Raw genomic sequence first — 461373 nt, forward strand, 5'->3', positions numbered from 1 at the left:
GCGAGGAGCTCGCCGAGGCCAAGGCGGCCACCCGGCACGAGACGGAGCGGACGCGCACCGAGCTGGAGTCGGCCCGCAAGGAGAATGACGTGCTCCAGCGCAAGCTGCGCAGCGCGCAGAGCGATGTGAAGCGGGGCGCGGCCGCGCTGCGCAAGATCGAGGCGGAGCTGGAGTCCGTACGGTCGGAGGCGGCGGCCCGTCAGACCACCGCGGACAGCGAGGCACGGCGGCTGCGGGCCCGGCTCGCGGAGGCGGAGTCGGCGCTGGAGGCCAGCCGGCGGGCGGTGCGCGAGGGCCGCAGCGTGGAGGACATGCGGCTGCGGCTGCTGCTGGACACGGTGCTGGACGCGGCGCAGGGGCTGCGGCGCGAACTGGCGCTGCCGCCCGCGTCGATGCGCCCGGCGGACACGGTGGACGCCGTGGAGCCGGGGAAGATGACGCCAAAGGACATAGCGACCAGGGCGCTGTCGGAGATGGACCCGGCGCTGCTGGACCAGCTGCTCGCGCTGCCCCAGGCGCATCTGGTGGTGGACGGCTACAACGTCACCAAGACCGGCTATCCCACCATGCCGTTGGAGAAGCAGCGGCTGCGGCTGCTGGGCGGTCTGGCGGTGCTCGCGGCCCAGACGGGCGCGGAGATGACCTGTGTCTTCGACGGGGCGGAGCTGGCCGCTCCGGTGCTGCTCGCGCCGCCGCGCGGGGTGCGGGTGCTGTTCAGCAAGCCGGGCGTGACGGCCGACGAGTTGATCCGGCAGCTGGTGCGGGCCGAGCCGCCGGGCCGTCCGGTGGTGGTGGTGTCCACCGACCGCGAGGTGGCCGACGGGGTGGCACGCGCCGGAGCGCGCCCCGTGGCATCGGCGTTGCTGCTGAAGCGACTTGCCCGTTCCTGAGCCGTCGTGGCCCGAATCGTCCGCCCCCGTGCCCCGGTTGCCCCGTTTCTCCATTCCAAGGCCGAGGTGCCCGAATCACTTCGAATGGCTTCACAAGTCTGACCCGGGGCACTTGTGATGTCAGCGGAGCGTCATCGACCATCACTGCCCGTGCGATATTTGTAAAATATGCCCTCGCAGACCGACTTTTTTGCCGTCGGGATTTGAACGGATCACGGCGGGGTCACTATGGTCAGCTCGAACCTTCGCGCGGTTGATCACTCATCCGGGGTGACAGCGGAGGTACCGCCGAGTCCGCGCCCTGTCGCGGAGCCGGGGCCTCACAACCCCCCAACTCCCGGTAGGCGGCTGGAGGAAGAAGGAGCTCGCCTTCGTGGCGTCCCACCGTCGACCCAAGCAGCCGAGCCGCACTCGGGTAACTGTCCTCACCGCGACCGCGGCCGCCGCCGTCGCTCTCACTTCCCAGGCCGCCCAGGCCGCTCCGAAGCAGGACAAGAAGGACGTCAAGGAGCAGGTCGACAAGCTCTACGAAGAGGCGGAGCAGGCGACCGAGAAGTACAACGGCGTCAAGGAGAAGCAGCAGAAGCTGGAGAAGCAGGTCGGCGATCTCCAGGACAAGGTGGCGCGCGGCCAGGAGGACCTGAACAAGCTGCGCAACGGCCTGGGTTCGATGGCCACCGCGCAGTACCGCTCCGGCGGGATCGACCCCTCGGTGCAGCTGCTCCTCTCCTCCGACCCGGACACCTACCTCGAGAAGGCGTCCACCCTCAGCCAGCTGAGCGGCAAGCAGGCCGAGTCCCTGCGGAAGATCGCCGACAAGCAGCGCACCCTCAAGCAGCAGCGCGAGGAGGCGTCCACCAAGCTCCAGGACCTCGCCGACACCCGTAAGGCGCTCGGCAAGAAGAAGGACGAGATCCAGGGCAAGCTGTCCAAGGCCCGGAACCTCCTCAACACCCTGACCGCCAAGGAGCGCGCCAAGCTGGCGGCCCAGGACGCCGAGCGCGCCAACCGCTCCAGCGAGCGCGTCGACCTCGGCAACGAGGTGCCCGAGTCGGGGCGTGCCGCCGCCGCGCTGGCCGCCGCCAAGACGAAGATCGGCCTCCCGTACGTCTGGGGCGCGACCGGTCCGTCCTCCTTCGACTGCTCCGGACTCACCGGCTGGGCCTACCAGCAGGCCGGGGTGCAGCTGCCGCGCATCTCCCAGGACCAGGCGAACGCCGGCACCCGCATCAGCCGCGGTGAGCTCAAGCCGGGCGACCTGGTGCTCTTCTACGGCGACCTGCACCACATAGGCCTCTACGCGGGCGGCGGCCAGGTGCTGCACGCGCCCAAGCCGGGTGCCGGTGTGCGCTACGAGTCGATGGACAACATGCCGTTCCAGTTCGGCGTCCGGGTCTGATCCGGAAGTCCTGCGAACCAGGTTTCAAACTGCCTCAACTGCCATCCTTTCGGGCGAATCTCCAGCGCCCTCGCTGATCCCCCGCCCCGCCGGTGACCTGCGTCAGTCGGCGGGGCGTCAGTGTGCCCGCACCACACGGCCGTTGGACCGTGGGTAGCGCCACGGCTACTGTCTGCCCGCAGTTCTCAGCCCGACACTGCGGAAGGGAGTGCGGCTTCCCATGGCGTCCTGTCGCCGCGTCGCGAAACCCCGGTCCGGCCGGGCCACCGTATGGACCGCCGCCTCGGCGGCCGCGGTGGCCTCCGCCGCCGCGCTGTCCGCCGTGCCGGCCGGTGCCGAGCCGCACGACCCGGCGGGCCGTCCGTCCGCCCGGTCCGCCGACGACCGGATCGCCACGCTCTACGCCCAGGCCGAGCGGGCCACCGAGCGCTACAACGCGGCGGAGACGCGTGCCCGGGCCCTGCGCCGCCAGGTCGGCCGGATCCAGGACCGGGTCGCCCGCGGCCAGGGGCGGGTCAACCGGATGCGGACGGCGCTCGGCGCACTCGCGGGCGGGCAGTACCGCACCGGAGGGATCGACCCGGGCCTCGCCCTGCTGCTGTCCGGGGACCCGGCCCAGTACCTCGACCGGGCCGCCACCCTGGACCGGATCACCAGCCGTCAGACCGCGCAGCTGCGGGTGCTCCAGAGCGCCCAGCGGACGCTGCGGCAGGAGCGCGCGGAGGCTGCGGCCAAGCTGGTGAAGCTGGAGCACAGCCGTAAGGAGGTGGCCCGCCACAAGCGGACGGTCCAGCGCCGGCTGGCCACGGCGCGGCGGCTGGTGAACGCGCTGCCGCCGGGGGAGTGGGAGAGCTACGCACGCCGCGCCTCGCGGGCGGGCGGACGGGAGCACGGCGCCCTCGCCGGGCTGGTGCCGGGCGCCCTTCCCGGCGGCCGCTCCCCTTCCGGTTCCGGTTCCGATTCCGGTTACGGCTCCGGGGGGCTCCCCGAAGGCCTTGCCGACGGGCCGCAGGCCGTACCGTCCTCGGGGCGGGCCGCCACGGCGTTCGGCGCGGCACGGGCGGCTCTGGGGCTGCCGTACGCATGGGGCCAGGCCGGTCCCACCGCCTTCGACTGCTCCGGGCTCATGCAGTGGGCCTACGCCCACGCCGGGGTGGCCATTCCGCGCACCTCACAGGCCCAGGCGCACGCCGGGCAGCCGGTGCCGCTGTCCGAGGCCCGCCCCGGCGATCTGGTGGTCTACCGCTCCGACGCCAGCCATGTGGCCATGTACGCGGGCAACGGGCAGGTGATCCACGCCCCTTACCCCGGGGCGCGGGTCCGCTACGACCCCGTGGGCATGTTGCCGATCTCTTCCATCACACGCGTCTGAAGCCGGCGCGCGGGCTCGTACGATCTAAGACGTGGCGGGTCGGTGGAGAACGGACGGATGGCGGGCACTGCTGTGCCTGCCCCTGGTGGGCGCGTTCTCCCTGACCGCGCTGTGCGGCTGCGGGCCCGTCCCCGCGCCCGACGACCCCGAGGGGCGCGACGGCCGGGCCGTACAGCGCATGCTGGACCAGCGGGCGGCCGCGGTCCGGGAGCGGGACGCGGACGCCTTCCTCGCCACCGTCGACCGCGGCTCGGCCGGCTATCTGGCCGAGCAGCGGCGGGTGTTCCGGCAGATGTCCGCCGTACCGCTGCGCTCCTGGACCTACCGCCTGGTGCGCACCGGCGGCTTCACCCCCGCGCGGGTCGGCGGCCGCAGCCTCGCCGCCCAGGTCGAACTCCGGTACCGGCTGACGGGGTACGACACCGCGCCGGTCGTCTCCGCCCAGTACCTCACCCTCGCCCGGCGCGGCGGGCAGTGGTACGTGGCCTCCGACGACGGTGTGGTCGACGGCAAGCGCGGTATGGAGCAGCTGTGGGACCAGGGCACGGTCGACGTCGTGCGCGGCGCCCACAGCCTCGTCCTCGGCGTCGGGCAGGACCGGCGGGTGCTGCGCGCGGTCGCCGACACCGCGGACCGGGCGGTGCCCGTCCTGGGCCAGGTCTGGCCCCATGCGTGGGCCGGGCGCGTCGTGGTCGAGGTCCCCGCCTCCCTGGGCCGGATGGCCGCCCTGCTCGGCGCCTCCGCGGACGGCTACCGGGGGATCGCCGCCGTCACCACGGGCGAGGTCGGCGGGGCCGGTGACGAGACGCCCGCCGACCGCGTGATCGTCAACCCCGAGGCGTACCAGGTCCTCGGCGACTTCGGCCGGCGCGTCGTGATCACCCATGAGACGGCCCATGTGGCCACCCGCACCGCCACCAGCGCCGCCACCCCGCTCTGGCTCTCCGAGGGCTTCGCCGACTGGGTGGGCTACCGCACCCCGGGCCGCACCCCCCGCCAGATCGCCCCCGAACTCACCGACACCGTCACCGCCGGGCACCTGCCCACCGCGCTCCCGCGCGACGACGACTTCCGCTTCGGCAGCGACCCCGACCGCCTCTCCCGCGCCTATGAACAGGGCTGGCTGGCCTGCCGCCTGATCGCCGACACATGGGGCGAGAGGAAGCTGGTCGACTTCTACCGCGCGGTGGGCCAGGCGCACGAGCGCTCGGGGGCGGTGGAGTCGGCGCTGCGGAAGGTACTCGGGGTGAGCATGGGGGAGTTCACGGCGCGGTGGCGGAAGTACGTGGCGGGCGAGCTGAGCTGAGTGCTGTGCCCGGGGTGTGGCGACTGGGCTGAGCCTGGCCCCGGGCCTGTGTGTGGCGACTGGGCTGAGCCTGGCCCCGGGCCTGTGTGTGGCGACTGGGCTGAGCCTGGCCCCGGGCCTGTGTGTGGCGACTGGGCTGAGCCTGGCCCCGGGCCTGTGTGGCGACTGGGCTGAGCCTGGCCCCGGGCCTGTGTGTGGCGACCGGGCTGAGCCTGGCCCCGGGCCTGTGTGGCGACTGGGCTGAGCCTGGCCCTGGGCCTGTGCGTGGCGACTGGCTGAGCCTGGCCCCGGGCCCGTACGTGGCGACCGGCTGAGCCCGGCCTCGACCCGTACGTGGCCACCGAGCCGGTACTGTCGGCCACGATGGACAAGACCCTGCTCGTGACCAACGACTTTCCGCCCCGCCCCGGCGGCATCCAGGCGTTTCTGCACAACATCGCGCTGCGCCTGGACCCGGACCGGATCGTCGTCTACGCCTCCACCTGGAAGCGCGGCCGGGAGGGCGCCGAGGCCACCGCCCGCTTCGACGCCGAGCAGCCGTACCCGGTCGTCCGGGACCGTACGACCATGCTGCTGCCCACCCCGCGCGTCACCCGCCGCGCGACCGCGCTGCTGCGCGAGCACGGCTGCACCTCGGTGTGGTTCGGCGCCGCCGCGCCGCTGGGGCTGATGGCCCCCGCGCTGCGCGCGGCCGGGGCGCGGCGGCTGGTGGCCACGACGCACGGCCACGAGGCCGCCTGGGCGCAGCTGCCGGCCTCACGGCAGCTGCTGCGGCGGATCGGCGGGGCCACGGACACCCTCACCTATCTCGGTGAGTACACCCGCTCCCGCATCGCCGCCGCGCTCGACCCCCGGGACGCCGCCCGGATGGTCCAACTCCCGCCCGGTGTGGACGAGAAGACCTTCCACCCCGGCTCGGGCGGCGACGAGATCCGGGCCCGGCTGGGCCTGGCCGAGCGGCCCGTCGTGGTCTGTGTCTCCCGGCTGGTGCCGCGCAAGGGGCAGGACACGCTGATCCGGGCCATGCCGAGCATCCTGCGGCGGGTGCCGGACGCGGTGCTGCTGATCGTCGGCGGCGGGCCGTACGCGAAGGATCTGCGCCGCCTCGCGGAGACCACGGGCGTGGCCGAGTCGGTGCGCTTCACCGGCCCCGTCCCCTGGGAGGAGCTGCCCGCCCACTACGGCGCGGGCGACGTCTTCGCCATGCCCTGCCGCACCCGTCGTGGCGGGCTGGACGTCGAGGGCCTCGGCATCGTCTACCTGGAGGCGTCCGCGACCGGTCTGCCGGTCGTCGCCGGGGACTCGGGCGGGGCGCCGGACGCGGTGCTGGACGGCGAGACCGGATGGGTCGTACGGGGCGACTCCGCCGAGCAGAGCGCCGAGCGCGTCGTGACCCTGCTGGAGGACGCCGAGCTGCGCTGCCGCATGGGCGAGCGGGGGCGCGCCTGGGTGGAGGAGCGCTGGCGCTGGGATCTGCTGGCCGACCGTCTGAAGTCGCTGCTGTGACGGCCTGGGCGGTGTCCGGCGGTACGCGTACGCCTGCGGCGGGGCCCGCCCGGGGCGGGGCCCGCCCGGGGCGGGGAAAGATCCGCCCGGGGCGCGCGCCCCGGGCCCTGCGGCCTGGCGGCCGTCAACCGCGGTAGATGGCCTCGATCTCCGAGGCGAAGTCCTTCGCCACCACGTTCCGCTTCAGCTTCAGCGAGGGCGTCACATGCCCGGAGTCCTCGGTGAACTGCGTCGTCAGGATCCGGAACTTCCGGATCGACTCCGCCTTGGACACCGCCGCGTTGCCGTCGTCCACCGCCTGCTGGATCTCCGCCAGCAGGTCCGGGTCCTCCCGCAGCTCGGCCACCGTCACGCCCTCGGGCTTGCCGTGCTCGGCCGCCCAGCGCGGCAGGAACTCCTCGTCCACCGTGACCAGCGCGCCCACGAAGGGACGGCCGTCGCCGACGACCATGCACTCGGCCACCAGGGCATGGGCCCGGATCCGGTCCTCTATCACCGCCGGGGCGACGTTCTTGCCGCCCGCGGTGATGATGATCTCCTTCTTCCGGCCGGTGATGGTGAGGTAGCCGTCCTCGTCGAGCGTGCCCACGTCCCCGGTGTGGAACCAGCCGTCCGACAGCGCCTCCGCCGTGGCCGTCTCGTTGTTCCAGTACTCGGTGAAGAGGTGCTCACCGTGCAGCAGCACCTCGCCGTCGTCGGCGATGCGCACCACCGTGCCCGGCATCGGCTGCCCGACCGAGCCGATCTTCTGCCGGTCCCAGGGGTTGAAGGTGGTCGCCGCGCAGGACTCCGTCAGGCCGTACCCCTCCAGCACCGTGAAGCCGATGCCCCGGTAGAAGTGGCCCAGCCGCTCGCCCAGCGGCGCCCCGCCGGAGATGGCGTGGGTGGCCCGGCCGCCCAGCACCGCCCGCAGCTTGCTGTAGACCAGCCGGTCGAAGACCTTGTGCTTGAAGCGGAGCCCGAAGGACGGTCCGCCCGGGGCGTCCAGCGCCTTGCTGTACTCGATGGCGGTGTCGGCCGCCTTGTCGAAGATCTTGCCCTTGCCCTCGGACTGGGCCTTCGCCCGCGCCGAGTTGTAGACCTTCTCGAAGACGCGCGGCACGCCCAGCACCAACGTGGGCCGGAACGCGGCGAGTTCGTCGGTCAGGGACTTCACATCCGGCACATGGCCGAGCTTGATCGGCGCCAGCACCGCCGCGATCTCCACCAGCCGCCCGAAGACATGGGCCTCGGGGAGGAACAGCAGCACCGACGACTCACCGGTGTTGAAGATCGGCTTGAGCCGCGCCACCGCGTTGCCGCACTCGGCGAAGAAGCTGCGGTGGGAGAGCACACAGCCCTTGGGGCGGCCGGTGGTGCCCGAGGTGTAGACGATGGTGGCGGGGGAGTCGGCGCTGGCGATCGAGGAGCGCTCGTCCACCTTCTCCTCGGGCACGTGCTCGCCCAGCTTGTGCAGCGTCCCGATGGCGTCGCCCTCGATCCGCCAGACGTGCTTCAGGGCGGGCAGGGTGTCCCGGACGGCCTCGACGGCGGCCTCGTGGACACCGGTCTCGACCAGGGCGGCCACCGCGCCCGAATCGCTGAGGATCCACTGGATCTGCTCCGGTGAACTCGTCTCGTACACCGGCACGGTGACCCCGCCCGCGCTCCAGATGGCGAAGTCGAGCAGCGTCCACTCGTAGCGGGTTCTGGACATCAGGCCGACCCGGTCGCCCGGCTCCACACCGGCCGCGATCAGTCCCTTGGCGGCGGCGCGCACCTCCGCCAGGAACGCGGTCGCGGTCACGTCCTCCCATCGGTCGTCGACCTTGCGGCCGACCACGGCGACATCGGGATGCTGTGCGGCATTGCGGCGGATGAGATCCGTCAGATTGCCGTCGGCCGGAACCTCGTACAGGGCCGGAAGGCTGAACTCGCGCAAGACTGCTGCTCCTCGTGGGGCGCCGGCGCCGCTACAGGGCATGGGGGGTGGTGGACGGCCCGGACGTTACCCATCGGTACGCTTCCGGGATAGGGGTTCCTGCCCAGATGTTTGATGCGTCACACACCGCCTTCGTGCTGCCCGCAGACTAGTCGACGGGCGCCGCGTCCGCTAAGGAACCGCAGGTAGACGCGGGGCGGTGCGGCCAGAACACCTTACGGGCGCGGGCCCTTACGTCTTAGGGTGACACGCATGCGAGTCCACGTGGTGAGTGACGTGCATGGCAACAGTGAGGACCTCGAGAAGGCCGGTGCCGGGGCGGACGCCCTGATCTGCCTCGGTGACCTCGTTCTCTTCCTCGACTACGCCGATCACTCACGCGGCATCTTCCCCGATCTCTTCGGGGTCGAGAACGCCGACCGGCTGGTCGAACTGCGCACCGCCCGCCGCTTCGAGGAGGCCAGGGCGCTCGGCAACCGGCTGTGGGAGGGGCTCGATCGCAACGCGGCCATAGAGGCCGGGGTCCGCCGCCAATACGCCGAACTCTTCGCCGCGTTCCCCACCCCGACGTACGCCACCTACGGAAATGTCGATATGCCGTCACTGTGGCCGGAGTACGCCCAGCCCGGCACCACCGTCCTGGACGGTGAGCGCGTCGAGATCGGCGGGCTGGTCTTCGGTTTCGTGGGCGGCGGGCTGCGCACTCCGATGCGCACCCCCTACGAGATCGACGACGAGACCTACGCCGCGAAGATCGCGGCGCTCGGCGAGGTGGACGTGATCTGCACCCACATCCCGCCGGAGGTGCCCGACCTCTGCTACGACACCGTCGCCCGCCGCTTCGAGCGCGGCAGCGCCGCCCTGCTGGAGGCGATCCACACCGTCCGTCCCAAGTACTCCCTCTTCGGCCATGTCCATCAGCCGCTCGCCCGCCGTATGCGGATCGGGGCCACCGAGTGCGTCAATGTCGGCCACTTCGCCTCCTCCGGCACCCCCTGGACCCTGGAGTGGTGACCCGCGCGCGGTAGCCTTCAGCGGCAGAGGACCCATGCGGCGGACCGGTACGGAGGAGCCACGGCGATGGCGGAACACACCAGCTCGAGCATCACGATCGAGGCGGCCCCGGCCGACGTGATGGAGGTGATCGCCGACTTCGACCGTTACCCGGAGTGGTCCGGTGAGGTGAAGGAGGCCGACATCCTCACCAAGGACGCCCGGGGGCGCGCCGAGCAGGTGCGGATGCTGCTCGACGCCGGCGCGATCAAGGACGACTACACCCTCCAGTACAGCTGGACCGGGGACGACCAGGTCAACTGGTCCCTGGTCAAGTCCCAGATGCTGCGCACTCTTGACGGCTCCTACCGGCTCTCGGCGCGCGACGGCGGCAAGAGCACCGAGGTGACGTACCAGCTCACGGTCGACGTCAAGATCCCCATGCTGGGCATGATCAAGCGCAAGGCCGAGAAGGTCATCATCGACCGCGCGCTCGCGGGGCTGAAGAAGCGCGTCGAGGGCGTCTGACCCGCCCGGATCACCCCGGGCCCCGACGGTGCCCGGGGTGATCCACGGCGCGGGGTACGCTCCGGCGGGTGCGGATCACCGGACCCGCGCCGCGCACACCGACGTAACCCCCTGCCGGAGGCTCTCTTCATGCGTACGGTCCTCGTCACCGGTACCGGCGGCGCGGGCCGCACCACCGTGGCCGCCGCGACCGCCCTCGCCGCCGCCCGTGAGGGGCAGCGGACCCTGCTGCTCACCGCCGACTCCGACGGCACCCCCGAGGCGCTGCTCGGCATCGGCACGCCGCGGGCCGTACCCGGGCGTTCGGCGGACCGGCTGCCGTGGTCCGTACCCGCCGAGCTCGCGCCGGGGCTGTGGGCCGCGCGGGTCGTCACGGACGAGTGGTTCCGCGGTGAGCTGACCGCCCTCCAGGACCGCGGCCACGGTCTGCTCGACCTGCTCGGGGCCACCCCGCTGGACGGCGAGGAGCTGACCGCCCTGCCCGGGGTGGAGGCCATCGCGCTGCTGCGCGCCCTGCGCGCCGCCCAGACCGCCCCGCCCGGCACCGGCTGGGACGTCCTCGTCGTCGACATGCCGCCCGCGCCGGACACCGTCGCGCTGCTGGCGCTGCCCGAGCAGCTGCGGCGCTATCTGCGGCGGCTGCTGCCCGCCGAGCGGCAGGCGGCCCGCGCGCTGCGGCCGATGCTCGCCCAGCTGGCGGGGGTGCCGATGCCCGCGCAGAAGCTGTACGAGACGGCCGAGCGCTGGGAGCGGGAGCTGGCCGCCGTCCAGGGCGTGATCGAGTCCGAGGCGACCACCGTACGGCTGGTCGTGGAGCCCGGACCGCTCGCCGACCGGGCGCTGCGCACCGCCCGCGCCGGTCTGGCGCTGCACGGCTGCCGGGTGGAGGCGGTGATCGCCAACCGGCTGCTGCCCACCGGCACCTCCGACCCGTGGCTCGCCGCGCTGTCGGGCCAGCAGCAGGACGCGCTCAAGGAGCTGTACGAGCAGTGGGCCCCCGCCGTCCCGGTCCATGAGCTGCCGCATCTGGGCCGCGATCCGCACGGCCTCGGCGAGCCGCGGCCCGCCGAGCCGCACCCCAGTGAGCCGCACCCCGCCGACTCGCACTCCGCCGGCCCGCGGCGCGCCGAGCCGCACTCCGCCGAGCCGCACTCCGCCGACGGTTCCCGGCGCGCCCCGGCCGACCTCGCCGATCTCGCCGGGGCCGTCGGGGCCCCCGCGGCGCGGCCCGACCGGCCCGCCCCCGACCCCTGGACCGTCGAGGACCGGCTGGCCGAGGACGGGGTGCTGCTGTGGCGGCTGCCGCTGCCCGGCGCCGACCGCGACGGGCTCTCCCTGGTGCGCCGGGGCGATGAACTGATCGTCACCGTCGCGCCGTTCCACCGGGTGCTGCCGCTGCCGTCCGCGCTGCGTCGCTGCACCGTCTCCGGCGCCGGACTGCGCGACGGATGGCTCCAGGTGCGCTTCACCCCCGACCCGGATCTGTGGCCGAAGCGGCTCTGACGCCCGTGCCCACGACGGCCGGTCTCCGGCTCTGACCCCACCCCCCTCCTTCGGGTAACGTCGGTCACAAGCCCGGATGAACGTCACCGGGCAGCCAGCATCCCCGCCGCAGGAGTTCGCCATGAGCGATGCCACCGAGCGCCCCCCGGAGCCCCCGGTCACCGATGTGCCGGTCACCGAGATCGACCCCGACGCCTGGGAGCGGGCCTGTGAGGAGGACCTCGCCGCCGAGCGGGCCAGGCAGCGGGCCCGGCAGACCACCGAGGAGCCGGGCAGCGTGGCCGAGGAGTTCCTCAAGCTGGCCGACGCGCTCGCCGAGAAGGTCGCCCAGACACCGATCGCCGGGACAGCGGTTCAGGGTGCCGTACAACAATTGATCGCACAGGCGAAGGCCGGCGTAGAACCGGTCATAGAGCGCAATCCAGAGGTTTTCGAACACCTCGCCAGCGCCGGATCCGAGTTGCTCGCCGCCTATCGCGCCGCCGTGACCGGCCAGGAGCGACGCTGGACCCAGGGCGCGGAGGGCGATTCCAAGGGCAGCGGCGAGAAATCCGAGAGTTCGAGTAGTGAACACATCGACCTCGACTGAGCGCCACCTCCGGTACCGTTAGCCTCGGCGGGGTTCGACCAAATAACTGAGGGACTCATGGGACTCACCATCGGCGTCGACATCGGCGGCACGAAGATCGCGGCCGGCGTGGTCGACGAAGAGGGCTCGATTCTCGAGACGAGCCAGGTTTCGACCCCGCACACTCCCGAGGGAGTCGTCGACGCCATCGCGGACGCGGTGCGCATCGTCAGCGAGGGGCATGAGATCGAGGCCGTCGGCATCGGCGCGGCCGGTTATGTGGACGACAAGCGCGCCACCGTGCTCTTCGCGCCCAATATCAACTGGCGGCACGAGGCACTCAAGGACAAGGTCGAGCAGCGCGTCGGCCTGCCCGTCGTGGTGGAGAACGACGCGAACGCCGCGGCCTGGGGCGAGTACCGCTTCGGCGCCGGAGTCGGCCATGACGACGTCGTGTGCATCACCCTCGGCACCGGCCTCGGCGGCGGCATCATCATCGGGGGCAAGCTGCACCGCGGCCGGTTCGGCGTCGCGGCCGAGTTCGGCCACATAAGGGTCGTCCCGGACGGACTGCTGTGCGGCTGCGGCAGCCAGGGCTGCTGGGAGCAGTACGCCTCCGGCCGCGCCCTGGTCCGCTACGCCAAGCAGCGCGCCGCCGCCACCCCGGAGAACGCCACGGTCCTGCTCGGCCTCGGCGACGGCACCTCCGAGGGCATCGAGGGCAAGCACATCAGCGACGCCGCCCGGCAGGGCGACCCCGTGGCCATCGACTCCTTCCGTGAGCTGGCCCGCTGGGCCGGGGCCGGGCTCGCCGACCTCGCCTCGCTCTTCGACCCCTCGGCGTTCATCGTCGGCGGTGGGGTCTCCGACGAGGGCGATCTCGTCCTGGAGCCGATCCGCAAGTCCTTCCGGCGCTGGCTGGTGGGCAATCAGTGGCGTCCGCACGCCCAGGTGCTCGCCGCCCAGCTCGGCGGCAAGGCCGGGCTCGTCGGCGCCGCCGACCTGGCCCGCCAGGGCTGAGACGCGAGGGGGGAAGGTGCCGCTCGCGGACCTGCCCGGATCCACCACAGGCCCGGACGCGGCGGTGGTGCGGGTGCTCAGCTACAACATCCGCTCGATGCGGGACGACCGCGAGGCGCTGGCCCGGGTGATCCGGGCCTGTGCCCCCGATGTCCTCTGCGTCCAGGAGGCGCCGCGCTTCTTCCGCTGGCGCAAGGCCGCCGCCTGGCTGGCCCGGGAGACCGGCCTCGTCTACACCACGGGCGGGGCCACCGCCGCCGGCCCCATGATCCTCACCTCGCTGCGCGCCCATGTGGAGCGCGCCGAGGACACCCTGCTGCCGCGCGTCCCCGGGCTGCACCGGCGCGGTTTCGCCACCGCCGTGCTGCGCTTCGGCGGCGGCCACCGCGAGGCCCCCCTCCGCGACACCGGCCGCCCGGAGAACGGCGGCGGCAAGGGCGTCCGGCTCGGCGTGGTCAGCTGCCATCTGAGCCTCGCCGCGGCCGAGCGTTACGAACAGGCCGGGATGCTGCTGGACCACCTGACCGCGCTGGACGTCCCGTACGCCATCGCGGCCGGTGACATCAACGACCGGCCGGACGGCCGCGCCTTCCGCCGGATCGCGGGGAAGCTGCGGGACGGCTGGGCCACCGAGCCCTGGGGGAGCGAGGCCACCTTCTCCCCCAAGGACCCGCATCAGCGCATCGACGGGATCTTCGCCTCGGAGGGCATCGAAATCATCGGCTGTGGGGTCCCGGCCGGGCTGCCGGGCGTCACCGACGCGGACCTCCGCGCGGCCACGGACCACCTTCCGGTGCTGGCCGCGCTCAGGCTGCCCCGGGTGTCCCCGGCCTGAGCGGCCGGGCATGAGCCGGAGCCGGGGCGCGCCCGGCTCCGGAGCGGTCAGCGGTAGTGGTCAGACGACGGCGCCGCGCCCCGGGTCGTCGTCCTCTTCCTCGTCGTCGTCCTTCATCCGCAGCACCAGCGTGACGAAGCCGCCGAGGAAGCCGCCGACGCCCAGGGTGGCGATCCACCAGACCATCTCCACCTGGAACAGCACCACTCCGAGCAGCAGCAGCGGCCCGCCCAGCACACCGAGCCAGGCGAAGCGGGAGGTGGTGTCGGACTCGGGCAGCGGGGGCGGCTCGGGCGGGACGAAATGGCCCTCGTCGGTCTCGTCGAAGTCGTCCTCGGACGGCTCCTCGGGCTCCCAGTCGCGGGGGCCCACACCCGGGGCGTAGACGATGAAGCCGCCCGGCTTCCCGGTCTTGTCGGGCTTGGTCAGCCCGCCCGTGGCCGCCTCGCCGCCACCGGACCCGTCGGCGTCGGTGTCAGTGTCGGTGTCCGCCGCGGACCGGCGGTCCCGGTCCCGCTCCTCGCCGAGGTTCTCGGCGGCGGGCCATCGCTCGGCGCCCGGCGGGTCCTGAGGCTCTTCCCCGTACGCGGCGACGATCGCGGCGAAGGCGGCGTCGTCGTCCCGCCGCGCGTCCGCCTCGTTCTCATTCGAGTCGCGCTCAGCCACTGGCCGCCGCCCCCTCCTTTCCACTGCCCTTCCCGAGGCCGGTCCGGGTGGTGTCCTCACCCATACCCGCCGTCAGCCGGGTGATGAACGTGTCCGTCTCCTCGAAGATGAACTCGGCGTCGTGGTCCAGCGTCGCCACGTGGTAGCTGCGCTCCAGCAGCCGCTCGGTGACGTCCCGCGAGGACACCTGACTCAGGATGCGCTCGGAGTCGGCCGGCGGCACCACATGGTCCTGGGGGCTGTGCATCACCAGCAGCGGCTGGGTCACCTGCGGCAGTTCGGCGTCGACCACCCGGTAGAAGCGGCGCATCGAGTGCACGGCGTGCAGCGGCATCCGCTCGTAGCCGGACTCCTGCGCCCCCGGCTTGGCGATGTCGCTCACGATGCCCTTCACCGAGGGCACCAGATGACGCAGCACCGGAAGGGCCACGGCCAGCGGATCGTGGATGCGGTTGGCCGGGTTCACGACGGCCACGCCGCTGATCGCCGCGCCGCGCTGGGCGGCCAGCCGCAGCGCGAGCGCCCCGCCCATCGACAGACCGCAGACGAACACCCGCTCACAGGTGCGGGAGAGCCTGCCCAGCTCGCGGTCCACCTCCGCGTACCAGTCCTGCCAGCCGGTGACGGCGAGATCCTGCCAGCGCGTGCCATGGCCGGGAAGCAGCGGAGCTACGACGGTCAGACCACGGGCCGCGAGATGGTCGGCCCAGGGCCGAACGGACTGTGGGGAGCCGGTGAATCCGTGACAGACGAGGACGCCGATCTCTCCGCCGTCGTGGCGGAACGGCTCGGCTCCGGGCAGGAGCGGCACCACGGATCTCCGTTCGCTGGGGAAGCGGGCTCGAGGTCCTCAGCGTACGCGGCGCGCCGCATACGGGGTAGGCAGGTTAAGGTCTCCTCGTCGGATACAGGAGGTCCCGGTTGTTCTACAGCGCAATGAAGCTGTCGGTGGGTGGCGCCTTGAAGCTCACCTTCCGGCCCTGGGTGGAGGGGCTGGAGCACGTCCCCGCCGAGGGTCCGGCCATCCTCGCGAGCAACCACCTCTCCTTCTCCGACTCCTTCTTCCTGCCCGCGGTGCTCGACCGCAAGGTCACCTTCATCGCCAAGCAGGAGTACTTCACCACCCCCGGGGTCAAGGGGCGGCTCACGGCGGCCTTCTTCAAGGGCGTCGGGCAACTCCCGGTGGACCGCTCGGGCTCGCGCGGCGCCGGCGAGGCCGCCATCAAGGCGGGCATCGAGGTGATCAAGCGCGGTGAGCTCTTCGGCATCTACCCCGAGGGCACCCGCTCGCCCGACGGCCGGCTCTACCGGGGCAAGCCGGGCGGCCTGGCCAGGGTCGCCCTCGCGACCGGCGCCCCGGTGATCCCGGTGGCGATGATCGACACCGAGAAGATCCAGCCCCCCGGCAAGGTCATGCCGAAGCTGATGCGGCCCGGTATCCGGATCGGCAAGCCGTTGGACTTCAGCCGCTACCACGGCATGGACGGCGACCGCTTCATCCTGCGCTCGGTGACCGACGAGGTCATGTACGAGATCATGAAGCTCTCCGGCCAGGAGTACGTGGACGTCTACGCCACCGCCGCCAAGCGGCAGATCGCGGAGGCGGAGGCGGCCCGGAAGCAGGCGGAGAAGAAGCAGGCCGAGGCCGAGAAGAAGCAGGCCGAGAAGGAGAAGGACAAACACAAGTCCGGCGCCTAGTCGCGCCGGCACCGGGGGTGGGGGACGTTGACGGAGCGGTCCAGGGAACGGTCCGGACGGGAGCGCGCCGGGGGCGGGCGCGTGGTGCGGATGTCCGTCGAGCAGCCGCTGTGGCAGGCGCTGACCGCCTACCGGGTGCTCACCCTGCTCTACGCGCTCGGCCTGTGCGTCTACTCCTTCGACGACTACGACCATCCGATCGGCGCCGTCGTCTACATGGCGGTGCTGACGCTGTGGACGGCGCTCACCTTCCGGATGGTCGCCTCGGCCGAGCGCTGCACCCGGCGGTTCCTCGTCGGCGACCTCGGCATCGCGGTGACCGGCATTCTGCTCACCCCGCTCGTGGACAGCCACGACCGGATCGCCGAGGGCACGCCCACGCTGCCTTCCATATGGACGATGGGCGCGGTCCTCGGCTTCGCCATCAAGGGCGGCTGGCGCTGGGGTGCCTCGGCCTCCACCGTGGTCTGCGCCGCCAATGTGATCGAGCGCGGCGGATTCGCCCAGGACACCGTCCACATGCTGTCGTTGGTGTGGGTGGCGAGCGTGGGCATCGGCTATGTGGTCGAGGTGGCCCGCGCCAGTGAGCGCACCCTCGCCCGCGCGCTGCGCATCGAGGCGGCCACCCGGGAGCGGGAGCGGCTGGCCCGCGACATCCACGACAGCGTGCTCCAGGTGCTCGCCATGGTGCAGCGGCGCGGCGCCGCGATCGGCGGCGAGGCGGCCGAACTCGGCCGGATGGCGGGGGAGCAGGAGATCGCGCTGCGCACCCTGGTCTCCACCGGTCTGGTGACCCGGCCGCGTACCGGCGACGGGACGGAGGCCGTAGCCGACCCGGGCGCCCTCCCGGACGCCGACGACCCGCCGGCCCCGCCCTGCCCGCCCGGCCCCGGGCGCTCCGACGACGGCCCCTGCGATCTGCGGGCCCTGCTGGCCCCGCACGCGGGCTCCCGGGTCACCTTCTCCGAGCCGGGCGCGCCGGTGCTCCTCCCGGCGGGCGTCGCCGGGGAGTTGGCCGCCGCCGTCGGCGCCTCCCTGGACAACGTACGGGTCCACGCCGGCGAGGACGCCCACGCCTGGATCCTGCTGGAGGACGAGCCGGACGCGGTGATGGTGACCGTACGGGACGACGGCCCCGGCATTCCCGAGGGGCGGCTGGCGGACGCGGAGGCGGAGGGGCGGCTGGGGGTGGCCCTGTCCATCCGGGGACGGCTGCGCGACCTCGGCGGCACCGCCGAGTGGATCTCGGCGCCGGGGCAGGGCACCGAAGTGGAGTTGACGGTTCCGAAGGCGTCGGCGAAGAAGGCGAAACAGAAGGGGGAAGCGGCACGATGACCGCTCAGCACGACGGCCGCCCGGTGACGGTGATGGTGGTCGACGACCATCCGATGTGGCGCGACGCGGTGGCCCGGGACCTCTCCGAGGCCGGGTTCGACGTGGTGGCCACGGCCGGGGACGGACCGCAGGCGGTCCGCCGGGCCAAGGCCGCGGGGCCGGACGTCCTGGTGCTCGACCTCAACCTGCCCGGGCTGCCGGGGGTCGAGGTGTGCAAGGAGGTCCTCGCCGACCGCCCCGAGCTGCGGGTGCTGGTGCTCTCCGCGAGCGGTGAGCACGCGGACGTCCTGGAGGCGGTCAAGTCCGGGGCCACCGGCTATCTGCTGAAGTCGGCCAGCACCGAGGAGCTGCTGGACGCGGTGGGCCGCACGGCGGCCGGCGACCCGGTGTTCACCCCCGGCCTCGCGGGCCTGGTGCTCGGTGAGTACCGGCGGCTCGCGGGCGAGCCCGCCCCCACCGCCGCCGACCAGCCCGCCGCCCCGCAGCTCACCGAGCGTGAGACGGAGGTGCTGCGGCTGGTGGCCAAGGGGCTTTCGTACAAGCAGATCGCCGAGCGGCTGGTCATCTCGCACCGCACGGTGCAGAACCACGTCCAGAACACCCTCGGCAAGCTCCAGCTGCACAATCGCGTGGAGCTGGTCCGCTACGCCATCGAGCGCGGCCTCGACGACGCCTGACACCGTCCGGCCGGGGCCGGTGACATTGCGTCACCCCCTCGTACGGGTGAAGTTCAAAACCAACTCCCTTGATTCGCGCGGGAATCGTCCGACGCCCCATCCCGTGTGACCTGGATCACCGTTAGCGTGGCTCTCCGTACCGGGCCCAATCACGGGATTCCACGGGAGAAGGGAAGAAACGATGCGGGTCGGAGTGCTGACCGGCGGCGGTGACTGCCCCGGGCTCAACGCGGTCATCCGCGCCGTCGTGCGCAAGGGCGTACAGGAATACGGCTATGACTTCATCGGCTTCCGGGACGGCTGGCGCGGCCCTCTCGAGAACGACACCGTCCCCCTCGACATCCGCGCGGTGCGCGGCATCCTGCCACGCGGCGGCACCATCCTCGGCTCCTCCCGCACCAACCCCCTCAAGAGCGAGGACGGCATCCGCCGGGTCAAGGAGACCCTGGTCAAGCAGGAGGTCGACGCGCTGATCGCGATCGGCGGCGAGGACACCCTCGGCGTCGCCGCCCGGCTCTCCGGCGACTACGGCATCCGCTGTGTCGGCGTCCCCAAGACCATCGACAACGATCTGTCCGCCACCGACTACACCTTCGGCTTCGACACCGCCGTCAACATCGCCACCGAGGCCATCGACCGGCTCCACACCACCGCCGAATCGCATATGCGGGTGCTCGTCGTCGAGGTGATGGGCCGTCATGCCGGGTGGATCGCCCTGCACTCGGGGCTCGCCGGCGGCGCCAACGTCATCCTCCTCCCCGAACAGCGCTTCGATGTCGACCAGGTCTGCGCCTGGGTCGAATCCCGTTTCAAGATCCGCTACGCCCCGATCGTGGTCATCGCCGAGGGCGCGATGCCCCAGGACGGCGACGCCGTCCTCAAGGACGACACGCTGGACTCCTTCGGCCATGTCCGGCTCTCCGGGGTCGGCGAGTGGCTGGCCAAGGAGATCGAGAAGCGCACCGGTAAGGAGGCCCGCACCACCGTCCTCGGCCATGTCCAGCGCGGGGGCACGCCCAGCGCCTTCGACCGCTGGCTCGCCACCCGCTTCGGGCTGCACGCCATCGACGCGGTCCGGGACGAGGACTTCGGAAAGATGGTCGCGCTGCGCGGCACCGACATCATCCGGGTACCGCTTGCCGAGGCGACCGCACGACTCAAGACGGTCGATCCCTCGCTCTACGCCGAGGCCGAGGTCTTCTTCGGCTGAGGCCGTCTGGGTGCAGTACGGCGATGGGCCGGGCGCGGAAGTCGCGCCCGGCCCATCGTCACACCGCCCTCCGGATTCGGCCGGATCGTCCTTCGGCCCGCGGGCCCTTCAGACCAGTACGGCCGCCAGCAGCTCCGCCACCAGTGCCGCCCCGTCCCGCGACAGCACCGACTCCGGGTGGAACTGCACCCCGGCGAAGCCCGGCCCGCGCAGCGCGTGCACATCGCCGGTCGCCCGGTCCCGGCTCAGCTCCACGCGGTGCATCGCCAGCTCCGTCTCCGCCGCCTCGTCACAGCGCGCCGTGAAGGTGTTGTAGAAGCCGACGGTCTCCTCACGCCCGAAGAAGTCGATCCGCTCCTGGGCGCCCTGGAACGGCACGTCCTTGCGGACGATCTCCAGCCCCAGCTCGGCCGCGATCAGCTCGTTCCCCAGGCACACTCCCAGCAGCCCGTGCCGGTGCCCGGCCACCAGCTCGGCGGTCAGCGCCCGCAGGAACCGCATCTTCGGGTCGGCCCGGTCGCCCGGGTCGCCGGGACCGGGGCCGAGCACCACGGGCCCCTGATGCGCCAGCACCGCCTCCCGCACCCCCGGCTCGTCGTACCGCCGCACGGTCACGGTCAGTCCCGAGGTGCGCAGCAGATGCGCGAGCATCGCGGTGAAGGTGTCCTCGGCGTCGATCACCAGGGCGTGCCCGGACAACCCCCCGACCTGGGGCTCCTCGGGGGCCTGCATCCGCAGCCAGAACGGCGCCAGGTCCGCCCGCCGCGCGTCCAGCGCCGCCCGTACCCGCGGATCGTCCGTGAGCCGCGGCCGCGGGCCCTCCTGCTCCGGCCGTACGGGCGCGGGCCGCACGCCCAGCGCGGTCAGCACTCCGGCCGCCTTCGCATGCGTCTCGGCCACTTCGCCGCGCGGGTCCGAGTGGCGGACCAGCGTGGCGCCGACGGCCACCTTCAGCGATCCCCCGGCATCGATGTCGGCGGTGCGGATCAGGATCGGCGAGTCCAGGGTCTGGGCGCCGCCGCCGTCCCGTCCGATCAGCGCGAGCGCCCCCGCGTAGTAGCCGCGGCCGCCCGGCTCGTAGCGCTCGATCACCCGGCACGCGTTCTGCACCGGGGAGCCGGTGACGGTCGCCGCGAACATCGTCTCGCGGAGCACCTCCCGGACGTCGAGCGAGGAGCGGCCGCGCAGCTCGTACTCGGTGTGCGCGAGGTGCGCCATCTCCTTGAGCCGGGGCCCGATCACCGTCCCGCCCATGTCGCCGACGGTGCACATCATCTTCAGCTCCTCGTCCACGACCATGGACAGCTCCTCCACCTCCTTGCGGTCGTGCAGGAACTCCAGCAGCCCCTCCGCGCTCGGCCCGCCCTCGGGGTAGCGGTACGTCCCGCTGATCGGATTCATCACGACCGTCCCCCCGGACATCCGCACATGGACCTCGGGGCTGGCCCCCACCAGCGTCCGCCCGTCCGCCAGCCGCACGACATACGTCCAGTAGGCGCCCCGCTCCCCGGCCAGCAGCCGCCGGAAGAGCGCGAGCGCGTCGGTACTCGCGAACCCCGGGATCTCGCCCCGGAAGGTCCTTCGGATGACGAAGTTGGCACCTTCCCCGGTGCCGATCTCGTCCTCGATGACCCGGCTCACGATCTCCGCGTACGCGTCGTCGTCCACGTCGAACGCCCCGTCCTCGACCCGCACCGGATGCCCGGGCAGCGCCTCCAGGGCCTCGGCGAGCGGCAGCTCGTAGCTCTCCTCCGGGCGCAGCACGGCCAGCGGCGTGCCGTCGTCGCGCACCTCGAACCCGCGCTCATGGATCTGCCGGAACGGCACCAGCGCGAGGGCGTCCGCCACCGGGGCGCCGTCCCGCGGGGTCCCGGTCGGCAGCGGGATGTCGGTCAGCCGCGCCACCTCGCCGACCGGGCCGAGCAGCACCTCGACGGTGTCGGGCGCCCGGCCGGGGGTGCGGCGGTGCAGCAGGGCGAAGGGCGGCGCGTCGTCGGAGAGCAGCCGTGCGACGACGGCCTGAGCATGGGGGTTCTGCATGGCGGGTGATTCCTTCCGGATTGAGGAACGACCCGCGGAAACGCCGAAGGCCGCCCCTCGGGCGGCCTTCGCGAGATCTTGGGAGTGCGCGATTCAGCGGGCCGCCGGATGAGCGGTCCACCACCAGGTCATGGTCAGTCGCGCGTGCATGTCCAGGACCTTACCTCAGTTCCAGGGGTTGGCCGGCTGATCGTTGATCGCGGTCCAGAAGCGGGTGCCGTCCGGGACGTAGCCGTACGCCCAGAAGGACCAGCCACCGCTCGCCTCCAGGTTGGCGCCGTACCGGCCGTCGTGGAACTCGGCCTCCCGCCAGTCCGCGCCGTAGTACTGCGCACAGATCGCGTCCGCCGTGGCCCGGCTGGTCAGCGACTTGCCCAGCACGGGCGGCGTCGCGGCCACGGTGCCGCGTGCCCAGCCCGCGTAGAAGTCCGGGGTGATCCCACCGGGCACGGCGCTGCCGTTGACTCTCAGGCACAGCATGGGGAGTGTCGCCGTGGCGGCGGTGTCACCGTTGTACGCGTCGGTCGCGGAGTCCGCGCCCACCCTGATCGTGCCGTTGGTCCCCTTCGCGAGCACGGTCCAGGTCATCCCGGACGCGATGGCCGACGAGTCCGCCTGGGCGGGTGTGGCGTTGAGCGACATCAGTACGAGCGAGGCGGCGGCCGCGAAGGCGGCGGCACCGCGGCGGAGCAACTTCCTCATGGGGCACTCCTTTGGATGGGGACCGGCCGCGGGGGTGGGCCGATCACCCGAACAGCGTCCGAGGAATGCACGGTTCCATCACGGCGTCTTCACGACATGACCGTAAACGGCCGGAGGATGCCCGAGCGCCAGTTCTTGCGCGACGCGTCCCGTGTGTGCTTGGTACGGACCTTGGTCCGTCCCCTGTGTGGTTCGGGCTCAGAGCGTGAGGGGCGGTGTCTCACCTTGTGGGCAGCGGGCTGGACGGCCGTGGAGACCCCGTAACCTTGTGCGGGTGACCGTGAACGCTGAAACCCACGCCGGTGGCCACACCTGGCAGTCTCTTCCCGCGGCGCAGCAGCCCGACTGGCCGGACCGAGCGGCTCTGCGCGATGTGATCGCTGAGCTCGAGTCCTATCCGCCGCTCGTCTTCGCGGGCGAGTGCGACGCGCTGCGGCACCGCCTGGGGGCCGTGGCGCGGGGCGAGGCGTTTCTGCTCCAGGGCGGCGACTGCGCCGAGGCATTCGACGGCGTGGGCGCCGACCAGATCCGCAACAAGCTCAAGACGCTCCTCCAGATGGGCGCCGTGCTGACCTACGCCGGGTCCGTCCCGGTGGTGAAGGTGGGCCGGATCGCCGGGCAGTACAGCAAGCCGCGCTCCAAGCCGACCGAGACCCGGGACGGGGTGACCCTGCCCACCTACCGCGGCGACTCCGTCAACGGGTTCGAGTTCACCCCCGAGGCGCGGATCCCTGACCCGCAGCGGCTGAAGCGGATGTACCAGGCGTCGGCCTCGACGCTGAACCTGGTGCGCGCCTTCACCACCGGCGGCTACGCGGACCTGCGGCAGGTGCACGCCTGGAACCAGGACTTCGTGAAGTCCTCGCCCTCGGGTCAGCGCTACGAGGCGCTGGCGCGCGAGATCGACCGGGCGCTGGCCTTCATGAACGCCTGCGGGGTGGACCCGGAGGAGTTCAAGACGGTCGAGTTCTTCTCCTCGCACGAGGCGCTGATCCTGGACTACGAGACGGCGATGACCCGCACCGACTCGCGCACCGGCGAGCTGTACGACGTCTCCGGCCACATGGTCTGGATCGGCGAGCGCACCCGGCAGCTGGACGGGGCGCATATCGAGTTCGCCTCCAAGGTCCGCAACCCGGTGGGCGTGAAGCTGGGCCCGACGACCACGCCGGAAGAGGCGCTGTCGCTGATCGAGCGGATCGACCCGGACCGCGAGCCGGGCCGGCTGACCTTCATCACCCGGATGGGCGCGGACAAGATCCGCGACAAGCTGCCCAACCTGGTGGAGAAGGTGACCGCCTCGGGTGCGCAGGTCGCCTGGGTCTGCGACCCGATGCACGGCAACACCTTCGAGGCGGCGTCCGGGCACAAGACCCGCCGCTTCGACGATGTGCTGGACGAGGTCAAGGGCTTCTTCGAGGTCCACAAGGAGCTCGGCACCCATCCGGGCGGCATCCATGTGGAGCTGACCGGCGACGATGTCACGGAGTGCGTGGGCGGCGGCGACGAGATCTTCGTCGACGATCTGCACCAGCGCTACGAGACGGCGTGCGACCCGCGGCTCAACCGCAGCCAGTCGCTGGACCTGGCGTTCCTGGTGGCGGAGATGTACCGGGACCAGTAGGGACCGGCCAGTAGAGATCATAAAGACGCAGGTGGGGCGCGGATCACATGGATCCGCGCCCGCTGTGCGTTGTGGGGGTCCGGCGCGGCAGGTAAGGTAAGGGTTACCTCACCGATCAAGGCCATCGTCGACGCCACCGCTGGAGAGTCCGTGTACGTCTGCTCATGCTTCGGGATCACCGAGCAGCAGGTGCGTCAGCACGCGGAATCTGGCGCGTGCACCCCGCGCCAGATCGCCGGTGCCTGCAAGGCGGGCACGGACTGCGGATCGTGCGTGCGGAAGATCCAGGCGCTGCTGGGCCGCGGTGCGTGCCCCCGGCGCGAGGCGCTGGACCCGGTCGTCCTGACCACGGCCGCGACGGCCGCGACGGCGGCGTCCGCTGCCGCTTCGCTCCCGGAGCCGACGGCGGCCGAGGCGGCCTGACCGGCGGACCGTTGGTGACCAGCGGACCGTTCGGCCTGGCCGGCGGACCGGATCGGTCGCCGCGAGTGCTGCCGCCGCGGGCTCAGTGACCCTTGCCGCTCCCGGAGTAGTTGTCGCCGTTGTCGCTGGGCTGCTCGATCTGCTGGGCGATGTAGAGGGGCTCACCGAGCTTCTCGATCAGCTCCAGCTGGGTGTCGAGATAGTCGATGTGGAGTTCCTCGTCGGCGAGGATGTACTCGAAGAGGTTCGCCGAGGTGATGTCCGCCTTGGACCGCATCAGCTCGATGCCCCGCTTGAGGCGGTCGATCGCCTCGATCTCCACCTGCCGGTCGGCCTGGAACATCTCGGTCAGCGTCTGGCCCACCCGGACATGGAAGAGCCGCTGGTAATTGGGCAGCCCATCCAGAAGAAGGATGCGGTCGGTGAGGATCTCCGCATGCTTCATCTCGTCGAAAGACTCCGACCGGGTGTATTTGGCAAGCCGAGTCCAGCCAAAGTTGTCCTGCATCTTTGAGTGCAGAAAGTACTGATTGATCGCGGTCAGCTCGCCGGTCAGCTGCTCGTTGAGGAACTCGAGGACCTCGGGGTCACCCTGCATCGGAGGGGCTCCTTCCAATCCGATCGGGAACGGCAGGTTCCGCGCATCGTCGCACCGCGCCTGTTGGGGCGTCCAGTAAGTGCACGCTTAGTACGAGTTGTGCCCGTCCCCGATGCCCTGGTCACGACCACCCCCGGCGGTCTGAGACCATGGAGCCCATGGGTCAGTCGGAAAGCCGCGAGGGGGAGCTCGCGAAGCTGCCTCCTGGGCAGCGACTGCAGCGCGGTTGGCCGGTTACGCACTATGGGCCGGTCCCCAAGTTCAGGCCGGACCGGTGGGAGTTCCGGGTCTTCGGCGCCACGGCGGACGGCGAAAAACACTGCTGGACGCATGAGGAGTTCTCGGCCCTGCCGTACTCGACGGTCGTGGCCGATCTGCACTGCGTCACCAAATTCAGCATGCTCGACGCCGAATGGGGCGGGGTTTCCTCGCTGGAGATCGTGAAGCTCGCACCGCCGGCGCCCGATGTCACCCATGTGATGGTGTGGGCCGAATACGGGTTCAGCTCGAATCTGCGGCTGTCCGACTTCATGGCGGAGACCACGATTTTCGCCACCCACAAGGACGGCGAGCTGCTCACCGCCGAGCACGGCTTTCCGGTGCGGCTGGTGGTGCCCCATCTGTACGCCTGGAAGGGCCCGAAATGGGTGCGCGGGGTGGAGTACATGACCGCCGACCGCCGCGGCTTCTGGGAGGAGCGCGGCTACCACAACATCGGCGACCCCTGGACGGAGAAGCGCTACTCCTACCAGGAGGAGCCGGGCGACGGCCCGGAGCTCTAGCTAGCCCCGGGCCGCCGGGTGGCGGGCTACAGTCGCGTCGCCGTGGCCTGGTCAGTGGTACTGGTGGACCACCGCATGTCCCTTGCCCCGACCGATCATCCACTTGTTGACCGGCGTGGTGACCAGGAACGCCACCGCGAACGACAGGGCCAGGCTGAGCCAGAAGAGAACGTCCGACAGCGTCGCGTCCATCGCGCCCGGGAAGACGACGATCGTCGCGTTGTCGGCCAGCTCCATGATCGTGATCGATACGGTGTCGGCCGCCAGTGCCACCCGCAGCGCGCTGCGCATGTCGAGCCCCGCCCGCAGCACGCCCCGCATCGTCAGGGAGTAGCCGAAGACGAAGGCGAGCACGATCGCCAGGATCATCGTCGGGACGTTGTGCCAGGCCAGGGCCGTGCCGATGGCCATGCCCACGACCTCGCCGATGGCGCAGCCGGTGAGGCAGTGCAGGGTGGCCTGCGCGGCCATCGACCAGTTGGTCGCGCCCGCGTGCTCCTCGTGGCCATGGTGCTCATGAGGTCCGCTCTGCGTGTGCTCATGCTGTCGCATGTCCGTCGTACCCCCAGCGTTGATCGCGGATTCGTCAACCGCACTCAACGCTATACCCCCTAGGGGTATTCCTCAACGCGCCGGGCGCGTTCTCAGGCCACCCCGGCGCGCAGCTCCTTCAGCCGGGCCACATCCGCCGCATGCCCCTCCGTACCGCCCGGTGTCTCGATCACCAGCGGCACCCCGTCGGTCGCGGGGTGGGCGAACAGCTCGCGGAACGGCTCCGCCCCGATGTGCCCGGCGCCGATGTTCGCGTGCCGGTCCTTGTGGGCGCCGACCACGTCCTTGGAGTCATTGGCGTGGATCAGCCTGAGCCGCCCCTCTCCGGCGACGGCCACCAGCTCGTCCAGCGTCTGCTTCACACCGCCCGGGGCGGCGAGGTCATGCCCCGCCGCGAACACATGGCAGGTGTCCAGGCAGACCCCGAGCCGGGGATGCCGGTCCAGCGCCTCGAAGTACGGCCCCAGGTCCTCCACCAGCGCGCACAGCGAGGTGCCCTGCCCGGCGGTCGGCTCCAGCAGCAGCCAGGGGTCGTCGTCCCGGGTCAGCTCGTCCAGCAGCGGCAGCACCCGCTCCCGTACCTGCGCGATCGCGGTGGCACGCGGACGTCCCCCGGTCGCCGAGCCGGTGTGGACGACCACGCCGAGCGCGCCGATCTCCCGGCCGCGCCGGAGCGAATGGCGCAGGGACGCGACGGAGCGTTCGGCCGTGGCCTCGGTGTGCGAACCGAAGTTGATCAAGTAGGGGGCGTGGACGTACACCGGTATCGACCGCTCGGCGCAGCCGGCGCGGAACGCCTCGTCCTGGGCGGGCGTACCGACGGGGGTGGCCCAGCCGCGCGGATTGGCGACGAAGACCTGGACGGTCTCGGCGCCGATGTCGGCGGCGTGCGCCAGACCGACGGTGGCCAGGCCGCCGGCCACCCGGATATGGCCGCCGATGGGGTTGCGGATGCGATGCGTACTCACGTCATCAAGGGTCCCAGGTGCGAGGGGCCCGCGTTGTCGCCCCTCGGGGGGGTATGGCTCCCGGGCCGGGGTCCGCTGTCGGTGGGCGCCCCTACTGTGACGTACATGACTCTGCTGAGCTTTGACCGTCGCTGCTCCGAGATCGTCGCGCAGACCCAGCTGCTGCGGGGCGCGATCGAGGGCGCGGATCTGACCCGTCCCGTGCCCACCTGCCCCGGCTGGAACGTCGGGCAGCTGCTGCGCCATCTCGGCGGAACCCATCGGTGGGCCGAGGAGCTGGTGCGCACCCGGGCCACGGAGGCGCTGCCCGATGAGCACTTCCGCGATCTGTCGCCGTACGCGGAGGAGGACGCGGCCGAGCTCGCCCCCTGGCTGGTCGAGGGCGCCCAGCTGCTGGCCGACACGCTGCGCGAGGCGGGGCCCGAGGCGCGGCTGTGGACCCCGGTGCCGGACTTCGGGCAGGTCGCCGGAGGGCGCGCGGACTTCTACGCCCGCCGCTTCACCCATGAGACGGCGGTCCACCGGGCCGACGCGGTCCTGGCCCTCGGCGATGAGTACACCCTCGACCAGGAGGTGGCCCTGGACGGGTTCGACGAGTGGCTGGCGCTCGGCTCGCTGCCGATGCACTTCGAGGTCCACCCCTGGATGCGCGAGCTGCTCGGCCCTGGCCGCACCCTGCACTTCCACGCGACCGACACCGCGCCGGAGGTGGCGGCGGAGTGGGTGGTCGACCTCACCGGCGACGCGATCACCTGGCGGCGGGCGCATGAGAAGGCCGCGGTCGCGGTGCGCGGGCCGCTGACCGACCTGCTGCTGATCATCTACAAGCGGCGCCCGGCCCGCGGCGCGGGCGTGGAGATCCTGGGCGATGAGAAGCTGCTGGACTTCTGGCTGGAGCGGGTCAGCTTCGGGTGAGCGGCCGGGTGGGGTCGGCTTCGGGTGAGCGGCCGGACGGATGGCATGGGCCGTCCGGCCGCTGCCATCCGTCCCCGAGCCCTCAGAACACGCCGCCCTTGGTCCTGATCGTGATCGTGCTGCCCTTGGGCGCCTTGTCGCCGCCCTCCACCGACTGGTCCTGCACCGTGTCCCCGGGGAACAGCAGCGCCTTCTGGACGTCCACCTTGAACCCGGCGTCCTCCAGCTCCGCCTTGGCGTCGTCCACGTTCTTCCCCGTGACGTCGGGCACCCCGACCATCTGCACGCCCTTGGAGATGGTCAGCGTCACCGTGTCGCCCTTGGCGGCCTTGCCGTCCGTCGACGGGGACTGCTCGGCGACCGAGCCCTTGTCCTTCTCCGAGAACACCTGCCGCTCGGCGATCTTCACCTTGAAGCCCTCGTCCTCCAGCGTGGACCGGGCGTCGTCGACCGAATCGCCCACCACATCCGGGACGTCGACCGGCTGGCCCTTGCTGACCACGATCGACACCGGCGTCTCGGGGCGGCGCACCGAGTCGGGGCCCGGGCTGGTGGAGAGGACCGAGCCCTGGGCCGTCTCACTGCTGAAGCGGCCGGTGACCTTGCCGACCGTGAGCCCCTGGTCCGCGATCTTCCGCTTGGCCTCGGCGAGCGGCATGCCCACCACATTGGGCACCTCGGCCCGCGGGCGTCCCTGGGAGACCCGGATGGTCACGGTGCCGGTGTCGCGGACGCGCTCGCCCGGGCCGGGCTTGGAGCCGATGACCTTCCCCTTGGGGATGACATCGCTGAACTCGTTGACGACCTTCACATCGAGACCCGCGCCGTGCAGCTTCTTCTCGGCCTCCGCCTGGGTCTTCCGCAGCACCGGCGGGACCTCGGTGAACTGGCCGACGCTGATGTACCAGACCCCGATGCCGAGGGCGATCGCCAGCACCACCGCGGCGGCGATCGTCACGATCCCGCGGCGCGGCAACCGGCCCCGGCCGACGCCCCGGCGGTGCCCCTCCTGCCGGGGCGGTTCCGGGGGCAGCTCCAGACGGCTGGTGTGGTTGAGCTGGTCCTGGTCGTCGACGGCCGCCGCCGGGCGCGGAATCACCGTCGTACGGTTCTCGGACCCGGCCGAGTGGTCCTCCTTGGCCTGCGGCGGCACCGCGTCCAGCTGGTCGTCGGTCAGCGCGGCCCGCACCGCCCGGGTCGTGCCCAGCAGCGCGACGGCGTCGGCGGGGCGCGCCTCGACGGCGCGCGCGGTGGCCGAGGCCACCAGCGCGTCCAGCTCCGGGGCGACCCCGGGCGCGAGGGCGGAGGGCGGCGGGACGTCCTCGTTCAGATGCTGGTAGAGGACCTGCGCCGGGGTGCTGCCGCCGTGCGGCTTGGCGCCGGTCAGCATCTCGTACAGCACCACACCACAGGCGTAGACATCGGCGCGGGTGTCGGCCGTGCCGTGCTCGATCTGCTCGGGCGCGAGATACGAGACGGTGCCGAGGACGCTGCCGGTGGAGGCGCTGGTGTTGGTGTCCACCGCCCGGACCAGGCCGAAGTCGGCGACCTTGACCCGGCCGTCGTCCCCGATCAGCACGTTCTCGGGCTTCATGTCCCGGTGGACGAAACCGGCGCGGTGGGCCGCCCCGAGCGCGGCCAGCACCGGCTCCAGGATGTCCAGCGCGGCGCGCGGATGCAGCGCCCCGCGCCCGCGGAGCACATCGCGCAGGGTGCAGCCGGAGACGTACTCCATGGCCAGATAGACATGGCCGCCGTCCGCTCCCTGGTCGTAGACGGCGACCACATTGGCGTGCGCGAGTCTCGCGACGGACTTCGCCTCCCGGATGAAGCGCTCGACGAAGGCGGCGTCGGAGGCGAGGCTCTGATGCATCACCTTCAGCGCGAGCACACGGTCCAGCCGGGTGTCGACGGCCCGGTAGACCGTCGCCATCCCGCCAACGGCGATCCGCGCCTCGATGCGGTAGCGGCCGTCGAGCTCCTGCCCGACGAGGGGGTCCTGGAGGGTCGTATCCACGGGGGAAGTCTACGAGGCGCCGATATCGGCCAGGACCGGCCGCCCCAGGTGGGGCGCGTACGTGCAGCGGAACGGTGACACCGGCGGGTCAGTTGTGCGACGCGGCGGCGATCGCGGCCAGCTCCTCCAGCGCGGAGGTCCAGGACAGCGTGGCGTACTCGGCGTGCTTGGCCTTGGCGTCGTCGGGGACGGCCAGGGCGCGGATACCGCTCTCCGCGAACCGCAGCCGGGTGCCCGGGCCCTCGGGCGAGAGCGCGAACTCCACGAGCGTGGCTTCGCCGGGGTCCGAGGGGGCGTGATCGGGCTCCAGGGCCAGCCGGAACCGGAAGAGGGCGTCCGGAACCGCCCGCTCGACCATGCCGTGGAACTCTCCGTGCTCGTCCCAGCGGAACCGGAGCCGCCCGCCGGGGTGCGGATCGATCTCGCAGCCGCCGGGGGCGTACCAGGCGCGGATGTGCTCGGGCGTGGTCAGCACCCGCCACACCCGGTCGATCGGCGCCGGTACGTACACCTCGCGCTCGATCCGGTCGTCCACGGTCACGGTCACGGCGACCACCTCCGGGCTGTGGGCTGCTCCCTCCCTCCACGGTAGGGCCCCGGGGGGCCCGGACGCCCCGAAGGGGCGCGGGGCTGTGTCGATGTGCGGCTCCGCCGCGCGGGCGCGACCAGCCACGACGGCGCCGCAGTCGGCCGGCGACGCATCGTGACACGTCCAGCGGAGCGCTCAGCCGAAGGCCGGGCGCTCGGGGTCAAGGGCGGCCAGGCCCTCCGCCGGGCTCGACGCCTCGGCGAAGTGGCGGCGCGGGATCCGGCCCGCCCGGTGGGCCAGCCGGCCCGCCTCCACCGCGTACCGCATCGCCCCCGCCATCAGCTCCGGCTCCTGGGCCCGGGTGACGGCCGAGGCGAGCATCACCGCCGCGCACCCCAGCTCCATGGCCAGCGCGGCGTCCGACGCCGTGCCCGCGCCCGCGTCCAGGATCACCGGCACGGTGGCCCGCTCGGTGATCAGCTGGAAGTTGTGCGGATTGCGGATGCCGAGCCCGGAGCCGATCGGGGAGCCGAGCGGCATGATCGCGGCGCAGCCGATGTCCTCCAGCTTCCGGGCCAGGATCGGATCGTCGTTGGTGTACGGCAGGACCGTGAACCCGTCGTCCACCAGGGTCTCGGCGGCGTCCAGCAGCTCGATCGGATCGGGGAGCAGGGTGCGCTCGTCGGCGACCACCTCCAGCTTCACCCAGTCCGTGCCCAGCGCCTCCCGGGCGAGGCGGGCGGTGAGCACGGCCTCACCGGCGGTGAAACACCCGGCGGTGTTGGGCAGCGGGCGGATCCCGTGTCGGTTGAGCACGGAGAGCACGGACCCCTGCACCGTCGGATCGAGGCGCCGCATCGCGACGGTCGTCAGCTCGGTGCCCGAGGCCAGCAGCGAACGCTCCAGGATCTCCAGACTGGGCGCGCCGCCCGTGCCCATGATCAGCCGGGAGCCGAACTCGGTCCCGGCGATGGTGAGCGGATCGGGCGCGGTGAGCGAGGCGCGGTCGGCGGCGCCGTGGGCCGTCGTGGCGTCGGGGGTGGTGGTGACGGCTGTGGTGGCCGGGGTGGTGGTCGTGGTGGTCGTGGTGGTCGTGATGGGAGCCATGGGTGGGATCAGCCTCCTTGGACCGCGGTGAGGACCTCGACGCGATCACCGTCGCCGAGCGAGGTCGCGGACCACTGGGTGCGCGGGACAACCGTTTCATTGACGGCGGCGGCGACACCCGAGGGCGCCTGGGTGAGGGTCGCGACGAGCCGGTCGAGCGTGGTGCCCTCGGGCACCTCGCGAGGCTCGCCGTTGACGGAGACGGTCATGTGTACTGCTCCTGTGCTGGGGACTGCGCGGCGCCGGGGGCACCGGGAGAGGGCGCCACCGGGGGAGCCGCGAAGCGCTGCGGGCTGAACGGCTGGGCCTCCGGGGGGAGTTCTCCGCTGGTGAGGGCCTCGGCCATGACATCGCCGGTGATCGGGGTGAGGAGCACACCGTTGCGGAAGTGGCCGGTGGCCAGCAACAGCCCCGGCAGCGCGGTCGGGCCGAGCATCGGGGCGTTGTCGGGGGAGCCGGGGCGCAGTCCGGCGGACGTCTCCACCAGCGGCAGTTCGGTGATGCCGGGCACCACCTCATGGGCGTCCCGCAGCAGTTCGTACACCCCGCCCGCGGTGACCGTGGTGTCCCAGCCCAGCTCCTCGCTGGTCGCGCCGATGACCAGCTCGCCGTTCTCGCGCGGCACCAGGTAGACCGGCCCGCCGCGCACCACGGCCCGTACGGTCCGGGAGAGGAACGGCGCGTACCGCTCGGGCACCGACAGCCGCACCACCTGCCCCTTGACGGGCCGTACGGGCGGCAGGACGTCCTCAGGAACGCCCGCGAGCCGTCCGCTGAGGCTGCCCGCGGCCAGTACGGTCCGCTCGGCGGCCAGGCGCGTACCCCCGGTCAGCTCGACCCCGGTGGCGCGGTCGCCGTCCAGCAGCAGCCGCTCCGCGCGGTGGCGGTGGAAGGCGACCCCGGCCCGCTCGCACGCGGTGAGCAGCGCCGCCGTCAGCCGCCGCGGATCCACCTGGTGGTCACCGGCGACACGCAGCCCGCCGTGTACGCCCGGCGAGAGCATCGGCTCCAGACGGCGGCACTCACGCCCCGTCAGCCACTCGGACTCCAGCCCGAGTCCCTGCTGGAAGGTGTGGAGCTCGCGCAGATGGGCGCGGTCGTCGGCGTCGAACGCGACGGCGAGCGTGCCGCTCGCGCGGTGGCCCACGTCCTGGCCGCCGGCCTCCTCGAGCTCGGCCACGAAGTCCGGATAGCGGCGCGCGGAGGCCATGTTGAGGCGGAGCAGGGTCTGCTCGCCGTAGTGCAGCTCGGTGACGGCCGCCAGCATCCCGGCCGCGACCCAGGCGGCTCCGCCGCCGGGCGCCGGGTCGACGAGCGCGGTACGCAGCCCGCGCTGGGCCGCCCGCCAGGCCGTGACCAGCCCGATGATGCCGCCCCCGATGACGAGGGCGTCGTAGCGTCCGCCGGGTGGCGGCCCGCTGGATGTGTGAGGTCCGTCGTCGTGACCTGGTGCGTGCGTGGACACGCTGCCCCTCCCTTCGCCGGCATGACCCGGATCAGGTTCGTACGGTCGGAGGCCGTTCCAGCCTCCCTCTCAGCCCGGTCCGCCCGGGCTCCCGCGAGTGCTCTGCCCCGCCACCCTAGTACGCGCCCCGAACCACCCGAAAGACCAGCCGCCCCCGGCCTCTCGCAGGGGGCACCTCCCAGCGGCAGCTGGGGGAGTTCGAGGAACGGGTCCGGGGGCGGAGCCCCGCGGCCCCAGCCCGTCCGGCGCCCCGCAACCCCAGCCCCTCCGGCGCTTGAGGAGCGGGGTCCGGGGCGGAGCCCCGGCGGGGGGCGAGGGGGACGGAGCCCCATCGTTTCGGGAAGGGGCGGGGTGGGGGCTCACCGCCGGAGGCGCCCACAAACCCGCGCACCGTCCGGCCCCGCACCCCCCACCCACCCCCGTCCGACCCCCACTCTGTGTCCGACCTCTCGCAAGCCGTTCTCCAGTCCGCCCCACCAGCCGCAATACAGTGATCGTGTGAGCGATGAGACGACGACGAAGCCGTCCTCGAACGGCCCCGGACAGCGCGTGGTGATCGTCGGCGCGGGCATGGCGGGGGTGCAAACCGCCGTCGCGCTGCGCGAACACGGCTGGACCGGGGGGATCGTCCTGCTGGGCGCGGAGCCCCACCAGCCCTACGACCGCCCCCCGCTGTCCAAGGCCGTACTGCTCGGAAAGGCCGAGGGCTCGACGCTCGACGTGGACTTCGCCGGGCTCGGCATCGGCCTGCGGCTCGGCGTCGAGGTCACCGGCCTGCGCCCGGACAAGCGGCTCGTCGAGACCGCGACCGGCCAGCTCCCGTACGACGTCCTGGTGATCGCCACCGGCGCCGAGCCGATCCCGCTGCCGGGCAGCGAGGGAGAGCCCGGCGTCCATCTGCTGCGCACGCTGGACGACGCCGAGCGGTTGCGCCCGGTGCTCGCCCGGCAGCGCGAGATCGCGGTCGTGGGGGCGGGCTGGATCGGCGCGGAGTTCGCCACCGCGGCACGCGAGGCGGGCTGCGCCGTGACCGTCGTCGAGGCCGCCGACCGGCCGCTGGCGGGCGCGCTCCCGGCCGAGGTCGCGGCCCCCATGGCGGCCTGGTACGAGGACTACGGCGCCCGGCTGGTCACGGGGGCCCCAGTGGCCTCGGTCGACGAGAGCGGGCTGCTGCTCGGCGACGGCACCCGGCTGCGCGCGGGCGCGGTGGTCGTCGGGATCGGGGCCCGGCCCGCCACGGACTGGCTCGCGGGCTCGGGCGTGGAGCTGGCCGAGGACCGCTCCGTCGCCGCCGACGACCGGCTGCGCACCTCCGCGCCGGACGTCTACGCGGTCGGCGACTGCGCCTCCTTCCCGTCCGCCCGCTACGGAACGCGGCTGCTGGTGCACCACTGGGACAACGCGCTCCAGGGCCCGCGCACCGTCGCCGCCAACGTGGTGGGGAGCCGGACGGCCGCCCACTTCCCGGGTGTGGTCTACGACCCGGTGCCGTACTTCTGGTCCGAGCAGTTCGGGCGCTTCGTGCAGTACGCCGGGCACCACTCGGAGGCCGACGAGCTGGTCTGGCGCGGCGATCCGGCGGGCGCCGCCTGGTCGGTGTGCTGGCTGCGCGAGGGCGCCCTGGTCGCCCTGCTGGCCGTCGGCCGTCCGCGCGATCTGGCCCAGGGGCGCAAGCTGATCGAGCGCGGCGCCCGGCTGGACCGGACGCGGGCCGAGGACCCCTCGGTGCCGCTGAAGTCGGCCGTCCTCTGACCGGCGGGCCGACCGCCGGTCGGCCACCGGCCGACGCGCCCGGGGGCGGGGCGGGCGGCCCGCGCGGCGGACGCCCGGCTACCCACTGTCAGTCCCAGATGGCAGGCTTGTTCCGTGACCGAGATTGACGCAAAGATCGATGCTCTCGTCCCCGCCTGGCTCACCCTCCCCGACGTCGCCGAACGACTGGGGGTCGAGGTGACGCGCGTCCGGCAGCTGGTCAAGGAGGGCCAGCTGATCGCCGTGCGCCGTGGCGAGAACAGGGTCCTTCAGGTCCCCGAGGAGTTCATCGGTGACGGAAAGGTCGTCAAGGGCCTCGTGGGGACCTTGACGCTTCTGAAGGACGACGGCTTCAGTGACGAAGAGATGCTGGAGTGGCTCTTCACCCCCGACCCGAGCCTGCCCGGCACCCCGGCACGGGCGCTGAGCGAGAATCGCGGCACGGAAGTGAAGCGGCGCGCCCAGGCCCTCGCCGTCTGACGGCATCACCCTGACGCCGCCACCGCCCAGCCTTCCGTGGCTTTCCGTACGGGGCTCGTACACAGCCCGTACGGGGCCTGTACAGGGCTGGTCGTTTTCACGCGGGCCGCGCGCTTCCGCCATTGTCATCGCCCCTGATCGCCCCTGATCACATCTGGCGTACGGGCCGGGCTCCCCGCACGGCCCGTACGCCGCCCGACCCTCCGGGGGGAACGCATGTCCACCACCGCTACCGCTACCGCCACCGCTCGCGAGCGGCTGGCCGACGCCCGTCTCTATCTGTGCACCGACGCGCGGAAGGGCCAGGGCGATCTGCCGGAGTTCCTGGACGCCGTCCTGGGGGCGGGGGTGGACATCGTCCAGCTGCGGGAGAAGGAGATGGAGGCGGCCGAGGAGCTGGAGCACCTCCAGGTCTTCGCGGACGCCTGCCGCCGGCACGGCAAGCTGCTCGCCGTCAACGACCGGGCCGATGTCGCGCATGCCATCGGCTCGGATGTGCTCCATCTGGGCCAGGGCGATCTGCCGGTGCCCGCGGCGCGCGCGATCCTCGGCCAGGACGTGCTGATCGGGCGCTCCACCCATGGGGAGGCGGAGGTGGACGCGGCTGCCGTCCAGCCCGGTGTGGACTATTTCTGCACCGGTCCCTGCTGGCCCACCCCCACCAAGCCGGGCCGCCCCGCCCCGGGGCTGTCCCTGGTGCGCCACGCCGCCGCGCTGGGCACGGAGCGGCCGTGGTTCGCCATCGGCGGAATCGACGCTTCCAACCTGGATCAGGTCCTGGAGGCGGGCGCCCGCCGCATCGTCGTGGTCCGGGCCATCACGGCCGCCGACGATCCGGCGGGGGCGACGGCGGAGCTGGCGAAGCGGGTCCGCGCGGCGGCCTGACCAAGCGCTCCGCTGGACGTGTCGCGATGCGTCGTCGGTCGACTGCGGCGCCGTCGTGGCTGGTCGCGTCCGCGCGGCGGAGCCGCACATCGACACAGCCCCGCGCCCCTTCGGGGCGCTGCCCGAACCGTAGCGGACTTCCTCCGACCTGCTGAGCGCGCGGCCCGGCCCGACCGGGATGGGGCCCGGCCCGACCGGGATGGGGACCGCCCGCGAACCGCCCCAGGGGTCAGTTTTCACCTGGGTTTCACCCACCTTTCATCCCGCCCGGCCCGTCCGCCGGTCGAAGGCGTACGGATCTGTCCGCACTGCGGACAGGAAGCTGGCAAAACCCCCATATCCCCGAGGTCGGGTGGGCGTAGCCGGGCCGGGTGGATAGCCTGCACGTATGGCCCTAGGCACCGCTTCCACCAGGACCGATCGCGCCCGGACCGTGCGCGATCTGCTCGCGTCGGGCGAGCAGTCGTATTCCTTCGAATTCTTCGCCCCCAAAACGGCGAAGGGCGAGCAGACGCTGTGGAACGCCATCCGCAGGCTGGAAGCCGTCTCGCCCACGTTCGTCTCCGTGACCTACGGAGCCGGTGGTTCCTCCCGCGGGGGCACCGTGCGCGCCACCGAGCGCATCGCGACGGACACCACGCTCACCCCCGTCGCCCATCTGACCGCCGTGAACCACTCCCGGGCCGAGCTGCGCAACATCATCGGGCAGTACGCCGGCGCCGGGATCCGGAACATGCTCGCCCTGCGCGGCGACCCGCCGGGCGATCCCATGGGGGAGTGGGTCCAGCACCCCGACGGCCTCACCTACGCCGCCGATCTGGTCCAGCTGATCAAGGAGTCCGGCGACTTCTGCGTCGGCGTGGCCGCGTTCCCCGAGATGCACCCGCGCTCGACGGACTGGGACACCGACATCCGTCACTTCATCGACAAGTGCCGCGCGGGCGCCGACTTCGCCATCACGCAGATGTTCTTCTACCCCGAGGACTATCTGCGGCTGCGCGACCGGGTCGCGGCAGCGGGCTGTACGACACCCATCATCCCTGAAATCATGCCGGTCACGAACGTCAAGCAGATCGAGCGGTTCGCGCAGCTCAGCAACGCCGCGTTCCCGCCCGAACTGGCTGAGCGGATCCTGGCGGTGAAGGACGATCCGGCGGCTGTACGCTCGATCGGGATCGACTACGCCACGAAGCTGTGCGCGCGGTTGATGGCCGAGGAGATCCCCGGGCTGCACTTCATTACCCTGAACCACTCCACGGCGACGCTGGAAATCTACGAGAATCTGGGACTGCATCAGCGGTCCTGATGACGGCAGCCGACGGGCGGCCGCATTGAGAGGGGCGGGCATGGGCTGGACGGTCCTCTACATCGCATTCGGCGTCGTCGCGCTGTGGCTGCTGGGAGAGGTCCTCCTGCAGTACAAGGCGCGGCTCCGCTGGCGGCTGCTGGCCTTCGTCGGCTTCCTGGGCGTGGTCGTCGGTGTGCTGATCCCGTCCGTTCCGGTGATCGGGGTGGGCGCGATCGCCTTCGCCATCGGCCAGACGTATGTGACGCTCTCCTTCCGGCGCGGTTTCGCCGCGGGCTGGGCGCTGCGCGGCGGGCTGCCGGGGCTGCTGGGGCGCGAGGGGAAGAGCATCCGGCCGGAGGACGCGGACAAGGAGCCGATCCTCGAGGTCTCCGACCTGGAGGCGGTCCCGGCGGCGCATCCGGAGCCGCCCACCTACCAGCCGCAGCCGATGCCCGACGACACCGGTGAGTACGGCGTCTACGAGGAGCCGTCGCCCTTCACCCCGGCCTCGGGCGCGTACAGCGAGGCGGCGGCGGACGGCTACAGCGCGTACGAGACGTACGGCGGCTACGGCGCGCAGCAGGACCACAGCCAGGGGCAGGGCCACAGCTACGGCCAGGACGTCTACGCGGACCAGATGGGCCAGGCCGGGCAGTACGGCTATGGGAACGAGGCGTACGCGGCCTACGGGCAGGACCCGTACGGCGGCGCCCAGCCCCAGGCCCAGCCCTACGACCAGCAGGGCTACGACCAGCAGAGCTACGACCAGCAGGCGTACGGCCAGCAGCAGTACGCCGACCAGTACGCGGCCTACGGCCAGCAGGACCCGTACGCCGCGACCTACGGCGGCGGCGACCACTGGGCGGCCGAGGCCGGCTACGCCTCGCCGGACCCGGCGTACGACGTGACGCAGTCCGGCGGGCCCTGGGTGCCGCAGCAGCGCGAGGGCGACGACGCGCCCCCGGCGGACCAGCAGGCGTACCCGTACCAGCAGCACCAGGGCCAGAACCAGGGCTATCCCCAGGGCTTCGACGAGCAGTACCGCTACTGAGCTCCGTCGAACTGAGCTCCGCCGACGGGTGGGTGCCGCTCCCGGGAGCGGCACCCACCCGCGCGTTTCCGGGGCCCGCGCTATGGCCGGGAGGCGTCGCTCGGGCCCGCGCTACTGGGAGCCGCGCCAGTCCCCGCCCTCGACGATCAGCCCGGCCACCAGCGCGCCCGACATCCCGGCATGGGCGAGCCCGCCGCCCGGATGGGCCCAGCCGCCCGCCAGATACAGGCCCGGTATCCGGGTGGCATTCGCGGGCCGCAGAAACGCGCCGTCCGCCCCGGCGAGCACCGGGCCCGGAACGCCGCCGCCCCGGGCGCCCGTCTCCGCCGCGGTGTCGGCGGGTGTGCGGACCTCATGCCACAGCAGCCGCCCCCGCAGCTCCGGTATCGCCGCCTCGGCGGCCGTGATCAGCCGCTGGGCGTCCTGCTCCGCCGCCGCGCCGTCCGTCCAGTCCACCGGGCCGTGCGGGGCGACGACGGCGGTAAGGGTGACGGCCTCGTGCTCCGCGTCCGGGCGCACCGCGGGGTCGTCCGGGCGCAGCACGGTCACGGTGGGGCGGGGGCAGGGCTCGCGGAGCCCCTGGCCGTCGCCGAAGACGGCGGCCAACTCCGCGTCGCGGTCCGGGGCGTGGACCACGGTGCGGTGCGCGGTGCCCTCGGGGCGGGCGCCGCGCAGCGCCAGAAAGACGGTCAGCCGCCCCGGTGTGCCGCCGCCCGCGCCGGACTCCGGCCGCACATCACCCTCCCGCCAGGGCCGCTGCCCGCCGAGCAGCGAGGGCAGCAGCGCGGGGTCGATGCCCGAGACCACCGCGTCGGCCTCCGTGACGCTGCCGTCGGCCAGCTCCACACCCGCCGCACGGCCGTCCTTCTCCACGATGCCGGTGACCTCGGCCTCGAAGTGGAACTCCACCTTCCGCTGACGGCACCGCTCGTGGAGGGCGTCGGCGAGCGCTCGCATCCCCCCGCGCACATACCAGGTGCCGAACGTCTGCTCGATGTAAGGCAGCACGGTGGCCGCGGCGGGGGCGGAGCGCGGGTCCAGGCCGTGCGCCAGCACATGGCTCTCCAGAAGGGCCGCGGCGCGCGGATCCCCCAGCTCACGGCGGGCCACCTCGGCGAGCGTGGGCGGCCCGGCGGCGCCGCCCCGGCGGAACAGGCCGCCGAGCCGGCCGCGCCGCACGGGGGCGGCCGGATAGGGGTCGCGGCCCAGGACCCGCCAGTCGGCGCGCAGCGGCTCCTCCAGGAGCGGTCTGCGGGTGGCGTCCCACACCTCGCGCGCCCGGTTGACCAGATCGCTCCAGCGCTCGCCCGCACCCGCGCCGAAGGCGCCGTCCAGCGCCTGGAGCACCCCGGCCCGGGAGGCGTTGGGCAGCCGGACGTCCGTGCCGTCGGCGAAGAGGTGCCGGCCCGCCGGGTCGACCTGGACGAGCTCGACGCTCTGCTCCAGGGTCTGCTTGCCGGTCTTCACGAACAGATCCCGGTGGACGGCGGGCAGATGCAGCAGCCCCGGGCCGGTGTCGAAGCGGAAGCCGTCCCGCTCGAAGCGGCCGACCCCGCCGCCATGGGTGCGCCCGCGCTCGTACACCACCACCCGGTGGCCTGCCACGGCCAGCCGGGCGGCCGCCGCCATGGCGCCCATCCCGGAGCCGATCACCACAATCCGTGCCATGACCGTGACTTTATCCGCCCCCACCGACAGCGGGGGCACCGTGCCTGGGGACGAACGCGCACAGCTGAGTACGCGTACTCAGCCGGGGAGATGAGTAGCCGCGCGGATGGGCCGCCACCTGCGCGGACGAGAGAGTGGAGCACACGGAAGGGCACGCGCCGCACCGCCGGCACGGGGCGGCGGAACGGCGCGGGCCCGGACGAAGGTGGGAGTCGCCGGGAGTCTCCGGACCAGGAGCCTCCAACGGGGGAAGTACGGGGGAAGTACGGGGGAGTTACGGGGGGAGGCGCTGTTCCGGTCAGGTCGATGACAGTCGGTCTGCCGGAACAGCGCCTTCTGCTTTCACCCCGAGGTCACGGTCCCGCCGACGCGGCCCTGGAGCAGCCGTGACAGCGCCGCGTGCACGTCCTCCAGCGACCGCTCCGGCTGATAGGACTGCCAGTCCAGCGCCGCCACCAGCACCATCCCGAACAGGGCCGAGGCGGTCAGCGGGATGTCGATGTCCTCGCTGAGCTCGTGCGCGGCCACCCCGGCCCGCAGCTCGGCCTCGATCACCGCTATGGCCTGCTGCCGGACCATCATCAAGGTGGACTGCCAGGCGCGGTTGGTGCGCCACAGCTCGGCCACGTACAGCTGGGTCAGCGACGGATAGCGGGAGATGAAGTCGAGCCCGGCCCGGACCATGGCGTCCAGCGCGTCCACATGGCTGCCGCCGCGCTCGGCGTTCTCGTCGGCGGCGGTCTGGAGCGAGGCGGACAGCAGCTCGATGCCGTGCCGCAGCAGCTCCTCGAAGAGCACGGTCTTGCTGGCGAAGTTGTAGTAGACCGTGCCTTTGGCCACCCCGGCCCGCTCGGCGATCTCGTCCACGGTGGTGGAGGAGAAGCCTTGTTCGGCGATGAGGGTGACCGCTGCCTCGAAGAGTTTCTGCCGGGTGGCCTGGCGGCGCGTGCTGCTGCTGTCCATGGCGCCGATTCTGCCCGCTGTCGATGTTATCCCGCTCACAGGCTCAGCTCCGGGTGCAGCCGGTCCACCGTCCACACCTGCCGGCGCCGCGCGGACCACGCGGTGAGCGCCAGGGCGGCCGCGGTGAATCCGAGGAGCACTCCGCAGGCCAGCCACACCGGGCCGAGCCCGCCGCCGGTGATCAGCCGGCGCAACCCGTCCACCACGTAGGTCATCGGCAGGAAGGGGTGGATGGCGTTGAAGAAGCGCGGACTGGTCTGCACCGGATAGGTGCCGCCCGCCGAGGTCAGCTGGAGCATCAGCAGGGCCAGCACCAGGATCCGGCCGGCCGGTCCGAAGCGGGCGTTCAGCCACTGCACGATCGCCGCGAAACAGGCCGTCACCAGCATCAGGAAGCCGAGCGTGCCCGCGGCCCGCACCATCTCGAGGCCGATCGCCCAGTGCAACACCGCCATCAGCGCCAGCGTCTGGAGCACACCGATCGCGGCGACCGGCAGCCAGCCCGCGAACGCGATCCGCCAGGAGGACGCGCCCGCCGCCAGCGCGCGCCCGTTGAGCGGCTGGATCAGCATGTAGGCCACCATCGCGCCGACCCACAGGGAGAGCGGGATGAAGTACGGGGCGAAACCCGTGCCGTAGTTGGGCGCCTTGTGCAGCGCCTGGTTGACCAGCCGCACCGGATCCGACATCACCTCCGTACGGGCGTCCCGGTCCTGCTTGCCGTAGTCGGGGATCTTGCCCGCGCCGTCGTGCAGACCGCCGGAGAGCTTCCCGGAGCCGTCCACGAGCCGGTACATCCCGCCGCCCAGGGTGTCCGCGCCGCCGCGCGCCTTACCGACGCCACTGTCGAGGGCGGACGCGCCGGTCTTGGCGGTGCTCAGCCCGGTGTGCAGGGTTCCGGCGCCCTTGGCGACCTTCTGTGCCCCGGAGTTGAGGGTGTTGATCTTCCGTACGGCGGAGTCGAGGTCGGTGTCCAGGTGCGGGGCCTTCCGCGCGAGCCAGAGCGCCTGGTCGTGCAGATCGTCCAGATGGCCGCCGAGGGTGTCGAGTTGGCCGGTGTGGTCCTGGACCAGCTTGTTGACGTCCTCGGCCACATCGGCGGCGGTGTCGGCCGCCGCCACCGACTTCTTCAGCGCGGGGCAGTCCGGGTCGGCGGGCACCGCACCCCCGCAGCGGGTCCGGTAGTCGGCGGCGAGGTCGTCGGACGCCTTACGGGCCTTGGTGGCCGCCGTGGAGGTCTTCTCGGGCAGGGTGTCGAGGTTGTCGGACGCCTTCTGGGAGGCGTCGGCCACCAGTTGGGAGATGTCCCCGATCTCCTTGCCGTGCTCCTTGAGGAACGGCCGGACCTTGGCCGCCACGTCGTTGACCTTGTCGGACAGGGACTGGGTGCCGTCGGCGACCCCGCCCGCGCCGGTCTCGAGCGTCCCGGAGCCCTTGTAGAGCGTGCCGAGCCCGGACTTCAGATCGCGGCTGCCCTCCTTGGCCTTGGCCAGGCCCTTGGCGAGGTCGTCCGCGCCCTTCTTGGCCTTGCCGATGCCCTTACCGAGCTTGTCGGCGCTCTTGGCGGCCTTCTCCGTCTCGCCGTGGATGTCGGCGAAGGAGATGAAGATGTTGTCGTAGAAGCCGCGGGACGCCTTGGTGGAGGCCGCGGCGCGCACTTCGGAGAAGACCGAGCGGGAGATCTGGCCGACGATGTAGTTGTTGGCGTCGTTGGTGCGCACCGTGAGGGCGCCGGTCTCCGGGGACTTCCCCGAGCTGGAGGCGATCTGCCGGCTGAAGTCCGAGGGGACGGTCAGCGAGAGGTAGTACGTGCCGTTCGCGACGCCCTTACGGGCCTCGGCGGCGCTCGTGGGGCGCCAGTCGAAGGTCTCGCTGTCGAGCAGCTTGTCGGTGATGTCGTCGCCCGCGGTGAGGTGCTTGCCCTTCACGGTGGCGCCGGTGTCCGAGTTGACGAGGGCGACCGGGATCTTGTTCAGCTTGCCGTACGGATCCCAGAAGGACCACAGGTACAGCGCGCCGTAGAGCAGCGGCAGCAGGAGCAGGGCGGCGAGCGCCGCGCGCGGCAGCTTGCCCCTTCCGAACCGCTTCAGCTCAAGCGCGGCGAGTTTCGGCGAGCGCATCCGCCGCCCCCTCCTCGTTCTCGTCGTGTTCGTGTCGGTCGGCGGCGGGCGCGCCGGCCTTCCGGGTCCCGCGGGCCTTCTCGCCGCCCTCGGCGGCGCCGGTGCGCGCGGTGCGGACCACGACCGCGCCGGGCGGGGCCTGGCTGCACACCGCGAGGACCGTGACGCCGTCCTCCGCGACCTCCCGCAACAGCGCCCAGGCGCGGTCACGGTCGGCGTCCGAGAGCTTCAGGTCGGCGTCGTCGACGGCCAGCAGCCGCGGCCGGGCGATGAGCGCGAGCGCGATCGACAGCCGCAGCGCCTCCAGCCGGTCCAGGTCCCGTACGGCCGTACGCGGCCCCTTGGGCAGTGTGTCGAGGTCCAGCCCGGCGGCCGTAAGGGCGGCGTCGATCGCGGCCCGGGACGCGGCGGCCCGATCCCGGCGCGGGCGCAGCAGCCCGCGCGGGGAGTCGGCGAACCGGCGCCGCAGCAGGGCCCGCTCGCGCAGATGCTCGGCGACCGTGAGCACCGGGTCGAGCTCGGTGACGCCCGGCACATGCGCGAGCGCGCTGATCCGGCGTATGCGCGCCATCTGTTGGGGAACCCGGAAGCCACCGACGCGGCCGTGTCCCTCGGTGGGGCGCATCCGGCCGGTGAGCGTGAGCAGCAGGGAGGTGCGGCCCGAGCCGGACGGGCCCTCGATGGCGATCAGCGCACCCGGATCGGCGGCGATGCCGGCACCGCGGAACGCCCAGCCGTGCGATCCCCTGACGCCGAGCCCCTCGGCCGTCACCGCCGCCCCGGTCCCCGCTTCTGGGGTGCCCCCCACGCAGATCACTTCCTTGATTTTTGAACTGACTGGTCAGTGTAAAAACCAGTATGGGGCATGGCGGAACGAGGTGTGGCACCGGGGGCGTTCGCGCTGGTCAGGGCCGATTGTCAGTGGTGTGCCCCACGATGGCCCCATACGGCGGTCGCTTTACCACACGAGCGGCCGCCACGCGACGACAGGAGGTTCGTCATGGCCAGTACCGCCGCAGCGCGCCGGCACCGTGCCGCCGCCCCTGCCCCCTCGTTGACCGGTCCCGCGAGCGATGTCCACCCCGTACTGCGCCGCGCGTCCGCCCCGCCCGCCGCCGCGGCCCTGCTCACCCAGGCCCATGAGGGCCTGGAGGAGGCCGCCGAGTTCGAGACCCCCAACGAGCGCTTTGCGACCGCGCATCTGGCCGCACTGCGCACGGCCGCCGCCGTGCTCGCCGTGCGCGGCCGCCCCGAGCCCACCGCGCGCCGCCGCGCCCGGATCCGCAGCGCCTGGGAGGTGCTGCCCGAGGTCGCTCCCGAACTGGCCGAGTGGAGCGCCCTGTTCGCCTCCGGCGCCGAGCGCCGGGCCCGCGCCGAGGCGGGGATACAGGGCGCCGCGAGCCCACGGGACGCGGACGATCTGCTGCGCGCCACCGCGATGTTCCTGCGCCTGGTGGAGCGCATGCTGATGTTGCAGCCCGCCCTGCCCCACCAGAGGCCGGACGACGAGCCGGGCCCGCCGGGGGCCTGAGGGGCGGCCCGGTATCGGTGCGGGGGCTGCCCCTGTATCGGCGCGGGGGTCGTCCGGTGTCCGTATGGGAGCGGCCCGGTGTCCGCCCGGGAGCGGCCCGGTGCCCGCGTGGCGCCGGTCCGGTATCGCGTGGCGCCGGTCCGCCGGCCGCCTCGGCGCGGCCCGCCCCACGGAGGCAATAGGCTGGGAGCACCGACGTTCAGCAAGCCGTCGTCACCGCCTCCGGGCGGTGGCGGCACCGCGCCGAGGAGCCACCCGCCGTGTCAGACCCGCAGCGCCCCCGTGCGTCCCTCCGTACCGCCGTGGTCTGGGAGGTCCTGAAAGACGCCCTGGAACGGCGGGCCAAGGCCACGGGCCGGGAGCCCTGCGGGGGCGAGGCCGTGCACGGCGCGCTGGACGTCCTGGACACCGGCGGCGGCAGCGGCAATTTCGCCGTTCCCGTGGCCCGCCTCGGCCACCGCGTCACCGTGGTCGACCCGAGTCCGAACGCGCTGTTCGCGCTGGAGCGGCGGGCCGCCGAGGCCGGGGTCGCCGACCGGGTGCGCGGGGTCCAGGGAGACGCCCACGGGCTGTTCGACGTGGTCGAGCGCGGCGGCTACGACGTGGTGCTCTGCCATGGCGTGCTGGAGTACGTCGACGACCCCGCCGAGGGCCTGCGGAACGCGGCGGCGGCCCTGCGCCCGGCCGGGACCCTCAGCGTGCTCGCCGCGGGCCTGGGCGGCGCCGTGCTGGCCCGCGCCCTGGCCGGTCATTTCACCGAGGCCCGGCAAGCGCTTACCGACCCGGAGGGCCGCTGGGGCTCCGGGGACCCGATGCCGCGCCGCTTCACCGAGGACCAGCTGTCCGGGCTGGTGCGCGCGGCCGGTCTGGAGATCGCCGCGGTGCACGGGGTACGGGTTTTCGCCGATCTTGTCCCCGGGGTGCTCGTGGACACCGAGCCCGGGGCGATGGATGCCCTGTTGCAGCTGGAGGAGGCCGCCGCCGAGCTGCCCGCCTTCCGCTCCGTCGCCACTCAGCTGCACGTCCTCGCCGAGCGGGACTAGCGCTCTCCTCCCGTCCCACCCGACGACGGGCGGCGCAGGTGGAGTCGGCCACAGGAGGCCCGATCGGACGCCCGGCGCCGTATGATCGGGGTACACCGTCCGGCATGGCCAATCGGCGGGAGGGGAATGGACGTCTCAGCGTCAACTTTCGCCACGCCCGAAGGGGTGGGCGAATTGGCGTTGAGGGGCGGGTTTCACGGGGGCGATTCCCTGCCTATCCTGAAAGGGTCGCACCCGGTCGCCCCCCGCGACCGACGAGTAGGAGGACTCCGTGCCGCTCTCGGAGCACGAGCAGCGCATGCTCGAGCAAATGGAGCGAGCGCTGTACGCCGAAGATCCCAAGTTCGCGACAGCGCTTGAGGGAAGCGGCCTGCGAACGTACACCCGGCGACGGGTCTACCAGGCGGTCGCGGGTTTTCTGGTGGGCATCGCACTCCTCATGGTCGGGGTGATCGTTCCCCAGATCTGGATCAGCGTGGTGGGCTTCCTGATCATGCTGGGATGTGCGGTGCTCGCGGTGACCGGGTGGCGCAAGGCTCCCAAACCCGGCGAGGCACAGCGTGGCGGTGGGGCGGCTCCCCGCCGTCAGGGCCGTCAGCGCCGCTCGATGATGACACGCATCGAGGAGCGGTGGCAGCGGCGCCGTGATGAGCAGGGCCACTGAGAATTCACGGATGAGCTGTTGAGGGGCGGTCGCCGACTGGCGACCGCCCCTCAACCGTGCGGTGTGCTTCTTCCGGAGCCCCCGCGCCATGCGCGGGGGCCCGGCCGCAGGCGCTCAGGGCCGCCCGGGGGTCAGTTCTCCTGCTGGCCACGCGGGGTCCGGAGCTGGGAGGCCCAACGGGCCCAGCGGGGCGCTCCCCACCGATCGACCAGCGCGGACCAGCGCTGCCCTGCCGCCCATGCCAGCTGGGCCGCGGACCGCGGGGCCAGCAGCGCCCGCAGCCGCTCCCGCCGCCCCGCCTTGGCCCGGAATCCGGCCAGCACCAGCCGGACGTCGTCCGCGACGCCCGTGACCGGGCGCGGCCGCGGTGCGTACAGCACCTGCTCGACCGTCTCGGCCACCCGCTGTGCCGCCCGGGCCGGTTCGTCGTCGAGCCCGGCGATCCGCACCATGCGGGCCACCGCTCTGCGCGAGGTCAGCGAGTCGTCCGGCAGTACGCCGAAGTCCCAGGCGGAGTCGGTGAGTTCACGCCATGCGGCGAGCACCCGGTCGGCGGCGTCCTGCTCGGTGCGCCCGCCCGAGCCGTTCAGTCTGCGGGTCCGTATCCGCCGCCGCCACAGCATGGGCAGCAGGGGCACCACGGCCAGCAGCACCGCCAGCGAACTCCAGCTGGTGACCTTGGTGGCCGACCAGCCCCCGCCCGAGGCGCCGTTGTCCGGCTGCTGGGCCGCGGCGCCGCCACAGGTGCCCAGCTTCTTCATGTCCGTGGAGCAACTGTCGGACGCGGTCGGCGCGGCAGTCGGCTCCGAGGTCTCGGTGGGCTCGGTCGTCGGGTCGTCGGTCGGGGTGCCCGAGGGCGTCTGCTCCATCGTGTAGTCGGGCTGGGTGCCACGGCTCGGGGTGGGCTCGAAACGGGTCCAGCCCACGCCCTCGAAGTACAGCTCCGGCCAGGCGTGCGCGTCCTTCAGGCCCACCGAAACCGAGCCGTCCGCCTGGGCGGTGCCGGGGGTGAACCCGACCGCCACCCGCGCCGGAATGCCCAGCGTCCGGGCCATCGCCGCCATCGAGAAGGAGAAGTGGACGCAGAAGCCCTCCTTCTGCTTCAGGAACCGGACGATGGCGGCCGAGCCGCTGCCGGACTGCACCTGGGTGTCGTAACGGAATCCTCCGTTCACCGCGAACCAGTCCTGGAGCTTGACCGCCTTCTCGTACGCGTTCGACGCACCGGCGGTCACCTCCCGCGCCGTACGGCGCACCACGGACGGCAGCGAGTCCGGCACCTCGGTGTACTCGTTCCGCAGCCGGGAGGGCGGTGCCGGGGCGGCCGCCAGCTGGTCGGCCGTCGGCTCCACCAGCAGGCTGGTGACCCGGTAGCGGGCGCCCCGGGTGGTCTGGCCGCGGTCGCCGACCAGCGTGCGGCCCTCCGGCTCATAGCGCCAGCGCCCGTCGATCTCGACCCTGGACGCGGGGTAGGGGAGGGGCAGCCAGTTCTGCGCGTACCAGTCGGCGGCCGAGATCGAGGTGTCGATCGAGGAGACCCGGACCGAGGGGCCGAGCCCGGCGGGCGAGGGAAGCTGACCGGGCACATCGGTGACATGCCGCTCGGACGACTTCCACGAGGTGCCGTCGAACCGGTCCAGCGCCACGATCCGCAGATAGAGGTCCTGGGTGGTCTGCGAGGAGGTGCGATAGCGCAGCACCTCCTTGTTCTCCGGCTGGTTCAGGCTGTCCTGGAGCGACACCAGCGGATTGACTGCCGAGATCGTGCCGCCGCCGCTGCCCGCCCCGCCGCTGCCGCCCTGCCGGTCCAGCAGCCCGCCGTCCAGGGACGGCAGCACCGCGGGCACCGCGAGCGCGATGCCGAGCGCCAGCACGCCGATCCGGCGGCCGGTGCGCACCGGGGCGAGCGCCGGGCTGCCTCCGGCCCCGGCCAGGCCCGAGGGCGGCATACCCGATGGATGCGGGGCGCCGCCGCTGAACACCCGGCCCCACTGGGACAGCCGGTCCCGGCCCTCGGCCAGGAGCAGCACCAGATAGCCGGCCGCCGCCAGCAGGAACCACAGCCAGTCGCTGCCGTCGTCGGACAGACCGGCCGCCACCGAGTAGAGCGCGAGCAGCGGAAGCCCGGCGGGGGCCGCGCTGCGGTACGTCACCGCGAGCGCGTCGACCACCAGGCCGATCGTCAGCACCCCGCCCACCAGCATCAGCCGGATGCCATCGGTGAGCGGCGCGGGGATCGCGTACTGCCCCACGTCGTCGGCGCCGTCGCGCAGCAGCAGCGCGAACTCGTGGAGCGCCTGCGGGCTCGGCAGCAGCCCGCCCAGCGCCTGGTCGTGCGCGAAGGCCAGGGTGAGCAGCAGCAGTGTCACCACGGCCTGCGCGGCCACCGTCAGCGGGCGGGCCAGCGGCACCCGGCGGGCCGCCACGCCCGCGGCGCTCTGCACCGTCAGCAACAGGACGGCCTGCAACAGCCAGCTCGCCGGATCCACCAGCGGCAGCAGCGCACAGGCCGCCGCCACCGTGGCCAGCGCCGCACATATCGCGAGCCGAACGCTTCCACTCATGTCCAGCTCCCTGTCATGCCGCCGACCGCGCGGCTTCCGGCATCCGCCCGGGTGGCGCCCTGGGCGTCGGCCTGCCGCCACAGCTGCGCCAGCGAGGCGCCGGGGCCGACCGGCAGCGCCGTCCACCCCGCCTCGCGCAGCCGCCGCAGCCGGTCCTCCAGCTCCTGTGTGCTCCCGGACTCCACCCCGCGTGACCAGGCGGCGCCGTCCAGCACAAAGGCCACGGCGGCCGTGGTGCGGTGGCGCATCCGGGCGGCCATCGCCGCCTGCTCCTCGTCCAGCTCGCCCAGGAAGGCCACCAGCAGCCCCTCACTGCCGCCGCGCAGCACCTCATAGGCGGGCGAGAGCCCTCCGCCGTCGGAGTGGTCCACCACGGCGAGGGTGTCCAGCATCAGCCCGGCCGTCTCCGCCGAGTCATGGGTGGAACCGGCGAAGCCGCCTCCGCCGTCCGGGCCCGGCACCGAGCTTCCGGTGTCGGTCAGCAGCCGGACCGCATAGCCCCGCTCCAGCAGGTGGACCGCGGCCGAGGCCGCCCCGGAGACCGCCCATTCGAAGGCCGAATCCGGCCCGGAGCCGTAGTGGGCGGTGCGCCGGGTGTCCAGCAGCACCGTGCAGTGGGCGCGCTGCGGCTGCTCCTCCCGGCGGACCATGAGCTCCCCGTAGCGCGCGGTGGAGCGCCAGTGCACCCGGCGCAGATCGTCGCCTATGCGGTAGCCGCGCGGGATGACATCGTCCTCACCGGCCAGGGCCAGCGAGCGGTGCCGCCCGTCCCCGTACCCCGCGGCCTCGCCGGTCAGGCGCACCGGGGGCAGCGGCTCGACCCGGGGCACCACCGTGAGCGTGTCGTAGGCGCTGAAGGCGCGGGTGAGCTCGCACATCCCGAACGGATCGCTCAGCCGCAGCTGGAGCGGGCCCAGCGGATAGCGGCCGCGCAGATCGGAGCGGACCCGGTAGGACACCTCGCGGCGGCCGCCCGGCTCCACCCGGTCCAGTACGAACCTCGGGCGCGGGCCCAGCACATAGGGCACCCGGTCCTGGAGCATCAGCAGCCCGGTGGGCAGCCGCGAGACATTGTCCATCCGCAGGTGCACCCGGGCTTCGGAGCCCGCGGGCACCCGTGCGGGCGCGAGCCGTCTGCTGCCCGCCACCCGGTACCGGGTGCGGTAGACCACGGCCACGCAGACCAGCGGCAGCGCGGCCAGCAGCAGCCCGACCCGCAGCAGATCCGCCTGGCCCAGGACATAGCTGCACACCGCGGCGGCCACCCCGGCGGCCAGGAAGGAACGGCCGCGGGTGGTCAGACCGGCGAGGGCGGCCCGCAGCCCGCCCGGCTGCTCGCCGGCGCCCGGCCCCTCGGGCCCCATGTCCGTCCCCCCTGCGGCCATCACAGCCTCCGCGCGCCCGGCTGCTGCCGCCCGAAGTCGGCCGGGGGCATGGGCGGCATGGGTGGCATCCCGCCCGCGCCGCGCTGGGCGGAGGTGGGCACCGGGATGCGCTGCACGATGTCCGCGACGACCTGCTCGGAGGTGCGGCGGTTCAGCTGGGCCTGCGCGGTGGGCAGCAGCCGGTGGGCCAGCACCGCGACGGCGAGGGCCTGCACATCGTCCGGCAGCGCGAAGTCCCGCCCGGCCAGCGCGGCCGACGCCTTGGCGGCCCGCAGCAGATGCAGCGTGGCGCGCGGCGAGGCGCCCAGCCGCAGATCGGGGTGGCTGCGGGTGGCGGCCACCAGGTCCACCGCGTAACGCCGGACGGCCTCGGCGACGTGCACCGAGCGCACCGCCTCGATCAGCTTGGCGATCTCATGGGCGTGCGCGACGGGTTGCAGGTCGTCCAGCGGGGAGACCCCGCCGTGGACGTCCAGCATCTGGAGCTCGGCCTGCGGGCTGGGGTACCCGATGGAGACACGGGCCATGAAGCGGTCGCGCTGCGCCTCGGGCAGCGGATAGGTGCCCTCCATCTCGACCGGGTTCTGCGTGGCCACCACCATGAAGGGGTTGGGCAGCTCATAGCTCTCCCCGTCGATGGTGACCTGGCGCTCCTCCATCGACTCCAGCAGCGCGGACTGGGTCTTGGGCGAGGCGCGGTTGATCTCGTCGCCGATCACGATCTGGGCGAAGATGGCGCCCGGCTTGAACTCGAACTCCTTGCGCTGCTGGTCGAAGATGCTCACGCCGGTGATGTCGGACGGCAGCAGGTCCGGGGTGAACTGGATCCGCCGCACGGAGCAGTCGATGGACCGGGCGAGCGCCTTGGCCAGCATCGTCTTGCCCACGCCCGGGACGTCCTCGATCAGCAGATGCCCCTCGGCGAGCAGCACGGTCAGCGAAAGCCGTACGACCTCGGGCTTGCCCTCGATCACACCCTCCACCGACCTGCGGATCCGCTCCGCTGTGGTGGTCAGATCGCTGAGGCTCGCTCGCTCGTCATAGGTCGTCACCCGGCCCTCCTCGGCCCGTTCTCAGGGCCGCTGCCCTCGGAACGGACCGGCCCACCGCAAACGCTGACATCGGACCCCCGCGTGGTTGCGGGGGACGATGTCACCTATGCATTCTTGCGGTCTCCGTGGCCTCGCGTCACTCGGCTGTGGATAACCCGGGGTTATTTGTCACGCTTGTACGAGTTCGAGTGCTGAATCCCTTCCGTATCTCCAGCACCTCTCACGTCCGCGGCGCGACCTCCCGCAGCAGACCCGTCGTCACATCGAAGACGAAGCCGCGGACGTCGTCGGTGTGCACCAGGAACGGCGAGGTGCGCACCCGCTCCATCGACTGGCGGACGTCGGCGTCGAGGTCCTTGAACGCCTCGACCGCCCACGACGGCCGCTGTCCCACCTCCTCCTCCAGCTCGTGCCGGAAGTCCTCGGTGAGGTTCAGCAGGCCGCAGCCGGTGTGGTGGATGAGCACGACGCTGCGGGTCCCGAGGGCCCGCTGGCTGATGGTCAGGGAGCGGATGATGTCGTCGGTGACCACCCCGCCCGCGTTGCGGATGGTGTGGCAGTCGCCCAGCTGTAGACCGAGTGCCTCGTGCAGGTCCAGACGGGCGTCCATGCACGCGACGATGGCGACGCGCCGCACCGGCCGCGCGTCCATCCCCGGGTCGGTGAACTTCTCGGCGTAACTGCGGTTGGCCTCCACGAGGCTGTCGGTGACCGTGTCTCCCGTGCGGGCGTCGCGGTCGGTGGACGGGTTCGGCTGCGGCGCTGATATCGACATGATGACGACGCTACCTCTCACCAGGGAATTTTGTCTTCTCTTTAGGTAGGGCAAACGAGGGCAACAGGGTGGGCCGAAGGGGTGATGTGAGGCAATCCACAGCCCCTCGTGCGCCGTGGTCCGGTGTCCCGGAGAGGGGATACCACCCCTGGGGCGGGACGCGCAGGCCGGTTGGTTGACCGAAGGGACGAGTGGACTAAAGTGGCGCGAAGTGGGAGGCGTGACGCTCCCCTCGGATCCCGGAATTTCGCGTGAGCGCGGTGCGTACGTACCCCTCGGCCTCCTCCCGCTCCGGCCGCCTGACGTCACTTCCCCGGCGCCAGTAGGCCTCTTCCCCTTCAGAGCGGGCGGGGACCCGGCGGTGCGTATCATCCTCGCCCGATCCTCAGAAGGGCGCACGAGCAGCGCAATGAGCAGCAACGCTCTCCACGTTCCCGTCATGCTCCAGCGCTGCCTGGACATGCTGGCCCCCGCTCTCGCCCAGCCCGGCGCGGTCGTGGTCGACTGCACCCTGGGCCTCGGCGGCCACAGCGAGGCGCTGCTGCGCGACTTCCCCGAGGCCCGGCTGATCGCCCTCGACCGCGACCCGTCCGCGCTGCGGCTCGCCGGGGAGCGGCTCGCCCCTTACGGCGACCGGGCGACGCTGGTCCACGCGGTCTACGACGAGCTGCCCGAGGTCCTCGACCGGCTCGGCGTCCCGCGCGTCCAGGGGATCCTCTTCGACCTCGGCGTGTCGTCCATGCAGCTGGACGAGGCCGGGCGCGGCTTCGCCTACGCCCAGGACGCCCCGCTGGACATGCGGATGGACCAGACCACCGGAGTCAGCGCGGCGGAGGTGCTCAACACCTATCCGCCGGGCGACCTGGTGCGCATCCTGCGGACGTACGGCGAGGAGAAGTTCGCCAAGAAGATCGTGGACGCGGTGGTGCGCGAGCGTGCCAAGGAGCCGTTCACCAACAGCGCCCGGCTCGTCGAGCTGATCCGCGAGGCGCTGCCGCAGGCCGCCAAGCGCACCGGCGGCAATCCGGCCAAGCGCACCTTCCAGGCGCTGCGGATCGAGGTCAACGGCGAGCTCGCGGTCCTGGAGCGGGCCATCCCGGCGGCCGTAAAGGCGCTCGCGGTCGGCGGAAGGATCGCCGTGCTGTCGTATCACTCGCTGGAGGACCGCCTGGTCAAGCAGGTGCTCGCGGCCGGTGCCAGCAATACGGCGCCCCCGGGGCTGCCGGTCGTCCCCGAGCAGTACCAGCCCCGGCTGAAGCTGCTCACCCGTGGCGCGGAGCTGCCCACCGAGGAGGAGATCGCCGAGAACCGCCGGGCCGCTCCGGCGCGGTTCCGGGGGGCGGAGCGCATCCGGGAAGAGGTCACCCCATGAGCGCGCGGGGGACGGGCCCGAAAGCGCGGCCGGCGCCGGGCGCCACCACGGCCAGGCGCACACCCTTCGTGCTGCTCGTGGTGGTCCTGCTCGGCTCCGGCCTGATCGCGCTGCTGCTGCTGAACTCCTCCCTCAACCAGGGGTCGTTCGAGCTCACCAGACTGGAGAAGCAGACCAAGGAGCTCACCGACGAGCGCCAGGCGCTCCAGCAGGACGTGGACAGGCTCTCCGCGCCCGCCGAGCTCGAGCGGCGCGCCCGGGAGCTGGGGATGGTGCCCGGCGGCACCCCCGCCTTCCTCAACCCGGACGGCTCGGTCAGCGGGGTGCCCGCCCCCGCCACGGGACAGCCCTCGGTGCTCGGCGGCCCCGGCCGGATGCTGCTGCCCTCGCTCGGCACCACGCCGTCCGCGCTCGCCACCACGCCGCCCTCGCTCGGCACCACGCCGTCCGAGGCGTCGCCCGTCCTGTCCGAGGCGTCGCCCACTTCGTCCGCCCTCGCTCCGTCGGCGCCGCCGTCCGCCACGTCCTCGGTGACCCCGTGGGCGCCGCCCAGCGGCCACTCCGCATCCACCTCCCCCTCCGCCTCCGCGAACTCCACCCCGGCCCCTCAGTAGGTGACACGGTGACGCGACCCCCAGCCTGCGCCCAGCCCACCCCGCCCGCGCGGACGCCCGCCCGCGCGCGATGGACGGCCACCGAGCCGAGGGCGGCGGCCGAGCCGAAGGCGGCCATCGAGCCGAGGGCGGTCGTCGCGTGAGCGCGCCCCAGGACCCCCGCCGCCGCGGGGTGCCCGGCCCGGCCGGTCCCCGCGGCGACCGCCGCCCGCGCCAGGACCCGGCGCGGCGCCCCGCCGAGCGCCGCCGCCAGGGCGGACCGTCCGGCCGTCCGGCCCCGCGCCCCCGCCCCGGCGCTCCCCAGCAGCTGCGGCTGGGCAGCCCGCGCCCCCGGCTCCGGCTGATCAGCCTCGGCCTCACCCTCGTCATGCTGGTCTTCGTCGTACGGCTGCTCCAGGTGCAGGCCGTCGACGCCAGCGCCTACGCGGCCAAGGCCAACCTCAACCGCTACATCCCGGTGAAGCTGTCCGCCGAGCGCGGTTCCATCACCGACCGCAACGGCGTCGACCTGGCGACCACGGTGGACGCCTACGACATCACCGCCGCCCCCGACCTCCTCACGCCCAAGACGGCCAAGACCCATGACGCGCCCCGCCAGGCCGCGGCCCTGCTGGCGCCGATCCTCGGCAAGGACCAGGCGGTCCTGGAGCAGAAGCTCACCGACAACCCCAGGTCGCAGTACGTCGTGCTGGCCCGGCAGCAGTCCCCGCAGGTCTGGAACCAGATCAAGGACCTGAAGAGCGCCCTGGACGACGCGGCGGCCAAGGGCAAGGGCACCAACGTCCTGGCCGGGGTCAACCGCGAGGCGCACAGCAAGCGGGTCTATCCGAACGGGGACCTCGCCGCCGGGCTGCTGGGATTCGTGGACGCCGACGGACGCGGCTCCGCCGGGCTCGAGCAGCAGCTCAACAAGAAGCTCGCGGGCAAGGACGGCAAGCGGGTCTACGCCCAGTCCGGCGGCCACCAGGTGCCCACCGGCGACGTCAGGGAGCAGCCCGCGGTCCCCGGCAGCGACTACGAGCTGACCATCGACCGGGACATCCAGTGGGCCGCCCAGAGCGCCATCGCCGACCAGGTGCGCAAGTCCGGGGCCGACCGGGGCTACGTCCTCGTCCAGGACACCCGCACCGGTCAGCTGCTGGCCATGGCCAACGCCCCCGGGTTCGACCCCAACGACATCACCACCACGGACGCCGACGCCCTGGGCAACGCCGCGGTCTCCGACGCGTACGAGCCCGGCAGTGTCAGCAAGCTGATGTCCATGGCCGCCGTCCTCCAGGAGGGCGTGGCGCGCTGGGACACCCATGTGGTGGTCCCCAACCGGCTGCCGCGCGCCGACCGTGCCTTCGCCGACGACATCGACCATCCGACCTGGTACCTCACGCTCAACGGCGTGCTCGCCAAGTCCAGCAACATCGGCACGATCCTCGCCACCGAGCAGCTGGCCAAGACCAAGCGGCAGCGGAACCAGATCCTCTACTCCTACCTGCGCAAGTTCGGGATCGGCCGGCCCAGCGGGCTCGGCTTCCCCGGCGAGACCCCGGGCATCCTGGCCAAGCCGCAGGACTGGAGCGCCTCGCAGCAGTACACCATCCCCTTCGGCCAGGGGCTGTCGCTCAACGCCATCCAGGCGACCTCGGTGTACTCCACCATCGCCAACGGGGGCGAGCGCATCGCGCCCACCCTCATCCGCGGCGCCAGGGGGCCCGGCGGCGACTTCACCGCCGCGCCCGCCCCCAAGAAGACCCGTGTCGTCAGTAAGGAGACCGCGAAGACGCTCGCCGAGATGCTGGAGTCGGTCGTCGACGATCAGCAGGGCACCGGCGCCAAGGCGAAGATCCCGGGCTATCGTGTCGCGGGCAAGACCGGCACCTCCAACCGGGTGGACCCCAAGACCGGCCGCTACCGCGGCTACACCGCGTCCTTCGCCGGCTTCGCCCCGGCCGACAAACCTCGGCTGACCGTCTACTGTGCCGTTCAGAACCCGACAAAGGGCAGCTACTTCGGCGGTCAGGTCTGTGGACCGGTCTACAAGAAGGTCATGGAGTTCGGCCTCAAGGCCCTACAGGTCCCGCCGTCCGGGAAGCAGCCCGAACGGCTCCCGGTGAGCTACAACCCGGGCCAGTGAGCGGACCCAGTAGTGATGACGATCACGCCGGACCCCGGGAACCACGGTCCGGTACGGCCCCGCACCGCCGCCTCATTTCGCGGGGGAGCGGGTGTCCCGGGTACGCTCACCGCCGTGCCCCACGCTGATCAGTCCCAAACCCCTCAGAAGGACGTTTCTGTGGAATACCCGGGAGCGCCCCGTCCCCTCCAGGTCCGCCCGATCCCGCTGGCGGAGCTGGCGGATCAGCTGGGCGTCGAAACCCCCGAAGCCTCGGAAGGGGCCGCGGTCACCGGGATCACCCATGACTCGCGGGCCGTACGTCCCGGCGATGTGTACGCCGCGCTGGCCGGTGCCCGCCTCCACGGCGCGGACTTCGCCGCCCAGGCCGCCGACCTCGGCGCGGTCGCGGTGCTGACCGACCCGGCCGGTGTCGAGCGCGCCGCCGCCACCGGCCTGCCGGTCCTCGCGGTGGACAACCCGCGCGGCCGGATGGGCGCGCTGGCCGCCACGATCTACGGCGAGCCGGGTCACGACCTGCTCCAGATCGGCATCACCGGTACCTCCGGCAAGACCACGACCGCGTATCTCATCGAGGGCGGCCTCAAGGCCGCCGCGAAGCACGACGGCGGCCTTACGGGTCTCATCGGCACCGTGGAGATGCGGATCGGCGACGAGCGCATCAAGTCCGAGCGCACCACCCCCGAGGCCACCGATCTTCAGGCGCTGTTCGCGGTGATGCGGGAGCGCGACGTCCGCTCGGTCGTCATGGAGGTCTCCAGCCACGCCCTGGTCCTCGGCCGTGTCGACGGCTGCGTCTTCGACGTCGCGGTCTTCAACAACCTCAGCCCGGAGCACATGGAGTTCCACTCCGGCATGGAGGACTACTTCCAGGCCAAGGCCCAGCTGTTCACCAAGGCCCGCAGCCGCCTCGGAGTGATCAACTACGACGACGAGTACGGCCGCCGCCTGATCGAGCAGTCCGAGGTGCCCGTCACCACCTTCTCCGCCGAGGGCCACCCCGACGCCCACTGGCGCGCCGCGGACGTCGAGGTCGGCCCGCTCGGCTCGGCCTTCACCGCCGTCGGCCCGAACGGCGAGTCCGTACGGGCCGCCGCGCCCCTCCCGGGCCCCTTCAACGTGGCCAACGCGCTCGCCGCCGTCGTCGCGCTCGCCGTCGCCGGGATCGACCCGCAGACGGCCGCCGACGGCGTCGCCGCCGTCCCCGGCGTACCGGGCCGGCTGGAGCGGGTCGACGTGGGCCAGCCCTACCTCGCGGTCGTCGACTACGCCCACAAGACCGACGCCGTCGAGTCGGTGCTGCGTGCCCTCCGTAAGGTGACCGACGGCAAGCTGCACGCCGTCCTCGGCTGCGGCGGGGACCGCGACCGGCTCAAGCGCGGCCCCATGGGCGCCGCCGTGGCGCGGTACGCCGACACGGCCGTCCTCACCTCCGACAACCCCCGCTCCGAGGACCCGCTCGCGATCCTCGCCGCCATGCTCGCGGGCGCCGCCGAGGTGCCCGCCCACGAGCGCGGTGATGTGCTGGTCGAGGAGGACCGGGCCAACGCCATCGCGGCCGCCGTCGGCCGCGCCGAGCCGGGTGACACCGTCATCGTGGCGGGCAAGGGCCACGAGCTGGGCCAGGACATCGCGGGCGTGATCCGGGCCTTCGACGACCGGCAGGTACTCCGCGAAGCCATCGAGCTCAGTGAGCGAGCCCACGGGCGCGATGCCACGCGCCCCGAGGCGAGCCCACAGCACCGGGACAAACACCTAGACGACCAGGGATGACAGACCGCCATGCGCGCACCAGCCCCCTCCAGGCAGCTCTCCCGCACGGCCGGAGGTGATCAGTGATCGCTCTGTCCCTCACCGAGATCGCCGGCCTAGTCGGTGGACAGCCGCACGACATACCGGACCCGGACCTGAAGGTCACGGGCCCTGTCGTGATCGACTCCCGTGAGGTGCGGCCCGGCAGCCTCTTCGCCGCGCTCCCCGGGGAGCGCGTGGACGGCCACGACTTCGCCAGGGGCGCGGTCGAGGCGGGCGCCGCGGCGGTCCTGGCCGCCCGCCCCGTCGGCACCCCGGACGCCCCCGTACCGGCGATCGTCGTCCCCGACGTCATCGCCGCCATGGGAGCGCTCGCGCGCGCCGTCGTGGAGCGCCTGGGCACCACCGTGGTCGCCCTCACCGGTTCCGCCGGCAAGACGAGCACCAAGGACCTCATCGCGCAGCTGCTCCAGCGCCGCGGCCCCACCGTATGGACGCCGGGCTCGCTCAACAACGAGATCGGCCTGCCGCTCACCGCGATGAGCGCCGACGAGGCCACCCTGCACCTGGTGCTGGAGATGGGCGCCCGCGGTAAGGGCCACATCCGGTATCTGACGGAGCTCACCCCGCCCCGTATCGGACTCGTGCTCAACGTCGGCACCGCCCATATCGGGGAGTTCGGCGGCCGGGAGCAGATCGCCGAGGCCAAGGGCGAGCTCGTGGAGTCCCTGCCGTCCGCCGTGGAGGGCGGGGTGGCGGTGCTCAACGCCGACGACCCCTTCGTGCGCGCCATGGCGTCGCGCACCAAGGCCCGTACCGTCCTGTTCGGCGAGGCCGAGGACGCCGATGTGCGCGCCGGGAATGTCCGGCTCGCCGACGGCGGCCGTCCCGCCTTCACGCTTCACACCCCTACCGGGTGCAGCGAAGTGACCATGCGCCTGTACGGTGAGCACCACGTGTCGAACGCGCTCGCCGCGGCCGCCGTCGCCCACGAGTTGGGCATGTCCGTCGACGAGATCGCCGTGGCGCTCTCCGAGGCGGGGCAGCTCTCCCGCTGGCGGATGGAGGTCACCGAGCGCTCGGACGGCGTGACGGTCGTCAACGACGCCTACAACGCGAACCCCGAGTCCATGCGAGCAGCGCTGCGCGCGCTGGTCGCCATGGGCGCTGCCACACCGGGGCGTCGCACGTGGGCGGTGCTCGGCCCGATGGCCGAGCTGGGCGAGGAGTCACTGGCCGAGCACGACGCGGTCGGACGGCTGGCCGTCCGGCTCAACGTCAGCAAGCTCGTGGCGGTCGGCGGCCAGGAGGCCGCCTGGCTGGACATGGGCGCCAAGAACGAGGGTTCGTGGGGTGAGGAGTCGGTGCACGTGTCCGACGTGCGGGCAGCGGTCGATCTGCTGCGCAGCGAGCTGCGACCGGGGGACGTCGTGTTGGTGAAGGCATCCAGGTCGGTCGGCCTGGAGCGGCTTGCTCAGGCATTGCTCGACGGTGAGGGTGAGGTCGCCGGCCGATGGGCATGAGGCAGATCCTCTTCTCGGGAGCCATCGGGCTCTTTCTGACCCTGATCGGCACACCGCTGCTGATCAAGCTGCTGGCCCGCAAGGGCTATGGCCAGTACATCCGGGACGACGGTCCGCGGACGCACGGCAGCAAGAAGGGCACGCCCACGATGGGCGGTATCTCCTTCATCCTGGCCACGCTGATCGCCTACGCCCTGACGAAGGTGATCACGGGCAGCCAGCCGACCTTCTCGGGCGTGCTGGTGCTCTTCCTGTTCGCGGGCATGGGCCTGGTCGGCTTCCTCGACGACTACATCAAGATCGTCAAGCAGCGCAGCCTGGGTCTGCGGGCCAAGGCCAAGATGGCCGGTCAGCTGATCGTCGGTATCGCCTTCGCGATCCTCGCACTGAACTTCGCCGACGCGCGCCAGCAGACCCCCGCCTCCGACCGGCTCTCCTTCGTCCAGGACTTCGGCTGGTCCTTCGGCCCGGTGATCTTCGCGATCTGGGCGCTGTTCATGATCCTGGCGATGTCGAACGGTGTGAACCTCACCGACGGTCTCGACGGTCTGGCCACCGGCGCCTCCGTGATGGTCTTCGGCGCGTACACCTTCATCGGCGTCTGGCAGTACCAGGAGTCCTGCGCCAACGCGCAGACCCTCACCAACCCGGCGTCCTGTTTCGAGGTCCGCGACCCGCTCGATCTGGCCGTCGTCGCCTCCGCCCTGATGGGCGCGTGCTTCGGCTTCCTGTGGTGGAACACCTCACCCGCCAAGATCTTCATGGGTGACACCGGTTCGCTCGCGCTCGGCGGCGCGCTCGCCGGCCTCGCCATCTGCTCCCGTACGGAGCTGCTGCTGGCCCTCCTCGGCGGTCTGTTCGTCCTGATCACCATGTCCGTGGTCATCCAGGTCGGCTCCTTCCGGACGACCGGGCGACGGGTCTTCCGGATGGCACCGCTCCAGCACCACTTCGAACTCAAGGGGTGGAGCGAAGTCCTTGTGGTGGTGCGGTTCTGGATCATCCAGGGCATGTGCGTGATCGTCGGTCTCGGCCTCTTCTACGCGGGGTGGCGGGCCTCGTGACGTCCGGCGCCGCCTCCCTCGACGTGTCCGACCTCGCCGGACGGCAGGTCACCGTCGCCGGACTCGGCGTCTCCGGGGTCCCCGCAGCGCGTGCGCTGCGGGGCCTCGGGGCCTCGGTGACCGTGGTCAACGGCAGCGACGGCGAACCGCAGCGCGCCCAGGCGGCCGAGCTCGAGCCGCTGGGCATCACGGTCCGCCTCGGCGACGGGGAGACTCTCCCCGAGGGCACCGAGCTGATCGTGACCACCCCCGGCTGGAAGCCCACCAGCCCGCTCTTCCTGGCCGCCGCCGAGGCGGGCGTGCCCGTCTGGGGCGACGTGGAGCTGGCGTGGCGGCTGCGCGGGAAGGACGCCCCGCCCTGGCTCGCGGTCACCGGCACCAACGGCAAGACGACCACCGTAAGGATGCTGGCGGCCATCCTGGAGGCGGCCGGGCTGCGCACCGCCGCCGTCGGCAACATCGGCGTCTCGCTCCTGGACATCGTGCTCGGCGACGAGCCGTACGACGTGCTGGCCGTCGAGCTCTCCAGCTACCAGCTGCACTGGGCGCCCTCACTGCGCGCCCACTCCGGGGCGGTGCTCAACCTCGCCCCCGACCACCTCGACTGGCACGGCTCCATGGCGGCCTACGCGGCCGACAAGGGCCGGATCTACGAGGGCAACCAGGTGGCCTGCGTCTACAACGTGGCCGACCCCGCCACCGAGGACCTGGTGCGCGCGGCCGACGTCGAGGAGGGCTGCCGGGCGATCGGCTTCACCCTCGGCACCCCGGGCCCCTCCCAGCTCGGCGTCGTGGAGGGCATCCTCGTCGACCGGGCCTTCGTGGCGGACCGCCAGAGGCAGGCGCAGGAGCTCGCCGAGGTCTCCGACGTGAACCCGCCGGCCCCGCACAACATCGCCAACGCCCTCGCGGCGGCCGCCCTGGCCCGCGCCTACGGCGTCCCGCCGAGCGCCGTACGGGACGGCCTGCGCGCCTTCCGGCCCGACCCGCACCGGGTGGAGCACGTGGCGGACGTCGACGGCGTGGCCTACGTCGACGACTCCAAGGCGACCAACACCCATGCCGCGGAGGCGTCGTTGGGCGCCTATGAGCACATCGTGTGGATCGCGGGCGGCCTCGCCAAGGGGGCCACCTTCGACGAGCTCGTCCTCACGGCGGCCGAGCGACTGCGCGGCGTGGTGCTGATCGGCGCCGACCGCGCCCTGATCCGGGAAGCGCTCGCGCGACACGCAGCAGATGTCCCGGTCGTGGACCTCGACCGGACCGACACTGGGGCGATGGCTGCGGCTGTGCGCGAATCGGCGCGGCTCGCCCGGCCGGGCGATACCGTCCTGATGGCCCCGGCCTGTGCCTCGATGGACATGTTCACCAACTACAACAAGCGGGGCGACGCCTTCGCCGCGGCCGTTCATGACCTGGCCTCCGGCCGGGTCCCGGACGATCAGTAGCCCGCCGGTCCCCTGCGAGGACCGCCCGCGCGGGGAAACCGGAGGGGATACGAGATGACGCCTGACCAGCCCGCCGCCCCGCGCTCCCGGACGGCCCGCCCCGGCATCGGCCGCCCGGTGCCGCGCTCGGGCGGCACCCCGCGGCTGCGCGAGGCCGTACGGGGCAGGGGCCGGGCGGCGTCACCGGCCCGCCCGCGCGGCACGGCGGGCGCCTCCCGGCCTCCGCGCCGCCCGCCGAGGGTGAATGTCCTGGATGCCCTGCGCGGGCTCCAGCAGCGCGTCAGGCGGGCCTGGGACCGGCCGCTGACCGCGTACTACCTGCTGCTCGGCGGCTCGCTGCTGATCCTGGTGCTCGGGCTGGTCATGGTCTACTCCGCCTCCCAGATCAAGGCGCTACAGTCCGGGCTCTCCCCGTCGTACTTCTTCCGCAAGCAGCTCTTCGCCGCGGCCCTCGGCGGTGCGCTGATGCTGCTCGCCGTGCGGATGCCCATCAAACTGCACCGCGCCTTCGCCTATCCGCTGCTCGCGGTCTCGCTCTTCCTGATGTGTCTGGTGCAGGTCCCGGGCATGGGCATCGCGGTCAACGGCAACCGGAACTGGATCTCCTTCGGCGGTCCCTTCCTGCTCCAGCCCAGTGAGTTCGGCAAGCTGGCGCTGGTCCTGTGGGGCGCCGATCTTCTCGCCCGCAAACAGGACAAGCGGCTGCTGGCCCAGTGGAAGCATCTGCTGGTCCCGCTGGTGCCCGCGACCGGCATGCTGCTCGGCCTGATCATGCTGGGCGGGGACATGGGCACCGCGATCATTCTCACTGCGATCCTTTTCGGCCTGCTGTGGCTGGCCGGCGCCCCCACCCGGCTCTTCGCGGGCGTCCTCGCCTTCGCCGGGGTCATCGGCATGGTCCTCATCAAGACCAGCGCCAACCGGATGTCCCGGCTCGCCTGTATCGGCGCCACCGAGCCCGGTGCGCACGATCAGTGCTGGCAGGCGGTGCACGGGATCTACGCGCTCGCCAACGGCGGATGGTTCGGCTCGGGACTCGGGGCAAGTATGGAGAAATGGGGCGAACTACCCGAACCGCATACCGACTTCATCTTCGCCATTACCGGGGAGGAACTCGGCTTGGCGGGGACGCTGTCCGTTCTCGTTCTCTTCGCGGCTCTAGGCTATGCGGGTATCCGCGTGGCCGGACGCACGGAGGACCCCTTCGTGAGGTACGCCGCGGGAGGTGTGACCACCTGGATCACGGCCCAGGCCGTGGTCAATATCGGCGCGGTGCTCGGTCTGCTGCCGATCGCGGGTGTTCCGCTCCCGCTGTTCTCCTACGGAGGGTCCGCCCTGCTGCCGACCATGTTCGCCGTCGGCCTGCTGATCGCCTTCGCCCGGGCTGAGCCCGGTGCGCGGGCGGCGCTGGCCATGCGGCAGCCTGCTTTGCGGAAGAAGCTGGCTCGGGTGAGACGGAAGACGATGAGACGGCCCGTCAAGAGGCGGCCGTCCGGAGAGCGGTGAATTTCGGTGCATGTCGTACTCGCCGGTGGGGGGACCGCCGGCCACATCGAGCCCGCGCTCGCCCTCGCGGACGCCCTGCGCAGGCAGGACCCGACCGTGGGGATCACGGCGCTCGGCACGGAGCGCGGGCTCGAGACCCGGCTCGTACCGGAGCGCGGCTATGAGCTCGGGCTCATCCCGGCCGTACCGCTGCCGCGCAAGCCCACCCCTGAACTGATCACCGTCCCCGGGCGGCTGCGCGGCACCATCAAGGCCGCCGAGCAGATCCTGGAGCGCACCAAGGCCGACTGCGTCGTCGGCTTCGGCGGCTATGTGGCCCTGCCCGGCTACCTGGCCGCCAAGCGGCTCGGCGTGCCGATCGTCGTCCACGAGGCCAACGCCCGCCCCGGCCTCGCCAACAAGATCGGCTCTCGCTACGCCCACTTCGTGGCGGTCTCCACCCCGGACAGCAAGCTCCGCAACTCCCGCTATGTGGGCATTCCGCTGCGCCGCTCCATCGCCACCCTCGACCGGGCCGCGGTCCGCCCCGAGGCCCGCGCGGCCTTCGGGCTCGACCAGAACCTGCCGACGCTGCTGGTCTCCGGCGGCTCGCAGGGCGCGCGGCGGCTGAACGAGGTGGTCCAGACGGTGGCGCCGTTCCTCCAGCGCGCCGGGATCCAGGTGCTCCACGCGGTCGGTCCGAAAAACGAACTGCCGCATGTGGACAACATGCCCGGAATGCCGCCCTACATCCCGGTACCGTATGTGGACCGGATGGACCTCGCGTACGCCGCGGCCGACATGATGCTCTGCCGCGCGGGCGCGATGACCGTCGCCGAACTGTCCGCCGTCGGGCTCCCCGCCGCCTACGTCCCGCTGCCGATCGGCAACGGCGAGCAGCGGCTCAACGCCCAGCCGGTGGTCAAGGCGGGCGGCGGGCTGCTGGTCGACGACGCCGAGCTGAGCCCCGAGTGGGTGCAGAGCAATGTGCTGCCGGTGCTCGGCGACCCGCACCGGCTGTACGAGATGTCCCGGCGCGCCGCCGAGTTCGGCCGCAGGGACGCCGACGAGCTGCTGGTCGGCATGGTGTACGAGGCGATCAGCGCACGCCGCCAGGCGTGAGGAGGCAGGGAGCGTGGCCGGACCGTCGACCGCCGAGCGCGGTGCACGAAGGACGACTCCGTCCGGCCCGCCCCCACGCCTCCTCCGGGTGCGCCGCAGGCTCCGGCCGCCCGGCCGCCGCACCCTGCTGGTGACGGTGGTGGCGGTGACCCTGCTCGGCGCCGGGGCCGTCTGGCTGCTCTACGGCTCGAGCTGGCTGCGGGCCGAGCGGGTGCGGGTCGCCGGCACCACCGTCCTCACCGCCGAGGACGTGGCGGACGCCGCCGACGTATCCCTGAACACCCCTCTGGTGGCGGTGGACACCGGAGCGATCGAACATCGTGTGCGCGAGCGGCTGAAGCGGATTGCGAAAGTGGACGTATCCCGGTCATGGCCGCACACCATCAGTCTGGTGGTGACGGAACGCAGGCCCGAAGCCATTGTCGAAGAGGACGGGAAGTTCCACGAAGTGGACGCCACGGGGGTCCGGTTCTCCACCCTGAGCAAGCGTCCCAAGGGGGTTCCGCTGCTGGAAATGGAGCCGGATCGGTCGCCGAGTTCGCGCCATTTCGGCCCGACCGCACTGCGCCGCGAGGCGGTCCGGGTGGTCACTCAACTCCCCGAGAAGGTCCGCCAGGACACCCGTTCCCTCCGGGTCCGCTCGTACGATTCGATCACCCTGGAGCTGACCGGGGGCCGTACCATCGCGTGGGGGAGCGGAGAGCGTGGCGAGGCGAAGGCCAAGGCGCTCACCGCCCTGATGAAAGCGCGGCCGGACGCCGACCACTTCGACGTCCAAGCGCCGAGTGCCCCCGCGGTGTCTCGCAGTTGACGCGGATAGCGGCAGGCCAGCACCCTGGTTGGCTAGCCCACTGGGTGATCACATAGGGTGAAAAGAAAAGCGGGAGGTTCGGCGTGTTCATTGAACGCGCGCCACTTGTCGACTTAGTGTCCTGTTCCGAAGAGTCCGGGAAACAGAGGCACTGGTAACCCTAAACTTCAGCGTTAGGGTTGGGGTCGGCAATCGGAACCGTCCCATTCGGCATCAGTCGGCGCACCGCACAACGGCGGGGTGACGACACGTAACTCGAGGCGAGAGGCCTTCGACGTGGCAGCACCGCAGAACTACCTCGCAGTCATCAAGGTCGTCGGCATCGGCGGCGGTGGCGTGAATGCCATCAACCGGATGATCGAGGTCGGGCTCAAGGGCGTCGAGTTCATCGCGATCAACACCGATGCGCAGGCCCTGCTGATGAGTGACGCGGACGTCAAGCTGGACGTCGGTCGTGAGCTCACCCGGGGCCTGGGAGCCGGCGCCAACCCCGACGTCGGCCGTAAGGCGGCCGAGGACCACCGCGAGGAGATCGAGGAGGTCCTCAAGGGGGCCGACATGGTCTTCGTGACGGCGGGTGAGGGCGGTGGCACGGGCACCGGCGGTGCCCCGGTGGTCGCGAACATCGCCCGCTCGCTGGGCGCACTGACGATCGGTGTGGTCACCCGTCCGTTCACCTTCGAGGGCCGCCGCCGCGCCAATCAGGCGGAGGACGGCATCGCGGGTCTGCGGGACGAGGTCGACACCCTCATCGTGATCCCGAACGATCGGCTGCTGTCCATTTCGGACCGTCAGGTGAGCGTGCTCGACGCGTTCAAGTCGGCCGACCAGGTCCTGTTGTCGGGTGTTCAGGGCATCACCGACCTGATCACCACCCCGGGTCTGATCAACCTCGACTTCGCGGACGTCAAGTCCGTGATGTCGGAGGCCGGATCGGCGCTCATGGGCATCGGCTCGGCCCGCGGTGACGACCGCGCGGTGGCCGCGGCCGAGATGGCGATCTCCTCGCCGCTGCTGGAGGCGTCCATCGACGGCGCCCGGGGCGTGCTGCTCTCCATCTCCGGCGGCTCGGACCTCGGCCTGTTCGAGATCAACGAGGCCGCCCAGCTGGTGAGCGAGGCCGCCCACCCCGAGGCCAACATCATCTTCGGCGCGGTGATCGACGACGCGCTCGGCGACGAGGTCCGGGTCACCGTGATCGCGGCGGGCTTCGACGGCGGTCAGCCGCCCGCGAAGAACCGCGACAAGGTGCTCGGCTCCTACAGCGGCGGCAACCGCGAAGAGGGATCCGGCGGCTCCTCGAACCGCCCGGCCGGCCAGGAGAGCGGCAGCCGCCCGTCCTTCGGCGGGCTCGGCAGCGTCACCCCGCGCGAGGAGGAGCCCGCCCCGGCGGACCCCGCCCCGGTCGCCGAGGTGCCGCCGCCCCCGGCGCCCACCCCGCACCCCCAGGTCCCCCCGGCTCGCCCCTACCCGGAGAGCCAGGCCGAGGAGCTGGACGTCCCGGACTTCCTGAAGTGAGCCGTCCGGTATGGCTCGACGGCGACTTTGAAGTGAACCAGACGTGATAGCGCAACAGCACGACGCGAGCGGCGCGCACTTCGCCTTCACCGACCGGTGGGGCGGGGTGAGCGCCGCTCCGTATGAGGAGCTCAACCTCGGCGGGGCGGTCGGCGACGACCCCCAGGCCGTACGGACCAACCGCGAGCTGGCCGCGAAGGCGATGGGCCTGGACCCGGCGGCGGTCGTCTGGATGAACCAGGTGCACGGCCGGGACGTCGCGGTGGTCGACGGACCGTGGTCGGACGAGGAGATCCCGGCGGTGGACGCGGTGGTGACGCGGCGTCGGGGCCTCGCCCTGGCCGTCCTCACCGCCGACTGCACCCCGGTGCTGCTGGCCGATCCGGTGGCCGGGGTCGTCGGCGCCGCCCACGCCGGGCGGCCGGGACTGGTCGCCGGAGTGGTCCCGGCGGTGCTGAGGGCGATGACCGAACAGGGTGCGGAGCCCGCCCGGATCGTCGCCCGCACCGGTCCCGCGGTCTGCGGCCGCTGCTACGAGGTCCCCGCGGAGATGCGCGCCGATGTGGCCGAGACGGTGCCGGAGGCGTGGGCCGAGACCAGCTGGGGTACCCCCGCCGTGGATGTGGCGGCCGGTGTGCGGGCCCAACTGACACGCGCGGGTGTGCGGATGGACGAGATGGATGGACAATCTCACATCTGCACCCTGGAGTCGGCGGACCACTTCTCGTACCGGCGCGAGCGCACCACGGGGCGGCTCGCGAGCTATGTCTGGTTGGGCGGCTGAGCTGTGACGGATCGCAAGGCGGAACTGGCCGCGAATCTGGCCCGCGTGGAGGAACGTATCTCTGCCGCCTGCGCCGGGGCCGGTCGCAAGCGCGAAGAGGTGACCTTGATCGTGGTCACCAAGACCTATCCGGCGAGCGATGTCCGTTTGCTCGCGGAACTCGGCGTACGGCATGTCGCCGAGAACCGCGACCAGGAGGCCGCCCCCAAAGCCGCGGAATGCGCGGATCTGCCATTGATCTGGCACTTTGTTGGGCAGTTGCAGACCAATAAGGTGCGTTCTGTATCGAGTTATGCCGATGTGGTGCAATCTGTCGATCGCAAGCGATTGGTCGACGCGCTCTCCCGTGCGGCTGTGGGGGCCGCCCGGGAGCTGGGCGTCCTGATTCAGGTCGCGCTCGACGTGGACTCCAGTGACCGGGGAGAGCGCGGAGGGGTGGGACCGGACGGAGTGGAACGGCTCGCCGAGTCCGTGGTCGAGGCCGAAGGGCTCAGGCTCGACGGTCTGATGACCGTCGCCCCGCTGGCGGGTCCCTACGAGGGGCGGCCGCGGGCGGCGTTCGACCGGCTGATGGAAATCTCATCCCGCCTGCGCGTGGCCCATCCGGCTGCGAACATGGTCTCGGCGGGGATGAGCTCGGACCTCGAGGAAGCGGTGGCGGCGGGGGCGACACATGTGCGCGTCGGCACTGCGGTACTCGGAGTCCGACCCGGGCTCCGGTAACGTCGCGAAGAAGTCGGACCACAGCAGAAAATATGGTCATTCCCGTCAAAAGGCGGGCGGGCCACGTGGATCCATGGCATCCGGTGGCGGAGCCGATCCACCACAGAGCGGAGGACGCAGAAAATGGCCGGCGCGATGCGCAAGATGGCGGTCTACCTCGGCCTCGTGGAGGACGATGGGTACGACGGCCGGGGATTCGACCCCGACGACGAGTTCGAGCCCGAGCCGGAGCCCGAGCGGGAGCGGGACCGCCGGCGGCATCAGGTGGTGGAGACCGAACCGCGGCCGGAAAGGGGCGAATCTGTGCGAGTCGTCCACCCTCCCGCACAACGCGAACCGGCTCCACTTGCGGTGGAAACCGGGCGACCCGCGCGAATCGCCCCCGTGGCGTCCATCACACCTGAACGTCAGAACTTGGAGAAGAACGCGCCAGTGATCATGCCCAAGGTCGTGTCCGAGCGGGAGCCGTACCGCATCACCACACTGCACCCCCGGACCTACAACGAGGCCCGTACTATCGGGGAACACTTCCGTGAGGGCACTCCCGTGATCATGAATCTGACGGAGATGGACGACACGGATGCGAAGCGACTTGTCGACTTTGCGGCCGGTCTGGTGTTCGGTCTCCATGGGAGCATTGAGCGGGTGACGCAGAAGGTGTTCCTGTTGTCTCCTGCTAACGTCGATGTCACGGCGGAGGACAAGGCCCGTATCGCAGAGGGCGGGTTCTTCAACCAGAGCTGAGACGCAAAAACGGCAAACCGGCAACACCGAGTCATCCGAGGCCGAAAGGCCGAGTACGAACCAGGGGAGAGGGACGCGCGGGATGGGCATCGCACTACAGGTGATCTACATCGCGCTCTACTGCTACCTGATCGTGCTGATCTTCAGGCTCGTGATGGACTACGTCTTCCAGTTCGCGCGCTCGTGGCAACCCGGTAGGGCGATGGTGGTCATCCTCGAGGCCACCTACACTGTGACCGATCCGCCACTCAAGCTGCTACGGCGGTTCATTCCGCCGTTGCGTCTCGGGGGTGTGGCGCTCGACCTGTCCTTCTTCGTGCTGATGATCATCGTCTGGATCCTGATCACCGTCGTGAGCAATTTTGCGAGCAGGGTGTGAACGATACGGTCTTGCCGATTGCCGACGACTACGTTGAGGTGAAGTAGAGATGCCGTTGACCCCCGAGGACGTGCGGAACAAGCAGTTCACGACCGTCCGCCTCCGAGAAGGCTATGACGAGGACGAGGTCGATGCCTTCCTCGACGAGGTCGAAGCCGAACTGACTCGGCTGTTGCGGGAGAACGAGGACCTGCGCGCCAAGCTGGCCGCCGCGACACGTGCCGCGGCCCAGAGCCAGCAACAAGGCATGCGCAAGCCACCCGAACAGCAGGAGCGGCCGGGCGCACCTGTGCCCGCCGCCATATCTGGACCGCCGCAGCCGGTGCCGCCCGGCCAGCAGCAGATGGGTGGCCCGCCTCAACTCCCGGGCGGAGCCCCGCAGCTGCCGGCCGGCCCGATGGGCCAGAACGGCCCCGGTCCCATGCAGCAGGGCGGTCCCGGCCCGATGCAGCAGGGCGGCCCTGGTCCGATGCAGCAGGGCGGACCCGGCCCGATGGGCCAGAACGGTCCCATGGGTCCCGGCGGCCCCATGGGTGGCCCGATGGGCGGTCCCGGTGGCCCTGGTGGCCCCGGCGGTCCTGGCGGCCCGCAGCTGCCGCAGCCGGGGCAGGGCCCGGGCGGCGACAGCGCCGCGCGCGTGCTCTCGCTCGCGCAGCAGACCGCCGACCAGGCGATCGCGGAGGCCCGTTCCGAGGCCAACAAGATCGTCGGCGAGGCCCGTAGCCGCGCCGAGGGCCTGGAGCGGGACGCCCGTGCCAAGGCCGACGCGCTGGAGCGGGACGCGCAGGAGAAGCACCGTGTCGCGATGGGCTCCCTGGAGTCCGCTCGTGCCACGCTCGAGCGCAAGGTCGAGGACCTGCGCGGCTTCGAGCGCGAGTACCGCACGCGGCTGAAGTCGTACCTGGAGAGCCAGCTGCGCCAGCTGGAGAACCAGGCCGACGACTCGCTCGCCCCGCCGCGCACCCCGGCGACCGCCTCGCTGCCGCCGTCCCCCTCGATGAGCGGCTCCATGGCCTCGGCCGGCGCCGGCACGATGGGTGGCCACACGATGGGCGGCAACCAGTCCATGGGCGGCCACAACCAGAACGGTGGAGCGCCGTCCTACGGTGGCCAGCAGCAGATGTCTCCCGCGATGACCCAGCCGATGGCACCGGTGCGGCCGCAGAGTCCGCAGCCGATGCAGCAGGCGCCGAGCCCGATGCGGGGCTTCCTCATCGACGAGGACGACAACTGACGCTGGCGCGGGGCGCGTAGGCGCGGAGCGTTCGGCAATCACAAGGGCCGGGTCCCAGGAGCTTCCTCCTGGGACCCGGCCCTTTGCCACGTGCGCGCCGACCGCGGGGGTTTGTTCCCCTACCCGCCCCTTCCCGAACCATGGGGCTCCGCCCCCTGGACCCCGGACGCCCTTCGGGCGTGTCCTCAAGCGCCGGACGGGCTGAAATCAGCCCGTCCGGCGCTTGAGGACCGGGGTAGGGGACAAACCCCCGGTCCGGGTTACGCCTTGCGGAGGCGGAAGGTGAGGCCCAGCGGGGCGTCGGTGAACGGGTCGCCGTAGCCTTCGTCACCGTCGCCCGCCGCGAAGTCGGTCGCGAGGACCTCGTCCGCGATCAGCTCGGCGTGGTCGACGAGGGCCTGACGGAGTTCCTCGTCGGCCGACTGCCACCGCAGCGCGATCCGATCGGCCACATCCAGCCCGCTGTTCTTACGGGCCTCCTGGATCAGCCGGATCGCGTCACGGGCCAGCCCCGCGCGCCGCAGCTCCGGGGTGATCTCCAGGTCGAGGGCGACGGTGGCGCCCGCGTCGGAGGCGACGGACCAGCCCTCGCGCGGGGTCTCGGTGATGATGACCTCGTCGGGGGAGAGGGCGACCGTCTCGCCGTCCACCACGACCGACGCGTTCCCCTCGCGCAGCGCGACCGACAGCGCGGCCGCGTCGGCCTCCGCGATCGCCTTGGCGACCGGCTGGGTGCCCTTGCCGAAGCGCTTGCCCAGGGCGCGGAAGTTGGCCTTCGCGGTCGTGTCGACCAGCGAGCCGCCGACCTCGCTCAGCGACGCCAGCGAGGAGACGTTCAGCTCCTCCTCGATCTGCGCGCGCAGTTCGGCGCCGAGGGCTTCGAAGCCGGAGGCGGCGACCAGCGCGCGCGACAGCGGCTGGCGCGTCTTCACACCGGACTCCGCGCGGGTCGCGCGCCCCAGCTCCACCAGGCGCCGCACGAGCGCCATCCGCTCCGAGAGGGCCGGGTCGATCATCGACCGGTCCGGCTCCGGCCAGGTGGTCAGGTGCACGGAGGCGGGGGCCTCCGGGGTCACCGGGACGACCAGGTCCTGCCAGACCCGCTCGGTGATGAAGGGCACCAGGGGCGCCATCAGCCGGGTGACCGTCTCGACGACGTCGTGGAGGGTGCGCAGCGCGGCGGCGTCGCCCTGCCAGAAACGGCGGCGCGAGCGGCGCACGTACCAGTTGGACAGGTCGTCGACGAAGGCCGACAGCAGCTTGCCGGCGCGCTGGGTGTCGTACGCCTCCAGGGACTCGGTGACCTGCTCGGTGAGCGTGCCCAGTTCACCCAGCAGCCAGCGGTCCAGCAGCGGCCGCTCGGCCGGGGCCGGGTCGGCCGCGGACGGCGCCCAGCCCGAGGTGCGGGCGTACAGCGCCTGGAAGGCCACCGTGTTCCAGTAGGTGAGCAGCGTCTTGCGCACGACCTCCTGGATGGTGCCGTGGCCCACCCGGCGGGCCGCCCACGGTGAGCCGCCGGCGGCCATGAACCAGCGCACCGCGTCCGCGCCGTGCTGATCCATCAGCGGGATCGGCTGAAGGATGTTGCCCAGGTGCTTGGACATCTTGCGACCGTCCTCGGCCAGGATGTGACCGAGGCAGACCACGTTTTCATACGAGGACTTATCGAAGACGAGGGTGCCGACCGCCATCAGCGTGTAGAACCAGCCGCGGGTCTGGTCGATGGCCTCGGAGATGAACTGCGCCGGGTAGCGCCGCTCGAAGAGCTCCTTGTTGCGGTACGGGTAGCCGTACTGCGCGAACGGCATCGAGCCCGAGTCGTACCAGGCGTCGATGACCTCGGGCACCCGCTCGGCCGTCAGCGAGCAGCCGTCGGCGGTGCAGGTGAAGGTGACCGCGTCGATGTACGGCCGGTGCGGGTCCAGACCGCTCTGGTCGGTGCCGGTCAGCTCGGAGAGCTCGGCGAGGGAGCCGACGCAGGTGAGATGGGACTCGGCGCAACGCCAGATGGGCAGCGGGGTGCCCCAGTAGCGGTTCCGCGACAGCGCCCAGTCGATGTTGTTATTGAGCCAGTCGCCATAGCGACCGGTCTTGACCGACTCGGGATACCAGTTGGTCTTCTCGTTCTCCCGCAGCAGCGCGTCCTTGATCGCGGTGGTGCGGATGTACCAGGACGGCTGGGCGTAGTAGAGCAGCGCGGTGTGGCAGCGCCAGCAGTGCGGGTAGCTGTGCTCGTACGGCACGTGCCGGAACAGCAGCCCGCGCTCCTTGAGGTCCGCCGTGAGCGCCTCGTCGGCCTTCTTGAAGAACTGGCCGCCGACCAGGTCCAGGCCCTCCTCGAAGGTGCCGTCCGGGCGGACCGGGTTGACCACCGGCAGCCCGTAGGCCCGGCAGGTCAGCAGGTCGTCCTCACCGAAGGCGGGGGACTGGTGGACCAGACCGGTGCCGTCCTCGGTCGTCACATAGTCGGCGTTGACGACGAAGTGGGCGTCGGGGATGTCCACGAGCTCGAAGGGGCGCCGATAGCCCCAGCGCTCCATCTCGGCCCCGGTGAAGGACTCGCCGGTGACCGTCCAGCCCTCGCCGAGCGCCTTCTCGGCCAGCGGCTCGGCGACGATCAGCTTCTCCTCGCCGTTGGTGGCGACCACATAGCGCACCTGCGGGTGCGCGGCCACGGCGGTGTTGGAGACCAGGGTCCACGGCGTGGTCGTCCACACCAGCAGCGCCGCCTCGCCCGCCAGCGGGCCCGAGGTCAGCGGGAAGCGGACGAAGACCGAGGGGTCGACGACCGTCTCATAGCCCTGGGCCAGCTCGTGGTCGGACAGCCCGGTGCCGCAGCGCGGGCACCAGGGGGCCACGCGGTGGTCCTGGACCAGCAGCCCCTTGTTGAAGATCTCCTTCAGGGACCACCACACCGACTCGATGTAGCCGGGGTTCATGGTCCAGTACGCGCCGTCGAGGTCGGTCCAGAACCCCATCCGGGTGGTGAGCTCGGCGAAGGCGTCGGTGTGCCGGGTCACGGACTCCCGGCACTTGGCGTTGAACTCGGCGATGCCGTACGCCTCGATGTCCTTCTTACCGTTGAAGCCCAGCTCCTTCTCGACCGCCAGCTCGACCGGCAGGCCGTGGCAGTCCCAGCCCGCCTTACGGTCGACGTGGTAGCCCCGCATGGTGCGGAAGCGCGGGAAGACGTCCTTGAAGACGCGGGCCTCGATGTGGTGGGCGCCCGGCATGCCGTTCGCGGTCGGGGGGCCCTCGTAGAAGACCCACTCGGGCCGTCCCTCGGACTGCTCGAGGCTACGGGCGAAGATCTTGTTCTCCCGCCAGAAGTCGAGCACGGCGTGCTCGAGGGCGGGCAGGTCGACCTGGGCGGGCACCTGGCGGTACTGCGGCGTCATCGGGGCTCTTCTTCCTCCGGCGGACACGTGCTCTTCCGTTTCCGTCGGAGGGACGAGAGCCGTGTGCTCCCGCGGTACCACCCTCCTTGACCGGCAGCGGTTGGCTCCCGGCCCCCTCATTGGGATCGCGATGCCGGTTCTACTGACCCAGGGCGGGCGTTCTTCCGGCGGCTCCGGGGTGATCCTTCACATCGCGCTCGCCCCCGGGCTCACACCGTCCCCGGGTCGCTCTGGGCCGCCTACGACGCTACTCGTCCCCATCCATGCCTCTCGCTGCGCCCAGTGTACGGGGCCGAGGGGACCGGGGCCGACCGAATATGGCACTGCTCGGTCACCGCTGGGGCACTGCGCCGAGTGGGGGATGGCCGGGTCCGGGGGACTGCCCCGAATGGCCGGACGCCGGGGACCGCGATCAGGCCCGTCACGCTGGGTAACCCCCGCGGACCGGATCCCGGACGGATTACCGGGCGTGGAGCGGGGCACAACGGTGGAGACCGGTTTGTCGTACGGGCAAGCCGGGCGAATCGGGCGGCGTGCCCCGTTGCCGCCCGCCCGGAGTCGATTTATCGTTCCGGAACGATTCGCGCGCAAGATCACAATATGTGAAGGGGCCGCGGCCATGGTGGCGAGAAAGACCACCGTGCAGAAGAGCACGGCGAAGGCGACGAAGGCCGCGCCCGGCAAGAAGAGCGCCTCGGGCAAGAAGGCCGTCAACAAGACCGTCGACAAGACCGCGGCACCCGGCAGGGCCGCCGCGCAAGGCGCCGCCAAGGCGGCGAAGAAGAGCGCACCGAAGAAGAAGTCGGAGACGCCCGCCAAGAAGGCCGCGCCCGCCGACAAGGCGGTGCCCGCGAAGAAGACGGGAGCCAGGAAAGTGGTTGCGAAGAAGACCTCGAGTGGTGCGCCGACGAACAAGAAGGCCACGACGACCGCGCCGCCCCTGCCCAAGGCCCGTGCGGCGGGCGCCCCCGTCGACCCCGGTGAGCTCGCGGTCCGCCCGGGCGAGGACCCCTGGTCGGCCGAGGAGGTGGACGAAGCGCGCTCCGGTCTGCTGACCGAGGCCGGCCGGCTGCGCACCGAGATCCTCGCCTCCGAGGAGGCGATCACCGGGCTGATGCGCGACTCCGGTGACGGCGCGGGCGACGACCAGGCCGACACCGGCACCAAGAACATCACCCGCGAGCATGAGATGGCCCTGGCCGGAAACGCCCGCGAGATGCTGCTCCAGACCGAGCGGGCCCTGGACCGGCTGGACACCGGGACGTACGGGCTGTGCGAGAGCTGTGGCGACCCGATCGGCAAGGCGCGGATGCAGGCGTTCCCCCGGGCCACGCTGTGTGTCGAGTGCAAGCAGCGCCAGGAGCGGCGCTGACGCCCGTACGTGTGTGCCGTACCCTCGTCCCTCACAGGGGGAGACAGACTCACGAGGTTGAGGGACTCACGTGACAGAGGCGGAGCAGGCCATCGGAACGCCGGACGCGGGGAAGGCAGAGGGGGGCGCCGGGACCAGCGCCGCCGGATCCGGTGAGGCCGCGGCGGGCAGGGGGAAGCGGCGCGTCGGGGTGCTTCTCGCGGTGGCGGCGCTGGCCTATCTGATCGATCTGACCAGCAAGCTGGCCGTGGTCGCGAAGCTGGAGCACCACGCCCCGGTCGAGGTGATCGGCACCTGGCTCCAGTTCGAGGTGATCCGCAACCGGGGAGCGGCGTTCGGCTTCGGCGAGGCCATGACCATCGTCTTCACGGTGATCGCGGTCGGCGTCATCGTGGTGATCGCGCGGCTGGCCCGCAAGCTCCACAGCCTGCCCTGGGCCATCGCGCTCGGGCTGCTGCTCGGCGGGGCCTTCGGCAATCTCACCGACCGGATCTTCCGGACGCCCGGGGATTTCCAGGGGGCGGTCGTGGACTTCATCGCGCCCTCCCACTTCGCGGTCTTCAACCTCGCCGATTCGGCCATCGTGTGCGGCGGCTTCCTGATCGTGATCCTGTCCTTCCGCGGTCTGGACCCGGACGGCACGGTCCACAAGGACTGACGGCACGGTCCACAAGGACTGACGGCACGGTCCACAAGGACTGACGTACGAACCGGTCCGCGCGGTCCGGCATACTCGTCGGGTGAGTACGATTCCCGAGATCCGCACCCTGCCCGTACCGGACGGTCTGGAGGGCGAGCGCGTCGATGCCGCGATCGCCCGTATGTTCGGTTTCTCCCGGACCAAGGCGGCCGAGCTGGCCGCCGCCGGAAAGGTGCAGCTCGACGGCAGTGTCGCCGGGAAGTCCGACCGGGTCTCCGGGGGTGCCTGGCTCGAGGTCGAGATGCCGCAGGCCGCGCCGCCGGTGCGGATCGTCGCCGAGCCCGTCGAGGGCATGGACATCGTGCACGACGACGAGGACATCGTGGTCGTCTCCAAGCCGGTCGGCGTCGCCGCCCACCCCAGCCCCGGCTGGAGCGGCCCCACCGTGATCGGCGGGCTCGCCGCCGCCGGTTTCCGCGTCTCCACCTCGGGCGCCGCCGAGCGCCAGGGGATCGTGCACCGGCTGGACGTCGGCACCTCCGGGCTGATGGTCGTCGCGAAGTCCGAGCTCGCGTACTCCGTGCTCAAGCAGCAGTTCCGCGAGCGCACCGTGGACAAGCGTTACCACGCGCTGGTCCAGGGCCACCCGGACCCGCTGAGCGGCACCATCGACGCCCCGATCGGCCGCCATCCCCAGCACGACTACAAGTGGGCGGTGACCGCGGACGGCAAGCCGAGCGTCACCCACTACGACCTCATCGAGGCGTTCCGGGCCGCGAGCCTGCTGGACATCAAGCTGGAGACCGGCCGCACCCACCAGATCCGGGTGCACATGGCGGCCCACCGCCACCCCTGCGTCGGCGACCTCACCTACGGCGCGGACCCGACGCTCGCCAAGCGGCTGAAGCTGACCCGGCAGTGGCTGCACGCCGTGCGGCTCGGCTTCGAGCACCCCGCGCACGGCGGATGGGTCGAGTTCGAGAGCGTCTACCCGGACGATCTGCGCGGAGCGCTGGACATCGTGAAGGCGGAGAGCGCGTGATCGAGGTCGTGACCGACGGGGACCTGTCCGGCTGCTTCGCGGTCCGCCGCGAGGTCTTCGTGGTGGAGCAGCGGATCCCCGAGGAGGAGGAGATGGACGCGTACGACGCGCACGCCGTCCACCTCCTGGCCACCGACGACGGGGGCCGCCCGGTGGGCACCGTCCGCTTCCTGCACGGCGCGGCCGCGGACAAGAAGTACGGCCACGCCGGTGTCGACGGCGGCACCACCGCCGTGCTCGGCCGCCTCGCGGTGGCGAGGGCGGCGCGGGGCACGGGGCTGGGGGCCGATCTGGTCCGGGCCGTCGAGGCGGAGGCCCACCGGCGCGGACTGGCCGAGGTCTATCTGGAGTCCCAGACCCATGCGCTCGGCTTCTACGAGCGGCTGGACTACGAGGCGTTCGGCCCCGAGTTCGACGAGGGCAGCGGCATCCCGCACCGCGCGATGCGACGGTCGTTGTAGCGACCTGCCACCGGCTTCACCGCGAGCGCGAGGAGTCCTTGCGCAGCCCGTCCTCGAAGCGGGCGAAGTGGTCATGGCGCTCACGGCGCCGCTCGCTCTCCAGCAGCGACTGGGGGGCCTGGACGGCCGGGGCGGTGGCGATGCGCGGCAGGGCGTACGGATGGGCGTCCCTCAGCCACGTGATCATCTTCTCGCGCACCTCACAGCGCACCGTCCACGCGTCGTCCGGGTCCCGCGCCGTGATGAGCGCCCGCACCATGATGGTGCTCGGGGTGGTGTCCGTCACCACCAGGTTCCAGTCCCGGCCGTCCCAGGCCGAGGACTTCTGCACAATGTCGCGCAGGTGCTCCCGCATCTCCTCGATGGGCGCGGTGTGGTCCAGGTGGAAGAAGACCGTGGCCACCTTCTGGGTGCCACCGCGTGACCAGTTCTCGAACGGCTTGTTGGTGAAGTACGACACCGGCATGGTGATCCGGCGCTCGTCCCAGGTCCGTACGGACAGGAAGGTCAGCGTGATCTCCTCGACCGTGCCCCACTCGCCGTCCACGACCACCGTGTCGCCGATCCGCACCATGTCGCCGAAGGCGATCTGGAGCCCCGCGAAGAGGTTCCCCAGCGTGGACTGGGCGGCCACACCGGCGACCACCCCGAGGATCCCGGCGGAGGCCAGCATGGAGGTGCCGACCGTGCGCATCGTCGGGAAGGTCAGCAGCATGGCGGAGGCCGCCACCACGCCGACGATCGCGGCCACCACCCGCTGGATCAGCGTCACCTGGGTGCGCACCCGGCGCACCCGCGCGGGGTCGTGCGCGCTGGAGGAGGCGTAGCGGAAGTAGGAGGACTCCACCACGGCCGAGGAGACCCGCACCATGAGCCATGCCGTGGCCGCGATGAGCACCAGCGCGAGCAACTGGCCGATCGCCGACTCGTGCTCCTGGACGACCTTCGCCTGCGTCTTGTCGTACGACCCGCTCAGCAACGCCGTACACACGGTCACCTGAAGAGGGACCCGGCAGCGGCGCAGATGGCCCCACAGGGGGGTCTCGGGATGCCGGGCATCGACCCTCCGCAGCAGCCAGTCGACCGCCCAGCCGATGAACAGCGTGATGGCCACTGAGCCGCCGATGACGATGAGCGGACGCAGCACGTCCTCCATGGACACCTACCTCATCCTTCCCCAGGGAGACTCCAGGGTGTCCTGTCCCGCCTTCCCCGGATCGGGTGTCCTCAGACTGTGACTGGCACGATAGAAGGTGGCGATCCACGGAAAGTGAAACGGGAAGGAAAGTGACGGCGGTGGCCGATACCTCGACGATTGTGCTGTTCCACTCCGCGTACGGGCTGCGGCCCGCCGTGCACGAGGCGGCCGACCGGCTGCGCGCGGCCGGGCATGAGGTGGTCGTGCCGGACCTGTACGAGGGGGAGACCGCCGAGACCGTCGAGGACGGCATGGTGATCAAGGAGCGGATCGGCCGCGACGAGCTGCTGAAACGGGCCATCACCGCCGCCGCGCCGTACTCGGACCGCGGGCTGGTCTACGCCGGGTTCTCGCTCGGCGGCTCCCTGGCGCAGAATCTGGCGCTGGGCGACGACAAGGCGCGCGGACTGCTCCTGCTGCACGGCACCTCGGACATCGCCGACGACGCCGCGGCCGACGACCTGCCGGTGCAGCTGCATGTGGCCGACCCCGACCCGTTCGAGCCGCACGACTGGCTGAACGCCTGGTATCTGCGGATGCGGCGGGCCGGTGCCGATGTGGAGGTCTTCCGCTACGGCGGGGCCGGGCACATCTTCACCGACCCCGAGCTGCCGGACTACGACAAGGAGGCCGCCGAGGCCACCTGGAGGGTGGCACTCGGCTTCCTGGCGAGCCTCTGAGCCTCTGACGTACGGGTGAGTCTTCGCCGTACGGGGTGAGCCTTTGACGTACGGGATGGGCCTTCAGCGCACGGGCGCGTCGGCCCGCTCGATCTTCTGGCTGCCCGCCTGGGTGCGGTACGACCGCGTCCAGGCGCTCGTGGCGTGCGGATCGGTCCGGTCGGAGATGGTGTAGTAGTCCATCTGGGCCCGCAGCGGGGTGACGTCGAGCACGCCGTAGCCGTGCGAGTCCATGTCCACCCACTTCACATGGCGGTTGGCGGCCCTGATCGCGGCGGCCGCCGCCAGGGACACCGTCTGTGGCGCCACATGCAGCAGATCGTCGAGATTGTCGGAGGTCACCGAGGTCACCACGAACTCGGTCGCGGCCGACCGGGAGAGCGGATAGGTGGCGGCCTTCACCGGTACGTCGTTGGCCCACGCCATATGGATGTCACCGGTGAGGAAGACCGTGTTGCCGATCCCGTGGTCGGTGAGGTGGGCGAGCAGCTCGCGCCGGTCGTCCGTATAGCCGTCCCACTGGTCGGTGTTGATGGCCAGCCCGCCCTTGGGCAGCCCCAGCAGCTCGGCCAGCGGGCCCAGCAGCTCGGCGGGGAGGGCCCCGAAGGCGACCGGTGAGATCATCACCGAGTTGCCCACCAGCCGCCAGGTGGTGTCCGAGGCGGTCAGGCCCGACTTCAGCCAGTCGAGCTGGGCGCGCCCGGTCAGGGTGCGCTCCGGGTCGTCCACGTCCCCGCTGCCGGTGGCCGCCTGCTGGGAGCGGAACGAGCGCAGGTCGAGCAGGTGAAGATCGGCGAGGTTGCCGTAGCGCAGCCGCCGGTAGGTGGTGCCCTGGGTGGAGGGGCGCACCGGCATCCACTCGAAGTACGCCTGCTTGGCGGCGGCCACCCGCTGGGCCCACGCCCCCTCGGTGCCGGGCGTGTGGTTCTCCGCCCCGCCGGACCAGGCGTCGTTGGCGAACTCGTGGTCGTCCCAGATCGCGATGAGGGGGAGCGCGGCGTGCAGCGCCTGGGCGTCGGGGTCGGTCTTGTAGTTCCCGTGCCGGACGCGGTAGTCGGCGAGCGTGACGATCTCGTGGGTGGGGGCGTGCGGGCGGACGACGTACTTGGCCGCCGGGTACTCGCCGCTCTTGTACTCGTAGATGTAGTCGCCCAGATGGAGCACCGCGTCCAGGTCGGTGCGGGCGGCCAGATGGCGGTACGGGGAGAACCAGCCCGCCTCCCAGTTGGCGCAGGAGACCACGCCGAAGCGCACCCCCTCGGTCGTGGCGTCGTGGGCGGGGGCGGTACGGGTGCGCCCCACGGGGGAGCGGACGCCGCCGTCCACGCCGAAGCGGTAGAAGTAGCCGGTGGCGGGCCGCAGCCCGCGCACATCGGCCTTGACGGTGTGGTCGGTGTCGGCGGCGGCCTTGACGGTGCCGTGGGCGACGACCGAGCGGAAGTCCCGGTCCTCGGCGACCTCCCAGGTCACCTCGACGGCGGGGCCGAGCCCCGAGCCGGGCACGGCGTCGGGGGCGGGCGTGATACGGGTCCACAGCAGGATCCCGTCGGGCAGCGGGTCGCCCGAGGCGACGCCGTGCAGGAAGGCGGGTCCGGAGGCGGCGGTGGCGGTGGGGCCCGGGACGAGGGGCAGCAGGGCGGCGGCGGCCGCCGCGGCCGTGACGGCGCTTCGGCGCGATATGTGGAGGTCGGTCACGGCCGAGGAGATTACTGACAAGTAGCCCGCGGGGACAGGGGGCTTGGGGGATGTTCGCCCACCCGTCGCCGCCAGGTCACCGGGGCCGTGACTCGCAGGGGCGGAACGCCGTCGGCGGGCGCGCCCTCAAGGGCACGCCCGCCGACCCGGCCGGGGAAGGGCCGGACGCTCCTTCTTGAGCTCCTTACTTCTTGAGCTCCTGCTTGACGAGCGGGGTGAACTGGTCCGGGGTCATCGGCGGGTTCTCGCCCACCTGGAGCTTCTTCCCGTTCAGCTTGAAGGACGGGGTGCCGGTGATGTCCTTGGTGTCGTTGAACGTCTTGGACATGGCCAGCGCCCACCGGTCGTAGGTGCCGTTCTTCACGGCCTTCTCGAAGGCCGTGTTGCCCTTCAGCTCCTTGACCTGCTGGGCGACGTCGATCAGCTTCTGGTCGTTCGCGAAGGCGTCATCGGTCTCCTTCGGGTGGTTCTTCGGCGCGTACAGCGCTTCCTTGTAGTCCAGGAACGCCTGTGGGCTGACATTGAGGGCCGCGCCGAGCGCGCTCAGCGCGTTCTTCGAGCCGGCGCCGGGCTGCTGCTTGTTGTCGTCGAGGAAGGTGCCCATGGTGAACTGCGCCTTGTAGGTGCCGTCCTTGATGTCCTTGAGCACGGTCGGGCCGGTGTACTTCTCGAACTGGGCACAGACCGGGCAGCGCATGTCCTCGTAGACGTGCAGGGTGTTCTTGGCCTTCTTGTCACCGATGACGATCGTCGTGCCCTGGGGGCCGGTGGCGTTGGCGGGCTTGGCGAACGTCTTCTTCTCGGCCGCCGCCCGCCACTTCTGGTTGGGGTTGTCCGAGTTCATGTTGGTGACGGCGTAGCCGATGCCGCCGGCTATCGCGAGGACCGCGACGACCGCGCCGCCGACGAACAGCTGGCGCCGCATCCGGTCCTTCTTGGCCTGGCGCTCGCGCTCGGCACGCAGCCGTTCGCGCGCGGCCTGCTTGTTCTGCTGGCTGTTGCGGTTGCTCATGATGGTTCGATCTCCGTGGGTGTGCGTCGTCAGTGATGCGTACGGGGGTGTGGAGCGCTGTGCTCAGGCAACGGCCGAGCGGGGCGGTCCACGACGCACCACGGAGTGCACGAGGAGAGGGAGGGCCGGTGCCGGGCGCACCGGACGTACGGGCCGCGGGGCCCGGCGGTGGGGCAGCAGGGCCGCCGCGTGCACCGCGACGGCCAGCAGCAGCGGCCGGAAGGCGAAGGCGGCCACGGAGGCCAGCAGACGGCTCAGGGCGGCCTCGCCGCGCCGCAGCCAGGCCGAGGCGATCAGACCCACCGCGATATGCGCGGTGAGCAGCAGCCAGGGGGTGGCGGAGCTCACGGCGGCCGCCAGCGGGGTGGCGACGCCGCTCTGGGAGACCCCGGGCAGCGGACCGCCGAGGTCGCCGCCGCACAGCACGGTGACGCCCATGGAGCGCAGGGAGCCCGCCACCGGGCCGCCGGACTGTCCGTAACAGGCCTGCTGGCCGGTGGTGAAGATCGTGTCGGCGGCCAGCTCCAGCGGGATCAGCAGGGCCGCTATGGACCAGAAGCCCCGCTCCCGGCCCGCGAGGGCGTACGCGACGGCGAAGACGGCCACCGCGAGCGCGGCGACGGTGGCCAGCGGCAGCGGGGCCCGTGTCAGCAGGACATGCGAAGCCGAGGACAGCGTGACACACAGCGCCGTGAAGAGCGCCGCGCGCACTGCCCTCAGCTGCGGTCCGGTGCCATCCATGACTTCGAATTCTGCCATGAACGGCTGTAGGGACCATGTGAAGAATCGGCCCGGCGGCCGACCACCCGCCCTTGACCTGCGCGTTTCACCCCTTGAGCTGCTTGTCCACCGCGTCTGTGAACTCCGCCGCGGTCGCGGGAGTCGAGCCGCCACTCCCGGTGAGCTGGGAGCCGTCGAGCTTGACGGTGGGGGTGCCGCTCACCCCGGAGGCGTCGAAGTCGGCGATCATCTTCTTCGCCCAGGGGTCGTAGGTGCCCTCGCGTAGAGCCTCCCGGAAGGAGGCGTTCGTCTTGAGGGCGTACACCTCCTGGGAGACGGTCAGCAGCTGGTCGTCGTCGGCGTAGGAGTCCTCGCTCTCCTCGGGGTGGTTCTTCGACGACATCAGCGCGGCCTTGTAGTCGAGGAAGGTGTCGGGGCTCACGTCCAGGGCCGCCCCGAGGGCGCTCAGGGCGTTCGCGGAGCCGCTGCCGCCCATGTTCTTGTCGAGGATGGCGGCGAAGTGGAACGAGACCTTGTACGTGCCGGCCTTGATGTCCTTGGCGATGGTCGGCCCGACCGCCTGGTCGAAGGAGGCGCACGGCGGGCAGCGCAGGTCCTCGTAGACGTCGAGGGTGTGCTTGGCCCCGGCCTCGCCGATCACCACGGTGGTGCCGCCGGGCCCGGAGCTGTGGGCGGGCGTGACGAGGTTTCCCGGGCCCTGTGAGCCACCGGAGCGGTCCGGCTCCCCGGATCCGTCCGAGCCGCCGGAGCCCGGCGCTCCCGGCGGGCCCTGGACGACATCGTCCGACGAGCCGCCCCGCGAGCCCTTGTCGTCATCCGTGACCACGAGAACGCCCGCGACCACCGCGGCGGCGGCCGCCACCGCGATGACGGCCGTAAGGCCGCCCTTGCGCTGCCGGTCCGCCGGGCCGGGGGCGCCAGGGGCGCCTGGGGTGCCGGGAGCGCCGCCCCAGGGCCCGCCACCCGGGCCCGGCGGGGGGCCCTGGGGTGGCGGGGGAGCGGGCGGGAAGCCCGGAGGCTGATCCGGGGGCGGCGGCTGACCCGGCTGCTGGTACGGATTCTGCTGCGGGTCTCGCTCGCCCCCCGGCGGCTGCTGTCCAGGCCACATGACCGTCAACGATAGGGGGGCGAGCGCACCCCGGCCATGGCCGGGGTGGCGATCAACGGCCCTGGGGGACGGGCGCCCCCGGGGAGGCGATCAGAGGCCGGGGATGCGGCCGTTGCGGAAGAGGTCCACGAAGATCTGGTGGTCGGCCCGGGCGCGGGCACCGTAAGAGTGCGCGAAGTCCACCAGGAGCTCGGCGAAGCCGTCCTCGTCGGCGGCGATCACCGCGTCGATGGCGCGCTCGGTGGAGAACGGCACCAGGGAGTGGCCGCTCTGGTCGTCCGCGGCCGCGTGCATGGTGGCCGTGGCCCGGCCCAGGTCGGCCACGACCGCCGCGATCTCGGCCGGGTCGTCGATGTCGGACCAGTCCAGGTCCACCGCGTACGGCGACACCTCGGCCACCAGCTGCCCCGCCCCGTCCAGCTCGGTCCAGCCCAGCCACGGGTCGGCGTGGGCCTGGAGCGCGCGCTGGGAGATCACCGTGCGGTGGCCCTCGTGGTGGAAGTACGACCGCACCTGCTCATCGGTGATGTGCCGGGAGACCGCAGGGGTCTGCCCCTGCTTCATGTAGATCACCACATCGTTCTCCAGGGCGTCGCTGTTGCCCTCCAGAAGGATGTTGTACGAGGGGAGCCCGGCGCTGCCGATGCCGATGCCCCGGCGGCCCACCACGTCCTTGACGCGGTAGGAGTCCGGGCGCGAGAGACTGGACTCGGGGAGCGTCTCCAGATAGCCGTCGAAGGCGGCCAGGACCTTGTAGCGGGTGGCCGCGTCCAGCTCGATGGCCCCGCCGCCGGCCGCGAAGCGGCGCTCGAAGTCGCGGATCTCGGTCATCGAGTCCAGCAGCCCGAAGCGGGTCAGCGAGCGGGCGTCGCGCAGCGCGTCCAGCAGCGGGCCCTCCGCGGTCTCCAGGGTGAAGGGCGGCACCTCGTCGTTCTTGGCGCCGGTGGCCAGGGCGTGGACGCGCTCGCGGTAGGCGGCGGCGTACGTCCGCACCAGCTCGGTGATCTTCTCGTCGCTGAGCGCCTTGGTGTAGCCGATGAGCGCCACGGAGGCGGCGAAGCGCTTGAGGTCCCAGGTGAAGGGGCCGACATACGCCTCGTCGAAGTCGTTCACATTGAAGATCAGCCGGCCGTTGGCGTCCATGTAGGTGCCGAAGTTCTCGGCGTGGAGGTCGCCGTGGATCCACACCCGGCTGGTGCGGTCGTCCAAGTACGGCCCGCCGGAGCGCTCCCGCTCCACATCGGAATAGAACAGGCAGGCGGTGCCGCGGTAGAACGCGAACGCCGAGGCGGCCATCTTCCGGAACTTGACGCGGAAGGCGGCCGGGTCGGCGGCGAGCAGCTCGCCGAAGGCGGTGTCGAATACGGCGAGGATGTGCTCGCCGCGCTGTTCCGCCTGGGTCTGCTGGGTCGACATCGCGGAACGCCTCCTGGGGCATGAGAGAGATGATCGGTGGGGCAGATACGACAGGGTATGTTCCGTCTCGCCGGGTGCGCGGGAAGACCGGATGCCCCGTCGGGATCAACGCCTGAGGCTACCCGCGAGTGCCCGGCTCTTGTCAGTGCGGAGGGGTAACCTTCGGAGCTGTCTCGCCCTGCCGTCATCGATTGTTCGCCGGAGGTCTTCCACCGTGACCAAGCCGCCCTTCACGCACCTGCATGTCCATACCCAGTACTCGCTGCTGGACGGTGCGGCGCGGCTCAAGGACATGTTCAACGCGTGCAACGAGATGGGCATGACCCACATCGCCATGACCGACCATGGCAACCTCCACGGCGCGTACGACTTCTACCAGCAGGCGATGGGCGCGGGGGTCACCCCGATCATCGGCATCGAGGCGTATGTGGCCCCCGAGTCCCGGCGCTACAAGCGGCGGGTGCAGTGGGGCCAGCCGCACCAGAAGCGCGATGACGTCTCCGGCTCCGGTGGTTACACCCACAAGACCATCTGGGCGTCGAACAAGACCGGTCTGCACAACCTCTTCCGGCTCTCCTCGGACGCCTATATGGAGGGTTACTTCGTCAAGTGGCCGCGGATGGACAAGGAGACCATCGCCCAGTGGTCCGAGGGCCTGATCGCCTCCACCGGCTGCCCCTCGGGCGAGCTCCAGACCCGGCTGCGGCTCGGCCAGTTCGACGAGGCCCTCAAGGCCGCCTCCGAGTACCAGGACATCTTCGGCAAGGACCGGTACTTCCTGGAGCTGATGGACCACGGCATCGAGATCGAGCGCCGGGTGCGGGACGGGCTGCTGGAGATCGGCAAGAAGCTGGGCATCCCGCCTCTGGTCACCAATGACTCGCACTACACCTACTCCCGGGAGTCCGCGGCGCACGACGCGCTGCTGTGCGTCCAGACCGGCAAGAACCTCTCCGACCCGGACCGCTTCCGCTTCGACGGCACCGGCTACTACCTCAAGTCCACCGACGAGATGTACGCCATCGACTCCTCGGACGCCTGGCAGGAGGGGTGCCGCAACACCCTCCTGGTGGCCGAGCAGATCGACAACACCGGCTGGTTCGAGAAGCGCGACCTGATGCCGCGGTTCGACGTGCCCGAGGGGTACACCGAGGTCACCTGGTTTCAGGAGGAGGTCCGCAAGGGGATGGCCAAGCGCTTCCCCGGCGGCGTCCCCGAGGACCGGCAGAAGCTCGCCGAGTACGAGATGGACGTCATCATCCAGATGGGGTTCCCGGGCTACTTCCTCGTGGTCGCGGACTTCATCATGTGGGCCAAGAACAACGGCATCGCGGTGGGCCCCGGCCGAGGCTCCGCGGCCGGTTCGATCGTCTCGTACGCCCTGGGCATCACCGACCTCGATCCGGTCGAGCACGGGCTGATCTTCGAGCGGTTCCTCAACCCCGAGCGTGTGTCCATGCCCGATGTCGACATCGACTTCGACGAGCGCAGGCGCGGTGAGGTCATCCGGTACGTGACCGAGAAATACGGCGCCGACAAGGTCGCCCAGATCGGCACCTACGGCACCATCAAGGCCAAGAACGCCATCAAGGACTCCGCCCGCGTGCTCGGCTATCCGTACGCGATGGGCGACCGCATCACCAAGGCCATGCCCGCCGATGTCCTCGGCAAGGGCATCCCGCTCTCCGGCATCACCGACGAGAAGCACCCCCGCTACAGCGAGGCGGGCGAGGTGCGCGGGATGTACGAGAACGAGCCGGATGTGAAGAAGGTCATCGACACCGCGCGCGGAATCGAGGGCCTGGTCCGGCAGATGGGCGTGCACGCGGCCGGTGTGATCATGTCCAGCGAGACGGTCACCGACCATGTGCCCGTCTTCTCGCCGAAGAACGACGGCCAGGTCGTGACCCAGTGGGACTACCCCACCTGTGAGTCGCTCGGCCTGCTGAAGATGGACTTCCTGGGCCTGCGCAACCTCACCATCATGGACGACGCCGTCAAGATGGTGCGCGCCAACAAGGGCATCGACCTCAAGCTGCTCGATCTGTCCCTGGACGACCCCAAGACCTTCGAACTGCTCTGCCGCGGTGACACCCTGGGCGTCTTCCAGTTCGACGGCGGCCCCATGCGCTCCCTGCTGCGCATGATGAAGCCCGACCACTTCGAGGACATTTCCGCCGTCTCGGCCCTCTACCGGCCGGGCCCGATGGGCATGAACTCGCACATCAACTACGCGCTGCGGAAGAACGGCCAGCAGGAGATCACCCCGATCCACCCCGAGCTGGAGGAGCCGCTCAAGGAGGTCCTGGGCATCACCTACGGCCTCATCGTGTACCAGGAGCAGGTGCAGAAGGCCGCCCAGGTGCTCGCGGGCTACTCGCTCGGACAGGCCGACCTGCTGCGCCGCGCGATGGGCAAGAAGAAGCAGGAGGTCCTCGACAAGGAGTTCGTGCCCTTCCAGAAGGGCTGCCGTGAGCGCGGCTACTCCGACGAGGCCATCCAGGCGGTGTGGGACGTCCTGGTCCCGTTCGCCGGATACGCGTTCAACAAGGCGCACTCCTCCGCGTACGGCCTGGTCACCTACTGGACCGCGTACCTCAAGGCCAACTACCCCGCCGAGTACATGGCGGCGCTGCTCACCTCGGTCCGCGACGACAAGGACAAGTCGGCGGTCTATCTGAACGAATGCCGCCGCATGGGCATCAAGGTGCTGCCGCCGAACGTCAATGAGTCCGAGGCCAACTTCACCGCCCAGGGTGATGATGTGATCCTCTTCGGTCTCACGGCGGTCCGGAACGTCGGTCAGAACGTGGTGGAGGCGATCATCCGCGGCCGCAAGGCCAAGGGGAAGTACGCCTCGTTCCCGGACTACCTGGACAAGGTCGAGGCGGTCGTCTGCAACAAGCGCACCACCGAATCGCTGATCAAGGCGGGCGCCTTCGACGAGATGGGCCACACCCGTAAGGGGCTCATGGCGCACTACGAGGCCCTGATCGACAATGTGGTCGCCGTCAAGCGCAAGGAGGCCGAGGGGCAGTTCGACCTGTTCGGCGGCATGGGCGGCGACGGCGGGGACGGTGACGGGCCGGGCTTCGGGCTCGACGTCGAGTTCGCGGACGTCGAATGGGACAAGACCTATCTGCTGGCCCAGGAGCGGGAGATGCTGGGCCTGTATGTCTCCGACCATCCGCTGTTCGGCATCGAGCATGTGCTGAACGAGAAGGCGGATGCCGCGATCTCCGCGCTCACCGGCGGTGAGCACGCGGACGGCGCGATCGTCACCATCGGTGGCATCATCTCCGGCCTCCAGCGCAAGATGACCAAACAGGGCAACGCCTGGGCGATCGCCACCGTGGAGGACCTGGCCGGCTCCATCGAGTGCATGTTCTTCCCGGCCACCTATCAGCTGGTCTCCACCCAGCTGATCGAGGACGTGGTCGTCTTCGTCAAGGGGCGGCTGGACAAGCGCGAGGACGTGCCCCGGCTGGTCGCCATGGAGCTGATGGTTCCCGATCTGTCCGAGGCGGGCGCCGACGCGCCCGTGACGATCACCATTCCCACGGTCAAGGTCACCCCGCCGCTGGTCGAGAAGCTGGGCGAGGTGCTCACCCACCACCGCGGCTCCACCGAGGTGCGGATCAAGCTCCAGGGGGCGCGGAAGACCACCGTGCTGCGGCTCGACCGGCACCGCGTCACCGCCGACCCGGCGCTCTTCGGCGATCTCAAGGTGCTGTTGGGGGCGTCCTGCCTGGCCGGGTGACGGCCCGGCCCTGACGAAGGCAATGAAGAACGTCCAAGGGGCGCGCCCGTGTCGGGCGCGCCCCTTGTGGCCATGTCACACGGTCTGCCACCGCGGGGCCCAGCGCCGGTGCGCGGTGCGTCAGTTGTGGCCGAAGCTCTTCTGCCGGTCCTTGCGCGGCGTCGAGGGGCTGCCCTCCGACCGCATCGCCTGCGACTGCGCGTCCATCGAGGACTGCTGGTCGGCGGGGCGGTCGGCCATGCCCCGCTCCTGACGCCGCTCCTGCTGCTGCTTGCGATCGCGGTTCTTGTTCTTGCCCATGGTGGTGTTCCTCCAGTTGGGATCAGCCCCCCGGTGAAGGGCCCTCCGGGAGATGCCCTTCGGAAGAAGCCCTTCGGGAAGAACAGTGACATGCCGCGGTGACCCGTGCATTTCGGACAATTACGGTGAGTGAGAAGGGGGGTCTTGGCGGGTAAGCCGTATCCGCCACGCCGGTGATCCAGTTCGGACTGATAACCCCCGCGCGGTCGGGCAGACTCGAAGGAAAGCCGAAAGACCACATCCGGGGACGGCTGTGCGCGGGGGGCGACCGAGGACTGATTCGTCAGGGAAGAGGGTGGAACGTGGACCGCTGCGTCGTCCTGGTGGACGCCGGGTACCTGCTGGGCGCCGCCGCGAGCCTGCTGGCCGGGGAGCCCGCCCGATCGCGCATCTCCGTCGACCACGCGACCCTCATCCAGGGCCTGCGGGAACGGGCCGAGGTCGAGACCGAACGTCCGCTGCTGCGGATCTACTGGTTCGACGGCGCCCCCGACCGCGTACCCCAGCCCGAGCACCGGCGGCTGCGGGTGATGCCCCGGGTGACCGTGCGGCTCGGCGCGCTCACCCGCAGCGACGGCCGCTGGGCCCAGAAGGGCGTGGACGCCGCCATGCACGCCGAGCTCACCGAGCTCGCCCGCAACCGGGCCTGCTCCGACATCGTCCTCGTCACCGGCGACGGGGACCTGCTGCCCGGGCTGATGTCGGCCAAGGAGCACGGGGTCGCCGTCCACCTCTGGGCGGTGCAGGCCGCCGGCGGGGACTACAACCAGTCCGAGGACCTCGTGGCCGAGGCCGATGAGCGGCGCGTCCTGGACCGCGCCTGGATCACCCGGGCGGTGCGCGCCAAGGAGCTTCCCGGGCCCTGTGCGCCCGTCTCCGAGCCGCGCCCGGAGATCGCGGCCATTCTCTCCGCCCCGCTGCCGGAGACCGCCACGGCCGCCGCTGCCGCTGCTGCCGCGGCTGCGGCGTCGCCCGGCGCGGCGGAGGCGGCCCCCGGCCGCAATGGCGCCGCCCGGCCCGGCGCTGATGGGAGCGGCCCGGCCGACGCCTCCGGGCGTCCCGCCGCCGCGGCCGCCGAGGCGGGCGCGGACGTCGCGGCGGGGGCCGGGGCCAAGGTCGTGCCCACCCCCAAGGACCTCGCCGACCTGGGCCGCGGCCCCGCCGGGCCCGGCGGCCAGGCGGACCGGCCGGCGGCGGGCGCCACGCTGCGCTGGTCCTCCGACAAGGGCTGGGTCGACCGGGGCCCCGGCTCCGGGGTGGGGGAGCCGCCGGAGACCGCCAACCTCCCCATGCTGGCCCAGCTCACCAGCGCCGAGCAGCGCTGGGCCGACCGCGAGGAGGACATCACCGCGGTCAGCGGCGACCCGTTCGAGGTCGGCCAGGTCTTCGCGCGCCGCTGGACCGAACGGCTCGCCGATTCGGGCCATCTCCAGCAGCTCTCCACGGAGTACCCCCGCATCCCGCACCGCATCGACGGTGAACTGCTGCGCTACGCGGCCCGCTTCGGGCTGCTGGCCCACAAGGACGACCAGATCGACGAGCACGACCGCTATGCGATCCGGGCGGGTTTCTGGCGCGAGATCGACCTCCGCTCGGCGGCGGAGCACGCCCAGACCGGCGGCTAGGGATATCGGGCAGATCGCGCCGCCCACGGCGTGCTGCTCCCCTCCCCACCCCTTCCCACAACTGGAGCTCCGCCCCAGCCCCCGGACCGGGGCTCCGCCTCAGGCGCCGGTTCGGGGCTCCGCCCCAGGTTCCTGGTTCGGGGCGCTGCCCCAGGCTCCCGGTTCGGTGCTCTGCCCCAGACTCCGGTCCGGGGCTTCGCCTGAGGCTCCCGGTTCGGTGCTCTGCCCCAGCCTCCCGGGCAGGGGCTTCGCCTCAGTCCCCGGCCCGGGACTCCGCCCCAACCCTCAAGCCGGGGCGCTGCCCCAGACCCCGGGCCGGGGCTTCGCCCAGGCTCCGTTCGGGGCTCTGCTCGGGCCCGGGATTCGGGGCTTCGCCTCAGGCTTCCGGGTCGGGCTCCGCCTCAGGGCCCCGGTTCGGGGCTTCGCCCCTTCCCGCAGCATCGATTTGCGGCTCTGCCGGGCCCCGGGGTCCAGGGGCGGAGCCCCTGGTATCGGGAAGGGGCGGGGAGGGGAAAGCACCCTTTTGCGGCTCCGCCGCGTGGTCCGCCGGACACGCCGTAGGCCGCGGTCCGGCCCCGTCCCGCGCACCGCGGCCCGAGGGGCCTGAGGGCCCCGAAGGCGGGAGCGGGTGTTTGGGCGCGTACCCTCATAGCTCGTGAGGACGGGCGCGAAACAGGCGACGAGTGGCGATCTGGTGTGCACCGTGCGCGGCCTGGTAAAGACCTATCCCGCGGCGCGCGGTCGGCGCGGCGCGCCCGCCACGCCCGCCGTCCGGGCCAGCGACGGCATCGACCTCGATGTGGTGCGCGGCGAGGTCTTCGGGCTGCTCGGCCCCAACGGCGCCGGCAAGTCCACCCTCGTACGGCAGCTCACCGGTCTGCTGCGGCCCGACGAGGGCCAGGTGCGGGTGCTCGGCCACGATCTCGTACGCCACCCCGAGCGCGCCGCCCGGCTGCTCGGCTATCTGGGCCAGGACTCGACCGCGCTGGACGAGCTGACCGTCTCCCTCGCCGCCGAGACCACCGCGCGGCTGCGCGGCCTGGAGACCCGCGCGGCCCGCGCCGAGCGCGACGCGGTGATCGAGGAGCTGGGGCTCGGCGAGGTCGCAGGGCGCCCGCTGAAGAAGCTCTCCGGGGGCCAGCGGCGGCTGGCCTGCGTCGCCGCCGCGCTGGTGGGGGAGCGGCCGCTGCTGGTGCTGGACGAGCCCACCAGCGGGATGGACCCCGTCGCCCGGCGCGCCGTATGGGCGGCCGTGGACCGGCGGCGGGCCGAGCGGGGCGTGACGGTGGTGCTGGTCACCCACAATGTGATCGAGGCGGAGACGGTGCTGGACCGGGTCGCCGTGCTGGACCGCGGCCGGGTCATCGCCTGCGACACGCCCGCCGGGCTCAAGGCGCTGGTGGCCGACGAGGTGCGGCTGGAGCTGGTGTGGCGCACCGAGCCGCCGCTGGAGGTGCCCGAGGTCGCCGCCCTGTGGAAAACCTCCGAGGCGGCCCGGGCCGCCGGTGGCGCCTCCGGGCGGCGCTGGACGCTCCGGCTGCCGCCGGACGACGCGCGCGCCGCCATCGCCACCGTGACCGGCGGCCCCGCCTTCGCCGCGCTGGACGATTTCACCCTTGCCACGCCGAGCCTGGAGGATGTGTACATCGCCCTGGGGGGCCGTGCGGAGGGCGCGGAGGGGCTGGTGAAGGCGTGACCGCCGGGGCGAGCCGGTGAACGCGTCGGTGACCGTGACCGTATTCAAGCCGCAAGAGGCGAAGAGGAGCAGCACAACGTGAGTGTCATGCCCGCCGTGTCCGGTGTATCCGGTGTGTCCGGGGCCACTGGTGTGCCTGGTGTGTCCGGTGCGTCTGCTGGGCTGCCCGGTGCGTCCGGTGTCTCCGGTACCTCAGGTGCGCCCGGTGTCTCCGGTACCTCGGGGGCGTCCGGCGACGCCGGTGAGGCCGGTGACATGCCCGAGCCGCTGGCGGCCCGGGCGCGGCTCTTCCCCGCGCTCGTCGCGGTCTACCGCGCCCAGCTCTCACGGGCCCGGGTGGCCCGGATCCCGCTGCTCTTCGTGGCCACCTTCCAGTCCATCGGGATCATGATCCTGATGCGCGGGGTGGTGGACGGCGGAAGTGAGGCGCGGTCGGTGGTGGCCGGGTCGAGCGTGCTGGTCGTCGCCTTCGTGGCGCTCAACCTGCTGGCGCAGTACTTCGGCCAGCTGCGGGCCAGCGGCGGTCTCGACCACTACGCGACCCTGCCGGTGCCGCCCTCGGCCGTGGTGCTCGGGGCGGCCGCCGCGTACGCCTCCTTCACCGTGCCCGGGACCGCCGTCACCGCGGTGATGGGCAGTGTGCTCTTCCAGCTGCCCATGACCAACCTGTGGATCCTCCTCGCCGTGATCCCCCTGTCCGGCGCCGCCCTCGCCGGACTCGGCGCCGCACTGGGGCTGCTCGCCCCGCGCCAGGAACTCGCCACGCTGTGCGGGCAGTTGGGGATGTCCGCCGCGCTGCTGCTCGGCGTGCTGCCCGCGGCCCGGATGCCGCAGGTGGTGTCGTACGCGCGCGATCTGCTGCCGTCGACGTACGGTGTGGAGGCCCTGGCCCGGTCCTTCGACGGGCAGCCCGACTGGTGGGTGGTCTGCGCCGACCTCGGGGTGTGCGCCGGGGTGGCCGTGGTGTCACTCGCCGCCGCGACCTGGGCCTATCGGCGGGCGGCGGTGCGGTGACGCGCCGCAGCAAACGTCCCGCCGACCGAAGTACGCCGTCCGCCTGGCACGATGACGGGGTGACCGCACCGTTGACGCCGCATGATCAGCACTCGCCGCACGACGAGCCCGCCGAGGGCCGGCCGCCGTCCCATGAGCAGCCTGCCGGGGACGCCGCCGTGCCGTATCCCACCGGGTATCCCGCGCACCCGGGGCAGGCTTCGGGGCATCCGGAGCACGCCGGGCACGCCGGGCACTCTGACGAGCACGCCGGGCACGCCGAGCACTCTGATGAGCACGCCGAGTTCTCCGAGCACTCCGAGCACTCCGAGCCCGGGCCCGAGTTGCGTGCCGAACTGGTGCAGGCGTCGCTGGTCGCCATCGCGGTGGCGGTCTCCGGGGTGCTTCTCGGGCTGCTGTGGCTGTGGTTGGCGCCGAAGGTTCCCCTGGTCTCGGACGGTTCCGCCGTCTATCTGAAGAACTCGGAAGGGGAGGACGCGGTCGGCGCGGACGGGATGTTCACGCTGCTCGGGCTCGCCTTCGGCGCCGTCTCGGCCATCATCGTCTTTCTGCTCTTCCGCCACGGCGGTATCGCGCTGGTCGTCGGGCTGGCGATCGGCGGGGTGCTCGCCTCGGTGATCGCCTGGCGGCTGGGCGTATGGCTGGGGCCCACCTCGGACGTCGTGGCGCACGCCAAGGCGGCCGGTAAGGGCGTCACCTTCGACGGGCCGCTCAAGCTGGGCGCGAAGGGTGCGCTGCTGGCGTGGTCGGTGGCGGCGATGGTGATCCACCTGGCGCTGACCGGGCTCTTCGGCCCGCGGGACCCGGAGCCCGCACTGCCGCCCGCGCCGAGGGCGTAAGCGCGCTGAGCGGTTCGGCCAGAGGGCGTCCGGCGAATCGCGCCGCCTGCGGCGAGCCGTTCCCCACCCCGCCCCTTCCCGAACTGGAACTCCGCCCCAGCCCCCGGCCGCGTCGCAGGTGACGCGGCCGGAGCCCTATCCGGTGAGCTGACCGCGGCGACGGTCGCCCCCGGGCTCCGGGGGGCGATGTGAATCCAGGGCTCCGGTCGCGCGACCCGAATGTGCGCGGGCGTCCGCCCGGTCACCGCCGCCCCGGTGTGCCGCCCGAGATCAGCCCGCCCGATGCAGGTGTTCACGGCGGCGACGGTCGGCTCGTCGCCCCCGGCCCGGGGCGAAGCGGAACCGGGGCTCGGCCCCGGCCCTGGGCCGGGCGACCCGGAAGTGCGCGGGTGTCCGCCTGGTCTTCCGCCGCGCCGGTGTGCCGCCTGCGCTCAGCTCGCCCGGTGCAGTGTTCACGGCGGCGACGGTCGGCTCGTCGATCTCTGGGGTCCAGGGGCGGGGCCCATGGTTACGGGAAGGGGCGGGGTGGGGAAAGATCCGCCGGGCACCCCGCAAGGCCCGCCTCAGTCGCTCAGCCCCGCCACGCGAGCCATACGCGGGGCCGCCGCTGGGTCGCCACGCGCGGCGACGCGTGAGCCATGGGCGGCCTGCAAGGCGGGCGGCCAGGGTCGACGCGGCCCGCTAGGAGCGGGCGATCGGGGCCACCACCGCGTTCGTCAGCGATGCCAGGTCCTTGGGGGACAGTTCGACCTCCAGCCCGCGGCGGCCCGCCGAGACGCAGATCGTCTCGTGGCCGTCGGCCGACGCGTCCAGGGCCGTCGGGAGGCGCTTGCGCTGGCCGAGGGGGGAGATTCCGCCGCGTACATAGCCCGTGGTGCGCTCGGCCACCGCCGGGTCCGCCATCGTGGCGCGCTTGCCGCCGACCGCCGAGGCGAGCGCCTTGAGGTCGAGGGTGGCCGAGACGGGCACGATGGCGACCGTAAGGCGGTCATCGACGCTCGCGACGAGGGTCTTGAAGACCCGCTCCGGTGCGACGCCGAGCGCCTGGGCGGCCTCCTCGCCGTAGGACGGGGCCGCCGGGTCGTGCTCGTAGGAGTGCACGGTGAAGTCCGTGCCCGCGGCGGTCAGGGCGGTGGTGGCGGGGGTGCCCGCCGAGTTCTTCTTGGTCTTCTTCGGCATGTTCGTCCGCGTCAGTTGGGGCTGGTGGGACCGCGGGTCAGATCGATGGCAGGGAGCGACGGGAGCTTACCGATGACCGCGCTCTCGGCGCGAAGGAGTTTCAGCTCGTCGGCAAGACGGCTCGCGGTGTCCGGCGCCTGGAGCAGCCGCTGCTTCGCGGGCGTGTCGAGCACGGCCGCGGCCGCCACCAGGTAGGAGAGGACGGACGGCTCGCCCGGCAGGTCCTGCTCGGCGGCCAGGGTGCGCTCCCGGGCGCCCGCGAGCCGCTTCTGGTACATGCGGAAGGCCCGTACGACCCCGGAGGCCAGCGCCCCGGCGCCCTCGCCCTGCTCCTCCTCCAGCTCCTTGACCTCGGCCGTCAGATACGGGCCCGAGGAGTCCACGGAGACCAGCTCGAAGCGGGTGGTGCCGGTGGCCAGCACCTCGAAGGTGCCGTCCTCCTGCTCCCGGATGGTGGCCGCGTCCGCCACACACCCCACGGAGTAGAACGACTTGGCGGGGTCCGGGCCGAACCCGGCCGCGGGGCCGGGGTCCGGCAGCGTGTGGGTGTCCGGGAGGCCGATCGCGCTCGGCGCGACCTCATGGCCGTCCCTGATCGCGATCACCCCGAACCGGCGCGGCGCGTCCTCGGGGAGCGCCGACAGATCGCGCATCAGGGAGCGGTACCGCTGCTCGAAGACGTTCAGGGGCATGACGAGCCCCGGGAACAGCACCGTGTTCAGCGGGAAGAGCGGAAGGCGCGCGGAGGTCACGGGGCGTAAGCCTAATGGCCCCGCGCGTTCCCTTTCACTGGCGCCGGGGCAACGGTCCCGGAGCAACGTCCCGGGGCATCGGTCCCGGAGCAACAGTCACTGCCGCCGCAGCAGCCGGGACGCGCCGGCGGCGACCGCGGTGGCCAGCACCCAGCCCAGCAGGATCATGATGATGGACGCCCATTGGACGGCGCCCTGGGGTTTCCAGTAGCCGTCCATGCCCAGATCGATGACCGGGATCAGCAGGTCGAGGGTGTACAGCGAGGCGTTCCAGTTCGGCGCTTCATCGGGCTTCAGCGCCTCCGGCCGGTTGTGGGCGAAGAACACCGAGCCGACCGCCCACAGCACCGCCATCCACACCGCCGCCCGGCCCGGGCGGTAGCCGTAGGCCACCGTCCAGTCCTGGAGATAGCCCCACACCTTTCCGGCGAGCGGCAGCGTCTCCCGGCGCCGCCGCTGCTTGGCGAGCTGCACCTCGCGCGCGTCGGCGTCCTCGCCGCTGGCCCGCATCGTGTTGGCCAGCATCTCGTACGGCTCGGGCGCGTACTCGGGCGTGGCGGCGGCCACCCACTCCAGCCGCCGGGCCAGCGGGAAGTGGCCGCGCGGGATCAGGCACTCATAGCTGAACCCGGCCATGGTCAGCCCGCCGGGCCCCGGCCAGCTCACCGACTTGTCGACAAGATTGACCACCCGGGCGCCGGAGAGGATCACCCGTCCGCGCTGCGGCTGCTCCCCGAGGAAGCGCAGCTCGGGCGTCTGGACCCGGCGCAGCGACAGCTCCTGGTCGTTCTCCATGATGAAGCGGGCCTGGTCGAGGTCGATCGCGTCGCCGATCCGCGCGTCGTCCAGCCGGATCCCGCCCTCGCACTCGAAGCGCTGGATCCGGGTGCCGCGGGTGGGGGTGGAGGCGGTGCCGTACGGCGGGGTGGAGCCGCTGGAGTACGTGCTCACCCCGCCCGCGGTGAGGTACAGGCTGCGCTCCACGGTCAGCTGCGGCGCGTTCAGCGCGCGGCGGCCGTAAGGGTTGCGCAGCCGGCTGCCGCGCAGGCTGAGCGACACGCCGATCTGCGCCCCCCGCAGGCTCAGCTCGCCGTACGACTCGATCATGTCGGCCTGGAAGTCCTGGGCGACGGTCAGCCCGTCGGCGCTGATCGACAGGCCCCGGCGGTCGCGGCGCACAATGAGCTGGTTGAGGAGTAAATCGGTGCCGATATGGGCGTCGGTGAGCCTGATGCCGTGTTCGACCACACAGCGCGGCAGATGCAGATCGCCCTCGGTGCGCAGCCGGGCCGCCTCCAGCCGGGGGAGGGAACAGCCCACCAGGCGCAGGGTGGTGAACTGCGCCTCGGGGACCAGCACCTCCCGCTCGAAGCGGCAGTTCTTGAGCTCCACATAGGGCTCGATGTTCCCGCCGGCCAGATCGAGCGTGCCGGTGATGTGCACCCCGTTGAGCTTGAGCGCGGCGACCCGGCCCGGCTGCGCGGGCGGCCCGTCCAGCAGCAGGAGGGCCACGACACGCGCGCGGACACTGCGCTCCGGGCCCCAGGCGTACGGTCCTGAGGGGTCGTTCCGCTGGGGGTGGGAGGTGCGCAGATCATGGGTGCTGCCATTGCGGAACGCCTGCCACATGCCCCATTCGGCGGTGGTCAGATCGAGGCCCGGGGGTGGGTCGCCATCGTGCGGCTCGGTCACAGCCGTGTCCCCTCCTGATTCTCCGTGTCCCCGTACGGAGCACATTCCCGCTGAGTAACCGGTTGAACGCCAACGGTCAGGGTCAACTTAGGGGGTCCGTATCACTGGCTGATACGGGGGGAGGGGCCTCGTGGCGGGTCTGAGACAATTGATCGCGTGATCTCCCGTATCGATCTGCGCGGCGCCGCCTTCCCAGAGGGCGGAATCGACCGCGACCTGCTGCCCCGTGCCGAGCTCGACGTCGAGGCCGCCCTGGAGAAGGTGCGGCCCATCTGCGACGACGTACGCCATCGCGGTACCGCTGCGCTGATCGACTACGCCCATCGGTTCGACGGCGTGACCATAGAGCGGGTGCGGGTCCCCGCGGAGGCGCTGGAGAGCGCCCTCGCCGAGCTGGACCCGGCCGTGCGGGCCGCCCTGGAGGAGTCCATCCGGCGGGCCCGGCTGGTCCACCGCGACCAGCGGCGCGCCGACCACACCACCCAGGTGGTGCCGGGCGGCACGGTCACCGAGCGCTGGGTGCCGGTCGAGCGCGTCGGGCTGTACGTACCGGGCGGGCGCTCGGTCTACCCCTCGTCCGTGGTGATGAACGTGGTGCCCGCGCAGGAGGCCGGGGTCGCCTCGATGGCCGTCGCCTCCCCGCCGCAGGCGGAGTTCGGCGGGCTCCCGCACCCCACGATCCTCGCGGCGTGCGCGCTGCTCGGCGTGGACGAGGTGTACGCGGCGGGCGGCGCCCAGGCCGTGGCGATGTTCGCCTACGGCACCGAGGACTGCCGTCCGGTCTCGATGGTGACCGGCCCTGGCAACATCTGGGTCGCGGCGGCCAAGCGGCTGCTCAAGGGCCGGATCGGCATCGACGCCGAGGCCGGGCCGACCGAGATCGCCGTCCTCGCCGACGCCACCGCCGACCCGGTGCATGTCGCCGCGGACCTGATCAGCCAGGCGGAGCACGACCCGCTGGCGGCGTCCGTGCTGGTCACCGACTCCGAGGAGCTGGCCGCGGCGGTCGAGAAGGAGCTCGAGGTCCAGGTCGGGGCCACCAAGCATGTCGCGGACCGGATCGGTCCGGCGCTGGCCGGGCGGCAGTCCGGCATCGTGCTGGTGGACGGTCTGGAGCAGGGCCTGGCCGTCGTGGACGCGTACGCGGCCGAGCACCTGGAGATCCAGACCGAGGACGCGGCGGCCGTCGCGGCCCGGGTGCGCAACGCCGGGGCGATCTTCGTCGGGGCCTACGCCCCGGTGTCGCTCGGTGACTACGCGGCGGGCTCCAACCATGTGCTGCCCACCGGCGGCTGCGCCTGCCACTCCTCCGGGCTGTCCGTGCAGTCCTTCCTGCGCGGCATCCATGTGGTGGACTACACCCGGGACGCGCTGGCCGAGATCGCCGGCCATGTGGTGACGCTGGCCGAGGCGGAGGATCTGCCTGCCCACGGCGCCGCGGTGAAGGCAAGGTTCGACTGGAAGGTGCCACCGAGCAAGTGACCGGCATTGACGATCTCCCGATCCGGGACGAGCTCCGTGGCAAATCCCCGTACGGCGCTCCGCAGCTGGACGTGCCCGTACGGCTGAACACCAACGAGAACCCCTATCCGCTGCCCGAGCCGCTGGTCGCCCGGATCGCCGAGCGGGTCGCCGAGGCGGCCCGGAACCTCAACCGCTACCCGGACCGGGACGCGGTCGAGCTCCGCACCGGGCTGGCCCGCTACCTCAGCCGTACGGCCGGTCTCGAGGTCGGCGTCGCCCAGGTGTGGGCGGCCAACGGGTCCAACGAGGTGCTCCAGCAGCTGCTCCAGACCTTCGGCGGCCCGGGGCGCACCGCGATGGGCTTCGAGCCCTCGTACTCGATGCACGCGCTGATCTCCCGCTCCACCGGCACCGGCTGGATTTCCGGTCCCCGGAACGCCGATTTCACCATCGATGTCGATGCCGCCCGTAAGGCCATCGCCGAGCACCGTCCCGATGTCGTCTTCATCACCTCGCCGAACAATCCGACGGGGACGGCGGTCGGCGCCGAGACGGTGCTGGCGCTGCACGACGCGGCGCAGGACGCCAGGGCGGACACCGCCGGGGCGCTCGTCGTCGTGGACGAGGCGTACGGGGAGTTCAGCCACCGTCCGTCGCTGCTGCCGCTGATCGAGGGGCGGCCGCGGCTGGTGCTCTCGCGGACCATGTCCAAGGCGTTCGGCGCGGCAGGGCTGCGGCTGGGCTACCTCGCCGCCGACCCGGCGGTCGTCGACGCCGTCCAGCTGGTCCGCCTGCCGTACCACCTGTCCGCCATCACCCAGGCCACCGCGCTGGCCGCCCTGGAGCACACCGATACGCTGCTGGGGTACGTCGAGGCGCTCAAGGCCGAGCGCGACCGGCTGGTGGGCGAGCTGCGCACCATCGGCTGCGAGGTGACCGACTCCGACGCCAACTTCGTCCAGTTCGGCCGCTTCGAGGACGCCCACGCGGCGTGGCAGGGCCTGCTGGACCGGGGCGTCCTGGTCCGGGACAACGGGGTACCGGGATGGCTGCGGGTCACCGCGGGGACCCCGGCCGAGAACGACGCGTTCCTCGACGCGGTACGCGAGCTGATGAAGGAGACGAGCGCATGACCCGCGTGGGACGCGTGGAGCGCACCACCAAGGAGACCTCGGTCGTCGTCGAGATCGACCTCGACGGCACCGGCCAGGTCGATGTGTCGACAGGGGTCGGCTTCTACGACCACATGCTCGACCAGCTCGGCCGCCACGGCCTCTTCGACCTCACCGTCAAGACCGAGGGCGACCTGCACATCGACACCCACCACACCATCGAGGACACCGCCCTCGCGCTGGGCGCCGCCTTCAAGCAGGCGCTCGGCGACAAGGTGGGCATCTACCGCTTCGGCAACTGCACGGTGCCGCTGGACGAGTCGCTGGCCCAGGTGACGGTCGACCTCTCCGGCCGCCCGTACCTGGTGCACACCGAGCCGGAGAACATCGCGCCGATGATCGGCACCTACGACACCACGATGACCCGGCACATCCTGGAGTCCTTCGTGGCCCAGGCGCAGATCGCCCTGCATGTCCACGTGCCCTACGGGCGCAACGCCCACCACATCGTGGAGTGCCAGTTCAAGGCGCTGGCGCGGGCCCTGCGCTACGCCAGCGAGCGCGACCCCCGCGCCGCCGGGATCCTCCCCTCCACGAAGGGCGCTCTGTAACGGTGAGCGTCGCCCGCGCGGCCGCCGGGCCGCAGACGACACTCGACCCGCGCTTTCGCCGCGCGGGCGGAGAAGCGAACGAGGTAGCTTCGTGAACGGCCTGTCGACCGTGTTCATCCTCGTGGGACTGTTTCTGCTCGGCGGGGTCATCTCCTTCGTCAAGCAGGGCATGTCCAAGAGCATCATCACGCTGCTCGGGATCGGCGCCACGATGGCGCTGCTCGCCGGCGTCCTGCGGCTTGAGGTATGGAATTGAGCAACAAGAGCGTCGTTGTCCTCGACTACGGATTCGGCAACGTCCGGTCCGCCGAGCGGGCCCTCGCCCATGTCGGCGCGCAGGTCGAGATCACCCGTGACTACGACAAGGCCATGGCCGCCGACGGCCTGCTCGTGCCCGGCGTCGGCGCCTTCGCCGCCTGCATGAAGGGGCTGCGCGCGGCGCGCGGCGACTGGATCGTGGGGCGCCGGCTGTCCGGTGGCCGCCCGGTCATGGGCATCTGCGTCGGCATGCAGATCCTCTTCGGGCGCGGCATCGAGCACGGAGTCGAGGCCGAGGGCCTGGACGAGTGGCCCGGCACGGTCGAGCCGCTGCGCGCCCCCGTCGTCCCCCACATGGGCTGGAACACGGTCAAGGCGCCCGGCGACTCCCAGCTCTTCGCGGGCCTGGACGAGGGCGAGCGGTACTACTTCGTCCACTCCTACGCGGTCCGCACCTGGGAGCTCGAGGTCACCAACCCGCATATCCCCGCCCCCAAGGTCACCTGGTCCACCCATGGCGAGCCGTTCGTCGCCGCCGTCGAGAACGGCCCGCTGTGGGCCACCCAGTTCCACCCCGAGAAGTCGGGCGACGCCGGGGCGCGGCTGCTCCGCAACTGGCTCGACACGCTCTGACCGGCGCCCCGCGTCAGCTCTCACCGCCCGCACGCTCTCACCGAAGGTTGCCCGCATGCGCACGCACCGCCTCGAACTCCTCCCCGCCGTCGATGTCCGCGACGGCCAGGCCGTCCGCCTCGTGCACGGCGAGTCCGGCTCCGAGACGTCGTACGGCGACCCGATGGAAGCCGCCCTGGCCTGGCAGCGGGCGGGCGCCGAGTGGCTGCACCTGGTGGACCTCGACGCCGCCTTCGGCACCGGGGACAACCGCGCGCAGATCGCCGAGGTGGCCCGCGCCATGGACCTCAAGGTCGAGCTGTCCGGCGGGATCCGCGACGACGCCTCGCTGGCCGCCGCCCTGGCCACCGGCTGCGCCCGGGTGAACCTCGGCACGGCCGCCCTGGAGACCCCCGAGTGGGTCGCCAAGGTCATCGCCGAGCACGGCGACCTGATCGCCGTGGGCCTCGATGTGCGGGGCACCACGCTGCGCGGCCGTGGCTGGACCCGGGACGGCGGCGATCTGTACGAGACGCTGGCCCGCCTCGACTCCGAGGGCTGCGCCCGCTATGTCGTCACCGACATCGCCAAGGACGGCACCCTCCAGGGCCCCAACCTGGAGCTGCTGCGCAATGTCTGCGCCGCGACCGACCGCCCCGTCGTCGCTTCCGGCGGCGTTTCCTCGCTTGACGACCTGCGTGCCCTTGCGACCCTGGTACCGGAAGGTGTCGAGGGCGCCATCGTGGGCAAGGCGCTCTACGCCAAGGCATTCACCTTGGAAGAGGCGTTGGAGGCGGTGGCCGTATGACCTCACCCGAGATCGGGCGACGGGTCCAGACCGAGAGTCCCTGGGAGCAGACCATCGGGTTCGCCCGGGCCGTTGAGGCCGGTGACCTGGTGCTCGTCGCCGGGACGATGCCGCTCGCCGAGCGCGGCGTCCTGGAGGGCGAGGGGGATCCGTACGAGCAGACGCTCGCGGCCTTCCGCCATGCGCTGGACGCGCTGAAGAGGTTCGACCTCGGCGTCGAGTCGGTGGTCCGCACCCGCATGTACCTCACCCACGCCCGCGACGTGGACGAGGTGGGCCGCGCCCACAAGGAGCTCTTCGACGCCGTGCGCCCCGCCGCGACGCTGGTCGTGGTGTCCGGCTTCGTCGACTCGCGGGTCCTGGTGGAAGTCGAACTGGAAGCATTCCGAGGAGCACGACAGTCATGACCCTGGCGGTCCGAGTCATCCCCTGCCTGGACGTGGACAACGGCCGGGTCGTCAAGGGCGTCAACTTCCAGAATCTGCGCGACGCGGGCGACCCGGTCGAGATGGCCAAGATCTACGGCGAGGAGGGCGCGGACGAGCTCACCTTCCTCGACATCACCGCCTCCTCGGGCGACCGCGAGACCACGTACGACGTGGTCCGCCGCACCGCCGAGCAGGTCTTCATCCCGCTCACGGTCGGCGGCGGCGTCCGCACCCCGGAGGACGTCGACAAGCTGCTGCGCGCCGGGGCGGACAAGGTCGGCGTCAACACCGCCGCCATCGCCCGCCCCGAGCTGATCCGCGAGATCGCCGAGCGCTTCGGCAGCCAGGTGCTGGTCCTCTCGGTCGACGCCCGCCGCTGCCTCGAGGGGACGGTGACCCCCTCCGGCTACGAGGTCACCACCCACGGCGGCCGCCGCGGCACCGGTATCGACGCCGTCGAATGGGCCCACCGCGCGGCGGAGCTGGGCGCGGGGGAGATCCTGCTGAACTCCATGGACGCGGACGGCACCAAGGACGGCTACGACACGGCCATGATCGAGGCCGTCCGCAAGCACGTGACCGTCCCGGTGATCGCCAGCGGCGGCGCCGGCAAGGCGGCCGACTTCGCGCCGGCGATCGCCGCGGGGGCCGACGCGGTGCTCGCGGCCTCCGTCTTCCACTTCGGCGATCTGCGGATCGGCCAGGTGAAGGACGCGCTGCGGGACGCGGGGCACCCGGTCCGCTGAGGGACGCTCGTACGATGGCGGGGGACCACCGGACGGTGGTCCCCCGCCGCCGTGACGTCTCAGCCGGCCGGCCGCTCGCGGTAGTGGTCGACGATCCCGCGCTTCAGGTACGCCGTCTTCTCCATGACGTCGCCCTTCTTGCCCGCCCCGACATCCCTCGTCAGGTAGCTGCGCTCACCGAGCAGGGTCAGGCTGTCCCGGTCGAAGACCCACTCGGTGGCCTCCCCCGACCTCTTGTCGACACGGGCGATGCCGACCCCGTGGCGGCCCGCCGCGTCCACCGCGTCCTCCTCCCGCGTCACCCCGGGAATCTTCGCGGCGGCCTTGTAGAGAGCGGCGGCGTTCTCCGGCGGCATCACCGTCTCACCCAGGAAGGAGCCGATCCGGTTGAAGACGGCCTGGGCCTTCTCCACGTCCTCGTCCGGTTCGGCCATTCGGTACAACTCCTCGAGCAGGGCGTCCGGGTCGGTCGGCAGGGACGCCAGCCACTGGTACGTGGGGCGGTAGGCGCCCGCCGGGGACCCGCCCAACTCGGCCATCCGGCCCCACTCCCCGTTTTCCTTGATCTCGCCGGTCTTGGTGATCCGCTTCACCTGTTGCGACATCCAGACCTCGCGTTCATGCCGCGGCTCCAGTTTCGAGGAGCCGTCCTCCTTCATCTCGGCTCCCGCCGTGAGGCTCTTGACGTAGACGAACTGGTCCTGTCGCACCGGCTTGACGTCCGACTTCGCCGCGGTCCCGGCGAGCCGGTCGAGCAGGACGGTGGCGGTCTCGCGCGGCTGGGCGGTGGTGTCGCCGGACGTCCCGCCCCCGGTGAAGGTGACGGCCAGCGCCCCGGCCAGCGCCAGGGCCGCGGCGGGCATCAGCAGCGCCGGGCGCGGCAGCCGCCGCAGGACCGTCCGGGCAGGCGCGGGGGTGCGGTTCTGGTCGTCATCGATGTGCTGCATCAATCGGTCCTTGTGATGGAGGTACGGAGCGGAGGGCACGTCCCGTTCGGCCGGGACGGGAGGAAGCAGCCGGGCGAGCTCCTCGCGCGCGGTGTCCTCGTACGCCTCGCACGTGGTGTCCTCGTACGCGGCGTCCTCGCGCTCGCGCTCGGGCCGGGCGGGCCCGGAGCCGACGGCGTTCATCGGGGGTCCTCCTGAAACTCCTGAAAGGGCAGGGCCGCGAACGCGGCCTCACGCTGTACCTCTCCGCGGCGGTGCGGCGGTTCCTTCTTTTCTTCCGCGAGCCGCTGGTCGGCGAGGGTGCGCAGCCGGGCGCGGGCCCGGGACAGCCGCGAGCGCACCGTTCCCACCGGGATGCCCATGGCCTCGGCCGCCTGTGCGTAGTCCAGGCCGGACCAGACGCACAGCGCCAGCACCTCCTGCTCCCCGCGCCGCAGCCGGCCGAACACCGTGCGCACGGCGGCGAGCCGACGGGCGTCGTCGATCCGGCCCGCCGCCTCGTCCGCGAAGTCCGCCATCGGGGCGGGCGGCGGGCGGCGGGCCAGGAAGGCCAGGCGGCGGCCGATGCCGCGGTTGGCGTTGCGCGCCTTGTTCGTCGCCACGCCCAGCAGCCACGGTTTCAGCGTGCCGTCGCCCGGCTCCAGTTGCTCCCGGGTGCGCCAGGCGTCGAGGAACGTATCGCCCATCACCTCCTCGGCCACCGACCAGTCGCCGGTCAGCCGGAAGGCATGGTTGTAGACCATGCGCGCGTAACTCTCGTAGAGCTCCGCGAACGCCTCACGGTCACCCGCCCGGATCCGCGCCCGCAGACCATCACTCATCTCGTTCACACCTCACACCCGTGCCTCTCCGCACGGCGGAGGTGGTTCCCGTGACCTGTGCCACATATGGGGCGCGGGCGCTTACGGGGTGTCCGGCTGCGCCCGGCTACTCGGCCGGGACCGACGCCGCCTCGATCACCTCGTCCAGGACATCACGGGAGCGGAGCAGGTCCGCGATCATGCGGTCGATGCGCTCCCGCTCCACCGTCAGATCGGAGACCAGCTTCCCGTTGGCCCTCCGCGACGGGCCGCCGTCCGAGTCCCGCATGCAGGGGAGCAGTTGGGCGATCTTCTCGCTGCACAGCCTCGCGGCGTACAGCTCCTGGATGCGGATGACGCGGTCCACCGCGCCCTCCCCGTACTCGCGATGGCCGCCCGGGGTGCGCTCGGCCGTCATCAGGCCCTGCTGCTCGTAGTAGCGCAGCGAGCGCTCGCTGACGCCGGTGCGCCGCGCCAGTTCGCCGATCCGCATTCCTCACCTCGTCTGCCGGTCCGGGCTGAATCCGAGTCCGGGCTGAATCCGAGTCCGGGCTTGAATCCGAGTCCGAGCTTGAATCTGACATCAATGGCAAGTTCTACCGTACCCGCATGACGCACACACCCGAGATACCCAGCCTCTTCGAACCCGCCCGACTCGGCCCCCTCGACCTCCCCAACCGCCTGGTCATGGCGCCGATGACGCGCAACCGCGCGGCCGCCGACGGCGTGCCCCTGCCGATCATGGCCACCTACTACGCCCAGCGCGCCACCGCCGGGCTGATCGTCGCCGAGGCCGCCACGCCCAACGCGGTGGGGCAGACCTACCCCGACATCGCCGCGATCCACAACGCGGCGCAGGTGGCCGGGTGGCGGCGGGTGACCGACGCGGTGCACGCGGCGGGCGGCCGGATGTTCCTCCAGCTCCAGCACGGTGGCCGGGTCGGCCACCCGGACACCAGCGGGCTGCCGCCGGTGGCGCCCTCGCCGGTGCCGCTCCCGGAGACGATCTTCACCCCGAACGGCCATCAGGAGGCCGTCGTACCGCGCGAGATGACGCTCGAGGAGATCCGTTCCACCATCGCCGACTTCGCCGCCGCCGCGCGCAACGCCCGGGGCGCGGGCTTCGCCGGAGTGGAGGTGCACGCCGCCAACGGCTATCTCCTCCACCAGTTCCTGGCCCAGGGCACCAACCGCCGCACGGACGCCTACGGCGGCTCGGTGGCCGGGCGCGTCCGGTTCGTGGCCGAGGTGGTCCACGCCGTCGCCGACGCGATCGGCCCTGAGCGGGTGGGCCTGCGCGTCTCGCCCGGATCGACCGTCAACGGCATCGAGGAGGGCGACACCGAGGCCCTCTACCCCGCGCTCATCAAGGAGCTCGCGGACACCGGTCTGGCCTATCTGCACATCGTCCGCGCGCAGCCGGACCAGCCCCTCTTCCGGGAGCTCCGCGCCTCCTGGCCGGCCACGCTGATCGCCAACCCGTCACTGCCCGGCGACGGCGTCCCCGCCGACGGCGGCATGCGCCAGGCCGGGGCGCTGCTGGCCGAAGGCGCCGACCTGATCGCCCTCGGCCGCACCTTCCTGGCCAACCCCGACCTGGTGACCCGCCTGCGCACCGGCGCCCCGCTCAACCCCATCCGGGACGCCTACCTGATGTACGTGGGCGGCGAGACCGGCTACACGGACTACCCCACCCTGACGGCGGACTGAGCTCAGCCGACCCGGACGGCCGGCTGGTGGCGGACGGGGAAGTTGACCGAGTTGGCGATGAAGCACGTCTGATGGGCGTCGTGATGCGCCGAACGCGCCCGCTCCAGCATCGTCTCGTCCGCGACGGTGACCACCGGATTGAGCACCACCTCGGTGAAGCGCCCGCTGTGCCCGGCCGTCTCCTCCATGACCCCGGCGGCGACGTCCTCGTACGCCGTGACCGTCACCCCGTCCCGGGCGCATACGGAGAGGTAGGTCAGCATGTGGCACTGCGAGAGCGAGGCCAGCAGGAACTCCTCCGGATTCCAGCACTCCGGATCCCCCAGGAACGCCGGATCGGCACTGCCCCGCAGGGTCGGCTTCCCCTCGCCGAAGATGTCGTGCGACCGCCCGTAGTCCCGGTAACCAGTCGTCCCCGAACCGGTGTTACCGGTCCACCGGGCAGTGGCGCGGTAGGTGTGCTGTCGGCCCATTGTCGGTGCGCTCCCCTTCGTGTCCCCGTGTGGCGGAACTGGCTGCCCGCCCATCGTGCCGTGCTGACTGGGAGTGTCGCACCCAGGAGGAGCGCGTCCTGGTACGGGGGTCCTGACCTGCGCAGACTCGGTGGGGTCAGAACAGAGCGGCACCAGGACGGAAAGGGATACCGCCATGAACGCCATGACCGGGACCGGCAAGGTCGTGCTCATCACCGGGGCCAGCAGCGGGATCGGGGAGGCGACGGCGCGTCGGCTCGCCGCCGACGGGCACCGGGTCTTTCTGGGGGCGCGCCGGACCGAGCGGCTGGGGGAGCTGGCCGGGAAGATCACCGCGGACGGTGGCACCGCCGCGTACCAGAGGCTCGATGTCACCTCGGCCGACGACATGCGGGCCTTCGTGGCGGCCGCCCGGGAGCGGTTCGGGCGGGTGGATGTGATGGTCAACAACGCCGGGGTGATGCCTCTGTCGCCGCTCGAGGCGCTGAAGGTCGACGAGTGGGACCGGATGCTCGATGTGAACGTGCGCGGTGTGCTGTACGGCATCGCCGCGGCCCTGCCGGTGATGCGGGAACAGGGCGGCGGGCATGTCGTGAACATCGCCTCGGTCGGCGCGTACGAGGTGTCGCCCACCGCCGCGGTGTACTGCGCCACCAAGTTCGCCGTACGCGCCATTTCGGAGGGGCTGCGCCAGGAGTCGGCCGGTGACATCCGGGTCAGCCTGGTCTCCCCGGGCGTGACCGAGTCCGAACTCGCCGACTCCATCTCCGACGAGAGCGCCCGCGAGGCCATGAAGACCTACCGCTCGGTGGCCATCCCCGCCTCCGCGATCGCCGACGCCATCGCGTACGCCGTCGGACAGCCGCCCGAGGTCGACGTCAACGAGATCGTGGTGCGCCCGGCCGCGAGCGCCCAGTAGGGGCGGGCGGTCCGGGAGGGGCGGGCCGTTTCGGGTGGGGCGGGCGGAAAACCGGTAGGGCGATCGGTGGCGGCGGCTCACACTGAGGGCATGGGCGGAGCCACGTCGAGTCAGCTGCTGGGGTTCCCGCCGGACGCGCGGGTGCTCATCGTCAACTGCGACGACCTCGGCATGCACGAGTCGGTCAATGTCGCCGTCATCGACGCGATCGAGGAGGGGATCGCGAGCTCGTGCAGTCTGATGGTGCCGTGCCCGGGGGCGTCGCAGGCTCTGCGGATGCTGCGCGCGCGGCCGGGCATCCCGTTCGGCATCCACCTCACGCTCGTCCGCGACGCGGACCACGTCCGATGGGGACCGCTGAGCGCGAGGGGGACGGTGGCGTCGCTGCTGGACGAGCGGGGCGAGCTCTTCACCGCCGGCCGGCGGGAGGAACTGCTCGCGCGGGCGCGCCCCGAGGAGGTCGAGCGGGAGTTCCGGGCCCAGATCGAGGCCGTGGCCGACGCGGGACTGACGCCGACTCATCTGGACTGGCACTGTCTGGCCGACGGCGGCCACGAGGACGTCTTCGAGGTGACCGTGGCGCTGGCGGGGGAGTACGGACTGGCGGTGCGGGTCTGGCTCGACGGCGGCCGCCGGACGGCGCGCGGGCGCGGGCTGCCGGTCACCGACCATGACTTCCTGGACAGCTTCGCCCTCGACACCGACGGTAAGGCGGCCCGCTACGCCGAGCTGCTGCGCGCTCTTCCGCCCGGGCTCAGCGAGTGGGCGGTCCACCCCGGGCTGGACGACGCCCGGTCGCGGGCCGCCGAGCCCGGCGGCGGATGGCGGGTGCGCCACGGCGACCACGCGTTCCTGACGTCGGCGCGGGCCCGCGAACTGCTGGCGGAGGAGGGCATCGTGGTGATCGACTACCGGCCGCTCCAGCGGATCTGGTCCGGGGGACGGGCTACGTGACGCCATCTGGTCCGGTGGGCGGCCGATGTGACGCCATCCGGTCTGAGGGGGGACGGCCGCCTTGATGCCGCCCGGTCCGGGGGACGGCCGCCTTGATGCCGTCCGATCCAGTGGGACGGCCGACTTGACGCCGTTGCCGGGGCCCGCTTTGATCGCAGCAGCCGCACGGTGTACCTGCCCCGTGCCGCGCAAGAGGTGCGCCCAGCCGGTAGGGGACCCGGTGCCGGTCCCGAGCCCGGACACAGTCGCCAGGACGGCGGATGCCATCCGAGGCGGGGACGCTACCCGCGAGTGTTGGAGCTTTCATGCCAGCCAGCCATGCCGCACGCCTTCGTCGCCGCTGGGCCCTCGCGTCGGTCGTGACGGCCGCCGCCGCGGCCGCCGTCGTGACCGTGTCCATGTCCTCGGGAGCCAGCGCGTCCGAAGTGGCGCTGCCGCCCGTCCACGGTGGCTTCGACTACCAGATCGGCGGGGCGTACACCCCGCCGAAGGGTGTCGACATCGTCAGCCGCGACCGCGGGGACTCCCCGGCGAAGGGGCTGTACAACATCTGCTACGTCAACGCCTTCCAGGTCCAGCCGGGCGAGCGCGACCAGTGGCCGGACAACCTGCTGCTGCGCGACCGCAACGGCGATCTCGTCATCGACACCAAGTGGAAGGAACCGCTGCTCGACCTCCGTACCGCCGAGAAGCGCAAGCGGGTGGCGGACAAGGTCGACGGCTGGATCGACGGCTGCGCCAACAAGGGCTTCGACGCCGTCGAGCCCGACAACTACGACAGCTACGAACGCTCCAAGAAGCTGCTGACCACCGCTCACGCCAAGGCGTTCATGGCCCTGCTGTCGGAGCACGCGCACGCCCAGGGGCTGGCCATCGCGCAGAAGAACACCGCGGAGCTGCTGCCCGACCGGAAGGCGGCCGGGCTGGACTTCGCGGTGGTCGAGGAGTGCGGCGAGTACGACGAGTGCGGTGAGTTCGCGAAGGCGTACGACGACCACGTCGTGGTGGTCGAGTACGGCGACGAGGGCTTCGCCAGGGCGTGCGACGGCTGGGGCGACCGGCTCAGCGTCGTCCGGCGGGACGAGGGCGTCTCTCCGGCGGGCGAGGACGGCTACGTTCGCGAGACCTGTTAGGGGATTCCCCGGTGTCGTCCCCGTCCGCCGCGCGCGGACGGGGACGACACGCGTGCGGCGTGGGGCCAGATGCCCAGCTTGGCCTCTCAGATACCCAGCTTGGCCTCGTGCGCCTTGGCCACGGCCTCCTTGTCGCCCTCCAGCTCGACCCGGGCGGCATCCTGACGGCCGGTGAGGAAGAGCGCCAGCTCGCCCGGTTCACCGGTGACGGTGACGACCGGGGTGCCGCGGTGGGCCACCGCCGTACGGCCGTCCGGGCGCCGCAGCACCAGGCCGACGGGGGAGCGGCGGCCGAAGATCCGGGCGCCGCGCTCGATGCGGGACCACAGCGTGTCGGCGAAGACCGGGTCCAGCTCGCGCGGCGTCCAGTCCGGCCGGGCGCGGCGCACATCCTCGGCGTGGACGTAGAACTCGAAGCTGTTGGCCGCCTCGTCCACCTGCTTCAGCGCGAACGGCGACATCCGCGGCGGACCGGTGCGGAACAGCTGGAGCAGCTCCTCGTACGGCCGCGCCGCGAACTCCTCCTGCACCCGGGCCAGCCGCGCGGCCAGCGGCTTGACCAGCACCCCGGCGGCCGCGTCGGGGCGGCGCTCGCGGACCACCAGATGGGCCGCCAGATCGCGGGTGCTCCAGCCCTCGCACAGCGTCGGGGCCCCGGGGCCCGCGCCGTCCAAGAGGTCGGCGAGGAGCAGGCGTTCGCGCTTCGCGTGAGTGGACATGCGTCCACCCTACGACCGTGACCCGCCCACTGCCACGAGGAGCGCCGCCACGCGCCCCGACGGGGCGGCTGCGCCCGGGCCTACGGGGTGTGCGACTCCGCCGGGTGGCAGGGGCTTCGCCCCTGGACGCCGGGGTCTGGGGCGCGGCCCAGACCCGCGCTCTGGGCCGGCGCTCCGGCCCGGGGTCTGGGGGGAGCCCCCCGTTCGGGGTCTGGGGCCCCCGTCCGGGGGGGCCGGGGCGGAACCCGCGTCCGAGGTCTGGGGCGGGGGCCCCGCCGGAGGTCGGGGGCGGAACCCCCGGTCCGGGGTCTGAGGTGGAGCCCGGTCCGTGGTCTAGGGCGGGCCTCGCCGAGGGTCTGGGGCGGAGCCGGGTCCGTGGTCTGGGGCGGAGCCCCCCCGGGCGGGGTCCGGGGCGGAGCCCGGTCCAGGGTTTGGGGCGGCGCCTCGGTCCGTGGTCTGGGTCCCAGCCCCCGCCCGGGGTCTGGGGCGGAGCCCCGGTTTCGGGAAGGGGCGGGGAGGGGAGCAGCCCGCCGCAGGCGTCACGGTCCGCCGGGCGACACGTCCCGCCTAACCCGGCAGGGGCTTGCTCAGCTTCTTGCCGTCGCGCCCGGCGCTCAGCGTGAGCGCGCAGGAGACCTGGTCCTCCCCCTGGATGGAGTACGTGCCCAGCGCGGGGTACAGCGCGTAGTAGTAGTACATCCGGCCGTCGTTGGGGACGCTCTTGAGCCGCTTCTTGGCATCCGTCGCGCACAGCGCGAGCGCCTTGGTCTGAATCGACTTCTCGGTGGAGAAGTCGCCGCTCAGCGTCTCGTTGGCGATCACCTCGCCGTCGTGCGGGCCATGGCAGGACCGCTTCTCCACCTTGGTGACGCTGCTGTCCATCGCCGGGTGGTCGAAGCACTGGCCGGGGTCGAGCACCACATACGGCACCTTGTCACCGGGCGCGCCGGACTCCGAAGCGTCCGGGGCCGCCGACTCCGAGGCGCCCGGATCCCGGTCGGGGGCTTCGCTTCCACCGCCCAGCGGCGCGCCCTCGCCGGGGTCCTCCGAGCCCGACGGGGCGGCGGACGACTCGGCGTCCGAGGGCGAGGAGAGCGGGCGGTCCGAGACCGAGGCCGAGGCGGACGGGCCGGCGTCGGCCGCCGTCTCCTTGCCGCCGTCGTCCTTCGTCCCGATGACGATCGCGCCGACGACCACCGCCACGGCCACCACCGCCGCGATGACGATCGCCGTGGTCCTGGAGCCGCCGGTGCCGGGCGGCGGGGGAGGGGGCGGCAGCGCCCCCGGGGGTATGGGCCCCGGCGGCAGCGCACCCGGCGGCGGGCCGCCGGGCAGCAGGGCCGGTGGGGTGGGCGGACCGAATCCGCCGCTCGGCTGGGCGGGCGGACCGGGCTGCGCGGGCGGACCCGGCTGAGGCTGCGGCCCCGCCCCACCCGGCTGCGCGGGCTGATCCGCCGGGGGCGGCGGCCCGAAGCCCTGCTGCGGCTGCGGGGCCTGCGGGGCCTGCACGGGCTGCTGCGGCTGCGCGGACGGCGGCTGCGGTGGTTGCTGCTGCGGCTGCGGCGGTGGACCGAACCCCCCGCCGTTTCCAGGCCGGTTGGGGTCGTTCGACGGCGGCGGATACGTCATGCCCGAAGCATGCCCCATTCCACTGACAATCCGTCCATCGGGCCCGGCCTACCGGCCCTTTCCCAGCCCGGTCTCCCGGCCCTGCCTCCGGCCCGGCCTCGCCCCGGCGCCCGCCCCGGCGGAGATCATTCGCAGGGACCCCCCTCCGGACGTGCAGAATGGTCGCATGACCGGCTCCGACCGCCCCTCCGCCCTCGACCCGGCCCTCGCCGCCCGCCTCAAGCGCGGCGTCGACGGCCTGCTGCCCGCCATCGCCCAGCAGTACGACACCGGTGAGGTGTTGATGCTCGGCTGGATGGACGACGAGGCGCTGCACCGCACCCTCACCACCGGCCGCTGCACCTACTGGAGCCGCAGCCGCCAGGAGTACTGGGTCAAGGGCGACACCTCCGGCCATGTCCAGCTGGTCAAGTCCGTCGCGCTGGACTGCGACGCCGACACCGTCCTCGTCAAGGTCGACCAGGTCGGCGCCGCCTGCCACACCGGCGACCGCACCTGCTTCGACGCCGACGAGCTCCCGCTCGGCCCGCAGACCGGCCCGCAGACCGGCCCGCAGACCGGCCCGCAGACCGGCCAGGAGATCGCCCAATAGGCCCAGTAGACGGGTCCGCGGACCGTCCGCTAGACCGGTCCGCAGACCGGCCACCGCCCCGACCAAGCTCCCAGCGAGCCCTCAGCCCCCGTGCCCCGCCGGGCTCCCCAGCCCCAGACCCAGGACGCTGTCACGATGGATCTCGAGACCTTCCGCAAGCTGGCGGCCGACCGCCGCGTCATCCCCGTGAGCCGCAAACTGCTCGCGGACGGCGACACCCCCGTGGGCCTCTACCGCAAGCTGGCCGCGGAGCGCCCCGGCACCTTCCTCCTCGAATCCGCCGAGAACGGCCGCTCCTGGTCCCGCTACTCCTTCATCGGCGTCCGCAGCGCCGCCACCCTCACCGAACGCGATGGCCGCACCCACTGGCTGGGCACCCCGCCGGTCGGCGTCCCCACCGACGGCGACCCCCTCCAGGCGCTGCGCGCCACCGTCGAGACCCTGCACACCCCGCGCGACCTCGGCGGCCTGGCCCAGCTGCCGCCGTTCACCGGCGGCATGGTCGGCTACCTCGGCTACGACATCGTCCGCCGCCTGGAGAAGGTCGGCGAGCACGGCCGGGACGATCTGCGCCTGCCCGAGCTGACCATGCTGCTCACCTCGGACCTCGCGGTGCTGGACCACTGGGACGGCACCGTGCTGTTGATCGCCAACGCGATCAACCACAACGACCTCGACACAGGCGTGGACGAGGCGTACGCGGACGCCGTGGCCCGGCTCGACGCGATGGCCGCCGACCTGGTCCGTCCCGTCGCGACCGACCCCGCCGCGCTGCCCGAATCCGAGCTGCCCGAGTACACCGCGCTGTGGGGCGGCGAGGACTTCATGGAAGCGGTGGACGACATCAAGGAGCGCATCCGCGCGGGCGAGGCGTTCCAGGTCGTCCCCTCGCAGCGGTTCGAGACGCCGTGCTCGGCCAGCGCCCTCGACGTCTACCGGGTGCTGCGGGCCACCAACCCGAGTCCCTATATGTACCTCTTCCGGTTCGAGGGCTTCGACGTGGTGGGCTCCAGCCCCGAGGCCCTGGTCAAGGTCGAGGACGGCCGGGCGATGCTGCACCCCATCGCCGGCACCCGCCACCGGGGGGCCACCCCGCAGGAGGACGCCGCGCTCGCCGAGGAGCTGCTCGCCGACCCCAAGGAGCGGGCCGAGCACCTGATGCTCGTCGACCTCGGGCGCAATGACCTCGGGCGGGTCTGCGAGCCGGGCAGTGTGGAGGTCGTCGACTTCATGTCGATCGAGCGCTACAGCCATGTCATGCACATCGTCTCGACCGTCACCGGCAGCCTCGCCGAGGGCCGTACGGCCTTCGACGTGCTCACCGCCTGCTTTCCCGCGGGCACCCTCTCCGGCGCCCCCAAGCCGCGGGCGCTCCAGATCATCGAGGAGCTGGAGCCGAGCCGCCGCGGGCTGTACGGCGGCTGCGTCGGCTATCTCGACTTCGCGGGCGACTCCGACACCGCGATCGCCATCCGCACCGCGCTGCTGCGCGGGGGCACGGCGTATGTCCAGGCGGGCGCCGGGATCGTCGCCGACTCCGATCCGGTGGCCGAGGACGCGGAGTGCCGCAATAAGGCGGCGGCGGTGCTGCGGGCGGTGCATGCGGCGGGCCGTCTGGGGCGGTAGTTCGTCGGTGGGGGGTGGCTTCCCGGGGTGGTGGTTCGTCGGTGGCGGGTGGCTTCCCGGGGTGGCGGTTCGTCGGTGGCGGGTGGCCCCCCAGGGCGGTCGTTCCCGGTGGCCAGTGGCTCCCGGTAGGTCCCATATCCCCCACCCGGGAACGGTCCCGTACCCGGGTGGGGGATAGTGGTAGGCGTGACTGCAGCAGCCGTACCCCAGCCCAGGGCCGAGCACGAGCCCTCCGCCCCCGCCGCGCGCGGCCGCCGAAGCAGCCTTGCCATCGCCCTGCTCGCCGGTGCGCTCGGCGCCGCCCTGGTCCTGCTGGCCACCAGCCGCAAATGGGCCGAGGGCACCGCCGCCGTCGCCCAGGGATCCCTCTCGCAGAGCGCCAACGGCGATGACATCACCGGGCTCCCCGGCGCCCTCGCGGTCGTCGGCCTCGCCGCGCTGGTCGCGGTCTTCGCCGTGCGCCGCCTCGGCCGCGTCGTCGTCGCGGCGCTGCTGGCCCTCAGCGGCGCGGGCATCGTGATCAGCTCGGCCCTCGGCGCGTCCGACAAGGCGGCGCTGGAGGAGAAGGCGTCCAAGGTGAGCGGGCTGACCCACAGCCCGATCCACGACGTGGCGTACACCCCCTGGCCGTGGGTCGCCGCGGCGGGCGGGGTGCTGCTGCTGCTCGCGGGCGTGCTCGCCGTGGGCTACGGCCGCCACTGGCCCGCCATGTCCGGCCGGTACGAGCGCGCGGGCACCGCGGGCACCCCGGCCCGGAGCCGCACCCGGCGCGGTGCCGCCACCCCCGACCCGGACCGCCCCGAGGAGCTGTGGAAGGCCCTGGACCGCGGCGAGGACCCGACGGAGGCCCCGGCCCGGCGGGAGGCCGAGCGCGGCGCCTAGGGGTGTCGGACGGATCTTGACGCCTGCGGCGGGCTGTTCCCCTCCCCGCCCCTTCCCGAAACTGGGGCTCCGCCCCAGACCCCGACCGGGCTCCGCCCCAGGGCCCGGGCAGGGCTGCGCCCAGACCTCGAAACCGGGGCTCTGCCCCAGACCCCGGACGGGGGCTTCGCTCCAGGCCGCGAAATTGGGGCTCCGCCCCAGGCCCCCGGGCGGGGCTGCGCCCCAGGGCCCGGGCGGGGCTGCGCCCAGACGTCAAAACCGGGGCTCTGCCTCAGACTCTGACCGGGGCTCTGCCCCAGACCCCTGACCGGGGCTTCGCCCCAGGCCGCGAAACAGGGGCTCTGCCCCAGACCCCCGACCGGGGCTTCGCTCCAGGCCGCGAAACTGGGGCTGCGCCCCAGGGCCCGGGCGGGGCTGTGCCCAGACTTCGGAACCGGGGCACCGCCCCAGACCCCCGACCGGGGCTCCGCCCCTTCCCGCGGCTTCGGTACGCGGCTCCGCCGCGTGGTAGGGCTCCGCCCGGATCCAGACCCTCGGGGTCCAGGGGCGGAGCCCCTGGTAGCGGGAAGGGGCGGGGAGGGGAAAGCTCCGCCGCGGTGGCGCCGACCCCCGTAGGCCCCGCCCTCGCGCCAGCTGTCCCGCCTCGCACCGTAAGGTCCCACCCCCGCTCAAGGGCGTTTCGCGCATCGGGGACAATGGCCTGGGAGCGTTCGCCCCCGAGCGCCCGGACCAGGCGCGTACAGATACGAGGAGAATTCATGGCGGGTCACGACCACGGACACACCCCGGCCGCCTGGACCGGTGTCACCATCGCCTTCATCGGCTTCTGCGTCGCCGGCGCGTTCACCGTGGCGGCCAACCCGCTCGGCTTTTGGGCGGGCATGGTGATCATCGCCCTCGGCGGTGTCGTCGGCGCGGCGATGCGCGCGGCCGGGCTGGGCATGCCCAAGACGCAGCACCCGCCGCAGCCGCAGCCCGCGGCGCAGTCGCAGGCGCAGACCCAGGCGCAGAGCTGAGCCCCGGCGCGGCCCAGGGCCGCGCCCGCCTCCATCGCATCCGGCGCCGAGCCGTATCCGGCACCGAGCCGTATCCGGCACCGAGCCGTACGGAGGCCCGCGCACCGGCCCTGAGCTGCGCCTTCGTGGATGCCGAGGCAGACTCGGCGGTGTGACCGAACCACCGCCGACCGCCCTCGCCCCCCTGGTGCGGCGTCTGGCCGCCCCGTTCGGCGTGCTCGCGGGCGTCCTCGCCGCCTTCGGCTACGTCGGCGTCGTGGACCCCCGGGAGCCGGGCCACTACCCCGTCTGCCCGCTGCTGCGGCTCACCGGGCTGTACTGCCCCGGCTGCGGCGGGCTGCGCGGCGCCCATGCCCTGGCCCACGGCGATCTGGCGGCCGCGCTGCGTGACAACGCCCTCGCCGTCGGCTGTTACGCGGCCTTCGCCGTCTGCTGGGCGGTGTGGTGCGTACGCGGACGCTTCCCGGCGCCGCGGCTGTGGCACGCGGGGGCGCTCGGCGTGGTGGCCCTGGTCTTCACAATCGTCCGGAATTTCCCGTTCGGGGGACTACTGGTGCCGTGACCGTTGTTGTGTAAGTGGATGTGGCGGGCGTCCGCGTCAACCGGATGCGAGACCTCGGCCTACCGGCGGCTACCATCGCAGTGCCAGGTGACGCGGTGGACCGCCCCACCCGGTACAGATCAGAAGCTTCATCCCCGTCACGGAAGGGGGCCGCTCGGTGAGTGTGCTCGACGAGATCATCGACGGAGTCCGTGCCGACCTCGCGGAGCGGCAGGCGCGCGTCGCCCTCGACGAGCTCAAGGAGCGGGCGGCCAAGGCCCAGCCGGCGAAGGACGGTGCCGCGGCGCTCAAGGGCGACAGCGTCAAGGTGATCTGCGAGGTCAAGCGGTCCAGCCCCTCCAAGGGCGCGCTCGCCGCGATCGCCGACCCGGCCGGGCTCGCCGCGGACTACGAGGCGGGCGGCGCGGCCGTGATCAGCGTGCTGACCGAGCAGCGGCGCTTCGGCGGATCGCTGGCCGACCTGGAAGCCGTAAGGGCGAAGGTCGACATTCCGGTGCTCCGTAAGGACTTCATCGTCACCTCGTACCAGCTGTGGGAGGCGCGGGCGCACGGCGCCGACGTCATCCTGCTGATCGTCGCCGCGCTGGAGCAGCAGGCGCTGGTCTCGCTCATCGAGCGGGCCGAGTCGATCGGGCTGACGCCCCTGGTCGAGGTGCACGACGAGGAGGAGACCGCCCGGGCGGTCGACGCCGGAGCCCGGGTGATCGGCGTCAACGCGCGTGACCTCAAGACCCTCCAGGTGGACCGCTCGAACTTCGCCCGGATCGCCCCGGAGATCCCGGACCACATCGTCAAGATCGCGGAGTCCGGGGTGCGCGGCCCGCACGACCTGATCGCCTACGCCAACGACGGCGCGGACGCGGTGCTGGTCGGCGAGTCCCTGGTGACCGGGCGCGACCCCAAGGCCGCGGTGGCCGATCTGGTGGCGGCGGGCGCCCATCCGGCGCTGCGCCACGGCCGGGACTGACGACGGGGCGGGATCGGCGGACCATGGAGACGTACGCGCGCCTGGCACGGGGCTGTCGGCCCCGGGGCTGCCGCGCGCCCGCGAGGCGGGTGCGGGGGCGGCGCGTGCGCTACCACATCGGATGCGAGCCGGGGCAGATCAACGGGCGGCGATGGCGCCGGGCGGCGGCGCGCTGAGCGCACGCCGCACGCTTTCCCATCCATCCCACCTGTCACGGGGCGCAGCCCCGATCTGTCGCGGGGCGTTGCCCCGACCTGTCACGGGGCGCTGCCCCGATCGAGGAGTACGTCGCATGTCCTCTGATTTCTTCATCCCTGACCCGGAGGGCCAGGTGCCCAGCGCCGAGGGGTATTTCGGTGCCTTCGGCGGCAAGTTCATCCCCGAGGCGCTCGTCGCCGCGGTCGACGAGGTCGCCGCCGAGTACGAGAAGGCCAAGGCGGACCCCGCCTTCGCGGCCGAGCTCGAGGATCTGCTGGTCAACTACACCGGCCGGCCCAGCGCGCTGACCGAGGTGGGGCGGTTCGCCGAGCACGCCGGGGGCGCCCGGGTCTTCCTCAAGCGGGAGGACCTCAACCACACCGGCTCCCACAAGATCAACAACGTGCTGGGGCAGGCCCTGCTCACCCGGCGGATGGGCAAGTCCCGCGTCATCGCCGAGACCGGCGCCGGCCAGCACGGGGTGGCCACGGCCACCGCGTGCGCGCTGTTCGGGCTCGAGTGCACCATCTACATGGGCGAGATCGACACCCAGCGCCAGGCGCTCAACGTGGCGCGGATGCGGATGCTGGGCGCCGAGGTCATCGCCGTGAAGTCCGGCAGCCGCACCCTCAAGGACGCCATCAACGAGGCGTTCCGGGACTGGGTCGCCAATGTGGACCGCACCCACTACCTCTTCGGCACCGTGGCCGGACCCCACCCCTTCCCGGCGCTGGTGCGCGACTTCCACCGGGTGATCGGCGTGGAGGCGCGGCGGCAGATCCTGGAGCGGACCGGGCGGCTGCCGGACGCGGTCGCGGCCTGTGTGGGCGGCGGTTCCAACGCGATCGGGCTGTTCCACGCCTTCCTGCCGGACGAGAACGTGCGGATCGTCGGCTTCGAGCCCGCCGGGCACGGCGTGGCCACCGGGGAGCACGCGGCCACGCTGAGCCAGGGCGAGCCCGGGATCCTGCACGGCTCCCGGTCCTATGTCCTCCAGGACGAGGACGGCCAGATCACCGAGCCGTACTCGATCTCGGCCGGTCTCGACTACCCCGGCGTCGGCCCTGAGCACGCGTATCTGAAGGACATCGGCCGCGCCGAGTACCGGGCGGTCACCGACGACGAGGCCATGCGGGCCCTGCGGCTGCTCTCGGAGACCGAGGGCATCATCCCGGCGATCGAGAGCGCCCACGCGCTCGCGGGCGCCCTGGACCTCGGCCGGGAGCTGGGGAGCGACGGCCTGGTGCTGGTCAATCTCTCCGGGCGCGGTGACAAGGACATGGACACGGCGGCCCGGTACTTCGGGCTCTACGAGCAGCAGGGCGACGAGGGGGCGAAGTGATGGCCGGGAACCTGGAGCTGCTGGGATCGGTCCTGGCGGGCGCCAAGGACGAGGGGCGCGCCGCGCTCGTCGGCTATCTGCCCGCCGGTTTCCCCACCATCGACGGCGCGGTGGACGCGATGACCGCCATGATCGAGGGCGGCTGCGACATCGTCGAGGTCGGACTGCCGCACAGCGATCCGGTGCTCGACGGGCCGGTGATCCAGACCGCGGACGACATCGCGCTGCGCAACGGGGTCCGGATCCGCGATGTGATCCGCACGGTGGGGGAGGTGCACGCCCGCACCGGCGCCCCGATCCTGTGCATGACGTACTGGAACCCCGTGGACCGGTACGGCGTCGAGCGGTTCGCCGCCGATCTCGCCGAGGCGGGCGGCGCGGGCTGCATCCTGCCCGATCTGCCGGTCGAGGAGTCGGAGATCTGGCGGAAGGCCGCCGAGCAGCACGGTCTGGCGACCGTGTTCGTGGTCGCGCCCAGCAGCCGTGATGAGCGGCTGGCGAAGATCACGGCGGCGGGCAGCGGTTTCGTCTACGCGGCGTCCCTGATGGGTGTCACCGGAACGAGGGAATCGGTGGGCCAGGAGGCGCGCGCGCTGGTGGAGCGCACCCGCTCCACCACCTCGCTCCCGGTCTGCGTGGGCCTCGGCGTCTCCAACGCCACCCAGGCGGCGGAGGTCGCGGCGTTCGCCGACGGGGTCATCGTGGGCTCGGCCTTCGTCAAGCGGCTGCTGGACGCGGAGGGTGACACCGAGGCCGGTCTGGCGGGGCTGCGTGAGCTCGCGGGCGAGCTGGCGGAGGGCGTCCGCACCGCGCGTTAGGGAGTGTCCGGCGGAGTGTCCGACGGGTGCGCGTACGCCTGCGGCGGGCTGCTCCCCTCCCCGCCCCTTCCCGAAACTGGGGCTCCGCCCCAGACCCCGCTCCTCAAGCGCCGGAGGGGCTGGAAAGCGGGGCTCTGCCCCAAGGTCCCGCTCCTCAAGCGCCGGAGGGGCTGGATGGCGGGGCTCTGCCCCAAGGTCCCGCTCCCTCAAGGGCCGGAGGGGCTGGGTGGCGGGGCTCTGCCCCAGACCCTGGGTGGGGTCCAGGGGCGGAGCCCCTGGTAACGGGAAGGGGCGGGGAGGGGAAAGGCCCGCCGGCCACCCGTCAGAGGGTCGCTCGTTCGAGGGAACAACGGGGTGGAGGAGCTCAGCGGTGCTCCTCCGCCTCGTTAGGCGAGGGCGTGAGCCAGAGAAACCGTGAGGGAAAGCGCGGCGCCCGAGAGCGCCTGCGGGAACAGCGTGAGCGGGACCGGGCGCGCGCGAAGCGTAAGCGGACGCTGGGCGTCCTGGGGGCCGTGGTGGCCGTCCTCGGCGCGGCGGTGGGCGTGGGCATGATCGCGTCCAGGACCGGCGACGACTCGGGGAAGTCGAGCAGCGCCCTGGTGCCGCCGCGCGGAGCCGTCGGCAAGGGACGGCTGGTGATCCCCTCGGGGAAGTCGGAGAAGTCCGCGCAGGAGGGGAAGGCGGGCAGAGCGGGCCCGGTGACCCTGACGGTCTACGAGGACTTCCGCTGCCCGGGCTGCAAGCAGTTCGAGGACGTCTTCCGCAAGACCGTGCACGAGCTCCAGGACAGCGGCCGGATGCGGGTCGAGTACCACCTGGTGACGATCATCGACGGAAACCTCGGCGGCACCGGTTCGCTCCGCGCCGCCAACGCGGCGGCCTGCGCCCAGGACAAGGACCCCGCGAAGTTCCGGGCGTTCCACGATGTGCTCTACCGTCACCAGTCCCAGGAGACCCGGGACACCTACGCCGACAACGGCAGGCTGATCAAGCTCGCGGACCAGGTCCCCGGGCTGGTCACGCCCGCCTTCCGGCGTTGCGTCGAGGACGGTCGGCACGACGCCTGGGTGCGCAAGTCCAACGACGTCTTCGCCCACTCCGGCTATGCCTCCACGCCGACCGTGCTGCTGGGCGGAAAGTCGATCTACGGCGACCCCAAGAAGCCGCTGAGCCCCAACAAGCTCAAGCGCATGGTCCTCGCGGCGGCCCGCGACTGATCCTTGTACTGATCCTTGTTACGCAGCCGTTGCCGGGTGGGTTGCCGCATCTCCCGCCCGGCACGGTAGCGTCGGTCCTGTCATGGACCTCCTCGCTTACATTCCCAGCCCGTCGTCCGGCGTGATCTATCTCGGTCCGGTCCCGCTGCGCGGCTATGCGTTCTGCATCATCATCGGCGTCTTCGTCGCGGTCTGGTACGGCGGGCGGCGGTGGGTCGCCCGGGGCGGCCGGGTCGGCACCGTCGCCGACATCGCCGTCTGGGCGGTGCCCTTCGGCCTGGTCGGCGGCCGCCTCTATCACGTCATAACCGACTACGAGCTGTACTTCACCGACGGCCGTGACTGGGTGGACGCCTTCAAGATCTGGCAGGGCGGCCTGGGGATCTGGGGGGCCATCGCGCTGGGCGCGCTCGGCGCATGGATCGGCTGCCGCCGTCGGGGGATCCCGCTCCCGGCGTACGCGGACGCCATCGCCCCCGGAATCGCCTTCGCCCAGGCCATCGGGCGCTGGGGCAACTGGTTCAACCAGGAGCTGTACGGCAAGGCCACCACGCTGCCCTGGGCGCTGAAGATCGACGGCGACGCCGACGCGGGTCGGGTGGCCGGCACGTACCACCCGACCTTCCTGTACGAGTCGCTGTGGTGCGTCGGTGTGGCGGTGCTGGTGATCTGGGCGGACCGCCGCTTCACTCTGGGGCATGGCCGGGCGTTTGCCCTCTACGTCGCGGCGTACACCGTGGGCCGCTTCTGGATCGAGTACCTCCGGGTGGACGACGCCCACCATGTGCTGGGACTGCGGCTCAACAACTGGACGTCCGTCGTGGTCTTCCTGGCCGCGGTGGTCTATCTGGTGATCTCCGCGAAGCGGGCCCCGGGCCGCGAGGAGGTCGTGGAGCCGGCCGCGGTCGAGGACGGCGCGGCCCCGGCCACCGGGACGAGCGGCGACGCCCCGGCCGGGAGCGCGGCCAAGAGCGATGGCGCGGCCAAGAGCGATGGCGCGGCCAAGAGCGATGGCGCGGACGAGAGCGGCGGCGCGGCCAAGAGCGATGCCGCGGACGAGGCCGGTGCGGTGGCCGCCGAGGCGGAGCCCACCAAGAATCCCTGACGCGCGCCCGCGTTGCGTCCATCGGGCCGCCGGACCCCTCGGGGTTTGGCGGCCCTTCTGCGTTTGCGCAGGTCAGCGAGGTAAGTTCGGCCTTCCTTGCTGGCGGAGCAGGGGAATTCGTGCGTACCTTCGAACCGTTGGGGTGAGGGCCGCATCGCCACACCCTTCTCGAAGGGAGCACATCTTCATATGTCCGTCATCGACAGCGCCGCGTCACCGCACATCGCCCACCGCGACAACCACACCCACCGTGATGTGAACGGCGGCTGGCTGCGCCCCGCCGTCTTCGGGGCCATGGACGGACTGGTCTCCAACCTGGCGCTGATGACCGGTGTGGCCGGTGGCGCGGTGGACCGGCAGACGATCGTGATCACCGGTCTCGCGGGCCTCGCGGCCGGTGCCTTCTCGATGGCCGCCGGTGAGTACACCTCCGTCGCCTCCCAGCGCGATCTGGTCCAGGCCGAGCTCGAGGTGGAGCGGCGCGAGCTGCGCAAGCACCCGGTGGACGAGCTGGAGGAGCTGGCCGCGCTCTACGAGTCGCGCGGGGTGGAGCCGGCCCTGGCCCGTGAGGTGGCCGAGCAGCTCTCCCGCGATCCCGAGCAGGCGCTGGAGATACACGCCCGCGAGGAACTGGGCGTGGATCCGGACGATCTGCCGTCGCCGCTGGTCGCGGCGGTCTCCTCGTTCGGCTCCTTCGCGCTGGGCGCGCTGCTGCCGGTGCTGCCGTATCTGCTGGGCGCCTCGGCGCTGTGGCCGGCCCTGGTGCTGGCGCTGATCGGGCTCTTCGGATGCGGTGCGGTGGTGGCGCGGGTGACCGCCCGGAGTTGGTGGTACAGCGGGCTGCGGCAGCTGGCGCTGGGTGGCGCGGCGGCGGGTGTGACCTATGCCCTGGGCGCTTTCTTCGGAACGGCCGTAGGATGACAGTCATACGGCGAGCCGCGATCATCACGCCGTTACTCCTCGGTTTCGATTCTTTTACGGGCGGGCATAAGCCCGAAGCGCTTGGGCAGTGTCGCCCGATCCGCGCCATGGCGACGCCGGTCGCCCCATCTCCAATGCCCGTACTGCCCCACCTCACCCCACGCCTGGGGTGTCCGCATGATGGAACGGAATTTCCGCTTCCCGAGATTCGCCCCATCATGTAACCTGCACGAAATTCTCGCGGAGGGCCAACGTCGTCCCTCGGCACACGCAAAATGCCATGACGACGACGGGAGAGCCGATGCGTTCCGCATCCCACCCTGCCCGCCAAGGGATGTACGACCCGCGCAATGAGCACGACGCCTGTGGCGTCGGCTTCGTGGCGACCCTCACCGGCGAGGCCAGCCATGAGCTCGTGGAGCAGGCTCTCACCGTGCTGAGGAACCTCGAGCACCGCGGCGCCACCGGTTCCGAGCCCGACTCCGGCGATGGCGCGGGCATCCTGGTCCAGGTTCCGGACGCCTTCCTGCGGGCCAGTGTGACCGGCTTCGAGCTGCCCGAAGCCGGTTCCTATGCGGTGGGTATCGCGTTCCTCCCGGAGGGTGAGGCCGAGGGCGCGGCCGCCGCGGAGCACATCGAGCGGCTCGCCGCCGAGGAGGGCCTGACCGTCCTCGGCTGGCGCGAGGTGCCCGTCGCCCCCGAGCTGCTGGGCAACGGCGCCCGGGCCACCATGCCCGCCTTCCGCCAGCTCTTCGTCGCCGACGGCACCAGCACCGGCGTGGCCCTGGACCGCAAGGCGTTCATGCTGCGCAAGCGCGCCGAGCGCGAGGCGGGGGTCTACTTCCCCTCGCTGTCCGCGCGCACCCTGGTCTACAAGGGCATGCTGACCACCGGTCAGCTGGAGCCGTTCTTCCCGGACCTCTCCGACCGCCGCTTCGCCACGGCCGTCTCGCTGGTCCACTCCCGGTTCTCCACCAACACCTTCCCGAGCTGGCCGCTGGCCCACCCGTACCGCTTCGTCGCCCACAACGGTGAGATCAACACCGTCCAGGGCAACCGCAACTGGATGCGGGCCCGGGAGTCCCAGCTGGTCAGCGACCTCTTCGGGGAGCAGGGCCTGGAGCGGATCTTCCCCGTCTGCACCCCGGACGCCTCCGACTCGGCGACCTTCGACGAGGTCCTGGAGCTGCTCCACCTCGGCGGCCGCTCACTGCCGCACTCGGTGCTGATGATGGTCCCCGAGGCGTGGGAGAACCACCCCTCCATGGACCCGGCCCGGCGCGCCTTCTACCAGTACCACTCCACGATGATGGAGCCCTGGGACGGCCCGGCCTGTGTCACCTTCACCGACGGCGTCCAGGTCGGCGCCGTGCTGGACCGCAACGGTCTGCGGCCCGGGCGCTACTGGGTCACCGACGACGGTCTGGTCGTGCTCTCCTCCGAGGTCGGCGTCCTGGACATCGACCCGGCCAAGGTGGTCCGCAAGGGCCGGCTCCAGCCGGGCCGGATGTTCCTGGTGGACACCGCGGAGCACCGCATCATCGAGGACGACGAGATCAAGGCCGAGCTGGCCGCCGATCAGCCGTACGGCGAATGGCTGGAGGCCGGTCTGATCGACCTGGCCGACCTTCCCGAGCGCGAGCACATCGTGCACACCCACGCCTCGGTCGCCCGCCGTCAGCAGACCTTCGGGTACACCGAGGAGGAGCTGCGCGTCCTGCTCGCGCCGATGGCCAAGGCCGGCGCCGAGCCGATCGGCTCGATGGGCACCGACTCGCCGATCGCCGCGCTCTCCGAGCGGCCGCGGCTGCTGTTCGACTACTTCACCCAGCTGTTCGCGCAGGTCACCAACCCGCCGCTGGACGCGATCCGCGAGGAGCTGGTCACCTCGCTGATCTCCTCGCTGGGCCCGCAGGGCAATCTGCTGGAGCCGACCGCGGCCTCCTGCCGCAGCGTCACCCTGCCCTTCCCGGTGATCGACAACGATGAGCTGGCCAAGCTCATCCACATCAACGCCGACGGGGACATGCCGGGCCTCAAGGCGGCGAACCTCTCGGGCCTGTACCGGGTCGGTGGCGGCGGTCAGGCGCTCGCCGCCCGACTGGACGAGATCTGCGCCGAGGCCGACCGCGCCATCGAGGACGGCGCCCGGCTGATCGTGCTCTCCGACCGCCACTCGGACGCCGAGCACGCCCCGATCCCCTCGCTGCTGCTCACTTCCGCGGTCCACCACCACCTCATCGGCACCAAGCAGCGCACCCAGGTGGGGCTGCTGGTCGAGGCGGGCGACGTCCGCGAGGTGCACCATGTCGCGCTGCTGATCGGCTACGGCGCCGCGGCCGTCAACCCGTATCTGGCGATGGAGTCGGTCGAGGACCTGGTCCGGGCCGGCACCTTCCTGCCCGGTGTCGAGGCCGAGACCGCGATCAAGAACCTCATCAAGGCGCTCGGCAAGGGCGTCCTGAAGGTCATGTCCAAGATGGGCATCTCGACCGTGGCCTCCTACCGGGGCGCGCAGGTCTTCGAGGCCGTCGGCCTGGACGAGTCCTTCGTGGACACCTACTTCCACGGCACCGCCACCAAGATCGGCGGCGCGGGCCTGGACGTGGTCGCCAAGGAGGTGGCCGCCCGCCACGCCAAGGCGTACCCCGCCTCCGGCGTCCCCTCCGCCCACCGCACGCTGGAGATCGGCGGCGAGTACCAGTGGCGCCGCGAGGGCGAGCCGCACCTCTTCGACCCCGAGACGGTCTTCCGGCTCCAGCACTCCACCCGGTCGCGCCGCTACGACATCTTCAAGAAGTACACCGAGCGGGTGAACGAGCAGTCCGAGCGGCTGATGACGCTGCGCGGTCTGTTCTCCTTCAAGGGCGAGCGCCCCTCGATCCCGATCGACGAGGTCGAGCCGGTCAGCGAGATCGTCAAGCGGTTCTCCACCGGCGCCATGTCGTACGGCTCCATCTCCCAGGAGGCGCACGAGACCCTCGCCATCGCCATGAACCAGCTCGGCGGCAAGTCGAACACCGGTGAGGGCGGCGAGGACTCCGACCGGCTGCACGACCCCGCCCGGCGCTCCTCGATCAAGCAGGTGGCCTCCGGTCGCTTCGGTGTGACCAGCGAATACCTGGTCAACTCCGATGACATCCAGATCAAGATGGCGCAGGGTGCCAAGCCCGGCGAGGGCGGCCAGCTGCCCGGCCACAAGGTCTACCCGTGGGTGGCCAGGACCCGGCACTCCACCCCGGGCGTCGGCCTGATCTCCCCGCCGCCGCACCACGACATCTACTCGATCGAGGATCTCGCCCAGCTGATCCACGACCTGAAGAACGCCAACCCGCGGGCCCGGATCCACGTCAAGCTGGTCTCCGAGGTCGGCGTCGGCACCGTGGCCGCGGGCGTCTCCAAGGCCCACGCCGATGTGGTGCTGATCTCCGGCCACGACGGCGGCACCGGCGCCTCGCCGCTCACCTCGCTCAAGCACGCGGGCGGCCCCTGGGAGCTCGGCCTCGCCGAGACCCAGCAGACGCTGCTGCTCAACGGGTTGCGCGACCGCATCGTGGTGCAGACCGACGGCCAGCTGAAGACCGGCCGTGACGTGGTGATCGCCGCGCTGCTCGGCGCCGAGGAGTTCGGCTTCGCCACCGCGCCGCTGGTGGTCTCCGGCTGCGTGATGATGCGCGTCTGCCATCTGGACACCTGCCCGGTCGGCATCGCCACCCAGAACCCGGTGCTGCGCGAGCGCTACAGCGGCAAGGCCGAGTTCGTGGTGAACTTCTTCCAGTTCATCGCCGAGGAGGTCCGTGAGCTCCTCGCCGAGCTGGGCTTCCGCTCCCTGGACGAGGCCATCGGCCACGCCGAGCTGCTGGACACCACCCGCGCCGTCCAGCACTGGAAGGCGCAGGGCCTGGACCTCGCCCCGCTGCTGTACGTGCCCGAGCTGCCCGAGGGCGCCGTACGCCACCAGGCGATCGAGCAGGACCACGGCCTGGCCAAGGCGCTCGACAACCAGCTGATCAAGCTGGCGGCCGACGCGCTGAACGCCGAGAGCGCCGAGGCCGCCGAGCCGGTCCGGGCCCAGGTCGCGATCCGCAACATCAACCGGACCGTCGGCACCATGCTCGGCCATGAGGTGACCCGTACGTTCGGTGGCGAGGGCCTGCCCGAGGACACCATCGACATCACCTTCACCGGCTCGGCCGGTCAGTCCTTCGGCGCGTTCCTGCCCCGCGGTGTCACGCTGCGGCTCGAGGGCGACGCCAACGACTACGTGGGCAAGGGCCTGTCCGGCGGCCGCGTGATCGTCCGCCCGGACCGGGGCGCGGACCACCTCGCCGAGTACTCGACGATCGCGGGCAACACCCTCGCGTACGGCGCCACCGGTGGGGAGATGTTCCTGCGCGGCCGGGTCGGCGAGCGGTTCTGCGTCCGCAACTCCGGCGCCACGGTCGTCTCCGAGGGCGTGGGCGACCACGGCTGTGAGTACATGACCGGCGGTCACGCGGTCGTCCTCGGCCCCACCGGCCGTAACTTCGCGGCCGGGATGTCCGGCGGTATCGCGTATGTGATCGACCTCGACCCGGACAACGTCAACGTCGATCTGCGGGATGCCCTCGGCGCGCTGGACGACACCGACCAGCGGTGGCTGCACGACGCGGTGCGCCGCCACCACGAGGAGACCGGCTCCACCGTCGCGGGCGCGCTGCTCGACGACTGGGAGACCGCCGTCACCCGCTTCAGCAAGATCATCCCCGCTACGTACCAGGCCGTGCTCGCCGCCAAGGAAGCCGCCGAGCGTGCCGGGCTCTCCGAGTCCGAGACCCACGAGAAGATGATGGAGGCGGCGATCAATGGCTGACCCCAAGGGCTTCCTGAGCACTGACCGCGAGGTCGCCAAAACCCGTCCGGTGGACGAGCGCGTCAAGGACTGGAACGAGGTCTACGTCCCCGGCTCGCTGCTGCCGATCATCAGCAAGCAGGCCGGCCGGTGCATGGACTGCGGCATCCCGTTCTGCCACAACGGCTGTCCGCTCGGAAACCTCATCCCCGAGTGGAACGACTACGCCTACCGGGAGGACTGGCGCGAGGCCAGCGAGCGGCTGCACGCGACCAACAACTTCCCGGAGTTCACCGGGCGGCTGTGCCCCGCCCCGTGCGAGTCGGCCTGTGTGCTCGGCATCAACCAGCCGGCGGTGACCATCAAGAACGTCGAGGTCACCATCATCGACAAGGCGTGGGACTCCGGTGACGTCACCCCGCAGCCGCCCGAGCGGCTCAGCGGCAAGACCGTCGCCGTCATCGGCTCGGGCCCGGCCGGTCTGGCCGCCGCCCAGCAGCTGACCCGGGCCGGTCACACGGTCGCCGTCTATGAGCGGGCCGACCGCATCGGCGGGCTGCTGCGCTACGGCATCCCCGAGTTCAAGATGGAGAAGCGGCACATCAACCGCCGTATCGAGCAGATGCGCGCGGAGGGCACCAAGTTCCGCACCGAGACCGAGATCGGCCGCGACATCGACGCCGCCAAGCTGCGCAAGCGGTACGACGCCGTGGTCATCGCGGCCGGCGCCACCACCTCGCGCGATCTGCCGGTCCCGGGCCGGGAGCTGAACGGCATCCACTTCGCGATGGAGTACCTGCCGCTCGCCAACAAGGTGCAGGAGGGCGACCTCACCACGTCCCCCATCACCGCCGAGGGCAAGCACGTCGTGGTCATCGGCGGTGGCGACACCGGCGCGGACTGCGTCGGCACCGCCCACCGGCAGGGCGCCGCCTCCGTCACCCAGCTCGAGATCATGCCCAAGCCGGGCGACGAGCGGAACCCCAACCAGCCCTGGCCGACCTTCCCCATGCTCTACAAGGTCACCTCGGCCCACGAGGAGGGCGGCGAGCGGATCTACTCCGTCTCCACCACCCACTTCGAGGGCGACGAGGACGGCAACGTCCAGTGGCTGCACCTGATCGAGGTGGAGTTCAAGGACGGCAAGCTGGAGCAGAAGCCGGGCACCGAGCGGAAGATCCCGGCCCAGCTGGTCACCCTCGCCATGGGCTTCACCGGCACCGACCAGCAGAACGGCCTGGTCGAGCAGTTCGGCCTGGAGCTGGACGAGCGCGGCAATGTCGCGCGCGACGCCGACTTCGCCACCAATGTGCCGGGTGTCTTCGTGGCCGGTGACGCGGGCCGCGGCCAGTCGCTGATCGTCTGGGCCATCGCCGAGGGCCGCTCCGCGGCGCGCGGGGTGGACCGCTATCTGGCCGGGGCCAGCGAACTGCCCGCCCCGATCCGCCCCACCGACCGGGCCCTCATGGTCTGACCCGGTCCTCCCGTATCTCCGCCCGTACAACGGCGTACGGGACCGGCCGCGCGGCGCCTTCCCCCCTCCCGACCGGGGGAAGGCGCCGCGTGGCGTTTCGGTCGACGTTCTCTCGGGTCGGCCGACCGGACCGGCTGGCCAGGTCGGTTGACATTCCCTCGGGCGGACTCCACCATCATTCCACTAACTGATTAGTGAAAGGGTGGTGGAAGGCGGATGGTCGAGTACCGCATCGACCGGCGCAGTGGCATCGCCACCTATCTACAGATCGTCCAGCAGACCAAACAGGCGCTCCGCCTCGGACTGCTGGCGCCCGGGGACCGCCTGCCCACGGCCAAGGAGGTCGTCGCGGCCACCGCCATCAACCCCAACACCGTCCTGAAGGCGTACCGCGAGCTGGAGCGCGAAGGGCTGGTCGAGCCCCGGCCGGGGCTTGGCACCTTCGTCCGCCGGTCACTCGCCCGGCCCGGCGCCGCCGCGGACTCACCGCTGCGCGCGGAGCTCGCCGACTGGGCCGACCGGGCCCGCGCCGCCGGGCTCGGCCGCGAGGACGTGACGGCGCTGGTGGCCTCGGTCCTCGAAGAGCGCTTCGGCGAGACCGCCGCCCCCGGCGAGCGTGGACACGAGGAGAACGAGTGACCGACGAGATCGAGGCGTCCGGTGCCCTGGAGGCGTCCGGGCTGGGCAAGAAGTACCGACGCGGCTGGGCCCTCAGAGACGTCACCTTCCGGCTGCCCGCCGGGCGGATCTGCGCGCTGGTGGGCCCCAACGGCTCCGGGAAGAGCACCCTGCTGTCCCTCGCCGCCGGGCTGCTGACCCCGGCCACCGGCACCCTGCGGGTCTTCGGACGGCCCGCCGCCGACCCCGGCGCCCGCGAACGCATCGCCTTCGTCGCCCAGGACAAGCCGCTCTACCCGCGCTTCTCCGTGGCCGACACCCTGCGCCTGGGCCGGGAGCTCAACCCCCGCTGGGACCAGAAGACCGCCGAACGGGTGGTGGCCGAGGCCGATGTGCCGCTGTCCGCCCGCGTCGGCTCGCTCTCCGGCGGCCAGCGCACCTGTGTGGCCCTCGCCCTCGCCCTCGGCAAGCGCGCCGATCTGCTGCTCCTGGACGAGCCGATGGCCGATCAGGACCCGCTGCGCCGCCGCCGGATGATGGGTGCCCTGATGGCCGAGGCCGCCGAGCGCGGCACCGGCGTGGTCATCTCCACCCATGTGCTCGCCGAACTCGACGGCGTCTGCGACTACCTGCTGCTGATGGGCGGCGGCCGGATCCGCCTGGCGGGCGAGGCGGACGCCATCCAGGCCGCTCACCGTCTCGTCACCGGACCGAGCGCGACCGGGGGCGGAACACCGGAGGCGCTCGCCCGCCACACCGTGGTCCAGACCCGGACGACAGGCCGTCAGCTCACCGCGCTGATACGCCCGGAGGGCACCCCGGCCGGGGACGGCTGGATCGTCACCGAACCCTCCCTCGAGGACGTCCTGCTCGGCTATCTGGGCGCCCCCGACGCCCCGCCGATGTTCACGGCCGAGGCGCGGGCGACCGTTACGGAGGTGGGGGCATGAGCGCGATCGGCATCCGGCTCCGGGCACCCGGCGCACGGCTCCGCGCCCGAGGACTGGTGTGGCTGGTGGCGCGCCAGCACCGGGCCGCCCTGTGGGCGGGCCTGGCCGTGGTCGTGGCGATCGCCGCGTACATCGTCTGGCAGCGCGCCGGGATGGTCGGCTATGCGCGGGCGCACGACGTCCAGGGCTGCGCGGACTGGAGCTGGAAGCGGCTCTGCCACGGCAGGGAGATCAGCCCCGACACGGGAACCACCCCGATGGCCGAGGCGCTCGGCCATCTCGGCGACACCTACCGCACACCGCTGCTCAACACCGGACGGCTGCTCATCGCGCTGCCCGTGCTGATCGGCGTCTTCATCGGCGCGCCCCTGTTCGCCCGGGAGCTGGAGACGGGCACCCACCAGATGGTGTGGACCCAGTCCGTCGGCAGGACCCGCTGGCTCATCGCCAAACTCGCGCTCCCGCTCGTCGCCGTCACGGCCGGCACCGCGGTCCTCGCGGCCCTCTACACCTGGTGGTGGCGGGTGGCCCGGGTCCCGTTCCAGGACATCGCCTGGGGCACCGCCGTACCGTTCGACGCGACCGGCCCGGCGGCGGTCGCCCTCGCCCCGCTGTCCTTCCTCCTCGGCGCGGCGGCCGGGCTGCTGCTGCGGCGCACCCTGCCCGCCATGGTGGTCGCCCTGGGGGCCACCGCCGGTGTCCAGTACGGGCTGGGCGCCCTGCGCCCCCATCTGATGACGCCGCGGACGATCCTCGCCGAAGCCGACGCCTCCGGCGAATACACAACCACCCCCCTTCAGGTCATCTTCAACTCGTGGCGTGGCATGGGCGACGGCTATCTGACCCGGTCCGGGGAGAAGATCCCCCTGGAGCGCTGCTCGTCCGCCGTCAGTTCGGACGCCTGGGACCGCTGCTTCGCCCGGCTCGGCGCCACCGACAGGTGGTACGAGGAGCTGCACCCGGCGAGCCACTACTGGCCCATGCAGTGGATGCAGGCCGGGATCTGCCTGGCCGCGGCCGTCGCGCTCGCCGCCCTCTGCGTGTGGTGGATCGGCCGCAGACGGGCCTGACCCGCGCCCCTCACCCCGCCACGGCATCCACGGCATCACCTTCCGCTCCGATCGGAGTTCCCCTTCCCATGGCCGTCTCGCCCGCCCTCGACACCGCCCGGGCCGCCCCGCGCGCCCGCCCGGCGCTCCCGCCCCCGGCGATCCGTCGCACCGGGCGCGCCGCCGGGCTCGTCCCGGCGCTCGTCCCGGCCGGGCTGGCGCTGGCACTCGGGCTGTGGGGGATCCGCCGCGAGAACAGCATGTGGCGGGACGAGTCGACGACGTATCAGATCGCCCACCGGAGCGTCGGTGAGATCCTGCGCCTGCTCGGCGACGCCGATGTCGTGCACGGCCTGTACTACCTCTTCATGCACGGCGTGTTCGCCCTCTGGGACGGCGGCCTCGTCGCCCTCCGGCTCCCCTCGGCGCTGGCCATGGCCGCCGCGGCGGCCGGTGTCGGACTGCTCGGGCAGCGGCTCGCGGGGCCCCGCGCCGGACTCGCCGCCGGGCTGGTCTTCCCGCTGGCCCCGGCGGTGCAGCGGTACGCACAGGAGGGGCGGTCGTACGCCCTGGTCTGCGCCGCCGTCGTCGCGGCCACCCATCTGTTGCTGAGCGCGGTGGCCCGGCCCCGCAAGCGCACCTGGGCCGGATACGCCGCCGTCGCCTCGCTGGCCTGTCTGCTGCACGAGTTCGCCGTCCTGGCCGTCGCCGCGCACGGCGTCGCGCTGTACCGGGCGCGGGTGGGCGCGCGCTCCGGCTGGGCGTGGGGTCAGGCGGCCGCCGTGGTGGCGGTGGTGCTGGCGCCGCTGGTGATCGTCAGTCAGCAGCAGGCCGCGCTGGTCGGCTGGATCTCCCCGCCGGGCATGCCCGAGCTGCTCGGCTTCGGCGCGCTCGCCCTGGCGGGCCTCGGCTGCGCCCGGGGACCGCTGCCCGCGCACGGGCCCGTCCCGCTGCGCGACCTCGCGCTCGCGCTGCTGATCCTGCCACCGGCCGCGCTGCTGGCGGTGTCGTATCTCCATCCGCTCTACGTCGACCGGTATGTGCTCTACGCCTACGTCGGTCTCGTGCTGCTGATCGGGGCCCGGCTGGACGCGCTGTCGCGCACCGTCGCCGCCCCACGGGCGCTGGCCGGAGGGCTGGCGGTGGCCACCGTGGCGGCCCTGCTGCCGTACTCCCTCCACCTGCGGACCCCGCAGAGCCGGCTCGACGACCCGCTCGCGGCCGCGCGCGCCGTACGGGAGCTGAGCCGGCCCGGCGACGGGGTGCTCTTCCTGCCCGCCCGGCGCCGGGAGCCGATCATGTCCAGCCCGGAGGACTTCCGGGGCCTGCGGGAGCTGGCGCTGGCCCGGCACGCGATCCCCTCGGGCACCCTGCACGGCATCGAACTGCCGGCACCGCTGATCAGGGCCCGGATGCTGACGGCCGGGCGGATCGTCACGGTGAACGACCCGCCCGGCCGGCCGCTGGACGGCACTCCTCAGGAGCGGGTGAAACGGGAGGTGCTCGCGGAACACTTCCACCGGTGCGCCGTCCGGGACGTCACCGGGATGCGGATCGTGCTCTACGGGCGCGCGGGGAAGTGCTGAACGCCGCCGGGCGCCGTCAGCCCTCGTTCTCCACCAGCCGGGCCGGGAAGCCGCCCGTGGCCACCGGGCCCCAGCGCTCGGGGGTGACCCGGATCAGCGACTTGCCCTGCTTGCGCATGGCCTCGCGGTACTCGTCCCAGTCCGGGTGCTCGCCCGCGATATTGCGGTAGTACTCGACCAGCGGCTCGACGGACTCCGGGGTGTCGATCACCTCGGCGGTGCCGTCGATCTGCACCCACGGGCCGTTCCATTCGTCGGACAGCACGACGAGGCTCACGGCGGGGTCGCGCTTGGCGTTGCGCACCTTGGCCCGCTCGGGGTAGGTGGACATGACGATCCGGCCGGAGTCATCGACTCCGCAGGTCAGCGGGGATGCCTGGGGCGAGCCATCCGTCCGGCGGGTCATCAGCAGCGCACGGTGGCGCGGGCGTACGAACTCCAGCAGCTCGTCGAGGCCGACTTGGGTGTTGGTGGCGATGGAGGGGCTCATGCAGGCGAGCGTACGACGTCGAGCGCGCTCCAAGGCCGAACGGCCACGGCCCGGCCCGGCGTCACGTGTCGCACTCCAGCACCGTGCGGCACAGCCCGCAGCGGGCCCGCAGCCGGCCGCGCACCGGGACCCGGATGCGCTGACGGCAGGTCGGGCAGGGGAAGGAGACGCTCAGCGGAGGGCCGGTGTCGAAGGCGTAGGCCCCTCCGGTGGGGGAGGGGTGGCCGGATTGGGCCGCCCGGCGGTCCTTGGCGTAGCGGCGGCGGCCGGTCCAGCCGGCGGCGGTGAGCGGCGGCCGGGCCTGCTCGCGGCGGGCCAGCTCCAGCCCCTTGGTGTACGCCTCGTACGCCTGCGGAGAGGTGAACCAGGGGGAGGGGTCCTCGTCGAACAGCAGCGCCCGCATGGCCAGGACGTAGCCGAACTCCTCCGGTGTCAGATAGCCCAGTTTCTGGCTGGAAACCGAGTCCTGGCGGTAGGCGTCGAGCAGCAACCAGCCCGTGCCGAGATAGGCGGCGGTGGTGTCGGTGAGGATTTCGTTGTCGCGTGTGCCGGGGAACGACAGGTCCAGGCGGTGCAGATACACATGGGTGACCTCATGGGCCAGGGCCGCGCCGATGTCCCGACGGTGGGTCTTGAAGCGGGAGTTGAGCTCGATGAAGTACTCCGGGCCCGCGGCCAGCTCCACGTTTCCGGCGTGCCGCATCTCCCGGAAGCTCACGATCATCCGGGCGTCCGGCAGCCGCAGATGCTGCACCATGACCCGGGCCACCCGCTGTACGCCCAGGTAGAGGTCGTCCTGGTCGGCGAAGGCCACATCGCCGGGGAGCACGCTGACTCCGAAGGTGTCCACCGTGTCGCGGGACAGGCGGTGGTAGAGCGCGGTGATCGCGGCCCGGACGGTGTCCAGGTGGGGATAGCCGTGCTCGATGTCGCTGCCCGGTGCCGCCACGCCGTCACCCCGTGCCCGTCGCCAGCCGTGCGCCCTGTCTCACGTCAACCTTACGGTCGTTCGGCGGGGCTGTGGGTAGGCCGCGCTGGCTGGAAACCGACCCTTGTCACCCCGTTGACCCGGTCCACATAATCACAGGGCGTTTTACCGGCTCATCCACGGGATTTCGGAGAGGTTTCCGGATTTTTGTCACGTGGCGGAGCCGTGAATCCATGCTTGGCATGAGCCTGACATGCCTCGAACCCCCCACGAAAGGACAGTCCGTTGCGGAACACGCTGAAGCACATCAAGAGAGCCTCGGCCCTCGGCGCGGTCGCACTGGCCGCCTTCAGCCTCACCCCGGGCAGCGCCAACGCCCAGCCCACCGGCCCCGAGCCGAGCCCCTCCGTGGTCGGCGGCACCCGCGCCGCACAGGGCGAATTCCCCTTCATGGTCCGGCTGTCCATGGGCTGTGGTGGCGCCCTCTACACCCAGGACATCGTGCTCACCGCCGCCCACTGTGTGGACGGCTCCGGCGCCAACACCTCCATCACGGCCACCGCGGGCGTCGTGGACCTCCAGAGCTCGAGCGCCATCAAGGTCAAGTCCACCCGGGTGCTCCAGGCCCCGGGCTACAACGGCACCGGCAAGGACTGGGCGCTCATCAAGCTCGCCAAGCCGATCAACCAGCCCACCCTGAAGATCGCCGAGACCACGGCGTACAACAAGGGTGACTTCACCGTGGCCGGCTGGGGCGCCGCGGTCGAGGGCGGCGGCCAGCAGCGCTACCTGCTGAAGGCCAGCGTGCCGTTCGTCGACGACGCCACCTGCAAGTCCGCCTACGACGAGCTCGTCGCCGGCGAGGAGATCTGCGCCGGGAAGATGGCCCAGGGCGGCGTGGACACCTGCCAGGGCGACTCCGGCGGCCCGATGTTCCGCAAGGACGACAGCGGCCAGTGGATCCAGGTCGGCATCGTCAGCTGGGGCGAGGGCTGCGCACGGCCCGGTAAGCCCGGCGTCTACACCGAGGTGAGCACCTTCGCCAAGGACATCAAGGCGGGCGCGACCCAGCTCGGCGGCTGACCCCTCCTCAGCATCGCCTTCGACGGAAGCTGACCGGGGCGCGGCCATCGGGCCGGCCCCGGTCAGCTCGGTTCCATCTGTCCGTAGCAGATGCAGAACGGGTGCCCGGCCGGATCGTTGAAGACCCGGAACCCCGCACGCTCCCCGCCGCTGTCGTGCAGGAACGTCGCCCCGAGCCCGATCAGCTCCCGCTGCGCCCGCTCCGCGTCCGCGCGCGTCGCCACGTCGAAGTCCAGATGGACCTGCTGCGGGTGGGCCGGATCCGGCCAGCGCGGCGGCTGGTGGTCCGGCGCCAGCTGGAAGGCCAGCTGACGGCCGTCCGCGGCCGTCAGCGTCGCCCACTCGGGATCGCTGTCGTCCACCCGCCAGCCCAGGATCTCGCCGTAGAAGGCGGCCAGCGCGGCGGGGTCGGGGCAGTCGATGACGGTGCACTGAAGTGTCGCGATCATGTGGGGACCCTACGAGGTATCCGCCCGCGCGGCAGGGCTTCACCCCTGGACCCCCGGGGTCTGGGGCAGAGCCTCAACTCGGGTCTGGGGCAGAGTCCCGGCTTGCGGTCTGGGGTGGAGCCCCGGCTCGGGTTTGGGGCGGAGCCCTGGCGCGGTGTTTGGGGCGGAGTTCCGGCGCGGGGTCTGGGGCGGAGCCCGATTCGGGGTTTGGGGTGGAGCCCTGGCTCGGGGTCTGAGGCAGAGCCCCGGCTCGGGTTTGGGGCGGAGCCCTGGCGCGGTGTTTGGGGCGGAGTCCCGACTTGGGTCGGGGGCCCCGGTTCGGGTCGGGGGGTGGAGTCCCGACTTGGGGTCCGGGGTGGTGTCCCGGCTCGGGGCCGGGGGCAGAGCCCCGACTCGGGTCTGGGGTGGAGCCCCGGCTCGGGGTCTGGGGCGGAGCCCCGGTTTCGGGAAGGGGCGGGGAGGGGAACAGCCCGCCGCAGGCGGGCCACCGCGAAAGTCGGGCCGGAAGTGGAACCTCTCCCCGCCCAGGCGACTCCTCCACGGTGGAGACGCCGTATCCGGGAGCGGCGCCCCACCACGACCGCCCCGCCCCCTTCCGCGCCCCCCGTGGGCCGGACCCCGAACCCCCCACAGGGGTCGGGGCGGTCCGGGGGCCCGGGGCCGACGCAGGGGCAGGCCCCGGACGCGGCCGACGCGGGCCGAAGCGCCCCCGAGCGGAACCGGACCCCGGGGAAAAGTACTCTCGGGAAGCATGACGCACAGCATGAGCGACCACACCGCCGGGCAGCCGGCGACGCCGGGCGACCCCGAGGGGATCGACCCGTCCGTCCTCGACGAGCTGACCCGGTTGCGCGACAGCATCGACAACATCGACGCGGCCGTGGTCCATATGCTCGCCGAGCGCTTCAAATGCACCCAGCAGGTCGGCCACCTCAAGGCCGCCCACCGGCTCCCCCCGGCCGACCCGGCCCGCGAGGCGCGCCAGATCACCCGGCTGCGGCAGCTCGCCGAGAGCGCCAAGCTCGACCCCGGCTTCGCCGAGAAGCTGCTCAACTTCGTCATCGCCGAGGTCATCCGGCACCACGAGACCATCGCGCGCTCCGACAACGGCACCGAGGGACCCGAGGGCGCACTCCGGTAGTGCGCCCGGGGCGGCCGTCCGCCCCGGGCAACCACTTCCCACCCGTGTGCGGCCCGCCGCACGTAGGGCAGCATGTCCCCATGTCCGTACTGACGCGCGAGGAAGCGCAGCACCGAGCCCGCCTGATCGAGGTCCACCGCTACACCATCGACCTCGACCTCACCCGCGGGGAGGAGCTCTTCGGCTCCACCACGACCATCCGCTTCAGCGCGCGCCAGGCGGGCGCGGACACCTTCGCCGAGCTCCAGCCGGCCGCCCTGCACCGCGCCGTGCTCGACGGCCGGGAGCTGGACCTCACCGGCGAGACCGCCGAGGCGCTCGCGGGCGGCCGGCTCCCGCTCACCGGGCTCGGCGAGGGCGAGCACGAGCTGCGCGTCGAGACCGACATGCGCTACTCCCACACCGGCGAGGGCATGCACCGCTTCACCGACCCGGCCGACGGTGAGACGTACCTCTACACCATGTGCTGCATGTCGGACGCGAACGACGTCTTCACCGCGTTCGACCAGCCCGACCTCAAGGCCGTCTTCGACGTCCGCGTCACCGCCCCGCCCGAGTGGACCGTCCTCGGCAACGGCATCGCCACCCGCGTCGGCGCCCCCGAGGAGGGCCGCTGGCAGCTCGCGCCCACCCCGCCCATCAGCACCTATCTGATGGCCCTGGCCGCCGGCCCGTACCACTCGGTGCGCACCGAGCACGCCGGACTCCCCTTCGGGCTGCATGTCCGCCGCTCCCTCGCGCCCTACCTCGAGGCCGACGCCGACGAGCTCTTCGACATCACCCGGCGCTGCTTCGACCGCTACCACGAGATCTTCGAGGAGCCGTACCCCTTCGACTCCTACGACCAGGCGTTCGTGCCCGAGTTCAACTCCGGCGCCATGGAGAACCCGGGCCTGGTCACCTTCCGCGACGAATTCGTCTTCCGCTCCGCCGTCACCGACGCCGAGCGCCAGACCCGCGCCATGGTCATCGCCCATGAGATGGCCCATATGTGGTTCGGCGACCTCGTCACCATGAAGTGGTGGGACGACATCTGGCTGAACGAGTCCTTCGCCGAGTACATGGGCTACCAGATCCTCACCGAGACCACCCGCTACACCGACACCTGGGCCGACTTCGGCGTCCGCCGCAAGAACTGGGGGTACGACGCCGACCAGCGCCCCTCCACCCACCCGGTCGCGCCCGCGCCCGAGCTGGTCCCCGACACCTCCGCCGCGCGCCTCAACTTCGACGGCATCTCCTACGCCAAGGGCGCCTCCGCGCTGCGCCAGCTCGTCACCTGGCTCGGCGAGAAGACCTTCCTCGACGGCATCAACGACCACTTCACCCGGCACCGCTTCGGCAACGCCACCCTCGCCGACTTCATCGACTCCCTCGCCCGCTCCTCCGGCCGCGACGTCCACGCCTGGGCCGACCGCTGGCTGCGCACCACCGGCGTCGACACCCTCGCCCCCGTCGTCACCGCCAACGGGGACCGCTGGAGCGCCGAGATCCGCCACCAGGGCGGCGGCCCGGACGGGGACACTCCCACCCGGCGCCCGCACCGCATCGCCATCGGCCTGTACGACCACGCGCCCGCCGCCCCGCACCAGCTGGTCCTGCGCGAGCGCGTCGAGACCGAGCTCGACGGCGCCGAGTCCGGCCTCAGCCTCTCCTTCACCGGGCCCCGCCCCGATCTGCTGCTGCTGAACGACGGCGACCTCACCTACACCAAGATCCGGCTCGACCCCGCCTCCTGGAAGGCCGTCCACCGCTCGCTGTCCGGCCTCCCCGACGCCGTCAGCCGCGCCGTGATCTGGAACGCCGCCCGCGACATGGTGCGCGACGGCGACCTCCCGGCCACCGACTACCTCGAGGCGGCCCGCGCCCATCTGCCGCACGAGACCGACATAGCGATCGTCCAGGGCGTCCTCGCCTTCGCCCGCACCCAGATCGCCGACCACTACCTCCCCGCGGACCGGCGCGCCGCCGCGCTGGCCACCATCAGCGCCACCTGCCGCGATCTGCTCCGCCGCACCGAGGACGGCTCCGGGGACGGGCTGCGGCTCGCCGCCGTCCGTACGTTCATCGGCAGCGCCACCGCCCCCGCCGAGCTCAGCGACTGGCTCGACGGCGACACCGTCCCCGGCGGCCCCGCCCTCGACCCCGAGCTGCGCTGGCAGATCCTCGGCCGCCTCGCCGTCCTCGGCGCCGTCGGCCCCGCCGACATCGACGCCGAACGCGCCCGCGACTCCAGCGCCACCGGCCAGGAGGGCGCCGCCCGCTGCCGGGCCGCCCTGCCGGACGCCGCCGCGAAGGAGGCCGCCTGGCAGGCGATCTTCGGCGGCGGGGAGGACGGCCGGAGCGCCGACGGCCAGGGGGACGAGCTCTCCAACTACCTGGTCACCGCGACCGTCGCGGGCTTCTGGCAGCCCGAGCACCACGACGTCCTCGCCGCCTACGTGCCGCGCTACTTCCCGGCGGCCGTCGCGCTCGGCGCCCGCCGCGGCGCCGCCATCGCCGACACCGTCGCCCGCTTCGGCTTCCCGAGCACCGTGGACGCCGAAACCCTGCGCCTGGGCGAGGAGTGCCTCGCCGCCCCCGACGCCGTACCCGCCCTCCGCCGCCGCCTCGCCGACCAGATCGACGACCTGCGGCGCGCCCTGCGCGTACGGGAGAAGCAGGGCGAGTGACTCCGCGCCGACGGGGGACGGCGGGGCGCCCGACCGCCCCGCCGCCCCTGCCGCGCGATGACCTCGGCCCGGTTCTCGTGAAACCGGCACAGCATGAGCCGATGCCGATCTCATCCCGGCCCCGGAACGGGGCAGACTGGCGGGCATGGATCGAGGAACGCGCCGGTGGACACTGACGGTCGACGGGGAGGGGTTCGACGTCGCCGAGCGGCCCGGCGAGCCCGGGACGTACGACATCACCTGGCTGACCGGGCCGAACCCGGGATACGGCTTCACCACGCAGGTGCACGGAGCCGACTCGTTGAGCGAGCGGGAACTGGAGGAATCCGCACGGGACTTCCTCGGCCAGGTGGACCCCGAGACGGGGCACATCGAGTAGCCGACCGGGCCGGACGAGGCGGCGAGCCCGGGCGGCCCGGCTCCGCCGATCAATCCGCGGGGCCGGGCCGTACCACGTACGGGTGCACTTGAGCCCGACCCCGGATCGGACCTCTGGTGCGCGAAGTAATTTAGGCAGCCCTGACCGCCGCCCAGACACCCCCTAGGGGCACACCCATGCCCGTGCCCGCATCCGGAACCGCCCGCCTCCTCGCCGGGGGCCAGAGCGGACCGGGCGTGCTCCGCCCGATGGTGGACACCGTCCTCGACGCCCTCGCCCACGGCGCCGCCGACCGCGGTGGGCCCCTCCCGGCCGGGGGACCGGCCGCGGTGGCCCGGCGGATACGTGATGCGGCCCGGCCGCTCATCCCCGACGAGGGGGAGGGGCCCCACCACGCGCTGCGTGGCCTCGTCCACGCCCTCGCCCATGGCGCCGCCGAACCCGCGGACCCCCGCTGCACCGCCCATCTGCACTGTCCGCCGCTGGCCGTCGCCACCGCCGCCGACCTCGCCGTCTCCGCGCTCAACCCCTCCCTCGACTCCTGGGACCAGGCCCCCGCCGCCTGTGCGCTGGAGGCGCTGACCTGCCGCGCCCTGGCCGAACTCGTCCACCCCCACGGCCCCGACCCCGACGCCCTCGTCACCACCGGCGGCACCGAATCCAACCAGCTCGGCCTGCTCCTGGCCCGCGAGGCCGCCCAGGGCGCCCTGCTCCGTATCGTCCGCGGCGCCAACGGCCACCACAGCGTCCGGCGCGCCGCCTGGCTCCTCGGGCTGCCCGAGCCCCTCACCCTCCCCACCCCCGGCGGCGTCCTCGACCCGGTCGCGCTCCACACCGCCCTCGACCTGCCGTCCGCCGCCCCCACCCTCGTCGTCGCCACCGCCGGCACCACCGACACCGGGGCCATCGACCCGCTCCCCGAGATCGCCGACGTCTGCGACCACCACGCCGCCACCCTCCACATCGACGCCGCCTATGGCGCGCCCCTCCTCTTCAGCGACACCCTCCACAAGCGGCTCCACGGCCTTGACCGCGCCCGTACCGTCGCCCTCGACCTGCACAAACTCGGCTGGCAGCCGGTGGCCGCCGGCCTCCTCGCCGTGCCCGACGGCAGCGCGCTCGGCGCGCTGGCCCACCACGCCGACTACCTCAACGCCGACGACGACACCGAGGCGGGCCTGCCCGATCTGCTCGGCCGCTCGCTCCGCACCACCCGCCGCCCCGACATCTTCAAGATCGCCGTCACGCTGCGGGCGCTGGGCCGGCGCGGCCTCGGCGAGCTCGTGGACCACGTCTGCGCGGCCGCCCAGCACCTCGCGGACCTCATCGAGGCCCGCCCCGGGCTCGAGCTCTACGCCCGCCCCACCATCAGCACCGTCCTCTTCCGCCCCACCGGGGCACCGCCCGCCACCGTCGCCGCGCTGCGCCGCCGCCTGCTCCACCACGGGGCGGCCGTCCTCGGCCGTGCCGCCACGCCCGAGGGGCTGTGGCTCAAGGCCACCGTTCTCAACCCGCACATCCAGCCCGGCGATCTGCGCGGGCTGCTCGAACTCGTGGAAGGCAACACCACCCCATGAGCACCGCACAACCCCCCAACCCCGCCGCCGAGCCCGCTTCCGCCGCCGACCGGCCCGTGGACCTGGCCGGTATCGGCATCGGCCCGTTCAACCTCTCCCTCGCCGCCCTCGCCCACGGCGTCCCCGCCCTGCGCACCGCCTTCTACGAGCAGCGGCCCGCCTTCCACTGGCATCCCGGCCTCCTCATCGACGGCGCGACCATCCAAGTCCCCTTCCTCGCCGACCTGGTGACCCTCGCCGACCCCGGCAGCCCCTGGACCTTCCTCCAGTACCTCAAGGCCCATGAGCGGCTGTTCCCCTTCTACGTCGCCGAGCGTTTCCACATCGAGCGCGCCGAGTACGACGCCTACTGCCGCTGGGTCAGCGAACGGCTCCCCGGACTCCACTTCGACCACCGCGTCGACGCCGTCCGCTGGGACCACGAGTACGAGCTGTTCGAAATCGACCTCACCCGGCTCGGCCCGGCCGCCGACGCCCCCGCGTCCGATGCGGCCGGAACCGATGCGGAGGGCAGGGCACTCGGCCGCGTATACGCCCGCAACCTCGTCCTCGGCGTCGGCACCGAGCCGTACGTCCCCGAACCCCTGCGCCCGCTCGCCGACGCCCCCAACGTCCCCGTCCTCCACTCCTCGGACTACCTCGAGCACCGCGAGCGGCTCCTGGCCACCGGCCACGTCACCGTCATCGGCTCCGGTCAGTCCGGCGCCGAGGTCTTCCTCGACCTGCTGCGCAACCGCCCGCTCGGCGCCGAAGGGCTCCACTGGATGGCCCGTACCCCCGCCTTCGCGCCCATGGAGTACGGCAAGCTCGGCCTGGAGCAGTTCAGCCCCGACTACACCCGCTACTTCCACACCCTGCCCGAGCCGGTCCGCGACCAGCTGCTGCCCCGTCAGTGGCAGCTCTACAAGGGCATCGCGCACGAGACGCTCGACGCGATCCACCGCGAGCTCTACCGCCGGGCCCTGCACGCCGACGGCTGGCCCGGCGCCGTCCTCACCCCCGGTGTCACCGTCCGCACCGCCGGCCGTATCGCCGCCGCCCAGCTCGAACTCCACCTGGAACACACCGAGCAGGGCACCCGGGCCCGCCACACCACCGAGGCCGTCGTGCTCGCCACCGGCTACCGCGAGCGCCGCGTCGACACCCTGCTCGCCGCCCTCGACCCCTACGTCCGCCGGGACGCCTCCGAGCGCCCCCGGGTCGACGCCGACCACCGTCTGGTCCTCGACCCCATGATCAAGGGCTCGGTGTACGTCCAGAACGCCGAGCGCCACACCCATGGCGTCGGCACCCCCGACCTCGGCCTCGCCGCCTGGCGCTCCGCCGTCATCCTCAACTCGCTGCTCGCGGAACCCGCTTACCGGCTGCCGTCCCGCACCGCGTTCACCGCGTTCGGGCTCCAGCCGTCGGGGCGGTGCGGCGCGGTGGTCGGCAACCCGCACCTCCCCGACCAGCGCACCGCCCTCACCCCGACGCGCACCTGACCGCGCCGGGGCCGGGCGTGCCCGGACTACGGGAACCCCACCTCAGCCGACGGCGGTCAGCGCCCGCAGTTGGGCCAGCGTCTCGCGGATGACGTCGCGCAAGTCGCGGTCCTCGGTGGCGTTGAGCCATCGTTCATAGGCGACGCGGAACACGGCGATGCCGGTCTCGGTGGCCAGACTGGCCTCGGTGTCGCCAATACCCCGCCGTCGCAGCCTGTCGGCCAGGACGGCCGACAGGGACGCGAGCTTGATCAATTCACGTTCGCGGAGCTCGGCATTGGCCATGATCACCGTCTGCCGCGTGCGCGCGAACTCACGGTCGCCGCCGATCACCCCGGCCACCGCGTCGAGCGCGGCCGCGACGGCATCCAGCGCCGACGCCGTGGCCGGCGCCGCCTCCAGCGCGGCAACCGACCTCTCCTCCAGTTCGGACGACCCGTCGAAGAGAACCTCGCGCTTGTCGGCGAAGTGCCGGAAGAAGGTGCGGGCGGTGACACCGGCGCGTTCGGCGATATCGGCCACCATGGTCTGCTCGAAGCCACGTTCCAGATACAGCGCCAGCGCGGCATCGCGCAGTCGGTTACTGGCTCCAGGTTCCCACCGTCCCATGCGGCGAGTTTACGTGATGTCACCTGATGACACCGTGTTGCCACCGCTGATGTCATCAGATGACATCGACGTGCTAGGGTGATGTCACCTAATGACATCACTGGACGGTGGAGGCCCCGAATGACCACGGCGAAGCGCATCCAGTACCACCAGTACGGCGGGCCCGAGGTCTTGCGGCTCGAGGACTTCGAGCCGGCACCGCCCGGCCCCGGTGAGGTTCTGGTCCGGGTGCGGGCGGCGGCGGCCAACCCGATGGACTGGAAGATCCGCAGCGGCGCCATGAAGATGCTGACCGGCCGGCGCTTCCCGCGTGGGCTGGGCCACGACTTCGCGGGCGTCGTCGAGGCGGTCGGCGACGGCGTCACCCGGCTCGGCGTCGGCGACGAAGTGCTCGGCGGGGCGCCGCTCAAGACGGCGGGAGCCTTCGCCGAGCTGGTCGTCGTCGAGGCGAAGGGGGTCGTGAAGAAGCCGGCGGATCTCTCCTTCGAGGATGCCGCCGCGATCCCGACGGTCGGGATCACCGCCTTTCAGGCCCTGGCCAACCTGGGGAAGCCGCAACCCGGACAAGCCGTCTTCGTCCACGGCTGCCTCGGCGGAGTGGGACGGGCCGCCGTCCAGATGGCCTCCACGCACGGCGCCTCGGTGGGAGGCAGCTGCCGCGCCACCGCCACGCACGACGCGCGCGACCTCGGCGTCGCCCCGATCGTCGAGTTCGACTTCGACCCGACGGCCCTCAGAGGACGATTCGACATCGTCCTCGACACGGCGGGCACGCTCCCGATCAAGGCGGCGCAGATGTTGCTGAAGTCCGGCGGCCGCATCGTCGACATCACCCCCACTCCCGCGAAGTTCGCGAGAAGCGCCCTGCCGGGGCCCTTCAAGGTGTTGATCGCCCAGGCCGTCACGGAGGACCTCGAGGAGGTCGCGCGAGCCGCCGGGCAGGGAACACTGCGGCTGCCGATCGCCCGCACGGTGCCGCTCACCCAAGCGATCGCGGCGCTCACGGAGTTCGAACGCGGCATGACCAAGGGCGGCAAGCTCGTCATCACGGCCGGGTGACCGCCGTGTCGCCGCCCGGGTGACCGCCGTGTCGCCGCCGACTCACGCCGTTCCGGCGGCCCGCCGGAACGGCGTGAGTCGGCGGCACCCCCCGAACCCGCCCTAGGGCCTGTCTGGGGTTGTGATCTGGATCAGGGAGCGGGGCGTGGCACGCACGCTCGCCGCGTTGCCGAAACGCCCTAGTAGCTCCGCTACGAGGGCCTTCCGGCGCCTTGCGATCGCACGCACCACGCCCCGCTCCCTGATCCAGATCACAACCCCAGACAGGCCCTAGAACACCGGAACGCCGTCGCGGGTCAGCTTCCAGTCCACCGACCCGAACCGCGACACATCGATCGTCCCCTTCGCCTGCACCCAGGCGATGATCGTGTTCCGGATCTCCTCCGAATTGGCCCACACCTGCTTCGCGGCGGCCACATGCGGGAAGTTGCCGCCCCCGCTCGCCCGGTAGTTGTTGACCGCCAGCACGAACCGCGCCTCCTCGTCGACCGGCTTGCCGTCGAAGCCGAGCTCCGCGATCCGCGAGCCCGGCGCCTTCGCGATGTCGATCTCGTAGGTGAGGCCGCCGACCGCGTCGTAGTTGTAGTCCGGGATGTCCGAGGCGTTCGTCAGCTTCGCGGGGTCCACATCGCCGCCCGCCGGAGTCTGCACGTAGTAGCGCGCCGAGAACTCCAGATAGTCCTTGAGCTGGGCGCCCGTCAGCACCCGCGCCTCCAGGGTGTTCTCGAACGGGTACAGCCCCGCCACCTGCCGGATCGTGACCTCCCCGGCCGGGATCGCCGCCGTACGGGAGAAGCAGGACGCCTGCGAGAGCACCGGCAGGTCCGCGTACTCCGTCCCTGCCAGCGCCGCCTTCACCGTCTCCGCCTGCACATGGTTGATGAAGTCGACGATCGGCGCGTCCTTGTACGGCGCCTCGGTGGCCGTCATCGCCGCCGAGCAGGTGCCGATGACCTGGTTCACATAGCCGACGACCTTCTTGTGCTCGGCGTCGAGCAGCCGCACGATCCGCGGGTCCTCCTCGGCCGTGTTGGAGTTCAGCACCTTCGCCGACACCGACGCCACCTGCCAGCGGCCCCGCTCCCACTCCAGCTCGAAGTCGAAGAGGGTGAGCCGCTGACCCCACTTGAGCGGTTCCGACAGCACGACCTCGCGTCCGGTCTCCTTGTTGACCACCCGCGACTCGGGGATCTCCACATGCGCGTGGCCCACCAGGATCGCGTCGATCCCCGCCACCTTCTCGGCCACCAGCGCCGCCGCGTTCTCCACATACGGCACCTGGTCGCCATAGCTGGAGGTGCCACTGGTCCCCGAATGCGCCGAGACGATCACCACGTCCGCGCCCATCGACCGCAGCCGCGGCACCCACTTCGCGGCCTGCTCCTCCAGGCCCGGGAAGGTCATCTTCCCCTGCACATTGACCTTGTCCCAGATCGCGATGCCCGGGTTGGTCAGCCCCAGCACCGCCACCTTCACATCCCGTCCGCACGGGGTGCGCAGCCGCGTCATCCAGTACGGCGGGAAGGCGGGCCGCAGCGTCTTCGCGTCCAGCGCGTTCGCCCCGAGCAGCGGGAAGTCGCACTGCTCCTCGAACTTCCGCAGCACCGGGATGCCGTAGTTGAACTCATGGTTGCCCAGCGCCGCCGCGTCATAGCCGATCGCGTTCATCGCCTGCGCCATGGGATGCACCGGGCCGCCCTCCCCGGTGATCGGGTCCACCCGGGCGTAGTAGTACGACAGCTGGGTGCCCTGGATGGTGTCGCCCGCGTCGATCAGCAGCGTATTGCGGCGACCCTTCTCCTTACGGACCTGGTCGACCAGCGTGGAGATCTTCGCCAGGCCCACATCGTTGTGCGCCGCGTCGTCGAACTCGGCATCGGTGAAGTAGTCCCAGTTGAAGACGTTGCCGTGCAGATCCGTCGTGCCCATCACGGTGAAGGCGTACCGCCGCCGGGGCCGGCCGTGGCCCCGTGCCTCCGCCGGGACGGCGGCCGCGGCGGAGGCGAGGGCGGCCCCCGCACTGGTCGCCGCGGTGCGGCCGAGGAACTTCCGACGGTTGAGCGGCATGGCTGATCTCCCCTGAGATACCTGCGAATTGGGCACAACGCGCGTAGATTCTGGCCCAACCGCACCGCTTCGCACCAGCCCTCGCGCACCTGACCGGGAGCCGCCATGAATGATCAGCCGCCCCAGCCCGACCAGCCCGGCCCGCCGCCGCAGCCTGCCCAGCCCGGCCCGCCGCCCCAGCCCGACCAGCCCGGCCCGCCGCCGCAGCCTGCCCAGCCCGGCCCGCCGCCCGTCGCCCATGTGCCGTACGGCACCCCCGAGACCCCGCGCGTCGCCGTCCGCGGCGAGGCGACCCTGGAGGTCGACCCCGAGATCGCCCGGCTCACCATCACCGTCAGCGCCCGCGGCGCCGACCGGCGCGCCGCGCTGGAGGACCTCACCCGCCGCAACAACCAGGTCCTGGAGCTGGTGAAGTCCTACGGCGAGGCGGTCGAGAAGCTGGAGACCGGCGCCTTCTCGGTCACCCCCGAGATCAACCCCAAGAGCCGCCATGAGCGCGTACGGGCCTATCACGGCCGGGTGCACCTGACCGCGGCCCTGACCGACTTCACCGCCCTGGGCGAGCTCACCACCCGCCTCGCCGACCTCGAGCTCACCCGTGTCGACGGCCCCTGGTGGGGGCTGCGCCCCGACTCGCCCGCGTACGGCCGGGCCCGGCAGCAGGCGGTGCGCGAGGCGGTGCAGCGGGCCCGCGAGTACGCCGGGGCGCTCGGCGCCCGGCTGGTGGCGCTCACCGAGCTCGCCGACCTGGAGGCGGAGGAGGGCCCGTTCCAGCCCGTGGCCGTCGCCGCCCCGCGCGCCCGATCCGGCTACGGCGGCCCCGCCGACCGGGACGCCGTGGCCGCGCTCGACCTGGAACCGCAGCGCCAGACGGTGTACGCGCACGTCAACGCGCGCTTCACCATGACCCCGCCCGAGCTGTAAAACGCGTCCTCCGGAGCCCCGGAACCACCCTCCGAAACGCTCATCGGAGCGGCCCACTGCACGTTTCATTAGTTGTCAATAACCTGCCATCCAAAGGCCATGGAGGAGTGTGACGTTCCCGGTTCTTTACTCGCCGGTAAGTCATAGGCTCGGCACCATGCGCCGAGCAAAAATCGTCTGTACTTTGGGACCCGCCACCGACTCGTACGAGCAGATCAAGGCACTCATCGAGGCCGGAATGGACGTGGCCCGCTTCAACCTCAGCCACGGCACCTATGCCGAGCACGAGGAGCGTTATCGGCGAGTGCGCAAAGCCTCGCTGGAAACCGGCCGCAGCGTCGGCATCCTCGCCGACCTTCAAGGTCCGAAGATTCGGCTCGGCCGTTTCCGCGAAGGGCCCGTACTCCTTGAACGCGGGGATGAGTTCATCATCACCGTCGAACCCATCGAGGGTGACCGGTTCCGCTGCGGTACCACCTACGAGGGGCTGGCCGGCGACGTCAGCAAGGGTGAGCGGATCCTCGTCGACGACGGCCGGGTCACCCTCGAGGTCGTCGACATCGACGGCCCCCGGGTGCACACCATCGCCATCGAGGGCGGCATGATCTCCGACCACAAGGGGCTCAACCTCCCCGGTGTGGCCGTCTCCGTCCCCGCGCTGTCCAAGAAGGACATCGAGGACCTGCGCTGGGCCCTGCGCATCGGCGCCGATGTCATCGCCCTCTCCTTCGTCCGCAACGGCAACGACGTCGTGGACGTCCACCGGGTGATGGACGAGGAGGACCGCCGGCTCCCGGTCATCGCCAAGATCGAGAAGCCGCAGGCGGTGGAGAACCTCGAGGGGATCGTCGACGCCTTCGACGGCATCATGGTCGCCCGTGGCGACCTCGGCGTGGAGATGCCGCTGGAGCAGGTGCCGATCGTCCAGAAGCGCGCGATCAAGCTGGCCAAGCGGAACGCCAAGCCGGTGATCGTCGCCACCCAGATGCTCGACTCGATGATCGAGAACTCCCGCCCCACCCGGGCCGAGGCCTCCGACGTCGCCAACGCGGTCATCGACGGCACGGACGCGGTGATGCTCTCGGGCGAGACCAGCGTCGGCAAGTACCCGATCGTCACGGTCAAGACGATGGGCCGCATCGTCGCCGCCGCCGAGGAGGACATCCTCGCCAAGGGCCTGCCCCCGCTCACCGAGCGCAGCAAGCCCCGCACCCAGGGCGGCGCGGTGGCCCGCGCGGCGGCCGAGATGGGCGACTTCCTCGGCGCGAAGTTCCTCGTCGCCTTCACCCAGTCCGGCGACACCGTGCGCCGCCTCTCCCGCTACCGCTCCCCGATTCCGCTGCTGGCCTTCACCCCGGAGCCGGGCACCCGCTCCCAGCTCAATCTGACCTGGGGCGTGGAGACCTTCCTGGGCCCGATGGTCGATTCCACGGACGAGATGGTGGCCCAGGTGGACGAGGAATTGCTGCGCCTCGGCCGCTGCAAGAAGGGCGACCTGGTCATCATCACCGCCGGTTCCCCGCCCGGTGTCTCCGGCTCCACCAATCTGGTCCGCGTCCACCACATCGGCGCGGACGACCTGAGGTAACCGAGCCTCGCTACCTTGGGGCCGAAGTACTGGTTCAGTACTTCGGCCCGACATGGTATTTCGCCGAAGCATTCACTTCATCGAGTGAAGAAGACCCATTCCAATGTGACCTTGGAATCGAAGGAAAAGTGCCCCGGGTCGGACTCGAACCGACACTGTATGGGTTTTGAATCCATTGCCTGCTGCCAATTGGGCTACCGGGGCTTGCAGTTTCGAAGGTCACTAAGGACCCGCTGCGCGTCCACCTTACCGCAGCTAGGTAGGCTCGTGGTGCCCACCTGCCAGGAAAACGAGGAGCACAGTGAGCACCGCTGACGCCCCCGACGCGCAGTCGCACGTCCCACCGCAGACAACCCGCGTCGTCATCGCCGAGGACGAGGCCCTCATCCGCCTCGACCTGAAGGAGATGCTCGAGGAGGAGGGGTACTCCGTCGTCGGCGAGGCGGGCGACGGAGAGACGGCTGTCGCGCTCGCCCAGGAGCACCACCCCGACCTCGTCATCCTCGATGTGAAGATGCCGGTGCTCGACGGCATCTCCGCCGCCGAGCGGATCGCGGCCGACCGCATCGCCCCCGTGCTGATGCTGACCGCCTTCTCCCAGCGCGAACTGGTCGAACGGGCCCGGGACGCCGGGGCGATGGCGTATCTCGTGAAGCCGTTCAGCAAGAGCGATGTGGTCCCGGCCATCGAGATGGCCGTCTCCCGCTTCACCGAGCTGAAGACCCTGGAGCAGGAGGTCGCCGACCTCTCCCAGCGGCTGGAGACCCGCAAGCTGGTCGACCGGGCCAAGAGCGTCCTCCAGACCCAGTACGGGCTGACCGAGCCCGCCGCCTTCCGCTGGATCCAGAAGACCTCGATGGACCGCCGGCTGTCGATGCAGCAGGTGGCGGAGGCCGTCATCGAGGACGCGGCGGAGAAGAAGGCCGCCAACAAGGAGCGGTAGCAGGGAAAGGGTCCGCACCGCCTGAGCGGCGGTGCGGACCCTTTCCGTCGGCCCTCAGTCCTCGCCGAGGTACGCCTTCCGCACCGACTCGTCATGCAGCAGCGCCTCGCCCGTCCCCGACAGCACGATCTTGCCGATCTCCATCACATGGCCCTGGTCGGCCAGCGACAGCGCGGCCTGGGCGTTCTGCTCGACCAGCAGAATCGTCGTGCCCTGGGACTTGAGCTCGGCGATGGTCTGCATGATCTTCTGCATCATGATCGGCGAGAGGCCCATCGAGGGCTCGTCGAGCATCAGCAGCTTGGGGCGGGACATCAGGGCCCGGCCCATCGCGAGCATCTGCTGCTCACCGCCGGAGAGGGTGCCCGCCGCCTGGTTGCGGCGCTCGCCGAGGATGGGGAAGAGGTCGTACGCGTGTCGGATGTCGGCGGCTATGCCGTCCGCGTCCTTCCGGAGAAACGCTCCGAGCTGGAGGTTCTCGGCGATCGACAGCCGCGGGAAGATATGCCGCCCCTCGGGCGAGTGGGCCAGCCCCAGGGCGACGATCTTGTGCGCGGGGACGCCCCGCAGCGGCTTGCCGTTGAAGCGGATCTCCCCGCCGAGCGGCTCGAGCAGGCCGGACAGGGTGCGCAGCGTGGTCGTCTTGCCCGCGCCATTGGTACCGATGAGGGTGACGACCTGTCCGGCCTCGACGCTGAACGAGATGCCCTTGACGGCCTCGATCTTGCCGTAGGCGACCCGCAGGTCCTCGACCTCGAGCAGTGCGGTCACTGTCCGTCCTCCGTACGTGCTGTGGTGCCCCGCTGGGCCTCGTCCTGCGTGGCCCCGCCCGTGGCTCCGGTCGTGGCCCCGGCCTCCGCGGCCTCGACCTCGGCGGCCTCCTCCGCGCCGGGCGCGCCCTCGAAGGGGGTGCCGAGGTAGGCGGCGATGACGCGCTCATCGCTCTGGACGACCTCCGAGGTGCCCTCGACGAGCTTCTGGCCCTGGACGAGCACGGCGACCCGGTCGCAGAGGTTGAAGATGAAGCGCATGTCGTGCTCGATGACGAGCACGGCGGTGCCCAGGTCCCGGATGGCGAAGACCAGTTCCTCGGTGGCGCGGGTCTCCTGGGGGTTCATTCCGGCGGTGGGCTCGTCGAGCAGCAGCAGCCCGGGGTCGCTGGCGAGGGCGCGGGCGATCTCGAGCTTGCGCTGCTCGCCGTAGGGGAGGTTGCGGGAGAGGTGGTCGGCCTTGTCGGCGAGGCCGGTGAACTCCAGGAGTTCCATGGCACGGGCCTTGGAGGCGGCCTCGGCGCGCTTGAAGCCGGGGCCGCGCAGCAGGGCCGACCACAGGCCCTCCTTGGTGCGGGTGTGGCGGCCCACGAGCACGTTCTCCAGGACGGTCATATTGGCGAAGAGCCGGATGTTCTGGAAGGTGCGCGCGATGCCCGCCTGGGTGACGAGGTGGGGCTTGGGCGGCAGTACGGTGCCCCGGTAGGCGACGCTGCCCTCGGTGGGGACGTAGAGACCGGTGAGGCAGTTGAAGAAGGTGGTCTTGCCCGCGCCGTTGGGCCCGATGAGGCCGACGATCTCGCCGGGGTGGACGTCGAGGTCGACCGCTTGGACGGCCGTGAGCCCGCCGAAGCGCATGGTGACGCCGGTGGCGGTGAGCACGGGGGAGGTCGTGGTGGTGGTCATCGCTGTCATGCCTCCGCCTTGGTGACGCCGACGGCACTGTCCTTGAGTCCGGTGGCGCCGGGGACGTCGAGCTGGCCGGTCTCGTGGTACTCGAGCTGCTGCCGCCGGTTGGGGACGATCCCCTCGGGGCGGAAGCGCATCAGCAGGATGAGCGCGATACCGAAGGCGAGGAGCTGGTAGTCCTGGAGGAACTCCAGCTTCTTGGGGATCAGATAGAGCAGGGTGGCGCCGAGCAGCGGGCCGCCGATGGTGCCCATGCCGCCGAGGATGACGGCGGCCACCAGGAAGGTGGAGTTGGGCGGGACGGGTCCGGCGAAGACGTACTGCTCGGGGACGACCGTGGACTGGAAGTGGGCCCATACGGCACCGGCGACCCCGGCCAGGGTGGCGCCGAGCGCGAAGGCGATGAGCTTGACCCGGAATCCGTTGATGCCCATGGCGGTGGCGGCGGTCTCGTCCTCGCGGATGGCGACCCAGGCGCGGCCGATACGGGAGTTGCCCGCCCGGCTGAAGATCAGCACGACGACCACGGTGACCAGCAGCATCAGCAGGTAGTAGTTGCCGTTGGAGTCGAGGGTGACTCCGCCGACGCTGTGGTCGTCGTTGAAGTTGAACCCGAAGATCTCCAGCGGGGGGATGTTGGGGATGCCGTCGGGGCCGTTGGTGACGGAGGGGCCGGAGGTGCCGTCGAGGTTCAGCATGGCGAGACGGAAGATCTCTCCGAAGCCGAGGGTCACGATGGCGAGGTAGTCGCCGCGCAGCCGCAGGGTCGGGGCGCCGATGACCACGCCGAAGATCAGGGAGACCACACCGCCGGTGATCACGGCGGCCCAGAACGGGAACTTGACGTCGATGGTCGAGGCGGTGGAGCCGGAGACCAGGGCGGCGGTGTAGGCGCCGACGCCGAGGAAGGCGACGTATCCGAGGTCCAGGAGGCCCGCGAGGCCGACGACGATGTTCAGGCCGAGGGCGACGGTCGCGAAGATGGCGATGTTGACGCCCAGTTCGGTGAAGCTGGACTTGTCCTGGAAGAACGGGAAGACGATCGCGGTGATCAGCGCCGCCACCAGGGTGACGGATCGGTAGGAGCTGGTGAGCTCGCTGATCCGGCTGATGAGCCCGGCCTTGACCAGGGCGACGGCGGCGAATCCGACGGCGATGAGGTAGCCGAGGAACGGCTCGGGGTGGTCGTTGTCGGTCTGGATGCCGTAGTTGACCACGTAGAGGCCGACGGCGAAGACCGCCGCGATGATCAGGATCTCGGCCCAGGAGGGCAGCTTCTCGGGGCGGCACAGCGGGCGGCTGTCGTCCGGGAGCAGGAACGTGGTGGCCACGGGCACGGCCGTCACCACGGCGGCCATCCAGCCGCCGGGCTCCAGGTTGACCAGGCCGTCCAGATCCACCGCGATGGCGATGACGGTGAACCAGGTGACGGCGAAGGTGCCGAGGGCCAGCATCCGCAGGGCCTGGGTGGAGCCGCTGGGGGTGAGCCAGCGCAGGCCCTTGAGGTCGAGGGCGGCCAGTGCGAAGACGCCCGTGGCGATGCCGAGGACGAGGGTGAGGAGCTGGAGTCCGCCGGGGTAACCGTAGACGGTCAGATCGCCGGGGAATTCGGCGGTCCAGGTCCAGGCCAGGAAGGTGGAGACGACGGCGGCGCCGCCGCCGGCCGCGGTGAGGGCCCGGAGCAGGGTGGTGCGCGGGGCGGGTGCGCCGGTCTCGGCCTTGCGCACGGCGGTGGGCTGGGTCTTGTCGGTGGTCATCGGTTCACTCCCTCACGCCCGGTCCGCTACGCGTTCGCCGAGCAGACCCTGTGGCCTGACCAGCAGGACGACGATGAGCAGGGTGAAGGCCCATACGTCCTTCCAGGCACCGCCGCCGAGCTGGTCCATCCCGGGGATGTCCTGGATGTACTTGATGGCCAGGGCCTCGACGATGCCCAGGACGACGCCGCCGAGCATGGCGCCGTAGATGTTGCCGATGCCGCCGAGCACGGCGGCGGTGAACGCCTTGAGACCGGCGATGAAGCCCATCTCGAAGTTGATCTGGCCGTACTTGAGGCCGTGGGAGAGGGCGGCGACGGCGGCGAACGCACCGCCGATGGCGAAGGCCATCACGATGATGCGGTCGGTGTTGATGCCCATGAGTTTGGCGGTGTCGGGGTCCTGCGCGGTGGCCTGCATGGCGCGGCCGGCCCGGCTCTTGGAGACGAACAGCCCCAGGGCGAGCATGCACAGCGGGGCGGCGATGAGGAGGAAGGCGTCGCCGCGCTGGATGTGCAGATTGTCGAGGATCTCGAACGACGATCCCTCGAACTGCGGGAAGCTGCGGGGCTTCTTGGCGTCCGGGTAGAAGGCCCAGACGGCCTGTTGCAGTGCGATGGACAGACCGATCGCGGTGATCAGGGGGGCGAGCCGGGGCCCGCCGCGCAGGGGCCGGTAGGCGAAGCGTTCCGCCGCGGTGGCGATGGCGACCGAGGCGACGATGCCGCCGATCAGCATCAGGGGCAGAGCGAGGGAGAGCGCGGTGCCGCTGGGCAGCCAGATGTAGATGGTGAGGGCCCCGAAGCCCCCGATCATGAAGATCTCGCCATGGGCGAAGTTGATGAGCTGGACGATGCCGTAGACCATGGTGTACCCGATGGCGATCAAGCCGTAGAGGGCGCCAAGGGTCAGGCCGTTGACCAGCGTTTGCGGCAGTTCGTGCACCGCAGGGCCTCCGATGAGCGTGTCGGATATGACGCCGCGCGAGGGCGATGGGTACGCCCTCGCGCGGATTCGTTTCGTGGGTGTGCGATCGCTGCCGGGGATCAGTCCTTGAAGGTCTCGCTCTTCACGGACTTCCAGGCGCCCTTGGTGACCTTGTAGACGGTCAGCTGCTTGTTGGTGGTGTCGCCGTACTGGTCGAAGGAGACCTTGCCGGTGACGCCGTCGAAGGAGACCTTGCCGAGCGCCTCGGTGATCTTGGCGCGGGCGTTGTCCGGGAGCTTGCCGTTGTTGTCCTCGACCACGGCCTTGACGGCCTGGATGATGGCCCAGCCGGCGTCGTAGGAGTAGCCGCCGTAGGCCGCGTACGGGTCCTTGTAGTGCTGGTCCGCGTAGTTCTTCACGAACGTCTTGGCGGAGTCGAGCTGCTCGACCGGGTAGCCGACGGAGGTGGCGAGGTCACCGTCGTTGTTGGTGCCCGAGGCCTTGATGAAGGCGGGGTCGTAGATGCCGTCGCCGCCCATGATCGGGACCTGCGCGCCGGCCTGCTTGACCTGGTCGGACAGCAGACCGCCCTCGGGGTACTGACCGCCGAAGTAGACCGAGTCGGCGCCGGAGGACTTCACCTTGTTGGCGATGCCGGAGAAGTCGGTCTCCTTGACGGTCAGGTGGTCCCGGCCGACGACCTTGCCGCCGAGGCGCTTGAACTCCTCGGCGAAGATGGTGGCGAGGCCGTTGCCGTACGCCTGCTTGTCGTCGATGACGAAGACCTTCCGCTTCTTCGCGTCCTTGTAGTAGTACTGCGCGGCGAAGCGGCCCTGGATGATGTCGGTGGTCGCGGTGCGGAAGTAGGTCTTGAAGGGGCGAGACTTCTTGCCCGAGGCCCAGTCGTCGCCCTGGCTCAGGGCCGGGTTGGTGTTGGCGGGGGAGACCTGGGCGAGGTCGCCTCTGTCGAAGACGCCCTGCATGGACTGGGCGACGCCCGAGTTGAGCGGCCCCACCGCGCCGAGGATGTCCTCGTCGTCGACCATCGAGGTCGCGTTCGCCTTGCCGGAGGAGGGTACGGCCTGGTCGTCGAAGGACTTGACCTTGAAGGTGACCCCGTCCACCTCGTTGTTCTTGTTGGCTACCTTCGCCGCGAGGTCGACGGAGTTCTTGATGCCCTGGCCGAGAGCGGACAGCGAGCCGGTGAGCGGGGCGTCGACACCGATGACCACGGTCGTCTTGCTGTCCTTGCCGCCACTGTCGTTTTTGTCGTCCCGCGACCCGCAGGCGCTGAGAGTGAGGGCGCCCGCGGTGATGGCGGTCGTCATGATGAGCAAGGAACGGTGTCGCACGAGGAATCCTTTCCCTGGCCCCGGCACCCCGGGTTCAGGGGGTGCCGTGTCCTCGCCGGATGAACCTGGAATGGCCGTGTGGGTGCGGCGTACATCCCACGGGGCCGTGACTGGCTGTGACTCTAAGGGCGGGGCGCGACGGGTGGCAGAGGTCCAGGCGATGATGTGACTGTCTTGTTATGACGCGCGTCACCCCGGGATGTCCGTGTAGCGGAACGGAAGGGACGAATAGGGCGCATTTGGACCAACCATTAGGTCCGGATCCTGAGAAGGTGCAGTTCCGCTAAGGAGTGCGGTGCGCTTGTGAACGAAGCGCGGAGGCGCGTGCGCGAAGGGGCGCGGGAAGATCGATTTCGGAGTCGCCGGAGGTGCTGAAAATGCGATCTTATATTGCGTCAGCGTTACGCAGTGTTACGGCCGAGTGTGCGGGTCCGGGGGCGTGGACGGGGTTCCGGAACGGTGTCGGGCCGGTGTCGGGCCGGTGCGGCTCAGGTCGGCGGGCGCCAGTTCTCGGAGCTGTGGGTAGCGCCGTTCGCTGCCGCGCAGCGGCGCTCGGCCAGCCGCTTGATCAGCGCTTTGGCCGCCGGGGTGCCATGCCGCTTCCGCTCGGCGCGTGCGGCCTGGACGATGTCGTCGTAGATCTCGTACTGCTGGTTGGAGAGCCCCTTCTGCTCCCAGTCGAGCCCGGCCCACTGGCTGTCCGCGAGGTCCTGTTCGGCCCAGTAGGAGATGAGGCCGGCGCACAGCCGTACGGGGGAGGTGGCCCGGGGTGTGGCCCGGGGTGTGGGGCCGTGAGGGGCGGGCGTGGACGCCGGGGAGTTACGGGAGTTACCAGAGTCGCGGGAGTCGCCCGAGGGGCCGGAACCGGAGCTGCCGCATCCGGTCATCGTCACGGCGAGTACGAGAGCGCAGCCACAGACGGCGGCGGGCCGGAAACCCGCCCGGGTCGTTGCCCCCATGGAGGGTCACGGTAGACCCGGTCATCCAGGGGGGCAACGGCGATGGCGCCGGGCGTCACGCCCCGGCGCGGTCCTTCGCCTCGGCGATGTCGGCGACGGTCCTGGCCCGCCCGGCGTCGTCGACCTCGCGCAGCAGGCAGGTGAGGCGGGCGGTGCACACCCGCCGGTCCTGCTCATCGCTGATGACGATCTCGTAGGTGGCGGTGGAGCGGCCCCGGTGGACGGGGGTGGCCACACCGGTGACCAGGCCCGAGCGGGCGCCCCGGTGGTGGGTGCAGTTGAGGTCCACGCCGACCGCGATCCGCCCGCTGCCGCCGTGCAGCATCGAGCCGACCGAGCCGAGGGTCTCGGCCAGCACGGCGGAGGCGCCGCCGTGCAGCAGCCCGTACGGCTGGGTGTTGCCCTCCACCGGCATGGTGCCCACGACCCGCTCGGCCGAGGCCTCGAGGATCTGCACACCCATGCGGGTGCCGAGGTGTCCGGCGGAGAACAGCGCGGGAAGATCCACGCCGAGCGCCGCGTACTCGTCGAGTACCTCTTGCGGGAACTTCACGCTGGTCTGCTCGCCCATCGGGACAGGCTCCGTTCGGTTGCTGTGGTGGCCACCTTTGCTTGTGGTGGCCACCTTCTTACCAGGCAACTGAGCAAACGCTTAGGCCGGGGTTGTCTGTTCCAGGCGGACCACCACGGACTTGCTCGCCGGGGTGTTGCTGGTGTCGGCGGTGGCGTCCAGGGGGACCAGGACGTTGGTCTCCGGGTAGTACGAGGCGGCGCAGCCGCGCGCGGTCGGGTAGTGGATCACGCGGAAGCCGGCGGCGCGCCGCTCGGTGCCGTCCTTCCACTCGCCGACCAGGTCGACGTAGGCGCCGTCGGCCAGCCCGAGCTCCCGGGCGTCCTCGGGGTGCACCAGCACCACCCGGCGGCCGTTCTTGACGCCGCGGTAGCGGTCGTCCAGGCCGTAGATGGTGGTGTTGTACTGGTCGTGGGAGCGCAGGGTCTGCAGCAGCAGCCGGCCCTCGGGCGCCTCGGGGTACTCGATGGGGGCCGCCGTGAAGTTGGCCTTACCGGTGGCGGTGGGGAAGCTGCGGCTGTCGCGCGGGGCGTGCGGCAGGGCGAAACCGGAGGGGTCGCTCACCCGGTCGTTGAAGTCCTCGAAACCGGGGATGACGGCGGCGATGCGGTCGCGGACGCGCGCGTAGTCCTGTCCGAACTCCTCCCAGGGGGTGTGGCTCCCGGGGCCCAGCACCCGGCGGGCCATTCGGCAGACGATGGCCGGCTCGGAGAGCAGACGGGGGCTCGCGGGCTCCAGGCGCCCGCGGGAGGCGTGCACCATGCCCATGGAGTCCTCGACGGTGACGAACTGCGGGCCGCTGCCCTGGAGATCGCGCTCGGTGCGGCCGAGGGTGGGCAGGATCAGCGCCCGCGCGCCGGTGACCACATGGGAGCGGTTGAGCTTGGTGGAGACATGGACGGTCAGCCGGGCGGCGCGCATCGCGGCCTCGGTGACCTCGGTGTCGGGGGAGGCCGCCACGAAGTTGCCGCCCATGGCGAAGAAGACCTTGGCCTGGCCGTCGCGCAGGGCGCGGATGGCCCGGACGACGTCGAAGCCGTGCTCGCGGGGCGGGGCGAAGCCGAACTCGCGCTCCAGGGCGTCCAGGAAGGCCGGGGCGGGGCGCTCGAAGATGCCCATGGTGCGGTCGCCCTGCACATTGCTGTGGCCGCGCACCGGGCAGACCCCGGCGCCGGGACGGCCGATGTCGCCGCGCAGCAGCAGGAAGTTGACGACCTCACGGATGGTGGGCACCGAGTGCTTGTGCTGGGTCAGGCCCATCGCCCAGCACACGATGGTGCGCTTCGATTCGAGGACCATGCGCAGGGCGCGGTCGATGTCGGCGCGGTCCAGACCGGTGGCGCGCAGCGTCTCGTCCCAGTCGGCGGCGCGGGCCGCGGCGGCGAACTCCTCGAAGCCGTGGGTGTGTTCGTGGATGAACTCCTCGTCGGTGGCTCCCTCTGTCTCCAGGATGAGCTTGTTGAGGAGGCGGAAGAGGGCCTGGTCGCCGCCGATCCGGATCTGGAGGAAGAGATCGGTGAGCGCGGTGCCGCCACCGGCGATACCGCGGGCGTTCTGCGGGTTCTTGAACCGCTCGAGACCGGCCTCGGGCAGCGGGTTGATGGAGATGATCTTCGCGCCGTTGGCCTTCGCCTTCTCCAGGGCGGAGAGCATGCGCGGGTGGTTGGTGCCCGGGTTCTGCCCGGCCACGACGATCAGGTCGGCCTTGTAGAGGTCCTCGAGCAGCACGCTGCCCTTGCCGACGCCGAGGGTCTCGGTGAGCGCCGAGCCGGACGACTCATGGCACATGTTGGAGCAGTCGGGCAGGTTGTTGGTGCCGAACTCGCGGGCGAAGAGCTGGTAGAGGAAGGCCGCCTCGTTGCTGGTGCGGCCCGAGGTGTAGAAGACCGCCTCGTCGGGGGAGTCGAGCGCGGTCAGCTCGTCGCCGATGATGTCGAAGGCCCGGTCCCAGGACACCGGCTCGTACCGCTCGGCGCCCTCGGGCAGGTACATGGGCTGGGTCAGCCGGCCCTGCTGGCCGAGCCAGTAGCCGCTGCGGTTGGCGAGGTCCGCCACCGGGTGGGCGGCGAAGAAGTCGGGGGTCACCCGGCGGAGGGTGGCCTCCTCGGCGACGGCCTTCGCGCCGTTCTCACAGAACTCGGCCGCATGGCGCTTGTCCGGCTCGGGCCAGGCGCAGCCGGGGCAGTCGAAGCCGTTCTTCTGGTTGACGCGCAGCAGGGTGAGCGCGGTGCGGCGCACGCCCATCTGCTGGTGGGCGATGCGCAGCGAATGCCCCACGGCCGGCAGCCCGGCGGCGGCATGTTGTGGGGGTGTGACCTCGGGCGCGTCCTGGATCGGATCGCCTGCGGGCGGCTTGGCTGCCATGTCGCTCCCCTTGGCTCGAGCGTTGCGGGACCTGTGTGTGGACCTATGGGTCCGATCCTGTCACGGGCCACCGAAAGCCGGGGCGGCGGCCCGGTCCGGCTGTCGGTGGCCCGGCCCGGTCCGGCGGTACGGCCGCTCCGGCCGTGCGGACCGGCTCGGCCTTGCCCTCGGTCCGGTGCGGTCTTGTGTCCTGTCCTGTCCCGTCCGGTCGCCGGGGCGGGAGGCATTGTCGGTGGGGCGTGGCAGGATCGGGGGCGTGGCAGAGAAAGCATCGAAGAAGACCGCAGCGCCCGCGACCGACCGCACCGGGGCAGACCGCCCCCGCCTGCTCCTGCTGGACGGGCATTCCCTGGCATACCGGGCGTTCTTCGCGCTGCCGGCGGAGAACTTCAACACGACCACCGGCCAGACCACCAACGCGATCTACGGCTTCACCTCGATGCTGGCGAACACGCTCCGTGATGAGCAGCCCACGCACCTCGCCGTGGCGTTCGACGTCTCGCGCAAGACCTGGCGCTCCGAGCAGTTCACCGAGTACAAGGCGAACCGCTCCAAGTCCCCCGACGAGTTCAAGGGTCAGGTCGAGCTGATCGGCGAGCTGCTCGACGCCATGAAGATCACGCGCTTCGCGGTGGATGGCTTCGAGGCCGACGATGTGATCGCCACGCTCGCCACCCAGGCCGAGGAGCAGGGCTTCGACGTCCTGATCGTCACCGGCGACCGGGACTCCTTCCAGCTGGTCACCGACCATGTCACGGTGCTCTACCCCACCAAGGGCGTCTCCGAGCTGACCCGGTTCACCCCCGAGAAGGTGCAGGAGAAGTACGGCCTCACCCCGAGCCAGTACCCCGACTTCGCGGCGCTGCGCGGCGACCCGTCGGACAACCTCCCCGGCATCCCGGGCGTCGGCGAGAAGACCGCGGCGAAGTGGATCAATCAGTTCGGCTCCTTCAAGGAGCTGGTGGAGCGGGTCGAGGAGGTCAAGGGGAAGGTCGGCGAGAAGCTCCGCGACCACCTGGAGTCCGTGAAGCTCAACCGCCAGCTGACCGAGCTGGTGCGGGACGTGGAGCTGGCCGTCGGCCCCGAGGGGCTCGAGCGCGCCCCGTACGACCGGGAGGCGCTCGGGGTGATCCTGGACGCGCTGGAGTTCCGCCACCAGAACTTCCGCGACCGGATCATGGCCGTCGACCCGGGCGCGGCGGCGGACGAGCCCGCGGCCACCGAGCCGGGTGTCGCGGTCGACGGGGTGGCGCTGGGCGCGGGCGAGCTCGCCCCCTGGCTGGAGAGCCACCGCGACGCCCCGCTGGGCCTGGCCACCGTCGACACCTGGGCGCTGGGCAGCGGCAGTGTCAGCGAGGTCGCGCTGGCCACCGGCTCCGGCCCCGCCGCCGTCTTCGACCCCTCGCAGCTGGACGAGGCCGACGAGCGGGCGTTCGCCGAGTGGATCGCGGACCCGGACCGCCCCAAGGTGCTGCACAACGCCAAGGGGATCATGCGGGTCTTCGCCGAGCACGGCTGGTCCGTCGCGGGCGTCTCCATGGACACCGCCCTCGCCGCCTATCTGGTCAAGCCCGGCCGCCGCTCCTTCGAGCTGGACGCCCTGTCGGTGGAGTACCTGGGCCGTGAGCTGTCCCCGGCGGCGGCCGCGGACGGCGGACAGCTGGCCTTCGGCGCCGATGAGGAGGCCGAGCGGGACGCCCTGATGATCAAGGCGCGGACCATCCTGGACCTGGGCGAGGCCTTCGACGGCCGGCTCAAGGACGTGGGCGCGGCCGGGCTGCTGCACGACATGGAGCTGCCCGTCTCCGAGCTGCTGGCCCGGATGGAGCGGTCGGGCATCGCCGCCGACCGCGGCTGGCTGGAGCGCATGGAGCAGCAGTTCGCGGCCGCCGTGCAGCACGCCGTGAAGGAGGCCCACGACGCGGTGGGCCATGAGTTCAACCTCGGCTCGCCCAAGCAGCTCCAGGAGGTGCTCTTCGGCGAGCTGGGCCTGCCCAAGACCAAGAAGACCAAGACCGGGTACACCACGGACGCCGACGCGCTGGCCTGGCTGGCCGCGCAGACCGACCACGAGCTCCCGGTGATCATGCTGCGCCACCGTGAGCAGGCGCGGCTGCGCTCCACCGTCGAGGGCCTGATCAAGACCATCGCCCCCGGCGGCCGCATCCACACCTCCTTCAACCAGACCGTGGCGGCCACCGGCCGGCTCTCCTCCACCGACCCCAATCTCCAGAACATCCCGGTGCGCACCGACGAGGGCCGGGCGATCCGGCGCGGCTTCGTCGTCGGCGACGGCTTCGAGTCGCTGATGACCGCCGACTACAGCCAGATCGAGCTGCGCGTCATGGCCCATCTCTCCGAGGACGAGGGCCTGATCGAGGCGTTCACCTCCGGTGAGGACCTGCACACCACGGTCGCCTCCCAGGTCTTCTCCGTCGACAAGTCGGCGGTCGACCCGGAGATGCGCCGCAAGATCAAGGCCATGTCCTACGGGCTGGCGTACGGCCTGTCCGCGTTCGGCCTCTCCCAGCAGCTGGGCATCACCCCCGACGAGGCCCGCAAGCTGATGGAGAACTTCTTCGAGCGGTTCGGCGGGGTGCGCGACTATCTCCAGCGGGTCGTCGAGGAGGCGCGCGCCACCGGCTATACGGAGACCATGCTCGGCCGCCGCCGCTATCTGCCGGACCTCACCAGCGACAACCGCCAGCGCCGCGAGATGGCCGAGCGGATGGCGCTCAACGCCCCGATCCAGGGCACCGCCGCCGACATCGTGAAGATCGCGATGCTCAAGGTGGACGCGGCGTTGACGAAGGAGAAACTCTCGTCGCGGATGCTGTTGCAGGTCCACGACGAAATCGTGCTGGAGATCGCCCCCGGTGAGCGGGAGCGGGTGGAGGAGCTGGTGCGCCGGGAGATGATGGGCGCCTTCCAGCTCAGCGCTCCGCTGGACGTATCGGTAGGATCCGGTGCGGACTGGGAGTCCGCGGCTCACTGAGAGTTCGCCCGATGCGGTGTTTGCGCCGGTAGCTGCGGGCCATAAGTTGTCGTAGTGTCACCAGAGTTGACGCGCCGGGGGAGCGCATGGTGTTCGACGGGAGGGACACACGGATGGCACCGCTAATCGGCCGACGACTGCGCAAGGGGGCGGCCACGACAGCGGTGGCGGCGGCCGCGATGGCCGCCCTCACCGCGTCCCAGGCGCCGGGATTCGCCAATTCCGACCATGGCGACCGGAACCGGGAGCAGCGGGCGGGTGAGTCGCCGGCGCCGGACGACAACACCCCCATAGACGGTGGTTCCTCGTACCACACCGATCTGCCACCCCTGGTCACCCCCGACAAGCCGGGCTCCTCGATCGATCTGCCCGGGCTCCCCGGGGGCAGCAGCACCAAGCCCGAGGCGGGCATCCCCGCGAGCGTCCTCGCCGCCTACAAGAAGGCGGAAGCGGCCCTGAGGGAGTCCAACCCCGGCTGCAATCTGCCCTGGGAGCTGCTCGCCGCGATCGGCAAGGTCGAGTCCGGCCAGGCCGGCGGCGGCAATGTGGGCGCCGACGGCACCACCGTCTCGCCCATCCTCGGCCCGGTTCTGAACGGCGACGGCTTCGCCCTGATCAAGGACACCGACGGCGGTGCCTACGACGGCGACAGTCAGCATGACCGGGCGGTCGGCCCCATGCAGTTCATCCCGTCCACCTGGGCCGACTGGGGCCGGGACGGCAATGGCGACGGCGAGAAGGACCCCAACAACGTCTATGACGCCGCCCTCGCCGCGGGCAGCTACCTCTGCGCGGACGGCCGCGACCTGTCCGTCAAGGCCGATCTGGACCGCGCGATCCTCGGCTACAACCACTCGCGGGAGTACCTGAACACCGTCCTGTCGTGGTTCGAGTACTACAAGCGCGGCACCCATGAGGTCCCCGACGGCACCGGTGTGATCCCCTCGGGGAACGACTCCGGCTCGGGCTCGGGCGACAAGGGCAAGGACTCGGGCAAGAACCCGGGGAAGGGCGGCGACAAGGGCAAGGAGAACAACGCCCACACCCTGCCCAAGCCCAACGACACGCCCGACACCACCACCCCGACCCCGCCGACCGGTGACAACTCCGGCACGCCCGGCAACCCCGGCACCGGGTCCCCGACCACTCCGCCGTCCACCCCGAGCGGCACCAGCAAGCTCACCACCGTTGGCGCGAAGGAGCTGTCCGCCACCGCGGGCACCGGGTTCGACCGGTCGCCGCGCGTCAAGGCCGTGGACACCGCGGGCAAACCGGTGGCCGACGCCAAGGTGCGGTACGAGATCCTCGGTGACACCGACACGCGCTTCCTCGGCCTGGTCAAGTCCGCCACCGTGCTGACCGCCGCCGATGGCACCGCCACCGCGCCGAAGCTGCGCGCGGGCGAGAAGACCGGCACCTTCACCGTGCGCGCCACCGCCGTGGGGCGGGAGGCCGCCCCGGTCGAGTTCACCGCCACCGTCAAGGCCCGGCCCGTGCCGCAGGCCGACGCGCTGGCCCGGATCGGCGACAAGAAGTTCACGGCCCGGACCGGCGACTCCTTCGCCGACCTGCTCACCGTCAAGGCCACCAACAAGGGCAAGGTCATGGCGGATGTCCCGGTGACCGCCACCATGATCACGTCGGCGAAGGACCCGAAACCCAGCGACAAGGGGCCCTACTTCCTGGACGACAAGGGCAAGCCGGTGCGCACCCTGGCCGCCCTGAAGACCAATGACCTCGGCCGGCTCACGCTGCCGAAGATCCTCACCGATGACCAGGCGGGCACCTTCCTGCTCCGCCTCACCGCCGAGGGCGGCGCCGTCCTGGACATCGAGCTGACGGTCACCAAGGCCCCCGCCTCGTAGCCAGGAGCCCCTCACACAGCCCGCCGCACCGCCCCTGAGCCCCCACCGGGCCCAGGGGCGGTGTGATGCTTTCACGCCTTCGTGTTCTCATCTGCGGCCCCCGTTGCTACGGTGCCCCATCCCTGACGAAGCGTCAGGCAGCGCCTCGTACCGACCACGAGGAGGCCCCGTATGCGTGCCCTCACCGCCGCCGCGATCGGACTCGCCGCCGCCCTCGCCATCGTTCTCACGATGACGGCCATCGGCGCCCCCAGCGGTGAGACCTCCCCGGAACCCCTGCTCACCACCGTCCCCAAGCACCCCTGAGGGAGGGACATCCGCCATGCGCCGCAGAGCAAGTCTGGTGCTGCTGGCCTTCGCCGTCTTCTTCGCCGCACTCGCGCCGCTGCTGCGCTGGTACGCCTATCCCCGGCTGGCCAAGATCCCGCCCAGTGAGTACCAGACGGCCGTGATGGAGGCCGGCCCGGCCACACTGCTCGACTACGGCACCATGAAGCCCCGCACCGTCCCCAAGGTCAGCATCGTGCAGACCCTGCGCGGCAATGTGCCCGCCGCGAAGAAGGTCGGGAAGGCGACCGGGCGCGATGTCGTCGTCTGGGACACCCTGTCGTATGTGGCCGGGCCCGACGGCAAGATGGTCTCCAAGATCCCCGAGCGCTATGTCTTCGACGCCCACTCCCAGGACCCGGTGCACGCGGGCGGCGAACACGTCGACGGGGACGCGGTGCGCCGCGACGGCATCGAGTACAAGTGGCCGTTCCTCACCGAGAAGCGCGACTACCGCTACTTCGACGCCCAGACCCGCACCTCCGCCCCCATCCACTACAAGGGCACCCGCGACTTCCGCGGTCTGGAGGTCTACTACTTCGAGCAGACCATCCCCTGGACCAAGGTGCCGCTGCCCAAGACCATGCCGGTCAACGGCGTCACCCCCGAGACCGTCCGCAAGGCCGGCACCTCCCGCTGGTACAGCACCAAGCGGATGTTCTGGGTCGAGCCCACCACGGGCGCCCCGGTCAACGGGCAGGAGATCCACAAGGAGGAGCTGCGCGGCGGCACACTGCTGGGCGACCGCGACCGGGTGACCGTCTTCTCCGGCCATGTGAAGATGCGCGAGGACTACATCCGGCACACGGTGGACATGGTCAAGTCCCAGCGCCAGCTGGTCCTGCTGCTCACGGCCTATCTGCCGTGGGGCTTCCTGATCCTGGGGCTCGCCCTGCTCGCGCTCGCGCTGCTGCTGGAGGCGCGCGCCCGCGGGGCGCGCCCGCCGGCGGCCCCGGCGGCGCCGACCGCGTTGTCAGTGGCGGGCCGTAGCGTATGACCATGCCAGTGAACAGCTGCGTCCCCGGTCCCGAGCTCATCGGCCACATCGCCGACTTGGCGCGCCTGGAGTGGACCCCGGGCGCCACGGCGGCCGCCGCGAAGCGCTTCGGCTGGGTGCCCGACGGCTCCCGCACGTCCTCGTACGCCACCAACACCGGGCACTATGTCCTCCCGGAGTGGTTCGGCGGGCCCGACGACGCGGACACCGAATGCATGATCCCGTTCTGTTACTACTACGAACCGGACGACTTCGACGCGGAGTTGCAGGCCGACGGGCTCAGCGGCAATGTCGACTGGCTCGCCGGATACCACTCCGGCGACCCCGGCTGGGTCTTCGACCGCGAGGCCGACCGCTCCGGCTTCGACGGCCGGTGGCGCGCCGCGGTGGACGGCTTCAGCGAGCGCCTGGGCGAGCCGGAGACCGTGGTGCGGGACGAGAAGGGCGACCACCCGTGGAACTACGCGGCGTGGCGCTGCGGCGGCAATGCGGTGGTGGTCGGCCAGTGCGTCGACAACGGCTCGTACATGACCTTCGAGCAGGCGCTCATATGGGTGGGGCCGCACCCCGTGGACGAGCCGTTTCCGACGGGGGAGCAGTTCGCCCTGAGGCTGGAGTGCTGACTGGGGTTCGAGCGCTGAGGGAGCCGGGGTGCTGAGCGGGGTGCTGGGCGGGCCGGGGTGCTGGGCCCCCGCGGCCGTCGCGTCAACATCCGTCCTCGCGATTCGCTCGTGGTGGCCAAGCCGGTAGTGATCAGGGTGAGGGCGTGGCTAGCATGCCGCCCATGCCTGGCATCACGATTGAGTTCACCGAGCAGGAGCTGGCCGAGCTGCGTGCCGAGGCGAGGGAGAAGGGCGTCGAGATCAAGCGGCTGGCGCACGACATACTGACCGAGGACGTGGTGCGGCGGCGTCAGAAGCAGCGCTTCGTCGAGGGCGCCGTGAAGTTCGCCCTGGCCTACAAGGCCGAGTTCGAGCGGGAGTTCCCGCACGGCATGCGGTGATCCTGTACGTTGACGCCGGTTGGGTGCTGAACGTCCAGGTCGAGGTCTCCCCGGTGAACACCCCGGTCCGGGACTGGGGTGCGCTGCACTGCATGACCGAGCGCCACCGCTACGAGCGGTTCGCGGGCGAGCCCTACTACGAGGAGGCCGCCGCCCGCGCCGCGACCTTTCTGCACACCTCACTGATTCTCGAGCCGTTCTCCGACTACAACGCCACGATCGGCGCGGCCTGCGCGCAGATGTACATGGAGGAGTCCGGAGAGCCGATCGCGCCGCCGCCGGGCGCCATGGTCAAACTGGTCCGCGACATACGGGAGATCAGCGCCTTCCGCCTCGGCGAAACCGCCCGCCGCTTGCGCGCTTGGGCCGACTGATCCCGACGGATACGCTGCGCTGCTCACTGCGTACCGGGTTTCCTACCGGGTCCCGGCTTACCGCGTCGCGCGGCCCGCTCCCGCACGTGTCCTACGGCGTCCCCGTCTTACTGCGCCACGCGGCCCACTGCGTCCCGTCGTCCCGCTGCGCCGCGCATCCCCTGGGCGGTGCGCCTCCTGAGTGGCGCGGCCCCTTGGCTGCGTGCCCCAGCGTCCCAGCGCCCCAGCGCCCCACGCGTCCTACGCGTCCTACGGCGTCGCCCCGCCATCCCACTGCGCCACGCAGACCACCGTGCAACGCGGCCCCTGCCTCCCGCGACTCACAGGGCCGCCGCGGCCCACTGCGTCCCGTTGTCCTCATACGCCGCGCACCTCCGGAGCGGCACGCTTCCCGAGCGGCGCGGCCTCCAGTAGCGGCGCGGCCCGCTTGGCCGTGTGCCCCGGCGCACCAGGGGTCCTACGGCCCCCTGTCGTCCCACTGCGCCGCGTGGCCCACCGCGCCCCGTGGTTCAACTGCGCGACCTCTCGGCCGCATTGCTCAGCGGCGGGTGTTGGTGCGGCGGGTTGGTTGGGCCGTGGTCGGGTCCTCGGGCCAGGGGTGCTTGGGGTATCGGCCGCGCAGTTCGGCGCGGACCGAGCGATAGCCGTCCTTCCAGAAGGACGCCAGATCGGCGGTGACCGCGGCCGGACGTCCCGCCGGGGACAGCAGGTGGATCAGCAGCGGCACCCGGCCGCCCGCGATCCGGGGGGCCTCCTGCCAGCCGAACAGCTCCTGGAGCTTCACCGCCAGCACGGGCCGCTCCGCGCCGTAGTCCACCCGCACCCGCGAGCCGCTCGGCACCTCGATCCGCTCCGGCGCCAGCTCCTCGAACCGCACCGCCTCGCCCGTGGCCCACGGCATCAGCCGGGCCAGCGCCTGTCCGGCGTCCACCCGCCCCAGATCGGCGCGCCCGCGGGCCCGGGCCAGCTCCGTCCCGAGCCAGTCGTCCGCGCGGTCCAGCAGCGCCTCGTCGGAGACATCCGGCCAGGCCCCGCCCACCTCCCGGTGGAGGAACGCCATCCGCTGCCGGACCGCCGTGGCCTGCGCCGACCAGCGCAGCAGCCCCGTGCCCTCGCGGCGCAGTCCCTCCAGCAGAGCCCGTCGCACCAGCTCCGGATCGGGGTCGGCCAGCGGCCGGGACACCAGCTCGATGGCGCCGAGCCGGGCCACCCGCCGGGCCAGGACGTTTCCGTCGGCCCAGCGCACCTCCTCGCCCTCCGAGGCCAGCGCCGCGGCCGCCGCCCGGGCGGTGTCCTCGTCGGTCACCGCCGCGAGCCGTACCCGCGCCGACGCGGAGGTCACCGGCCGGTCCGCGACGGCCACCGCGAGCCACGGCGCCCCGCCCAGCCGTGAGCCGTCGCCCAGCTCCGCGCCCGTACCGGCGGCCATGAGGTACGCCCGCTCGCCGCGCCGCCGGGCCACCCGCTCCGGGAACGCCAGCGCGGCCACCATCCCCGCCACGGCGTCATCGCCGCGCGGACCGTCTCCGCCACGGGCCGGGCCGCCATCGCCGCCGCGCGGGCCACCGCCACGTGCCGGACCGCCACTGCGGTGCGCCGGGCCGCCATCGCCGCCGCGCGTCCTGTCGCCATCGCGCACGCGACCGCCATCGCCGTGCGCCGGACCGTCCCGGCCCGGCGCCGGACCTGCACCGCCCCGCCCGCCGTCCGGACTCGAGGTCCCCGCGGTGGTCAGGGCCCGTTCGAGCCGCCGGGCCTCCTGGCGCCAGCGGGCGGCGTAGGGGTCGCCGCCGTGGCGGGCGGTGCGCCAGGCGGCCGCGAGGTCGTCGCCGTACTCCCTCGGGGGCTCCTCGCTCAGCAGGGCCACCACCTCGGCCGCCCGGCGCGTGCCGACCTCCTTCGCGCCGTCGATGAGCGCCCGCGCGAGGCGGGGGTGGAGGCCGAGACGGGCCATCCGGGTGCCGCGTTCGGTGGCCCGTCCGGCGGCGTCCACGGCCCCGATCGCGGTCAGCGTCTCGCGCGCGGCTGCCATCGCCCCCGCGGGCGGCGGATCGAGCAGGGCCAGCCCGGAGGCGTCCGGATCGCCCCAGCGCGCCGTCTGGAGCGCGAAGGCCGTAAGGTCCGCACCGGCGATCTCGGGGGACGGGAAACGCGGCAGCCGGGCGTCCTCCGCCTCCGGCCAGCAGCGGTAGACCACCCCGGGCGCCTCGCGCCCCGCACGGCCGGCGCGCTGCCGGGCGGCGGCCCGTGACGCCCTTACGGTCGTCAGCGCGCTCAGCCCGCGTGCGTGGTCCATCCGGGGTTCACGCGCCAGCCCGCAGTCCACGACGATCCGCACGCCCGGCACGGTCAGACTCGACTCGGCGACCGAGGTGGCCAGCACCACCCGCCGCCGTCCGCCGTCCGCCCCCGCGAGCACCGCCTCCTGTACGGCGGCCGGCGCCCGCCCGTGCACCTGGAGGACCTCCGCGTCGGCGAGCCCGCCCAGCTTCCCGGCCACCCGGGCGATCTCCCCGACGCCCGGCAGGAAGCAGAGCACATCGCCCTCCCGCTCGCGCAGCGCCCGCCGCACCACGGCCGCGACATGGTCCAGCAGGGCGGGGTCCACCCGCATCCCGTGCGGCGGCCTTACGGGGCGCTCGGGCGGCGCCCACACCACCTCCACCGGATGGGAGACCCCCGGTGCCGAGACGACCGGCGCGGGCTCCCCAGGGCCCTCACCGCCGTCCACCCCGCCGTCACCGTCGCCATTCCCGCCGTCGTCGTCACCGCGGCCATTCCCGCCGTCGCCGCCATCCCCGCCGTCGCCGAGCAGCCGTGCCCAGCCCTCCGCGTCCGTGGTCGCCGAGGCGGCGATCAGCCGGAGGTCGGGGCGCAGGGCGGCCCGGACGTCCAGCAGGAAGGCGGCGGCCGTGTCCGCGTCCAGATGGCGCTCATGGCATTCGTCGAGCACGACCGCGTCGACGCCGGCCAGCTCCTGATCGCGTTGCAGCCTTTGCAACAGCACCCCGGTCGTGACCACCTCGACCACGGTCCCGGGCCCGGCCTGCCGCTCCCCGCGCACGGTGAAGCCGACCCGGCCGCCCGGCCGCTCGCCCAGCAGCCACGCCATCCGCCGCGCGGCGGCCCGCGCCGCGATCCGCCGCGGCTCGGCCACCAGTACCCGCCGCACCGGTCCGCCGCCCACCAGCCCGGCGAGCACCAGCGGCACCAGCGTCGTCTTACCGGTCCCCGGGGGCGCGCACAGCACGGCGACCCCTCGGTCGTCGAGCGCGCGCAGCAGCTCGGGCACGGCTTCGCGTACGGGAAGGCGGTCCAGGGCTTCGGCACGCACGGCCGCGGGGTCGGTCAACGCGGGCCTCAGTCCCGCTCGCACACGAAGATCGCCGTGCCCGGGACGAGGTTCCCCCGCAGGGGGGACCAGCCGCCCCACTCCTGGTGGTTCCACGCGGGCCACTCCGGCTCGATCAGGTCGACCAGCCGGAAGCCCCCGGCCACCACGTCCCGCACCCGGTCGCCCAGCGTCCGGTGGTGCTCCACATAGACGGCCCGGCCCGACGCGTCCTGCTCCACATAGGGCGTGCGGTCGAAGTAGGAGGAGGCGATGGACAGCCCCTCGGGCCCCGGCTCGTCCGGGAAGGCCCAGCGCACCGGATGGGTCACCGAGAAGACCCACCGCCCGCCCGGCCGCAGCACCCGGCGCACCTCGCGCATCACCCGGACCGGCTCGGCCACGAACGGCACCGCCCCGTACGCCGAGCACGCCAGGTCGAACGAGCCGTCCCGGAAGGGCAGGGCCGTGGCGTCGGCCTGCACCAGCGCGACCCCGCCCGCGTCGCCGCCCCGGGCCCCGGAGTTCCCAGCGGCCCCTGACTCCCCGGAGACCGCCGCCTCCGCGTCGATCCGCCGCGCGTGCCGCAGCTGCCGGTGGGAGAGGTCCAGCGCCACCGGCCGCGCCCCCTGGGCGGCCAGCCAGCGGGCGCACTGCGCGGCGCCCGCGCCCACCTCCAGCACATCGCGCCCCTTGAGCGCCTCAACGGGACCCAGCAGCCCGGCCTCCGCCTCGTCCAGCCCCTCGGGACCCCATATGAACCGGTCGTCGCCCAGGAAGGCGCCGTGCTCCTCCTGGTACTCGTCCGCGTTGCGGTCCCACCACCCCCGGTTGGCCCGGCTGCTCTCCGCCGTGTCGGCGATCCGGCGGGTGGCCGTCGGCTCGGCGGCCACCCCAGGGGTGCTGGGCTCGTGTTCTTGGACCATCGCGCGCGTCGTCGTACTCTCTGTATCGACCTGTGGCTGCGGGGCACGGTGAGAACCGCGTCGCAGTAGGGACCATGCAATTTGCCGGGTTTGGGGCGTTATTGCCCGCGTGTGCTCTTCGTGCATTGACCATGCCCGGCTGCCCCCGTATGCTACAAGTTGCGCTGCGGGCCTGTGCGCCTCGGACGGAGCAGGCCGCGCTCGCATCTGTTGTATGTCCCCTCGGTTGTCGAGGCGCTCGGGCTTTTCGGTCCCTGAAATCGGAAAGATTCGGCGTCTCCAAGGCTGTCCGGCTTCGGCAGTGCGATAAGGGTCCCGGCGTAGCAGTACCTACGACTTCATGTCCGTACCGGAGCCCTTTTCCACATGACGAGCAGCACCGAGGCAACCCGCACCACCCCGCAGGTGGCGGTAAACGACATCGGTTCCGAGGAAGCCTTCCTCGCCGCGATCGACGAGACGATCAAGTACTTCAACGACGGCGACATCGTCGACGGCGTCATCGTGAAGGTCGACCGGGACGAGGTCCTGCTCGACATTGGTTACAAGACCGAAGGCGTCATCCCTTCTCGCGAACTGTCGATCAAGCACGACGTCGACCCCAATGAGGTCGTCGCCGTCGGCGACGAGATCGAGGCCCTCGTCCTTCAGAAGGAGGACAAAGAAGGCCGACTGATCCTCTCGAAGAAGCGCGCCCAGTACGAGCGCGCCTGGGGCACCATCGAGAAGATCAAGGAAGAGGACGGGATCGTCACCGGTACCGTCATCGAGGTCGTCAAGGGTGGTCTCATCCTCGACATCGGCCTCCGTGGCTTCCTCCCCGCCTCCCTGGTGGAGATGCGCCGCGTCCGCGACCTGCAGCCCTACGTGGGCAAGGAGCTCGAGGCGAAGATCATCGAGCTCGACAAGAACCGCAACAACGTGGTCCTGTCCCGCCGCGCCTGGCTGGAGCAGACCCAGAGCGAGGTCCGCCAGACCTTCCTCACCACCCTCCAGAAGGGTCAGGTGCGCTCCGGCGTCGTCTCCTCCATCGTCAACTTCGGTGCGTTCGTGGACCTGGGCGGCGTCGACGGTCTCGTCCACGTCTCGGAGCTGTCCTGGAAGCACATCGACCACCCCTCCGAGGTCGTCGAGGTCGGCCAGGAGGTCACGGTCGAGGTCCTGGACGTCGACATGGACCGCGAGCGCGTCTCCCTGTCGCTCAAGGCGACGCAGGAGGACCCGTGGCAGCAGTTCGCCCGGACCCACCAGATCGGTCAGGTCGTCCCGGGTAAGGTCACCAAGCTCGTGCCGTTCGGTGCGTTCGTCCGCGTGGACGAGGGCATCGAGGGTCTGGTCCACATCTCCGAGCTGGCCGAGCGCCACGTGGAGATCCCGGAGCAGGTCGTCCAGGTCAACGACGAGATCTTCGTCAAGGTCATCGACATCGACCTCGAGCGCCGCCGCATCAGCCTCTCGCTGAAGCAGGCCAACGAGTCCTTCGGTGCCGACCCGTCCGCGGTCGAGTTCGACCCGACCCTGTACGGCATGGCCGCGTCCTACGACGACCAGGGCAACTACATCTATCCCGAGGGCTTCGACCCCGAGGCCAACGACTGGCTCGAGGGCTACGAGAAGCAGCGCGAGGAGTGGGAGCGCCAGTACGCCGAGGCGCAGCAGCGCTTCGAGCAGCACCAGGCGCAGGTCATCAAGTCCCGCGAGGCCGACGAGCAGGCCGCTGCCGAGGCGGGCAGCGCCGCCCCGGCGCCGGGCGGGCAGGCGGCCGGCGGCGGCGGTTCGTACTCCTCGGAGTCGGCCGACAACTCCGGTGCCCTGGCCTCGGACGAGGCGCTGGCCGCGCTTCGCGAGAAGCTGGCCGGCGGCCAGAGCTGACCAGCCGCCGCTAGTCGGCACCAGCTGAGCAGGTAAGGCCCGCTCCCCTTGGGGAGCGGGCCTTACGCATGCCCATGGCGCCGCACACTGACCGAAACGGAGTCCACGGTCACGCCCCGGGCGCCGTCGATCCTGATGCCCTCCTCGCTGCCGCGGACCGTGATCCCCCTGACGGTCCAGTACGAGGCGCCGTTCAGCCGCAGCCCATAGCCGCCGCTCGCGGTGAGGACCGCCTTCGAGGAGCCGGTGAGGGTGATCCGCGAGCCGGAGGTGCCGGAGGCGGTGATCTCGAAGCCGCCGTGATACCTGCCGTCGGCGAGCCGGATCGTATCGCCGGGCCGGGCCCCGGCGAGGGCCTCTCTGAGGCCGTCCGTGTCCTCGACGGAGATCGGGACGGCGGTGGCGGCGGGAGCGTCCCGCCCGGTCATGCCCGCCGCCATCAGCCCGCCGGTGGCGATCAGTCCGGTGGCGATGGCGGTGAGAAGGGTGCGTAATCGGGTGGGAGTGCGGCCGGGAGAGTGCATAGGAGGCTGCCTTCCTGTGCCGTGGCCAGAGGTGAACACGCTGGGTTCTGGTCAGTGAACGCCCGATGACATGATGAACCGCTGACGGCTGGCGAAGATAGGCGTGCCGCATATGCGCGTCAACCCCGCGACGTGCGCCGACATCGAGATCGGGCCGCTTCCGTACGCTCCGGTGGGCCGTGCGGAACGTCGCCCAAGTGGGCCGCTCGGAGACGGGGTTCGGGGCCGCTCGGCCATCGAGGACCCCGCCCGTCGGCCAGGAGGATCGCGCCCGTCGGCCATCGAGGATCCCGCCCGGGGAATGCCCCCGCCCCCGTTCGGTGTTCTTCGGTGCGAACACGAGGAGGAGCGGTCACAGTGCATGATCCGCAGGAGTTGTACACATGGGAACCGAGCGGGCTGGCGGAGGTCGACGCGATAGCCTCGCGGGACTCGGCCGGGCTGGTGCTGCTGTACCACTTCGACGGCTATATCGACGCCGGCGAGACCGGGGACCAGATCGTGGAGCGGCTGCTCGACGGTCTGCCGCGCAAGGTGGTCGCGCGTTTCGACCATGACCGGCTGGTCGACTACCGGGCCCGTCGGCCGCTGCTGACCTTCCAGCGCGACCGGTGGACGGCGTACGAGACCCCGAAGATCGAGCTGCATCTGGTGCGCGACGCGACCGCGGCCCCGTTCCTGCTGCTCACCGGGCCGGAGCCGGATGTGGAGTGGGAGCGGTTCGCGGCGGCGGTGGGCCAGTTGGTCGAGCGGCTGGGCGTGCGGCTCGCGGTGAACTTCCACGGCATCCCGATGGGCGTGCCGCACACCCGGCCGGTCGGCATCACCCCGCACGGCAATCGCACCGATCTGATGCCCGGTCACCGGGGCTACTTCGACGAGGCCCAAGTGCCCGGCAGCGCCGAATCCCTGATCGAGTACCGGCTCGCCGAGGCGGGCCGCGATGTGCTCGGCGTCGCCGCGCATGTGCCGCACTATCTGGCCCGGTCGGCCTACCCGGACGCGGCGCTCACCGCGCTGGAGGCCATCACCGCGGCCACCGGTCTGGTGCTGCCGGGGCCGACGCACGCCCTGCGCAACGAGGCCCTCAGGACGCAGGAGGAGATCGAGCGGCAGATCTCGGAGGGCGACGAGGAACTGGTCGCGCTGGTACGGGGCCTCGAGCACCAGTACGACGCGGTGGCCGGGGCCGAGAGCCGCGGCAATCTGGTCGCGGAGCCCGCCGAGCTGCCCTCGGCGGATGAACTGGGCGCGGAGTTCGAACGGTTCCTCGCCGAGCGCGAGGGCGACGGCGGAGCCTGACCGATGACCCCACCGGCGCGCCGTATAGCGTGGGCCCCATGCTGAACCTGGGGCTCACGGGCGGAATCGGCGCGGGCAAGAGCGAGGTCTCACGGCTCCTGACCTCATGGGGAGCGGTGCTGATCGACTCGGATCGGATCGCTCGCGAGGTGGTCGAACCGGGCACGCCGGGACTGACCGCCGTGGTGGCCGAGTTCGGCCCCGAGGTGCTGACCGCCGACGGCAGTCTGGACCGGCCCAGGCTCGGCGGGATCGTCTTCACCGACCCGGAGCGGCTGAGCGCGCTGAACGCGATCATTCACCCGCTGGTCCGGGACCGCTCCGCCGAACTCCAGGCGGCGGCCGCGCCCGACGCCGTGGTCGTCCATGACGTCCCCCTCCTGGCCGAGAACAAGCTGGCGCCGCTCTACGACCTGGTCATGGTCGTGGATGCCACGCCCGAGACCCAGCTGGACCGGCTGGTGCGACTGCGCGGCATGGCCGAGGACGAGGCGCGGGCCCGGATGGCGGCACAGGCCACCCGCGCGGAGCGGCTGGCCATCGCCGATGTCGTGATCGACAACAATGGCCCGATCGAGGCGCTTGAGTCGCAGGTCAGAAAGGTCTGGGCGGATCTGGTGCAGCGGGCGGCCGGCACGGAGGGCTGACCGGAGGCGCGGTGCGCGCGGAGCCTTACGGGGCTGGGCCGGGGCGCGGCGGGCCGAGCCGGGGCGCGGTGCGGAGCGTGCGGCGGCCCGTGGCGGGGAATGCGGCGTGCGGGGTGATTGTTGTGCACCCCGTAGCGAACGATCACCCGTGACGGTTCATCCCATCCCCTCACCCAATCCACCGCCCCACCACCGAGTACGTACCCGGGGAAGGAAACGGCTGTGCCCGAGCCCACGCCCGAGACCCACGTCATCGACTTTCGCGCCGCGGAGCACCTGCTCGCCGCCCGAGATCCACGGGGCGCCGTGAAGCTGCTCGACTCGGTCATCAGCGCCCACCCCGAGAACACGGCGGCCCGGCTGCTCCGGGCGCGCGCGTTCTTCGGCGCGGCCCAGCTGCGCTCGGCGGAGCTGGAGTTCCAGCTCGTCCTGGAGCGCGAGCCGGACAACGCCTTCGCCCACTTCGCCCTGGCCCGCACCCTGGAGCGGGCCAACCGCCCGTCCGAGGCCACCCGCCACTTCCGGCTGGCCGCGGCGCTCGACCCGCGTCCGGACTTCGTGGAGGCGGCCCGGTTCGGCGAGAAGGGCGGCCGGGACGGCTAGGCGGGGCGCGGGCTGAGCCGCGGTGCTCGCCGGGGCCCGCAGGCCGCCGTACGTGACGGCGCGCGGCGGGCGCCGGTGCCCCCGTGCCCCGTGCCCCGCGCCCGCGCCCCCGGTCAGCGCCAGAGGGCGAAGCCGCCGAGGACCACCGCGCCCAGCAGCACCACCCCGCCGAGCCCGAGCGCCACTCCGCGCTGACGGGCCGTGTCGTACGGGTCGGCCTCCGGTCCCCGCCGCGCCTCCCGCCGCCCGTACGGCTCTCCGGGCCCGGAGAGCATCAGCCCGAGCGCACAGAGCGCGATGCCGATCGCCAGCGCCCCCATGACGGCCCCCTGTCGCGGCAGGTACCCAGCACGTACTGGGCAGTATCCCCCGGAACGCGGTGCTCCCCGCCGTCGATATCCCGTCACCGCCGGAGCGGCGTGTCCGCCTTACAGTGTCCACGCTTCAGGAGCGCCGCCCTTACGGAGCCCACCGCCGCGCTTACAGAGCTCGTCGCCGCGCTTAGGGAGCCCGCCGCCGTCCACGGCTCCGCCTGCCCTCGGCGACCGGTGCGTACGGCGGCACATCCCGGCCCGGCTGATAGTGCGGCCCCTGCCGGATGTGCCGGATCACCAGGACCAGATCGATCAGCGTGACGACGGCGAGCGCCCCGCACGCCGCCGCCCACCCCGGCCGGCCCGCGACCGCGAAGGCCACCGCGCCGCCGAGCGTCCAGAGCAGCCCCCACGTGGCCAGCCCCAGCCGCATCCGCAGCGGACTGCGCGCGTGGATCGGCTCATCGCCCGTTCGGATCAGCCGCATCGGCATGGCACTGCATCTCCCGTTATTGGGTATTTCCTCCCGCTTTCCACCCCCTCGAATCTACCGCCGAGGGACGCCCACCGACACCTGAGATCATGTTGTGCGCATCCACACGGGACGGCATGGGACCAGGACGATGAGGAGCTGCCAGTGATCCGCCAGTCATGGGACGAGACGGCCGCCAAGCGGGCCCGCATCCGCGGCTGCCTGCTGGGCGGTGCGATCGGCGACGCCCTCGGCAATCCCATCGAGTTCCTGTCCCTGCGGTCGATCCGCGAGACCCATGGTGCCGCGGGCGTCACCACCCTCGTCCCGGACGGCAGCGGAGTCGTGGGCCGGGTCACCGATGACACCCAGATGACACTCTTCACGGCCGAGGGCCTGATACGGGCCCACGCCAGAGCCTCGTCCAAGGGCCTCGAAGGGTCCGAGACCGCCGTCGTCCGCCATGCCTATCTGCGCTGGCTGGACACCCAGAACCACCCCGGGCCGCCGCCCGCCGAGGGCGCCGGGGACCTGGTCCGCTCCGGCTGGCTGCGCACCCAGCCCTGGCTGTACGCGCGCCGCGCCCCCGGCAACGCCTGCCTCTCCGGCCTCACCGCGAAGCACGTCCCCGCCCCGCGCGCCCCTCTCGACGGCACCCCCGGCCCGGTGAACACCGGCTCCAAGGGCTGCGGCACCGTGATGCGCTCGGCGCCGTTCGGCCTCACCGGGCTCGACCCCCGCGACTGCTTCGAACTCGCCGCGCGCTGCGCCCAGATCACCCATGGCCATCCGACGGGCTACTACGCGGCCGGGGCCCTGGCCGCCATGATCGCCTGCCTGCTCGACGGCGAGTCCCTGGAAGGCGCGACCCTGCGCACCCTGGAACTCCTCGCCCGCTACCCCGGCCACGAGGAGACCACCGTCGTCCTCCGTAAGGCGGTCGACCTGGCGGCCGAGGGCGATCCGACGCCCGAGAAGGCCGAGTCGCTCGGCGGCGGCTGGGTCGCCGAGGAGGCGCTGGCCATCGCGGTCTACAGCGCCCTGGCCCGCACCCCCGCCCAGCAGATCCTGTACGGCCCCGGCGGCAAGATCAGCTACGACCCGGCGCCCCCGCGCACCCCCGTCCAGGCGGCCCTGCTGCTCTCCGTCAACCACTCGGGCGACAGCGACTCGACGGGCTCGATCTGCGGCAACATCCTCGGCGCCCACCACGGCGACCTCCGCCTCCCGCCGTCCTGGCTGTCCCTGACCGAGGGCCGCGGCACGATCGCCGAACTCGCCGACGACTTCGCCTCCGAGTTCCACCGTTCGGTGGAGCTGTACGAGCCCTACGACGACGTGGTCTTCCCCCGCGACCGCTACCCGCTCAGCTGACCGCCCCAGGATTCGAACCGCCTCAAGGACACAGCCCGCCCGGGGACTCAGACCGCCCCGGAGCCGTCCTTACGGCCGCGCCGGAGCCGGCGCCGCAGCTTGTGGAGGAAGAGGAAGCGCTCGCCTTTCTCGCGGGTGCTGCGGTCGAGCTCTTCCATGAGCCGCTTGGAGCGCTGCTCCATGTCGAGTTCGTCGAGGACGCGGTCGATCTCCGCGAGCAGGGCACCGTGCAGCTGCCACTGGCGGGGGTGCTCCTGGACGCGGCGCAGCAGGAGGTCGGCGCCGCGGTCGCGGCTGGCGTGGGCCTTGACGAGTTCGCTCGAGAGGCGGGATTCGGCCTCCTCGGCGTTGGCGCTGACCTGGGTGGTGACCAGGACGGCGAAGCTCTCGACGGCGGCGGCGAGATGGATGAAGAGGTCCTTCAGGGCATCGGCCACGTCCGGGGGGAAGAGAGGTTCGTCCGTCCGCGCCTTGGCGAGGTCGGTCAGGGTGCGGGACATGACGCGCAGGATGACGGTGCAGATCTCCAGCGTGTCCAGGCCGGTGCGGAGCACCACGCGGTAGAGGAGGCCCTCCTTGACGCGGGGGTTGAGCCGCACACTGTCCTCCGCCTGCCGGAGGGCGGCGTCGACCTGGGAGATGTCGTGGTCGAGGCGGCGGGCCTCGTAGAGCCGGGCGGCGGCGCGGTCGACGGCCATCTGGCTGCCCAGCTCCTCGGCGATGTGCAGCAGCAGCTGACGCATCCGGCGGGCCAGGTCCTCGATGGACTTGCCGGCCGTCTCGACCCACACCGGAGGCGCGAGGAAGAAGTTGAAGCCCATCCCGACACCGGCCCCGATGAGGGTCTCCAGCACCCGGTCCCAGGCGTAGGTGGTCACCTGCGCCACGCCCAGGACCAGCATGGCGCTGATCGCCACCTCCTGGACCCAGTCGCCCACGCGGGTGAGATAGCCGGCGGTCTGGGCGGCGAGGATGATCAGGCACAGACTCCACCAGGTCAGCCCCACCAGCACGCTGAAGGCGACGGCGATCAGGACGCCCACGACCACGGCCTCGACCCTGCGGAGGCTTCTGGTGAGGGTCGCGTAGAGGGTGACCTGGACGACGAGGAGGGCGGTGAGCGGGGCGGTGAGCGGGGCGGGTTCCTTGCTGAGTTCGAGGGCGACGACGTAGGCGATGGTCGCGGCCGCCGTGGAGCGCACGGTCTGAACGACGACCGGGTCATGGCGTCGTTTGACGAGCTCCGCCAGTGGGTCGAGAACATCGGGCACGTACATGCCCCTTCCACGCCGAGGGGGCCGACATGTCATCGGGTTTCGCGGACGGGTTAACGTGTCGGGCGTGATCAGCCCATTCAACGGAACGCAGGGGACGGGGGACGGCGCGGCGCTTCCCGGAAGCACCGGCCCGGCCGCCACCGCCGAGGCTCATCCGCGCCAGGTCGGGCGGGTACGGACGGAGTACGCACCCGATCCGGACGGGGACCCGGACCCCGGCGAGATCGTCTGGACATGGGTGCCGTACGAGGAGAACGACGGCCGCGGCAAGGACCGGCCGGTGCTGGTGGTCGCGCGGGAGCGGGCCGGGACGCTGCTCGCCGTGCAGCTGTCGAGCAAGCGGCACGACGCCGACCGCGAGTGGGTGCCGATCGGCTCCGGGCCGTGGGACCGGGCCGGACGGGAGTCATGGGTCGATGTGGACCGGGTGCTGCGGGTGCACCCGGACGGGATGCGTCGCGAGGCGTGCGCACTCGACCGGCCGCGCTTCGACCTGGTCGTGATGCGGCTGCGGCAGCGGTACGGCTGGAGCTGAGCGCGGCTCGGCGGGTCGCCGGCCGACGCTGAGGAAACGTCTCAGCCGTCGGCCAGCGCCAGCAGCTTGGTGACCGTGCTCCAGTTGCGGGCGGTGGCCGGCACGCCGAGCCGGGCGTTGGTGACCTTCGCCGCCAGCTTGGAGCGGCCGACCCCGTCCGGGCAGTGCAGGAAGATCTCGCGGCCGATGCGGTGGAAGGCGTCCGGGGCGTAGGCGGCCGGATCCAGCGCGTCCAGCGCCGCCGTGTGAGCGGGCACGTCCGCCAGGAACACCACATGCAGGGTCTTGGGCTCGGCGACGGCCTCCGGATAGGGGTTGGCCTCGATCGCCGCGGCCAGCTCGTCGCGCGTACGGACCATGACGTCCACGGGAAAGCCGAGAGCGGCGGCGAAGTGGTCCTCGAGCGTGCGGGCCGTCCGCTCGGGCGGGGTGCCGGGGTCGGCGAAGACGATATTGCCGGTCTGGAGGTGGACGGTGACGTCCTCGAAGCCCAGCTCGGCCATCAGCTCACGCTGCCGGGCCATGGGGAACTTCCTGTTCCCGCCCACATTGATGCCGCGGAGCAGCGCTATCTGAGATGCCATGGCCGGAGGGTACCTCTCCGGGAGTCCCCGGGCCCTGGAGCCCAGCGCCCCCGGGGCCACGGCATGATGGGGGCGTGCGGCTCGAAGCGATCACCTGGGAACGGCTGACCGACGCGACCGCCGACCGCATCGCCGGACTGACGGCGGCGGACGGCAGCCCCTGGCTGAGAGTGGCGGTCGACGGGGCTCCGGCGGCGCCCACCGGCGAGTTGGCGCGGGATCTGGCGGAGGCGCTGCGCATCCTCGGCCGACCGGCGCTGGTGGTCGCGGCGGCCGGGTTCTGGCGGCCCGCCTCGCTGCGCTACGAGTACGGGAAGCGGGACCCCGACGCGTACTACGACCGCTGGCTGGACACCGGCGCCCTGTGGCGCGAGGTCTTCGATCCGCTGGAACCGGGGCCGGGCGGCACCGGGCGGGTGCTGCCCGACCTGTGGGATCCGGAGACCGACCGGGCCACGCGCAGCCCGTACGCCGAACTTCCGCCGGGCGGGGTGCTGTTGCTGCACGGCGCGCTGCTGCTGGGGCACTGGTTCCCGTTCGACCTCTCGGTGCATCTGCGGCTGTCCCCGGCCGCCCTCGCCCGCCGCACCGACGAGGGCGACCGCTGGACCCTGCCCGCCTTCGAGCGCTACGAGGACGAGGTGGGGCCCGGCGGGGCGGCGGATGTGGTGGTGCGGATGGACGACCCCCGGCATCCGGCCTGGCACCGCCCGGTGCCGTAGCCGGGTACGTTTCGAGGCGGTGCGCAGGGGGTCATGTACGGGTTGGTGCGCAGGGGTCACTTCTTGGTCGGCGGGCATTCCTTCCAGGCGAAGTGATAGGTGGTGCTCACATCGCCGTCCGTCGAGTCCATGGCGATGAAGCTGGTCGTTTCCTGGGTGTTGGACGTTCCGGCGTTGACCCGCAACTCGGTGTTGATGTTGAAGTTGCGGAGTTCACCACAGGGCGACCACACCACGGTGGCGATATCGGATACGTCGGTGGCCTGCCAGTTGTCGTCGTAGGCGCCGGTGTAGTTATGCGTGTTCGACGAGGTCTGCGACTGCCCCTGGAAGTAGTACGAGGCTTTCTGGCTGGCCGACGCGCCCTTTTCCAGATGGGCGAAACCACGGTAGTCGACACTGGCGATGGCGTAGGAGAAGCCCTGTGGCACATGCGTGACCAGACTCAGCTGACAGTTCTTTCTGAAGTCCGTCGGCTTGGATCCCTTGCCCACCTGCGCGAGATAGTCGCTGTAGGTCACGGTGAAGGCTGTGTTGTCCGGGGAGACGGCGATCGCCGCGGTGCCCGCCGGGCAGCCCGACCCATTGACGGTCGCGACCGTGATCACGATCTTGTCGGGCGGCACGGTGTCGAACGGGGGTTGTGCATATGCCTGGGACGTGAGCGTCGAGGCGAATAACGCCGCGACCACGCCGCCTGCGTACAGAACACCGGGCATGATTCTCCATTCGGTGGTGGATTTACCGGGCTACCGGACGGCGGAAGGGCATTCCTTCCAGGCGAGGTGGTAAACCGTGTTGACCCCGCCGTCCGTCGAGTCCATGGCCATGAAGCTGGTGGTGCCCGCAGGAGAGGTGCCGGCGTTGACCCGCAGCTCGGTGTTGACGTTGAAGTTGCGGTCCTGGCCGCAGGGGGCCCACACCAGGGCGCTGTAGTCGGTGCTGTCGGTGGTCTGCCAGTTGTCGTTGTACGGACCGCTGAAGTCATGGGTCCGCGACGCGGTGTCCGACGAGCCCTGGAAGTAGTAGCTCGCCTTCTCGGTACCCTTGGCGCCCTTTTCGAGGTAGCCATAGCCCCGGTAGTCGACCTGGGCGATGGCGTAGGTGAACCCCTGCGGCACATGCACGCCCAGGCTGAGCTGGCAGTTCTTGCGGATGTCGGTCGGATCCGCACCGGGGCCGACCTGAGCGAGATAGTCGCTGTAGGTCACGGTGAACGCCGAGTTGTCGGCGGCGACGGCCACGGCGGTGGTGCCCTTGGGGCAGCCCGAGCCGTTCACCGTCTTGACGCTTATCTGGATCTTTTCCGGCGGCCCGTCAGAGGCCGGGGAAACACCCTGGATGGAAAGGGCCGAGGCGAATAGCGCCGCGGCCGCGCCGCCCGCGAGCAGAACACCGGACATGGCTCTCCAATTCGATCACTTGTGGGGACGTAGTTGAGCGATGAATTTCCGATGAGCGGGAAGAGCGAGGAAGGGCGAGGAAGGGCAAGGAAGAGCGGGGGGTGCGGGACGTGCGGGAGGTACCGGAAGAGCGGGTGGCACGCACGATCGGTGGTGCGGGAAGAGCTGAAGAGCGGAGGAGCGTTATCGCGCGGTACGGTTCGTACGGCCGAACGCAATGAGAGCCCCATGCCCGGCTGGTGACGGAAAGCCAGGGCGATGGGCGCTCTTAAGATAAGGGTGATAGGCAGGCACCACAAGACGGCCGCGGAATTCCGTAACAAGATGTTTCCGTCCGGCCGGGAAGAACGATTCAGAAGAGCGGTTGCGGAAGAACGCCTTCCAGTGCCAGCAGGATGCGCTTGGTCTCCAGCCCGCCGCCGAAACCGCCGATGCCCCCACCGCTCTCCACCACTCGGTGGCACGGCACCACGACCGGCAGCGGATTGCTCCCCATGGCCACGCCGACGGCGCGGGCCGCGCCAGGCTCACCCACCCGGTCGGCGAGGTTCTGATAGCCGACGACCGTGCCATAGGGCACGTGCGCCGCCAGCTCGCGCAGCACCCGGCGGTTGAAGCCGGTGATCAGGGACCAGTCCAGGGAGAGGGTGAACGCCTTGGTCTCCCCGGCGAAATAGCTCTCCAGCTGCCGTATCGCCTCGGCGAGATGTCCGGCGCGGCGAGGTGTGGACGGGGCGGCCGCGGTGCCGGGGGCCTCGGGCGGCACGGCGGTGGGCTCGGTGCCGAGGCGGCGCGTCAGCCTGGCGACGGCCTCGGCCGCGGTCTTCTCCTCCGCATGGAAGACCACCTGGGCCAGCCCCTCGTCGGTGGCCGCGAGCAGCAGCGGGCCGATGGGCGTGGCCAGGACCGCCCAGGCCCAGGCGCGCGCGTCCGGCCCCTCCGGGCGCTCCCGCCGCTCTCGCGGGTCCGGCTGGTCCTGCGGATCCGGCTGTGTCTGCCGCTCTGCGATCGTCACGCCCTCAGCGTAGAACCCGCCACCGACAGCGCCGCCGACAGCGCCCCGCCGGTCGGCCGGCGGGGCGCCTCGTCGGAGCCGGCCGCGGATCACGAGGCGTCGTCGAGGGCGTCCCGGATCACATCGGGCTTGTTGGTGATGATGCCGTTCACGCCCATGCCCGCGACCGAGACCGCCGTCGGGCCGTCGTTGACGGTCCAGGTGTAGACCTCCAGCGGTTTGCCGTGCGCGCCGTCCACCGACCGCACCGCGGACACATAGCCGGCGTCGATGGTCGTGTAGCTGGGGTTGATCTGGTCGGAGAACTCGGCGTACTCCGGCAGATCGGCGACGGCCGGGGTGCCCAGGAAGCCGGTCTTGACGTCGGGGCGCAGCTGGTGGACCGTCCGCACGGCGTCGGCGCTGAAGCTCTGGACGATCAGCCGGCGCTTGTGCCGGTGGTCGAGCCAGCCTTCTCTTCGCAGCTCCCGCAGCGTCTGGCGCTCGATCCCCGGATAGAGCTCGGGAGCCTTGAGCTCCAGCAGGAGCTTTTGGTGGTTGTCCGAAACCCGGTCCATGTACTCCTCCAGGGTGGGCACCGCCTCGCCCTGGAAGTCGGGGCCGAACCAGCTTCCGGCGTCCAGCTTCTCGATCTCGTCGAGGGTGAAGTCGGAGATCTTCCAGGGCGCGCGGTCCGGGAAGACCTGTTCGACATCGGTGGTCCGGCTCAGCGTGGTGTCGTGCATGACGATCAGCTCGCCGTCCCTGGTGCGCTGGACGTCGTTCTCCACCCAGTCGATGCCCAGGTCGTCGGCGGCGTCGACGGCGGCCAGGGTGTTCTCGGGGGCGTACGCGGAGGCACCGCGATGGGCCACGGTGACCGTGTGGTGGTGCGTCGTCCGGCCGGTGGCCTGGGCCGTGGCCGTGGGGAGGAAGAGCGCGGACATCCCGATGAGCGCGCCGGTTAACGCGGCGGCCGGGCGGATCTGCATACGGACTCCTCGCGTCGTCTGACTCTCGTCCGACTCATGGACGGGCAGAGGGTCCCAGATGCGCGGCAGTGGAGGATAGGTGCCGGATGGAAGGAAAATTCGTGCCACGGGCGACATCATGCGCGTGATCATCCGAATCCGGCCGCAGGGCCGGGGTGGGGGTGGCGCGGACGAGCGCTCCGCCGTTGTCAGTGGCGAGTCGTACGGTTGGTCTCATGCGGCCCGTAACTCAGCTCGAACGCAAGGTGGCGCCCTTCGAGGTCGTCAGCCCCTATCAGCCCAGCGGTGACCAGCCCACCGCCATCGCCGACCTCGACCGGCGCGTCCGCGCGGGGGAGAGGGACGTCGTCCTGCTCGGCGCGACCGGCACCGGCAAGTCCGCGACCACCGCGTGGATGATCGAGAAGCTTCAGCGGCCCACGCTGGTCATGGCTCCGAACAAGACGCTGGCCGCCCAGCTGGCCAATGAGTTCCGCGAGCTGTTGCCGAACAACGCGGTCGAGTACTTCGTCTCGTACTACGACTACTACCAGCCCGAGGCGTACGTCCCGCAGTCGGACACCTACATCGAGAAGGACTCCTCGATCAACGAGGAGGTGGAGCGGCTGCGCCACTCGGCGACGAACTCGCTGCTCACCCGGCGTGACGTGGTCGTGGTGGCCTCCGTCTCCTGCATCTACGGCCTCGGCACGCCGCAGGAGTACGTGGACCGCATGGTGCCGCTCAAGGTCGGCGAGGAGATCGACCGCGATCAGCTGCTGCGTCGCTTTGTCGATATTCAGTACAACCGCAATGACATGGCGTTCACCCGGGGCACCTTCCGGGTCCGCGGCGACACCATCGAGATCTTCCCGGTCTACGAGGAGCTCGCGGTCCGCATCGAGATGTTCGGCGACGAGATCGAGGCCCTGTCCACGCTCCACCCGCTCACCGGCGAAGTGATCAGCGACGACCAGGAGCTGTATGTGTTCCCGGCCACCCACTACGTGGCGGGGCCCGAGCGCATGGAGAAGGCCATCGCCGGGATCGAGGCCGAGCTGGAGCAGACCCTGGCCCGGATGGAGAAGCAGGGCAAGCTGCTGGAGGCCCAGCGGCTGCGGATGCGCACCACCTACGACATCGAGATGATGCGGCAGATCGGCACCTGCTCCGGCATCGAGAACTACTCGCTGCACATCGACGGCCGTGAGACCGGATCCCCGCCGCACACCCTGCTGGACTACTTCCCGGAGGACTTCCTCCTGGTCATCGACGAGTCGCATGTCACGGTGCCGCAGATCGGCGCGATGTACGAGGGCGACGCCTCCCGCAAGCGGACCCTGATCGAGCACGGCTTCCGGCTGCCCTCCGCGCTGGACAACCGCCCGCTGAAGTGGGAGGAGTTCCTGGAGCGGGTCGGCCAGACGGTCTATCTCTCCGCCACCCCGGGGACGTACGAGATGTCCCGCGGTGACGGCTTCGTGGAGCAGATCATCCGCCCGACCGGCCTGGTCGACCCGGAGGTCGTCGTCAAGCCGACCGAGGGCCAGATCGACGATCTCATCCATGAGATCCGCACCCGCACCGAGAAGGACGAGCGGGTCCTGGTCACCACCCTCACCAAGAAGATGGCCGAGGACCTCACCGACTACATGCTCGAATTGGGCATCCAGGTGCGCTATCTGCACAGCGATGTGGACACCCTGCGCCGGGTCGAGCTGCTGCGCGAGCTGCGCGCCGGTGAGTTCGACGTGCTGGTGGGCATCAACCTGCTGCGGGAGGGCCTCGACCTGCCGGAGGTCTCGCTGGTCGCCATCCTCGACGCCGACAAGGAGGGCTTCCTGCGCTCGGGCACCTCGCTGATCCAGACCATCGGCCGCGCCGCCCGTAACGTCTCGGGCCAGGTGCATATGTATGCCGACAAGGTCACCCCGGCGATGGCGAAGGCCATCGACGAGACCAACCGCCGCCGCGAGAAGCAGATCGCGTACAACAAGGCCAACAAGATCGATCCGCAGCCGCTGCGGAAGAAGATCAACGACATCGTGGCCCAGATCGCCCGCGAGGACGTCGACACGGAGGAGCTGCTCGGCACCGGCTACCGCAAGGTGAAGGACGGCAAGGGCGCGAAGGCGGCCGAGCCGGCGGCCAAGGGCGGCAAGGCCAAGGCCGCCAAGGGCAAGGCCAAGGAGGCGGTGCTGACCGACCGGCCCGCGGCCGAGCTCGCCGAGCAGATCGAGGAGATGACCGACCGCATGCGGGCCGCGGCGGCGGAGCTCCAGTTCGAGGTGGCGGCCCGACTGCGCGACGAGGTGTCGGAGTTGAAGAAGGAGCTGCGGCAGATGCGGGAGGCCGGAGTTTCCTGATCACCGGGCGCCCCGGGTCCTCACCGGGGCGCCCGTGGGTTCCCTGTGTTGCAAGACCGACACAAAAGTCCGCTCGTCCGGCTGGAGCCCTGGCGGCAGTGCATAGGGTTTTCGGAAGGGCCGTGCGTACGGCGCGGCCACGGCCGCACCCGTGGCGGCCACGGGGAATCGAGAGACGAGAGTAGGGACAGCGCGTGACGGTCAACATGTCCAAGGGACAGGCCATCAGCCTGCAGAAGGCCGACGGGGGCACCCTGACCGCGGTGCGGATGGGGCTGGGCTGGCAGGCGGCGCCCCGCCGCGGGCTGTTCGGCTCCCGTACGCGGGAGATCGACCTCGACGCGTCGGCCGTCCTCTTCGCCGACAAGCAGCCCACCGATGTCGTCTTCTTCCGCCACCTGGTCAGCGACGACGGCTCGGTCCGCCACACCGGTGACAACCTCGTGGGCGGCGCCGGTCAGGGCGGCGACGACGAGGCGATCCTGGTCGACCTCCAGCGGGTGCCCGTCCACATCGACCAGATCGTCTTCACGGTGAACTCCTTCACCGGCCAGACCTTCGCCGAGGTGCAGAACGCGTTCTGCCGGCTGGTGGACGAGACCAACGGCCAGGAGCTCGCCCGCTACACCCTCACCGGCGGCGGGCAGTACACCGCCCAGATCATGGCCACGGTCCAGCGCGCGGGCAGCGCCTGGCAGATGAAGGCGGTCGGCGAGCCGGCCAACGGCCGCACCTTCCAGGACCTGATGCCGCACATCCTGCCGCATCTGTAAAGGCGTACCGCACGGTAAAGGCGTATCGCCCAGGTGAGCGCGTCGGCCCGGTTGAGCAGAGCTCGCCGGGCCGACGCGCTCACCGCACCACCGCATCACCACTCACACGTACGGCACACAGCGGAACACAACGAGGGGACGCAGCCATGACGGCCGAGCTGGTCCGAGGGCAGAACCACCCGCTGCCCCAGACCCGTTTGGAGATCCGGATCTCTGCGGGCAATCCGATCGTGGCCGGGGCGACACTCGGCGATGAGCGGGGCACGGTGCACGGCGCCGAATGGGTCGCGCATCCCGCCTCGCCCCAGCTGGCCGGGATAGAGGTGCCCAAACAGGCGGCGGCCGCCCACCGGCTCGCCGTGGACCTCGACGCGATGCCCGAGCACATCCACCGGGTCACCGTGCTGCTCGCGCTGCCGACCGGCGTCGGCGGCCCGGCCCGGTTCGGCGCCATGGCCGCGCCGTTCGTCGCCGTCACCGGCCTGGACGGCACCGAGATCGCCAGCTACACCATCACCGACCTGGACTCGGAGTCCGCGGTGGCCGCCCTGGAGCTCTACCGCAGGCAGGGCGCCTGGAAGGTGCGCGCCATCGGTCAGGGGTACGCGGGCGGGCTGGCCGCCATGCTGCACGACCAGGGGCTGGAGCAGGGCGCCGACCTCGCGGCGCGGATCAACGAGGCGGTGGCCCGCGGGATGGCCCGTTCGGTCGCCCAGCCCCCGCCCCGTCCCGAGGGCGACGGCCGGGTGCGCACGGCCGCCGCGGGCGGCGGCACCGACCCGGCCCCGGCCCAGCCCCAGACCCCGCCGCAGCAGCCCCAGACCCCGCCGCGGCAGCCCCAGACCCCGCCGCAGCAGCCGCAGGGTGCGCCCGCCGCCGGAGGGTCCATCGACTACCAGCACCCGGGCCGCCGTACGGCCGCGCCGCCCACGCCCCCGCCCACGGCGCCGCCCGCCGCCCCGGGGCAGCCCGCCCAGCCGGTCGCGGGCGACGCCTCCGGCTGGTCCATGGACGAGCGGCTCTACAACCAGGTCTGGGGGATGTTCGAGGACCTGGCCCGGACGACCGCGGCCTACCGCAGCGCCGTGGACTTCGCCGAGTCCCGCATGGAGCAGGAGCTGGACCGGGTGCTCTCCGACCCGCGCACCCGGGTGGGCCCGGCCGCCGACTCCGCCCGCGCCGAGGCGCGCGCCAAGCAGGCCGACCTCGTCGAGCAGGCCCGGATCGCCCTCGACCGCGATCTGGCGCAGCTCATCGCCGAGGCCGAGGTGGTGGAGGCGGCGCTGCCGTACGCCTACGCCCGCTGGGACAGCCCGGTGTGGCAGGCGTACCAGGTGCCGATGGAGGTCCCGATGGCCCTGCGCCTGGGCGATCTGCACCTTCCGGAGCGCACCGATCTGCACATCCCCATGCTGGTGCGGCTGCCGCTGGAGCGCGGGCTGTGGATCGACGCCGGGCGCTCGGGCTCGTTCGACGGACCGGCCGACTCCGGTGAGCTGCGCAGGCTGGCGGCGGACGCGGCGGTGGCGATCGCGGCGCGGATGCTGGCCGTCTATCCGGCCGGGGAGTTCGCGGTGCGTGTGATCGACCCGGCGGGTTCGGCCGCGGGCTCGTTCGCGCCGCTGGTGGGGTCCGGTGTGCTGGCCGAGCCGCCGGCGGCCGGGGCCCAGGGGGTCTCGGCGGTGCTCGCCGCGCTGACCCAGCGTGTCGACCTGGTCCAGATGGCGATCCGCAGCGGGGCCACGGACGCGCTGCCGCCGGATCTGGACACCGCCGAGCAGCTGCTGATCGTCCATGACTTCCCGCACGGCTTCGACGACCGGGCCGTCACCCAGCTGCGCTATCTGGCGGACGAGGGGCCCTCGGTGGGCGTGCATCTGATGATGGTCGCCGACCGTGAGGACGCGCGGGCCTACGGTCCGGTGCTGGACCCGCTGTGGCGGTCGCTGCTGCGGCTCACGCCGGTGGCCGACGACCACCTCGCCGACCCCTGGGTGGGTCATGCGTGGACCTACGAGCCGCCGATGGTGCCGCCGGGCAGCCGGGTGCTGGGCCAGGTGCTGGGGGAGGTGGGGAGGGCCACGCAGGCTCTGAGGGAGGCTCGGGCCCGCCAGTCCTACGGCGGCTGACCAGGGCCGACCACGGCAGGACCGGCCCTGAACAGGTCTTTTGCCTTTCTCTTTACTCTCTCATGGGGATTCCTGTACTCTCTTTTATGCGGAGGGGAGTACTCCTTAGCGGTGTTCCCGTCACCACGGATTCCGTCCGGCACCAGGAGGCCGGACGGAATCCCGGGACACCGGTCCATGGCGCGGTCCACGGGCGGAAGAGACCTCCGGCAGCGACGACGCTGAGACTGCCGTACGAATGCCGGAGGAACCGTGGACGTATCCGTGACCATGTGGGGGCTGACGATTCTCGGCCTCTGCGCCCTGATCGCCGTCGACTTCTTCATAGGCGGCCGCAAACCGCATGAGGTCTCCCTCAAGGAGGCCGGGATCTGGACCGCGGTCTGGGTCGCCCTCGCCGGGCTCTTCGGGCTCGGGCTGCTGGTCTTCGCGGGCGGCCAGCCCTCCGGCGAGTTCTTCGCGGGCTTCATCACCGAGAAGTCGCTGAGCGTCGACAACCTCTTCGTCTTCGTCCTGATCATGGCGAAGTTCGCCGTGCCGACGATCTACCAGCAGCGCGTGCTCATGGTGGGTGTGCTGATCGCCCTGGTGCTGCGCGCGGTCTTCATCGCCGCCGGCGCCGCGATCGTCTCGACCTTCGCCTGGGTCTTCTACATCTTCGGCGCCTTCCTCATCTGGACGGCCTGGAAGCTCATCCAGGAGGCGCGGGCCGATGAGGAGGAAGAGGAGTTCGAGGAGAACCGGCTGCTCAAGGCGGTCGAGAAGCGATTCCCGTCCACCGACCGTTACCACGACACCAAGCTGTTCATCGTGGAGAACGGCAAGCGGCTGATGACCCCGATGCTGATCGTCATGCTGGCGATCGGCACCACCGACGTCCTCTTCGCGCTGGACTCGATACCCGCGATCTTCGGCCTCACCCAGGACCCGTACATCGTCTTCACCGCCAACGCCTTCGCGCTGATGGGCCTGCGCCAGCTGTACTTCCTCATCGGTGGCCTGCTCAAGAAGCTGGTCCACCTCTCGTACGGGCTGTCGATCATCCTCGGCTTCATCGGCGTCAAGCTGGTGCTGCACGCGCTGCACGAGTCCGGGGTGCATGTCCCGGAGATCAGCATCCCGGTCTCCCTCGGCGTCATCTGCGCGGTGCTCGCCGTGACCACGGCCACCAGCCTGTACGCCTCGAAGAAACAGGCCCTGGCGGAGGCGGGGAGCGGGGAGGACCGGGCCCGGGACAAGGACAGCGTCGACGTCTGACGGCGCCTGCAGCGTCACCGCCCTGACGGCGTCTCAGAGCGCCCCACGGCGTCCGACCGCTGTCCCTCCCGGATCCGGGAGACGGGCTCACACAGCCGCCTCCCCGGCCTCCAGAGGCCGTACGGCCGGCCGTCCACCATCCGGACGGTCGGCCGTCGGCCGTGTCTCCGGCAGCAGGGCGAAGCAGCCCAGGCTCAGCAGCGCCACGGCGATCAGATACGCGGCGACGCCCCAGGGCGGACCGTCGCCGTGGGACACCGCCGTCGCCACGATCGGGGTGAGCGCCCCGCCCAGGACGCCCGCGAGGTTGTAGCCGAGCGCCGCCCCCGTACAGCGCACCCGCGCCTCGAACAGCTCGGGCAGATAGGCCGAGGTCACGGCGAACATGCTGATGAAGGCGAGCAGCGCGCCCAGGAAGCCGAGGAACATCAGCGGCGGCTCCCCGGTGCGCAACAGCGCCACCAGCGGAAACATCCAGACCACGATGGCCACGCAGCCCACCAGGCACATCGGCCGCCGCCCGAAGCGGTCGCCGAGATGGGCCGCCAGGGGCGTGAGGGCACCCAGGACCGCCACGGCCGCCATGATGCAGCCCAGCAGGGTGGTGCGGGCCACCCCGAGCCGCTCCGTGCCGTACGCCAGCGACCAGGTCGTGACCGCGTAGAAGACGGCGTAGCCCACCGCAAGACCGCCCGCGGTCAGCAGGACCAGCCGCCAGTGGCCGCGCACCACCTCGGCCAGCGGCGCGGCGGCCTGCTCACCGCGCTCGGCCAGCTCCCGGAACCGCGGGGACTCGGTCACCTGGGCCCGCAGCAGCAGCCCGGCGCCCGCCAGCAGCCCCGCGCCCCAGAACGGCACCCGCCACCCCCAGGACCGGAACTCGCCGTCGCTCAGCGTGGCCGACAGGGTCAGCATCGTGCCGTTGGCCAGCAGAAAGCCGACGGACGGGCCGACTTGCGGAAAGCCCGACCACAGCCCGCGCCGCGCGGCGGGCGCGTGCTCGGCGGTCAGCAGCACCGCGCCGCCCCACTCGCCGCCCAGCCCGAGCCCCTGGAGGAAGCGCAGCACGAGCAGCAGAACGGGGGCGGCGATGCCGATCGAGTCGTAGGTCGGGACGAAACCCACGGCGACGGTCGCGAGCCCGGTGAGCATCAGCGAGGCGATGAGCACCGGACGGCGCCCATGGCGGTCGCCGAGGGGCCCGAAGAGCATCGAGCCCAGCGGCCGGGAGACGAAGCCGACGCCGAAGGTGCCGAAGGCGGCGAGGGTGCCGGCCAGCGGCGAGAAGGTGGGGAAGAACAGCGGGCCGAGGACGAGCGCCGCGGCCGTGCCGTAGACGAAGAAGTCGTAGAACTCGATCGCGGTGCCGGCCAGGGACGCGGCGGCGAGGCGGGCCATGGACGGAGGGCGGTCATGCTGCGGAGAGCGGTCGTACTGCATGACGCGACAACCGCCCCGGCCCGCCTGGGGTCACGGGGCGTACGGAGGCGTGCGGCGCTCCGGGGCCGCGCGAGCGCCGCTACCAGCCGCGCTCGCGCCACTCCCCGAGGTGCGGGCGCTCGGCGCCGAGAGTGGTGTCGTCACCGTGGCCGGGGTAGACCCAGGTCTCGTCGGAGAGCTGGTCGAAGAGCTTGGTCTCGACGTCGTGGATCAGGCTCTCGAACGCCTTGGGATCCTTCCATGTATTGCCGACGCCGCCCGGGAACAGGCAGTCGCCGGTGAACACATGCGGATGGCCGTGCGGGTCGTCGTAGATCAGGGCGATGCTGCCCGGGGTGTGGCCGACCAGATGGCGGGCGGTCAGCTCGACCCGGCCGACCCGCAGCGTGTCGCCGTCCGCGACCGGTACATCGGTCGGCACCGGGATGCCCTCGGCGTCGTACTGGCCCGCGTAGGTGCGGGCGCCGGTGGCGTCCACCACCTCACGCAGCGCGTTCCAGTGGTCCTGGTGCCGGTGGGTGGTGACGACGGAGGCGATGCCGCTCTCGCCGATCAGGGACAGCAGGGTGTGCGGCTCGGCGGCGGCGTCGATCAGGAGCTGCTCGTCTGTGGCTCGGCAGCGCAGCAGGTACGCATTGTTGTTCATGGGACCGACCGCGACCTTCGAGATCATCAGATCGGGCAGTTCATGCACATCGGCCGGTCCGCCGACCGTCACCACTCCGCTGTAGGTCATGGCCTCAGCCTAGTGCGGGCAGGACGGGCAAGGGACCGTCGGGGCAGGAGAGACCGGCGCCGTCCATACGGCCGGTGAGCCAGCCCAGCAGGGCGGCGGGGGAGCCGGTGACGGTGACCGGGGACTCCCCGGGGGCGGCGGGGCGGCCGGTGTGCCGGGCGTCCGCTGTGCCGGGCCCGGTGACCAGCCGCAGCGGGGGAATATCCGGGTGCCCGGCGAACCTTGTACCAGTGAGCACGGTGAGCTGGCTCTCGACGAACGTGGCGGGCAGATCCGCCACGGTGCGGCCGATGCCGAGATCGACATGGTGCAGCTCGACCTCGGTGAGGCGGCGCAGCGGCAGCCCGGCGGCCGGCTCCCGGACACCGCCGCGCAGGGTCACCTCGTACGGCAGGCGCTCCGGGGGCAGCGCGGCGACCGCCGCGTCGAAGCGGGCGGCGCTGGTGCGCAGGTCGTCCAGGTGGACGGCGAGCGGCCGGGCGGCATCCCGCCGGATGTCGGCGTCGCGCGCCTCCGCGTCGGGGTACATCGGCGTCTCTTCGCCGGTCCGGGCCCAGGTGAGGAGGTTCACCAGAGCGTCCGCGTTGCGGGCCAGGTGGGCCAGGACATGGCCGCGGGTCCAGCCGGGGAGCTCCGACGGACGGGCGAGGGAGACCTCGTCGAGGGCGGCGACGGCGGTCAGCAGCCGGTCCGTCGCCGCCTGTACGGCGGCGGCGTCCCGGACGTAGTCGGCCCCGGTGCAGTCGGTCATGACCCGACCGTAGTGCGCACCACACGATCGGGTGAAGTCGGCTCCCGTGGCCCGCAAATCGAATGTGCGTGCTATAGGCTCGGTGTGCTGCATCCTTAAGACATCGTCGTCGTGCCCCCATACCCTGGGTTGGGGGCTTCGCTCCGCTCCGCACCTGCTCCGACCGGCAGGGCCGCCCCGCGAGCGGGCTCGGCGCACCCCGACTCTCTCAAGAAAGGTGCCGACCGGCGTGGCCGACCGTCTCATCGTTCGTGGCGCTCGCGAGCACAATCTCAAGAACGTCTCACTCGACCTTCCTCGCGACTCGCTCATCGTCTTCACCGGGCTGTCCGGGTCGGGCAAGTCGTCCCTCGCGTTCGACACGATCTTCGCCGAGGGGCAGCGCCGGTACGTCGAGTCGCTCTCCTCCTACGCCCGCCAGTTCCTGGGGCAGATGGACAAGCCCGATGTGGACTTCATCGAGGGGCTGTCCCCCGCGGTGTCGATCGACCAGAAGTCGACCTCGCGGAATCCGCGCTCGACGGTCGGCACCATCACCGAGGTCTATGACTACCTCCGGTTGCTGTTCGCCCGTATCGGCAAGCCGCACTGCCCCGAGTGCGGCCGTCCGATCGCCCGCCAGTCGCCGCAGGCGATCGTGGACCGGGTGCTCGAGCTTCCCGAGGGCAGCCGCTTCCAGGTGCTCTCCCCGCTGGTGCGCGAGCGCAAGGGGGAGTTCGCCGACCTCTTCTCCGATCTCCAGACCAAGGGCTACAGCCGCGCCCGGGTGGACGGCGCGACCATCCAGCTGTCCGACCCGCCGAAGCTGAAGAAGCAGGAGAAGCACACCATCGAGGTGGTCGTGGACCGCCTCACCGTCAAGGACAGCGCCAAGCGCCGGCTGACGGACTCGGTGGAGACCGCGCTCGGCCTCTCCGGCGGCATGGTGATCCTCGACTTCGTGGACCTGGCGGAGGACGACCCGCAGCGGGAGCGGATGTTCTCCGAGCATCTCTACTGCCCGTACGACGACCTGTCCTTCGAGGAGCTGGAGCCGCGCACCTTCTCCTTCAACTCGCCTTTCGGCGCCTGCCCGGAGTGCACCGGCATCGGCACCCGGATGGAGGTCGACCCGGAGCTGATCGTCCCGGACGAGGAGAAGTCGCTGGACGAGGGCGCCATCCACCCCTGGTCCCACGGCCACACCAAGGACTACTTCGGCCGTCTGGTCGGCGCGCTCGCCGACGCGCTCGGCTTCCGTACCGACGTCCCCTGGGCCGGGCTTCCGCAGCGCGCCAAGAAGGCGCTGCTCAACGGGCACCGGACCCAGATCGAGGTCCGCTACCGCAATCGCTACGGCCGCCAGCGGGCGTACACCACGGCCTTCGAGGGCGCGCTGCCCTATGTGAAGCGGCGCCACTCGGAGGCGGAGAGCGACGCCAGCCGGGAGCGGTTCGAGGGCTATATGCGCGAGGTGCCCTGCCCCACCTGTGAGGGCACCCGCCTGAAGCCGATCGTTCTGGCCGTCACCGTGCAGGACAAGTCCATCGCGGATGTCTCGGCGATGTCGATCAGCGAATGCGCCGAGTTCCTGCGCGGCATGGAGCTGAGCGCGCGCGAGAAGACCATCGCCGAGCGGGTCCTCAAGGAGGTCAACGAGCGGCTGCGGTTCCTGGTCGACGTCGGCCTGGACTATCTCTCGCTCAACCGCGCCGCGGGCACCCTCTCCGGCGGCGAGGCCCAGCGCATCCGGCTGGCCACCCAGATCGGCTCCGGTCTGGTCGGTGTGCTCTATGTGCTGGACGAGCCGTCCATCGGCCTGCACCAGCGCGACAACCACCGGCTGATCGAGACGCTGGTGCGGCTGCGCGACCTCGGCAACACCCTGATCGTCGTGGAGCACGACGAGGACACCATCAAGACCTCGGACTGGGTGGTGGACATCGGCCCGGGCGCGGGCGAGCACGGCGGCAAGGTGGTGCACAGCGGGCCGCTGAGCGAGCTGCTGGTCAACCAGGAGTCGGTGACCGGGCACTATCTGTCCGGCAAGAAGGCCATCCCGCTGCCGGCGGCGCGCCGGCCCATGGACCCCAAGCGGCGCCTCACGGTCCACGGCGCCCGGGAGAACAACCTCCAGGACATCGATGTGTCCTTCCCGCTGGGGGTGCTCACCGCCGTCACCGGTGTCTCGGGATCGGGTAAGTCCACGCTGGTCAACGACATCCTCTACACCCATCTGGCCCGCGAGCTGAACGGCGCGCGGGCGGTTCCCGGGCGCCACACCCGGGTCGCGGGCGACGATCTCGTCGACAAGGTGGTGCATGTCGACCAGTCGCCCATCGGCCGCACCCCGCGCTCGAACCCGGCCACGTACACCGGCGTCTTCGACCATGTGCGCAAGCTGTTCGCGGAGACGATGGAGGCCAAGGTCCGCGGGTACCAGCCCGGGCGGTTCTCCTTCAACGTCAAGGGCGGCCGCTGCGAGAACTGCTCCGGTGACGGCACCATCAAGATCGAGATGAACTTCCTGCCGGATGTGTATGTGCCGTGCGAGGTCTGCCACGGCGCGCGCTACAACCGGGAGACCCTGGAGGTGCACTACAAGGGCAAGTCCATCGCCGAGGTGCTGGACATGCCCATCGAGGAGGCCCTGGACTTCTTCGAGGCGGTGCCCACCATCGCCCGCCATCTGCGCACCCTCAACGAGGTCGGGCTGGGCTATGTCCGGCTCGGACAGCCCGCGCCGACCCTCTCCGGCGGTGAGGCCCAGCGCGTCAAGCTGGCGAGCGAGCTCCAGAAGCGGTCGACCGGCCGCACGGTGTATGTGCTGGACGAGCCGACCACCGGTCTGCACTTCGAGGACATCAGCAAGCTGATCAGCGTGCTCTCCGGCCTGGTCGACAAGGGCAACACGGTGATCGTCATCGAGCACAACCTCGATGTGATCAAGACGGCCGACTGGGTCGTGGACATGGGCCCCGAGGGCGGCAGCGGCGGCGGTCTGGTGATCGCCGAGGGCACCCCGGAGGACGTGGCCTCGATCCCGGTCAGCCACACCGGGAAGTTCCTGCGGGACATGCTGGGCGACCGGGTGAGCGACGCCACGGTGCCCGCCGCGCGCAAGGGCGGTGTGACCACCAAGAAGGCGCCCGCCAAGAAGGCCGCCGCGAAGTCCACGGCGGCCAAGAAGACTGCGGCGAAGAAGACCGTGGCCAAGAAGGCGGCGGCCAAGACCACGGCCGCCTCCAAGCGGGCGGCCGCCAAGTAGCCCAAGCCGCTGTGCCCGCGCCGCGCCCGGACCGACCCGGGCGCGGCGAGCACGGGCGAAGCGGTCGGGCTCAGGCCAGCTCGGACGCGTAGGGCGGCTCCGCGCCCGCCCGGGAGCAGGTGATCGCGGCGGCGCGGGCGGCGAAGCCCAGCACATCCCGCCAGGCCGCCTCGTCCAGCTTGGCCAGCGCGGGCGCCGACAGCGCCTGGTGCCCCGCCAGCCGGTGCAGCAGCGCGGCGTTCACGGTGTCGCCCGCCCCGATGGTGTCCACGATGTCCACCCGCTCGCCCGGCACCGAGATCACCGAGCCGTCCTGCCGCCGTACGCTCAGCCCCTCCCCGCCGTGGGTGAGCACCACGGCCGCCGGACCCGCCGCCAGCCACGCGCCCACGGCCCGCTCGACATCCCCCGCGTCCTCCGAGTCGGCCAGCCACCTCGCGTCCTCTATGGACAGCTTCAGCAGGCCGATATGGGGCAGCCAGCCGTGGAAGCGGGCCCGGTAGGCGTCGGCGTCGGGGATCAGCCCGGTGCGGATATTGGGGTCCAGCGTGGTGAAGACCCCGCGCGCGGCCTCGCGCCGCAGCAGCTCCTCGTACGCGCTCGCGCCCGGCTCCAGCACCAGTGAGCAGGTGCCCAGCGACAGCGCGCTCACCCCCTCGGGAAGGGACGGCGGCAGGGTGAAGAGCCGGTCCGCGGTGCCCTGCACATAGAAGCCGTACCCGGCCGAGCCATCGGCCCCGATGGAGGCGACGGCCAGCGTCGTGGGCTCCTCGCCGCGCTGCACCAGCGCGGTGTCCACGCCGTCCATCCGCAGCCCCTCCAGCAGCGCCTCCCCGAAGCCGTCCGTGGAGACCCGCGAGCAGAAGGCGGTGGGCGAGCCGAGCCGCCCCAGGGCCAGCGCGGTGTTGTACGGGCCGCCGCCGCGCGCGGGCCGCAGCGCGGGCAGCCGGTCACCCGCCGCGGGGCTCGGCGTGCGCTCGGGCACGAGGTCGATCAGGGCTTCTCCGGCGACGACGATCACGAGACGGGGTCCTTTCCGGCGAGTCCGGGGGTTCCGGGGAGCGGTGGTCGGTCGAGGGCTTCGGCCACACAGCCGCACGAGGTGCGGTGGACGAAGGCGCAGGGCAGCCGTACGGTGCGCGGCGGCCGCCCCGGATTCTCCAGCCGCTCGAGCAGCAGCCGGACGGCGGTGGCGCCGACCTCCCGGCTGGGCTGGGAGATCGCGGTGAGTCCGGGGGAGAAGACATCCGCCCAGGAGAAGTCGTCGAAGCAGACCAGCGCGAGATCGTCCGGCACCCTCAGCCCCGCCGTCCGCAGGGCGCGCAGCGCGCCGATGGTCATCGCGTTGTTCGCGGTGATGATCGCGGTGGGCGGCTCGGGGGAGGCCAGCAGCCGGTGGACGGCGTCCTCCGCGCCCCGCGCCTCGGAGTGGCCCTCGGCCAGCAGCCCGGGGCGGAACGGCAGCCCATGGCGCTCCAGACCGGCCCGGTAGCCCGCGATCCGCTCGCTGGTGGTGCTCAGCCCCGGCAGTCCCGCGACCAGTCCGATGCGGAGGTGGCCGAGATCGGCGAGATGGTCGACCAGCTGTTCGACGGGGCGGGCGTTCTCGGCGCACACCTGGTCATGGGCGTCGCCGACCAGCCGGTCGAGGAAGACGGCGGGGATCTTACGGCGGGCCAGATACTCCAGCAGCCCGGCGGGCTCGGCCGACGGGGCGACGATCACCCCGTCCACCCGCCGCTCATGCAGCAGCCGGACGACGGTGAGCTCATGCGCGGGGTCGTCATGCGGATCGGCGATCAGCAGCCCATAGCCCCGCTCCAGGGCGCTGGACTCGACGCCCTGGAGGATCTCGGTGAAGTACGGATTGCTGATGGCCGAGACGGCCAGGCCGATCGAGCGGGTACGCGCGGTCACCAGGGAGCGCGCCAGCGTATTGGGGATGTACCCGAGGTCGTCGATGGCGTCCAGTACGGCCTTACGGGTGCCGGGGCGGACCGGCCGGGTCTCGTTGAGCACATGCGAGACGGTGGCCACGGACACCCCGGCGCGCCGGGCGACATCGACCATGGTTGCCATCCGCTGCGGTCCTTAACGTCGAGATCGTCGGGGGAGTCGGTCCAGGGGGCGTCGGGGCCGTGGGGCCGCCGAGCCCTGCTGGGGGCACGTAACGTATCGCATCGACCGCCGGACGTAAACGTTTGCGCAAACGCTTACGTCCTCCCCGGGGGCGGCGGCGAACGGAGGGATCTGTGCCGGTATGGTCGGAGGGCCCTCACACCCCAGGAGCCGCAGATGTCCAGCCAGCCCGCCTCCCGTCGAACCGTGCTGTGCCGCGCCGCGCTGGCCGGAGCCGCCGGGCTCGGCGTGGCGGCCTGCTCCCCGGGCGGATCGGGCAAGAAGGCGTCCCCGACGCCCACCGCCCCGGTCGAGCTCGGCTCGGCCGGTGTCGTGCCGGTTGGCGGCGCCAAGATCTACCGCGAGCAGCGGGTGGTGGTCGCCCAGCCCGCCAAGGGCGAGTTCACGGCGTTCAGCGCGGTGTGCACCCACGCCGGATGCGTCGTCGACACGGTCGAGGACGGCAAGATCAACTGCCCCTGCCACGGCAGCCAGTTCGACGCCCGCACCGGCAAGGTCGTCCAGGGGCCCGCGGAGAAGCCGCTGCCGTCGGTCCCGGTCACCACGAAGGGCGGACGGCTCGTCGCGGGCCCCGACGCCTGAGCGGACGACATCCGGGTGGTCGAGGCCGGCGACTCCCGCCCGGCCGCCCGGAGTGCCCGCCTGGCCGCCCGGAGTGCCCGCCCGGCCGCGGAATCCCCAAATCCCCTGGACCTCACCGCACCGCGTCCCGAGGGCACCGGATGTGTCACTCCCCGCAAGTAGGGTGGTGACCATGGCCGACCCGAGCAGCTACCGCCCCAAGCCGGGACAGATCCCCGACTCGCCGGGGGTCTACAAGTTCCGTGACGAGCACCGCCGGGTGATCTACGTCGGAAAGGCGAAGAGCCTGCGCCAGCGGCTCTCGTCGTACTTCCAGGACCTGGCGAACCTCCACCCGCGGACCCGCACCATGGTCACCACGGCCGCCGCCGTGGAGTGGACCGTGGTCTCCACCGAGGTCGAGGCCCTACAGCTCGAGTACTCCTGGATCAAGGAGTTCGACCCCCGGTTCAACGTCAAGTACCGCGACGACAAGAGCTACCCCTCCCTCGCCGTGACCCTCAACGAGGAGTTCCCCCGGGTCCAGGTGATGCGCGGCGCCAAGAAGAAGGGCGTGCGCTACTTCGGCCCGTACGCCCACGCCTGGGCCATCCGCGAGACCGTCGACCTGATGCTCCGCGTGTTCCCCGTCCGGACCTGCTCCGCCGGGGTGTTCAAGCGCTCCGCCCAGATCGGCCGCCCCTGTCTGCTCGGCTACATCGGCAAGTGCTCGGCCCCCTGCGTCGGCCGCGTCACCGCCGAGGAGCACCGTGAACTGGCCGAGGAGTTCTGCGACTTCATGGCCGGGCGCACCGGCGCCTATCTGCGCCGCCTGGAGCAGCAGATGCACGAGGCCGCCGAGGAGATGGAGTACGAGAAGGCGGCCCGGCTCCGCGACGACATAGGGGCGCTCAAGCGCGCGATGGAGAAGAACGCGGTGGTGCTCGCCGACGCCACCGACGCCGACCTGATAGCGGTCGCCGAGGACGAGCTGGAGGCGGCCGTCCAGATCTTCCATGTGCGCGGCGGCCGGGTGCGCGGTCAGCGCGGCTGGGTCACCGACAAGGTCGAGGCCGTCGACACCGCCGGGCTGGTCGAGCACGCCCTCCAGCAGCTGTACGGGGAGGAGCGCGGCGACGCGGTCCCCAAGGAGGTCCTGGTGCCCGCCGTGCCGGAACCGGCCGAGCCGGTCACCCAGTGGCTCGCCGAGCGCCGGGGCTCCCGGGTCGATCTGCGCATCCCGCAGCGCGGCGACAAGAAGGACCTCATGGAGACCGTCCAGCGCAACGCCCAGCAGGCGCTCGCGCTGCACAAGACCAAGCGCGCCTCCGACCTCACCACCCGTTCCCGGGCGCTGGAGGAGATCGCCGAGGCCCTGGGTCTTGACTCCGCTCCGCTGCGCGTGGAGTGCTTCGACATCTCCCATCTCCAGGGCGATGACGTGGTGGCCTCCATGGTGGTCTTCGAGGACGGGCTCCCCCGGAAGAGTGAGTACCGCCGCTTCCAGATCAAGAGCTTCGCCGGGCAGGACGATGTCCGCTCCATGCACGAGGTCGTGAGCCGCCGCTTCCGCCGCTATCTCCAGGAGAAGCAGAAGACGGGGGAGTGGCAGGAGGAAGGCGCCGGGGCTCCTGGGGTTCCCGGGGCTGTCGAGGCGTCCGAGCCCGCTGGGGCTCCCGGGTCCACCGGGTCCACCGGGGCCACCGGGTCCACCGGGGCCGCCGGGCAGCCCCTCGAAGGAGCCGACGGACCCGACCAGGGGCCCTCCGGCCCGATCGACGAGGAGGGCAGGCCGAAGCGGTTCGCCTACCCGCCCCAGCTCGTCGTGGTCGACGGTGGCAAGCCGCAGGTGGCCGCCGCCAAACGGGCCCTGGACGAGCTCGGCGTCGACGACGTCGCCGTCTGCGGCCTCGCCAAGCGGCTCGAGGAGGTGTGGCTGCCGGACGAGGAGGACCCGGTGGTGCTGCCCCGCAGCAGCGAGGGGCTCTACCTCCTCCAGCGGGTCCGCGACGAGGCCCACCGCTTCGCCATCACCTACCAGCGCAGCAAGCGCGCCAAGTCGCTGAAGGCCGGGCCCTTGGACACCGTTCCGGGTCTCGGTGACAGCCGTAAGCAGGCCCTGCTGAAGCACTTCGGCTCGGTCAAGCGGCTGCGCGCCGCCACCGTCGAGCAGATCTGCGAGGTGCCCGGCGTCGGCCGTAAGACGGCCGAGACGGTCGCCGCGGCGCTCGCCGGGGCCGCCCCGGCCGCGCCCGCCGTGAACACCGCCACAGGAGAGATCATTGAGGACGAGGCCGCCGGCGCGGCGTCGTCGAACGGGGGGACCAGACCATGACCGAGCACGAGAACCATGGAGACGGAGCGCAGGTGAATACGGGCACGTCGGGCGAGCCCGCCGAGGCGGCGGCCATCCCCGAGCTGGTGATCATCTCTGGAATGTCGGGCGCGGGCCGCAGCACCGCCGCCAAGTGTCTGGAGGACCTCGGCTGGTTCGTCGTGGACAACCTGCCCCCCGCGCTGATCCCCACCATGGTCGACCTGGGCGCCCGCTCCCAGGGCAATGTGGCCCGGATCGCCGTGGTGGTGGACGTCCGCGGCCGCCGCTTCTTCGACAACCTCCGCGAGTCCCTCGCCGACCTCGCCGCCAAGAACGTCAAGCGGCGGGTGCTGTTCCTGGAGGCGTCCGACGAGGCCCTGGTGCGCCGCTTCGAGTCGGTGCGCCGCCCGCACCCCCTCCAGGGCGACGGCCGGATCGTGGACGGCATCGCCGCCGAGCGGGATCTGCTGCGCGAGCTGCGCGGGGACGCCGATCTGGTGATCGACACCTCCAGCCTCAACGTCCATGAGCTGCGGGCCAAGATGGACGCCCAGTTCGCGGGCGAGGAGGAGCCCGAGCTGCGGGCCACGGTGATGTCGTTCGGCTACAAGTACGGGCTGCCGGTCGACGCCGATCTGGTGGTGGACTGCCGCTTCCTGCCCAATCCGCACTGGGTGCCCGAGCTGCGCCCCTTCACCGGGCTCAACGAGGAGGTCTCCAGCTATGTCTTCAACCAGCCCGGCGCCAAGGAGTTCCTGGACCGGTACGCGGAGCTGCTCCAGCTCATCGCCGCGGGCTACCGCCGCGAGGGCAAGCGCTATGTGACCATCGCGGTCGGCTGCACCGGCGGCAAGCACCGCAGCGTCGCGATGTCCGAGCGGCTCGCCCCGCGGCTGGCCGCCGAGGGAGTGGAGACCGTCATCGTCCACCGGGACATGGGGCGCGAGTGACCATTCGTAGCAACCGGCTGCGACGGCTGGTCGGGGCGCGGACGAACCGGAGCGCACATCCCAAGGTCGTCGCCCTGGGCGGCGGCATGGGCCTGTCGGCGTCGCTCGCCGCGCTGCGCCGGATCACCGGCGATCTGACCGCCGTCGTCACCGTGGCCGATGACGGGGGCTCCAGCGGACGCCTCCGCGACGAGCTGGGCGTGCTGCCGCCCGGCGATCTGCGCAAGGCCCTGGCCGCGCTGTGCGGCGACGACGACTGGGGCCAGACCTGGGCGCGGGTCATCCAGCACCGCTTCGCCAGCGAGGGCGATCTGCACGGCCACGCGGTGGGCAATGTGCTGATCGTCGCCCTGTGGGAGCAGCTGGGCGACCATGTGGAGGCGCTCGACCTGGTCGGCAAGCTGCTGGGCGCCCACGGCCGGGTGCTGCCGATGTCGGCCGTCCCCCTGGAGCTCCAGGCGTACGTCCGGGGCCATGACCCGGCGCGGCCGGACGAGGTCTCCACCGTCGCCGGGCAGGCCACCGTGGCGCTCACCCCCGGCGAGGTGCAGTCGGTCCATCTGGTGCCGCACGATCCGCCGGCCGTCCCCGAGGCCGTCGAGGCGGTCATGGACGCCGACTGGGTGGTGCTGGGGCCCGGCTCCTGGTTCTCCTCCGTGATCCCGCATCTGCTGGTCCCCGATCTGCTCAAGGCGCTCAGCGAGACCAAGGCCCGGCGCGTGCTCTCGCTGAACCTCGCCCCTCAGCCGGGAGAAACCGACGGCTTCTCCCCGCAGCGTCATTTGGAGGTTTTGGCCCGACACGCCCCTAAACTCGCCTTCGACGTGGTGCTGGCCGACGAGGCCGCCGTCCCCGACCAGAGCAGTCTGTGCGACGCCGCCAAGCGGCTGGGCGGCACAGTCGAGCTGGCTCCGGTGGCCGCGACCGACGGTGCCCCGAAGCATGACCCGGAGCTTCTGGCGGCCGCGTACGACCGTATTTTTCGGATGCATGGAAGGATCGGCCCATGGCGATGACGGCAGCGGTGAAGGACGAAATCTCCCGGCTCCCCGTCACCCGGACCTGCTGCCGGAAAGCGGAGGTCTCGGCGATCCTGCGGTTCGCGGGCGGGCTGCACCTGGTCAGCGGGCGCATCGTGATCGAGGCGGAGCTGGACACGGGGATCGCGGCGCGAAGAGTCCGCAAGGACATCCTGGAGATCTTCGGCCACTCCTCGGATCTGGTGGTGATGGCCCCCGGCGGGCTGCGCCGCGGCAGCCGGTACGTGGTGCGGGTGGTGGCGGGCGGTGACCAGCTGGCGCGGCAGACCGGCCTGGTCGACGGCCGCGGCCGGCCGATCCGCGGGCTGCCGCCGCAGGTCGTCTCGGGGGCCACCTGCGACGCCGAGGCCGCCTGGCGCGGGGCCTTCCTCGCCCATGGCTCGCTCACCGAGCCCGGCCGCTCGTCCTCCCTGGAGGTGACCTGCCCAGGACCGGAGGCCGCGCTCGCCCTGGTCGGCGCCGCCCGCCGGCTCCAGATCGCCGCCAAGGCGCGCGAGGTGCGCGGGGTGGACCGGGTGGTCGTCCGGGACGGTGATGCCATCGGCGCGCTGTTGACGCGGCTGGGGGCGCATGAGTCGGTCCTCGCGTGGGAGGAGCGGCGGATGCGCCGCGAGGTGCGGGCCACCGCCAACCGCCTCGCCAACTTCGACGATGCCAATCTGCGCCGCTCGGCCCGCGCCGCCGTCGCCGCCGGGGCCCGGGTGCAGCGCGCCCTGGAGATCCTGGGCGAGGAGGTGCCCGAGCACCTCGCCGCGGCCGGACGGCTGCGTATGGAGCACAAGCAGGCGTCCCTGGAGGAGCTGGGCGCCCTCGCCGACCCGCCGCTGACCAAGGACGCCGTCGCGGGCCGTATCCGCCGGCTGCTGGCCATGGCCGACAAGCGCGCCCAGGACCTGGGCATCCCCGGCACCGAGTCCAGCCTGACCGAGGAGATGGCCGACGGCATGGTCGGCTGACCGGTTCCGCGGGCTGACGGGCCCCATCGGCCACAGCCGGCCCTACGAGCCGACGCCCCCCACCGGTTGACGGTCCGAGAGGTCGTACGAGAGCCGCACCCCACGCCCCCGGGTCACACGAGTGATCCGGGGGCGTGGTGCGTCGCGGGGCATGTGACAGCGGTTCCGCGCGCCGCTGTTGACATGACCATGTGTCGTGACAAGTCTGGAGCGCTGCGCACCCGCGTGTCTTCACACGACAGCCAGGGGGGCTCATGAAGCTCGGACGCACGGTGAGATTCAGACGCACGGTGAGATCGGGCGGCGCGGTGGTGGCACTTGCCGCGCTGCTCCTGGGGGGACTGGCCGCGGCACCCGCGGCCACCGCACAACCTCCGGCGGACTCCGCCGGCGACGGGCTGTCCGTATGGACCGCCCAGGTCACGAAGGATCAGATTCCGCTGCTGCTCCGCGCCGGAGCGGACGGTACCGAGCTGGGGCGGCAGGTGCCCGAGAAGGGCACCGGTCCGGTCGAGCTCTACCTCACCGCCAAGCAGGCCGCCGAGCTGCGCGGCAAGGGTGTGCGGCTCGCCGAGAAGAAGGTCTCCGCGCAGAGCCGCGACCGCCTGAAGGCCGCGGGCGACGGAGTCTTCCGCCCCTACAGCGGCGAGGGCGGGCTGAAGCAGGAGATCGTCGAGACTGGCCGGGCGCACCCCGGCCTCACCAAGGTCGTCAGCATCGGCAAGACCGGCCAGGGCAAGGACATCCTCGCCCTCAAGCTGAGCAAGGGCGCCGCGAAGACCCGCGACGGCAGCAAGCCGTCGGTGCTCTACATGTCCAACCAGCACGCCCGTGAGTGGATCACGCCCGAGATGACCCGCCGGCTGATGCACTACTACCTCGACAACTACGGCAAGGACGACCGCGTCACCAGGATCGTGGACCGTACGGAGCTGTGGTTCGTGCTGTCGGCCAACCCGGACGGCTACGACTACACGCATCAGAGCCCGGCCAACCGCCAGTGGCGCAAGAACCTGCGCGACAACAACGGCGACGGCAAGATCACCTCGGGCGACGGCGTCGACCTCAACCGCAACTTCGGCTACAAGTGGGGCTACGACAACGAGGGTTCGTCCGCCGACCCGGCCGATGAGACCTACCGAGGACCCGCCCCCGCCTCCGAGCCGGAGACCAAGGCGCTGGACGCCTTCGAGAAGCGCATCGGCTTCACCTACGGCATCAACTACCATTCGGCCGCCGAACTGCTGCTCTACGGCGTCGGCTGGCAGGTCGCCACCCCGACCCCCGACGACGTCCTCTACACGTCGCTCGCCGGCACCCCCGAGCACTCCGCGATCCCCGGCTACCACCCGCAGGTCTCCTCCGAGCTGTACACCACCAACGGCGAGGCCGACGGCCACGCGGCGAACGTCAACGGGATGATGATGTTCACCCCGGAGATGTCGACGTGCCAGACCGCCTCCGACGTGGACCCGGACGACGCCTGGCAGCCGCGCGACTGCGCGTCCGTCTTCACCTTCCCGGACGACGAGAAGCTGATCGCGCAGGAGTTCACCAAGAACATCCCCTTCGCGCTCTCGGTCGCCGAGACCGCCGAACACCCCGACCGGCCCTCGTCGTCGGTCGGTATGACCGCGCGGGACTTCACCCCGGACGCCTTCACCACGTCGTACGCGCGCGGCGGCGACCAGGACGTCTCGGTGACCGTCCGCAAGCGCGTTCGCGACAAGAAGCTCAACTACCGCGTGGACGGCGGCCGTACCCGCACCGCCCCGCTGAAGGCGTGGCGGGGCGGTGAGACCTACGGCGGCGAGGACAACGTCCGCTTCGACCAGTACCGGGCCGCCGTCAGGGGCGCGGACCCCGGGCAGAAGGTCGAGGTCTGGTTCACCGGCCGCACGGAGAGCGGCAAGCGGACCGCCAGTGAGCCGTTCACCTACACCGTGGCGAAGCGGCCCCGCGCCGACACGCTGGTGATCGCCGAGGAGGGCGGCACCTCCCCGGCCCGGCACACCGCCGCGTACACCCGGGCGCTGGCCGACAACGACCGTAAGGCGGCCGTCTGGGACGTGGCCACCCAGGGGGCGCCGTCCGCGCTCGGAGTGCTGAGCCACTTCAGGACGGTGCTCTGGTACACCGGCGCCGAGCGGCCCGGCGGCCCGACCCTGCTCGCGGTGCGCGACTTCCTCAACGAGGGCGGCAAGCTGATCACCACCGGTGAACGGGCGGGCGGCAGCTCCGAGGTGGGACCGGCCGACACCGACGACTTCAGCCAGTACTACCTGGGCGCCGACAGCCGGCTCACCCTGAAGTCGCCCACCGCCTTCCAGGGCGCCGGCGCGCTCGCGGGCACCGGCGCGAACCTCGGCGACGCCCCGGGCAACCCCCTGGACGCGGCGGGCGCCTACACCGTCACCTCCGATGTGCTGCCGCCCGAGGACTTCCCCCAGTTCCGCAGCGCGGGCGCGGGGGAGTACCCGAACACGCGTACCCCGTACCAGCCTTATGAGGGCGACTGGATGGCGGCCGCGGGTCACCGTGACAACTCCTGGATGCGGCTGTCCCGCACGGTGGACCTCACCGGTGTGTCCGCCGCCGACAAACCGGCCCTGGACTTCCGGCTCAGCTACGACACCGAGCCCGGCTACGACCATGTGATCATCGAGGCGCGCACCGCGGGCAAGGACGACTGGACCACCCTCCCCGACGCGGGCGGCGGCTCCTCCACCAAGGTGCCCACCGAGTGCGAGGCGGGCTTCCTGCTCAATCTGCACCCGTTCCTCAAGCACTACCTGACCCCCGGCGACGACGGCTGCGCCGCGAAGGGCAGCACGGGCTCCTGGAACAGCCTGACGGGCTCCTCCGAGGGGTGGCGGCCGGTCTCGCTGGACCTGAGCGGCTACGCGGGCAAGAAGGTCGAGCTGGCGCTCTCGTACGTCACCGACCCGGGCACCGGCGGCCGGGGCGCCTTCGTGGACGGCACCGAGCTGACCGTCGGCGGCACCGCCGAGGACTCCGAGGGCTTCGAGACCGCGCTCGGCCCGTGGACGGTGCCGGGGGCGCCGGAGGGCTCCCCGGCGAACGCCGGGGACTGGTCCCGCTCCCGGGAGCTCTTCCACACCGTCGCCGGCGTCACCACACGGGACACCGTGCTGCTGGGATTCGGACTGGAGCACGTACCCGACGCCGTCCAGAGGGCCCGGCTGGTGGGCGACGCGCTCCGTGCGCTGCGTCGTTGACAGCGCGTGACACATCGTGACTGAATCGGCGGTCCGTACCACTTTCCGGTGGTCATGGGCCGCCGATGCCAATGTCACGTACGTCCCGTGATAGCGGTAGGGTCGGAGGCGGTCGGGGACATCCCATTACACGTTCGCCGGCGTCCAGACCGGCACACCAACGAGGAGATCGGTTCGTGACGATCCGCGTAGGCATCAATGGCTTCGGCCGCATCGGTCGCAACTACTTCCGCGCGCTCCTTGAGCAGGGCGCGGACATCGAGATCGTCGGTGTCAACGACCTGACCGACAACGCCACCCTGGTCCACCTGCTCAAGTACGACTCCATCCTCGGCCGGCTGAAGCACGAGGTCAGCCACACCGAGGACACCATCACGGTGGGCAACCAGACGTTCAAGACGATGGCCGAGCGCGACCCGGCCGCCCTTCCGTGGGGCGAGCTCGGCGCCGACATCGTGGTGGAGTCCACCGGCATCTTCACCAAGCGTGAGGACGCCGCCAAGCACCTTGCCGCCGGTGCCAAGAAGGTCCTGATCTCCGCGCCCGCCAAGAACGAGGACATCACCATCGTGATGGGCGTCAACCAGGACAAGTACGACCCGGCGAACCATCACGTCATCTCCAACGCCTCCTGCACCACCAACTGTGTGGCGCCGATGGCCAAGGTCCTCGACGAGAGCTTCGGCATCGTCAAGGGCATGATGACGACGGTCCACGCGTACACCAACGACCAGCGCATCCTGGACTTCCCGCACAAGGACCTGCGTCGCGCCCGCGCGGCGGCCGAGAACATCATCCCGACCTCCACCGGTGCCGCCAAGGCCACCGCGCTGGTCCTCCCGCAGCTCAAGGGCAAGCTGGACGGCATCGCGATGCGCGTCCCGGTCCCGACCGGCTCGGTCACCGACCTGGTCCTGGAGCTCGACCGCGAGGTCACCAAGGACGAGATCAACACCGCCTTCCAGAAGGCCGCCGAGGGTCAGCTCAAGGGCATCCTCGAGTACACCGAGGACCCGATCGTCTCCTCGGACATCGTCAACTGGCCCGCGTCCTGCACCTTCGACTCCTCCCTGACCATGGTCCAGGGCAAGCAGGTCAAGGTCGTCGGCTGGTACGACAACGAGTGGGGCTACTCCAACCGCCTCGTCGACCTGACCGTCTTCGTCGGCGGCCGGCTCTGACCGCTGTCCCGATGAGCTAGGAAACGGGGCCCGCTACGACGCCGTCGTAACGGGCCCCGATCCATGATCAAGGAGTCACCCTGTGAAGACGATTGACGATCTTCAGGTCGCCGGACAGCGGGTCTTCGTCCGCGCCGATCTGAACGTCCCGCTCGACGGCGAGACGATCACCGACGACGGCCGGATCCGCGCCGCCGTCCCGACGATCACCAAGCTCCTGGACCGGGGCGCCAAGGTGATCGTCGCCTCGCATCTGGGCCGCCCCAAGGGCGCCCCGGACCCCCAGTACTCGCTCGCCCCGGTCGCCCGGCGGCTCGGCGAACTCCTCGGCAAGCAGGTCGCCTTCGCGACCGACACCGTGGACGACAGCGCCCGGGCCACCGTGGCGGGGCTCGGCGACGGCGAGGTCGCGCTGCTGGAGAACCTGCGCTTCAACGCCGGTGAGACCAGTAAGGACGACACCGAGCGCGGCGCCTTCGCCGACCGGCTCGCCGCCCTCGCCGACCTCTACGTGGGCGACGGCTTCGGCGCGGTCCACCGCAAGCACGCCTCCGTGTACGACCTCCCGGCGCGGCTGCCGCACGCCGCGGGCGACCTGATCGCCACCGAGCTCACCGTCCTGAAGAAGCTCACCGAGGACGTCAAGCGGCCCTACGCGGTGGTCCTCGGCGGCGCCAAGGTCTCCGACAAGCTCGGCGTGATCGACCACCTCCTGGAGAAGGCCGACCGCATCCTGATCGGCGGCGGCATGGCCTACACCTTCCTCAAGGCCCAGGGCCACGAGGTCGGCGGCTCGCTGCTCCAGGAGGACCAGGTCCCGGCGGTCCAGGACTATCTGCGCCGGGCCGAGGAGCGCGGTGTGGAGTTCGTGCTCCCGGTCGATGTCACGGCCGCGGCCGAATTCCCGGATCTGAAGACCAAGGCCCCCGCGAACCCGCGGCTCGTCGCCGCGGACGCGATCCCGGCCGACCTCCAGGGGCTGGACATCGGCCCGGAGACCCGCAAGCTCTACGCCTCGAAGCTGGCCGACGCGGCCACCGTCTTCTGGAACGGCCCCATGGGCGTCTTCGAGCACCCCGACTTCGCCGAGGGCACCCGGGCCGTGGCCCAGGCGCTCGTGGACAGCCCGGCCTTCACCGTGGTCGGCGGCGGCGACTCCGCCGCGGCCGTGCGCATCCTGGGCTTCGACGAGAACGCTTTCGGCCACATCTCGACCGGCGGTGGAGCGAGCCTCGAATACCTCGAGGGCAAGACGCTCCCCGGCCTCGCCGCACTGGAGGACTGAACACCGTGAGTGACCGTATGCCGCTGATGGCGGGCAACTGGAAGATGAACCTCAACCACCTCGAGGCCATCGCCCACGTCCAGAAGCTCGCCTTCGGGCTCGCCGACAAGGACTACGAGGCCGTGGAGGTCGCGGTGCTGCCGCCCTTCGTCGACCTGCGGTCCGTGCAGACCCTGGTCGAAGGCGACAAGCTGAAGATCAAGTACGGTGCCCAGGACGTCTCGGCGCATGACTCCGGCGCCTACACCGGCGAGATCTCCGGCCCGATGCTGGCCAAGCTCAGGTGCGCCTACGTCGTCGTCGGGCACTCGGAGCGGCGCCAGTACCACCACGAGACCGACGAGCTGTGCAACGCCAAGGTCAAGGCGGCCTTCCGCAACGACCTCACCCCGATCCTGTGCGTCGGCGAGGGCCTCGACGTCCGTAAGGCGGGCAACCATGTCGCGCACACCCTCGCCCAGGTGGACGAGGGCCTGAAGGACGTCCCGGCCGAGCAGGCCGAGACCATCGTGATCGCCTACGAGCCGGTCTGGGCGATCGGCACCGGCGAGGTCGCGACCCCCGAGGACGCCCAGGAGGTCTGTGGGGCCATCCGCGGCCGGCTCGCCGAGCTCTACGGCCAGGAGGTCGCCGACAAGGTCAGGATCCAGTACGGCGGCTCGGTGAAGTCCGGGAACGTTGCCGCGATCATGGCCAAGCCGGATGTGGACGGCGCCCTGGTCGGCGGCGCGTCGCTGGACGCGGACGAATTCGTCAAGATCGTTCGTTTCCGCGACCAGTGAGTAGGCCCTAGCGCGCGCGTCGTCGTACCCTGTCGGGGGTCGAGGCGGTGGAAATCGCACTGTCCGGCCCCCGACGTCCGTACAAGCCCGAGAAGGTTGGTCCAGCTGTGATCATGGGGTTCTCGATCGCCCTCATCATCTTCAGCCTGCTGTTGATGATGTTGGTGCTCATGCACAAGGGGAAGGGCGGCGGCCTGTCCGACATGTTCGGTGGCGGCATGCAGTCCTCGGTGGGCGGCTCCTCGGTCGCCGAGCGCAACCTGGACCGCATCACGGTGGTGGTCGGGCTGCTGTGGTTCGTCTGCATCGTCGTGCTCGGGCTGCTGATGAAGCTCGACTGAGGGGCCGCCGGCGGGGCCGTCCGGGGCCCGGCTGACGCCCGATAACTGACGTACCGTCGTCAGCGGGGCCCATATGCGGCCTATGATGGCATGGCGTCCTCCGTGACGGGTGTAACTCCTCTCACTGGACGCGCGTTGGGCCTTACGTAGACTGGGGCGCCGGGCGGCGAAGCTGCCAATCGAGGCTTCGCGGCACCATCACGCAGGGAGTTACGACCGTGGCAAGTGGCAACGCGATCCGTGGAAGTCGGGTCGGGGCGGGGCCGATGGGAGAAGCCGAGCGAGGCGAATCGGCGCCGCGCCTGCGCATCTCCTTCTGGTGCTCGAACGGGCATGAGACCGTGCCGAGCTTCGCCAGCGACGCGCAGATCCCTGACACGTGGGACTGCCCCCGCTGCGGCTTCCCGGCGGGCAAGGACCGGGACAACCCGCCGGACCCGCCGCGCACCGAGCCGTACAAGACGCATCTGGCGTACGTACGGGAGCGGCGCAGCGACGCCGACGGCGAGGCGATCCTTGCCGAGGCACTCGCCAAGCTCCGGGGCGAGATCTAGACACACAACGCGGTACGACGGCCCGGCCGGGCACCTCCTGCGAGGGGTGCGCGGCCGGGCCGTTGTCAGTGGTGCGGGCTACGGTCGTGGGGTGCTGGATCACCGGGGGAGCCGTCCCACCGGGCGGGGCGTATGCATGGGGGGATCGTCATGGCCGCGGTGGACGCCGGTGAGCTGGGCGCCGGGAAGCCGGCGGGGCCCGCGTGGCGCGGGGGGTTCGGGCGGCTGTGGGCGGCCGCGGTCGTCTCCCGGTTCGGGGACGCGCTGCGGGGCGCGGCGCTGCCGCTGCTGGCCGTCTCGCTGACCGATTCGCCGGTGCTGGTCTCGCTCGTGACCGCCTGCGGCTTCCTGCCCTGGCTGCTGTTCGGGCTGATCGGCGGGGCGATCGCGGACCGGGTGGACCAGCGGCGGGCGATGTGGGCGGTGGACGGCGTGCGGGCCGTCCTGATGGCGGGGTTCGCCGTCGCGGTGTGGCTGGACCGGGCCACCATCGGGCTGCTGCTCGCCCTCGCCTTCGCCCTCACCACGCTCCAGACCCTGTTCGACAACGCGGCCACGGCGCTGCTGCCGTCCGTGGTGGGGCAGCAGGCGCTGGGCCGGGCCAACGCCCGGCTGATGACCGGGCAGGAGGTCATGGGCCGGTTCGTGGGCGCCCCGCTGGTGCCGGTGCTGCTCGGCCTCGGCGCCGCGATGCCGTACGCGGCGGACGCGGCCACCTATCTCGCCGCCGCCGCGCTGGTCGCCTCGCTGGGGGCGGCACCCCCCGAGCGGGCCCCGCGCCCGCCGGGCGGCTCGCTGCGGCGCGATATCGCCGAGGGCCTGGCCGTGCTGTGGCGGGACCGCACGCTGCGGGCGCTGTGCGCCTCCACCACGCTGTGCAACATCGGCATCGGGGCGCTCATCGCCACCCTGGTGCTGCACATCACCGGCTGGCTGGACGCCGGGAACACCGGGTACGCGGCCGTCATCACCGTCTACGGGATCGGCAGTGTGGCCGGGGGCCTGGTGGCCGCCCGGCTCACCGAGAAGCTGGGGCGCGCCCGTGCCCTCGTGGTGTGCGGCACCGCGCAGATCGGCGCCCTGGCCGCTCTGGGGGCGATACGGAGCCTGCCGGTCGCGGTCGCCGCCATGGGCCTCTTCGGCTTCGCGGGGATCGTCTGGAACGTCACCGAGGTGACGATGATGCAGCAGCGCAGCCCCGACGGGGCACTCGGGAGGGTGAGCTCCGCGTTCCGCACCCTGTCGATCGCGGGCACCCCGCTCGGCGCGCTGCTGGGCGGGGTGATGGCCCAGGCGTGGGGGCTCAATACCCCGGCGCTGGGGGCCGCCGCGCTCTTCGTCTGCGGGGTGGCGGCCCTCGTTCCGGGAATGCGGTCCGTCATCAATTAAGTTGGTGGCCACGGGGGCCAGGTACCGACGAGAAGTGGGCTGATGTCCGAGATGAACATGGAAGGCCGCACCAGGCTGGACCAGCTGCCGGAATGGCACGCGCTGGCCGCACACCGCAAGGAGCTGGGCGACGCTCATCTGCGCGACCTGTTCGCGGGCGACCCGGAGCGCGGGAGCCGTCTCACCCTTCAGGTCGGCGATCTCCACGTCGACTACTCCAAGCACCTGGTGACCGACGAGACCCTGCGGCTGCTGCGCGAACTGGCGAGCGCCACCAAAGTGGCCGAGCTGCGCGACGCCATGTTCCGCGGCGAGCGGATCAACACCACCGAGGACCGCGCGGTGCTGCACATCGCGCTGCGCGCACCGCGCTCCGCGGAGATCAGGGTGGACGGCGAGGACGCCGTCGGCGAAGTGCACGCCGTGCTCGCCAAGATGACCGTCTTCGCCGACCGCGTCAGGTCCGGCGACTGGACCGGCCACACCGGCAAGCGGATCAAGAACATCGTCAACATCGGCATCGGCGGCTCCGATCTGGGCCCGAAGATGGCGTACGAGGCGCTGCGCTCCTACAGCGACCGCTCGATGACGTTCCGGTTCGTCTCCAATGTGGACGGCGCGGATCTGCACGAGGCGGTGCGCGACCTGGATCCGGCCGAGACGCTGTTCATCGTCGCCTCCAAGACGTTCACCACCATCGAGACCATCACCAACGCCGTCTCCGCCCGCGACTGGCTGCTGACCGGGCTCCGGGCCGGTCAGGAGGCCGTCGCCAAGCACTTCGTGGCGGTGTCGACCAACGCCGAGAAGGTCGCCGAGTTCGGCATCAACACGGACAACATGTTCGGGTTCTGGGACTGGGTCGGCGGGCGCTACTCCTACGACTCGGCCATCGGTCTCTCCTTGATGGTCGCCATCGGCCCGGACTGCTTCCGCGAGATGCTGGCCGGTTTCCATCTGGTCGACGAGCACTTCTCCACCGCCCCGCCGGAGCGGAACGTCCCGCTGCTGATGGGCCTGCTGGGCATCTGGTACAACAACTTCCACGGCGCCCAGACGCATGCCGTCCTGCCCTACAGCCACTATCTGTCGCGGTTCACCGACTATCTCCAGCAGCTGGACATGGAGTCCAACGGCAAGCATGTGGACCGGGACGGCAACCGCGTCGGCTGGCAGACCGGCCCCATCGTCTGGGGCACCCCCGGCACCAACGGCCAGCACGCCTACTACCAGCTGCTCCACCAGGGCACCAAGCTGGTCCCGGCCGATCTGATCGGCTTCGCGCGGCCGGTGAAGGACCTGCCGCCCGGGCTGGAGTCCCACCACGATCTGCTGATGGCCAACCTCTTCGCCCAGAGCCAGGCGCTGGCCTTCGGCAAGACCGCCGAGGAGGTCGCCGCCGAGGGGGTGCCCGAGGAACTGGTGCCGCACAAGACCTTCGACGGCAACCGCCCGACCACCACGATCCTCGCCCATGAGCTGACCCCGTCGGTGCTGGGCCAGCTGGTCGCCCTCTATGAGCACAAGGTCTTCGTCCAGGGCGCGGTGTGGAACATCGACTCCTTCGACCAGTGGGGAGTGGAGCTGGGCAAGGTGCTCGCCAAGCGCGTGGAGCCCGCCCTGACCGAGGGCGCCGAGGTGCCCGGTCTGGACGCCTCCACCGAGCACCTGGTCGCCACCTACCGCTCGCTGCGCGGCCGCTGAGGTCCTCACCGCGCAGATGAACGATCCCCCGGGCGCCCGAAGCGCCCGGGGGATCGTTTCTGTGCGATAACGAGGGTTACGGCGAGGCCGGGGGGTACAGCTCGCGCGGCAGCCCCGTCGCCGCGGCCCGGTCCAGCAGCCACAGCGTCCGGCTGCGGCCGCGCGCGCCCGCCGCCGGAGCCTGAAGCTCCCCGGCGCCCGACAGCGCTATCGTGACCGCCTTCGCCTTGTCCTCACCGGCCGCCAGCAGCCACACCTCCCGTGCCGCGCGGATCGCGGGCAGGGTCAGCGAGATCCTTACCGGCGGCGGCTTGGGCGCGCCGCGCACCCCGACCACCATCCGCTCGGTCTCCCGGACGGCGGGCAGCTCGGGGAAGAGCGAGGCCACATGGGTGTCCGGGCCGACGCCCAGCAGAGTCACGTCGAACGACGGCACCGCGCCGTGGTTCTCCGGCCGCGCGGCCCGGGCCAGCTCGGCCGCGTACGCCTCGGCCGCCGCGTCCACATCGCCGCCCTGGGGCCCGTCGGACGCGGGCATCGCGTGCACCCGCGCCGGGTCCAGCTCCACCGCGTCCAGCAGCGCCTCGCGGGCCTGTGTGACATTGCGGTCCGCATGGCCCTCGGGCAGGAACCGCTCATCGCCCCACCACAGGTCCAGCCGCGACCAGTCGACCGCGTCGCGCGCCGGGGAGGCGCCGAGCGCGGCCAGCAGGCCGTTGCCGTTGCGCCCGCCGGTCAGGACGACCGAGGCCGAGCCACGGGCGGCCTGGGCGTCCACGATCTTCGTGATCAGCCGTGCCGCCGCGGCCTGGGCCATCAGCTCCTTGTCGCGGTGGACGACCACCTGTGGTGCGGTCATTTGTCCGCCTTCCCGTCCGCCTTCTGCCCCTGGGACTTCGGCTGCTCCTGGGGCTTCGGGGGGTGGGGCTTGGGAACCGGCGGCTGCGCCGGTGCCTGCGGCGGGTTCTTCGGCGAGCCGGGAGCGTGCTCCGACGGCGCCTCCGGGTCCCGGGTCGGCAGCGGCGGCAGCGGGTCCGCCCCGGGCGGCACCACCTGGGTCGCCGGGGCGGCCTTGGCGTCCCGCTCCAGCGTCCCCACGCCGCCCTTGCCCAGCTTGCTCACGCCGAACTTCACCGACGACTCGTAGATCTCGTCGGGGTCCAGCCGCCGCAGCTCCTCGGCGATCAGCTCCGACATCTCACGCCGCTGAAGCGCCACATGCCGGTCGGGCTGGCCCGGCATGGCCAGCTCGGCCAGCGAGCCGTTCGCCCGGTCCAGGCAGATCACGCCGTCGGCCGTCTCCAGCCGCACCGCGGTCAGCCCGGGGCCCTCCGAGACCTGCCGGTCCACCGGGACCCCCAGCCGCTGGGCGAGCCACAGCGCGAGCAGCTCGCTGCTCGGGTTGTACGCCTCGCCCTCGACGACCGCGGAGGTGATCGGGGAGTGCCGCTGGTCCAGGGCCGCGGCCAGGACGCTGCGCCACGGGGTGATCCGGGTCCACGCCAGATCGGTGTCGCCCGGGGTGTAGGTGGCGGCCCGCAGCCCGAGGGCCGCGACCGGGTCCTCGGTGGCCTGGGCGTCGGTGATCCGGCGCTGGGCCAGCTGCCCGAGCAGGTCCTCGGCGGGGTGCTCCGGGGCGTCCTCCGGCCACCACACCACCACCGGGGCGTCCGGCAGCAGCAGCGGCAGGACCACCGAGTAGGCGTGGTTGGCGAGTTCGCCGTGCAGCCGCAGCAGCACCGTCTCGCCGGTGCCGGTTTCGCCGCCGACCCGTACCTCGGCGTCCATCCGGGCCATCTTGCGGTCGCGCGGCGACCGGCCCGGCCGCTTGATGACGACCAGCGTGCGCGAGGGGTGCTCCTTGGACGCCTCGCTCGCCGCCCGCAGCGCGTCGTAGTGGTTGCCCTCGTCTGTGACGATGACGAGGGTGAGCACCATGCCCACGGCCGGGGTACCGGTGGCCCGGCGTGCCTGGACCAGAGCGGAGTTGATCCGGCTGGACGTGGTGTCCGTGAGATCGATGTTCATGGCCGCCGCCAGCTCCGTCCGTCTCGTGCGAGCATCTCGTCCGCGGCTTTCGGCCCCCAGGTCCCGGAGGTGTACTGCTCGGGCCTGCCGTGCTTGTCCCAGTACTCCTCGATCGGATCCAGGATCCGCCAGGACTGCTCGACCTCCTCATGGCGGGGGAAGAGGTTCGCCTCGCCGAGCAGGACGTCGAGCAGCAGCCGCTCGTACGCCTCGGGGCTGGACTCGGTGAAGGACTCGCCGTACTGGAAGTCCATCGTCACGTCCCGGATCTCCATGGAGGTGCCGGGCACCTTGGAGCCGAACCGGATGGTGACGCCCTCGTCCGGCTGCACCCGGATGACCAGGGCGTTCTGCCCGAGCTCCTGGGTGTCGGTGGCGTCGAAGGGGGAGTGCGGGGCGCGCTGGAAGACCACCGCGATCTCGGTGACCCGCCGCCCCAGCCGCTTGCCGGTGCGCAGGTAGAAGGGGACACCCGCCCAGCGGCGGTTGTCGATCTCCAGCTTGATCGCGGCGTAGGTGTCGGTCTTCGAGTGGGGGTCGATGCCCTCCTCCTCGAGGTAGCCGCGCACCTCCTCGCCGCCCTGCCAGCCGGGGGCGTACTGGGCGCGCACCGTGTGCTTGCCCAGGTCCTTGGGCAGCTTGACCGCCCTGAGCGCCTTCAGCTTCTCGGTGACCAGGGAGGACGCGTCGAAGGAGGCGGGCTCCTCCATGGCGGTCAGCGCGAGCAGCTGGAGCAGGTGGTTCTGGATGACGTCGCGGGCCGCGCCGATGCCGTCGTAGTAGCCCGCGCGCCCGCCGATGCCGATGTCCTCGGCCATGGTGATCTGTACATGGTCGACGTACGACCGGTTCCAGATCGGCTCGAACATCGTGTTGGCGAAGCGCAGCGCCAGGATGTTCTGGACCGTCTCCTTGCCCAGGTAGTGGTCGATCCGGAAGACGTCACTGGGCCGGAAGACCTCATGGACGACCCGGTTGAGGTCCTGGGCGCTCTTCAGGTCGTGGCCGAAGGGCTTCTCGATGACCGCGCGCCGCCAGGAGTCGCCCTGCCCGTGCGACAGCCCGTGCTTCTTGAGCTGCTGGACGACGGTGGGGAAGAACTTCGGAGGGACCGACAGATAGAAGGCGAAGTTGCCGCCGGTGCCGCGCGCCTTGTCGAGCTCCTCTATGGTCGCCCGCAGCTGGACGAACGCCTCGTCGTCGTCGAACACGCCGGGGACGAAGCGGAACCCCTCGGCCAGCTGCTGCCAGACCTCCTCGCGGAACGGGGTCCGCGCGTGCTCCTTGACCGCGTCGTGCACGACCTGGGCGAAGTCCTCGTTCTCCCAGTCGCGGCGGGCGAAGCCGACGAGCGAGAAGCCCGGGGGCAGCAGCCCGCGGTTGGCCAGGTCGTAGATGGCCGGCATCAGCTTCTTACGGGACAGGTCGCCCGTGACGCCGAAGATCACGAGGCCGGACGGCCCCGCGATGCGCGGGAGCCGCCGGTCTCGTGGGTCACGCAGCGGATTGCTGCTGCTCACGTTTTCACGCCTCCGAGGGTGCGAGGCGCTTGAGCTCCGCCTCGGTGGACTTCAGCAGGTCGTTCCACGAGGACTCGAACTTCTCGACGCCCTCGTCCTCCAGCACCTGGACGACGTCGTCGTAGGAGATCCCGATCCCGGCCAGCGCGTCGAGGTCGGCCTTGGCCTGCTCGTACGTGCCGTGCACGGTGTCGCCGCGGATCTCACCGTGGTCGGCGACCGCCTCCAGGGTGGCCTCCGGCATGGTGTTGACGGTGCCGGGGGCGACCAGGTCCACGACGTACATGGTGTCCTTGTACGCCGGGTCCTTGACACCGGTGGAGGCCCACAGCGGACGCTGCTTGTTGGCGTTCGCCCGGTCCAGGACGGCCCAGCGGTCGGAGCTGAAGACCTCCTCGTACGCCTGGTACGCGAGGCGGGCGTTGGCCACGGCGGCCTTGCCGCGCAGCGCCTTGGCCTCATCGGTGCCGATCTTGTCGATGCGCTTGTCGATCTCGGTGTCCACACGGGAGACGAAGAAGGACGCCACCGAGTGGATCTTCTGAAGGTCGAGGCCCGCGGCCTTGGCCTTCTCCAGACCGGCCAGGAAGGCGTCCATGACCGCGCGGTACCGCTCCAGGGAGAAGATCAGCGTGACATTGACGCTGATGCCCAGGCCGATCACCTCGGTGATCGCGGGCAGCCCCGCCTCGGTCGCCGGGATCTTGATGAAGGTGTTGGGCCGGTCCACCAGCCAGGCCAGCTGCTTGGCCTCGGCGATGGTGGCGGCCGTGTTGTGGGCCAGGCGCGGGTCGACCTCGATGGAGACCCGGCCGTCCTGGCCGCCCGTCGCGTCGTACACCGGCCGGAGGATGTCGGCCGCGTCGCGGACGTCCGCCGTGGTGATCATGCGGACGGCTTCCTCGACCGTGACCCGGCGGACCGCGAGGTCGGCCACCTGCTGCTGGTAGCCGTCACCGCCGGAGATCGCCTTCTGGAAGATCGACGGGTTGGTGGTGACGCCTACGACATGCTGCTGGTCGATCAGCTCGGCCAGATTGCCGGAGGTGATCCTCTTGCGGGAGAGGTCGTCGAGCCAGATCGCGACGCCTTCGTCGGCCAGCCGCTTGAGTGCGTCTGTCATGGGGTGTGTTCTCCTACTCGTCGCACTTACGTCGTCTGTGGGGGTCAGCGCCCGGCGGCGTCGAGGGACTCGCGGGCGGCGGTGACCACGGCCTCGGCGGTGAGGCCGAACTCCCGGAAGAGCACCTTGTAGTCGGCCGAGGCGCCGAAGTGCTCCAGCGAGACGATGCGGCCGGCCTCGCCGACGAAGCGGTACCAGGTCAGGCCGATACCCGCCTCGACGGCCACCCGAGCCTTGACGGACGGCGGCAGCACTGTCTCCCGGTACCCCTTGTCCTGCTCCTCGAACCACTCGACCGAGGGCATCGACACCACACGGGTGGGAATCCCGGCGGCCTGGAGCTGCTCGCGCGCCTCCACGGCGAGCTGCACCTCCGAACCGGTGCCGATGAGGATGACCCGCGGCTCGCCGCCCTCGGCCTCGAAGAGGACGTAGCCGCCCTTGGCGGCGTTGTCGTCGGCCTCGTAGGTCGGTACGTTCTGCCGGGTCAGGGCCAGGCCGTGCGGAGCCGGGTTCGCGGTGTGGCGGCGGGTGATCTCCCGCCAGGCGATGGCCGTCTCGTTGGCGTCGGCCGGGCGGACCACGTTCAGGCCCGGGATGGCGCGCAGCGCGGACAGGTGCTCCACCGGCTGGTGGGTCGGGCCGTCCTCGCCGAGGCCGATGGAGTCGTGCGTCCACACGTAGGTGACCGGCAGCTTCATCAGCGCGGCGAGCCGGACGGCCGGGCGCATGTAGTCGGAGAAGACCAGGAAGGTACCGCCGTAGACCCGGGTGTTGCCGTGCAGCGCGATGCCGTTCATGGTCGAGCCCATGGCGTGCTCGCGGATGCCGAAGTGGATCGTGCGGCCGTACGGGTCGGCCTCCGGCAGCGGGTTGCCCTTCGGGAGGAAGGACGAGGACGCGTCGATCGTGGTGTTGTTGGAGCCCGCGAGGTCGGCGGAGCCGCCCCACAGCTCGGGGAGCACCCCGCCGAGCGCCTTGAGCACCTGGCCGGACGCCTTACGGGTGGCGACGTCCTTGCCCGGCTCGAAGACCGGCAGCGCGCTCTCCCAGCCCTCGGGCAGCTCGCCCGCGGTGATCCGGTCGAACAGGGCGGCCCGCTCGGAGTTGCCGTTCCGCCACTCCTGGAGCTTCTTGTCCCAGGCGGCGTGCGCCTCGCGGCCGCGCTCGACCAGGGCGCGGGTGTGGTTGATGACGTCCGTGTCGACCGCGAAGTGCTGCTCGGGGTCGAAGCCGAGGACGCGCTTGGTGGCGGCGACCTCGTCGGCGCCCAGCGCCGAGCCGTGGGACGCCTCGGTGTTCTGCGCGTTCGGGGCGGGCCAGGCGATGATCGTACGGGCCGCGATGATCGAGGGGCGCTCGGTCTCGGCCTGCGCCGCCTTGAGCGCCGCGTGCAGCGCGTGGATGTCGAAGTCGCCGCTCTCGGCCTGCTCGATGCGCTGGACGTGCCAGCCGTACGCCTCGTAGCGCTTCAGCACGTCCTCGGAGAGCGCGGTCGCGGTGTCGCCCTCGATCGAGATGTGGTTGTCGTCGTACAGGGCGACGATGTTGCCCAGCTTCTGGTGGCCGGCCAGCGAGGACGCCTCGGCTGAGATGCCCTCCTCCAGGTCGCCGTCGGAGACGATCGCCCAGATGGTGTGGTCGAACGGAGAGGCGCCCTCGGGCGCCTCCGGGTCGAACAGGCCACGCTCGTAGCGGGCGGCCATCGCCATGCCCACCGCGTTGGCGATGCCCTGGCCCAGCGGGCCGGTGGTGGTCTCGACACCGGTGGTGTGGCCGAACTCGGGGTGGCCCGGGGTCTTGCTGCCCCAGGTGCGGAACGACCGCAGATCGTCGAGCTCGAGACCGAAGCCCGCCAGGTACAGCTGGACGTAGAGGGTCAGGCTGGTGTGCCCGGGGGAGAGGACGAAGCGGTCCCGGCCCGCCCACCCCGCGTCGGAGGGGTCGTGCCGCATCAGCTTCTGGAAGAGCAGGTACGCGGCGGGCGCGAGGCTCATGGCCGTGCCAGGGTGGCCGTTACCGACCTTCTGTACGGAGTCCATGGCCAGGACCCGGGCCGTGTCGACGGCTCGCTGGTCCAGATCGGTCCACTCGAGGTCTGTGGTAGTCGGCTTCGTGCTCACCCTGAGTCAGGGCTCCTCTCCACAATGTCGAAATCCGGTGACCGTATGTACACCGGCGATGTCGAGCCTACCCCTGGATCAACGGTCATCTTTTCGAGTTCTGCTCAACGGGATAAGGAACGAATTCCGAGGTTGCCGCATTCCCTCCGGGGCCCGTACGAAGGGCGTCCCGAGCTCTACGGAAGGCGCCGTTCCGGGGCCCTGCCGCACCCTCCGTCCCCCGGGCGCGGCCGCCTTACGGGCGCCTCGCCGTGCCCCTACAACACGAGGGACCCCGGCGGCGGGCGGCGCATCCGCTACGTCTAGAGTGGCGTGGTACGCGCAAGTCTTTACCGGCTCTTCATGTCCGGTGCTTGCTTGTTCTTGCTTCCACCAGGGGTGTGCGTGACGGCCGTCGAATCCCGTCCTGCGGGGGTGCTCGAGACGAGCGAAACGAGCTCCGGTCACCGGCCGTTCGGGGCCCGTGTCGGGGCGTTCGTGGCGCTGACGAAGCCGCGCGTCATCGAACTGCTGCTGATGACGACGGTGCCGGTCATGTTCCTGGCCGCCCAGGGCGTCCCGGACCTGTGGCTGGTGGTCGCCACCTGCGTCGGCGGTTATCTGTCGGCCGGCGGCGCCGCCGCGTTCAACATGTATTACGACCGGGACATCGACGCGCTGATGGAGCGCACCGCGCAGCGCCCGCTCGTGACCGGCATGGTCTCGCCGCGGGAGTGTCTCGTCTTCGCCTTCGCGCTGGCGGCGGGGTCGACGGCCTGGTTCTGGGCGCTGGTCAACCCGCTGTCCGCGATGCTGTCGCTCGGTGCGCTGGCCTTCTACGTCGTCGTCTACACGATGTGGCTCAAGCGCCGCACCTCGCAGAACATCGTCTGGGGCGGCATCGCGGGCTGTATGCCCGTGCTCATCGGCTGGTCCTCGGTGACCAACGAGGTCTCCTGGGCCGCCGTCATCCTCTTCCTCGTCATCTTCTTCTGGACGCCGCCGCACTACTGGCCGCTGTCGATGAAGGTCAAGGACGACTACGAGCGGGCCAGCGTGCCGATGCTGCCGGTGATCGCGGGCAACAAGGCGGTCGCGCGCCAGATCGTCCTCTACAGCTGGGCCATGGTCGGCGTCTCGCTGCTGCTGTGGCCGCTGGGCTACACCGGCTGGTTCTATCCCGTAGTCGCGGCCGTGCTCGGCGGGTTCTGGCTGAAGGAGGCGCACGGTCTCCAGGCGCGCGCCAGGGCCGGGATCACGGGCGCGAAGCTCAAGGAGATGCGGCTGTTCCACTGGTCGATCACCTATGTGTCGCTGCTGTTCGTCGCCGTGGCCGTGGACCCTTTCCTGCGGTGATTACCGGCGGGTAGCATCGTCTGTATGGCAGACACCACCCAGCCGGAGACACCCGAGAGCGGCGAGTCGGCCGCCCAGCCCTCCGCGCCGGAAGCACCGGCCAAGCCGCCCAAGCCCGCCAAGCCGTCCAAGGACGAGAAGAGGGCCGAGCGGCTCGCCCGCCAGATCACGGCCTTCGCCGGGAGCCACGGCGGCGCCGAGGGGCAGCTCGCCCACATCGGGCGCGGCGCCGTCCGGATCGCCCTCGTCGGCGCCGACGGCGAATGGGGCGTCCTCGTGGCCCCCTCCCAGGACAGCGCGCGGCGCGCCGCCGAGCTCGCCGGGCTGACCCTCAGCGACGACTTCGACGGCGAGCTCGCCGCGAAGGTGCGCACCGGTCCGTACGAGTGGACGCGCATGGCGGGCATCCAGCTCGGCGGCCCCGGCAACCCTCCGGCAGCCGCCTCGTAGAACGCCTGAGAACGGGTCCGGCGACACCTCGTGCCCCTTCCGTCCGTTAAGCCCATCGATGCCGGAGGGCGAGGAGGCGGGCGGCGATGCACGAGGCGACGGACTCCCCGGACACCGTGGGCCCGCCGACCGGCCCGGTCCCCCGCGACGGGCCGGGTCCGGCGGCGGGGCCGATCACCCTGCCGCCACTGGTCGACCAGCACAGTCACGGCACAGTGGACGGCGAGCTCGGAGTCGGCTCGTTCGAAACCCATCTGGCGGCCGCCGCCGGGTCCGGCGCGGCCCCGGCCGGCACCACCTTCTTCGACAGCTGGACCGGCCTCGCGGTGCGCCGCTGGTGCCCCCCGCTGCTGGGCATGGAGCCCCACTGCGCGCCCGTCAGCTATCTCGCCCGCCGCCGTGAACTGGGCGCCTACCGCGCCGCGCGGCTGCTGCTGCGCGGCGCCGGCATCGGCACCTTCCTGCTGGAGTCCGGCGCCCGGGACGACCTCAGCACCCCGGACGAACTGGCCGCGGCGGCCGACGGCACGGTCCTCGAGGTGGTCCGGCTGGAACCGCTGGCCGAGCAGGTCGCCGACACCTCCGGCACGGTCGACGCCTTCATCGGCAACACCGCCGAGGCGCTGTACGCGGCGGCCCAGCACGCGACCGCCTTCGCCATGGGCATCGCGTTCTGCGACGAGATCCCGCCCGACCCGCGCGAGGTGCGGCGCGCCGCCGCCCGCTGGCTCGCGCTCACCGTACGCCCGGCCCGGGACCGCGCCCCCGACCCCGCGCTCGCCCAGCATCTGCTGTGGAGCGCCGTGGCGACCGGCCTTCCGGTGCAGCTGCACTGCGCCGATCCGCAGTCGCTCATCGGCTTCCTGCGCGCCACGGCGGGCTTCGGCACCGACCTGGTGCTGCTGCCGGACCGGTCGCACCACCGGCGGGCGGCCCAGCTCGCCGCGGCCTTCCCGCACGTCTACGCGGACGCCGGGCCGCGGCCCGGGGAGACCCTGGGCGAGGCGCCGTTCGGCAAGCTGCTGTTCTCGACCGGCGCGCGGGCGCTGCCCGAGCTGTATGTGACCGCGTCCCGGCTGTTCGGCCAGGCCATGGCCCGGTTGGCGGAGGAGTGGGTCGGCGAGGGGATCTGCACCCGGGCCGAGGCCCAGCGGATCGCCGGGCTGGTCGCGGCCGGGACCGCGCGCCGGGTCTACCGGCTGGACGCGGCCGGCTCGGGCTGAACGGCCTCGTGGTCGCCGGTGGGGGCGGGCACGGTGGCCGGGAGCCCGGCGCGCTCGCGCTGGGCGAGCAGCACCCGCAGCACCGCGATCCACACCAGGCAGGAGCCGAGCATGTGGATGCCGACGACCACCTCGGGCAGATGGGTGAAGTACTGCACGTACCCGATCACACCCTGCGCGAGCAGCACGACGAGGAGCTCCAGGACCGTACGGCGCTGGGCGGCGGGGGCCTTCACGGCCCGCAGGGTGAACCACAGGGCGACGGTGAGGCCCAGCACGATGTAGACGAAGTCCACGTGCAGCTGGGTGATCTCCTGCCAGTTCAGCGGGATGCGGTGCACCTTACGGGCGTCACCGGCGTGCGGGCCCGCGCCGGTGACCACCGTGCCGATGACGATGAGCGCGCCGGTCGCGGCGATCAGCAGCCGGGTCAGCTGGCGCACCGGCCCGGCCACCAGCTCCCGCGGCTCGGCGTCGCCCTCGCGCGCCCGCCACCAGGTCAGCACGGCGACCGTGAGCAGCGCGGAGGACAGCAGGAAGTGCGAGCTGACGATGTACGGGTTGAGCCCGGTGAGCACCGTGATGCCGCCGACCACGGCGTTGCCCATGACGATCCAGAACTGGGCCCAGCCGAGCCGGGTGAGCGGGCGGCGCACCGGCGTCCGGGCGCGGGCGGCGATGATCACCAGGCCGATGACGGCGCACAGGACGTACGTCAGCATGCGGTTGCCGAACTCGATGGCGCCGTGGATGCCCATGTCGGAGGTCGGCGTGAGGCTGCCGGAGGTGCACTTCGGCCAGGTGTCACAGCCCAGGCCGGACTGGGTGAGCCGGACCGCGCCCCCGGTCACCACGATGACCACGGCCATCACCACGGTGGCCAGCGCGGCCCGCTCCACGAAGCGCGCGGAGGGCTGCCAGCGCCGGGCGATCAGCTCGAACGGATTCAGCGAATTCGGCACCCGCCCATCGTAGGCGGCCGCTTGTGCAGCTTTTCACGAGGGGTTGTGTTCCGGTGAAGCCGCAGGCTGCAAGGGCTGCCTCGGGCTGCTCCCAGCGGGACCCGGGCTACTCCCAGCGGAAGAAGCGGGCCGCCGCGCCCAGCCCCAGCACCGCCCAGACCGCCAGGATCCCCAGATCCCGCCACGGCATCCCGGCCCCGTCCTGGAGGACGTCCCGCAGCCCGCCCGAGAGCGCCGAGATCGGCAGCAGCTCCAGCGCGCTCCGCACGCCGCCCGGGAACTTGTCCAGCGACACGATGACGCCACCGGACACGAGCAGCAGCAGGAAGACCAGATTGGCGGCGGCCAGGGTCGCCTCGGCCTTCAGGGTGCCCGCCATCAGCAGCCCGAGGCCGGAGAACGCCGCGGTGCCCAGGATCAGCAGCAGCGCCACGGAGAGCGGGTCGCCGTGCGGCGACCAGCCGAGCGCCAGCGCGATCGCGGTCAGCAGCACGATCTGCATCACCTCGGTGACCAGCACGGCGCAGGTCTTGGCGGCCATCAGCCCCCACCGCGGCAGCGGTGAGACCGCGAGCCGCTTGAGCACGCCGTAGCGCCGCTCGAAGCCGGTGGCGATGGCCTGTCCGGTGAACGCCGTGGACAGCACGGCCAGCGCCAGCACGCCGGGCGCCAGGAAGTCCACCGTGCTGCCGTCCGAGCCGGTGTCGACGATGTCGACGGTGCTGAAGAGCACCAGCACCAGGGACGGGATGACGACGGTCAGCAGCAGCTGTTCGCCGTTGCGCAGCAGCATCCGGGTCTCCAGCGCGGCCTGCGCCCGGATCATCCGCGGCAGCGGGGCCGCCCCCGGCTTGGGGAGAAAAGTGCCCGTGGCGGTCACGTTCGCAGCTCCTTACCGGTGAGCTCCAGGAAGACGTCCTCGAGGGTGTGCCGCTCGACCGAGATCCGGTCCGGCATCACCCCGTTCTGCGCGCACCAGGAGGTGACGGTGGCCAGCATCTGGGGGTTGACCTTGCCGGTGACGCGGTACGAGCCGGACGTCAGCTCGGCGGCCGTGGAGTCGGCGGGCAGCGCCTTGAGCAGCGAGGCCAGGTCGAGCGCGGGGCGGCCGATGAAGCGCAGGGTGTTCTCGGCGCCGCCCCGGCACAGCTCCTCCGGGGTGCCCCGGGCGATCACCTTGCCGCCGTCGACGATCGCCACATCGTCGGCGAGCTGCTCGGCCTCGTCCATGTAGTGGGTCGTCAGCATCACGGTGACCCCGTCGTCCCGCAGATCGCGGATGAGGTCCCAGGTGGCGCGGCGGGCCTGTGGGTCGAGCCCCGCGGTCGGCTCGTCGAGGAAGACCAGCTCGGGGCGGCCGACGACGGCCATGGCGAGCGCGAGCCGCTGCTGCTGGCCCCCGGAGAGCCGCCGGTAGGTGGTCCGGCCGCAGGAGCCGAGGCCGAGCCGCTCGACCAGCAGATCCACATCCACCGGATGCGCGTGGAGGGAGGCGGTGTGGCGCAGCATCTCTTCTGCGCGCGCGCCGGAATAAACGCCTCCGGACTGGAGCATCACCCCGACCCGGGGGCGCAGCGCCGGGGCGTCCGCGACCGGGTCGAGCCCGAATATCCGGACCGTCCCGGCGTCGGGGCGTCGGTATCCCTCGCAGGTCTCGACGGTGGTGGTCTTACCGGCTCCGTTGGGCCCCAGAACGGCGGTCACGGTGCCCCGGCCGACGGACAGATCGAGCCCGTCGACCGCGGTCTTCGGGCCGTACCGCTTGACCAGGCCGACGATGTCGACCGCGGGCTCTTCTCGCATGTCCGGCAGTCTACGAATCCCGGGGCCGTCCGTGGGCGGCAGGGCCGGAAGCCGCGGCGCCCGCCATCCGGGCCCGGACACGTCGCCGCAGGTGAGCCCTGGTCTCGGACTTAGGCAGACCTAAGTGATGTACCCCACCGGAACCGGCGAACTCCCCGCTTGTGGATCGCGGGAGAATTACGCAACAATGGCGTTGTGAAATACGCGAGCGAGGCTCCGAACGAACGCGCGGCCGAAGCGGCCGCGCGGTCTGGCACGCCTGCGTCCGCGCCGGAAGAGCAGCACGGCACCCGCAACCGGGTGGCGCGCTCCATCCTCGACCACGGCCCCTCCACCGCGGCGGAGCTCGCCCTGCGGCTGGAGCTGACCCAGGCGGCCGTCCGCCGTCACCTGGACACCCTCGTCGCCGACGGCGTCGTCGAGCCCCGAGAGAAGAGGGTGTACGGGGCGCGGGGGCGCGGCCGCCCGGCCAAGGTCTTCGCGCTCACCGACTGCGGTCGCGACGCCTTCGACCAGGCCTACGACAAGCTCGCCGTCGACGCTCTCCGCTGGATCGAGCAGAGCGCCGGAGGCGGCGAGGCGGGGCGTGCCGCGGTCGCGGCGTTCGCCCGCGCCAGGCTCGCCGCCCAGGCGGAGGAGTACCGCGGCGCCGTCGAGGCCGCCGCCCCCGGCAGCCGCACCGAAGCGCTCGCCGGAGCACTCTCCGCGGACGGGTACGCTGCTACGGCGCGCAGCGCGCCGGTCGGCGAACAGCTCTGCCAGCACCACTGCCCGGTCGCCCACGCAGCCGAGCGATATCCGCAGCTGTGTGAGGCGGAGACCGAGGTCTTCTCCCAGCTGCTCGGAACCCATGTGCAGCGTCTGGCCACCATCGCCCATGGCGACGGGGTGTGCACGACGTTCGTTCCGAAGACCGGCAAGGTCGAGAAGACCGACACCAGCACCACCAAGACCACCACCGCATCTGCCAGCACGGCCGGGAGGAACCCCGAATGACTCTCCCCACGGAGACCGCTCACCCCGAGCTCGAGGGTCTGGGCAACTACGAGTACGGCTGGGCCGACTCCGACGTGGCCGGTGCCTCGGCCAAGCGCGGCCTCTCCGAGGAGGTCGTACGCGACATCTCGGCGAAGAAGTCCGAGCCGGAGTGGATGCTCAAGCTCCGTCTGAAGGGCCTGCGGCTCTTCGGCAAGAAGCCCATGCCCACCTGGGGCTCGGACCTGTCGGGTATCGACTTCGACAACATCAAGTACTTCGTCCGCTCCACCGAGCAGCAGGCCGCCTCCTGGGAGGACCTGCCCGAGGACATCAAGAACACGTACGACAAGCTGGGCATCCCGGAGGCCGAGAAGCAGCGCCTCGTCGCGGGTGTCGCGGCCCAGTACGAGTCCGAGGTCGTCTACCACCAGATCCGTGAGGACCTGGAGGAGCAGGGCGTCATCTTCCTGGACACCGACACCGCGCTCAAGGAGCACCCGGAGCTCTTCAAGGAGTACTTCGGCACCGTGATCCCGGCGGGCGACAACAAGTTCGCCTCGCTGAACACGGCGGTCTGGTCCGGCGGCTCGTTCATCTACGTGCCGAAGGGCGTGCACGTGGAGATCCCGCTCCAGGCGTACTTCCGCATCAACACCGAGAACATGGGCCAGTTCGAGCGGACGCTGATCATCGTCGACGAGGACGCCTACGTCCACTACGTCGAGGGCTGCACCGCGCCGATCTACAAGTCGGACTCGCTGCACTCCGCGGTCGTCGAGATCATCGTCAAGAAGGGCGCCCGCTGCCGCTACACGACCATCCAGAACTGGTCGAACAACGTCTACAACCTGGTCACCAAGCGCGCCGTGGCCTACGAGGGCGCGACCATGGAGTGGGTCGACGGCAACATCGGCTCCAAGGTGACCATGAAGTACCCCGCCGTCTACCTGATGGGTGAGCACGCCAAGGGCGAGACCCTGTCCATCGCCTTCGCGGGCGAGGGCCAGCACCAGGACGCCGGCGCCAAGATGGTCCACATGGCCCCCCACACCTCGTCGAACATCGTCTCCAAGTCGGTGGCGCGCGGCGGTGGCCGCACCTCCTACCGCGGTCTGATCGAGATCGGCGAGGGCGCCGAGGGCTCCAAGTCCAATGTGCTGTGCGACGCCCTGCTCGTCGACACGATCTCCCGCTCGGACACCTACCCGTATGTGGACGTCCGCGAGGACGACGTGTCCATGGGCCATGAGGCGACCGTCTCCAAGGTCAGCGACGACCAGCTCTTCTACCTGATGAGCCGCGGTCTGTCCGAGGACGAGGCCATGGCGATGATCGTGCGCGGCTTCGTCGAGCCGATCGCGCGCGAGCTGCCCATGGAGTACGCGCTGGAGCTCAACCGGCTGATCGAGCTGCAAATGGAGGGCGCGGTCGGCTGACGCCACCCCCTTCCCGCCCGGCGGGGGCCGAGGTCCTCGCCCGGGCACCCCATTCAGGCCCATCAGGCAGAAAGAGAGCAGTACGACAGCCATGGCTGAAACCATCCCGGCCGGATCCACCACGGACGGCGTCATCCAGGTGGGCCAGCCCACCGATGCCCGGGTCAGCGCGCTCGCGTCGTACGACGTGGCCGACTTCCCGGTGCCCCTTGGCCGCGAGGAGGAGTGGCGGTTCACCCCGCTGGAGCGGCTGCGCGGTCTCCACGACGGCACGGCCGTCGCCGACGGCGGCGTCAAGGTCGAGGTGACCGCCCCCGAGGGCGTCACGGTCGAGACCGTGGGCCGCGACGACGCGCGCCTGGGGAAGGCCGGCAAGCCGGTGGACCGGGTGGCGGCCCAGGCGTACAGCTCCTTCGAGAAGGCGTCGGTCGTCTCGGTGCCCAAGGAGACGGTGCTCACCGAGCCGGTGCGGATCGCCGTGCACGGCGAGGGCGGCACCGCCTTCGGCCACCAGGTGATCGAGATCGGCGCCTTCGCCGAGGCGGTCGTGGTCATCGACCACACCGGTGACGCCACGGTCGCCGCCAATGTGGAGTACCTGATCGGCGACGGCGCCAAGCTCACCGTGGTCTCGGTCCAGGACTGGGACGACACCGCGGTCCACGCCGGTCAGCACACCGCGCTGGTCGGCCGGGACGCCACCTTCAAGTCCGTGGTCGTCACCTTCGGCGGCGATCTGGTGCGGCTCCACCCGCGGGTGGTCTACGGCGCCCCGGGCGGTGAGGCCGAGCTCTACGGCCTGTACTTCACCGACAACGGCCAGCACCAGGAGCACCGGCTCTTCATCGACCACGACACCCCGCACTGCCGCAGCAACGTGGCCTACAAGGGCGCGCTACAGGGCGCGGAGGCGCACGCGGTGTGGATCGGCGATGTGCTGATCCGGGCCGCCGCGGAGGGCACCGACACCTACGAGCTCAACCGCAACCTGGTCCTCACCGACGGCGCCCGCGTCGACTCGGTGCCGAACCTGGAGATCGAGACCGGCGAGATCGTCGGCGCCGGTCACGCGAGCGCGACCGGCCGCTTCGAGGACGAGCAGCTGTTCTACCTGATGGCGCGCGGCATCCCGGCCGACGAGGCCCGCCGTCTGGTGGTCCGCGGCTTCTTCGCCGAGCTCGTCCAGCAGATCGGGCTCCCCGAGCTGGAGGAGCGGCTCATCGCCAAGATCGAGGCCGAGCTGGAGGCGTCCGTAGGATGACCCCGACCTTCGTACGCGCCTGTGCGCTGGGTGAACTCGAGGAAGACACCCCCAAGCGGGTCGAGCTCGAGGGCGTGCCGGTCGCTCTGGTACGCACCGAGGGCGAGGTGTTCGCGGTCAACGACATCTGCTCGCACGCGAACGTCTCGCTGTCCGAGGGCGAGGTGGAGGACTGCCAGATCGAGTGCTGGCTGCACGGCTCCAGCTTCGACCTGCGCACCGGCAAGCCGTCCGGCCTCCCCGCGACGCGCCCGATCCCCGTATACCCCGTAAAGATCGAAGGGGACGATGTGCTCGTCTCCGTCACCCAGGAGTCCTGAGGCACCCATGGCCACGCTTGAGATCCACGACCTGCACGTTTCCGTCGACGCCGAGGGCGGCCCCCGCGAGATCCTGCGCGGTGTCGACCTGACCGTGAAGCAGGGCGAGACGCACGCCATCATGGGCCCCAACGGCTCCGGCAAGTCCACCCTGGCCTACTCGCTCGCCGGTCACCCGAAGTACACGGTCACCGGCGGCACCGTGACGCTGGACGGCGAGGACGTGCTCGCGATGTCCGTCGACGAGCGCGCCCGCGCCGGTGTCTTCCTCGCCATGCAGTACCCGGTCGAGGTCCCCGGCGTCTCGGTCTCCAACTTCCTGCGTACCTCCGCGACCGCGATCCGCGGCGAGGCGCCCAAGCTCCGCACCTGGGTCAAGGAGGTCAAGGAGGCCATGGAGCGCCTCCACATCGACCCCTCCTTCGCCGAGCGGAATGTGAACGAGGGCTTCTCCGGCGGTGAGAAGAAGCGCCACGAGATCCTCCAGCTGGAGCTGTTGAAGCCGGCCATCGCGATCCTCGACGAGACCGACTCCGGCCTCGACGTGGACGCGCTGCGGGTGGTCTCCGAGGGCGTCAACCGGGTCCGCGAGTCCGGCCAGGTGGGCACCCTGCTGATCACCCACTACACCCGCATCCTGCGGTACATCAAGCCCGACCACGTCCACGTCTTCGCGGCGGGCCGGATCGCCGAGTCCGGCGGTCCCGAGCTCGCCGACAAGCTGGAGGAAGAGGGCTACGAGGAGTACGTGAAGGGAGGCGCGTCCGAGTGACACAGTTGCCGGGCCTCCTCGACACCGAGGCGATCCGCAAGGACTTCCCGATCCTGGACCGGGTCGTCCACGACGGCCAGCGGCTCGTCTACCTGGACAACGCGGCGACCTCGCAGAAGCCGCGCCAGGTGCTTGACGTGCTGAACGACTACTACGAGCGCTCCAACGCCAATGTGCACCGGGGCGTCCATGTGCTCGCCGAGGAGGCCACGGCGCTGTACGAGGGCGCCCGCGACAAGGTCGCCGACTTCATCAACGCTCCCAGCCGCGACGAGGTGATCTTCACCAAGAACGCGTCGGAGTCGCTGAACCTGGTGGCCAACATGCTCGGCTGGGCCGATGAGCCCTACCGGGTGGACCAGGACACCGAGATCGTCATCACCGAGATGGAGCACCACTCCAACATCGTTCCGTGGCAGCTGCTCTCGCAGCGCACCGGTGCGAAGCTGAAGTGGTTCGGCCTCACCGAGGACGGCCGCCTCGACCTGTCGGAGATAGAGCAGATCATCACCGAGAAGACCAAGGTCGTCTCGTTCGTGCTGGTCTCCAACATCCTCGGCACGGTCAACCCGGTCGAGGCGATCGTCCGCCGCGCCCAGGACGTCGGCGCCCTCGTGGTGATCGACGCCTCCCAGGCCGCCCCGCACATGCTGCTGGACGTGCAGGCGCTCCAGGCCGACTTCGTGGCCTTCACCGGCCACAAGATGTGCGGCCCGACCGGTATCGGGGTGCTGTGGGGCCGCCAGGAGTTGCTGGAGGACCTGCCTCCGTTCCTCGGCGGCGGCGAGATGATCGAGACCGTGTCGATGCACTCGTCCACCTACGCCCCGGCGCCGCACAAGTTCGAGGCCGGTACGCCCCCGATCGCCCAGGCCGTCGGCCTCGGCGCGGCCGTGGACTACCTCACCTCGATCGGCATGGACAACATCACCCGCCATGAGCACGCCCTGACGCACTACGCGGTCGGCAGGCTCCTGGAGGTGCCGGACCTGCGCATCATCGGCCCCACCACGGCCGAGGAGCGCGGTGCCACGATCTCCTTCACGCTCGGTGACATCCATCCCCACGATGTGGGCCAGGTGCTGGACGAGCAGGGGATCGCGGTCCGGGTCGGTCACCACTGCGCCCGCCCCGTATGCCTGCGCTACGGAATTCCGGCGACCACCCGAGCGTCGTTCTATCTGTACTCCACGCCGGCCGAGGTCGACGCCTTGGTCGAGGGCCTGGAGCACGTACGGAACTTCTTCGGGTAGGGGCGTGCCGCGTGAAGCTGGATTCGATGTACCAGGATGTGATCCTGGACCACTACAAGAACCCCCATGGCCGGGGGCTGAGGAACGGCGACGCAGAGGTACACCACGTCAATCCCACCTGCGGTGACGAGATCACGCTCCGGGTGCGGCTTGACGGCGACACCATCGAGGACGTGAGCTACGAGGGGCAGGGCTGTTCCATCAGCCAGGCCAGCGCCTCGGTGCTCAATGAGCTGCTGGTGGGCAAGGAGCTGGCCGAGGCCCGCAGAATCCAGGAGACCTTCCTGGAGCTGATGCAGTCCAAGGGCAAGGCCGAGCCGGACGACGCCATGGAGGAGGTGCTGGAGGACGCGATCGCGTTCGCCGGTGTCTCCAAGTACCCGGCCCGGGTGAAATGCGCCCTGCTGAGCTGGATGGCGTGGAAGGACGCGACGGCGCAGGCACTGGGCGAGACCGCCGGAGGGAAGACCGCATGACTGAGAACGCCGCCACCACCACCAAGCCCGCCAGCGAGGAAGAGGTCCGCGAGGCCCTGTACGACGTCGTGGACCCCGAGCTGGGCATCGACGTGGTCAACCTCGGTCTGGTCTACGGCATCCATGTCGACGACGGCAATATCGCCACCATCGACATGACGCTCACCTCGGCGGCCTGTCCGCTGACCGATGTCATCGAGGACCAGGCCAAGTCCGCGACCGACGGCATTGTCAACGAGCTGCGGATCAACTGGGTCTGGATGCCGCCGTGGGGCCCGGACAAGATCACCGACGATGGGCGTGAGCAGCTGCGCGCGCTCGGCTTCAACGTCTGACGCCTCCTGGGCTTGTCGCAACGGCCCCCGCGCTTCGGCGCGGGGGCCGTTGCGTGTGCCATGGGCCGTTTCGTATGTCGTGGATCGTTGTGTACGTACGTACGCATCGTTGTGTACGCTCGTACGCATGGGATATGTGACGCTCTCCGGGGCCATCCTGGCCGAGATCTTGGCGACCACCTCGATGAAGTACAGCGAGGGCTTCAGCAGGCTCTGGCCCTCGCTGGCCACCGGCGCGGGCTATCTGGTGTCCTTCGTGCTGCTCGCGCACACGCTCAAGTCCATCTCCGTCAGCACCGCCTACGCCATATGGGCCGGGGCCGGGACCGCCGTCATCGCCGCGATCGGCATGCTCTTCCTGGGGGAGGCGATGACCGCCGCGAAGGTGCTGGGCGTGCTGCTGGTCATCGCCGGAGTGGTGGTGCTCAATCTGAACGGCACCCACTGATGGGCCGCCGCTACGACCCCGAGCGGCGGCAGCGGATCATCGACGCCGCGGCCGCCGTGGTCCGCGAGCGCGGCATCGGGGGGCTCGGCCACCGGGCCGTGGCCGCCGCGGCCGATGTGCCGCTGGGCTCGACGACCTACCACTTCGCGACCCTCGACGATCTGCTGATCGCGGCGCTCCGCCAGATCAACGCGGAGTGGCTGGCGGAGGTGGAGCACTGGGTGGAGGGCGTCGATCCGGCCGCACCGCCCGCGGACGAGCTGGCCCGGTGGCTGGGGGAGCAGCTCACGGGCGACCGGGTGCGGATGGAGCTGGAGTACGAGCTGTACTTCGCCGCGCTGCGCCATGAGGGGCTGCGGCCGCTCGCCGCCGAGTGCCTGGACGAGATGGTCCGGATGCTGACGCGGCTGGTGCCCGACGCGGACTCGGCGCGCGCGGTGGTGGCCCTGATCGACGGGCTGACCTTGCAGGTGCTGCTGGCGGACCGACCGTACGACCGGGAGGGCACCCGTGCGGCGCTGGAGCGGATCATGGGTGGGGACGTCGACGAGGGGCCGGCCATGATCGGCGCCGGCTGAGACCGCACGACCGGCCGCCCGGGACCGCTCGCTGTGACCGCACGGCGGACCGCGCGACCGGCCGCCCGGGGACCACCCGATGAGACCGCACGGCGGCCCGCACGGGACCGCTCGCTGAGACCGGTTCGCCTCCTGGGCCCGGCTCCGGTTAGCGTTCTGACCATGACCGATGCACCCACCACCGCCCCCACCGGCGCCGTCGCCGCCGGTCTCGCCACCCTCACCGAGGACGGCACCGTCCTGGACACCTGGTTCCCGGCCCCCGAGCTGACCGCAGAGCCCGGCCCGGCCGGGACCGAGCGGCTCGACGCGGAGCACACCACGCGGCTGCTGGGCGAGACCGCCCTCAAGGCGGTCGGACCGGACCCCCGGCGCGGCGTCGAGGTCGTCGCCGTCCGCACGGTCATCGCCTCGCTCGACGAGAAGCCGCAGGACGCGCACGACGCGTACCTGCGGCTCCATCTGCTCAGCCACCGCCTGGTCAAGCCGCACGGCCTGAGCCTGGACGGCCAGTTCGGCCTGCTGGCCAACGTCGCCTGGACCTCGCTCGGCCCGGTCGCCGCCGACCAGGTGGAGCGGGCCCGGCTCGCCGCCCGCGCCGAGGGGCTCCAGCTGTCGGTGACCAGTGTCGACAAGTTCCCCCGGATGACCGACTACGTCGTCCCCGCCGGCGTCCGCATCGGCGACGCCGACCGGGTCCGGCTCGGCGCCCACCTCGCCCCCGGGACCACGGTCATGCACGAGGGCTTCGTCAACTTCAACGCCGGGACGCTCGGCACCTCCATGGTCGAGGGCCGGATCAGCGCGGGCGTCGTGGTGGGCGACGGCTCCGACGTCGGCGGTGGCGCCTCGATCATGGGCACCCTCTCCGGCGGCGGCAAGCAGACGATCACCATCGGCGAGCGCTGCCTGCTCGGCGCCGAGGCGGGCCTGGGCATCTCGCTCGGCGACGACTGCATCGTCGAGGCGGGGCTGTATGTGACGGCGGGCACCCGCGTCACGCTCCCGGACGGCAAGATCGCCAAGGCCCTGGAGCTCTCGGGTGTCAACAACCTGCTCTTCCGCCGCAACTCCATCACCGGCACGGTTGAGGCGCTGCCCCGCACCGGTTCCTGGGGCGGGCTGAACGAGGCGCTGCACAGCCACAACTGAGTTGGCCGGGGTTCGCCCCCCTTGGGTTTCGTTGCCGGGCGCGGGGCCGGTGGGTGGTGTTGTGCCCACCCGTCCCGCCAGGGGGCACCTCCCAGCGGTAGCTGGGGGAGGGACGATTGCCCACAACTTGGGTGCAGGGGGCAAGCCCCCTGCACCCCGGAGTGCGTCCCTCAGGGGCGCACTCGTACCACCTGCGGGTCGTGGTCGCTGGACTGGTCCGAGAACTCGGCGTTGATGTGCACGATGTCGTAGTCGGCACGGCGCAGCGCGCGGCTGGTCAGGATGTGGTCCAGCACCTGCGAATTGCCGTTGTAGACATAGCCGTAGCGCTCGTCCTTCGGCAGCCGGGTCACCAGGTCCGTCAGCACACCGCCCTTGGTGAGGTCGGCCAGCGCGGGCGAGAACTGGTAGTCGTTGAGGTCGCCCGCGACGACCACCGACGCCTTCGGATCGGCGTTCAGCAGCGCCTTGACGAAGGTGTTGACCGCCGTGGCCTGCCCGGTGCGCTGGGTCTCCGAGGAGCGGGCCGGGGGCTGGAAGCGGCTGTCCAGGCCCTGGTCGCCGCCCTTGGAGTTGAAGTGGTTCGCGACCACGAACACCGGGCGGCCCCGGAAGGAGAACTGCCCGGCCAGCGGCTTGCGGCTGGCCTTCCAGACGCCGTTCGCCGGGTCGATACGGCCGGGGGAGGCCGACAGCGTGGCCTTGCCGTCCTTCTGCTCGACCTGCACGGGGGTGGTGGAGTCGCCGCCGGGGATGTCGGTGAAGGAGACCCGCTCGGGGTTGTAGAGGAACGCCACGCGGATGTTGCCGCCCGGCTCGCCGCCGTCCTGGTCGTCCACCGGGTTGATCTGCCGCCACTCGTACGCGGGACCGCCCGCCGCCTTGATCGCGTCGGTGAGCTTCTTCAGCGTGGCGTCGGCGCCGACCACCGAGTCGTTCGTCGCGCCGTTGTCGTCCTGGACCTCCTCCAGGGCGACGATGTCCGGCGAGGCGAGGTGCTCCACGAGACCGGTGGCCAGCCGGTCGAACTTCGACTGGGCGGTCTTGGGGGAGAGGTTCTCCACGTTGTAGGTGGCGATGGAGAGTTCGTCCGCCTTCTGCTTGCGGGTGGTCTCCCGCTGCGGGCCGTGGTCGGCCAGTTCGCCCATCGCGGTGGCCGCGATCGTGTAGCCGCCGAAGTTGTCGTAGTCCATCGGCCCGGCCGTGGTGCCGGTCAGCGCGTCGCCGACGTCCGCCACGGGGAAGGGGTGCTGGGCGTAGGGCAGGAGCGAGACCACCCTCACCCGGCCCGCGTTCGGGTCGCGGTACGAGCTGTAGAGGGCGCCGCCGCGCGCGGTGCGCTGGTGGTGGGGCTCGGCGGTGACCCACAGCTCCTTGTAGGTGTTGGTCGCGCCGACCACGGGGGCGTTCTCGACCGAGACCCGCATGCCCTCCAGCGACTCGTAGCGGTCCAGGGCGTATGAGCGCGGCCGCAGCGCCAGCCCCTCGATGGAGTCGCCGCCGGCGTCCGGGGTGTAGCGGTCGGGGATCGTGGAGGGATTGAGCCGGTAGGCGGCGGGCAGCGCGTTGCCGGAGGACTGGACCGTCCAGGTCGCCTTGGAGAGCTCGGTGAGCGACTGCCCGCCGGCGTCCTTGCCGCCCGGGTAGTACTCGGACACCGTCCCGGAGACCAGCACCGAGTCGCCCACGGTGACCGAGGGCGTGGTCGATCCGGTGAAGACGAAGATCGCCTCGCTGGTGGCCGCGTCCTTGTCGGGCCGGGTGTCCTGGGTCCAGAAGCCGCGCGAGGAGCCGAAGGCGCGTATCGCCGTGACCGTGCCGGGCACGTCGCTCACCTGCTGCCCGGCGAGCGGGGATATCCGGGTGCTGCCCTGGATGTCATGGATGCGGACCTCGGCGGCGGAGGCCGACGAGGGCACCGCGAGCAGCCCGGCCGCGAGGGCGGAGGCGGCGACGGCGGTGAGGGCGACGGGTCCGCGCGGGGCGCGAAGGGACATGGTGATGGCCTCCGGAAAGGAGTGAACGGCGAGGAATACGCCTCTACGCGCGTCAATCTCTTTCCTCGCCACGGAAGTTGTCAAGGGAAGACGGGTGGCCCGGGCATGGCGGGAGCGGGACGGAAACATGAACGAGGGCAGCGGGATGTGGTGCGGGAAGGGGCGCGGGACGGGGCGCAGACCACATCGGGACGAAAGTGCCGTCCCGTTCCGTCTACGCTGGGGTCCGGGCCGTATCCGCGCACCCGCGCCGGTACACCCCGCATCGCCGTACCCCCATGGCTCCGCGGTCCCGTGGACCCACAGCCCCACAGCCCCATAGCCGCACAGCCGCACAGCCCCGCATTCGCGCCCGCGACCTCCGCGCCCGCGACTTCCGTGCCCTCGAGGAGTGACGTCCGCCCATGCCAGAAGAGCGCCCCACCATGCCGCCCGTGTGGCTTCGCACCGACGCGGAACTCGCGCGGGACGCACTCGCCGCACCGCTGCTCGCCCGCGCGGTCCGGCTCGCCCGCTGGGCCGAGCAGGGGAAGCCGGTGGCGTCGGGCGGGGCGCTGCCGGAGGGCGAGCTGCGGGAGGCGACCGAGCTGCTGGAGCTCGCGGGGGACGAGGACGGGCCGCTGTACGCGGCGCAGGCGTGGCAGCTGGCGGTGGACACCGGGCTGGTCGAGATCGAGGAGCCGGCGGGGGCGGACGGTGAGGGTGCCGGTGCCGGTGCTGGCGCGGACGGCGAGGCGAGGGCCGAGGACGAGTTCTCCGCCGTCGCGACCAGCGGCGAGGAGCTGCGGCTGATCACCGAGGGCGGTCCGCGCGACATCCTGGACATCTGGCTCGACGGCTTCGAGACGGTGCTGGCCGACGCCTCCGCCCCCGACCTGAGCGACATCGCCGCCCAGATCAGCGAGAGCGGTGAGCTCGACCTCGACGCGCTCGACTGGAACCCGGAGGAGGAGGCCGAGTTCCTCGACGGGGTGCTGGGCAACCTCTATCTGCTGACCGCCCTGGACGAGGAGGCCGCCACGGCCCCCGTACCGCTGCCCGCGCTGGCCGCCTCCATGATCGTTCCCGAGGACATGGACGAGCCCACCGACGACATCCTCGAAGAGGTCTCCGAGGCGATGGTGCGGCTGGACGACCAGTTCCGGCTGCTCGCCCCGACCGGCCTCGTCGAGTACCAGCCGGTGGACGAGGCGCTGATCCAGGAGGTCGACGGCGAGGGCCGGATCCAGGAGCCCGAGACGGCCCAGGAGCTCGAGGACGAGGACGTCTCCCGCTACGGCATGGTGCGGCTCACCCCGCTCGGCGTCTACGCCGTACGGGCCCGGATGCTCGAGGCGGGCATCGACGCCCCGGCCGTCGGCGACCTTGCCGACCAGGGCGCCGACATCCTGCTGGACGCCCTCCCCGGCCACCCCGAGCCCGCCGCGCGGGCCGAGGCCGAGCAGTGGCTGGCCCGCCGTACGCCCGAGGAGGCCGCCCGCGAGCTGCTGGCCGCCGCTCGGGGGGACGACGAGGACGCGCCGCTGCGCCGCCTCACCTGCCAGCAGACGCTCTCGCTGGCCGGGACCGAGGCCGAGCCCGCCCTGCGCGAGGTGCTCGACGACCGCCACTTGGGCGGGCTGGCCCGGGTCTGGCTGGCCGAGCACGGGGTGGCGGGCGTGCCGGAGCCGTCGGAGGAGATGGTCTTCTGGCTCACCGTGGACACCCTCGCGGCCCAGCTCGCCTCCGAGGGCGACTCGGCGGAGCTGCGCGATCTGGTGCGGGGCCTGGTCGACCAGTCGGGGAGCTTCTTCGACTCGGCCTGGCGGGTGGACCACCCGGCGACGGCGGATGTGCTGGAGGCGATGGGTCGTCTGCACCCGGACAAGAAGGCCGCGAAGGAGGCCCGCAAGGCCGCCTTCAAGGCCCGTTCAAGGGCCTAACCGCGCCCCGGCTGGGGGTGACGCCTGCGGCGGGCTGCTCCCCTCCCCGCCCCTTCCCGATACCAGGGGCATTGCCCCTGGACCCCGGGGTCTGAGGCAGAGCCCTGCCGCGCGGCGGAGCCGCATACCGAACTGGGGCTCTGCCCCGGGGTCTGGGGCAGAGCCCCAGTTTCGGGAAGGGGCGGGGAGGGGAAACAGCCCGCCGGGTACGCCCGGGCGCGGGTGTGGGCGGGGCCCGGCCCCGTCTCGGGAGCGTGCCGTGAGGGGCGCGTTGTGTCCGGCGTCCGGGGAGTTGTGCGCGGCGTAGAGCCGTATCGCATGGCGCGCCGTATATGGGATCGGCGGCCATTCGTCCGTTGATGTCGCGCGCCGTTCAACTGATGTTCGGCCGGGGACGGGAACGTATGGCCGCAGTCGGAGGACACCATCCTGCGTTCGGGAGAAGACATGTCGCTCAGCCGAAGAGACTTCGCGCGGCGTTCCGCGTACACCGGGGCCGGGTTCGCCCTGGTCGGAAGCGCGGGGGTGCTCGCCACCGCACCCGGCGCGCTCGCCGCCGAGGCGACCGAGGAGGGCGTCGCGGGGGTCGAGGGCCACGGCGGCTCGTCGCTCGGCTACGGTCCGCTCATCGCGGACCCCAAGGGCATCCTGGCCCTCCCCAAGGGCTTCAGCTACAAGATCATCACCCGTACCGGTGAGACCAAGCTGGAGTCCGGCGAGTCCACCCCGTCCAACCACGACGGCACCGCCACCTTCGAGGGCTCGCGTGGTGCGACGCTGCTGGTCAACAATCACGAGCTGGCCGGTCCCCGCAGCAAATGGCCGCACCCGGTGCCGCTGATCGAGGGGCTGGTCTACGACCCGGCGGCCTCCGGCGGCTGCACCGTCGTCGAGGTCGCCAAGCACGGCGACCACGTCACCGAGTGGGTCGGCATCGCGGGCACCGCCACCAACTGCGCCGGTGGCCGCACCCCCTGGGGCACCTGGCTGACCTGCGAGGAGACCGAGGACAAGGCCGGCCAGAACGGCATGACCAAGGACCACGGCTACGTCTTCGAGGTCGACCCGCACGACCGCAAGGCCAACCGCGACCCGAAGCCGATCAAGGCCCTGGGCCGGTACGCCCACGAGGCCGTCGTCGTGGACCCCAAGCGCGGCCATCTCTACCTCACCGAGGACGCCTCCGGACCGAACGGCCTCCTCTACCGCTGGGTCCCGCCGCACGGCTTCGAGCACGGCCGCGGCAAGCTCGGCACGCTCAAGGACGACGCGGGCGTGCTCCAGGCGCCCAAGTGCTACGACTCGGGCGGCAACTTCGTGGACGACCTGTCCCGCGCCACCAAGACCGGCACGGTCTACGGCGTGGACTGGGTTGCGGTGCCGGACCGCGACGCGAAGTCCGTGTCGGTGCGCAAGCAGTTCAAGGACGGCGAGATCACCCGGGCCCGCAAGCTGGAGGGCATGTGGTGGGCGGACGGCGGCGCGTACATCGTCTCCTCGTTCGCCCGTGCGGAGAGCCCGGTCCAGCACGACGGCCAGGTCTGGTTCTACGATCCCAAGCGCCGCACCCTCACCCTCAAGGTGTTGCTGGGCGTCAACCCCGACCCGGCGAAGGACGGCGCCTTCGACGGCCCGGACAACATCACGGTGTCGCCGTACGGCGGTCTGGTGATCGCCGAGGACGGCGAGGGCATCCAGCACCTCTTCGGCGCCACCGAGGACGGCCGGACGTACCCGATCGCGCGCAACGACCTGAACATCGGCAGTGCGGAGGAGCCGGAGTTCAGCGAGTTCACCGGTGTGGTCTTCTCGCCCGACGGCTCGACGCTGTACGCCAACATCCAGGTGCCGGGCATCATGCTCGCGATCACCGGCCCCTGGCGCCGCCAGCGCTGAGGCCCATGGCCCGGGGGAATCCTCCCGGCCGGGGCATGCGTTGACGTGAGCGTGACCTCACGCCTGCGCACCACCCCCTTCTCCATCCTGGACCGCTCCCGCACCCGCCAGGGGCGGGAGCGGTCGCAGGCGCTGCGCGACACCGTACGGTTCGCGCAGCAGGCCGAGGCGCTCGGCTACCACCGCTTCTGGGTCTCCGAGCACCACAGCGTGCCCGGCGTGGCCGGTTCGGCGCCCACGGTGCTGGCGTCCGCCGTCGCGGCGGCGACGGTCCGCATCCGTGTGGGCACGGGCGGCGTGATGCTGCCGAACCACCGCCCGCTGGTCGTGGCGGAGCAGTTCGGGGTGCTCGAATCCCTCTTCCCGGGCCGGATCGACATGGGCCTGGGCCGCTCCGTCGGCTTCACCGACGGCATCCGCCGCGCCCTGGGCGCCGAGAAGGACGCCGCGCGGGACTTCGGCGATCAACTGGACGAGCTGCTCGGCTGGTTCACCGGTGAGCAGAACGCCCACCCCCAGGTCCACGCCCACCCGGCGGAGGGGCTGCGGCTGCCCGTCTTCGTCCTGGCCACCGGCGCCGGTGCGGACCTGGCGGCGCGGGCCGGACTGTCCCTGGTGATCGGCGATCTGCGGGGCCGGGACGAGATGCTGCGCGCGATCGACCGCTACCGCGCGGGCTTCCGCCCCTCGGCGTGGTCCTCCGCCCCGTACGTCGTCGTCTCGGGCAATGTCGCGGTCGCCGACACCACCGAGGAGGCCCGCCGACTGCTGCTCCCCGAGGCGTGGTCGATGGCCCACTCCCGCACCCATGGCGTCTTCCCGCCCCTGGTCCCCGCCTCGGAGATCGAGACCCGGGAGATGACCGAGAGGGAGCGCGGCTTCTACGAGCGCGGCCTGCGCGGCCAGCTGTACGGCACGGAGGACGAGGTCGCCGCCGCGCTCGAGGAGCTGATCGAGCGCAGCGACGCCGACGAGGTGCTGGTCACGACGAGCACCTACGACCGCGAGGCCCTCCTGGACTCCTACCGCCGCCTGTCGCGCGTGGCGGGACTGTCGGGCGACTCCGGCCCGGTCATCCGCGGTGCCGCGGGAGCGTCCGCGCCGCGCTGACAGCCCTGACAGGTGAGCCCTGACATATGGCGGCGGGTTGGCTCACAGGGCCTTGCCGGCGGGCTTGGCCATGCCTCGGACGGTGCGCGAGTCCACGTACTCGCCCATCGCGGTCATCTCCCACTCACCCGAGAACTGCTTGATCAGCTTGGCCATCATCACGCCCGTGCGCGGCTCGGCGTGGGTGAGGTCGAAGCGGACCAGCTCCTCGCCGGACTGGGCGTCGAGGAGGCGGCAGTACGCCTTGGCCACATCGGTGAACTTCTGGCCGGAGAAGGAGTTGACCGTGAAGACCAGGCCGGTGACCTCGGGCGGGAGGCCGCCGAGGTGGACGGTGATGGACTCGTCGTCGCCTCCGCCCTCTCCGGTGAGGTTGTCGCCGGAGTGCTGGATGGCGCCGTTGAGGATGGCCAGCTTGCCGAAGAAGCAGGCGTCGATCTTCTTACGGTCGACACCGAAGGCGATCACGGACGCGTCCAGGTCGATGTCCTTGCCGCGGAAGGCGGGCTCCCAGCCCAGGCCCATCTTCACCGAGCTGAGCAGCGGACGGCCGCCCTTGACCAGGGACACCGTCTGGTTCTTCTGGAGGCTGACCCGGCCCTTGTCCAGGTTGATCTTCCCGGTGGCCGGGGCCGCCGCGGCGGGCGGGGCGGCCGGGGGAGCGGACGGCGCGGCGGTCGGCATGGGCGGCGGGGGCTGGAAACCGGCGGGCGGGCCGCTCGGCGGGGGCGGCGTCTGAGCGGTGGGGGTGGTGGGGGCGGCCGGGGCGGCGGGCTCCTCGACCGTCACGCCGAAGTCGGTGGCGATGCCCGCCAGACCGTTGGCGTACCCCTGCCCGACCGCGCGCACCTTCCACGCCCCGTTGCGCCGGTACACCTCCACGACCACCAGCGCGGTCTCGTTGCCCAGCCGCGGCGGGGTGAACGTGGCGATCACCGCGCCGTCGTCGGCGCCGCGCACGGTGGCGGTCGGCTCGGTGCCCGCGAACGTCGCCCCGGGCGCGTCCAGGCTCGCGGTCACCACGATCTTCTCGATGTCGGCGGGGACGGCGGCGGTGTCCACCGTGATGGCGTCGCCCGCGCCCGCCGTCCCGGCGCGGTGGGTCACACCCGGTCCGGTGGGCTGGTTGTAGAAGACGAAGTCGTCGTCGGAACGCACTTTGCCGTTGGCGGTGAGCAGCAGGCCCGATACGTCGAGCCGCACCGGGGCGGTGACGTCAACCGCCACGCGCGCGACGGAGAGGGGGAGGTTCGAGCCGGGTGTCATAGCGGTCATGCCCGGGGTAACGAACGTCCCCGCTTTACGGTTCCTTGACCTGAGGAGTGGCTTCTCCCATGACCTGCCCCGCCGCGGACGGCCCGCTTCCGCCTCGCCGACCGCTGGACCGGGCTGCTGCGCCCGGCCGCCCACCTCCGCCGGGCCGGGGCGGCCGATCCGGTCGTCGGCCGGCTCGGCGGACTGCCCCGGCTGCCCGAGGGCACGGACTGGCCGGTTCGAGAAAGCCCTGTTCACCTGGCAGTGCTGCTGACGGCATTTGCCGTCGCGGCAAACCCCGTTGGGGGTTCCTCGCGCACAGGTCGATTCTGCGCTCTGACCCCGTCAGAGAGGCGCCTCTCCCATGCATGTCTTCCTCACCGGCGCGAGCGGCTACATCGGCGGCACCGTCGCCGTCCGCCTCCGCCAGGCAGGCCATCACATCAGCGGTCTGACCCGCGATCCGGCCAAGGCCGAACAACTCGCCCGGCTGGGCATCGAGCCCGTGGTGGGTTCGCTCGACGACGCGGACCTCCTCGCCGCGCACGCCCGCGGCGCCGACGCCGTGGTCAACGCGGCCGACAGCGACCATCGCGCGGCCGTGGAGACGCTCATCGCCGCGCTGGCCGGATCGGGCAAGCCGCTGATCCACACCAGCGGCTCCAGCACGGTCGGCACCGGCACGGAGGGCGAGGTGTCGGAGGCGGTCCACGGCGAGGACCTCCTCGCCCCGGATTCGGCCTGGGAGCCCGGCCACCCCATCCGCGCGGCCCGGGTCGCCATCGACCGCCTGGTCCTGAGCGCGGCCGAGCGGGGCGTGCGGTCGGCGGTGCTCTGCGACAGCCTGATCTACGGGTACGGGCGGGGCCTCGGCCGGGACAGCGTCCTGATCGCCGCACTGGTCCGGCAGGCCCGCGCCGGGGGAGTGGTCCGCCAGGTCGGCCCCGGCCGCAACATCTGGTCCACCGTCCATGTCGACGACGTCGCCGACCTGTACCTCCTCGCGCTGGAGAAGGCGCCTCCGGGCACCTTCTGCTTCGTGGAGAACGGGGAGGAGTCGTTCGGTGCGATCGCCGAGGCCATCGCCCGCTCCCTCGGCCTGCCCGGCCCCCGCCCCTGGGACCCCGACGCGCCGGACAACGTCTGGGACCCCCAGTTCGCCCGGCACGCCCTGGGCTCCAACAGCCGTGTACGGGCGGGCCGCGCCCGCGAGCTACTCGGCTGGCACCCGCGGCACCGCTCGATCACGGACTGGATCCTTCGCGAGCTGCGCTGACCGGTCGGGGCGGCGGCGCGCGGTGGCCGCCGTTACCCCGATCACGCACACCGCCATGCCCGCGAGGGCCGTCCACCCGGGCGCGTCCCCGAACATCGCGTAGGCCCACACCAGCGTGGTCGGGGGCGTGAGGTAGATCAGCGCGCTGGTGCGGGTGACGCCGTTGCGGCGCAGGCTCAGCCAGTAGAAGCCGTAGCCGCCGACCGTGGAAAGCAGCACCGTCCAGACCACGGCGACCCAGAAGCCCCCGCCCGCCGGGGGCGCGGCATGGCCCCCGGCCACGGCGACCCCGGTGAACAGGACGGCGCTGACCAGGCAGTGCAGCGGTATGGCGTCCACGGGGTCGAGCGGCGCCCGCACCTTACGTTCCAGGAAGCTCGCGGCCAGCAGCGCCGCCATGGCGGCGAAGGGCAGCCCGTACGCCCAGGCCGGGGCGGTCGGGCCCGCCGACAGATCGCCCTGGACGACGAGCGCGACCCCGCCCAGGCCGATGGCCAGCCCCGCCCACTGGCGCGGGCTGACCGTCTCCCCGAGCAGCCGCCCGGCCAGCGCGCCCGCCGCGAGCGGCTGCAACGCGGCGATCAGCGCGGCGGTGCCGGACGGCACGCCGAGCCCGACCGACCAGACGATCCCGCCGAGATAGCCGCCCTGCGAAAGCGCTCCGATCACCGCCTGCTCGGCGATCGCACGCGGGCGCAGTCTGCGCCGCCTCAGCAGCGCCCAGGCGCCGCTCAGGACCGCCGCCGCCGCGAGGAAGCGCCACATCAGCAGGGTGTCGGCGGCGGCCTCCCGCGTGCCGAGCTCGGCTCCGATGAAGCCGGAGCTCCACATCACGACGAGGCCGATGGCGGTGACGGCGGCGCTGACGGGCATGGGGCGTCCTCGTTCTGGGTTGGGGTTCCGGGTCGGTTCAGACTCCGGGTATACCGGTCTGTTTACTCCCTCACCCACTAGACTAAACAGATCGGTATACACGTCAACCCTCCACCGGAGGTGATCACGGCATGGAAGCGCGCGGAGATGTGCTCACCCCCGCCGGGCGCCGCATTCTCGACACCGCCGCCGAGCTGTTCTACGGGCAGGGGATCCACGCGGTCGGCGTGGATCTGATCGCCAAGCGCGCCGGAGTCACCAAGAAGACGCTGTACGACCGCTTCGGCTCGAAGGAAACGCTGGTCGCCGCGTATCTGCGGGAGCGCGATGAGCGGTGGCGGGCGTGGCTCACCGCCGAGGTCGAGAAGTCGCCCCCGGCGGATCGCGCCCTGGCCACGTTCGACGCGCTCGCGGAGTGGGTGCGCCGTGAGAACCCGCGCGGCTGCGGCTTCGTCAACGCGGCGGCCGAACTGCCGGACCCCGGCCATCCGGCCCGGCAGGTGATCGCCGACCAGAAGCACTGGCTGCGGGGCTATCTGCGGCAGCTGTGCGAGGAGGCGGGCGTGACGGCTCCCGACGGTCTGGCGGACGAGCTGCTGCTGCTCCACGAGGGGGCCACGGTGCTGAACGGTCTCTCGGTGGCCGCCGATCCGGTCGGCACCGCGCGTGAGCTGGCCGAACGAGCGCTGGAGCGGGCCCGGGCGGCCTGACCCGAGTGCGCTGCCCGAGCGCGTTGCTTGACCTTGAGCGCACTCGAAACCGTACGTTCCTCGCATGACGACCAAACAGCATGCGATCGGCTCCGGTTTCGGGGTGCGCAGTACGACGAGCGACGTTCTCGCGGGCATTGACCTGTCCGGGGAGCTCGCGCTCGTGACCGGCGGTTATTCGGGGCTCGGGCTGGAGACGACGCGGGCTCTCGCCGGTGCGGGGGCCCACGTCGTCGTGCCCGCGCGGCGGCCCTCGGCCGCCGTCGAAGCGCTCGGCGGGATCGAGAGCGTGGAGGTCGCCGAGATGGACCTCGCGGACCTGGACAGCGTTCGGGCCTTCGCGGAGGAATTCCTCGCGTCCGGTCGCGATATCGACATTCTGATCAACAATGCCGGGATCATGGCCGCGCCCGAAACCCGGGTGGGCCCCGGCTGGGAAGCCCAGTTCGCCATCAACCACCTGGGGCACTACGCCCTGGTCAACCGGCTGTGGCCCGCGATCGCCCGTGGCGGTGGCGCACGCGTGGTGTCGCTCTCCTCCAATGGGCATCAGCTCTCGGACATCCACTGGGACGACCCCCACTTCGAGCGGCACGCCTACGACAAGTGGCAGGCGTATGGGCAGGCGAAGACGGCCAATGCCCTGTTCGCGCTGCACCTCGACGCGCTGGGGCGGAACACCGGTGTGCGGGCGTTCTCCGTGCACCCCGGCACGATCGCCACCCAGCTGGGGCGCCACATGTCCCCGGAAGAACTGGCGGAGCTGAGTGAAACGATCGACGCCAGCTCCACCAACGTCGGCTGGAAGACGCCCGAGGAGGGCGCGGCCACCCAGGTCTGGGCGGCGACCTCGCCACAGCTCGCGGGCATGGGCGGCGTGTACTGCGAGGACTGCGACATCGCCGGGCCCGCGCCGGAGGGCACCGAACTGGGCAGCGGAGTGAGCGCCTGGGTCACCGATCCGGAGCGGGCGGCGCGGCTGTGGGCGCTGTCGGCGGAGCTCACCGGGGTCGATGCCTTCGCCGAGTAGGCAGACAGCCCAAACTGTGCAGTTTGAACTGGACAGCTTGGGCTGAAGAAATTACCGTGAGGGGCATGGCAGAGACTCTTGACGGCATGTCCGCGTCCGCCGTGCGCGCCGCGTATGAGATCCGTGTAGTGATCGGCCGGCTGCGGCGGCGGTTCAGGGAGACGTACGACAACGAGGAGCTCACCCCCTCGCAGACGTCCGTGCTCAGCAGGCTCAGCAAGGAGGGCCCCGCCTCGGCCAGCGCGCTGGCGGCGGCCGAGCGCGTACGGCCGCAGTCGATGGCGGCCACGCTCGCCGTGCTGGAGGAGCGCGGACTGATCCAGCGGCGCCCCGATCCCCATGACGGGCGGCGGCAGCTGGTCTCGACGAGCGACATGGGCAGCGCGTTCCTGGACGACAAGCGGCGGGCGGGCGAGGAATGGCTCGCCCAGGCCCTGGAGAGCGGCTACACGGAAGCGGAACGGCAGACCATCCTCGAGGCGCTGGCCCTGCTGGACCGGCTCAGCCGCGCATGATCCAGCGGTTGACGCGGCTCACACGACGAAAGGGCAGGGCGGACGCGGGGAGCGCCTTCGACCGTAGGCTCCTCGCGCCGATGATCCTGGGTTCGGTACTGAACCCGGTCAACTCCTCGATCATCTCCGTGTCGCTGGTGCCGATCGGCGCCGCGTTCGGGGCGCCGCCGGCGCAGACGGCCTGGCTGGTCTCGGCGCTCTATCTGGCCACCTCGATAGGCCAGCCGGTCATGGGCCGGCTGATCGACCTCTACGGGCCGCGCCGCCTCTTCCTCGCCGGGGCGGCCCTGACCGGGATCGCGGGCCTGATCGGTCTGCTCGCCACGAACCTGGGGACACTGATCGTCGCGCGGGTGGTGCTCGGGTTCGGCACCTGCGCGGGCTATCCGGCCGCGATGTACCTCATCCGCGGGGAGGCCCGGCGGACCGGCCAGGAGAGCCCCGCCGGGATCCTCGCCATCCTCGCGGTCGCCAGTCAGACCATCGCGGTCATCGGACCGCCCCTGGGCGGACTGCTGATCGGGCTGGGCGGCTGGCGCTCCACGTTCGCCGTCAACATCCCACTGGCGGTGGCGGGTCTGATCCTCGGCGTACGGCGTCTGCCGAAGGAGCGGCCCCCGGCGGAACGCACCGATGAGCGCGTCCGGCTGGACCTGATCGGCATGGGGCTGTTCGCCGCGATGCTCGTCTCGTTGCTGCTGTTCCTGATGGAGCCGCGGGCCGACCGGTGGTATCTGCCGGTGCTGATGGCGGTGGCGGCGGCCGGGTTCGCGGTGCGGGAGCTGCGGGCGGCGGAGCCCTTCATCGATCTGCGGGTGTTCGGCGGCAATCCGCCCCTGCTGCTCACCTACGCCCGCGCGCTCCTCGTCTCCGTCGTCTCGTACGTCTTTCTCTACGGCTACACGCAGTGGCTCCAGGACGGCCGGGGGCTGACGGCCTCCCAGGCGGGGCTCGCCCAACTGCCCCTGTTCCTGACCGGGATCGCGGTGTCCACCGCCACCGGCCGCCGCGCCGCCGTGCGCGGCAAGCTGCTGGTGGGGGCCGTGGCGCAGATCGTCGGCTGCGTCCTGCTGCTCCCGCTCCAGCCGCACAGCGCGATATGGCTGCTGATCGTCGTCGGGCTCGTCTTCGGCGTACCGCAGGGGCTGATGAACCTCGCCCTCCAGAACGCGGTGTACCACCAGGCCGATCCGGAGCGGATGGGCTCCTCGGCGGGGCTGCTCCGCACCTTCTTCTACCTCGGCGCGATCGTCGCCTCCAGCGCCAACGGCGCCTTCTTCGGCGACCGCGCCGACACCGGCGGGCTGCACGGCCTGGCCTGGTTCATGCTCGCCATCACCGGTCTGTGTCTGGCGCTGACGCTCGTGGACCGCTCGCTGGGCCGCATCGGTTCCGACGATCCCTCTTCCGCGCAACAACCGACGCAGCGAAAGGCTTCATGAACGTGAACGCGAACGTGAACGCGAACGCGAACAAGACGGCTCTGCTCGTGATGGACGTCCAGGAGGGCATCGTGGCCCACGTCCAGGACCCCGACTATGTGGAGCGCGTGAGCCGTGCGGTCGACGCGGCCCGTAACGCCGGAATCCCCGTCGTGTACGTCGCCATCGGTTTCCGCTCCGGCCGTCCCGAGGCCTCGGCCCGCAACAAGGTCGTCGGCTCCCTGCCGCCGGGTCTCTACACCGAGGACGACCCCAAGATCGCCATCCACACCGGTGTGGCGCCCCGGCCGGACGAGGTCGTGGTCACCAAGCGGCGGGTCAGCGCGTTCGCCGGCAGCGACCTGGATGTGGTGCTGCGGTCCGGCGACATCACCCATCTCGTCCTGACCGGTGTCGCGACCGGTGGCGTCGTCCTGTCCACCCTGCGCCAGGCCGCCGACCTGGACTTCCGGCTCACGGTGCTGTCCGACGCCTGCTACGACCCGGACCCGGAGGTGCACCGGCTGCTCATCGAGAAGGTGTTTCCGTCGCAGGCCGAGGTCACGACGGTGGAGGAGTGGGCCAACACGGCGGGCTGAGCGGCTCGGGATGGGCGTGGGCGTTGGGGCTGAGCGGCTCGGTCGGGTGCGGCGCCGTTTCGCGCCTTCGGCGCATTTGAGCATGGGTCGGCGGGTGGGTGCCCGGCGCTCGTCGCCGGGCACCGGGCCGGTGGGGGCGGGGCCCGGCGGCGGCTCCGGTGTCCGGTGGCCGGGGTCGTTGCCGGACTGGCGGGTCGATGGGCGTCGGGGCCGGACCGCCCTCCGGATGGGCCGGGGGTGGGGTACCCCTTCCGGAATTGCTTGACAAATTAGTTGCTTCAGATCAAGCGTTTTTTGAAGGGGTACCCGGAGGGACCGCCCCGGGTCCCGCCGGTCCGCACTCCGGATCGAACCGCTCGTCCCGCATCGCCGAGCCGCCACGACCCCGACACCCCACCGGCCCGGCGGCCGGCGGCGGTGCCCCGCCCCCCACCTCCGGCCCCATGCTCAAAAGCCACCCCGCCTCGGTAAGCGGCGCCCCTACGCACACGAGCCCGCCCGAAAACCTCAACGCGGCCAGATCGGCGGGTTGGTGCAGAACGCGCCACCGAGGTACTCGTGGTCGGGGTTGCCCGGCTCCAGCTCGCCCTGTTCGGCGATCAGCTTCGCGGCGTACGGCTCGGAGTCGTCCCGCGGCTCGTACCCCAGGGCGCGGGCCGAGGAGAGGTCCCACCACAGGCGGGTGTTGGCCGAGCTGCCGTAGACCGTCGTGCAGCCCACGTTCTCCGCCGTGAGGGCGGCGTGGAGCAGCCGGGCGCCGTCCGCCGGGCTCATCCAGATGGACAGCATGCGGACCGTCGTCGGCTCGGGGAAGCAGGAGCCGATGCGGATGGCGACCGTCTCGATGCCGTGCTTGTCCCAGTAGAACGAGGCCAGGTCCTCGCCGAACGCTTTGGACAGCCCGTAGTAGGTGTCGGGGCGGCGCGGGGTGTCGAGCGGGATGAGCGGGTCGTCCCCCACCGGGCGCGGGGTGAAGCCCACGGCGTGGTTGCTGGAGGCGAAGACGATCCGGCGGACCCCGGCCTCGCGCGCCGCCTCGTACACGTTGTACGTGCCCTCGATATTGGCCCGAAGGATCTTCTCGAACGGGGCTTCCAGGGAGATACCCGCGAGATGGATGATCGCGTCAACGCCCCGCACGGCCTCGCGCAGGGCGTCCCGGTCGGACAGATCCGCGGTGATCGCGTCCGGCTCGCCCTCGATGGGGAGCTGGTCGAGCAGCCGCAGCTGGTATCCGTACGGCGGCAGCAGCTCGCGCATCAAGGTGCCCATGCCGCCGGCGGCGCCGGTGAGAAGGACGGTGCGGGGAGCGGGCATGGGCGGAGCCTCCGTAAGGGGTGTCGCGTTATGGGGTTGTCGCGCAGGGCGCTCTTGCGTAGGCGGTTTTTATTCATGTATGTGGTTCAGATTCATGGACACCGTAGGGATCGACGCGTGGGCCGTCAAGGGTGGCGCGATGCCGACGAATTCAGCGTCGGGTGAGTGTCGGGTGAGTGGCGTCACCCGGTCGGCGCCCTTGACCGGCGGCCGATGGCTGCCTTACGGTGAACTCGTTCACGAATGTAGATGACGATCAGAAACGTGCACGCGGCGTCGGTGGGTGACGACGGGTCGGTGTACACGACAGGGAGAAGCCCGTGACCTCAGCTTCACTCGCCGAGCGCCTTGACGGACTGCTGTTCTTCCCCGTGACCGCCTACGGTCCCGATGGCGCCCTGGACCTGGAGATCTACCGCGCGCACGTCCGCGCCGGGATCGAGGCGGGGGCTGGCGCCGTCTTCGCGTGCTGCGGCACGGGCGAGTTCCACGCCCTGACGCCCGAGGAGTTCCACGACTGCGTCGTGGTCGCCGTGGAGGAGGCCGCCGGGCGGGTGCCGGTGGTCGCGGGCGCCGGGTACGGGACCGCGCTGGCGATCCAGTACGCCAAGCTGGCCGAGCGGGCCGGTGCGGACGGGCTGCTCGCCATGCCGCCGTATCTGGTCGTGGCCGATCAGGAGGGGCTGATCCGCCACTACAGCGCCCTCGCGGGCGCGACCGACCTCGATATCATCGTCTACCAGCGGGACAACGCGGTCCTGGCCCCGGACTCCGTGGCCCGGCTCGCCAAGGTGCCCGGCATCATCGGCCTCAAGGACGGCATCGGCGACCTCGACCTGATGCAGCGCGTCGTGAGCGCGGTGCGGGCCGACGCCCCCGACGAGGGCTTCCGGTACTTCAACGGGCTGCCGACCGCCGAGCTGACCGGCCTCGCCTACCGCGGCATCGGCGTGACGCTCTACTCCTCCGCCGTCTTCTGCTTCGTCCCCGAGGTCGCCCTCGCCTTCCACAAGGCGCTGACGACGGGCGACGACGAGACCGCCAACAAGCTGCTGGACGGCTTCTACCGGCCGCTGGTCGAGCTCCGCAACCAGGGCCGCGGCTATGCGGTGTCGCTGGTCAAGGCGGGGGTCCGGCTGCGCGGGCTGGACGTCGGCGAGGTGCGGCCGCCGCTGAGCGAGCCCAGCCCCGCCCACGTCAAGGAGCTGGCCGAGCTGATCGAGCGCGGCATGGCGCTGGTCGGGGACGGCGACGGGGACGCGGACAAGGGCGGGAACGAGGGCGCGGACGGGGAGGCGCGGTGAAGGCTTCCGCCTTCGTCTACCCCTGGGACGTCGTCGGGGACCCGGACGCCGCGCGCCGCATCGCCGACCTCGGCGTCCAGCAGGTGACGCTGGCCTCCGCCTACCACTCCACCCGGGCCCTGACCCCGCGCCACCCCGGCCACCGGATCGTCACCGCCCGCCACGCGGCCGTGCTCTACCCGCCGAGCGCGGAGCGCTGGCAGGGGCGCGAGCTGCGGCCGTACGAGCAGTCATGGGTGCCCGGCGACGATCCGTACGGGGAGGCGGCCGCCGCGCTGGCCGACGCCGGTCTCGAGGTCCACGCCTGGGTGGTGCTCGCGCACAACACCCGGCTGGGCGAGGAGCATCCGCGCATCACGGTGCGCAACGCCTATGGCGACCGCTACCCGTGGGCGCCCTGTATCGCCCGCCCCGAGGTGCGCGCCTATCTGGTGGGCCTGGCCGCCGAGGCCGCCGTACGGCCCGGCGCCCGCGGCATCGAGCTGGAGTCCTGCGGCTGGTACGGGCTGGCCCATCTGCACGCCCACGACAAGATCGGCGGGGTGCCGCTGGGCGGCGCCGGCCAGTACTTGATGTCGCTGTGCTTCTGCGAGAGCTGCGAGGCGGGCTACGCCGAGCTGGGCGCCGACCCCGAGGAGCTGCGCGAGCTCGTCGTGCGCGCCCTGCGGCCGGTGTGGACGGGCGAGGCGACCGCGGACGGCGGTGACCGCGCGGGGGAGTGGGCCGAGGTCGAGAAGCTGCTCGGCGCCGACCACGCCGCGCTCTTCGCGGCCTGGCGCAACCGGATCGCGAGCGGTCTGCGGGCCGAGGCCGTGGCCGCCGTAAGGGCCGCGGCGGACGAGGACTTCCAGGTCCTGCTGCACGCCGACCCGGCCCCGCACCGGCTCGGGGCCAACGTGGGCGTGGACCCGGCCGATGTGCTGGCTCAGGCCGACGGGGTCGTACTGCCGTGCACGGGGGGCGAGGCAGTGCGCTCCGGGGTCCTGCCGCCGTTCGTCCCGTACCGGACCGAACGGACCGTGCTCGCCGCCAACTTCACGGTGGTGGCGGGGATGGGTGGCAGCCCGGCGACGCTGGCCCGGGACGCGGCTCACGCGGTGGAGCTGGGCGCGGACGAGCTCCGGCTGTACCACGCCGGTCTGGCCTCGGACCAGGACCTGGCGGCCGTCCGCACGGCCCTGGCCGAGCTGAGCTGAGACGAGCTCGGAGACGCGCAGATCCGGCCCGGGATGGGCGCGGGTCCGTGGCAATGTACGGCTCCGCCGCGGCCGTGTCGCCCATGCGGCTGTGTCGCCCGTGCGGCTTCGCCGCATGGGCGACCGGCCACGACGGCGCCGCGGACAATCGACGGCAGGTCAAGGCACTTCCAGCGGAGCGCCTGGCGGGTTTCCGGGACGGCCCGGCGGATTATCGGAAGCGCGACACCCGGTGGCATCGCCACGATCGAGGGGTGTCGACGAAACGGACCACCACCACCTCACACCGCAGGCCCATCGCGCTGATGTCCCTGGGACATGCCTGCGTGGACATCTACCAGGGAGCGGTGGCCGCGCTGGTGCCGTTCCTCGTCTCGGAACGGGCCTACGGCTACGCCGCCGCCTCCGGCGTCGTACTGGCGGCCTCGCTGCTGTCGTCCGTCGTACAGCCGCTGTTCGGCGCGCTCACCGACCGGTGGGCCATGCCGTGGCTGCTGCCGGTGAGCACGCTGGTGGGCGGCGCGGGGGTGGCGCTGAGCGGGGTCACCGGCTCCTACGCGGCGACCCTGGCGGTGGTCGCCGTCTCCGGGATCGGCGTCGCCGCGTACCACCCCGAGTCCGCCCGGGTGGCCCGGCTCGCCAGCCGGGGCAGCCACACCGCGATGAGCTGGTTCTCCCTCGGCGGCAACATCGGCTTCGCCGCCGCGCCGCTCGCGGTCGCCGCCGTCATCGCCACCGGCGGTCTGCGCGCCTCCCCGCTGCTGGTCCTCCCCGCCGTCGCCGGAGCCGCCCTGTGCGCGGCCGCGCTACGGGCGCTCAGGGCCCCGGGCGCGGCGGCCGGGCCCGCGCGGGCGAGCCGCGGGGGAGAGGGGCGGGACGACTGGCCCTCCTTCCTCCGGCTGTCCGGCGCCATCATGTGCCGCTCGATCGTCTTCGTCGGGCTGAGCGCGTTCATCTCGCTGTATGTGCGCGAGCGCGCGGGCGGCGGCGAACTGGCCGGTACAGCCGCCCTGTTCGTGCTGTACGCCGGCGGTGCGGTGGGCACGGTGGTGGGCGGCGGGCTCGCCGCCCGCCACGGCCGCGTCCCGGTCGTCCGGTGGTCGTACGCCCTGACCGTCCTCGCCGTCGCGGGCGTCGTCCTCGTCCCCGGCCCGGCGCTCTACCTCTGCGTGGCCCTCGCCTCGGCCGGGCTCTACGTGCCGTTCTCCCTGCACGTCACCCTCGGCCAGGACTATCTGCCCCGCCGCGTGGGCACCGCCAGCGGGGTCACCCTGGGCCTGACCGTCAGCGTCGGCGGCCTGGCCAGCCCCCTCATCGGCGCCCTGGCCGACGCCACCACCCTCCAGACTGCCCTGTCCCCCCTGATGGCCCTCCCCGCCCTCGGCTGCCTCCTCCTCCGCCCCCTGCGGGAACCCGCCCTCCCCGGAGCCATCACCCAACGCCCCCACCCGGCCGAGGCTCCTGAACGGGCGTAAGGGCGGGACGCGCCCGGCTCGGCGCTCTCGGCCAGTTTTGTCAGAACCGTTGACGAACCCCAGGGGCCGCCCTAATTTCATCGCGTCGTACTTCGTATGTCATATATGAGACGCGATATGTGAGATCTGAGAGCATCCATGGACATCGCCCCGAGCCCGATCCCCTCCCGTACCCAATACGTGCTGGAGGCGGTCAAGCACGCGATTCTCACCGGCGGGCTGCGGCCCGGGCAGGCGTTGGTGGAGGCCGAACTGGCCGCGCAGTTCGGGGTGTCCAAGACGCCCGTGCGGGAGGCGCTCAAGACGCTCGCGGGGCGGGGGCTCGTGGTGATGAGCGAGTACAAGGGGGCCACGGTCAGGACCGTGGACACCGCGATGGCGCACGCCGTCTACGACGTGCGGCTGCTCCTGGAGCCCGAGGCGCTGCGCCGGACCGTGGCGGCGCGGGCCGGGCTGGAGGACGCCGGGGCCGCGCTGGAGCGGTCGGACGCGGCCGCCGATCCGGCCGGGCGGTCGCTCGCCAACCGCGACTTCCACCGGGCGCTCTATCTGCCCTGCGGGAACCCCCTGCTGACCCGGATGCTCGACGAACTGCGCGACCAGGCCGCGCTGGTGTCCGCCATCGCCTGGCAGGCGGTGCCCTCCTGGGAACAGGAGGCCCGTGAGCACCGGGAGATCCTCGCCCGCGCGCTCGACGGCGACGCCGACGGCGCGGCCCGCGCACTGCACGAGCACATCGCCTCCTTCGTCCGGCGCGCCTTCCCGGACGGGGAGTAGCACCCGGCGGCCCCGGCCGCCGACCCCAGCACCCAGCACCCAGCGCACAGCACTCAGCACCATCCGAACAGCTCGTCCCGATGCCCAACATCGAGAGAAAGGGTTCGTATGGACTACTCACCGCTGAGGACGGCGCTCGCGGACGTCGTGGCGATCCCGGTGACCCCGTACGACGCCGAGGGCGCCGTGGACCGCGCCGCCTACCGGGCCCTGCTCCGCCGGCTCCTCGACGGCGGGGTCAAGGCCGTCACCCCGAACGGCAACACCGGGGAGTTCTACGCCCTCACTCTCGCAGAGCGGCGGCTGGTCACCGAGCTGACCGTCGAGGAGGCCGCCGGGCGGGCCACCGTGCTCGTCGGGGTCGGCCATGACGCGGCCACCGCGGTCGAGGCCGCCCGCCACGCCCGCGCCGCCGGAGCCGACATGGTGATGGTCCATCAGCCGGTGCATCCGTACGTCGCCCAGGACGGCTGGATCGACTACCACCGCACCATCGCCGAGGCCGTCCCCGAACTGGGCGTGGTGCCGTATCTGCGCAATCCGCTCATCGAGGGCGCGGCGATCGCCCGGCTGGGTGAGGCGTGCCCCAATGTCATCGGGGTCAAGTACGCGGTCCACGACGCCACCCGCTTCGCGGCCGTGGCGCGCGACGCGGGGCTGGACCGGTTCGTCTGGGTGGCCGGGCTCGCCGAGCTGTACGCGCCCTCGTACTGGGCGGTCGGCGCCACCGGCTTCACCTCGGGCCTGGCCAACGTGGCCCCCAACGTCTCGCTCAACATGCTGGGCGCGCTGCGCGCGGGGGACTACCCGGGCGCGATGAAGGTGTGGGAGCAGATCCGGCGGTTCGAGGACCTCAGGGCCGAGCGCCAGTCCGCCAACAACGTCACGGTGGTCAAGGAAGCGCTTGCCGCGATGGGCCTGTGCCGGCGCGACGTCCGCGCCCCGAGCAAGCCGCTGCCCGAGCCGAGGCGCGCGGAGGTCGCCGCGATCGTCGAGGGGTGGTCGGTATGAGTACGCGGCGGAGCGCGCGCAAGCGCCCCGACGAGCTGCGCAGCCACCAGTGGTACGGCACCGACGGCCTGCGCTCCTTCAGTCACCGGGCCCGCACCCGGCAGCTCGGCTATCTCCCCGAGGAGCACCTGGGCAAGCCGGTCATCGCGATCCTCAACACCTGGAGCGACATCAACCCCTGCCATGCGCATCTGCGCGACCGCGCCCAGGCGGTCAAGCGCGGGGTCTGGCAGGCGGGCGGCTTCCCGCTGGAGTTCCCGGTCTCCACGCTCTCCGAGACCTTCCAGAAGCCCACCCCCATGCTCTACCGCAACCTCCTCGCCATGGAGACCGAGGAGGTGCTCCGCTCGTACCCGGTCGACGGCGCCGTGCTGCTGGGCGGCTGCGACAAGTCCACCCCGGCGTTGCTGATGGGCGCGGCCAGCGCCGACCTCCCGGCGGTCTTCGTCCCGGCCGGGCCGATGCTGCCCGGCCACTGGCGCAATGAGGTGCTGGGCTCGGGCACCGACATGTGGAAGTACTGGGACGACAAGCGGGCCGGGCTGATCGGCGACTGCGAGATCTCCGAGCTGGAGCGGGGGCTGGCCCGTTCACCCGGCCACTGCATGACGATGGGCACCGCCTCCACGCTGACGGCCGCCGCCGAGGCGCTGGGCGTGACCGTGCCCGGCGCCTCGTCCATCCCGGCCGTGGACTCCGGGCACGACCGGATGGCCGCGGCCTCCGGGTTATGCGTGGTCGAGCTGGTCTGGCAGGACCTCAGGCTCTCCGAGCTGCTCACCCGGGAGGCGTACGAGGACGCGGTCGCGACCGTGCTCGCCCTGGGCGGCTCCACCAACGCGGTGATCCATCTGATCGCCATGGCGGGCCGGTCCGGGGTGCGGCTCACCCTCGACGACTTCGACCGGATCGCCCGTACCGTCCCCGTACTGGCCGATCTGCGGCCCGGCGGCCAGTACTTGATGGAGGACTTCCACTTCGCGGGCGGGCTTCCGGGCTTCCTCTCCCGGCTGACGGACGTCCTCCACCTGGACCGCCCCACCGTCGCCCATCCCACCCTGCGCGAACAGCTCGACGGCGCCCTGGTGCACAACCCCGAGGTGATCCGGGACCGCGACCGCCCGCTGGCCGAGGAGGGCGGAGTGGCGGTGCTGCGCGGCAATCTGTGCCCCGACGGCGCCGTCATCAAGCACATCGCCGCCGAGCCCCGGCTGCTGAAGCACACCGGCCCGGCCGTGGTCTTCGACGACTACCGGACGATGCAGGCCACGATCAACGACCCCGGTCTCGGCATCACCGAGGACAGTGTGCTGGTGCTGCGCAACGCCGGACCCCTCGGCGGCCCCGGAATGCCCGAGTACGGGATGCTGCCGATCCCCGACCATCTGCTGAAGCAGGGGGTGCGGGACATGGTGCGGATCTCCGACGCCCGGATGAGCGGCACCAGTTACGGGGCCTGTGTGCTGCACATCGCACCCGAGTCGTATGTCGGCGGCCCGCTCGCGCTCGTCCGCGACGGCGATCCGATCACCCTCGACGTCGCGGCGCGGGTGCTGCGGCTGGAGGTGGACGACACCGAGCTGGAACGGCGCCGGGCGCGGTGGACGGCCCCGCCGCCCCGCTATGAGCGCGGCTACGGCGCGCTCTACCAGGAGCAGATGACCCAGGCCGACACCGGCTGCGACTTCCGGTTCCTGGCCCGCCCCGGGGCGGTGCCCGAACCGTACGCGGGCTGAGCGAATTTTTTTGTACGGGATACCGAACGTCATTCGGTAAGCGCTTCACGGAAGCGCTTCACCAGACCCCGCACCTCTGAGACCAGACCCCGCACCCCTGAGAACGGAGAAGCAGTCATGGCCCACGCCGTGGCGAAACCACCCCGGGTCACCCGGTGCCGTACGGGAGGACCGGCCCGCCGCCTCCCGTATCTGCTGATCGCCCCCGCCGGGCTGCTGATGCTGGGCTTCATCGCCTATCCGATGCTCAGCGTCCTCTACTACAGCCTGCGGAACTACAACGTCACCAAGCCCTGGCGGAACGGCTACGCGGGCCTGGACAACTTCACCCGGATCCTCACCGACGACCCGCAGTTCTGGGACACGCTCGTCTTCAGCGGCAAGTGGGTCGTCACCGAGGTGCTGTCGCAGCTCCTGCTCGGCCTCGTCCTCGCCCTGCTGGTGAACCAGACCTTCCTCGGCCGCGGTCTCGCCCGCGCCCTGGTCTTCTCGCCCTGGGCCGTGTCCGGGGTGCTGACCACCACCATCTGGATGCTGCTCTACAACCCGTCGACCGGCATCAGCCGCTATCTCGCGGACGCGGGGATCGGCACCTACGGCACCTCGGTGCTCTCGGACACCGGGACCGTCTTCTGGGCCGCCGTCGTCGCCGAACTCTGGCGCGGCGTCCCGTTCTTCGCGATCCTGCTCCTCGCCGACCTCCAGTCCATCCCCAGGGACCTCTACGAGGCGGCCTCGGTCGACGGCGCGGGCCGGGCGCGGCAGTTCCTGCACATCACCCTGCCGCATCTGAAGGACGCGATCATCCTCTCCACGCTGCTGCGCGGCGTCTGGGAGTTCAACAACGTCGATCTGCTCTACACCCTCACCGGCGGCGGACCGGCCGGGCAGACCACCACCCTTCCGCTGTACGTCGCCAACACCGGGATCAACGGCCACGACTTCGGCTACGCCTCCGCGCTGACCACCGTCGCCTTCGTGATCCTCCTCTTCTGCTCGATCCTCTATCTGCGCCTGAGCACGTTCGGAGGCGAGGCCAAGTGACCGCCGCACTCGCCGAGCAGGACACCCTGCCCGCCGCCGCGGCCACCCCGCCGCCCGCCGCCCGCGGAAGGCGCCGGCGCGGATCCGACCAGGGCGTACCGCGCTGGCAGATCTATCTGCCGCTGGGCCTGTATCTGCTGTTCACCCTCCTCCCCTTCTACTGGATGCTGCTGTTCGCGCTGCGCCCCGCGGGCTCGAACGCGCTGGTGCCCTGGCCGGTCACCGGTGAGCACTTCCAGAAGGTGTGGAACGAGCGCAGCTTCGGGATCTTCTTCCAGAACAGCATGATCGTCGGCGTCGCCTCGCTGGTGATGACGACGGCGGTCGCGCTGGCCGGGGGCTATGCCCTCGCCCGCTTCGAGTTCCGGATCAAAAGGGGCTTCATGCTGGCGCTGCTGGCGTCGCAGTTCATCCCGGGCGCGCTGATGCTGGTGCCGCTCTTCGAGATCTTCAAGAACCTTCAGATGATCAACTCGCTGGGGAGCGTGGTCATCGCGGAGACGGTCTTCCAGCTGCCCCTGTCGATCATCCTCATCAGCGGCTTCATCAAGAACGTGCCGGTGTCACTGGAAGAACAGGCATGGGTGGACGGCTGCGGCCGCTTCCGGGCCTTCTGCGCGGTGGTGCTGCCGCTGCTGCGCCCCGGACTGATCGCGGTCGGCTCCTTCGCCTTCGTGCACAGCTGGAACCACTTCCTGTTCGCGCTGATGTTCCTCAGCTCCCAGGACAAGCAGACGATCCCGGTCGGCCTGAACACCCTCATCGGGGCGGACAGCGTCGACCTGGGCGCGCTCGCGGCGGGCGGGGTGATCGCCGCGGTGCCCGTGGTCATCGTCTTCGCCTTCATCCAGAAGTGGCTGATCACCGGCTTCAGCGCGGGGGCGGTCAAGGGCTGAGCGAAACCTGACCCGTTGGGTCGGCGGAACGAGCATTCGCGAACGAGTCGGACAAGGAGGTCCGAGCATGGGTACGGCCCCGGAACCGAATGAACCGAATGAACCGACGGAGCCGCAGGAACCGATACCTCTCGTCCTCGCGGGAGCCCGCGGGCATGGGCGCCGGCATCTGGACAACATCCGGCGGCTGACCGCCGAGGGAAAGGTCCGCCTCGCCGGGGTGTGCGAACTCGCGCCGCTCACCCGGGAGGAGCTGGGCGACGGGCTCGGCGAGCCCGAGCAGTCCGCCGACCTCGCCGCGCTCGTGACCCGCACCGGCGCCCGGATCGCCGTCATCTGCACCCCGATCCACACCCACGCCGACCTCGCCCTCGCCGCCGCCGAACGCGGTGCGCACCTTCTGCTGGAGAAGCCGCCCACACCCTCGTACGCCGAATTCACCCGGTTGAGCGAAGGACTCCGCGGATACGGAACCGCTTGCCAGATCGGCTTCCAGTCGCTCGGCTCCCACGCCCTGCCCGCCATCCGGAAACTCATGGCCGACGGCCGCATAGGGGCGATCCGCGGCATCGGCGCGGCCGGGGCATGGGCCCGCGACGAGGACTACTACACCCGCGCCCCCTGGGCAGGACACCGCACCCTCGACGGCCGTGACGTCGTGGACGGCGTCCTCACCAACCCCCTCGCCCACGCCGTGGCCACCGCCCTGCACCTCGCCGACGCCGACCGGGCCGAGGACGTGGCCGGTATCGAGCTGGAGCTGTACCGGGCCAACGCCATCGAGGCCGACGACACCTCCTGCGTACGGATCCGCACCACCCACGGCACCACCGTGGCCGCCGCCGTCACCCTGTGCGCGGAGGAGCCCGGTGAGCCGTATGTGGTCGTTCACGGCGACCGGGGCCGGATCACCTTCTGGTACAAGCTGGACCGGGTCCGTGTCGAACGCGACGGGGCGCCGCCCGAGACCACCGGCCACCCGCGCACCGATCTGCTGGACAACCTCGTCGCGCAGCTGCGCGACGGCACCGAACTGCTCGTTCCCCCGGACCGCACCGGCGCGTTCATGCGCGTGGTCGAGGCGGTCCGCACCGCCCCCGCACCGGTCCCGCTGCCCGCCGACGCCTGGCGCACCGAGCCCGGTGCGGGCGTCACCGCGCGAGCGGCCGAGCGGCGCGTGGTGACCGGCATCGACCGACTGGTCACCGCCGGCGCCGAGCGCCTCGCCCTGTACTCCGAACTGCGCGCCCCCTGGGCCGCTCCCCCCACGGAGGTCCCGCACCCATGACACCCCTGACCCCCTCCAACCCCCTGACCCCCTCCACCCCGCTCACTCCCTCCCTCACCCGCCGTCCCCCGTGCACCCTGCTGCGCCATGAACACCGGGTCGTCGGGACGTATGTGCACCGCCCCGAACTGCCGGGCACGGTCGCGCCGCACCCGTATCTGCACCCCGTGCGCACCCTCGGCGGCGTCACCGTCACCGGGCTGCGGCCCGCCGAGGATCCGGCCCATCTGGGGGTGTCCATGGCCATCCCGGAGGTGGCCGGATGGAACTTCCTGGGCGGCTCCGGCCGACGGGACCACCACGGCAGTCAGCGTCACCTCAGCTGGCTGCTGCGCGACCCCGACGGATTCGTGGAAGAGCTGTCGTGGACGGCCGGTGGGCGGCAACTGCTGCTGGAGCGGCGCACGGTGGCCGTACGGTCCCTCGGCACGGAGTGCTGGGCACTGGACTTCACCTCGGCCCTCACCAATGTGACGGGCGAGGAGATCGCCCTCGGCGGAGCGGGTCATGCGGGTGGCTTCTTCTGGCGCGTCCCCCGGCGCCCCGAGCCCGCGCACGTCTTCGGCGCCGACGGCGAGGGCGAGGCGGCGGTGCACGGACGGCCCGCGGACTGGCTGGCGCTGGCCACCGACGACTGGACGCTGGTCTTCGTCGGCGCGACCGGCGCCACCCGGGCCGACCCGTGGTGGGTCCGCACCGGCGACCACCCGGGCGTCGGCTCGGCCCTGACCTGGCAGCGCCCCCTGCCCATAGCCCCCGCCGACACGGTCACCCGCCGCATCGTCACAGCGATAGCCGACACCCGCCTGACCCACCCGGAGGCAGCCCGCCTGGCAGCCCACCTCTCCGACAGGGGAGCGGCGGTATGAACACCGGTTGTGGGCAATCGTCCCTCCCCCAGCTACCGCTGGGAGGTGCCCCCCGGCGGGACGGGTGGGCACAACCGACCCGCACACGGCCACGGGCCCCAGTCACAACGGCGCGCTCCCTACGGCCAGCAACCGCAAGGAAACCCACAAAGGAGAGGGACAGCTAGCCATGAACCCACGCACCCGCAGACCGCACCGCACCGCAACCGCCCTGGCCGCAACCCTCACCCTCGCCCTGACAGCCACCGCCTGCGGCGACGACGGCTCGACCACCGGTGAGGAAGGCTCCGGCAAGGGCACCATCACCTTCTGGGACAACAACGGCGGCCCCCGCACCAAGATCTGGAAACAGATCATCGCGAAGTTCGAGGACAAGAACCCCGACATCACGGTCACGTACGTCCCGATCCCGATCGCCAACGTGCAGTCGAAGTACGACACCGCGATCCAGAGCGGCGGCGACAGCCTGCCCGACGTCGGCGGCGTGGGCACCGCGTATCTGGCCAACCTCGTCGCCCAGGGCGCCCTCGACCCCGTGACCGACCGCATAGGCGACAGCGCCCTCAAGGGCAAGCTGATCAAGAACATGGTCGAGAGCGTCCGCACGGCCGGAGGTGACGACAAGGAGCTGTACTCCGTCCCGACCTCCGCCAACCAGGGCACCCTCTGGTACCGCACCGACCTCTTCAAGGCGGCGAAGCTGCCCGCGCCCGACAGCTGGGAGAACTTCTACAAGGCCGCCGACGAGCTGACGGACAAGGGCCGGAACAAGTTCGGCTTCACCCTGCGCGGCGGCGCGGGCTCGATCGCCCAGGCGCTGGACATGATGTACGCCCAGTCCGGCATCTCGTCCTTCTGGAACGGCGGGGACGGCGCAGACGGCGGGGACAGCGGGCACGGCGACAAGACCACCCTCAACGACCCGAAGAACGTCGCGGCACTCGAGAAGTACATCGCCCTCTTCAAGAAGGTCACCCCCGCCGCGGACCTCAACAACGACTTCGCCAAGATGGTCGCCCAGTTCGACCAGGGCGATATCGGGATGCTCCAGCACAACCTCGGCAGCTATGTGGACCACGTACGCCTGCTCGGCAAGGACAAGATCGCGGGCATACCGCTGCCGCCGTCCCGGCAGGGTGCGGCGCGCACCATCGTCTCCAACCCGGTCGACGGCCTCGGGCTGTTCAAGTCGAGCAAGAACAAGGCGGCGGCCTGGAAGTTCATCGAGTTCGCGGCCTCCCCGGAGATGAACAGTCTCTGGAACGAGGACGTCGGCGCCATCCCCGCCAACGTCGGCGCCGCGGACGACGACTGGATCGCGAAGGCCCCGCCGACCAAGGCCGCGCTGGAGTCGCTCAACGATCCGCGGACCAAGGTCGTCCAGCTCCCGTACTACCTCCCGGACTGGAACAACATCAGCAAGGCCGACAACGAACCCAGCTTCCAGAAGGTGCTGCTCGGCAAGATGACCGCCAAGGCGTTCTGCGACAAGGTCGCCAAGGAGCTCAACGCGGCACAGGCGGACTGGAAGAAGCACCGGAGCTAGCGTTCGGGCCCCTCGAGTCCTCTATGAACTCCATGTATACGTGCGGTGTATAGTGCTCGCAGTTTGTGCTGCCAACTTTACGTATGTGGGCGGACGTTGGTGGCATGGCGACCACTATTGGCCACAAGAGGACTTCGGGGGCATCAATGGGGCGAAAAGATCGAATATCCGGGCTGTGTGTCAGTCTCGTCGGTGCCGTCTGCCTGACGCTGGGCCTCAGCGGCTGCGGTGCGTCGTACGACACCACCTCGCCGCGCAGCGCCCGGGAGCACGCGGCGTCGGACGCCGGCCACTCGACACCGGCCGCCTCCAAGCCGGATGTGCTCAAGAAGGGCGACGGGGCGAACGGCAAGAACGGGACGAACGCCTCCGTCGACTGCGCCGTCGCCAAATGCGTCGCCCTCACCTTCGACGCGGGTCCCAGCGGCAACACCCCCCGGCTGCTGGAGATCCTCAAGCGCGAGAAGGCCCACGCGACCTTCTTCATGCTCGGCAGGAAGCACATCGAGAAACACCCCGACCTGGTGCGCCGTATCGCCGACGAGGGACATGAACTGGCCAACCACACCTGGTCGCACAAGATCCTGACCAAGACCGACTCCGACGAGGTCCGCTCGGAGATCACCCGCGTCCAGACCGCCGTCAAGAAGCTCACCGGCCGTACGCCGCTGCTGATGCGCCCGCCGCAGGGGCGTACGGACGAGCGGGTCTCCAAGATCTGCCGTGAGCTGGGCGTGGCGCAGGTGCTGTGGAGCGTGACGGCGAAGGACTACCAGACGAACGACTCCGCGCTGATCGAGAAGCGGGTGCTGGACCAGACGAAGCGCGACGGGATCATCCTGCTGCACGACATCTACAAGGGCACGGTGCCGGCGGTGCCGGGGATACTGGCCAAGCTGAAGAAGGAGGGCTACACGGTGGTGACGGTCTCCCAGCTGATGGCCCCGGCCGTCCCGGAACCGGGCAAGGTCTATCGCCCATGAGGCAACAGACCGACACGATCTCCGTCGCGTTCGAACATCCTCGGCCACAAAATGATCAAGTGTTGTCGCAAGCTATCGCGATGCGATCGGGATTTCGTAATCTAAGAATCCTCGGGGACCCGGCAACCTAATCTGGACTGGCGGCAACTACGACATGGAGCGGGCCGGTCTGGATCCTCCGGCCCGTTCTCTCGACGCGGAACAGGAGTTGCCATGAAGCTGAGACGCAAACGGGGCCGCCACCGCCGTCGCAAGGATCGCACGCTGCCGCTGGGCAGCGCCGTGATCGTGGCGTCGGCCGTGGCCGGGGTCTATCTGACGGCTTCGCCGGAGGGCGCGAGCGCCGTGCCCACCACCCTGTATGTGGCCACCAACGGCAGCGACGGCAACACCGGCACCCTCAAGTCCCCCTACCGAAGCCTGGAGAAGGCGTTCTCCGTCGCCAAGGCGGGCACCACCATCGAGGTCCGCGGCGGCACCTACTACCCCTCCAGGACCCTGCGCAGCTCCACCAGCGGCACCCCCCGCGAGCGCGTCCAACTGCGGTCGTACCGGGCGGAGAAGGTCCGGCTCGACGGCTCCCGGCTGGGCCAGGGCTCCTCCCTCGTCTCCCTCGCCGCCGACTACTGGACGGTCTCGGGGATCGAACTGCGCAACGCCCCGGGCGGCGGCCTGGTCTGCACCTCCTGCGCGCGCAACGTCTTCCAGAACCTGAGCACCCACGGCAACGGCGACACCGGACTCACCCTCCGCGGCGACGACACCAACGACAACCTCATCCGGAACCTCGACTCCTACGCCAACCACGACGACGCCACCGGCGGCCAGCGGGCCGACGGCATAGCCATCACCCACGGCTCCGGCACCGGCAATGTGGTCACCGGATCCCGGCTGTTCCACAACAGCGACGACGGCCTCGACCTGTGGATGTGGGCGAGCCCCGTCACCATCGAGCACTCCTGGGCCTTCGGGAACGGCCGGAACCGCTGGCACATCCCCTACTTCAAGGGCGACGGCAGCGGCTTCCAGCTCGGCGCCGAGCGCCGGGACGCCCCCTCGCCCGCCCATGTCGTACGGTCCTCCGCCGCCTGGGCCAACACCAAGAGCGGCTTCGACGCGGGCGGCAACACCGGAGCCCTCCGGCTCCAGCGCACCACCTCCTTCGACAACTGGGGCAAGGGCTACGCCGTGGCCGGCTCCCGTGCCCAGCTGACCCGTAACCTCGCGCTCTCCAACGGCCGCGGCAGCGCCGACACCGGCCTCCTCGCCGTCTCGCGGGAGAACAACTGGGCGCCGGGCGGCCGGACCACCCCGCCGCTGGTCACCACCGACCCCACCACGGCCCTCGGCCCCCGGCGGCCGAACGGCTCGCTGCCGCTCACCGGCTTCCTCGTGGTCATGGACCGCACCGAGATCGGTTCGCCGATGAACTGAAACCTCGGGAAAACCTGAATCGCGCTCCTGGCAGGCACAATCCCCTGATCCGGCACGCCGCCGACCCGCCCGCCGTCCCCGAGGAGCGCGACCATGGCGAGACAGATCACGGACAAGGCCCCGGCCCCACCACTGCCCGGACTCCCCCTGCTCGACCGCTACTTCCGGATATCCGAGCGGGGCTCCACCCTCGGCCGGGAGGTCCGGGGCGGGTTCGCCACCTTCTTCACGATGGCGTACATCCTCGTCCTGAACCCGATCATCCTGGGCGGGGCGAAGGACAAGTTCGGCGAGCAGCTCTCCGGCACCCAACTCGCCACCTCCACCGCCCTGGTGGCCGCCGTGATGACGGTCCTGATGGGCATCGGCGGCAATCTGCCGCTCGCCCTCGCCGCGGGCCTCGGGCTCAACGCGGTCGTCGCCTTCCAGATCGCCCCGCAGATGAGCTGGGCCGACGCCATGGGCCTGGTGGTCCTGGAGGGCCTGATCATCTGCGCGCTGGTGGTGACCGGGCTGCGCGAGGCGGTGATGCACGCCATCCCGCAGGCACTGAAGCAGGCCATCAGCGTGGGGATCGGGCTGTTCATCGCCTTCATCGGCTTCATCGACGCCGGGTTCGTCTCCCGTATCCCTGGACCCACCGGCTCCACACCCGTGCAGCTCGGCTCGGACGGGCGGCTCAGCGGCTGGCCGGTGGTGGTCTTCTGCGTGGGGGTGCTGCTGACCATCGCGCTGATGGCGCGCAAGGCCAAGGGCGCCCTGCTGATCAGCATCGTCGTCTCGACCGTGCTCGCGATCGTCATCAACGAGATCGCCGACATCCGGCCGGAGGCATGGGGGCTGACCGTGCCCACCCTCCCCGACAGCGTCGTCGACACCCCGGACTTCGGGCTGCTCGGCTCCTTCAGCCTCTTCGGGGCGTTCCAGCAGGTCGGTGTGGTCACCATCGTCCTGCTGGTCTTCACCCTCATCCTGTCCGACTTCTTCGACACCATGGGCACGGTCGTCGGGGTGAGCAACGAGGCCGGGCTGCTGGACGCCGAGGGCAGGGTGCCGGGGCTGGGGCGGGTGCTGCTCATCGACGGTGCGGCGGCCGCACTCGGCGGTGCCGCGTCCGCCTCGTCCAACACCAGCTACATCGAGTCCGCGGCCGGGGTCGGCGAGGGCGCGCGCACCGGGTTCGCCAGCGTGGTCACCGGAGCGCTGTTCGGGCTCGCGCTCTTCCTGACCCCGCTGGCCACCGTGGTGCCCGCCCAGGCCGCCGCCCCGGCGCTGATCGCGGTCGGCTTCCTGCTGATGAGCCAGGTGCGGTCCATCGACTGGGAGCGGATCGACATCGCCGTCCCGGCGTTCCTCACCATCGCGCTGATGCCGTTCAGCTACTCCATCTCCAACGGGATCGGCGCCGGGTTCATCTCGTACGTCGTGATCAAGACGGTGCTGGGCAAGGCGCGGGAGGTGCACTGGCTGCTGTGGGGGACGGCCGCGCTGTTCGTGGTCTACTTCGCGATCGACCCCCTGGAGCGGCTGCTCACCTGAGCCGCGCCGCCTCCGCCCTGGAATCCGTCCCGGAGCCGCCCAGTCGCCCCGTAAGCCGTCCCGGGAACCGCCCCGCCCCGTCAGCTGTGGCCCATGATGGGGCGCGGGCGGTAGGGGGCCTCCAGGCGGGCCACCTCCTTCTCGTCGAGCGTCAGCCCGACCGCCGCGACCGCGTCCTCCAGATGGCGGGTCTTCGTGGCGCCGACGATCGGAGCGGTGACCGCCGGCCTGCTCAGCAGCCAGGCCAGCGCGACCTGCGCCGGGGACACCCCGCGCTCCTCGGCGATCGCGCGGGTGGCGTCCACGATGGAGAAGTCCGCGTCCGCGTACCACCTCTCCACCAGCGGATCGTTGCCCGCCCGGACCGTCTGCCCGGTGCGGTCCCGGTCGCGGGTGCCCGCCAGCAGCCCGCGCGCCAGCGGGCTCCACGGGATGACACCCACGCCCTGGTCCAGGCAGAGCGGGTTCATCTCCCGCTCCTCCTCGCGGTAGAGCAGGTTGTAGTGGTTCTGCATCGAGACGAACCGGGTCCAGCCGTGTGCCTCGGCGATGTGCTGGGCCTTGGCGAACTGCCAGGCGTACATGGAGGACGCGCCGATGTACCGGGCCTTTCCGGCCTTCACCACATCGTGCAGCGCCTCCATCGTCTCCTCGAGCGGCGTCTCGTGGTCGAAGCGGTGGATCTGGTAGAGATCCACATGGTCGGTGCCCAGCCGCCGCAGCGAGGCGTCGATGCCCGCCATGATGTGCTTGCGGGACAGCCCGCGGTCGTTGGGGCCCTCGCCCATCGGGTTGTAGACCTTCGTGGCCAGGACGTAGTCGTCGCGGCTGGGGAAGAGCTCCCGCAGCAGCTCACCGGTGATCTCCTCGCTGCGGCCCACCGAGTACATGTCGGCGGTGTCGAAGAAGGTCACCCCCTCCTCGGCCGCGCGCCGCACGATCGGCCGCGCGTCGTCGATGTCCAGCTGCCAGGGCCGGTGCTCGGGGTTGCCGTAGCTCATCATGCCCAGGCAGATCCGCGACACCTTGACGCCCGACGTGCCGAGCCGTACGTACTCCATGCGTCTGCTCCTCCTGCTCGTCCGCCCGTTCGGCCGACCCGTCACAGCAGACCACTCCGGCCGCCGGATTGTCAGCCCGGCGTGACGAAACCGCTTTCGTACGCGGCGATCACCGCCTGGGTGCGGTCCCGGACGCCCAGCTTGGTGAGCACCGCCCCCACATGCGTCTTGACGGTGGCCGGGCCCACCGCCATCCGGGCCGCGATCTCGGAGTTGGACAGCCCGTCGGTCATCAGCCGCAGCACCACGGCCTCCCGCTCGGAGAGCCGCTCGCGCAGCGCCCGCGCCGTCGCCTCGCGGTCCGGGCCGCGGGCGGCGGCGTGCTCGGCGGCCAGCGCCCGCACCGCGGCCGGGAACAGCAGCGAATCGCTGCGCGCCACCACGCGCACCGCCTGCACCAGTTCCGCCGCGCGGGCCCGCTTGAGCAGGAAGCCGCTGGCCCCGGCGCGCAGCGCGTCGTACACATAGCTGTCGTTCTCGAACGTCGTCACCACGATGACGCGCGGCGGGTCCGGCACGGTGCCCAGGATCCGCTCGGTGGCGCGGATGCCGTCCACATCGGGCATCCGGACATCCATCAGCACCACGTCCGGGCGCAGTTCACGGACCACCGGCACGGCCTCGGCGCCGCTTCCGGCCTCGCCCACGACCTCCAGGTCCGGCTCGCTGGAGAGGATCGCGCGCAGCGCGGTGCGCACCATCCGCTCGTCGTCGACGAGCACGAGGCGCAGGGGGGACGGCGGGGCGCTCAGGGGGGACGGCGGGGTGCTCACCGGGACGCCTCCACCGGGAGCCGGACCGTCAGCCGCCAGACGCCGTCCACGGTGTCCCAGGCACAGGTGCCGCGCAGCAGGGTGACCCGCTCGGCGATGCCGCGCAGCCCGCGGCCGCCGCCGGCGGTCCGTGCCCGGGTGGTTCCGTCCACCGGGTTCTCCATCGTGATCTCCACCTTCTTCGGGTCCTCGGCGATCCGGAGCCGCACCGGCACCCGGCCCGCGTGGCGCAGCGCGTTGCTGAGCCCTTCCTGGACGATGCGGTACGCCTCGCGGGAGACCACGGGCGGCAGCCGGTCCAGCGTGCCCGGGGCCGTCAGCTCGACGGCGACGCCCGCGGCCCGGGTGCGGGCGAGCAGCCCGTCCAGGTCCATCAGGGTGGGGGAGGGGGCGGTGGCCGGGGCGGCCTCCTCTTCCCGTAACAGGCCCAGCACGCTGTCGAGTTCGCCGACCGCCTCCCGGGTGGTCTCCTCGATGGCCGCCAGCGCCTCCCGGGCGAAGTCCGGATCGGAGTCGAGGACCTTACGGGCCGCGCTCGCCTGGAGGGTCACCGCGCTCAGCGCATGGCCGACCGAGTCGTGCAGCTCGCGGGCGAGCCGGTTGCGGGAGGCCAGCCGGGCGGCCCGCCGCTCGGCGGCGGCGAGCCGCTCGGCGGGGGCCGGGCCGAGCAGCGCGGGCGCACAGCGGGCCAGCAGCGCCCCGGCGGCAGCGGCGATCCCCATGAGCATGGCCAGCAGTGCCACCCCGGCCAACGGCGCCAGCGCGGTGGGGGTCGAGCCGAACGCGTCCGGCCAGCCCAACCCGTCGGCGTACGAATCGTCGGTGAACGGCAGCGCGACCAGCAGCGCCGAGGCGGGCAGCAGGGACAGGAAGAGCCCGCTGACCAGCCCGCCGATGGCCAGGTGCAGCGCGTACCAGAGCGCGGTGCGGGCGCGCGCGTCCCATGAGTCGGCGGGCCCGGCCGCGAGCTCCGCGGACTCCGGCAGCCCGCACAGCGAGCGCGCGGCGGTGGCCTCCAGGGGGCGTACGAGCGGCAGGAGCGCGGTCGGCGCGGCCAGCGGCAGGGCCGAGGCGAAGGTGCCCAGCTGCCAGCGCAGCGAGGTGAAGGGATCGGCACCGTGAGCCAGCATCGCGAAGACCACGGTGGTCAGCAGGTAGTACGGCATCAGCAGGGCGCCACCGAGCACCAGATGGACCCAGCGCAGCTGGGTCCGGCGGCCGACCACCGTTCGGACCGCCCGCCGCCACCACACCCCGGTCACCGGGCGGGGTGTTCCGCCGCGCGGCCCGCGGAGCCGCGCTCGCGGAGGGAGCGCCCGCCGGCCGTGAGGACGAGCAATCCGACGGTCATCCGCACAGCGTAGGTCAGATTCATCGGCGCGGCGGGGGCAACGGGGCCGCGGGCGGGGGCGAAGCGCGTGCCGGGGAGGGGCTGGACCATGGCCACCAGCCTCCCGGCCCGGCGGGCGCCGCGCGTCACCCCGCCCGACGATCCCCCTCCGCCGTGCGGCGGAGGAGGCCGTCCTCCCCTGGGTCAGAGGCGGCGCGTCGCGAGGGTGAGCCGGTCCCGGGCGTCGAACAGGGCGTCCTTGATCATCTGCTCATGGGTGGGGGTGAGCCGGGCCACCGGCACCGAGCAGCTGATGGCGTCGCGCGAGGGGGTGCGGTACGGGATGGCGATGCCGAAGCAGCGCAGGCCCAGGGTGTTCTCCTCGCGGTCCACCGCGTACCCCTGCTCCCGGATGAGGTGCAGCTCCTCGATCAGCTTCTCGCGGTCGGTGATGGTGTGCTCGGTGAGCTGGCTCAGCGTCTCCGGCAGCAGCTTGCGCACCTGCTCGTCGGAGTACGTGGCCAGCAGCGCCTTGCCCAGCGAGGTGGAGTGGGCGGGCAGCCGGCGGCCGACGCGGGTGAAGGGGCGCAGATAGTGCTGCGACTGCCGGGTGGCGAGATAGACGACATTGGTGCCGTCGAGCCGGGCGAGGTGGATGGTCTCGGTGGTGTCGTCCGAGAGCCGGTCCAGGGTGGGGCGGGCGGCGGCCACGACCTCGTCGCCGTCGATGTAGGAGGTGCCGACGAGGAGGGCGCGCACCCCGATCCCGTAGCGGGTGCCGGTGGCGTCCGTCTCCACCCAGCCGAGCTCCACCAGGGTGCGCAGCAGCATGTAGAGGCTCGACTTGGGATAGCCCACGGCCTCCTGGACCGCGGCGAGGCTGTGCATCCCGGGCCGCCCGGCGAAGAACTCCAGCAGTTCGACCGTGCGGACCGCCGATTTGACCTGGGCCCCGCCTGTCTCGGCAGCTGACATCGCCTTGACCCCTCTGTTCGACCAGCCATAGAGTCCCGAAGGGAAATTCATCACCCGGGACAGCGTTCAGCATATCGAACACCGTCGATGTGTGTGACGCAAGCAGCGGTAACACCACAGCAGGAGGAATCCGCGGTGTCAGCACCAGTGTGGAGCGTCGACCCCCGAACCGGAAAGCAGCGTGAGCAGGTAGCGGTCGAAGCCACGGCGGAGGAGGTCGACCGCGTGGTGCGCGCGGCGCACGCCGCCCGCGGCTCCCTGGCCGATCGCGCGGTGCGCGCCGCCCTGCTGCGCACCGCCGCCGATCTGCTCGACGAGGCCCGTGACCAGCTGGTCGAGGCCGCCGACGCGGAGACCGCCCTCGGTCCCGCCCGGCTCACCGGTGAACTCGCCCGCACCACCTACCAGCTGCGGTCGTTCGCGACCATCGTGGACGAGGGCGCCTTCCTCGACGTCCGCATCGACCACGCCGACGCCACCCAGACCCCGCCCTGGCCCGATCTGCGCCGCTACAAGCTGCCGCTCGGCGTCGTCGCCGTCTACGCCGCCAGCAACTTCCCGCTCGCCTTCTCCGTGCCCGGCGGGGACACCGCCAGCGCCCTCGCCGCGGGCTGCCCGGTGATCGTCAAGGCCCACCCCGACCACCCCGCAACCTCCGAGGTGGCCGCCTCCGCGCTGCGCCGCGCCGCCGAGCGGGTCGGGGTGCCCGCCGATGTGATCGCGGTGGTGCACGGCTTCGACGCGGGTCTTGAGCTGGTCAAGCACCCGCTGATCGCCGCCGCCGGGTTCACCGGCTCGGTCCGCGGCGGCCGCGCCCTGCACGACGCGGCGGCCTCCCGGCCGGTGCCGATCCCCTTCCACGGCGAACTGGGCAGCCTCAACCCGGTCGTGGTCACCGAGGCCGCGGCGAGCGAGCGCGGCGACCAGATCGGCGCCGGGCTCGCGGGCTCCATGACGCTGGGCGTCGGCCAGTTCTGCACCAAGCCCGGCTTTGTGCTGGCCCCGGCCGGACCGGCGGGCGACGGCCTGCTGAAGTCCCTCACCGACGCGGTCAGCAACACCGACGCCGGGGTCCTGCTCGACCACCGGATGCGGGACAACTTCGTCGCCGGGATCAAGGAGCGCGTCGAGCTGGCGGACGTCGAGGCCCCGGTCACCCCCGGCTCCGGCGGTGAGCACACCGTCAGCGCGGGCTTCCTGACCGTCCCGGCGCGGCGGCTCGTCGAGGGCGGCCCGCACGATGTGCTGCTGGAGGAGTGCTTCGGCCCGGTGACCGTCGTGGCACGCTACGAGAGCGACGACGAGATCAGCGCGGTGCTCGGGCGGCTCCCGGGCAACCTCACCGCCACCGTCCACCTCTCCGCCGCCGAGGGCGAGGGCACCGAGGGCCGGGCCGGCGAGCTGATCGCCGAGCTCACCCCGCTGGCCGGCCGGGTCCTGGTCAACGGCTGGCCGACCGGTGTCGCGGTCGCCCCCGCCCAGCACCACGGCGGCCCCTACCCGGCCACCACCTCCACCTCCACCTCGGTCGGCGGCACCGCCGTCGAGCGCTGGCTGCGGCCGGTCGCGTACCAGGACACCCCGGCCGCCCTGCTGCCGCCGGAACTGCGCGCCGAGAACCCGCTGGAGCTGCCGCGGCGGATCAACGGCGTCCGGGAGCAGCGCGGCTGACCCCCGGAACGACGGCCCGGCCGCCGGACCCGCGGATCTGACCCGCGCGTCCGGCGGCCGATTCACGTCGGCGTTTCACCCGGGCGCCGCGTAAGCCATCGGAATCGCCGCTGGTCAGCGGTTATGTATAAGGATCGCTTGAAGGCATCCGACACGGAAAAGCGATGGACGCCGGGGTAGGCCCGTCCCATAGTGGCTGGACATGGAGAGCCTGGCGGGCGCCGAATTCGCGCCACACACGACGTATCTCACCACCGCGTCCAGCGGTCTGATCCCCGCACGCTCCGTAGCCGCCGTGCAGGCGGTCCTCGACGGCTCGGCCGCCGGACAGCCCATCGTCGACGTGTCCTTCGAGGCGGTCGAGGCGAGCCGCGCCGCCTACGCCCGGCTCGTCGGCGTACCGGCCCGGCGCGTCGCCGCCGGCAGCTCGGTCGCCGTGTACGCGGGGATGATCGCCACCTCGCTGCCGCCCGGGGCCGAAGTCCTGGTGGCCGACGGCGACTTCAGCTCCCTGGTCAACCCCTTCGCCGTCCGCGCCGACCTCAAGCTGCGCAGCGTGCCGCTGGAGGAGATCGCGGAGGCGGTGCGTCCCGGTACGGCGCTGGTGGCCGTGAGCGCGGTCCAGTCGGCGGACGGGCGGATCGCCGACCTCGCCGCCATCCGGGAGGCGGCCCGGGCCCACGGGGCCCGCACGCTGGTGGACCTCAGCCAGGCGGCCGGCTGGTTCCCGGTGAACGCCGCCGAGGCCGACTACACGGTCTGTGTGGCCTACAAGTGGCTGATGTGCCCGCGCGGGGCCGCCTTCCTGACCGTGCCCGAGGACCTCGGCGGACTCACCCCCGTCTTCGCGGGCTGGGTCGCGGGCGAGGAGCCCTGGGACAGCTGCTACGGCCCGGTGCGGGAACTCGCCCACTCCGCACGGCGCTTCGACGAGAGCCCGAGCGTGTACGCGTACGTCGCGGCCCGGCACTCCCTCGCGCTGATCGAGGAACTGGGCACCGAGGCCATCGCCGCGCATGACCGCGCACTCGCCGACCGCTTCCGGGACGGGGTCGTCGCGCTCGGCCACCGGCCCGTGGCCGCCCCCGGCTCGGCCATCGTCTCCGTACCGGGCCTGGGTGACGCCGCGTCCCGGCTGGCGGAGGCGGAGGTGCATGTCTCGGCGCGGGCCGGCAACCTCCGCGCCTCCTTCCACCTGTACAACACCGCGGCCGATGTGGACCGGCTGCTGGAGAAGCTGTCCGGCTGACGGCACAGAAATCTGACAGAAATCTGGCGGCACAAAAATCTGAGGGAAGCCGGGACACTCCGGCTTCCCTCAGATCACGGACGTCACGTCGTCCCACGGCGGTCATCACCGCACGGGCGTGAAGTCCCTCGCGCCGATGAACTCCGGCCGGCGGACCGGTGCGGCGAACGGCTCGACCGCCGTGTTCTCCACGCTGTTGAACACGATGAACACATTGCTGCGGGAGTACGGCGTGATGTTGTCGCCGGACCCGTGCATGCAGTTGCAGTCGAACCACGTCGCCGACCCGGCCAGGCCGGTGAACAGCTTGATGCCGTGCTTGTCGGCGAAGCCGGTGAGGGCCTCGTTCGACGGGATGCCGGCGTCCTGCATCTGGAGCGACCGCTTGTAGTTGTCCTTCGGCGTGGCTCCTTCACAGCCGAGGAAGGTGCGGTGCGAGCCCGGCATGATCATCAGGCCGCCGTTGGTGTCGAAGTTCTCGGTCAGGGCGATCGAGACCGACACGGTCCGCATGTTCGGCAGGCCGTCCTCGGCATGCCAGGTCTCGAAGTCCGAGTGCCAGTAGAAGCCCGAGGCCCCGAAACCCGGCTTGACGTTGATCCGGCTCTGGTGGACGTAGACGTCCGAGCCCAGGATCTGCCGTGCGCGACCCACCACCCGCGGGTCGCGCACCAGGTTCGCGAAGACCTCGCTGATCCGATGCACCTCGAACACCGACCGTACGTCCCTGGACTTCGGCTCGATGATCGAGCGTTCGTCGGCGCGCACGTCCGGGTCGGTGACCAGCCGGTCCAGTTCGGCGCGGTACACCGCGACCTCATCCGGAGTGATCAGCTGGTCGATCGCCAGGAAGCCGTCACGATCGAAATCGCTCAGCTCGGACGGTTGCAGCGGCCCCGGAGCCCCGGGCTCGGACCACACCACCGGGTCCACGCGCGGTGTGGCCACCTCCACGGCACCACGGGTCGGGTACAAGTCAGTGACCGTGGTCATCGGATCATGCCTCCTCGGTCTCGGTGATCAGCGGGTATACGCCGTTCTCATCATGGTCCTCCCGTCCGGTGATCGGCGGGTTGAAGACACAGACGCACCTGAAGTCCGTCTTGGGGCGCATGGTGTGCTTCTCATGCCCGTTCAGCAAGTACATGGTGCCGGGCGTGATCCAGTGCTTCTCACCGGTCTCGTCGTTGGTCAGCTCGGCCTCACCCTCCACGCACAGCACCGCCTCGATGTGGTTGGCGTACCACATCGACGTCTCGGTGCCCGCGTAGAGGATGGTCTCGTGGAGCGAGAAGCCGACGCCCTCCCGGGCGAGCACGATGCGCTTGCTCTCCCAGGTGCCGGACTTGGACTTGATGTGCCTCTCGGTGTCCTCGATGTCCTTGAAGGATCGGACGATCACGGTGAGATCTTGCCTTTCTCTCTCTGCGGTGCGGGAGGGTTATGCGGTCTCGCGGACCGCGCGGGCGAGGGTCCGCAGCCCCTCGTCCAGGTCTTCGGGGGAGATCGTCAGCGCGGGCAGCAGCTTGACGACCTCGCTCTCGGGGCCGGAGGTCTCGACCAGCAGGCCGAGTTCGAAGGCGCGCTTGCAGACCGCCGAGGCACGCGGCTTGTCCTCGAACTCGATGCCCCACACCAGGCCACGGCCGCGGAAGTGGGCGCCGGACTGCTCCTCGCAGATGGCGCGCAGGGCCTGCTCGACCTGCTCGCCGCGGGCGAGGGTCTGCTTCTCCATCTGGCCGTCCGCCCAGTAGGTGTCCAGGGTGGCGGCGGCGGTGACGAACGCGGGGTTGTTGCCGCGGAACGTGCCGTTGTGCTCGCCGGGCTCCCAGATGTCCAGCTCGGGCTTGAAGAGGGCGAGCGACATCGGCATGCCGTAGCCGCTGATGGACTTGGAGACGGTCACGATGTCCGGGGTGATGCCCGCCTCCTCGAAGGAGAAGAAGGCGCCGGTACGGCCGCAGCCCATCTGGATGTCGTCGACGATCAGCAGCATGTCCTGGCGCTCGCACAGCTCGGCCAGGGCGCGCAGCCACTCGGGCCGGGCCACGTTGATGCCGCCCTCGCCCTGCACCGTCTCGACGATCACGGCGGCGGGCTTGTTGAGGCCGGAACCCTGGTCCTCCAGCAGGCGCTCGAACCACAGGAAGTCCTCGACCGTGCCGTCGAAGTAGTTGTCGAACGGCATCGGGGTGCCGTGGACCAGCGGGATGCCCGCACCGGCGCGCTTGAAGGCGTTGCCGGTCACGGCCAGCGAGCCCAGCGACATGCCGTGGAAGGCGTTGGTGAAGGAGACGATCGACTCGCGGCCCTTGACCTTACGGGCCAGTTTGAGCGCGGCCTCGACGGCGTTGGTGCCGGTCGGGCCCGGGAACATGACCTTGTAGGGCAGGTCGCGCGGCCGCAGGATGTTGTTCTGGAACGACTCGAGGAACGCGCGCTTGGCCGTGGTGGACATGTCCAGGCCATGGGTGACGCCGTCACGCTCGATGTAGTCGATCAGTGCCCGTTTCAGCACCGGGTTGTTGTGGCCGTAGTTGAGCGACCCGGCTCCGGCGAAGAAGTCGAGGTAGGTGTGGCCGTCCTCGTCGTACATGTGGCTGCCCTGCGCGCGGTCGAAGACAGCAGGCCAACCGCGGCAGTAGCTGCGCACCTCCGACTCCAGGGCCTCGAAGACGCTCAGGGCGGGCGGGGTGATGGTCACAGCGTTCTCCTGGGAGAGGGGTGTGAGGGGGGTGAGGGGGGTGAGGGATCGGGGGTGATCGATCGAGGTCGGGGTCAGGTCCGGTCGGCGCGCGGGCCGAACGGACCGATGCGGTAGAGCACCTCGGGCTCATGCGCACCGTCGGGGAACAGACCGCCGTGGAAGAGCACCTCACGCTCGAGCGCGGCTTCGTGCCGCTCGGCGAACGAGGTGAACAGCCGGTTCGAGGCGGTGTTGTCCGGGGTGATCGTGGTCTCGATGCCGCGGACGCCGGTCGCGGTGACCCGCTTGACCAGCCCGTCCAGCAGGGTGGCGGCGAGCCCGCGGCCACGCCAGGCGTCGTCGACGGCGACCTGCCAGACGACCAGGGTCTCGGGGCGCTCGGGCCGGACGTAACCGGTGATGAAGCCGACCGGTCCGCCGTCGGCGCCGCGCGCCACTACGGATGTGGCGGCGAAGTCGCGGCACCACAGGAGGTAGCTGTAGGAGGAGTTGAGGTCCAGGGTTTTGGAGTCGCGAGCGATTCGCCAGATCGCGGCTCCGTCCTCGACGCGCGGAGTGTCGAGAGACAGGCCCTCCGGCAAATCCAATTCGCTACGGACTAGGTCTGCTTGTGCGGCGGTCATGCAAATTCAATTTACCCAGCAGAATCAGAAAATGCATCGTGGTGGGGGGTTACGTGGAGGGGGGTCGATGTGTTATCACGCGGGAGCGCGTGCGCGCGCGGCCGCTCGCCGAAAGGCGGTGATTTGTGGGGGAGTTAGTGGGGCATAGCGGATCGCGTGTGGAGTCCGTCACATGTGCGTAACTGGCCGGTGACCCGCTTGAATTTTGATGGCAGGATCACGTGAAAAATTTTGTGTTTAGGAATCACAAAAGCGGGCAGACGAATGTGGAAGCAGTAGCGGAAAAACGCGGGGAATTTCTGGCCAAGCTGCCATGAATTCAATCTCCCATGGTGAACTGAGGGAAGTCGCCCCGCACCGCAAAGGCCCCCGAGGCGCCGTTGCCCGAGGCCACGTAGGCGTCTCGCCCGGTGTCCCGGTCGCCCTCGGCGTGGCTGTACTGTCCCGCGAGGACATACCGGCCCGCGGCCACGGTCGCCCCCTTCCGGAGCGTCCACCGGTAGACCAGCACACCGTCCTCGGCGCGGGTGGCGGTGGTCACATCGCCGGTCGGCAGCGAGGTCCAGGCCCCGGTGGACCGCACACCCCCGGTGTCCGCCACCCGCAGCTCCACCGTCAGCGAGGTCAGCGGCCTGCCGATGGTGAGCGTGATGTCGCTCTGCGCCCAGTACGGATTGGAATGGGCGTTGATGGCGCCCTTGGACCGCACGGTCGGCTCGGCGAGGTGGTTTGGGCCGGCCGCGGTGGGATAGGCGCTCGGCGTGTGCCGCTCAGCATCGCTCTGCGACCCGGCGTCCGGCTCGTCCCCGGGCCGCCGGTCCGGGTCCGCGCTCGCACTGTCCGCGCCGGCGCCCGCGCCCGCCGGGGGCGCGGCGGGCTCGCTCGAGGTGCGCACCGTCTGCGGCCGTTCGGCACCGTCCGTGGCCACCACCGCGATCCCCGTCGCGGCGACCGCCGCGGCCAGCCCGGCGACCGGGCTCACCACCCGGGTCCAGCGCGGGCTCGTCCGCGGGGCGCGGCGCCGGTCGTCGGCCGCCATGCCCGCCGTGACCCGGGCCAGCATCCGGATCCGGTCCGGTTCATGGGAGGCGGCGGCCGTCCGCAGCTCGGCGACGACGTCGCGGCCCGCGGGGCGGCCGCGGCTCTCGGGGTGCTCGCGGCTCTCGGGGCGGTTGCGGCTCTCGGGGTGCTCGCGATGCTCGATCATCAACTGCCCCCTCCTGCGTGCCCGGCATGGCCCATGTGGCCGGAGTGGCGGGCTGGGCCGGTGTGGCTCGTGTGGCCTGTGTGGCCCGTGTTCCCGGCGCGGAGCGTTCGTACCGTCCGTCCTGTCCGTTCGGCCTCGGTGGCCGCGGACAGTTCCTTCCCGTCCTCGCCGTCCGGAGGGCCGAGCAGCCGTTCCAGCTCGGCGATGCCGCGTGAGGTCTGGCTCTTGACCGTGCCCACCGAAATGCCCAGCGTACGGGCCGTCTCCCGCTCGGAGAGGTCGAAGGCGTGGCGCAGCACCACACACGCGCGCTTGCGGAACGGCAGCCGGACCAGCGCGGCCTGCACATCCACCACGGCGGACACATCCGGGTCGTCCACGCGGTCGGGGCGCTGCGAGGAGAAGAGCGCCACGCGGCGCCGCTCGCGCACCAGGCTCCGGATCCGGGACCGGGCCAGATTGGCGACCACACCCCGGGCGTACGCTGCCGGGTGGTCGGCGGCCCGCACCCGGTCCCACTGGTGCCAGACCGCCACCAGCGCGTCGGCCGCCAGGTCGTCCGCCCCGTCGGAGCTGCCGAGCAGCAGATGGGCGAGGCGGGCCAGCTCGGCGTGGTGCCGCTCGAAGAAGTCCCGGAACTCGGCTTCTGGATCGGCCGGTAAGGCGGCGGCGGGCAGGGCGTCGGCCGGTAAGCCGTCGGGGTCCTCCGGTGCGTCGGGCGCCTGCGGGGAGACGAGGCCCGGGGCCCCCGGATCCCGTGGCGGGCCCGTCATGCGCGCCGCGTCCATCCGTACGGCTCGCGCGGTGCCCGAGGCGGCCGCGTCATCGGCGGGAGCGCTCACGAGGACCTCCTCACTGCCGCTCGTCCGGTGGGTTGCGTGAGCGTAGCAGCGCTCTGCATGTTGTTCGAGTGGCGCCGTTCCCGCTGATGGGAATTGGCCGGTCAACGCCCTGCTCCGGTCTCGTACAGTGCGTTGCATGAGGGATAGCGCGGTGCTCCACATCAAGGGCCGGGTCCTGGTCGGACCGGACACCGGCGACGCTGCCGGGGACGTACGGGACGAGCTGTGGGTGGTCGACGGCAGGATCACCTTCGAGCGGCCGTCCGGGGCCAGGGACATCCGGCTGATCGAGGGCTGGGTGCTGCCCGGCCTCGTCGACGCCCACTGCCATGTCGGACTCGACGCCCATGGGGCGGTGGACGACTCGACGAGCGAGAAGCAGGCGCTGACCGACCGGGACGTCGGGGCGCTGCTGCTGCGGGACGCCGGATCGCCGGCCGACACCCGCTGGATCGACGACCGCGAGGACCTGCCCCGCATCATCCGGGCCGGCCGCCATATCGCCCGCACCAAGCGCTACATCCGCAACTACGCCCATGAGATCGAGCCCGAGGACCTGGTCGCCTATGTGGCCGCGGAGGCGCGGCGCGGCGACGGCTGGGTCAAGCTGGTCGGAGACTGGATCGACCGGGAGACCGGCGACCTGGGGTTCTGCTGGCCGCGCGGCGCGGTCGAGGAGGCCATCGCGGAGGCGCACCGGCTGGGCGCGCGGGTCACGGCGCACTGTTTCGCCGAGGAGAGCCTGGCCCCGCTGGTCGAGGCGGGGATCGACTGCGTCGAGCACGCCACCGGGCTCACCGAGGAGACCATCCCGCTGTTCGCCGAGCGGGGCGTGGCGATCGTGCCGACCCTGGTCAACATCGCCACCTTCCCCCGGCTGGCGCTGGGCGGCGAGGCGAAGTTCCCGCGCTGGGCCGACCATATGCGGCGGCTGCACGCGCGCCGCTACGAGACGGTGCGGGCGGCCTACGACGCGGGCATCCCGATCTACACCGGCACGGACGCGGGCGGCGGCCTGGCCCATGGGCTGGTCGGGCAGGAGGTCGCCGAGCTGGTGAAGGCGGGGATCCCGGTGCGCGACGCGCTCTCGGCGGCGACCTGGGGAGCGCGGGACTGGCTCGGGCGGCCGGGGCTCACCGAGGGCGCCTCCGCCGATCTCGTCGTCTACGACGCGGATCCGCGCGCCGATGTGCGGGTGCTGACGACGCCGCGGCGGGTGGTGCTCCGGGGACGTGTGGTCGGCTGACGCGGCGCCGGGCTCATACGGGCGGGGCGGCGGGGGCTGATACGGGCGGGGACAGGCGGGGGACAGGTGGGGCGAGGGGTGCCGGAAGGGAACGTGGTTCGAACTGGGCGGCGAACCACACCCTTTGGGATGAACGGACATCATGTGTCTGCCTGTTTACCCTCAGTGCGCAAATATGGCGTGGTCGAGGCCGTCGGCGCCCGTGGAGTCCCCCGCGGCAGGCGCCGGCGGCTCCATGTCTCCTGTGGGGGTCCACTCACGTGTCCTGTTCCAGTAACACCAACTTCGGCATGCCCACCCGCCGTCTGGCGGCCGCCACTGCCGCTGCCGCGGTCTCCGTCCTGGGGCTGCTGCCCGCGGCGACCGCGCAGGCCGACACCGGTGCGACCACCGGTAAGGCGGGTGCGGTCGTGCTCCGCACCGATCTCGATGTCTCCCTGCTCAACAAGACCGTCAGCGCTCCGCTCTCGGTCGTGCTGAACGATGTGCACGCGCCCGCGACCGCCAGCAAGACGGCGCTCAGCGCGACCGTGGACGGCGTGGACGGGGGCCGGCCGTTCAATGTCCTGCGGGCCGATGTGGCCACCGCCCGGGCCGCCGCGGACAAGCAGCGGGCCGAGGGGTACTCCAACCTCGTCAACGCCCAGGTCCACGTCCCGGGCCTGGCCGCGGTGCCGCTGATCACGGTCGAGCAGGTGACCTCGAAGGCGGTGTGCGCCGTCGGGAAGCGGCCGACCGCCCACTCCAACCTGCTCGGCAGCGTCAGCGTGCTCGGTCAGAAGGTCACCCTGCGCACGAGCGGCACCACCACGGTCGATGTGCCGTCGCTCGGCCAGGTCCGGCTCGACCTGTCGCGGACGGCCACCACCTCGCGCACGGCGGCGGCCACGGCCCTCAACCTGAAGGTCTCCGTGAACCCGCTCAAGCTGAACGTCTCGGAGGTCGAGGGGCAGGTCACCCTTGCCCGGGCGACCTGTGAGTCGCCCGTGGCCGCGGCGGTCGAGCCCAGCCCGAGCGTGGGCTCCCAGACCAAGCCCGAGCCCAAGCCGGAGCACCTGGCCGAGACCGGCGGCAGCTCGGCCACGCCGTACCTGGTGGCCGGTGGCGCCCTGCTGCTCGCGGTGGGCGGCGGCGCCGTCGTCCTGGCCCGTCGCCGCCGGGCCGCCACCACCCGCGGCGACGCCGCCTGACGTCTGCCCGTTGGCACCGGCACCCGCGCCACCCGGCGCGGGTGCCGGTGCCGGGGCCGGGGCGGCTGCGTGCACGGGCGTGCACAGGCCTGGGGGCGCGGGTGCGGTGCGGTTCGATTGCGCCCCGAAGGGGCGCGGGGCTGTGTCGATGTGCGGCTCCGCCGTGTGGGCGACCGGCCACGACGCAGCCGCGGATGAACGACCGCCGCACCTCGCGCCACTTCCCGCGGAGCGCTTAGGCGGCCGCGTCCGCTATCGCCTTCGTCAAGGCGATGATGAAGCGATCCGTCGTGGCGCGGTCGCGGACGGCGAGCCGGAGCCACTCCGGGCCGAGGCCCGGGAACGTGTCACCGCGGCGGACCGCGAAGCCCAGCTCCCGCAGCCGGGTGCGGATCGCCGCCGCGCCCTCCACACGGATCAGCAGAAACGGCCCCGCCGCCGGGCCGCACACCCGCACCTCGGCCGACTCCGCCAACTCGGCCAGCCGGTCGGCGAGATGGGCCCGGTCGGCGGCCGTACGGTCGGCGGCGCGGGCCGCCTCGGCGAGGGCGGACGGGGTGCAGCACGCCTCGGCCGCCGCCAGGGCCGGGCTGGACACCGGCCACAGCGGCTGGACCCGCTCCAGCGCCGTGATGGTGTCCGGCTCCGCCAGTACATAGCCGATCCGCAGCCCCGCCAGGCCCCAGGTCTTGGTGAGGCTGCGCAGCACCACGAGCCCCGGCACATCGGTGCGGGCCGCCAGCGACTCCGACTCACCCGGGACGGCGTCCATGAACGCCTCGTCCACCACCAGCGTCCGCCCCGGCCGGGCGAGCCCGGCCACGGCATCGGCCGGGTGCAGCACGGATGTGGGGTTGGTGGGGTTGCCGATCACCACCAGATCGGCGTCCTCCGGCACGGCCGCCGCGGCCAGCCGGAAGCCGTCCCGCTCGTCGAGGACCACGCGCTCCACCGGGTGCCCCGCGTCCCGCAGCGCCGCCTCCGGCTCGGTGAACTGCGGATGCACCACCACCGGCCGCCGGGCCGGTATGGCACGGGCGAGCAGGACGAACGCCTCCGCGGCGCCCGCCGTCAGCAGCACCCGGCCGACCGGAAGCCCATGGCGCGCGGCGACCGCCTCCCGCGCCACCCGCCCGTCCGGATACGCGGCCAGTCCGTCGAGGGACGCGGCGATATGGGCCTTGAGCCAATCCGGAGGCGTACCGGCCCGGACATTGACCGCGAGGTCCGTCAGGGCGGAGTCGGCACCCCGCACCTCCGCGTCCCCGTGATGCCGCAGATCGAACCCGGCGGACCCGCCATCGGCGGCGGCCCCTGCCGCGGGCAGGTCCGCCGACGGCTCAGCGGACATCGGCGTGGGCATCCGGATGCGCGAAGGCATGGGCCTCATCGCTGAATCCGGCGCGCTCGCTGGTGTCGGCCACCTCCTCATAGCGATCCATGACCAGGTCGGCCAACTCCCACGCCGGGCCGATGACATCGGCCGGGACCACCTCGACCTCGGGGTGGGCGAGCCCCCAGCCCTCCGCCTGCTGCCGCACCCGCTCCAGGGCGTCACCCTCGAACAGGAAGTACGGCAGCACCACGACACGCCGCGCCCCCAGCTTGGCGCAGCGGTCCAGGCCGGAGGCCACGTCCGGGGCGGCGAGCGAGGCGAAGGCGACCTCGACGCCCGCGAAGCCACGGCCCTCCCACAGCAGCCGGGCCGCGCGGTGCACCTCGGCGTTGGCCTCGGGGAGCGGCGAACCGTCGCCCACCAGCAGCACGGTCGTCTCCGCGCGGTCCGAGGGCAGCCGGGGCCGATTGCCCAGCGCCTCGTCGAGCCGCCGCTCCAGCAGGCTCAGCAGTGTGCGGTGCGGGCCGAGCGGCCGGGCGGAGGCGAACGAGGCGTCGGCGTGCCGCTCCGCCTCCTGGGCCAGCGCGGCGGCGATGTCGTCTCTCGGGGGAGCCGCGGGGATCAGCGTCATCGGGACGACCGCGAAGCGGGTCACCCCTTCCCCGACGAGCCGGGTGACCGCGTCGGACAGCGGATGGCTGCCCGGTCCGGTGAGGCCACCCGCCACGGGCAGGTCCGGGTGGCGTGCGGCCAACTCCCTGACGAATGCCTGGAAGGCGGCGGCATGCCTTTCGTCTCGCGTGCCGATACCTGCGATGAGCAGGGCGGGCGGGGTCGTCACGAGGTCTCCTTGGTGCAGGTGGTGCGGGTGTCACGGTCGGCGGGGGGCGGGCTGCTCCGCCCCGAGACGTTACTGAGCTGCGTCGGGGCGGTCGACGGCAGGTCTTCGCTGCCCGGCCTGCCCGGATTTGACTGCCGCCGGGCGACGGCGCAGGTGGCCTTCCCGGGGCGGCCGGGTGGCGTGGACTTCCGCTTGGCGACGAGCAGTTGGCCCCCCGGGCCTGCCGCCAGCAGCGCGGCCGCCTCGGCGACCCCGGCCGTGCCCACGGCGATGAGCGGCGCCGCGGACGGGTTCGGCACCTCCACCGCGGCCAGGGCCTCGGCCGGGTATCCGCACAGCGGCACCCCCAGCCGTTCGGCCGCCGTCAGCAGCCCGGCCTCCCCGGCCTTGGCCTCGACGGTGGCCAACTCGGCGACACCGCACGGGGAAAGGCCCGCCTCCGTCAGGGTGGCCTCGACCAGCCCGAGCACCTCGTCGGCGGGTACCCCCCGGCCGGCCCCGACCCCGACGACAAGCGGTGCCGCGGGCGGGGGAGACGCCGTGCCCCGGCCGATGACCTCCACGTCAGCTCACCGCCCCGGCTCAACCGGCGGGGGACGCACATCTGTCGACGAACCGCGCCGCCGCCCCTGGGACCGAGGCCCAGTGCACATGCAGATAGGAGGCATGCACATCTCCCTGTGCGAACCCTTCGGTACGACGCTCCGGGTGGACGAGCCCCCAGGCGGGCTCCGGCCCCGCTCCGGGCACGATGGTCGTGCGGTGGAACTCATGGCCGCGCACCCGTGTCCCCGCGGCGGCGAGTGAGGTGTCGGAGACGGCCACGGCCTCACGGTAGCCCAGCGTCAGACGTTCCGACATCCGTGCCTTCGCGGCCAGCACCCCGCACATCGGCTCCCCGTCCAGCGAATGCGCCAGATACAGCAGTCCGGCACATTCGGCGGCGATGGGCGCGCCGGAGGCGGCGAGCCCGGCGACGGCGGTGCGCAGCGGCTCGTTCGCGGACAGCTCGGGGGCGTAGACCTCCGGGAAGCCGCCGCCGATCACCAGACCGGCGGTGCCCTCCGGGAGGCGCTCGTCCCGCAGTGGGTCGAAGGGGACGACCCGCGCCCCGGCCGCCGTGAGCAACTCGGCGTGCTCCGCGTACGAGAAGGTGAACGCGGCCCCGCCCGCCACGGCGACCACCGGCCGCGCCGCCCGGTCGCCCCGGCCCCCGGCACCGTCGCCCCGGCCCTCGGCACCGGGGACGGCGGCCATCGCCCGGTGTATCTCCTCCTCCGGATCCCAGGGCCGCCCGGACAGCGGCGGTGCGCTGCGCGCCAGCGCCAGCAGCCCGTCGAGATCGCAGCCCTCCCGCACCCGCGCCGCCAGCGCGGCCGCCGAATCGACCGCCTCCGCATGGCGCTCGGCCACCGGCACCAGACCCAGATGGCGGCTCGGGGCCCGCACCGCCCGCGTCCGGCGCAGCGCGCCGAACACCGGCACCCCGCACCCCTCCAGCGCCTCGCGCAGCATCGCCTCGTGACGGTCCGAAGCGACCTTGTTCAGGATCACCCCCGCCACTCGCACCTCGGGGTCCCAGGAGGCGAAGCCATGCACGAGCGCGGCCACCGACCGCGACTGCGACGACGCGTCCACCACCAGCACCACCGGTGCCCGCAGCAGCTTGGCCACATGCGCCGTCGAGGCCAGCTCGCCCTGTCCGGCCGCCCCGTCGAACAGGCCCATCACCCCCTCGACCAGCGCCAGATCGCAGCCCGCCGCCCCATGCAGGAACAGCGGTGCGATCCGGTCCGGACCGCATAGATAGGCGTCCAGATTCCGGCCCGGGCGCGCGACTCCGGTCCGCGACCGGCCGGCTCCCGAGGCGCCCGAAGAACCGACCGAGGAACCGGCCGAGGAGATGGCCAGCGCGTGATAGCCAGGGTCGATGTAGTCCGGGCCGACCTTGTGCGGGGACACATCCAGACCGCGCTCCGCGAAGGCGGCCATCAGCCCCGCCGTGACCGTCGTCTTCCCGCTGCCGGAGGCGGGCGCCGCGATCACCAGGCGCGGGACACTCACCACTCGATGCCTCGCTGGCCCTTCTGACCGGCGTCCATCGGATGCTTGACCTTGGACATGTCGGTGACCAGGTCGGCGAAGTCCAGCAGCTGCGCCGGTGCGTTACGCCCCGTGATGACCACGTGCTGTGTCCCGGGACGGTCCCGCAGCACCGCCACCACCTCGTCGGGGTCCACCCAGCCCCAGTGCATCGGATACGCGAACTCGTCCAGCACATAGAGCCGGTATGTCTCCGCCGCGAGATCGCGCTTGACCTGCTCCCAGCCCTCGCGTGCGGCCTCCTCGCTGGAAGCCATGTCGCGCTGGACCCACGACCAGCCCTCGCCCATCTTGTGCCATGCGACGGTCCCCCCTTCGCCCGAGTCGCCGAGGACGCGCAGCGCGCGCTCCTCGCCGACCCGCCATTTCGCGGACTTTACAAATTGGAATACACCGACCGGCCAGTTTTGGTTCCACGCCCGCAGCGCCAGCCCGAACGCCGCGGTCGACTTGCCCTTGCCCTGACCGGTGTGGACGAGCACCAGCGGACGGTTGCGGCGCTGGCGGGTGGTCAGCCCGTCGTCCGGCACGACGGTCGGTTGTCCTTGCGGCATCAGGCGGCCCTCCGAGGGTTCGAAACGGTTCGTACATCGCGCACCAGCGCGGTCACGCTGTCCGCGCGCAGCTCGTCGAGTGTCACCGGCGTGCCCCGCAGTTCGCGCGCGAGCGCGCCCGCGAGCCCCAGCCGCACCGGTCCCGACTCGCAGTCCACGACCACCGAGGCGACCCCGTCGCCCGCGAGCATCCGCGCCGCGCGCCCGGCCCGCTCGACCGGCGTGGGACCGCCGGACCGCCGCGCCTCCGTGGCCCGCCCGTCGGTCACCACGACCAGCAGCGGACGGCGTGCCGGATCCCGCAGCCGCTCCACCCGCAGTACCTCCCGGGCCTTCAACAGCCCGGCCGCCAGCGGCGTACGGCCGCCCGTCGGCAGCCGCTCCAGCCGTGCGGCGGCCGTGTCGACCGACGAGGTGGGCGGCAGCGCCAGCACGGCGTCCGCGCCCCGGAAGGTGATCAGCCCGACCTTGTCCCGCCGCTGGTAGGCGTCGAGCAGCAGCGACAGCACCGCGCCCTTGATCGCGCTCATCCGCTTCCGCGCGGCCATCGAGCCCGACGCGTCCACCACGAACAGCACGAGATTGCCCTCCCGGCCCTCGCGCACCGCCTCGCGCAGATCGTCCCGGCGCACCAGCAGCCCGGGACCGCGCCGTCCACGCGCCAGCTGATGCGGGGCGGCCGCCCGGACGGTCGCCGACAGATGCAGCGCGGACAGCGTCCCCCGCGGGCGGCGCGCCCCGGTGGTGCGGCCGTGCGCGCTGCGGGCGCGCGAGCGACGGCCTGTCGCGCCCTCGCCCAGGCCGGGGACGTCGAGCCGCCGGGTCCGGAACGGTTCGGCGGCGCCCACGGCCGCCCGTTCACCGCCGGCCCCGCCCACACCGTCGTCCGCTTCGCCCGGCCCGCTGTCGCGGTCGGCCGGGGCGGAGTCGGGCTCGCGGTCGGCCGTCTCGTGCTCGCCCGTGCGCTGGTCGGGGACGGACGGCTCGGGTTCGGCGGGCGGCGACTGCTCCCCCGGCCCGTCACCCGCGCCCTCCTGCGGTCCGCCCTCGGGGCCGCCCGGGTCGTCCGGCCCGGAGCCGCCCGGCCCGTCCTCGGGGCCCGGGTCCGGATCCGGCTCCGGGTCGTCCTCCTCGAACCGCCCCAGGATCTCGTCCAGTTTGTCCTCGTCGAGCCCCGGCGCGTCGAACGGCGCCCGCCGCCTGCGGTGGGGGAGCGACAACAGCGCGGCCCCCCGTACGTCCTCGGTCCGGACGTCGGTGCGCCCCGCCCAGGCGGCCAGCGCGGTCGCCGTACGGGCCGTCACGATGTCCGCGCGCATCCCGTCCACCTCGAACCCGGCGCACACCGCCGCGATCTGCCGCAGCGCGCGGTCGCCGAGAGCCACCCGCGGCAGCAGGGAGCGCGCCGCCGCGATGCGCTCCCGCAGGGCCTCCTCGTCCGCCGCCCAGCGCGCCGCGAACCCCTCGGGGTCCTCGTCGTACGCCAGCCGCCGCCGCACCACCTCGACCCGCTCCTCGGTGTCGCGGGACGCCGCGACCTCCACCGTGAGGCCGAAGCGGTCCAGCAACTGCGGCCGCAGCTCGCCCTCTTCGGGGTTCATGGTGCCCACCAGGAGGAAGCGCGCCGCGTGCCGTACGGACACCCCCTCGCGCTCCACGTAGGAGGCGCCCATGGCGGCCGCGTCGAGCAGCAGGTCGATCAGATGGTCGTGCAGCAGGTTGACCTCGTCGACGTAGAGCACCCCGCGGTGGGCGTCCGCGAGCAGTCCGGGCTCGAACGCCTTCACACCGTCCGACAGCGCCCGCTCGATGTCCAGCGCGCCCACCAGCCGGTCCTCGGAGGCGCCCACGGGCAGTTCGACCATCCGCGCGGGGCGCGCCTCGCCCGTGCCCGGCTCATGGGGCCCGTCCGGGCAGGACGGGTCGGGCGCGGCCGGATCGCAGGAGAACCGGCACCCGGCCACCACGTCCACCTCGGGCAGCAGCGAGGCGATCGCCCTTACGGCGGTGCTCTTGGCCGTGCCCTTCTCGCCGCGTACCAGGACGCCGCCCACGGCGGGGGAGACGGCGTTGAGGAGCAGGGCGAGCCGCAGGCCGTCCATGCCGACGATCGCGCTGAAGGGGTAGGTGGTGGTCACGCGGTGATACCTCCTGGGGTGCGTGGGCACAGCGGTCCGGTGTGGGGGTGGGGGCTCGTCATGGCGTCCCCCCTGGGACCCCCGGAGGGACGAACGGCAGCCCCTCAGGGACGCCCTCCTCGATGAGCCGCAGCAGCGCGTCCGTGTCGGCGTGCTCCTCGATCAGGTCGCCGAGGCGGTCGAGCTGCTCCTCGCGCAGCTCGCCGAAGCGGGTGTCCGGCGCGGGGACGAACGCCCGGCCCGCCGCGGCGGCCACCCGCCGCAGAAACGCCCGCCGGAAGCCGTCGCTCTCCAGCGAGCCGTGCCAGTGCGTGCCCCACACCGAGCCCACCCGGCAGCCGTCCAGGAAGGGCTCCTCGGCTCCGTCCAGCAGCTCGGCGACCCCGTGGTGGATCTCGTAGCCCTCCACCCGCTCGCCGAGCGCCTCGCCCACCGGCCGGGCCAGAGTCTTCTCGGCCGCGAACCGCACCCGCACCGGCAGCAGTCCGAGCCCGGCGACCGTCCCGGCCTTCGACTCGACCTCGTCCTCGATGCGCTCCCCGAGCGCCTGGAAGCCGCCGCAGACGCCCAGTACCGGACGGCCCTCGGCGGCCCGCCGGGCGATCGCGTCGGCCAGCCCGCGCTCACGCAGCCACTCCAGCGCCCTTACGGTGCCCCTGGTACCCGGCAGCACCACCAGGTCGGCGTCGGCCAGCTCCTCGGGCCGGTCCACGAACCGCACGATCACGCCCGGCTCTGCCGCCAGCGCGTCCACGTCCGTGAAGTTGGACATCAGCGGTACGGCGGCCACCGCGATCCGCAGGACGTCCGCGCCGTAAGGGGGCGCCACGACGCTCTCCCGCACCGCGCCGCGCAGCGACACCCGCAGCCCGTCCTCCTCGTCGATGCCCAGCCCGTGGGCGAACGGGAGCACCCCGACGGTCGGGCGCCCGGTGAGGTCGCGCAGCATCTCGAGGCCGGGCTCCAGAAGGCTCACATCGCCGCGGAACTTGTTCACCAGGTAGGCGGCCACATGCCGTTGGTCGGCGGCCGACAGCAGCGCGGTCGTGCCGAAGAAGGACGCGAAGACACCACCGCGGTCGATGTCCCCGACCACCACGACCGGAAGCCCTGCGGCGCGCGCAAGACCCATGTTGACGATGTCGGTGCGGCGCAGATTGATCTCGGCGGGGCTGCCCGCGCCCTCGCAGATCACCGCGTCATGGGTGCGCCGCAGCTCCTCCAGGCACTCCGTGACGGTCCCCAGCAGCGCCTCCCGCCCCGTGGAGACCCTCTCGCCGGGCGAGGGGGCCCCGGGCCCGCCGAAGTACCCGCGCGCGCTCAGCTCGCCCACCGGCTTGCCCAGCAGCACCACTTGACTGCTGCGGTCACTGCCCGGCTTCAGCAGGACCGGGTTCATCAGCGCACTGGGCTCGACGCGCGCGGCGGCCGCCTGCATGGCCTGCGCCCGCCCGATCTCCGCCCCCTCCCGGGTGACGAAGGAGTTGAGCGACATGTTCTGCGCCTTGAAGGGCGCCACGCTGACGCCCTTACGGGCGAGCCACCGGCAGATCCCGGCCGTCACCACGCTCTTGCCCGCGTCGGAGGTCGTGCCCGCGACGAGCAGCCCCCCGCCGCGTGCCCCGGAACCCTCCGTGCCGTCCTTAGCGCGTATCCCGCTCATCCGCCGCCCCTTCCCAAGGCCCGGGGCCGTCCCGTCAACGCCCTCAGGACCGGCCGGGCCGCCATGGACACTCCGAGCGCCAGCACGCCGACGCGCCGCGACAGCCGTATCGCCCGCTCGATGTCGGCCGACTCCACCGGCCGCCCGCCGGAGTTGAGCACCGGTCGGTGCTCGACCCGGCCGCCGTACGCGAGGGTGCCGCCCAGCCGGACGGCGAGCGCGCCCGCGAAGGACGCCTCCACGGGGCCCGCGTTGGGGCTCGGATGGCGTCCGCCGTCGCGCCGCCAGGCGCGCCACGCACCGCGCGGATCGGGGCCCGCGAGCGTCGCCAGGGCCGCCGTAAGGCGCGCACCGGGCCAGCCGGCCACATCGTCCAGCCGGGCCGCCGCCCAGCCGAACCGCCGGTAGCGCGGCGACTTGTGGCCCACCATGGCGTCCAGGGTGTTGACGGCACGGAATCCTATGAGCCCCGGCACACCGCCCACGGCGCCCCACACCAGCGCGCCCACGACGGCGTCGGAGGTGTTCTCGGCCACCGATTCGACCACCGCGCGGGCGATCTGCGGCCCGTCCAGCGCCTGCGGATCGCGGCCGCACAGATGCGGCAGCCGCTCCCGGGCGACCTCGAGGTCCCCGGCGGCCAGCGCCCCGCCGACGGCCCGTGCCTCACGGCCCAGGCTCGTGCCGCCCAGCACGGCCCAGGTGGCGGCGGCGGTCAGCGCGACCTCCGCGCCACGGCGGCTGCCAAGGCCCCGTACGGCGCGGGTCAGCAGCGCGGCACCGGCGGCCGCGCCGCCCGCGCACAACGCGGTGTGCAGGGCCCCGTAGCCCCGGTGGTCGCGCCACAGCCGGCGCTCGGCGGCCGCGGCGGCGCGCCCGAACGCGGCCACCGGATGGCCGCGGCGCGGATCACCCGTGGCGAGGTCGCCGAGGAAGCCGAGGGCCGCGCCACACGCGAACGAGGCGTGGTCGGCAGGCATCCGTCAGGCCGCCGTCACGCCTCGGCGCGGCGATACGGAACCAGACGGGCCGGATGGGCCGGAAGAGCCGAAGCGGACAGGGAGGGCTGGCGGCGTGGCGATGCCGGGCATGGCGGTATGTCCTCACTCAGGGTCCGCGCCCTGGTTCGACGTGACCGGCGGTGAGAGTCTCCTGGCTCCCGGATCCGCGGCCCTCCCGGTCTTCCAGCCCCGCGTACGCGACGAACCGTACGGACGAGCCGTGACCCCATACAGGCGATGGGAGGGTGCTCCCCGGTGACAGTGGCGGGACCGCGCCGGATTCTCACCGGCTTCCTCTCCTGCCGCCGTTTGGCTCGGGAAGTCCACCATGGGCCGCGAATGGCCGTCAACTCGCATATGACCCATGACGCCCGAGTGTGCCGAGCCCCACAGCCAACCGCCCCTCACAGGACGGCCGCCGGACGGTCGGCGCTGGTCAGCGCCACCATCCGGCGGCCGGTGGTCGTTCGGGGAAGCGGGGTCCTCAGGCGACGATCAGATAGATGCCGTACGCCACGACCGCGGCGCACACCGCAAAGCAGGCGTACGCGCCGGTGCGCGCGAGCGAGGAGGCGCCCACCGCGCCCCCGGGCACGGCGGCGGCCGTGCCGCCCCGCTCCGGCGCCGCCTTACGGGAGGTGCCGACGATGCCCAGGGTGAAGACGCCCACCATGCCGACGGTGACCGCGAGGCTGATGCCGAAGACCTGGCCGAGTGCAGCCCAGTCGATGCTCATGTTTCCTGGCTCCTTAGCGGGTGGTGCTGCTCGCGGCGGCGGGGGTGGGGGTCTGCTCGGGTGTGTGCTCCGAGGTGTCGTCCTCGGGGGCGGCGCTCGCCGCACCGGCGGGCGGCGGGGCCACGGACCGCAGGGCGGCCGTGACGGCGCCCACCGGCTCCTGGGTGCCGACCTCGTTGACGTTGGTGTGGTCCACGGGCTTGCGGCGCGACAGCATCCAGATCGCCCCGCAGGCCAGGACGGCGAGCACGGCCACCGCCGTGATTCCCGCGTTCCCCTGGTCGGCGAGGAGCGCGGCGGCGCCCGCCACCAGACCGGCGGCCGGCAGGGTCAGCACCCAGGCGATCACCATGCGGCCCGCGGTCGACCAGCGCACCACGGCGCCCTTACGGCCGACACCCGCGCCCATGACGGCACCGGAGCAGACCTGGGTGGTGGACAGCGCGAAGCCGATGTGGGAGGAGGCGAGGATGACGGTCGCGGCGCCGGTCTGGGCGGCGAAGCCCTGCGGCGGCTGGATGTCGGTGATGCCCTTGCCCATGGTGCGGATGATGCGCCAGCCGCCCAGGTAGGTGCCGAGCGCGATGGCCAGGCCCGCCGAGACGATGACCCACAGCGGCGGGTCGGAGTCGGGCGCCACCACGTTCCCGGTGACCAGCGCCAGGGTGATCACGCCCATCGTCTTCTGGGCGTCGTTGGTGCCGTGGGCCAGGGAGACCAGGGCGGCGGAGGCGATCTGCCCCGCGCGGTAGCCCTTCGCGGTGTCCTCGGGGGAGCGGTCGCGGCCGAGCCGGTAGGTGAGCCGGGTGGCGGCCAGCGTGGCGATGCCGGCCACGATCGGCGCGGCGACGGCGGGGATCAGGACCTTCATGACGATCGCGTCGCCATTGACCCCGTCCAGGCCCACGGAGACCACGGTGGCGCCGATCAGACCGCCGAACAGGGCGTGCGAGGAGCTGGAGGGGAGTCCGGCGAGCCACGTCACCAGATTCCACAGGATCGCGCCGACGAGTCCCGCGAAGATCACTTCTGGCTGGATACCGGATCCCTCGTCGATGATCCCGCCGGAGATGGTCTTGGCCACCTCCACGGACAGGAACGCGCCGACGAGATTGAGGACGGCCGACATCGCCACCGCCACCCTGGGCCCGAGTGCTCCCGTGGAGATGGTGGTGGCCATGGCGTTAGCCGTGTCGTGAAAGCCGTTCGTGAAGTCGAACACCAAGGCCGTGACGATCACGATCCCGATGAGAAGCGTGATGTGTTCCATACACCCGGTCAATCAGTTCGAAGGTCGTTAGTGGCACGGTGAACGTAAGGAAACAGGGTGAACGGGAGATGAACTGAGCAGGGCATCAGGGTGACATGGTTGCGGGGTCGCTAAAACCCGGTGAATTTCAGCCTACGCTCCCATGTCGCAGGGGAGTTGAGCCGCGTTCGAGAGCCGCCGGAGACGGTCCCGGGACCGGTCTCGCGGGCGTCCGCCGTCCCCTCACGTTCACCCGTCCGGAGTCGGGTGTCCACGAGGCACGGTCGTAGTCGCCCGTCGCGCCAGTCGCCGGTCCCGCCGCCGCGCGGCCGGCGGCCGCCTGGAAGGATCGGGCCCCGGAGGTGAGGGCAGGTGACCCAGTCGCGATCCACGCGGCAGCCGCAGCCGCGGCTGACGCATCCCCTGCGACAGGCATGGACGCAGGTGGTGAGTACGGCCCGCAGGACCACCGCCGACGGCCTGGTCGTCGGCACCTCGGGCAATGTCTCGGCCCGGGTCGGTGACACCGTCCTGGTGACCCCGAGCGGCGTCCCGTACGACCGGCTCGGCCCCAGGGACGCCGTCGCCGTCGACCTGGACGGACACCAGGTCCTCGGCACGCTGAAGCCCACCAGCGAGCTGCCCATGCACCTCGCGATCTACCGGGAGACCGACGCCGAGGCCGTGGTCCACACCCACGCCGTCCACGCCACGGCCGTCTCCACGCTCGTCGACGAGCTCCCCGCGATCCACTACATGACCGCCGCCCTCGGCGGCCCGGTCCGCGTCGCGCCCTACGCGCTCTACGGCACGGACGAACTGGCCGCCGCCATGCTCGAGGCGCTGCGCGACCGCAGCGGCTGTCTGCTGCGCAACCACGGCACCGTCGTCCACGGCGCCACCCTGGACCAGGCGTACGACCGCACCGCCCAGCTCGAATGGATGTGCCAGGTCTGGCTCACCGCGGTCTCCGTCCCCGGCCGCACCCCCTCCCTGATCCCGCCGGACGAGATGCGGCGCGCCGCCGAGAAGCTGAGCGGCTACGGCCAGAAGGGCTGAGCCCGGCACGCACCCGGGCCCCGGCCGGGCGGTCACCCGGCCGGGTACGCCCGCTGGCCGGGGGCCGCCTCCCCGGCCACACTGGGAGGGATGCGTCTGCGAACAACGGCGGTCGCGGCCGCCACCACCCTGCTGAGTGTCGGCGTGGCCGCGGTGGCGGCCGGACGGTACGCCACCAGCGCTGCGCTGAAACCGGCCCCCGACCGTCCGCTGCCGAACGAGGCGCCGCTGACCGTCCACGCGACCGCGGCCGGCCAGATCACCCTGACCCGCTCGCTCGCCTCGCTGCGCCCCGGCACCTACGGCCTCACCGGCCGCTCCTGCCACGCCGTCGTCGGCCCCGTCATCGAGGACGCCCCGCACCCCGCAGACTGCGTCGTACGCCGTCTGGAGCGGGTCACCCACGGCGAACTCACCCCCGGCACCCGGGTGCGGCTGACCCCCCAGGTGCACATCGGCAACCCGCGGGACGCGCTCGGCATCGACCACGCCGACGTGGACGTGCCCGCCGAACTCGGGCCGCTGCCCGCCTGGTTCATCCCCGGCGAACGCTCCACCTGGGTGATCACCACCCATGGCCTCGGCACCACCCGTGAGCACCCTATGGTCGTCATGCCCTTCCTGCGGCAGCTGCGGGTGCCGGTGCTCGACCTCGCCTACCGCGGGGACCCCGGCGCCCCGCGCTCCGAGGACGGCATATCCCACCTCGGCGACACCGAATGGCGCGACCTGGACGCGGCCATCCGCTACGCGGTGGAGTACGGGGCGACCGGGGTCGTGCTGCACGGCTGGTCCACCGGCGCCTCGATGGCCCTCCACGCCGCCGCGAACTCCGCGCTGCGGCACCGCGTCATCGGCCTCGTCCTGGACTCCCCGGTGCTCGACTGGCAGGCCACCCTGCGCGCCCTCGCCGCGGCCCGCGGCATCCCCGCGCCGCTGCTCCCGCTCGCCCTGCGCGCCGCCGAGGGGCGCACCGGACTCCACGACAGCAGGCTCCCCGAGGTGGCCGACCCGGAGCGGCTGTCCGTGCCCACGCTCGTCGCCCACGGCCCCGACGACACCCTCGCGCCCTGGCACGTCTCGCGCGAACTCGTCGACCGACGGCGCGATCTGGTGACCCTTCACACGGTGCGGCAGGCCCCGCACGCGGCCATGTGGAACGCGGACCCCAAGGCGTACGAGGAGGCGCTGCGGCGCTTTCTGATACCGCTCCTGTAGCGCCCGTAAGGCGACCTCCCGCGCCGTCCGACCTCCTGTAGCGCCCGTAAGGCGATCGCGAAAGCGCGTGCGGGGCGGCGCGGGAGGCGTTCGCGGGGCGGCGGCGGAAGCGTTCGTAAGATGGCGTGAACCCTTCGCGGCGACCGCCGGACGGGTGCCGATTGGGCTTTCGGGCCGTCAACGGCGAGACTGCTTCCGTGACGTCCCGTACTCCGCGCGACTCCCGGCTCCGACTTGTCCGTAACCGGCCGGTGGCCACGGCCCGCCGGCCCGCGGTGAACCGCGGCTCAAGACCGGCGCCCCGTCCGCCGGAGGGCACTCCGCCCCCGTCGGAGCTGGCCCGGCAGGCCAGGGCGGGGCTCACCGGGGCCGTGGCGATCGCCCACTGGGCCGCGGCCGAGCACGGCGCGCCCGGCGCGCTGTCCGACGAGGCCGCCGCCCGCGCCGCCGAGGCGCTCGGGGTGAGCGAGCGGGAGGTGCGGACCGACTGGGACCGCGCCCGCCTGATCGGGCTCATCGAGCACCACGCGGGCACCACCCGCCCCGGCTGGCGGCTCCAGGCGTGGGACCGGGACGACAGCGCCGTGCTGCGCGGCTGGGTCGCGCTCCTGGACGCGTGGTCCCTGGCCTGCCCCGCGCCCGAGACGGCCGAGCCGACGGCGGTCGCGGAGGTCGTCGAGGCCGTACCGCAGCTGCTCTCCCTGCTCCAGCTCTCGGCCGGTCCCGTGCAGATCTCCGCCCTGCTGGACATGCTCCGGCAGCGGGTCGCCGAGCTGCGCACCGAGCGGTGCGAGGTCCCCCAGGAGGTCGGGGAGGACCGGGAGCCCGCCGGGGGCGCCGCGAGCGCCGACGACGCCAAGGACGCCGAGGACAGCGCCACGCTCGAGGGGCTGCTCGACTGGGCCCTGGACGCCCTCTCGTCCGTCGGGGCGCTCACTGTGCGGGAGGAACCCCAGGAGGGGCCGGAGGGCGCCGGGAACGCGGCCGAGGACGCCAAGGGCGACCGCCGGGAGGCCGAGCTGACCGCGCTCGGCAACTGGGCCGTGTGGGTCAAGCTCGAGCAGATCTGCGTCGCCGCCCAGAGCCCGGCCGGGAACATCGAGCAGCACGCCGCCGACATGCTGCGCGGCTGTGCGGGTCTGACTCCGGGCCCCGCCCGTGCCGAGTACCGCGCCTGGCTGGCCGCCCGCCCCGTCGGCAGCGCCGTTGTCGAGCTCATCGACGCGGCGCGCGGCGACGACGCGCTGCTGCGCGGGCTCGCGTTCGAGGCGCTGCGCGTCGTCGGGGCGCCCGCCGAGCCCAACGTACGGGCCGTCGTCGGCGAATCGTGTCTGCGGCCGTACGCGCTCCTGTGGCTGGCCGAGCACGAGGGCGCCGACCCGGACGAGGCGCTGGAAGCGCTCACCCGCGAGGAGGCCACCTGGCTGTGGGTGGACACCGCCGCGGCCATCTCCGACCACGGGGAGAGCCCGCTGCTCGTCCGCCACCTGGAGTCCGCCGTCCAGGGCACCGTGCCCGCGCTGCTGGCGGAGGTACGGGCCGTGGGGCACCCCCGCACCGTGCAGGTCCTGGTGGCGCTGGCCGCGGCCCACCCCGATCCGGCCCTGGCCAAGGCGGTGCGCCGGGCGGCCTTCCAGGTGCACACGGGCGGGGCCTGAGGGAGGGGCGGCCGGGGGGAAAGCCGGGGGAAAACGACTTGCCCGCCACCGCTAAACTAGCCGCATGGCAATTCTCCTCGTGCATTAGACGGCGTCGGCCGCCCTCGTCCGTCCCGTCCGCCGTCCACCCTGCCCAGGAGTAATTCCCGTGATCACCGCCTCCGGCGTCGAGCTGCGTGCCGGCGCCCGCGTCCTCATCGAGTCCGCTTCCTTCCGTATCGCCAAGGGCGACCGCATCGGTCTCGTCGGCCGCAACGGCGCCGGCAAGACCACGCTCACCAAGTGCCTGGCCGGTGAGGGCATCCCGGCCGGCGGCACCATCACCCGCTCCGGTCAGGTCGGCTACCTCCCGCAGGACCCGCGCACCGGCGATCTCGACGTCCTCGCCCGCGACCGCATCCTCTCGGCCCGTGAGCTCGACTCCGTGCTCCGTAAGATGCGCGAGAACGAGGACCGGATGGCCAACGGCAAGGGCGCCACCCGCGAGCGGGCGATGAAGAAGTACGAGCGCCTGGAGACCGAGTTCCTCACCAAGGGCGGATACGCCGCCGAGGCGGAGGCCGCGACCATCGCCGCCAGCCTCGGTCTGCCCGACCGGGTGCTCGGCCAGCCGCTCCATACGCTCTCCGGCGGTCAGCGGCGCCGGGTCGAGCTGGCCCGGATCCTCTTCTCGGACTCCGACATCCTGCTGCTGGACGAGCCCACCAACCACCTCGACGCCGACTCGATCACCTGGCTGCGGGATTACCTCAAGACCTACAGCGGCGGCTTCATCGTCATCTCCCACGATGTCGACCTCGTCGAGACGGTGGTCAACAAAGTCTTCTACCTCGACGCCAACCGCTCGGTGATCGACATCTACAACATGGGCTGGAAGCTCTACCAGGCCCAGCGCGAGGCCGATGAGAAGCGCCGCAAGCGCGAGCGCGCCAATGCCGAGAAGAAGGCCGCGGCGCTCAACGCCCAGGCCGACAAGATGCGCGCCAAGGCGACCAAGACCGTGGCCGCGCAGAACATGGCCCGCCGCGCCGAGAAGCTGCTGGCCGGTCTCGAGGAGGCCCGGCAGTCCGACAAGGTCGCCAAGCTGCGCTTCCCCGACCCGGCCCCGTGCGGCAAGACCCCGCTGACCGCGGAGGGGCTGTCGAAGTCGTACGGCTCCCTGGAGATCTTCACCGATGTCAACCTGGCCGTCGACAAGGGGTCCCGCGTCGTCATCCTCGGGCTGAACGGCGCCGGTAAGACGACCCTGCTGCGGCTGCTGGCCGGGGTCGAGAAGCCGGACACCGGCCAGGTGACCCCCGGCCACGGGCTGAAGCTGGGCTACTACGCGCAGGAGCACGAGACGCTCGACCCGGACCGTACCGTTCTGGAGAACATGCGCTCCGCCGCCCCGGATCTCGACCTCGTCGACATCCGTAAGACGCTCGGGTCGTTCCTGTTCTCCGGCGACGACGTGGACAAGCCGGCCCGCGTGCTCTCCGGTGGTGAGAAGACCCGGCTGGCGCTGGCCACCCTGGTGGTCTCCTCGGCCAATGTGCTGCTGCTTGACGAGCCCACCAACAACCTCGACCCGGCCAGCCGTGAGGAGATCCTCGGGGCGCTGCGCACCTTCGCCGGTGCGGTGGTCCTGGTGACCCACGACGAGGGCGCCGTCGACGCGCTCCAGCCGGAGCGGATCATTCTGCTTCCGGATGGTGTCGAGGACCTGTGGGGCCAGGAGTACGCGGACCTCGTCGCGCTCGCCTGACGAGGCCGACGGCGGGCGGGGCGGGCCCGGCGCAGGGGCGGGGGCGGCGTTCCGGACGCCGCCCCAAGAGTCCGGTTCCTCCGGTCCGATCCCCTTCTTGTAGATCATTCGGCCTAGGCGTGATCCATCATCTGAGTGAGAACGGCTGGTATCGCGGCGCGTCGTGGGCCACCGGCGCACACCACGTGCCGTGCGCCGGTCCGGATCTCTGCGACGTAGCTCACGTAGGCCCTGACCTGCCTCTTCGTCGATGAATACGAAAGAGTGTCAGGTTGAACAGCGCCGGAATCCTTGCTTCCGAAGGTCGCCGCGCCGCGATTTCCCGCAATCCTTCATCCACAGACCTTGCCGAATGGGTGGCCAGGAAGCCCTGTAGGGGTGATCATGAGAGTCCAGAGCGCACTTCCCATGAGGAGGCACGGGTGGCCGAGACTCTGAAGAAGGGCAGCCGGGTGACCGGCGCCGCGCGCGAAAAGCTCGCGGCAGACCTGAAGAAGAAGTACGACTCCGGGGCGAGCATCCGGGCGCTGGCCGAGGAGACCGGCCGTTCCTACGGATTCGTTCACCGGATGCTCAGCGAATCCGGAGTTTCCCTACGGGGACGCGGCGGTGCGACGCGAGGCAAGAAGACCGCCTCGGCCTGACCGCCCGCATGCTCCATCACCATCAGCAGGCAGGGACAGGGGTGCCACCCGGCTGATCGTCGGTTCGGCCGGGTGGTTACTGTGCAGTCACTTGTACTGACCGCACCCGACCGGAGGCCCCTGTGACCCTGCTCGACAAGGACGGCGTTCAGCTCACCGTCGATGACATGGTCGCCACGGTGACCCTGAACAACCCGGCGAAGCGCAACGCTCAGTCGCCCGCCTTGTGGCGGGCGCTGGCCGAGGCCGGAAAGCTGGTGCCGGGCACCGTGCGCGTCGTGGCGCTGCGCGCCGAGGGCAAGTCCTTCTCGGCGGGCTTGGACCGTCAGGCGTTCGCGCCCGAGGGGTTCGACGGCGAGCCGTCGTTCCTCGACATGGCGCGCGGTTCCGACAGCGAGCTGGACGCGACCATCGCCGGGTACCAGGACGCGTTCACCTGGTGGCGGCGGAACGACATCGTGTCGATCGCCGCCGTCCAGGGGCATGCCGTCGGGGCCGGTTTTCAGCTTGCGCTCGCCTGTGACCTGCGGGTCTGCGCGGACGACGCACAGTTCGCCATGCGCGAGACCAGCCTCGGGCTGGTGCCGGACCTCACCGGCACCCATCCGCTGGTCGGGCTCGTGGGATACGCCCGTGCGCTGGAGATCTGCGCGACCGGGCGCTTCGTCCACGCCGAGGAGGCCGAGCGGACCGGGCTCGCCAATCTCGTGGTGCCCGCCGCCGAGCTCGACGGCGCGGTCCAGGACCTGGCGGCGGCCCTGCTCGCCGCGGACCGCGACGCGGTGATCGAGACCAAGGCGCTGCTGCGGGGTGCCGTGGACCGCACATACGAGGAGCAGCGCGCCGCCGAGCGCGCCGCCCAGGCCCGTCGGCTGCGCGCCCTGGTGGGGGTGACGGACTGAGCGCTCCGCGGAAGCGCTCCGCTGACCTGCCCTGACCTGCCGTCGATCGTCTGCGGCGCCGTCGTGGCAGATCGCCTCGGCGCCGTCGTGGCAGGTCGTGCCTCGCGCGGCGGGGCCGCATGTTGACACAGCCCTGCGCCCCTTCGGGGCGCGGGCGCCCCCGTCACGCCATCCGCTGCGGGTCCACCGCCGGCACCGCTTCCAGCACCAGCACCGCCAGATCGTCGTCGATCGGGTCGGGGCTGAAGTCATGCGTGGCGCGCCGCACCCGCTCCGCGACCGCCTTGGCGCCCAGCCCCACACACTCCCGCAGGATGTCCGAAAGACCGTCGTCGTCATCCAGCTGACGGAGGCCGTTGCGCCGCTCGGTCACCCCGTCGGTGACGCACAGCAGCGTCTCGCCGGGCTCCAGGGCCAGCGTGTCGGCGTGGAAGTCCGGGTTCTCGTCGATGCCGAGCAGCATCTGCGGGGAGGCGGCGGGGGCCACCGCGCCCCGGGTGGTCAGCCGCAGCGGCAGCGGATGGCCGGCGCTCGCCAGGGTGCAGCGGGCGCCGCCCCCGGCCTGGTCCGGCTCCAGCTCCCCGTAGAGCAGGCTCAGGAAGCGCGGCCGGGACTGCTCGCCGTCGATCTCCGCCGCCTCCGCGTCCTCCTCCACCAGCGCCTGGTTCAGCCGGTTGAGCACCGACTCCACCCCATGGCCCTCGCGCGCCAGCAGTCGCACCAGATGGCGGGCCAGCCCGGTGACGGACATCGCCTCCGGGTCGCTGCCCTGGACGTCGCCCAGCAGGAAGCACCAGCGGCGGTCGCCCATGGGGAACAGGTCGTAGAAGTCGCCGCCGACGGTCTGCCCCTCGCCGTGCGGCTCGTAGACGATCGCCGTCTCCACCCCCGGGATATGGGCGAGCGACATGGGCAGCTGGCGGCGCTGGAGCGCCCGGCTGATCGTCGCCTGACGGGTGTACTGCCGGGCCGTGGCCACTGCCTGGGCCACCCGCCGCGCCACGTCCTCCGAGAGCCGCACCACGCCCTCCGCCATGCGGGGCACGCCCGCCCGGCCGAGCAGCAGGACGCCATGGCTGCGGCCGTGTGCGATCAGCGGGAAGCACACCGCCGATCCGCCCGTCCCCTGTTTGTCCGCGACCCCGGGCCAGGGCCAGGAGGTGCCCGCCGAGCCGAGCCCGGTCGGCGGCGGATGTCGCTCCAGCGAGACGCGGAGCTCGCCGATACGGTGCTCGTTGCTGTGCCAGACACGGGCGAGCTGGAGCCCGCCGCTCTCGGTGGTCAGCCAGACCGCGCACCAGTCGGCCAGCCGTGGCACCAGGAGCTGCCCGGCGAGGGCGGCCACCATGTTCTCGTCCAGCTGACCGGTGAGGAGTTCGCTGGCCTCGGCGAGGAAGGACGGTCCGCCGCGGTCCACCCAGTCGGCGGTCGGATCGCGCTGTTCACGGGGTGTGATGGGGGCCAGGGTCTCGGCGAACCGCAGTTCGCGCCCGAGCGCGCTGGTGGGGACGGCGTCGAGCTCGGTGCCCGCCCGCTCGGCGTCCAGCCGGAACCAGACCGCCTTACGGGTGCGGTGATAGGTCACGCCCCAGGATTCGGCGAGCGCCCCGATCAGCTGGAGCCCGCGGCCGCGGCCCCGGCGCTGGGTCTCAGGGCCTCCGTAGACGGTGCTGGCGGGGTGGAGGTCCGCCACCTCGATGACGATCCCCGGCCGCCTCGGCGCGTCTCTCGGCACATCGTCCGGACCGGCCGTCTCCTCGGGCCCGAAGCCCTCCCCGGCGGCGTCGGGACCGGGCTGGAGCCGGCAGACCACTTCGACCCGGGTGCCCGCGTGCAGCACGGCATTGGTGACCAGCTCGCTCACCAGCAGCACCGCGTCGTCGATCGACCGCTCGTCGACGGTGGTCGGGGCGAACGCCTCCGCCGCGCTCCGTCCCGTGAGCGCCGTACGGACGAAGGCGCGTGCCGCGCCGGGTGCGCGCACGCTCCCGGGCAGCGTCGTCCGCGAGACGGACTCACGCGCGAGAGGAAACAAGGCTCCCACGTGCGGCTCCAGGGCAATACAGGCGGTTTAGGCCATCTAGGTGCCATATTATGACAGACAGGGGGATATGAATGATCTTTAAGGGACGACGCCATGGCTCTCGACCCGATCACCACCGACACATCCCCGGCCCCGACCGTGGAATGTCCGGAAAACGCTCGGTCGCCCGGCCCGGCGCGCGGTGACGAGACCGCGTCCGCGGCCGACCTGCGGTCCCTGCTGGCGGCGATGAACGCCCTGTGCGACGGTGACTTCACCGTCCGCGCGGACACCTCGGCCGAGGGCCTGGTCGGCGAGATGGCCGGGGTCTTCAACCAGCTCGCGGTGCGCAACGCGCATCTGTCCGGAGAGCTGCACCGGGTGCGCCGCGAGGTGGTGCGCCAGGGCAGGCTGGACGAGCGGATCACCGCGAGTCCCGGCCAGGGGGCCTGGGCCACCAATGTGGACGCGGCCAATCAGCTGGTGGACGCCCTGGTCGGTCCGGTGTCCAACGCCACGCGGGTGCTCGACGCGATCGCGTCCGGCGATCTGACCCAGCGGGTGGATCTGCACGACGGCAACCGACAGCTCCGCGGCGATCTGCGGCGGCTGGGGCGCGGGGTGAACCGCACGGTGGACCAGCTGTCGCTGTTCACCGGCGAGCTGACCCGTATCGCCCGCGAGGTGGGCACCGAGGGGCGGCTGGGCGGCCGTGCCAAGGTGCAGGGGCTCTCCGGCGACTGGCGCAGGGTGACGGAGGCCGTCAACACCATGGCCTCCCGGCTCACCGCGCAGGTCCGTGACATCGCCGAGGTGACCACCGCGGTCGCCCGCGGTGACCTCACCCGCCAGGTGACGGTCGAGGCCACCGGTGAGCTGCTGGAGCTCAAGCTGACCGTGAACACCATGGTCGACCAGCTGGGCGCGTTCGCCGACGAGGTGACGCGGGTGGCCCGTGAGGTGGGCACCGAGGGCGAGCTGGGCGGCCGGGCCCAGGTCCGTGGCGTCTCCGGGGTCTGGAAGGACCTGACGGACAGCGTCAACTTCATGGCGTCCAACCTGACGTCCCAGGTCCGCAACATCGCCCAGGTGACCACGGCCGTCGCCACCGGCGATCTCTCGCAGAAGATCACCGTGGATGCGAAGGGCGAGATCCTCCAGCTCAAGTCGACGATCAACACCATGGTCGACCAGCTGTCCGCCTTCGCCGACGAGGTGACGCGGGTGGCCCGTGAGGTGGGCACCGAGGGCCGGCTGGGCGGCCGGGCCCAGGTCCGTGGCGTCTCCGGGGTCTGGAAGGACCTGACGCAGAACGTCAACTTCATGGCGGACAACCTCACCTCCCAGGTCCGCAACATCGCCCAGGTCGCCACCGCCGTGGCGGAGGGCGATCTGAGCAAGACGATCACGGTGGAGGCCAAGGGCGAGATCCTGGAGGTGAAGTCGACGATCAACACCATGGTGGACCGGCTGTCGTCCTTCGCCGACGAGGTGACGCGGGTGGCCCGCGAGGTGGGCACCGAGGGCAACCTGGGCGGTCAGGCCCAGGTCCGCGGGGTCTCCGGGGTCTGGCGGGATCTCACCGAGAACGTCAACTTCATGGCTCTGAACCTGACCTCCCAGGTCCGCAACATCGCCCAGGTCACCACGGCCGTCGCCAACGGCGATCTGTCGAAGAAGATCACGGTCGACGCCCGGGGCGAGATCCTGGAGCTCAAGGACACCGTGAACACCATGGTCCAGCAGCTGCGCTCGTTCGCCGACGAGGTCACCCGGGTGGCCCGCGAGGTGGGCACCGAGGGCCAGCTGGGCGGCCGGGCCGGAGTGCCGGGCGTGTCCGGGGTCTGGAAGGACCTTACGGACAACGTGAACTTCATGGCGTCCAACCTGACGTCCCAGGTCCGCAACATCGCCCAGGTCGCCACCGCCGTGGCGGAGGGCGATCTGAGCAAGAAGATCGACGTCGACGCGCGCGGCGAGATCCTCGAGCTGAAGACCACCATCAACACCATGGTCGACACGCTCTCCTCGTTCTCCGACGAGGTGACGCGGGTGGCCCGCGAGGTCGGCAGCGAGGGCCGGCTGGGCGGCCAGGCCCGGGTCGAGGGCGTCTTCGGCACCTGGAAGCGGCTGACCACCGGTGTGAACGAGCTGGCCCTCAACCTGACCACCCAGGTGCGCGCGATCGCCGAGGTCGCGTCCGCCGTCGCCCAGGGCGATATGTCCGGGTCCATCTCGGTCGAGGCGCAGGGCGAGGTCGCCGAGCTGAAGAACAACGTCAATCTGATGGTCGCCAACCTCCGCGAGACCACCCGCGCGAAGGACTGGCTGGAGTCCAACCTGGCCCGTATCGCCTCCCTGATGCAGGGCCACCGGGATCTGGTCGAGGTCGCGGATCTGATCCTGAGCGAGCTGACCCCGCTGGTCAACGCGCAGTTCGGGGCGTTCTTCCTCAGTGCGGCCGGTGCCAGGCCCGGTGAGGGGCTCGAGCTCATCGCCGGATACGGCACCGACCAGGACGCGGTCGGGGGCGACGGCCAGGCGCCGCGGCCCGGCCCCCGGGGCCGCGGGCTGGTCGCCCAGGCGGCGGTGGAGAAGAAGCGGATCCTCATCAACGACGTTCCGCCCGACTACATCACCATCGACTCCGGGCTGGGCTCCGCGCTCCCGGCCAGCGTGGTGATCCTGCCGATCCTCTACGAGGACCAGGTGCTCGGAGTGATCGAGCTGGCCTCGTTCAGCCGGTTCAGCGAGGTCCACCTGGCCTTCGTCGACCAGTTCGTCAGCACCATCGGCGTTTCGATCAACACCATCATCGCCAACGCCCGCACCGAGTCGCTGCTCTCCGAGTCCCAGCGGCTCACCACCGAGCTGCGCCAGCGCTCGAACGAGCTCCAGCGCTCCAACGCGGAGCTGGAGGAGAAGGCCGCGCTGCTGGCCACCGCCTCCCAGTACAAGTCCGAGTTCCTGGCCAATATGTCGCATGAGCTGCGTACCCCGCTGAACTCGCTGCTCATCCTGGCCCGGCTGCTCGCCGACAACCCCGAGGACCGGCTGTCCCCCCAGGAGGTGCAGTTCGCCGCCACCATCCACCGCTCCGGCTCCGATCTGCTCCAGCTGATCAACGACATCCTGGATCTGTCGAAGATCGAGGCGGGCCGGATGGACGTCCGTCCGAAGAAGCTGCCGCTGGTCAAGATCCTCGACTATGTCAACGCCACCTTCCGGCCGCTCGCCGTCGACCGGGGCCTGTCGTTCGAGATCGCGGTCGGCGAGGACGTACCGCGCGAGATGTTCTCCGACGAGCAGCGGCTCCAGCAGATCCTGCGCAATCTGCTCTCCAACGCGCTGAAGTTCACCTCGTCGGGCGGGGTGACGCTGCGCGTCGAGCGCACCCCGGGAGGGCAGTTCGAGGAGGAGGCGCTGCGGGCCGCGGACGCCGTCATCGCGTTCTCCGTCACCGACACCGGTATCGGCATTCCGCCGGAGAAGCTGCCGGTGATCTTCGAGGCGTTCCAGCAGTCCGACGGCACCACCAGCCGGAAGTACGGCGGAACGGGCCTCGGCCTGTCCATCAGCCGGGAGATCGCCGGAATGCTCGGCGGCCGGATCGTGGCCGAGAGCGAGCTCGGCGTCGGCTCCCGCTTCACCCTCTACGTCCCCGCGCACTACAGCGGCGTCGCCCCGGCGCCCGACCCCTCGGACCCCAGGGCCACCGGCTCCACCGTCCCGGCGGCCGCCCCCGCCCCGGACGAGCCGCTGCCGGACACCGCCGACCACGCCCCGAGCGGGGTCTTCGGCGAGGCGGACAGCCTGGTCGCCAGCCGGCTCGCCATCCGGGCCCCGGGCGGCGGGACGGAGGCCGAGGGCGGGAGCGAACGGGAGACCGAGGGCGAGAGCGAGGACCACGACGACGGCTGGCCGGGGACCACCCGGCTCAAGGAGTGGCAGCGCGGACGCCCCGGCCAGGTGCTGAACGGCCGCCGCATCCTGATCGTCGACGACGACATCCGGAACGTCTTCGCGCTCACGCATGTGCTGGGCCGGGTCGGCATGACGGTGAAGTACGCGGAGAACGGCCGCGAGGGGCTCGAGGTGCTGCACCGCAACCCGGACGTCTCGCTGGTCCTGATGGACGTGATGATGCCGGAGATGGACGGGTACGAGACGATCCGGGCCATCCGGAGCACACCGCGTCTCGCCGAGATGCCGATCCTCGCCCTCACCGCGAAGGTCATGCCCGGCGACCGGGAGAAGGCCATCGACAGCGGCGCCAATGGCTATGTCCCCAAGCCCGTGGACGTCGACCGGTTGATGTCGGCGATCCTCGATCTGCTCGATCCGGGCGGTGAGGTGGGGGAGCCGGACGAGCCCGGGAGCGGCGACGCCACGTCCGACGGGTCTGACGGGTCCGACGGGTCCGGCGGGTCCGGCGGTGACACCGCTGTATCCGCGGAGGGCGTGTCCGGAGAGGGCGCCGCGCCTGCCGAGACCGGTCCGCCGAGGCCGAGGCAGGGGGAGAGATGACTGCGAGCGTGTCCGAGAAGGCCGGAATCCTCATCGTCGACGACATGGAGGAGAACCTGATCGCGCTGGAGGCCGTCCTCGGCCCGCTCGATCAGCAGCTCGTCCGTGCCCACTCCGGCGAGGAGGCGCTGAAGGCGATGCTGCGGCAGGACTTCGCCGTCGTACTGCTCGATGTGCTGATGCCGGGCATGGACGGCTTCGAGACGGCCGCCAACATCAAGCGGCTCGACCAGACCAAGGACGTCCCGATCATCCTGCTGACCGGGACCGACGCCGACTCCGACTACGCCTACCGGGGCTATGCGATCGGCGCCGCCGACTTCCTGACCAAGCCCTTCGACCCATGGCTGCTGCGGACGAAGGTCAATGTGTTCCTGGAGATGCACCGCAAGAACCGCCAGCTCGAGGCGCGGACCGAGCAGCTGGCCGACCGGGTCGAGGAGCTGGAGCGCACGGTCGAGGGGCTGCGGAAGTACGTCGAGAAGTGACCGGTCAGGGCTGGGCTCCGGTCAGGGCTCCACGGCCGTGACGAGGACGGCCACCGTGGGCGGCTGGTCCCCCGGGGCCGGGGCGGCCTCTGCCACCGTCGTTCGTACCGCCCTCGCCACATCCACGGCGCGGTGATCCGCCGCCACGGCCAGCTCGATCCGGATGTGCGCCCCCTCGATCCGCACGGCCCGGGGCGAGCCCAGCACCGGCGCGAGCCGGGCGACGCCGGGCACGGAGGTGGCGGCGCGGGCGACGGCCGCGGTGGCGGGGTCGGGGGCCGGGCTCTCGATCGGGTGGGGGCGCGGGGTCTCCGGGGGCGGGGCCGGGAGCTCGTCCAGCACCTCCGTCACCCGTATGTCCACCGCCTCCACCAGCAGGCCGAGCCGGTCCGTCGCCGCGTCGAGCAGTACGTCGCGCAGCCGGTCCGCCGTCACCGGAAGCGGTTCCTCCAGCGTCGCCCGGCACTCCGCCGCGATGCGCAGGGGTCCCGGCGGCAGCGCGCTCGGCGGGGGCGGCACCGCGGGCATCCCGGGGGTGCCGGGGTCGGCGGGCCCGATCCGCAGCGCTCCCAGACGCGCGCCGGGGACCTCGGCGGCGGCCCGCCCGAGCACCTCGTTCGCCGCGCGTTCGGTGATCCAGGAGCCGTCCTCGCGCTCGCCCAGGGGCAGCAGCCGACCGAGCCGCAATTGCTCCCTTACGGTCTGCGCGAGCCGGTCCGTGACCACCATGTCACCCCTTACCGCCGTACGGACGTGAGCCCTACCGCTCTCAGCCTGCCGTATCGATCGCGCGAGTGCCGCATCTCCGAAGCGGTTCGGGGAAGGTCCCTTTAAGGTGGCAAATAGAGCGAGCGGAAATCGCTTTTACCGCTCTTCGCCTCGGAAGGGACGATCGGTGATGTCCGAGACCGCACCACGGAACCGACCCGAGAACCCCGCCACGGACCCCGCCGCCGGTACGCCCAAGACGGTGGGTGCCGGGCCCGGCACCGCCGCGGCGACCGCCGCCACCGATCGGCCCCGGCGGGGCGGGGGCGACCCGGCCCTGCGCGGGCGCACCACCATCGCCGACGGCGTCGTCGAGAAGATCGCGGGTATGGCGGCCCGCGATGTGGTCGGCGTCCATGCGATGGGCGGCGGTCTCGCGCGCACCTTCGGGGTCGTACGGGACCGGGTGCCGGGCGGCCGGTCGGTCACCCGCGGGGTGAAGGCGGAGGTGGGGGAGGTGCAGACGGCCCTCGACCTGGAGATCGTGGTGGACTACGGCGTCTCCATCGCCGATGTCGCACGGGCCGTACGGGAGAACGTGATCGCGGCGGTCGAGCGGATGACCGGCCTCGAGGTCGTCGAGGTCAATATCGCGGTCAGCGATGTGAAGTTGCCGGACGAGGAAGAGGAATCGCCGGAGCCGCGGCTCCAGTAGGCCGGCAGCGGTTCCGGTCGGCTCCAGCGAAGGAGCACACAATGAGCATGGCCGTGGTCGGGATGATCGCGGGAATGGCGCTGGCTTTCGCAGGTTACTTCGGTGGTTTCGGGGCCTTTCTGCTGGTGGCGGCGTTGGGAGCCGTCGGGTTCATCGTCGGCCGGTTCCTGGACGGTGATCTGGAACCGGGCGACTTCTTCCGTTCCCGTGGCCGTGACGGACGGCCACGGTGAGCGCCATGACGACCGTAAGGACATGCCGTGGTGGAGCCGGGTGAGCGGGGCGCGACGCGGATCGCGGACCGGGTCGTCGCGAAGATCGCCTCGCAGGCGGCGCGGGAGGCGTTGCGGGGCGGCGGCGCGGCGGATTCCAGTGTGGACGGCGGTGTGGATATGGGCGCGGATGCCGGTGCGGATGCCGGTGCGGACCTCGGTGCGGACCTCGGTGCGGACCCCGGTGTGAACCCCGGCGAGATCGCCCTCGCCGGTGTCGTCGGCGCGGCGCGGCCGTACGCGGTCGCCGCGGTGCGCGGTGGCGTCGCGCGCGTCCGGGTCGCCGTCGAGCTCGGCTATCCCTCGGACATCGGCGCGCACTGCGGTGCGGTGCGTCGTCAGGTGATCGAACGGGTAGGCGAGATGACGGGCATGGAGGTGCCCGAGGTCGCGGTGACGGTCGAACGGCTGCATGTGCCGCGGTGGGAGCGCCCGGAGCGCAGGGCGCGTCGGGGGAGGGACAGGGTGCGATGAACGCGGACCAGAAGATGCGTCAGTCCACCTCGGCGTCGGCGTACGGCGCGAGGGCGGGGACGGGTGCCGGTTCCGGTGCCGGGGACGGGGATCCGCCCGGCCGCGTCCGGCGCTTCTGGTCCGAGCGGCGGATACCGGCCGGGATCATCGCCCTGGTCGTCGCCGCCGTCAGCGGGCTGCTGCTGTACGACGTGGCGGCCGTGCGCTCGGGGCGGCGCGCCATGGGGTGGCGGGACTGGCTCGCCGATGAACTCGCCGCGCGGCCGCTGGACAACGCGTGGATGGTGGCCGGGGCGGCGCTGCTGGCCGCGCTGGGGGTGTGGATGGTGGTCATGGCGATGGCGCCGGGGCTGCGAGGGCTGCTGCCGATGCGCGCGCCGGAGCCGGAGCCGGAGTCGGGGGCGGGGGCGGAAGCCGCGGCCGCCGTTCGAGCGGGAATCGACCGGACGTCGGCGGGGCTGGTGCTGCGGGACCGGGCGATGGAGGTGCCCGGTGTCCGGTCGGCCCGCGTGGACGTCGGCCGACGGCGGATCAGGGCCCGCGCGCTGGCCCACTTCCGCGATCTCGACGAGGTACGCGCGGATCTGGACGCCGCCCTCCACGAGGGCATCCGCCAGCTGGGCCTGGCCCGGCCGCCCGCCCTCTCCGTCCACGTACGGCGCTCGGCGAAGTCGAAGGGGTGAGCGCGCCATGCTGAGTGTCGTCAACCGGGTGCTGCTGGGGCTCGTGGGTCTGGTGCTGGCCGCTGTGGGCGCGGTGATCCTGGCGGGGTGGCCGCCGTTCGACGGCCGCGACGATGTGCTGCTCAGCCGGGCGGACCGCACGCGGTGGCGGGACACCGGATGGTTCTGGCCGGCCGTCATCGCGGCGCTTGCGGTGCTGTTCGTGCTGTCCCTGTGCTGGTTCCTGGTCCAGTTGCGACGGCGTCGCCTCCAGGAAGTGCTCGTGGAGACGGGCGACGGCGAGGGCGCCCTGCTACGCGGCCGCGCCCTGGAGGCCGCGTTGTTGTCGGACGCGGAGTCGCTGGACGGCGTGGAGCGCGCCCACGTCCTGCTGCGGGGCCGCCGGACGACACCGGAGGCCCGGATGGGCTTGGCGCTGGACGCGCGGGCGGACCCGCTGTCGACTCTGGACGCGGTGCGAGCGGAGGCCCTGGAACGCGCCCGCACATCGGCGGGCCTCGAAGCCCTCCCGGCGGAGGTGCGGCTGAGGGTGGCCCGGCACGGGGCGGAGCGAGCGCGGTAACGGCCCGTGGGCGCCTCCGGCGGGATTCCCCACCCCGCCCCTTCCCGAAACGCAGGGACCCCGCCCCCACGACCCCCGGGGCTTGCACCCCCACGACCCCCGGGGGCTTGTGCCCGCATGCCCCGCTGGGGTTGCGCCCCAAGTTCCTGCCGGGGCTCTATCCCACGCCCCTGGACGGGCTGGGGCTCCCGTCCTCGCTGGGTAGCGCCCCCGGCGCGACTCAACCGGGGCTGCGCCCCTGGACCCTCGGTGGGGCTCCGCCCCCGGCCCCGGCCCCGCTCCTCAAACGCCGGAGGGGCTGAGTTCGCTCGGTGTCCGTCTCCGCGCCAGCGGGTCGCGGCCGTGGTTCAGGGGGCTGACCCACGGGCCGGACAGCCGGACGAACCGCGCCGGAAGCCAGCCTCTCCGGCGATTGAGGAGCGGGGTCCGGGGCGGAGCCCCGGTGGGGGGCTAGGGGGCGGAGCCCCATAGTTTCGGGGAGGGGCGGGGTGGGAGATCGCCCGCCGCAGGCGCCCACGGTCCGCGCTTGGCGTCCGGCCGCGCCGTGCCCAGGCCGTGCCCCCGGTCGTGCGCAGATCGAGCCAGGTGGTGCGCAGAGCGAGCCAGGTCGTGCCCAGGTCGCACCCAGGTCGTGCCCAGGTGGTGTCCATGTCGTGCCCAGATCTTGGGCGGAGCCCCGTGGACCCACCCCCAAGCCCCCTCAGATGTTGTGGAGGGCCCCGCCGTCCACCGGAAGCATCAGCCCGGTCAGATACGACGCCGCAGGCGAGAGCAGGAACGCCGCGGCCTTGCCGAATTCCTCGGGCGTCCCGTACCGCCGCAGCGCAATCGCCGCCGCGTTCCGCTCCCGCGCGGCCTCCGCGTCGCCGGAGAGGGAATCGAGCTCGCGTACGCGGTCGGTGTCGATGCGGGCCGGGAGGAGGCCCACGACGCGGATGCCGCGGGGGCCGACCTCGAGGGAGAGGGACTTGGCGAAGCCCGCGAGGCCGGGGCGCAGGCCGTTGGAGACGGTGAGGCCGGGGATCGGCTCGCGGACGGAGCCGGAGAGGACGAAGCCGATCACGCCCCCGGAGGGGAGCTGCTCCGCGGCGCTGCGGGCGAGGCGGACGGCGCCGAGGAAGACGGAGTCGAAGGCGGCCTGCCACTGGGCGTCGGTGATGTCGGCGGTCAGCCCGGCCGGCGGGCCGCCGACGCTGATGAGGACGCCGTCGAAGCCGCCGAACCGCTCCCGGGCGGTGGCGATGAGGCGGGCCGCCACCTCGGGGTCGGCGTTGTCGGCGGCGACCCCGACCGCGTTCGGCCCGAGGTCGGCGGCGACGGCGGCCGCCGTATCGGCGTCGCGGCCGGTGATGACGGTCTTCGCACCGTCGGCGATCAGCTCACGGGCGGCCGCGAGCCCCAGCCCGCGGGTGGCTCCGGTGACGATGTACACCCGGTCTTTGAGTCCAAGATCCATGGGGTCAGTCTGCCCTGGGCCGTTCCGCGAGGGTGAGGGCGGTCCCCACCAGTCCGATGTGGCTGAACGCCTGCGGGAAGTTGCCGAGCTGCCGGCCGGTCGCCGGGTCGTACTCCTCGGCGAGCAGCCCGACGTCGTTGCGGAGCGCGAGGAGGCGTTCGAAGAGGGCCTGGGCGTCCTTGTGGCGGCCGGCCAGCTGGAGGGCGTCGGCGAGCCAGAAGGAACAGGCGAGGAAGGCGCCCTCGGAGCCGGGGAGGCCGTCCACGCCGCCGTCGGTGGTGTAGCGGCGGATCAGCTCGTCCTCGCTGAGCTCACGGCGGATCGCGTCGATGGTGCCGAGGACACGGGGGTCGGTGGCGGGGAGGAAGCCCACGCGCGGGATGAGCAGGGTCGCGGCGTCCAGCTCGGCCGAGCCGTAGGACTGGGTGAAGGCGGACCGCTCGGGGTCGTAGCCCTTCTCGCAGACCTCGCGGTGGACGGCGTCGCGCATCGCGCGCCAGCGGTCCGTGTCCCCGCCCAGCCGCGGGTCGGCCTCCATCGCGCGGACGGCGCGGTCGGCGGCCACCCACGCCATGACCTTGGAGTGGACGAAGTGGCGGCGGGGACCGCGGACCTCCCACAGCCCCTCGTCGGGGTCGCGCCAGGCCGACTCCAGGAAGTCCATCAGTGCGGTCTGGATCTTCCAGGCGTGCGGTTCGGCGGGCAGCCCGGAGGCGCGGGCGAGGTGCAGGGTGTCGAGCACCTCGCCGTAGATGTCGAGCTGACGCTGGTCGACCGCGTCGTTGCCGACCCGGACCGGGGTCGAGCGCTCGTACCCCTCCAGCCAGGTCAGCTCCTGCTCATGGACCCGGCGCTCGCCCCCCAGGCCGTACATGATCTGCAACTCGGCCGGGTCGCCGGCGATCGCCCGCAGCAGCCAGTCGCGCCAGGCGACGGCCTCGTCGTGGTAGCCGGCGCGGAGCAGGGCGTTCAGGGTGAGCGTGGAGTCGCGCAGCCAGCAGTAGCGGTAGTCCCAGTTGCGGACCCCGCCCAGCCGCTCGGGCAGCGAGGTGGTGGGGGCCGCGACGATCCCGCCGCTCGGGGCGTAGGTGAGCGCCTTGAGGGTGATCAGGGAGCGTATGACGGCGTCCCGGTACGGGCCCTCGTAGCGGCAGCGGGCGGCCCAGCCCCGCCAGTCCTCCAGGCTGGCGCGGAGGGAGTGGTACGGGTCGACGAGCCGGGGGCGGGGCTCGTGGGAGGGGTGCCAGGTGAGCACGAAGGCCACCTGGTCCCCGGCCGAGACGGTGAACTCGGAGCGGGTGCTGAAGTCCTCGCCGTAGGTGCGTACCTCGGGCTCCGAGCGCAGCCATACGGAGTCCGGCCCGGCGATCGCGATCCGGTGGCCGTCGGTGCGGCGCACCCAGGGGACGACCCGCCCGTAGTCGAAGCGGAGCCGCAGGACACCGAGCATTTCGACGCTGCCGGAGACACCCTCGACGATGCGGACGACGTCCGGGGCGCGGTCGCGCTGCGGCATGAAGTCGATGACCTTGACCGTGCCCGTCTCCGTCTCCCAGACCGACTCCAGGACGAGGGAGTCGTCGCGGTAGCCGCGGCGGGTGCAGGCGCCCGCGCCCTTGGGGGCGAGCCGCCAGTGGCCGTTGTCGCGGTCGCCGAGGAGCGCGGCGAAGCAGGCGGGGGAGTCGAAGCGGGGCAGGCACAGCCAGTCGATCGAGCCATGGCGGCTGATCAGTGCCGCCGTCTGGTGGTCACCGATGAGGGCGTAGTCGTCGATGTGCTGGGCCATGTCGGGGCGCTTTCCCGGGGAAGCGGGGTTCTAGGCCCCTGCCCGGCCAAGATCCGCCGGGTGGGGCCCGGCCAAGATCCGCCGGTGGGGCCCGGTCAAGATCCGCCGGTGGGGCCCGGCGAGGATCCGCTGGACGAGGGCCTACGCGGGTCCGGCGGATCGGTGGAACTTTCCCCTCCCCGCCCCTTCCCGCAACTAGGGGCTCGGCCCCTTGGACCCCGGGGCCGCGGAGCCGGCCGTCGTCGCCGTGAACACCTGCGCCGACGGGCTGATCGCGGTCGGCACGCCGGCGCAGTGGATGACGGGATCGACGCCCGCGCACGTCCGGGGCGTCCGGCCGGGGATTGGGGCGGAGCCCCAGTGGTGGGAAGGGGCGGGGAGGGGAAAGGCCCGCTGGAGGCGGCACGGTCCGACGGACGAGTGCTCAGTCCGCCGCGGCCGTGGCGGGGACCTGCTCCGGCGTGGCCGCCGCCTTCGCGGCCTCGGCGGCGCGGTCCCGGCGCTCGCGGCGGGCCAGCACGAACCAGCCGATGGGCACACCGGCGGAGAACAGCCACCACTGGACGGCGTACGCCATATGCGGGCCGATGTCACTGTGGTTGGGCGCGGCGACCGGCTGGGGCTGCTTGCCGCCCTTGGGGGAGGACGAGGTGAGCTCGATGTAGCCGCCGAGGACGGGCCGGGACAGCGCCTTCGCCTGCTGCTCGCTGTTGATCAGCGAGACCTGGCGGGGCGGCAGCCCCTGCTTGTCCTTGATGCCGCTGTTGCCGGTGGTCTCGTCGGCCTTCAGCCGGCCGGTGACGGTGACCTTGCCGGAGGGGGCGGCGGGGACCTTGGGGAACTTGGTGAGGTCCGTGCCCGCCGGGATCCAGCCCCGGTTGACCAGCACCGCGCGGTCGTCCGGGAGCAGCAGCGGGGTGAGCACGAAGTAGCCGATGGACTGCTCGTCGGAGCCGGTGCGCTGGCGGACGACGACCTCATGGGCGGTGTCGTAGGTGCCGGTGGCGGTCACCGTGCGCCAGGTGTCGTCGCGGGGGACCGTACGGCCGGGGGCGGTGAACTTCTCGACGGCCACGGCCGGGGCATCGAGGTTGTCCCCGATCAGCTGGTTCTGCGCGACCCGGTGCTCATGGCGGTGCAGCTGCCAGAAACCCAGCCTGATCATCGTCGGGATCAGGGCCAGGGCCACGAGTGTGAGGATCACCCACTGCCGGGTCAACAGGAAGCGGTACACATCCTTGACCCTACTCGGCGTGGATTGTCCCTCGGCCGCTGGGGGCGCCCCAGGACAATCCACGCAGGTGGCCGGGTTCACACATGGTCGACGATGCCCACCTTCCCTTCCGCCCGCGCGCAGTGCGCACAGCAGTAGAACTGCCCGTCGGCCTCCACGCCCTGCCCGATGATCTGGGCCCGGCAGTGCTCGCAAATGGGCGCCATGCGGTGGATGGCGCACTGGAAACAGTCGAAGACGTGCACATTGCCCTGTGCGTGCACTTCGAATGTCATCCGGTAGTCGTTTCCGCAGACCTCACAACGTGCCATGCGCCTCAGCGTGCGGGGCCACGCGGTGGCGGGCGAGCGGCGGGCGGGCGCGTCGCGCCGACTTCACCTGTTTGTCGGCGGCGCGGGGGTGACGTCCTGGAGGAGTTGCATAAAGGCCGCCTCGTCGATGACGGGCGTGCCGAAGGAGCGGGCCTTGGTGGTCTTGGACGTGGGCGATTCGGGGTCGTTGGTGACCAGCACGCTGGTGAGCCGGGAGACGCTGGTGGCCACGTGCAGCCCGGCCTCGACGGCCCGGTCCTCCAGCAGCTCGCGGTCCACGGAGGTGTCCCCGGAGAACGCCACCCGCATGCCCTGGACCAGCTGCCCGCCCGGCTCGTAGCGCCCGGGGTTGGGGTACGGGCAGGCGGGGCGCTTGCGGCTGGGGCGCCAGGTCTGCCGGTACGACCGCTGGCGGCCGATGGCCGGTCCTTCGGACCACTCGGTGAGCGGCTGGCAGGCCAGCAGCGGCAGCCGCAGCCCGGTCTCGGCGGCCCGGTGGAGGCTGGGCCGGAAGGTCTCGGCGAGCACCCGCGCGTCGTCCAGGGCGTGGTGCGCGCGCCGCTGGACCACTCCGTAGTGCGCGGCGAGGGTCTCCAGCTTGTGGTTGGGCAGCGGCAGGCCCAGCTCCTTGGAGAGGGCGATGGTGCACAGCCGCTGCCGCACGGGCGCGGCGCCGCGGGTGCGGGCGTACTCGCGGGCGAGCATCGACCAGTCGAAGGCGGCGTTGTGCGCGACCAGGACGCGGTCGGCCAGGCGCTCGGAGAGCTCCGCGGCGATCTCGGGGAAGCGCGGGGCGTCCGCCAGCATCTCCTCCGTCAGACCGTGGATCCACACCGGGCCGGGATCGCGCTGCGGATTGACCAGCGTGTACCAGTGGTCCTGCACCGCGCCCCGGGCGTCGAGCTGATAGACCGCCGCGGAGACGATCCGGTCGTCGCGGGCGAGGCCGGTGGTCTCCACGTCGACGACCGCGTACCCCTGCGGATAGGTGGCCGGCCAGGAGGACGGCGGGGCGAGGTGCGGGGCGGCTGCCGTGGGGTCTTCGAGCATGGTCAATGAGGATACGGGCCGTCACCGACAACCCTGACCGGCGGGCCGGTCGGGACGTACGCGGCCTTGGGGTTGACGGGGCGTCGGGCCCGGGCGGCGGGCGAGAGCCGGTACGCGGCCGCTCAGAGCTTGGACAGGGCCAGCTGTAGATCGATGTCGCTGATGAGAAGGCGGCCGGCGCGCTTGTCGCCCGGGCGGTCGGGCACCGCCACTTTCACCCCGGGCGAATCCCCGGTGAGAACCGTCACCTTGGCGCCGTCGAAGCGCGGGGCCCGCTGGCGGATGACGGACTTCAGGCGGTCGGCGGCCCGTTCGGCGGTCCGTTTGCCGTCGGTGAGGGCGCAGATGACCCCGGATGTCTGCTTCGCGGATTTCGCCAGCTGTCCGGTGGCCGAGAGGCGCACCGGGTCCTTGGGGTTCTTGCCGCCGAAGTCGACGCGGTAGACATCGCCCAGACAGTCGCCCAGCGCCCGGTAGTCCGGGTCGTCCGCCACGGACTTGCCCTTGGCCGGGCGCACCGCCGACAGATCCTTACCGGCGTAGCCGAAGGAGATCTCGTCCTTGGCGACCTGGAGGGTGATCCCGTCCTTCGCCCAGACGGTCTCGCCGTGCCAGGTGCGCCGGGCGAAGCCGCCCGTCTTGAGCTTGGCGGTGACGCGGTCCGCGTCGAAAGAGCCCTTCCAGTGCCCGGCGTATCCATTGGTCACATCGGTGTCGATCATGGCTGGATCGAGGTCATAGGCATGGGCGTTGAAGCGGTAGCCCGTCATCAGTGGACTGCCTGCCTGGCCGACGGCGCGGAACCGCTGGGAGCCGCCCTTCTCCAGGGATCGCACCCGGGCGGCGTCGAGATAGGAGACCTGCGCCCCCGTCGCGCCCGCGGTCGAGATGTACCCCACCGCGTCCATCAGGGCTGAGGGGGAGTCATCGCCGCCCGACCCGGAGGAGCACCCCGTGGTGAGCGCCGACAGCAGGCAGGCGAAGGCTATGCCACCGATCCGGAACCGTTCTCTGGCGCTGCGCACAGGCGGGGAGCTTAATCGGCCATGCCGTCCGAGGCGAGACCTGCTGTTGACACCGCATCTACCATACTTGTTGGTAACTACCCCTAGCGGCGGCCTTACCGGCGGTTCTATGTTGCGGACATGCCGCACCTCCCCAATGCCGTGATGTGGTCGATACCGGCCTTTGCGCTGCTCACCGTCGTGGAGATGGTGAGCTACCGCTTCCACCCCGATGACGACGCCGAGGGCTACGCGGCGAAGGACGCCGCGACCAGTGTCGGTATGGGGCTCGGCAGCCTGGTCTTCGATCTGCTGTGGAAGATCCCGATTGTGGCGATCTATGCCGCCGTCTACGAACTCACCCCGCTGCGCGTCCCGGTGGTGTGGTGGACGCTGCCGCTGATGCTGCTCGCCCAGGACTTCTTCTACTACTGGTCGCACCGCGGGCACCACGTCATCCGCATCCTGTGGGCGTGCCATGTGGTGCACCACTCCAGCCGCAAGTTCAATCTCACCACCGCCCTGCGGCAGCCGTGGACCACCTGGACCGTCTGGCCGTTCTACGTGCCGATGGTCGCGCTCGGGGTGCATCCGGCGGCGGTGGCGTTCTGCTCGTCGGTGAACCTCGTCTACCAGTTCTGGATCCACACCGAGCGGATCGGCACCCTGCCGCGCCCCGTCGAGTTCGTCTTCAACACCCCCTCGCACCACCGCGTCCACCACGCCTCCCAAGGCGGCTACCTGGACCGCAACTTCGGGGGCATCCTCATCGTCTGGGACCGGCTCTTCGGGTCCTTCGTCCCGGAGACCGAGCGGCCCGTCTACGGCCTGACGAAGAACATCAACACCTACAACCCGCTGCGCGTGGCCACGCACGAGTACGTGGCCATCGCCCGCGACATCGCGGCGGCACGGGACTGGCGCGAGCGGGCGGGCCGGGTCTTCCGGGGGCCGGGCTGGCAGCCCGCGCAGGCCCCGGAGGCGGGTCTCCCGGAGACCGGTTCCCCGGAGACCGGTTCCCCGGAGGCCGGGCGGCCGGAGCCGGTCGGCGAGAGCGTGCGGTGACGGTAGCCGCCGGGCGCGCGACGACGGTCCTGCGGGCCCTCTTCGCGCTGCTGACCGCCGTTCACCTGGGCGCGCTGCTCGTGGACGCCACCACCGTCGTCCACCTCACCAAGCCCGCTCTGATGCCCGTGCTCGCCGTATGGGCGCTGGCGCGCGGCGGGCCGTGGCCGCTCCCGGCCGCGCTGCTGTGCGGCTGTGGGGGCGATGTGCTGCTCCAGATCGGCGGCGAGACCGCGTTCCTGGCCGGAATGGGGTGCTTCGCGGCCGGGCACCTCTGCTATCTGACGCTGTTCGCCCGCGCCGGGTGGCGGTGGCGCCGTACGGCGCCCTGGGCGGCCGCCGACTACGGGGCCGCGTGGCTGGGCACGGTGGCGCTGCTGTGGCCCGGCCTCGCGGCACATCTGCGGCTTCCCGTCGCGGGCTACAGCCTGCTGCTGACGGTCATGGCGCTGGCCGCGCTCGGGGCGGGTGTGTGGACCGGGCTCGGCGGCGCGCTGTTCATGCTCTCCGACACCCTGATCGCGGCCGGGCTCGCCGACTGGCCACGGCCGCCGGTGCCGCAGTTCTGGATCATGGCCACCTATATAGCCGCCCAGTGGCTGCTGACGGCGGGGGCGACGCGCGACGCGGTCCGGCCGCCCCGCGCCGGACCGGGTGCTCGTCAGCCCGTGACGGCCGTAAGGCTGTGACGCGCAGGGCTGTGACGGCGTAAGGCCGTGACACCCATCCGCCCCTGACACCCATCCGCCCGTGACGACCGTAAGGCCGTGACGACCGTAAGGCCGTGACGACCGTAAGGCCGTGACGACCGTAAGGCCGTGACGTTCGTCAGTCCGTGACCGGCAGCCGCCTGAGCCGGACCACGCGCAGCGGATCCGAGTGGCGGTCATGGCTCAGCTCCCAGTCCCGGGCGCGTGCCGCCTCGACCACATAGCCCGCGCCCACCCCGCGGTACTCGCGCACGGGGATGTCGTGCGGGCCCGGCGGCGGGGCCTTCTTCGCCTTCTGGGCGGCCAGTTCCTTGGCGGTCCAGGCCGCGATGCGCTTGTCGACCCGGGCCCGGTAGAAGGCCGCGTCGCCCTCGTGCCGCAGCTCCGGGAGCGTCACGCACCAGGCGGGCCACATCTTCACGCTGTCCCCGAACTTGTCGATCAGGCCGAGGAACCCCTTCTCGAACCCGGGGATCACCGTAAGGATCTCGGCCACGATCCCGAAGGCGATGAAGCCGAGGAAGATCACCACGATCAGCGCCCACCACAGCGGCAGCAGCAGCACGGTCAGCACGAACCGGATCAGCAGCGAGAAGGCCGGCCGCGGGGGCAGCGGTCCCCAGGAGTCGTCGTGATGCACGGGAACGGGGTCCTCTCGCGGCTTCATGGGAACACGTACGGGCCGCCGGGCGGCTGCTCCGCCCCGGCGGCCCGTGCATTGTGTCAGCCGGTCACTTCTCGACGGCGTCCAGGGCGTCCGCGAGCCCGGCGCCGTAGAAGCCGTTGTACCGCTTGCCGCCCTCGCACACCGCGTCGGCCGTGCCGTCGCCGTCGATGTCGTACGGCGTCGGGCAGGCCAGGTCATCGGCCTCGGCCTTGAGCAGCGCCTTCACCTGCCAGGGGGAGGCGTGCGGATGGGTGCTCTTGATGAGCGCCGCGACACCGGCCACATGCGGCGAGGCCATCGACGTGCCCGCCATGTAGCCGTACTGCCCGCCCGGCAGCGTGTTGTAGATCAGGCCGCTGGTGGCCGGGGGCTCGGGCTTCTGGTAGACGGTGCTGTCGCCGCCGGGGGCCGCGATGTCGATGATCCCCAGGCCGTAGTTGGAGAACGAGGACTTCAGCCCCTTGGCGCCGGTCGAGGCGACCGTGACGACGCCCGGCAGCTGGGTCGGGATGTCCAGGCAGACGCTCGGGTCCACCTCCCGGTCACCAGGGGTGGTGTCGTTGGGGCTGGAGGGGTCGGTGATGGTGTCCGAGGTCAGGTCGTAGTTCTCGTTGCCCGCCGCGGCCACATTGACCACGCCCCGGCGCTCGGCGTACGACGAGGCCCGGCGCACCGCCTCGACCAGGGCCTTCTGGTCCGGGTCCGTGGTGCAGTTGAAGTACCACGGGTCGGTGTAATAGCTGTTGTTGGTGACGTCCACGCCGTGCTCGGCGGCCCAGACGAAGCCGCAGACGACCGCCTCGGTGTAGAAGAACCCGGCCGTCGTGGACACCTTGATCCCGGAGACCTTGACGCCCGGGGCCACACCGGTGACGCCGATGCCGTTCTTCGCGGCGGCGATCTCGCCCGCCACATGCGTGCCGTGCGGGGACTCCTCGGCGCTCGGCCGCCAGGCGCCGTCGGCGGTGTCCGGCTTGCCCGTCACGCAGTTGACGGACGCCTTACGGTCGAAGTTCGGCGCCAGATCGGGGTGGGTGTCGTCCACACCGGTGTCGATGACCCCGACGGTGACCTTACGGCTGCCCAGGCTCTTCTCATGCGCCTTGTCCGCCTTGATCGCCGGCAGATCCCACTGCAACGGCTCCAGCGGGTCCTGCCCGGCCTTCGCCTTCGCCGCCACCGCCTGCCGCTGCTTCTCGCTCAGCAGCTTCGGTGTGTCGATGTCGTCGGTGGACTGGGCGGGCAGCGGGGCGGTGCGGGTGTTCCCGGCGGAAGTGACGCCGCGCACCTTACGGACGGTCTTGGCGAAGTCCGGGTTGGCGGAGTGGACGACGATGACGCCGATCCGGTCGTAGGACACGACGACCGTGCCGCCGGCCTGGGCGATGGCCTTGCGGATCCGGGACGGGTCCTGCCCCGGGCGGGTGTTGACGACATAGCTCAGGGACGGACCGTCGGCCGTGGCGGCCGCGGCGGCGTGGCCGTCCCGGCCGAGCGCGGTGGCGGTGGTGGGCAGGAAGGCCAGCGCGGTGGTGAGCGCCATGGCGGCGGGTATCGCGGCGGTGCGCAGCGGCAGGGAGGTGCGGCGCGGCGTCATGGGTACTCCGGTTCTCTCGACGGTTCTCTCGAGGTGGCTGAGGAGGCTCTGGGCGGGCGGACCGGGCTGGATCGTCAGCGTTCCGGACCGGGGGCGCGGACGCGCGCTCAGCGCGCCACTCGGGGGACGCGGAGCCCCCGGGCGCGGGCGGCGGTCCGGCGGGCCGCGTCAACGGCGGCGGTCCGGCCGGGGTCATCCGCACAAGCGAATGTGCGCGCCCTCGTGGCGCGGCTCCCGCGCGCCGCCTCGATGCCCCGGGACGCCGCGGAACCGGGGCAGAGGCGGCGGGGAGTGGTGAGGGGGTGGTACGAAGCCGACGGGCCGTCAAAAACCCGCCGTCCGGGTCTTGGAGGAGCCGATCTCAGATGAGCCATGGGGTCTCCACTTCATCCGTACGGGCCGCCCGAACGCCGTCCGCGGCTGGGCGGGTACATGACGAAGGAAGCTATCGCTGATCAAGGTCGGACATCAATGCATTCCGGAAGAAAACCCGCCACAGTACCCGGAGCCGATCCCTCCCCGGAATTCTTATCCGTCTTTCAATCAACCGGCCCCTGTCGTACGGGTCCGCGCCGCCCTACCATGCGTGATCTGGATCACTCGCCGCCGTATTCATCCCCGTCGTACCCACTCACCAGGAGAGACCGTGGATACCGCACCGGCCAACGATCGCCCCGACGATCAGCGGCAACTTGACCGTTCTGCCTACGCCGAGGTGCAAGCGAGCGCGGAGTTCGGCGAACTGCGCGGTGCCCACCGCTCGTTCGCCTTCCCGCTCACCATCGCGTTCGTCAGCTGGTACCTGCTCTACGTCCTGCTGTCCAACTACGCGGACGGCTTCATGGGCACCAAGGTCGTGGGCCACATCAACGTGGCCCTGGTGTTCGGACTGGCCCAGTTCCTGACCACCTTCCTCATCGCCTGGTGGTACTCCCGGCACGCCGCCGCCAAGCTGGACCCCCGCGCCCAGGCCATCAAGTCCCGTCTGGAGGAGCGCTCATGAGCCCCCATATGCTCGCGGCCGAGAGCGCCTCGGACAACCGGCCGCTGATCGTCACGCTCTTCGCGGTCTTCGTCGTGGCGACCCTGGTCATCACCATCTGGGCGGGCCGGCAGACCAAGAACGCCACCGACTTCTACGCCGGCGGCCGCCAGTTCACCGGCTTCCAGAACGGCCTGGCCATCTCCGGCGACTACATGTCCGCCGCGTCCTTCCTCGGCATCGCCGGTGCCATCGCGCTCTCCGGCTACGACGGCTTCCTGTACTCGATCGGCTTCCTCGTCGCCTGGCTGGTGGCCCTGCTGCTGGTCGCCGAGCCGCTGCGCAACTCCGGCCGCTACACGATGGGCGACGTGCTCGCCTACCGGATGCGCCAGCGCCCGGTGCGCACCGCCGCGGGCGTCTCCACCATCGTCGTCTCGATCTTCTACCTGCTGGCGCAGATGGCGGGTGCGGGGGTGCTGGTCTCCCTGCTGCTGGGCATCACCAGCGAGGCCGGGAAGATCCTCATCGTGGTCCTCGTCGGCGTCGTGATGATGCTCTACGTCACCATCGGCGGCATGAAGGGCACCACCTGGGTGCAGATGGTCAAGGCCGTGCTGCTGATCGCGGGCACGCTGCTGATCACCTTCCTGGTGCTGATGAAGTTCAACTTCAACATCTCCGACCTGCTGGGCGAGGCCGCCAAGAACAGCGGCATCGGAGAGTCGTTCCTGGAGCCGGGGCTGAAGTACGGGGTCAACGCCACCACCAAGCTGGACTTCATCTCGCTCGGTATCGCCCTGGTCCTGGGCACCGCGGGCCTGCCGCACATCCTCATCCGGTTCTACACCGTGCCCACCGCGCGGGCCGCCCGTAACTCGGTCAACTGGGCCATCGGCATCATCGGCCTCTTCTACCTGATGACCATCGCGCTGGGCTTCGGTGCCGCCGCGCTGCTCAAGCACGACGACATCATCGCCTCCAACAAGTCGGGCAACACTGCCGCCCCACTGCTCGCCGAGGAGATCGGCGGCGGACCGGACTCCACGGGCGGCGCCATCCTGCTCGCGGTGATCTCCGCGGTGGCGTTCGCGACGATCCTCGCCGTGGTCGCCGGGCTCACCCTCGCCTCCTCGTCGTCCTTCGCCCACGACCTGTACGCCAACGTCATCCGCAAGGGCAAGGCGACCCAGGAGGAGGAGATCTCGGCCGCGCGCTGGGCCACCGTCGGCATCGGCACCGTCGCCGTCGTCCTCGGGGTCTTCGCACGAGATCTCAACGTCGCCGGACTCGTGGCACTGGCCTTCGCGGTCGCCGCCTCCGCCAACCTGCCGACCATCCTCTACAGCCTGTTCTGGAAACGGTTCACCACCCAGGGCGCGCTGTGGTCCATCTACGGCGGACTGATCTCCTCGGTCTTCCTGGTGCTCTTCTCGCCCGTCGTCTCGGGCAAGGAGACCTCGATGTTCCCGGATGTGGACTTCCACTGGTTCCCGCTGGAGAACCCCGGACTGATCTCCATCCCGCTGGGCTTCCTGCTCGGCTGGCTGGGCACCGTCGTCTCCAAGGAGCAGCCCGACAAGGAGAAGTACGCCGAGCTGGAGGTGCGCTCGCTCACCGGACACGGAGCCCACTGAGCGGCCACTCCCACCGCGCGGCCCCTCCATGTCACACCCGTCACGTACGCTGCGAGAGAATTGAGCAGTGCACGCACGCCAACCGTGGAGGGGCCGCCACCATGTTGATCGACACCTATGGTCGCGTAGCTACCGACCTGCGTGTCTCCCTGACCGACCGCTGCAATCTGCGCTGCACCTACTGCATGCCGGAAGAAGGCCTCCAATGGCTCGCCAAACCGGATCTGCTCACCGACGACGAGATAGTCCGGCTGATCCGGATCGCCGTCACCGAGCTCGGGGTCACCGAGGTCCGCTTCACCGGCGGTGAGCCACTGCTGCGCCCCGGTCTGGTCGGCATCGTGGAGCGCTGCGCGGAGCTCGACCCGCGCCCCCGGATGTCGCTCACCACCAACGGCATCGGTTTGGAGCGCACCGCCCGGGCCCTGCGCGACGCGGGCCTGGACCGGGTCAATGTCTCGCTGGACACCCTGCGTCCGGAGGTGTTCCAGGCCATCACCCGGCGCAAGCGCCATGACGATGTGCTGCGCGGCCTCGACGCGGCGCACACCGCCGGGCTGACCCCGGTGAAGGTCAACGCCGTGCTGATGCCCGGGCTCAACGACGACGAGGCGCCCGAGCTGCTCGCCTGGGCCCTGGAAAACGGCTATGAGCTGCGCTTCATCGAGCAAATGCCGCTCGATGCGCAGCACGGCTGGAAGCGCGACGGCATGATCACCGCCGGGGACATCCTGGCCAGTCTGCGCACCCGCTTCGCCCTCACTGCCGAGGGCGAGGACGAGCGCGGCTCCGCGCCCGCCGAGCGCTGGCTGGTCGACGGCGGCCCGGCCCGGGTCGGCGTCATCGCCTCGGTCACCCGCCCGTTCTGCCGCGCCTGCGACCGCACCCGGCTGACCGCCGACGGGCAGGTGCGCACCTGCCTCTTCGCGCGCGAGGAGTCCGATCTGCGCGGAGCGCTGCGCTCCGGCGCCCCGGACGAGGAGATCGCCCGGCTGTGGCGGCTGGCGATGTGGGGCAAGAAGGCCGGGTCCGGGCTCGATGACCCGTCGTTCCTCCAGCCGGACCGGCCGATGTCGGCGATCGGGGGCTGATCACTCGTTTCGGGGGCTGATCACTCGTTCTCGGTGGCCGACCATTCCTCCAGCGGCACCACGTCCTTGAGGAAGCCCCGCACTCCGAGGAACTCCGAGAGATATTCGCGGTGTTCCTCGCAGGCGAGCCAGGTCTTGCGCCGCTCCGGGGTGTGGATCTTGGGGTTGTTCCAGGCCAGCACCCATACGGCGGGGGCACGGCAGCCCTTGGCGGAGCAGATCACGGTGTCGGTCTCGGCGGCGGTCTCGCGGGTGTTCACACCGCAGACTCTACGAAAAGCCCGCCGGACATGACGACGCCGGGCAGCCACGGGGGGAGCCGCCCGGCGTCGGTCCGTCGCTCCGACGGGGGATGCGGAGCGCGTACGCAGTATGTCACGAGGGATGGGGCCCGGTGCACCGGTACTGCACTATTGATCTGAGGTTTTCTTGAGCTTGCGGGAACGTGGCAGGTCAGCCACGTTCACCGCGTCCAGGCTCGCTGATATGTCCGACGTCCTCCGGGACCGATTCCGCCCCCTGGGGGTCGCTCGGCTCCTCCCCGCGCCCGGCGATCAGCATCGGACGGGGCGGGGTCGGGATGAAGGTGGTGGGCAGCGAAGTGGCGTTCTCCCGGCCCGCGTTGGCTATCACGACCGCGATGTAGGGCAGCACCGCGCCGAGCACCAGGGCCACGATCGCCACATGGCGCTCCACGTTCCACAACACCGCCGCCAGCACGACCGCGATGGTCCGGACCGACATCGAGATCACATAGCGGCGCTGCCGGCCGCGTACGTCGTCGGCCAGCCCCTGCCGCGCTCCGGTGATCCGGAAGACCTCCGCGTCGCCGTGCTTCCGCATCACGTTCCACCACCTGATCGCCGAGCGGGCTACCCCCGCTCTGGGACGTACTCAACGTTACGCCGCGCCTGCTGTCGGTTCGAGACCGGGGCACCCTGATGGGTGCCTTCTCCGGCTACGCCGACGTGCGTATCGGCCCTCCGGCGTGCGCCGTACTCGGAGTGGCCGAACACTGGAAGGGATCTGCATCCCCTCGCCGCGTGTCAGGGAGGCGACATGAACTGGCTATGGGCGATCGTCGTGGGCCTGATCCTGGGTGTGATCGCCAGGGCGATCCTGCCCGGCAAACAGGCCATTCCGCTCTGGTTGACCTGCGTCTACGGCATCCTCGGCGGCATCCTGGGCAATGCGGTGGCCGGCTGGATCGGGGTCAGGCACACCGAGGGCTTCGACTGGATCCGGCATCTGCTCCAGCTGGCGGGGGCCGTGCTGATCGTCGCGCTGGGCACTCCGCTGTGGCACTCGATCCGCGGTGGCGGACGCAGACGTAGTACGACCTGAGGGGCGCGACGGCGGTGTGACCCGGTGCGCGACGGCAGTGGCCGGTGCGCGACGGTCGCGGCCGGTGCGCATGGTGGACGCGCACCGGCCGCCGCTCCCTCGCGGTTGGGGGCCCGGTGGTGGGGCTCCCGTCGTGGGCCGGGCGGACTACACCCCGCGCACCTGGGCGATCTTCCGCCCGGCCTTGAGGTAGACCGCGTCGGAGGCCCCGGTGAGCCCGGCAGACGCCAGCGTCTCCGCGACCACCTCGGCCAGCGGGCGCACCGCCTGGGCCTCGGGCAGCACCACCGACTCCTGGCCGCCCTCGGTCTCGATCACCAGCCGCAGACCGTTCTGCTTGGCCACCCGGCGGGCGGCCGAGGCGCTGGGCTGGAATTCCAGCACCTTGCTCAGCACGGTCGCGATGGACTCGGTGCCGTGCTCCCCGGCGTCGACCACCGGCGTCTCGACGTCGGTGAAGCTCTTCCTGGAGAACTGGGCGACGAAGCCCGCACGGGCCGGCATCGCCTTCTCGAGGCCGTACAGCGCCGCCACCACCTCGCCCGCCAGGACCTTCTTCAGATCCATCGGGTGCAGCGACCGCTCCTCGACCCGGGCGATCGCGGCGGTGATCTCCGCGTCCGTCCACTCGGTCCATGCCTCCAGGTACGGCTTCATCAGCCGGTCCGGAATCGACATGATCTTGCCGAAGACATCCTCGGCGGTCGCGGAGAGCGCCACATAGTTGCCCTTGGACTTGGACATCTTGGCGCCGGTGCCGTCCGTGCCCTCGATCAGCGGCATCGTGACCACCAGCTGCGGCCGCTGACCGCGCAGCTCCATCAGCTTGCGGCCCATCTGGAGATTGAGCAGCTGATCCGCGCCGCCCAGCTCCACATCGCACTCCAGGGCCACCGAGTCGAGGGCCTGCGCGATCGGGTACAGCAGCTCGGACATGGTCAGCCCGGAGCCTGCGGCCAGCCGGTTGCGGAAGTCCTCGCGCTGCAACAGCTGGGAGACCGGCACCTGGGCGAGCAGCCCCAGCAGCTCCGGGAAGGTGTACGGCGCCAGCCACTCGCTGTTCTGCCGGAAGTTGACCTTCTCGAAGTCGAAGAACGGCCGGACCTGGTCCTGGTAGCCCGCGAGGTTCCGGGCGATGTCGTCGTCGGTCAGCGGCGGGCGCTCCGCCGTACGGCCCGACGGGTCGCCGATCTTGGCCGTGAAGTCGCCGATCAGCAGCGTGACGTCATGCCCCATGCGCTGGAAGCGGTTGAGGATGATCATCGGCACCACATGGCCGAGGTGCACATCGGCGGCCGTGGGGTCGATGCCCAGCTTGATGGCCAGACCCTGGCCGGCGCCGCGGCGCTCCTCGATCCGCTTGGCCAGCTCCGCCACGCCGGGCAGGATCTCGACCGTACGGGACGCGATCAGCTCGGCCTGCTCCGTCGGCGAGAGGTCCGTCAGGTCGATATAGCGCCGCGAGCCCGTCTCCTCGAGCAGCCGCTCGACGGTCTTGTCGGAGGAGAGGTCCTGGCTGAGGAGCTCGCTGGCGCGGGCGACGGATTCGCCGAGGCGTGTCATGGCGTTCCTGGTGATAGACGAATCGGATATGGAATGGATCGGATCGGGCGTGGACCAGTCTATTCGGCTCCTCACACCCCCTTGCTGACCGAGCTCATATTGAAGTCCGGGATGCGCAGCGGCGGCACCGCGGCGCGGTTGAAGTAGTCGCTCCACTCCCGCGCCAGCGTCCGCTCGGTGCGGCCCGCCTCGGTGGCGCGGGCGAGCAGATCCACCGGTGACTCGTTGAACCGGAAGTTGTTCACCTCGCCGACCACCTCGCCGTTCTCCACGAGATAGACACCGTCCCTGGTCAGCCCGGTGAGCAGCAGCGTGGCCGGGTCGACCTCGCGGATGTACCACAGGCAGGTCAGCAGCAGCCCCCGCTCGGTCGAGGCGACCATCTCCTCCAGCGAGCGGGTGCCGCCCGCGTCCGCGATGAGGTTGTCGACCGCGGGGGCGAGGGGCAGCCCGGTGAGGGCGGCGGTGTGCCGGGTGGTGATCAGCTGCTGGAGCACCCCGTCGCGGATCCAGTCGGTGGCGGACAGCGGCAGCCCGTTGTCGAAGACCGAGGCGTCGTCCCCGGACGAGTGCGCGATCACGAACGGCGCCGCCTCAAGCCCCGGCTCGGCCGGGTCGCTGCGCAGCGTGAAGGGCAGCTCGGACAGCTTCTCGCCGATCCGGGTGCCACCGCCCGGCTTGCTGAAGACCGTACGGCCCTCCACCGCGTCCCGCGCCGAGGACGACCACAGCTGGTCGATCAGCAGATCGGCCACGGCGCTCGGCGGCAGCAGCGTCTCGTAGCGGCCGGCCGGCAGCTCGACCCTGCGCTCGGCCCAGGCGAGCCGCTGGGCCAGCTCGGCGTCGATCGCGGCCGGGTTGACATCGGTGAAGTCGCGGGTGGCCCGCCCGGTCCAGGCCGAACGCGCCCGGTCCGGGGACTTGGCGTTGACCTCGAGCGTGCCGGTGGGCTGGTCATGGCGCAGCCGCAGCCCGGTGGAGGTGCCGAGATAGCTGGAGACCAGCTCGTGGTGGGCGAATCCGTACAGCTCCCGGCCGCCCGCGCGGGCGGCCGCGAAGGACTCGCCGAGGACGGGGGCGAAGTCGGCGAACACCTCGGAGGAGGTCACGGCGGGGGAGTCGGTGAAGCCGGGCGAGACGGACGCCCCCGGACCGGCCGCCACCAGGGGCTGGGCGTCCTCGGCCGGCTCCGCCTCCCGCGCGGCCGCCTCGGCGGCCCGGACCAGCGGCTCCAGCTCCTCGGCGGTGACCGCGGACCGGGACACCACGCCCGAGGCGGTGCCCCGGGCGCCGTTCACCGTGGCCACGACGGTGAGGGTGCGGCCGCGGGTGACGCCGTTGGTCGTCAGGGCGTTGCCCGCCCAGCGCAGATTGGCCGTCGAGGTCTCGTTGGCGATCACCACACAGCCGTCCGCGCGGGACAGCTTCAGGGCGCGCTCGACGATCTCATGGGGCTGCACGCTCATCGTCCGGCCTCCTGGGTGGTGTTGAGGATGTTGACGCCGCGGAACAGCGCCGACGGGCAGCCGTGCGAGACCGACGCGATCTGCCCGGGCTGGGCCTTGCCGCAGTTGAAGGCGCCGCCCAGGACGTAGGTCTGCGGGCCGCCCACGGCCGTCATCGAACCCCAGAAGTCGGTGGTGGTGGCCTGGTAGGCGAAGTCGCGCACCTGCCCCGCGAGCGCGCCGTTTCTGATGCGATACGCCCTCTGCGCCGTGAACTGGAAGTTGTACCGCTGCATATCGATCGACCAGGAGCGGTCGCCGACCAGATACAGACCGTTCTCGACGTCCCCGATCAGCTCCTGAGTCGAGGGGCCGCCGGGGGCGGGCTGGAGCGATACGTTCGCCATCCGCTGCACCGGCACATGGCCGGGCGAGTCGGCGAAGGCGCAGCCGTTCGACCGCTCGAAACCGGTCAGCCGGGCGATCCTGCGGTCCAGCTGATAGCCGACGAGCGTGCCGTCCTTCACCAGGTCCCAGGACTGGGCGGCTACGCCCTCGTCGTCGTAGCCGATGGTGGCCAGCCCGTGCTCGGCGGTCCGGTCCCCGGTCACATTCATGACCTCGGAGCCGTACTTCAGCTTTCCGAGCTGGTCGAACGTGGCGAAGGAAGTGCCCGCGTACGCCGCCTCGTAGCCGAGCGCGCGGTCCAGCTCGGTGGCGTGGCCGATCGACTCATGGATGGTCAGCCACAGATTGGACGGGTCCACCACCAGGTCGTACGACCCGGACTCGACGGACGGCGCGCGCATCTTCTCGGCGAGCAGCTCCGGGATCTCCGCCAGCTCCGCATCCCAGTCCCAGCCGCCCGCGCCGGGCCCGCCGGTCAGATACTCCCAGCCGCGCCCGACCGGCGGGGCCAGGGTGCGCATCGAGTCGAACTCCCCGCTCGCCGGGTCCACGGCCACGGCCGTCAGCTGCGGATGCAGCCGCACCCGCTGCTGGGTGGTCGTGCTGCCCGCCGTGTCCGCGTAGAACTTGTTCTCCTGCACGGTCAGCAGCGACGCGTCCGCGTGCGCGACCCCATCGGCGGCGAGCAGCCGCCGGCTCCACTCGGCGAGCAGTCCGGTCTTGTCGGAGTCGGCCACGTCGAACGGGTTGACCTCATACGACGAAACCCAGGTCTTGTCGGCATGCACCGGCTCGTCCGCCAACTCCACCCGCTCATCGGACCCCGCCGCCTCGATCACCTTGGCCGACAGCTTCGCCATCGCCACGGCCTGCGAGGCCACCCGCGCGGCGGCGTCCATGCTCAGATCCACCCCTGAGGCGAACCCCCACGCCCCGCCGTGCACCACCCGTACGGCATACCCCAGGTCGGTGATGTCGGAGGCCCCGGACGGCTTGCCATCCCGCAACCGCCAGGCGGCACTCCGCACCCGCTCCAACCGGAAGTCGGCATGCGCGACCCCAAGCGCGCGGGCGCGGGCGAGCGCCGCGTCGGCGAGCGCCCGCAGGGGCAGCGTGAGGAAGGACGGATCGATCTCGTGCGTCACGGGCGGCTCCTCTTCGTCGCGTACGTGGCGTGGTGCCCGTCGGCAGTGAACCATGCTGATGCGAGGTGGGGCGCGGTAATTTTCCGTGGGAGCGGGGCTTGAGAAGCGATCGGCAACTCGATTTTACAGTTCGATAGGTCGATAAGCGAGTGCTTTATCAACGACCTCTTCTGCGGTGAGCGGTGGGTCCGAATAGTAAATCAGACCCAGTACGCGAGGATGTGGGACGTTCCTCTCAAGGAGGGTGACGAGACTGTCGTGCTCGCTTTCTGTGCCCTCTCCGGCCATGATTCTCTCGACCAGATCGATCAGTTCGTCTCGTGTCATTCCGCCTCCTCCTTGGGGGCTGACAGATAATCCAACTAGCCCTGGTGATATCCAGGGTCCAGTACTTCCCTATGGTACTGTGGTGTGGTCACAATGATGTTATCAAGGTCGTACACGCCACCGCCGCGCTGAATAGGAGTCGCATGGTGGAGGACGTACCGCTTATTTCCCCCGACGCTCTGATCGTCTGCCACAAACGGCGCCTTCCCTTGCGACATGAGTGTCTGGTTCGAAGGGCTGAACTGCGAAGCTAGCGAAGGATCCTTGGACACCTCGGTCCAGAATGCCTCGCGGAATTTATCGAAGCTGTCGAAGTGCCTTCCGTGAAGGGCGTGAGCGACTTGGCCGGGTATCCTTCCGGCGTTTCCTGAACTTCCGCGGAGCCAATCGCCGTCAACGTCTCTGAGGCGCGAGCCTCCTGTTACGGCACCTGGACTGTTCCTGAGCTCAGTTGCTGTCTTCGAAGATCCAAAGCATCCTTGTAACCCAAGCGGGTCCAGCCACTCAACAGGATTGATGACATAAAGATGATGGTGGGGTGCGGGTTCGAGACCCAGAGGGTCGGGAGTGAGGTAGAGGGCGGTTTCCGGGTCGTAGTGGCGGAAGTAGTTGTAGTGGAGGCCGGTTTCCGGGTCGGCGTATTGGCCGGGGAAGCGGAGGGGGCAGTCGGCTGAGCCGGGTGGGGCGGGGAGGGGGGTGCCCCAGAGGGTGGTGCGGTGTTGCCAGGCGAGGGTGCCGTCGGGGGTGACCAGTTCCGTGGGGGTGCCGACCAGGTCGGTGATGACGGCGTGGAAGCGGGTCTCGGATTCCTGGTGCTCGGTTTGGGCCAGGGGGCGGTGGGTGCCCGGGGTGTAGTCCCACGTCAGCGTTGTGCCGTCGGCCGCCGTCTGCTCGGCCAGGCGGGTGCCGTCCCAGGTGAAGTCGATACGGTCGGTGGCCGTGCCGTCCTTCGCGACGCGTTGTTTCGCGATGCGGCGGCCCAACGGGTCGTAGGTGTAGTGCCAGTGGTCGCCGTCCGGGGCTGTCGCGTCCGTCAGGCGGTCCTCGGGGCTCCAGGTGTAGGTCCAGGTGCGGGTCTGGCCGTTCAGCAGTTTGCGGGTGCGGCGGGTCAGGCGGCCCTGGGCGTCGTGTTCGTACGTCGTGCGGCCCGCGCGGTGGATCAGCGTGCCGGTGAACTCCCGGTCGCCGGGCGACTCGTGGCCCGGGGCCGTGGCGTGCGTCAGGTTGCCCGCCGCGTCGTAGGCGTAGGTCTCGGTCCAGCCGTGCGCGTGGACCGCCGTCACGCGGCCGACCGGGTCGAGGTCGAAGCGGCGGGTGCCGGACGTCAGCTCGCGGATCTCGGTGAGGTGGTCGTCCGGGCGGTAGGTGTACGCCCGGTGTTGGATCAGGGCGTTGGCCGGGCCGGTGACGGTCTGGCCCGTCATGCGGTCCTGGGCGTCCCACGCCTGCGTCAGGGTCACATCGTCGCCGAACGTCCGCGTCGTCTCGCGGCCCGCCGCGTCGTACGCGAAGTGCAGGGAGTTGTCCGCCGTGGTGAGGGACAGCGGGCGGCCGGCCGCGTCGTACGTCCACGCCGACCGCAGGCCGCTCGGGGTGATCCGCTCGGTGCGGTTGCCCGCCGCGTCGTACGCGTACGACGTCGTACGACCGCCCACCGTCTCCGACAGGACCCGGCCCCGCGCGTCATACGTACGGCTCAGCTCCGTGTCCGGGCTCGCCGCCCGCGTCAGGCGGCTCGCGGCGTCGTACGCGAACGTCGTCTCCGTACCGTCCGCCGTGCGCGTGGCGACCGTGCGGCCCAGCGCGTCACGCGTGTAGGCCAGCGCTTCGCCCGCGCCGTTCTCCCGGGATATCAGGCGGCCCGCCGCATCGTGCTGGTAGCTGAGCGTGCGGCCGTTGAAGTCAGTCTCGGAGACGACCTGCCCCGCCCCGTCGTACGCGTACGTCCACGTCCGGCCCTGCGGGTTCGTCACCGTCGTCAGGCGCAACTCGGTGTCGTAACTGAAGGCGTACGTCGCGCCGTCCGGGTCCGTCCGTGTCGCCGGGAGGTCGAAGTGGGTGTGGGTGTGGCGGGTGGTGTTGCCCGCCGGGTCGGTGTGTTCGAGGAGGTTGCCCTCGGCGTCCCAGGCCCAGGTCTCGCGGCTGCCGTCCGGCCGGGTGCGCCAGGCGGGCTTGCCCTCGATGGTCCAGCCTTGGCGGGTGACATGGCCCAAGGGGTCGGTGACGCGCGTGATGCGGCCATGGGTGCCCCGGCGGACCGTGGTCGTGTGGCCCGACGCGTCGGTGACCTCCACCGGCAGGCCCGCCGCGTTGCACACCACGGTCACCGTGTGGCCCAGCGCGTCCGTGACCGAGGTCAGGTTCCCCGACTCGTCGTACGTGTAGTGCGTCTCCGCGCCCATCGGGTCCGTCGTCCGGACGCGGTTGCCCCGGTCGTCATAGGCGTGGCGCCACACCGCGCCGTCCGGCTCCCGGACCTCCAGCGGCCGGCCGTACGCGTCGTACGTGGCCGTGGCCACCGTGCCGTCCGGGCGGTCGACGCGTATCAGGTTGCCGGAGTCGTCGTACGCATAGCGCGTGGTGTGGCCCAGCGGGTCCGTCACCGACAGCGGCAGGCGGCGCGTCCCCGGGTCCCACTCGGTGCGGGTGGTGTGGCCCAGGGCATCGGTGCGGGCCACCGCCCGGTACGCCTCGTCGAAGACATACGTGATGCGGTGGCCGAGCGAGTCGGTGTAGACGGTGGTGCGGGACGCCTCGTCGTAGTGGAAGCGGCCGGTCATCATGTCGTCCGAGCCGATGGTGCGCAGCACCCGGCCCCGGTGGTCATAGACGTACCCGAAGCCGGTGCCGTTGCGGTCGGTCCATGATGTGACGCGGTGCTGGTCGTCGTAGGTGAACCGCATCGGCTCGTCGGCCGAGTTGAAGACCTGGGTCAGGTCGCCCGCGTCGTTGTAGCCGAAGGCGACCAGCGGGGTGCCCTCCTCGGCGTCACCCACGCCCAGCAGCCGCAGCCCCGTGACGCGCATCAGCTCCGGGTCGGTGTCGATCGCGATGCGGTACCCGCCGGAGTGCACCACCTCGCGCGGGGCGCCGTCCTCCCCATAAGCGAAGGTGATCGACCGACCGTTGCGGTCCTCGATCACCGTCAGGGGGAGCTCGTTGCCCACCAGCGGGTCGAAGCACAGCGTGTGGCCCCGCTCGGGAATCTCGATCCGCATCGTGCCGCCCGCCGCGCCGTCCCAGCGCAGCGGCCAGCGCGGGCCCCGCGCCGGATAGGTGTCCTCCCCGGGCGTCGGCACCCCGTAGCGCAGCACCATCCCGTCGGCCGTGACGAACACGATCCCGTCCGCGTCCAGCTCCAGCCGCTGGTCGAGCGTGGCCGCCCAGGTGCGGCCGAACCAGCCGCCGCAGGTGTGCCCGGAGACGAAGGTGCGCTCCAGGACCAGGGGGAGCGCCCCGGGCAGGGACACATCCGTGGCCGGCATGACCATCTCGCCGGTCGCGACGTCGACGGGGTCGTCCTCGCAGTCCCTGTCGTGGGTGTGGCGGTCGTGGGTGCCCTCGCTGTCCGCCCGGCCGGACGCCTCGCCGTCCCGGCCCAGGACCTTCTTACGGGCCGCCAGCCGCTGGGCGGCGGTCCTGCCCGTCTGGAGCTCCTTCCGGAGCGCGCTCGCGCCGCCCGTGGCCAGGGCGAGCAGCAGCGACGGGGTGATCTCGCCCGCCGCGCGCAGCGGGTCCTTGGACCACATGTCCCAGTTCGTGACCGCCTTCGCGAACTCCTTGGGGTGCTGGGCCGCGTACGCCGCGCCGTCCACCATGCCGGCCAGCTGCATCGCGAAGCCCTGGGCGTCGCCCTTGAGGAGCGAGGCGGGGAGCTCCGCCACGCCCAGGATGCCGTAGTGGACCTTCCACAGCCCGTCCTTGAGGCCGTCCCCGACCTTCTGCCAGTTGCTCGGCTTGTTCGGGGCCTTCTCCGCCGCCTTGTCGATCTTCTTCTTCGACGCGTCGACGACCAGCTGCAACTCCTCGATCAGCTTGTCCAGCCGACCGACGCACCCCTCCATCGCGGCGATGCCCGGATCGGTCTCCGAAGGCTTCTCCGGCAACTGCTCGTCGCCGCGCGTCACCGCGTCGTTGTACGACTCGACCTTCTTGCCGTGCGCCTTGGACGCCGCCCGCGCCGCGTCCGCGTCCTCGATGATCGGCTCACACCGCTTCTGCACCGACCGCAGCTTGGTGGCGTACGCCGCCAGCGCGCTCGCCGCATGGGTGAACTGATCATGGCCCGAGGTCAGCTCCTTCGGCAGCCGGTCGACCGACTTCCGGAACTCGCTCGCGCCCTTGCCCGACCAGTCCGCCAGCTCCAGCGGCCGCAGCTTGTCCTTGCCGTCCTGGAAGGCGCCCGCGTACGCGCGCAGCTCGAGCACCAGGTCGTCGATGTCGTCCGGGTTGCCGGGGATCAGATCCTTGGGCTTGGCGCCTTCCGGAATCCGTATCTGCGGGGCCCGCCCCGCGTCCGGATCGCCCATCAGGACTCGTCCCCGTACTCGCTCTGGAGCTTGCGCGCGAACTTCGACAACGCCGTGTCCTCCGGGCGCTTCTCCATCTCGGGCGCGCCCACATGCTCCCAGGACCATGTGCCCGCCGCGCCCGAGGGGAGCTTGGCCATGTTCTCGTCCGAGGGCCAGAAGTCCTTGATCCGCATCAGATCCGCCAGCATGTACCCGGCTATCGCCTCGTACAGCCGCTCCACCACCGCGTCCGCATGGTCGGCCAGCTCGCCCATGCCGAAGCCCCACTCCTTGAGGAACGCCTTGCCCGATTCCAGGAGTTCGGGAGCGCCGCAGTGCTGGAGATAGGCCGTCAGCTTCTCCTGGCCGTTCTTCACGGCCCGGGCCCCGACGACCGACTCCTCCAGCGGGGCGATCAGGCCCTTCACCGAAGCGATCTCGATCTTGTAGCCGTCGGCACCCTCGTTGCCGCCGTACTTGCCGTGTTCGCCGCCCTCGCTGGGGGCGCGGTTCATATTCCGGGCATCAGGATCCGCCACGCTCAGCCCCCTCCTCGCGGGCGTCTGCTTGCCGGCCGTCTGCTCCCTGGCCTTCCGCTTCCTGGCCGTCTGCTTCCCGGCCGTCCGCGTCGCACAGCGTCCGCGCGTCCAGGAGGAAGGGGCGCTCGCCCAGCGGATCCACCAGCGCCCGTACGCCCTCGGGCAACAGGCCCACCAGGTCCTCGACGGTCGTGGACGCCCATCCGCACGCCCCCGCGAAGCGCGCGAGCCCCTCGACCGAGGTGAAGACCGGCACGAGCGGGCCGTCCTCGGCGGTCTCCGAGACCAGGAAGCCCGGCTCCTCCGGACGCTGGAAGTACAGCCGCGCCTTCCGCAGCGCCGCCCACTTCTCCGGCTCCGACATCCGGGCGGCGGTCTCCTGGCGGATGAGGTCCGCCAGCGTCGTTCTACCAGCCTGACCAGGCGGTCTGCTGTCCCCTCCCCCAAACATGCGAGCCATCCTCGCACAGGTGACTGACACCACTGGTGACCGCCACGCGACGCGGGGTGATGAACAGGACTGCGTGTTCAGTCTGGGCTCAGCCCGCGCCGCCGAGCCACTTCAGCCCGTCGAGCAGGAACCGGTTCTGCGTCTGGCTCGCGAAGGTGGACGACAGGGGGGTGTTGTGCTCGTAGTCCATCGCGTTGTGCCCGAAGTTGGCGTACAGCATCTTGTACTTGCTGTTCGTCCACAGGATTGGGTAGTAGCCGTCGTACCAGGTCTGGTTGGGGTCGGTGCCGAGCGGGAAGCTGCTCGGGTCGACGGAGGCCAGGATCTTGATGTCCGGGTTCTTCCGCAGGTCCTTCGACCAGCTGTACCACTCGCTGACCGACGAGGTGAAGGTCGCGGGCAGCGCCTTGGTGGACGGGTGAGTCCGGTCCTCGACCCGCAGGGTGGTTGTGGTCGGCCCCCAGGTGTTGGACGTGAAGTTGCCGCTGCCGAGCGATGTCGTTGAGCTGGTTCCAGTCGTTGTTCGCCGTATAGGTGAAACCGTTCTGCTCGGCCTGCTTCGGGAACCAGCCGTTCGCCTCGTGGACGAAGTTGATGTGGGCGGCGTCCCACGTCCCGTTGTACAGGGCCAACACCTTGAACGGCGCGGCCGCGTCGCGCGCCGTCGCATGGACGGTGTCACGGGTGGGGGATCAGGACACTTACGGCCAACGCCGACACAGCTGCGGAGCGAGTGGTCCACCGTCGCGGAGACGCGGCTTTCGCATGCGGGCGATGGGTGAACTTAAAGGTCTGAACCAATCCCGTCAAGGGATCCGCCGCTCAGCCGGTGTGCGGAGCTTGGCCCCAATGAGTACATGTCAATGCTTTTGACGACAGATCGCTCGGGAGTCATCGGGTCCGTGAGAGAGGCTCGGGCCCGGAAGTACAAGATCGGCAGGGCCTACCGGTTTTGTCCGCGGCTGGCTATCCCTGGAAGGGCGGCCCCGGTCATGGCCGCATTCCCGGAAGGAGCCCCGTCATGGACCACTGGTACGTGGACGACCGCTGTACCAACTGCGATGTCGCAAGGCAGTTAGCGCCCGAGCTGATCAGCGAGGTCGGCGGGCGGTCGGAGGTCGTGCGTCAGCCGCGCGACGAGGCGGAGGCGCGGCGCCTGCACGCCGCCGTGTTCGCCTGCCCCACCCGCTCGATCCGCCCGGCGTCCGGGCAGCCGGACCGGGCGCTCGACCCGTTCCCCATGGCCCTGGACGACGGTGTACTGATCTGCGGCCACAACTCCCAACACAACGCCGGGGCCAACTCCTATCTGCTGCCGCGGCCGTCCGGCACGGCGATGATGATCGACACACCGCGCTGGAGCCGGGAGCTGGCCGGGCGTTACGCGGCGTCGGGCCCCGTCACCGATGTGCTGCTGACCCACCGCGACCACGCCGCACACGGCCGTCGTTACGCCGATCACTTCGGCGCCCGGCTGTGGATCCACGAGGGCGACCTGGACGCGGCGCCCGACGCCGACCAGGTGATCCGGGGCCTGGAGCCCGTGGAGATCGGCCCGGGGGTCACCGCCCAGCCGCTGCCGGGCCACACCCGGGGCAGTGTGCTCTACCTCGCGGACGACCGGTACTGCTTCAGCGGTGACAGCATCTACTGGTCGCGCTCGCTCGGAGATCTGGCCGTGGCGGAGAGCGTGACCTGGCACTCCATCGAGGAGCTGGCCGCCTCACTGGCGAGGGTGGCCGGACGGCTGCGGTGCGAGTGGATGCTGCCGGGCCACGGCGACCGGTGCCATCTGGACGCCGACGAGATGTCCCGGCGGTTGCGGGCGCTGGCGGAGCGCACGGCGCTGCTGCGGCCCCGGCCGATCGACTTCACGGCCGTCCGGTGGTGAGGGAGGGCCCGGGCGGGGGAGAGGCCGGGGCGGAGTCCGGTGGAGGTCGGTGACCACTGGGTTTCTGTAGGAAGTCGACAGGGAGGGGCACCCGCCCCTGTGGGTGCCCGATTCCTCCTCGAGGGCCTCGGACCGATAGTTTGCGGGGGTAGGGGTGGCACGCGCTGTGACGTCCCGCAGAACAGTCCCGCAGGAACACAGGACCAGTCCCACAGGAACACAGGACCAGTCCCGCAGGAACAATCGACAGAGATCGACAAGAGAAGGTGGTCCCTTGAGCCGCTCGGTTCTCGTCACCGGAGGCAACCGCGGCATCGGCCTCGCCATCGCCCGTGCCTTTGCCGATGCTGGCGACAAGGTCGCCATCACCTACCGGTCCGGTGAGCCGCCGGCCGGCTTCCTCGCGGTCAAGTGCGACATCACCGAGCCGGAGCAGGTCGAGCAGGCGTACAAGGAGATCGAGGAGAAGCACGGCACGGTCGAGGTCCTGGTGGCCAACGCCGGGGTCACCCGCGACCAGCTGCTGATGCGGATGACCGAGGAGGACTTCGCCGCCGTCCTCGAGACCAACCTCACCGGCACGTTCCGCGTGGTCAAGCGGGCCAACCGGGGGATGCTGCGGGCCCGTAAGGGGCGCGTGGTGCTGATCTCGTCGGTCGTCGGGCTGATGGGTTCGGCCGGTCAGGCGAACTACGCCGCGTCCAAGGCGGGCCTGGTGGGCTTCGCCCGCTCCCTCGCCCGTGAGCTGGGCTCGCGCAACATCACCGTCAATGTGGTCGCGCCCGGATTCGTCGACACGGACATGACGCGCGCGCTCAACGACGACCAGCGCGAGAACATCGTGAAGCAGGTACCGCTCGCGCGTTACGCGCAGCCCGAGGAGATCGCCGCCTCGGTCCGCTTCCTGGCCTCCGACGAGGCCGCGTACATCACTGGAGCCGTCCTCCCTGTCGACGGCGGATTGGGCATGGGTCACTGAACGTCATGAGTGGAATTCTCGCTGGTAAGCGCATCCTGGTCACGGGCATCATCACCGAGGCGTCCATCGCCTTCCACGCCGCCAAGCTGGCCCAGGAGGAGGGCGCCGAGGTCATCCTCACCGGCTTCGGCCGGGTCTCCCTCGTCGAGCGGATCGCCAAGCGGCTGCCCAAGCCCGCCCCGGTCATCGAGCTGGACGTGCAGAACCAGGAGCAGCTGGACGGCCTGGCCGACAAGGTGCGCGAGCACCTGGGCGAGGGTGTCGACCTCGACGGCGTGGTGCACTCCATCGCCTTCGGCCCGCAGGGCGCGTTCAACTTCCTCGAGGGCACCTGGGAGGACGTCAGCACGGCCGTGCATGTCTCCGCCTACTCCCTCAAGGCGCTCACCATGGCGTGCCTGCCGGTCATGCCGCGCGGCGGCTCGATCGTCGGTCTGACCTTCGACGCCCAGTTCGCCTGGCCGAAGTACGACTGGATGGGCGTGGCCAAGGCGGCGCTGGAGTCCACCAACCGCTACCTCGCCCGCGACCTCGGCGAGAAGAACGTCCGCTGCAACCTGGTCTCCGCCGGGCCCATCAAGTCCATGGCCGCGAAGTCCATCCCCGGCTTCGAGGAGCTCGCGGACGTGTGGAACCACCGGGCCCCGATCGGCTGGGACCTGACCGACCCGGAGCCGGCCGGCCGTGGCGTCGTGGCCCTGCTGTCCGACTGGTTCCCGCGCACCACGGGCGAGATCGTGCATGTCGACGGCGGTGTGCACATGATGGGTGCCTGAGCCCACGGCCGCGCCCACGGCGTTTCCGCGTGACGGCCGCCGTCCCGCTCCCGCGCACCGCGGGTCCGGGGCGGCGGCCGTTCCGTGTCCGCGTTCACCCGTTCGGGGGAGCAGGACGCGCGTACGGGTGGCGGGTACACGCACTGTGGAGTCATACACCGCGTAACGCGTGATACGCCCGAGGCACCTGATACGCCTGATACGACGAACCGACTCACCGGAGCGCCGGCGCCAGCGACACGGCCGAGGAGGTCCCGCATGCGTACGACCCGCCGTGTCGCGGCCGCGGTGCTGCTCGTCGCCACGGTGGGTCTGATCATCGCCGCCTCCAACTCCGCCGCGCAGGAGCGGCCCCGGCCGCGCCAGGCCGCCTGTAGCACCACAGTGCGCGGCTCGCACGCCACCGCCAACTGCTTCAACCCCAATCCCCGCGCCGACCGGGTGCAGCTGCATGTCGAATGCGCCCATTGGTGGGATCCGGACATGGACGCCCGCCCGGTGGAGGTCGGCCCGGCGCAGTATGTGCTGCTCGCCGAGCGCTGCTGGAAGGAGATACGGAAGGCATGGGTGAGCCACCGCTGAGCGCGGGGGCTACGGCGCATGCGTCCGCCTGAGGCCGGTCGCTCAGCGGCTGCGGAAACGGCAGCCGAACGGGTGGGTGCTGGCCTCGGCCGCCGCCCGCTCCCCGGCCCCCTCCCGGATCGCCTCCACCAGCCGTCCGTGGTCCACATATGTGTCCGGGCCCATCCCGCTGTCGACGTCCGCGCGCAGGAAGTCCCGTACGACCGCGCCCAGATCCGCGTACAGCTCGGCCAGCACATCGTTGTGCGCGGCGGCCACGACCGCCATGTGCAAGGTGGCGTCCGCCTCGACGAAGGCGTCCGGGTCGCCCGCCTCCCAGGCCCGCTCGCGCCGGTCCAACTGGGCGTCCAGCTGCTTGAGGTCCTGCTCGGTACGGCGCTCCGCGGCCAGCTGGGCCGCCTTGGTCTCTAGGGCGCTGCGCAGCTCGGCCACATGACGGGGGTCGGCACCGGCGAAGCGGCGGTGCATCACCCCGGCCAGTTCGCTGGTGGCCAGCACATATGTGCCCGAGCCCTGGCGGATGTCCAGCAGCCCGTTGTGCGCGAGGGCGCGCACGGCCTCCCGCACGGTGTTGCGCGCGACCCCGAGCTGCTCGACCAGCTCGGGCTCGGTGGGGATCCGCGAGCCCACGGGCCACTCGCCCGAGGTGATCTGGGCGCGCAGCTGGGCGATCACCTGGTCGGCGAGGGCGGAGCGCCGGGGCGAGGTCAGCGGCATGACTCTCCTGTGCGTGCGGCGGATGCGGAGCGATGCGGACGGGGTCCGAGGTGGGCAGACGGACGACCCTTCGCGGACGGACGACCCTTCCATGATGCCGCCCGACCGTTACGGGTGGTCGCTATCCACTGGACGAGCATTCATCCCATGATTCTATGATGGTTGGCATGCCTACGCCCCCGTCTGACGACCTCGCGACGCCCGAGACCGCCGCCTCCGCGCCCCGCCCGGCGGAACCCGGAGGACCGCGCCGCGCGGCCTCGCCCTGGCGCGGCCGCGTCATGGCGGCAGGGCTCATGCTCGCCGCGCTCAATCTCCGCCCCGCCGTCACCAGTCTCGGCCCGCTGCTCGAGGAGGTCCGCGACGACCTCGGGATGAGCGGTACCGTCGCCGGAGTGCTCACCTCCGTGCCCGCGGCCTGCTTCGCACTCTTCGGGCTCACCGCGCCGCGGCTGGCCCGGCGGTGGGGGCCGGGGGCCATCGTCTGCGCCGGGCTGGCCGCCATCGCCACCGGTCTGCTGCTGCGCCCCTTCGCCGGCGGGACCGTGGTCTTCCTGGCCGCCAGCGCGCTCGCCCTGGCCGGGATCGCGGTGAGCAACATCCTGATGCCGGTGATCGTCAAGCGCTGGTTCCCGGACCGGGTCGGCGCGATGACCGGGCTGTACTCGATGGGCCTGTCGCTGGGCACGGCCGCCGCCGCGGCGGCCACCGTGCCCATGACCGACGCGCTGGGCGGCTCCTGGCGGAGCGGGCTCGGGGTGTGGGCGCTGCTCGCCGCGGTGGCGCTGGTGCCCTGGCTGTTCCTCGCCCGCGCCGGTGCGAGCGGCCCGGAGGCGGGCGGTACGGACACGGACGCATCTGCCGCGGCCGAGACCGCCGCGGCCCCCGCCGACGCCCCCGCGGTGCGCATCACCCGCTCCCCCCTGGCCTGGGCGATGGCGGTCTTCTTCGGCTTCCAGGCCACCGCCGCGTACATCTCCATGGGCTGGATGCCGCAGATCTTCCGGGACGCGGGGGTCTCCGCCTCCACCTCGGGTCTGCTGCTGGCCGTGATGATGGCGATGGGTGTGCCGCTCGCCTTCGTCCTGCCGCGGATCGCCGCCCGGCTGCGGCACCAGGGCGTCCTGGTCGTCATCCTCGGCGTCTTCGGGCTCACCGGTTACGCCGGGCTGTGGCTGGCCCCGGCCGAGGGCGCCTGGGCATGGGCCGTGCTGCTCGGCATCGCCAACTGCGCCTTCCCGCTCGCCCTCACCATGATCGGGATGCGGACGAGGACCCACGCGGGCGTCGTCCGGCTGTCGGCCTTCGCGCAGAGCGTCGGCTATCTGCTGTCCATCCCGGGCCCGCTGCTGGTCGGCGTGCTCTACCAGCACAGCGGTGGCTGGGGGCAGCCGCTCGCGCTGATGGCCGGGTTCATGGTGCCGCAGATCGTCGCGGGCGTACTGGCCGGACGCGACCGCCACCTCGAGGACGAAGGCTGACGAGCACGGAGCCTGGCGAGCACGGAGCCTGGCGGGGACAGGGCCTGACGGGCGCGAAGCGCTACGAGGGCGAGGGCTGAGCGGTCTCGCGGACCGGGGATGGGACACTGGTGCCATGCCAGTGCTCGATGAGAACCCCCCGAACGGCCAGAAGAAGCTCCTCGTCATCTTCGGCGTGATGCTGGGCATCACCGTGGTCATCGCCGTGATCGCCACCATCGCCTCGCCCTGACCTGGTGCGGATGCCGGATGGTGGGGCTGGCCCCACCATCCCCTAGGGGGCAGGGCTCAGGGGTAACTGGGTGGCTCACCGGATGGGAGACGCCCCGCCCGCTCCGTACCGTCGAACCATCGACACGTTCGGCGACCCCGGAGGCGATCCCATGTCCGCCCGCACCCGTACCCGGCACACGCACCCGGTGGACAGCGGCATGGACACCCGGCTGCCGTGGTGGGCCGTCGCCCTCCCGGCCGTGGCCTTCGCGGCGCTGCTGCTCCTGCTGACCGGACCCACCGACGCCCATGCCGACAGCGGTGGCTCAGGGCCGGTCTCGCAGGTCGTGGAGTTGATGCGGCGGACCTTCGAAGAGGCGGCACCGTGACCACCGTAGGCGGTGGAGATCAGTTGTGTCCGCCATATCGCGGGTGTGCTCACGTTTGACGAGGTCGTTCCAACACCCTGCGCCTCGTGCACCGATTCATGCGAAGCTGGGACGCATGAGCGTCGATGTGCCCCGCAGGATTGTCCTCCTTCGACACGCCAAGGCCGACTGGCCCCAGGTGGCCGACCATGAGCGCCCGCTCGCGGAGCGCGGCCGCAATGACGCCCCGCTCGCCGGGCGCCGGATCGCGGAGGCCGGTCTCACCCCCGAACTCACCCTCTGCTCCACCGCACTGCGCACCCGTGAGACCTGGAAGCTGGTGGTCCACGAGCTGCCGCAGCGTCCCAAGACCGTCTACGAGGAGCGGCTGTACGACGCCCCGGTCGGTCAGCTCATCGAGGTGATCAACGAGACTTCGGACGACGTCACCGACCTGCTGGTCGTCGGCCACAACCCCGGGATGCACGGCCTCGCCGACGCGCTGGCGGGCGAGGCCGACGAGGACGCCAAGGAGCGCATGGACCGTGGCGCCTTCCCCACCTCCGCGTTCGCGGTCGTGACCTTCAGCGGCTCGTGGAAGTCGGTCGAGATCGGCTGCGGGCGGCTGACCAGCTTCTGGGCGCCCCACGAGTGATCCGCCCGGGCCTGCTCCCGGCTGATCGGCCGGGCGTGCTGTCCTGGACGTGCTGCCCCGGGCGTGATCCCAGGCCCCAACGCACCGGCCCCCGCTCCGCCGTCGTCGTAGTCGTCGTACGGAGGAGCGGGGGCCGATGCGCGTTCCGGACCGGGGCTCGTCAGTCCACGTGCGCGTCCGCCGCCTCGACCTCATCGCGGGTCACGCCCAGCAGATACAGCACGGTGTCGAGGAACGGCACGTTCACGGCGGTGTGCGCCGCCTCCCGGACCACCGGCTTGGCGTTGAAGGCGACCCCCAGACCGGCCGCGTTCAGCATGTCCAGGTCGTTCGCCCCGTCGCCGATCGCGACCGTCTGCACCAGCGGCACCCCCGCCTCGGCCGCGAAGCGCCGCAGCAGCCGGGCCTTGCCCGCCCGGTCCACCACCTCGCCGATCACCCGGCCGGTCAGCTTGCCGTCCACGATCTCCAGGGTGTTGGCGGAGGCGAAGTCCAGCCCAAGGCGTTCCTTGAGGTCGTCGGTGACCTGCGTAAAGCCGCCGGAGACCACGCCCACCTGATAGCCGAGCCGCTTCAGGGTGCGGATCAGCGTACGGGCGCCGGGGGTGAGCCGGACCTCGGCGCGCACCTTCTCCACCACGGACTCGTCGATCCCCGCCAGCAGCGCGACCCGTGCGTGCAGCGACTGCTCGAAGTCCAGCTCACCGCGCATCGCCCGGGCCGTGACCTCGGCGACCTCGGCCTCACAGCCCGCATGCGCGGCGAAGAGCTCGATCACCTCGTCCTGGATCAGGGTGGAGTCCACATCCATGACCACCAGCCGCTGCGCCCGGCGTTGCAGCCCCGACGCGACCACGGCCACATCGACGCCGATATCGGCCGCCTCGGTGGCCAGCGCGGTGCGCAGCGGCTCCGTCTCGGCGCCGGACACCTCGAACTCCACGGCGGTCACCGGATACTTCGCCAGCCGGAAGATCCGGTCGATATTGCCGCCGGTGCCGGTGATCCGGGAGGCGATGGCGGCGGTCGACTCGGCGGTGAGCGGATTGCCCAGGACGGTGACATGGGACCGACCCGTGCCACGCGGCCGGTTGTCGCCCCGGCCGGAGATGATCTCGGCCTGGAGCCGCATCGACTCGGCCCAGCTGTGCACGGTGGCCCGCAGATCGCCCTCCGCCCCGTCGGACTTGGGCGCCGTGACCAGGACGCACAGCACGATGCGCCCCCGGGTGACGACCTGCTCTATGTCGACTATGTGCACGCCGTAGGCGGCGAGGGTGTCGCAGAGCCCGGCGGTGATACCGGGGCGGTCCTTGCCGAAGATCTTGACAAGGAGGGTGGGGACATCATCGTCCGGAACGGTGGTGACAGGGGGGATCCGCGATGCGCTCATGGTCTTCCCACCGTATCCGGCTGTTCGCGCGGTGCGCGCGGCAGCCCGCACCGTGGACGGCCACCCGAGGCGGAACGTTCATGTCCCGGTCGCCATGATGTCACCCCTCGCATGATCGGCGACGTCATACGCCACGCCCGCCGCCCGGCCCCCGGGGTCCGCCGCCGCCCGGCCCCCGGGGTCCGCCGCCGCCCGGCCCCCGGGGCCCGCCGTCGCCCTCCACCCGCTGCCACGCGGGCGCCACCGCCCGGCGCCCCGCCGCGCCCGTCGCCCATGCCGCCAGCGCCCCGGCGGCCCCCGCCGCCGCGCCCCACCCCGCGCCCAGCGCCGTCGCGAGCGCGGCGTTCCCGTACAGCTCGATCCCCGCCCCGAAGGCGTCGAAGCCGAGCACGGACAGGCTCGCCCCCGCCGAGACCCGGGTCAGCCCCACCAGCAGCGGCAGCGCGAGCGCGGTCACCACGCCCAGCCGCAGCGCACACCACCCCGCGAAGGCCGCCGGCGGCCTGGAGCCCCCCACGGGTGACGGCCGGGAGCCCTCCACGGGCGTACGCGCCGCGGTGAGCACCCCCGCGGCGAGCATCAGCAGCACACTCGCGACCACCAGCAGCCAGACCCGGCCGTCGAGCTCGGCCAGCCGCCCCACCGTGAGCCGCTCCCCGCCCGGCCCGGCGAGCAGATCGTCCACCGGGTCGGGCAGCGCATGCCGCAGCGCACCGCTCGCCCGGCCGTACCAGGGGACGAACAGCCCGAGCGGTACCCCGATCCACACCCCGTTCGCCGCGCCGAGCAGTGCCGACCCGAGCACCAGCCCCGGATGGTCGTCCCCGATCGCCGCGTAGACCCCGGCCACCAGGCCCGCGCCGACCGCCAGCACCAGCACCCCGCACAGCGCGGACACCGCCGGCCGGACCGTGCGGTGCAGCGCCTGCCCGCCGGGTGGCAGCGGGGTACGGCGCGAGGCCAGCAGCGCGAGCAGCAGGACGGCGACGACCCACACCGCACCGCCCAGCAGCGAGCGGCCGGGTGTCACGGTGAAGCCGACGGACGCCTTGGCGCCGACGAGGTCGGACAGCCGGTCCGGCAGCAGCCCGCCGCCGATCTCCGCGATATCGCCCAGCTGCTCGGGGAGCCGGCTCAGCAGGTCGTGCTCGGCCTGCTCGGTGCCGAGACCGCGGCGGACGAGCGTGGCACCGTCGATCGTGACCGTATCGTTGCCCACCCAGGCCAGACCGGCGAGCAGCAGCAGGAAGAGCAGGGCCACCAGGCCCGCCCGCGCCGCGAGTTCGGCCCAGCCGATCACCGCCCCCGCGCCCCGCAACGACCGTACGAACAGCCATCCCAGCAGCAGCGCGCCGACCAGGCTCACCCCGAGTGGCGCGATATCGATGGCGGCGTGGGCCTGGGCGTCCTCCAGCCCGAAGACGCCCACATCGCCGGACGGAGTGACGGAACCGCCGACCGCCAGCACCGTCGCCGCGGCGGCCATCGGCCCGAGCGCGCCCGCCCCGTCCGCGCCGATCAGGTGCAGACCGAGCGCCGCGATCCCCACCATGGCCAGGAACGCCCAGCTCACCGAGGCGATCGCGGCGAGCAGCGCGGGTCCCCAGGGCACTCGTACGCCGCCGCTCGCGCTCATATCGCCGACCCCCCCCGATCGTCGCGAGTTGCCCGGATAAACCATGATCCGCACTATCCGTCAGCGCTTACCACTTTCCGAGGGCCTTTCGGATGAGTCAATGACGCCCGAGATGCGGTCTTGTCAAAACCCGACTTCCGGTGAAGGGACTGAGCCTGAAATAGTTCCTCACGATGTTCGCCATCCCTAGACTCCCTGTGTCAGGGGGTAACTCGGGGGACAACTAGTGGGGCGCGGAGTGCCGGAACTCGTACTGGAATTGAACGGACAGACCTGGACACTTGATCCATCCAGGTCGTACAGCCTGGGGCGTGACCCGCAGGGCGACATGGTGCTGGACGACGCCAGGGTCTCCTGGCGACATGCCACGGTGCGCTGGGGTGGGCGCAGTTGGATCATTGAGGATCAGGGTTCCACCAACGGCACCTATGTGCAGGGGCAGAGAATCCAACAGGTGGAAATCGGCCCTGGTTCGGCCGTCCATCTCGGCAATGCCACCGATGGCCCCCGGCTCAGCGTCTCCGGCGGCGGTGCCCCCTCGGGCGGTGCGCCCTCGATGGGTGCCGCGGGCGCGTACGGCCAGCAGGCGGCGATGGGCATGCCTCAGCAGGGCCAGCAGGCTCACCAGGGTCAGCAGCCCCCCGTCCAGCCGCCGCCGCAGCCCGGTCCCGGCGGCTGGCCGCAGCAGGGCCCGCCCCAAGGGCAGCCCCAGGGGCAGCCCCAAGGCTGGCAGCAGCCCCAGGCCCCGCATCAGCAGCAGCCGTTCATCCCGCAGCAGCAGGCGCCCCATCAGCCGTCGCAGCAGCAGACCCCCCAGCCGCATCAGCAGCCGCAGCCCCAGGCCCCGCAGAGCAACCTCGCGCAGAGCGGCCCCGGCGCCGGCTCCTCCGGTCCGGTCGGCACCGCGACCGCCCAGGGCGATCGCAGCCCGACCACCTTCCACCAGCTGGCCGCCGGCCGGGTGATGCGCATCGGCCGTGCGCTGGAGAACGACCTGGTCGTCTCCGATCTCCAGGTCTCGCGCCACCACGCCGAGTTCCAGGCGCTGCCCGACGGCCGCTTCGAGATACGTGACCTCGGCAGCCACAACGGCACCTATGTCAACGGTCAGCCGGTCCGCCAGCAGATCATCGGCCCCACCGACACCGTCGGCGTCGGTCACTCCACCTTCCGGCTGGTCGGCGACCGCCTCGAGGAGTTCGTCGACACCGGTGAGGTCTCCTTCTCGGCCCGCCATCTGACGGTGACGGTCGACGGCGGCAAGCAGATCCTCAAGGACGTCTCCTTCGGCGTCCCGGAGAAGTCCCTCGTCGCGGTCATCGGCCCGTCCGGCTCCGGTAAGTCCACGCTGCTGAAGGCGCTCACCGGCTACCGCCCGGCCAACCAGGGCGATGTCCTCTACGACAACCGGAACCTCTACAAGCAGTTCGCCGAGCTGCGCCAGCGCATCGGTCTGGTGCCCCAGGACGACATCCTCCACAAGGAGCTGACCGTCCAGAAGGCCCTGCGCTACGCCGCCAAGCTCCGCTTCCCCGGTGACACCGCCGAGGCCGAGCGCGAGGCCCGGATCGACGAGGTGCTGCGCGAGCTCAAGCTGGACATCCACCGGGAGAAGAAGGTCACCGCCCTCTCCGGCGGTCAGCGCAAGCGGGTCTCGGTCGCGCTGGAGCTGCTCACCAAGCCGTCGCTGATCTTCCTGGACGAGCCGACCTCCGGTCTCGACCCGGGCATGGACCGCGATGTCATGCAGCTGCTGCGCGGTCTGGCCGACGACGGCCGTACGGTGCTGGTGGTCACCCACTCGGTGGCCGAGCTGGCGCTGTGCGACAAGCTCCTGGTGATGGCGCCGGGCGGTTCGGTCGCCTACTTCGGCCCGCCGGACGAGGCGCTCAACTTCTTCGGCTACGACACCTGGGCGGATGTCTTCTCGGCGTTCGAGAACTACCGCGACTACGACTGGGCGGGCCGCTGGCGCGGTTCGCAGCACTACCAGATGTACGCGGCGGACCTCGACTCCGTGGCCCCGCAGTCGGTGAACGTCCAGGCGCCGCCGGCCCGGATGCAGAAGTCGCAGAGCTGGGGGTCCCAGCTGTGGACGCTGATCCGCCGCTATCTGTCGGTGATCGGCTCCGACAAGGGCTTCATGGGGCTGATGGTGATCCTGCCCGCCGTGCTGGGGGCGGTGAGCGTCGTCATCCCGGCGAAGTTCGGCCTCCAGATGGCCCCGAAGGGCAGTTTCAACCAGGCCGCCGGGACGGTGTTGCTGATCCTTGTGGTCGGCATGTGCTTCACCGGCGCGGCCAACTCCGTACGAGAACTGATCAAGGAACGGGTCATCTACGAACGGGAACGGGCGGTTGGCCTGTCCCGCTCCGCGTATCTGATGTCCAAGGTGATCGTGCTCGGCGTGATCACCGCATGCCAGGGCGTCATCATCTCCGCCATCGGTCTCTCGACGCGCAAGCTGCCCGAAGAGGGCCTGCTGATGCCACCGGCCGCCGAGCTCTGCGTGGCCGTGATCGCGATCGGCTTCACCTCGATGATGGTGGGCCTGGTCATCTCGTCCCTGGTGAAGACCGCCGAGAAGACCATGCCGCTGCTGGTCATGTTCGCGATCATCCAGGTGGTCTTCACCGGTGTGCTGTTCAAGATCTTCGGATCGCCGGGTGTGGAGCAGTTCGCCTGGCTGATGCCGTCCCGCTGGGCGATCGGCGCGGCCGGTGCCACGCTGGACCTCGGCCCGGGCGCCGGTCACATGATGGCGCCGTGGGACAGCAAGAAGCCCCTGGACACCGACCCGCTGTGGGAGCACACCACCACCCAGTGGGGCATCGACATGGTCGCGCTGATCGTCCTGGGCATCGTGTGCGGTATCGCGGTCGCACGGCTGCTGCGCCGCCATGAGCCGGAGGTCATGCGCAAGTAGCCGCCACGAAGAGCACGGTCACGGAAAAGGGCGACGGCACTCCTCGCACACAGGGGGTGCCGTCGCCCTTCGGCGTCGCGTCGCAACGCCGGGTTCTTGACGACGTTCAGGCTTAGTACGGGCCGTTCACGTTGTCCATCGAGCCGTACCGCGCGGCGGCGTAGTTGCAGGCGGCGGTGATGTTCGCGACCGGGTCGTACGGGTCCCAGGAGGTGCCGTCGACGTGGTAGGCCTGGAAGGTCGGGGCTATTACCTGGAGCAGGCCCTTGGAGGGCACGCCGTTCTGGGCGTTGATGTCGTACAGGTTGATCGCGCGCGGGTTGCCGGCCGACTCCCGGATGATGTTCCGTCGGATGCCCTCGTAACTGCCGGGAATGCCCTTCTGCTTCATGATGTCGAGGGATTCCCGGATCCAGCCGTCAAGGTTGTCCGGGTAGCTCTTGCCGCTGGTGGTGCCGGCGCTGGGGGTGCTGCTGGGCGTGCTGGCGGCGACCGTCTCGACCCGCGTGGTGGAGCGGCTCGCGGCCTGCTTGGCGGCGCGCTCCTTGGCGGCCTTGGCCTCGGCGGCCTTCTTCGCGGCGGCTTCTTCAGCCGCCTTCTTCGCGGCGGCCTCTTCCGCGGCCTTCTTGGCGGCCTCGTCCTTGGCCTGCTTCGCGGCGAGGGCGGACTGCTTCACCAGGACCTCGTGGTGGGCCTGGGCGTCGGCCTTCTGGGAGGTGAGGGCGACCGGCTTGTTCGGCAGGTCCTGGGCCGTGGTCTTGGCACCGGCGTCCCCACCGGGGACGACCGCGAAGGCTATGGCGGCCGCACCGGCGGCTGCGATTCCGGCGGCGGAGTACTTGTGCGTCTTGGTGAGACGGGTGTAACCGGGGATGTTGGGCAGGGGCATGGCGGAGTAGACCTCTTCCAATCGCTTGAGTCGCAGGCCAAATCGGCGCGCAGAGCGCCGTTCCTGGATCTACGGCGCCGTGCGACTGGGTGAAATTCTTAGCTGCCGCAAAAAGCTGTCGCAAAGGCGTGACATACGATGCTGCTTAGTGGATAAGTAGGCCGTCCATGCCCACGCGGACGGCTGTCGTCCCCGCTCAGTCGCCTATGAAACAACCACTAAGCACGTTCGTAAGTGATTTAGGTCGTGTGTCCGGGCTCACATCGCGGAGCTTCTCATATTGCGCGCTGTGCCCACGCAAATGCTCAGGGTGTTTGTTTTTTCCACCCCTGTGACAGCCCCTTTGGGGGCCTCGTGTGCGCCGTTCGACCTAGGGCTCAGGTCTTATCAGGTGGCCGCCGACCGGCCGATATGCCCACCGGATGGCGGTGGGTACGGTAATGGCCATGACGAAAGGACGGGGTGGCGGAGCCGAGGCCGGGCTGAGTCGGGTGAGCGCGGCGCTGCTCGCCATGAGCCGGCATCTGGAAGTCCGTGATGTCCTAAAGACCATCGTTGTGTCCGCCCGTGAGCTGCTCGATGCGGAGTATGCCGCTCTGGGGGTTCCGGATGATCACGGAGGTTTCGCCCAGTTCGTAGTAGATGGGGTGAGCGAGGAGCAGTGGAAGGCCATCGGGCCGCTGCCCCGGCAGCACGGCATTCTCGCCGCGATGCTCAAGGACGCCACTCCGCAGCGACTCGCCGATGTGCGGCTGGATGCCCGTTTTGAGGGATGGCCATCAGCTCATCCCGTTATGTCGGATTTCTTGGGGCTTCCCATTGCCGACGGCGATGAAGTTCTCGGGGCGGTATTCCTCGCCAACAAGCGATGCCCCAAGCCCGAGGGCGGCTGCGGTTTCACCGCCGAGGACGAGGAGCTGCTGTCCATCCTGGCCCAGCACGCCGCCATCGCCCTGACCAACGCCCGGCTCCACGAGCGAGCCCGCGAGCTCACCATCGCCGGGGAGCGGGCCAGGCTCGCCCATGAGCTGCACGACGCGGTCTCCCAGAAGCTCTTCTCGCTGCGGCTGACCGCCCAGGCGGCCACGGCCCTGGTGGACCGCGATCCCGGCCGCGCCAAGGACGAGCTCCAGCAGATCACGCGGCTCGCCGCCGAGGCCGCCGACGAGCTGCGCTCAGCCGTGGTGGAGCTGCGCCCCGCCGCCCTCGACGAGGACGGCCTCGTGGCGACTCTCAGGACCCAGGTGCAGGTGCTCGACCGGGCCCACTCCGCTCGTGTCACCTTCGCCTGCCACGGCGTACGGGCGCTGCCCGCCGCCCAGGAGGAGGCGGTGCTGCGGGTGGCCCAGGAGGCCCTGCACAACGCGCTGCGCCACGCCGACGCGCGGCAGGTGGACGTCACCCTCGCCCGGCACGGCCAGGGCGCCCGGCTCCGCGTCGCCGACGACGGCAAGGGGTTCGACCCCTCGGCCGTACGGCGCGCCGGGCGCCACCTCGGGCTGGTGTCGATGCGGTACCGGGCCGGCGGCGTCGGTGGCGGCCTGACGGTGGAGTCGGCGCCCGGCAAGGGCACCGTGATCGAGATGGAGGTGCCCGGTGGCTGACCCGGGACGGATTCGGGTGCTGCTCGTCGACGACCACCAGGTGGTGCGGCGCGGCCTGCGGACCTTCCTCCAGGTCCAGGACGACATCGAGGTGGTCGGGGAGGCGTCGGACGGCGAAGAGGGCGTCGCCCGGGCCGAGGAGCTGCGACCCGACGTCGTCCTCATGGACGTGAAGATGCCCGGCCTCGACGGGATCGAGGCGCTGCGCACCCTGCGCGACCTCGACAACCCCGCCCGGGTGCTGGTGGTGACGAGCTTCACCGAGAAGCGCACCGTGGTCCCCGCCCTGCGCGCGGGCGCCGCGGGCTATGTCTACAAGGACGTGGACCCCGAGGCGCTGGCCCGCGCCATCCGGTCCGTCCACTCCGGGCATGTGCTGCTCCAGTCCGAGGTGGCCCTCGCGCTGCTCTCCCAGGAGGACGGCGGCGGCCAGGGGCGCGGCGGGTCGCTCACCGAGCGCGAACGCGAGGTGCTGGCGCTGATCGCGGATGGCCGGTCCAACCGGGAAATCGCCCGCGCGCTGGTGTTGTCCGAAAAGACCGTGAAAACCCATGTGTCCAACATTCTTATGAAATTGGACCTCGCCGATCGCACTCAGGCCGCTCTATGGGCAGTACGGCATGGGATCGGAGCCTGAACAGCGTTTCTCCGTGAAATCACACCAACGTGTGGCGATCACTCGAACAGCGCAACTCGCCATCGGCCGGGCCGTTCTTCACGGCGTACCGCGGCGGACCGCCGCGGTGATGCGCTGATGAATGAAGGGTCTTCAGAAGTGAAGAACATCAAGAGGTTCGCTGCCCTCACGATCGTGGCCGGCGGACTCGCCGTCGCCGGTGCCGGTGTCGCCTCCGCCCAGGGCCCCCAGGCCAACGGTGGGGCGATGACGTCCCCGGGTGCCGTCTCCGGCAACAACATTCAGGCGCCCATCCACGTGCCCGTGAACGCTTGCAGCAACACCATCTCGGTCATCGGGGCCATGAACCCGGCGTTCGGCGTCCCCTGCGGCCGCTGACCGACCCCCTGGCGGATATCCCGACGCACCACTGGCCGGCCCCGGAGGCACCCGCCTCCGGGGCCGGCCCCATGTCGGCCTCCGGGCCCCGTAACACCCCCGCGCGGTGGTCAGAGACCGGCGGTGGTCAGAGGCACGCGACGGTCAGAGACCGGCGGTGGTCAGAGGCACGCGACGGTCAGAGACCGGCGGTGGTCAGAGGCACGCGACGGTCAGAGACCGGCGGTGGTCAGAGGCACGCGACGGTCAGAGACCGGCGGTGGTCACAGGACCGCGGCGGTCAGAGACCGCCCCGCTCCCGCTCCTCCACATACGCGTTGTACGCCGCCACCTGGGCCCGCCGCGAGGTGCGCTCCACCGGCCGCAGCGCCTCGGCCCGCGCCGTGATCTCCGACGCGCTCACCGCCCCGCCGTGCTCCCGGCCGTCCCCGCCCGCCATATACGCGATGTCCACCAGCGCACCCACCCGCTGCGCCAGCTCCAGCACCCGTATGGCGCGCGGCGGATAGCCCGGGGCCAGCACCTCGCGCCCCCGCTCGGCCCGCGCCCGATACGCCTCCAGGGCCGCCTCGGCCACCGGGCCCGACCCCGCCACGTTCAGCCGCGAGAGCACCTCCGTGGCCTCCCGCAGCGCCTCCGCCAGCTCCCGCTCGGCCTCGCTCAGCGACGGCACATCGGCCGGCGGCGCCTCCCGCACGGCCTGACACCGCCACACCACCTCGATGTGCTGATCGCCCTCGGGCCCGGCCGCCGACACCTCGGGCACCAGGCCGAGCGCCGCCCCGGTGGCGATCACCGCCTCGCCCGCTTCGAGCGCGTGGGCGTTGAACTCCGGCGGTCCGCTCAGCCCCAGGGGATGCCCCGCTATGGGCAGCGCCACCCGCAGCCCCTTGGCCCCGAGCGCCCGCAGCCGCCCCAGCGCCAAGGTGAGCCCCACCTGCCCGGACTCGCCCGGAAGCCCGGCCACCCGGTGCGACGCGTCCTCACCCGCGATGCGGTGCGCCGCCTCATCGGGGGAGACAAGTCCGGCGAGAAGGGCATTTCCCCAAGCTGCGAGGCGCCCTGAACGTGGTTCATCGAGCATGGCACCAGCCTAAGGACTGCCACCGACAACGTGTGGCGTAGGTTTTCCTCAGGGGGCTGCGCCCACAGGCGCACGCACGACTCGAGACTGCAATGGGAGACAACGCGCTCATGAGCGAGGTTCTGGAGCTGCTGGACGTATCGGTGGTCCGCGATGGGCGGGCTCTGGTGGACGAGGTCTCCTGGTCGATCAAGGAAGGGGAGCGCTGGGTCATCCTCGGGCCCAACGGCGCCGGTAAGACCACCCTCCTCAACCTCGCCTCCAGCTACCTCTTCCCGAGCTCCGGAACCGCCCGGATCCTCGGCGAGCTGCTCGGCCGCGTCGACGTCTTCGAGCTGCGCCCCCGCGTCGGCATGGCGGGCATCGCCATGGCCGAGAAGCTGCCGCGCCGCCAGACCGTCCTCGAGACCGTCCTCACCGCCGCGTACGGCATGACGGCCCACTGGCAGGAGGACTACGACGCGGTCGACGAGACCCGCGCCCGCGCCTTCCTCGACCGCCTCGGCATGACCGAGTACCTCGACCGGAAGTTCGGCACCCTCTCCGAGGGCGAGCGCAAGCGCACCCTCATCGCCCGCGCCATGATGACCGACCCCGAGCTGCTGCTCCTCGACGAGCCCGCGGCCGGACTCGACCTCGGTGGCCGCGAGGACCTCGTCCGCCGCCTCGGACGGCTCGCCCGCGACCCGCTCGCCCCGTCGATGATCATGGTGACACATCATGTCGAGGAAATCCCCCCCGGCTTCACCCATGTTCTGATGATCCGCCAGGGGAAGGTGCTCACCGCGGGCCCGGTCGAGACCGAACTGACCTCCCGCAACCTCTCCCGCTGCTTCGGACTCCCGCTGGTCGTCGAGCGCAACGGCGACCGCTGGACCGCCCAGGGCCTGCCGCTGAGCTGAAGTCCGCCCCCTGCGCCCACCGTGCCACCGGCGGGTGATCCGCGCACTGTCCCCGGCGACGTGGGACAACTACCATGAGCATGTGGATCCGTGGGTGTGGTGGCTGATCGCCGCCGTAGGACTGGGCATTCCGCTCGTGCTGACCGCGATGCCCGAATTCGGGATGGTCGCGGTCGGCGCCGTGGCCGGTGCCATCACCGACGCGCTCGGTGGCGGCATCGTGCTTCAAGTCGTCGTCTTCTGCGCCGTCTCCGTGGCACTGGTCGCCGTCGTGCGCCCGATGGCGGTCCGCAGCCGCCGTCAGCAGCCCGAGCTGCGCAGCGGCATCGAGGCGCTGAAAGGCCGCCAGGCCGTCGTCCTCGAGCGCGTCGACGACGGCGGAGGCGGCCGGATCAAGCTCGCGGGCGAGGTGTGGTCCGCGCGCTCGCTCGACCCCGGCCAGGCGTACGAACCAGGGCAGCAGGTCGACGTGGTGGAGATCGACGGTGCGACGGCCGTCGTCATGTAGACGCCGTACCGGGTGTGTCCTACCAAGAGTTGAGGGCGCCCCGGTTGAGCTGCGGAGTCGACCGTGGATCTGACAGACTCCACCCTCGGGAACCGCCAGACTTGATCATCCCGACCATCCGAATCGCCGCATGAAGGGCACGGGGAGCCGCTGTGGAACCGATCATCATCGTCCTGATCATCCTCGTGGTGCTGGTCTTCATCGCACTGATCAAGACGATCCAGGTCATCCCGCAGGCCAGTGCCGCCATCGTGGAGCGCTTCGGACGCTACACACGCACCCTCAACGCGGGCCTGAACATCGTCGTCCCGTTCATCGACTCGATCCGCAACCGCGTCGACCTCCGTGAACAGGTCGTGCCCTTCCCCCCGCAGCCGGTGATCACCCAGGACAACCTGGTGGTGAACATCGACACCGTCATCTACTACCAGGTGACCGACGCCCGCGCCGCCACCTACGAAGTGGCCAGCTACATCCAGGCGATCGAGCAGCTGACCGTCACCACCCTGCGGAACATCATCGGTGGCATGGACCTCGAGCGCACCTTGACCTCCCGCGAGGAGATCAACGCGGCGCTGCGCGGCGTCCTCGACGAGGCCACCGGCAAGTGGGGCATCCGCGTCAACCGCGTCGAGCTCAAGGCCATCGAGCCGCCCACCTCCATCCAGGACTCGATGGAGAAGCAGATGCGCGCCGACCGTGACAAGCGCGCCGCGATCCTCCAGGCCGAAGGTGTCCGGCAGTCCGAGATCCTGCGCGCCGAGGGTGAGAAGCAGTCCGCGATCCTGCGGGCCGAGGGTGAGTCCAAGGCCGCCGCGCTGCGCGCCGAGGGCGAGGCCCAGGCGATCCGCACGGTCTTCGAGTCCATCCACGCCGGAGACCCGGACCAGAAGCTGCTCTCGTACCAGTACCTCCAGATGCTGCCGAAGATCGCGGAGGGCGACGCCAACAAGCTCTGGATCGTCCCCAGCGAGATCGGGGACGCCCTCAAGGGCCTCGGCGGGGCCATGGGTAACTTCGGCCCGTTGACCGGCGGCGGAAACGGCGGCGGCACCCCCGGTGGCACCGGTAAGGAGCCCGCCCCGCGCCGCGAACAGCCCACGATCGACTGAACGGACGGCGGCGGGGCGGCCCCTCAGCGCCTTCTGCCAGGGGATGGGACTCAGGCGGGCAGCGCCAGCCACTCCGGCAGACCGTCCCGCTCCGCCGCCCCCAGCGCCAGCAGCAGCGCATCCGAAGGCGTCGGCTCGAACGGCGCCTTGAGCAGCCGCATCCCCGCCTGCTCCGGAGTCCGGTCCGCCTTACGGTGGTTGTCCTCGGCGCACGAGGCCACCGTATTCAGCCAGGTGTCCCCGCCCCCGCGCGACCGCGGCACCACATGGTCCACGGTCGTCGCCCGGCGGCCGCAGTACGCGCACCGGTGCTGGTCCCGGACCAGCACCCCGCGCCGCGACCACGGGGCACGTCTTCGGAACGGCACCCGCACGTAACGGCAGAGCCGGATCACCCGCGGCAGCGGCAGATCGACATCGGCGGCCCGCACCCGCAGCCCCGGGTGGGCGTGTTCGACGACGGCCTTGTCCTGGAGGACCAGCACCACGGCGCGCCGCAGCGTGACCGTTGCCAGCGGCTCGAAGCTCGCGTTCAGAACCAGCGTCTCGCGCATCCCGACCACCCCCGCATCCCGGTGTCCCGGTCCCGTGCCGGAGATCGGCGGGACCGGGATCAACTCTGGCCGGGAGCCTGGCCGAGAACAACGCAATTTCGCCGCGTCAGCCCGCGGCCGGCACCTCGTACTCCCCGATCAACTGGGCCCGCCCCAGCGTGTGGAACCGCAGATTGAAGCCGACCACCGCGGGCGAGGCGTCCGCGTCCGGGCCCAGCTTCTCGCTGTCCACCGCGTAGACGGTGAACACATAGCGGTGCGGACCGTCCCCGGGCGGCGGCGCGGCCCCGCCGAAGTCACGGGTCCCGTAGTCGTTGCGCGCCTGTACGGCACCCTCGGGCAGGCCGGTGAAGCCACCGCTGCCCGCGCCCGCCGGAAGCTCGGTGACCGTGGCCGGGATGTCGAACACCACCCAGTGCCAGAACCCGCTGCCCGTCGGCGCGTCCGGGTCGAAGCAGGTGACGGCGAAGCTCTTCGTCCCCTCCGGGAAACCCTCCCAGCGCAGCTGCGGAGAGGTGTTCCCCTCCGCCTGGACCTGGGCGGACTTGAGCGTGCCGCCCGGTGCCACATCGTCGCTCACCACCGTGAACGACGGCACCGGCGGATGGAAGTCATGGGGGAGCGGGGCCCGGTTCTGCTCGGACACGTCGAGAACCTCCTCGAAGTCGCAGTGGATCATCTCCGCGGCCAGCCTAACGAGACCGGTACCCGGCGGGCTGGCACCATGGCGCCCATGACCGGCCCGACCCTCGCCCTCCACCTGCGCCTCGACGGCGTGACGGACAAGGACGGCTTCCTCGCCCGCTGCGCTCGGGACCTGCGCTTTCCCGACTGGTACGGGCGGAATTGGGATGCCCTCGCCGACTGCGTCACCGATCTGTCCTGGTGGGCCGAGGGCGGCGAGCCCAGCGGCTGTCTGCTGGACATCCAGGGCTGGCCGGCCTTCCGCGACGCGGACCCCGACGCCGCCGCGATCGCGGCCGACATCCTGGCCGACGCGGAGGCGTACTGGGCGGCGCGGGGACGGCCCCTGGTGGTGCGCTACGACGACGGCCCCTGACAGGTACGACGACGGCCTCTGCCGGGCCCCCGCACACGCACGCGGGGCGTGCGCCGAGTCGTCCTCGGTGCACGCCCCGCGCGGAAGTCCGGTCCGTGGAAGTCCGGTCCGGGGAGGGGAAACCTCAGAACCAGTTGCGCTTGCCGCCGACCTGGGCGAGCCACTGGTTCAGATAGGCGGCCCAGTCGGTGTCCTGGAAGGAGGTCAGGTTCATCGTGAACGACCGGTAGGTGTCACTGCCCTCGGAGAACAGCCCCGGCTTCTTGTCCATCTCCAGCACCACGTCCATCTCGCGGTCGTCCGCGACGAAGGACAACTCCACCTGGTTCAGGCCCCGGTACTGCTCCGGCGCGTAGAACTCGATCTCCTGGTAGAAGGGCAGCCGCTGACGGGTGCCACGGATGTGCCCGCGCTCCAGGTCGGCGCTCTTGAACCGGAAGCCGAGGGCGCCGAAGGCGTCGAGGATCGCCTGCTGGGCGGGGAGCGGATGCACATTGACCGGGTCCAGGTCGCCCGAGTCCACCGCGCGCGCGATCGCCAGCTCGGTGGTCACCCCCACGTTCATGCCGGACAGATGGCGGCCCATGAACATGGTGATCGGGGTCTCCCACGGGATCTCCAGGCCGAACTGCACCGCGTGCACCGCGCCCGGCTGCACCTCGAACGCGCCGCCCAGCTGCTGCCGGGTGAACTCCACGTCCTGCTTGTACTCCTGGTCGTTGCCCTCCACCTCGACCCGCGCTTGCAGGCCGACCGAGAGCCCCTCGATCTGCTGCGCGACCGAGCCGCCCTGGATCCGGACCTCGCCCTGCACAATGCCGCCCGGGACGACGTTCTCCTCGGTCAACACCGTCTCCACCGAAGCGCCACCGGCACCCATACTCGCGAGCAGCTTCTTGAAGCCCATGTTCTCCCTCTCAAGGACGCGACTGCGTCTTGACTCGATCGCATTCGATCACTGTTGACACCTAGAAACGCGAAACAGCCGTGGGCGGTTCCGCGGCTCATACCCTTCCAGCGGACCGGTGTCGCCTCCAACCACCGGTTCATATCTGTTCCACTACGCTCGGGGTGCGTGACAGCAGGACCTGACCGCACCCCCCTTGACCGTGCCTTCTTCGACCGGCCCGTCCTCGAGGTCGCGCCCGACCTCCTGGGCCGCGTCCTCGTCCGGCGTACCCCGGACGGACCGATCGAATTGCGCCTGACCGAGGTCGAGGCGTACGCGGGCCCGGCGGACCCCGGCTCGCACGCCTACCGTGGCCGCACCGAGCGCAACGCCGTGATGTTCGGCCCCCCGGGCCATGCGTATGTCTACTTCACCTATGGCATGTGGCACTGCCTCAACCTGGTCTGTGGACCGGAGGGCCACCCCAGCGGGGTGCTGCTGCGCGCGGGCGAGGTGCTGGACGGCCATGAGCGGGCCCATCAGCGCAGGCCGAAGGCGCGCAACGACCATGAGCTGGCCAAGGGCCCGGCCCGGCTGGCCACGGCCCTGGGCGTGGACCGCAGGTTGGACGGCAGCGATGTGTGCGGAAGCCCCGACGCCCCGCTCTCCATACTCACCGGCCACCCCGCCCGGCCCGAGCAGGTGCTGAGCGGCCCGCGCACCGGTGTGGGAGGTGAGGGCGCAACCCACCCCTGGCGCTTCTGGATCGACGGTGACCCCTCGGTGAGCCCCTACCGGGCCCACACCCCGCGTCGCCGCAATTCGACGCGCCGTCAGGTCGGAACTTGACTCCGCCGGGCGGGACGCCTAACGTAGCCCGAGCCGCTTGAGACGGGCAGCGCTGTCGCCACGATCCCAGGATCGAGACACCGCGGCCCCGGAGCGGCCAACCACTACGACGAATCCCCAACAGGGTCCTGTTTTGCTGCGCGAAATCAAGACCCGGGGCTCCGATTAGGAGTCGAGAGGGAAATTCGCTAAAGTAGTGGACACGCCGGAAGGCGCGAAAGACCCCGCTCCAGCAGGGGGCCGGAAACGGAATTCGGATCGGAAACGACCGGAAATCGGATCTGGTAAGGTTGGAAACACCGAAGGGAAGCGCCCGGAGAAACCGGTGAAACGGTTTCAAAGGAAGCGTCCGTTCCTTGAGAACTCAACAGCGTGCCAAAAGTCAACGCCAGATATGTTGATACCCCGTCCACTCGTGGACGAGGTTCCTTTGAAGAAAAAACACAGCGAGGACGCTGTGAACCATCGGATTATTCCTCTGGTGGTTCCGCTCTCGTGCAGTGTTTGCCGGGATAGCCCGGAAGCATTCACGGAGAGTTTGATCCTGGCTCAGGACGAACGCTGGCGGCGTGCTTAACACATGCAAGTCGAACGATGAACCGGTTTCGGCCGGGGATTAGTGGCGAACGGGTGAGTAACACGTGGGCAATCTGCCCTGCACTCTGGGACAAGCCCTGGAAACGGGGTCTAATACCGGATACGACGCGTTCCCGCATGGGATACGCGTGGAAAGCTCCGGCGGTGCAGGATGAGCCCGCGGCCTATCAGCTTGTTGGTGGGGTGATGGCCTACCAAGGCGACGACGGGTAGCCGGCCTGAGAGGGCGACCGGCCACACTGGGACTGAGACACGGCCCAGACTCCTACGGGAGGCAGCAGTGGGGAATATTGCACAATGGGCGAAAGCCTGATGCAGCGACGCCGCGTGAGGGATGACGGCCTTCGGGTTGTAAACCTCTTTCAGCAGGGAAGAAGCGAAAGTGACGGTACCTGCAGAAGAAGCGCCGGCTAACTACGTGCCAGCAGCCGCGGTAATACGTAGGGCGCAAGCGTTGTCCGGAATTATTGGGCGTAAAGAGCTCGTAGGCGGCTTGTCGCGTCGGATGTGAAAGCCCGGGGCTTAACTCCGGGTCTGCATTCGATACGGGCAGGCTAGAGTTCGGTAGGGGAGATCGGAATTCCTGGTGTAGCGGTGAAATGCGCAGATATCAGGAGGAACACCGGTGGCGAAGGCGGATCTCTGGGCCGATACTGACGCTGAGGAGCGAAAGCGTGGGGAGCGAACAGGATTAGATACCCTGGTAGTCCACGCCGTAAACGTTGGGAACTAGGTGTGGGCGACATTCCACGTTGTCCGTGCCGCAGCTAACGCATTAAGTTCCCCGCCTGGGGAGTACGGCCGCAAGGCTAAAACTCAAAGGAATTGACGGGGGCCCGCACAAGCGGCGGAGCATGTGGCTTAATTCGACGCAACGCGAAGAACCTTACCAAGGCTTGACATACACCGGAAAACCCTGGAGACAGGGTCCCCCTTGTGGTCGGTGTACAGGTGGTGCATGGCTGTCGTCAGCTCGTGTCGTGAGATGTTGGGTTAAGTCCCGCAACGAGCGCAACCCTTGTTCTGTGTTGCCAGCATGCCTTTCGGGGTGATGGGGACTCACAGGAGACTGCCGGGGTCAACTCGGAGGAAGGTGGGGACGACGTCAAGTCATCATGCCCCTTATGTCTTGGGCTGCACACGTGCTACAATGGCCGGTACAATGAGCTGCGAAGCCGTGAGGTGGAGCGAATCTCAAAAAGCCGGTCTCAGTTCGGATTGGGGTCTGCAACTCGACCCCATGAAGTCGGAGTCGCTAGTAATCGCAGATCAGCATTGCTGCGGTGAATACGTTCCCGGGCCTTGTACACACCGCCCGTCACGTCACGAAAGTCGGTAACACCCGAAGCCGGTGGCCCAACCCTTGTGGAGGGAGCCGTCGAAGGTGGGACTGGCGATTGGGACGAAGTCGTAACAAGGTAGCCGTACCGGAAGGTGCGGCTGGATCACCTCCTTTCTAAGGAGCACATAGCCGACTGCAAGCAAGTGTCTTGCACGGTTGCTCATGGGTGGAACGTTGACTACTCGGCATTGTTTCGGATGCTTCCTCTGTTAGTACTGCTTCGGCGTGGAACACAGAGCAAGCAGGCGGATGGTGTCGGGCACGCTGTTGGGTGTCTGAGGGAATGAATCCCCTCGACAGGCCGGAGTCCATGTAGGTGGTGGGCGACTGGTCGTTGCTTGAGAACTGCACAGTGGACGCGAGCATCTGTGGCCAAGTTTTTAAGGGCGCACGGTGGATGCCTTGGCACCAGGAACCGATGAAGGACGTGGGAGGCCGCGATAGGCCCCGGGGAGCTGTCAACCGAGCTTTGATCCGGGGGTGTCCGAATGGGGAAACCCGGCAGTCGTCATGGGCTGTCACCCATACCTGAACACATAGGGTATGTGGAGGGAACGCGGGGAAGTGAAACATCTCAGTACCCGCAGGAAGAGAAAACAACCGTGATTCCGGGAGTAGTGGCGAGCGAAACCGGATGAGGCCAAACCGTATGTGTGTGATACCCGGCAGGGGTTGCGCATACGGGGTTGTGGGTTCGTACTTCAGTCGTCTGCCGGCGGCTGGGTGAGTCAGAAATTGTTGATGTAGGCGAAGGGCATGCGAAAGGCCCGGCGTAGAGGGTAAGACCCCCGTAGCTGAAACGTCAGCAACTTGCTTGTGCGATACCCAAGTAGCACGGGGCCCGAGAAATCCCGTGTGAATCTGGCGGGACCACCCGCTAAGCCTAAATATTCCCTGGTGACCGATAGCGGATAGTACCGTGAGGGAATGGTGAAAAGTACCGCGGGAGCGGAGTGAAATAGTACCTGAAACCGTGTGCCTACAAGCCGTGGGAGCGTCGCCGTGTTCTTCGGAGCACGGTCGTGACTGCGTGCCTTTTGAAGAATGAGCCTGCGAGTTTGCGGTGTGTTGCGAGGTTAACCCGTGTGGGGAAGCCGTAGCGAAAGCGAGTCCGAATAGGGCGACATAGTAGCGCGCTCAAGACCCGAAGCGGAGTGATCTAGCCATGGGCAGGTTGAAGCGGAGGTAAGACTTCGTGGAGGACCGAACCCACCAGGGTTGAAAACCTGGGGGATGACCTGTGGTTAGGGGTGAAAGGCCAATCAAACTCCGTGATAGCTGGTTCTCCCCGAAATGCATTTAGGTGCAGCGTCGTGTGTTTCTTGCCGGAGGTAGAGCACTGGATAGGCGATGGGCCCTACCGGGTTACTGACCTTAGCCAAACTCCGAATGCCGGTAAGTGAGAGCGCGGCAGTGAGACTGTGGGGGATAAGCTCCATGGTCGAGAGGGAAACAGCCCAGAGCATCGACTAAGGCCCCTAAGCGTACGCTAAGTGGGAAAGGATGTGGAGTCGCAGAGACAACCAGGAGGTTGGCTTAGAAGCAGCCATCCTTGAAAGAGTGCGTAATAGCTCACTGGTCAAGTGATTCCGCGCCGACAATGTAGCGGGGCTCAAGCGTACCGCCGAAGTCGTGTCATTGCAGCATATACCTCTAACGGGGGCTGTGATGGGTAGGGGAGCGTCGTGTGCCGGGTGAAGCAGCCGTGTAAGCGAGTTGTGGATGGTTCACGAGTGAGAATGCAGGCATGAGTAGCGATACACACGTGAGAAACGTGTGCGCCGATTGACTAAGGGTTCCTGGGTCAAGCTGATCTGCCCAGGGTAAGTCGGGACCTAAGGCGAGGCCGACAGGCGTAGTCGATGGACAACCGGTTGATATTCCGGTACCCGCTTTGAAACGCCCAGTATCGAATCCTCTGATGCTAAGGCCGTGAAGCCGCCCTGATCTCTTCGGAGTTGAGGGGAGTGGTGGAGCCGCCGGTCCAAGGTGGTAGTAGGTAAGTGATGGGGTGACGCAGGAAGGTAGTCCAGCCCGGGCGGTGGTTGTCCCGGGGTAAGGGTGTAGCCCGAGGGGTAGGTAAATCCGTCCCTCATTTAAGGGTGAGACCTGATGCCGAGCCGATTGTGGTGAAGTGGATGATCCTATGCTGTCGAGAAAAGCCTCTAGCGAGTTTCATGGCGGCCCGTACCCTAAACCGACTCAGGTGGTCAGGTAGAGAATACCGAGGCGTTCGGGTGAACTATGGTTAAGGAACTCGGCAAAATGCCCCCGTAACTTCGGGAGAAGGGGGGCCATTGCTGGTGATCACCCTTGCGGTGTGAGCTGGTGGTGGCCGCAGAGACCAGCGAGAAGCGACTGTTTACTAAAAACACAGGTCCGTGCGAAGCCGTAAGGCGATGTATACGGACTGACGCCTGCCCGGTGCTGGAACGTTAAGGGGACCGGTTAGTGGGATTTCGATCCCGCGAAGCTGAGAACTTAAGCGCCAGTAAACGGCGGTGGTAACTATAACCATCCTAAGGTAGCGAAATTCCTTGTCGGGTAAGTTCCGACCTGCACGAATGGCGTAACGACTTCTCGACTGTCTCAACCATAGGCCCGGTGAAATTGCATTGCGAGTAAAGATGCTCGTTTCGCGCAGCAGGACGGAAAGACCCCGGGACCTTTACTACAGCTTGATATTGGTGTTCGGTTCGGCTTGTGTAGGATAGGTGGGAGACTGTGAACTCTGGACGCCAGTTCAGGGGGAGTCGTTGTTGAAATACCACTCTGGTCGTGCTGGATGTCTAACCTGGGTCCGTGATCCGGATCAGGGACAGTGTCTGGTGGGTAGTTTAACTGGGGCGGTTGCCTCCTAAAGGGTAACGGAGGCGCCCAAAGGTTCCCTCAGCCTGGTTGGCAATCAGGTGTTGAGTGTAAGTGCACAAGGGAGCTTGACTGTGAGACCGACGGGTCGAGCAGGGACGAAAGTCGGGACTAGTGATCCGGCGGTGGCTTGTGGAAGCGCCGTCGCTCAACGGATAAAAGGTACCCCGGGGATAACAGGCTGATCTTCCCCAAGAGTCCATATCGACGGGATGGTTTGGCACCTCGATGTCGGCTCGTCGCATCCTGGGGCTGGAGTCGGTCCCAAGGGTTGGGCTGTTCGCCCATTAAAGCGGTACGCGAGCTGGGTTTAGAACGTCGTGAGACAGTTCGGTCCCTATCCGCTGTGCGCGTAGGAGTCTTGAGAAGGGCTGTCCCTAGTACGAGAGGACCGGGACGGACGAACCTCTGGTGTGCCAGTTGTTCTGCCAAGGGCATGGCTGGTTGGCTACGTTCGGGAGGGATAACCGCTGAAAGCATCTAAGCGGGAAGCCTGCTTCGAGATGAGGGCTCCCACCCACTTGATGGGTTAAGGCTCCCAGTAGACGACTGGGTTGATAGGCCAGATATGGAAGCCGGGTGACCGGTGGAGTTGACTGGTACTAATAGGCCGAGGGCTTGTCCTCAGATGCTCGCGTCCACTGTGTGGTTCCCGGGTTGCGAACAGTCGCACCGGTGAATCAGTTCCACTTTAATTAATTGAAGAGTGTGCTTGTTCGCTAGAACCCGATAGGGTTTCGGTGGTCATTGCGTTAGGGAAACGCCCGGTTACATTCCGAACCCGGAAGCTAAGCCTTTCAGCGCCGATGGTACTGCAGGGGGGACCCTGTGGGAGAGTAGGACGCCGCCGAACAATCTTTGAAGGACCCTTGGTCCCAGCGTGCATGCTGGGACCAAGGGTCCTTTTGTTTTTGCTGGGCCCGCATCGGTGTGACCGATGCGGGACAATGGCTGAAGTACATGAAGACAGGAGTCACGCCGATGTCCACCAACTCTCCCGACGACCGGTCGGGCCGCGAGCCGCGGCGCCAGGACGCCGGCGACCGGCGGGAGGCCCGCGGCTCCGGGCCGCGCCGCGACGACGGTCGTGGTGGTTTCCGGCGTGACAACCGCCGCGATGAGCGGCCGCGCGGGCCGCGTCGCGATGATGACCGTGGCGGGTTCCGCCGTGATGACGACCGTGGTGGCTTCCGCCGCGATGACCGGCGGGACGAGCGCCGTGATGATCGCCGGGACGACCGGTCGCGTGGCCCGCGTCGGGACGATGAACGCGGAGGCCGCCCCGGCGGCTATGGGCGTCGCGATGACCGGGGTGGCCGCCCCGCCGGGCGATACGAGCGACGGGACGACCGGCGGGATGACCGTCGTGATGACCGCCGGGACGATCGTCGTGACGAGCGGCCGCATGGGCCTCGCCGCGATGACCGCGACGGCGGCTCCCGCCCTGGCGGTTTCCGCCGGGACCGTGACGAGCGGCCGGGCTTCCGCCGGGACGATGATCGCGGGGGCTACCGGCGCGATGACCGCCGGGATGAGCGCCGCGACGATCGTCGTGACGACCGTGGTGGGTTCCGCCGCGATGACCGCGATCGTGACCGTGGCGGCCGAGGCGGCGGCTACGAGCGCCGTGACGAGCGGTCCTCGTACCGGCGTGATGACGACCGTGGTGGCTTCCGCCGTGACGACCGGCGTGATGAGCGGCCCTCGTACCGCCGTGATGACGACCGCAGCGGGTTCCGGCGGGATGACCGGCGGGACGAGCGGCCTTCGCACCGGCGTGACGATGACCGTGGTGGATTCCGGCGGGATGACCGGCGGGACGAGCGGCCTTCGCACCGGCGTGACGATGACCGTGGTGGGTTCCGGCGGGACGATCGTCGGGACGAGCGGCCTTCGTACCGCCGTGATGACGACCGCAGCGGGTTCCGGCGGGACGAGCGCCGGGACGATCGTCGGGATGACCGCCGTGACGAGCGGCCGCGTGGGCCTCGCCGTGATGACCGCGACGGTGGTTTCCGGGGTGGTCGGGACGACCGCGGGCCGCGTCGTCCGTACGGTCAGGGGCGGGGTCGCGACGACCGGCGCTCCGGTGGCGGCGGTGGGTTCCAGCGCCGTGACGACCGCACCGGCGGCTATGGGCGCCGTGACGAGCGTGGCAGGGACCGCGACCGCGAGCCGATCAAGCGGCTGCCGATCCCCGATGACGTCACCGGCGAGGAGATCGACAAGGGTGTGCGGCAGGAGCTGATGAGCCTGCCGAAGACCCTCGCCGAGGACGTCGCGAAGAACCTCGTCATGGTGGCCAAGCTGCTGGACGACGAACCCGAGCGGGCGTACCAGTACTCGCGCGTCGCCCTGCGGCTCGCCTCCCGGGTGGCCGCCGTGCGCGAGGCCGCGGGCTTCGCCTCGTACGCCGTCGGGAAGTACGCCGAGGCGCTCGCGGAGTTCCGTGCCGCGCGCCGGATGACCGGCAACTCCGAGCTGTGGCCGGTGATGGCCGACTGTGAGCGCGGCATGGGCCGTCCCGAGCGGGCGCTGGCCATGGCCGGTGAGCCGGAGGTGCAGAAGCTGGACCGGGCTGGTCAGGTCGAGATGCGGATGGTGGCCGCCGGCGCCCGGCGCGACATGGGTCAGGCCGACGCCGCCGTGGTCACCTTGCAGAGCCCGGAGTTGGCCTCGAACTCCATCCAGCCCTGGACCGCCCGGCTGCGCTACGCGTACGCCGACGCGTTGCTGGCGGTGGGCCGCGAGGACGAGGCCCGTGAGTGGTTCGCCAAGGCGCTCGAGGCGGATCAGAGCGGGAGCACGGATGCGTCGGACCGGCTCGCCGAGCTGGACGGAGTCGAGTTCGTGGACGCCCTCGACCCCGAGGAGACGGCGGACCCCGAGGAGGCGGCGGACGGCGATGCCTCCCAGCTCGTCGAGGAGTCGACGGCGGAGGAGTCGGAGGCGGACGAGTCGGAGGTCGAGGAGCCGGACGTCGACGAGCTCCTGTCCGACGAGGACATGGTCGAGGCCGAGCCCGAGGACGCCAAGGACGTCGAGCCGGTGGCCGAGGCCACGTCCGAGGGCCGGGCAGCCGGGCCCGACGAGGACGGCGACGACCGCTGATGCCATGACATGAGGGGGCGGGATCCCGGACCGGGATCCCGCCCCCTTCGCATATCCGCCCCCGAAGGACTCAGCCCAGCGTCAGGCTCCGCAGCACCAGCCCCGTCGCCGGTTTCGGCCCGAAGGACGTCGACTTGTGCGGCATCACGATGCCCTGCCGCGCCAGCTCATGCACGACGTCCTCGCGCACCGGATGCATCAGCACCGCCGTGCCGCCCAGCCGCTCCGCCTGCTCGACGGCCGCCGCCGAGTCGTGGAGGTAGCCGATGTGCTCGGGCGTGTCCGGGACGTTCCACAGATGATCCAGCAGGGTGTGGTGGAGCACCGTCGCGTCCAGCGTCCGCCATGCCTCCGGGCGCCCGTCGGGGACCGTACGGGCCAGCAGCTCCGGGTCCGGCCGGTCCAAGAGGTGGAAGCGGCCGTCCCCGGCCAGCAGGAAGGCGTTCGGCGCGCCGGGCTCGGCGCGCGCCGCCTCGGTGGCTTCGGCGCGCGCCGCCTCGGCGGCCTCGGCGAGCGTCTCCAGGGCGCGCGGCAGCGGGCCGTCGACCGTCCGCACCCGGAAGGCACGCCGCACCGCCGGAAGCGCCTCGTCCGGGGGCAGCCCCCGGAGCAGCCGGTGGATGGCCCGGACCCGGAGGGGATAGCGAGCGGTGTCGACGAGCAGGACGAGCCCGAAGTCCCAGGGGCCGGGCTCCCGTCGCTCCTCGCGCAGCCGCAGATAGGTGGCCCAGCGGTGGTGGCCGTCGGCGATGAGGGCCTGGTGGTGGCGGAGGTCGGTGGAGACCTCCACGAGGTCGGCGGGGTTCGTGACCCGCCACAGATGGTGGTCGACGCCGTCCTCGGTGGTCGTGGAGAGCAACGGCTCGCGCAGGATGGTGCGTTCGATGACCCGCGCCGCCCCGCCGGTGCCCTGTTCGGCGGCTCCGTTCCCTGAGGCCCCGTTTCCCGAAGCCCCTTGTCCCGAAGCCCCTTGTCCCGAAGCCCCGTTTCCCGAAGTCCCGTTCCCGTTGCCGCGGTACGCGAGCAGCAGCGGCTCCAGATGGGCGGCGGTGGCGCGCATCAGATCGGCTCGGTCCTCGACGACATGCGGCATGACCTCCTCGTGGGGGAGAACGATGCCCTCCTCGCGGGGGCTCAGCCGCAGCGCGCCGATCAGCCCCCGCTGGAGGGTCGGGCCGTCGCGCTGCTCGTAGACGTAGAGCGCGGGTTCGGGGTCCGGGGCGAGCACTCCGTCCGCCTGCCAGCGGCGCAGTGTCTCGGCGGCCTGACGGTGGCGGGCCTCCGGGGTCCCGGCCTGCGGCAGGATCAGCCGGACGATGTTGTACGGGTCTGCCGTCTCCAGCTCGCGCAGGCCCTCGGGCCTGACCACCACGTCGTAGGGCGGTGAGGTGACGGCGGCGAGACTGCCGACCCGCTCCGCGACATAGCGCAGCCCCCGGAAGGGGGTGAGCTGAAGACCTTGTCCGCCAGGCCCTGGAATGCTCATCAGTGAATGTTATGCCCCGCGCGGTGATACGCGATGATCGGGGGAGAAGCGCACAGATCTGCGAGGAGTGGCCCCCATGAACCAGCCCGTCCGCACCCGGCCCGAGTCGAGCCGGCAGTCGCTGAACGAGGCGTACGACACGGCTCTGCTGGACCTCGACGGGGTGGTGTACGCGGGTGGCGAGGCCATTGACCATGCCGTGGAGTCGCTGGTCACCGCGCGGGACGGCGGGATGCGGCTGGCGTATGTGACCAACAACGCGCTGCGGACGCCGGAGGCGGTGGCCGAGCATCTGACCCGGCTCGGGATGCCCGCCACCCCCGACGATGTGATCACCTCCGCCCAGGCGGTCGCCCGGCTGATCTCCGAGCAGCTGCCGAAGGGGGCGCGGGTGCTGGTGATCGGCGGGGAGGGGCTGCGGGTGGCGTTGCGCGAGCGCGGGCTGACGCCGGTGGACTCGGCCGACGACGACCCGGCGGCGGTGGCGCAGGGGTACGGCGGGCCGGACATGCCCTGGGCGCGGCTGATGGAGGCGGGGTACGCGGTGGCGCGCGGGGTGCCGTGGTTCGCCTCCAACCTGGACCTGACGATCCCCAGCGGACGGGGCATCGCCCCGGGCAACGGCGCGGCGGTGGAGGTCGTACGCATCGTGACGGGCACGTCCCCGCAGGCCGCCGGGAAGCCGCTGCCGCCGATGCACCGGGAGACGATCCTGCGGACCGGCGCCCGGCGGCCGCTGGTGGTCGGGGACCGGCTGGACACCGATATCGAGGGCGCGTACGCGGGCGGGGTGGACTCGCTGCTGGTGCTGACCGGGGTGACCACGCCCGCACAGCTGTTGGCCGCCGAGCCCGGGCACCGGCCGACGTATGTGGACCGCGACTTGCGGGGGCTGCTCACCTCGCAGCCGGAGGTGGAGCGGGACGGGGAGTCGGGCGGCTTCCGGTGCGGGGGCTGGGCGGCGTGGGTCGAGAACGGCGCGCTGGTGCTGGAGGGCGGGGGCGAGGAGCCGCTGGACGGGCTGCGGGTGCTGTGCGCGGCGGCGTGGTCCGAGGCGGGGGACGGCGTGAGCGGCGCGGACGCGGGGAAGGCTCTGGCCCGGCTGGGGTTGTGAGCCGGCGGACCCGGCTGAGGGGCTGGGCCGACGGGGGCTGGGACTTCGGCCGACGCGGCTGCGGTTCCGGTCCGACCGGGCCGTGAGGCCGAACTGGCGCTCCGGGCAGCCCGCATGGATGCGGCCAGCGGGACTTAGGGTAACCTAACTTAACCTGAGTCCTGATCGGCCGTGCTGTGAGGTGGAGTTCCGCGTGACCCTGGTCAGTCCGGCGAAAGCCGGGACCGAGACAGCGAGCGCGCCGCCCCGGCGGCGCACCGCGCGCCGTGCGACCGGATTGGTCGTCTCCCTGGGCGTGCTGCTGGCGATCGCCGCGGCGTCCATCGCGATCGGCGCCAAACCGATTCCGCTGGACCAGGTGTGGCATGGGCTGTTCCACTACACCGGCAGTGACACCGACGTGGTGATCCGGGACGTACGGCTGCCGCGCACCATCCTCGGGCTGCTCGTCGGTGTCGGCCTCGGCCTCGCGGGCGCGGTCATCCAGGCCCTCACCCGGAACCCGCTCGCCGACCCCGGGCTGCTGGGGCTGAACGCGGGCGCGTCCGCCGCCGTCGTCTCGGCCATCAGCTTCCTCGGCGTCACCTCCCTCACCGGCTATGTGTGGTTCGCCTTCCTCGGCACCGCCGTCGTGTCCGTGCTGGTGTACGCGCTCGGCGGCAGCCGGAGCGCCACCCCGGTGCGGCTCGCGCTCGCCGGGATGGCGGTGTACGCGGCGCTCTACGGATATGTCAACGCCGTGGAGCTGCTGGACACCGCGGCGCTCGACAAGATGCGCTTCTGGACGGTGGGTTCGCTCGCCTCCGCCAATATGACGGTGGTCCGGCAGGTGGCCCCGTTCCTCCTGGTCGGCGTCGTACTGGCGGTGCTGCTGGGCCGCTCGCTGAACGCCGTGGCGCTCGGCGACGACACCGCCCGCGCGCTCGGCAGCAACCTCAACCGCACCCGGGCGCTCTCGATGATCGCGGTCACCCTGCTGTGCGGGGCCGCGACCGCCGCCTGCGGGCCGATCGCGTTCGTCGGGCTGATCGTGCCGCATCTGGTCCGCGCGCTCACCGGGCCCGATATGCGCTGGATCCTGCCGTACGCCGCGGTGCTCTCGCCCGTACTGCTGCTGGGCGCCGATGTGATCGGGCGGTTGGTCACCCGGCCCGCGGAGCTCCAGGTCGGCGTCGTCACCACCTTCATCGGCGGGCCCCTCTTCATCTACCTCGTACGTCGCCGAAGGATGGCCCAACTGTGAACGCGAGCAAGCGCACCGCCAAGTCCGGGACGCGCGGGGTCACGCTGCGCACCGCCGGTCTCTCGCTGCGCCTGGACGTCCGCGGCGCGGTCGTGGGGCTGCTGCTGATCGCCGTGGCGCTGGTGATGGGCGTCGTACTGATCGGCACCGGCGACTTCCCCATCGCCCCCGCCGATGTGGTGCGCACGCTGTTCGGCAACGGCACCGTGGCCCAGGACTTCATCGTCAACGAACTGCGGCTGCCGCGGGTGCTGGTGGGGCTGCTGGTCGGCGCGGCCTTGGGGCTGGGCGGGGCGATCTTCCAGTCCATCTCCCGCAATCCGCTGGGCAGTCCGGATGTGATCGGCCTCGGCCAGGGGGCGGCGGCCGGGGCGCTCACGGCCATCGTGCTGGTCAAGGGCGATCCGGGGGTGGTCGCCACCGGAGCCGTCCTCGGCGGGGTGCTGACCGGGCTCGCCGTCTACGCGCTGGCCTGGCGGCAGGGCGTCCACGGCTATCGGCTGGTCCTCGTGGGCATCGGTACCTCCGCCACGTTCACCGCCGTCAACGGCTATCTGCTCACCCAGGCCCACCAGGAGGACGCGGCCCGTGCGGTGATGTGGCTGACCGGTTCGCTGAACGGCCGCGACTGGGACCAGGTCTGGCCGCTGCTGGCCGTCTGCGCGGTGCTCATGCCCGTGGCCCTCGGGCAGGCGCGGAACCTGCGGATGCTGGAGATGGGCGACGACAGCGCCTACGCCCTCGGGGTGCGGGTGGAGCGGACCCGGATGGTGCTGATGGGCGCGGCCGTGCTGCTGGTCGCGTCCGCCACGGCCGCCGCCGGGCCCGTCGCCTTCGTGGCGCTCGTCGCCCCGCAGCTGGCCCGCAGGCTCACCCGCTCGCCCGGTCCGAACCTGCTCCCCGCGGCCTGGATGGGTGCCGCGCTGCTGGTCACCGCCGACTGGGCCGCCCAGCGCGCCTTCGGGGCCGATCAGCTGCCGGTGGGAGTGCTCACCGGGATGCTGGGCGGCGCCTATCTGCTGTGGCTGCTGGTGACCGAGCGCAGGGCGGGGCGGATATGACGAGTGTGGACACGACCCGGACGGAAACTGTGGACACGACCCGGACGGAAGACGACATGGACAAGGAGACCCGGCAGACCGTGGCTTCCAGCACGAGTGGCACCCAGGACCAGCGGCAGCGGCTCATGGCGGAGGGGCTGACCCTCGCCTACGACCGGCGCACGGTCGCCGAGGAGCTGTCCGTGACCATCCCGGACCACTCCTTCACGGTCATCGTCGGGCCCAACGCCTGTGGGAAGTCGACCCTGCTGCGCGCCCTGTCCCGGATGCTCAAGCCGACGGCCGGATCGGTGCTGCTGGACGGGCAGTCGATCGGCTCGCTGCCCGCCAAGAAGGTCGCCCGCACCCTCGGGCTGCTGCCCCAGTCCTCGATCGCCCCGGACGGGATCACCGTCGCCGACCTGGTCGCTCGCGGCCGCTATCCGCACCAGGGGCTGCTGCGGCAGTGGTCGGAGACGGACGAGCGGATCGTCGACGAATCGATGGCGGCGACCGGGGTGGCGGAGCTCGCGGATCGCTATGTCGACGAATTGTCCGGCGGCCAGCGCCAGCGGGTGTGGATCGCGATGGCCATCGCCCAGCAGACCCCGCTGCTGCTCCTCGACGAGCCCACGACCTATCTGGACATCCAGCACCAGATCGATGTGCTGGATCTGTGCGCCCAGCTCCACGAGGAGCAGGGCCGCACCCTCGTCGCGGTGCTGCACGACCTGAACCACGCCGCCCGCTACGCCACCCATCTGATCGCGATGCGGGGCGGGGAGGTCGTCGCGGAGGGGGCGCCGGGGGACGTGGTCACGGTGGAGCTGGTGGAGCGGGTCTTCGGGCTGCGCTGCCAGGTGATCGACGACCCGGAGACGGGGACGCCGCTGGTCATCCCGGCCGCCCGCCGGTCCCGTACGGCACGGGTGGCGGCGCCGCTGGCGGGCGCCGCGGTGAGCGAGTCCTGAGGGGCGGCCCGGGCTGGGGCGTCCGGTCCGGAGCGGGGCTCGGGGTGGGGCAGGGCTCGGGGTGGCGCTTGCCTGGACGGGGTGGTGGCGCTTGCCCTGGACGGGGCGGTGGGGCTTGCCCTGGACGGGGCGGGGACGCTTGCCTAGAGCAGCTTCCGCAGCCGCAGCAGGTCGCGCAGCCCGGCCTCGAGCTTGATCCGCCCGGCGCCCCACGCCCTCGCGAAGTGCAGCTCGCCGTCGACCAGGGCCACCAGATCGTCGCCGGTCATCGCCAGCCGGATCTGCGCACGCTCGGCCGGGGGGCCCGACTCGGTCGTCACATCCTCGATCCGGCTGTCCACGAGACGGCCGATGAAGGTGGTGTCCAGGTCGGTGATCCAGCAGCTGACCGAGCGATCGAGCGCGGCAGCGCTGCGAAGGTCCCCGTTCGCGGTCGCGAGGCTCTCCGCCAGTTTGTCGAGTGCGCTGCGGCACTGTTCCAAGGTCGCCATCGCGGACGACGTTACCCCAGGTCTCGTACGTCGGAGAACGAGGGATTCGCGGTAGCGTCGGGGCCATGAGTGAGCCGATGCCGGCCGGGCGGCCCGGCCCCCAGCCCGGTCCCGCGGCCGAGGAGGCCCGGGAGGCCGCGCCGGAGCGGGTGGCCGGAGGGGCCGAGGGTGCCGAGGGTGCCGAGGACATCGCGCCGGAGCGGGTGGCTGGAGAGGCCGAGGGCGTCGCGCCGGAGCCGGTGCCCGCGGCCGTGCCGGAGCCGCCCGGCCCCGCCGATCCGGCCCCGCTCGGCGTGGACCGTACGCCCACCGGCGTCGCCGAGGTGGACGCCCGGCTGGCCCGGCTGGCCGACGCCGACCACCTCGGGACGAGCGGACATCTGGAGGTGTACGAGGATGTCCACCAGGGCCTGCGCGACACGCTGACCGCACTCGACCGGCGGCCAGCACCACCGCCGCCCGGCCAGCGGCCCCCGTCCGCTACGTAAACGACCTCAGGAGCTGAACCACCCGTGGCAGTGACCCGTCCACGACGCGCACGACTCGACGCGGAGCTGGTGCGCCGCAAGCTGGCGCGTTCGCGTGAGCATGCCAGCCAGCTGATCGCGGCGGGCCGGGTCACCGTCGGCGGGGCGGTGGCGACGAAACCGGCCACCCAGGTGGAGACCAGCGCGGCCGTCGTCGTGATCGAGGACGACAGCGATCCGGACTATGTCTCGCGCGGTGGCCACAAGCTGGCGGGCGCGCTGTACGCGTTCAGCGAGGAGTACCGGAAGGGCGCGGGCGCGGGGCAGGACCCCGGGGTCCGCCCGGCCACGGGGGCCGGGGCGGGGCTGAGGGTCGCCGGGCGGCGGGCGCTGGACGCGGGCGCCTCCACCGGAGGCTTCACGGACGTCCTGCTGCGCGCGGGCGCCGCTCAGGTGCTCGCCGTCGACGTCGGCTACGGGCAGCTCGCCTGGTCGCTCCAGAGCGATGAACGCGTCAGCGTTTATGACCGTACAAACGTGCGCGAGCTGACACTTGAGCGGATTGGTGGGAAACCGGTGGACCTGGTGGTCGGTGATCTCTCCTTCATTCCGCTCGGGCTCGTCCTGCCCGCCCTCGTGCGGTGCGCGGCGGCCGACGCCGATCTGGTGCTGATGGTCAAACCACAGTTCGAGGTCGGCAAGGAGCGGCTGGGCAGCGGGGGAGTGGTCCGCAGTGCCGAACTGCGCGCCGAGGCGGTGCGCACGGTGGCCGGGCGGGCGGCGGAGCTGGGACTGGGTGTGCTGGGCGTAACGGCCAGCCCGCTCCCGGGGCCGTCGGGTAATGTCGAGTACTTTTTGTGGATGCGCGCCGGGGCGCCGGCACTGGACCCGGCGGATGTTGACCGTGCAGTGGCGGAGGGGCCCAGTTGACCACTTCAGAAGCAGCGCAGCAGAAGGAAGCAGTGCCCGTGCCCGAGCCCGTGCCCGAGCCCGGAGCCGGGGACGCGGTGGCGGCACCGGCGGTCGAGCCGATGACTCCGGCGGCCGAAGCGACGGCGGACCGCACCGTCTTCCTCCTCGCGCACACCGGCCGCCCCGCGGCCATCCGCAGCGCCGAACTGGTCGTCCAGGGGCTGCTGCGCAGCGGAATCGGGGTACGGGTGCTCGCCGCCGAGGCGGCGGACCTGCCGCTGCCCCCCGCTGTCGAGCGCGTCGACGCGGAGCGAGACGTGCTGAACGGCTGTGAGCTGCTGGTCGTCCTCGGCGGGGACGGGACGCTGCTGCGCGGCGCGGAATTCGCCCGGGTCTCGGGCGTGCCGATGCTCGGCGTGAACCTCGGCCGGGTGGGCTTCCTGGCCGAGGCCGAGCGGGACGACCTCGACAAGGTCGTGGACCGGGTGGTGACCCGGCAGTACGAGGTCGAGGAGCGGATGACGATCGATGTGCTGGTCCGCAACGACGGGCACATCGTGCACACGGACTGGGCGCTGAACGAGGCGTCGGTGGAGAAGGCCGCGCGGGAGCGGCTGCTCGAGGTGGTCACGGAGGTCGACAACCGCCCGGTCTCGCGGTTCGGCGGCGACGGCGTGGTCTGCGCGACCCCGACCGGCTCCACGGCCTACGCCTTCTCGGCGGGCGGGCCGGTGGTGTGGCCCGAGGTGGAGGCGCTGCTGATGGTGCCGATCAGCGCCCACGCGCTGTTCGCCAGGCCGCTGGTGACGTCGCCGAAGTCGGTGCTCGCGGTCGAGGTGCAGCCGCAGACCCCGCACGGGGTGCTGTGGTGCGACGGCCGCCGCACGGTGGAGCTTCCGGCGGGTGCGCGGGTGGAGGTGCGGCGGGGGGCGGTGCCGGTCCGGTTGGCCCGTCTGCACCATGCGTCGTTCACGGACCGCTTGGTCGCCAAGTTCGCCCTGCCGGTCGCGGGGTGGCGAGGCGCCCCGCACTAGGTCCTCGTCCGGCGGGTCGTTGCCGCCTGCGGCGGGCTGCTCCCCTCCCCGCCCCTTCCCGAAACCGTGGGCTCCGCCCCCAGACCCCCCGCCGGGGCACCGCCCCGGACCCCGCTCCTCAAGCGCCGGAGGGGCTGGAAGGCAGGGCTCCGCCCCCAACCCCGGGATCCAGGGGCGAAGCCCCTGCCCGGCGGCTCCGCCGTCGTGGCCTGCCGGACACCCCGCAGCACCGTGTGAGGAGCGGGGCCGGGGGCGGTGCCCCGCAACCCCGGCCTCTCCGGTGTGTGAGGAGCGGAGCTGGGGGCGGAGCCCCCGGTTTCGGGAAGGGGCGGGGTGGGGGCTCTCCGCCGGAGGCGCCCGCACCCCACCCACCCCGAGCAGATGTACGGGCAGACCCCATAAGTGGCGCCCCTTCGTCGCATCCCACCGACCAAACCTCGTATGGTCGTGCACGTGCTGGAGGAGATGCGGATACGTGCGCTGGGCGTCATCGACGACGCGGTCGTCGAGCTGTCGCCCGGCTTCACCGCGGTGACCGGTGAGACCGGCGCGGGCAAGACCATGGTCGTCACCAGCCTCGGGCTGCTGCTGGGCGGCCGCGCCGACGCCGCTCTGGTGCGGATCGGGGCCAAGGCGGCGGTCGTCGAGGGCCGCCTTACGGTCGACGCCCGCTCGGCGGCGGCCGTAAGGGCGGAGGAAGCGGGGGCCGAGCTCGACGACGGCGTGCTGCTGATCAGCCGTACGCTCTCCGCCGAAGGACGGTCGCGCGCGCACCTGGGCGGCCGTTCCGTCCCCGTGGGCCTGCTGGGCGAGCTGGCCGACGATCTCGTGGCCGTGCACGGCCAGACCGATCAGCAGGGCCTGCTGCGGCCCGCCCGGCAGCGGCAGGCGCTGGACCGGTACGCGGGCGCCGCGGTGGCCGTACCCCTGGAGAAGTACGCGGGGGCCTACCGCCGGCTGCGCGCCGTCTCGGCCGAGCTGGAGGAGCTCACCACGCGGGCCCGCGAGCGGGCGCAGGAGGCGGATCTGCTGCGCTTCGGCCTCGAGGAGGTCGAGGCCGCCGAGCCCCGGCCCGGGGAGGACGAGGAGCTGGCGGCCGAGGCCGAACGGCTGGGGCACGCCGAGGCCCTGGCGTCCGCCGCCGCCGTCGCGCACGCCGCCCTCGCCGGGAACCCGGAGGATCCGGAGGGCGTGGACGCGGCCACCCTGGTCGCGGGCGCCCATCGCGCCGTGGAGGCCGTACGCTCCCACGACCAGGCCCTCGCCGGGCTCGCCGACCGGATCGGCGAAATCGGCATCCTGCTCTCCGATGTGGCCGGGGACCTCGCGGGGTACGCCGACAACCTGGACGCCGACCCGATCCGTCTGTCGGCAGTCGAGGAGCGCCGCGCCGCGCTGTCCCAGCTGACCCGCAAGTACGGCGAGACCATCGCGGACGTGCTGGCGTGGGCCGAACAGGGCGCCGCCCGGCTCGCCGAACTCGACGGCGACGACGACCGCATCGGCGAGCTGACCGCCGAGCACGAGGCGCTCCGCGCGGAGCTGGGCGGGCTGGCGCAGACGCTCACCGACGCCCGTACGGAGGCGGCGGGGCGGTTCGCGGAGGCGGTCACCGCCGAGCTGGCCTCCCTGGCGATGCCGCACGCCCGGGTCACGTTCGCGATCCGCCAGACGGAGACCGAGACGGAGGCGGACGGCATCGAGGTGGGCGGCCGCCCGGTGGTCTTCGGGCCGCATGGCGCCGATGAGGTCGAGCTGCTGCTCGCGCCCCATCCGGGCGCCCCGCCCCGGCCGATCGCTAAGGGCGCCTCCGGGGGTGAGCTGTCGCGGGTGATGCTCGCGGTCGAGGTCGTCTTCGCGGGCTCCGACCCCGTACCGACATATCTCTTCGACGAGGTGGACGCGGGCGTCGGCGGTAAGGCGGCGGTCGAGGTGGGCCGCCGGCTGGCCAAGCTCGCCCGCTCCGCACAGGTCGTGGTGGTCACCCATCTACCGCAGGTCGCGGCCTTCGCCGACCGCCATCTGGTGGTCGAGAAGACCAACGACGGGTCGGTGACCCGAAGCGGTGTGAAGGCCATGGAGGGCGAGGACCGCGTACGGGAGCTGTCGCGGATGCTCGCGGGCCAGGAGGACTCCGAACTCGCGCGGGCGCACGCGGAAGAGCTCCTGGAGGCGGCCCGCGCGGGACGCTGACCCGCAATGCGACGCTTCGCGCGGCCCTTGCGCGACGCTTCCCCCGAACCTCCACGCATCGCTCCCCCGATCCTTCACCCGAACGGGTGATACCGCGGACGCTGGGGCGAGTTCGGGGCAGGCGTCACCTGGGAGCGTTGCGACGAGGGTTCGGCGAGTGCTGGCATCCTTGGGCGGAGCGCGTCCGCACCGCCCCCCGATCGCCCCGACACCGTCTCAGGAGCTCCGCCCGCGTGAGCAGTACCGTGAGCAATACCCCGGTCCCGCCGCACGGGCAGTCGTCGCTGCACGCGGTCCAGGTGCTGGGCGCCGGGAGTTCGGGCAGCGGAGTGCATGTGCGGTCGCTGTCGGCCGGGCTGGTGGCGCGCGGACTGCGGGTGACCGTGTGCGGGCCCTGGAGCGCCGAACGGGGCTACGGCTTCACCCAGACCGGAGCGCGGTTCACCGGGCTCGACGCCCTGACGGACGCCGGAAGCATGGCGTCGCTGCGCAGGGCCACCCAGGGCGCGGCTCTGGTGCACGCCCACGGGCTGCGCTCGGGGCTGCTGGCGGCCGTGGCGCTGCGCGGCCGGAACGTGCCCCTGATCGTCACCTGGCACACCCGCGTGGACGCCGAGGGCGCGCGGGCCCGGCTGGTCCGGCTGATGGAGCGTCGGGTGGCCCGGGCCGCCGCGATCGTGCTCGGGGCCTCCTCGGACCTGGTGGCCCGGGCCCGTGCCCGCGGCGCGCGCGACGCCCGGCTGGCCCCGGTCGCGGTGCCCGCCCCGCGGCGGCCGCCGGAGACCACCGACGGCCGCCGCCAGAAGGCGCGGGCCGAACTGGGCGTGGTGGAGCGGCCGTTGCTGGTCACGGCGGGGCGGCTGGAGGCGATGGCCGGACACGGCCCGCTGCTGGACGCGGCGCACCGCTGGCGGGTGCTGGACCCGCGGCCGCTGCTGGTGGTGGCGGGGGAGGGGCCGGACCGTGCGGTGCTCCAGCGCCGGATCGACACCGAGGGGCTGCCGGTGCGGCTGCTCGGCCGCCGCGAGGATGTGCCGCAGCTGCTCTCCGCGGCCGATGTCGCGGTGCTCTCCAGCCGCTGGGAGGCCCGGTCGCTGCTGGCCCAGGAGGCGCTGCACGCGGGGGTGCCCCTGGTGGCCACGGCGGTCGGCGGGGTGCCGGAGCTGGTGGGGGAGGCGGCCGAACTCGTCCCGTACGGCGACCCCGAGGCCCTGGCCGAGGCCGTGTCCGGGCTGCTCGCCGATCCGGAGCGCCGGGTGGAGCTCGCGGAGGCGGGGCGGGCGCGGACGGCGGGCTGGCCCACGGAGGACGACACCGTCGCCCATGTCCTCAGCGTCTACGATGAGTTGGTGCAGACCTTTCTGCGTGAAGGGGTTGACGGGCCCGGCCGTTGATCGGCAGGGTGCTGGGCAGAGGAACGAGAGAGCGCTCCCAATGGTCGCGCCTCCCGTCACCCCCCACGCCATTTTCCCGGCAACCCCCACTACGCCGAGGAGCACCATCATCATGATCAGTCGCAGGAAGCTGCTGGGTGGAATCGCCGCCTCCGCCGCCGCCGCGGGCACCGGCCTCGCGTTCGCCGGCGGCCGCGCCAGCGGAGCACCGGGCGCGAAGGCCGCCGCCGCCCTGCCCCTGACCGTCGTGAACAAGACGGGGCAGTACGACAACGGGTCGGTATGGCTCTACATCGTCGGTAACGAGGGCGACCGGCAGGTCCACGTCACCCCGGACGGCAACATCGCCCCCGTCGCGCTCTCCGACAACGGCTCGGACGGCTTCACCGACTACGCGATACCGCTGGCCGGAAGCGGCGAGACCAAGCTGAACCTGCCTCAGATGTCCGGCCGGATCTATGTGGCGCTCGGCTCCAAGCTCAAGCTCAAGGTGGTCGAGGACGGGGCGGGCAAGGCCGCGCTCCAGTACCCGGCGGGCTGGGTGTCCGGCGACCCGAACTACGACATCATGCACGACTGCGCGGAGTTCACGTACAACTCCTCCGGCATGTTCTGCAACACCACCATGGTGGACATGTTCAGCGTCCCGCTGTCGATCCACCTCACCGGCGCCCAGGACCAGACGACCGGCACCCTCAAGGACGGCGCCCGCGCCAAGATCTTCTCCGACCTCGCCGGCGTCGACGCCTTCAAGAAGCTGATCGTCGGCGACAATCTGCGGGTGATCGCTCCCGGTCATGGCATGGGCGCGGGGGTGTTCGCGGAGGACTACTTCGCGTCGTACATCGACCAGGTCTGGGACGCCTACGGTTCGAAGGACCTCAAGGTCACCACGAACGCGGGCACCTTCACCGGCCGGGTGAGCGGCGGGAAGTTCTCCTTCACCGGTCCGGCCTCGGTCTCCTTCGACAAGCCCTCCACCAAGGACGTGCTGTTCTGCGACGGCGCCCTGGCCGCGCCCAACGACGGGACCACGGGCCCGGTCGCGGCGATCCTGGGCGCGGGCTTCAACCGCTCCACGCTGCACAACGCCGACGCCCAGCCGACCACCGATCCGGCCGCCTTCTACGGCGAGGACGTCACCAACCACTACGCCAAGGCGATGCACGCGGCGACCGAGGACGGCAAGGCGTATGGCTTCGCCTTCGACGACGTGGCCGAGTTCGCGTCCTACATCCAGGACACCGCGCCGAAGGGGATCACGCTCACGCTGACTCCGTTCTAGGGGGTGTGCGGCGGGGCTTGGCGCCTGCGGCGGGCTGTTTCCCCTCCCCGCCCCTTCCCTCAACTGGGGCTCCGCCCCAGACCCCGGCCGCGTCGCGGGTGGCGCGGCCGGCGCCCTGGCCAGTGAGCTGATCGCGGAACGGCCGGCTCGTCGCCCCCCCCGGGGTCCAGGGGCGATGCCCCTGCGAGGTGGCGGAGCCGCATATCGATGCCGAGGGAAGGGGCGGGGAGGGCGAAGTGTCGATATGCGGTTCCGCCGCGTGGTCCGCCAGGCGCCCCGTAGGCCCGTCCGGTGGAGCGTTCTTCGCGCCCGCGCCACCAGCGGCCGCCGCCGCGAGGCCCGCGGCCTCTGGTGCGGGAGGCGCCTCCCGGCGGTGGCCGGGAACACCGCGCCAGGGGCCCGGGCCGCGAAGTCCCGCCGGGCCGGGTTCGGTGCAGGTGCGCTGGCCGGGTTAGGTGCAGGGCGGCCGGGTGGGTTCGGTGCAGGGCGGCCGGGTGGGTTCGGTGCAGGTCCGCCGGGCCGGGTTCGGCACGGGTCCACTGGGCGGGTTAGGTGCAGGGCGGCCGGGTGGGTTCGGTGCAGGTCCGCTGGCCGGGTTCGGCACGGGGCCGCCAGGCCGGGCTCGGCACGGGGCGGCCGGGCGGGTTCGGCACGAGTCCGTCGGCCGGGTTCGGCGCAGGGCCGCTGGGCGGGTCGGTACAGGGCGGCCGGGCGGGTTCGGCACAAGTCCGTCGGCCGGGTTCGGCGCAGGGCGGCCGGGCGGGCTCGGTACAGGGCCGCCGGGCCGGGTTCGGCACGGGTCCGCTGGGCGGGTTAGGTGCAGGGCGGCCGGGTGGGGAGGTGTTCGTGGCGCACTGCGAGGGCTGCGCGGCGGACGGTGAGGGAGCCACTCCCCGCCCGGCGGCACGGGGGGACGCCGGGCGGGGGCCCGGGCAGGTGGGGCGGGCCGCGGCCGCGTCAGGCGGGGCGGCCCGCCGCCGTGTCACCGGACGTGGCGGCGGGCCTGGAGGGCCACCCCCAGGGCGAGCACCGTCTGGGGATCCTCCAGATCGCTGCCCAGCAGCGACGCGATCCGGGCCAGCCGGTCGTACAGCGTCTGGCGGTTGAGGTGCAGTGCGCGGGCCGTCTCCGCCTTGCGCCCCGCATGCCGCAGATACGTCTCCAGCGTCGGCACCAGCGGCGGGCGGGCGGTGCGGTCATGGGCCAGCAGCGGACCGATCACCCGGTCCACGAAGGCGGCCAGATCGCCGTGCTCGCGCAGTCGCCACAGCAACAGGTCGACATCCAGGCTGCGTACGTCGTACCAGCCCCGGTCGGGCGGCGGTCCGCAGGCCGCGTTGGCCGCCTCCGCCGCATGCCGCAGCTCGGCTCCGGCCGCGTTCCAGCCGACCGCGAGCCCGGCGACCACCACCGGCGGCCGGGCGCCGGCCCGGTCCGGCCAGGCCCGCTCCACCCCGGCCCGCAGCGCCGCCGCGATCCGTTCGGCCACCGCGCTCCGCTCGCTCGCGTCGCGCAGCCCCGCCAGCAGCGGAACCCGCCCCTCCGGAAGCCGTACGCCGAGCAGCACCGGCACCCCGACCCCGGCCAGCTCCTCCTGCACGGCGTGGGCCAGCGCCGCCCAGCTCCCGCCGCCACCGGCCAGCGGCCGCGGATCCTCCACCAGCCGCGTCACCACCGGCAGCAGCGGCCCGCCCGGGCCCGGCCGGAACCCCAGCACCCGGGCCTGGGCCGGGGCGTCCGACGCCTCGATCCGGCCCTCGGCGAGCTCGGTGAGGAAGTCCCCGCGCCCGCGCGCCGCCAGCTCCTCCTCCTGGCGTGCCCGGAGCAGCACCACCGCCAGCAGATCCGCCGTCCGCTCGGCGGCGATCCGGTGCACCGGGCCCAGCGGCCCGGCCACCGGAAGGACGGTCAGCCGCGCCCGTACGGCACCGGGGCCGGGCCCGCCGCCCGGGATGTCCGCGAGCACGCTGCCCGTCGGCGGCTCGGGCCGCTCGGCCGCGCGCGGCGCCCGCAGCCCCTCCCACACCTGGAGCGGATCGGCGGCGCCCGCCGGGGCCGTACCGCCCGGCCCCGCCGCGTACAGCAGCTGTCCGCCGGGGGTCTCCAGGAAGACCGGATTGGCCGCGAAGGCGGCGAAGTGGCGCAGGATCTCCGGCACCCCGCCGCCGCGCAGCAGCACCTCGGTGGCCTGCCGGTGCACCACATCGGCCTGGCGCAGCAGGGCGTAGTGCTCATTGACGATCTCGGTGTGGATCTCCTCGGTGACCGTGACGAACGGCACCTCGCGATGGAGCTGCACCAGCGGCAGCCCGCATGAACGCGCGGTGTCCACGACCGGCCCCGGCAGGGTGCGGAACCGGGCGCCCAGCTCCACCACCAGCGCCGCGATGCCCCGCTCGGCGAGCCGGCGGACGAAGGCGCGCTGCTCGGCGGGGCGCGGGCCGACCCCGAGACCGGTGGTCAGCAGCAGCTCACCGCCCTTGAGCAGCGCGGCGATGTTCGGCGCCTCGCCCGCGTGCACCCAGCGCACCGGGCGGTCAAGCAGCTCCTGCCCGGACACCACCTCGGGGAGCCCGCGGCGCAGGGCGGGAAGGCCGAGGGCCCGCGCCACGGTGATCGTTCCCTGTGGTTCCATGCCGCAACGCTAAGCGCTCCGCGGGAAGTGCTGCGATGGGTCGTCGGTCGACTGCGGCGCCGTCGTGGCTGGTCGCGCCCGCGCGGCGGAGCCGCACATCGACACAGTCCCGCGCCCCTTCGGGGCGCTGCCCGAACCGTAGCGGACTTCCTCCGACCTGGTCAGCCGCCCGTTCGATGCCCCGCCTCGACCCGCCTCGACCCGCCCAGCGGACGCCGCCCAGCGGACGCCGCCCAGCGGACGTCGGCTGGCGGGCCGAGCCCGGGTGTGGGGGCCCGGGCCCCCAGGGCCCGGGCCGGGGGTCAGCCTCCGTACGCGCCGGACGCGGTCAGCCGCAGCGCGGTGTCGATCAGCGGCACATGGCTGAACGCCTGCGGGAAGTTGCCCACCAGACGCTGGTTGTGCGAGTCCCACTCCTCGGACAGCAGCCCGAGGTCGTTGCGGAGCGCGAGCAGCTTCTCGAAGAGCTTCCGGGCCTCGTCCACCCGGCCGATCATCGCCAGGTCGTCGGCGAGCCAGAACGAGCAGGCCAGGAAGGCCCCTTCGTCGCCCTCGAGACCGTCCACCCCGGCGTCCTCGCCCGCGGTGGGGTAGCGCATCACGAAGCCGTCCTCGGTCGACAGCTCCCGCTGGATCGCCTCGATGGTGCCGATGACCCGCTTGTCGTCCGGCGGCAGGAAGCCCATCTGCGGGATGAGCAGCAGCGAGGCGTCCAGCTCCTTGGAGCCGTAGGACTGGGTGAAGGTGTTGCGCTCGGCGTCGTAGCCCTTCTCGCAGACCTCCCGGTGGATCTCGTCGCGCAGCTCCCGCCAGCGCTCCAACGGCCCGTCCACATCGCCGGATTCGATCAGCTTGACGGTGCGGTCGACCGCGACCCAGGCCATCACCTTGGAGTGCACGAAGTGGCGGCGCGGCCCGCGCACCTCCCAGATGCCCTCGTCCGGCTCGTCCCAGTGCTCCTCGAGGTAGCGGATCAGCTTCAGCTGGAGCACGCTCGCGTAGTCGTTGCGTGCCAGGCCCGTCATATGGGCCAGGTGCAGCGCCTCGGTGACCTCGCCGTAGACGTCCAGCTGGACCTGGCCCGCCGCGCCGTTGCCGATCCGGACCGGCTGGGAGTTCTCGAAGCCGGGCAGCCAGGTCAGCTCGGCCTCGGACAACTCCCGCTCGCCCGCGATGCCGTACATGATCTGGAGGTTCTCCGGGTCGCCCGCGACCGCGCGGAGCAGCCATTCGCGCCAGGCGCGGGCCTCCTCGCGGTAGCCGGTGCGCAGCAGCGAGGAGAGGGTGATCGCCGCGTCCCGCAGCCAGGTGAAGCGGTAGTCCCAGTTCCGGACGCCGCCGATCTCCTCGGGCAGCGAGGTGGTGGGCGCCGCGACGATGCCGCCGGTGGGGGCGTAGGTCAGCGCCTTGAGCGTGATCAGCGAGCGGACCACCGCGTCCCGGTAGGGGCCGTGGTACGTGCAGTGCTCGACCCACTCCCGCCAGAACGCCTCGGTGGCCTCCAGCGCGCCCTCCGGCTCGGGCAGGGCGGGCGGTTCGCGGTGCGAGGGCTGCCAGCTGATGGTGAAGGCGAGCCGGTCGCCGGGGCCCACCGTGAAGTCCGAGTAGGTGGTGAGGTCCTTGCCGTAGGTGTCGGCCTCGGTGTCCAGCCAGACCGAGTCCGGACCCGCGACGGCGACGGTGCGGGCGTCCACCCGGTGCACCCAGGGCACGACCCAGCCGTAGGAGAACCGCATCCGCAGCGCGGAGCGCATCGGCACCCGGCCGCTGACCCCCTCGACGATCCGCACCAGTTGCGGGGCGCCGTCACGGGGCGGCATGAAGTCGATCACACGGACCGTGCCGCGCGGGGTGTCCCACTCCGACTCCAGGACCAGGGAGTCGCCGCGGTAGCGGCGGCGGTCGGCGGCGGGCGGCGGGCTCCCCGCGGGGGTGGCGGGTCCCAGTCGCCAGAAGCCGTGTTCCTCAGTGCCCAGCAGACCGGCGAAGACGGCATGGGAGTCGAACCGCGGCAGGCACAGCCAATCGACCGTCCCGTCTCTGCAGACGAGGGCGGCGGTCTGCATATCACCAATGAGTGCGTAATCCTCGATACGCCCGGCCACGTGCATTCCCCATTCGAACGGCCGTATCACCCCGGAGGGCGTGTTCTACGGTCTCGGAAAATTATGACGAGCTCTTGTTCCGGGGGCGTGCTGGTGGTGCCGTGCCGGGGTGGCTCGCATGCGTGCGTCCGATGAGGATACGACGGACAACGATGATCCGCTTGAGCCCGTCCACATCGTGGCTCGCATCTCACGGCCGATCGGGTGGCCAGGTCACGCATGGTGTTCGGGCGATTGCGCAGACCGAACGCGGGAACCAGGTCAGCAACGACCGCTCCGGGGCGCTGATACCCTGGTAGCCCGTGGAGCGGCGGGCACAAAACCCCCGAACCTCAGCGGCGGCGCCCCCGGACCCCGGAGCGGCTGCCGTACGCACCCTCACGACGCGACCACGGGAGCCCCCTCTTGGCCATTGCCGCTAAACCCATGACGACCAAGCACCTCTTCGTCACCGGGGGTGTCGCCTCCTCACTCGGCAAGGGTCTTACCGCCTCCAGTCTGGGGGCGCTGCTGAAGGCGCGCGGTCTGCGCGTCACCATGCAGAAGCTCGATCCGTATCTGAATGTCGACCCGGGCACGATGAACCCCTTCCAGCACGGCGAGGTGTTCGTCACCAACGACGGCGCCGAGACCGATCTGGACATCGGCCACTACGAGCGCTTCCTCGACGTCGACCTCGACGGCTCGGCCAATGTGACCACCGGACAGGTCTACTCCACCGTAATCGCCAAGGAGCGGCGCGGTGAGTACCTCGGGGACACGGTGCAGGTCATCCCGCACATCACCAATGAGATCAAGCACCGCATCCGGCGCATGGCCACCGATGACGTGGACGTCGTCATCACCGAGGTCGGCGGCACCGTCGGCGACATCGAGTCGCTGCCCTTCCTGGAGGCCGTCCGCCAGGTCCGGCACGAGGTCGGCCGGGACAACGTGTTCGTGGTGCACATCTCCCTGCTGCCGTACATCGGCCCGTCCGGCGAGCTGAAGACCAAGCCCACCCAGCACTCGGTGGCCGCGCTGCGCAATATCGGTATCCAGCCGGACGCGATCGTGCTGCGAGCCGACCGCGAGGTCCCCACCTCCATCAAGCGCAAGGTCTCGCTGATGTGTGACGTGGACGACGCCGCCGTGGTCGCCGCCATCGACGCCAAGTCGATCTACGACATCCCCAAGGTGCTGCACTCCGAGGGCCTGGACGCCTATGTCGTCCGCAAGCTGGACCTGCCCTTCCGCGACGTGGACTGGACCCAGTGGGACGACCTGCTGAAGCGGGTCCACGAGCCCGACCACGAGGTCACCGTGGCGCTTGTCGGCAAGTACATCGACCTGCCCGACGCCTATCTCTCCGTCACCGAGGCGCTGCGCGCCGGCGGCTTCGCCAACAACGCCCGTGTGAAGATCAAGTGGGTCACCTCCGACGACTGCAAGACGGCGGCCGGCGCCCGGGAGCAGCTCGACGGCGTGGACGCGGTCTGCATCCCCGGCGGCTTCGGTGACCGCGGTGTCATCGGTAAGGTCGGCGCGATCACCTACGCCCGGGAGAACAAGATCCCGGTGCTGGGCCTCTGCCTGGGGCTCCAGTGCATCGTCATCGAGGCCGCGCGCAACCTCGCGGGCATCGAGGGCGCCAACTCCACCGAGTTCGAGCCCGCCACCACCGACCCGGTGATCTCCACCATGGCCGAGCAGCTCGACATCGTCGCGGGCGAGGGCGACATGGGCGGCACCATGCGGCTGGGCATGTACCCCGCGAAGCTGGCCGAGGGCTCGATCGTCCGCGAGGTCTACGACAACCAGCCGTACGTCGAGGAGCGCCACCGCCACCGCTACGAGGTCAACAACTCCTACCGCGGTGAGCTGGAGAAGAAGGCCGGGATCGTCTTCTCCGGCACCTCCCCGGACAACAAGCTGGTGGAGTACGTGGAGTACCCGCGCGAGGTCCACCCCTATCTGGTCGGCACCCAGGCCCACCCCGAGCTGCGCTCCCGCCCGACCCGTCCGCACCCGCTCTTCGCGGGCCTGGTGAAGGCGGCGGTCGAGCGACAGGTGGCAGCGCCGTAGGGACAGCGGCTAAGGCGCCCCGTGGACGAACAGGGTTCGGCGCCGGGTGCTCGCGCCTGACCGTTACGGTTGGCAGGGGCGGGCGGCCGGCGCGGCCCACCGCCCCGTCAACCGCACGCGGAAAGGACGCTGAGGCAAGCATGCCCATCCAGGACACTCCCGAGGAATGGCCGGTCACCGCCACCACCACGCCGTTCACCGGCAACAAGACGAGCGTGCGCACGGACGAGGTGGAGATGCCCGACGGGAGTCGGGTCAAGCGTGACTACCAGGTCCACCCCGGCTCCGTCGCCGTCCTCGCCCTGGACCGGGACGACCGCGTGCTCGTGCTGCGGCAGTACCGGCACCCGGTCCGCCAGCGGCTGTGGGAGATCCCGGCCGGTCTCCTGGACATCCCCGGTGAGAACCCGCTGCACGCCGCCCAGCGGGAGCTGTACGAGGAGGCGCACGTCAAGGCCGAGGACTGGCGGGTCCTCATCGACCTCTACACCTCGCCCGGCGGCTGTGACGAGGCCGTACGGATCTTCCTGGCCCGGGAGATCTCCGTGGCCGAGGGCGAGCGGTTCGAGGTCTCCGAGGAGGAGGCCGACATGGAGCTCGCCCGGGTGCCCCTGGAGGAACTGGTGCGCGGCGCCCTCGCGGGCGAGCTGCACAACAACTGCCTCGTGACGGGCGCGCTGGCGCTGCGGTCGGTGCTCTCCGGCGACGGCATCGACGCCCTCCGGCCCGCCGACGCCTCCTGGCCCGCCCGGCCCTTCGACGCCTGAGTCGCTGATGGGGCGCATGGGCCCCACCCACTGATGGGGCGCATGCGCCCCGCTCGGCCTCGGTGAAGATCCGATGGGGTGATTTTCGGTCCGTGCTGTGGGCCGCGAGTACCGGGTACCTGACGCGGAGTGAACTACGCTCATAGTGAGCCGAAGGGGCTCGTACGCGCAGGTGGACGGGAGTGGGCCCGTGGCGGAGCAGGCGGTCGACACCGATGGGGAGCCGGCGGCCCCAGGGAAGCGGCAGCCGCCGCCCGCCGCGTCCGCTTCATCCGCTTCGTCCGCTCCCGGCCGTCCGCCGGAATCCGCTCCAGGCCCTCGGGAATCCGCTCCCGGCCGTCCGCCGGAAGATGAGACCTCCTCCTCCGAGACCCCGCCGCGGCAACGGCGCTCCACCGCGGACGCCCAGGACGGCGGGGTGTGGAGCGGGGCCACCCGGGCCGTGCTGTTCGCGGCGGCCGCCTCCGTGGGGCGGGGGTTCGCCGGGCGGCGGCGGGAGCTGCTGTCGCTGCGGGCCGACATCGAGCGCGCGGGCCTGGACACCCTCGCCGGCCGAAAGGCCGCCCGCAGCCGGGTGCTGCTGATCGCGGGCCGCCCCGGCTGGGGCCGTACGGCGCTGGCCGAGGAGCTCGCCCGGCGGCTCGCCGACGACTACCCCGACGGGGTGCTGAGCGCCCGGCTGACCACCTCCGCCGGCGACCCCGTGCCCACCGAGCACACCGCCCGTGAGCTGCTGGGACGGCTCGGTGTGACCGCCCCGCCTGGGGCGGACGAGGACGATCTGAGCGAGGCGCTGCGCGAGGCCCTCGACGGCAAGCGGGTGCTGCTGCTGCTCGACGACGTGGCCGGGGCCGAGCAGGTGGACGCGCTGCTGCCCGACGAGCCCGACTGCCTGGTGGTCGCCGTCTCGCGCGGCCCGCTGACCGGGGTGCCGGATGTGCGGCCGTGCACGGTGGGCGGGCTGGATGTGAGCGCGGCGGTCGGGCTGCTGGCGCAGTACACCGGCCCCACCCGGATCACCTGCGATCCGGTGGCCGCGCAGTCCCTGGTCGAGGAGTGCGCGGGCCAGCCCGCGGCGCTCGTCCTGGTCGGCGGCTGGCTCGCCGCCCGCCCCCAGGCGTCGGTGGCCGACGCCCTGGCCCGGCTGCGCGAACTGCCGCCGGACGAGGGCGACCTCGACCACGGCGCCCGCCCGCTCACCCGCGCCTTCCGGCTGGCCTACGCCGCACTGCCGTCCGCCGCCGCCCGGATGCTGCGGCTGCTGGTGATGGCGCCCGGCGGATCGGCCGACGCCCAGATCGCCTCCGCGCTGGCCGGCTGCTCGGTGGCGGACGGCGAGGCGGCGCTGGAGGGCTTCGCCGCGTACGGGATGCTGCGCCCGCGCGGCACCGGCCGCTACCTGGTGCCCGGCTGTCTCGATCCGCTGCTGCGGGAGCGGCTGGCGGCCGAGGAGCGCCCGGCCGAGGTGGAGCTGGCGCGGGCGCGGATGCTGGAGCGTGCCGTACGGCAGCTGCACGCCTGCCGGCTGGCCGCCGAGCCCGCCGGTTCGCCGGGCCGGAAGAAGCTGGCCGGGATGCCGAAGCCGCTGCGGTTTTCGTCGTCGGCGGAGGCGGCCGGCTGGCTGGAGGAGCGGCTGCCCACGCTGATCGAGGCCGCCCGGATGGCCGTGGAGACCGGCCAACTCGACACCCTGGCACGGCGGTTGGTGGCCGCGCTGACCCACGCCCTGACCGCCCACCGGGGCTTCGAGGGCGCCGCGGTGGAGCTGTACGGGCTGCATCAGCTGGTGCTGGACGTGGCCCGGCGCCGCGATCTGCCGGTGGAGCGGGCCGCCGCGCTGCTCAACCTCGGCGATCTGGACGGCGGGGCGGGCCGGGTGGACAAGGCACTCGCCCGCTACAAGAGCGCCTTGGAGGCCGCCCGCGCCTCGGGCGATCCGTATACGACCGGGCGTGCGCTGGAGTCGATCGGCGGCAGCTATCAGGCGCTGGAGGACTGGCACCGGGCGGCCGACTGGTTCGGACGCGCCCTGGAGCTGCGGCTGAGCCGCCGCGACACGCCCGCCGCGGCCCGGCTGTACGCACGGCTCGGCACCGTTCACGGCTACGCCGGGCGGTGGGGCGAGGCGCTGCGCGACTGGCGTGCCGCCGCGGCCGCCTGCCGCCGGGCGGGCGACCAGGCGGGGTACGCCCGCGCGCTCAGCGGCACCGCGGGCGCCCAGGAGCGCTCGGGGCGGCCGAGGGAGGCGCTGCGCACCTGGGCGGAGACCGCCGCGGCCGCCCGGACCTGCGGTGACACCGGGCTGCACGCCGAGCTGGCGCGCCATGCGGCGGACGCGATGGACCGGCTCGGCGGGGATCCCGCGGTGGCGCGGTCGCTGCGGCGCACCGCCCGGAGGATCGAGGCGGGCGAGGCGGAAGACACGGGTTCGTCACCTCAGAGTGGGGGCTGAAACCCTGCGGACCTACGAAATCAGTAGTGGTCTTCCAAAAGATTGATGCATTGCAAGGCTAGACAGCGCGAGGTCCTTCATTAGACTGGCTGCACCGTGATTGTTGCGGTCGTCTCCGGCATGCGGACGCATGCGCCGGTTTGCCTGTCTATGGTCGATGGTGTATCGGCCCATGACCGGCTGTGGCGATATGTTCCTTTCCCCCCATTCAAGGACCGTGATCGACGTGAAGGTCGGTATCCCCCGCGAGGTCAAGAACAACGAGTTCCGTGTGGCCATCACCCCCGCCGGTGTGCACGAGCTGGTCCGAGGCGGCCATGAGGTCGTCATCGAGCGGAGTGCGGGCCTCGGCTCGTCCATCACGGACGAGGAGTACACCGCCGCCGGTGCGCGCATCCTCGGCACCGCCGACGAGGTCTGGGCCACCGCCGACCTGCTGCTGAAGGTCAAGGAGCCCATCGCGGAGGAATACCACCGGCTGCGCAAGGGTCAGACGCTCTTCACCTATCTGCACCTGGCCGCCTCCCGGGCCTGCACCGACGCGCTGCTGGAGTCCGGCACCACCGCCATCGCCTACGAGACCGTCGAGACCGCGAACCGGGCCCTGCCGCTGCTCGCGCCGATGTCCGAGGTCGCGGGCCGGATCGCGCCGCAGGTCGGCGCGTACCACCTGATGCGCTCGGCCGGCGGCCGCGGTGTGCTGCCCGGCGGGGTGCCGGGCGTGGCCGCCGGGCGGGCCGTGGTCATCGGCGGTGGGGTCTCCGGGTGGAACGCCGCCCAGATCGCCATCGGCATGGGCTTCCACGTCACCCTGCTCGACAAGGACATCAACAAGCTGCGCGAGGCCGACCGGATCTTCGGCAACCGGGTGCAGACCATCGCCTCGAACGCCTATGAGCTGGAGAAGGCCGTCCTCGAGGCCGACCTGGTCATCGGCGCGGTGCTCATCCCGGGCGCCAAGGCGCCCAAGCTGGTCACCAACGAGCTGGTGTCCCGGATGAAGCCGGGAAGTGTCCTTGTCGACATCGCGATCGACCAGGGCGGCTGCTTCGAGGACTCCCGTCCCACCACCCACGCCGAGCCGACCTTCGAGGTCCACAACTCGGTCTTCTACTGCGTGGCCAACATGCCCGGCGCGGTGCCGAACACCTCCACCCACGCGCTCACCAACGCCACGCTCCCGTACATCGTGGAGCTGGCCAACCGCGGCTGGCGGGACGCGCTGCGCCGGGACGCCGCGCTGGCCAAGGGGCTCAACACCCATGAGGGTCAGGTCGTCTACGGCCCGGTCGCCGAGGCCCATGACCTGCCCGTCGTCGAACTGGGCTCGCTGATCGGCTGAGTGGCGCCCGGGGTTCACCGGACCCGGCCACCGGGGCCCGTTGACCCCGGTTGCCGGACGGTCAACCCGGACCGTCAACCACATGTCAACATCGGGCATCCGGCCGGGTCTTGTCGAAGGACGAGGCCCGGCCGAAGGCGTGTCCGCTGTGCCCCGTATCGCGTGCGGACCACCGCTCGATCAACTCGCCCTAAATGCAACTATTCAGACGCTTTATGCGGCGGTGAAATCTCCGCGGCACCGTTCACACGCCCTTGACATCGGGGTGTTCGATTGCCGACACATCGTGCCGTGTCCGGTGGATTGTGTTGCTGCGGACCGGTGACACGCCATAGAGTCGCCAACCGTCGGCATGGTGTCACGCTGACCTATAGAGAAATTTCCTGGTCACCAAGGAGGTAGGACGACTTGTGAATGAGTCGACATTTTCTCCCGGGGGTGGTCAACCAGGACCGGCTGCGCGGGGCCAGGGTCCCTCGGGGCTCGAGGCTGTCGGCTCCGTCGCTGTCCGTACCTTCGCAACCCGCCAGAGCCCGACGACAGCCCACCAGAGCCACAGCATGGACGGCCATCACGTGAACGCCATGGCCGGCGACCAGGGGGGCACGGATCCCGCCCGCTTCGCCGACTACGACGACCTCCCCGACGGGCACTTCTACGACCCGGACGCGGAGTACGAGCCAGACCCCGAATACGCGGCCACGCTCGCGCCCGACGCTGCCCGCCAGCGCCGCGAGCGGATCGGTCCCACCGGGCGTCCGCTGCCGTACTTCCCGATCCCCGGGCCGCTGACCGACCACGGTCCCGCGAAGATCATCGCGATGTGCAACCAGAAGGGCGGGGTCGGCAAGACCACCTCCACCATCAACCTGGGCGCGGCCCTGGCCGAGTACGGCCGCCGGGTCCTGCTCGTCGACTTCGACCCGCAGGGCGCCCTGTCGGTCGGCCTCGGGGTCAACCCAATGGAGCTCGACCTCACCGTCTACAACCTGCTCATGGAGCGGGGCATGTCGGCCGACGAGGTGCTGCTGAAGACGGCCGTGCCCAACATGGACCTGCTGCCCAGCAATATCGACTTGTCGGCCGCCGAGGTGCAGCTGGTGAGCGAGGTCGCCCGGGAGTCGACCCTCCAGCGCGCGCTCAAGCCGCTGATGGCCGACTACGACTACATCGTCATCGACTGTCAGCCCTCGCTCGGTCTGCTCACCGTCAACGCGCTGACCGCCGCGCACAAGGTGATCGTGCCGCTGGAGTGCGAGTTCTTCGCGCTGCGCGGTGTGGCGTTGCTCACCGAGACGATCGAGAAGGTCCAGGAGCGGCTCAACCCCGACCTGGAGCTGGACGGCATCCTCGCCACGATGTACGACTCGCGCACCGTGCACAGCCGTGAGGTCCTCGCCCGCGTGGTCGAGGCGTTCGACGATCACGTCTACCACACGGTCATCGGCCGTACGGTCCGCTTCCCCGAGACCACGGTCGCGGGTGAGCCGATCACCACGTACGCGTCCAACTCCGTCGGTGCCGCCGCCTATCGCCAGCTCGCCAGGGAGGTGCTCGCCCGGTGTCACGCCGAGTGAGTCTGCCGGGAGCCGACGAACTGTTCCGCACCACGGGAGGGATGGGCCTCCAGTCCTCCACTCCCGCCGCCGGGCGCCGCCAGGCGAACGGCGAGGGCCCACGGGTGCCCCCACCCGCCGCCGAACCCGACGCGGGCGCCGAGCCGCGCGAAGGGCAGGAGCAGCGCGCGGACGGCGAGCAGTCCGGCTCGGGCGAACACACGGGACGGGAGACGGCCTCCCAGGACGCGGTCGGCGAGCGGCGCCCCGCCGCCGGGGACCGGCCCAAGGGCCGTCAGGCCCAGGGCGGTTCGGCCGCGGCCGAGCAGAACGGCCCGGCCCGCCGCCGCGCCCGTGCGGCGAACCGCAGGCCCAGCGGGCGCGAGCGCCACGACGAGAAGATCACGGTCTATGTCTCCGCCGAGGAGCTGATGGACCTCGAGCACGCGCGTCTGGTGCTCCGCGGTGAGCACGGGCTCGCCGTCGACCGGGGCCGGATCGTCCGCGAGGCGGTCGCGGTCGTCCTCGCCGACCTCGAGTCGCGCGGCGACGCGAGCATCCTGGTGCGTCGCCTCCGCGGCCGTTGACCGGGCCGGGCGATAGCCTGCCCGGTCGTACGGGCTGCCCCGCCCGGCCCTGAGCACCCTGGACCGCGATGCCGACGAACGACACCCCCGCCCCGCCGCCCCGCCCCTCCCGCCGCACCCTCGGCCGGGGCCCCGGCGCGGCGCCGGCCACGACGGGTCCGGACCGGTCCACCGCGCCCACGCCTCCGCAGGAGGCCGCTCAGCGCCCCGCTGCGCCCCCGGCGGCGGAAGCGGTGGAAGCAGCGGCGGAAGAGCCGCAGAACGGCGCCCAGACGGCGTCCGAGGCCCCTGCTGGGCCGTCCGGGGCGCCCGCCGTGCCCGAGGCGCCTGTCGCGTCCGAGGCGCCTGTCGCGCGTGAGGCGCGTGAGGCCGTCGTGGAGCCAGAGGCGCCCGAAGCCGCCGCGGAGGAACGCACCGAGCCGGACGCCGAGCCCGAGCCGTCCCCGGCGACGGCCGAGGCCGTTGCCGCGGCCGAGCGGCGGGGCGCGGGAGGTGGGCGCAGCCGTAAGGGGGTCTCGGCGGACGAGCCGGAGCCGGTGCACGCACGGGCCGACCTCGATGCGGCGCCCCCGGCGGGCGGGCACGGCGGTGAGGCGGCCGGGGCGGCGAGCATCGGGGCTGACGTCAGCGGCGGGACCGACGCGAGCGGTCGGACCGAGGGGAGCGACGAGGCCGACACGAGTGGCGGGACCGAGGCGAGTGGCAGGGCCGACGCGAGCGGCGGGGGCGGTAAGGGCGAGGCCCAAGCCGAGGACGGTGGCAATCGGTTCACCGTGCGGCTGGACAACTTCGAGGGGCCCTTCGACCTCCTCCTCCAGCTGATCTCCAAGCACAAGCTGGACGTCACCGAGGTCGCCCTCTCCAAGGTCACCGACGAGTTCATGGCCCATATCCGCGCCATGGGGCCGGACTGGGACCTCGACCAGACCACCGAGTTCCTCGTCGTCGCGGCGACCCTGCTGGACCTCAAGGCGGCCCGGCTGCTGCCCGCCGCCGAGGTCGAGGACGAGGCGGACCTGGCGCTGCTGGAGGCGCGCGATCTGCTCTTCGCCCGGCTGCTCCAGTACCGCGCGTACAAACAGATCGCGGACATCTTCAACGACCGGCTGACCGCCGAGGCCGCCCGTCACCCCCGTACCGTCGGCCTGGAGCCGCACCACGCCGAGCTGCTCCCCGACGTCGTCATCAGCATCGGCCCCGAGGGCTTCGCCAAGCTGGCCGTCAAGGCGATGCAGCCCAAACCCAAGCCGCAGGTCTACGTCGACCACATCCACACCCCGCTGGTCAGCGTCCGGGAGCAGGCCGAGGTGGTGGTCTCGCGGCTGCGCGAGCTGGGGGAGGCGACCTTCGCCGTGCTCACCGAGGACGCTCCCGACGTCCTTACGGTCGTCGCGCGCTTCCTGGCGCTCCTGGAGCTCTACCGCGAGCGCGCGGTCCTCCTGGACCAGCCGGAGGCGCTCGGATCGCTCATGGTCCGCTGGACGGGCGAGGCGGGTGAGCGGCCACTGGTCACCGACGAGTTCGACCAGGAGGCCGAGCCCCGTAAGGAGCCCGAGAAGGCGCCCGAGCAGGAGACGGCCACGCCCGAGAAGGAGGAGGTAGCGAGTTGAGCGAGCAGCGGACACCCGCCGGGCTCTCCGAGGTCGCCGAGCTGGACCTCAAGCCCGCCCTGGAGGCCGTCCTCATGGTCGTCGACGAGCCCGCCACCGAGGAGAACCTGGCCAAGGTCCTCCAGCGGCCGCGCCGCGCCGTCGCGGACGCGCTGCGCGAGCTGGCCGACGAGTACGCGACCCAGGGCCGGGGCTTCGAGCTGCGGCTGGTCGCGGGCGGCTGGCGCTACTACACGCGCCCGGCCTACGCCGCCGCCGTCGAGGGGTTCGTCCTGGACGGCCAGCAGGCCCGGCTGACCCAGGCCGCTTTGGAAACCCTCGCGGTGGTCGCGTACCGTCAGCCGGTCAGCCGTTCCCGAGTCTCGGCCGTCCGCGGCGTCAACTGCGATGGTGTGATGCGGACCCTCCTCCAGCGGGGCCTGGTCGAGGAGGCGGGCACGGAACCCGAAACAGGTGCGATCCTGTACAGGACGACGAACTACTTCCTGGAGCGGATGGGCCTGCGGGGGCTGGACGAGCTCCCGGAGCTCGCGCCGTTCCTCCCCGAGGCGGACGCGGTCGAGGGCGAGTCCCAGGAGGGCGTGCCGTCGTTCGATCCGGACGCCATCGACAGCGATGACGCGCAGGACGACGCAGAACGCACGACGACGTAGCACACCGAGCCGACAGCGGCCACTCTCAGACGGAAACTTGATGCGAAGCAGCGGCAGGAACAGCAGGGGCAGCGGTAGCGGCGGCAAGAACTACCGGGGCGCGGGGAACAGGCGCGACGAGCAGCAGCAGCGCGCCGGCCGCCCCCGCCCCGAAGAGCGCCGCTACGACGTGGGCGGCGGCCCCAAGGCGGGCCCCAAGGGCTCCCAGGGCGGCCCCAAGGGCGGCCAGGGCGGCTCTCAGGGCGGCCCCAAGGGCGGCCAGGGCGGCGGTCCCAAGGGCGGTGGCGGCGGCCGTGGCCGCAAGCCCGGCCCGGCCCGTCCGCGCGAGTACGAGGCGCAGATAGAGGAGCGCAACCGCGCCCGCCACGACAAGCCGCGGGTCACGATGCCCAAGACCTTCGGCGAGCCGGAGGGCGAGCGGCTCCAGAAGGTCCTCGCCCGCGCCGGCATGGGCTCGCGCCGCGCCTGTGAGGACCTGATCGACCAGGCCCGGGTCGAGGTCAACGGCAAGATCGTGACCGAGCAGGGGCTGCGCGTCGACCCCGAGAAGGACGAGATCAAGGTCGACGGGCTGACCGTGGCCACGCAGTCGTACCTCTTCTTCGCGCTGAACAAGCCCGCCGGTGTCGTCTCCACCATGGAGGACCCCGACGGCCGCCAGTGCCTCGGCGACTATGTGACCAACCGCGAGACCCGGCTCTTCCACGTCGGCCGCCTCGACACCGAGACCGAGGGCATCATCCTGCTCACCAACCACGGTGAGCTGGCCCACCGCCTCACCCACCCCCGCTACGGCGTGCGGAAGACCTATCTCGCCGCCATCCAGGGCCCGCTCCCGCGCGACCTGGGCAAGCGGCTCAAGAGCGGCATCGAGCTCGAGGACGGCTACGCCCGCGCCGACCACTTCCGGGTGGTGCAGAACACCGGCAAGAACTACCTCGTCGAGGTGAGCCTGCACGAGGGTCGCAAGCACATCGTGCGGCGGATGCTCGCCGAGGCCGGCTTCCCGGTCGACAAGCTGGTGCGGACGGCCTTCGGCCCGATCGCGCTCGGCGACCAGAAGTCCGGCTGGCTGCGCCGGCTGACCAACACCGAGGTCGGCATGCTCATGCGCGAGGTCGAACTCTGATCGGACCCGGCGCCTGATACGGACCCGGCGCCTGATACGGACCCGGCGCCGCCGACGGCCCCGGCCGTCCGCGGGCCGCCGCGTCGTCGTCCGCGGGCCCGCCGCGTCTCGCCCAGCGGTCGCCCCGGGAGCCTGTCCGACCCGCTCGTTACGCTGATCGGGAGTGCGGCCGGACACCGCGGCCGCGCCCGACGCACGACAGGCACAGCGCGCACAGGGGAGCGAGACGTGGCCGTACGAGCAGTCCGCGGGGCCGTCCAGCTGGACCGGGACGAGCCGGAGCACATGCATGAGCAGGTCTCCGCGCTACTGACCGCCATCCTGGAGCGGAACGCCCTCGACCCGGACGACCTGATCAGCGTGTGGTTCACGGCCACCCCCGATCTGCACAGCGACTTCCCGGCGGCCGCCGCCCGCAAGCTGGGCATCACCGACGTACCGCTGATCTGCGCCCAGGAGCTGGACATACAAGGGGCCATGCCCCGCGTCGTCCGCATCCTGGCGCATATCGAGACCCCCCTGTCCAAGTCCGACGTCGCCCATGTCTACCTGGGCGCCGCCGGCTCCCTCCGCAAGGACATCGCCCAATGAGAACCGCCCTCGTCATCGGCACCGGCCTGATCGGCACCTCCGCCGCGCTGGCGCTGGCCGGCCGTGGCGTCCAGGTGCACCTCGCCGACCACGACGCGGCCCAGGCGCGCACCGCCGAGGCGCGCGGGGCCGGGACGCGGGCCGAGCCCGAGGGGCCCGTGGACCTGGCGATCGTCGCCGTGCCCCCGGCGTACGTGGCGGCCACGGTGGCCGATGTGCTGCGCCGCGGCCTGGCCCGCGGCGTCCTGGACGTCGCGAGCGTCAAGGGCGGGCCGCGCCGCGAGCTGGAGGCTCTCGGCTGCGATCTGACCCGCTACATCGGCACGCATCCGATGGCGGGCCGGGAGCGCTCCGGGCCGATGGCGGCCACCGCCGACCTCTTCGAGGGGCGGCCCTGGGTCCTCACGCCCACCGGCGGCACCGACACCGAGGTGCTCAACCTCGCGCTCGAGCTGGTCGCGCTGTGCCGGGCGGTGCCCGTGGTGATGGAGGACGAGGCCCACGACCGGGCGGTGGCGCTCGTCTCGCACACCCCCCACCTGCTGTCCAGCATGGTCGCCGCGCGGCTCCAGGACGCCGATGAGACGGCGGTGCGGCTGTGCGGGCAGGGCATCCGCGACGTCACCCGGATCGCGGCCTCCGACCCCGCCATGTGGATCGACATCCTCTCCGCCAACCCCGGCCCGGTGGCCGATGTGCTCGCCGCCGTCGCCGCCGACCTGGACGAGACGGTGCGGGCGCTGCGCGCGCTCCAGTCCGCCGACGAGGCCAAGCGGGGCGGCGGCGCGGCCGGGATCGAGGACGTGCTGCGCCGGGGCAACGCCGGGCGCGAGCGGGTGCCGGGCAAGCACGGCGCCGCCTCGGCCGTCTATGAGACCGTGACGGTGCTCATCGGCGACCAGCCGGGCGAGCTGGCCCGGATCTTCGCCGACGCGGGCCGGGCGGGCGTCAACATCGAGGACGTCCGGATCGAGCACGCCACCGGACAGCAGGCCGGTCTGATCCAGCTGGTGGTCGAGCCCTCGGCGGCCCCGGGGCTCACCCAGGCCCTGCGGGAGCGGGGATGGTCCATCCGGCAGTAGCGGCGGAGCGGACCGCCCACGGCCCCGGCCCCGGGGCCGTCCCCCAGCGGTGCGAAGCCGCCCGGAGGAAGCCAGTAACCTTGTCCGAGGCTCACATGGCCCGTTCAACCCAGCCCCGTGCACACGAAAGGTGTCTGTCACCGTGGAAACCGCCGCCCGGACCGCCCCGGCAGCAGTGATTGTCGCGATCGACGGCCCCGCAGGCACGGGCAAGTCCAGTACCTCGAAGGCCGTCGCCGCCAAGCTGGGCCTGGGCTACCTGGACACCGGCGCCCAGTACCGGGCGATCACCTGGTGGATGGTGGCCAACGGCATCGACGTCGAGGACGCCGTGGCCGTGGCCGACGCCGCCGGCAAGCCCGCCATCGTCTCCGGCACCGACCCGGCCAACCCGACGATCACCGTCGACGGCACCGATGTCTCCGGGCCGATCCGCACCCAGGAGGTCACCTCGCGGGTCAGCGCGGTCAGCGCGGTGCCCGAGGTGCGGTCCGTGATCACCGAGCTCCAGCGGACCATCGCCGCCGAGGCGCCGCGCGGCATCGTGGTCGAGGGCCGGGACATCGGCACCACGGTCCTCCCGGACGCCGACATCAAGATCTTCCTGACCGCCTCCCCGGAGGTCCGGGCGGCCCGCCGCAGCGGTGAGCTGAAGGGCAAGGAGGCCGCCGACCTGGCTGCCACCCAGGCCGCGCTGGCCAAGCGGGACGCCCTGGACTCCGGCCGCAAGACCTCGCCGCTGGCCAAGGCGGACGACGCGGTCGAGGTGGACACCTCCGAGCTCACCCTCGACCAGGTCATCGAGTGCGTGGTCACCCTCGTCGAGGAGAAGCGGACGGTCGCGTGAGCGCCACCGACGGGACACTTCCCAGCGCGGCCGGGGCCGCCGTGGGGCGGCGGATCGGCGTCGGCCTGATGCACGGGCTGTGGCGGCCGCGGGTGCTGGGCGCGTGGCGGATCCCGTCCGCCGGGCCCGTCATCCTCGCGGGGAACCACTCCCACAACATCGACGGTCCGATGCTGATCGGCACCTCGCCGCGGCCGGTGCACTTCCTGGTCAAGAAGGAGGCGTTCATCGGCCCGCTGGATCCGTTCCTGCGCGGTATCGGGCAGCTGAAGGTGGACCGTACGAGCGCCGACCGCACCGCGATCGGCCAGGCCCTGGGGGTGCTGGAGCGCGGCGGGGTGCTGGGGATTTTCCCCGAGGGCACCCGGGGCGACGGCGACTTCGCCTCGCTGCGCTCGGGGCTCGCGTACTTCGCGGTGCGCTCCGGCGCGCCGATCGTGCCGGTGGCGGTGTTCGGCACCGCCATCCCGCACGACGACGGCCGGTCCAGGCCGCTGCCCCGGCTGCGCAGCAGGATCGACGTGGTGTTCGGCGACCCGTTCGAGGCGGGGGACGGCAGCGGCAGGCGGACACGGGCGGCCCTGGACCAGGCCACCGAGCGCATCCAGAAGCGGCTGGCCACGCATCTGGACACCGCCAGGCGGCTCACCGGCCGCCCGGAACAGACATAGACCCGCGAGCCCCCAGGGGCGGCGCGCGGTACTGAGGGACGACGAGGAAATCTTCATGAACGACCAGATCCACAGCGGCGGCGACGAGCACGGGGAGCTTGGCGACGCCGAGTACGCGGAGTTCATGGAGCTCGCCGCGCAAGAGGGCTTCGACCCGGCGGAGGTCGAGGGCGACCTGGCCGCGGCGGGGCATGGCCCGCTGCCGGTGCTGGCCGTCGTCGGCCGCCCCAACGTCGGCAAGTCCACCCTGGTGAACCGGATCCTCGGCCGCCGGGAGGCGGTCGTGGAGGACCGCCCCGGCGTCACCCGCGACCGGGTGACCTACGAGGCCGAGTGGTCGGGCCGCCGCTTCAAGGTGGTCGACACCGGCGGCTGGGAGCAGGACGTGCTCGGCATCGACGCGTCCGTGGCCGCCCAGGCCGAGTTCGCGATCGAGGCCGCCGACGCGGTGGTCTTCGTCGTGGACGCCACGGTGGGCGCCACCGACACCGACGAGGCCGTGGTCAAGCTGCTGCGCCGGGCCGGGAAGCCCGTGGTGCTGTGCGCCAACAAGGTCGACGGGCCCAGCGCCGAGGCCGATGCCGCGATGCTGTGGTCGCTCGGCCTCGGCGAGCCGTACGCGGTCTCCGCGCTGCACGGCCGCGGCACCGGCGACATGCTCGACGCGGTCCTGGAGGCGTTGCCCGAGGCCCCGGCCCAGACCTTCGGGGCGACGGTCGGCGGACCGCGCCGGATCGCCCTGATCGGCCGTCCGAACGTGGGCAAGTCCTCGCTGCTCAACAAGGTCGCGGGCGAGGAGCGGGTGGTCGTCAACGAGATGGCGGGCACCACCCGCGACCCGGTCGACGAGATGATCCAACTGGGCGGTGTCACCTGGAAGTTCGTCGACACCGCCGGTATCCGCCGCCGGGTCCACCTCCAGGAGGGCGCCGACTACTACGCCTCGCTGCGCACCGCGGCCGCCGTGGAGAAGGCGGAGGTCGCGGTCGTGCTGATCGACGCCAGCGAGTCCATCAGCGTCCAGGACCAGCGGATCATCTCGATGGCCGTCGAGGCCGGGCGCGCGCTCGTCATCGCGTACAACAAGTGGGACACCCTGGACGAGGAGCGCCGCTACTACCTCGAGCGCGAGATCGAGACGGAGCTGGGGCAGATCCAGTGGGCGCCGCGGGTCAATGTCTCGGCCCGCACCGGCCGCCATATGGAGAAGCTGGTCCCGGCGATCGAGACGGCGCTGGCCGGCTGGGAGACCCGCGTCCCGACCGGGCGGCTCAACTCCTTCCTCGGCGAGATCGTCGCCTCGCATCCGCACCCGATCCGGGGCGGCAAGCAGCCGCGGATCCTCTTCGGGACGCAGGCCGGGACCCGGCCGCCGCGGTTCGTGCTCTTCGCCTCGGGCTTCCTGGAGGCGGGCTACCGCCGCTTCATCGAGCGGCGGCTGCGCGAGGAGTTCGGCTTCGAGGGGACGCCGCTACAGGTCTCGGTGCGGGTACGCGAGAAGCGCGGCCGCAAGAAGTAGCGGGGCGCGGCCGTAAGAAGTAGCGGGGGCGCGGCCGTAAGAAGCGGCCGTAAGAAGGAGCCGCAAGAAGGAGCGACAGCGCGGTCGCGGGACATGGCGGGGCCGCGCCGGGGGGGCTCGCGCCGCCCCGGCCCCCGGCACCGCGTCAGTACGTGTGCCCCGGCTCCTCGCCCCGGCCGGGCGGGAGCGCGGGGACATAGCCGCGGTAGTACAGCTCGTCGGTGTGCCAGGCCCCACCGTGGCCGTCCGGTCGGCCGTAGCCGCTGACGAGGCCCCGGGGCTGGCCGATGGCGGCGAACGCCACGAACTCCATGTTCTCCTCGTCCGAGCGGTCACCGGGCAGCGCCCGGAACAGCCTGCGGTACTCCGCGTACAACGCGTCGTAGATCGGCGTGGCGGAGTGGCGCCAGGGATCGTGCGCTGCCTCCAGCGCGGGGCGCATGGCCGGGATGCAGCCGTATGAGGGGGAACGGTAGGAGAGGTCGTATGCGTGCACGTATGTGCCAACGACCCGGCCGCCCGTGGGATGCGGCATCGATGGCGAATGGGCTGCTCGCCAAGGGTCGGTGAGGTCCGGGGTGAAGTCCGGGACGGCGGCGGCCATGGCGGTCATGTGCCCGCGAGCGGCATCGAAGCGCCGACCAGGGCGCCGCGCGCGGCGGCCCGGTCCAGCGCCGCGCGCAGCTGGTCCTCGCGCGGCTGGGTGCCGATCGTGCCCGCGGCCGCCGCGTAGACCAGCACCTTCTGGGAGCGGCCGACGGCGCTCCGCCAGCCCTCGCTGAGCGGCATCGGGCTGTGCGCCTGCCACCAGGCCACCGGGCGGCCGCCGCCCGGCGCCGGCATCAGCACCGCGTGCAGCCGTCCCATGGCCAGCAGCACCGACCAGCCGGGGTTGGGCGCGGGCGGCCGGCCCAGGTCGACCACCGGGGCGAACCCCTGCTCGCTGAGGAGCTGGAGGAATTCATCGCCATGGCCGGCCGAACCGGGGCGGATGATCGGCGCGGTCGGCTCCACCACCAGCGCCGCGCACGCCTCCTGACCGACCAGCACCACCCCGCTGGTCACCCCGAGCACCGCCTGCTGCGGCACCGGCGCGTGCCCGGACGGGGCCGGGGTGTGCGACGCGGCGACGGGCGACACCGGCGACGGGGCCGGTGCCGGGGCCGCCGGGCCGGGGAGGTACGACGTGGAGGCATGCGACGCGGCCGGTACGGGCGGCGCGTGGGACGCCTCGGCGGTCGGTGGCGCGCTGTCCTCGCCCGTGATGGACCGCACCGCACCGCGCAACTGGTCCTCCGAGACCGCGACCACCTGGGAGGGCACGCAGGTGGCGTGCGCGAAGGCCAGCACCGCCGTCTCCTGCCCCACGAAGAGCACGGTGCTGGTCCGCTCCTGCTCGGTGTTGCCGGGGGTGCGGCAGGACGTGCAGTCGTAGGCACCCGGGGCGTTGTCCCCGGCGAGCAGCCGGTCGGCTTCTTCGTCGCCGATCTCGGCGCGTACGTCATCGCTGACGTCGAGCATGCGCGGCACGGGTGGCTCCTCGGTCTCGGTGGGTGGCCGGGTGGTTCCCGGCTCATACGTAGACAACGGGCCATGCGGGGCGTGGGTCACGCGCCCGGCCACCCCGCGGTCTGATGTGCCGTCGGGCCGAAAAGTTCCCCCGACTCCCTACCGATTTCACATCTGTTGGAGCACAAGAAGATGATGAAACCCAACCCTGTGCCACTTTTCACCGTCTTACATCGTGGTAGGCGGACGAGACACCCGTCCGCGGGGAAGCAGTGGGATACGGGGCCGGATGCACATCTCTTTCCTTATTCACAACGCGTACGGGATCGGCGGGACGATCCGGACCACGTACAACCTCGCCCGCACCCTGGGGGAGCAGCACGATGTGGAGATCGTGTCGGTCTTCCGCCACCGCGACCAGCCGGTCTTCGACCCCGGTTCGCGGGTGCGGCTGAGCCATCTCGTGGACCTCCGGAAGAGCAGTCCGTCCTACGACGGCGCCGACCCTGACCACGGTCGCCCGGCGAAGGTCTTCCCCGCGATCGAGGGCCGCTCCAAGCAGTACAGCGCGCTCACCGACCGCCGTATCGCGGATCATCTGCGCTCGCTCGAGGCCGATATCGTTGTCGGAACCCGGCCCGGGCTCAATGTCCACATCGCCCGGGAGGCCCGTCGCGGTCCGGTACGAGTCGGCCAGGAGCATCTGACGCTCAGCACCCACTCCAAGGGACTGAAGCGGGCCCTGCGCGCCGTCTACCCCCGGCTGGACGCGGTGACCACCGTGACCGAGGCCGACGCCCGGACCTACCGCAGCCAGATGCGGCTGCCCGGCGTGCGGGTCGAGGCGGTCCCCAACAGCGTGCCCGAGCCCGGTCTCGACCCCGCCGACGGCACCGGCAAGTGGGTGGTCGCGGCCGGCCGACTGGCCCCGGTGAAACGCTACGACCTGCTGATCCGCGCCTTCGCCAAGGTCAGCGAGGCCCGCCCCGACTGGCGGCTGCGGATCTACGGCGGCGGCGCCCAGCACGCCAAGCTGCGCGCCCTCATCGACAAGCTCGGCCTCTACAACCACGTCTTCCTGATGGGCCCGGCCAATCCGCTCGACCCCGAGTGGGCCAAGGGCTCCATAGCCGCCGTCACCTCCAGCCTGGAGTCGTTCGGCATGACCATCGTGGAGGCCATGCGCTGCGGCCTTCCCGTGGTGTCCACCAACTGCCCGCACGGGCCCGCGGAGATCATCGACAACGGTGTGGACGGCCGTCTCGTCCCCACCGGCGACACCGACGCCATCGCCGCCGCGCTGCTCGACCTCATCAACAACGACGAGCTGCGCCAGCAGATGGGGCAGGCCGCGCTGAAGGACTCGGCCCGCTTCGACCCCTCGCGGGTGGCCGGGCGCTACGAGACGCTGTTCTCCGAGCTGATCGGCCGCGGCGGACTGCGGGGCTCCCTGCACCGGGCCCGCGGCTCCCTGATCGGTGGCGCGTTCGCAGCCAAGGACTCCCTGCGGAAGGTGCGTGTCGCATGAGTGCACCGGCACAGGCAACGCAGCACGTCGAGGAGGACAGAATGAGTGAGGCCGCCGAGGCCGCCCCCGCCCGCGCCGACTGCGTGGCGGACTCCGCCGGTGGGCTCACCTTCCACATCGCCGACTGGGCCCGCCCGGCCCCGGGCGGCCACGACGACTGGAGCGGCGCGCTGGTGCTGATCCGCCGGGGCGGGAGGGACGCCCCCGACGGGGAGGTGCGGCTGCCGCTGGGCCCCACCGCGGACGGCCGGCTCCAGGCCGCCCTGCCCAGTAACGTCGCCCTGCCCGAGGGCCGCTGGGACGTCCATGTGGCCTACCGGGACGCCGAGCCGCGGCGGCTCGCCCCGGGCCTGAACGATTTGCGCTCGCTCGTGGACCGCCGTCCCGGGCCGAGCACTTCCCCGCTGTCCGTCCGCATCCCGTACGCCACCAAGCACGGCAACCTCTCGCTGCGCAGCTGGCGGCGGGCGCCCCACGCCGAGGCCGGGGAGATCCGGCTGGAGGACGACACGATGGCGGTGCGGGGGCGGCTCTACCGCGTCGCGTACCCGTCCGAGTGGCTGGCCGACGCGGTGGTCGAGGCCCGCTGCCGCGGGGGCGAGGGCCCGGTGCGCACGGCACCGCTGGAGGTGGAGGGCCCGGACTTCTCCTTCACACTCTCCTACGCCGACCTCGCGCGGACCTGGGGCGGCGGCGCGGACGTCTGGGACCTGTGGCTGCGCCCGGCGGACCGGACCATGGCCCCGGCGCGGCTCGCCCGGATCCTGGACGATGTCGCGGACAAGAAGGAGATCTTCACTTATCCGCCGCGCACGGTGGCCGGTCCGCACGGGGAGGCACTGGCCCGTCCGTACTACACCCGGGACAACGACCTCGCGGTGCGGATCGAGGCGCTCGCCTGAGCCCGGGATCCTGAGAGCGGACCGAGGACGGCCCTGAGGACCGAGGGCGGCCTTGAGGACGGAAGCTGTCCTCGATCGGTGACAGACTCGGCCCCATGCTGGAGACCTCGGCCCGCCTGCTCCGCCTGCTCTCCCTGTTGCAGGCCCACCGCGAATGGTCCGGCACGGACCTCGCCGACCGGCTCGGGGTCACCCCGCGCACCGTGCGCCGCGATGTCGACCGGCTGCGCGAGCTCGGCTACCCCGTGCACTCCGCGCCGGGCACCGGCGGTGGCTATCAGCTGGGCGCGGGCGCCCAGCTGCCGCCGCTGCTGCTGGACGACGAGGAGGCGGTGGCGGTCGCGGTGCGGCTGCGCCAGGCGGCCGGCGGCGGGGTCGAGGGCATCGAGGAGACCTCGGTGCGGGCCCTGGCCAAGCTGGAGCAGGTGCTGCCGGACCGGCTGCGCCGCCGGGTGGGCGCGCTGACCGCCTTCACCGTGCCGCTGTCCGGCTGGAGCGGCGGCCCCGGGGTGGACCCCGCGGTGCTGACCGAGCTGGCCGCCGCCTGCCGGGACTGCCATCAGCTGCGCTTCGAGTACCGCGACCACGGCGGTGCGGTCACCCGCCGCACCGCCGAACCGCACCGGCTGGTCGCCGCGCAGCGCCGCTGGTACCTGGTCGCCTGGGATGTGGAACGCGCCGACTGGCGTACGTACCGGGTCGACCGGATCACCCCGACCCCGCCGCACGGCCCCCGCTTCACCCCGCGCCGCCCGCCCGCCGACGACATCGCCGCCTATGTGGCCCGGGGCATCACCACCTCCGTCTACGCCCAGCGGGCCACCGTGCTGCTGCGGGTGCCCGCCGAGCGGGCGGCCGAGCGTTTCATGCCCACGGTGGGGGTGCTGGAGGCCGTGGACGAGCACAGCTGTCTGCTGCACACCGGCGCCCACAGCCTCGACGCGCTGGTGGTCCATATCGCCTTGAGCGGCTTCGACTTCGAGGTGCGCGAGCCGGTGGAGCTGAACGACCACATCCGGGAGCTCAGGAATCGGCTGGACCGGGCCCTGGGCTGACCGAGCCCCGCGGCTTCAGCTGCTGGTCCCTCTCCTGGGTCAGGCTCGCCACCTCGGGATGGTTCAGATCGAAGGCAGGCGACTCGGAACGGATCCGGGGGAGCGTGGTGAAGTTGTGCCGGGGCGGGGGACAGGAGGTCGCCCACTCCAGGGAGCGGCCGAACCCCCAGGGGTCGTCCACCTCCACCTTCTTCCCGTACTTCGCCGTCTTCCAGACGTTGTAGAGGAACGGCAGGGTCGACATGCCCAGCAGGAAGGAGCCGATCGTGGAGACGGTGTTGAGCGCGGTGAAGCCGTCGGCCGCCAGATAGTCGGCGTAGCGGCGCGGCATCCCCTCCACACCCAGCCAGTGCTGCACCAGGAAGGTGGTGTGGAAGCCGGTGAACAGCGTCCAGAAGTGGATCTTGGCCAGCCGTTCGTCCAGCAGCTTCCCGGTGAACTTGGGCCACCAGAAGTAGAACCCCGCGAACATCGCGAAGACGACCGTCCCGAAGACCACGTAGTGGAAGTGGCCCACGACGAAGTACGTGTCCGTGACGTGGAAGTCCAGTGGCGGTGAGGCCAGGATGACGCCGGTGAGTCCCCCGAAGAGGAAGCTCACCAGGAACCCGACCGCCCACAGCATCGGCGCCTCCAGGGACACCGAGCCGCCCAGCATGGTGCCGATCCAGTTGAAGAACTTCACCCCGGTCGGCACCGCGATCAGAAACGACATCAGGGAGAAGAAGGGCAGCAGAACCGATCCGGTGGCGAACATGTGGTGGGCCCAGACGACCATCGACAGCCCGGTGATGGCCATGGTCGCGCCGATGAGCGTCACATAGCCGAAGATCGGCTTGCGCGAGAAGACCGGGATGATCTCGGAGATGATGCCGAAGAACGGCAGCGCGATGATGTAGACCTCGGGATGGCCGAAGAACCAGAAGAGGTGCTGCCACAGCAGCGGCCCGCCGTACCGGGGATCGAAGACCACCGCCCCGAACCGCCGGTCCGCCTCCAGCGCCAGCAACGCCGCCGCCAGCACCGGGAACGCCATCAGGATCATGATCGAGGTGAAGAGGGTGTTCCAGGTGAAGATCGGCATCCGGAACATCGTCATGCCCGGCGCGCGCATCGCCATGATGGTGGTCAGGAAGTTCACCGCGCCCAGGATCGTCCCGAACCCCGACAGCGCCAGCCCCATGATCCACATATCGGCGCCGATACCGGGGGAGCGGATCGGGCTGTTGAGCGGGGCGTAGGCGGTCCAGCCGAAGTCCGCGGCGCCCCCCGGCACCAGCAGACCGGCCACCACGATCACCCCGCCGAACAGATACAGCCAGTACGACAGCATGTTGAGACGTGGGAAGGCCACATCGGGCGCCCCGATCTGGAGCGGCATGATCTCGTTGGCGAACCCCGCGAACGCCGGGGTCGCGAACAGCAGCAGCATGATCGTGCCATGCAGGGTGAACGCCTGGTTGAACTCCTCCTGCGAGACGATCTGGAGTCCCGGACGGGCCAGCTCGGCGCGCATCACCAGCGCCAGCACGCCGCCGACCAGGAAGAAGCCGAACGACGAGATCAGATACAGATGCCCGATCTTCTTGTGGTCGGTGGTGGTGAGCCAGTCCACCAGCACACTGCCCTGCCGCGTCTCCCGTACCGGACCGGCGGCCCGCGCGGTCTCTGTCGCCATCGGGACTCCTTCGTGTCCTGGGCGGGTAACGCCATGATCGCCCGGTGGGCGGCGTGATCCGGGGAGCTGCCCCGAGCGTCACTCCCTCGGGGGCAGTAGCGGACCGAGTGGCCCAAGGTCCAGATTGAGGTCGGAGGGCGCGATGCCGTAGCGGTCGCAGAGCGTGCCCATCCGGTCCTCCAGGAGCATCAGCGTCAGCCCGATCCGCTCCTCCTGGTCCTCCGTCAGATCGCCCTGGTCCACCCGGCGCAGCGCCTGCCGCTCCATGAGCTGGCGCAGCAGCTCCACGACGGTGAGCACCAGCTTCATCAGATCGCGCTCGACGGTGTCCTGGTCCAGCTCCAGCTTGCGGCTCACGGTTCCTCCCAGGGGGACGGCACATTGGCGTTGACCGAGCTGATGAGCGCGCGCAGATCGATACGGACCAGATCGACGTCGGCGATCCGCAGGGTCAGATCACCGGTGATCACCACCCCGCCCGCAAGCAGCCGGTCCAACACGTCCACCAGGGCGATCTGCTGATGGGCCAGGGGGCCCTCGGGGGCCGTCGTCATCCGTCCGCCCCCGCGCCCCAGGTCTCCCCTGCCGCGCCGGAGGTCTCGTCCATGGCGGTGAACTCGTCCATGGCGGTGAAGGAGTACGGCGCCCAGGGGCCGGTCAGCTCGACCCGGAGCGCGGGTGTCCGCCCGGCCAGTTCACCGACCCGCTCGGCGAAGTCGGCGCTGTCCTCGCGCCGCACCAGATACGCGGCGTTCAGCACATTGCGGTCGGAGATCCCCGACAGCCGGGGGTCCTGCGGCGGATGCAGCCGGGACTGCTCGGCCAGCCCGCCGAGGGTGTCGTGCACCAGCCGCACGCCCTCCTCCGTATCGCCCCAGCGTTGCTCGGCGGCCTGTCGCTGGGCCTTGCGGCGGCGCAGATAGTCGCGGCCGGACATGGCGCCCGGGTCATGCGGGGTGCTCGGGGCGTCAGCGGCGTTCGCGGTCCCGGCGGGCGGCTCCTCGGCGGCGGGCTGTGTGGCGTACGCCTTGACGCCCCATTCCACCCGGCCCTCCAGCCGGTCCAGCGCCGCGGTGAACCGCTCCCGGCCGGTGGCGAGCATCCGCCGCAGCCCCTCGTCGCCGTGGCACACGGTGGCCAGCCGGACCGGTATGACACAGGACTCGGCACCGGCGGTGTCGACCACCCGCTGATGGGCCCGGGCCATCTTCTCCAGCCAGGCCATGTCCTCCAGCCGCTTCCGCAGCGGGCCCTCGGCGTAGTCCTCGGCCGGTACGGCGCCCGCCAGCACGGCGAGCCCCAGATGGCGTACGGCGTACACCGATTCGTCCGCGACGCCGGTCACCCTCTCCAGGGCGGTGAGGGCGTCCAGGGCGGCATCCGGCGCACCGGTGTCGCGCACGACCGCGTAGGCGTACCGCAGTCCTTCGGTCATTCGGTGGTCTCCCGGTTCTCCCCGCCGGTCACCTCGGCCTTCTCGCCGCCGTTCACCCCGGTCCGGGCGCGTGAGGAGAGCGACGGGTCGTGCTCCCACCAGTCGATGCCCATCTCCTTGGCCTTGTCGACCGAGGCCACGATCAGCCGCAGCTTGATCGTGAGAAGTTCGATGTCGAGCAGATTGATGCGGATGTCGCCCGCGATCACCACGCCCTTGTCGAGCACCCGCTCCAGGATGTCGGCGAGGTTCGCCCCGCCCTCACCCCGTCCGGCCAGTCCGTACGACCCCGAGGAGCCGAGCGACGACGCCGGTGAGCCGTAGGCGCCGGCCGTCGGGGCCGCACCGCCCCGGGTGGTCACAGAGTCCCGTTCGCCCACTGGTGCGCCTCCTCCAACCGGTCGAGCAGCACGTCCTCCTGCCGCTCGAACTCTCGTTCGTCGATCACGCCCTGGTCGAGCTGGGTCTCCAGCTCGGCCAGGGCGCGCTGGATGTTGGCCGGGTCGTAGTACTCCCGCTCCGCCGCGGCGACGACCTGCCTCAGCACCCAGCCGATCATCAGCATCAGGACTCGACGAAGCTGTACGGCGGCAGCGGACCGTTGATCCGCAGCTTCAGCCAGGGATGGGCCCGCTCCAGGTCGGCGGCGGCCGACAGCAGCGGATCGGCGGAGTCCTTGGCGAGCAGCAGCGACAGGCTCACAAACCAGCCGCCGCTCTCCGGGCCGGGCCGCACATCCTCGGCGGTCGGCGCCAGCGCCTCCTCCACGAGCTTCGCGTCCCGCACCTCACGGGCCCGTACCGCGCTCGCCATCAGCTCGCCGAAGCGCACCCGGTCCTCGTAGGTGCCGCCGCCCGCCGCCCGGTTGGCCTCCGCCATCAACCGCAGCTCCGGCTCCTCGGCGAGCACCTGGTGCAGCACCGAGTCCTCGTCGTGCACGGCCTTGACGTTGTACTCCACCCGGCCGGTCAGCCGGTTCAGCTGGTCCTGGTAGCGGTCGGCGTGCTCGGTCAGCACGCTGCGGACGTCGTCGTCGCTGGACGAGACGCTGCCGAAGCGCATCGGCAGCACCGCGCGGGAGTCGCTGACCTCGGCCAGCACATGCTGGTGGGCCAGCAGATCGCGGCGCCGGGGCTTGAGCTCAGGCGGGCAGTCGCTGACGATCGCGGCCAGCTCGCCCTCGTTGAGCGCCCGGACCGGCAGCGGGGGGTCGCCGATGCCCAGCAGCCCATCGCCCAGGTCCGGGACCTCGCCCCGCGCGATGCCGTAGACATACGTGGTCATGAGGACTCCTCGGACTTCCGCGGCGCCGCCTTACGGGCCGGACGGCGCCGGCGCGGCTCCTCCTCTTCCTCCTCCGACGGGCGGATCGCGTCGGCCACGGACTGGGCGGCCTTGGAGACGGTGTCGCCGGCGCCGGAGAGCGCGCCCTTGGTCTTGGACCGCGCGCCGTTCTCGGTGATGCCCTCCACGACCTCGGGCAGCCCGGGCGACTTGTTCGGGCCCGACTCCAGGTCGAGGCGGTTACACGCCTCGGCGAACCGCAGATAGGTGTCGACGCTCGCGACCACGATCCGAACGTCGATCTTGAGTATTTCGATGCCGACCAGGGAGACTCGGATGAACGCGTCGATCACCAGCCCTCGGTCGAGGATGAGTTCCAGGACGTCGTACAGGCCGCTGGTGCCGCCCCCGCCCCTGGATTGCTGTGCCGGGACAACAGTGGTCATGTTGGATGGGTTCCTCTCGTTTCCGGTGGCGTCCGGTCCCCGCCGGTGTCAGCGGCGGTCGCTCCGGCCGCGCTCATAGCGGCGCAGGCGTCGGTAGCCGGTCAGCAGGCCGTCCGGGTCGAGGGTCACCTCGTACAGGGCCATCAGGCTCATCGTCTCCGGCACCCGGACCAGCTCCGTCACCTCGGCCTCCAGCAGCCACCCGTCGTCGGTCCGCTCCAGACGGGGGAGGGACTCGGGGTACAGGCCCGTCAGCTCGGCGAGCTGCTCACGGGCGGCACGCAGGAGTGCCAGCGGGCTCGTACCGCCGGCCGCCGTCTTCTCGGGGGTCTCATCGGATCTGTCAGTCATGTTGGCTCCGGGGCGGCGGGTACCGCGTCCGGGTGGGGGTAAACCTCGGGCTTCGGCCCCGCCCATTTGTGGTGGAATTGTGCGCTCCGGAGGGGTCCGGGCCGTGCTTTCCTGGTCGCCTCGGGAATTGTTCGACAGATCTCGGCCACGCACCGCCGCCCATACCGGAGCCGGCCGTTTGGCGCGGGATATCGACGGAAACTCGCAATCATCTTCGAGGCGTCAACACAAGCCCCGGAAGAGTGATGAAGTCGTTCACAAACCCGGGCGTGTTTTCTGTGACACAAGTGTGACGAATGGCGGCCGTGAGAGGCATGGGGCGGTGGTAGTCCCGTGGCGGTCCAAGACAACTCTGGGTTTGCCACCCGTAGGGAGCCACCTACGGTGGCTCTCATGGGACCTGTACCGAACCTTCCGGCCGAACCCGACGACGACCTCGACAGCTATGTGGGCCTCGATGCCGGCACCGCCGAGGAGAGGGCGCGCGCACGCGGCTGGAGCACCGTACGGACGCTTCCGCCGGGCGCGATCATCACCATGGAGTATCTGCGGGGGCGGATCGACTTCGAGGTGGACGAGGGCACGGTGAAGCGCTGCTGGCGCGGCTGACCGGGCGAGGGCCGACGGGCCGACCGCCGACCGGCCCGAGCCCGCGCCGGTGCGCGCCCGCGCCGGTGCGCGCCCGCGCTGATGGGCCGGTGCGCCCGGCGCGGATACGACGACGGCCCCGGAACGCTCTGGTGGGAGCGTTCCGGGGCCGTGGTGTGGGTGCGACCGGTCGGCGCGGGGGAGAGGGTGCGTACCGCCCCGCGGCCCGGTGGGTGGCTCAGCCTCCGGTGGCCGTCCGGCCCCGGGAGGCGCCGGACGGGCCGAAGGGCGCCGTGGCGCGCGGCACCCGGTCGGCGTGCGGCGGTCGGCGGCTGCCGACCGGGGTGACCGGGGTGCGCTCGGAGCGCACCGTGTGCTGGCGGACCGGGTGGAGGGGCCGCCCGTCGGGGCTCCGGCCGGTGGCGGTGCCGGGCCGGACCACGGCCACGGTCTCGCGGGCGGGCAGCTCGTCGTCGCGGGCGGTGCGCGGGGTGGCCAGCGGGGTCCCGGCGACCGGCCGTCCGGACGGCACCGGCACGGGCGCCCGGAGCTCGCGCAGCCGGTGCCACAGGGTCAGCAGCAGCACCTCGGCGCGGGCCATGGCGGGCTCCAGCCAGGGCAGCGCCAGCAGCACCAGCACCCCGGCGGCCCAGCCCAGCACCACATCGCTCAGCCAGTGGGTGCCGAGGTAGACGGTGGTCATGCCGACCCCGAAGGCGAAGCCCGCGGCGATCAGCGAGGCGACCCTGCGGGCCACGGGGGTGGTCGCCAGATAGGCCAGAATGCCCCAGGTGACCACGGCGTTCGCGGTGTGACCCGAAGGAAATATATCGCCGGTGCCCCACATCTCATTGGACCCGACGGTGGTCGCGTAGTGCGGACCGAGCCGGCCGAAGCCGATCTTCACCGCGCCCACGGTGGCGTTCAGCAGCAGCAGGGAGGTGCCCAGCGCCAGCAGCGGGCGCAGGGTGCGCTGCCGGTGGCAGCACCACCCCAGCCAGGCGGCGACGGCCACGGCGGTGGGCCCCCGCTGGCCCATGACCACGAAGTAGTCCAGGAAGGTGTGGAACTCGGGCCACTGCTTGTAGGGCCGGAAGAGCATGACCTGCCAGTCGAGCTTCACCAGCCATGAGGTGGTGAGCACGCCGATCACGGTCGCCGCGTAGACCGCCAGCGTGGTCCCAAGCAGCCAGAAGCGTGTTCGGGTCATGCGCGGTCGCGCGAGATCGGGCCTTCGCTCCTCGGTCGTGGGGAGCTTGTCTTCGGTACGCACCTAATCGACGTTACATTGCGTGACAGGCGGCTTCGGTCGATCAGGTCGCTTTGTGATGACGATGTGATGTGGAGTGCGTCTCGTCCACGGCTTTTGGCCGGGCCCTTTCCAAGGAATGCACGAGGCCCCGGGACTTTTCTGCTCCCCACCTTCCAATGGGCGTGTCTCAGGGACTTTATGGAATTCTTACAGGGCGTGTTTATCGCCTATTAGCCATAGCGTTCCCCGAAGTTTCCCTTGGTGTCGCCGGGTGGCCGGGAGTGATCGTCGGCGGGGCTCCGCCGGGCCGGCCGGGGTGGCCGGATCGCGGCGGTGGCCGGATCAGGGCGGCCCGGAGCCATGCAGCCAGAAGGCCCCGTACGCCGCCGAGGCGATCCCCACCGACCCCAGGACCAGCGCGGCGCGCACCGGGCGCAGCCGGGCCAGGGCGACCGCGATCGGCAGCAGCAGCGGGAAGGCCGGTATCAGCAGCCGGGGCTTGGAGCCGAAGTACCCCTTCGCGGCCAGCGCCAGGACGAGCACCGCCCCGCCGTACGCCAGCAGCGGCAGCGGCTGGCGCTGCCGCACACAGCGGACCGCGAGCCAGATCAGCGCCCCGACGCCGAGCAGCAGCCCGAGCCCGCCCACGAAGGGCGGCTCGATCACCAGCCCCCCGATGAAGCCCGCGAAGGCCAGACCGCCGTCGAAGCCGTTGCCCCAGCCGTTCTGCACGTCGAAGTAGCCGGTGACGCTTCCGGTGCGGAGGGCGACCCACACCACATAGCCCAGCCAGCCCAGCGGCGCCAGCACGACGCCCGCGAGCAGACTCCGATCCTGGCGCCACGCGTGGCGCCATCGCCCGCCGGGCAGCAGCTCCACCGCGGCCGCCACCCACACCGCGGCGACCACCGCGGCCCCCACCGGCCGGGTGAGCCCCGCGAGCGCCGCGCACAGCCCCGCCCACACCCACCGCCGGGTGAGCGCCGCGTAGACCCCCCAGGCGGCCAGCGCCGTGAAGAGGGACTCCGAGTACGCCATCGACTGCACGATCCCGACCGGCAGCACACCCCACAGCACGGCCAGCGTGACGCCCACCCGCCGTCCGTACAGCAGATCCCCGATCGCGAAGATCCCCCAGGCGGCGAACAGGGACGTGACCGAGCTCACCAGCAGACCGGCGTCGGCCGCGCCCAGCGGGGCTATGGCCGATATCACCCGCTCCAGCGCCGGGAGCAGGGGGAAGAACGCCAGATTGGAGTGGATCGCGCCGTCGGGCAGATGGAGCGTGTAGCCGTACCCCTCCTCGGCGACGCGGGTGTACCACAGCGAGTCCCAGCGCGCGGAGAGCAGCTGGTGCGGGCTCTTGTCCGCGAAGGCTCCCCAGATCGCGAGAACCACCAGCCCGAGAAGGCGCGTCCCCGCATACGCGAGCAGTGCTGGAGCGGCCCGGCGCAGCGCGCGACCAGCGGCGCGGCCCGGTCGGCCGTCGTCGCTGAGCGGCACGGCGCCGGCCTGGGCGAGATCAGTCACGGCGACGATTATCAAGGATGTTCCGGGCTACTCGCGGGGCCTGTGGACACAGGATGGACGGCAGGGAGACAGGGGGACAAAAGGGGAAGTCTGGAACGTACGCCTCCGTAACCATCCGCGGTCCGGTCCCAACATGACCTGCGGCACACGGCTCGCGCGGGGACTCGCGTACCCTGACCTCTCACTCGCGCCTTCGCCACCGGGGTCACCCGGACGTCCCTACGACGTGACGTACCGCCGTCACGACGGCGGACCGCGAGCGCAAGACCCAGGGAGGTGCGTACATGTCCGGGACGACCACGGCCGGCAATCGGCGGACGGCGGGCGTTCCCCGGCAATGGCGCGGCACCGAGGCGAGCGGCGGGGCGAACCGCTGGGTCGTGCTCCTCGTGCTCTGCGTCAGCCTGCTGCTCGTCGCCGTGGACGCGACCGTGCTCCATGTCGCGGTCCCGGCCGTGACCGAGGATCTGCGCCCCGGCGGGATCGAACTGCTGTGGATCGTGGACGTCTACCCACTGGTCTGCGCCTCGCTGCTGATCCTCTTCGGCACCCTCGGCGACCGCGTCGGCAGACGGCGCGTCCTGCTGCTCGGCTACGCGCTCTTCGGCGCCGCCTCCGCGATCGCCGCCTTCGCCCCCAACCCCCAGATCCTCATCGTGGCCCGCGCCCTGCTGGGCGTCGGCGGCGCGATGATCATGCCCGCCACCCTGTCGATACTGCGCCAGGTCTTCCCGGACCGCCGGGAGCGGGCGCTGGCGATAGGCGTCTGGAGCGCGGTCGCCGCCGTCGGCGCGGCGGTCGGCCCGCTGCTCGGCGGCTTCCTGGTGGAGAACTTCTGGTGGGGCTCGGTCTTCCTGGTCAACCTTCCCCTGATGATCGTGGCGCTGCCCGTCGGCCGCTGGCTGCTGCCGGAGTCCACCGGCGACAAGAACGGCCCCTGGGACGTGCTGGGCGCGGTCATGGCCGCGTGCGGGCTGTTCTGCGTCGTCCTCGGCGTCAAGCGGGTGGGCAGCGGCGCGGGGCCGCTGGACGCCGTGACCGCCGCGCCGGTGCTGGTCGGGGTGGTGCTGCTGGTGCTCTTCGTCCGCCGCCAGCGCCGCCGTACGCATCCGCTGGTGGACCTCAAGCTGTTCGCCCGGCCCGCCTTCTCGATCTCCGTCGGCTGTATCGTGCTCGCCCTGCTGGCGCTCGTCGGCCTGGAGCTCATAGCCGCCCAGTACCTCCAGCTCGTCCTTGGGCTCACCCCGCTCGAGACGGGGCTGCGGCTGCTGCCGCTCACCTTCGCCGCAATGGCCGCGGGGCTCGTGGGGTCCCGGATGCTCCAGTGGCTCGGCCCACGGACCATGGTCGCGGTCGGCTTCGGGCTCACCGCCCTCGCCGTGCTCTCGCTCACCGCCATGGGCCAGGCCGACCGGCCCGCCGTACTCGTCGGCGGCTTCATCGTCCTGGGCTTCGGCCTGGAGACCACGCTCTTCAGCGCGTACGAGTCCATGCTCAACGAGGCGTCGTCCGGTTCCGCGGGCGGCGCGGCCGCCATCGGTGAGACCTCCTACCAGCTCGGCGCCGGGATCGGTATCGCCCTCCTCGGCAGCGTCATGAACGCCGCCTACAAGCCCGGCGTCTCCTCGGTGCCCGGCGTTCCCGCCTCCGCAAGCTCCGCCGCGAGCCAGTCGCTGGGCGCCGCGTACAAGGTCTCCGACCGGCTCGGTGGCCACGCCGGGGAGGCCCTGCGTTCGGCCTCCCGCGCCGCCTTCGTCCACGGTCTGCACGTCACGCTCGCGGTCAGCGCCGGTCTGCTGCTGCTCGGCGCGCTGGCCGCGCTGCGGCTGCCCAAGGTCATGGAGTGCGCCGCCGACGACGAGGAGTCCGGCCAGGGCGCGGCGGACCAGCAGGGGGCGGCGGAGCAGGGGCCGGTGGATCAGCGGGGGGCGGCGGATCAGGGGCCGGTGGACCAGCGGGGGGCGGCGGACCAGCAGAGCTCGGCGGACCAACAGGGGCCGGACGCCCCGGACGCCCCGGCCCGCTTCGACCGCGCCACCGTCGCCGCCGAGTCCTGACCGACCCGGGCCCGAGTCCGGGCCGGGCCCCGACCGACCCCGCCCGGGTCCCACGCGGTGGTTGGCGGATTTTCCCCTCCCCGCCCCTTCCCGAAACTGGGGCTCCGCCCCGGGCCCCGGGTCGGGGCTCTGCCCCCAGGCCCCGGAGGGGGTTCCGGCCCGGGCCCCGGGTCGGGGCTCTGCCCCCAGGCCCCGGAGGGGGTTCCGGCCCGGGCCCCGGGTCGGGGCTCTGCCTCAGGCCCCGGAGGGGGTTCCGGCCCGGGCCCCGGGTCGGGGCTCTGCCTCAGGCCCCGGAGGGGGTTCCGGCCCGGGCCCCGGGTCGGGGCTCTGCCCCCAGGCCCCGGAGGGGGTTCCGGCCCGGGCCCCGGGTCGGGGCTCTGCCCCCAGGCCCCGGAGGGGGTTCCGGCCCGGGCCCCGGGTCGGGGCTCTGCCCCCAGGCCCCGGAGGGGGTTCCGGCCCGGGCCCCGGGTCGGGGCTCCGCCCCCAGGCCCCGGAGGGGGTTCCGGCCCAGACCCCGGGCCGGGGCTCCGCCCCAGATCCCGAACGCTGCCCGGCCCTGCTGGTCCGGCGTGAGCAGGTCTGGACGTCAGGGGTTACCCGGCCGTAGCGTCGGATCGGCCGGGCTGATCAACCCGGCCGCCGGGCGGGAGGACGCGCCCCGGCGGCCGGTACCGCCCGGCGTACCCGGAACCGCATCCACCGGAGGCCGCCACCCATGTCCGCTGGCACCCTGCCGTCGTTCGATCCGCGTGACCCGCTGGGGCTCGACGATCTCCTCGACCCCGAGGACCTCGCGGTCCGCGACACCATGCGGCAATGGGCCGCCGATCGCGTGCTGCCGCACATCGCCGACTGGTACGAGCGCGGCGAGGTGCCCGGCATCCGCGAGCTGGCCCGGGAGCTCGGCTCCCTCGGCGCGCTCGGGATGTCCCTCACCGGCTACGGCTGCGCGGGCGCAAGCCCGATCCAGTACGGCCTGGCCTGTCTGGAGCTGGAGGCCGCCGACTCCGGGATCCGCTCCCTGATGTCGGTGCAGGGCTCCCTGTCCATGTACGCCATCCACCGCTTCGGCTCCGAGGAGCAGAAGCAGCGGTGGCTGCCCCGGATGGCCGCCGGCGAGGTCATCGGCTGCTTCGGGCTGACCGAGCCCGACCACGGCTCCGACCCGGCCGGAATGCGCACCTACGCCAAGCGGGACGGCTCGGACTGGGTGCTCACCGGCCGCAAGATGTGGATCACCAATGGCTCGGTGGCCGGGGTCGCCGTGGTGTGGGCTCGTACCGACGAGGGCATCCGCGGCTTCGTCGTCCCCACCGACACGCCCGGCTTCTCGGCCCCCGACATCAAGCACAAGTGGTCGCTGCGCGCCTCGGTCACCAGCGAGCTGGTCCTGGACGAGGTGCGGCTGCCGGCCGACGCGGTGCTGCCCGAGGTCACTGGTCTGCGCGGGCCGCTGAGCTGTCTGAGCCACGCCCGCTACGGCATCATCTGGGGATCGATGGGCGCGGCCCGCTCCGCGTTCGAGTCGGCGCTGGAGTACGCGCGCGAGCGGGAGCAGTTCGGCCGGCCGATCGGCGGCTTCCAGCTCACCCAGGCCAAGCTGGCCGATATGGCGCTGGAGCTCCACAAGGGGGTGCTGCTCGCCCACCATCTGGGGCGGCGCCTGGAGGCGGGGCGGCTCCGCCCGGAGCAGGTCAGCTTCGGCAAGCTGAACAATGTGCGGGAGGCGATCGAGATCTGCCGCACGGCCCGGACGATTCTGGGCGCCAACGGGATCTCGCTGGAGTATCCGGTGATGCGGCACGCCACGAATCTGGAGTCCGTGCTCACCTATGAGGGCACCGTCGAAATGCACCAACTGGTGCTGGGCAAGGCGCTCACCGGAATCGACGCCTTCCGGTGAGCGGCCCCGAGGCTAGCTCTGGTTGAAAAAGCCCGTGGCGTGGCCGGACTGTCCGCTGACGATCTGGAAGTCGGCCGGGGTGAGGAGGAAGACACGGTTGGCCACCCGGTCGATCGAGCCCCGCAGCCCGAAGATCAGTCCGGCCATGAAATCCACCACGCGCTTGGCGTCGGCGGACTCCATCGTCGTGAGGTTCACGATGACCGGTACGCCCTCCCGGAACAGCTCGCCGATGCCGCGGGCGTCCCGGAATCCGTCCGGGGTGACCGTGGCGATCCGGGTGCCCTGGTCCCGCGCGGTCTCGTCGGCCACCCGCGCTCGCGGGTCGGTCATCCAGGAGTCGCCGGGCTCGGACCCCTCGGCGTAGTCGTCGTCGTAGTAGCGCTCGTCATCGCTGTCGTCGACGAGGCCAAGCCAGGCACTTGCCTTGCGTACCGATCCCATGGACGCCTCCTCTCCCTGATGGTGTGTACCGTCCGCCCCTCTATGGTCGTCCATGATGCGGATGGTCTGCCACGTGGATTGCGGCCGCACAGGGGATTCGTGACGTTACTGGTGCACAACGGCTGGCGCCATATCAGAGTTCCACCTGCTTACAAGGGCTGACGGAGCAATGGGTAGACTCCGCCGCTGCCGGACGGGTGACGTCGGGGACGTACGGGTGAACGGGGATCGTGGTGTTTGGCATTATCCGGCCTTGTCGGCATCGGCTGTCGGAAAACCTGCGCACTGAGTGGATGGCGCATTTGTGCGGGCTGTGCCTCGCGTTGAGGGGTGACCACGGACAGTTCGCCCGCATCGCCACCAACTACGACGGCCTGGTGATATCGGTGCTGGTGGAGGCCCAGGCAGGGCGGTCGGAGGGCTGGCGGCGGACCGCCGGGCCCTGTCCGCTGCGCGGGATGCGGACGGCGTCGGTCGCCCAGGGCGAGGGGGCGCGTCTCGCGGCCACCGTCTCGCTGGTGCTGGCCTCGGCGAAGATGCGCGACCATGTGGCGGACGGCGACGGGGCGTTGGCCCGGCGGCCGGTCGCCGCGGCCGCCCGGCGGGTGGCCGGGCGGTGGGACCGGGCGGGGGAGCGCAGCGGCGCCGCGCTCGGCTTCGACACCGCCCTGTTGCTCGACGCGGTCGGACGGCAGGAGGAGCTGGAGTCCCTCGCGGGCCCCGGCACCCCGCTGCTGACCGTCACCGAGCCCACCGAGACCGCGACCGCCGCGGCCTTCGGGCACACCGCCGTGCTCGCCGGGCGGCCCGGCAACCGGGCGCCGCTGGAGGAGGCGGGGCGGCTCTTCGGGCGGCTGGCGCATCTGCTGGACGCGGTGGAGGACCTGGCCGAGGACGCCGAGACCGGCGCCTGGAACCCGATCGCGGCCACCGGGACCGACCTCGCCGAGGTCCGCAGGCTGTGCGACGACGCGGTGCACGGGGTGCGGCTGGCGCTCAAGGACACCGAGTTCGCGGGTAGGGGCTCCGGGCGGCTCGCCCATGTACTGCTCGTCCACGAGCTGGGGCGCGCGGTGGACCGCGCCTTCGGCACCACGGGCTGTGCGCACGGCGGCGGCCAGGGCGCGGGGACGCCGGGCATGCCGGGCGCTCCGGGCACCCCGGGCGCCCCGGAGGCCTCCTACGGGCCGCCGCAGTCGCCGTGGATCAACCCGGGAGGCCCCGGCGGCGCGCCCCCGCCCCCGGAGCCGCCGCACGGCCGCCGGCGGGGGCTGATCGCGGGCTGCCTGGTGTGGACCGGGCTCTGCTGCACCTGCCAGGTGTGCTGCCGCGACCCGTACCACGACCCGTGGACCGGGCAGCCGCGGGAGGGCCTGTGCCATAAGTGCGATGACTGCTGCGACTGTTGTGACTGCTGCGGTAACTGCGGTGACTGCTGTAGCTGCGACTGCTGTGATGGTTGTGACTGCGGCTGCGACTGTTAGGGGGTTTGCGGCGGATCGTGCAGCCTGCCGGGGGCTGTTCCCCTCGGGTCTTGCCGCCTGCGGCGGACTGTTCCCCTCCCCGCCCCTTCCCGAAACTGAGGCTGCGCCCCAGACTCCGTGCCGGGGCTGCGCCCCAGACCCGGGCGGGGGTTTCGGCCCAGTCCCCTGGGCGGGGTTTCGCTGCGGGTCTTGGATGGGGGCTTGTCCTCAGGTTTTGGGCGGGGGTTCCAGGCTCTGGGCGGGGGTTCGCCTCAGACCTCGGGCCGGGGCTCAGCCCCGGACCCCGGGCGGGGGCTCCAGGCCGCCCTGGGCGGGGGTTCGCCCCAGCCCCCGGGCTGGGATTTCGCCCCTTTCCGGGGTATCGGTATGCGGCTTCGCCGCGGGGCAGGGCTTCGCCCGGGGCCGGGGTCCAGGGGCGGAGCCCATGGTTACGGGAAGGGGCGGGGAGGGGAAAGAACCGCCGGACACCCCCCCCCGTACCCGAAAGACGGGTTGAGGGGAGGGAGGGGCGGAGCACTGGCGTGTGTGGGAAGGCCGAAGGCGCGTGACGACGCGGATGGGCTGCGGCCACACCGGGGGAGGGAGCCCGGCAGGCGCGGGCGAAGCCTCGAAGCGCTGGGGAAGGGAGTTCCCCTACGGCAGCGGAGGCGGGCGGTCAGCCCGAACAGGACGACGACCACACCCGACCGAAGTCGATGTGGTCGCGCGTGACCAGTCGCTGCCATGAGTCCATGGAGCAAGTGGAGCAGCCTTCCGCTTCCGCGTCAACCGCGGTGAGACGCGCTGCTCACAGTTCGGACAGTCTTGACAGCGCACCGTGGGGTCGTCCTACTCTCGGGCCCATGCCGGGCCGAAAGGCTCGCATGCCGGGCTGAGGGGCCCGGCCGTTGTCGAGCTGAGGGGCTCGGTGTGTGTGAAGGCCATGCGTGTGTTCACTTCAGAACTCACGGAGCCTCCGCATGTCCGCGAACCCGGACCATCCAGCGCATCCGGACCACCCCTTCCGATCACCCGCCACGGTCGTCTCACCCGCCACGGTCGTCATCGTCGGCGCGGGCCCGCGTGCCACCGGACTGATCGAGCGCATCGCCGCCAACGCCCCCGAGCTGTACGGCGACGGCGCCCCGTTCGAGCTGCACCTGGTCGATCCGCATCCGCCCGGCGGCGGCCGCATCTGGCGCCCCGATCAGTCCCCGCTGCTGTGGATGAACTCCATGGCCGAGGACGTCACCATGTTCACCGACGAGTCGGTGGAGCGCGAAGGCCCGATACGCCCCGGTCCCTCCCTCGCCGAATGGGCCCGCGAGGTCCGTGACGTCCGTGACGTCCGTGACGTCCGTGACGTCCGCGAGGCTCGCGACGAGGTCAGTGAGGTCCGTGTCGTCCGCGAGGTCCGTGACGTCCGCGGGGCGGAGCCGCCGCACACCCTGCCGCCCGAACTCGCCGCCGAGGCTGCCGCCCTGACCGGGCGGAGCTTCGCCACCAGACGGCTCCAGAGCGCCTATCTGCGCTGGGTGTATGAGCGGGCCGTGGCCGATCTGCCACCCGGCGCCATCGTCCATGAGCACCGGGACCGGGCCGTACGCGTCACCGGGCCGCGCGACGGACGGCAGCAGGTGTGGCTGGAGGGGCGGGCCGCGCCGCTCACCGCCGACGCCGTGGTCCTCGCCCTCGGCCACCTCGACGCCGAACTCGACGCCGAGCAGCGGGCGCTCACCGCGTTCGCCGCCGAGCACCAACTGGTCCACCTCCCACCGGAGTTCACCGCCGACAGCGATGTGAGCGCGCTGCGCCCCGGCGAGCCGGTGATCGTACGCGGCCTCGGCCTCGCCTTCGTCGATCTGATGGTGCTGCTCACCGAGGGGCGCGGCGGACGCTATGAGCGCGGTCCGGACGGGGAGTTGGTCTACCGGCCCTCCGGCCGCGAGCCCGTGCTGTACGCCGGTTCCCGGCGCGGTGTGCCGTACCACGCCAAGATCGGCTACTCGCTGAGCGGTGAGCGGCCCCCGGTGCCGCGCTTCTTCGGCCCCGCCGAGGTCGATGCGCTGCTCGCGCGCCCCGGGCGGCCGGACTTCCGGCGCGACATCTGGCCGCTGATCGCCAAGGAGCTGGGGTTCGCCCACTACCACCGGCTGTTCACCGCCCACCCGGAGCGCGTGGCCGGGGAGTGGTCCGCGTTCGAGGAGAAGTACGCCGCCTGCCCGCCCGGCAGCCCCGACCTGGACGTTCTGGTCGCGGCGGCCGTGCCCGACCCGGCCGACCGGCTCGACCTCGACACCCTCGACCGCCCCCTGGCCGGGCTGCGGTTCGGCGACCACGAGGCCCTGCAACAGGCGCTGCGCGGCCATGTCGAGGCCGACCTCGCCCGCCGCCATGACCCCGCGCACAGCCCCGACCTGGCCGTCTTCCTCGCCCTGCTCTCCGTCTACGGTCAGCTGATCCGGCTCGGCGACATCGGGAACTGGTGGCACGGCTTCTTCAGCTTCCTCGCCTCCGGCCCGCCGGGGCCACGGCTGGAGCAGCTGCTCGCCCTCTCCCGCGCCGGAGTGGTCCGCTTCCTCGGCGCCGAGATGACCGTGACCACCGATCCGGTGCGCGGGGTGTTCCGGGCGAGCTCCGCCAGTGTGCCCGGCCATGCCGTCGAGGCCCGTGCGCTGGTCGAGGCACGGCTGCCGGAACCGACCGTGGACCGCTCCCGCGACACCCTCCTGCGCTCCCTGCACCGCGACGGCGCCGCCGCCACCCCGGCCGGGCTGCTCGCCGTCAGCCCCGCCGACGCCCGGATCCTGGACCGGACGGGCCGCCCGCATCCGCGCCGCTTCGCGCTCGGCCCGCACACCGACGCCCGCGCCTCGGGCGCCTTCGCCCGGCCCCGTACCAACGCGCCCGCGTTCCGGCAGAACGACGCCACCGCGCGCGCCCTGCTGCGCTGTCTGCGCGAACTGTCCTGTCGCGCCACGGTCACCGCTTGAGGCTCACCGCTTGAGGCTCACCGCCTGAGCTTCGCCGCCTGAGCCTCACCGCTTGAGCTTCGCCGCCTGAGCGCCCCCCGGAACCCCCCGGGGAGACCACCCCCCCGGAAACCACCCCAGGGGGACCACTCCCGGGCCCCCGGAACCATCCCCCGCACAACCCTCCGCTCCCCCCGAAGGACCCTCCATGTCCCTGACCTCCGATCCACCCGTCGGCAAGGCCGCCACAAGCGGCGCCGAACGCGAGGACTACTCCGCCCTCAAGGTCGTCCCGGTACGCCACCCCTGGCGCTGGGCCGCCGTCGTCGTCACCGCCGTCCTCGTGGCCCAGTTCGCCCACGGCCTGATCACCAACCCCGGCTGGGAATGGGACGTCTTCGCCGACTTCTTCACCACCCGGACCATCCTCAAGGCGGTCTGGATCACCATCCAGCTCACCTTCTACGGCACCGCGCTCGGCTTCGCCCTCGGCATCGTCCTCGCCTTCATGCGGCTGTCCCACAGCCCCTTCCTGAAGTCGGTCGCCTTCGCCTACATCTGGGCGTTCCGCTCCATCCCGCTCATCGTCCAGCTGCTCTTCTGGTTCAACCTCACCTATCTCTACAAGCGGCTGGACTTCGGCATCCCCTTCGGCCCCGGCTTCTTCTCCTTCGACACCGCGGGTCTGGTCGGGGCGATGAGCGCGGCGGTGCTCGGACTCGCCCTCCACCAGGCGGCCTACGCGGCGGAGATCGTGCGCGGCGGCGTCCTCGCCGTGGACGGCGGGCAGCTGGAGGCGGCGGCCGCGCTCGGCATCCCCCGGCTGAGGCAGCTGCGCCGGATCGTGCTCCCGCAGGCGATGCGGTCGATCCTGCCGAACGCCGCCAACGAGGTGATCTCGCTCTTCAAGGGCACCTCGATCGTCTCCGTCATGGCGATCGGCGAGCTCTTCTACCAGGTGCAGGTCATCTACGGGCGCAACGGCCGGGTTGTGCCGCTGCTGATGGTCGCGACCGTCTGGTACATCATCCTGACCACCGTGCTCTCGATCGCGCAGTACTACGTCGAGCGCCACTTCTCGCGGGGAGCCACCCGATGACCGCCATGGTCGACATCCGCTCCGTCCACAAGAGCTTCGGGTCCCTGGAGGTGCTGCGCGGCATCGACCTGGAGGTGCGCTCCGGGGAGGTGGCCGTCGTCCTCGGCCCCTCCGGCTCCGGCAAGTCCACCCTGCTGCGCGCCATCAACCACCTGGAGAAGGTGGACAGCGGCTGGATCAGCGTCGGCGGCTCGCTGGTCGGCTACCGCCGCCAGGGCGACCGCCTCCACGAGCTGCGCGAACGCGAGATCCTCAAACAGCGCACCCGGATCGGCTTCGTCTTCCAGAACTTCAACCTCTTCCCGCATCTGACGGTGCTGGAGAACATCGTCGAGGCGCCGATATCGGCGTTGCGCCGCCCCAGGAAGGAGGCGGTGCGCGCCGCCGAGGCGCTGCTCGACCGGGTCGGTCTGGCCGACAAGGCGGCCGCGTACCCCCGGCAGCTCTCCGGCGGACAGCAGCAGCGGGTGGCGATCGCCCGCGCCCTCGCCCTGGAGCCCGAGCTGCTGCTCTTCGACGAGCCGACCTCCGCGCTCGACCCCGAACTGGTCGGCGAGGTCCTCGATGTCATCAAGGACCTGGCCCACCAGGGCACCACGATGATCGTCGTCACCCATGAGATCGGCTTCGCGCGGGAGGTCGCCGACACCGTCGTCTTCATGGACGGCGGCCGGATCGTCGAGCGGGGCACACCCGCCGAGGTGCTCGACACCCCGAGCCACGAGCGCACCACATCATTCCTCTCCAAGGTCCTCTGAGGCCACCGATGTTCACGAGATCACCGATGTTCAGCTACGCAAGGAGCACCCCCGTGCAGACCCGCCGCACCCTCGTCGCCGCCGTCGCCGCGCTCACCGCCTCCGCCCTGCTCGGCGGCTGCGGCGACGGCGATGCCCAGGAGTCGGTGGGCTCCAAGGGCTCGAAGAACGCCATCAACATCAGCCCGGACCAGCACCGCGTCAGAGGGAAGAAGGTCGACTCGATCGCGGCGAAGGTCCCGGCCGCGATCCGGGAGCGCGGCACCCTGCGCATCGGCGGCAGCGCCGACGCCTCCGCCCCGCTCGGCTTCTACGCGACCGACGACAAGACCCGGATCGGCTCCGAGATCGACATCGCCACGCTGGTGGCCGACACCCTCGGGCTCAAGGTCGACTTCCAGTCGGTCTCCTGGGAGAACCTCTTCGTCGGCCTGGACAGCTCCAAGTTCGACGGCGTGTTCTCCAATGTGACGGTCACCGAGGAGCGCAAGGAGAAGTACGACTTCGCCACCTACCGGCTGGACGATCTCGCCTTCGAGGCCAAGAAGGGCACCTCCTGGCGGGTCAAGGGGCCGAAGGACGTGGCGGGCAAGACCGTCTCGGTCGCCTCCGGCACCAACCAGGAGAAGATCCTGGTCGATTGGAGCAAGCAGAACGAGAAGGCGGGCCGCAAGCCCGTGGACATCAAGTACTTCCAGAAGGACACCGACTACTACCTCGCCCTCCAGTCCGGCCGTATCGACGCCTACTTCGGCCCGAACCCCACCTCCGCCTACCACGTCGCCTCGGCCGGCCAGACCCAGATCATCGGCCGCTTCTCGGGCGGTGGCGACCAGGTGCAGGGCAAGATCGCGGCCACCACCAAGAAGGGCAGCGGGCTGGTCGACGCCTATGCCGCGGCCCTGGACCACGTGATCCAGGACGGTTCGTACGCCAAGGTCCTGAAGCGGTGGGGGCTCTCCAGCGAGGCGGTGAAGAAGTCCGAGATCAACCCGCCGGGTCTGCCCAAGCCGTGACCCGCTGACGCCCCGAAGCACGGGGAAGGCCCCGACCATGGCCGTACCGACCGGCACCCTGCCTTTGGCCGCCGCCATCGACGGCGACGGGCAGTACCAGGCGCCGTGAGCGCGGGGTGTTCCGCACCGCGTACACCGGTCCGACACTCCGCGACCACCTGGGACTTCCCCATCCGGGGGAGCGGGGCTGAGCGGCCGCGCGGCGGCCCGGCCGCCGCGGCGCGATACGTCCGTGCCATAACGGAACCCGATCGCCCGCGCGTCCGTCTCACCGGATACCCAAGGGGATGGGAGCACAAGCCCCGGCGGCCTGAACCCGCCGGGGCTATGTGGCGTGTGCCCGGTGGCTGTTCCGAATTGTCCTCTTGCGCGCTGCGCCTGGAGCCACGAATACTTCCGGAAGCGCTTGTCAGGGGCACGCCGAATCGGTCATATCGGCGTGCTCATTGACTGCGCCTCACGGGCCTGCCCACCCAAGCGGACCCCCGATTCCCCCGGAGGAAGAGTTGAGGATCAAGCGCAACGCCCCCCACAGCAAGCAGGCGAGACGTATCGCCCTGATCGCCGCGACCTCCGCCCTGGTGGCCGGAACGGCACTGGCCGCCCCCGCCGCCTACGCCGGTAGCGACGGCGCCCGCACCTTCAGCGCGGCCGAGGCCAAGTCGGCGAGCAGCGCCGTCCTCGAGGCCGATGTCGCGGGCACCGCCTGGTATGTCGAGAAGGGGACCAACAAGCTCGTGGTCACCGCCGACAGCACGGTGTCCAAGAGTGAGATAGCCAAGATCAAGAACACCGCCGGCTCGAACGCCGACGCCATCGAGGTCAAGCGGACCTCCGGCAAGATTCAGAAGCTGATCGCGGGCGGCGACGCGATCTACGCGAGTAGCTGGCGCTGCTCCCTCGGCTTCAACGTGCGCAACAGCAGTGGGGCCAACTACTTCGTCACCGCCGGTCACTGCACCGACGGCGCCGGCACCTGGTGGTCGAACTCCGGCCACAGCACCACCATCGGCCCGACGGCCGGCTCCAGCTTCCCGACCAACGACTACGGTCTGGTCCGGTACAGCGGCTCGGTCACCCCCCAGGGCACCGTCGGCAGCCAGGACATCACCTCGGCCGCCAACCCGACCGTGGGCCAGACGGTCACCCGGCGCGGCTCCACCACCGGCATCCACAGCGGCCGGGTTACCGCGCTGAACGCCACGGTCAACTACGGCAACGGCGACATCGTCTACGGCATGATCCAGACCACGGTCTGCGCCGAGCCCGGCGACAGCGGCGGCCCGCTCTACGCCGGCTCCACCGCCCTCGGCCTCACCTCCGGCGGCAGCGGCAACTGCACCTCCGGCGGCACCACGTTCTTCCAGCCGGTCGTCGAGGCGCTGAACGCGTACGGCGTGAGCGTCTACTGATCGACGCCGTTCCTGAAGCTGATCAACTCCGCACCAGGCTGAGCGAGAGCCCCCGTCCGTGCTGCCGGACGGGGGTTCTCCGCGTCGGTGGGGAGGGCCGTTCCGGGCGGCCCGGCGGGGGTTATCCACAGCCCTCCCCACTGTTCGACGGGCGGACTATCGTGGACATCAGTACCCCACGAGGGGCATTGTTCGCGATACGGACGGCAGGTGGCCGTGATGGTCGATGCGCTCGTGACATTGATAGTGGTACTGGCTTGCCTCGGCGCCCTGGGCGTGCTGGCCGCGGCGCGGGTGGTCAAGCAGTACGAGCGGGGGGTGGTCTTCCGGCTCGGGAGGCTCCGCTCGGATATCCGGGGGCCGGGGTTCACCATGATTGCTCCGTTCGTCGACCGGCTCCAGAAGGTCAATATGCAGATCGTGACGATGCCCGTCCCCGCCCAGGAGGGCATCACCCGCGACAATGTGACCGTGCGGGTCGACGCCGTCGTCTATTTCAAGGTCGTGGACGCGGCCGAGGCGCTGGTCGCGGTGGAGGACTACCGCTTCGCCGTCTCCCAGATGGCCCAGACCTCACTGCGGTCGATCATCGGGAAGAGCGATCTGGACGATCTGCTCTCCAACCGGGAGAAGCTCAACCAGGGCCTGGAGCTCATGATCGACAGCCCGGCCGTCGGATGGGGCGTCCATATAGACCGGGTGGAGATCAAGGATGTGTCGCTGCCGGAGACCATGAAGCGGTCGATGGCCCGCCAGGCGGAGGCCGACCGGGAGCGCCGCGCCCGGGTGATCAACGCGGACGCGGAGCTGCAAGCGTCGAAGAAGCTGGCGGAGGCCGCCTCCCAGATGGCCGACACCCCCTCGGCGCTCCAGCTGCGGCTGCTCCAGACGGTGATGGCGGTCGCCGCCGAGAAGAACTCCACACTGGTGCTGCCCATCCCGGTCGAGCTGCTGCGCTTCCTGGAGAAGGGGCAGCAGGAGATCCCGGCGGCGGCCCGGACGGAGGGTGGCGCGGAGGGCGGCGCCCCGGCCGCCGGTCCGGCCGCCGCGCCGGAGCGGGAGGCCGCGCCCGCGCAGCCGGCCCAGCCCGCCCAGCCCGCTCGGCAGGCGATGCCGACGCTCACCGAGCGCGAGCCGGAGCCGCATACGGTCGAGCGGTGAGCCGTGGGAGGTGATGTCCGGCAAGGAGCCGCGCGAGGGGATTCCATGCGGTGATCCGCCCGATTTGACGGCTCGTCCGGATACCTGATTCGGTGCCCGTACACCTCGAAGGTGTGCGGGCACCGCCATGTCCGGACATGAGTCCGCAGTGTAAATTTCACGCCCATGACGTGAACGCGCCCTTGTGCGCGCCCGGTGGTGATGGGAATACTCGGCGGCGCAAATTGGCATGGACGCGCCCCCGGGTGGGGAGAAGCGCTATGCCGTTACGCCCTCCGGGCCCTGGCACCCCACTGCCGACGGGCCCAACCCCCCACTGGAAGGCAGAGAGTTGAAGCACCGCCGCATACCCAAGCGTCGTGTCGTCATCGCCGGAGCCGGCATAGCGGCTCTGGTCGCCACGGGCATCACGCTTCAGAGCGCCAACGCCGCCCCCGGTGAGCCCCAGCCCGACACCCTCTCGGTCGGCGCCGCCGGAAAGCTCGCCAACACCCTCACCTCCTCGCTCAAGAGCGACACGGCGGGTTCGTACTACGACGCCAAGGCCAAGAAGCTCGTCGTCAACGTGGTCAACAAGGGCGTCGTGGACAAGGTCCGGGAGGCCGGGGCCGAGGCCAAGGTGGTCACCAACACCCTGGCCGAGCTGGGCAAGGTGCGCGAGACGCTGAAGCAGAAGGCCACCATCCCCGGTACCTCGTGGTCGGTGGACCCCAGAAGCAACAAGGTCGTCGTCACCGCGGACAGCTCCGTCAAGGGCACCCGGATGGCCACCCTCAACAAGGTCGCCGACGCGCTCGGCGACAAGGTCGAGGTGAAGCGCTCGGCCGGGAAGTTCTCCACCTTCATCGCCGGTGGCGACGCCATCTGGGGCGACGGTGGACGCTGCTCGCTCGGGTTCAACGTCGTCAAGGGCGGCCAGCCGTACTTCCTGACCGCCGGTCACTGCACCGAGGCCATCAGCAGCTGGTCGGACTCGCAGAGCGGCGAGGAGATCGGGACCAACGAGGGCAGCGAGTTCCCCGGCAACGACTACGGCCTGGTCAAGTACACCAAGGACACCGACCACCCGAGCGCGGTCGACCTCTACAACGGCAGCTCCCAGGAGATCACCAAGGCCGGTGACGCCACCGTCGGCCAGAAGGTGCAGCGCAGCGGCTCCACCACCCAGGTGCACGACGGCGAGGTCACCGGCCTCAATGCGACCGTCAACTACCAGGAAGGGTCGGTCGAAGGGCTGATCCAGACCAACGTCTGCGCCGAGCCCGGCGACAGCGGCGGCGCGCTCTTCGCTGGCGACACGGCGCTGGGTCTGACCTCCGGCGGCAGCGGTGACTGCTCCTCGGGCGGCGAGACCTTCTTCCAGCCGGTGCCGGAGGCGCTCCAGGCGTTCGGCGCCGAGATCGGCTGAGCTGGCTGATCTGGCCGGCTCGGCTCACCCGGTGAGCGTTTCGCTCCCGCGGACCGCTTCCATATGGGCCGTGTGAACGAGAGCAGGCCCCCGGACACCCGTGGACGGTGTCCGGGGGCCTTCCCCTTTTCCGGTCAGTTCATCAGAACTCGAAGACCAGCGTCGGGGCCGCGCTCTTGAAGCAGTTGTTCGCGAAGGTGTGCTCGTACGACACCCGGCGGCCGTCCCAGATCCCCTCGGCGGTGACCGTGATGGGGTGCCATTCCTTGGTGCACACCCGGCCGGCCTCCGCCCCGGTCCGCAGCTGACCGAACATGCCGCCCACGGAGCGGAGTTCGGCGCATGCCTGAGTGGGGGCCGGGTGGGTACCGGTGGGGGTGGGGCGACAGCTCAGAGTCACCGCCCGCTGGACCTCGGTGGTGGCCGCGTCGGCTCCCCAGCCGACGGTCAGGACCAGCGCGGACGGCGGATACAGGCTCTGCGGCTTGGCGGGTGCGGCGTGTGCCGCACCGCTCGTGCCGATCCCCAGCACGGCGCTCACGGCCAGTGCGGCTCCCAGCCCGATCGCCCCAGTAGTCTTCCGCATTTCGAACACTCCCTTGCTCGTCGTTGCAGATACCGGACGGAGTTCTACGCGGTGCGCGTCAGGAACGCACGTCGATCGAGCACTTCCGGTCGCTACAAGTAGTCGTTCGGTGGCTTATTGTCGCGTGCGGTGGATGTCCGGGCGCGGAACGCCGCGTGGCGACCGGGTGCGCGGAGCCGCGCGCATTGCGCCCCTCGAGGGACCCCGTCCGCCGTCTCGCGCTCCTGCGGATGGCGTGCTCAGTGAGGTGCCGAGGTGCTCAAATCGATTCAAGGATGCTCAGGTGAGCAAGATCGAGTGATGTTCGTGATGCCTCTGGGGTGAGGGCTGTCGCGTGCCACGCCAGGGCGAGAACCTGCCAGGGCAAGCCGACCGGCGGAGTGGGGTCGGAGCCCGGAATCCGCGGCTCCCTCGGGGCCGTCCCAGGGCTGTCCGGCGGACCACGCGACGGAGCCGCATATCGAGGCTTGCCCCTCCCCGCCCCTTCCCGAAACTGAGGCGTCGCCCCAGATCCCTGCCCCCGGGGTCGATGCCCCGGCGCCGGGGTCCAGGGGCGAAGCCCCTGGTATCGGGAAGGGGCGGGGAGGGGAACAGCCCGCCGCAGGCGTCAAGGCCCGTCGGGCCCCTAGCCGTCCTGGCCCAGCTCTCCGCTCAGGGGTCCGGTCCGGCTTCCCCAGCCGTAGCCGCGCTCCGCGCGCAACCGCACCACCAGCCGCCGCTCGGCCACCATCGCCGCGCGGAACTCCTCCCAGTCCGGATGCTCGCCCTGGATCGCGCGGTAGACCTCCACCAGCTCATCGGCGGTGGCGTCATGGGGATCGGCGGCGACCGGTGTCAGCTCGGCATCGCCCTCGGCCACCAGATAGGAGTAGTGGTCCCCGCTGGTGACGTAGAAGCTCGCGCGCGGATCGCGGCGCAGATTGCGGGTCTTGGCGCGGTCGTCGGTGACGGAGATCCGGATGAGGCGCGTCGCGGGGTCATAGGTGAAGGCGACATTGGACAGCTGCGGCCGTCCGTCCCGCTTGAGGGTGACGAGCGCGCCGGTGCGCTGCTCCCGTAGCAGATCGAGCAGGGATCCCTCCGTCATGGTGATCAGCATACGCATGGGCCGGTGGCCCGCCTACTGGTTCGACCCACCGGCTTCCGCTTCGATCCACCGGCGTCCGCGTGCCGCGTTCACAAGGCGACACGCAGGATTAAAGGGCGTTTTAGGTGCTTATGGTGGAGAGGGAAGTGCCATCGAAGCCGACTCGCACGCGTGTTCGAGAATGGGGTTATGGTGGGGCGTGGGAGATGCAGGGTCGGTCAGGGGGTGTGAGCAGCGGGAGGTGCGGATGCCAGGCTTCACGCATCTGCACACCGCGTCCGGGTTCTCCATGCGGTACGGGGCCGCGCACCCGGAGCGGCTGGCGCAGCGTGCCGCCGAGCGCGGCATGGACGCGATCGCGCTGACCGACCGCGACAGCCTCGCCGGAGCGGTGCGGTTCGCCCGGGCGTGTGAGCGCGCGGGGGTGCGGCCGCTGTTCGGGGTGGACCTCGCCGTACGGGAGGAGGCCCCGGAGCCGGGGCGCACCGCCCGGCGCCGTACGCCGGTGCGCGGCGGGGCGTTCATCGACGAGTCCGCGCCCCGGGTGGTCTTCCTCGCCCGGGACGGCGCGCCCGGCTGGGCCGCGCTGTGCGGACTGGTCTCCGCCGCCCACGCCGGGCTCGCCCACCCCGGAACCGCCCGGACGAACGGCGAAGGCCCGCCCCTGCTGCACTGGCGCGATCTGGTGAGCGACCCCGGCGCGCTCGCCCCGCTGACCGCGCTGCTCGGCCCGGACTCCGACGTCGGCCGGGCCCTGGCCGCCGGACGCCCCGACCGGGCCGCCCGGCTGATCGCCCCCTGGCGCGAACTCTTCGGCGACGCGCTGCGGCTGGAGGCCGTATGGCACGGCCGTACCGGCACCGGTCCGGGCTCGCTGCGGCTCGCCGCCCGTACCGTCGGCTTCGCCGCCGAGCAGGGCGTCCCGGCCGTGCTGAGCAACGCCGTCCGCTACGCCGACCCGGGGGAGGGGCCGGTCGCCGACGTCCTGGACGCGGCCCGCCGGCTCGTCCCCATCGACCCGCGCACCCCCGGGGCGCTCGACAGCGGTGAGCGCTGGCTCAAGGGCCCCCGGGACATGGCGAAGGCGGCCGAGCGGATCGTGGAGGCGGCCGGGATGCGGCGGGACGCCGCGCACCGGCTGCTGGAGGAGACCCGGCGCACCGCCGCCGGGTGTCTGGTCGACCCCGAGGACCACATCGGTCTGGGCAGCGTCCACTTCCCCGAGCCCCGGCTGGTCGGGGCCGGGCGGCGGAGCGCCGAGCGGGTGCTGCGGTCGCGCTGCGCCGCCGCCATGGTGCTGCGGGGGTACGACCGCGACCGGGCGCGCTGGGAGCGGCTGGAGGACGAGCTGCGCACCATCGAACGGCTCGGCTTCGCCTCGTACTTCCTCACCGTCGCGCAGGTCGTCGACGACACCCGGGAGCTGGGCATCCGGGTGGCCGCCCGGGGCTCCGGCGCCGGATCGTTCGTCAACCATCTGCTGGGCATCGCCCATGCCGACCCCGTGGCCAACGGTCTGCTGATGGAGCGCTTCCTGTCGGTGCGGCGCGCCGCGCTGCCCGATATCGACATCGACGTGGAGTCGGCGCGCCGGCTCGACGTCTATCGTGCGATCTTCGAGCGGTTCGGGGCGGAGCGGGTCGCGACCGTCTCGATGCCCGAGACCTACCGGGTGCGCCACGCCGTACGGGACGTGGGCGCGGCGCTCGGCATGGACCCGGCCGAGGTGGACCGGCTCGCCAAGTCCTTCCCGCACATCCGCGCCCGCGATGCCCGTGCGGCGCTCGCGGAACTGCCCGAGCTGCGGGAGCTACGAGAGGCGACCGCCGAGCAGGAACGTTTCGGCAGGTTCTGGGAACTGGTCGAGGCGCTCGACGGGCTGCCCCGTGGCATCGCCATGCACCCCTGCGGGGTGCTGCTCTCGGACGCCGGGCTGCTGGCCCGTACGCCCATCGTGCCGACCAGTGGCGAGGGCTTCCCCATGTCGCAGTTCGACAAGGACGACGTGGAGGAGCTCGGACTGCTCAAGCTGGATGTCCTCGGGGTGCGGATGCAGTCCGCGATGGCGCACGCGGTCGCGGAGATCCGGCGGGCCACCGGGCGTGTCGTGGACATCGACGACCCCGAACAGGTACGGCCCGGCGATTCGGCCACCTACGACCTGATCCGCTCCACCGAGACCCTCGGCTGTTTCCAGATCGAATCACCCGGCCAGCGCGATCTGCTCGGCCGGCTCCAGCCCACCTCCTTCCACGATCTCGTGGTCGACATATCGCTTTTCCGGCCCGGCCCGGTCGCCGCCGACATGGTCCGGCCCTTCATCGACGCCCGGCACGGCCGCAAGCCCCCGCGCTATCCGCATCCGGATCTGGAGGACGCGCTGCGCGAGACATACGGGGTCGTGGTCTTCCATGAGCAGATCATCAAGATCGTGTCGATCATGACCGGATGTGAACGGGACCTCGCCGACGAGGCGCGGCGCGCCCTGTCCGACCCCGAGCGGCAGGGGCGGGTGCGAGCCTGGTTCCACGCGGAGGCGGAGAAGCGGGGTTACGCGCCGGAGGTGCTGACGCGCACCTGGGAGATCGTCGAGGCGTTCGGCTCGTACGGCTTCTGCAAGGCGCATGCCGTCGCCTTCGCGGTCCCGACGTATCAGTCCGCCTGGCTCAAGGCGCACTACCCGGCCGCCTTCTACGCCGGGCTGCTCACCCATGACCCCGGGATGTACCCGAAGCGGCTGCTGCTGGCGGACGCGCGGCGGCGCGGGGTGCCGATCCTGCCGCTGGATGTGAACCGGTCGGGCGCCGCCTATCGAATCGAACTGACGTCTGGTGATTCTCATGACAGCCGCAATGAACGCGACAGTCGTAACGAGCGCGACAGTCGTAACGAGCGCGACAGTCGTAACGAGCGCGACAGTCGTAACGAGCGCGATAGTCGTAACGAACGCGACAGCCGTTATAAAGCGGACGCAGGTATCCGGCTGGCGCTGAGCGACGTCCATGGCATCAGCGAGGCCGAGACCGAGCGGATCGCGGCCGGGCAGCCGTACTCCTCGCTCCAGGACCTGTGGCTGCGCGCCCACCCCGGGCGGCCGGTCGCCGAACGGCTGGCCCAGGTCGGCGCGTTGGACGCGTTCGGCACGAGCCGCCGCGATCTGCTGCTCCAGATCGCCGAACTCCACCGGCAGCAGCGGGGCGCCGCCGCCCGGCGCAGCGCGGAGGGCCAGCTTCCGCTGGCCGAGACCGGCCCCGCCGCCCCCGCCGGGCTCCCCGACCTCGACGCGGACGAACGCCTCGGCGCCGAGCTCGGCATCCTCGGCATGGACGTCTCCCGCCATCTGATGGGCGACCACCGGGACTTCCTGGCGGAGCTGGGCGCGATCCCCGCGAAGCGGCTGCGTGACGCGCCGCACGGGGAGGTCGTGCTCGTCGCCGGCGCCAAGGCCGCCACCCAGACCCCGCCGATCCGCTCCGGGCGCCGGGTCATCTTCACCACGCTCGACGACGGTACGGGGCTGGTCGACTGCGCCTTCTTCGACGACAGCCACGCGGCGTGCGCGCACACCGTCTTCCACTCCTGGCTGCTGCTCGTCCGCGGGGTGGTCCAGCGGCGCGGCCCGCGCAGCCTCAGCATCGTCGGCTCGGCGGTGTGGAACCTCGCCGAGCTGGCCCGGCTCAGGAAGGAGGGCGGCCTCGGGGCGGTCGCCGCCGAACTGGCGGGAGCGGGCCCGGAGGCGGCCGAAGCGGACTCCGGCCGCCGCATCGAGATGCCCACCGGCTATGCCATGCACCCCTGGGCCGACCTCCGGCCCGCGGGCGACCAGGCCGCCACCGGCCGCAAACTGTGGCACTCCAGCCCGGGGAGCGCGGGATGACCGCCGGCCGGCCCCCCTTCCCGACCCGTCCGATGGACATGGCCCTGCCGGGCGGCGGCCGGGCCGTGGGCCCGGAGCGGGCGGGCGAGGTGCCGCATGTGCTGTACGTGCGGTTCCACCCCGCGCCCGGGGAGGACGTCTACCAGGGGCTGCTCACCCTGCTCGGCGAGCTGACGCCGGTCGTCGAGGCGCTGCCGCCCGATGCCGCGCTCGCGGATGTGCGGGGCGCGCTGCGGTACTTCGGGCGGGACGCGGCGGGGCTGGCCGAGATCGTACGGGTCCGGGCGCTGGCCCGGTACGGCGTGGACTGCACCGTCGGCGTCGCCGCCAACCCGCTGCTCGCGCGCATGGCCGCCCACGAGGCCCAGGAGGTCCAGGAGGCACAGGCTCGGGGCGCTCAGGAGTCCGGCGACCCCGGGGACGGTCGGTCCGGGCGTACGGCCGGGGCCGTCCGTACCGTTCCCGGCGATCCGGACGCCGTCGCCGCGTTCCTGGCCCGTAAGCCGGCCATCGCCCTGCCCGGGGTGGGGCCCGCGACCGCGCGCACGCTGAGCACGTACGGGCTGGACAGCGCCGCGCGGATCGCCGCCGCGCCGCTGTCCACCCTCCAGCGGATCCTCGGCGCGGCGACCGCGCGCCGCGTCCACGCCTGGGCGCGCGGCATCGACCCGGCGCCGGTCACCCCGAACGCCCCCGCCCGTGCGATGGGCGCCGAACACCGCTTCCGCCACGACGAGTTGGACCCCGTCCGCCGTCGCCGCGCGCTGCTCACCCTCGCCGACGGGCTCGGCGTCCGGCTGCGGACGAGCGGGCAGGTGGCGGCCGCGATCAGCCTCACCGTCCGCTACGCCGACCGCTCCACGACCACCCGCACCCGCACCCTGACCGAGCCGACCGCCCACACCCCGGCGCTGACCGCCGCCGCGTACGCGCTGCATGACGCGCTCGGGCTGCAACGGGCCCGGGTGCGGTCCGTGGCGCTGCGCGTCGAGGGGCTGACGGACGCCGGACTCGCCTCCCACCAGCTGACATTCGACCCCGCGGACGAGAAGTCACGCCGACTGGAGGCCGCCGCCGACCGGGCCCGTGCCCGCTTCGGTGTCTCCGCGGTCCGGCCCGCCGGGTTCCTCGACGTCGCGTAAGTTCCTCGGCTTCGCGAAGTTCCTCGACCTCGCGTAAGTTCCTCGACCTCGCGTAAGCCGCAGGTCCCACCAGTCCCACTGGTTTTCCCCACTTCGCGTATCCCGGCGCATTCCCGGACGTCACGTGAAAATCGCGTAAACGTTCCTTCACTGACGGATGGCTGGATGGCTTTGCTACTCGCGCGTAATTTCGAGTGAGCGCACCACTCTTGTGATCCGGATCGCAGGGCGCAGCGCAAGCGCACCGTCAGCGCAACTCTCTCCCCCACCAGCGAGGAGTTCATGTGATGCTGCCCTGGAGGCGTATCCGGCGATTCCGGAAGACCAAGACCCGCACCTTACTACCCGCCCTGGCCCTCGCGGTCGCGGCGACCGCGGCGACCCCCACCGCCGCGCTCGCCACGGACACCGCGTCGGAGGCGGTGAGCAGCGGCTGGAACAACTACTCCTGCAAGCCGTCGGCCCAACACCCGCGCCCCGTCGTCCTGGTGCACGGCACCTTCGGCAACTCCGTCGACAACTGGCTGGGCTTCGCCCCCTACCTGGTCCAGCGCGGATACTGCGTCTTCTCCCTCGACTACGGCCAACTGCCCCTCGTCCCGCTGTTCCACGGTCTGGGGCCGATCGACCAGTCGGCCGAGCAGCTGTCCTCCTATGTGGACCGGGTGCTCGCCGCCACCGGCGCCGCCAAGGTCGACCTGGTCGGGCATTCGCAGGGCGGGATGATGCCCCGCTACTACCTCAAGTTCCTCGGTGGCGCGCCGAAGGTGAACGCCCTGGTCGGCATCGCCCCCACCAACCACGGAACCACCCTGTCCGGGCTGACGAAGCTGCTGGACTACTTCCCCGGGGTCGGCGACATCATCGCCAAGGGTGCCCCGGGGCTGATGGACCAGGTGGTCGGCTCGGACTTCCTGCGGCGCCTCAACGAGGGCGGCGACACCGTCCCCGGAGTGCGCTACACCGTCATCTCGACCAAGTACGACGAGGTCGCCACGCCCTACCGGACGCAGTTCCTCTCCGGTCCGAACGTCAAGAACGTGGTGATCCAGGACCTGTGCGCGACCGACATCTCCGAGCACGTGACCATCGGGCTGACCGACGGTCTGGCCTTCCACGAGGCCGTCAACGCCCTCGATCCGGAACACGCCACGCCGACGACGTGCGCGTCGGACGACTGAGCTCGACGGCGAGTGGGTGAAGCGCACGTCATGGCGCGCCCTGCCTCGGTCCTTACGAGCAGGGCGCGTCGCCCGTCGGGCTGGCCGACGTCCGATTACTCGGCGATGAGCTCGACCTCGATGTTGCCCCGCGTCGCCTTGGAGTACGGGCACACCTGGTGCGCCTGCTCGACCAGCTTGCGGCCGGTCTCGTTCTCCAGCTCGCCCGGCAGCTCGACGCGCAGCGTCACCTTGAGTCCGAAGCCGTCGTCCGCCGCGTCCTTGCCGATGCCGACCTCGGCGGTGACGGAGATGTCCTTGGTGTCGACCTTGGCCTGGCGGCCGACGAGGCCGAGCGCGGAGGCGAAGCAGGCGGCGTAGCCCGCGGCGAACAGCTGCTCGGGGTTGGTGCCCTTGCCGTTGCCGCCGAGGGCGGGCGGCATGGCCAGCGGCAGGTCGAGCTGTCCGTCGGAGCTCACGGCCCGGCCGTCGCGTCCGTTGGCCGTGGCCACCGCGGTGTAGAGCGCGTCCATGAAGACCATCCCTTTCGTGTTCCGGTTCGTGTTCCGGTTCGTGTTCCGGCAGTCGGAGGGAGGTGGGGGCTCGGGGTGCCCCGCCTCATGGGCAGAAGTAGAGCACACAATTTAGTTGTGCACAACTAAAGGGTACGCTGGTGGCATGTCACACCAGCCCGACCGCACCACCGACAGCACCGCCAACCGCACCACCACCCCCGAGCCGCGGCCCTCCGACGAACTGCTCCGGCTCGACCGGCAGCTCTGCTTCACCCTGCACGCCGCCTCCCGCGCCTTCGACGGCCTCTACCGCCGGGTGCTGCGCGACACGGGGCTGACCTATCCGCAGTACCTGGCCATGCTGGTGCTCTGGGAGTACGGGGAGATGCCGGTCAAGCGGCTGGGGGAGTACCTGCGGCTGGACTCCGGCACCCTCTCGCCGCTGCTCAAGCGGATGCAGTCGGCCGGACTCGTCCAGCGCGAGCGCAGCGCGCACGACGAGCGCTCGGTGACGGTCCGGCTGACGGCGGAGGGGGCGGCGCTGAAGGAGCGCGCCCAGGGCGTACCCCTGGCGGCGATGGAGGCGAGCGGCCTCGACCTGAAGGAGGCGGTGGAGCTCCAGGCGCGGGTCCGGCGGCTGACGGCGGCCCTGGACGCGGCGCTGGCCGAGGAGGCGTGATCAGGAACGTTTCAGGAGCGCTCCGCGAGGTGGCGGTCGACGAGCTGCTGGGCCAGTCCAGTTCTAGCCCGGCATCGGTAAGGCTGACCCGCCGGGTCGTGCGCACCAGCAGCGGGGAGGTGGTGGCGCCTGCGGCGGGCTGTTCCCCTACCCACCCCTTCCCACAACTGGGGCTCCGCCCCAGCCCCCGGGCCCCAGGGCCTGAGCCGGGGTTTCGCCCCAGGCCCCGGGGTCCAGGGGCTGATCCGGGGTTTCGCCGCAGGCCCCCGGATCCAGGGGCTGAACTGAGGCTCTGCCCCAGGCGCCGGGGTCCAGGGCCTGAGCCGGGGCTCCGCCCCAGACCCCCGGGGCTCCGCCCCAGACCCCCGGGGCCCAGGGGCTGAACTGAGGCTTCGCCCCAGACGCCGGGGTCCAGGGCTTGAGCTGGGGCTTCGCCCCAGACGCCGGGGTCCAGGGCTTGAGCTGGGGCTTCGCCCCAGACGCCGAGGTCCAGGGCCTGAACCGGGGGCTCCGCCCCAGACCCCCGTGGTCCAGGGGCGAAGCCCTGGCACGCGGCGGAGCCGCAGGGGGGCTTAGCCGCGGCTCCGGCGTACGGTCTTGCGGCGGTTGGCGACGGCGAACAGGACGGCCGCGCCGGTGGCGAGGACCGCGGCGCCGCCGATGGCCATGGGGCCGGTGGATCCGTCGCCCCCGGTTTCGGCGAGGTGCTGCCCGTCGGCGGCGCTCCCGTCCTGCGCGCTCTGCGCGCCCTCCGGGCCGGTGCTCGCCGCCAGGACCTCGGCGCTCTTGGCCTCGGGGTGGTTCCCCTCCGTGCCCTTCCCGTCCGCCGCCTCCGCCGCCTCCGCCGCCTTCGGCTGGTGGTTGGCCTCGGCGCCGCCGTCACCGCCGTGGCCGTGGTGATCGACCGTGGACTTCTCGGCGCCCGCCGCTATCTGGGCGTCATCGGGCGCGGTGGCGGTGGGCGCGGAACCCGCCTTCGTCCCGGCTCCCTTGCCCGCGGCGGCCCCTCCGTCGAAGGTCACGTCCGAGCAGGTGTAGAACGCCTCCGGGCTGTCCGAGCGCTGCCAGACGCTGTAGATCAGATGGCGGCCCGACTTGCTGGGCACCTTCCCCGAGAAGACGTAACTCCCGTCCTTCAGCGTGGGGTCGGTGACCTTGGCGAACGGCTCCGCCTCCAGGTCCGCCCAGGTCAGCGGCTTCGTGGGGTCATAGCCGTCCTTGGTGATGTACAGCTCGAAGCTGCCCCGGTGGGGCGCGGTGGCCCGGTAGGCGAAGGTGTGCTCACCGGCCGTCATGGCGGTGGCGGGCCAGTCGGCGCGCGGCACGTCCAGGCCCTTGTACTTGTCGCGGCCCGCGCTGCACAGCTTTCCGTCCGGGATGATCTGCTTGTGGCGCCCGGCGGCGTCCGGGATGTTGACCTCGTTCCAGTCGTAGAGCGCCTGGGTGCCGCCTGCCGCGACGGCCGCCTTGCAGGCCGCCGAGTCCGGGCTCTCCGGCCCCTCCGCGAAACACGCCGACACCCGGCTGACCGGGTCCGTCATCGAACCGTGTGCGGAGGCCGGGTCCGCGCTCAGCGCGGTGAGGGCGAGCGGCACCATGCCGAGCACGGCGATGCGGGCGGTTCTGCGGGAGGCGGTCGCACGAGCGGTCATCGTGGGGGACTCCTTCGGTGGGGGGTGACGCGCGGTATTCGCTGGGTGGGGGGTGACGCGCAGCACGCTAGCCCCGCCCACGGGCCTCCTCGCCGGTCTTATGGCGCCGTTAAGGAGCAGCTCAGGCGCAGCTGAGACTGGGCGGGCCGCGAGGGTGTCCGAGGTGATCCACCCGAGGTGATCGCCGATGGTTGCGGGAGGTCGATGGCGTGGAAGGGTGACACATATGACCGGTACGAACTCGCCCGGCGCCACGGGTGCCTCCCGCGCCCCCCGCCCGTCCGCCCGTGAGCTGATCGAGGCCATCGTCGACCCCGGCAGCTGGCACGGCTGGGACGAACCGGTGGAGATCACGACGGACGACCCCGAGTACCGTGCCGACCTGGAGCGGGCACGGGAGCGCACCGGGCTGGACGAGTCGGTCATCACCGGCGAGGGCCGTATCGAGGGACGCAGGGTGGCGCTGATCGCCTGCGAGTTCCGCTTCCTGGCCGGTTCGATAGGGGTGGCCGCGGGGGAGCGGCTGGTACGGGCCGTGGAGCGGGCCACGGCGGAGCGGCTGCCGCTGCTGGCGGCACCGGCGTCGGGCGGCACCCGGATGCAGGAGGGTACGGTCGCGTTCCTCCAGATGGTGAAGGTGGCCGCGGCGATCACGGACCACAAGGCCGCGGGCCTGCCGTACCTCGTCCACCTCCGCCACCCCACCACCGGCGGCGTCCTCGCCTCCTGGGGCTCCCTGGGCCACGTCACCGCCGCCGAGCCGGGCGCCCTCATCGGCTTCATGGGCCCACGGGTGCACGAGGCGCTATACGGCGAGGAATTCCCGCCCGGCGTCCAGAACGCCGAGAACCTGATGAACCACGGCCTGATCGACGCGGTCCTCCCCCTGAGCCGCCTGTCGGGCGTGGCGGCCCGAGTGCTCAGGGTTCTCTGCGCGGGCGATGCGGTGTCCGGCCCGGCCCCGGCAGCGGGGGCGACCACCCCCGGCCGGGCGGGGGGCGGAGGCGGGACCTCCACCGAGCCCGCGCCCGGTCCCGGCGCGTCGGGTGACACGCCCGGCGGCCGGGATCCGGGAGCCGGGGGCGGCCCGTCCGCCGGATCCGGCGATGGGCGTGGCGGGGCGGCTGCCCACGATCAGACTGGGCACACCGGGGCCAGCGGGGCGCCCGAGGGCGGGGCCGCCGTGCCGTCCGCGGAAGCCTCGATACGGGCATCGCGGCGGGTGGAGCGGCCCGGGGTGCGGGATTTGTTGCGGGTGGCCGCCGACGATGTGAGTCCGCTCAGTGGGACGGGGGCCGGGGAGCACGATCCCGGGTTGTTACTCGCGCTCGCCCGGGTCGGGGGGACGCCCTGCGTCGTTCTCGGGCACAACCGGCGCAGCGCCCGTAAGGGCGACACCGCCGAGGGGCCGGGGGAGGGGCAGGCGCTGGGGCCGGCCGGGTTGCGGACCGCTCGGCGCGGGATGCGGATCGCCGCCGAGCTCTGGCTGCCGCTGCTGACCGTCATCGACACCGCGGGCGCAGCGCTCAGCCGCGAGGCCGAGGAGGGCGGGCTCGCGGCGGAGATAGCGCGGTGCCTCGCCGACATGGTGACCCTTCCCGCGCCCACCCTCTGTCTGCTGCTCGGCCAGGGCGCCGGTGGCGCCGCGCTCGCGCTGCTGCCCGCCGACCGGGTCGTGGCGGCGCGCCACGCCTGGCTGTCGCCGCTGCCGCCCGAGGGCGCGTCCGCGATCCTCCACCGCACCACGGAGCGGGCCTACGAGGTCGCCGCCCGCCAGGGCGTACGCTCCGCCGACCTGCTCGCCCAGGGCATCGTCGATCGCATCGTGGAGGAGGACGCCTCGGAGCACGCGGAGCACGCGGAGCACGCCGAGGACGCCGAGGACGCCGAGGACACGGAGGACGCCTCCGAGGACGCGGAAGGCCCCGGGGCGCCCGATGTCTTCCTCGGCCGCCTCGGCCAACTCCTCGGTGCCGAACTCGCCGCCCTCCGCGCCCAGGACCCGGACGAGCGGCTCGCCGCGCGCCGGGTCCGGCATCGCCGTATCGGGCTACCCCGTTGACGCCGAGCGTTGACGATCGTGACGGCCAATCAGGGCCAAACGGACGGACCGGAACGCCGAATTAGCGGTCTTAGGCATGCCTAACCTAATCTCGGGCCGTGAACGAGAATGATCTCGATGCGGCGTCACGGCCGTTCTCCTCCCCTGCCCTCCGTGGCTCCTCGGCGGCCCCGGCCGCCCCCGCCCCCCGGCCCCCTCGGCTCCACCTCCTCGCCCTCAACCCCACCGACTCCGTCACCGAGGGCTTCCTCCCCGCGGCGGCCCGGCTCGGCCTGGCGGTCACCCTCCTCACCGACCAGCCCGAGGCCCATGAGCGCGCCTACGGCCGACGGGAAGGGCAGGAAGGACGGGGAGAACGGGGAGAACGGGAAGAAGGCGGCGCCGCCCCGCACCCCTTTCCCGCCCTCGACATCGTCCCCTGTGACGTACGGGACTACGCCGAGGTCATCAGCCGCATCGCCGCCGACGGCCCCCGCCCCCGCGCCGTCTTCACCAACAGCGACCACCTCCAGGCCCAGGCCGCCCTCGCCGCCCAGTACTTCGGCCTCCCGGGCAAGGACTGGCGCGCCGCCCTGCGCACCAAGAACAAGGCCGAGCTGCGCCGCGCCCTCGCCGCCGCGGGCCCGGACGTCGCCGACCCCGTCTGGTCCGCCGAACTCGCCACCGGGCAGGACCCCGCCACCCTCGCCGGGCTCGACGCGCCCTACCCCTGCGTGCTCAAACCGCGCGAGGGCGTGGCCAGCGAGGACGTCGTCCTCGTCGCCGACGCGGACGAACTCGTCCGGCGCTGCGCCGAGATACGGGAGCGGCGGCCGGGCGCGGCCCTGGTCGTCGAGGAGTTCCTCGACGGCGAGCTGCGCACCCTCGAAACCCTCGGCGACGGCCGCACCCTCCACGTCCTCGGCGCCTTCCGCACCGAGCTCTCGCCGCCCCCGCACTTCATCGAGGAACGGCTGCACCTGCTGCCCGCCCCGCCGCCGCAGCCGCACACCGACCAGGTGCTGGCGCAACTGCGCGCGCTGGGCGTCGGCTTCGGCGTGTGCCACACCGAGTACGTCGTCCAGGGGGACCGGGCCTGCCTCATCGAGGTCAACTACCGTGCCATAGGCGACCAGTGCGACCTCGTCCTCGCCGAACTCCTCGGCATCCCCCTCTTCGAGTACATCCTCCGCACGCACATGGGCGAGCCGCTGCCGGACGACCTCGGCGCGCGCACCGACGGCAGGGTTCGCATGGAGTACGTCATGGCCGACCGCGCCGGGCGGCTCGCCTCCGCCCCTCCGGCCGGTGTGACCGAGCGCGACGGCGTACGGCTGGACTACCGGCCGCTGCGCGGGATCGGCGAGGAGCACCCGCTCCACCGCACCAACCGCGACTTCCTCGGCGTACTCCGGGCCACCGGCACCGACCAGGCGCGGATCGACGCGGCGGTGGCGCGGTTCCTCGCGGCCCACCGATGGGAGATCGTGTGACAGAGGAAGAGGAGCTTCTCGGACGGGTGCTCGACACGCTCCTCCGAGAGGACGCCTACGGGCTGCGCAGCCACGCCGTCCCGGTGCGGCGCGCCGACGGCGACTGGCTGCGCATCGCGCTCAAGAGGCTCGGGGGGCTCGAGGGGCTCGAGGGGCTCGACGGGTCCGACGGATTCGAGGGGTTCGACGGATTCGAGGGGTTCGACGGGTTCGAGGGGGGCGAAAGCGTGCTGCTGCCGGTGGAACCCGAAGGCTTCCAGTGCGACATCCGCGCCCGCCGCCCACCCCGGCTGCTCTGTGTGCCCGCGCACGGCGAGCGGGAACCGGCCGCCGCCGAGCAGGCCCTGGCCCCGCCGGGCGGCGCCGAGCCCGGCCCGCCCGGCCCCGGCTCCGCTGAGGGCCACCCGGGCTCGGGCGCTCACGGGACGTCGGCCGTGCCCGGCCGCCCGTGTGTCGCAGGGGCGGCATCGGGCGTCGTCGGCGGGGACCGCCGGGTCCGGGCCGGGGGCGGTGCCGGCGGCGCCGAGCCGCTGTCCGTACCCGGTCCGGGTGGCTCAGCCGGTCGTCCGCGCCGCGCCGTGCTCACCGGGCTCGATGCCGTCCTCGGGCGGTTGCGGGGGGCCGTGCCGGACGAGGACCGGGCGCTCTACGACGTCTTCGCGGCCGAATGCCGGCAGGCGCTCGACGCCATGCGGCTGCACACCCGCGTGCGGCCTCGCGTCGTCGCCGAGTTGGGCGCGCGGTACGGGGAGCGGTGGGGTGGGATGGCCGGGGCCCTCGCGTATGACACGCTCGCCGCCTTCCGCGACCATCCCGTCTATCCGACCAGCCGGGGGCGGTCCCTCTTCAGCGAGGAGCAATTACGCGCCCACGCACCCGAGTTCCACCCCACCTTTCCGCTGCGCTGGCTCGTTCTCCCGCGCGAGGCGGTGTACGGGGATCCGGCGCGGCTGCCCGACTGGTGGCCTGCGCCCGGGGACCTTGGGCCGGGGCCGAGCGACGGGCGGCTCGCCCTCCCCGTGCATCCGCTCACCCTCGGACCCCCGCTGGAGAACGCCCTCCGCGCGGCCGGGCTCCACGATGTCGCCCGGCTCGCCGAGCGCCCTCTGCTGGACGTACGGCCCACCCTCTCCATGCGGACCGTGGCCGTCGCCGACGACCTCGCCGACGATCCCCTCGTCCACCTCAAACTGCCGCTCACCACCTCCACCCTGGGGCAGCGCAACCGGCGGTCCGTCAAACCCGGCACCCTGATCGACGGCGAGGTGGCGCAGCGGCTCGTGGAGGCCGTGATCGAGCGCGAGCCGAGGTTCGGCGCCACCGTGCTGCTCGCCGACGAGACGACTCACCTCCACGCCGGACACGAACTGCTCGCCACACTCGTCCGCCGCTACCCGCCCGGCCTGGAGAACGCCACCATCGTGCCGCTGGCCGGGCTGCTCGCCCCCGCCCCGGACGACACGCTCGTCATCGACGGGCTCGCCGAACGCCACTACGGCGGGGACGTCCTCGCCCTGCTCGACGACTACCTCACGCTGCTGTTCGACTTCCATACCACCCTCTTCGCGTACGGCATCGCGCTGGAGTCCCATCAGCAGAACACCTCGCTGGTCTTCGAGGACGGCAGCGGGAACGGCGGTGCGGTGCCCCGGCTCCGACTGCTCATCAAGGACCACGACGGCCCCCGCGTCCACGCGATACGCCTCGCCGCCATGATCGGCGGAGGACCGGCCGCCGATCTGTGCGGCTTCGACGACCGCAGGATCCTGACGTCCGGCGACGGGCCGGTGACCGATGTGTTCACCACCATCACCGTCCACCTCTGCGCCGCCGCCCCCCTCTTCGAGCTCGCCCGCCTCGGCCGGGCCCCGCTCGACACCCTGCTGCGGCGGCTGCGCGACCGGCTCACCGACGCCGTCGACCGGGTCGCCGTCACCCGGCCCGGCGCGGCCGCCGCGCTGCTGCGCGGACGGGTGCTGGACGCGGACCGGCTGCCGGTCAAGGCGATGGTCACCGCCGGCACCTTGTTCACCAAGGAGCGCTCGGGCGCGGTGGACATCAACAAGCACTACGTCACCGGGCCGAACTATCTGCTGCGGGGAAGCGGCAGATGACCGCCGCGCCCGATCGGCCCCCGCCCTGGAACCGAGCCCCTGAACCTCCGAACCCCCACTTCCCTCCGTACCTCTCTCCTCCGCACCCGTTGGAGCCGCCCCATGCCCATGACCTCCTCGCCCGCCGCGACCGTGGCCTCCGCCGACCACGCCACCGCCCACACCCTCCTCAACTGTCTGCTCCGTGAGGTGTCGGGACCGGAGCACCAGACCGTCGTGGCCGATGGATGGCTGCGGCTGAGGCTGCCGCGCTGCGGGGTGCTGCTGCGCGTCGGGCTGCGGCGCACCTCCCTCATCGGGGCGCACCGCTTCACCGGGCCGGTCAGCGAGGAGCGCGACGGCACATGGGCCGAGGTGTCCTGGCGCGGGCTGGCCGAGCGGATCCACCGGGAGCTCCAGCTGCGCACGGGGGTGCACAACGACGAGTTCCTGGGCCAAGTCGCCTCCAGCCACGCGGGGATGACGGCCGCCCTAGAAGCACTGGAGGCCATGGAAGCCCTGGAGGACCGGAGCACCGTGCGTGACGGCGCCGACAGCGCCCGGGACCTCTACCTCGCCTCCGAGCAGTCCCTCCTCTTCGGCCACCGCTTCCACCCCACCCCCAAGGCCCGCACCGGCAGCGCCGACTCCTGGTCGCGGTTCGCCCCCGAGGCCGGGGCGCGCTTCCCGCTGCACCACCTCGCCGTACGCCAGGAGTACGTCCGCGAGGAGTCCGCGCGGCCCGGGGCGCTCGCCGCGCTGGACCGGCAGGGCGCCGTCCCCGAGGGCTACCGGCTGCTGCCCGCGCACCCCTGGCAGTACGCGATGCTGCGCGAGCACCGGCTGCTGCGGGCGGCCATCGCCCGGGGCGAGGTGCTGGACCTCGGGCCGGGCGGCGCGGAGTTCGCGCCCACCGCGTCGGTCCGCACGCTCTACGACGGACGGGACTTCCTCAAGTTCAGCCTGAACGTGCGGATCACCAACTGCCTGCGCAAGAACGCCGACTACGAGCTGTCCGGCGCGGTCGCCCTGACCCGGCTGCTGGAGCCGGCCGCCACCGATCTCGCCGCCCGCTTCCCCGGCTGTGAGCTGCTGCGCGAACCCGCGTACCGGACGCTGGACCTCGGCGACCGCGCAAACGGCGGCGACCGCGCAAACGGCGGCGACGGCGGAGCCGATCGGCAGCTGATCGAGGGCTTCGGCGTGATCGTCCGCGAAGGGCTGGCCGCCCGGCTGCGGCCCGGCCTGACCGCGCTGCTCGCGGCGGCCGTCGCCGATGAGTACCCGACCAGCGGGGCCCAGATCTCCCGGCTCCTCCCAGGCGCCGGCCCCGACCGGCTCTCCGCCTGGTGGCAGGCGTATCTGGAGCTGCTCGTACCGCCCGTACTGGCCGCCTACTTCGACCACGGCGTGGTCCTCGAACCCCACCTCCAGAACGTCGTCGTCGGCGTCGACCCCGCCGACGGCACCCCGCGCCAGGTGCTCTTCCGCGATCTGGAGGGCACCAAGCTGGTGCCCGAGCACCACACCGCCGCGCTCGCCGCGCTGCCCGAGGCGGTGGCCCGCCCGCTGACGTACGAGCGGGAGCGCGGCTGGGACCGGGTGGTGTACTGCCTGCTGGTCAACCACATCGCCGAGATGGTGGCCGCCCTCGCCGACCGCAGTCCTGGGCTGGAGCCCGCGCTGTGGTCGGCGGTCCGCCGGGTGCTGTGCGAGCGCTCGGCGGCCCATGACCACCCGCCCGCGCTGCGCGCCCTGGTGGCGGGCGTGCCGCTGCCCGCGAAGGCCAACCTCCTCACCCGCTGGGGCCGTCGGGCCGACCGCCACGCGGGCTATGTCCGTATCGCCAGTCCGCTCGCCTCCGCCCTGCTGTCCGAGGCGGCCCACGTCATGCACCCCGGGAGCAGCCGTTGATCACCTCCGCCGTCCGTACCCTCGCCACGGAGCTCACCGGCGACGACCTGCCCGCCTACGTCTACGACCTGGCCGCGCTCCGCGCGCACGCGCGGGCCGTACGGGACGCGCTGCCGCCGGGCCTGGAGCTGTACTACGCCGCGAAGGCCAACCCGGCGCCCGCCGTCCTCCGGGCCCTCGCGCCCCACGTCACCGGCTACGAGGTCGCCTCGGGCGGTGAGGTGGAGCATGTCCGCGCGGCCGTCCCCGGGGCGCCGCTGGCCTTCGGCGGGCCGGGCAAGACCGAGGGGGAGCTGCGGCGGGCGCTGACGCTGGGCGTGGAGCGGTTCCATGTGGAGAGCGAGCAGGAGCTGCGACTGCTGGCCGGGGCGGCGGAGGACGCGGGGATCGACACCGTGGACGTCCTCCTGCGCGTCAACCTCCCCCTGGACGGTGACGAGTTGGGCAGCGGGGGGCCGCTCGGCGCGGCGCTGGGCGGTGCGGCGCTCGCCATGGGCGGCCGCCCCAGCCCCTTCGGACTCGACCCCGAGGCCGTGGAGCGCTGCCTCCCCCTGCTCTCCCCGGGCGGCGCGGGCGGCCCCCTCCGGCTGCGCGGCATCCACGCCCACCTCGCCAGCGGCCTCGACGCCCCCACTCAGGTGGCCGTGGCCGCCGCGATCGCCGACTGGGCGCGGAAGCTGTCCGAACGCCACGGTCTGGGGATCACCGAGGTGAACGTCGGCGGCGGGATGGGCGTGGACTACGCCCATCCCGACCGCCGCTTCGACTGGGCCGCCTACGGCCGGGGCATGGCGGACCTCGCCCTGCGCCACCCCGGTCTCACTCTGCGGATCGAGCCCGGCCGGGCGCTGACCGTCTACTGCGGCTGGTACGTCACCGAGGTGCTGGACATCAAGCACAGCGGCGGCGAGGCGTTCGCGGTGGTGCGCGGCGGCACCCACCACATCCGCACCCCCGCCACCAAACAGCACGACCAGCCCTTCCAGGTGCTCCCCACGGACACCGGGTGGACCCGGCCGTGGCCGCGCCCGGCCGTACGGGACGAACCGGTCACGCTGGTCGGCCAGCTGTGCACCCCGAAGGACGTCCTGGCCGCCCGGATCCCGGTCACGGAACTCCGGGTGGGCGACCGCGTGGCCTTCGCGATGGCGGGCGCGTACGCGTGGAACATCTCGCACCACGACTTCCTGATGCACCCCCGGCCGGGCTTCCACTACCTGGAGGAGTGAGGGCGGACAGCTCTCAGTCGGCTGCGGGCCGGGGCTCGCCCCCGTCCTGGTAGAAGGCCGTGCGCGGGAAGCCCCTGTCACCATGCGTGCACCTTGGTCTCACAGGTAGTGGCCACTGAGAGCGGCTACGCTGAGAGCGCACCGCACCCGAAGGAGGCTCCCGGTCATGACCGCGACCCACGATCGTCCGCAGATGCTGCCGGAGGAGTTCGAGGAGTACGCGCGGCTGGCGGCCCGCGTGGCGGAGGGAGTGCGGTGGGAGTTCATCAACGGGAAGATCGGGGTCACGCCGGTGCCGGATGGCGATCATGGGCGGATCATCCAGTGGCTGGCGCGGATCTGCATCCAGGCCCATCCCGACCTGTGGCTGCACGACCAGGGCCTCAAGGTCGAGACCTACCGCAACGGCCATGCCCGCCCCGATGGGACCCTCGCCCACAGTGACGCGTTCGTCGGCCAGGGGGAGTGGGCCGACGCCGATCCCGTCCTGATGGTCGTGGAGGTCACCTCGTACGACTCCGACACCGACCGCAGGGACCGGGTGGAGAAGCCACGCGCTTACGCGGAGACGGGCATCCCGGTGTATCTGCTGGTCGACCGGGAGGCCGGTGAGGTCACCGTGTTCAGCGAGCCCGACGGGGTCCGGTACGAGAGCACCAAGACCGTGCCGTTCGGCAAGCCGCTCACGCTGCCCGCGCCGGTCGGCGTCACCCTGGACACCGAGCCGCTCCAGGGCTGGGTGCGCTGAGGGGCGTCCGACGGGTCTTGACGCCTGCGGCGGGCCACGCGGCGGAGCCGCATATCGAGGCTTCCCCCGTCCCCAGGGGTTGCGGTGGCCTGGAATGATTCCGTGGCATGTACACCGTCACCCTCTGGGAGTTCGCCGCGCTCGCGGCGGCATCCATACTCGTCGGCTTCTCGAAGACCGCCGTCAGCGGCGCCAATACCGTCAGCCTCGCGATCTTCGCCGCCGTGCTTCCGGCCCGGGAGTCGACCGGTGTG

The 461373-nt window shown here is 71.6% G+C and carries 402 protein-coding genes, 1 tRNA gene, 3 rRNA genes, 2 pseudogenes and 2 riboswitches (2 of these 410 only partly in view); of the genes and pseudogenes, 257 read left to right on the top strand and 151 right to left on the bottom strand.

Annotated elements, in window-relative coordinates:
• The 5 genes from KHP12_RS36295 to KHP12_RS36315 form a co-directional block, all read left to right on the top strand.
• Nucleotides 1-890: the 3' portion of an NYN domain-containing protein gene (locus tag KHP12_RS36295; protein WP_037949109.1), read on the top strand. 472 nt of this gene lie to the left of the window's left edge; 890 of the gene's 1362 nt are visible here — the last part of the coding sequence; the start codon falls outside the window, past its left edge; its stop codon occupies nucleotides 888-890.
• A 373-nt stretch (nucleotides 891-1263) separates the two neighbouring features.
• Nucleotides 1264-2289, top strand: a complete 1026-nt coding sequence (locus tag KHP12_RS36300) for a C40 family peptidase (protein WP_037949105.1) — start codon at nucleotides 1264-1266, stop codon at nucleotides 2287-2289.
• 220 nt (nucleotides 2290-2509) lie between these two features.
• Nucleotides 2510-3661 carry a C40 family peptidase gene (locus tag KHP12_RS36305; RefSeq protein WP_086884912.1) on the top strand — a complete coding sequence of 384 codons (1152 nt, stop codon included), beginning with the start codon at nucleotides 2510-2512 and terminating at the stop codon, nucleotides 3659-3661.
• Between the two features lie 31 nt (nucleotides 3662-3692).
• Nucleotides 3693-4967: a hypothetical protein gene (locus KHP12_RS36310; RefSeq protein ID WP_244203268.1), complete on the top strand. Its 1275-nt coding sequence runs from the start codon at nucleotides 3693-3695 to the stop codon at nucleotides 4965-4967.
• 363 nt (nucleotides 4968-5330) lie between these two features.
• Nucleotides 5331-6473 (top strand): glycosyltransferase family 4 protein, encoded by a 1143-nt coding sequence (locus tag KHP12_RS36315; protein WP_086884921.1) that lies wholly within the window; start codon nucleotides 5331-5333, stop codon nucleotides 6471-6473.
• Between the two features lie 124 nt (nucleotides 6474-6597).
• Here the strand turns inward: KHP12_RS36315 and KHP12_RS36320 are convergent, their stop codons facing one another.
• Nucleotides 6598-8394: an AMP-dependent synthetase/ligase gene (locus tag KHP12_RS36320; protein WP_086884913.1), complete on the bottom strand. Its 1797-nt coding sequence runs from the start codon at nucleotides 8392-8394 to the stop codon at nucleotides 6598-6600.
• 252 nt (nucleotides 8395-8646) lie between these two features.
• On the opposite strand from KHP12_RS36320, the gene KHP12_RS36325 reads away from it, so the two are divergent.
• The 6 genes from KHP12_RS36325 (at nucleotide 8647) to KHP12_RS36350 (ending at nucleotide 13841) form a co-directional block, all read left to right on the top strand.
• Nucleotides 8647-9408 carry a metallophosphoesterase family protein gene (locus tag KHP12_RS36325; RefSeq protein WP_037949097.1) on the top strand — a complete coding sequence of 254 codons (762 nt, stop codon included), beginning with the start codon at nucleotides 8647-8649 and terminating at the stop codon, nucleotides 9406-9408.
• 66 nt (nucleotides 9409-9474) lie between these two features.
• On the top strand, nucleotides 9475-9915 hold the full coding sequence (locus tag KHP12_RS36330) for an SRPBCC family protein (protein ID WP_086884914.1): 441 nt from the start codon (nucleotides 9475-9477) through the stop codon (nucleotides 9913-9915).
• Nucleotides 9916-10044: 129 nt separating this feature from the next.
• Complete coding sequence (locus tag KHP12_RS36335) at nucleotides 10045-11418, top strand: ArsA family ATPase (RefSeq protein WP_086884915.1); 1374 nt, start codon at nucleotides 10045-10047, stop codon at nucleotides 11416-11418.
• Between the two features lie 121 nt (nucleotides 11419-11539).
• Nucleotides 11540-12007 (top strand): DUF5304 family protein, encoded by a 468-nt coding sequence (locus KHP12_RS36340; protein WP_086884916.1) that lies wholly within the window; start codon nucleotides 11540-11542, stop codon nucleotides 12005-12007.
• Nucleotides 12008-12064: 57 nt separating this feature from the next.
• A complete protein-coding gene (locus tag KHP12_RS36345) occupies nucleotides 12065-13006 on the top strand; it encodes an ROK family glucokinase (protein WP_020872028.1) in 942 nt (313 codons plus the stop codon).
• Between the two features lie 16 nt (nucleotides 13007-13022).
• On the top strand, nucleotides 13023-13841 hold the full coding sequence (locus KHP12_RS36350; protein WP_086884917.1) for an endonuclease/exonuclease/phosphatase family protein: 819 nt from the start codon (nucleotides 13023-13025) through the stop codon (nucleotides 13839-13841).
• 60 nt (nucleotides 13842-13901) lie between these two features.
• On the opposite strand, the gene KHP12_RS36355 is transcribed toward KHP12_RS36350, so the two are convergent.
• A complete protein-coding gene (locus tag KHP12_RS36355) occupies nucleotides 13902-14507 on the bottom strand; it encodes a hypothetical protein (RefSeq protein ID WP_086884918.1) in 606 nt (201 codons plus the stop codon).
• Entirely contained in the window at nucleotides 14500-15318 is an 819-nt protein-coding gene (locus tag KHP12_RS36360; RefSeq protein ID WP_086884922.1) for an alpha/beta hydrolase, read from the bottom strand. Before KHP12_RS36360 ends, KHP12_RS36355 begins: the two co-directional genes overlap by 8 nt.
• A gap of 125 nt (nucleotides 15319-15443) precedes the next feature.
• Here KHP12_RS36360 and KHP12_RS36365 point away from each other — a divergent pair, with 125 nt between their 5' ends.
• The 4 genes from KHP12_RS36365 (at nucleotide 15444) to KHP12_RS36380 (ending at nucleotide 19427) form a co-directional block, all read left to right on the top strand.
• Nucleotides 15444-16205: a lysophospholipid acyltransferase family protein gene (locus KHP12_RS36365; RefSeq protein ID WP_086884919.1), complete on the top strand. Its 762-nt coding sequence runs from the start codon at nucleotides 15444-15446 to the stop codon at nucleotides 16203-16205.
• 90 nt (nucleotides 16206-16295) lie between these two features.
• Entirely contained in the window at nucleotides 16296-17540 is a 1245-nt protein-coding gene (macS, locus tag KHP12_RS36370; protein ID WP_210610383.1) for a MacS family sensor histidine kinase, read from the top strand.
• Nucleotides 17537-18217 carry a response regulator gene (locus tag KHP12_RS36375; RefSeq protein WP_037949072.1) on the top strand — a complete coding sequence of 227 codons (681 nt, stop codon included), beginning with the start codon at nucleotides 17537-17539 and terminating at the stop codon, nucleotides 18215-18217. The genes macS and KHP12_RS36375 overlap by 4 nt, the downstream gene beginning before the upstream one ends.
• 181 nt (nucleotides 18218-18398) lie before the next feature.
• Nucleotides 18399-19427 carry a 6-phosphofructokinase gene (locus KHP12_RS36380; RefSeq protein WP_037949070.1) on the top strand — a complete coding sequence of 343 codons (1029 nt, stop codon included), beginning with the start codon at nucleotides 18399-18401 and terminating at the stop codon, nucleotides 19425-19427.
• A gap of 108 nt (nucleotides 19428-19535) precedes the next feature.
• Here the strand turns inward: KHP12_RS36380 and KHP12_RS36385 are convergent, their stop codons facing one another.
• From KHP12_RS36385 to KHP12_RS36390, 3 genes are all read right to left on the bottom strand, one after another.
• Nucleotides 19536-21467: an anthranilate synthase family protein gene (locus KHP12_RS36385; protein ID WP_086880963.1), complete on the bottom strand. Its 1932-nt coding sequence runs from the start codon at nucleotides 21465-21467 to the stop codon at nucleotides 19536-19538.
• 93 nt (nucleotides 21468-21560) lie between these two features.
• The gene (locus KHP12_RS53910; RefSeq protein ID WP_488186596.1) at nucleotides 21561-21617 is read right to left on the bottom strand and encodes a trp operon leader peptide; all 57 of its coding nucleotides are present in this window, start codon (nucleotides 21615-21617) and stop codon (nucleotides 21561-21563) included.
• Between the two features lie 15 nt (nucleotides 21618-21632).
• On the bottom strand, nucleotides 21633-22169 hold the full coding sequence (locus tag KHP12_RS36390; RefSeq protein ID WP_086880962.1) for a hypothetical protein: 537 nt from the start codon (nucleotides 22167-22169) through the stop codon (nucleotides 21633-21635).
• Between the two features lie 274 nt (nucleotides 22170-22443).
• On the opposite strand from KHP12_RS36390, the gene KHP12_RS36395 reads away from it, so the two are divergent.
• Nucleotides 22444-23793, top strand: a complete 1350-nt coding sequence (locus tag KHP12_RS36395) for a class II 3-deoxy-7-phosphoheptulonate synthase (RefSeq protein ID WP_086880966.1) — start codon at nucleotides 22444-22446, stop codon at nucleotides 23791-23793.
• Nucleotides 23794-23943: 150 nt separating this feature from the next.
• Nucleotides 23944-24216 carry a (2Fe-2S)-binding protein gene (locus KHP12_RS36400; RefSeq protein ID WP_086880961.1) on the top strand — a complete coding sequence of 91 codons (273 nt, stop codon included), beginning with the start codon at nucleotides 23944-23946 and terminating at the stop codon, nucleotides 24214-24216.
• A gap of 82 nt (nucleotides 24217-24298) precedes the next feature.
• On the opposite strand, the gene bfr is transcribed toward KHP12_RS36400, so the two are convergent.
• Entirely contained in the window at nucleotides 24299-24814 is a 516-nt protein-coding gene (gene bfr / locus KHP12_RS36405; protein ID WP_086880960.1) for a bacterioferritin, read from the bottom strand.
• A 158-nt stretch (nucleotides 24815-24972) separates the two neighbouring features.
• Between bfr and KHP12_RS36410 the strand changes: the two genes are divergently transcribed.
• On the top strand, nucleotides 24973-25596 hold the full coding sequence (locus tag KHP12_RS36410; protein WP_086880959.1) for a sulfite oxidase-like oxidoreductase: 624 nt from the start codon (nucleotides 24973-24975) through the stop codon (nucleotides 25594-25596).
• A 51-nt stretch (nucleotides 25597-25647) separates the two neighbouring features.
• Here the strand turns inward: KHP12_RS36410 and KHP12_RS36415 are convergent, their stop codons facing one another.
• Together KHP12_RS36415 and KHP12_RS36420 are read right to left on the bottom strand one after the other, a co-directional pair.
• Entirely contained in the window at nucleotides 25648-26148 is a 501-nt protein-coding gene (locus KHP12_RS36415) for a DUF4396 domain-containing protein (protein ID WP_086880958.1), read from the bottom strand.
• A gap of 92 nt (nucleotides 26149-26240) precedes the next feature.
• Complete coding sequence (locus KHP12_RS36420; protein ID WP_086880957.1) at nucleotides 26241-27116, bottom strand: deoxyribonuclease IV; 876 nt, start codon at nucleotides 27114-27116, stop codon at nucleotides 26241-26243.
• A 105-nt stretch (nucleotides 27117-27221) separates the two neighbouring features.
• On the opposite strand from KHP12_RS36420, the gene KHP12_RS36425 reads away from it, so the two are divergent.
• Nucleotides 27222-28031 carry a maleylpyruvate isomerase family mycothiol-dependent enzyme gene (locus tag KHP12_RS36425; RefSeq protein ID WP_086880956.1) on the top strand — a complete coding sequence of 270 codons (810 nt, stop codon included), beginning with the start codon at nucleotides 27222-27224 and terminating at the stop codon, nucleotides 28029-28031.
• An 82-nt stretch (nucleotides 28032-28113) separates the two neighbouring features.
• Here KHP12_RS36425 and pknB read toward each other — a convergent pair whose 3' ends face one another.
• From pknB to thiO, 5 genes are all read right to left on the bottom strand, one after another.
• Nucleotides 28114-30048 carry a Stk1 family PASTA domain-containing Ser/Thr kinase gene (gene pknB, locus KHP12_RS36430; protein WP_086880955.1) on the bottom strand — a complete coding sequence of 645 codons (1935 nt, stop codon included), beginning with the start codon at nucleotides 30046-30048 and terminating at the stop codon, nucleotides 28114-28116.
• A gap of 88 nt (nucleotides 30049-30136) precedes the next feature.
• On the bottom strand, nucleotides 30137-30595 hold the full coding sequence (locus KHP12_RS36435; RefSeq protein WP_086880965.1) for an SRPBCC domain-containing protein: 459 nt from the start codon (nucleotides 30593-30595) through the stop codon (nucleotides 30137-30139).
• Nucleotides 30596-30772: 177 nt separating this feature from the next.
• Nucleotides 30773-31516: a thiazole synthase gene (locus KHP12_RS36440; RefSeq protein WP_244202673.1), complete on the bottom strand. Its 744-nt coding sequence runs from the start codon at nucleotides 31514-31516 to the stop codon at nucleotides 30773-30775.
• A 176-nt stretch (nucleotides 31517-31692) separates the two neighbouring features.
• Entirely contained in the window at nucleotides 31693-31893 is a 201-nt protein-coding gene (gene thiS / locus KHP12_RS36445) for a sulfur carrier protein ThiS (protein WP_020872049.1), read from the bottom strand.
• Entirely contained in the window at nucleotides 31890-33149 is a 1260-nt protein-coding gene (gene thiO / locus KHP12_RS36450) for a glycine oxidase ThiO (protein WP_167442435.1), read from the bottom strand. Before thiO ends, thiS begins: the two co-directional genes overlap by 4 nt.
• Nucleotides 33141-33254: riboswitch (TPP riboswitch) on the bottom strand. It overlaps the preceding gene by 9 nt.
• Before the next feature lie 393 nt (nucleotides 33255-33647).
• Here thiO and KHP12_RS36455 point away from each other — a divergent pair.
• From KHP12_RS36455 to KHP12_RS36475, 5 genes are all read left to right on the top strand, one after another.
• Nucleotides 33648-34901, top strand: a complete 1254-nt coding sequence (locus KHP12_RS36455) for an NAD(P)/FAD-dependent oxidoreductase (protein WP_211834112.1) — start codon at nucleotides 33648-33650, stop codon at nucleotides 34899-34901.
• 114 nt (nucleotides 34902-35015) lie between these two features.
• Nucleotides 35016-35381 (top strand): Rv2175c family DNA-binding protein, encoded by a 366-nt coding sequence (locus KHP12_RS36460; protein ID WP_037949046.1) that lies wholly within the window; start codon nucleotides 35016-35018, stop codon nucleotides 35379-35381.
• A 216-nt stretch (nucleotides 35382-35597) separates the two neighbouring features.
• A complete protein-coding gene (gene thiE / locus KHP12_RS36465; RefSeq protein WP_210609184.1) occupies nucleotides 35598-36266 on the top strand; it encodes a thiamine phosphate synthase in 669 nt (222 codons plus the stop codon).
• Nucleotides 36267-36654: 388 nt separating this feature from the next.
• Nucleotides 36655-37572: a methylenetetrahydrofolate reductase [NAD(P)H] gene (gene metF, locus KHP12_RS36470; RefSeq protein ID WP_086882616.1), complete on the top strand. Its 918-nt coding sequence runs from the start codon at nucleotides 36655-36657 to the stop codon at nucleotides 37570-37572.
• A gap of 40 nt (nucleotides 37573-37612) precedes the next feature.
• Nucleotides 37613-38605, top strand: a complete 993-nt coding sequence (locus KHP12_RS36475; RefSeq protein WP_086882617.1) for a hypothetical protein — start codon at nucleotides 37613-37615, stop codon at nucleotides 38603-38605.
• A 111-nt stretch (nucleotides 38606-38716) separates the two neighbouring features.
• On the opposite strand, the gene KHP12_RS36480 is transcribed toward KHP12_RS36475, so the two are convergent.
• The 4 genes from KHP12_RS36480 to KHP12_RS36495 all read right to left on the bottom strand — a co-directional run bounded on the left by KHP12_RS36480 (nucleotide 38717) and on the right by KHP12_RS36495 (nucleotide 44164).
• Nucleotides 38717-40273 (bottom strand): phytoene desaturase family protein, encoded by a 1557-nt coding sequence (locus KHP12_RS36480; RefSeq protein WP_086882618.1) that lies wholly within the window; start codon nucleotides 40271-40273, stop codon nucleotides 38717-38719.
• A gap of 342 nt (nucleotides 40274-40615) precedes the next feature.
• On the bottom strand, nucleotides 40616-41236 hold the full coding sequence (locus tag KHP12_RS36485) for a TetR/AcrR family transcriptional regulator (protein WP_086882619.1): 621 nt from the start codon (nucleotides 41234-41236) through the stop codon (nucleotides 40616-40618).
• A gap of 35 nt (nucleotides 41237-41271) precedes the next feature.
• A complete protein-coding gene (locus KHP12_RS36490; protein ID WP_211834113.1) occupies nucleotides 41272-43356 on the bottom strand; it encodes a YhgE/Pip family protein in 2085 nt (694 codons plus the stop codon).
• On the bottom strand, nucleotides 43328-44164 hold the full coding sequence (locus tag KHP12_RS36495; RefSeq protein WP_211834114.1) for an ATP-binding cassette domain-containing protein: 837 nt from the start codon (nucleotides 44162-44164) through the stop codon (nucleotides 43328-43330). Before KHP12_RS36495 ends, KHP12_RS36490 begins: the two co-directional genes overlap by 29 nt.
• Before the next feature lie 192 nt (nucleotides 44165-44356).
• On the opposite strand from KHP12_RS36495, the gene KHP12_RS36500 reads away from it, so the two are divergent.
• The 3 genes from KHP12_RS36500 to KHP12_RS36510 all read left to right on the top strand — a co-directional run bounded on the left by KHP12_RS36500 (nucleotide 44357) and on the right by KHP12_RS36510 (nucleotide 46594).
• Nucleotides 44357-44887, top strand: coding sequence for an SAV_6107 family HEPN domain-containing protein (locus KHP12_RS36500; protein WP_086882622.1), 531 nt, complete (start codon nucleotides 44357-44359; stop codon nucleotides 44885-44887).
• A gap of 260 nt (nucleotides 44888-45147) precedes the next feature.
• A complete protein-coding gene (locus KHP12_RS36505) occupies nucleotides 45148-45930 on the top strand; it encodes a methyltransferase (protein ID WP_086882623.1) in 783 nt (260 codons plus the stop codon).
• 271 nt (nucleotides 45931-46201) lie between these two features.
• Nucleotides 46202-46594 carry an SCO2097 family morphological protein gene (locus tag KHP12_RS36510; protein WP_030831620.1) on the top strand — a complete coding sequence of 131 codons (393 nt, stop codon included), beginning with the start codon at nucleotides 46202-46204 and terminating at the stop codon, nucleotides 46592-46594.
• A gap of 131 nt (nucleotides 46595-46725) precedes the next feature.
• Here KHP12_RS36510 and KHP12_RS36515 read toward each other — a convergent pair whose 3' ends face one another.
• From KHP12_RS36515 to KHP12_RS36530, 4 genes are all read right to left on the bottom strand, one after another.
• Nucleotides 46726-49158 (bottom strand): transglutaminase TgpA family protein, encoded by a 2433-nt coding sequence (locus KHP12_RS36515; RefSeq protein ID WP_086882624.1) that lies wholly within the window; start codon nucleotides 49156-49158, stop codon nucleotides 46726-46728.
• Nucleotides 49155-50543 (bottom strand): DUF58 domain-containing protein, encoded by a 1389-nt coding sequence (locus KHP12_RS36520; protein ID WP_211834115.1) that lies wholly within the window; start codon nucleotides 50541-50543, stop codon nucleotides 49155-49157. The genes KHP12_RS36515 and KHP12_RS36520 overlap by 4 nt, the downstream gene beginning before the upstream one ends.
• The gene (locus KHP12_RS36525; protein ID WP_037949012.1) at nucleotides 50543-51595 is read right to left on the bottom strand and encodes an AAA family ATPase; all 1053 of its coding nucleotides are present in this window, start codon (nucleotides 51593-51595) and stop codon (nucleotides 50543-50545) included. The genes KHP12_RS36520 and KHP12_RS36525 overlap by 1 nt, the downstream gene beginning before the upstream one ends.
• A 220-nt stretch (nucleotides 51596-51815) precedes the next feature.
• Nucleotides 51816-52370, bottom strand: a complete 555-nt coding sequence (locus KHP12_RS36530; RefSeq protein ID WP_086882626.1) for a beta-class carbonic anhydrase — start codon at nucleotides 52368-52370, stop codon at nucleotides 51816-51818.
• Between the two features lie 409 nt (nucleotides 52371-52779).
• On the opposite strand from KHP12_RS36530, the gene rsmH reads away from it, so the two are divergent.
• From rsmH to KHP12_RS36610, 17 genes are all read left to right on the top strand, one after another.
• Nucleotides 52780-53742 carry a 16S rRNA (cytosine(1402)-N(4))-methyltransferase RsmH gene (gene rsmH, locus KHP12_RS36535; RefSeq protein WP_086882627.1) on the top strand — a complete coding sequence of 321 codons (963 nt, stop codon included), beginning with the start codon at nucleotides 52780-52782 and terminating at the stop codon, nucleotides 53740-53742.
• Nucleotides 53739-54356: a cell division protein FtsL gene (gene ftsL / locus KHP12_RS36540; RefSeq protein ID WP_211834116.1), complete on the top strand. Its 618-nt coding sequence runs from the start codon at nucleotides 53739-53741 to the stop codon at nucleotides 54354-54356. The genes rsmH and ftsL overlap by 4 nt, the downstream gene beginning before the upstream one ends.
• 8 nt (nucleotides 54357-54364) lie before the next feature.
• Nucleotides 54365-54499 (top strand): hypothetical protein, encoded by a 135-nt coding sequence (locus KHP12_RS53000; RefSeq protein ID WP_308016979.1) that lies wholly within the window; start codon nucleotides 54365-54367, stop codon nucleotides 54497-54499.
• The gene (locus KHP12_RS36545) at nucleotides 54496-56484 is read left to right on the top strand and encodes a peptidoglycan D,D-transpeptidase FtsI family protein (RefSeq protein WP_210609181.1); all 1989 of its coding nucleotides are present in this window, start codon (nucleotides 54496-54498) and stop codon (nucleotides 56482-56484) included. Before KHP12_RS53000 ends, KHP12_RS36545 begins: the two co-directional genes overlap by 4 nt.
• Before the next feature lie 12 nt (nucleotides 56485-56496).
• Nucleotides 56497-58257 carry a UDP-N-acetylmuramoyl-L-alanyl-D-glutamate--2,6-diaminopimelate ligase gene (locus tag KHP12_RS36550; RefSeq protein ID WP_372455253.1) on the top strand — a complete coding sequence of 587 codons (1761 nt, stop codon included), beginning with the start codon at nucleotides 56497-56499 and terminating at the stop codon, nucleotides 58255-58257.
• A 62-nt stretch (nucleotides 58258-58319) separates the two neighbouring features.
• Nucleotides 58320-59759 carry a UDP-N-acetylmuramoyl-tripeptide--D-alanyl-D-alanine ligase gene (locus tag KHP12_RS36555; RefSeq protein ID WP_086884986.1) on the top strand — a complete coding sequence of 480 codons (1440 nt, stop codon included), beginning with the start codon at nucleotides 58320-58322 and terminating at the stop codon, nucleotides 59757-59759.
• Entirely contained in the window at nucleotides 59756-60823 is a 1068-nt protein-coding gene (mraY, locus tag KHP12_RS36560; RefSeq protein WP_086884991.1) for a phospho-N-acetylmuramoyl-pentapeptide-transferase, read from the top strand. The genes KHP12_RS36555 and mraY overlap by 4 nt, the downstream gene beginning before the upstream one ends.
• The gene (gene murD, locus KHP12_RS36565) at nucleotides 60820-62271 is read left to right on the top strand and encodes a UDP-N-acetylmuramoyl-L-alanine--D-glutamate ligase (protein WP_208653199.1); all 1452 of its coding nucleotides are present in this window, start codon (nucleotides 60820-60822) and stop codon (nucleotides 62269-62271) included. Before mraY ends, murD begins: the two co-directional genes overlap by 4 nt.
• A 54-nt stretch (nucleotides 62272-62325) precedes the next feature.
• Nucleotides 62326-63777, top strand: a complete 1452-nt coding sequence (ftsW, locus tag KHP12_RS36570; protein WP_167442716.1) for a putative lipid II flippase FtsW — start codon at nucleotides 62326-62328, stop codon at nucleotides 63775-63777.
• 6 nt (nucleotides 63778-63783) lie between these two features.
• Nucleotides 63784-64878: an undecaprenyldiphospho-muramoylpentapeptide beta-N-acetylglucosaminyltransferase gene (murG, locus tag KHP12_RS36575; RefSeq protein ID WP_037948994.1), complete on the top strand. Its 1095-nt coding sequence runs from the start codon at nucleotides 63784-63786 to the stop codon at nucleotides 64876-64878.
• Nucleotides 64879-64891: 13 nt separating this feature from the next.
• Nucleotides 64892-65689 carry a cell division protein FtsQ/DivIB gene (locus KHP12_RS36580; protein ID WP_086884985.1) on the top strand — a complete coding sequence of 266 codons (798 nt, stop codon included), beginning with the start codon at nucleotides 64892-64894 and terminating at the stop codon, nucleotides 65687-65689.
• A 276-nt stretch (nucleotides 65690-65965) separates the two neighbouring features.
• Nucleotides 65966-67207 (top strand): cell division protein FtsZ, encoded by a 1242-nt coding sequence (gene ftsZ, locus KHP12_RS36585; RefSeq protein WP_037948987.1) that lies wholly within the window; start codon nucleotides 65966-65968, stop codon nucleotides 67205-67207.
• Nucleotides 67208-67250: 43 nt separating this feature from the next.
• Entirely contained in the window at nucleotides 67251-67991 is a 741-nt protein-coding gene (gene pgeF, locus KHP12_RS36590) for a peptidoglycan editing factor PgeF (protein ID WP_138911100.1), read from the top strand.
• A 3-nt stretch (nucleotides 67992-67994) separates the two neighbouring features.
• Nucleotides 67995-68714, top strand: a complete 720-nt coding sequence (locus KHP12_RS36595; protein ID WP_037948980.1) for a YggS family pyridoxal phosphate-dependent enzyme — start codon at nucleotides 67995-67997, stop codon at nucleotides 68712-68714.
• Between the two features lie 123 nt (nucleotides 68715-68837).
• Nucleotides 68838-69458: a cell division protein SepF gene (locus KHP12_RS36600; protein ID WP_030831675.1), complete on the top strand. Its 621-nt coding sequence runs from the start codon at nucleotides 68838-68840 to the stop codon at nucleotides 69456-69458.
• Nucleotides 69459-69540: 82 nt separating this feature from the next.
• Complete coding sequence (locus tag KHP12_RS36605) at nucleotides 69541-69837, top strand: YggT family protein (protein ID WP_014060001.1); 297 nt, start codon at nucleotides 69541-69543, stop codon at nucleotides 69835-69837.
• A 49-nt stretch (nucleotides 69838-69886) separates the two neighbouring features.
• Nucleotides 69887-71071 (top strand): DivIVA domain-containing protein, encoded by a 1185-nt coding sequence (locus KHP12_RS36610; RefSeq protein WP_086882689.1) that lies wholly within the window; start codon nucleotides 69887-69889, stop codon nucleotides 71069-71071.
• 260 nt (nucleotides 71072-71331) lie between these two features.
• Here KHP12_RS36610 and ileS read toward each other — a convergent pair whose 3' ends face one another.
• Nucleotides 71332-74469 (bottom strand): isoleucine--tRNA ligase, encoded by a 3138-nt coding sequence (gene ileS / locus KHP12_RS36615; protein WP_211834117.1) that lies wholly within the window; start codon nucleotides 74467-74469, stop codon nucleotides 71332-71334.
• Between the two features lie 619 nt (nucleotides 74470-75088).
• On the opposite strand from ileS, the gene KHP12_RS36620 reads away from it, so the two are divergent.
• The 4 genes from KHP12_RS36620 (at nucleotide 75089) to KHP12_RS36635 (ending at nucleotide 77984) form a co-directional block, all read left to right on the top strand.
• On the top strand, nucleotides 75089-75841 hold the full coding sequence (locus tag KHP12_RS36620) for a TraR/DksA family transcriptional regulator (RefSeq protein WP_211834118.1): 753 nt from the start codon (nucleotides 75089-75091) through the stop codon (nucleotides 75839-75841).
• A gap of 70 nt (nucleotides 75842-75911) precedes the next feature.
• Entirely contained in the window at nucleotides 75912-76499 is a 588-nt protein-coding gene (gene lspA / locus KHP12_RS36625; protein ID WP_086882686.1) for a signal peptidase II, read from the top strand.
• 82 nt (nucleotides 76500-76581) lie between these two features.
• Complete coding sequence (locus KHP12_RS36630) at nucleotides 76582-77523, top strand: RluA family pseudouridine synthase (RefSeq protein WP_020872084.1); 942 nt, start codon at nucleotides 76582-76584, stop codon at nucleotides 77521-77523.
• A complete protein-coding gene (locus KHP12_RS36635) occupies nucleotides 77520-77984 on the top strand; it encodes a GNAT family N-acetyltransferase (RefSeq protein WP_086882685.1) in 465 nt (154 codons plus the stop codon). The genes KHP12_RS36630 and KHP12_RS36635 overlap by 4 nt, the downstream gene beginning before the upstream one ends.
• Before the next feature lie 16 nt (nucleotides 77985-78000).
• Here the strand turns inward: KHP12_RS36635 and KHP12_RS36640 are convergent, their stop codons facing one another.
• On the bottom strand, nucleotides 78001-79140 hold the full coding sequence (locus tag KHP12_RS36640) for a mechanosensitive ion channel family protein (protein ID WP_086882684.1): 1140 nt from the start codon (nucleotides 79138-79140) through the stop codon (nucleotides 78001-78003).
• Nucleotides 79141-79271: 131 nt separating this feature from the next.
• Here KHP12_RS36640 and KHP12_RS36645 point away from each other — a divergent pair, with 131 nt between their 5' ends.
• The gene (locus KHP12_RS36645) at nucleotides 79272-79862 is read left to right on the top strand and encodes a dienelactone hydrolase family protein (protein ID WP_037948965.1); all 591 of its coding nucleotides are present in this window, start codon (nucleotides 79272-79274) and stop codon (nucleotides 79860-79862) included.
• Between the two features lie 63 nt (nucleotides 79863-79925).
• Here the strand turns inward: KHP12_RS36645 and KHP12_RS36650 are convergent, their stop codons facing one another.
• The 5 genes from KHP12_RS36650 to KHP12_RS36670 form a co-directional block, all read right to left on the bottom strand.
• Nucleotides 79926-81557, bottom strand: a complete 1632-nt coding sequence (locus KHP12_RS36650) for an alkaline phosphatase D family protein (RefSeq protein ID WP_086882683.1) — start codon at nucleotides 81555-81557, stop codon at nucleotides 79926-79928.
• Nucleotides 81558-81741: 184 nt separating this feature from the next.
• On the bottom strand, nucleotides 81742-82569 hold the full coding sequence (locus tag KHP12_RS36655) for a thioredoxin domain-containing protein (RefSeq protein WP_086882682.1): 828 nt from the start codon (nucleotides 82567-82569) through the stop codon (nucleotides 81742-81744).
• Nucleotides 82570-82632: 63 nt separating this feature from the next.
• The gene (locus tag KHP12_RS36660; RefSeq protein ID WP_086882681.1) at nucleotides 82633-83310 is read right to left on the bottom strand and encodes a hypothetical protein; all 678 of its coding nucleotides are present in this window, start codon (nucleotides 83308-83310) and stop codon (nucleotides 82633-82635) included.
• Between the two features lie 85 nt (nucleotides 83311-83395).
• Nucleotides 83396-84418, bottom strand: a complete 1023-nt coding sequence (locus tag KHP12_RS36665; protein WP_244202920.1) for a thioredoxin domain-containing protein — start codon at nucleotides 84416-84418, stop codon at nucleotides 83396-83398.
• A gap of 90 nt (nucleotides 84419-84508) precedes the next feature.
• A complete protein-coding gene (locus KHP12_RS36670) occupies nucleotides 84509-85834 on the bottom strand; it encodes a DUF2252 domain-containing protein (protein WP_086882680.1) in 1326 nt (441 codons plus the stop codon).
• A 214-nt stretch (nucleotides 85835-86048) separates the two neighbouring features.
• On the opposite strand from KHP12_RS36670, the gene dnaE reads away from it, so the two are divergent.
• Complete coding sequence (gene dnaE, locus KHP12_RS36675; RefSeq protein ID WP_086882679.1) at nucleotides 86049-89594, top strand: DNA polymerase III subunit alpha; 3546 nt, start codon at nucleotides 86049-86051, stop codon at nucleotides 89592-89594.
• Between the two features lie 120 nt (nucleotides 89595-89714).
• On the opposite strand, the gene KHP12_RS36680 is transcribed toward dnaE, so the two are convergent.
• Nucleotides 89715-89894 carry a hypothetical protein gene (locus KHP12_RS36680; protein ID WP_020872094.1) on the bottom strand — a complete coding sequence of 60 codons (180 nt, stop codon included), beginning with the start codon at nucleotides 89892-89894 and terminating at the stop codon, nucleotides 89715-89717.
• A 302-nt stretch (nucleotides 89895-90196) separates the two neighbouring features.
• On the opposite strand from KHP12_RS36680, the gene KHP12_RS36685 reads away from it, so the two are divergent.
• The 4 genes from KHP12_RS36685 (at nucleotide 90197) to KHP12_RS36700 (ending at nucleotide 95068) form a co-directional block, all read left to right on the top strand.
• Nucleotides 90197-91519 (top strand): NYN domain-containing protein, encoded by a 1323-nt coding sequence (locus tag KHP12_RS36685; protein ID WP_210609178.1) that lies wholly within the window; start codon nucleotides 90197-90199, stop codon nucleotides 91517-91519.
• 655 nt (nucleotides 91520-92174) lie between these two features.
• The gene (locus KHP12_RS36690) at nucleotides 92175-93215 is read left to right on the top strand and encodes an ABC transporter ATP-binding protein (protein ID WP_086885792.1); all 1041 of its coding nucleotides are present in this window, start codon (nucleotides 92175-92177) and stop codon (nucleotides 93213-93215) included.
• Nucleotides 93216-93470: 255 nt separating this feature from the next.
• Complete coding sequence (locus KHP12_RS36695; protein ID WP_244203389.1) at nucleotides 93471-94229, top strand: ABC transporter permease; 759 nt, start codon at nucleotides 93471-93473, stop codon at nucleotides 94227-94229.
• A 59-nt stretch (nucleotides 94230-94288) separates the two neighbouring features.
• Nucleotides 94289-95068 carry a magnesium transporter gene (locus tag KHP12_RS36700; protein WP_308036140.1) on the top strand — a complete coding sequence of 260 codons (780 nt, stop codon included), beginning with the start codon at nucleotides 94289-94291 and terminating at the stop codon, nucleotides 95066-95068.
• A gap of 681 nt (nucleotides 95069-95749) precedes the next feature.
• Here KHP12_RS36700 and ybaK read toward each other — a convergent pair.
• The 3 genes from ybaK to KHP12_RS36715 all read right to left on the bottom strand — a co-directional run bounded on the left by ybaK (nucleotide 95750) and on the right by KHP12_RS36715 (nucleotide 98691).
• Nucleotides 95750-96247 carry a Cys-tRNA(Pro) deacylase gene (ybaK, locus tag KHP12_RS36705; protein ID WP_037948938.1) on the bottom strand — a complete coding sequence of 166 codons (498 nt, stop codon included), beginning with the start codon at nucleotides 96245-96247 and terminating at the stop codon, nucleotides 95750-95752.
• Nucleotides 96248-96258: 11 nt separating this feature from the next.
• Nucleotides 96259-96999 carry an LON peptidase substrate-binding domain-containing protein gene (locus tag KHP12_RS36710; RefSeq protein WP_086886000.1) on the bottom strand — a complete coding sequence of 247 codons (741 nt, stop codon included), beginning with the start codon at nucleotides 96997-96999 and terminating at the stop codon, nucleotides 96259-96261.
• Nucleotides 97000-97095: 96 nt separating this feature from the next.
• Entirely contained in the window at nucleotides 97096-98691 is a 1596-nt protein-coding gene (locus tag KHP12_RS36715) for an oxidoreductase (protein WP_086885999.1), read from the bottom strand.
• Nucleotides 98692-98847: 156 nt separating this feature from the next.
• Here KHP12_RS36715 and hisD point away from each other — a divergent pair, with 156 nt between their 5' ends.
• The 8 genes from hisD to hisF all read left to right on the top strand — a co-directional run bounded on the left by hisD (nucleotide 98848) and on the right by hisF (nucleotide 104730).
• Nucleotides 98848-100173 carry a histidinol dehydrogenase gene (gene hisD / locus KHP12_RS36720; protein WP_037948931.1) on the top strand — a complete coding sequence of 442 codons (1326 nt, stop codon included), beginning with the start codon at nucleotides 98848-98850 and terminating at the stop codon, nucleotides 100171-100173.
• Nucleotides 100170-101288, top strand: a complete 1119-nt coding sequence (locus KHP12_RS36725; protein ID WP_037948928.1) for a histidinol-phosphate transaminase — start codon at nucleotides 100170-100172, stop codon at nucleotides 101286-101288. Before hisD ends, KHP12_RS36725 begins: the two co-directional genes overlap by 4 nt.
• Complete coding sequence (hisB, locus tag KHP12_RS36730; protein WP_014059975.1) at nucleotides 101285-101878, top strand: imidazoleglycerol-phosphate dehydratase HisB; 594 nt, start codon at nucleotides 101285-101287, stop codon at nucleotides 101876-101878. The genes KHP12_RS36725 and hisB overlap by 4 nt, the downstream gene beginning before the upstream one ends.
• Nucleotides 101879-101969: 91 nt before the next feature.
• Nucleotides 101970-102134, top strand: coding sequence for a CG2302 family histidine operon protein (locus KHP12_RS36735; RefSeq protein ID WP_037948925.1), 165 nt, complete (start codon nucleotides 101970-101972; stop codon nucleotides 102132-102134).
• Nucleotides 102125-102769 carry an imidazole glycerol phosphate synthase subunit HisH gene (gene hisH, locus KHP12_RS36740; protein ID WP_037948922.1) on the top strand — a complete coding sequence of 215 codons (645 nt, stop codon included), beginning with the start codon at nucleotides 102125-102127 and terminating at the stop codon, nucleotides 102767-102769. The genes KHP12_RS36735 and hisH overlap by 10 nt, the downstream gene beginning before the upstream one ends.
• A gap of 55 nt (nucleotides 102770-102824) precedes the next feature.
• On the top strand, nucleotides 102825-103556 hold the full coding sequence (gene priA / locus KHP12_RS36745; protein WP_037948920.1) for a bifunctional 1-(5-phosphoribosyl)-5-((5-phosphoribosylamino)methylideneamino)imidazole-4-carboxamide isomerase/phosphoribosylanthranilate isomerase PriA: 732 nt from the start codon (nucleotides 102825-102827) through the stop codon (nucleotides 103554-103556).
• On the top strand, nucleotides 103553-103963 hold the full coding sequence (locus KHP12_RS36750; protein WP_037948918.1) for a Rid family hydrolase: 411 nt from the start codon (nucleotides 103553-103555) through the stop codon (nucleotides 103961-103963). The genes priA and KHP12_RS36750 overlap by 4 nt, the downstream gene beginning before the upstream one ends.
• On the top strand, nucleotides 103960-104730 hold the full coding sequence (hisF, locus tag KHP12_RS36755; protein WP_086885998.1) for an imidazole glycerol phosphate synthase subunit HisF: 771 nt from the start codon (nucleotides 103960-103962) through the stop codon (nucleotides 104728-104730). The genes KHP12_RS36750 and hisF overlap by 4 nt, the downstream gene beginning before the upstream one ends.
• Nucleotides 104731-104789: 59 nt before the next feature.
• Here the strand turns inward: hisF and KHP12_RS36760 are convergent, their stop codons facing one another.
• From KHP12_RS36760 to KHP12_RS36770, 3 genes are all read right to left on the bottom strand, one after another.
• On the bottom strand, nucleotides 104790-105860 hold the full coding sequence (locus tag KHP12_RS36760) for a CU044_5270 family protein (protein ID WP_086885997.1): 1071 nt from the start codon (nucleotides 105858-105860) through the stop codon (nucleotides 104790-104792).
• Nucleotides 105857-106498 carry an RNA polymerase sigma factor gene (locus KHP12_RS36765; protein WP_086886001.1) on the bottom strand — a complete coding sequence of 214 codons (642 nt, stop codon included), beginning with the start codon at nucleotides 106496-106498 and terminating at the stop codon, nucleotides 105857-105859. The genes KHP12_RS36760 and KHP12_RS36765 overlap by 4 nt, the downstream gene beginning before the upstream one ends.
• A 106-nt stretch (nucleotides 106499-106604) precedes the next feature.
• Nucleotides 106605-106970 carry a MerR family transcriptional regulator gene (locus KHP12_RS36770; RefSeq protein WP_086885996.1) on the bottom strand — a complete coding sequence of 122 codons (366 nt, stop codon included), beginning with the start codon at nucleotides 106968-106970 and terminating at the stop codon, nucleotides 106605-106607.
• 116 nt (nucleotides 106971-107086) lie between these two features.
• Here KHP12_RS36770 and KHP12_RS36775 point away from each other — a divergent pair, with 116 nt between their 5' ends.
• The gene (locus KHP12_RS36775) at nucleotides 107087-108187 is read left to right on the top strand and encodes an alkene reductase (protein ID WP_086885995.1); all 1101 of its coding nucleotides are present in this window, start codon (nucleotides 107087-107089) and stop codon (nucleotides 108185-108187) included.
• A 2-nt stretch (nucleotides 108188-108189) separates the two neighbouring features.
• Here the strand turns inward: KHP12_RS36775 and KHP12_RS36780 are convergent, their stop codons facing one another.
• On the bottom strand, nucleotides 108190-108660 hold the full coding sequence (locus KHP12_RS36780; protein WP_211834119.1) for an OsmC family protein: 471 nt from the start codon (nucleotides 108658-108660) through the stop codon (nucleotides 108190-108192).
• Between the two features lie 184 nt (nucleotides 108661-108844).
• On the opposite strand from KHP12_RS36780, the gene KHP12_RS36785 reads away from it, so the two are divergent.
• The 3 genes from KHP12_RS36785 (at nucleotide 108845) to KHP12_RS36795 (ending at nucleotide 111666) form a co-directional block, all read left to right on the top strand.
• Nucleotides 108845-109579, top strand: a complete 735-nt coding sequence (locus KHP12_RS36785) for an SDR family oxidoreductase (protein WP_210610381.1) — start codon at nucleotides 108845-108847, stop codon at nucleotides 109577-109579.
• A 90-nt stretch (nucleotides 109580-109669) separates the two neighbouring features.
• Complete coding sequence (locus KHP12_RS36790) at nucleotides 109670-110533, top strand: polysaccharide deacetylase family protein (protein ID WP_211834120.1); 864 nt, start codon at nucleotides 109670-109672, stop codon at nucleotides 110531-110533.
• Between the two features lie 305 nt (nucleotides 110534-110838).
• The gene (locus tag KHP12_RS36795) at nucleotides 110839-111666 is read left to right on the top strand and encodes an endo alpha-1,4 polygalactosaminidase (RefSeq protein ID WP_211834121.1); all 828 of its coding nucleotides are present in this window, start codon (nucleotides 110839-110841) and stop codon (nucleotides 111664-111666) included.
• Between the two features lie 86 nt (nucleotides 111667-111752).
• Here the strand turns inward: KHP12_RS36795 and KHP12_RS36800 are convergent, their stop codons facing one another.
• Nucleotides 111753-112385, bottom strand: coding sequence for a TIGR03085 family metal-binding protein (locus KHP12_RS36800; protein WP_037948901.1), 633 nt, complete (start codon nucleotides 112383-112385; stop codon nucleotides 111753-111755).
• Nucleotides 112386-112952: 567 nt separating this feature from the next.
• Nucleotides 112953-114014, bottom strand: coding sequence for a hypothetical protein (locus KHP12_RS36805; RefSeq protein ID WP_211834122.1), 1062 nt, complete (start codon nucleotides 114012-114014; stop codon nucleotides 112953-112955).
• A gap of 166 nt (nucleotides 114015-114180) precedes the next feature.
• Here KHP12_RS36805 and hisI point away from each other — a divergent pair, with 166 nt between their 5' ends.
• The 18 genes from hisI (at nucleotide 114181) to KHP12_RS36890 (ending at nucleotide 135768) form a co-directional block, all read left to right on the top strand.
• The gene (hisI, locus tag KHP12_RS36810) at nucleotides 114181-114606 is read left to right on the top strand and encodes a phosphoribosyl-AMP cyclohydrolase (RefSeq protein WP_246643221.1); all 426 of its coding nucleotides are present in this window, start codon (nucleotides 114181-114183) and stop codon (nucleotides 114604-114606) included.
• A 90-nt stretch (nucleotides 114607-114696) separates the two neighbouring features.
• A complete protein-coding gene (locus KHP12_RS36815) occupies nucleotides 114697-116232 on the top strand; it encodes an anthranilate synthase component I (RefSeq protein ID WP_276328693.1) in 1536 nt (511 codons plus the stop codon).
• A gap of 186 nt (nucleotides 116233-116418) precedes the next feature.
• Entirely contained in the window at nucleotides 116419-117114 is a 696-nt protein-coding gene (locus KHP12_RS36820) for a TIGR02234 family membrane protein (protein WP_086886477.1), read from the top strand.
• A gap of 758 nt (nucleotides 117115-117872) precedes the next feature.
• A complete protein-coding gene (locus tag KHP12_RS36825) occupies nucleotides 117873-118130 on the top strand; it encodes an HGxxPAAW family protein (RefSeq protein ID WP_086886148.1) in 258 nt (85 codons plus the stop codon).
• A 151-nt stretch (nucleotides 118131-118281) separates the two neighbouring features.
• Nucleotides 118282-118692 (top strand): DUF2752 domain-containing protein, encoded by a 411-nt coding sequence (locus KHP12_RS36830; RefSeq protein WP_037948885.1) that lies wholly within the window; start codon nucleotides 118282-118284, stop codon nucleotides 118690-118692.
• Between the two features lie 157 nt (nucleotides 118693-118849).
• The gene (gene trpC / locus KHP12_RS36835) at nucleotides 118850-119659 is read left to right on the top strand and encodes an indole-3-glycerol phosphate synthase TrpC (RefSeq protein WP_037948882.1); all 810 of its coding nucleotides are present in this window, start codon (nucleotides 118850-118852) and stop codon (nucleotides 119657-119659) included.
• A gap of 23 nt (nucleotides 119660-119682) precedes the next feature.
• Nucleotides 119683-119835, top strand: coding sequence for a tryptophan biosynthesis modulator TrpM (gene trpM / locus KHP12_RS53540; RefSeq protein WP_369075658.1), 153 nt, complete (start codon nucleotides 119683-119685; stop codon nucleotides 119833-119835).
• 116 nt (nucleotides 119836-119951) lie between these two features.
• Nucleotides 119952-121199 carry a tryptophan synthase subunit beta gene (gene trpB / locus KHP12_RS36840; protein WP_086886147.1) on the top strand — a complete coding sequence of 416 codons (1248 nt, stop codon included), beginning with the start codon at nucleotides 119952-119954 and terminating at the stop codon, nucleotides 121197-121199.
• On the top strand, nucleotides 121199-122017 hold the full coding sequence (gene trpA, locus KHP12_RS36845) for a tryptophan synthase subunit alpha (RefSeq protein WP_037948877.1): 819 nt from the start codon (nucleotides 121199-121201) through the stop codon (nucleotides 122015-122017). Before trpB ends, trpA begins: the two co-directional genes overlap by 1 nt.
• Before the next feature lie 398 nt (nucleotides 122018-122415).
• Nucleotides 122416-123234, top strand: a complete 819-nt coding sequence (locus KHP12_RS36850) for a DsbA family protein (RefSeq protein WP_211834123.1) — start codon at nucleotides 122416-122418, stop codon at nucleotides 123232-123234.
• An 82-nt stretch (nucleotides 123235-123316) separates the two neighbouring features.
• Complete coding sequence (gene lgt / locus KHP12_RS36855; protein WP_211834124.1) at nucleotides 123317-124339, top strand: prolipoprotein diacylglyceryl transferase; 1023 nt, start codon at nucleotides 123317-123319, stop codon at nucleotides 124337-124339.
• Between the two features lie 189 nt (nucleotides 124340-124528).
• Entirely contained in the window at nucleotides 124529-125260 is a 732-nt protein-coding gene (locus tag KHP12_RS36860) for a VIT1/CCC1 transporter family protein (protein ID WP_086883366.1), read from the top strand.
• A 301-nt stretch (nucleotides 125261-125561) separates the two neighbouring features.
• Complete coding sequence (gene gltB / locus KHP12_RS36865) at nucleotides 125562-130112, top strand: glutamate synthase large subunit (RefSeq protein ID WP_107471813.1); 4551 nt, start codon at nucleotides 125562-125564, stop codon at nucleotides 130110-130112.
• Nucleotides 130105-131565, top strand: a complete 1461-nt coding sequence (locus KHP12_RS36870) for a glutamate synthase subunit beta (protein ID WP_086883364.1) — start codon at nucleotides 130105-130107, stop codon at nucleotides 131563-131565. Before gltB ends, KHP12_RS36870 begins: the two co-directional genes overlap by 8 nt.
• Before the next feature lie 216 nt (nucleotides 131566-131781).
• A complete protein-coding gene (locus tag KHP12_RS36875) occupies nucleotides 131782-132204 on the top strand; it encodes a GntR family transcriptional regulator (protein WP_037948861.1) in 423 nt (140 codons plus the stop codon).
• On the top strand, nucleotides 132201-133133 hold the full coding sequence (locus KHP12_RS36880) for an ABC transporter ATP-binding protein (RefSeq protein ID WP_211834125.1): 933 nt from the start codon (nucleotides 132201-132203) through the stop codon (nucleotides 133131-133133). The genes KHP12_RS36875 and KHP12_RS36880 overlap by 4 nt, the downstream gene beginning before the upstream one ends.
• Nucleotides 133130-134203, top strand: a complete 1074-nt coding sequence (locus KHP12_RS36885; RefSeq protein ID WP_211834126.1) for an ABC-2 membrane transporter-related protein — start codon at nucleotides 133130-133132, stop codon at nucleotides 134201-134203. The genes KHP12_RS36880 and KHP12_RS36885 overlap by 4 nt, the downstream gene beginning before the upstream one ends.
• Before the next feature lie 68 nt (nucleotides 134204-134271).
• The gene (locus KHP12_RS36890; RefSeq protein WP_211834127.1) at nucleotides 134272-135768 is read left to right on the top strand and encodes a glycosyltransferase family 39 protein; all 1497 of its coding nucleotides are present in this window, start codon (nucleotides 134272-134274) and stop codon (nucleotides 135766-135768) included.
• 16 nt (nucleotides 135769-135784) lie between these two features.
• Here the strand turns inward: KHP12_RS36890 and KHP12_RS36895 are convergent, their stop codons facing one another.
• Both KHP12_RS36895 and KHP12_RS36900 read right to left on the bottom strand, forming a co-directional pair.
• Nucleotides 135785-136258, bottom strand: coding sequence for a PPOX class F420-dependent oxidoreductase (locus KHP12_RS36895; protein WP_086883360.1), 474 nt, complete (start codon nucleotides 136256-136258; stop codon nucleotides 135785-135787).
• 61 nt (nucleotides 136259-136319) lie between these two features.
• Nucleotides 136320-137207, bottom strand: coding sequence for a hypothetical protein (locus KHP12_RS36900; protein WP_211834128.1), 888 nt, complete (start codon nucleotides 137205-137207; stop codon nucleotides 136320-136322).
• 264 nt (nucleotides 137208-137471) lie between these two features.
• On the opposite strand from KHP12_RS36900, the gene KHP12_RS36905 reads away from it, so the two are divergent.
• Nucleotides 137472-138269, top strand: coding sequence for a S1 family peptidase (locus tag KHP12_RS36905; protein ID WP_086883358.1), 798 nt, complete (start codon nucleotides 137472-137474; stop codon nucleotides 138267-138269).
• Nucleotides 138270-138331: 62 nt separating this feature from the next.
• Here the strand turns inward: KHP12_RS36905 and KHP12_RS36910 are convergent, their stop codons facing one another.
• On the bottom strand, nucleotides 138332-138718 hold the full coding sequence (locus tag KHP12_RS36910; RefSeq protein WP_086883357.1) for a VOC family protein: 387 nt from the start codon (nucleotides 138716-138718) through the stop codon (nucleotides 138332-138334).
• 763 nt (nucleotides 138719-139481) lie between these two features.
• Between KHP12_RS36910 and KHP12_RS36915 the strand changes: the two genes are divergently transcribed.
• From KHP12_RS36915 to KHP12_RS36935, 5 genes are all read left to right on the top strand, one after another.
• The gene (locus tag KHP12_RS36915) at nucleotides 139482-139859 is read left to right on the top strand and encodes a chorismate mutase (RefSeq protein ID WP_198282117.1); all 378 of its coding nucleotides are present in this window, start codon (nucleotides 139482-139484) and stop codon (nucleotides 139857-139859) included.
• Nucleotides 139860-139939: 80 nt separating this feature from the next.
• Complete coding sequence (gene pepN / locus KHP12_RS36920; RefSeq protein ID WP_086883725.1) at nucleotides 139940-142531, top strand: aminopeptidase N; 2592 nt, start codon at nucleotides 139940-139942, stop codon at nucleotides 142529-142531.
• 145 nt (nucleotides 142532-142676) lie between these two features.
• Entirely contained in the window at nucleotides 142677-142910 is a 234-nt protein-coding gene (locus tag KHP12_RS36925; RefSeq protein ID WP_086883724.1) for a hypothetical protein, read from the top strand.
• Nucleotides 142911-143086: 176 nt separating this feature from the next.
• Nucleotides 143087-144487 (top strand): pyridoxal phosphate-dependent decarboxylase family protein, encoded by a 1401-nt coding sequence (locus KHP12_RS36930; protein ID WP_210609175.1) that lies wholly within the window; start codon nucleotides 143087-143089, stop codon nucleotides 144485-144487.
• Nucleotides 144484-145971, top strand: coding sequence for a lysine N(6)-hydroxylase/L-ornithine N(5)-oxygenase family protein (locus tag KHP12_RS36935; protein WP_086880990.1), 1488 nt, complete (start codon nucleotides 144484-144486; stop codon nucleotides 145969-145971). Before KHP12_RS36930 ends, KHP12_RS36935 begins: the two co-directional genes overlap by 4 nt.
• Before the next feature lie 42 nt (nucleotides 145972-146013).
• On the opposite strand, the gene KHP12_RS36940 is transcribed toward KHP12_RS36935, so the two are convergent.
• Nucleotides 146014-146580 carry a TetR family transcriptional regulator gene (locus KHP12_RS36940; RefSeq protein ID WP_086880991.1) on the bottom strand — a complete coding sequence of 189 codons (567 nt, stop codon included), beginning with the start codon at nucleotides 146578-146580 and terminating at the stop codon, nucleotides 146014-146016.
• A 120-nt stretch (nucleotides 146581-146700) separates the two neighbouring features.
• Between KHP12_RS36940 and KHP12_RS36945 the strand changes: the two genes are divergently transcribed.
• Entirely contained in the window at nucleotides 146701-147639 is a 939-nt protein-coding gene (locus tag KHP12_RS36945) for an NADP-dependent oxidoreductase (RefSeq protein ID WP_086880992.1), read from the top strand.
• A gap of 270 nt (nucleotides 147640-147909) precedes the next feature.
• Here the strand turns inward: KHP12_RS36945 and KHP12_RS36950 are convergent, their stop codons facing one another.
• Complete coding sequence (locus KHP12_RS36950) at nucleotides 147910-149706, bottom strand: bifunctional metallophosphatase/5'-nucleotidase (protein WP_086880993.1); 1797 nt, start codon at nucleotides 149704-149706, stop codon at nucleotides 147910-147912.
• 105 nt (nucleotides 149707-149811) lie between these two features.
• Between KHP12_RS36950 and KHP12_RS36955 the strand changes: the two genes are divergently transcribed.
• On the top strand, nucleotides 149812-150630 hold the full coding sequence (locus tag KHP12_RS36955; RefSeq protein ID WP_246648788.1) for an SIMPL domain-containing protein: 819 nt from the start codon (nucleotides 149812-149814) through the stop codon (nucleotides 150628-150630).
• A 157-nt stretch (nucleotides 150631-150787) separates the two neighbouring features.
• Nucleotides 150788-152218: a pyruvate kinase gene (gene pyk / locus KHP12_RS36960; RefSeq protein WP_037948817.1), complete on the top strand. Its 1431-nt coding sequence runs from the start codon at nucleotides 150788-150790 to the stop codon at nucleotides 152216-152218.
• A 129-nt stretch (nucleotides 152219-152347) separates the two neighbouring features.
• On the opposite strand, the gene KHP12_RS36965 is transcribed toward pyk, so the two are convergent.
• Nucleotides 152348-152422, bottom strand: a tRNA-Leu gene (locus tag KHP12_RS36965).
• Between the two features lie 97 nt (nucleotides 152423-152519).
• On the opposite strand from KHP12_RS36965, the gene KHP12_RS36970 reads away from it, so the two are divergent.
• A complete protein-coding gene (locus KHP12_RS36970) occupies nucleotides 152520-153161 on the top strand; it encodes an ANTAR domain-containing response regulator (protein WP_086880994.1) in 642 nt (213 codons plus the stop codon).
• A gap of 54 nt (nucleotides 153162-153215) precedes the next feature.
• Here KHP12_RS36970 and KHP12_RS36975 read toward each other — a convergent pair whose 3' ends face one another.
• From KHP12_RS36975 to KHP12_RS37010, 8 genes are all read right to left on the bottom strand, one after another.
• Nucleotides 153216-153932: an ABC transporter ATP-binding protein gene (locus tag KHP12_RS36975; protein WP_211834129.1), complete on the bottom strand. Its 717-nt coding sequence runs from the start codon at nucleotides 153930-153932 to the stop codon at nucleotides 153216-153218.
• On the bottom strand, nucleotides 153929-154846 hold the full coding sequence (locus KHP12_RS36980; RefSeq protein WP_086880995.1) for an ABC transporter ATP-binding protein: 918 nt from the start codon (nucleotides 154844-154846) through the stop codon (nucleotides 153929-153931). The genes KHP12_RS36975 and KHP12_RS36980 overlap by 4 nt, the downstream gene beginning before the upstream one ends.
• Complete coding sequence (locus tag KHP12_RS36985) at nucleotides 154843-156597, bottom strand: branched-chain amino acid ABC transporter permease (RefSeq protein WP_211834130.1); 1755 nt, start codon at nucleotides 156595-156597, stop codon at nucleotides 154843-154845. The genes KHP12_RS36980 and KHP12_RS36985 overlap by 4 nt, the downstream gene beginning before the upstream one ends.
• A gap of 12 nt (nucleotides 156598-156609) precedes the next feature.
• On the bottom strand, nucleotides 156610-157542 hold the full coding sequence (locus tag KHP12_RS36990) for a branched-chain amino acid ABC transporter permease (protein ID WP_037948794.1): 933 nt from the start codon (nucleotides 157540-157542) through the stop codon (nucleotides 156610-156612).
• 101 nt (nucleotides 157543-157643) lie between these two features.
• On the bottom strand, nucleotides 157644-158876 hold the full coding sequence (locus KHP12_RS36995; RefSeq protein WP_210609174.1) for a branched-chain amino acid ABC transporter substrate-binding protein: 1233 nt from the start codon (nucleotides 158874-158876) through the stop codon (nucleotides 157644-157646).
• A 488-nt stretch (nucleotides 158877-159364) separates the two neighbouring features.
• On the bottom strand, nucleotides 159365-159835 hold the full coding sequence (locus KHP12_RS37000) for a hypothetical protein (protein WP_211834131.1): 471 nt from the start codon (nucleotides 159833-159835) through the stop codon (nucleotides 159365-159367).
• Between the two features lie 55 nt (nucleotides 159836-159890).
• Nucleotides 159891-160406, bottom strand: coding sequence for a hotdog fold thioesterase (locus tag KHP12_RS37005; RefSeq protein WP_086883738.1), 516 nt, complete (start codon nucleotides 160404-160406; stop codon nucleotides 159891-159893).
• A gap of 81 nt (nucleotides 160407-160487) precedes the next feature.
• Nucleotides 160488-162770, bottom strand: coding sequence for an FdhF/YdeP family oxidoreductase (locus KHP12_RS37010; protein ID WP_211834132.1), 2283 nt, complete (start codon nucleotides 162768-162770; stop codon nucleotides 160488-160490).
• Nucleotides 162771-163026: 256 nt separating this feature from the next.
• Here KHP12_RS37010 and polA point away from each other — a divergent pair, with 256 nt between their 5' ends.
• From polA to KHP12_RS37045, 7 genes are all read left to right on the top strand, one after another.
• Complete coding sequence (gene polA / locus KHP12_RS37015; RefSeq protein ID WP_211834133.1) at nucleotides 163027-165765, top strand: DNA polymerase I; 2739 nt, start codon at nucleotides 163027-163029, stop codon at nucleotides 165763-165765.
• Nucleotides 165766-165878: 113 nt separating this feature from the next.
• Complete coding sequence (locus tag KHP12_RS37020; protein WP_211834134.1) at nucleotides 165879-167630, top strand: lytic murein transglycosylase; 1752 nt, start codon at nucleotides 165879-165881, stop codon at nucleotides 167628-167630.
• Nucleotides 167631-167801: 171 nt separating this feature from the next.
• Complete coding sequence (locus KHP12_RS37025) at nucleotides 167802-167936, top strand: SPW_0924 family protein (RefSeq protein ID WP_107471900.1); 135 nt, start codon at nucleotides 167802-167804, stop codon at nucleotides 167934-167936.
• A 16-nt stretch (nucleotides 167937-167952) separates the two neighbouring features.
• Nucleotides 167953-168954, top strand: coding sequence for a cell envelope lipid trafficking protein PgfA (gene pgfA / locus KHP12_RS37030; RefSeq protein WP_210609171.1), 1002 nt, complete (start codon nucleotides 167953-167955; stop codon nucleotides 168952-168954).
• Between the two features lie 2 nt (nucleotides 168955-168956).
• A complete protein-coding gene (locus KHP12_RS37035) occupies nucleotides 168957-169577 on the top strand; it encodes a hypothetical protein (protein ID WP_240812538.1) in 621 nt (206 codons plus the stop codon).
• A gap of 161 nt (nucleotides 169578-169738) precedes the next feature.
• Nucleotides 169739-169957 carry a hypothetical protein gene (locus KHP12_RS37040; protein ID WP_037949729.1) on the top strand — a complete coding sequence of 73 codons (219 nt, stop codon included), beginning with the start codon at nucleotides 169739-169741 and terminating at the stop codon, nucleotides 169955-169957.
• A 23-nt stretch (nucleotides 169958-169980) separates the two neighbouring features.
• Complete coding sequence (locus tag KHP12_RS37045) at nucleotides 169981-170331, top strand: hypothetical protein (RefSeq protein ID WP_244202952.1); 351 nt, start codon at nucleotides 169981-169983, stop codon at nucleotides 170329-170331.
• A 538-nt stretch (nucleotides 170332-170869) separates the two neighbouring features.
• Here KHP12_RS37045 and KHP12_RS37050 read toward each other — a convergent pair.
• A complete protein-coding gene (locus tag KHP12_RS37050) occupies nucleotides 170870-173683 on the bottom strand; it encodes an ATP-dependent RNA helicase (protein WP_211834135.1) in 2814 nt (937 codons plus the stop codon).
• A gap of 8 nt (nucleotides 173684-173691) precedes the next feature.
• The gene (locus KHP12_RS37055) at nucleotides 173692-174588 is read right to left on the bottom strand and encodes a class I SAM-dependent methyltransferase (protein ID WP_211834136.1); all 897 of its coding nucleotides are present in this window, start codon (nucleotides 174586-174588) and stop codon (nucleotides 173692-173694) included.
• 366 nt (nucleotides 174589-174954) lie between these two features.
• Between KHP12_RS37055 and rpsA the strand changes: the two genes are divergently transcribed.
• Nucleotides 174955-176460, top strand: a complete 1506-nt coding sequence (gene rpsA, locus KHP12_RS37060) for a 30S ribosomal protein S1 (RefSeq protein ID WP_037949719.1) — start codon at nucleotides 174955-174957, stop codon at nucleotides 176458-176460.
• 62 nt (nucleotides 176461-176522) lie between these two features.
• On the opposite strand, the gene KHP12_RS37065 is transcribed toward rpsA, so the two are convergent.
• Nucleotides 176523-176984, bottom strand: a complete 462-nt coding sequence (locus KHP12_RS37065; protein ID WP_086882913.1) for a right-handed parallel beta-helix repeat-containing protein — start codon at nucleotides 176982-176984, stop codon at nucleotides 176523-176525.
• A 357-nt stretch (nucleotides 176985-177341) separates the two neighbouring features.
• On the opposite strand from KHP12_RS37065, the gene KHP12_RS37070 reads away from it, so the two are divergent.
• The 3 genes from KHP12_RS37070 (at nucleotide 177342) to KHP12_RS37080 (ending at nucleotide 179536) form a co-directional block, all read left to right on the top strand.
• On the top strand, nucleotides 177342-178286 hold the full coding sequence (locus KHP12_RS37070; RefSeq protein WP_086882912.1) for a PAC2 family protein: 945 nt from the start codon (nucleotides 177342-177344) through the stop codon (nucleotides 178284-178286).
• A 38-nt stretch (nucleotides 178287-178324) separates the two neighbouring features.
• A complete protein-coding gene (gene coaE, locus KHP12_RS37075; RefSeq protein ID WP_086882911.1) occupies nucleotides 178325-178933 on the top strand; it encodes a dephospho-CoA kinase in 609 nt (202 codons plus the stop codon).
• A 222-nt stretch (nucleotides 178934-179155) separates the two neighbouring features.
• Complete coding sequence (locus KHP12_RS37080; protein ID WP_211834137.1) at nucleotides 179156-179536, top strand: tetratricopeptide repeat protein; 381 nt, start codon at nucleotides 179156-179158, stop codon at nucleotides 179534-179536.
• A 113-nt stretch (nucleotides 179537-179649) separates the two neighbouring features.
• Here the strand turns inward: KHP12_RS37080 and KHP12_RS37085 are convergent, their stop codons facing one another.
• Nucleotides 179650-179856 (bottom strand): hypothetical protein, encoded by a 207-nt coding sequence (locus KHP12_RS37085; RefSeq protein WP_210609169.1) that lies wholly within the window; start codon nucleotides 179854-179856, stop codon nucleotides 179650-179652.
• 181 nt (nucleotides 179857-180037) lie between these two features.
• A complete protein-coding gene (locus KHP12_RS37090; protein WP_086881814.1) occupies nucleotides 180038-180343 on the bottom strand; it encodes a DUF6343 family protein in 306 nt (101 codons plus the stop codon).
• A gap of 144 nt (nucleotides 180344-180487) precedes the next feature.
• Here KHP12_RS37090 and KHP12_RS37095 point away from each other — a divergent pair, with 144 nt between their 5' ends.
• The gene (locus KHP12_RS37095; protein ID WP_086881815.1) at nucleotides 180488-181696 is read left to right on the top strand and encodes an ADP-ribosylglycohydrolase family protein; all 1209 of its coding nucleotides are present in this window, start codon (nucleotides 180488-180490) and stop codon (nucleotides 181694-181696) included.
• Between the two features lie 47 nt (nucleotides 181697-181743).
• Here the strand turns inward: KHP12_RS37095 and KHP12_RS37100 are convergent, their stop codons facing one another.
• Nucleotides 181744-182973: an FUSC family protein gene (locus tag KHP12_RS37100; protein ID WP_244202785.1), complete on the bottom strand. Its 1230-nt coding sequence runs from the start codon at nucleotides 182971-182973 to the stop codon at nucleotides 181744-181746.
• A gap of 64 nt (nucleotides 182974-183037) precedes the next feature.
• On the opposite strand from KHP12_RS37100, the gene KHP12_RS37105 reads away from it, so the two are divergent.
• The gene (locus tag KHP12_RS37105) at nucleotides 183038-183508 is read left to right on the top strand and encodes a type II toxin-antitoxin system PemK/MazF family toxin (RefSeq protein ID WP_244202786.1); all 471 of its coding nucleotides are present in this window, start codon (nucleotides 183038-183040) and stop codon (nucleotides 183506-183508) included.
• Nucleotides 183509-183549: 41 nt separating this feature from the next.
• On the opposite strand, the gene KHP12_RS37110 is transcribed toward KHP12_RS37105, so the two are convergent.
• Nucleotides 183550-184092, bottom strand: coding sequence for a DUF1697 domain-containing protein (locus tag KHP12_RS37110; protein WP_211834138.1), 543 nt, complete (start codon nucleotides 184090-184092; stop codon nucleotides 183550-183552).
• A gap of 74 nt (nucleotides 184093-184166) precedes the next feature.
• Between KHP12_RS37110 and KHP12_RS37115 the strand changes: the two genes are divergently transcribed.
• Nucleotides 184167-184814: a nucleoside/nucleotide kinase family protein gene (locus KHP12_RS37115; protein ID WP_037949702.1), complete on the top strand. Its 648-nt coding sequence runs from the start codon at nucleotides 184167-184169 to the stop codon at nucleotides 184812-184814.
• Between the two features lie 56 nt (nucleotides 184815-184870).
• Here KHP12_RS37115 and KHP12_RS37120 read toward each other — a convergent pair whose 3' ends face one another.
• From KHP12_RS37120 to KHP12_RS37135, 4 genes are all read right to left on the bottom strand, one after another.
• Complete coding sequence (locus tag KHP12_RS37120) at nucleotides 184871-185533, bottom strand: DUF4360 domain-containing protein (protein ID WP_037949700.1); 663 nt, start codon at nucleotides 185531-185533, stop codon at nucleotides 184871-184873.
• Between the two features lie 30 nt (nucleotides 185534-185563).
• Nucleotides 185564-186217 (bottom strand): DUF4360 domain-containing protein, encoded by a 654-nt coding sequence (locus KHP12_RS37125; RefSeq protein ID WP_086886284.1) that lies wholly within the window; start codon nucleotides 186215-186217, stop codon nucleotides 185564-185566.
• A 352-nt stretch (nucleotides 186218-186569) separates the two neighbouring features.
• Entirely contained in the window at nucleotides 186570-187232 is a 663-nt protein-coding gene (locus KHP12_RS37130; RefSeq protein ID WP_078559092.1) for a methylated-DNA--[protein]-cysteine S-methyltransferase, read from the bottom strand.
• A gap of 89 nt (nucleotides 187233-187321) precedes the next feature.
• Complete coding sequence (locus tag KHP12_RS37135) at nucleotides 187322-188203, bottom strand: glycerophosphodiester phosphodiesterase (protein WP_086886283.1); 882 nt, start codon at nucleotides 188201-188203, stop codon at nucleotides 187322-187324.
• Nucleotides 188204-188418: 215 nt separating this feature from the next.
• Here KHP12_RS37135 and uvrB point away from each other — a divergent pair, with 215 nt between their 5' ends.
• The 4 genes from uvrB to KHP12_RS37155 all read left to right on the top strand — a co-directional run bounded on the left by uvrB (nucleotide 188419) and on the right by KHP12_RS37155 (nucleotide 194707).
• Nucleotides 188419-190548: an excinuclease ABC subunit UvrB gene (gene uvrB, locus KHP12_RS37140; protein WP_211834139.1), complete on the top strand. Its 2130-nt coding sequence runs from the start codon at nucleotides 188419-188421 to the stop codon at nucleotides 190546-190548.
• A gap of 194 nt (nucleotides 190549-190742) precedes the next feature.
• The gene (locus KHP12_RS37145) at nucleotides 190743-191321 is read left to right on the top strand and encodes a TerD family protein (protein ID WP_037949693.1); all 579 of its coding nucleotides are present in this window, start codon (nucleotides 190743-190745) and stop codon (nucleotides 191319-191321) included.
• A 146-nt stretch (nucleotides 191322-191467) separates the two neighbouring features.
• Entirely contained in the window at nucleotides 191468-193450 is a 1983-nt protein-coding gene (locus KHP12_RS37150; RefSeq protein ID WP_210609168.1) for a TerD family protein, read from the top strand.
• A 252-nt stretch (nucleotides 193451-193702) separates the two neighbouring features.
• Nucleotides 193703-194707, top strand: a complete 1005-nt coding sequence (locus KHP12_RS37155) for a TerC family protein (protein WP_086885795.1) — start codon at nucleotides 193703-193705, stop codon at nucleotides 194705-194707.
• 87 nt (nucleotides 194708-194794) lie between these two features.
• On the opposite strand, the gene KHP12_RS37160 is transcribed toward KHP12_RS37155, so the two are convergent.
• The 3 genes from KHP12_RS37160 to KHP12_RS37170 form a co-directional block, all read right to left on the bottom strand.
• On the bottom strand, nucleotides 194795-196105 hold the full coding sequence (locus KHP12_RS37160) for an MFS transporter (protein WP_086885796.1): 1311 nt from the start codon (nucleotides 196103-196105) through the stop codon (nucleotides 194795-194797).
• A gap of 121 nt (nucleotides 196106-196226) precedes the next feature.
• The gene (locus KHP12_RS37165) at nucleotides 196227-196883 is read right to left on the bottom strand and encodes an MBL fold metallo-hydrolase (RefSeq protein ID WP_210609167.1); all 657 of its coding nucleotides are present in this window, start codon (nucleotides 196881-196883) and stop codon (nucleotides 196227-196229) included.
• A gap of 4 nt (nucleotides 196884-196887) precedes the next feature.
• Nucleotides 196888-197634: a maleylpyruvate isomerase family mycothiol-dependent enzyme gene (locus tag KHP12_RS37170; RefSeq protein ID WP_246648798.1), complete on the bottom strand. Its 747-nt coding sequence runs from the start codon at nucleotides 197632-197634 to the stop codon at nucleotides 196888-196890.
• Between the two features lie 229 nt (nucleotides 197635-197863).
• On the opposite strand from KHP12_RS37170, the gene uvrA reads away from it, so the two are divergent.
• The gene (gene uvrA / locus KHP12_RS37175) at nucleotides 197864-200881 is read left to right on the top strand and encodes an excinuclease ABC subunit UvrA (protein WP_037949683.1); all 3018 of its coding nucleotides are present in this window, start codon (nucleotides 197864-197866) and stop codon (nucleotides 200879-200881) included.
• Nucleotides 200882-200951: 70 nt separating this feature from the next.
• Here uvrA and KHP12_RS37180 read toward each other — a convergent pair whose 3' ends face one another.
• Both KHP12_RS37180 and KHP12_RS37185 read right to left on the bottom strand, forming a co-directional pair.
• Nucleotides 200952-201902: a carbohydrate kinase family protein gene (locus KHP12_RS37180; RefSeq protein ID WP_086883585.1), complete on the bottom strand. Its 951-nt coding sequence runs from the start codon at nucleotides 201900-201902 to the stop codon at nucleotides 200952-200954.
• Complete coding sequence (locus KHP12_RS37185) at nucleotides 201899-202960, bottom strand: LacI family DNA-binding transcriptional regulator (protein ID WP_086883586.1); 1062 nt, start codon at nucleotides 202958-202960, stop codon at nucleotides 201899-201901. The genes KHP12_RS37180 and KHP12_RS37185 overlap by 4 nt, the downstream gene beginning before the upstream one ends.
• A 216-nt stretch (nucleotides 202961-203176) precedes the next feature.
• Here KHP12_RS37185 and KHP12_RS37190 point away from each other — a divergent pair, with 216 nt between their 5' ends.
• The 13 genes from KHP12_RS37190 to pgi all read left to right on the top strand — a co-directional run bounded on the left by KHP12_RS37190 (nucleotide 203177) and on the right by pgi (nucleotide 219319).
• Nucleotides 203177-203602: a QcrA and Rieske domain-containing protein gene (locus KHP12_RS37190; protein WP_086883587.1), complete on the top strand. Its 426-nt coding sequence runs from the start codon at nucleotides 203177-203179 to the stop codon at nucleotides 203600-203602.
• Nucleotides 203603-203774: 172 nt separating this feature from the next.
• The gene (uvrC, locus tag KHP12_RS37195; protein WP_211834141.1) at nucleotides 203775-205916 is read left to right on the top strand and encodes an excinuclease ABC subunit UvrC; all 2142 of its coding nucleotides are present in this window, start codon (nucleotides 203775-203777) and stop codon (nucleotides 205914-205916) included.
• Complete coding sequence (rapZ, locus tag KHP12_RS37200) at nucleotides 205913-206848, top strand: RNase adapter RapZ (protein ID WP_020872202.1); 936 nt, start codon at nucleotides 205913-205915, stop codon at nucleotides 206846-206848. The genes uvrC and rapZ overlap by 4 nt, the downstream gene beginning before the upstream one ends.
• Entirely contained in the window at nucleotides 206845-207864 is a 1020-nt protein-coding gene (locus tag KHP12_RS37205; RefSeq protein ID WP_211834142.1) for a gluconeogenesis factor YvcK family protein, read from the top strand. The genes rapZ and KHP12_RS37205 overlap by 4 nt, the downstream gene beginning before the upstream one ends.
• Nucleotides 207855-208844, top strand: coding sequence for a DNA-binding protein WhiA (whiA, locus tag KHP12_RS37210; RefSeq protein WP_030840944.1), 990 nt, complete (start codon nucleotides 207855-207857; stop codon nucleotides 208842-208844). The genes KHP12_RS37205 and whiA overlap by 10 nt, the downstream gene beginning before the upstream one ends.
• Before the next feature lie 254 nt (nucleotides 208845-209098).
• Complete coding sequence (locus tag KHP12_RS37215; RefSeq protein ID WP_211834143.1) at nucleotides 209099-212083, top strand: M14 family metallopeptidase; 2985 nt, start codon at nucleotides 209099-209101, stop codon at nucleotides 212081-212083.
• Nucleotides 212084-212259: 176 nt separating this feature from the next.
• Nucleotides 212260-213264, top strand: a complete 1005-nt coding sequence (gene gap, locus KHP12_RS37220; RefSeq protein WP_037949670.1) for a type I glyceraldehyde-3-phosphate dehydrogenase — start codon at nucleotides 212260-212262, stop codon at nucleotides 213262-213264.
• A gap of 82 nt (nucleotides 213265-213346) precedes the next feature.
• Nucleotides 213347-214549, top strand: a complete 1203-nt coding sequence (locus KHP12_RS37225; RefSeq protein ID WP_086883590.1) for a phosphoglycerate kinase — start codon at nucleotides 213347-213349, stop codon at nucleotides 214547-214549.
• 5 nt (nucleotides 214550-214554) lie between these two features.
• Entirely contained in the window at nucleotides 214555-215331 is a 777-nt protein-coding gene (gene tpiA / locus KHP12_RS37230; RefSeq protein ID WP_086883591.1) for a triose-phosphate isomerase, read from the top strand.
• A 113-nt stretch (nucleotides 215332-215444) separates the two neighbouring features.
• Nucleotides 215445-215672 carry a preprotein translocase subunit SecG gene (gene secG, locus KHP12_RS37235; RefSeq protein WP_014059875.1) on the top strand — a complete coding sequence of 76 codons (228 nt, stop codon included), beginning with the start codon at nucleotides 215445-215447 and terminating at the stop codon, nucleotides 215670-215672.
• 218 nt (nucleotides 215673-215890) lie between these two features.
• The gene (locus tag KHP12_RS37240; protein WP_009718803.1) at nucleotides 215891-216226 is read left to right on the top strand and encodes an RNA polymerase-binding protein RbpA; all 336 of its coding nucleotides are present in this window, start codon (nucleotides 215891-215893) and stop codon (nucleotides 216224-216226) included.
• A gap of 150 nt (nucleotides 216227-216376) precedes the next feature.
• Nucleotides 216377-217615 (top strand): MFS transporter, encoded by a 1239-nt coding sequence (locus tag KHP12_RS37245; RefSeq protein ID WP_086883597.1) that lies wholly within the window; start codon nucleotides 216377-216379, stop codon nucleotides 217613-217615.
• Between the two features lie 51 nt (nucleotides 217616-217666).
• On the top strand, nucleotides 217667-219319 hold the full coding sequence (gene pgi, locus KHP12_RS37250; RefSeq protein ID WP_086883598.1) for a glucose-6-phosphate isomerase: 1653 nt from the start codon (nucleotides 217667-217669) through the stop codon (nucleotides 219317-219319).
• 76 nt (nucleotides 219320-219395) lie between these two features.
• Here pgi and pgl read toward each other — a convergent pair whose 3' ends face one another.
• The 5 genes from pgl to tkt are packed head-to-tail and all read right to left on the bottom strand — an operon-like array spanning nucleotide 219396 to nucleotide 226113.
• On the bottom strand, nucleotides 219396-220178 hold the full coding sequence (gene pgl / locus KHP12_RS37255; protein WP_086883599.1) for a 6-phosphogluconolactonase: 783 nt from the start codon (nucleotides 220176-220178) through the stop codon (nucleotides 219396-219398).
• Nucleotides 220175-221347, bottom strand: a complete 1173-nt coding sequence (opcA, locus tag KHP12_RS37260) for a glucose-6-phosphate dehydrogenase assembly protein OpcA (protein ID WP_107471823.1) — start codon at nucleotides 221345-221347, stop codon at nucleotides 220175-220177. Before opcA ends, pgl begins: the two co-directional genes overlap by 4 nt.
• Nucleotides 221344-222867: a glucose-6-phosphate dehydrogenase gene (gene zwf, locus KHP12_RS37265; RefSeq protein WP_086883592.1), complete on the bottom strand. Its 1524-nt coding sequence runs from the start codon at nucleotides 222865-222867 to the stop codon at nucleotides 221344-221346. Before zwf ends, opcA begins: the two co-directional genes overlap by 4 nt.
• 4 nt (nucleotides 222868-222871) lie before the next feature.
• Nucleotides 222872-223990, bottom strand: coding sequence for a transaldolase (gene tal / locus KHP12_RS37270; protein WP_086883593.1), 1119 nt, complete (start codon nucleotides 223988-223990; stop codon nucleotides 222872-222874).
• Between the two features lie 44 nt (nucleotides 223991-224034).
• On the bottom strand, nucleotides 224035-226113 hold the full coding sequence (gene tkt / locus KHP12_RS37275) for a transketolase (RefSeq protein ID WP_210609165.1): 2079 nt from the start codon (nucleotides 226111-226113) through the stop codon (nucleotides 224035-224037).
• Nucleotides 226114-226497: 384 nt separating this feature from the next.
• Between tkt and KHP12_RS37280 the strand changes: the two genes are divergently transcribed.
• The 3 genes from KHP12_RS37280 to KHP12_RS37290 all read left to right on the top strand — a co-directional run bounded on the left by KHP12_RS37280 (nucleotide 226498) and on the right by KHP12_RS37290 (nucleotide 229121).
• Nucleotides 226498-227448 carry a heme o synthase gene (locus KHP12_RS37280; RefSeq protein WP_078559091.1) on the top strand — a complete coding sequence of 317 codons (951 nt, stop codon included), beginning with the start codon at nucleotides 226498-226500 and terminating at the stop codon, nucleotides 227446-227448.
• Nucleotides 227449-227472: 24 nt separating this feature from the next.
• A complete protein-coding gene (locus KHP12_RS37285; RefSeq protein WP_037949658.1) occupies nucleotides 227473-227898 on the top strand; it encodes a hypothetical protein in 426 nt (141 codons plus the stop codon).
• 86 nt (nucleotides 227899-227984) lie between these two features.
• Nucleotides 227985-229121 (top strand): amidohydrolase, encoded by a 1137-nt coding sequence (locus KHP12_RS37290; protein ID WP_244202725.1) that lies wholly within the window; start codon nucleotides 227985-227987, stop codon nucleotides 229119-229121.
• On the opposite strand, the gene KHP12_RS37295 is transcribed toward KHP12_RS37290, so the two are convergent.
• The 3 genes from KHP12_RS37295 to KHP12_RS37305 form a co-directional block, all read right to left on the bottom strand.
• Nucleotides 229091-230083, bottom strand: a complete 993-nt coding sequence (locus KHP12_RS37295) for a COX15/CtaA family protein (RefSeq protein ID WP_086881312.1) — start codon at nucleotides 230081-230083, stop codon at nucleotides 229091-229093. The two genes, KHP12_RS37290 and KHP12_RS37295, sit on opposite strands and share 31 nt — an antisense overlap.
• Before the next feature lie 106 nt (nucleotides 230084-230189).
• A complete protein-coding gene (locus KHP12_RS37300; protein ID WP_086881311.1) occupies nucleotides 230190-230963 on the bottom strand; it encodes an ABC transporter permease in 774 nt (257 codons plus the stop codon).
• Nucleotides 230960-231886, bottom strand: coding sequence for an ABC transporter ATP-binding protein (locus tag KHP12_RS37305; protein WP_211834144.1), 927 nt, complete (start codon nucleotides 231884-231886; stop codon nucleotides 230960-230962). Before KHP12_RS37305 ends, KHP12_RS37300 begins: the two co-directional genes overlap by 4 nt.
• Nucleotides 231887-232081: 195 nt before the next feature.
• Between KHP12_RS37305 and KHP12_RS37310 the strand changes: the two genes are divergently transcribed.
• The 11 genes from KHP12_RS37310 (at nucleotide 232082) to dapD (ending at nucleotide 240895) form a co-directional block, all read left to right on the top strand.
• Nucleotides 232082-232882 (top strand): helix-turn-helix transcriptional regulator, encoded by an 801-nt coding sequence (locus KHP12_RS37310; protein ID WP_037949651.1) that lies wholly within the window; start codon nucleotides 232082-232084, stop codon nucleotides 232880-232882.
• Nucleotides 232879-234300, top strand: coding sequence for a Fe-S cluster assembly protein SufB (gene sufB, locus KHP12_RS37315; RefSeq protein WP_086881309.1), 1422 nt, complete (start codon nucleotides 232879-232881; stop codon nucleotides 234298-234300). The genes KHP12_RS37310 and sufB overlap by 4 nt, the downstream gene beginning before the upstream one ends.
• Before the next feature lie 91 nt (nucleotides 234301-234391).
• Entirely contained in the window at nucleotides 234392-235561 is a 1170-nt protein-coding gene (gene sufD, locus KHP12_RS37320) for a Fe-S cluster assembly protein SufD (protein ID WP_037949648.1), read from the top strand.
• Nucleotides 235558-235881, top strand: a complete 324-nt coding sequence (locus KHP12_RS37325; protein ID WP_037949646.1) for a non-heme iron oxygenase ferredoxin subunit — start codon at nucleotides 235558-235560, stop codon at nucleotides 235879-235881. The genes sufD and KHP12_RS37325 overlap by 4 nt, the downstream gene beginning before the upstream one ends.
• Nucleotides 235882-235888: 7 nt before the next feature.
• Nucleotides 235889-236653, top strand: coding sequence for a Fe-S cluster assembly ATPase SufC (gene sufC, locus KHP12_RS37330; protein WP_037949644.1), 765 nt, complete (start codon nucleotides 235889-235891; stop codon nucleotides 236651-236653).
• Entirely contained in the window at nucleotides 236650-237906 is a 1257-nt protein-coding gene (locus KHP12_RS37335) for a cysteine desulfurase (RefSeq protein WP_037949642.1), read from the top strand. The genes sufC and KHP12_RS37335 overlap by 4 nt, the downstream gene beginning before the upstream one ends.
• An 11-nt stretch (nucleotides 237907-237917) precedes the next feature.
• Nucleotides 237918-238382, top strand: coding sequence for a Fe-S cluster assembly sulfur transfer protein SufU (sufU, locus tag KHP12_RS37340; RefSeq protein WP_037949640.1), 465 nt, complete (start codon nucleotides 237918-237920; stop codon nucleotides 238380-238382).
• Nucleotides 238379-238717 (top strand): metal-sulfur cluster assembly factor, encoded by a 339-nt coding sequence (locus KHP12_RS37345; protein WP_037949638.1) that lies wholly within the window; start codon nucleotides 238379-238381, stop codon nucleotides 238715-238717. Before sufU ends, KHP12_RS37345 begins: the two co-directional genes overlap by 4 nt.
• A 127-nt stretch (nucleotides 238718-238844) precedes the next feature.
• On the top strand, nucleotides 238845-239165 hold the full coding sequence (locus KHP12_RS37350) for a DMT family transporter (RefSeq protein ID WP_086881308.1): 321 nt from the start codon (nucleotides 238845-238847) through the stop codon (nucleotides 239163-239165).
• Complete coding sequence (locus tag KHP12_RS37355; RefSeq protein ID WP_086881307.1) at nucleotides 239165-239743, top strand: TetR/AcrR family transcriptional regulator; 579 nt, start codon at nucleotides 239165-239167, stop codon at nucleotides 239741-239743. The genes KHP12_RS37350 and KHP12_RS37355 overlap by 1 nt, the downstream gene beginning before the upstream one ends.
• A 162-nt stretch (nucleotides 239744-239905) precedes the next feature.
• Complete coding sequence (dapD, locus tag KHP12_RS37360) at nucleotides 239906-240895, top strand: 2,3,4,5-tetrahydropyridine-2,6-dicarboxylate N-succinyltransferase (protein WP_086881306.1); 990 nt, start codon at nucleotides 239906-239908, stop codon at nucleotides 240893-240895.
• A 170-nt stretch (nucleotides 240896-241065) separates the two neighbouring features.
• Here the strand turns inward: dapD and KHP12_RS37365 are convergent, their stop codons facing one another.
• Complete coding sequence (locus KHP12_RS37365) at nucleotides 241066-242892, bottom strand: DUF8508 domain-containing protein (protein ID WP_211834145.1); 1827 nt, start codon at nucleotides 242890-242892, stop codon at nucleotides 241066-241068.
• Nucleotides 242893-243296: 404 nt separating this feature from the next.
• Between KHP12_RS37365 and KHP12_RS37370 the strand changes: the two genes are divergently transcribed.
• The 3 genes from KHP12_RS37370 (at nucleotide 243297) to KHP12_RS37380 (ending at nucleotide 247820) form a co-directional block, all read left to right on the top strand.
• On the top strand, nucleotides 243297-244814 hold the full coding sequence (locus KHP12_RS37370) for a hypothetical protein (protein ID WP_211834146.1): 1518 nt from the start codon (nucleotides 243297-243299) through the stop codon (nucleotides 244812-244814).
• 447 nt (nucleotides 244815-245261) lie between these two features.
• A complete protein-coding gene (locus KHP12_RS37375; RefSeq protein WP_211834147.1) occupies nucleotides 245262-246710 on the top strand; it encodes an alkaline phosphatase PhoX in 1449 nt (482 codons plus the stop codon).
• A gap of 51 nt (nucleotides 246711-246761) precedes the next feature.
• The gene (locus KHP12_RS37380; RefSeq protein WP_167442775.1) at nucleotides 246762-247820 is read left to right on the top strand and encodes an LLM class flavin-dependent oxidoreductase; all 1059 of its coding nucleotides are present in this window, start codon (nucleotides 246762-246764) and stop codon (nucleotides 247818-247820) included.
• 42 nt (nucleotides 247821-247862) lie between these two features.
• Here KHP12_RS37380 and KHP12_RS37385 read toward each other — a convergent pair whose 3' ends face one another.
• Nucleotides 247863-249086, bottom strand: a complete 1224-nt coding sequence (locus KHP12_RS37385; protein ID WP_210610379.1) for a TerD family protein — start codon at nucleotides 249084-249086, stop codon at nucleotides 247863-247865.
• 352 nt (nucleotides 249087-249438) lie between these two features.
• On the opposite strand from KHP12_RS37385, the gene KHP12_RS37390 reads away from it, so the two are divergent.
• Nucleotides 249439-250350: an NAD-dependent epimerase/dehydratase family protein gene (locus KHP12_RS37390; RefSeq protein ID WP_086886473.1), complete on the top strand. Its 912-nt coding sequence runs from the start codon at nucleotides 249439-249441 to the stop codon at nucleotides 250348-250350.
• Here the strand turns inward: KHP12_RS37390 and KHP12_RS37395 are convergent.
• The gene (locus tag KHP12_RS37395; protein ID WP_210609164.1) at nucleotides 250288-251223 is read right to left on the bottom strand and encodes a DMT family transporter; all 936 of its coding nucleotides are present in this window, start codon (nucleotides 251221-251223) and stop codon (nucleotides 250288-250290) included. The two genes, KHP12_RS37390 and KHP12_RS37395, sit on opposite strands and share 63 nt — an antisense overlap.
• Nucleotides 251224-251354: 131 nt before the next feature.
• On the opposite strand from KHP12_RS37395, the gene KHP12_RS37400 reads away from it, so the two are divergent.
• The 5 genes from KHP12_RS37400 (at nucleotide 251355) to KHP12_RS37420 (ending at nucleotide 255498) form a co-directional block, all read left to right on the top strand.
• Nucleotides 251355-251933 (top strand): TetR/AcrR family transcriptional regulator, encoded by a 579-nt coding sequence (locus KHP12_RS37400; protein WP_086885623.1) that lies wholly within the window; start codon nucleotides 251355-251357, stop codon nucleotides 251931-251933.
• A gap of 64 nt (nucleotides 251934-251997) precedes the next feature.
• On the top strand, nucleotides 251998-252963 hold the full coding sequence (locus tag KHP12_RS37405) for an SDR family NAD(P)-dependent oxidoreductase (RefSeq protein WP_086885624.1): 966 nt from the start codon (nucleotides 251998-252000) through the stop codon (nucleotides 252961-252963).
• An 86-nt stretch (nucleotides 252964-253049) separates the two neighbouring features.
• On the top strand, nucleotides 253050-253478 hold the full coding sequence (locus KHP12_RS37410; protein WP_086885625.1) for a MarR family winged helix-turn-helix transcriptional regulator: 429 nt from the start codon (nucleotides 253050-253052) through the stop codon (nucleotides 253476-253478).
• A complete protein-coding gene (locus KHP12_RS37415; protein ID WP_086885626.1) occupies nucleotides 253475-254920 on the top strand; it encodes an MFS transporter in 1446 nt (481 codons plus the stop codon). Before KHP12_RS37410 ends, KHP12_RS37415 begins: the two co-directional genes overlap by 4 nt.
• Nucleotides 254921-254922: 2 nt before the next feature.
• On the top strand, nucleotides 254923-255498 hold the full coding sequence (locus KHP12_RS37420) for a cysteine hydrolase family protein (protein ID WP_276328681.1): 576 nt from the start codon (nucleotides 254923-254925) through the stop codon (nucleotides 255496-255498).
• Between the two features lie 507 nt (nucleotides 255499-256005).
• On the opposite strand, the gene KHP12_RS37425 is transcribed toward KHP12_RS37420, so the two are convergent.
• A complete protein-coding gene (locus tag KHP12_RS37425; protein WP_037949614.1) occupies nucleotides 256006-256815 on the bottom strand; it encodes an NAD-dependent epimerase/dehydratase family protein in 810 nt (269 codons plus the stop codon).
• A gap of 320 nt (nucleotides 256816-257135) precedes the next feature.
• Here KHP12_RS37425 and KHP12_RS37430 point away from each other — a divergent pair, with 320 nt between their 5' ends.
• The 14 genes from KHP12_RS37430 to KHP12_RS37495 all read left to right on the top strand — a co-directional run bounded on the left by KHP12_RS37430 (nucleotide 257136) and on the right by KHP12_RS37495 (nucleotide 273913).
• On the top strand, nucleotides 257136-258119 hold the full coding sequence (locus tag KHP12_RS37430) for a 5-dehydro-4-deoxyglucarate dehydratase (protein WP_211834148.1): 984 nt from the start codon (nucleotides 257136-257138) through the stop codon (nucleotides 258117-258119).
• On the top strand, nucleotides 258116-259315 hold the full coding sequence (locus KHP12_RS37435; protein ID WP_211834149.1) for a hypothetical protein: 1200 nt from the start codon (nucleotides 258116-258118) through the stop codon (nucleotides 259313-259315). Before KHP12_RS37430 ends, KHP12_RS37435 begins: the two co-directional genes overlap by 4 nt.
• 305 nt (nucleotides 259316-259620) lie before the next feature.
• Nucleotides 259621-260790 (top strand): MFS transporter, encoded by a 1170-nt coding sequence (locus KHP12_RS37440; RefSeq protein WP_210610377.1) that lies wholly within the window; start codon nucleotides 259621-259623, stop codon nucleotides 260788-260790.
• A gap of 138 nt (nucleotides 260791-260928) precedes the next feature.
• On the top strand, nucleotides 260929-261567 hold the full coding sequence (locus tag KHP12_RS37445; protein ID WP_086885897.1) for a GntR family transcriptional regulator: 639 nt from the start codon (nucleotides 260929-260931) through the stop codon (nucleotides 261565-261567).
• A gap of 108 nt (nucleotides 261568-261675) precedes the next feature.
• Entirely contained in the window at nucleotides 261676-262578 is a 903-nt protein-coding gene (locus tag KHP12_RS37450) for a dihydrodipicolinate synthase family protein (RefSeq protein WP_211834150.1), read from the top strand.
• Complete coding sequence (araD, locus tag KHP12_RS37455; protein ID WP_211834151.1) at nucleotides 262575-264314, top strand: L-arabinonate dehydratase; 1740 nt, start codon at nucleotides 262575-262577, stop codon at nucleotides 264312-264314. The genes KHP12_RS37450 and araD overlap by 4 nt, the downstream gene beginning before the upstream one ends.
• 117 nt (nucleotides 264315-264431) lie before the next feature.
• Nucleotides 264432-265358 (top strand): carbohydrate ABC transporter permease, encoded by a 927-nt coding sequence (locus tag KHP12_RS37460; protein WP_086885894.1) that lies wholly within the window; start codon nucleotides 264432-264434, stop codon nucleotides 265356-265358.
• Nucleotides 265355-266254: a carbohydrate ABC transporter permease gene (locus KHP12_RS37465; protein WP_086885893.1), complete on the top strand. Its 900-nt coding sequence runs from the start codon at nucleotides 265355-265357 to the stop codon at nucleotides 266252-266254. The genes KHP12_RS37460 and KHP12_RS37465 overlap by 4 nt, the downstream gene beginning before the upstream one ends.
• A gap of 67 nt (nucleotides 266255-266321) precedes the next feature.
• The gene (locus KHP12_RS37470) at nucleotides 266322-267542 is read left to right on the top strand and encodes a Gfo/Idh/MocA family protein (protein ID WP_210609163.1); all 1221 of its coding nucleotides are present in this window, start codon (nucleotides 266322-266324) and stop codon (nucleotides 267540-267542) included.
• Nucleotides 267539-268411 (top strand): DUF6807 domain-containing protein, encoded by an 873-nt coding sequence (locus tag KHP12_RS37475; protein WP_210609162.1) that lies wholly within the window; start codon nucleotides 267539-267541, stop codon nucleotides 268409-268411. The genes KHP12_RS37470 and KHP12_RS37475 overlap by 4 nt, the downstream gene beginning before the upstream one ends.
• Nucleotides 268412-268580: 169 nt before the next feature.
• Nucleotides 268581-269957, top strand: coding sequence for an ABC transporter substrate-binding protein (locus KHP12_RS37480; RefSeq protein WP_086884826.1), 1377 nt, complete (start codon nucleotides 268581-268583; stop codon nucleotides 269955-269957).
• 146 nt (nucleotides 269958-270103) lie between these two features.
• On the top strand, nucleotides 270104-270940 hold the full coding sequence (locus tag KHP12_RS37485; RefSeq protein ID WP_086884825.1) for a polysaccharide deacetylase family protein: 837 nt from the start codon (nucleotides 270104-270106) through the stop codon (nucleotides 270938-270940).
• Nucleotides 270941-271153: 213 nt separating this feature from the next.
• Nucleotides 271154-272374, top strand: coding sequence for a right-handed parallel beta-helix repeat-containing protein (locus KHP12_RS37490; RefSeq protein ID WP_086884824.1), 1221 nt, complete (start codon nucleotides 271154-271156; stop codon nucleotides 272372-272374).
• Nucleotides 272375-272467: 93 nt separating this feature from the next.
• Nucleotides 272468-273913, top strand: a complete 1446-nt coding sequence (locus tag KHP12_RS37495) for an NCS2 family permease (protein WP_086884823.1) — start codon at nucleotides 272468-272470, stop codon at nucleotides 273911-273913.
• 80 nt (nucleotides 273914-273993) lie between these two features.
• On the opposite strand, the gene KHP12_RS37500 is transcribed toward KHP12_RS37495, so the two are convergent.
• From KHP12_RS37500 to KHP12_RS37515, 4 genes are all read right to left on the bottom strand, one after another.
• A complete protein-coding gene (locus KHP12_RS37500) occupies nucleotides 273994-274974 on the bottom strand; it encodes an aldo/keto reductase (RefSeq protein ID WP_211834152.1) in 981 nt (326 codons plus the stop codon).
• 71 nt (nucleotides 274975-275045) lie between these two features.
• The gene (locus KHP12_RS37505; RefSeq protein WP_308016980.1) at nucleotides 275046-275747 is read right to left on the bottom strand and encodes a response regulator transcription factor; all 702 of its coding nucleotides are present in this window, start codon (nucleotides 275745-275747) and stop codon (nucleotides 275046-275048) included.
• Nucleotides 275744-277009 (bottom strand): sensor histidine kinase, encoded by a 1266-nt coding sequence (locus tag KHP12_RS37510; RefSeq protein WP_210609157.1) that lies wholly within the window; start codon nucleotides 277007-277009, stop codon nucleotides 275744-275746. The genes KHP12_RS37505 and KHP12_RS37510 overlap by 4 nt, the downstream gene beginning before the upstream one ends.
• A gap of 272 nt (nucleotides 277010-277281) precedes the next feature.
• Nucleotides 277282-278052 (bottom strand): IclR family transcriptional regulator, encoded by a 771-nt coding sequence (locus KHP12_RS37515; protein ID WP_020872266.1) that lies wholly within the window; start codon nucleotides 278050-278052, stop codon nucleotides 277282-277284.
• Nucleotides 278053-278139: 87 nt separating this feature from the next.
• Here KHP12_RS37515 and KHP12_RS37520 point away from each other — a divergent pair, with 87 nt between their 5' ends.
• Nucleotides 278140-279723, top strand: a complete 1584-nt coding sequence (locus tag KHP12_RS37520) for an aldehyde dehydrogenase (NADP(+)) (RefSeq protein WP_211834153.1) — start codon at nucleotides 278140-278142, stop codon at nucleotides 279721-279723.
• Nucleotides 279724-279925: 202 nt separating this feature from the next.
• Entirely contained in the window at nucleotides 279926-280972 is a 1047-nt protein-coding gene (locus KHP12_RS37525; RefSeq protein ID WP_086884876.1) for an aminotransferase class V-fold PLP-dependent enzyme, read from the top strand.
• 105 nt (nucleotides 280973-281077) lie between these two features.
• Here the strand turns inward: KHP12_RS37525 and thpD are convergent, their stop codons facing one another.
• The 6 genes from thpD to KHP12_RS37555 form a co-directional block, all read right to left on the bottom strand.
• Entirely contained in the window at nucleotides 281078-281965 is an 888-nt protein-coding gene (thpD, locus tag KHP12_RS37530; RefSeq protein ID WP_086884875.1) for an ectoine hydroxylase, read from the bottom strand.
• A gap of 4 nt (nucleotides 281966-281969) precedes the next feature.
• Entirely contained in the window at nucleotides 281970-282374 is a 405-nt protein-coding gene (locus tag KHP12_RS37535; RefSeq protein ID WP_020872270.1) for an ectoine synthase, read from the bottom strand.
• Between the two features lie 39 nt (nucleotides 282375-282413).
• Nucleotides 282414-283676, bottom strand: a complete 1263-nt coding sequence (gene ectB / locus KHP12_RS37540; RefSeq protein ID WP_086884878.1) for a diaminobutyrate--2-oxoglutarate transaminase — start codon at nucleotides 283674-283676, stop codon at nucleotides 282414-282416.
• A gap of 74 nt (nucleotides 283677-283750) precedes the next feature.
• Entirely contained in the window at nucleotides 283751-284302 is a 552-nt protein-coding gene (gene ectA / locus KHP12_RS37545; protein WP_051572847.1) for a diaminobutyrate acetyltransferase, read from the bottom strand.
• A gap of 319 nt (nucleotides 284303-284621) precedes the next feature.
• A complete protein-coding gene (locus KHP12_RS37550) occupies nucleotides 284622-285509 on the bottom strand; it encodes a hypothetical protein (RefSeq protein ID WP_246643225.1) in 888 nt (295 codons plus the stop codon).
• Complete coding sequence (locus KHP12_RS37555) at nucleotides 285509-286186, bottom strand: SigE family RNA polymerase sigma factor (RefSeq protein WP_244203456.1); 678 nt, start codon at nucleotides 286184-286186, stop codon at nucleotides 285509-285511. Before KHP12_RS37555 ends, KHP12_RS37550 begins: the two co-directional genes overlap by 1 nt.
• 301 nt (nucleotides 286187-286487) lie before the next feature.
• On the opposite strand from KHP12_RS37555, the gene KHP12_RS37560 reads away from it, so the two are divergent.
• On the top strand, nucleotides 286488-287597 hold the full coding sequence (locus tag KHP12_RS37560; RefSeq protein ID WP_208653273.1) for an amidohydrolase family protein: 1110 nt from the start codon (nucleotides 286488-286490) through the stop codon (nucleotides 287595-287597).
• A gap of 290 nt (nucleotides 287598-287887) precedes the next feature.
• Complete coding sequence (locus tag KHP12_RS37565; protein WP_167442695.1) at nucleotides 287888-288787, top strand: SCO1860 family LAETG-anchored protein; 900 nt, start codon at nucleotides 287888-287890, stop codon at nucleotides 288785-288787.
• Nucleotides 288788-289022: 235 nt separating this feature from the next.
• Here the strand turns inward: KHP12_RS37565 and cobC are convergent, their stop codons facing one another.
• The 10 genes and pseudogenes from cobC to KHP12_RS37615 all read right to left on the bottom strand — a co-directional run bounded on the left by cobC (nucleotide 289023) and on the right by KHP12_RS37615 (nucleotide 300429).
• Complete coding sequence (gene cobC, locus KHP12_RS37570; RefSeq protein WP_211834157.1) at nucleotides 289023-290138, bottom strand: Rv2231c family histidinol phosphate aminotransferase CobC; 1116 nt, start codon at nucleotides 290136-290138, stop codon at nucleotides 289023-289025.
• Nucleotides 290128-290964: a sirohydrochlorin chelatase gene (locus tag KHP12_RS37575; RefSeq protein WP_086884683.1), complete on the bottom strand. Its 837-nt coding sequence runs from the start codon at nucleotides 290962-290964 to the stop codon at nucleotides 290128-290130. Before KHP12_RS37575 ends, cobC begins: the two co-directional genes overlap by 11 nt.
• A gap of 98 nt (nucleotides 290965-291062) precedes the next feature.
• Nucleotides 291063-291494, bottom strand: a pseudogene (locus KHP12_RS37580) (cobalamin biosynthesis protein); the annotation flags it as partial.
• 52 nt (nucleotides 291495-291546) lie between these two features.
• Nucleotides 291547-293031 (bottom strand): cobyrinic acid a,c-diamide synthase CobB, encoded by a 1485-nt coding sequence (locus KHP12_RS37585; protein ID WP_210609156.1) that lies wholly within the window; start codon nucleotides 293029-293031, stop codon nucleotides 291547-291549.
• The gene (gene cobO, locus KHP12_RS37590; protein ID WP_037949564.1) at nucleotides 293025-293621 is read right to left on the bottom strand and encodes a cob(I)yrinic acid a,c-diamide adenosyltransferase; all 597 of its coding nucleotides are present in this window, start codon (nucleotides 293619-293621) and stop codon (nucleotides 293025-293027) included. Before cobO ends, KHP12_RS37585 begins: the two co-directional genes overlap by 7 nt.
• Nucleotides 293621-295759 (bottom strand): putative cobaltochelatase, encoded by a 2139-nt coding sequence (locus tag KHP12_RS37595; RefSeq protein ID WP_086884681.1) that lies wholly within the window; start codon nucleotides 295757-295759, stop codon nucleotides 293621-293623. Before KHP12_RS37595 ends, cobO begins: the two co-directional genes overlap by 1 nt.
• Before the next feature lie 58 nt (nucleotides 295760-295817).
• Nucleotides 295818-297422, bottom strand: coding sequence for a cobyric acid synthase (locus tag KHP12_RS37600; RefSeq protein ID WP_086884680.1), 1605 nt, complete (start codon nucleotides 297420-297422; stop codon nucleotides 295818-295820).
• Nucleotides 297419-298402 carry a cobalamin biosynthesis protein gene (locus KHP12_RS37605; protein ID WP_086884679.1) on the bottom strand — a complete coding sequence of 328 codons (984 nt, stop codon included), beginning with the start codon at nucleotides 298400-298402 and terminating at the stop codon, nucleotides 297419-297421. The genes KHP12_RS37600 and KHP12_RS37605 overlap by 4 nt, the downstream gene beginning before the upstream one ends.
• A gap of 146 nt (nucleotides 298403-298548) precedes the next feature.
• A riboswitch (cobalamin riboswitch) is annotated at nucleotides 298549-298766 on the bottom strand.
• Between the two features lie 141 nt (nucleotides 298767-298907).
• The gene (locus KHP12_RS37610; RefSeq protein WP_086884678.1) at nucleotides 298908-299159 is read right to left on the bottom strand and encodes a hypothetical protein; all 252 of its coding nucleotides are present in this window, start codon (nucleotides 299157-299159) and stop codon (nucleotides 298908-298910) included.
• A gap of 13 nt (nucleotides 299160-299172) precedes the next feature.
• A complete protein-coding gene (locus tag KHP12_RS37615; protein WP_086884677.1) occupies nucleotides 299173-300429 on the bottom strand; it encodes an inorganic phosphate transporter in 1257 nt (418 codons plus the stop codon).
• 351 nt (nucleotides 300430-300780) lie between these two features.
• Between KHP12_RS37615 and KHP12_RS37620 the strand changes: the two genes are divergently transcribed.
• The 6 genes from KHP12_RS37620 (at nucleotide 300781) to KHP12_RS37645 (ending at nucleotide 307636) form a co-directional block, all read left to right on the top strand.
• Nucleotides 300781-301467: a class II aldolase/adducin family protein gene (locus KHP12_RS37620; protein WP_086884676.1), complete on the top strand. Its 687-nt coding sequence runs from the start codon at nucleotides 300781-300783 to the stop codon at nucleotides 301465-301467.
• Between the two features lie 90 nt (nucleotides 301468-301557).
• Nucleotides 301558-302685: an alpha/beta hydrolase gene (locus KHP12_RS37625; protein ID WP_211834159.1), complete on the top strand. Its 1128-nt coding sequence runs from the start codon at nucleotides 301558-301560 to the stop codon at nucleotides 302683-302685.
• Nucleotides 302686-302882: 197 nt separating this feature from the next.
• Complete coding sequence (locus tag KHP12_RS37630) at nucleotides 302883-304343, top strand: hypothetical protein (RefSeq protein WP_211834161.1); 1461 nt, start codon at nucleotides 302883-302885, stop codon at nucleotides 304341-304343.
• 148 nt (nucleotides 304344-304491) lie between these two features.
• Nucleotides 304492-306090, top strand: a complete 1599-nt coding sequence (locus KHP12_RS37635; protein ID WP_037949545.1) for an ABC-F family ATP-binding cassette domain-containing protein — start codon at nucleotides 304492-304494, stop codon at nucleotides 306088-306090.
• 422 nt (nucleotides 306091-306512) lie between these two features.
• Nucleotides 306513-306734, top strand: a complete 222-nt coding sequence (locus KHP12_RS37640) for a helix-turn-helix domain-containing protein (RefSeq protein ID WP_020872291.1) — start codon at nucleotides 306513-306515, stop codon at nucleotides 306732-306734.
• Between the two features lie 167 nt (nucleotides 306735-306901).
• Nucleotides 306902-307636 (top strand): enoyl-CoA hydratase/isomerase family protein, encoded by a 735-nt coding sequence (locus KHP12_RS37645; RefSeq protein WP_208653249.1) that lies wholly within the window; start codon nucleotides 306902-306904, stop codon nucleotides 307634-307636.
• A 163-nt stretch (nucleotides 307637-307799) separates the two neighbouring features.
• Here the strand turns inward: KHP12_RS37645 and KHP12_RS37650 are convergent, their stop codons facing one another.
• Entirely contained in the window at nucleotides 307800-309680 is a 1881-nt protein-coding gene (locus KHP12_RS37650) for an ATP-binding SpoIIE family protein phosphatase (RefSeq protein WP_086885736.1), read from the bottom strand.
• A gap of 93 nt (nucleotides 309681-309773) precedes the next feature.
• Here KHP12_RS37650 and KHP12_RS37655 point away from each other — a divergent pair, with 93 nt between their 5' ends.
• Nucleotides 309774-314186 (top strand): HAMP domain-containing protein, encoded by a 4413-nt coding sequence (locus tag KHP12_RS37655; protein ID WP_210609154.1) that lies wholly within the window; start codon nucleotides 309774-309776, stop codon nucleotides 314184-314186.
• A complete protein-coding gene (locus KHP12_RS37660) occupies nucleotides 314183-314674 on the top strand; it encodes a response regulator (protein WP_210609153.1) in 492 nt (163 codons plus the stop codon). Before KHP12_RS37655 ends, KHP12_RS37660 begins: the two co-directional genes overlap by 4 nt.
• A 21-nt stretch (nucleotides 314675-314695) precedes the next feature.
• Here the strand turns inward: KHP12_RS37660 and KHP12_RS37665 are convergent, their stop codons facing one another.
• Nucleotides 314696-315403, bottom strand: coding sequence for a nucleopolyhedrovirus P10 family protein (locus KHP12_RS37665; protein WP_210609152.1), 708 nt, complete (start codon nucleotides 315401-315403; stop codon nucleotides 314696-314698).
• A 169-nt stretch (nucleotides 315404-315572) separates the two neighbouring features.
• Here KHP12_RS37665 and KHP12_RS37670 point away from each other — a divergent pair, with 169 nt between their 5' ends.
• Genes KHP12_RS37670 through amaP form a run of 5 tightly spaced genes read left to right on the top strand, consistent with a single transcriptional unit; the run spans nucleotide 315573 to nucleotide 318088 of the window.
• Nucleotides 315573-316097: an Asp23/Gls24 family envelope stress response protein gene (locus KHP12_RS37670; protein ID WP_210609151.1), complete on the top strand. Its 525-nt coding sequence runs from the start codon at nucleotides 315573-315575 to the stop codon at nucleotides 316095-316097.
• Nucleotides 316098-316138: 41 nt separating this feature from the next.
• Complete coding sequence (locus KHP12_RS37675; RefSeq protein ID WP_020872298.1) at nucleotides 316139-316330, top strand: hypothetical protein; 192 nt, start codon at nucleotides 316139-316141, stop codon at nucleotides 316328-316330.
• Between the two features lie 27 nt (nucleotides 316331-316357).
• Entirely contained in the window at nucleotides 316358-316843 is a 486-nt protein-coding gene (locus KHP12_RS37680) for an Asp23/Gls24 family envelope stress response protein (RefSeq protein WP_425573828.1), read from the top strand.
• Nucleotides 316840-317526 carry a DUF6286 domain-containing protein gene (locus tag KHP12_RS37685; protein ID WP_210609150.1) on the top strand — a complete coding sequence of 229 codons (687 nt, stop codon included), beginning with the start codon at nucleotides 316840-316842 and terminating at the stop codon, nucleotides 317524-317526. Before KHP12_RS37680 ends, KHP12_RS37685 begins: the two co-directional genes overlap by 4 nt.
• A 7-nt stretch (nucleotides 317527-317533) precedes the next feature.
• Complete coding sequence (gene amaP / locus KHP12_RS37690; protein ID WP_037949532.1) at nucleotides 317534-318088, top strand: alkaline shock response membrane anchor protein AmaP; 555 nt, start codon at nucleotides 317534-317536, stop codon at nucleotides 318086-318088.
• A gap of 700 nt (nucleotides 318089-318788) precedes the next feature.
• Here amaP and KHP12_RS37695 read toward each other — a convergent pair.
• The 6 genes from KHP12_RS37695 to KHP12_RS37720 form a co-directional block, all read right to left on the bottom strand.
• Nucleotides 318789-319544: an SDR family oxidoreductase gene (locus tag KHP12_RS37695; RefSeq protein ID WP_210609148.1), complete on the bottom strand. Its 756-nt coding sequence runs from the start codon at nucleotides 319542-319544 to the stop codon at nucleotides 318789-318791.
• 4 nt (nucleotides 319545-319548) lie between these two features.
• Complete coding sequence (locus KHP12_RS37700; RefSeq protein WP_211834162.1) at nucleotides 319549-321330, bottom strand: glycoside hydrolase family 15 protein; 1782 nt, start codon at nucleotides 321328-321330, stop codon at nucleotides 319549-319551.
• 424 nt (nucleotides 321331-321754) lie between these two features.
• A complete protein-coding gene (locus tag KHP12_RS37705) occupies nucleotides 321755-322564 on the bottom strand; it encodes an SURF1 family cytochrome oxidase biogenesis protein (RefSeq protein ID WP_086884909.1) in 810 nt (269 codons plus the stop codon).
• A gap of 77 nt (nucleotides 322565-322641) precedes the next feature.
• Nucleotides 322642-322875, bottom strand: coding sequence for a metallothionein (locus tag KHP12_RS37710; protein ID WP_037949523.1), 234 nt, complete (start codon nucleotides 322873-322875; stop codon nucleotides 322642-322644).
• 63 nt (nucleotides 322876-322938) lie between these two features.
• A complete protein-coding gene (locus KHP12_RS37715; RefSeq protein ID WP_182469072.1) occupies nucleotides 322939-323925 on the bottom strand; it encodes a DEDDh family exonuclease in 987 nt (328 codons plus the stop codon).
• Nucleotides 323926-324047: 122 nt separating this feature from the next.
• Nucleotides 324048-324950, bottom strand: a complete 903-nt coding sequence (locus KHP12_RS37720; protein WP_211834163.1) for a hypothetical protein — start codon at nucleotides 324948-324950, stop codon at nucleotides 324048-324050.
• Between the two features lie 120 nt (nucleotides 324951-325070).
• Between KHP12_RS37720 and KHP12_RS37725 the strand changes: the two genes are divergently transcribed.
• Complete coding sequence (locus KHP12_RS37725) at nucleotides 325071-325994, top strand: sterol desaturase family protein (protein ID WP_211834165.1); 924 nt, start codon at nucleotides 325071-325073, stop codon at nucleotides 325992-325994.
• A complete protein-coding gene (locus KHP12_RS37730; protein ID WP_308036146.1) occupies nucleotides 325991-326683 on the top strand; it encodes a lysoplasmalogenase in 693 nt (230 codons plus the stop codon). Before KHP12_RS37725 ends, KHP12_RS37730 begins: the two co-directional genes overlap by 4 nt.
• Before the next feature lie 139 nt (nucleotides 326684-326822).
• Here KHP12_RS37730 and KHP12_RS37735 read toward each other — a convergent pair whose 3' ends face one another.
• Both KHP12_RS37735 and KHP12_RS37740 read right to left on the bottom strand, forming a co-directional pair.
• Nucleotides 326823-327344 carry a hypothetical protein gene (locus KHP12_RS37735; RefSeq protein ID WP_086884905.1) on the bottom strand — a complete coding sequence of 174 codons (522 nt, stop codon included), beginning with the start codon at nucleotides 327342-327344 and terminating at the stop codon, nucleotides 326823-326825.
• Between the two features lie 91 nt (nucleotides 327345-327435).
• Nucleotides 327436-328968, bottom strand: a complete 1533-nt coding sequence (locus KHP12_RS37740) for a S8 family peptidase (RefSeq protein ID WP_138911267.1) — start codon at nucleotides 328966-328968, stop codon at nucleotides 327436-327438.
• Between the two features lie 646 nt (nucleotides 328969-329614).
• On the opposite strand from KHP12_RS37740, the gene KHP12_RS37745 reads away from it, so the two are divergent.
• From KHP12_RS37745 to moaA, 3 genes are all read left to right on the top strand, one after another.
• A complete protein-coding gene (locus KHP12_RS37745) occupies nucleotides 329615-329971 on the top strand; it encodes a DUF485 domain-containing protein (protein ID WP_051572843.1) in 357 nt (118 codons plus the stop codon).
• The gene (locus KHP12_RS37750) at nucleotides 329968-331587 is read left to right on the top strand and encodes a monocarboxylic acid transporter (RefSeq protein ID WP_211834166.1); all 1620 of its coding nucleotides are present in this window, start codon (nucleotides 329968-329970) and stop codon (nucleotides 331585-331587) included. Before KHP12_RS37745 ends, KHP12_RS37750 begins: the two co-directional genes overlap by 4 nt.
• Before the next feature lie 101 nt (nucleotides 331588-331688).
• Nucleotides 331689-332678: a GTP 3',8-cyclase MoaA gene (gene moaA, locus KHP12_RS37755; protein WP_086884902.1), complete on the top strand. Its 990-nt coding sequence runs from the start codon at nucleotides 331689-331691 to the stop codon at nucleotides 332676-332678.
• 20 nt (nucleotides 332679-332698) lie between these two features.
• On the opposite strand, the gene KHP12_RS37760 is transcribed toward moaA, so the two are convergent.
• Complete coding sequence (locus tag KHP12_RS37760; protein ID WP_211834168.1) at nucleotides 332699-332938, bottom strand: hypothetical protein; 240 nt, start codon at nucleotides 332936-332938, stop codon at nucleotides 332699-332701.
• Between the two features lie 193 nt (nucleotides 332939-333131).
• Nucleotides 333132-333521, bottom strand: a complete 390-nt coding sequence (locus KHP12_RS37765) for a DUF3099 domain-containing protein (protein WP_086884900.1) — start codon at nucleotides 333519-333521, stop codon at nucleotides 333132-333134.
• A gap of 216 nt (nucleotides 333522-333737) precedes the next feature.
• On the opposite strand from KHP12_RS37765, the gene KHP12_RS37770 reads away from it, so the two are divergent.
• Nucleotides 333738-334022, top strand: a complete 285-nt coding sequence (locus tag KHP12_RS37770) for a GlsB/YeaQ/YmgE family stress response membrane protein (RefSeq protein WP_086884899.1) — start codon at nucleotides 333738-333740, stop codon at nucleotides 334020-334022.
• A 147-nt stretch (nucleotides 334023-334169) separates the two neighbouring features.
• On the opposite strand, the gene tyrS is transcribed toward KHP12_RS37770, so the two are convergent.
• The 8 genes and pseudogenes from tyrS to KHP12_RS37810 all read right to left on the bottom strand — a co-directional run.
• Nucleotides 334170-335585, bottom strand: a complete 1416-nt coding sequence (gene tyrS, locus KHP12_RS37775; protein WP_211834173.1) for a tyrosine--tRNA ligase — start codon at nucleotides 335583-335585, stop codon at nucleotides 334170-334172.
• Nucleotides 335586-335656: 71 nt separating this feature from the next.
• Nucleotides 335657-337051 (bottom strand): metallopeptidase TldD-related protein, encoded by a 1395-nt coding sequence (locus tag KHP12_RS37780; protein WP_211834174.1) that lies wholly within the window; start codon nucleotides 337049-337051, stop codon nucleotides 335657-335659.
• Nucleotides 337048-338583 (bottom strand): TldD/PmbA family protein, encoded by a 1536-nt coding sequence (locus KHP12_RS37785; protein ID WP_086884896.1) that lies wholly within the window; start codon nucleotides 338581-338583, stop codon nucleotides 337048-337050. Before KHP12_RS37785 ends, KHP12_RS37780 begins: the two co-directional genes overlap by 4 nt.
• Nucleotides 338584-338706: 123 nt before the next feature.
• Nucleotides 338707-338910: a bacteriocin immunity protein gene (locus tag KHP12_RS37790; protein ID WP_086884895.1), complete on the bottom strand. Its 204-nt coding sequence runs from the start codon at nucleotides 338908-338910 to the stop codon at nucleotides 338707-338709.
• 35 nt (nucleotides 338911-338945) lie between these two features.
• Nucleotides 338946-343439 (bottom strand): pyocin-S2/colicin E7-DNase domain-containing protein, encoded by a 4494-nt coding sequence (locus KHP12_RS37795; protein WP_246648804.1) that lies wholly within the window; start codon nucleotides 343437-343439, stop codon nucleotides 338946-338948.
• Nucleotides 343439-343960, bottom strand: a complete 522-nt coding sequence (locus tag KHP12_RS37800) for a hypothetical protein (RefSeq protein ID WP_211834176.1) — start codon at nucleotides 343958-343960, stop codon at nucleotides 343439-343441. Before KHP12_RS37800 ends, KHP12_RS37795 begins: the two co-directional genes overlap by 1 nt.
• Complete coding sequence (locus KHP12_RS37805) at nucleotides 343947-344324, bottom strand: SseB family protein (protein WP_244202986.1); 378 nt, start codon at nucleotides 344322-344324, stop codon at nucleotides 343947-343949. Before KHP12_RS37805 ends, KHP12_RS37800 begins: the two co-directional genes overlap by 14 nt.
• Nucleotides 344325-344505: 181 nt before the next feature.
• Nucleotides 344506-345079, bottom strand: a pseudogene (locus tag KHP12_RS37810) (ThuA domain-containing protein); the annotation flags it as partial.
• Nucleotides 345080-345432: 353 nt separating this feature from the next.
• Between KHP12_RS37810 and KHP12_RS37815 the strand changes: the two are divergent.
• The 4 genes from KHP12_RS37815 to KHP12_RS37830 all read left to right on the top strand — a co-directional run bounded on the left by KHP12_RS37815 (nucleotide 345433) and on the right by KHP12_RS37830 (nucleotide 348639).
• Nucleotides 345433-346302 (top strand): 4Fe-4S domain-containing protein, encoded by an 870-nt coding sequence (locus tag KHP12_RS37815; RefSeq protein WP_211834178.1) that lies wholly within the window; start codon nucleotides 345433-345435, stop codon nucleotides 346300-346302.
• Nucleotides 346303-346576: 274 nt separating this feature from the next.
• Nucleotides 346577-347281 carry a 3-oxoacyl-[acyl-carrier-protein] reductase gene (gene fabG, locus KHP12_RS37820; protein WP_086883102.1) on the top strand — a complete coding sequence of 235 codons (705 nt, stop codon included), beginning with the start codon at nucleotides 346577-346579 and terminating at the stop codon, nucleotides 347279-347281.
• 5 nt (nucleotides 347282-347286) lie between these two features.
• Complete coding sequence (gene fabI / locus KHP12_RS37825) at nucleotides 347287-348057, top strand: enoyl-ACP reductase FabI (protein ID WP_037963434.1); 771 nt, start codon at nucleotides 347287-347289, stop codon at nucleotides 348055-348057.
• 258 nt (nucleotides 348058-348315) lie between these two features.
• A complete protein-coding gene (locus KHP12_RS37830; RefSeq protein ID WP_037963437.1) occupies nucleotides 348316-348639 on the top strand; it encodes a hypothetical protein in 324 nt (107 codons plus the stop codon).
• Nucleotides 348640-348681: 42 nt separating this feature from the next.
• Here KHP12_RS37830 and KHP12_RS37835 read toward each other — a convergent pair whose 3' ends face one another.
• Nucleotides 348682-349356: a FadR/GntR family transcriptional regulator gene (locus tag KHP12_RS37835; protein WP_086883101.1), complete on the bottom strand. Its 675-nt coding sequence runs from the start codon at nucleotides 349354-349356 to the stop codon at nucleotides 348682-348684.
• 167 nt (nucleotides 349357-349523) lie between these two features.
• On the opposite strand from KHP12_RS37835, the gene KHP12_RS37840 reads away from it, so the two are divergent.
• The 4 genes from KHP12_RS37840 (at nucleotide 349524) to KHP12_RS37850 (ending at nucleotide 352073) form a co-directional block, all read left to right on the top strand.
• Nucleotides 349524-350837, top strand: a complete 1314-nt coding sequence (locus tag KHP12_RS37840; protein WP_246643228.1) for a CynX/NimT family MFS transporter — start codon at nucleotides 349524-349526, stop codon at nucleotides 350835-350837.
• A gap of 115 nt (nucleotides 350838-350952) precedes the next feature.
• Entirely contained in the window at nucleotides 350953-351069 is a 117-nt protein-coding gene (locus KHP12_RS52540) for an SGM_5486 family transporter-associated protein (RefSeq protein ID WP_267950710.1), read from the top strand.
• 151 nt (nucleotides 351070-351220) lie between these two features.
• Nucleotides 351221-351439 carry a hypothetical protein gene (locus tag KHP12_RS37845; RefSeq protein WP_086883910.1) on the top strand — a complete coding sequence of 73 codons (219 nt, stop codon included), beginning with the start codon at nucleotides 351221-351223 and terminating at the stop codon, nucleotides 351437-351439.
• 115 nt (nucleotides 351440-351554) lie between these two features.
• Nucleotides 351555-352073 carry a SixA phosphatase family protein gene (locus KHP12_RS37850; RefSeq protein ID WP_086883909.1) on the top strand — a complete coding sequence of 173 codons (519 nt, stop codon included), beginning with the start codon at nucleotides 351555-351557 and terminating at the stop codon, nucleotides 352071-352073.
• A 160-nt stretch (nucleotides 352074-352233) separates the two neighbouring features.
• Here KHP12_RS37850 and serB read toward each other — a convergent pair whose 3' ends face one another.
• Both serB and KHP12_RS37860 read right to left on the bottom strand, forming a co-directional pair.
• Nucleotides 352234-353466, bottom strand: coding sequence for a phosphoserine phosphatase SerB (serB, locus tag KHP12_RS37855; RefSeq protein ID WP_037963448.1), 1233 nt, complete (start codon nucleotides 353464-353466; stop codon nucleotides 352234-352236).
• Nucleotides 353467-353590: 124 nt separating this feature from the next.
• Nucleotides 353591-355102 carry a streptophobe family protein gene (locus KHP12_RS37860; protein ID WP_211834180.1) on the bottom strand — a complete coding sequence of 504 codons (1512 nt, stop codon included), beginning with the start codon at nucleotides 355100-355102 and terminating at the stop codon, nucleotides 353591-353593.
• 238 nt (nucleotides 355103-355340) lie between these two features.
• Between KHP12_RS37860 and KHP12_RS37865 the strand changes: the two genes are divergently transcribed.
• Nucleotides 355341-358028 carry an FHA domain-containing protein gene (locus KHP12_RS37865; protein WP_420878078.1) on the top strand — a complete coding sequence of 896 codons (2688 nt, stop codon included), beginning with the start codon at nucleotides 355341-355343 and terminating at the stop codon, nucleotides 358026-358028.
• 112 nt (nucleotides 358029-358140) lie between these two features.
• On the opposite strand, the gene KHP12_RS37870 is transcribed toward KHP12_RS37865, so the two are convergent.
• On the bottom strand, nucleotides 358141-358917 hold the full coding sequence (locus tag KHP12_RS37870; protein WP_086882785.1) for a transglycosylase SLT domain-containing protein: 777 nt from the start codon (nucleotides 358915-358917) through the stop codon (nucleotides 358141-358143).
• A 440-nt stretch (nucleotides 358918-359357) separates the two neighbouring features.
• Between KHP12_RS37870 and KHP12_RS37875 the strand changes: the two genes are divergently transcribed.
• The 3 genes from KHP12_RS37875 to KHP12_RS37885 all read left to right on the top strand — a co-directional run bounded on the left by KHP12_RS37875 (nucleotide 359358) and on the right by KHP12_RS37885 (nucleotide 361536).
• Nucleotides 359358-360521, top strand: coding sequence for a GAF domain-containing sensor histidine kinase (locus KHP12_RS37875; protein ID WP_372455255.1), 1164 nt, complete (start codon nucleotides 359358-359360; stop codon nucleotides 360519-360521).
• A complete protein-coding gene (locus tag KHP12_RS37880; protein ID WP_044577445.1) occupies nucleotides 360514-361158 on the top strand; it encodes a response regulator in 645 nt (214 codons plus the stop codon). The genes KHP12_RS37875 and KHP12_RS37880 overlap by 8 nt, the downstream gene beginning before the upstream one ends.
• Before the next feature lie 138 nt (nucleotides 361159-361296).
• Nucleotides 361297-361536: a chaplin gene (locus KHP12_RS37885; RefSeq protein ID WP_037963457.1), complete on the top strand. Its 240-nt coding sequence runs from the start codon at nucleotides 361297-361299 to the stop codon at nucleotides 361534-361536.
• Between the two features lie 280 nt (nucleotides 361537-361816).
• Here the strand turns inward: KHP12_RS37885 and KHP12_RS37890 are convergent, their stop codons facing one another.
• Nucleotides 361817-362620, bottom strand: coding sequence for an Rv1486c family protein (locus tag KHP12_RS37890; RefSeq protein WP_086882783.1), 804 nt, complete (start codon nucleotides 362618-362620; stop codon nucleotides 361817-361819).
• Nucleotides 362621-362730: 110 nt separating this feature from the next.
• Between KHP12_RS37890 and KHP12_RS37895 the strand changes: the two genes are divergently transcribed.
• The 3 genes from KHP12_RS37895 (at nucleotide 362731) to KHP12_RS37905 (ending at nucleotide 365142) form a co-directional block, all read left to right on the top strand.
• Nucleotides 362731-363522 (top strand): ABC transporter ATP-binding protein, encoded by a 792-nt coding sequence (locus KHP12_RS37895; RefSeq protein ID WP_037963493.1) that lies wholly within the window; start codon nucleotides 362731-362733, stop codon nucleotides 363520-363522.
• An 82-nt stretch (nucleotides 363523-363604) separates the two neighbouring features.
• The gene (locus KHP12_RS37900; protein ID WP_037963495.1) at nucleotides 363605-364030 is read left to right on the top strand and encodes an NfeD family protein; all 426 of its coding nucleotides are present in this window, start codon (nucleotides 363605-363607) and stop codon (nucleotides 364028-364030) included.
• A gap of 152 nt (nucleotides 364031-364182) precedes the next feature.
• Nucleotides 364183-365142 (top strand): SPFH domain-containing protein, encoded by a 960-nt coding sequence (locus tag KHP12_RS37905; RefSeq protein ID WP_037963463.1) that lies wholly within the window; start codon nucleotides 364183-364185, stop codon nucleotides 365140-365142.
• 50 nt (nucleotides 365143-365192) lie between these two features.
• Here the strand turns inward: KHP12_RS37905 and KHP12_RS37910 are convergent, their stop codons facing one another.
• Both KHP12_RS37910 and KHP12_RS37915 read right to left on the bottom strand, forming a co-directional pair.
• Nucleotides 365193-365696 carry an HNH endonuclease gene (locus KHP12_RS37910; protein ID WP_037963497.1) on the bottom strand — a complete coding sequence of 168 codons (504 nt, stop codon included), beginning with the start codon at nucleotides 365694-365696 and terminating at the stop codon, nucleotides 365193-365195.
• A gap of 106 nt (nucleotides 365697-365802) precedes the next feature.
• Nucleotides 365803-366342, bottom strand: coding sequence for a YbhB/YbcL family Raf kinase inhibitor-like protein (locus KHP12_RS37915; RefSeq protein ID WP_086882787.1), 540 nt, complete (start codon nucleotides 366340-366342; stop codon nucleotides 365803-365805).
• Nucleotides 366343-366429: 87 nt separating this feature from the next.
• On the opposite strand from KHP12_RS37915, the gene KHP12_RS37920 reads away from it, so the two are divergent.
• Nucleotides 366430-366756, top strand: a complete 327-nt coding sequence (locus KHP12_RS37920) for a barstar family protein (RefSeq protein WP_223863993.1) — start codon at nucleotides 366430-366432, stop codon at nucleotides 366754-366756.
• Between the two features lie 124 nt (nucleotides 366757-366880).
• On the opposite strand, the gene KHP12_RS37925 is transcribed toward KHP12_RS37920, so the two are convergent.
• Nucleotides 366881-367663 (bottom strand): sporulation protein, encoded by a 783-nt coding sequence (locus tag KHP12_RS37925; RefSeq protein ID WP_037963468.1) that lies wholly within the window; start codon nucleotides 367661-367663, stop codon nucleotides 366881-366883.
• 168 nt (nucleotides 367664-367831) lie between these two features.
• Here KHP12_RS37925 and KHP12_RS37930 point away from each other — a divergent pair, with 168 nt between their 5' ends.
• The 6 genes from KHP12_RS37930 to KHP12_RS37955 all read left to right on the top strand — a co-directional run bounded on the left by KHP12_RS37930 (nucleotide 367832) and on the right by KHP12_RS37955 (nucleotide 376412).
• On the top strand, nucleotides 367832-368494 hold the full coding sequence (locus tag KHP12_RS37930) for a DNA-3-methyladenine glycosylase (RefSeq protein ID WP_086882784.1): 663 nt from the start codon (nucleotides 367832-367834) through the stop codon (nucleotides 368492-368494).
• A gap of 526 nt (nucleotides 368495-369020) precedes the next feature.
• Nucleotides 369021-370547, top strand: a 16S ribosomal RNA gene (locus KHP12_RS37935).
• A gap of 256 nt (nucleotides 370548-370803) precedes the next feature.
• Nucleotides 370804-373927: ribosomal RNA gene (locus KHP12_RS37940) — 23S ribosomal RNA — on the top strand.
• Nucleotides 373928-374037: 110 nt separating this feature from the next.
• Nucleotides 374038-374154 (top strand): 5S ribosomal RNA (gene rrf, locus KHP12_RS37945).
• Together the 16S, 23S and 5S rRNA genes form the textbook arrangement of a ribosomal RNA operon.
• 249 nt (nucleotides 374155-374403) lie before the next feature.
• Nucleotides 374404-375549 (top strand): hypothetical protein, encoded by a 1146-nt coding sequence (locus KHP12_RS53545; protein ID WP_211835034.1) that lies wholly within the window; start codon nucleotides 374404-374406, stop codon nucleotides 375547-375549.
• Complete coding sequence (locus KHP12_RS37955) at nucleotides 375534-376412, top strand: tetratricopeptide repeat protein (protein ID WP_308017061.1); 879 nt, start codon at nucleotides 375534-375536, stop codon at nucleotides 376410-376412. The genes KHP12_RS53545 and KHP12_RS37955 overlap by 16 nt, the downstream gene beginning before the upstream one ends.
• Before the next feature lie 70 nt (nucleotides 376413-376482).
• Here KHP12_RS37955 and KHP12_RS37960 read toward each other — a convergent pair whose 3' ends face one another.
• The gene (locus tag KHP12_RS37960; protein ID WP_086885127.1) at nucleotides 376483-377898 is read right to left on the bottom strand and encodes a DUF1015 family protein; all 1416 of its coding nucleotides are present in this window, start codon (nucleotides 377896-377898) and stop codon (nucleotides 376483-376485) included.
• 76 nt (nucleotides 377899-377974) lie between these two features.
• Here KHP12_RS37960 and KHP12_RS37965 point away from each other — a divergent pair, with 76 nt between their 5' ends.
• From KHP12_RS37965 to KHP12_RS37980, 4 genes are all read left to right on the top strand, one after another.
• Nucleotides 377975-379012: an HAD hydrolase-like protein gene (locus KHP12_RS37965; RefSeq protein ID WP_210609146.1), complete on the top strand. Its 1038-nt coding sequence runs from the start codon at nucleotides 377975-377977 to the stop codon at nucleotides 379010-379012.
• A gap of 193 nt (nucleotides 379013-379205) precedes the next feature.
• Nucleotides 379206-380255, top strand: a complete 1050-nt coding sequence (locus tag KHP12_RS37970; RefSeq protein ID WP_086886538.1) for a FecCD family ABC transporter permease — start codon at nucleotides 379206-379208, stop codon at nucleotides 380253-380255.
• Nucleotides 380252-381316 (top strand): FecCD family ABC transporter permease, encoded by a 1065-nt coding sequence (locus tag KHP12_RS37975; RefSeq protein ID WP_086886537.1) that lies wholly within the window; start codon nucleotides 380252-380254, stop codon nucleotides 381314-381316. Before KHP12_RS37970 ends, KHP12_RS37975 begins: the two co-directional genes overlap by 4 nt.
• Nucleotides 381317-381372: 56 nt before the next feature.
• A complete protein-coding gene (locus KHP12_RS37980; protein ID WP_211834182.1) occupies nucleotides 381373-382266 on the top strand; it encodes an ABC transporter ATP-binding protein in 894 nt (297 codons plus the stop codon).
• Between the two features lie 143 nt (nucleotides 382267-382409).
• Here the strand turns inward: KHP12_RS37980 and KHP12_RS37985 are convergent, their stop codons facing one another.
• Entirely contained in the window at nucleotides 382410-382757 is a 348-nt protein-coding gene (locus KHP12_RS37985) for a sterol-binding protein (RefSeq protein WP_086886607.1), read from the bottom strand.
• Between the two features lie 77 nt (nucleotides 382758-382834).
• Here KHP12_RS37985 and KHP12_RS53550 point away from each other — a divergent pair, with 77 nt between their 5' ends.
• The 6 genes from KHP12_RS53550 to KHP12_RS38015 all read left to right on the top strand — a co-directional run bounded on the left by KHP12_RS53550 (nucleotide 382835) and on the right by KHP12_RS38015 (nucleotide 390042).
• The gene (locus tag KHP12_RS53550) at nucleotides 382835-383245 is read left to right on the top strand and encodes a hypothetical protein (protein WP_244203557.1); all 411 of its coding nucleotides are present in this window, start codon (nucleotides 382835-382837) and stop codon (nucleotides 383243-383245) included.
• Nucleotides 383246-383275: 30 nt separating this feature from the next.
• Nucleotides 383276-384154, top strand: a complete 879-nt coding sequence (locus tag KHP12_RS37995) for a TlyA family RNA methyltransferase (protein ID WP_210610372.1) — start codon at nucleotides 383276-383278, stop codon at nucleotides 384152-384154.
• 101 nt (nucleotides 384155-384255) lie between these two features.
• A complete protein-coding gene (locus tag KHP12_RS38000) occupies nucleotides 384256-385170 on the top strand; it encodes an NAD kinase (protein WP_037965474.1) in 915 nt (304 codons plus the stop codon).
• 441 nt (nucleotides 385171-385611) lie between these two features.
• A complete protein-coding gene (gene recN, locus KHP12_RS38005) occupies nucleotides 385612-387363 on the top strand; it encodes a DNA repair protein RecN (RefSeq protein ID WP_086885772.1) in 1752 nt (583 codons plus the stop codon).
• A gap of 233 nt (nucleotides 387364-387596) precedes the next feature.
• Nucleotides 387597-388757 carry a glycosyltransferase family 4 protein gene (locus KHP12_RS38010; protein ID WP_372455256.1) on the top strand — a complete coding sequence of 387 codons (1161 nt, stop codon included), beginning with the start codon at nucleotides 387597-387599 and terminating at the stop codon, nucleotides 388755-388757.
• A gap of 112 nt (nucleotides 388758-388869) precedes the next feature.
• Nucleotides 388870-390042, top strand: a complete 1173-nt coding sequence (locus KHP12_RS38015; protein WP_086885773.1) for a glycoside hydrolase family 64 protein — start codon at nucleotides 388870-388872, stop codon at nucleotides 390040-390042.
• Nucleotides 390043-391024: 982 nt separating this feature from the next.
• On the opposite strand, the gene KHP12_RS38020 is transcribed toward KHP12_RS38015, so the two are convergent.
• Both KHP12_RS38020 and KHP12_RS38025 read right to left on the bottom strand, forming a co-directional pair.
• Nucleotides 391025-392677 carry a PucR family transcriptional regulator gene (locus KHP12_RS38020; protein WP_211834184.1) on the bottom strand — a complete coding sequence of 551 codons (1653 nt, stop codon included), beginning with the start codon at nucleotides 392675-392677 and terminating at the stop codon, nucleotides 391025-391027.
• A gap of 302 nt (nucleotides 392678-392979) precedes the next feature.
• On the bottom strand, nucleotides 392980-394788 hold the full coding sequence (locus KHP12_RS38025) for a glycoside hydrolase family 15 protein (protein ID WP_210609144.1): 1809 nt from the start codon (nucleotides 394786-394788) through the stop codon (nucleotides 392980-392982).
• A 420-nt stretch (nucleotides 394789-395208) separates the two neighbouring features.
• Here KHP12_RS38025 and pyrG point away from each other — a divergent pair, with 420 nt between their 5' ends.
• From pyrG to der, 14 genes are all read left to right on the top strand, one after another.
• Nucleotides 395209-396846, top strand: coding sequence for a CTP synthase (gene pyrG / locus KHP12_RS38030; RefSeq protein WP_086884089.1), 1638 nt, complete (start codon nucleotides 395209-395211; stop codon nucleotides 396844-396846).
• Nucleotides 396847-396986: 140 nt separating this feature from the next.
• Complete coding sequence (locus tag KHP12_RS38035; protein ID WP_086884088.1) at nucleotides 396987-397613, top strand: NUDIX domain-containing protein; 627 nt, start codon at nucleotides 396987-396989, stop codon at nucleotides 397611-397613.
• A gap of 190 nt (nucleotides 397614-397803) precedes the next feature.
• Complete coding sequence (locus tag KHP12_RS38040) at nucleotides 397804-400065, top strand: tetratricopeptide repeat protein (protein WP_086884087.1); 2262 nt, start codon at nucleotides 397804-397806, stop codon at nucleotides 400063-400065.
• A 226-nt stretch (nucleotides 400066-400291) separates the two neighbouring features.
• Nucleotides 400292-401407: an alanine dehydrogenase gene (gene ald / locus KHP12_RS38045; RefSeq protein WP_211834959.1), complete on the top strand. Its 1116-nt coding sequence runs from the start codon at nucleotides 400292-400294 to the stop codon at nucleotides 401405-401407.
• Nucleotides 401408-401967: 560 nt separating this feature from the next.
• Nucleotides 401968-402984, top strand: a complete 1017-nt coding sequence (locus KHP12_RS38050) for a ParA family protein (RefSeq protein ID WP_020872375.1) — start codon at nucleotides 401968-401970, stop codon at nucleotides 402982-402984.
• Complete coding sequence (locus KHP12_RS38055; protein ID WP_198548906.1) at nucleotides 402969-403550, top strand: hypothetical protein; 582 nt, start codon at nucleotides 402969-402971, stop codon at nucleotides 403548-403550. Before KHP12_RS38050 ends, KHP12_RS38055 begins: the two co-directional genes overlap by 16 nt.
• A 68-nt stretch (nucleotides 403551-403618) precedes the next feature.
• Nucleotides 403619-405160 (top strand): segregation and condensation protein A, encoded by a 1542-nt coding sequence (locus KHP12_RS38060; RefSeq protein WP_210609143.1) that lies wholly within the window; start codon nucleotides 403619-403621, stop codon nucleotides 405158-405160.
• Nucleotides 405157-405813: an SMC-Scp complex subunit ScpB gene (scpB, locus tag KHP12_RS38065; protein WP_020872378.1), complete on the top strand. Its 657-nt coding sequence runs from the start codon at nucleotides 405157-405159 to the stop codon at nucleotides 405811-405813. Before KHP12_RS38060 ends, scpB begins: the two co-directional genes overlap by 4 nt.
• Nucleotides 405814-405853: 40 nt before the next feature.
• Nucleotides 405854-406942, top strand: a complete 1089-nt coding sequence (locus KHP12_RS38070) for a pseudouridine synthase (RefSeq protein WP_211834186.1) — start codon at nucleotides 405854-405856, stop codon at nucleotides 406940-406942.
• A 228-nt stretch (nucleotides 406943-407170) separates the two neighbouring features.
• Nucleotides 407171-407533 (top strand): chorismate mutase, encoded by a 363-nt coding sequence (aroH, locus tag KHP12_RS38075; RefSeq protein WP_138911312.1) that lies wholly within the window; start codon nucleotides 407171-407173, stop codon nucleotides 407531-407533.
• On the top strand, nucleotides 407530-408615 hold the full coding sequence (locus tag KHP12_RS38080; RefSeq protein ID WP_086885729.1) for a prephenate dehydrogenase: 1086 nt from the start codon (nucleotides 407530-407532) through the stop codon (nucleotides 408613-408615). Before aroH ends, KHP12_RS38080 begins: the two co-directional genes overlap by 4 nt.
• 142 nt (nucleotides 408616-408757) lie before the next feature.
• The gene (gene cmk / locus KHP12_RS38085; protein ID WP_037949841.1) at nucleotides 408758-409462 is read left to right on the top strand and encodes a (d)CMP kinase; all 705 of its coding nucleotides are present in this window, start codon (nucleotides 408758-408760) and stop codon (nucleotides 409460-409462) included.
• Nucleotides 409459-410133 (top strand): lysophospholipid acyltransferase family protein, encoded by a 675-nt coding sequence (locus tag KHP12_RS38090; RefSeq protein WP_244203371.1) that lies wholly within the window; start codon nucleotides 409459-409461, stop codon nucleotides 410131-410133. Before cmk ends, KHP12_RS38090 begins: the two co-directional genes overlap by 4 nt.
• A gap of 55 nt (nucleotides 410134-410188) precedes the next feature.
• Nucleotides 410189-411652, top strand: coding sequence for a ribosome biogenesis GTPase Der (der, locus tag KHP12_RS38095; protein WP_086885728.1), 1464 nt, complete (start codon nucleotides 410189-410191; stop codon nucleotides 411650-411652).
• A gap of 145 nt (nucleotides 411653-411797) precedes the next feature.
• Here the strand turns inward: der and KHP12_RS38100 are convergent, their stop codons facing one another.
• Together KHP12_RS38100 and KHP12_RS38105 are read right to left on the bottom strand one after the other, a co-directional pair.
• Nucleotides 411798-412094 (bottom strand): hypothetical protein, encoded by a 297-nt coding sequence (locus KHP12_RS38100; RefSeq protein ID WP_306420095.1) that lies wholly within the window; start codon nucleotides 412092-412094, stop codon nucleotides 411798-411800.
• Nucleotides 412095-412261: 167 nt separating this feature from the next.
• On the bottom strand, nucleotides 412262-413182 hold the full coding sequence (locus KHP12_RS38105; RefSeq protein ID WP_086885727.1) for a DUF8842 C-terminal domain-containing protein: 921 nt from the start codon (nucleotides 413180-413182) through the stop codon (nucleotides 412262-412264).
• 268 nt (nucleotides 413183-413450) lie between these two features.
• On the opposite strand from KHP12_RS38105, the gene KHP12_RS38110 reads away from it, so the two are divergent.
• The 3 genes from KHP12_RS38110 (at nucleotide 413451) to KHP12_RS38120 (ending at nucleotide 416646) form a co-directional block, all read left to right on the top strand.
• Nucleotides 413451-414689, top strand: coding sequence for a glycosyltransferase family 4 protein (locus KHP12_RS38110; protein ID WP_086885726.1), 1239 nt, complete (start codon nucleotides 413451-413453; stop codon nucleotides 414687-414689).
• A gap of 41 nt (nucleotides 414690-414730) precedes the next feature.
• Nucleotides 414731-415591, top strand: coding sequence for a hypothetical protein (locus KHP12_RS38115; RefSeq protein ID WP_086885725.1), 861 nt, complete (start codon nucleotides 414731-414733; stop codon nucleotides 415589-415591).
• A gap of 95 nt (nucleotides 415592-415686) precedes the next feature.
• On the top strand, nucleotides 415687-416646 hold the full coding sequence (locus tag KHP12_RS38120) for a helix-turn-helix transcriptional regulator (protein WP_037949863.1): 960 nt from the start codon (nucleotides 415687-415689) through the stop codon (nucleotides 416644-416646).
• Here the strand turns inward: KHP12_RS38120 and ctaD are convergent.
• From ctaD to gvpO, 9 genes are all read right to left on the bottom strand, one after another.
• Nucleotides 416615-418324, bottom strand: a complete 1710-nt coding sequence (gene ctaD, locus KHP12_RS38125; RefSeq protein ID WP_210609141.1) for an aa3-type cytochrome oxidase subunit I — start codon at nucleotides 418322-418324, stop codon at nucleotides 416615-416617. The two genes, KHP12_RS38120 and ctaD, sit on opposite strands and share 32 nt — an antisense overlap.
• Nucleotides 418325-418402: 78 nt before the next feature.
• Nucleotides 418403-418681, bottom strand: a complete 279-nt coding sequence (locus KHP12_RS38130; RefSeq protein WP_037949869.1) for a gas vesicle protein K — start codon at nucleotides 418679-418681, stop codon at nucleotides 418403-418405.
• A complete protein-coding gene (locus KHP12_RS38135; RefSeq protein ID WP_037949872.1) occupies nucleotides 418678-418878 on the bottom strand; it encodes a gas vesicle protein in 201 nt (66 codons plus the stop codon). The genes KHP12_RS38130 and KHP12_RS38135 overlap by 4 nt, the downstream gene beginning before the upstream one ends.
• Nucleotides 418875-419759, bottom strand: coding sequence for a GvpL/GvpF family gas vesicle protein (locus KHP12_RS38140; RefSeq protein WP_211834194.1), 885 nt, complete (start codon nucleotides 419757-419759; stop codon nucleotides 418875-418877). The genes KHP12_RS38135 and KHP12_RS38140 overlap by 4 nt, the downstream gene beginning before the upstream one ends.
• The gene (locus KHP12_RS38145) at nucleotides 419756-420037 is read right to left on the bottom strand and encodes a gas vesicle protein (protein ID WP_244203092.1); all 282 of its coding nucleotides are present in this window, start codon (nucleotides 420035-420037) and stop codon (nucleotides 419756-419758) included. The genes KHP12_RS38140 and KHP12_RS38145 overlap by 4 nt, the downstream gene beginning before the upstream one ends.
• 80 nt (nucleotides 420038-420117) lie before the next feature.
• Nucleotides 420118-420306, bottom strand: a complete 189-nt coding sequence (locus KHP12_RS38150) for a gas vesicle protein GvpG (protein ID WP_372455257.1) — start codon at nucleotides 420304-420306, stop codon at nucleotides 420118-420120.
• Between the two features lie 17 nt (nucleotides 420307-420323).
• Nucleotides 420324-421043 (bottom strand): GvpL/GvpF family gas vesicle protein, encoded by a 720-nt coding sequence (locus tag KHP12_RS38155; protein WP_211834195.1) that lies wholly within the window; start codon nucleotides 421041-421043, stop codon nucleotides 420324-420326.
• The gene (locus tag KHP12_RS38160) at nucleotides 421040-421489 is read right to left on the bottom strand and encodes a gas vesicle structural protein GvpA (protein ID WP_086883872.1); all 450 of its coding nucleotides are present in this window, start codon (nucleotides 421487-421489) and stop codon (nucleotides 421040-421042) included. The genes KHP12_RS38155 and KHP12_RS38160 overlap by 4 nt, the downstream gene beginning before the upstream one ends.
• 48 nt (nucleotides 421490-421537) lie before the next feature.
• Nucleotides 421538-421840 (bottom strand): gas vesicle protein GvpO, encoded by a 303-nt coding sequence (gene gvpO / locus KHP12_RS38165; RefSeq protein WP_037949882.1) that lies wholly within the window; start codon nucleotides 421838-421840, stop codon nucleotides 421538-421540.
• Between the two features lie 393 nt (nucleotides 421841-422233).
• Between gvpO and KHP12_RS38170 the strand changes: the two genes are divergently transcribed.
• Nucleotides 422234-422449: an I78 family peptidase inhibitor gene (locus KHP12_RS38170; protein ID WP_037949885.1), complete on the top strand. Its 216-nt coding sequence runs from the start codon at nucleotides 422234-422236 to the stop codon at nucleotides 422447-422449.
• Nucleotides 422450-422666: 217 nt separating this feature from the next.
• On the opposite strand, the gene KHP12_RS38175 is transcribed toward KHP12_RS38170, so the two are convergent.
• Nucleotides 422667-423701, bottom strand: a complete 1035-nt coding sequence (locus tag KHP12_RS38175; RefSeq protein WP_086883866.1) for a phosphatase PAP2 family protein — start codon at nucleotides 423699-423701, stop codon at nucleotides 422667-422669.
• Between the two features lie 321 nt (nucleotides 423702-424022).
• On the bottom strand, nucleotides 424023-425210 hold the full coding sequence (locus KHP12_RS38180; protein WP_086883865.1) for a putative hexosyltransferase: 1188 nt from the start codon (nucleotides 425208-425210) through the stop codon (nucleotides 424023-424025).
• A 284-nt stretch (nucleotides 425211-425494) separates the two neighbouring features.
• Here KHP12_RS38180 and KHP12_RS38185 point away from each other — a divergent pair, with 284 nt between their 5' ends.
• Complete coding sequence (locus KHP12_RS38185) at nucleotides 425495-427267, top strand: MFS transporter (RefSeq protein WP_211834196.1); 1773 nt, start codon at nucleotides 425495-425497, stop codon at nucleotides 427265-427267.
• Nucleotides 427268-427982: 715 nt separating this feature from the next.
• Complete coding sequence (locus KHP12_RS38190) at nucleotides 427983-429170, top strand: acyl-CoA dehydrogenase family protein (RefSeq protein ID WP_086885432.1); 1188 nt, start codon at nucleotides 427983-427985, stop codon at nucleotides 429168-429170.
• 12 nt (nucleotides 429171-429182) lie between these two features.
• On the opposite strand, the gene KHP12_RS38195 is transcribed toward KHP12_RS38190, so the two are convergent.
• Nucleotides 429183-429614 carry a cell division protein SepF gene (locus KHP12_RS38195; protein ID WP_037949899.1) on the bottom strand — a complete coding sequence of 144 codons (432 nt, stop codon included), beginning with the start codon at nucleotides 429612-429614 and terminating at the stop codon, nucleotides 429183-429185.
• A 233-nt stretch (nucleotides 429615-429847) separates the two neighbouring features.
• Between KHP12_RS38195 and KHP12_RS38200 the strand changes: the two genes are divergently transcribed.
• The 8 genes from KHP12_RS38200 (at nucleotide 429848) to KHP12_RS38235 (ending at nucleotide 440903) form a co-directional block, all read left to right on the top strand.
• Nucleotides 429848-431098, top strand: a complete 1251-nt coding sequence (locus tag KHP12_RS38200; protein ID WP_086885433.1) for a DUF5685 family protein — start codon at nucleotides 429848-429850, stop codon at nucleotides 431096-431098.
• A gap of 959 nt (nucleotides 431099-432057) precedes the next feature.
• Nucleotides 432058-434070: an FAD/NAD(P)-binding protein gene (locus KHP12_RS38205; RefSeq protein WP_246648808.1), complete on the top strand. Its 2013-nt coding sequence runs from the start codon at nucleotides 432058-432060 to the stop codon at nucleotides 434068-434070.
• Between the two features lie 187 nt (nucleotides 434071-434257).
• Nucleotides 434258-435148, top strand: a complete 891-nt coding sequence (locus tag KHP12_RS38210) for an amino acid ABC transporter permease (RefSeq protein ID WP_210609137.1) — start codon at nucleotides 434258-434260, stop codon at nucleotides 435146-435148.
• Nucleotides 435149-435153: 5 nt separating this feature from the next.
• Nucleotides 435154-435906, top strand: a complete 753-nt coding sequence (locus KHP12_RS38215; protein ID WP_167442404.1) for an amino acid ABC transporter ATP-binding protein — start codon at nucleotides 435154-435156, stop codon at nucleotides 435904-435906.
• 53 nt (nucleotides 435907-435959) lie between these two features.
• Nucleotides 435960-436922: an ABC transporter substrate-binding protein gene (locus KHP12_RS38220; protein WP_037949911.1), complete on the top strand. Its 963-nt coding sequence runs from the start codon at nucleotides 435960-435962 to the stop codon at nucleotides 436920-436922.
• Between the two features lie 506 nt (nucleotides 436923-437428).
• The gene (locus KHP12_RS38225) at nucleotides 437429-438334 is read left to right on the top strand and encodes a S1 family peptidase (protein ID WP_211834197.1); all 906 of its coding nucleotides are present in this window, start codon (nucleotides 437429-437431) and stop codon (nucleotides 438332-438334) included.
• Nucleotides 438335-438553: 219 nt separating this feature from the next.
• A complete protein-coding gene (locus tag KHP12_RS38230) occupies nucleotides 438554-439495 on the top strand; it encodes a slipin family protein (protein ID WP_086880520.1) in 942 nt (313 codons plus the stop codon).
• A gap of 331 nt (nucleotides 439496-439826) precedes the next feature.
• Entirely contained in the window at nucleotides 439827-440903 is a 1077-nt protein-coding gene (locus KHP12_RS38235; RefSeq protein WP_107471688.1) for a S1 family peptidase, read from the top strand.
• A gap of 142 nt (nucleotides 440904-441045) precedes the next feature.
• Here KHP12_RS38235 and KHP12_RS38240 read toward each other — a convergent pair whose 3' ends face one another.
• Nucleotides 441046-441489, bottom strand: coding sequence for a subtilase-type protease inhibitor (locus KHP12_RS38240; RefSeq protein WP_037949919.1), 444 nt, complete (start codon nucleotides 441487-441489; stop codon nucleotides 441046-441048).
• A 625-nt stretch (nucleotides 441490-442114) separates the two neighbouring features.
• Nucleotides 442115-442576, bottom strand: a complete 462-nt coding sequence (locus KHP12_RS38245; protein WP_244203335.1) for a PPOX class F420-dependent oxidoreductase — start codon at nucleotides 442574-442576, stop codon at nucleotides 442115-442117.
• A gap of 247 nt (nucleotides 442577-442823) precedes the next feature.
• Between KHP12_RS38245 and KHP12_RS38250 the strand changes: the two genes are divergently transcribed.
• The 3 genes from KHP12_RS38250 to KHP12_RS38260 all read left to right on the top strand — a co-directional run bounded on the left by KHP12_RS38250 (nucleotide 442824) and on the right by KHP12_RS38260 (nucleotide 448776).
• Complete coding sequence (locus tag KHP12_RS38250) at nucleotides 442824-446453, top strand: DNA polymerase III subunit alpha (protein ID WP_211834198.1); 3630 nt, start codon at nucleotides 442824-442826, stop codon at nucleotides 446451-446453.
• Nucleotides 446450-447595 carry a DNA polymerase Y family protein gene (locus KHP12_RS38255; RefSeq protein ID WP_107471894.1) on the top strand — a complete coding sequence of 382 codons (1146 nt, stop codon included), beginning with the start codon at nucleotides 446450-446452 and terminating at the stop codon, nucleotides 447593-447595. Before KHP12_RS38250 ends, KHP12_RS38255 begins: the two co-directional genes overlap by 4 nt.
• A 287-nt stretch (nucleotides 447596-447882) precedes the next feature.
• Entirely contained in the window at nucleotides 447883-448776 is an 894-nt protein-coding gene (locus KHP12_RS38260; protein ID WP_211834199.1) for an esterase/lipase family protein, read from the top strand.
• A 95-nt stretch (nucleotides 448777-448871) separates the two neighbouring features.
• Here KHP12_RS38260 and KHP12_RS38265 read toward each other — a convergent pair whose 3' ends face one another.
• On the bottom strand, nucleotides 448872-449288 hold the full coding sequence (locus tag KHP12_RS38265; protein ID WP_078559105.1) for an organic hydroperoxide resistance protein: 417 nt from the start codon (nucleotides 449286-449288) through the stop codon (nucleotides 448872-448874).
• Nucleotides 449289-449433: 145 nt separating this feature from the next.
• On the opposite strand from KHP12_RS38265, the gene KHP12_RS38270 reads away from it, so the two are divergent.
• A complete protein-coding gene (locus tag KHP12_RS38270; RefSeq protein ID WP_086886303.1) occupies nucleotides 449434-449949 on the top strand; it encodes a MarR family winged helix-turn-helix transcriptional regulator in 516 nt (171 codons plus the stop codon).
• Between the two features lie 572 nt (nucleotides 449950-450521).
• Here the strand turns inward: KHP12_RS38270 and KHP12_RS38275 are convergent.
• On the bottom strand, nucleotides 450522-451601 hold the full coding sequence (locus tag KHP12_RS38275) for a lytic polysaccharide monooxygenase auxiliary activity family 9 protein (protein WP_086885685.1): 1080 nt from the start codon (nucleotides 451599-451601) through the stop codon (nucleotides 450522-450524).
• 226 nt (nucleotides 451602-451827) lie between these two features.
• Here KHP12_RS38275 and KHP12_RS38280 point away from each other — a divergent pair, with 226 nt between their 5' ends.
• The 7 genes from KHP12_RS38280 to KHP12_RS38310 form a co-directional block, all read left to right on the top strand.
• Complete coding sequence (locus KHP12_RS38280) at nucleotides 451828-453663, top strand: carboxyl transferase domain-containing protein (protein ID WP_211834200.1); 1836 nt, start codon at nucleotides 451828-451830, stop codon at nucleotides 453661-453663.
• Between the two features lie 98 nt (nucleotides 453664-453761).
• Nucleotides 453762-455135: an ATP-grasp domain-containing protein gene (locus tag KHP12_RS38285; RefSeq protein WP_211834201.1), complete on the top strand. Its 1374-nt coding sequence runs from the start codon at nucleotides 453762-453764 to the stop codon at nucleotides 455133-455135.
• A complete protein-coding gene (locus tag KHP12_RS38290) occupies nucleotides 455132-457249 on the top strand; it encodes an IucA/IucC family protein (RefSeq protein ID WP_211834202.1) in 2118 nt (705 codons plus the stop codon). Before KHP12_RS38285 ends, KHP12_RS38290 begins: the two co-directional genes overlap by 4 nt.
• Nucleotides 457250-457351: 102 nt before the next feature.
• Nucleotides 457352-459142, top strand: coding sequence for an IucA/IucC family protein (locus tag KHP12_RS38295; protein WP_086885539.1), 1791 nt, complete (start codon nucleotides 457352-457354; stop codon nucleotides 459140-459142).
• Nucleotides 459139-460371, top strand: a complete 1233-nt coding sequence (locus KHP12_RS38300) for a type III PLP-dependent enzyme (RefSeq protein WP_086885538.1) — start codon at nucleotides 459139-459141, stop codon at nucleotides 460369-460371. Before KHP12_RS38295 ends, KHP12_RS38300 begins: the two co-directional genes overlap by 4 nt.
• A 166-nt stretch (nucleotides 460372-460537) precedes the next feature.
• Nucleotides 460538-461119 (top strand): Uma2 family endonuclease, encoded by a 582-nt coding sequence (locus KHP12_RS38305; RefSeq protein WP_020872433.1) that lies wholly within the window; start codon nucleotides 460538-460540, stop codon nucleotides 461117-461119.
• A gap of 107 nt (nucleotides 461120-461226) precedes the next feature.
• Nucleotides 461227-461373, top strand: the 5' portion of a protein-coding gene (locus tag KHP12_RS38310; protein WP_086885537.1) for a sulfite exporter TauE/SafE family protein. The gene runs 618 nt beyond the window's last position; only the first 147 of its 765 coding nucleotides appear in the window; its start codon is at nucleotides 461227-461229; its stop codon lies beyond the right edge, outside the window.

Origin of the sequence: Streptomyces asiaticus, assembly GCF_018138715.1 — a bacterium.
GTDB classification, from domain to species: domain Bacteria; phylum Actinomycetota; class Actinomycetes; order Streptomycetales; family Streptomycetaceae; genus Streptomyces; species Streptomyces asiaticus.

Coding starts and splice junctions, on each gene's coding strand:
- KHP12_RS36305 (WP_086884912.1), top strand. CDS start 2,510: ATGGCGTCCTGTCGCCGCGTCGCGAAACCCCGGTCCGGCCGGGCCACC.
- KHP12_RS36315 (WP_086884921.1), top strand. CDS start 5,331: ATGGACAAGACCCTGCTCGTGACCAACGACTTTCCGCCCCGCCCCGGC.
- KHP12_RS36325 (WP_037949097.1), top strand. CDS start 8,647: ATGCGAGTCCACGTGGTGAGTGACGTGCATGGCAACAGTGAGGACCTC.
- KHP12_RS36330 (WP_086884914.1), top strand. CDS start 9,475: ATGGCGGAACACACCAGCTCGAGCATCACGATCGAGGCGGCCCCGGCC.
- KHP12_RS36335 (WP_086884915.1), top strand. CDS start 10,045: ATGCGTACGGTCCTCGTCACCGGTACCGGCGGCGCGGGCCGCACCACC.
- KHP12_RS36340 (WP_086884916.1), top strand. CDS start 11,540: ATGAGCGATGCCACCGAGCGCCCCCCGGAGCCCCCGGTCACCGATGTG.
- KHP12_RS36345 (WP_020872028.1), top strand. CDS start 12,065: ATGGGACTCACCATCGGCGTCGACATCGGCGGCACGAAGATCGCGGCC.
- KHP12_RS36365 (WP_086884919.1), top strand. CDS start 15,444: ATGAAGCTGTCGGTGGGTGGCGCCTTGAAGCTCACCTTCCGGCCCTGG.
- macS (WP_210610383.1), top strand. CDS start 16,296: ATGTCCGTCGAGCAGCCGCTGTGGCAGGCGCTGACCGCCTACCGGGTG.
- KHP12_RS36375 (WP_037949072.1), top strand. CDS start 17,537: ATGACCGCTCAGCACGACGGCCGCCCGGTGACGGTGATGGTGGTCGAC.
- KHP12_RS36380 (WP_037949070.1), top strand. CDS start 18,399: ATGCGGGTCGGAGTGCTGACCGGCGGCGGTGACTGCCCCGGGCTCAAC.
- KHP12_RS36385 (WP_086880963.1), bottom strand. CDS start 21,467: ATGCAGAACCCCCATGCTCAGGCCGTCGTCGCACGGCTGCTCTCCGAC.
- KHP12_RS36390 (WP_086880962.1), bottom strand. CDS start 22,169: ATGAGGAAGTTGCTCCGCCGCGGTGCCGCCGCCTTCGCGGCCGCCGCC.
- bfr (WP_086880960.1), bottom strand. CDS start 24,814: ATGCAGGGTGACCCCGAGGTCCTCGAGTTCCTCAACGAGCAGCTGACC.
- KHP12_RS36410 (WP_086880959.1), top strand. CDS start 24,973: ATGGGTCAGTCGGAAAGCCGCGAGGGGGAGCTCGCGAAGCTGCCTCCT.
- KHP12_RS36415 (WP_086880958.1), bottom strand. CDS start 26,148: ATGCGACAGCATGAGCACACGCAGAGCGGACCTCATGAGCACCATGGC.
- KHP12_RS36425 (WP_086880956.1), top strand. CDS start 27,222: ATGACTCTGCTGAGCTTTGACCGTCGCTGCTCCGAGATCGTCGCGCAG.
- KHP12_RS36440 (WP_244202673.1), bottom strand. CDS start 31,516: ATGGGCACGGGCGGCGCGCCCAGTCTGGAGATCCTGGAGCGTTCGCTG.
- thiS (WP_020872049.1), bottom strand. CDS start 31,893: ATGACCGTCTCCGTCAACGGCGAGCCTCGCGAGGTGCCCGAGGGCACC.
- thiE (WP_210609184.1), top strand. CDS start 35,598: ATGTCCACCACCGCTACCGCTACCGCCACCGCTCGCGAGCGGCTGGCC.
- metF (WP_086882616.1), top strand. CDS start 36,655: ATGGCCCTAGGCACCGCTTCCACCAGGACCGATCGCGCCCGGACCGTG.
- KHP12_RS36475 (WP_086882617.1), top strand. CDS start 37,613: ATGGGCTGGACGGTCCTCTACATCGCATTCGGCGTCGTCGCGCTGTGG.
- KHP12_RS36480 (WP_086882618.1), bottom strand. CDS start 40,273: ATGGCACGGATTGTGGTGATCGGCTCCGGGATGGGCGCCATGGCGGCG.
- KHP12_RS36485 (WP_086882619.1), bottom strand. CDS start 41,236: ATGGACAGCAGCAGCACGCGCCGCCAGGCCACCCGGCAGAAACTCTTC.
- KHP12_RS36490 (WP_211834113.1), bottom strand. CDS start 43,356: ATGCGCTCGCCGAAACTCGCCGCGCTTGAGCTGAAGCGGTTCGGAAGG.
- KHP12_RS36500 (WP_086882622.1), top strand. CDS start 44,357: ATGGCCAGTACCGCCGCAGCGCGCCGGCACCGTGCCGCCGCCCCTGCC.
- KHP12_RS36515 (WP_086882624.1), bottom strand. CDS start 49,158: ATGAGTGGAAGCGTTCGGCTCGCGATATGTGCGGCGCTGGCCACGGTG.
- KHP12_RS36520 (WP_211834115.1), bottom strand. CDS start 50,543: ATGGCCGCAGGGGGGACGGACATGGGGCCCGAGGGGCCGGGCGCCGGC.
- KHP12_RS36530 (WP_086882626.1), bottom strand. CDS start 52,370: ATGTCGATATCAGCGCCGCAGCCGAACCCGTCCACCGACCGCGACGCC.
- rsmH (WP_086882627.1), top strand. CDS start 52,780: ATGAGCAGCAACGCTCTCCACGTTCCCGTCATGCTCCAGCGCTGCCTG.
- ftsL (WP_211834116.1), top strand. CDS start 53,739: ATGAGCGCGCGGGGGACGGGCCCGAAAGCGCGGCCGGCGCCGGGCGCC.
- mraY (WP_086884991.1), top strand. CDS start 59,756: ATGAGGCAGATCCTCTTCTCGGGAGCCATCGGGCTCTTTCTGACCCTG.
- ftsW (WP_167442716.1), top strand. CDS start 62,326: ATGACGCCTGACCAGCCCGCCGCCCCGCGCTCCCGGACGGCCCGCCCC.
- KHP12_RS36600 (WP_030831675.1), top strand. CDS start 68,838: ATGGCCGGCGCGATGCGCAAGATGGCGGTCTACCTCGGCCTCGTGGAG.
- KHP12_RS36605 (WP_014060001.1), top strand. CDS start 69,541: ATGGGCATCGCACTACAGGTGATCTACATCGCGCTCTACTGCTACCTG.
- KHP12_RS36610 (WP_086882689.1), top strand. CDS start 69,887: ATGCCGTTGACCCCCGAGGACGTGCGGAACAAGCAGTTCACGACCGTC.
- ileS (WP_211834117.1), bottom strand. CDS start 74,469: ATGACGCCGCAGTACCGCCAGGTGCCCGCCCAGGTCGACCTGCCCGCC.
- KHP12_RS36620 (WP_211834118.1), top strand. CDS start 75,089: ATGGTGGCGAGAAAGACCACCGTGCAGAAGAGCACGGCGAAGGCGACG.
- KHP12_RS36640 (WP_086882684.1), bottom strand. CDS start 79,140: ATGGAGGACGTGCTGCGTCCGCTCATCGTCATCGGCGGCTCAGTGGCC.
- KHP12_RS36655 (WP_086882682.1), bottom strand. CDS start 82,569: ATGAGCAACCGCAACAGCCAGCAGAACAAGCAGGCCGCGCGCGAACGG.
- KHP12_RS36660 (WP_086882681.1), bottom strand. CDS start 83,310: ATGGATGGCACCGGACCGCAGCTGAGGGCAGTGCGCGCGGCGCTCTTC.
- KHP12_RS36665 (WP_244202920.1), bottom strand. CDS start 84,418: ATGTGGCCTGGACAGCAGCCGCCGGGGGGCGAGCGAGACCCGCAGCAG.
- KHP12_RS36670 (WP_086882680.1), bottom strand. CDS start 85,834: ATGTCGACCCAGCAGACCCAGGCGGAACAGCGCGGCGAGCACATCCTC.
- KHP12_RS36680 (WP_020872094.1), bottom strand. CDS start 89,894: ATGGGCAAGAACAAGAACCGCGATCGCAAGCAGCAGCAGGAGCGGCGT.
- KHP12_RS36695 (WP_244203389.1), top strand. CDS start 93,471: ATGCCCGAGCCGCTGGCGGCCCGGGCGCGGCTCTTCCCCGCGCTCGTC.
- ybaK (WP_037948938.1), bottom strand. CDS start 96,247: ATGCCGAAGAAGACCAAGAAGAACTCGGCGGGCACCCCCGCCACCACC.
- hisB (WP_014059975.1), top strand. CDS start 101,285: ATGACCCGCGTGGGACGCGTGGAGCGCACCACCAAGGAGACCTCGGTC.
- hisH (WP_037948922.1), top strand. CDS start 102,125: ATGGAATTGAGCAACAAGAGCGTCGTTGTCCTCGACTACGGATTCGGC.
- priA (WP_037948920.1), top strand. CDS start 102,825: ATGCGCACGCACCGCCTCGAACTCCTCCCCGCCGTCGATGTCCGCGAC.
- KHP12_RS36750 (WP_037948918.1), top strand. CDS start 103,553: ATGACCTCACCCGAGATCGGGCGACGGGTCCAGACCGAGAGTCCCTGG.
- hisF (WP_086885998.1), top strand. CDS start 103,960: ATGACCCTGGCGGTCCGAGTCATCCCCTGCCTGGACGTGGACAACGGC.
- KHP12_RS36760 (WP_086885997.1), bottom strand. CDS start 105,860: ATGAACGCCGTCGGCTCCGGGCCCGCCCGGCCCGAGCGCGAGCGCGAG.
- KHP12_RS36765 (WP_086886001.1), bottom strand. CDS start 106,498: ATGAGTGATGGTCTGCGGGCGCGGATCCGGGCGGGTGACCGTGAGGCG.
- KHP12_RS36770 (WP_086885996.1), bottom strand. CDS start 106,970: ATGCGGATCGGCGAACTGGCGCGGCGCACCGGCGTCAGCGAGCGCTCG.
- KHP12_RS36775 (WP_086885995.1), top strand. CDS start 107,087: ATGACGCACACACCCGAGATACCCAGCCTCTTCGAACCCGCCCGACTC.
- KHP12_RS36780 (WP_211834119.1), bottom strand. CDS start 108,660: ATGGGCCGACAGCACACCTACCGCGCCACTGCCCGGTGGACCGGTAAC.
- KHP12_RS36785 (WP_210610381.1), top strand. CDS start 108,845: ATGACCGGGACCGGCAAGGTCGTGCTCATCACCGGGGCCAGCAGCGGG.
- KHP12_RS36790 (WP_211834120.1), top strand. CDS start 109,670: ATGGGCGGAGCCACGTCGAGTCAGCTGCTGGGGTTCCCGCCGGACGCG.
- KHP12_RS36795 (WP_211834121.1), top strand. CDS start 110,839: ATGCCAGCCAGCCATGCCGCACGCCTTCGTCGCCGCTGGGCCCTCGCG.
- KHP12_RS36800 (WP_037948901.1), bottom strand. CDS start 112,385: ATGTCCACTCACGCGAAGCGCGAACGCCTGCTCCTCGCCGACCTCTTG.
- KHP12_RS36805 (WP_211834122.1), bottom strand. CDS start 114,014: ATGACGTATCCGCCGCCGTCGAACGACCCCAACCGGCCTGGAAACGGC.
- hisI (WP_246643221.1), top strand. CDS start 114,181: ATGACCGGCTCCGACCGCCCCTCCGCCCTCGACCCGGCCCTCGCCGCC.
- KHP12_RS36825 (WP_086886148.1), top strand. CDS start 117,873: ATGGCGGGTCACGACCACGGACACACCCCGGCCGCCTGGACCGGTGTC.
- trpM (WP_369075658.1), top strand. CDS start 119,683: ATGGAGACGTACGCGCGCCTGGCACGGGGCTGTCGGCCCCGGGGCTGC.
- trpB (WP_086886147.1), top strand. CDS start 119,952: ATGTCCTCTGATTTCTTCATCCCTGACCCGGAGGGCCAGGTGCCCAGC.
- trpA (WP_037948877.1), top strand. CDS start 121,199: ATGGCCGGGAACCTGGAGCTGCTGGGATCGGTCCTGGCGGGCGCCAAG.
- lgt (WP_211834124.1), top strand. CDS start 123,317: ATGGACCTCCTCGCTTACATTCCCAGCCCGTCGTCCGGCGTGATCTAT.
- KHP12_RS36860 (WP_086883366.1), top strand. CDS start 124,529: ATGTCCGTCATCGACAGCGCCGCGTCACCGCACATCGCCCACCGCGAC.
- gltB (WP_107471813.1), top strand. CDS start 125,562: ATGCGTTCCGCATCCCACCCTGCCCGCCAAGGGATGTACGACCCGCGC.
- KHP12_RS36870 (WP_086883364.1), top strand. CDS start 130,105: ATGGCTGACCCCAAGGGCTTCCTGAGCACTGACCGCGAGGTCGCCAAA.
- KHP12_RS36875 (WP_037948861.1), top strand. CDS start 131,782: ATGGTCGAGTACCGCATCGACCGGCGCAGTGGCATCGCCACCTATCTA.
- KHP12_RS36885 (WP_211834126.1), top strand. CDS start 133,130: ATGAGCGCGATCGGCATCCGGCTCCGGGCACCCGGCGCACGGCTCCGC.
- KHP12_RS36890 (WP_211834127.1), top strand. CDS start 134,272: ATGGCCGTCTCGCCCGCCCTCGACACCGCCCGGGCCGCCCCGCGCGCC.
- KHP12_RS36895 (WP_086883360.1), bottom strand. CDS start 136,258: ATGAGCCCCTCCATCGCCACCAACACCCAAGTCGGCCTCGACGAGCTG.
- KHP12_RS36910 (WP_086883357.1), bottom strand. CDS start 138,718: ATGATCGCGACACTTCAGTGCACCGTCATCGACTGCCCCGACCCCGCC.
- KHP12_RS36915 (WP_198282117.1), top strand. CDS start 139,482: ATGAGCGACCACACCGCCGGGCAGCCGGCGACGCCGGGCGACCCCGAG.
- pepN (WP_086883725.1), top strand. CDS start 139,940: ATGTCCGTACTGACGCGCGAGGAAGCGCAGCACCGAGCCCGCCTGATC.
- KHP12_RS36925 (WP_086883724.1), top strand. CDS start 142,677: ATGGATCGAGGAACGCGCCGGTGGACACTGACGGTCGACGGGGAGGGG.
- KHP12_RS36930 (WP_210609175.1), top strand. CDS start 143,087: ATGCCCGTGCCCGCATCCGGAACCGCCCGCCTCCTCGCCGGGGGCCAG.
- KHP12_RS36935 (WP_086880990.1), top strand. CDS start 144,484: ATGAGCACCGCACAACCCCCCAACCCCGCCGCCGAGCCCGCTTCCGCC.
- KHP12_RS36940 (WP_086880991.1), bottom strand. CDS start 146,580: ATGGGACGGTGGGAACCTGGAGCCAGTAACCGACTGCGCGATGCCGCG.
- KHP12_RS36945 (WP_086880992.1), top strand. CDS start 146,701: ATGACCACGGCGAAGCGCATCCAGTACCACCAGTACGGCGGGCCCGAG.
- KHP12_RS36950 (WP_086880993.1), bottom strand. CDS start 149,706: ATGCCGCTCAACCGTCGGAAGTTCCTCGGCCGCACCGCGGCGACCAGT.
- KHP12_RS36955 (WP_246648788.1), top strand. CDS start 149,812: ATGAATGATCAGCCGCCCCAGCCCGACCAGCCCGGCCCGCCGCCGCAG.
- pyk (WP_037948817.1), top strand. CDS start 150,788: ATGCGCCGAGCAAAAATCGTCTGTACTTTGGGACCCGCCACCGACTCG.
- KHP12_RS36980 (WP_086880995.1), bottom strand. CDS start 154,846: ATGACAGCGATGACCACCACCACGACCTCCCCCGTGCTCACCGCCACC.
- KHP12_RS36985 (WP_211834130.1), bottom strand. CDS start 156,597: ATGACCACCGACAAGACCCAGCCCACCGCCGTGCGCAAGGCCGAGACC.
- KHP12_RS37000 (WP_211834131.1), bottom strand. CDS start 159,835: ATGGGGGCAACGACCCGGGCGGGTTTCCGGCCCGCCGCCGTCTGTGGC.
- KHP12_RS37005 (WP_086883738.1), bottom strand. CDS start 160,406: ATGGGCGAGCAGACCAGCGTGAAGTTCCCGCAAGAGGTACTCGACGAG.
- KHP12_RS37010 (WP_211834132.1), bottom strand. CDS start 162,770: ATGGCAGCCAAGCCGCCCGCAGGCGATCCGATCCAGGACGCGCCCGAG.
- KHP12_RS37020 (WP_211834134.1), top strand. CDS start 165,879: ATGGCACCGCTAATCGGCCGACGACTGCGCAAGGGGGCGGCCACGACA.
- KHP12_RS37025 (WP_107471900.1), top strand. CDS start 167,802: ATGCGTGCCCTCACCGCCGCCGCGATCGGACTCGCCGCCGCCCTCGCC.
- pgfA (WP_210609171.1), top strand. CDS start 167,953: ATGCGCCGCAGAGCAAGTCTGGTGCTGCTGGCCTTCGCCGTCTTCTTC.
- KHP12_RS37035 (WP_240812538.1), top strand. CDS start 168,957: ATGCCAGTGAACAGCTGCGTCCCCGGTCCCGAGCTCATCGGCCACATC.
- KHP12_RS37040 (WP_037949729.1), top strand. CDS start 169,739: ATGCCTGGCATCACGATTGAGTTCACCGAGCAGGAGCTGGCCGAGCTG.
- KHP12_RS37055 (WP_211834136.1), bottom strand. CDS start 174,588: ATGGTCCAAGAACACGAGCCCAGCACCCCTGGGGTGGCCGCCGAGCCG.
- rpsA (WP_037949719.1), top strand. CDS start 174,955: ATGACGAGCAGCACCGAGGCAACCCGCACCACCCCGCAGGTGGCGGTA.
- KHP12_RS37065 (WP_086882913.1), bottom strand. CDS start 176,984: ATGCACTCTCCCGGCCGCACTCCCACCCGATTACGCACCCTTCTCACC.
- coaE (WP_086882911.1), top strand. CDS start 178,325: ATGCTGAACCTGGGGCTCACGGGCGGAATCGGCGCGGGCAAGAGCGAG.
- KHP12_RS37085 (WP_210609169.1), bottom strand. CDS start 179,856: ATGGGGGCGCTGGCGATCGGCATCGCGCTCTGTGCGCTCGGGCTGATG.
- KHP12_RS37090 (WP_086881814.1), bottom strand. CDS start 180,343: ATGCCGATGCGGCTGATCCGAACGGGCGATGAGCCGATCCACGCGCGC.
- KHP12_RS37100 (WP_244202785.1), bottom strand. CDS start 182,973: ATGTACGTGCCCGATGTTCTCGACCCACTGGCGGAGCTCGTCAAACGA.
- KHP12_RS37110 (WP_211834138.1), bottom strand. CDS start 184,092: ATGGCATCTCAGATAGCGCTGCTCCGCGGCATCAATGTGGGCGGGAAC.
- KHP12_RS37120 (WP_037949700.1), bottom strand. CDS start 185,533: ATGCCCGGTGTTCTGTACGCAGGCGGCGTGGTCGCGGCGTTATTCGCC.
- KHP12_RS37125 (WP_086886284.1), bottom strand. CDS start 186,217: ATGTCCGGTGTTCTGCTCGCGGGCGGCGCGGCCGCGGCGCTATTCGCC.
- KHP12_RS37135 (WP_086886283.1), bottom strand. CDS start 188,203: ATGCAGATCCGCCCGGCCGCCGCGTTAACCGGCGCGCTCATCGGGATG.
- uvrB (WP_211834139.1), top strand. CDS start 188,419: ATGCGGCCCGTAACTCAGCTCGAACGCAAGGTGGCGCCCTTCGAGGTC.
- KHP12_RS37150 (WP_210609168.1), top strand. CDS start 191,468: ATGACGGCCGAGCTGGTCCGAGGGCAGAACCACCCGCTGCCCCAGACC.
- KHP12_RS37160 (WP_086885796.1), bottom strand. CDS start 196,105: ATGGCCCGCCTCGCCGCCGCGTCCCTGGCCGGCACCGCGATCGAGTTC.
- KHP12_RS37165 (WP_210609167.1), bottom strand. CDS start 196,883: ATGACCTACAGCGGAGTGGTGACGGTCGGCGGACCGGCCGATGTGCAT.
- KHP12_RS37170 (WP_246648798.1), bottom strand. CDS start 197,634: ATGACCGACTGCACCGGGGCCGACTACGTCCGGGACGCCGCCGCCGTA.
- KHP12_RS37185 (WP_086883586.1), bottom strand. CDS start 202,960: ATGGCAACCATGGTCGATGTCGCCCGGCGCGCCGGGGTGTCCGTGGCC.
- KHP12_RS37190 (WP_086883587.1), top strand. CDS start 203,177: ATGTCCAGCCAGCCCGCCTCCCGTCGAACCGTGCTGTGCCGCGCCGCG.
- uvrC (WP_211834141.1), top strand. CDS start 203,775: ATGGCCGACCCGAGCAGCTACCGCCCCAAGCCGGGACAGATCCCCGAC.
- rapZ (WP_020872202.1), top strand. CDS start 205,913: ATGACCGAGCACGAGAACCATGGAGACGGAGCGCAGGTGAATACGGGC.
- whiA (WP_030840944.1), top strand. CDS start 207,855: ATGGCGATGACGGCAGCGGTGAAGGACGAAATCTCCCGGCTCCCCGTC.
- KHP12_RS37215 (WP_211834143.1), top strand. CDS start 209,099: ATGAAGCTCGGACGCACGGTGAGATTCAGACGCACGGTGAGATCGGGC.
- secG (WP_014059875.1), top strand. CDS start 215,445: ATGGGGTTCTCGATCGCCCTCATCATCTTCAGCCTGCTGTTGATGATG.
- KHP12_RS37245 (WP_086883597.1), top strand. CDS start 216,377: ATGGCCGCGGTGGACGCCGGTGAGCTGGGCGCCGGGAAGCCGGCGGGG.
- pgi (WP_086883598.1), top strand. CDS start 217,667: ATGAACATGGAAGGCCGCACCAGGCTGGACCAGCTGCCGGAATGGCAC.
- pgl (WP_086883599.1), bottom strand. CDS start 220,178: ATGACCGCACCACAGGTGGTCGTCCACCGCGACAAGGAGCTGATGGCC.
- opcA (WP_107471823.1), bottom strand. CDS start 221,347: ATGAACATCGATCTCACGGACACCACGTCCAGCCGGATCAACTCCGCT.
- tal (WP_086883593.1), bottom strand. CDS start 223,990: ATGACAGACGCACTCAAGCGGCTGGCCGACGAAGGCGTCGCGATCTGG.
- KHP12_RS37285 (WP_037949658.1), top strand. CDS start 227,473: ATGGCAGACACCACCCAGCCGGAGACACCCGAGAGCGGCGAGTCGGCC.
- KHP12_RS37290 (WP_244202725.1), top strand. CDS start 227,985: ATGCACGAGGCGACGGACTCCCCGGACACCGTGGGCCCGCCGACCGGC.
- KHP12_RS37305 (WP_211834144.1), bottom strand. CDS start 231,886: ATGCGAGAAGAGCCCGCGGTCGACATCGTCGGCCTGGTCAAGCGGTAC.
- sufB (WP_086881309.1), top strand. CDS start 232,879: ATGACTCTCCCCACGGAGACCGCTCACCCCGAGCTCGAGGGTCTGGGC.
- sufD (WP_037949648.1), top strand. CDS start 234,392: ATGGCTGAAACCATCCCGGCCGGATCCACCACGGACGGCGTCATCCAG.
- KHP12_RS37325 (WP_037949646.1), top strand. CDS start 235,558: ATGACCCCGACCTTCGTACGCGCCTGTGCGCTGGGTGAACTCGAGGAA.
- sufC (WP_037949644.1), top strand. CDS start 235,889: ATGGCCACGCTTGAGATCCACGACCTGCACGTTTCCGTCGACGCCGAG.
- KHP12_RS37345 (WP_037949638.1), top strand. CDS start 238,379: ATGACTGAGAACGCCGCCACCACCACCAAGCCCGCCAGCGAGGAAGAG.
- KHP12_RS37350 (WP_086881308.1), top strand. CDS start 238,845: ATGGGATATGTGACGCTCTCCGGGGCCATCCTGGCCGAGATCTTGGCG.
- KHP12_RS37355 (WP_086881307.1), top strand. CDS start 239,165: ATGGGCCGCCGCTACGACCCCGAGCGGCGGCAGCGGATCATCGACGCC.
- dapD (WP_086881306.1), top strand. CDS start 239,906: ATGACCGATGCACCCACCACCGCCCCCACCGGCGCCGTCGCCGCCGGT.
- KHP12_RS37365 (WP_211834145.1), bottom strand. CDS start 242,892: ATGTCCCTTCGCGCCCCGCGCGGACCCGTCGCCCTCACCGCCGTCGCC.
- KHP12_RS37370 (WP_211834146.1), top strand. CDS start 243,297: ATGCCAGAAGAGCGCCCCACCATGCCGCCCGTGTGGCTTCGCACCGAC.
- KHP12_RS37375 (WP_211834147.1), top strand. CDS start 245,262: ATGTCGCTCAGCCGAAGAGACTTCGCGCGGCGTTCCGCGTACACCGGG.
- KHP12_RS37385 (WP_210610379.1), bottom strand. CDS start 249,086: ATGACACCCGGCTCGAACCTCCCCCTCTCCGTCGCGCGCGTGGCGGTT.
- KHP12_RS37390 (WP_086886473.1), top strand. CDS start 249,439: ATGCATGTCTTCCTCACCGGCGCGAGCGGCTACATCGGCGGCACCGTC.
- KHP12_RS37395 (WP_210609164.1), bottom strand. CDS start 251,223: ATGCCCGTCAGCGCCGCCGTCACCGCCATCGGCCTCGTCGTGATGTGG.
- KHP12_RS37400 (WP_086885623.1), top strand. CDS start 251,355: ATGGAAGCGCGCGGAGATGTGCTCACCCCCGCCGGGCGCCGCATTCTC.
- KHP12_RS37405 (WP_086885624.1), top strand. CDS start 251,998: ATGACGACCAAACAGCATGCGATCGGCTCCGGTTTCGGGGTGCGCAGT.
- KHP12_RS37410 (WP_086885625.1), top strand. CDS start 253,050: ATGTCCGCGTCCGCCGTGCGCGCCGCGTATGAGATCCGTGTAGTGATC.
- KHP12_RS37415 (WP_086885626.1), top strand. CDS start 253,475: ATGATCCAGCGGTTGACGCGGCTCACACGACGAAAGGGCAGGGCGGAC.
- KHP12_RS37425 (WP_037949614.1), bottom strand. CDS start 256,815: ATGCCCGCTCCCCGCACCGTCCTTCTCACCGGCGCCGCCGGCGGCATG.
- KHP12_RS37440 (WP_210610377.1), top strand. CDS start 259,621: ATGTCCCTGGGACATGCCTGCGTGGACATCTACCAGGGAGCGGTGGCC.
- KHP12_RS37445 (WP_086885897.1), top strand. CDS start 260,929: ATGGACATCGCCCCGAGCCCGATCCCCTCCCGTACCCAATACGTGCTG.
- KHP12_RS37450 (WP_211834150.1), top strand. CDS start 261,676: ATGGACTACTCACCGCTGAGGACGGCGCTCGCGGACGTCGTGGCGATC.
- araD (WP_211834151.1), top strand. CDS start 262,575: ATGAGTACGCGGCGGAGCGCGCGCAAGCGCCCCGACGAGCTGCGCAGC.
- KHP12_RS37460 (WP_086885894.1), top strand. CDS start 264,432: ATGGCCCACGCCGTGGCGAAACCACCCCGGGTCACCCGGTGCCGTACG.
- KHP12_RS37470 (WP_210609163.1), top strand. CDS start 266,322: ATGGGTACGGCCCCGGAACCGAATGAACCGAATGAACCGACGGAGCCG.
- KHP12_RS37475 (WP_210609162.1), top strand. CDS start 267,539: ATGACACCCCTGACCCCCTCCAACCCCCTGACCCCCTCCACCCCGCTC.
- KHP12_RS37480 (WP_086884826.1), top strand. CDS start 268,581: ATGAACCCACGCACCCGCAGACCGCACCGCACCGCAACCGCCCTGGCC.
- KHP12_RS37485 (WP_086884825.1), top strand. CDS start 270,104: ATGGGGCGAAAAGATCGAATATCCGGGCTGTGTGTCAGTCTCGTCGGT.
- KHP12_RS37490 (WP_086884824.1), top strand. CDS start 271,154: ATGAAGCTGAGACGCAAACGGGGCCGCCACCGCCGTCGCAAGGATCGC.
- KHP12_RS37495 (WP_086884823.1), top strand. CDS start 272,468: ATGGCGAGACAGATCACGGACAAGGCCCCGGCCCCACCACTGCCCGGA.
- KHP12_RS37500 (WP_211834152.1), bottom strand. CDS start 274,974: ATGGAGTACGTACGGCTCGGCACGTCGGGCGTCAAGGTGTCGCGGATC.
- KHP12_RS37515 (WP_020872266.1), bottom strand. CDS start 278,052: ATGTCAGCTGCCGAGACAGGCGGGGCCCAGGTCAAATCGGCGGTCCGC.
- KHP12_RS37520 (WP_211834153.1), top strand. CDS start 278,140: ATGTGTGTGACGCAAGCAGCGGTAACACCACAGCAGGAGGAATCCGCG.
- KHP12_RS37525 (WP_086884876.1), top strand. CDS start 279,926: ATGGAGAGCCTGGCGGGCGCCGAATTCGCGCCACACACGACGTATCTC.
- thpD (WP_086884875.1), bottom strand. CDS start 281,965: ATGACCACGGTCACTGACTTGTACCCGACCCGTGGTGCCGTGGAGGTG.
- ectA (WP_051572847.1), bottom strand. CDS start 284,302: ATGACCGCCGCACAAGCAGACCTAGTCCGTAGCGAATTGGATTTGCCG.
- KHP12_RS37550 (WP_246643225.1), bottom strand. CDS start 285,509: ATGATCGAGCATCGCGAGCACCCCGAGAGCCGCAACCGCCCCGAGAGC.
- KHP12_RS37560 (WP_208653273.1), top strand. CDS start 286,488: ATGAGGGATAGCGCGGTGCTCCACATCAAGGGCCGGGTCCTGGTCGGA.
- KHP12_RS37565 (WP_167442695.1), top strand. CDS start 287,888: ATGCCCACCCGCCGTCTGGCGGCCGCCACTGCCGCTGCCGCGGTCTCC.
- cobC (WP_211834157.1), bottom strand. CDS start 290,138: ATGTCCGCTGAGCCGTCGGCGGACCTGCCCGCGGCAGGGGCCGCCGCC.
- cobO (WP_037949564.1), bottom strand. CDS start 293,621: ATGCCGCAAGGACAACCGACCGTCGTGCCGGACGACGGGCTGACCACC.
- KHP12_RS37600 (WP_086884680.1), bottom strand. CDS start 297,422: ATGAGCGGGATACGCGCTAAGGACGGCACGGAGGGTTCCGGGGCACGC.
- KHP12_RS37605 (WP_086884679.1), bottom strand. CDS start 298,402: ATGCCTGCCGACCACGCCTCGTTCGCGTGTGGCGCGGCCCTCGGCTTC.
- KHP12_RS37610 (WP_086884678.1), bottom strand. CDS start 299,159: ATGAGCATCGACTGGGCTGCACTCGGCCAGGTCTTCGGCATCAGCCTC.
- KHP12_RS37615 (WP_086884677.1), bottom strand. CDS start 300,429: ATGGAACACATCACGCTTCTCATCGGGATCGTGATCGTCACGGCCTTG.
- KHP12_RS37625 (WP_211834159.1), top strand. CDS start 301,558: ATGCGTCTGCGAACAACGGCGGTCGCGGCCGCCACCACCCTGCTGAGT.
- KHP12_RS37645 (WP_208653249.1), top strand. CDS start 306,902: ATGGTCGCCACGGTGACCCTGAACAACCCGGCGAAGCGCAACGCTCAG.
- KHP12_RS37655 (WP_210609154.1), top strand. CDS start 309,774: ATGGCTCTCGACCCGATCACCACCGACACATCCCCGGCCCCGACCGTG.
- KHP12_RS37660 (WP_210609153.1), top strand. CDS start 314,183: ATGACTGCGAGCGTGTCCGAGAAGGCCGGAATCCTCATCGTCGACGAC.
- KHP12_RS37665 (WP_210609152.1), bottom strand. CDS start 315,403: ATGGTGGTCACGGACCGGCTCGCGCAGACCGTAAGGGAGCAATTGCGG.
- KHP12_RS37670 (WP_210609151.1), top strand. CDS start 315,573: ATGTCCGAGACCGCACCACGGAACCGACCCGAGAACCCCGCCACGGAC.
- KHP12_RS37675 (WP_020872298.1), top strand. CDS start 316,139: ATGAGCATGGCCGTGGTCGGGATGATCGCGGGAATGGCGCTGGCTTTC.
- KHP12_RS37685 (WP_210609150.1), top strand. CDS start 316,840: ATGAACGCGGACCAGAAGATGCGTCAGTCCACCTCGGCGTCGGCGTAC.
- amaP (WP_037949532.1), top strand. CDS start 317,534: ATGCTGAGTGTCGTCAACCGGGTGCTGCTGGGGCTCGTGGGTCTGGTG.
- KHP12_RS37695 (WP_210609148.1), bottom strand. CDS start 319,544: ATGGATCTTGGACTCAAAGACCGGGTGTACATCGTCACCGGAGCCACC.
- KHP12_RS37700 (WP_211834162.1), bottom strand. CDS start 321,330: ATGGCCCAGCACATCGACGACTACGCCCTCATCGGTGACCACCAGACG.
- KHP12_RS37710 (WP_037949523.1), bottom strand. CDS start 322,875: ATGGCACGTTGTGAGGTCTGCGGAAACGACTACCGGATGACATTCGAA.
- KHP12_RS37715 (WP_182469072.1), bottom strand. CDS start 323,925: ATGCTCGAAGACCCCACGGCAGCCGCCCCGCACCTCGCCCCGCCGTCC.
- KHP12_RS37725 (WP_211834165.1), top strand. CDS start 325,071: ATGCCGCACCTCCCCAATGCCGTGATGTGGTCGATACCGGCCTTTGCG.
- KHP12_RS37740 (WP_138911267.1), bottom strand. CDS start 328,968: ATGACGCCGCGCCGCACCTCCCTGCCGCTGCGCACCGCCGCGATACCC.
- KHP12_RS37750 (WP_211834166.1), top strand. CDS start 329,968: ATGAGCCCCCATATGCTCGCGGCCGAGAGCGCCTCGGACAACCGGCCG.
- moaA (WP_086884902.1), top strand. CDS start 331,689: ATGTTGATCGACACCTATGGTCGCGTAGCTACCGACCTGCGTGTCTCC.
- KHP12_RS37765 (WP_086884900.1), bottom strand. CDS start 333,521: ATGCGGAAGCACGGCGACGCGGAGGTCTTCCGGATCACCGGAGCGCGG.
- KHP12_RS37770 (WP_086884899.1), top strand. CDS start 333,738: ATGAACTGGCTATGGGCGATCGTCGTGGGCCTGATCCTGGGTGTGATC.
- tyrS (WP_211834173.1), bottom strand. CDS start 335,585: ATGACACGCCTCGGCGAATCCGTCGCCCGCGCCAGCGAGCTCCTCAGC.
- KHP12_RS37780 (WP_211834174.1), bottom strand. CDS start 337,051: ATGAGCGTGCAGCCCCATGAGATCGTCGAGCGCGCCCTGAAGCTGTCC.
- KHP12_RS37790 (WP_086884895.1), bottom strand. CDS start 338,910: ATGACACGAGACGAACTGATCGATCTGGTCGAGAGAATCATGGCCGGA.
- KHP12_RS37795 (WP_246648804.1), bottom strand. CDS start 343,439: ATGGGCGATCCGGACGCGGGGCGGGCCCCGCAGATACGGATTCCGGAA.
- KHP12_RS37805 (WP_244202986.1), bottom strand. CDS start 344,324: ATGTCGGAGCCGGAGAAGTGGGCGGCGCTGCGGAAGGCGCGGCTGTAC.
- KHP12_RS37815 (WP_211834178.1), top strand. CDS start 345,433: ATGGACCACTGGTACGTGGACGACCGCTGTACCAACTGCGATGTCGCA.
- fabI (WP_037963434.1), top strand. CDS start 347,287: ATGAGTGGAATTCTCGCTGGTAAGCGCATCCTGGTCACGGGCATCATC.
- KHP12_RS37830 (WP_037963437.1), top strand. CDS start 348,316: ATGCGTACGACCCGCCGTGTCGCGGCCGCGGTGCTGCTCGTCGCCACG.
- KHP12_RS37835 (WP_086883101.1), bottom strand. CDS start 349,356: ATGCCGCTGACCTCGCCCCGGCGCTCCGCCCTCGCCGACCAGGTGATC.
- KHP12_RS37840 (WP_246643228.1), top strand. CDS start 349,524: ATGCCTACGCCCCCGTCTGACGACCTCGCGACGCCCGAGACCGCCGCC.
- KHP12_RS52540 (WP_267950710.1), top strand. CDS start 350,953: ATGCCAGTGCTCGATGAGAACCCCCCGAACGGCCAGAAGAAGCTCCTC.
- KHP12_RS37845 (WP_086883910.1), top strand. CDS start 351,221: ATGTCCGCCCGCACCCGTACCCGGCACACGCACCCGGTGGACAGCGGC.
- KHP12_RS37850 (WP_086883909.1), top strand. CDS start 351,555: ATGAGCGTCGATGTGCCCCGCAGGATTGTCCTCCTTCGACACGCCAAG.
- serB (WP_037963448.1), bottom strand. CDS start 353,466: ATGAGCGCATCGCGGATCCCCCCTGTCACCACCGTTCCGGACGATGAT.
- KHP12_RS37860 (WP_211834180.1), bottom strand. CDS start 355,102: ATGAGCGCGAGCGGCGGCGTACGAGTGCCCTGGGGACCCGCGCTGCTC.
- KHP12_RS37870 (WP_086882785.1), bottom strand. CDS start 358,917: ATGCCCCTGCCCAACATCCCCGGTTACACCCGTCTCACCAAGACGCAC.
- KHP12_RS37875 (WP_372455255.1), top strand. CDS start 359,358: ATGGCCATGACGAAAGGACGGGGTGGCGGAGCCGAGGCCGGGCTGAGT.
- KHP12_RS37890 (WP_086882783.1), bottom strand. CDS start 362,620: ATGCTCGATGAACCACGTTCAGGGCGCCTCGCAGCTTGGGGAAATGCC.
- KHP12_RS37895 (WP_037963493.1), top strand. CDS start 362,731: ATGAGCGAGGTTCTGGAGCTGCTGGACGTATCGGTGGTCCGCGATGGG.
- KHP12_RS37910 (WP_037963497.1), bottom strand. CDS start 365,696: ATGCGCGAGACGCTGGTTCTGAACGCGAGCTTCGAGCCGCTGGCAACG.
- KHP12_RS37920 (WP_223863993.1), top strand. CDS start 366,430: ATGACCGGCCCGACCCTCGCCCTCCACCTGCGCCTCGACGGCGTGACG.
- KHP12_RS37925 (WP_037963468.1), bottom strand. CDS start 367,663: ATGGGCTTCAAGAAGCTGCTCGCGAGTATGGGTGCCGGTGGCGCTTCG.
- KHP12_RS37960 (WP_086885127.1), bottom strand. CDS start 377,898: ATGAGCATTCCAGGGCCTGGCGGACAAGGTCTTCAGCTCACCCCCTTC.
- KHP12_RS37965 (WP_210609146.1), top strand. CDS start 377,975: ATGAACCAGCCCGTCCGCACCCGGCCCGAGTCGAGCCGGCAGTCGCTG.
- KHP12_RS37980 (WP_211834182.1), top strand. CDS start 381,373: ATGGACAAGGAGACCCGGCAGACCGTGGCTTCCAGCACGAGTGGCACC.
- KHP12_RS37985 (WP_086886607.1), bottom strand. CDS start 382,757: ATGGCGACCTTGGAACAGTGCCGCAGCGCACTCGACAAACTGGCGGAG.
- KHP12_RS53550 (WP_244203557.1), top strand. CDS start 382,835: ATGCCGGCCGGGCGGCCCGGCCCCCAGCCCGGTCCCGCGGCCGAGGAG.
- KHP12_RS38000 (WP_037965474.1), top strand. CDS start 384,256: ATGACTCCGGCGGCCGAAGCGACGGCGGACCGCACCGTCTTCCTCCTC.
- recN (WP_086885772.1), top strand. CDS start 385,612: ATGGTCGTGCACGTGCTGGAGGAGATGCGGATACGTGCGCTGGGCGTC.
- KHP12_RS38015 (WP_086885773.1), top strand. CDS start 388,870: ATGATCAGTCGCAGGAAGCTGCTGGGTGGAATCGCCGCCTCCGCCGCC.
- KHP12_RS38020 (WP_211834184.1), bottom strand. CDS start 392,677: ATGGAACCACAGGGAACGATCACCGTGGCGCGGGCCCTCGGCCTTCCC.
- KHP12_RS38025 (WP_210609144.1), bottom strand. CDS start 394,788: ATGCACGTGGCCGGGCGTATCGAGGATTACGCACTCATTGGTGATATG.
- pyrG (WP_086884089.1), top strand. CDS start 395,209: ATGACGACCAAGCACCTCTTCGTCACCGGGGGTGTCGCCTCCTCACTC.
- KHP12_RS38035 (WP_086884088.1), top strand. CDS start 396,987: ATGCCCATCCAGGACACTCCCGAGGAATGGCCGGTCACCGCCACCACC.
- KHP12_RS38050 (WP_020872375.1), top strand. CDS start 401,968: ATGGACGGCCATCACGTGAACGCCATGGCCGGCGACCAGGGGGGCACG.
- KHP12_RS38060 (WP_210609143.1), top strand. CDS start 403,619: ATGCCGACGAACGACACCCCCGCCCCGCCGCCCCGCCCCTCCCGCCGC.
- KHP12_RS38070 (WP_211834186.1), top strand. CDS start 405,854: ATGCGAAGCAGCGGCAGGAACAGCAGGGGCAGCGGTAGCGGCGGCAAG.
- KHP12_RS38080 (WP_086885729.1), top strand. CDS start 407,530: ATGAGAACCGCCCTCGTCATCGGCACCGGCCTGATCGGCACCTCCGCC.
- der (WP_086885728.1), top strand. CDS start 410,189: ATGAACGACCAGATCCACAGCGGCGGCGACGAGCACGGGGAGCTTGGC.
- KHP12_RS38100 (WP_306420095.1), bottom strand. CDS start 412,094: ATGCGCCCCGCGCTGGAGGCAGCGCACGATCCCTGGCGCCACTCCGCC.
- KHP12_RS38110 (WP_086885726.1), top strand. CDS start 413,451: ATGCACATCTCTTTCCTTATTCACAACGCGTACGGGATCGGCGGGACG.
- KHP12_RS38115 (WP_086885725.1), top strand. CDS start 414,731: ATGAGTGAGGCCGCCGAGGCCGCCCCCGCCCGCGCCGACTGCGTGGCG.
- KHP12_RS38120 (WP_037949863.1), top strand. CDS start 415,687: ATGCTGGAGACCTCGGCCCGCCTGCTCCGCCTGCTCTCCCTGTTGCAG.
- ctaD (WP_210609141.1), bottom strand. CDS start 418,324: ATGGCGACAGAGACCGCGCGGGCCGCCGGTCCGGTACGGGAGACGCGG.
- KHP12_RS38135 (WP_037949872.1), bottom strand. CDS start 418,878: ATGACGACGGCCCCCGAGGGCCCCCTGGCCCATCAGCAGATCGCCCTG.
- KHP12_RS38140 (WP_211834194.1), bottom strand. CDS start 419,759: ATGACCGAAGGACTGCGGTACGCCTACGCGGTCGTGCGCGACACCGGT.
- KHP12_RS38155 (WP_211834195.1), bottom strand. CDS start 421,043: ATGACCACGTATGTCTACGGCATCGCGCGGGGCGAGGTCCCGGACCTG.
- KHP12_RS38160 (WP_086883872.1), bottom strand. CDS start 421,489: ATGACCACTGTTGTCCCGGCACAGCAATCCAGGGGCGGGGGCGGCACC.
- gvpO (WP_037949882.1), bottom strand. CDS start 421,840: ATGACTGACAGATCCGATGAGACCCCCGAGAAGACGGCGGCCGGCGGT.
- KHP12_RS38170 (WP_037949885.1), top strand. CDS start 422,234: ATGGGACCTGTACCGAACCTTCCGGCCGAACCCGACGACGACCTCGAC.
- KHP12_RS38185 (WP_211834196.1), top strand. CDS start 425,495: ATGTCCGGGACGACCACGGCCGGCAATCGGCGGACGGCGGGCGTTCCC.
- KHP12_RS38190 (WP_086885432.1), top strand. CDS start 427,983: ATGTCCGCTGGCACCCTGCCGTCGTTCGATCCGCGTGACCCGCTGGGG.
- KHP12_RS38195 (WP_037949899.1), bottom strand. CDS start 429,614: ATGGGATCGGTACGCAAGGCAAGTGCCTGGCTTGGCCTCGTCGACGAC.
- KHP12_RS38205 (WP_246648808.1), top strand. CDS start 432,058: ATGTCCGCGAACCCGGACCATCCAGCGCATCCGGACCACCCCTTCCGA.
- KHP12_RS38210 (WP_210609137.1), top strand. CDS start 434,258: ATGTCCCTGACCTCCGATCCACCCGTCGGCAAGGCCGCCACAAGCGGC.
- KHP12_RS38215 (WP_167442404.1), top strand. CDS start 435,154: ATGGTCGACATCCGCTCCGTCCACAAGAGCTTCGGGTCCCTGGAGGTG.
- KHP12_RS38230 (WP_086880520.1), top strand. CDS start 438,554: ATGGTCGATGCGCTCGTGACATTGATAGTGGTACTGGCTTGCCTCGGC.
- KHP12_RS38240 (WP_037949919.1), bottom strand. CDS start 441,489: ATGCGGAAGACTACTGGGGCGATCGGGCTGGGAGCCGCACTGGCCGTG.
- KHP12_RS38245 (WP_244203335.1), bottom strand. CDS start 442,576: ATGACGGAGGGATCCCTGCTCGATCTGCTACGGGAGCAGCGCACCGGC.
- KHP12_RS38250 (WP_211834198.1), top strand. CDS start 442,824: ATGCCAGGCTTCACGCATCTGCACACCGCGTCCGGGTTCTCCATGCGG.
- KHP12_RS38255 (WP_107471894.1), top strand. CDS start 446,450: ATGACCGCCGGCCGGCCCCCCTTCCCGACCCGTCCGATGGACATGGCC.
- KHP12_RS38260 (WP_211834199.1), top strand. CDS start 447,883: ATGCTGCCCTGGAGGCGTATCCGGCGATTCCGGAAGACCAAGACCCGC.
- KHP12_RS38265 (WP_078559105.1), bottom strand. CDS start 449,288: ATGGACGCGCTCTACACCGCGGTGGCCACGGCCAACGGACGCGACGGC.
- KHP12_RS38270 (WP_086886303.1), top strand. CDS start 449,434: ATGTCACACCAGCCCGACCGCACCACCGACAGCACCGCCAACCGCACC.
- KHP12_RS38275 (WP_086885685.1), bottom strand. CDS start 451,601: ATGACCGCTCGTGCGACCGCCTCCCGCAGAACCGCCCGCATCGCCGTG.
- KHP12_RS38280 (WP_211834200.1), top strand. CDS start 451,828: ATGACCGGTACGAACTCGCCCGGCGCCACGGGTGCCTCCCGCGCCCCC.
- KHP12_RS38295 (WP_086885539.1), top strand. CDS start 457,352: ATGCCCATGACCTCCTCGCCCGCCGCGACCGTGGCCTCCGCCGACCAC.
- KHP12_RS38305 (WP_020872433.1), top strand. CDS start 460,538: ATGACCGCGACCCACGATCGTCCGCAGATGCTGCCGGAGGAGTTCGAG.